The sequence below is a fragment of the Sediminibacterium roseum genome (assembly GCF_009939005.1).
GTDB classification, from domain to species: domain Bacteria; phylum Bacteroidota; class Bacteroidia; order Chitinophagales; family Chitinophagaceae; genus Sediminibacterium; species Sediminibacterium roseum.
The window spans coordinates 145,988-607,360 of sequence record NZ_JAACJS010000002.1; the positions used below are offsets into that span (position 1 = coordinate 145,988).

Genomic DNA, 461,373 nt, shown 5'->3' on the forward strand with positions numbered 1-461,373 from the left:
TGGTTTGCGGGTAGTGCGCGGCCATCCATTTAGCGGTTTCTATTCCGTTCATCACGGGCATGTTCACATCTATAAGCAGGATGGAAGGAACGATGGGGCTCTGCGCAATTTTTTCCTGCAGCTCTTTTCCATTCAGGGCTTCTGCCACAACATCGTATACCTTGAAGCTTTTCAGCATCAGGCTCAATGATTTCAGGAACAACTGGTGATCGTCTACTATACCTACTGGAATTTTCATGATTTGACCGGGAGTTGTATGGTTACACTGGTGCCGTTGTTGATGGAAGACTGCCATTCCACCGTGCCGCCCAATAATTTTGTTCTGTGTTTTACGTTCAGGATCCCTACGCTTTTGGTCACTTCCGGTTCGTTGAAACCGGTTCCGTCGTCGGCAATGTAGATGGTGAGCAGCTGCGCATCTTCCTTCATTTTGATCTCGATGTTCTTTGCCTGCGCGTGTTTGATGCTGTTCTGCAGTATTTCCTGCACAATGCGGAACAGGATCGTTTGCGCGCCCGCCTGCAGCGATAACGATGCCGGCTTGAACAGGTGGATCTGTAAATTCCTTGCAGCGTTGATGCGGTGGATCTCGGCTTCCAGGTTCTCTATAAAATCAAACTGCTGCAGCCATTCTTTGTTGAGCGCCTTTGATAAGGAGCGCAGCTCCTGGATCGCTTTTGCCAGTGTTTCATCGGCCATCGCCAATGTATCGGGCGATTCTGCCAGCGAACGCTGGGTGATGCCGATCAGCAGTTTGGTGCTGTTGAGCAATTGCCCAACATTATCATGGATCTCGATGCTTAGCTGGTTGAGCGTTTCTTCCTGTGTTTCCAACTGCGACTGCAGCAACTGTTTTTCAAAATCCGCCTCCATGGTCTCTTTCTCTTTTAAGTGCTTCAGGTCTCTCCTCAGGTATGCCATTACCAGCATAACAATAAACAGGGTGATCAACAGCAGAATGCTTGACGCCCCGAGTATGATGCTTATGTTTTCTGATAATTTTTGCATGTGAGCCCGTAAATGGTATAAATACAGAAAATGGTTAACAGTACATTGTGAAAACGCCAGAGGATCCCGATCGAATCAGCGTTTTTCTGGATCAGGTAATTGTAAGAGATAAATATAAAAAAACTACCGGTATAGTAAGTAAATATACCGATGATGATCCAGAACAAAGCGCTGTTGGTTAGCCCGGGTGTTTTGGTATCGTGTACCAGCCGCCAGTAAAAAAATACAAGACAGCAGGCCGTAATGATGAAACTGGCCAGCGCCGAAACAATGCTGCTGTATGAATCGATGCCATCCAGGCTCCAGAGCGAGTAAACCGTTACCACTGTGAACACAACTGCACTTACAGGAACCAGTTTTTTGAGTGAGCGGCTGTTCATCCTGTAAAAAAGCAAAGCGAGGATCGCAAACGACAGGATCACATTGGCCGCATATGCCACGTAGTTGGGCACATCGAAAACGGTTTGCATGATGAGCGCCGTGGTATTGGTTGCAAATTGAACAAGAACGAAATAAAAAACATAATGCAGCTCCTTCACCATTTTCTTAAACGGCTTGATAAAGAAGAATAAGGCCAGCAAAGGAGCCGCAATATCTATGTAATTTAAAATGGTAATAATGATCTTCAAAAGATATCAGATAAAACAGTGATGAATTAACCCTGCGTGCAGCCCGGCGGATACGGACAACCCTGTGCCGGTTCTCCGGGGTCGCCCGGATCGCCCAGGAGTTTGCTGGCCGTTTTCTTTACGGTTTTCGCGGCCGTTTTTTTATTTGGTGCCGGATCAACCCGCGCGCTGATCTTGACCAGGTTCAATGTCTGCATCGAACCCCTTGGTTTCTCCTGCACAACTTCGTGTGAAACAATGATTCCTTTGGCCGCAGGGTTTTTGGCCAAAAGTTTTTCGATGTCGGCCCTACGGAAGTAGAACTCCATCTTGCATTCGTTTGCCATGATGATCAGTTTAGTTTTGGTAATTTATAATGCATCAAATATTCACAAAAAAAACCCATACAACCATCCGGGGTTTTCCCATTGCGCCGATACGGGAATTTCCCCGTATTTTTTTTACAATTTCAGCTATGTGCGTGTAGCGCATCAAATTGTAACCGGGGGCTGTTTAATATTTCCGTTTTAATATATATCTTTTGAGCCTGATTTTTTACCCGTAAAGAAGACCGTTTGCAAAGCAACGGGCCAGGTAAACAGAATCAGCCGCGTAGCCGAAAACGGTAGCAAGAGTAGGCGCAACCAAAACTAATATGAGTGGATTTCCTATCCTCGACCTCGTTGTGGGGATCATCTTCGTTTATTTTCTATTGAGCATCGTAAGCAGCTCGATGATCGAGATCGTAATGACCGCCACAAAACTGCGCGGTAAGATGCTGCGCGATTGGCTGCTCAACATTTTCGACAAGGACGTAACGGTTGGCAGCAAGAAAATAAAACTCGGCCAGGCCATCATGGACCACTGCGGAACTACCGCACTCTCGCCAAGAGGTGTTGCACCTTCGTATATCGATGCCAAAAATTTTACAGCGGCACTGCTCGAGAAAGTTCTGCACGATCCCAACGATCCCAACAGCATTCCCTCGGATATTGACGGGGTGATCGCCGGGCTGAAAAAAACCGATGCACTTCCAGACGAGGTAAAAGGCATACTCATCGGCTACGCGCTGGAAACAAAAGACACGTATAAATCGCTCTCCCTAAAAATTTCGGGTGAGCTTGAAATGTTCAATAAAAAAATTGAGAACTGGTACGACACAAACATGGAGCGTGTAAGCGGCGCTTTAAAAACAAGGCACACGCGTAAGTTTACCCTGTGGATCGCGATCGTATTGGTGGTATTGCTCAACGCAGACAGCATCTCCATCTCCAAATACCTCTACAAAAACCCTGAAGCGAGGATGGAACTCGCCACGCAGGCATACGCGTCGGCCAACAGCGACAGTGTAAAGGCGCAGGTGCAGGGCATCATAGACAGGAACAACAAAAGAAAGGCGGAAACAGAAGCGGCCAGGGCTTCTGCTGATACGGCGAAATCGAATAGCGCCGGTCCCGATGCTGCGCAGAAGGCCACAGATACTTTGTCAATGAAACAGCTTACCGACAGTATTTCTACGCAGATCGTAACCATCAAATCAACCAAAGCCATACTGGACGATGCCATCCCGCTCGGCTGGAACAACCATGTATTTCTTACCGCGGAAAACAGGTTTTCCATCTGGCTCGTGTTGTCGAAGATTGCGGGCCTGGGCATGACCGTCCTTGCTATTATGATGGGCGCACCATTCTGGTTTGATGTGCTCAACAAGGTTTCAAATATGCGCAGCGCGGGAAGCAAACCGCCATCATCAACCAATACCAAATAAAAATACAGTGTATGCCACAATGCTTTGAAACAGATTTCGATTATGAAATCATTAACGATGGAACCGATCTATTGATCGACATTGAATTTCTTACGCCAAACCAAAGCCCCGACTTCACGCTGCGCGTAGATGGCGTTGAAAAAATACAGAACGGCAACAAGTCTGTTTACAACTATGTGATGAAAACAGACAAAGAGCTCAACGGAAAAGTGGTGAAGCTTTTTGGAAACATAGCAGATACATCAAACAACACCAACGAGATCACGCTCACCGTGGTAGTAAAAGGAGGCGTTGCGCCCGAACAAAAAGATTTTAAAACAACCGTTTCCGCGGGCGAAACGGTGGAGATCGATATCATCATCAGACCCTTTGCATAGCATGAAAAAAAATAGATTTGTTTTTTTTACACTACTGTTGTTGTGTTGCAAACTGCATGCACAGGACACTGAGCCACAGCAACTCAACCTACTCAAGGCGCCGGCTTCACCGGCGGCGCACCTGTTGAACTTCGCAACAAGCAGTATAGACAGGCCAACGGATCTTACCGCTTTCTGGTTAACAGCAAACAACCTTACGGGAAATTTTACAAAACTGCCGAACAGTTATGCCATTGAACTTTCACCGTCTACGCTTTTTAAAACAGATCTTTCCTTGTCCGGTTTGCGGTCTGTAAAATTCACAGATGTGGTGAGACAGACCTTTGTGCTATCGGCGGGGTTCAAATTGTTCGATGATACCGTTACCTCAACCTCCTATTACAAAACAGCGGTTGGTTTCAAGTTCATGCTGGCCCGGCCCGAATGGAGTGCGCAAACAAATGCGAAATACAAAGTATTGCGCGCACTTCAAAAAGAACTCACGCAAAAAGTGGGCGCCAATTCCGATGCCATCGATTCGATGCCGGCCATCAAACAACTGCTTGCGGAAAGAACGGCGCTGCGCGACGAGCCCGGCGGAACAACAAGCAAGGCATACAAGGAAAAAGATGCCGAGTACCAGGAACTGCGAAAAGCGATGCGCGAAAAACTGAGCAAGGAAAAAAACGAGAACCTTCACCGGCAGATCAAAGAGAAAGCCAAAGATTTTACCATTGAACGCGTAGGATTTTTTGCGGAACTGGCGGGCGGTGTCTCGGTCGCTTTCCCAACAAATGATTTCAATTATTCCGTTACCGATAAAAGCGGCTTATGGCTCACCGCGGGGCACGAAGGTGGTAACGATAAAATGAGTGCGCTCTTCCTGGCGCGCTATCTCTACCAGCCGGAATCGGTGTATGCAGACTCAACAGGCAAGATACCCGCAAAACGCATCTCAACATTTGATATGGGCGGACGATTCATCTACACCTCACCCGATGGAAAATTCAGTGTTTCCGCAGAAGCGATATACAGGAGCGTGCTGAACAAAAGCGTGATCGACCCCTCGTGGCGCACCGTGTTCAATGCAGGATACCAGCTGGGAGGAAACCAACAGGTTACCTTCACGTTCGGAAGGGATTTTAATGGATTTGTGGAGAAAGGCGGCAACCTTGTTGCAGGCATCAACTACCTGGTAGGCCTTGGCGGACAAAGATTTCTAAACTGATAATTCATACCCAAAAACACATCCGATGCCATTACCCTTTACACCCGAACTGGCTGCAGAATACGAGCAGCTGTTCAAAAACGCGGTGATCAATCCGAAATCATATCCCGAAGTGGATAAACTGGTAGATAAGATCGTTGCCTACAAATCAACGTACGAAGAAGTGGGCCAGCCGCTCAATATTCCCTGGTATTTTATTGGCGTGATCCATTGCATGGAAGGCGGGCTGAATTTTAAAACGCACCTGCACAACGGTGATCCGCTCACGGCAAGAACGGTACAGGTTCCCGCAGGCAGACCGGTTGCAGGTGACCCGCCCTTTACCTGGAAAGACAGCGCTTCTGATGCACTGGTTTATGAAAAATTTGATAAGAAAAAAGACTGGAGCCTCGCGGGAATGTTGTACAACCTGGAATGTTACAACGGCATTGGCTACCGTTCAAAAAAGATCAACTCGCCTTACCTGTGGAGTTACTCAAGCAATTATACCATGGGAAAATACGGTTCAGACGGACAATACGACCCGCAACTTGTTTCCAAACAATGCGGCGGCGCAGTGTTGCTGAGGAGGATGTTTGAGCGGCAGATCGTTCCGAACGAAGAAATTGACCTGAACACACAGATCAAAACGCTTGGCGAAACGGTAAAATATAATATGGGAAGCGTGGTTGCAGACAATGCACTTCAACTCCAAAAGCTCCTTAATGCAGCGGGCCGTGTGATCAGGGTTGACGGCCTTTCCGGCAAAAACACTTCCGAAGCCTACTTCGCCGTAACGGGAAAATACCTGAACGGCGATCCGAGGCGTGTTTAAAGTTATGCCGTACCCGATTATCCGTATTTTTATCGGGATGGAATTGCCACACCACAGAAAATCACGGCTCAGGGCCATTGTCAGCGGGTCCGTTGGCAACCTGGTTGAATGGTACGACTGGTACGCATACACCGCGTTCTCCCTTTATTTTGCCCCGGTATTTTTCCCGGGAAAAGATGCAACAGCAGAATTATTAAATACCGCCGGTGTTTTTGCCGTCGGTTTTTTAATGCGGCCCATCGGGGGTTGGTTGTTCGGTAGCCTGGCCGACCGTAAAGGAAGAAAATTTGCGATGACGCTTTCGGTACTGTTGATGTCGTTCGGGTCGCTGGTCATTGCGCTCACCCCATCCTACAACAGCATCGGCATTGCCGCGCCTGTTTTGTTGTTAACGGCAAGGTTGTTACAGGGATTGAGCGTAGGCGGCGAATATGGAACCGCCGCCACCTACCTGAGCGAGATGGCAGGAACGGGCCGCCGCGGTTTTTATTCCAGTTTTCAATACGTAACACTGATTGGCGGGCAACTGATTGCCGTGGGCATACAATTGCTTTTGCAGAACATACTCAGCACGGCAGAGATGCAGAACTGGGGCTGGCGCATCCCGTTTTTCATCGGCGCCGTTTTATCACTCATCGCTTTTTACCTGCGCAGGACGATGGAAGAAACGCAGGCATTTGAGCAGGAGAAAAAAGCAGACAAATTAAAAAGAGGATCGCTGAAGGAATTGTTTCAGCACCCAAGGGCCATTGCAACCGTAGTAGGATTAACGCTTGGCGGAACGATCGCGTTTTACACGTACACAACCTATATGCAGAAATTTTTGGTGAATACCGTTCATCTTACCAAAGCACAGTCAACCCAGTTGAGCTTTGTTTCGTTGTTGATCTATGCAGCACTCCAGCCGTTGTTCGGGTTGTTGTCTGACAGGATCGGCCGCCGTCCCTTACTCATTGGTTTTGGCATATTGGGAACGGTATGCACGGTGCCCATCTTAACCACGCTCAGCACAACCACCGATCTTTTTGCTGTTTTTCTTTTGATGATGTGTGCACTGGTAATCGTAAGCGGCTACACATCCATCAACGCCGTTGTAAAGGCCGAGCTCTTTCCCGCAAAGATCCGTGCGCTGGGCGTTGGCTTTCCGTATTCTGTTACCGTTGCCCTGTTTGGCGGAACAGCAGAATACCTTGCGTTGTGGTTCAAAGGAAAGGGAAACGAAACCGGGTATTACTGGTATACTTCAGGCTGTGTCTTTATTTCTTTGTTGGTGTATGTGTTTATGAAGGAGACAAAAAAAACATCGTTGCTTGAACGGGGAGCCTGAGCGAACGCAGGCCAGGAGGAAGAAGATCGGTTCGCTTACATTTCTTAACTAAAGATCACATAGGTGAGCCAACTCATTGCATACGCCAGTCCGGTCATATAAATAAACTGGAACACGGGCCATTTCCAGCTGCGGGTTTCGCGTTTTACCACGGCGAGGGTGCTCATGCATTGCATGGCGAGCACGTAAAAAACCATCAACGACAATGCTGCGGGCAATGTATACACCTTGCTTCCGTCTTCGTGTGTGGCGGCATCCATTTTCTGGCGGAGGGAGCTGTTGTCGTCGGTCTCTTCCACGCTGTAAAGTGTTGCCATCGTTCCCACAAAAACCTCGCGTGCGGCAAAGGAGGTGATGAGGGCGATGCCGATCTTCCAATCGTAACCCAATGGTTCAATAACGGGTTCGATCGCTTTTCCTAAAATACCGGCGTAAGAGTTCTGCAGTTTTTCGGCAGACAAAGGTTTTTGCAGGGAGTCTGCCTGCGCAGGGTGCTGTTGTGCGAGCAAAGCATATTTCTGCTCAACTTTTTCGATCCTGTTGCCCGGCCCGTGCGAGCTCAGGAACCAGAGGAGCAGGCTGATCATGATGATCACCTTACCTGCATCAAAAACGAAGATCTTTGCTTTTTCCACCATGGTGATGCCAACATTTTTCCAGCGCGGCGCACGGTAAATGGGCAATTCGAGGATGAAGAAACTTTTCTCTTTTATTTTGATGAAGAACTTCATCACATAACTCACAATAAGCGCCATGAATGTTCCCAAGAAATAAAGCGCCATCATTACCAGTCCCTGCACGCTCAGGAAGCCAAAATAATATTTATCGTCTATCACCAGCGAGATCAGGATGGTATACACCGGCAAACGCGCGCTGCAGCTCATGAGGGGTGTAACGAGTATGGTAAGGAGCCTTTCTTTTTTGTTTTCGATGTTGCGCGCACTCATGATCGCCGGAACGGCGCATGCAAAACCGCTGATCATGGGCATTACGCTTTTGCCGTTGAGCCCGGCTTTGCGCATCAGCTTATCGCTCAGGAAACTGATACGCGCCATATAGCCCGTGTCTTCGAGCACCGTGATCAATCCAAACAATATCATGATCTGCGGAACAAAAACGAGGATGCCGCTAAGGCCCGCCACCAGCCCGTTTACGATCAGGTCGCTCCACCAGGCCTGCGGCAACGTGGTGCTGAGCCAGCCGCCGGCTTTGGTAAACAGCCATTCAATACCATCCATCGGGAATTGCGCGAGCCAGAAAATACTTTGAAACAGGAGGAAGAGAACGGCGAGCAGGATCACATAACCCCAGGTTCGGTGAAGTAAAATGTTGTCGAGTTTCTCGGTGAACATCTTTTTCTCCAGCGGCCCATGCTCCACCACATGCTGTTGCATGATCTGGCGGATGCGGGTATAGCGTTGCAGGATCTCTTCGGCCTGCGTTTTGTTTGGGTTGAATTTGTTTACGGTCTCTACCTGCTCCACTGCTTTCTGATCAAGATCGCTGAGCGGAAAATTTTCGTGGTTGATGAGGTAATGGATGGCCGCATACTCGCTCAGTTGCGGAAACAGTTTCTGAACGCCTTCCACCGATTCGGGCGCGAGTTTTTTGGTGTTCATAAAATCACGCGCATGCAGGTTCTGGTTCATACGCGAGGCCTGTGCCAGCACCTTCTTCAGCTCGGTGAGGCCCTTGTTCTTTCTCGGGTTAACGGTTACCACAGGGATGCCTAGCTCTGCTTCAAGGCCATTGATGTCTATCTGGATGTCTTTTTTGGCGGCGATATCCGTCATGGTAAGCGCCATCACCACCGGTATTTTCAGATCGATGATCTGGCTGCAGAACAAAAGGTTTCGTTTGAGGTTGCTTGCATCGGCCACCAGCAGCACCATATCGGGTTTGATATCGGCGTCGGCGCCCATGAGCACTTTGTAGGCCACCCATTCATCGGCCCTGCGGGGGTAGAGGCTGTAAGTGCCGGGGAGATCGATCAGTTCTGCATCAAAATTCTCTTCGAGCCGTATGCTGCCGGTTTTTTTATCTACCGTAACCCCGGGGAAGTTGCCCACTTTCTGGTTCAATCCCGTAAGCGCATTAAACAGTGATGTTTTGCCACTGTTGGGATTACCCACTAACGCGATATGTAATTCATTTTTTGCCAAGAACGGAGACTGCCTGCAAAAGTAGCGGCAAACAAAGGTAGTAGGTTACGAGATCGGGAAGTTAAAGGGCGCCGGGTAGCGAGGCCTCTTTTAACTAATTTAATCCCGCTGCCTTCGCAAACTCCTGTCTTCATGCTGTATTTTTGCACGTCAGAAACCGTTCCTTGTATGAAAAAATTACTGCCGGTACTTTTACTGGTACCCGTGCTTACGTATTCGCAGAGTAAGAAAAAGAAAAGACAGGCCGAAGAAAAAGCCAATGCAGAGCTGGTGGCCAACCTGAGATCGCATGTACAATATCTCGCAGACGATAAACTCGAAGGCAGGAGAACAGGAAGCCGGGGCGAGGACCTTGCCATGCAGTACATCGTTAACCAATACACCCAAATGGGCCTTGAGCCCAGGGGCACCAAAGGTTTTATCCAGGAATTTGAGATCAACGAAGGCAAACAGGTGGATGCGGCAACAAAACTCAAAGTAGACGGCAAAACCCTAACGCTCAACGAAGACTTCCTGCCCCTCGCTTTTTGCGCCAACAGTAAAGTATCGGGATCGCCCGCCATGGCGCTCAACGAATCGAAACAACCCTGGTTCAAAGACCTGAAAGAGGTGCTGGAAGAAAACAGGAACAACCCGCATTTTGATGTAGAGGCCGAGATCAAAAAAACCGTGAACGCAGTTGCCGCAAAAGGCGCAACCGCCTTGTTTGTTTACAATACCTCACCGCTTGTAGACAATATCCAGTTCAACAGGAACGACAAAAGCGAACCCGTAAAAATACCCGTGGTTTACATTACCAAGGAAGGCTATAAAAAATACTTTTCCGATCATTCCGCTACGCTTGATATAGAAATGAACCTCAGTTTCTCGGAAAAAAAACGCATGGGTAAAAATGTGGCCGCGTTCATCAACAACCAGGCTGCCCACACGGTTGTGCTGGGCGCGCATTACGATCACCTGGGGTTTGGTGAAGACAAAGGTGCGCTTGATACCGGTCATGTGATCCACAACGGCGCCGACGATAATGCAAGCGGCACCGCGGCCCTGATAGAACTGGCGCGGATGCTGAAGAAGGCGCCGCCATCGCACAACAATTACCTCATCCTTAATTTTTCAGGAGAAGAGCTCGGTTTGCTGGGAAGTAAATACTGGCTCGATCATCCCTCAACCCAGGTCACTCCCAATTACATGATCAACATGGATATGGTTGGCCGTTACGATACCGCGCACAAACTCACCATCGGCGGCTACGGAACCTCACCGGTATGGGGCGAAGTGCTCAACGGGCAGGGCCTCGGCCTCGCCATGAAATTCGACAGCACCGGGAGCGGTCCCAGCGATCATGCGAGTTTTTACCGGAAAGACATTCCCGTGCTTTTTCTTTTTACGGGAAGTCACAGTGATTACCACAAGGCAACGGACGATTGGGACAAGATCAATTACGATGGCGAGAAGGATGTTGTAAAAATGATCTACCGCGTAATTGAATTGGCAGATGCCAAAGGCAAACTCGCTTTCGCCAAAACCAACGACCCGCAACCCGGCGGCGCGCGCGCCTTCAGGGTTTCATTGGGTGTAATGCCCGATTATGGTTTTTCCGGCACCGGTATGCGCATTGATGGCGTGAGCCCGGGCAAGCTCGCCGAAAAACTAGGCCTGCAGGCCGGCGATGTGCTGCTGCAACTCGGCGAATACAAATTTGTAGATGTAAAAAGCTACAGCGATGTACTCAGCAAATTCAACAAAGGCGATGCCGCCCAACTGCTTTTTAAAAGAGGGAACGAAGAGAAACGGGTAGAGGTGCAGTTTTAAAATATGAACGCATCGCAAGATGCGTTTTAAGAGGCCGATCGGACCAACCGGGTTCATGCTATTTTGAATAGATTCTTATTGCGTACGATTATATCTTTACCGCATGAAACTCCGCCTCAATGTAGACGAACTGAACGACGATTTTTTTGAAGAAACGCGTTTGCTCGGTATTACGGCGCCGGTGAAGAATTACCAGTTCTGCCTTCAGCTCAACAATCACCTCGGTTACGATTTCAGGTTGAATGCAGACATAGAGATCCATTTGCGGAAGAAAGACAGGAGTTATTATTTTTCGGTGTACCAATCTGTAGAACCCAACAGCTTTTTGACGCATTACCTCTACCACAACCAGTACGACGGAGAGTACCTTCTCCCCGAATTCAAACACATGGATTTTCTTTGGCTGATGAAGGGGGACCTGGTAGACGATGAAAAATGCGAATGGATCAAACAGGCGGTGAGATCGATCAACGGCGTTCAACTGGTGGCCGAGTTAACCAACGAACAGATCAGGAACAAAGGCAACATGGTTTTCTGATCGCAGGAACGGATATTGCAGTCGGTTCCCTGTCACCATTTCTGAATTTAAATTCCCATCCCATGTGGACCGAACAAAACAACAAGCTTTACCGGAAATTCACGTTCAAAGATTTCTCCGAAGCCTTTGCCTTCATGACCCGCGTTGCCCTTGCCGCTGAAAAAATGGATCATCATCCCTCCTGGACCAATACCTGGAACACCGTAGAGATCTCTTTAAGCACCCACGATGCGGGTGATGTGGTTACCGGGAAAGACAGGGAGCTGGCGAAAAAAATTGACGCGATCGCGAAGTAAGAGCAGGACCGGTTCAGGTTGTCAAAACCCATTCAACTTCCCCAAATTCAAAACGATCCTTTGCGGCGCCGGATACGAGTAGTTCCCCGTTTTCAGAAACACCTTCCACCACGCAATAAAACGCGGCAGCATTGTATTTCAAACGCACCTGTTGCCCGCGTTTGAACAAATACTGGTTGTAAACCGCAAGCATGGATGCGAAGTTTCCATCTTTCAATTCATGATACCTTTTTTCAAGGCCAATGCAGAGTTCTTTGGCGAGGGCAACGGTATCAAAATTTTTCCCGGTGATCTGTTTGAGGGAAACCGGGTTCTTCAGCGTGTCGGGAAAAACCACCTGGTTAATATTCAGGCCGATTCCTACCACCGATCCGGCAAGCGCCCCCGATCTTACCAGGTTTTCGATGAGAATGCCCCCTGCCTTTCTGTCACGCCAATAGATGTCATTGGGCCATTTTATAAAAGTCTCATCCGTTGTGTATTTGTTAAAAAGGTCGTGAACGGCCAGCGCCACCATTACGCTGAGCGGGAACTGGTGGGTGATGGAAAGAAAGGAAGAGTCAACAATTACAGACAATGCAATGTTATTTCCTGGATCGGCCGACCATGATTTACCCCGCTGGCCCTTGCCGGCTGTTTGGTAATGGGCAAAAAAAGCAGCGCCATGGGCAGCCAAATCAGCCTGGAGGCGGTCCATGGCATAGATGTTGGTGCTTTCCACCATAGTTAATTCGATGAACGGTTGCCCGATGGGACTTTTCACGTTAGAAGGTGACAAAGAAGTAGTATTTTTGAGCTCGTCCACCGAGGCCTTGGCGAAGGTGGACTGAATTTAAATCTGCTTGGCTGGGGTGGTTGAATCAGACCCTGAGCGAAGGCGGATTGCGTTATCATCCGGCCCGCCTTCGCTGAAGCTTCGGTGGGCAAGTTAAATTAATCATTTATAAATCCGATCTATTATTGGAACCTCTTGCAGTTTTAAAAAGCCGTGAAAAAAGTGCAGTCACAAGGCTCACCCGCAATTCAAAGATCTTCAAAACAATTATCAAAGCGATACAGGATAAGAAGGGGGAGAATATCATAAGCCTTGATCTCCGGAAAATACCCGAAGCGTCAGCTGATTTCTTTATCGTATGCGAAGCATCGAGCACCACGCAGGTAAAGGCCATCTGCGATTTTGTAGAACACGAGGTAAAGGAAAAGTGCGGAGAAGCGCCTTACAAACACGAGGGCAGGACCGCACTGCAATGGGTACTCATCGACTACGTTAACATCGTAGTGCATGTGATGCACCCCGAAGCACGCAAGTTCTACAAGCTCGAAGACATGTGGAGCGATGCCGCTTCGCAGATGCACGATCTGTAGGAAATAAAATATAGGGCTCAGTTATTCGTTTACAATTAGAAACAATCGTTACAGGGGAAATCAGAATATGGCACAGGAAAACAAAACTCCAAAATTAAGCGGACAGGAAAAAGGCGACGGACCACGCAGGGGCCCTAAATTCAGTATTTACTGGGTATATGCGATCATAGCCGTGGTATTGCTGTTGATGCAATACATCAAAACTTCCCCCGATATGATCAGGGTTACCGAGCTTGAATTCAGGCAGGTAATGCTTACGAACAACGATGTTGCAAAACTCGATATCATCAAAAACAAGGACCGTGTCCGCGTTTACATCAAACCCGATAGTCTTTATAAGAACTTTTATACCGAAAGGCTGAAAAAGAACAACGTTGTCATCTCCAAAGACAAGGCGAAAGATGTTCCGTTGTTCGAGTTCGAAGTAACCGACAGCAAAGATTTCCAGAAATCACTGAACGAATTCTTCGAAAAAAACCCGGCTGTTTCGCAGGTTCCGGTAACACCAACGTCTGAAGGCGAATGGTTTGGTCCTGCAGCAAACGTAATATTCACCCTGCTCCTCATCATCGGCGTATGGGTTTTGCTGATGCGCAAGATGGGCGGACAAGGCGGCGCAGGCGGCCCGGGCGGAATTTTTTCCATCGGGAAATCAAAAGCGACTTTGTTCGACAAAGGATCTAAAGTAAACATCACCTTCGCAGATGTTGCAGGACTGGATGAAGCGAAAGTGGAAGTAATGGAGATCGTGGATTTCCTGAAAAATCCCAAAAAATACACAGCGCTTGGTGGTAAGATCCCGAAAGGCGCATTGCTGATAGGCCCTCCGGGCACGGGTAAAACATTGCTGGCAAAGGCAATGGCAGGTGAGGCGCAGGTACCTTTCTTCAGCCTGAGCGGAAGTGATTTTGTGGAGATGTTCGTGGGTGTGGGTGCAAGCCGTGTGCGCGACCTGTTTAAGCAGGCACGTGAAAAGGCGCCCTGTATCATTTTCATCGATGAGATCGACGCAATCGGCCGCGCACGCGGAAGGAACGCGATCATGAGCAACGATGAAAGGGAGAATACATTGAACCAGTTGCTCGTAGAGATGGACGGTTTTGGTGGCGACACCGGCATCATCATCCTCGCTGCAACCAACAGGCCGGATGTATTGGATACGGCATTGCTGCGGCCGGGACGTTTTGACCGCCAGATCTCCATCGACAAACCCGATGTAAAAGGACGGGAAACGATCTTTAAAGTACACCTGCTCCCGATCAAAATTTCAGCAGCGCTCGACCTTCATAAACTTGCAGAACAGACACCGGGATTTGCCGGCGCCGATATCGCAAACGTTTGTAACGAAGCCGCATTGATCGCCGCAAGAAAAGGAAAGGAATCTGTAGAGATGATCGATTTCCAGGATGCGATCGACAGGGTGATCGGTGGATTGGAAAAGAAAAACAAGATCATTGCACCGCACGAAAAATCGATCATCGCCTACCACGAAGCGGGCCATGCGGTGTGCGGCTGGTTCCTTGAACATGCTTACCCGCTGTTGAAAGTAACCATAGTACCACGCGGAACGGCAGCATTGGGTTATGCCCAGTATACACCAACGGAACAATACTTATACAATACGGACCAGCTGATGGACCAGATCTGTATGACATTGGGCGGACGCGCGGCGGAAGAAATCTTCTTCGGTAAAATATCAACCGGGGCGGCCAACGACCTGCAGCAGATCACCAAGATCGCTTACAGCATGGTAACGGCGTATGGTATGAACAAAAAAGTGGGTAACGTAAGTTTCTACGATCCAACGCAGGAGAACACATTCACCAAACCGTTCAGTGAAGAAACAGGAAAGATCATAGACGAAGAAGTAAGAAGCATTATTGACGATGCCTACGTGCGTACGATCAACCTGCTGACAGAGAAAAGGGAACAGGTGGAAAAACTGGCGAAAGAACTGCTCGATAAAGAAGTGCTGCACAAAAGCGATGTAGAAGAACTGATCGGCAAACGCCCTTTTGAAGAAAAGAAAGTGCTCGAGATAGAACCGGAAGCAGGAAGCGAACATTTTGTTGCGCAGGATACCGCTGGTAACATCAGCAACCCCGATACAAGTACAGAACCTTCTACAATCGGATAAATGGAAAATACAGCAAGGGAAAATATTTTAGGCAAAATAAAACAGGCACTGGCTAAACCAGTGCCTGTTCCCTTTCCTGCCAGTGCAGGAAACGAAAGTGTGTACCTGCCCTCGCAACAGGAACTGGAGATCGAATTCGCAGAAAACTTCACGCGCCTTGAGGGCCGCTTTTCTTTCTGCGCCGATGAGCAAGAACTTGTTGAACAGTTGAAAGCGTTGGTAGAGGCCCGTAAATGGACCAAACTCTACTCGCAGGAAACCCCGCTGCGCGAGCGGCTGGCGAACGCTGGTTTTTCAACCGTGTATGCGAACGATGTGGCAACCTGCGATGCGGCCATTACCGGTTGCGAAGCGCTGATCGCAAGAACAGGAAGCATGGTGCTGAGCAGCGCGCAGATGAGCGGCAGAACCACAAGCGTGTACGCGCCCGTGCACATCTGCATCGCCTATGCGAGCCAGCTGGTTTACGACATCGGCGAAGGTTTGCAGCAACTGCGTGAAAAGTACGGGCAGCAATTTCCATCGCTCGTAACACTGGCCACAGGGCCGAGCCGCACGGCCGACATAGAAAAAACATTGGTGGTGGGCGTTCATGGCCCCAAAGAAGTATTTTGTTTTTTAGTGGAAGGATAAAAAGTGATCAGATGGAACAATCTAACCAACAGCTTTTTGTATACGGCTCCCTGCGCAGCGGGTTTCAACACCCGGCGTATGCATACATCAGCAAACATTTCAGTTTGGTGGGTGATGGAAAAGTAAAAGGGCTTTTGTATGATATGGGCACTTATCCCGCCGCGGTTCCCGCACAGGATGAGAGATTCATTGTGGGCGAACTATACAGGATCAATAACCCTGACGAACTTTCGTGGGCAATCGCACAGCTTGACGATTACGAAGGCCTCAACACAGAACAGGGCGAAACCGCTTTGTACAGGAGAGAAAAAGTAAACGTTTACCTGGATGACCGAGAAACTTCAGCATGGATCTATTGGTTCAACGGAACTGTTGAAGGAAAGGAAGTGATCGCGAGCGGCGACATATTACTGTATATGCAGCAGAAAAATTCGGGCCACAGTTGACGGCGATCTTAACAGAAGAACATGAACATTCCTCCGGATAAAAAAATCTATTTCCTTTCCGATTTCCACCTCGGCGCACCCGACCATGAAAGCAGCCTTGTGCGGGAAAAGAAAGTAGTGGCCTTTCTCGACAGCATCAAACACACCGCCGCCGAGATCTTCATCGTTGGCGATATTTTCGATTTCTGGTACGAATACAAAAAAGTAGTTCCCAAAGGATATACCCGGTTACTGGGCAAACTGGCCGAGCTTACAGACAGCGGCATTCCCGTTCATGTGTTTGTGGGCAACCACGATATGTGGATGAGGGGCTATTTTGAAAAAGAACTCAATATTCCCGTTTACCACCATCCCCGCGTATTTGAATGGAACGGGAAAAAATTCCTCATCGGCCACGGAGATGGCCTGGGGCCCGGCGACCACGGCTACAAACGCCTTAAAAAAATATTCCGCAACCCTGTTTGCCAATGGGCATTCGGTTTGCTGCACCCGGCATGGGGCATAGGACTGGCCAATTATTTCAGCAGGAAGAGCCGGGTGAAAACGGGTTCGGCAGACGAACATTTTCTGGGCGAAGACAAGGAATGGCTCATTATCTATTGTAAAGATGAACTGAAAAAACAGCACTACGATTTCTTCATCTTCGGTCACCGCCACTACCCAATGGATTTCAAACTTCCCGACAACGCCCGCTACATCAACCTCGGCGACTGGATCCGCAATTTTTCCTACGCAAGTTTTGATGGAAGGGATGTGGAACTTCTTAAATGGCAATAGTATTTACTAATTTGCAGTATGGAAGATTTTCTTCAGAAAGAAATTTTAAGCAACAGCATCCGGAGCTATCTCTACGTGGTGGGTATTATCCTGGCCGCATTGCTGATCAAGCGCCTTATATCGAAATACCTGGCCAAACTTTTGTTTAAGATCGTCGCAAAGGCAGCGAAAAATATTGAAAGGCAATCCTTTCTCGACCTGGTGGTTCAGCCTTTGGATGTGTTCCTTGTTTTACTTGTTTCCATCATCGCGCTCGACAAACTGAATTTCCCGGTTGCGCTCAATTTCACCGTATACCACATCACATTCAAGCAACTGATCGATTCGCTGGCTGCTGCAACGGTGATCATTGTATTTATCTGGCTTTGCCTGCGCGTACTGGATTTTGTGGCGATGATACTTGAAGAGAGGGCCAACCTTACCGTGGACCAGACAGACAACCAGCTTGTACTTTTCTTCAAGGATTTTTTCAAGGTGATCCTTGTGATCATCGGCATACTGATGATCTTCAAGTTCTCGTTCAACAAACCCATCGGCAATCTTTTAACAGGCCTGAGCCTTGTGGGCGCAGCCATTGCGCTGGCAACAAGAGAAAGCATGGAGAACCTGATCGCATCCTTCATTATCTTTTTTGATAAACCCTTCATCACCGGCGACCAGGTGCGTGTAAATAATTTTACCGGAACGATCGAAAGGATAGGACTGCGCAGCACACGCATCAGGACGATGGAAAAAACCTACATCTCTGTTCCCAACAAACAGATGGTGGATACGATCGTAGACAACATCACCCTCCGCACGCAACGCAAGGTAGAGCTGAGGCTGGAGCTGGGTTTGAGCGCAACGGCGCAGCAACTGAAAAGCCTGGCAACCGATATCAAAACCATTCTCAACAAACCCGGGATCGAAAACAAAACGGTGTACCTGATGGATACCGGGAAGAATGCACACATCATGTCCGTTGACTACTTCACCACCATCGACCAATCCATCGAAGAATTCACTGAATTGCGGCAGGCGGTAAATTTAGAAGTGATCGAGTTGCTTGAAACAAGTAAGATCGAACTCGCCGCAGCGAATACGGATGTGATTGTTACGAACAAAACTCCGGACCGCGCCGTGTAAACCTTCGTGTCAGTAAAAGATTTTTACGCCTGCAGGTTCGCTTTCATTTCCAGCAGAAAAGACCTGAACCTTGTTAAAGATTCAACGAGCCTGATCTGTGTATCGGCTTCCTGTTTGTTGTTCTTGAGGTAATTTTTAGCGCCGTCGATCGAAAATTTGCGCTGGCGGAGCAGGAAGTAAATAAGCTGGAGGTTTTTGATGTCTTCTACGCGGAAGAGACGGTCGCCCTTTCTTGTTTTGCGCGGTTGCAACACATCAAACTCGTTCTCCCAATAGCGGAGCAACGAAGTATTAACCTTGAACCAGCCCGCCACTTCGCTGATGGAATAATATAATTTTTGCTGCAGCACTTCATCATCCGGCACCTCGATCAGGTCGGCTTCATTGTCCATTTCCTTGAATGATTTGCGGCCACGTTTGCCTGCAGGTTTTGCAGCGGCCGTTGTTGTTTTTTTGGCAGCCGTTTTTTCTTTCGCAACCGTTTTTACAACAGGCGCTTCTTCAACAACAGGCGGGGCAATGATTTTTGCTTCCGCGATTTCAACCGCTTTTTCTTCGGAGAGAACAACGGCAGCCGGCGTTGCTTCGATCGCTGCAACGGGAATGATCTCTTGCGGAGCTTCGGCAATTTTTTCTTCCTTCGGTTGATCAACGATGGGCGTTGACGCAATAACGGTCCCCTCTTTTTCGTCAGCTGTTTTTGTCTCGGCTTCTGCCGGCTGAACATCACTCGCCCTGGCGGCTTTTTCTTTCTTCTTCGGGGCCGGTGTTTCTATAGGAAAACCAAAAAGGTCTAATTGCTGCATAGCGTAAAAATAAGACAAGTACACCGCCGCTTTCGTTAAGATTGGAGGGACGTGGAAAAGATGTGTATCTTGGATTTGATTAGCACCGGCTGGTGGGTGGAAGTATCAAATGGGTTTAGCCTTTTTAACTATTTTGCCACTTTAATGCCAACCTGCTCCAACCCTGGCAAAACCATGAAAAACATAGAAACGATCTGCATTTGCGGCGCCGGCACCATGGGTAGCGGCATTGCCCAGTTATCGGCCATGGCCGGGTACCAAACGATACAGTTTGACGTGAACGCCGCCATGCTCGACAAAAGCAGGAGCGGCATTGAAAAAAACCTGCAGTGGCTGGTTGATAAGGCAAAGATCTCACCAGAAGAAAAACAGCAATGCCTGCAACGCCTGGTATTTACAGATGAGCTCGCCAATTGCAGCGCCGATCTCGTGATCGAGGCCATCATTGAGAAAAAAGAAGCGAAGACGGATCTGTTCAAAAAGTTGCTCGCGATCAACCCGGGTGTGATCCTTGCCACCAATACATCGTCCATCGCCATTACCGAAATTGCAGAAGCCGTTGCTGCCCCGCAGCATGTTATCGGGATGCATTTTTTCAACCCGGCGCCGGTAATGAAACTGGTGGAAGTGATCACGACAGCACAGACCGATCCATCCGTTGTAAACACAGTGGTGATGCTCGCCGCAAAAATGGGAAAGACAGCCGTGTTGTGTAAAGACGCACCCGGCTTTATCGTAAACCGCGTTGCGCGCCACTATTACCTGGAAGCGATGAAACTTGTTGAACAGAACCTGGCCACCATCGAAACCGTTGATACTATTATGGAAGTAAGCGGTTTTAAACTGGGCCCGTTCAAATTGATGGACCTGATTGGGATGGACATCAATTACAGCGTCAGTAACATTGTATGGGAAGCACTCGGTAAACCCGAAAGGCTGACACCATCGGTACTGCAAAAACAAAAAGTAGATGCCGGGGAACTCGGAAGAAAAACAGGGAAAGGATTTTATGCGTATTCGTGATCGAATCGGGAGCTAAGAAATTGCAAAACACGTAATACATCATACAAGACCTGAAGCCTGAAACAACATAATCATATGAAAAAAACGATCCTTTTTTTATCGGCGGTTTTGCTTTTCGCTTCCTGCAAACTAAGCGATCAAAACCAGACCAAAGAAGACAACAGCGAGCTCTCCGCTTTGCTCGACAAATATTACGAAGAACGGATGGGGCTTTTTCCCTTTGAAGCAACCATCAATGGCGACAATCGTTTCAACGATAAATGGTACGTTGATTTTACAGACAGCTACCGTGCAAAGATCAAATCGTTCTACGACCGTTACCGTGTATACATTTCGAAATTTGAAAGGGATGCACTGAACGACAATGACAAACTGAGCTTCGACGCTTTTTCACGTGATGTGAAAGTGGGTATGGAGGGACTTGGGTTTCATGAAAATTATTTTCCGCTCAACCAGTTCCAGAGCACGCATCTCGTCTTCAGCCAGTTTGGAAGCGGCAGCGTGATACAGCCTTTTAAAACCGTTGCCGATTACGACAACTGGCTCAAACGTGTTGCGGTTTTTCCTGCGTATGCAGACAGCGCGATCGTTTATTTCAGGAAGGGAATGGCCGAAGGATATGTGTTGCCCCGAAGCATCGTGGTAAAAATGATCCCGCAAATGCAATCGTTGGTGGTGGATGATGCAACAAAAAGCCTTTTTTACGGGCCGATCACAAACCTGCCAAACGATTTCAGCGCAGCAGATAAAAAAAGGATCACGGATGCGTATGTGATCGCGATCAACGGCCAGCTCACCCCTTATTTTAAAAAACTCGCAGACTTTTTACAAAACGAATACCTGCCCAAAGCCCGCACCACCACCGGAATCAGCGGAATTCCGGATGGAGAGAAATATTATAAGTTCCTCGTGCGCCAGCAAACCACAACAGATAAAACGCCCGATGAAATTTACAACATTGGCCTGGAAGAAGTAAAACGCATCCGCACAGAAATGGAGCGCATCAAAAACGAAACGGGTTTTAATGGCGACCTGAAATCGTTCTTCACCTATCTCAAAACCGACAAAAAGTTCACACCTTATAAAACGGCGAAGGAAGTGCTGGATGCTTTTGATTCGATCCACAAAAAAATGGAGCCCAACCTTGAAAAGATGTTTGGCCGCAAACCCAAAACGCCTTTCGAGATCAGGCAGACAGAGGCTTTCCGTGCGGCAAGCGCAAGTGCAGAATACAACCAGGGAAGCGCAGATGGATCGCGCCCCGGTATATTTTACATTCCCATCATCGATGCAACTACGTTCAACATAACGAGCGGAATGGAAAGTTTGTTTTTGCACGAGGCCATCCCCGGGCACCATTACCAGATCAGCCTGCAGCAGGAGAACGAAAAGCTGCCAAAATTTCGCCGGTTTGGCGGCAACAACGCGTATGCGGAAGGTTGGGCATTGTACTGCGAGAGCCTGGGAAAAGAATTGGGCCTGTATACGGACCCTTACCAATACATGGGCGCATTGGGAGATGAGATCCACCGGGCCATCAGGCTGGTGGTTGATGTGGGCATGCATACAAAGAACATGACACGCGAAGAGGCCATTCAATACATGATGGACAATGAACAGATCAGCGAAGAAGGGGCCACGGCCGAAATAGAACGGTACATGGTGATACCTGCGCAGGCGCTGGGCTACAAGATCGGCGCATTAAAGATCCGCGAGCTTCGCACGAAGTATGAGAAACAGCTGGGCGATAAATTCAAACTTTCCTCTTTTCACGATGCGGTGCTTAAAGACGGCAACCTGCCACTGGATGTGCTGGAGAAGAAAATGGACGCCTGGGCTAAAAAATAAACGTTCGATAAGTACGGGGCCACGAGGACGGATGATGGAGAATGCCTGCCCCGTACCTGCGATACTGCTTACCGAAGTGGATGCGGAGTTGTACTTTTGTTGCCTATGCGCATCGCTATCAACGCAATTTTTCTGCAGAAGGATCAACTGGAAGGATACGGCCACTACGCCAACGAGGTATTCAGCAGGATGGTGAAACAGCACCCTGAGCACGAATTTGTTTTTTTATTCGATCGTGAATACGATCCCAAATACATTTATGCAGGTAATGTAAAACCGATGCTGGTTCCGCCTGCTGCGCGGCACCCGCTTGCGTTTTTTACCTGGTACAACCTAAAGGCTCCGGCGGCATTGCGTTCGGAGAAAATTGACGTGTGGGTGCAGCCCTATGGGTTCTGCAGCCTTACCACGAAAATTCCGCAGGTATTGGTGATGCACGACCTGTCTTTTGTTCACTTCCCCAAATTCATTCCGTGGTACCACAGGATGTATTACCGGGCCTTCACAAAAAAATTCCTGGCGAAAGCGAAACGCATCGTAACGGTATCGGAGTTTACAAAGAATGACATCATACAGCAATACCATACCTCACCGGGAAAAATAAACGTTGTACACGGCGCTGCGCGCGAAAACTTCAAACCGGTATCGTGGTTCGAACGCGAAGAAATGAAAGAGGGCTTTGCCGGGGGAACAGAATATTTTTTATTCACGGGCGGCATCCATCCACGCAAGAACCTGATGAACCTGCTCAAGGCATTCTCCCTGTTCAAAAAATGGCAGCACAGCAACATGAAGCTGCTGGTAGCAGGAAGGCTGGCCTGGGATTATGAATTTTTCCTTGAAAAATTAAGGACCTACAAATACCGCGAAGACGTTGTGCTCCTCGGTTACCAGCCCGAAGAAGAACTCGCGCGCATTACCGCCGGTGCCTATGCCCTCGTGTATCCCTCTTATTTTGAAGGGTTCGGCTTGCCCATTGTTGAAGCGATGCAGGCAGAGGTTCCGGTGATCACGAGCAATACCAGCAGCATGCCCGAGATAGGCGCCGATGCCGCACTATATGCCGACCCTTCGAAACCCGACGAGATTGCCAAACACATGCAGCATGTGTACCGCGATGAGATCCTGCGCACATCCCTCATCGAAAAAGGCAAAATACGGGCGGCTGAATTCAGCTGGGATAAAGCGGCGGAAGAACTTTGGCAAAATGTGCTTGCCGCGGCAGGATAATACCCGCAATACCGCTGTTTTCCCGGCTGGTTGTTTTCTTGCACCTTGTTCCTTTACTCGCTATTTTTGCAGGCTAAAACAAAAACATGCACAAATCAAATATTTCGATAGAAATAGAATTGGATGATACCAAGGTTCCGCAGAACATCAAATGGAGCGCGAGCGATAGTTCGGCAGATATGATGCAGCCCGCCAAAGCCATGATGGTAGCGTTCTGGGACGGCGCCGACAAAAGCGCGCTCCGCATTGACCTGTGGACCAAAGACATGATGGTTGACGAGATGGCCGATTTCTACTACCAGACGATGATGGGCATGGCCGATACCTACCAGCGCGCCACACAACAGAAAGAACTGGTAGACGATATGAAGAACTTTGCAAAAATGTTCTACAAAAAATTCAAGGATACCCAATTGAAAGAAAACAAATAAAAACATTTATATGAGTTTAGAAGAAAAAGTAATGGCGCAGATGAAAGATGCCATGAAAGCAAAAGACGAAGCCCTGTTGCGCGGATTGCGCGCCATCAAAGCAGAGATCATCAAGGCAAAAACAGACCCGGGCGCCAATGGACAGATCTCGGCTGATACTGAAATGAAACTCCTGCAGAAACTGGTGAAATCGCGCAAAGACTCCCTCGTTATCTACGAGCAGCAAAACCGCGCAGACCTTGCCACCAAAGAATCCGAAGAGATCGCCGTGATCGAAAAATTCCTGCCGCAACAAATGAGCGAGGCAGAATTGAAAGAAGCCGTTGCCTCCATTGTTGCACAGACAGGCGCTGCCGGTCCGCAGGATATGGGCAAAGTAATGGGCGTTGCCTCGAAACAACTCGCGGGTAAAGCAGATGGAAAGGCGATCGCAGAAGCGGTAAAAAATGCGCTGAACAATAAATAACCAAGACGCGCCCTATTTACGCGCCTAAACCTGCTGTATGCTGATCGATTCCGTCTTTGCCATTCTAATGGTGATCGCAATTTTCAAAGGGCTGCGCAAGGGATTTGTGGTAGCGGTTTTTTCGTTCCTTGCCATCATCATTGGTATCGCTGCGGCCATGAAGCTTGCAACCGTGGTTGCAGACTGGCTCAAAGACAGCACCAATATTTCTTCGGCCTGGCTGCCCTTTCTTTCTTTTGCATTGGTGATGATCGGTGTGGTGATACTGGTGCGCATCGGCGCATCGATGATCGAATCTGCGATGAAGATGGTGATGTTGGGATGGGTGAATAAACTGGCAGGCATCGTCCTCTTCGCAGCTTTGTATACCACCGTTTACAGTGTTGTTCTTTTCTATGCCGATAAAATGCACTGGATCAAACCCGAAACCTTTGCCGCATCCGGCACCTATTCATTCATCAAACCCTGGGGCCCCAAAGCGATAGACCTGTTCGGCTCGGTGATCCCCTGGTTCAAAGGAATGTTCGATGAGATGTCGCAGTTTTTTGACGGGGTGCACGCAAGGGTAAAACAATAGCGGGCACTGGATCGTGCATGGTAAATGCAGCACAATCAACGCGGCCAGGGGTGGGTTTTACAGGTAAGGGATCATTAAATAATTATTACCTCCACGCTCAAAAAGTACTTTGCCAATACCAACACATTCAACCGGTTGCCTGCCATCCGCGATCAACGATTCCCGGTTCCGGATACAGGGCACGATTTTTTAAGTTACGGGATCGGGTAAAACCTTTAACCTGTTCTTTCTTATAACCTGTTTTTGCTTTAAAATCAGTATTTTAGCAGCAGTTATCCGAATCTTTGCATGGCTGCGGCACGGATTTAAAACGCATTTCCCTGAATTTGCTTTTATTTGTACTGATCGCATCAATGCTTGCATAAGAATTTGACCAAATGAGTTACGAGATCAAACAACACGATAAGTTTAAGTTTATTGAAGAAGGCGAGGGCGAGGTATTGCTGCTGTTACATGGTTTGTTTGGTGCGCTGAGTAATTTTGCTGACCTGGTTGAATATTTCAGACACAAATACAAGGTGGTGGTTCCGATCCTGCCTTTGTTCGACCTGGATATTTTTCATACATCTGTTGGCGGACTGGAAAAGCACGTTCAGAAATTTATTGAAACGCGCGGATACAACAACATTCATTTATTGGGTAATTCACTGGGCGGCCATGTGGCGCTGGTGCATACATTAAAACACCCGGAAAAGATCAAATCGATGATCTTAACGGGTAGCAGCGGGTTGTTTGAGAACGGGATGGGTGACAGCTATCCCAAACGAGGCGACTACGAATACATCAAAAAGAAAACGCAGGTAACCTTTTTCGATCCCGAAAAAGCGACCAAAGAACTGGTGGATGAGGTTTTCGAGATCACCAATAACCGCATCAAAGTGATCAAGATCATCGCGCTTGCGAAAAGTGCGATCCGCAACAACCTGGGCGAAGAGCTCAGCCAGATCAAACAACCCACCTGCCTGATCTGGGGCAACAACGACACGATCACGCCTCCCTTTGTAGGAAAAGAATTCAACCGCCTCATTCCAAACAGCGAACTGCATTTTATCGATAAATGCGGCCACGCCCCGATGATGGAAGTACCCGACGAATTTAACAAGCTTTTGGAAGGGTTTTTAGACAGGCTGAAACCATAATTGTCAACCCTGGCAAGGTTTTGAACGTATATGAAAGAAAGAACACATGCTGGCATCACAAATCATCAACACCGGGTTTCCTGCGGTCAATCTCTTTGACAAGGTCTCATTCGCCCTGCGTTTAATGGACGAATACGATGTGCTGCACCTGCCCGTTCTGAGCGAAGAAAAATACGCAGGCATGGTAAGCAAAGACGACCTGCTTGATGCCGATGAAGGCAGCATGCTCGCATCCATCCAATCCTCACTCATCCGCATCTCTGTTAAAGGCGAAGAATACTTTTTATCGGCCCTCAAACTCATTGCAGAAAACGAATTGTCGCTGCTGCCCGTGGTTAATGAGCAGGCAGAACTGGCGGGGGTGATCACCTCAAAAGACATCGTACGCAGGCTCTCCCTCTTTGTTGGAACGGAAGAGCCGGGCGGCATCATTGTGCTGGAGATCGAAAAAAGGAATTTCTCCTTCGGAGAGATCAGCCGTTTGGTGGAAACGAACGACGCATACATCACCCAGCTCAATACATACACAGAAGCCGATACCGGGCTGGTGGTGGTTACGATCAAAGTGAATAAGATAGAGATCTCGGATATTGTGGCAACCTTTCAGCGGTACGAATACATTGTACGGTATTACTTCGGGGAAGAATCTTATGCAAATGAGTTAAAGGAGAATTACAACCACCTGATCTCGTACCTGAATATGTAACCGCCCACTTTCGAAAACGCCGCCATGCAAAAGAGTTGCGGGTACAACGGAACGGATCCCCAATTGCGCAGGTATGAATTTTGTAACCGGTTTAAGACATAATCCTGCTTTGTGCGAAAAACCTTTCGGTTCGTACTTCGCAAACGAAGACCTGACTGCCGCGCGCGGCGCAGGTTTCACAAAACCCAATCCTTGATGCGGCAAATACGTGTAATTTTCTTTGTACTGTTTCTCGTGTCGGCCCATACCTGTTTTGCACAGGATTCATCGGTTGTGGTGCAGAAGAACAACACGGTTGTGATCAACAACCTCTTTCTTACGGGCAACAAAAGAACCAAAAGCTTTATCGTGTTCCGCGAAGTGCCTTTTGTAAAAGGAACGGAGCTGTCGGAATCCGATCTCGAAAAACAGCTCGTACTTGCCCGGCAACAGGTGATGAACACCTTGTTGTTTGTAGATGTGAATGTTTATGTAGCGGCACGCAACGGCAATCTTGTAGACATTAACATAGACGTAAAAGAGCGCTGGTATTTTTTTCCGTTGCCGTATTTCCGGCTGGTAGACAGGAACTTTAACCAGTGGTGGGTAGAGCAGCATCGCAGTCTTGAAAGGGTGAACTACGGAATAAAGTTCACGCAAAACAACATCAGCGGCCGCAACGATAACCTGGATGTGTGGCTGATCACCGGGTATACCCAACAGGTTACCCTGCGCTACAACCTTCCTTTCTTCGACAGGAAACTGAAACAGGGGTTCAACATCGGTATTATTTCCGCCACGCAGAAAGAGATCAATTATGCAACGGGCGATAACAAACAGCTTTTTTACAGGTCGGAGGCCGTTAACAAAAAAAACCTTCGGCTCGAATTCACGTATTCCTATCGCCCGGATGTCAGGCAGCGCCACATGTTCCGCATAGGATACAGCAACGAGCGTGTGTCTGATACCGTGGTAAAGATCAACCCGCAATACTTTCCAAACGGCGGGGCGCAGATGAAATACCTCGATCTTACTTATACGTACCGCTATTACAATGTGGATTACCGCCCTTACCCAACCACAGGTTTCTTTGGCGAGGCCAGCCTGTACCGCCGCGGCTTCAACAACACCGACGGGCTCTGGCAGCTCAATGGCCGGGCAGTGTATGTGCAACCGCTCACCAAAAATGCATTTGTGCATTTTGAAGCCCTTGCCATAGCGAAGGCGCCGTTCCGCAGCTTTTTTGTAAATGAGAAACTGATCGGCTATGGTTTTTACCAGTTGCGCGGGCTCGAATACAATGTGGTGGATGGAATGGTGGGCGGGGCATTCAAAACAACATTTGCCACCAAGGTCTTTTCGTTCATTTTAAGAAATCCGTTCCCCAGCAAAACACACGATAAGATCCCCATCCGCTTTTTCCTGAAAACCTATGCCGATGCGGGTTATGCCTACAACCCATCGCCACGCCCCACCAATACCCTTAACAACAGGCTGTTGCGTACCTGGGGGTTTGGAATGGATATCGTGTCGATCTACGATTTTGTGTTTAAAATTGAGTACAGCTTTAATCAACTGGGAAAGGATGGCTTATATTTACAAACCAGGAATGAGTTTTAGGCAGCTCCCGGAAAAGGAAAACGGGCATCGGGCACCGTCCGTAAAACCGGCTCCTTGTTTTCCTGTACCTTGAACCTTACACAAGCGATCTCACAATGAAAGTAGCCATCTACAGCCGCGGGTTAGATTTTGAGCAGGAGAACCCCCTCCTGTTGCTGCTGGAAGAATTGACACGCTACGATACCACCGTGCTCATTTTTCACCAGCTGCTTTCGCAGTTCACCCTGCCCAGGCATCTGCACGAGAAAATGACCCCTTTTATGACCTCGGATGACCTCGACGAACAGATCGATTGCCTCATCAGTATCGGGGGGGATGGCACTTTGCTGGATACGGTGGCGCTGGTGCGGAATAAAAATATTCCCATCCTGGGCATCAATTTCGGTCGTTTGGGGTTCCTTGCAAGTATCAGCAAGGATGAACTGGCCAGTGCGGTAGACTCACTCATCAACCATACCTACCTGATCGATAAAAGATCTTTGATGCACCTCGACTCGAATGAACCGCTTTTTGGCGATACGCCATTTGCGCTCAACGAATTCGCGATACACAAAAGGGATATTTCACCGATGGTCAAGATCCACACGTATTTAAACGGTGAATTCCTGAATACGTACTGGGCCGATGGGCTGATCGTGTCAACACCCACCGGTTCTACGGGCTACAACATGAGCTGCAACGGGCCCATCATGTTCCCCGACTCGGCCTGCATGGTAATTACACCGGTGGCGCCACACAACCTCAACGTCCGCTCGATCATCGTTCCCGATTCGAACGTGATCTCGTTCGAGGTAGAAAGCCGCGCCGACCAGTTCATCTGCGCACTGGATGCAAGAAGGGAGATCGTGAACAAGAACATCCAGCTTGCCGTAAAAAAAGAAAAATTCGGGGTTAACCTGATACGGCTGAATGAAAACAGTTTCCTGTCTACCTTGCGCACCAAACTGACATGGGGACTGGATAAAAGAAATTAACTTTTATTGTAACGATTTTTGATGCTATTTTACAATATAGAGTCCACAGCAAAATAACTATGCTTAGAAAGACCATAACATTCATCTGCTTAATCATGGGCCTTCAAACCGCTCAGGCGCAATTGATGGAGCCTTATGTGCACCAGGGAGAAGTTGGTTTTTCTGCAGGGGTGGGTCATTATTTCGGCGACCTCAACCCCACCACTTCAGTAAACCGCCCTAAGCTGTCGGCAGGTATATTTTTCCGCAAACAATTGAGTAGTTATATCGGCATCCGCCTCAGTGCAGATTATGCCCAGCTTGGCTATTCGGATGTATACAGCAGCAACCCTGTTCAGGTGGCGCGCAACCTCAGTTTTAATACCAATGTATGGGAGCTGAGCCTTGCCGGCGATTTTAATTTTCTCGAATTTCACCCGGGTTTTGAAGGATACCGATTTACTCCTTATGTTGGCCTGGGTATCGGCGTGTTCTCTTACGATCCCTATGCCTATCTCAATGGCGAAAAATACATGTTGCGCACATTGGGTACAGAAGGGCAGGGCAGTTCGCTTTACCCGGAACTGAAACCCTATTCGCCCATCGCCATCAGCGTTCCGCTTACATTGGGTTTCAAATATGCGATCAATGAGAAGGCGAATGTTTTTGCCGAGCTCACCTACCGCATGACGAGCACCGACTACCTCGATGATGTTAGCGGCGTTTATGCGCCCGATGCTTTCCCGCCATTGCCCGACGGATCGCCATCGCCTGCATTTTTGCTGCAGGACAGGAGCTACGAAACCGGAACATCCATCGGAACCAAGGGCCGTCAGCGGGGTAACAGCCTTCAGAAAGACGCTTTTGCCACTTTCAGGGTCGGGATTTCGTTCAATCTCTCCTCTTACCGCTGCCCGGATCCGTCCAGGAGATAATACGTGTTTATATCCCTGTTTTGTTGGCAAATTTTAGTATTCCTTTAATCAACCAGCTGACAATAGTTCACCTCTAACGCCTTTCCAACAGCATTATTATCAAATATTTATAACGGCTCAATGCAGTACCGTAAGCACCTTTCGGCAACATCTTGTCATTTCACACGTTATAAGCTTGTGTGGGTATCCATTTTGATTTATGTTTACAAGTAAATAATTAGCCATGTTTTACTCAAATGAAGATCAAAATAGAAGGCAGTTAGAAGCGCTGGGTAGAGTAAAGGAAAAGGCGATGTCTGATCCAATTTATGCTAAATCTATTATTGAATCGGTCATATCACGATCTGATTCCTCGCTTTGGTCAGCAGGTGAATCGAATGAAATAACTGGAAATGCTGAATCATCAACCGACAAGCGTGATCGCTTTTCATAGCTGTGATATAGAAGTCGGATTAAAAGTTTTACTGGGATTAGATAACCTTAAGCACAGTACAAATGATTGGGACTGGCTCGGGGATGGTATTTATTTTTGGGAGCAAAATCCAGAAAGAGCACTAACGTACGCGCGGGAATGCGCAGAGGGCAGGCAAAAGAATAAAAGGAAAATCAATACTCCCTTTGTTTTAGGTTGTGTAATCGATTTAAAGAACTGCTTTAATCTTACAGAGTCGGTTTCTATCTCCTGGTTAAAGCAAGGATATAAAGATTTTGTAGATCTATGTAAGGCTACCGGCACCCCTATCCCGCAAAACAAAGACGCCAATAGAAAATTAGATTGTGCTGTGATCAGGTATATCCATACAGTCAATGAGCAGCAGAACTTAACCAGATACGACACCGTTAGAGCGGCGTTTCCAGAGGGAGAACTTGTTTATGAGGGTTGCGAGATACGTGAACATACTCATATTCAGATATCAGTGCGCACAGAAGACTGTATCAAAGGATATTTCTTGCCTAAGCCCTTTGATGCTTATAATCCCTATTTGAAAGCTCATATAATGGATAAGTATCCTGAATTAGGTTGTTAGGTCCGTTAAATCAACCAACTGGGAGATAAGCTTATGGCTCCTACCTCGATTCTCCCCCTAAAACAGCCTTAAAATCCAGCAATAACAGCCCTTTCGGTCTTTTTAATTCACCAGATTTTCGCTTTTGCTTTTGAGTTTCACTAGATTTGCACCCTAATTGAATTTTCTATATGCAGGAAAGCCTGATAGACAGGATTGACAAAGGCCGTTTACCCCGGCACATCGCCATCATCATGGATGGCAACGGGCGTTGGGCGGAAGAGAAAGGACAGGATCGCCTGTATGGTCATTTTCACGGGGTGGAAAGCGTGCGCAACATCGTGGAGGGCAGCGCCGAACTGGGGCTGGAATACCTTACACTCTACGCGTTCAGTACCGAGAACTGGGACAGGCCGCAGCAGGAAGTAGAAGGATTGATGTCGCTGCTGGTAGAAACCATCCGCAAGGAAGTTCCCACACTCAACAAAAACAACATCCGTCTTCATGTGATCGGTGACACCAATATGCTGCCGAAGTTTGCGCAGGATGAGCTGGCCGAAGCATTGGAGATGACGAGCCACAATACAGGCCTCAACCTCATCATGGCGCTGAGCTACAGCAGCCGCTGGGAGCTGGTAAATGCGGTCAGGAACATCGGGATGGATGTGAAAGCGGGTAAAATAGACCCGGCGAGCATCAACCAGGACACCCTGCAGCAATACCTGACCACCAGCAAGTTCCCCGATCCGGAACTGATGATCAGGACAAGCGGCGAGTACAGGATCAGCAATTTCTTATTGTACCAGCTGGCCTATGCCGAACTATATTTCACCAATACCCGCTGGCCGGATTTCAGAAAAGACAATCTCTACGAAGCCATCATCGACTTCCAGGGACGGGAAAGAAGATTTGGCAAGACCGGGCAGCAAATACAGGAGGAAACCCAATTGGCATAATACTATTCACCCGGCTAACCTTGAGAATGAAGGTGATTTAACAAACACTTTTCATTATTCCAGTTAATTTGCCCCGCCTAAAAACCCGAACCATTGGCTGACAGGACCGGCCATTTATAACCCCGGTCAGCACCATTTACAAACCGAAACGGATGCAGAAAGTGTACAAAATTTTAGTGTTGGCTTTAGTAACATCGCTCGTGAGTTTATCGGCACGGTCGCAGGAAACCACACCTCCTGATACCACCATCACTTCCATAGACGTTGACCTCCTCAATATATTCAACCAGAAAACCCCAAGAACCTACCGCGTAGCCAACATTTCGGTGATCGGTAACCGTTTTTTCGACGAGAACCTTTTGCTTTCGATTGTCAACATCAATGTAGGCGATGAGATCAAGATACCGGGTGGCGATAATTTCTCAAAAGCCATCACCAAATTGTGGAAGGAAAATTATTTCTCCAACGTAGAGATCTACATTACCAAACTGGAAGGAAAGAACATCGACATCCAGATCGCGGTAACGGAAAGGCCGAGGTTGTCTAAATTCTATTTCAAAGGCGTTCGCAAGGGCGAAACAGAGGACCTGGCAGGTAAGACGGGCCTTGTTCCCAACCGCGTGATTACGGAAAACATGAAGATCTCAGCGATAGAGGCGATCAAAAAATTCTATGCAGAAAAAGGATTTCTCGATGCGAGCGTTAAGATCGTAGAAAGAAAAGACACCTCTTTCAACAACATGCTGACGCTCGATTTTATGATCGACAAGGGCCCGAAAGTAAAGATCAACAACATCAATTTCGGAGGCAATACCATCGAATCGGCGAAGCTGAAAAAGCAGATGAAGGATACCAAGGAAAGATCAAGGTTCACACTCAACCCTTCTTTCGATTCGGCCAAAATTGTACAGGCAGACCGCTATACGTTTGAAGAGTACCTGAAAGATTACGGCTTCCTCACCTATTCAAAAACAAAGAAAGTCCTCGATCCGTACATCCGCCTCAAATTATCGGGTGCGAAATTCGATGAGAAAAAATACATCGAAGACAAAGAGAACATCCTTACCTACTACAACTCCCTCGGTTACCGCGATGCGGTGATCGAAAAAGATACCGTTTACCACGCAAAGAACGGCGGCCTCAACATCGATATCAAGATGAACGAAGGGCGCCAGTATTATTTTGGCGACATCAGCTGGAGAGGGAACACCAAGTTTTCAGATTCGGTGCTGTCGCTCATGCTCGGCATCCGCAAAGGCGATATCTACAACCGCGAATTGCTGGATAAGAAACTTCACCCGGGCGCAGACGGGGGCGATGTGGGTTCGTATTACCAGGACGACGGTTACCTCTTCTTCCGCTCCGAAGCGGTGGAAACAGCGGTTTACAACGATACGATCGACTTCGAGATCCGCCTGGTGGAAGGTCCGCAGGCAACGATCAAGAATGTGCGCATTTCGGGTAACGACCGTACAAAGGAACACGTGATCCGCCGTGAGCTGAGAACCATTCCGGGCGAAAAATTCAGTCGTACCGACCTGATCCGTTCACAACGTGAGATCGCGCAGCTGAACTATTTTAACCAGGAAAAGATCGGCATCGACCCGGTTCCGAACCCGGATGATGGAACGGTTGACATCAACTACCGCGTAGAAGAAAAATCGAGCGACCAGTTAGAATTGAGTGCAGGTTGGGGAGGTTCCATTGGTTTAACGGGTACATTGGGTATCTCGTTCAATAACTTCTCGATCAAGAATATTTTCACGAAGAAAGCCTGGGATCCGTTGCCGATGGGAGACGGCCAGAAGCTGAGCCTTCGTGTGCAGAGCAATGGTAAAGCGTTCCGCTCATACAACTTCTCGTTCACCGAGCCATGGCTGGGCGGAAAGAAGAGGAATGCGCTTACCGTTAGTGTGTACAATACCAAATACGGGCAAACCTATGATCCGCTGACAGGTGCATACGATCCGGATATTGCCAATACACGTTATATCTCAACAACGGGAGCAACCGTGAGCCTTTCCAAACAGTTGAAATGGCCGGATGACTTCTTCTCGTTGTCGATGGGTATCAACTATACACGATACAAACTGAGTAACTACGCGATCGATCCTACCAACCTTCCGGGTTTTGAAAATGGGATCGTGAACAACATCAACTTCAGGGTGGCGTTGCAGCGTTCGTCGGTAGACCAGCCGCTGTTCCCGCGTTCGGGTTCAACGTTCATGTTGAGTCTGCAGGTAACACCGCCGTACTCGCTCATCGATAAAAACATAACCAACAAGGCAAATCCATATAACTTCATTGAATACCACAAATGGAGGTTCAACGGAGAGTGGTATGTGCCGCTGGGCAAGCCGCATGGCGAGGAAAAGAACAAACAGTTTGTGCTGAAGGCCTCGGCCAAATATGGGTTCCTGGGAAGATTCAACCCGGATCTGCAGATCTCACCGTTTGAAAGGTTCCAGGTGGGAGATGCGGGATTGAGCAACCAGTTTGCATTGCTGGGTTACGATATCATTGCGCACAGGGGTTACCCGGTATACGATGTGTCGGATCCTAAGGTGAACCCTGATAAGCAGACAGCCAACCAGTACTTCACCATCTTTAACAAATACACACTCGAAATGCGCTACCCGTTGAGCCTCAACCCAAGCAGCACCATTTATGCGCTGGGCTTTTTTGAAGCGGCCAATGGATGGTACAGTATGAAAGATTATAACCCTTTCAAACTCAGGCGTTCGGTAGGTTTGGGAATGCGTTTCTTCCTGCCGATGTTTGGTTTGCTCGGGTTTGATTATGGCATAGGATTGGATAGGTTCACGCCGGGAGGAGGCCTCAAAGACGCAGCAAGGTTTACCTTTATGCTGGGCTTCGAACCGGAATAATAAAAACCTAAACCACAGTTTATGAAAAAGACAGTTGTACTCTTCGTTGCTTTTTTAGGATTGGCATTCGCAAGCCAGGCGCAACGTTATGCCATCATCGATACCAAATACATCCTCAGCAAAATACCGGAATACAGGGATGCCGATACCAAACTGCAGGCAATAGGCGCACAATGGCAGAAAGAGATCGACGACAAGCAAACCGCCCTCGATAAAATGTACAAGAATTACGAGGCCGAACAGTTCATGCTCACCGAAGAACTGAAGAAGAAAAGGGAAGACGAGCTTTTTGTACGCGAAAAAGAAGTAAGGGAACTGCAGAAAAAACGCTTCGGGTACGAAGGCGACCTTTTCAAAGAGCGCCAGAAAATGGTAAAACCGGTGCAGGATAAGGTATACAACGCCATCCAGAAAATGGCGATCGCAAAAGCTTATGATTTTGTACTGGATAAAAGTGAAGGAATTACCATTATATTTGCCGACCCCAAACTAGACAAGAGCGAAGACGTTTTGAAGGAACTGGGGATCAAATAAGCGTAAAAAAGCGACAGCAACAGGTAACCAAGAAAAAGTAAAATAAATCCGGTGCCGCCAGGCGGCAAAGGGCTGTAACAACAATCAATTATTATAAACTCTCAAAAATGAAGAAATTATTATTCGTGTGTGCTTTTGCAATCGGCCTTTTGTTGAGCAACACAACAAATGCGCAGCAAAAGATTGGATATTTTGACGATCAGCTGGTATTGTCATGGCACCCCGGCCTGGTTGAAAAACTCACCAAGGAAATGACCAGCTACCAGAACGATTCACTGGCGCAGGATTACAACTATACTTACAGTGATTTCATGCACAAAGACAGTGCCTTCAAAAGAGATTCAGCTACCATGCCTGCAAGAACAAGGGACATGGCCATCGCCGATATGAACAAACTGAAAGAAAAACTCATCAACTGGCAGGAATATGCGCGCCAGATGAGCGAGCAGAAACAAGAGATCATCCTCTACCCATACAAAATGAAAATGGCCGATGCCCTGAAACAGGTAATGGCAGAAGGCAAATTCACAATGGTATTGAACCAGTCGGCATTAACGATCTATGCATTGCCGCCGGCGGCTGAGAACCTCAACATCAAAGTTGCGCAAAAACTGAAAATTCCTATTCCGAAAGAATACGAAGATGCGTTTAAAACAGGTGGTGCAGCACCCGCTGCCAACCCGGCAACACCTGCTGGCGGTACCGCCCGCCCGAAACAATAATAGCTCCATGGCTGAATAAATATTTTGTAATAACCCCGTCATTGCGATGGGGTTATTATTTTTGAAACCGATCCAAAACGAGAAAGTATGAGAAGAATTCTGTTTGTGTGCGTGGCCCTGGCTGCATCGATCCTTTTTTCCAATACAACACAGGCGCAGGAAAAAATGGGGTATTTTGATGAAGACAAATTACTGCCCTTTATGCCGGGTGTAAAAAAAGTAGATACGCTGCTGGCATTGTTCCAGAGAGATACCCTCAACGTTCAGTACGATACAACCTATACCGCCTACAAGAAATTCGACAGCCTCTACCGCAGAGACTCGGCCCTCCTCACGGGCGAGAACAGGAAAGTGGCAGAAACCACGCTCAACCGCTACAAGGCACAGGTTCTTTACTGGAGCGAATACGAGAAGCAAAGGCTGCAATACAAGGAAGCAGAACTGATGTTCCCCTACAAAAAAGCGTTGTCGGATGCATTGATGGCCGTGCTCGCCGAAAACGGTTATGCTTACGCCATCCATGTTTCGCAATTGTGTAAATACGTGGCGCCGCCGCTGCTGGATAATCTCACGATACGCGTGGCGATGAAACTGAACATCCCACTCGCCAAAAGCGTGACCGACGAGTGGAACAAGGCCCTAGCCAAAGAAGCGGCCAAAGCCAAGGCAGGCACCGCGAAACCACCGGTAAAAGGAAAAAAATAACCATGGCAAAACATCCCATCGGGGTTTTCGATAGCGGCTACGGCGGACTTACGATCCTGAAAGAGATCGTAAAAAAGCTGCCCGGTTATGACTACCTCTACATGGGCGATAATGCCCGCGCGCCTTATGGCCCGCGTTCGTTCGACACCGTTTACCAGTATACGCAGGAATGTGTGCGGTGGTTTTTTTCGCAGGGATGTGAGCTGGTGATACTGGCCTGCAATACCGCATCTGCAAAAGCGCTTCGAACCATCCAGCAAAACGATCTTCCGCAGATAGACCCGTCAAAACGGGTATTGGGCGTGATCAGGCCAACAACCGAAGTGATCGGCCGCTTCTCAAAAACCGGCCATGTAGGTATTCTCGGAACAACAGGAACCGTACAGAGCGAAAGCTACCCGATAGAGATCGCTAAATTTTTTCCCGGGGTAAAAGTGTACCAGGAAGCCTGCCCTATGTGGGTGCCGTTGATTGAAAACAATGAACACAACAAGCCCGGAGCAGACTATTTTGTAAAAAAGCACCTCGATAACATCACCTCCCAATCGAAAGACATTGATGTTTTGTTGCTGGGTTGCACGCATTATCCCCTGCTGGCAAACAAGATCCGGTCGTTTTTGCCCGCAACGGTAAACATCGTTTCGCAGGGAGAGATCGTAGCCGAAAGCCTCGCGGCATACCTCGAAAACCACCCGGACCTCGCCAACCGCTGCTCTAAAAACGGGGAGCGGGCGTTCTTTACAACAGATTCCACATCGGATTTTGATGCCCACGGGAGCATTTTTTTCGGGGAGGCTGTCCGGTCGCAACACCTTGATCTTTTGGCCGGGAAAGGGTAGGTTAGAACGGATCTGCCCGCGGTTTAACCATTTTAACGCCCCGGAAACCGAAAAAAACACCTTTCAACTTGTGAATATGTAGTGGATTTCCTTACCTTTGCCGTCCTTTCACAAGCAGCGGTATGGTGACTGCAGGCGTTGAAACGAAACAATATTTCCGGTTAGTAAAAAAACAAAGCAATGAAACGTACATTCCAACCACACAAACGTCGTCGTAAAACCGTTCACGGTTTTCGCAAACGTATGGAATCTGCTAACGGCCGCAAAGTATTGGCAAGCCGCAGAGCGAAAGGTCGCAAGAAACTGACTGTTTCCAGCGAAAAAGGATTGAAATAAACCCCGGCCCCAGAAAGGGCTACAGGAAAATCATACAAGCCTCATCTTTTTTGATGGGGCTTTTTTAGTTTAGTGGGGGTGTTTGCCACAGATTTCTCGGATTGGCACAGATAGCGGTTTAAAAAATCCAAGGCTACTAATCTGTGCCAATCCGAGAAATCTGTGGCAACACCCTCTAATAAGTAAGCACACGGAGAATGCCATCAACCTACACCTACAACAAACCCGAAAAACTCAAAAGCCGCAAAAAGCTCAACGAGATTTTTACAAAGGGGAAATCGTTCCCGGTTTTTCCTGTGAAGGTTTTCTATGTGATTGGTGAAGCAAATGAACATTCCGTAAAAACCGGTGTTGGTGTAAGTACCCGTAACTTTAAAAAAGCAGTTGACCGCAACCGCATCAAAAGACTGCTGCGCGAATGTTACCGGCTCAACAAAACAACATTACACGAAGCCGTTTCAAAAAAACAGAAAAGCATCTCGGTCTTTTTTCTCTATGTTGGAAAAGAATTGCCCGATTTTGAAATGCTGACCGGAAAAATGAAAACGGCCCTTACTAAACTCGAACAAAATCTTGACTGATCAGAAAAATAAAAAAGGGTTCATTGGCCGGGTACTTGTATTCATCGGTTATCCGTTTATCCTCCTGATCAGGATTTACCAATACATTATTTCGCCGGCCATCGGTCCCAAATGCCGGTTTACGCCAACCTGCTCGCATTATGCGGTTGAGGCGCTGCAAAAACACGGATTGCTCAAAGGCGGGTGGCTCGCCGTGAAAAGGATTTCACGCTGCAGGCCGGGTGGCGGCCAGGGGTACGACCCGGTGCCTTGATACGGCACACAGACCATCCTGTAAAAAAAGCTTACTGGTTTGTAGAATGAAAAAGCCGGTAACAACCCGCTTTGTGCTGTTACCGGCTGGATATTTTAAACCGGTTACTGTTTCTGGGCTACTGTTAACGCCCTCATCTCTTCGATCTTTTCCCTGAATTCCTTCAACGTGTAAAAACGGTAAACCTCCGGATCTTTCCCATCCACTTTCTCTGCCGAACGCATGCGGTGGTATGGGCCGATCACCATCGATTTTATGTTGTCTGAAATACGCGCAGATTTATTGGGAAGAAGATAATAACTTTTGTTTGCCTCACTTGCATTCTTGCCCTCGAGCAATGCAACCATTGAATCGATGCGGAGTTTCAGTTCTGCCTGGGAAACTACTTTTTGTTTGGTTGGGTCGCCAAACGAATTGATACCGCCAACGATCGTATCGGGTTTCGCATTCACAATAAACAAACCATCGCCGGGCAGATCGATCGTGCCCTCGCCCATCGGCCCCTTGATCTTGTACGTTACATTGCTGCTGCCCAGCAACACTTCTTTCTCATCATGGCCTGTGCCATCTTTTGAAGTGATGGTTTTTGCATCGGTGTTCACTTCTGCAGGACCCTTACTGTAAACAATGATCTTTTTCTGTTTGCATGCCGTTAATAAAAGAACGACGGAAAAAAGGCCGAAGATTTTTTTCATAAGCGTGGTTTATACAGTGGTGTTAGAGATTCAGGATACAGAATAAAGATACAGGAAAACAAGATGGCGCGGATGAGAGGTGTTGAGACAAAGTTGCCAGGTTAGCATCGTCCCATAAAAAAACACAGGAAAACAAAAACAGGTTTCAAAAAATCCTGTCGTTCGTCTTCCTGTGTGTTTATTTTTCGTCTTCCTGTGTGTTTATTTATTGTGCGGACAATTATTTTGCTGCGCCGAAACGCTCTGCTACTTTGTTCCAGTTTACCACGTTCCAGAAAGCCGCGAGGTAGTCTGCGCGTTTGTTTTGGTATTTGAGGTAATACGCATGCTCCCAAACATCAGCGCCGAGAAGGGGTGTGCCTTTTACTTCGGCAACATCCATCAGCGGGTTGTCCTGGTTAGGCGTGGAAGACACTTCAAGTTTGCCGTCTTTCACAATCAGCCATGCCCATCCGCTTCCGAAGCGGGTCATACCTGCGTTGTTGAATTTTTCCTTGAATGCATCAAAAGAACCGAAAGCACTGTTGATGGCATCTGCGAGTGCGCCGGATGGTGCACCGCCTGCATTGGGTGCAAGGCTCTCCCAGAAAAAAGTATGGTTCCAATGGCCGCCACCGTTGTTGCGCACAGCCGGGCTGATCGTGCCCGCTACGGCAACCAGCTCTTCGAGCGATTTACCTTCATTGGGTGTGCCGGCAACAGCTTTGTTCAGGTTGTCAACATATGCCTGGTGGTGCTTACCATGGTGGATCTGCATGGTGGTGGTGTCGATATGTGGCTCTAATGCGTCGTGCGCATAAGGCAAAGGTGCTAATGTAAATGCCATGGGATTATGGTTTTAAGAATGAATGTTAGATGGAGAACAAATTTACTGAAAAAAGGTTGAAGGAAAATTTTGGAGTTGGATGAAGCGTATGTGTTAAAGCCCGGTAACACGGTTGTCAAACATCCTGTTAACAAAAGCGGAGACGCAGCCGGCGGGCTCAGCGTTTTGATTTGAAAAAGGATCGCATCAATTGTGCACATTCATCTTTCAGCACACCGCTTTCCAATATGGTTTTGGGGTGAAAGGGCCAGTTTTCGCGGGTGATGTGCCGGTAGCCGTTCTTCTCATCAGCGGTTCCGAATACAATGCGGCCGATCTTGCTCCAGTACATTGCGCCGCAACACATGAGGCAGGGTTCTACGGTTACGTATAAAGTGGCTTCCGGGAGGTATTTTGATCCGAGTTTGTTGAAGGCCGAGGTGAGCGCAAGAATCTCTGCATGCGCGGTGGAATCGTTCAGCAACTCTACCTGGTTGTGCCCGCGCGCAATGATCTTGTTTTTGATCACCACCACCGCACCCACCGGCACCTCATCCGCTTCGTAGGCAGTTACGGCCTCTTTGAGGGCCTGTTGCATAAAGTAGGTATCGTCGTATTCTATCATGTTGTTTGGGCTGGGGTTTAAAATGGGAACGGTAAAAAAGCGCACAGCTTCTATACGATCGTAACTTCTATCCCCATACTTTTCAAAACCCCCACCGTGTGTTCGGATATGCCACTGTCTGTGATGATCTGTTCTACGTCTTCGAGACGGCAGATCTTGCCAAAGCCGCGGCGGCCGAATTTGCTGGAGTCGGCCAGCACAATGGTTTTCTGCGAGGCCTGTATCATTTTTTTATTGAGCTGCGCCTCGGCAACATTGGTGGTGGTGAGGCCGAATTCAACATCGATCCCATCCACGCCCAAAAAAAATTTACTGCAGGAAAAATCTTCGAGGATCTTTTCTGCATAGGGCCCCGTTGCCGATGATGAACTTTTGCGCAACATACCACCCAGCTGAAAAACCTCTATTTCCGGGTGATGCAGCAATTGTGCCGAAACATTCAGCGCGGCCGTTAATACGGTAAGGTTGCCGATCGGGCGGATGTTCTTTGCCAGGGCCTGCACCGTTGTTCCCGAGCCGATGATGATGCAATCGTTCTGCTCTATTAAACTGGCGGCAACAGAACCAATGCTGCTTTTTTCATCCGAGTTGATCTTTTCTTTCTCGTTCACCGGCCTGTCGCCCGCATAAGGGTTCTTCATCGTTCCGCCGCCATGGGTCCGGTAAAGAAGGCCCTTGTCTTCGAGCAGTTTCAGGTCCTTGCGGATGGTTACTGAAGAGACCTTCAGTGTGGAGCAGAGGTCCAGCACTTCTACGCTTCCTTCCTTTTTCAACTTTTCCAGGATATGCTGATGGCGATCGGTGAGATTGCTCATGGGATGAAATGATTTGACCTGCAATCTAATTAAAATGACTTGGTTTGGCTGCTAAAGCTGAACCGCCGGCTGCGGAAATGGCCCAACCCGGGTGGCCCGTTGATGCGTTAAAATTGAAGATTTGATGAAAATAGTCGCCCGTGCGTAGAGGGCCAACCGGATAACCCCTTTCCACCCGTTTTGCCCGATTTTGGCCCAATCCCAACCGCCGGTAATAAAAAAATAACATGAAATTCTTTTTCATTTTAAAAAATTACCAATACTTTCATTTAAGATTCTTTTTCTTTCGTATACTTTCGAAACGAAACAAAGGGAAATAAACCGAACTGCAATGAATGAACGGCTGCCATTAGAAGATAGTTACAGAAAGACCTGTCTCGATCAGATCACACGTCCGGGAACCGAATGGGACATCGTGGTGATCGGCGGTGGCGCCACTGGTTTGGGCATTGCGCTTGATTCGGTTACCCGGGGGTATAAAACACTTTTACTGGAGCGATCCGATTTTGCAAAGGGCACTTCCAGCCGCAGCACCAAACTGGTGCATGGCGGTGTTCGCTACCTGGCCCAGGGCGAGCTGAAGCTCGTTCGCGAGGCCAGTGTTGAAAGGGGCCGGCTTTACCACAACGCACCCCATCTTGTAAAAAACCAGACTTTCATCATTCCCATTTATTCTTTGTGGGAAAGGATCAAATATTCGCTCGGCCTTAAATGCTACGATCTCATTGCGGGCAAACTCCGCCTGGGCTGGTCAACTTTCATCTCGCGCGAAGAAACGCTTGCGCAGCTCCCGGGCATCAGGCAGGAACATTTAACGGGCGGCGTAATGTACCACGACGGGCAATTTGACGACGCAAGGCTGGCCATCAACCTGGCGCAGACCATCTGGGACAAAGGCGGATTCGCCATCAATTATATGTCGGTAGAAGGACTGCTGAAAGAGGGCGACAAGATCTCAGGCGTACAGGCAAAAGACCTCGAGAGCGGCGAAACCTATTCGATCCGCGCAAAAGCGGTGGTGAATGCAACGGGTGTTTTTGCCGATGACATCCTGCAAATGGACAACCCCGGTAGCCGCAAAACACTGCGCGTGAGCCAGGGCGTTCACCTGGTGCTCGATAAGAAATTCTACCCTTCGGCAGATGCCTTGATGATACCTGAAACAAGCGATGGAAGGGTGCTGTTCGCGGTGCCGTGGCACGATAAGGTGGTGGTGGGCACAACCGATACCCTGGTAGAAGAAGCATCACCAGAACCGCATGCATTGGAGAAAGAGATCGAATTTATCCTGGAAACCGCGTCTGCATACTTTACCATCAAACCAAAACGCAGTGATGTGCTGAGTGTTTTTGCAGGGCTTCGCCCGCTTGCTGCGCCGCAGAACGACAACCAGAAAACAAAAGAGATCTCACGGGGGCACAAGATCATCGTATCGCCCGCGAAATTATTTACGATCGTTGGCGGCAAGTGGACAACCTACAGGCGGATGGGTGAAGACATGGTGAACAGGATCGAACGCGAACTGCACTGGAAGCCGCAACACACTGCCACAGAAAACCTATCCATCCATGGCGCCGCACAGGGCATGAACTGGAACGACCCGTTCTATTTCTACGGCAACGACGCAGGCTCTTTGCGTGTGATGATGAATGGCAATGCCAACAAATGGATCAGTGAAAGTTTACACATACACGAAGTACAGGTGATCTGGGCCGTAAAACACGAAATGGCGCGCACATTGGAAGATGTTTTGTCCCGCCGCACACGTGCCTTGCTGCTCGATGCAAAAGAAAGCGTGCGCATTGCATTGCCGGTTGCCCGCATCATGGCAGGCGCACTCGGTAAAGATGAAACATGGGTGGCCAGGCAGGTGGACGAGTATGAACGGCTGGCAGGACAGTACATTCTTGAACAGTGAGCCGCGGTTTTTTTTGACCGCAGACGCAAACGGGAACACAACTGGATTAACTAATTGTAAACTCTTACACAACCCAAACTAAACAAACAATGCAACTCTATTTTTGCCGCCTTTAAAATAAAAACCCTTCAGCATCTCACAAAATCAACCCCTTGTTATGAGAACCAATTCGATTGCTACAAAACAAAAACGGACCGCCAGGTTTTGCATGCTTGCTACGCTGGCGTTGCTGCTGGTTGTGCAGGTATTTGCGCAGCAGGCAGCACAGAAACGAATCAGCGGAAAGGTAGTGAATGCCGCTACCACACAACCCTTGGCCAAAGCCAATGTAAATGTAAAAGGCGCAACAGGCCGCGCAACCGTTACAGACGAACAGGGCGGTTTCAGCATCCTGGTTGGTTCGGGCGAAACCATCATCGTTAGCTCTGTGGGTTTCGAAACACGCGAGATCAAATACACCAACCAGCTCGTGCTCAACATCCAGCTCACAGAAACCACCAACCAGCTGCAGGATGTGGTTGTTACGGCACTGGGCATCAGGCGCGAAGAAAAAGCATTGGGGTACTCGGTAAGTAAAGTAACCAATGAACAACTGACGGACGCCACCTCTACCAACTGGTCAAACGCCCTGCAGGGAAAAGTTGCGGGTTTGAATTTGATCAAATCAGGCGGTGGCCCTTCCGGTTCCAATAAGATCATCCTTCGTGGTGAAAACTCTTTGGGTGGAAGCAGTGAGGCGCTGATCGTGATAGATGGTGTGATCGTGAGCGGCAGCAGCGGTAAACAAACCGGTTCAAAAGGAAGCGGCTCTTACCTCGACAGTGATTCTCCAACCGATTTTGGTTCTACATTGAACGACATCAACCCCGATGATATTGAAGCGATCACCGTGTTAAAAGGACCAGGCGCTGCCGCACTTTATGGCGCGCGTGGTGCAAACGGCGCGATCATCATCACCACAAAATCAGGCAAGGCCAACCAGAAAGGGATTGGCGTAACCGTAAATTCAAACACCTCTTTCGAAAGCATTTCGCGCTGGCCCGATTACCAGACCGAGTACGGGCAGGGCGCGGCAGGGCAGGATACCTGGTACTCTTACGGCGCAACGGCCGATGGCGCAAGCACACGCAGCACAAGCTCTGCATGGGGACCCAAATTCGACGGGCAAAGTTATTTTCAATACGACCCCGTTACACGTACCGGCGGAACCGTACGCACACCATGGATCGCTTACCCGGATAACCACAAACAATTTTTTCAGACAGGAAAAACATTTACCAACAGCGTTTCAATAGAAGGCGGAAGCAACGGAACCTTCGCGCGCCTTTCTATCACCAACCTGCAGAACACATGGATCATTCCAAACACGGGCTACAGCAGGAACACGGTGGCTTTGGCGGTAACGCAAAAGATCACAGACAAACTGAGCCTCTCGAGCAAGATCAATTACACCAACCGCGGAAGCGATAACCTTCCTTCAACGGGCTACAACAACCAGAGCTTTATGTACTTTATCCGGGGCCTTACACCGAATATGGACCTGAACTGGTTTAAAGAATACTGGACACCCGGGCAGGTAGGTGTTCTGCAGACAAGGCCATTCAGCAGTTTGCTGGATAACCCCTACCTGCAGGCATACGAAATGCTGAACAAATCGAGCCGCAACGGCGTAGTGGGAAACCTGTCTGCCACTTATAATTTCACAAGGGATCTCAGCCTGATGGTACGCAGCTCCATCGATTTTTCTGCTGAGCAACGTTCGCAGCAACGCCCAAAAAGCACCAACAAGTTTGTTGACGGTATGTACCGTACACAGAATATTTATGCGCAGGAAATTACAAGCGACTTCCTATTACGATACAGCAAAAAGATCAACAGTAAATTTTCCGCCAATTTTTCTGCCGGTGGAAGCATGATGAAAAACAAGTACATCCGCGATGAGGTAAGGGCAGATAAATTATTGTATCCAGGTGTATATACTTTCGCGAACAGCAAAAATGTTCCGGTCGCACTTCCTTACAGGAGCCAGTATGCGGTGAATAGTTTTTACGGACTGGCACAGCTGAGTTACAACAATTACCTGTTCCTTGATTTTACGGGGCGTAACGACTGGTCGAGCACATTGGCAACACCCACGTCGGTTGGTCATGCATCGTTCTTCTACCCCTCTGTAAATGCGAGCGCAGTTGTATCCGACATCATTAAAATGCCAACATTTGTGAGCTACTTTAAACTCAGGGGCTCATGGTCGTCTGTGGGTAGCGGCGGAACAACGCCATACCTTACTGCATACGCATACGATCCAACCTTGTTTCCTTCGGGGCTCGCCAATCCAACAGCGATCGCCAACCCGAACCTTACCTATCTCTTAACGCGAAGCCTGGAATTTGGAACAGAGCTCAGGTTGTTTAAAAACAGGCTCTCACTCGATGTGGCCGTTTATAAAAACAAAACGCGCGACCAGATCGCCAACATCCCGATAGACAGGGCGGCGGGATACAATGCAACCGTACTGAATTCGGGAACGGTTCAAAACAGTGGTATCGAGGTGCAGGTGAACGGAACCATCATCAAAAAACCAAATGGCCTTACGTGGAGCATGTTTGGAACGCTGACGGCGAACCAGAACAAAGTGTTGTCGCTTGCAGACAGCATTGAAACCTATGTGCTCTCGACCGGCCCCGCCAACCGCGGATCCATTGAAGCGCGCCCGGGCGGGCACATCAGCGACCTGTATGGTTTGGGATACGAACGTTCGCCCGACGGACGGATCGTTTACAATGCACAGGGTATACCGGTATTGGGCCAAACCATCAAATACATCGGCAACACCACACCAACACTGAAAACAAGTTTGGGAACCGAAGTAAAATACAAACAGTTTCGCCTGAGCCTTTTGTTTGATGCACAGTTTGGCGCAGTGGGCTATTCATTAACCACGGCCGTATTATCAGAAGAAGGGAAATTGAAAAAGACAATACCTGGCAGGTACAACGGTATCACCGGTAACGGTGTGCAGCAAAACCCGGATGGAACCTACCGCACAAATGATGTAATGGCAACATCGATACAAGCCTATTACAACGGGCATTTTAACCGCGACAACATTGAATCAAACAGTTTCAGCACAGACTTCATCAAATTCAGGGAAGCGAGGCTGGATTATTCATTTGCACCAAGGTTATTAAAACGACTCGGTTTGCAGAAAGCAAGCATCGGGGTATTTGGCCGTGATCTTTTCATGTTCACCAAATGGCCGGCCTTTGACCCGGAATTCGGAACACTTAACACAAACGCATCAACAGGAGAAGGAACGATCAACTCAGGGTTTGAGATTGCACAGTTTCCTTCTACCAGGAGTGTTGGCGTAAACCTGACAGTTGGTTTTTAATCCTTAAAAGCAAGAGACAATGAAAAATATAAAAACAGGAATACTCACGATGCTCACGGCTGCCATGCTGTTTTCATCCTGTACCAAGAATTTTTCCGAGATCAATACAGACCCGAACCGCTCTTCCGTGGCAACCCCCGAAGCCCTGCTGGCGCCGGTACTGTATGATGTGGTTACAAGAAACCAGACACGCGCCCTGCGTTTGACGAATGAGTTGATGCAGGACCACGTAACCATCATCAACTCTGATGAGATACACCGCTATCTCATCCGCCCAAGCGAATCGGATTACATGTGGAACAACTGGTACCTGCAGCTTACCAACATCAAAGACATGTACAAAAGCGCTTCTGTTATCCAGCAGAAAAGTTTTATGGGCATTTCACTGATCCTCGATGCCTGGGTAACCTCGCTCATCACAGACACTTTTGGCGATGTGCCTTACTCGGAGGCGAACCAGGGAAGGAACAACGTGTACCTTCCTAAATTCGATCTTCAGAAAGACATCTACACCAGCATCCTCAACAAACTGGATACGGCCAACACATTGCTTGCCGCCAACCAGGCTTTTGCCCCCGACCAGCTCACGCTGGATCCTTTGTTCGGCGGCAATATTGCAAAGTGGAGAAAATTCGGCAACAGCCTGTTGCTGCGTTTGCTGCTCCGTGTTTCTGCCAAACCGGAAATGAATGCGCCGGCACGCATCAAGAACATGGTTGAAACAAATGCGGCCACTTATCCCATCTTCACATCAAATGATGAATCGGCCATCCTGAAGTTTACCACTGTTGCACCGTATGTTTCTGCATTCAACCAATACCGCGATTACGATTTCAATGGCGATAATGGATTGACAGAATTTTTTATCGGCAACCTCAAAGTATGGGGCGATCCGCGTATTGCAAAATGGGCGGCACAATCAGGCGGGCAATACCTGGGAATACCGAGTGGTTATGCAAGCGGGAATATTCCCGACAGGAAATCCTATTACCTGGCTACGTTGAAAGATGAACCATTGTTGGGCAACATCATCAACTATCCCGAGCTACAGTTCATCCTGGCAGAAGCGGCCTCGCGCGGATTTATTACAGGGAATGCCAAAACCTATTACGACAACGGCGTTACCAATGCCATTACCATGTGGAACGTTGCAGTGCCGGCGAACTACCTTACAAGCCCGGAAATTTCATTTACAACGGCAACAACGCTGGATCAGAAAATTGAAAAAATACAGTTGCAGAAATATTACACCATGTTCTTTACCGATTTCCAGCAATGGAACGAATACCGCCGTACAGGGCACCCCATACTGCCCAAAGGTCCGGGATTGCTGAACAATGGTTTAATGCCGGCTCGTTTCAAATACCCCGTATCGGTTCAGTCGCTCAACAGGGCAAACTACGATGCCGCAGTAGCGGCCATGGGCGGGCCAGACGACCTGAATACAAAAATGTGGTGGAACAAATAATCAACAACCTGCACCGTACATAAAAACAATAACATGAAAAAAATACAATTCTTTATACTGGCGGCGATGATAAGCATTGGTTTTTCGGCCTGCCTCAAAGAAGACATCAACCCGGCGCTGGGTGTGGTAAACCCTATTGCAACCGCAGAGCAGATCCGTGCTTTTTACAAGGGGGCGGATGTTGATCTTACCGTGGAAAAATTATCGGGCTCCAGTAAAATTTCAGGAGTGATCATTTCCGATGCGGTTTCAAAGAACGTGGTGCCGGGCAACATCACCCTTCAAAACTACGGACGCGGAAATGTGCGCGGCCTTACCATTGAACTCGGTGCAACCGCAACCCATTCATTCCTGGTTGGCGATTCTGTTGAAGTGGACCTCGTCGGCGCCAAACTCACCAGCAAAAGAGGTGTGCTGATGCTCACGGGAATTACGGCTGATAAAATAAAAAAGCTTGCATCCAATGCAACCATGACGGTTAAGCAGATCACCATCGCCGAACTGGCGGCCAACTTTTCAAACTACGAAGGAACACTGGTAAAGGTGAATGCCGATGTAAAACCAACACCCGTTTCTGGTGACACCTATTCCGGCGACAAAGGCCTCAACGATGGAACCAGCGGCAACCTGAAATTGCATACCGAAGCAAACGCCGTTTTTGCCACAAGCAAAATACCGGCGAGTGCAGCATTTGCAGGCATCGCAACCTATGGCGCAGATACCACCGTGAAACAACTCTGGATGCGCAACATCAATGATGTGAGCAATGCCAGCGGCCCGTTGTATGCAGGCTACCCCGAAGATTTCGAGAGCCCCGATGTTTCAGTCAAATCCAGTTATGCTGCGGCCAACGTTGCACTGAAAACCGGATCATGGCTGTTTGACCAGGCTTTGCTGGGCAATACCGGCGGGCGCGACAGGTTTAATGCGGCGGGATTGCAATGCGTACGCATGCAGCAGAATTTATCAACCCCGGCTTACCTGCAGATGAATTACGATCTTCTTTCGGGCGCCACCAAGGTTACGTTCACCTACGGCATCTATTATACAGACGCAGGTTCAACCTTCCGCCTCGAATACTCAACCAACAGCGGTGCAACCTGGTTGCCCATGGGCCCGGATGTAACGGATGCACCCAACGGGTCAAAAGGCGCAACTTACCTGATGAATATCCAGGGCAAGGTCCGTTTCAGGATCAACAAACTCGGGCTGGGCACAACAGGCGGCTCCATATTGAACGGCCGCTTGTGCATCGAAGATTTTGCAGTGTATCAAAACTTATAAACAGCAAGCAGGAACGCCTGCTGGGCATGATGCCGCGGCGGGCTTCTTTTTTAAAAACAGCTATGAAAAGAAGACTCTTTCTCAAAAACCTTTTGGTCTTCACGGGCGCGGGTATTGCATCTGCGTATGCAAAGCCATTTTCAAAATTATTTCCCCGCAACGCGGCGAAAAGCTTTACCGGGAGAATTACATCAAAAGGAAAACCGCTGGCCAATGTGGTTGTAACGGACAGCTATACCGTTGTGGCTACGGATAAAAACGGGATGTACACAATAGACGCGCACAACGATGCGCAGTTTATCACCATCTCCACGCCATCGGGCCACGAGTTTTTGCACCAGGACCACATCAGCCGGCAGTATAAAATAATGGCCGATGTAAAGGACAATAAAAACGTGGATTTTGAATTGACACCTCTCGGCAAAAACGACAACGAACACCAGTTTGTGATCTGGGCCGACCCGCAGGTGAAAAATGAGAAAGATGTTTTGATGATGATGAACGAATCCGTTCCCGATCTTCAGAAAATGGTGAACGCACTTCCTGCAGGAACCCTGGTACATGGCATCTGCGTGGGCGATATTGTTTGGGACAACCACGATCTCTTCCCCGATTACAACAAGGCCGTGAAGCAATGCAGGATCCCGTTCTTCCAGGCAAAGGGCAACCACGATATGGATTACCGTTTGGGTGGCAACGAAACATCCGACATCACTTTCAAGAAACATTATGGTCCCACCCACTATTCATTCAACCGCGGCAAAGTGCATTATGTTGTTTTGGATGATGTATTCTATTTAGGAAAGGAAAGGGAATACGAAGGCAGGATCACACAACAGCAACTCGATTGGCTGCAGAAAGATCTTTCCTTTGTGCCGAAAGACAACCTGCTTATTGTTTCGCTGCACATTCCCGTATACAACGTAAAGAACAGCGCAGAGCTGTATGCATTGCTGAAGCCGTTTGAAAAATGCCACATCATGTCGGGCCACACGCATTACAACCGCAACGTGATCAAAGACGGCATTTTTGAACACAACCACGGAACGGTTTGCGGCGCCTGGTGGACGGGCCCCATCTGCGAAGACGGAACACCCGACGGTTATGGCGTGTACGAAGTGAAAGGAACGGAACTGAGCTGGCATTATAAATCCACCGGGAAAGACAAAAACCACCAGTTGAGTTTGTTCATCCAGCAGAACGAAGCGGGTGAAAACGAAATGGTGGCGAATGTTTACAACTGGGACCCGGAATGGAAAGTGGAATGGTGGCTGGATGATGTGCCGCAGGGCGAACTGCAGAACAAAACAGGTTTCGACCCGCTTGCGGTGGCCACATTAAAAGGGCCAACGCTGCCCGCAGGACGCACATTTGCGGAGCCGAAAAAAACCGATCATTTATTCGTACATACTTTACCTTCCGGCTACAAAAAGGTCAGGGTCCGCGCAAAGGATCGTTTTGGAAATAAGTTTGAAGCCACCGCATAAAAAACAGGATGAAAAAATATCTCTTACCGATAGTGATCGCATGCGCCGCTGCATTTTCATGCTCCGTAAAAAAAACGCAGGTAACGCAGTTGCCAGGCAGTTTTGATTTTGAAGCACACCGCGGCGGCCGTGGATTGATGCCCGAGAACACCATACCTGCAATGATCAACGCGATCGGTATGGAACGTGTGAAAACGCTGGAGATGGATGTGGTGATCTCAAAAGACGGTCAGGTGGTGGTATCGCACGACCCGTATTTCAACGCCGCTATCACAACAACACCCGAAGGGAAAACCATTACGCCTGCAGAAGGTCAGAAGCTCATCCTGTACCAACTCAATTACGACGAAATAAAAAAATACGATGTAGGTATAAAACCGCATCCCGATTTTCCCCTGCAACAAAAGCTCGCGGTAAACAAGCCCCTGCTTGCCGACTTGCTGGCCGCTACGGAAAAAGAGGCGGATAAAAGAAACCGGAAGATCTATTACAATATCGAGGTCAAATCAAAGAAAACAACCGACAACACACACCACCCCGAACCGGAAGCTTTTGTTGACAAACTGGTAAGTATTCTGCAGAAAGGGCAGGTGCTGGAGAGGACCGTGGTACAGAGTTTTGATGTACGGCCGTTGCAGGTACTGCATAAAAAATATCCCGGTATCAAAACATCGTTCCTGGTTGACAAAGATGGAGGAGATATGGAAAGGATGCTGAATACGCTTGGCTTTACGCCATCCATTTACAGCCCTGTTTATACGATTGTAACGCCGGCCCTGGTTGCCGAATGTCACAAACGAAACATCAGGGTTGTGCCATGGACGGTGAATACAAAAGAAGAGCTGCAAAGACAGGTTGATATGAATATCGATGGAATCATCTCGGATTTTCCAAACCTGTTTGATGCAGTAAAAATAAAATAACCATTCGCGCTTTACATCCTTGAAAAGGGGAAGAAAATATGCCTGTATGAAAAGAATTGCTTTGCTCATAGCATTTGTATCAGTTGTTTGTGCGGCTACTTCACAAACGCCAGCGTACGATACAACCTTTCGCCCGAATAACTATGCGTTGAAGGTGGAACAGTTCAAAAGCTATCCCCACAGCACGAGTGATATTGTTTTTCTTGGCAACAGCATTACAGCCAATGTAGAATGGCGCGAGTTGCTGGATATGCCAAACATCAAGAACCGCGGCATTTCGGGCGACATCAGTTTTGGTGTATTGGAAAGACTGGATGAAGTGATCAATGGCAAGCCAGCCAAAGTTTTTGTGCTCATCGGCATCAACGATATTTCGAGAAACATTCCGGACGAAATGATCGTGGCCAATTACCGGAAAATCATTTCGAGGATCCGGCAGGGATCGCCCGAAACAAAAATATATTTTCATACATTGTTACCGGTAAACAACGAGTTTACGCAGTTCAAAAATCATTACAACAAAGATGAACACATTGCGTTTCTCAACAGCAGTTTACAGGCGATTGCCAAAGAAACCAATATCACGCTTATAGACCTGCATCCCATTTTAATGGATGCCAATGGAAAGCTTGATAAAAAATACACGATCGACGGCCTTCACATCAATGCGGAAGGATATAAAAAATGGGCCGCAGTTTTGAAGGGATCAGGCGTTTTGAAATAAGCGCAGGACAGCAAAACAGAACGTGAAATTGAATATTGAATTGAATCAGAACCGGAAATAAGAATACAACAACTGGTATGCCTTCAATGAAAAATACATGTGAATTTGAGGATTGAATGAATAGAAAACAACGGTCTGATTTCAGGCCCAGTTCCTTATTTATTTAATGCCGGGTTCCATGCCATTTGATCGATACCCTGTTGTTCAAAAACCATTGCTATGCCAAAATATGTTCTCGCCTTCGACCAGGGCACCACGAGTTCGCGTGCCATTGTGTTTAACCATGCCAGTGAAGTGGTGGCGGTTGCACAGAAAGAGTTTACACAGATCTTCCCCAATGCAGGTTGGGTTGAACACGATGCCAACGAGATCTGGTACACACAGCTCTCCGTTGCAACGGAAGCCGTTTTAAAAGCGGGCCTCTCTCCTGCCGACCTGGCCGCCATCGGCATCACCAACCAAAGAGAAACAACCGTTGTATGGAACCGTAATACCGGCGAGCCCTTGCACAACGCCATTGTGTGGCAGGATAAGAGAACCGCAGCTTATTGCGACGAGCTGCGCAAAGCCGGGCATGCACCAGCCATCCAGGAGAAAACAGGATTGATCCTGGATGCCTACTTCTCGGCAACAAAACTCAAATGGATACTCGACCATGTAGAAGGCGCACGCGCACAGGCAGCCAGGGGCGAACTTTGTTTCGGAACGGTTGATGCATGGCTCATCTGGAAACTAACGAACGGCACCGTACACGCCACAGATGTTACCAATGCATCGCGTACAATGCTGTACAACATTCATACCTGCGAATGGGACAAGGAACTGCTCGAACTGTTCGATATCCCTGCATCTGTTTTGCCCGAAGTAAGATCGAGCAGCGAAGTGTATGGCCACACGCAACAGGTGCTCACCTCGGCAAGCATTCCGATTTGTGGTGTGGCGGGCGACCAGCAATCGGCGTTGTTCGGGCAGATGTGCCTGCAGCCCGGTATGGTGAAGAATACATACGGAACGGGTTGTTTTATGTTGATGCATACAGGCACAGAGCCGATCCGTTCAAAAAACAACCTGGTAACCACCATCGCCTGGAAAATAAACAACGAAGTGCATTACGCGCTGGAAGGAAGCGTGTTCATTGCCGGCGCTGTTGTGCAATGGCTGCGCGATGGATTGGGCATCATTAAGCATTCCAGCGATATTGAGGCGCTTGCCAATACGGTGGACGACAACGGCGGCGTATACCTTGTTCCCGCGTTTGCAGGCCTGGGTGCGCCTTACTGGAACCAGCATGCCCGCGGAACGATCGTTGGCATTACACGCGGAACCACCGCCGGCCATTTTGCCCGCGCCGCGGTAGAAAGCATCGCCTACCAAACCATGGATGTATTAACGGCGATGGAAGCAGATGCGGGAGTAACCATAAAAGAACTGCGCGTAGATGGCGGCGCAACGGTGAACAACCAGTTGCTGCAGTTCCAGAGCGACCTGCTGAAAACAACCGTTGTTCGCCCTATGATCACCGAAACAACCGCACTGGGCGCAGCTTATCTCGCCGGCCTCGCGATCCATTTCTGGAACGGAACAGAAGAGATCGAAAAATACTGGCAGGTAGATAAAAAATTCACGCCCCTTATGCCGGAAGCAGAAGCAGACACCAAGGCCGCCGAATGGAAACAGGCCATCAACGCATCAGGCGCTTTTTATGTGAAATAAACAGCGGCAACATGAAACATCTTAAGTTGCGACCAGTTTTTAAATCACCAAAATAACTACTACTATGTCTTCAGTTTTCTTAAGTGAATTTATCGGAACGATGATCCTCATCCTGCTGGGTAATGGCGTTGTGGCGAATGTTGTGCTCAAAAAAACGTTTGGCAACAACAGCGGGTGGATCGTGATCACTTTCGGTTGGGCCATCGCTGTTTTTACCGGCGTGTTCATTGCTTCGCGCGGCATTGGCGGCGCGCACCTCAATCCTGCGGTAACCATTGCAATGGCTTGGTTGGGCAAAATTGAATGGAGCATTGTTCCCGAATACTTCGGCGGGCAGATACTGGGCGCCATGGCGGGCTCGCTGCTTGTGTGGTTATCGTATTACAAACACTTCGAAGAAACAGAAGACGGCGCGGGAAAACTCGCCGTATTTGCCACCATGCCGGCGATCAACAATCCCGTAGCCAATTTTTTCACTGAGCTGGTCGGCACTTTTGTATTGATATTCGGTGTGCTGTACATGGCGGCGCCGGCAAGCAGCCTGGGAACACTGGATGCATTGCCCGTTGCATTGCTCGTGCTCGGCATCGGGCTTAGTCTGGGCGGGCCAACAGGTTACGCCATCAATCCTGCCCGCGACCTTGCGCCGCGCATCATGCACGCGATCCTTCCCATCCCTTCAAAAATAAAAAGCGGATGGGGCTACAGCTGGATCCCCGTGATTGCTCCAATGGTAGGTGCGATTGTTGCGGCAGTTGTTTTTAAATTGGTGCAGGGATAAAAAAAAACTAACTTTTGGAAAGTTTCAAACTTTCCAAAAGTTAGTTACCGGAATTAGTTGGAGTTCGCAACCGGGTTTGCACATTACGCGTAATGCTTTCTCACCCGCTCCAACAGCGCGAGTACGGTTCGGGGCATGCCTCCCTGAAGATGTTTTATTTCAAAGACGATTTCGCGGTACGGGAGTTCTTTTTTACGATCCGCCGAAAAGGCAGCTTTGAAAAACATTCTCATTTTTACAAGCTTCATTTTATTCAAACTGTCGAGCTTCTTGGAAAGAGAAAAATCAACATCGGGAAACCGTTTTTCAAAATGATAAAAAATTGTATCTGGATTGCCGTCCGTTATATCATGTTGAGGGCAGAACTTTTGAATGATACCCGAATTACTCTCCACTACCTCGATCTTTTTATAATCACTTGTTTCCTTAGGATAATCTATCGCCGCCCTGCTAATAGGATAGATTCTATTCAAGGAATCTATGTCGGTCTTTACTCCGTCGCTGGTATCATCTTCTGTTGTGAAGTAATATCCAAACTGACTTCCAACTTTATACACGACGTATGGCTCTGAATTTGCAATCTTTGTATTGGTGCTAAAATCTGTGATTGCTGGCAACTTGCGGACAATATAATCGCCATGAAAGAATACTGCCTGACTATCTATTAGGTTATGTGTTACTTCTTTCCCATCTTTTACTGTAGTAGTTAACGGATATTGAGTAACAATCATTATCCCAGCATTGGTAGCCGGCTTTTGCGAACGACAGCCTACCGTGCATAACGCAAAAACTAATGTAGCAAGCGTGTTTATATTTCTGAGTACTGGTTTCGTATGTTTCATGAATCCGGTTGAGTAATGCGATTAATATTTGTCCCATAAAGCCCAGGCACCTCTGGTTACGTAAGGTACCGATATTGGAACGGAAATTACAGCTATGACATCGGCGGCAATTGGACAATTGCCGACAGGTTTGAATTGATAGGTTACATTGAACTTAACTTGCATGAGTGCGGATAGATAATTGTAAAGGGCTGCATTGTCCTCGGTAAAGCTTGGTGTTGCTATGCCTTGCGTGAATGAGACGGTCGTTCCTGGAAACAGCCATCCTTCGATTTGCATGCCTTCGTATTTGATCTTTTTAAACGCCCATGTGCGAAGCGGATCGGGAGAACTTGCTATTTTTTTTATTTCTCCTGATACATGGCCTCGAAGTCGACAAGATTGACTAAATTTAAGACAAACCCAATCACCAGCCCAAGGTTTCGTTTGCACACCTGCAGCAGCCTCAACCATGTAGGGTTGTTCGGGTTGGTCAAAGGCTTCAGCGTCTAAAAGCAATGCGTTAAAATCCGATTCCTGTTGGGAATAATCGGCTGAGCATTCCGTCGGGAAAGGTGCATGACTAGAAGGACCGGAACCGCCGCCTCCTGAGCCGCCGCCACCTCCGCCATTTTCACCATTTGGGAAAGCCGGAGTTAGTTCGTATAAATCGTCTTCTACCATTACAACATCCGTCGAGCATTGGGCATCCGCTATCAAAAGCGCACCATCTGGGTAAAAGATGGAGTACCACCAGCATGTAGTAGTCATTATATATGTAGCGTTTGTTGCAATTTCCTTTTCCTTTCTGTTGACTTCCACCGCCTTTTGAAGAGAAGTGAACAGCCCTTTCAGTGTATATTGTGTGAATTGTTTTTTGTCAGGATTACCATGTAGAGGCAGTCGAAGCTGTTTGGTATCACGGTCGATGAATCTCAATAATATATCGCCAGGTGCAGTTTGGTAGGCAAACATTACAAGCGGCACATTGTTCTTCGGGTCTACAATGGGTATTACAAGTGATCTCATTCCGTTTGCATTTGACAGACGTATACTTGAATTCCAATCAGGCGTACCGTAATGCTCGTTAACATACCCGGCAAACTTAGTCTTCAAATCAGCTACTTTAATTAAACCGATAATAGTATCAATGAAATCGCGTTGTAATGGATTTTTTGCCGCATTGCTATTACGTGAAAAAAATTGCGGATTTTGAGCATAGCTTTCATTCAGGATGATCTCTTGCTTCTTACAACTAGCCAATGCGATTATACAAAGCGCAAAGACAAAAAATAATGACTTTTTCGGCATACTGTTTTGGTTTGATGAGAGATAAAAGTAGGGTTTCGAAAAAAAATGAGGCAGGGGCAAAACACCCTTTTCGCCAAATACGGGAAAAACACCCTGCACTTGTAGCGATTATCCTACGGGGCAAATAGCATTGTACTTGCTGCAAATAGATGAAAGAACCTCTCATTCCTAAACGGAGTTCCTAAAAAGGAACAGTATTAATAGTCTTCGCAGCGATCTCTCGAATTAATCAAACGCCCCAAAATAAAAAAGCCATTCATACAGAATGGCTTTTCAATGCTTCCCGCCGTGGCGGATTACAATTGTTTGATCACAATATTTTTATACCAAACATCAGAATCGTGGTTCTGCAAGGCGATATGCCCTTTGAAGATGGTTCCGAAATCAGGCCATTGTTTGAATTTGCTGCCGGCAACCATTTGTTTCCAGTTGTCATCGCCATAATTGGTGGTCAATACCGAAACGCCGTTCAGGATAAATTCCAGCTTGCCTTTGTTGCTGATGATCTCGGCGGTGTTCCATTCGCCAACAGGTTTTACGGCGCCTTCTTTTCCCGCGATGAGGTCGTACAGGTTTCCTGCACGGTGTTTTACGATCGATCCGTCTTTGTGGCCATCGTTATCGAGCACCTGCATTTCGGGCCCTGTGTGGTAGGTTTGTTTGTAACGGGCAGTGTCTTCCTGTACCCAGAAGATCACACCACTGTTTCCTTTCGGCGAAATCTTCCAATCGTATTTCAGGTGAAAGTTTTCGTACTGGTTATCGGTAAGCAGATCGCCGTTTGCTTTTTTGGTCCTGTCGAAAAAGATCGCTCCATCCTGTACAGACCATGCTTCGGTCAATGGCCTGTGGCCGTAAACATGCCAGCCTTTGAGCGACTTTCCATCAAACAAAGACACAAAGCCTTTTTGCGGCACGTTGATGGAAGCAATGGTTTTGTTGGATGTTGGCGCGTGCATCAACATCACAAGGGCAAGCACAGGGATCGTTAGGTAAGATTGCATTTGATTATTTGTTTCTGAGTAAGAGAATATATTTTACCATTTGTTTCGCATCATCTTCGCTCAGCGCAGGATGCGGCGTCATAGGGATAGGGCCCCAGTTGCCTTGCCCGCCCTTGATGATCTTTGCAGCAAGCATGCTGATGTTCTCATCATTGCTCTCATATTTCTGGGCAACGTCTTTGTAGGCGGGACCGGTTAATTTTTCGCTCACTTTGTGGCAGGTAAGGCAGTCAGAACCGGCGATCAGTTCCAGGCCTTTTTTGTAATCGGGGTTCTCACTCAGGGCCGCGCCGCTTGCTGCAGGCGCAGTTGCTTTCGCATCTTTGTTCTCCGCACCGCCACCACAAGAGGCCAGTGTAATTGCGAGGAAGGCGATGGCTACATGATACTTTTTCAAAACAGGAAATTTTAGAGGTTATAGAGGGTTAAAGGTATGATAAGTTTGGAGTTTACGGTCATGAGTTTAGCGCGGGGTTTGCTTGTTAAAAGAAATCAAATGGTTTAAATTCTTTTAACAAACCGCCCATTTGTTACTTTACTAAATTCCCAGGATGCTTTTGTTAAAGGCATCGTTCGACCCCGTTCCCGCAAAATCATCGAATGCTTTTTCGGTTACTTTAATGATGTGTTGTTTGATGAAAGGCGCACCTTCTGCGGCGCCGGTAGCTGCGTCTTTGATGGCGCATTCCCACTCGAGCACGGCCCAGCCGCGGTAATTGTATGCGGCAAGTTTGCTGAAGATCGATTTAAAATCGACCTGGCCATCGCCCAGCGAACGGAACCGGCCTGCCCGGTTCACCCAGTTCTGGTAACCGCCGTACACGCCTTGTTTGCCGGTGGGATTGAACTCCGCATCCTTCACATGGAACATTTTGATGCGCTCATGGTAATGGTCGATGTAGCTTAGATAATCCAGGCACTGCAAAACGAAATGCGACGGATCGTATAAAAGACAGGCGCGCGAATGGTTGTTCACCTTCTCGAGAAACATCTCGTACGTAATGCCGTCGTGCAGGTCTTCTCCCGGGTGTATCTCGTAACATACATCCACACCGTTTTCGTCGAATGTATTGAGTATGGGCAGCCAGCGTTTTGCCAGCTCGGTAAAACCGGTTTCCACCAAACCTGCGGGCCGTTGCGGCCACGGGTAAACAGTGTGCCACAGCAAGGCGCCGCTGAAGGTGGCATGCGCATCCAATCCTAAGTTCCGCGATGCCTTTGCCGCATATTTCAGTTGCTGCACCGCCCAATCCGTTCTTGCTTTTGCATTGCCGCGAACACTGGCAGGCGCAAATCCGTCAAACAATGCATCGTACGCAGGGTTTACCGCAACGAGTTGCCCCTGCAGGTGCGTCGACAATTCTGTGATCTCAAGCCCGGCCGCGTTTACAATGCCTTTGATCTCGTCTGCATAGGTCTTGCTCTCGGCGGCTTTCTGCAGGTCGATGCAGCGCCCATCCCAGGTGGGGATCTGTACGCCCGTGAACCCGAGTGAGGCCACCCATTTACAAATCGATTCCAGGGAATTGTACGGCGCCTCATCTCCCATGAACTGGGCAAGAAAAATACCGGGGCCTTTTAATGTTGTCATATTAATAGAGTTAGGATTGAAGAATCAGTAACCGCCATGGGTTGATAAATTTTAAACCTCACCCGGGTTCCTAATCCACTTTATAGGCTGTCCATTTCACATCACTTTGTGCCGATGCAACCACGTTGTCGATAAATGCCATTCCCCTTACGCCTTCGTCTACCGTAGGGAAGTCGAGCATTTCTTTGGTTGGTGTGGTGCCGTCGATACGGGCAGAAAGGGTGAGTGCGAAGTTGCGGTAGATGTTCCCGAATGCCTCCAGGTAACCTTCCGGGTGGCCGCCGGGTGTTCTGCAGTTGTGCGTGGCGAAAGACGAAAGACGATCGCCATAGTTTCCACCTGCACGCAGGATCTGTGTGGGTTGGTCGAGCCATTTAACGATGAGCGTATTGGGTTCTTGTTGCGCCCACTCCAGCCCGCCGTTCTCTCCATATACGCGGATCTTCAATGCATTTTCTTCGCCCGCCGCCACCTGCGATGCCATAAGCACGCCATTGGCGCCGTTGTTGAATTTGAGAAGAACATTGCCATCATCATCGAGTGCCCTTCCTTCCACCATCGTGTTAAGGTCTGCGCACAGGTGTGTAATTTCTGCGCCGCTGATGTACTCGGCCAGGTGCGCGGCATGTGTTCCGATATCGCCCATACAACCGCTTTTGCCCGAGCGTTTCGGGTCGGTTCTCCATGCCGCCTGTTTGTTGCCTTCGCGCTCGCTCAGTTTGCTGAGCCAGCCCTGCGGGTATTCAACCCATACCTTTCTTACTTTGCCAAGCACACCGCTGGCCACCATTGCTTTTGCCTGCTTTACCATCGGGTAGCCGGCGTAAGTGTGGGTGAGGCAGAGTGTCAATCCCGTCTCTTTTACTTTTTGCTGCAATTGCTTTGCTTCTTCGAGCGTAAAGGTCATTGGTTTTTCGATCACCACATGAAACCCATGGTCGAGCGCCATCATGGCCGGGCCAAAATGTGCAAAGTTGGGCGTAACGATGGTAATGAAATCGATGCGCTCGCTGGCCGGCAGTTCGCTTTCTTTTTTGATCATCTCTTCGTACGTGAGATACGTGCGCGCTGCGGGCAGGAACAACATTTCCCCTGATTCTTTCGCGATATCCGGATTGATGCTGAGCGCACCGCACGAAAGTTCGATCAATCCATCCATGTGGGCTGCAATGCGGTGGATAGCGCCGATAAAAGCATCTTTTCCGCCACCTACCATGCCCATTCTGAGCTTACGGTTCATATTTTGAGAATTAATTTTAGAACATGTGCCATCCGTACGAACAACGAATTACAAAATACAAAAACGTTTCCTGCCCTAGCCCCGTGCTTCGGGCCTGCTGATTACGAAAACGTTTTCTTGATTCATACTTCTCACGCTGTTCCTGTAAAGCTTTGTAAGTTGGTAAAAAAAATGATAAAGCGTGTAATTTTTACACCTTCATTTAAAAATAAAAAATTACATTTAGCGAACGATTGTTTTTCCGAAACTAATGCTTACCATATGCAGTCAACCCCTCAACGTAACCAACTTTTTGTAGCCAGTTGCCTGGCGCTGTTAGTAACCTCGCTTTCGTTCGGCATCCGTGCGGGAATACTGGGCAGGCTCGGTGTTGAGTTTGCCCTCAACGCGTCTGAGCTTGGTACCATTGCCGCCACTGCATTCTGGGGTTTTCCCGTTGCAGTTGTGGTAGGAGGTATGATCGTTGATGTGATCGGGATGAAAAAATTACTGATCATCGCTTTTGTGTTTCACCTCGCCGGTATTTTACTTACGATCTTTGCCGGCGGTTACTGGACGCTTTTCATCTCAACACTCTGCATCGGCATCGCCAACGGTACGGTGGAAGCGGCCTGCAATCCTTTGGTGGCAACCATCTACGCCGATAATAAAACAACCAAACTCAATCACTTTCACCTCTGGTTCCCGGGCGGTATCGTGATCGGCACACTGATCGTTTACTTCCTCGACAAAGCCGGTGTGGGCTGGCAGATCCAGGTGGGGTTGATGCTGGTGCCTACATTGATCTACGGCTTACTCTTCAGCAAACTCAGTTTCCCTGTTACCGAAAGGGTGGCAAGCGGGGTGTCTACAGGAGAAATGTACAGGTCGTTGCTTAACCCCCTGTTCATCTGCATGATCATCCTCATGTTCGGCACAGCCATTACAGAATTGTTTACCGGGCAATGGATCGATGTATTGCTGAAAAACGTTTCAGACAACGCCATTCTTTTGTTAACGATAGAAACCGGTATTATGGTGATCGGCCGCGCATTTGCCGGACCGATCGTTCACCGTTTCTCACCAACCGGCGTATTGCTCATCTCCGCGATCCTGTCGGCAGCGGGCCTTTACCTGCTCGGCCACAGCACCGGCAATACATTGTTTGCTGGTGCCATCATCTTCGGAATGGGCGTTTGTTATTTCTGGCCCACCATGCTTGGCTTTGTTTCGGAGAACCTGCCTAAAACCGGCGCAGTGGGAATGAACCTGATGGGTGGGGCCGGTATGTTTGCCGTTTCTGTTTATACGATATTCATGGGCGACTATTACGATAAACTGGTAACATCGCACCTTCCCGCAGGCGATACTTCCGAAGCGGCCATGAATGCGGCAAAAAAAGCAGCCGGGCCGGAGGTACTGAATGCAACCATGTTCATCCCGATCATATTAATAGTAGCTTTTGCGATCCTGTTCTTCTATATGAAAGGAAAAGCACGGCCAACACTAAAGGCAGGACACTAGAAACCTTATGACGCAACCATTCAACAGGCGCAACGCCATCAAAAACATCATTGCCGGTTCTGCAGCGCTCGCAGCAGGATCGTCGGTACTGCCCGCTTATGCGGCAGATAAAAATACAACCATGCCAGCCCTCAAAGGAAACATCAACCACACCGTTTGCCGCTGGTGCTTCAGCAGTTTTACGCTCGATGAACTTTGCGCCGCGGTAAAGGAAATGGGACTGGTAGGCATAGACCTCGTGCCGCCAAAAGACTGGCCCACCCTGAAGAAATACGGACTTGTTTCTACCATGTGCAATGGCGCGGAGATCAGTCTTACAAAGGGATGGAACGACAAACAATACCACGAACAACTGATCAAAAACTACACCGAACACATAGACCTTGTGGCCGCGGCCGGTTTCAAAAACCTGTTCTGCGCCAGCGGCAACCGCGGCACCATCGATGACGAAACAGGGCTGAAAAACTGCGTGGATGGATTGAAACAGGTCATCGGCCACGCAGAAAAAAAAGGCGTGGTGTTAACGATGGAACTGCTTAACAGCAAGATCGATCACAAAGATTATATGTGCGACAGAACGCCATGGGGCGTAGAGCTCTGCAAACGCATCGGCTCGCCCAATTTCAAATTGCTGTACGATATCTACCACATGCAGATCGACGAAGGCGATGTGATACGTACGATACGCGATTACAATGTTTACTTCGGCCATTACCATACGGCGGGCGTGCCCGGCCGGCATGAGATAGACGAAACACAGGAACTGTATTATCCTGCCATCATGAACGAGATCAAAAAAACAGGGTTTACCGGATATGTTGCGCAGGAGTTCATCCCTGCGGCAGCAGATAAACTGGGCTCATTGAGAAAAGCAGTGATGATCTGCGACGTTTGATGAGCAGCGGATACGGAAAAAAATATCCGGCGCAAGTCTGGTACCATTTTAAAATAACAAGCAATCAAATACTATGTCTGATCAAACATTCGATGCAATCGTAGTTGGCTCCGGAATCAGCGGTGGCTGGGCGGCCAAGGAGCTGTCTGAAAAAGGACTGAAAGTGCTGATGCTCGAACGCGGGCGCAACATTGAGCATGTGAAAGATTATGTGAATGCCAACAAAGAGGCATGGGATTATCCGCACCGCGGTAAAAAAACACAGCAGATGATCAAGGATTATCCTGTGCTCAACCGCGATTATCCGCTTAACGAAACCAACCTCGATTATTGGGTAAACGAAAAAGAAAGCCCTTTCACAGAAGTAAAACGCTACGACTGGTTCCGCGGTTACCACGTGGGCGGACGCTCGCTCATGTGGGGCCGCCAGAGCTACCGCTGGAGCGATTTTGATTTTGAAGCGAACGCAAAAGACGGCATCGCCATCGATTGGCCCGTTCGGTACAAAGAGATAGAACCTTGGTACGACTACGTGGAAAAATTTGCGGGCATCAGCGGTAACCGCGATGGTTTGAAGCAATTGCCCGATGGACAGTTCCTTCCACCAATGGACATGACCTGCGTTGAAAAAGATGTTGCCAAAAGACTGAAAGAATATTACAAAGGTGCGCGCGATATGATCATCGGCCGCACGGCAAACATTACCGTTGCCCACGAAGGAAGAACAGCGTGCCAGTTCAGGAACAAATGCTGGCTGGGATGCCCGTTCGGTGCCTACTTCAGCACGCAGTCTTCTACTTTGCCCGCGGCAATGAAAACAGGGAACCTGACATTGCGCCCGTGGTCGATCGTAACAAAAGTAATCTACGACAAAGACAAAAAACGCGCAACCGGCGTTGAGGTGCTGGATGCGGAAACCAATAAAACGTACGTGTACAACGCGAAGATCGTGTTCCTGAATGCATCAACCTTCAACTCAACCTGGATATTGATGAACTCGGCCACAGATGTATGGGAAGGCGGACTGGGAAGCGCAAGCGGAGAACTCGGCCACAACATCATGGACCATCACCTGGGTGTAGGCGCGAGCGGAAGAGTGGAAGGGTACGAAGACAAATATTATTTCGGGCGCCGTGCAAACGGTATTTATGTTCCGCGTTACAGGAACCTGTTTGGCGACAAGCGCGATTACCTGCGTGGCTTTGGCTACCAGGGCGGCGCGGGCAGGCAGGGCTACGGGCATGAAGTGCCGGAGCTTACCATCGGCGGCGATTACAAGGACCTTACCTCGCAACCAGGTTCGTGGACGATGAACCTCGGCGGTTTCGGGGAGATCCTGCCGGATCATTCAAACAAAGTAACACTCGATAAAACGGTGAAAGACAAATGGGGCCTCAACGTACTCTCATTTGACGCCGAACTGAAAGAAAACGAGCTGAAAATGCGCAAGGACATGCAGGCCGATGCCATAGAAATGCTCGAGGCCGTTGGGGTAAAAGACGTGGTGGGCCGCGATGCAAATGGCATCCAGGGCCGCGGGATCCACGAAATGGGAACGGCAAGAATGGGCGCCGACCCCAAAACATCGGTGGTTAACAAATACAACCAGATGTGGGACGCGCCAAACGTGTATATTACAGACGGATCGTTCATGACATCCGCCGCCTGCGTAAACCCATCGCTTACCTACATGGCCTTTACCGCAAGGGCAGTGGACCATGCCGTGAGCGAATTGAAAAAACAGAATTTATAAGTGACGGAGAGCAGTCATCATTCACCAAAAACATCAAACGCAAAAAATATCAATCATGAATAGAAGAGAAGCCGTTTCTACCGTTGCCCTGCTGGTTGGTGGCGCAATGTTGGGAACACAAGGGTTTTTATCGGGTTGTAAACCTGCTGCGCGCACGGTAAATTTTACGCCGCAGGACATTGCCTACATGGATGAAATTGCAGAAACCATCTTACCCGCTACCAAAACACCCGGCGCAAAAGCAGCGAAAGTGGGTGAATACATGGCGGTGATGGTGAAGGATTGTTACGACGAAAAGGACCAGAAGATATTCCTGGAAGGGCTCGACAAACTCGACGAAGAAAGCAAAAAGAAAAATAAAAAACCTTTCATGGAGAGCTCCGCACTTGAGCGGCACGACCTGCTGGTGGCCATCGACAAGGATGCAAGGGCGTATGCAAAATCAAAAGCGAAAGACGATCCTGCACATTATTTCAGCATGATCAAACGATTAACGCTGGATGGTTATTTTACTTCGGAAATAGGTGCGAAACAGGCTTTGCGGTATGTACCGGTTCCGGGTAAATACGAAGGTTGCATCGATTACAAAAAAGGCGATAAGGCCTGGGCAACCTAGCAATATAAAAAAACACGAGTACCATGCGGCCGTAGTTGCCAACCGTTGTTGCGCCGTTGCGGGCAACAACAGCTACTGCAATGCGGTTTTGTTTGGCACTACTATTGATACTTTACAACAAACGAAATTACAATGACGAACAGACGCGATTTCCTGCGCAATACCTCTTTCGCTGCCCTGGCAACAGTTCCGCTGCTGGGAAGGGCTTCTTCTGTTTTTTCACCTTACAAAGCGTTGCCGGCTTTTGGCATCCAGTTGTGGACGGTGAAGGAAGACATGACCGCGAATGCAAAGGACACTTTGAAACAGCTTTCGCTGGACGGCTACAACCAGATAGAAGGCTTTGAAGGCGGCAAGGGAATTTTCTGGGGATGGAAGAATACAGAGTTCAAAAAATACATGGACGATCTTGGCATGAAGTTCATCTCTTCGCACTGCGAGATCACCAAAGACTTTGAGGCCAAGGCGGCACAGGCAGCGGAGATCGGGATGAAATACCTCATCTGTCCATGGAAAGGCCCGCAGAAATCGATCGATGATTTTAAAAAGTTCGCCGATGATTTTAACAGGTGCGGAGAGATCTGTAAAAAGAACGGCATCCGTTTCGCATACCACAACCACGATTATTCGTTCAAAACCCTCGACGGACAAGTGCCGCAGGAGGTGATGATGCGGAACACAGACAAGAACCTGGTGGATTTTGAAATGGATATTTACTGGGTGGTTGCTGCAGGCGAGGACCCGAAAGCATGGTTCGCCAAACACCCGGGGCGTTTCAAATTGTGCCATGTGAAAGACCTTGGAAAAACGGCAAAGGGCCATGAGTCTGTACACCTGGGTAAAGGCACGATCGATTTCAAATCGATATTGAAAAGCGGAACCGCGAATGGCCTGCAATATTATATTGTGGAACAGGAAGCGTTTACCGGAACAAACCCGCTGGAAAGCGCCAGGATAGATGCGGAGTATATGAAGAAGGTCTCCCTGTAGCTGCAAAAAAATATGACTACGCTGTTTATAAAAAATATGGTGTGCGACCGCTGCATTCTCGTTGTTCGCGAGCAGCTGGAAAAACTGGGCATAGGCATAGAACAAATTAAACTCGGCGAAGTAAAGACCAGGGAACAGGTTTCCGGCGAAACAAAACAAAAAGTGGATCTCGCGCTCACAAAACTTGGATTTGAGTTGATCGATGATAAAAAAAGCAGGATCATCGAAAAAATAAAAACACTGATCATAGACCTTGTGCACCGCCGCGAGAATGATTCCAAACAGAACCTTTCTGATCTGCTCAGTAAAGAGCTGCACCACGACTATAATTACTTATCGGGTCTTTTCTCAGAAGTGGAAGGCATAACCATCGAGAAATATTTCATCGCGCAAAAGATCGAAAAAGTAAAGGAGCTCCTGGTTTACGATGAGCTGAGTTTAAGCGAGATCGCATACCGGCTCAACTATTCGAGCGTTGCATACCTCAGCAATCAATTCAAAAAAGTAACGGGCCTTACACCCAGTTATTTCAGGCAGGTTAAAGAAGACAAACGCAAACCGCTGGATAAGGTGTAAATCTTACAAATCAAATGTGCAATTGCACAATGCGCTTCTGGCGGTTAAGCGCCAGCTTTGTATCGTAAATAACTTACGGTATGGCAAACGACAACAACCCATCGATCCCCCTTCTGCTGGAAGGCATGGAAAGCGAGCATTGCGCACTCATCATAGACAAAGGCCTGTCGCAACTGCCCGGCCTTCAATCACACAAAGTAGAATTGAACAACCGCCGGGCCCTTATCAAAACAAAGGATGGATCGGCATTGCCGATGGCGGTTAACGCGATCAGGAACCTCGGTTACGGCGTAACCACGGTTAAAAAAACCTTTCCTGTGTTGCACATGACCTGTGCCTCCTGCGCGGGCAGTGTTGAGAGCATGGTAAAAAATGCCGCCGGCGTGATCAGTGCATCGGTCAATTTTGCAACCGGAAACCTGGCCGTAGAATACCTGCCCAACGTTACCGATGGCGGTGCGCTGCGAAAAGTTGTGCAATCCATTGGCTACGATCTTTTGGTGGAAGAGGGCAGCAGCGGAAGGGAAGCGCTTGAATTGATTCAGCAAAAAAAATTCGCCCGGTTAAAATTTAAAACAATACTGGCGATCCTGCTATCGCTGCCTGTTGTGTTGTTGGGAATGTTCTTTATGACGGTGCCTTATGCCAACATCATTATGTGGGCATTTGCAACGCCGGTGGTTTTGTGGCTGGGCAAAGATTTTTTTATAAACGCATGGAAACAGGCAAGGCACCGTTCGGCCAACATGGATACGCTGGTGGCGCTGAGTACGGGCATCGCTTATGTTTTCAGCGTATTCAATATGTTGTTCCCTTCTTTCTGGCACGCAAAGGGTTTGCATGCGCATGTTTATTTTGAAGCGGCGGCGGTGGTTGTTGCGTTTATTCTGCTGGGCAAACTGCTCGAAGAAAAAGCAAAAGGAAATACCTCATCGGCCATCAGGAAACTGATGGGGTTGCAACCCGGATCCGTTGTTGTATTGGGAAGCGATGGATCGGAAAAAACAGTGGCGATAGACGATGTTCACAAGGAAGACATCCTACTTGTAAAACCGGGCGATAAGATCCCCGTTGATGGAACCGTAATCGCCGGCGCCTCTTACGTAGATGAAAGCATGCTGAGTGGCGAGCCTGTCCCGGTTTTAAAAACGGAGCATGAAAAAGTATTTGCAGGAACCATTAACCAGAAAGGAAGTTTCCGTTTCCGGGCCGAGAAGGTGGGTAAAGAAACAATGCTTGCCGCTATCATAAAAACGGTGCAGGATGCACAGGGCAGCAAGGCGCCGGTTCAGAAACTGGTAGATAAAGTGGCCGGCATTTTTGTGCCCGTTGTTATGGGCGTTGCACTGCTCTCCTTTCTGTTATGGGCCTGGCTGGGTGGCAACAATGGCATAGTTCAGGGTTTGCTGGCTGCGGTAACGGTACTGGTGATCGCATGCCCCTGCGCACTCGGCCTCGCCACACCCACCGCCATTATGGTAGGTGTAGGCAAAGGAGCAGAAGCAGGTATCCTGATCAAAGATGCAGAGAGCCTGGAGCGCGCCAGGAAAATAAATGCGCTGGTGTTAGACAAAACCGGAACGATCACCGAAGGCAGGCCTGCTGTTACGGCAATGAAATGGCTAAGCGAAAATAAAACAGACAGATCTGTTTTATTAAGCCTTGAAAAACAATCCGAACATCCGCTTGCGGAAGCTGTTGTGCGTTATCTGGAAGGAGTTGAAACAGTGCCGCTGTCTGCATTTGAAAGCATCACCGGTAAAGGTGCGCGGGTCACATACAACGGCGCAGCGTATTACGCGGGAAACCTTGCGTTGCTGGAAGAGCACCAGGTTGTTGTTGGTCCGGAACTTTTGCGGCAGGCAGATCTATGGTCGGCAGAGGCCAGCACCGTTGTATGGTTCGCGGGCGATGGGAAGGCACTGGCCGTTCTCGCTGTTTCAGACAACATTAAAGAAACATCGGTTGAAGCCGTTGCCCGATTGAAATCGATGGGCATCGAAGTGTTCATGCTTACAGGCGATAACGAAGCCACCGCTACGGCTGTTGCACACCATACCGGCATAACCCATTTCAAGGCAGGAATATTACCTGAGCAGAAGGCCGCGTTTATCAGGGAGCTTCAACAGCAGGGCAAGGTGGTGGCCATGGTGGGCGATGGCATCAACGATAGTACCGCACTCGCAACGGCAGACGTAAGCATTGCAATGGGCCGGGGAAGCGATATTGCGATGGATGTTGCAAAAATGACGATCATTTCTTCTGACCTGTTAAAAATACCGCGAGCCATCCGGCTCTCGCGGCAAACGGTTGCTACCGTACAACAGAATTTATTCTGGGCATTTATCTATAACCTGATCGGCATCCCGGTTGCGGCAGGGCTGCTTTACCCGGTAAATGGTTTCCTGCTTAACCCGATGATCGCCGGCGCAGCCATGGCACTGAGCAGTGTAAGCGTGGTGGCCAACAGCCTGCGCCTGAAATGGAAGAAATAATGCAACTTTGCAGTAGTGCAAAAACACCTGTTCCATATTGTGTTCCTTTTTATCGTGGGCCTGCTGGTTGTCCCGGCAGAAAGTTATGCATGTGGAACAAAAGCTACAGCGTTAGAAAAAACAAAATGTAAAAAAGCAAAAGCCACCAGGCAAAAAGCTTCAAGCTCCCTTGCCAAACATTGCTGCAGTTCCGGCAACAAACACAAGGAATGCGGTAAAGAATGTGGCGGCAGGTGCGGCAACAGCAGCGCCTGTAAATGCGTTGCATCCTGCAATGTGCCGGCGGCGGCAACGCTTGTGCAATATATTGCCGCAGAGCCGTTCACATGCCTCAACGATCATCCATCCCTTTCCAGGCCGGCGCCCGTTTCTCCCGGCTTCCATTTTACCTGGTTACCACCTAAAATAGGTTAGCCGTTGGCGCAACAGCCATAGGTGGGTCTTGCCGGGTTTGTCTTCCAATCAAATAATTGTTGTTTACAGGGTACAGTAAATGTTACAAAGTATACCTGAAATACCGTAACAGCATGTTTTTACAATGGCAGGAACTTTGTCTTATAAAAACAAACAAGATGGAAAACAAGACTTTGCAATTCAAAACAAACCTCAATTGTGGCGGATGTGTAGCTGCCGTAAAACCCCAATTAGACAACGCAGCAGGCATTTGCCACTGGTCTGTTGACACAAATAACAAAGACAAAGTACTTACCGTGCATTCCGAAGGCATCACGGAAGAACAGGTTGTTGATCTCGTAGAGAAAAAAGGTTTTAAAATCGAACCCATTCATAATTAAAACGAAAAAAATGAAAAAGATATTTTTTGCAATCATAGCCATGCTGGCAGGATCGTCGTTGTTCGCGCAGCAAATCGATAAACTGGCCGGCGAGTACAATACAGTAAAGAACGCGCTTGTAGCAGGAGACAGTAAAACAGCAGGAGATGCGTCTGCCCTTTTCCTGCAAAGCATAAAGGAAGAAAACGATTTTGCGCTGAGGAACGATCTGCTCAAAGCCGTGGATGAACTTGCAAAAGCTGCTACGCTCGACAAACAGAGGGCTGTCTTCAACGAAGTATCCACTACTTTCTGGAAAACAGTGAAGGCCGCCGGCAAAACAGGATCTACCCTGTACTACCAGTATTGCCCTATGAAAAAAGCGTATTGGGTGAGCAGGGAGAAGGAGATCAAAAATCCGTATTACGGTTCATCCATGCTTACCTGTGGCAAAGTGGTTGAAACAAATTGATGCCGCAAAGGCACCGCGCACTGCGGTGCCTTTGTATTTTATCATCGTTCGTTGAACCAACGTTCCTCCTGCTTTTTGTAGGGGATGGCGAAGCTGCAAGTACGCAGGTAAAAAATAGCAGAACCAAGTAAATAATGATCAACCCCGATCTCTAAAACAGGCTCACAATGAAATACCCAGGTATATTAATATTTTTTCTCGGCCTCGCATTGGCTGGTGTAAGCCAGCACAGTAATACAGCGGGTTCAGGGGCGCACAAGCAGGAAACATACACCTGCCCCATGCATCCCGAAATACGGGAAACCAAACCGGGCAAATGCCCCAAATGCGGTATGCCGCTTGTTCCCGTTACACAACGCCCCGGTAAAAACAAGCCGGAAGAAAAGCAGGATCACAAAGACATGGAAGACATGAATAACGGGAGCGAATTAAGCGAGGCACACAAAAGCGCAAAAGCAAAACTCGCATCAACCAAAGAATACCCCGTTAAACAAAGCGCGCGCCCACATACGGTCAGGTATGAACTCTATGTTACCGATACACTTGTGCACTTTGGTAAAAAAAGCAAGAGAGCGATCGCGGTGAACGGGCAGATCCCGATGCCCACCCTCGAATTTACAGAAGGGGATACGGCCGAGATCATTGTACACAACCAGCTGAAGGAAAGCACCTCGCTTCACTGGCACGGCGTGTTCCTGCCCAACAAAGAAGATGGCGTTCCCTATCTTACCCAGCAACCCATTGATCCGGGAACTACGTACACTTACCGCTTCCCCATTATACAGAACGGAACACATTGGTATCATTCCCACTCGGGGTTGCAGGAACAGATCGGCATGTATGGCAGTTTTATCATGCACAAAAGAACGGGAGATAAAACGTTCCGCAAAGGAATTGACAACCTTCCCACCGTTCCGGTCATCATCAGTGAATGGACCGACCTGAACCCCGATAATGTTAACCGGATGTTGCACAGTGCAACAGACTGGTTCGCCATTCAAAAAGGCGCCACGCAGAGTTATGCTGAGGCGATCAGGAGCGGGGCATTCAAAACAAAACTCACCAACGAATGGAAACGGATGACAGCGATGGATGTGAGCGATGTGTATTACGACAGGATACTGCTCAATGGTAAACCCACGCTGGATCTGAAAACGGTTGACGGCAGGGAACTGGTGGCAGGCGATAAAGTGCGGTTACGTGTTTCAAACGGCGGCGCCTCCTCTTATTTCTGGCTGAGGTATGGCGGCGGTAAAATGATCGTGGTGGCGAGCGACGGCGTGGATGTGGAACCCGTTGAGGTAGACCGGCTGATCATTGCTGTATCCGAAACCTACGATATCGTGGTAACGGTGCCCGATCATGCAAAAGCGTTTGAGTTTATGGCAACAACCGAGGACCGGACAAATTCCGCGAGCATGTTTGTGGGCAGTGGTGCGCGCCAGTTCATCGGTGCGATGCCAAGGCTGAAATATTTCAAAGGGATGAAAATGATGAACGATATGATGAAGATGAACGGCGATCTCGATGATATGGGCATGAACATGAGCTGGAACCAGATGGACATGAACGTGGTCATGTATCCCGAGATCACCGGAGAAGAACAAGACAAACGCAAAAAGAAAGAAAAGGGCAGTGATACCAAAACAGGTATGGGCAACATGAAACACGACATGGAGGCCGGTGCCAACCGGTACAACCCCAACGCGCTAGCAGACATCGTTACATTGAATTATGCCATGCTTGTGGCGCCACAAAAGACAACACTTCCCGCTCATGCGCCTGTAAAAGAACTTCGGTTCACATTAACCGGCAACATGAACCGGTATGTATGGAGCATGGACAACCGCGTGCTGGACGAAACAGACAAAATACCGGTTAAGAAGGGCGAAATACTGCGCATCACGCTTTTCAATAACTCTATGATGCGGCACCCGATGCACCTGCACGGTTTCGATTTTCGGTTGCTGAATGGCCAGGGAGAAAGAGCGCCGTTGAAGAACATCATTGATATTATGCCGATGGAAACCGATACGATAGAATTTCTCGCTGATACGGAAGGCGATTGGTTTTTCCATTGTCATATTCTTTACCATATGATGTCTGGCATGAACCGGGTATTGGCTGTTGGCGATTACCAGAATCCCAACCTGCCCGATAAAGCACGGGCCTACCGCATGCTGCAACGCGAAAGCAATATGGCTCATGTAATGGCGCAAAACGATTTTGCCACCAATGGGAACGATGGGGAATTGATGCTGATGAACACACGCTTCAATCTTGGAACGGAGTGGCGGTTGGGATACAACAACATGCATGGGTACGAAGTAGAAACCCATCTCGGGCGATACATAGGAAAGATGCAATGGCTGATGCCGTTCGTTGGCTTCGACTGGCGCTACCGCAAAATGGGCATTGACGAACATGAAAAAAATCTCTTTGGACAAACCAACAACAAAGACAACCGAAGCGCCGTTAGCCTGGGTGTTATGTATACGCTTCCCATGCTGGTAAATTTCCAGGCAGAAGTTTACCACGACGGTATTGTCCGTTTATCGTTGATGCGTGAAGACATTCCTGTTTCAAAAAGATTGCGCGGCGGATTTATGGTCAATACCGACCGTGAGTATATGGTTGACCTGCGCTATGTTGTTAACAGGAACATAGGTGTGAGAACGCATTACGATAGCGACATGGGTTTTGGCGTTGGGCTTGCGCTGAATTATTAGTGTTGTTGTATAAACCATTCAACAGCTCAAAATAAAAATGCGGTTCATGGTTGAACCGCATTTTTTTTATTGAGCCTTGTGAGAACAAGGTGTTGTTGTTTTTATACGCCCAATGTCCAGCCTTCCCTGTACGTTCTTTTCACATACTGGTTTGCATCTTCGAAATTCGTGATCCGCATGCTTGGCCCATCCCAAAGCAGTTTGATGCCGCGGCCGGGGTATACGGTCCTGTCTTTTCCTTCTTTTGTTTTTTCTGTTTTAGCGATGTTGTAACTGCGTATGGCGAGGTTGCCCATGAGCACGCTCTCTGTGAGTGGCCCGGCGATATCGAAATTAGAGCTGAGGTTTTTCGCCTGCTCGCTTCCATATCCTGCGATAGCAGCTTCTACCCACTGGTGGTAGTGGCCCGTTTCTGCACCCGGCACACGCGGGATGGTTTTTTTAACATCCGCCTGTGCTGTTAATGCTGTTGGCAGGAGTGTAGGCATTTTACCATAAGTGCCGCACATCATTTTGCCTTTTGTTCCTTCGAAGATCGCACCGCCGTCGCCACCGTCGCCAAGCAGTTCGGTTGGCCCGAGTTCTTCGGGGCGTGCAGGCAGGATACCGCCATCCATCCAGGTAAGTTTTACATCTGGCTTGCCATTTTTTCCTTTGAATGTAAGTGTGATGGACGAAGCGATCGGTCCTGATTCCGGATAGTTGCCCGGTGTCCAGTTCTCAACATAAGGGCGTGCCATGCTGCATTCTGCAGAAACAGGATAACCGAGATCGAGTACCGCGAAGGCAGGCGCCATGATGTGGCAGGCCATATCGCCCAGTGCGCCGGTACCATAATCCCACCAGCCGCGCCAGTTAAACGGAACCAGTTTCTCTACATAATCTTTGTAAGGTGCGGTACCCAGCCACAGGTTCCAATCGAGTTCGGCCGGAACCGGTGGCTTGTTGCTGCTCCATGGAATGCCTTGCGGCCATACCGGGCGGTTGGTAAAGCAGGTGATGGTGTGCACATCGCCGATCTTGCCGGCATTGTACCATTCCTGCAACTGGCGAACGCCATCGCCCGACGCACCCTGGTTGCCCATCTGTGTAACTACCTTATAGTTGTGCGCCGCTTTCGTGAGCATACGCGCCTCGTAGATATCGTGTGTAAGTGGTTTCTGGATGTATACGTGTTTGTTGAGCTGCATGGCGGCCATACCCACTACACCGTGCATGTGGTCGGGAATGGAAACAGACACGGCATCGATGTTCTTGTGTTCTTTATCGAGCATCTCGCGGTAATCGCGGTACAGTTTTGCTTTCGGGTAACGGTCCTGGCTTTTTTTGATCTGGCGCAGGTCCACATCGCAGATCGAAACGATATCGGCTTTGCCGCTGCCGTAAAAGTTCCAAAGGTCGCTTTCGCCTTTACCGCCGGCGCCCACACCCGCAATGCGCAATTTATCACTCGGTGCCGTAAAACCGCGGCCCAGAACATGGCGCGGAACAATGTAAAATCCCGCAGCGGCCAATGCCGTATTGCGGATAAACGAACGCCTTGAATCCTGTGCCTGGTTCACCTGCTCATGCGATGCATCCGAACCCTGGATCTTGTTTTCCTGTTTCTTTTTCATGCTGTCAATCGTTGGTTGTTAGGAGGAAGAAAAATAGAGACATGAATTTATTGAAATAATGCTTCGGATGTTAGGAAATCAAAAAAATAATGCGCTTAATCGATTAAGCAAATCATTTATGGCAAATTCGAATAACAATTTATAAATCATCAGGCCATACGGATCACAAAAAAAGCCCGTAGTACAACGGGCCTGAAATAATATAAGCATGCGGCTTAATTGCGCAACTTCAGGGAATAGAGCACCGGAGGCTTGCGCATTTCGGTGGAAATAGATACACCGGTGTATTTACCGTCTTTTTTTTGTAACATTTCCATGTCAATAATTCCGTATTTGTGTAGCAATTGAGCCGAATCCATCTCTGTATAATTGATGATCACCCAAACATCTGAAGTCACATACAGGCGACTGGTTTTCGAAACCTCGCCGGAAGCCGCAACCAGGGAATAAACCCCTTTCGAAAAAGATTCTGCGCCGACCTCCTGCAATCCTGGCCTGATCTTAAAGGTTCTTGTCCGGCTGTTCCGTGACTCTTGTCTCCCGATATTCATTTTAAGAGAAACCTCTTTATCACTATCGTTGTTCACGATCCAATGGGTAGTATAACGGGGCGTCAAACATGAAGTAAAAGCCAAACCAACTAAAAACAAAACGAGCAGTTTTCGAAAAATCATAAAGGATATTGGTTCACCGGTTCAGACAACAAAGGTATTTAAATACAAACACATGCAAATACATATTCATGTGATTGTTCGTCCTTATGACGCCCCACGGGCACCAATCGTTGCTTCATCCCAAAAAAATATCCGTGTCCGTAAATCGTAAGCCCAGGAAACGGGACCACAATACCGCAAAAAAATCCCCAGGTCAACCACGACCCAGGGATCATCTCTAAATTCAACCGCGTTTATAATAAAATAGGACAAACTTTTGTTCTGCGAGAGTACTGCATGTTGGGTTTTGAAACAACAGTTAAAACACCCTTTTTTGAGGAAAGGGCGGCCTTCTGCTCAATACCCATTGCTCACGCGCCCCTGCACGCCCCCTCTTCCAAATTGATTATCTTACACCCAAAGCTGTTTCATGCCAACTGAAATTCAAACCCAACTTGCTTTGCTGCGCCGGTATTTTGAAAGTGGTGTTACCAGGCCGTATGCATTCAGGAAAGAACAGTTGATGAAACTGAAGGCCGCGGTGGTTGCGCACGAGGAAGAGATCTACGCGGCATTGTACAAAGACCTCAAAAAAAGCAAGGAGGAATGCTGGGTTACGGAGAACGGTTTTTTTCTTGCGGAACTGAACCACGTTGCCGCCAACCTGCGCAGGTGGATGGAACCCGAAGCGGTACCTACCAACCTGCTCAATCTTCCCTCCAGTAGCCGCCTGGTGCGTGAACCGCTGGGCGTAACATTGGTGATCGGCCCGTGGAATTATCCTTTTCAATTGCTGTTCACCCCGCTGCTGGGCGCGATAGCCGCCGGCAACTGCGTGGTGGTGAAACCAAGTGAATTTGCGCCTGCCACATCACTGGTAATGCAGAAAATAATCGAATCGGCCTTTGAGAAAAATTACGTGTTGTTTGTTCCCGGCGATGGTTCGGTTGTGATCCCGGAAATGATGGACCATTTTCGTTTCGACCATGTTTTTTACACAGGCAGCACCGCGGTTGGCCGCATCATTTATAAAATGGCAGCCGAAAAGCTGGTGCCCGTTACACTGGAGCTCGGAGGGAAAAGCCCCTGCGTGGTTGAAAGCGACGCAAACATCAATATTGCCGCGAAGCGGATCGTTATGACAAAGTTTTCGAACGCCGGGCAAATGTGCGTTGCTCCCGATTATGTTCTGGTACACGCATCGAAGAAAGAAGCCTTGCTCGCGGCGCTCACAGAAAAGATCCTGAAATTTTTCGGCGACAAACCGGAAGACAGCGAACACTACGGGAAACTCATCAACCAAAAACAATTCGACCGGGTAGTACAATACTTATCGGCCGGAAGAATATTGTATGGCGGGCGGCACGATGCATCACGGCTTTTCATAGAACCCACTTTGCTGGTTGATGTTCCGCCTGGTGCCGCGGTTATGAAAGAGGAGATCTTTGGCCCTGTATTGCCGGTGATCGGCTACGAAACCAACGAAGAAGCGCTCGCGATCATCAACCAGAACCCGAACCCGCTTGCTTTCTATGTTTTTACCGGGGATGTTGACAAAGAGCACTACTGGCTGGGTGCCGTACCGTCTGGCGGCGCCTGCGTAAACAACGCCAGCTGGCACCTTACCAACCCTTCGCTTCCCTTTGGCGGGCGGGGTTTCAGCGGAACAGGTGCGTATCACGGGAAACATTCATTTGATGCTTTCTGCCATACAAAGGCCGTTATGAAAACGCCAACCTGGTTCGACCCGTTCATCAAATACCCACCGTTGAAAGGGCGGTTGCGGTTGTTTAAATGGCTGATCCGATGAAAAAACTTTTGATCGGTTCCGTTGTTATCCTTGTTTGCCTAACACTCATCAAACGAAAAGACATGACCTGGCGACAGTCGTTCCTGAAAACAGTATACCCGTTGCTGATGTTGAAATCGAAATGGTTTCCCGGCAAAACGGCTTCGCTGCTGAACCCGGGAAACAGCAGGCCGTATGTTCCTTTTTATGGGCTGACTGCGGTGGCCAATGATGGAACGGTGATCGACCTCCATCGTTTTTCAGGAAAAAAAATATTGCTTGTAAATACCGCGAGCGATTGTGGTTACACAGGGCAATACGATGAACTCGAGCAATTGCACCGGCAATTCAAAGACCTTGTGGTCATCGGGTTTCCTGCCAATGATTTCAAGCAACAGGAGAAGGCAGACGATGCCTCTATCGCACAATTCTGCAAAATAAATTTCGGTGTCAGTTTTCCCCTGATGCAGAAAACGCATGTTGTTAAAACCGCGGAGCAAAATGCGGTGTTCGATTGGTTATCGCACAAGGAAAAAAACGGCTGGTGCAACCAGGCGCCCGTCTGGAACTTTTGCAAATACGTGGTGAACGAAGAAGGGGTTTTGCTGGGATTTTTTGACCAGTCGGTTTCGCCGCTTGATGCCAGGATCACCGGCCTGCTTCAAAAATAGAACCGGCTTTTATACGGGGCATTTCTCGTGGTAATTGATCAGCTCTATCGCCGTTCGCTCAATCACAAACCCATTGTACTTTTCCTTTACCTCATCCAGCACTTCTTCCACTTCTTCCATTGTTTTCAGGGTTACCAGCCGATTGCGGTACTCCTTGATGTTGGGCAAACCCTTCAGGTAATTTGCATAATGCCTGCGCATTTCGTTGATGCCTGCGATCGGGCCCTTCCATTCGAGCGATTTGCGCAGGTGCTTGCGCGCCACTTCCACCCGTTCTTCCAGCGTTGGCGGCGCCAGGAGCTCGCCCGTGTTGAGGTAGTGCCTGATCTCGCGGAAGATCCATGGATAGCCAATGGCGGCACGGCCGATCATGATGCCATCTACACCATAACGGTTCTTGTAATCGGCGGCTTTCTGCGGACTATCAATATCTCCATTTCCAAAAACAGGTATATGGATGCGGGGATTGTTTTTCACTTTTGCGATCAGGGTCCAGTCGGCCTCACCCTTGTACATCTGCGCGCGCGTGCGGCCATGAATGGCAAGGGCCTTGATGCCGCAATCTTGCAGGCGCTCCGCCACTTCTTCAATATTCTTGCTGTTATCGTCCCAGCCCAATCTTGTTTTTACGGTAACGGGCAGGGTGGTGCTTTTTACAACCGCGGCGGTGAGGCGAACCATCAGGTCCACATCTTTCAAAACCCCCGCGCCGGCGCCTTTCATGGCCACTTTTTTAACGGGGCATCCGAAGTTGATATCCAGCAGGTCGGGGTTTACCGCCTCAACGATCCGGGCGCTCAGCGCCAGCGCTTCCTCATCGCCGCCAAAGATCTGAATGCCCACGGGGCGCTCGTAGTCGAATATGTCGAGCTTCTGGCGGCTTTTGATCGCATCGCGGATCAGTCCCTCGCTGCTGATGAACTCGGTATACATAAGATCGGCGCCGTTGTCTTTACACACCGCCCTGAATGGCGGGTCGCTCACATCCTCCATCGGCGCGAGTAATAACGGGAAATCGGGAAGCGTTATCTGATCTATTTTAACCATATTGCGGGCGAAGGGGTAAAGGGGCATCCATAGGGGTCGCCTTTTATCCCAAAACAGTTGTAGTGTTTACAATAAACCGCAAATTTACAATCTTATTTTCACGATGAACCAAAAGCCTGTTATCAATTATCCGTCGCAACTCGCGCTTTTATTGGGCCTGATCGGAGTTTTTATGGTGATCTGCGGTCTGCTCATCGGCGTTGCAGGCAGCGCTGTGATGCATGTTAAGGTGGCCGACTTCGGTAAAGCCATCCTGCTTCCGGAAAATGCCAACCTTTCGCGTTTGCTCAATACGGTTACCTCTTTTATCGTTTTCGGGTTGCCCGCTTTCTTTCTTGCCAAAGTGCTCAGCCGTAGGCCTTTTTCACAATTGGGGTTTACTACCGCGCTTAACCTGAAACAGGTGGTTGTGGCCCTGGTGCTCCTGATGATGAGTATTTTTTTGGGCGATGCGCTTGCACAGCTCAACCAGCGCATTCCTATTCCGGGCGACTGGCGGGTTTGGGCCAATAAGCTCGAATCGGATTACAGGGCAAGCATGATGTCGATGGCAACGATGAAAACCTTCGGTGATTATTTACTCGGACTGCTCGTGCTCGCTTTTTTCCCCGCCCTGTTCGAAGAGGTGCTGTTCCGCGGAGGGCTGCAGCAGGTGATGGTTGGGTGGACGCAAAACAAATGGTTCGGTATAACCATCACAAGCATCCTGTTCAGCGCAATACATTTTTCTTATTTCGGTTTCCTGCCAAGGATGGCATTGGGAATGATACTTGGGTTTACTTTTTATTACAGTAAGAACATCTGGCTCAGCATACTCATTCATTTTGCAAACAATGCATTGGTGGTGACCACGCTCTATGTGCTGGCGAGGCAAGGCAAACCCATTGCTGAAAACGAGGAGACCGTTCCGCTTTGGTTCGGGCTCATTGCATTGCCGTTGATCTTCCTGGTGTTCCGCTTTTTTAAAAAAGAGAGCGGTCGCGTATTGGTAAGACACGCACAGCATGTTCACTCATCGCCCGAAAACATTGTTTCCTGAAATGATCAACTCCTGGCAAAACATACACACCACGGCCCGTCCCGCAGAAGCGAGCATTATACAAGGTATGCTCGAAGACAACCAGATACCGGTACAGGTGATGAACAAACAAGACAGCAGTTACCATAATTTCGGATATATTGAGATCTATGTTCCCGGTCACCTGGCGGAAACCGCGAAACAGCTCATCGCAGATACATTGCTGAATTAGCCTTTTCAACGCCGGCACGTGTACTTTTTTCATTTTGTACTTTAGAGACCTTTTTGTTTTAATATTGGTATCAAATAATCCAAGGCTCGTAGCTTGCGGCTCGCGGCTGTAAGCTCAAATTCCAACGAACCCATGCCCTTCAACATCGCCACCTTTAAAACCCGCGCACTAACGGCCATTGTGTTTGTTGCCGTAATGCTGGCGGGACTGCTGTACAACCACTGGAGCTTTCTTGCCTTGTTTTCCGTGATTCATTTCGGATGCTGGATCGAATATCAAAAACTGGTGGGGCTGATCGATAAGGATTACCAGCAGATCGGCATCGGACATAAATACGGCGTGATTATACTTGGTTGGGGATTGATGCTTTGGCTGACCGACCAACGATTCAGCTTCGGGCAAACAAGGCTGTCGGTCATCGGCTGGTCTTTGTTCTGGGTGGGCCTGATCGCTTTTATTTTGAGTGAATTGCTGTTGGCCAAAAAGATCAACCCTAAATTATGGGCGCATTCTGTACTTGGCCTTGTTTACATTTCGGTGAGTTGGGGATTGATGATGAAATTGTACGGCAGTTTTTTGCCCGGCATAGAAGCGGGTATTGAAATGGGCGCCGCAATGGAATATTATCCATGGACCATCCCCGTATTGCTCATCGCCTCTATCTGGATAAACGATACGATGGCCTATGTTGTGGGATCTTTTATTGGAAAAACGCCGCTCTCTTCCATTTCGCCCAAAAAAACATGGGAAGGAACCATCGGCGGAGCCGTTTTGGCGGTGGTTGCCGTTACATGGATCGGCACTTACCTGTTTCCATATCCCGGGCCCGTTATGAAAACGATGCTGATCATCTCCCTCACCGCTGCCATTTTTGGCACGCTGGGCGACCTGTTCGAAAGTAAACTGAAACGCCTCGCGGGCGTTAAAGACAGCGGCCACATCATGCCCGGCCACGGAGGATTTCTCGACAGGTTCGATTCCCTGCTTGTGGCAACCACGGTTTTGTGGGTGCTGTTCTATTTCTGTTATTGAGCGTAATAACAACCCCCAAGCGCAAACACCAAACCCGAAACTGTCTTACATTTGCAGTTCAATCATTTCCAATGACTATTCACAGAGAAGGATATAAAACGATCGCTATTACCGCGTTGGTCTTCGGGATCTTCAATCTTGCATCATTTACTTTTTTGAGCGCATCGTTGCCATGGCTGGCAATGGTATTGTTCGCGGTAACGCTTTTCCTTTTCCTGTTCATCATCTCTTTCTTCCGAATCCCGGCCCGCACGCATACGTTCGATGACAACAAGATCATTTGTCCGGCCGACGGGAAAGTGGTTGTGATAGAAGAGATCACCGATGTTGAATATTTCAAAGACAGGCGCATACAGGTAAGCATCTTCATGAGCCCGGCCAATGTGCACGTGAACCGCAACCCGGTATCGGGGGAAGTCGTTTACAACCAATACCACAAAGGAAAATACCTGGTTGCCTGGCATCCTAAATCATCCACTGAAAACGAAAGATGGAGCGTGGTAACAAGGAATGCCCATGGTGAGGTGCTTTTCAAACAAATTGCCGGGGCGCTCGCCAAACGCATCTGCAACTACACCAAGGTTGGGCAAACCGTAAAACAGGGCGATGAATACGGTTTCATCAAATTCGGCAGCCGTGTTGATGTGCTTTTGCCCCTCACCGCTAAAATAGATGTGCAGCTGAACCAGGTGGTGCAGGGCGGCGTAACGGTGCTCGCAAGCTGGTAGCCGCTCATCACATTTTAACAAAAGGCAACGCTGTATTAGTCATACTTTAGGTACAACCTTTAAAACAACATACGTATGAAAAAAGTCCTTGTACTCGCAACAGCAGCCCTGCTCGTAACCGCATCTTCTTTCGCAAGCGGCGATAAAAAGAAAGATTGCGACAAAGAATGCAAAAAAGAATGTAAGAAAACAGAAAAAGCTGAAAAGAAAGAAGTGAAAACAGCAGCCAAAGAAACAAAGACGGCTGTTAAACTTTCTGCGAAAAAAGCATAAGGCTTTCTGAAGAAAATAAACGATCCCCTGCACTTGTGCGGGGGATTTTTTTTGATCGGCCCGAGCCTTAATGATCACAGCCATAGATTCCTGCATACCCTCTCCCTGTAATCAAGGCCGCCATCACGGTTCACCATTTCACAAAATCTCCTCCAGCTCCTTCAAATGATGAACCACATACGTGGCTTTTACGTGCGGGGTAACTTTGAGGTGGTTCACGAAGATCGTATCCATGCCCGCGTTGATGCCGCCCTGTATATCTGCATCCTGGTTGTCGCCGATCATGATGCTTTCTTTTGCCTGGGTGCCGCATTTGTTCAGCGCATAATCGAAGATCTCTTTGTTGGGCTTCAGGCTGTTGCTCGTTTCAGAAGTGATCACCTCAACAAAAAAATGCTGCAGGTTTGAAAACTGGATCTTGTGTTGCTGCACCTTTTCAAAACCATTGGTGATGAGGTGCATGATGTATCCTTTGTTTTTCAGGTAGGTAAGAATTTCTACGGTGTACGGGAACAGGCTGTTCTTGCCCGGCAGCTGCTCCAGGAACTGTTGTGCCAGGCTCCGCGCAAGCGGCTCATCGGCGATTTTGAAATCGAGCAGCGCGAGCCACATCCTTTTCCAGCGCAGCTCTTCCTGTTTGATGAAACCCTTGGTATAACGGTCCCATAGCCGCTCGTTGTGGTAACTGTATCGCTGGAAAAAAAGATCAAAATCAGGAACGCCTTTGGCGTGGAGTTCATTGCTGGTATGCAGATCGGCGAGTGTGTGGCGGGCGTTGGTTTCAAAATCCCAGAGCGTGTGATCGAGATCAAAAAACAGGTGGCGGTACTTCATGCTGCAAATTACATAAAGTAGGAGCAAGTGCGAAGTACGGGATCAAATACGAAAAATGAATTCCGGACCAGCGCTCTTACATCATACCTTGTAGTTTCTATTGCTTAATTTTGTTTCAAACAGATCTTATGAACGTTGTTATCACCGGGGCATCAAAGGGAATTGGCAGGGCCATTGCTGAACAGTTTGCGGCAGCGGGCAACACGCTTTTCCTTTGCAGCCGCAACGAAAAGGAGCTGTATGATACGGTTGCCTTACTGCAAACACAGTTTCCGGGATGCGAAATAAAAGCAAAGCCCGTTGATATGGCCAAAAAATCTTCGGCCATCGAATTCGGTGAATGGTGCCTCAGGTTTGGCGTTCCCGATATCGTGGTGAACAACGCCGGGCAGTTTCTACCCGGCAGCCTGTACAATGAAAAAGACAAAACGCTCGAACAAATGATCGAGGTAAACCTGTACAGCGCCTATCACCTCACGCGTGCTTTTCTTCCTGCAATGATGGCTGCCAGGCGCGGGCATATTTTCAACATGTGTTCCATTGCATCGCTGAATGCATACGATAACGGCGGGAGTTACAGCATCAGCAAATTTGCCCTGCTCGGCTTCAGCAAAAACCTTCGCGAAGAGTTGAAACCCCATGGCATCAAAGTTACAGCGGTTTGTCCCGGCGCAACCATGAGCGCTAGCTGGGACGGCGCAGATGTTGATCCCGCAAGAATTATGAAAGCTGAGGATGTTGCAAAAATGATCTATGCTTCTTCGCAATTATCACCACAGGCGGTGGTGGAAGATATTGTTTTAAGACCGTTGCTGGGTGATTTGTAAGCATTAAGATTGAGATCATCACAACCATTCTTATCGCATTGCGCTATTCCCCTGCCAGCAGGATTTGCCACGCATCCTGTACCCGCCCCTCTTTCAATAACTCCGATGCATACAGGTGCAGTTCTTTTTCCATCTCTGCCGGACTAACAGCATAATACTGCACGATGTTTTTCAGCCGGTCATCGCTGAACGAAGGATCGATCACGGGCATATCGTGTACATTTCCCAACATGCCCAAATGATTGCCCGTTAAAACAGCGCTGTTGCGGATGCCCTGTGGTAATGCGTCAACTCCAATGCCGAGTTTCGTATTTGGTTTTTCCACTTGAAAGAGATTGTTCGCATCCACCTTGCAATACCAATCACCACCGAGCCTCGCAACGTGTTGCATTTTCAGCTGGTCAATTTTTCCATCGCTGCCAAGAATGCTGTCGGCAACATGCATGCACAACACTTCGGCGATCACGAGCTGCCCGGCGCCGCCTTCGTTGCCAAGGCTTTTTATTTCGTTGACCCTGCATTCGAGTTTGATCTTTGCTTCTTTCACCATCGGCGGCTTTACAATGGAAGCAGCTTCCTTCGTGAAACCGGATTTGGTGAACTCATCCACACCTTTTGGAAATTCGCAGCTCGACAAACTGGTTTGCTGCACCATATCATAATCAACAATATTGATCACGCATTCTGGTATTTCCATCACATTTTCGAGGGTATGCTTGGTGGTATTGTCGCGCACCCTCCTGCATGGAGAGAAAATAACAACGGGTGGGTTTGAGCTGAACAGGTTGAAAAAACTGAACGGGCTCAGGTTTACCAGGCCATCGTTCCCGATCGTACTTGCAAAACAGATCGGCCTTGGTGCAATTGCGTGCTGCAGCCATTGTTGTTTTTCTACCGTGGTTATTTTTTGAAGATCGATGAACATGTTTTTAGCTTTGAGCCTTGCGCCGGGCCAGGCGCTTTTTTGTTGATCCTGCTGTTTTGTAATTGTCCGCACCTGAACGCTACACTACCACCAATTCGTAAAATTCTTCCGGGTTCAGGTATTTCTTTGCGAGTTCCTGTATCTCCTCTGCGGTTATGGATTGAACGGTTCGGATGCTGTTGTAAAAATATTCTTCCGTCAGGCCATTGAGAATATAATTTTTCCACCGCGCAATTATGTGGAAGGGGCCGTCGAGGTCTGCGAGCAGTGATCCGATCATATAGTTGCGCACCAGGTCCAGTTCCTCCGCTTCTACCGGTTCGTTGCGCAATATTTCCATTTCCTTGTAAACCTCTTCAATCGTTGCTTCGCATACATCGCGCCCGGCTTCGGTGCTGATGAGCCATGCACTTTCGTGGATGTGGTTTTGCATGTAACTGTGTATGCCGTAAGTATATCCCTTCTCCTCGCGTATGTTGCTCATCAGTCTCGAACCAAAAAAACCGCCGTAAATATTATTCAACACCTGCGCCTTTGAGAAATCTGGATGCTTCCTGTTGGGAAAAGGACGCGCAATGCGTATGGCACCCTGCACGCCATCGGCGTCGTTGATGATGTTGTATTTCTTTTTTTCTGAAGGTTCGGTATTGTATTGCACCTGCGGAAGAACGGCTTTATTCAGCGGCAGCGTTCCGAACGACCGGTTCAACTGCGCTGCAAGGTCTGCCGGCGGTTTGCCCGCAACAAACATCATACATTTGCCTTCGGTATAAAATTTACGGTAGAAGGCAACGAGTTCTTCACGGTTTATGTTCTCGTAGTCGAGGGTGGATGTGTATTTTCCATAAGGATGATGAAAACCATACACGTACTCATCGATCAGGCGGTTGGCAATAAAATCGCATTTCTTAAGGTTCACTTCAAGCCTTTGCTTCTGGTTCTGTTTGTAAATGGCTATCTCGTCTTCCGGGAAAATGCTTTCTGTGATCAGCTCTGCAACAACCGGCAGCAATTCGGCCAGGTGCTTGCTGAGGCAATGCAAAGTGATGATGGCCGTTTCGTTGTAACAGCTCCTGTTCAGGTATGCCCCATAAAATTCGAAGTGCTCGTTGATGGCAAATGCCTTTTTCTGTTTTGTTCCGTTCTTTAGTAAAAAGTTGGTTGTTGCCGCAACAATGTTTTTTTCTTCATACCAGTTGCCTGCATAAAAAACCCATTCAACCAGCAACACTTCCTGCGCGCCGGCATCGATGCTGTACACGGGTACGTTGTTGTCGAGTGTGAAGTGTTCGTAGGGTTTTAACTGCAGGTTCATGTTCACTGCATCAATAATATCGGGAGCCGTTTTTCTGTCTGGCATGTTTGTGGGTATTAAACAGTGATACTGTTTTATTTTGCATAATACAGCAACGTATTGCTGTTCTCTTTCCTGAAAACCTCTTTGCAGTACAATTGTATGTCTTCAGATGTGATGGACTGATATCTTTCCAGTTCGGTATTCATCATATTTGCATCACCCAGTAATTCATACATTGCCAGGCTGCCTGCGCGGCTCATCACGGCCATGTCTTCAAAAGCGATCACGCTCTCGGTTTTGTTCTTCACTTTCTGCAGTTCGGTACCGGAAACCTGTTCGGATTGTATTTTTTCGATCTCTTCATCTACGGCCTTCAACGCGTCTTCCATCTTCACTCCTTTCACCAGCTTGCCATCAATGGCCGCGAGGCCCTTATCGGTGCTGCCGAAATGATAGCAGTCGAGACTCGAGAACAGTTGTTTCTCCTTCACCAGCGACTGGTACAAACGCGAGGAGCCGCCACCGCCGAGAATTTCGGTGGCCAGGTCCATCACATAGTATCCTTTTTCGAGGCGTGCATCCATGTGCCATGTTTTTACCAGTGCATTCAAGGGCACATTGGCATGTACTTCCTGTTGCCTTGCTTCGGTTTGGCTGGGCTCCTGCGGCAGCTGGCGATTGTATTTTTCTCCCATAGGGATATCGCCAAACCATTTCGCTGCAAGGCGTTTGATGTTTTCCGTTTTTACATTACCTGCCACCACAAGGATCGCATTTACGGGCCGGTAGTGTTTGAAGAAAAATGCTTTTACATCATCGATGTGTGCATTTTCTATATGACTCAATTCTTTACCAATGGTCATCCAGCGGTAAGGATGTGTTGTGTATGCAAGCTCCCGCATTTTATGCCACACATCGCCATAAGGTTTGTTGATGTAATGTTCCTTGAACTCCTCGGTCACTACTTTTTTCTGTACGTCGAGGCTTTTCTGACCGAATGCAAGGCTCATCATCCTGTCGCTCTCGAGCCAGAAGGCGGTCTCAATGTTTTCTGCGGGAAGCTGGCAATAATAATTGGTGAGGTCATTGGTGGTATAGGCGTTGTTCTCTCCTCCCGCGCGTTGCAGCGGCTCATCGTAATCGGGGATGTTGATGCTCCCGCCAAACATGAGGTGTTCAAAAAGATGCGCAAACCCTGTCTGTGCCGGGTTCTCATCGCGTGCGCCCACATCATACAAAACATTAACCACGGCCATGGGGGTAGAATGGTCCTCGTGAACCAGTACGCGCAAGCCGTTGTCCAACACAAATCGATCGTATGTAATCATAGAAGGCGCAAAATAAGAATTTTAAGGGAGTCGTTTGGAGAAGCTTGTTTTGCCACGGATTTCACAGAAGAACACGGTTGGTATAATAATTTCAGAAACGCCAACAGTGTTCTTCTGTGAAATCCGTGGAAATAGGATCAGGTTGGACCGCTAACGCCGGATGTCTTTCACGTCGATGACCAGCGCCTTCGGCATATTATCCCTGAATATGATCACCTGCACTTTGCCGATGCTGTTCTGGAAGAGATTTTTATAGGTCTGGATGTTTTTGGATGCATTGGTCTCCACAGAGAAAATGATGTCGCCCGGAAGGAAACCCGCTTTGTCGCCCGGCGATCCCGGCATTACGTCGATCACCCTGATCTCGCCATCGATGAGGTACATGCTCAGCCCGGTATAGGAATAATCGAAGCGTTCATAGAAATGCGCGTTGGGTTTGATGTGGATGCTTTGTTCGGGGTAATTGAGGATCACATTGAAGCGGCGGAAGATGTCGTTGCCGATCAATCCGCCCAGTTGCGGGTAGGAGGTTACGTTGTAATCGTCCTCGAAAATATGCACCGGCACTTTTTTGAATTTATAGGGGCCGATGCGCAGTTCTTTTGCCACGGCAACGCTCATGGTGCTTTTTCCGCCCAACCCCTCGGCCTGCGTAGGGTAGAATTTTTTGTTCTTTTTGAAAACGGAGCTGTCGTTCACATAATCCCTCGAAAGCAGAAGGCAGAGCCCCGCGCCGGTATCAAAAATAAAACGGCTCATGGTGGCATGGCCATCGTCTATGATGGCTGTCTGCAGCGGCAGTGTTGAGAAATTCGGTTTCAGCAGGTAGCCGCCGCGTGGGTATTTGAAAGAGCCTGGGTTGTAGATCTCAATTTCCAGGTTGTCGTAATCGATGCGCACCACGTACCTCCTTAGAAAACTGTAACCGATGATGCCATCGATCTTTATGCCATACACGCTCGTAAGCAGCTCGTAATCGTTGATGTGAAAATCCATATTGGTCGTGGTAAGACCGGGGAGCTTCAATATATGGCCGTTTGTAAAATCCACTGTGCGCATGCCCGCAATGCCGCGGATCACGCGGTCTGTTTTTACGGTTTTAAGGTGAAGCGCATCTACGGTAGAAGAATCGAGGGAAATACCGCCCGAGCCGGTGTCGAGCACAAAATTGAGACTGTCGGGGTTATCATCCAGTTTCGCATGAACGATGATGATGCCGCCGCTAAGCTGCGTAAAACCAAAACGTGTGATCATTTTTGCGGCAGGGGCCACAAATTCTTCCTGCGACATGCCGTTGAGGGCCACGCATAGCAAGGCAATAGCAATACAGAATGGTTTCATGCAGGTTAAAAATAACTAAGGTTATTGATCATACGGACATCTGTTTCGCAGGGTTGTGTGGACGGAAAAGATGGCCCTATGAATGGTAGACACTAAATATTCGATTTTTGATGCGCAGCTAATCAACCTTATCCGCCTACCTTTGTTTAAGATACCAAACAACGACCGAAATGCAGCCAGCAGACCTGTACCAGAAAGCTTTACGATTCGAATTTCTCAGCATAGAAGAAGGTATGTTCCTCTTTGAACACGCCCCGCTCACCGAACTGATGTACGTGGCCGATGAAATGCGGAAGAAACAGGTACCGCACAACAAAGTGACCTGGCAGATAGACCGGAACGTAAATACCACCAATGTATGCATCGCCAACTGTAAGTTCTGTAATTTTTACAGGATACCGGGCCACGCAGAAGCCTACATTACGGATATGCCCACGTACCGGAAAAAGATAGAAGAAACCTTTAAATACGGTGGCGACCAGTTGCTGTTGCAGGGCGGTCACCACCCGGAGCTCGGGCTCGATTTCTATACCAAGACCTTCCGGGCCATCAAACAGGAGTACCCGACAGTAAAACTGCACTCACTGGGGCCGCCCGAGGTGGCGCATATTGCAAAGCTGGAGAAAATGAGCCACCACGATGTGCTGAAAGCATTGCAGGAAGCGGGGCTCGACTCATTGCCCGGCGCAGGCGCAGAAATACTGGTAGACAGGGTGCGGCGCCTCATCTCCAAAGGAAAATGTGGCGCGGATGAGTGGCTCGCGGTGATGCACGAGGCCCATAAACTCAACATCACCACCAGTGCCACCATGATGTTTGGCCATGTGGAAACCCTTGAAGAACGGTTCATCCACCTGGTAAGGATACGCGAGGTACAGAGCCGTAAACCGGAACATGCGAAAGGCTTCCTGGCCTTTATTCCATGGACCTTCCAGGACGTGGATACGCTGCTGGCAAGGATCCGCGGGGTGCACAACCTGACAACGCCGGATGAATACATCAGGATGATCGCCATCAGCCGCATCATGCTTCCCAATGTGAAAAACATACAGGCGAGCTGGCTCACCGTGGGCAAACAGACCGCACAGATCTGCCTCCACGCGGGCGCGAACGATTTCGGGAGCATCATGATCGAAGAAAACGTGGTGAGTGCCGCGGGCGCCCCGCACCGCTTCACCTACAAAACCATGCAGGAGGCCATCCGCGAAGCCGGTTTTGAACCACAACTACGCAACCAGCAATACGAGTGGAGAGAGATCCCCGCAGCAATACAGGAGCAGGTGATCGATTACTAATGGGAGGTTTTAACATTTTTTAACCTTCGCAAATAATAAATTCGATTAAATTCGTATACAACCAAAACCACCGGTCATGAGACCAAGACTTATCCTGCTGTTTGTTTTAGCCACGCTTACCCTTAGCCTGGTGGCGTTTTTGATCAACGGCCAGGGCGCAAAAAAGATAATGTGCGCCCAAACACCCTGCTGTAAAGAGCGGCAGGCGCCAAAACCCGCCGAAACAGGCGGCGGCGGAATGGACGACGGCTCCTTTCATCACCTCATCGTATCGACCATCAAATAAATAACGGATCCCGCGGCAATCACCGCGGGATTTTTTTTCTTTGCATTGTAACATTTACAGGGCCTCGCCCGTATCACTTCTATACAAGGCAACCCAGAGCTATTACGCTGTTTATGACTGAGAGAGATTATAACCAATGTGTTGATCAATATTCCGATAATGTGTACCGCTTTATCGTAAAAAATCTTCGTCATGAAGAAGATGCAAGGGATATTGTGCAAACCGCTTTCGAAAAGTTATGGCGCAACAGGGACCAGGTGGAAGCCGAAAAATCCAAATCCTATCTTTTTACGGTGGCCTACAACCAGATGATCGATCACATCAGGAAAAACAAACGCGTACAGCTGAAAGATGAATTTGCAGAAGATGGACGGGTTCAACACATCAGCCAGAACAGCCAGCTCAGGAAAACGCTGATGGAAGCCCTGAACCGTCTCAACGAAACACAGAGAAGCCTGGTAATGCTCAAAGACTACGAAGGCTACAGTTACGAAGAGATAGGCGCGATCATGGATCTTAACCCAAGCCAGGTAAAAGTATATTTACACAGGGCAAGGCTGATTTTGCGGGAATACCTGGTGAGCCCGGAAAATGTAAGGTAAAGAAACAACCAGGAAAGAATGGAGAAAGAGAACGATCAGTTAACAGCAAACCGAACAATAAACCAATAAGCAACGTGCCATCACAGATCACGATACAAAATTACGAGGAGTTTTTCCTGCTGTATGTAGACAATGAGTTGTCTGCCGCGGAAAGAGAAACTGTTGACGAATTTGTGCGTTTGCATCCCCATCTCGCAGAGGAGCTGGAGATGTTGCAGCAGGTGCAGTTACTGGATGAGCCATTGCTTTTTGGTGATAAGGAATCGCTGTACAGGAAAGAGTCTGAAGACATTACCCTTGCCAATTGCGAAGAACAGTTTCTTTTGTTTGTGGATGATGAGCTCTCACCCGAAGCAAAGGAAAAAGTGGAAACCTTTGTGCTGCAGCATCCTGCCGTACAGGAAGGGTTTACCTTGCTCAAACAAACCAGGCTGGAGGCAGAAACGATCGTTTTCCCTGGTAAAAGTTCATTGTACCGCAAGGAAGAAAAAGAAAGACCGGTATTTTACCTGCGCTGGCAACGTATTGCCGTTGCTGCGGCGATCATTGGCCTGGCGGTTGCGGTATGGAGCGTTTTGCCCGGTGATCAAACAACAGGATCCGCACCACAGCAAAACATCGCCCAGGCCGGAGCGAAAAACAATGCAGGAGCGGCAACCCGCAATGCAGGCATTGATCCATCTGCTAACAAGGAAAACAACAACGGAACGGCGCTGGTTGAGAATGGGCAGTCGCCCTCTTCACAAACCGCTACCAACAACGTTGTGTTGAAACAAAACAATGGTGTAGCCGTTGTGGCCCCGAATACAAACAACAATACAGCCGTTGCCATTGAACAGCCTGCTGGTGCGAATAACAGCCTGCTGGCGGCTGCAGACCTTCCGAAAGCGACAGAGATACGGGGAGAGACCGTATCAACAGACAACCACAACAGTTTTCAGACAGCGGTTACCAGCACGCAGCGCGTGAATACCGACCATGCGGCACTGGAGAACCATGCCGGTACCGCCTCCAGCACCGATGCCGTAAGTGGTGGGCCGAACAATAATGAGGCACAACCAGCCGTTTACAGGGAGCTGGATACAGAAGATGAAAAGAAAAGTTTATTACTGGGTTCATTAGAGATCAACAAAGACAAGCTCCGTGGATTTTTCAGGAAAGCCGGAAGCATCTTCCGCAGCAAATCAAAAACTGAAGATGAGAAAACAGAGAGCCGTCCCTCTTCCAATACCCGTGCAATTCGATAACAAGAAAAAAGAAATCGTATGAAACGCTTACTATGCGCAGCAACCTGCTTACTGGTTGCAGGAATGAGTTATGCTCAAACAGATACTACCAGAAATAATTCGGACACGGTGAAAGTGGGCAACTTCATCATCATCAAAAAGAAGAACGGCGCCAACAGCACCACTTCAGACGATGACAACCGCAACCGCCGCAGCAGTTACGAATACCGCATCGAGCGCAAACCGCGCCGGCGCAGCAACATCAGCACCAACTGGTGGATCGTTGACCTCGGCTTTGCCAACTGGCGCGACCAGACCGATTATGCCGCAGCCAATGCCGGCGGCTATTTCAAAACCTTGCGCCCGGCAAACGGCGCCGTGAATGAGAACAGCACCAAACTCATCACCGGCAAATCGAGCAACGTGAACATCTGGCTCTTCATCCAGAAACTGAACCTCATCAAACACGTGGTGAACCTGAAATATGGCCTCGGACTGGAGATGTACAATTTCCGTTTCGACAACGACATCAGCTACCGTAAGGATCCGCAGCCGTATGCGTTCAACGATTCGATTTCGTTTACCAAGAACAAGCTTTACGTAGAATATTTAACGGTGCCCATCATGCTCAACTTCAATACCACGCCCGACAGTCGCCGTGGCCTGAGTTTCAGCGCAGGTGTGAGCGCGGGCTACCTCACTAACAGCCGCAACAAACAGGTATCCGGCGAGCGCGGCAAACAGAAATACCGTGGCGATTTCAACTTCGAACCCTGGAGAGTAGCCGCCATCGGCGAGATTGGCCTGGGCCCGGTTAGGCTTTACGGCAGCTATAGCCTGAACAGGCTGCAGAAGGAAGTTACACGGGTGGAGCAGTATCCGTATACGGTGGGGATTAGGTTTAGTAATTGGTAGGGATTAAATTTAGTTATTTTGAGAACGCTCCTTTAGAGGGGCGTTTTTTTTGATATCATTCGGTGCCAATGACGCATAGCTTTTTGTAGACCATAGTTATGGTTTCGTTTTTATGCAGCAACATGTCTCCTAGGGGATAGTCAATTAGTTGAATATGGCTTTGACTTGTTGTATATATCAAGACAAGTAGTTAAATTGATAGATATTGCGGCCTTTGCCTCCTTAATTTGGATGGTCAGGCCATCCTCTTTCAGGACTGCTTATCGTCGATAAAGACACATATTTCGGGAATCCAAATAGGTATAATCGAATAAATACATATATTGGCTTGGTCAATGGATAGAAAATTGAAACATATCGAATTATTCGCGGGGTGTGGCGGGATGTCGCTGGGGTTGGAAGCGGCCGGCTTCGAGTTAGTATTGGCTAATGAACTTTCCCCGATGGCCGGAGAAACCTTCGCTTATAACCTGCTGGATGAAAACCTCCGGGAGCTGGCTAGCAAAGGTAGTTCGTCTAACAAGGTCCTTTGGCTCCGCTCACAATTTACACAGCTAGAGTTAACCGAACGACTGAGGGAAAATCCCTTCGACTACTCTAAAGGAAATCGCACAGATATTGATGATAAAACGGTTTTCGACAACAACCTTATAGTAGGAAATATTAATGATTTTCTAGATGTTCTTTCCTCCAAACCGAAATTACTGGCACAACTCAGGAAACAAGATGTAGATCTGTTGTCAGGCGGACCTCCATGTCAAAGCTTTAGTCTGGCTGGAAGACGTGAAAAAGATAACCACAAGAATCTCTTACCGCTGTCTTTTGCAAAGTTTGCAGGAATGATCAAACCCAAGGTGGTCCTGCTCGAAAACGTAAAGGGTATAACCAGCCCGTTTACACTAGATGGGCATAAATATCATGCGTGGGTTGAAGTGGCTAAAGCTTTTAGTTTGGAACAGTTCGTTCCAATCTGTTTCATGTTGAATTCCAAGTTTTATGGAGTACCTCAAAATCGACCTCGGTTTATCTTGATGGCGCTGCGGAAAGACGTGCTTCAGGCTTTACTTACAAAGACAAACGATCCCCTTTCAAAAAGTATTCTCGAAAACGCCGATCGGTTTTACAAACTTGTTCAAAAGTATAAGTTGAACTTAGATGTCATTACTCATAAAGACCTCGAACTTTATGATATTAACAAGCTTCCTCAAGTTTTTAATGGAGAATTAATGCCGGCCATCGAGACGAATAAGAACAATTTCATCTCGGCTGAAGAGGCCATCGGGGATTTAGAAAGCAACGTGGTTGATGAAGCGAGTATGCCAGCATATGTAATGGTTTTAAATAAATTATTCGCCAAAAAAGGGAAGAAATCGAACAAGCTAGTCAACCATATTACACGACGTCATAATTTCCAAGTTCGCGCAAGATTCAGGTGGCTGCAACTCGTTACAACACTAAACGGAACTGCCCCAGAGGCATTGAAAGCGTTGCTTGGTAACCTTGATAAAACGACAGCCGAAATTGTTTTTGAAAAAATCAAGAAAACTAAGATCCTAACTCACCAAGGCGAGAAGGAGGCATTAAAGCGTTTAGCTAGTTTCCCCGAATTCCTTGACTATCTTAAATCGATTCAAACAAAAAAGCACAGTCAAAGGGCTTTGAAAGCAAATGAACCAGCCCCGGCGCAAATGACTATCCCTGACGATTTATGTCATTACTCGGAGAATGAACTCCGCACATTAACTGTGCGAGAAATGGCAAGGTTTCAATCATTTCCAGATTGGTTTGAATTTAGGTCAAAGGTCACCACAGGTGGCAAACAACGTAGTTTTGAAATACCACAATATACACAGGTCGGTAATGCTGTTCCCCCTCTTTTGGCATTACGCCTTGGCCAGGTAATTCATAACATAATCAATAAAATTGAAAATGACTAGGGAGCGCGTAAAAGGAGGCGAAAAGAATGAAAACTCCGGCAAACGCTGGACAGAACCAGAATTGCAACAAGTACTTGACCTGTTTCTGCATGATACAACTTTGAAAATCCATGAAACAAATCCTTCAATCATTGCGTTGGCCCTAAAAATCAACAGAACGGTTCGAAGTATTGAAGCCCAGCTATTAATGTTTCGAAACCTAGGAAAACACGGCGATTACAGCTACGGCAATATGAATAAGCTTTGTAAAAAACTATGGATTCAGCATTTGCAATCGGTTAAAAGCGTATAAAATGTCAATCAAAACTATCAACCTCACTCCAGACCCTCGAATCTTGCGCATGTTGGGGCAAATCGAACTTAAGGGCTGGCAATGTATCGCAGAGTTAGTCGATAATTCAATTGATGCAATGCTCAAAACAAAGTCTTCTTCGAAAACCAACGAGATCGAAATTCAGATTCCGTCGCGGGTCGAGATCGAACGGAATATCCCTCTGTCGATTCGGGACAATGGTACCGGAATGACTGAAGATGAATTGGAAAATTGCCTCAAAGCCGGTTACACTTCTCAAAGCACGGATAACTTGGGTTTGTTCGGCATGGGTTTTAACATTGCAACGGCAAGGTTGGGTGATGTGGTTGAAGTGTGGACAAGCACCAAAGAAATGGATCACGAAATTGGTGTTCGTATAGATCTTATTGAAATGCAAAGGACAAAAAGCTTTGTGCGAGAACTCTTAAGGCGGAAGAAAACTTTTGCTGTGTCTGGAACTTCTATTGAAATATCCAAATTCCACCCAAGGGCGGAAAAACTTTTGAACAAGCAACATATTCAAAAAGAGTTGAACAGGATTTATTCAAAAAAATTGCTTGACGAGTATAAGATATCAATCAAAACAAACCAGGTTCAACTTAAGCCTTTCGAATTTTGTGTTTGGTCCGAGGAGCGGTCAGTCATCTACCAAGGGGAAGAAATACACGCGGTGCAGCATTTTAACCATGATTTCGATGATCGACATTATTGCGCACGATGTTTTATATGGATTGACGAATATGAAGCAGATATAACCACCCAAACAGTTTGTCCAAACTGTAACTTGGCGGACATGGTTCAGGCAAGGAAGATTAACATAAAAGGATGGGTGGGAATTCAACGTTACAATGATTTAGAACATTATGGGATTAACATTATTCGCAACGGAAGGATTATCAAAAAATTGGACAAATCGCTTTTTACATGGCAGGACAGGTATAATAAAAATAATGGCGAACCTATTAAAGATTACCCAATCGATACGACTGCTCAAGGTGGCCGGATTGTTGGTGAAATTATCGCAGACTTCATTACTCCAACGTACACGAAAGACAGTTTTGAAGAGACTGACAAGCATTGGTTAGACAGCGTCGAAGTTGTGCGCGGGAAGGGCCCTTTGCAACCAAAGATCGCTGAATCACTACAGTTTACACGGAATCAGTCACCGCTTGCAAAGCTTTTTTATGGTTATCGTAAGTCATTCCCTGTGGGGCTGAAAAACCTCATTCCTGGCAACAAAGCAGGCCAAGGGTTATATTCAGAAGCAAAGAAATGGGCGGATTTATTTTATGAAGGGGATCCCGACTATCAGTCGGATACAAAATGGTACGAAGCTGTGCTCAACGCGGAGTTTCCTGTCGATGACTCTGGTATTGATCCTACTATTATGGATAATACCCCACCTGCCGCGGAAGGAGAGCAAAATACGGGTGATGCGACCAACGATTCCAATCCTACACCTAGTGCAAATGCGGCCCAAGATCAAGACCTTTACCCGGGCAGGAAGATTCACTTGGCAGATAAAGAACTTGATCTCAGGCCTACACTTAATGAAATGCCTTATCGCTTAGCCATCTATAATTATTGGCCAACCGTTGACTTTAAGTCACCAATCATATTCGAGGCGATTCAGGCGTCCAAATTTAATGTCTACGTAAACAATAATCACCCGCTCTTCAAGGATTTTGCCGATGGATGGGAGGACCTTGTATTGATGGAAATTTCAACACGCTTTTACGAAAAACTGAATAACCTAGATATATGGCCACTTAGTCGTATTTATTACGAACTCAAGAATAAATACTTCGGAGAGAAGATGCTAAGTGTTCAAGCATTAGTATCGGAAGCAAAGGCCTTGATTACAGATATCCAAAACTATTTAGTTAATGAAGTTAGCGGTCAACCATTGGTGCAATTGCCCGTTTTGTCCCCAGAACAACTGAAAACACTGAAGCAAAATTATCTTCAAATTGAAGCGAAGAGTCTTCAAGATGTTGACACAATTCTTACCACTACGGAGTTTCTAAAGTACATGGACTACTCTTATATCATAGATTTTGCAAAAAGTAACCCTTCACTGATTTATGACGACAATTATTTTGCGCTACCGTATGATACATTAGATGATTCGGATATCAAGACAAGACAGCTAGAGCAATACAACGGCTACCTTGGAGATATTAAATGGTTTATCTTCGACTTATCCAACTACACAGATGTGCTTGTAAAGCAACAACGTAACCTCATTATCCGCAATAGGTTCAGCCTTGAGTTTCTTAATTCAAAAGTATCTTGATGACGACAACCGGCTTCTTAGGTATTGATAGACTAACTAAAGGCCCTTGGCAGGCTTTCGAACGGGGAATTGCGCGGTTGCTTGCCCATAGAGGATGGGATTCATACGACGTTGTCGGCGGTTCTGGTGATAAGGGGGCCGATATACTCGGTTCAAAAGATGGTGTCGAGAAGATATTTCAAACAAAGTTCTACCAAGGCAACAGTAATTTAAGTGTAGATATTGTGGGCGACGTAGTTCGGGCTATCGAATTCTATGGAATTCAACAGGGAGTATGCGTATCCAACCGAGTGCTGGGTACAGCACAGAAGCAAAGGCTTGAAACTTACAAGCGGCAAGGCTACCAGATTGAAACATTTACTGGAAATAAAATATTAGAGTCGTTTGAGTTACTTCCAGAATGGCCAACGGATAAAAAAGTTTTACGCCCTTATCAACGAGAAGCGATCGAAAAAATTATCGAATCGTTTGAACATGGAACCCGCAAAGGATTAATAACCCTGGCAACCGGCCTAGGAAAAACCTACGTGGCTGGCTGTTTTCTCAGGTGGCTATATGAAAATCATCCCGGTTCACAGGTATTGATCCTTGCAGATAAGAGGGAATTGCTCCTACAATTTGACAAATCTATTTGGACGAATCTACCTAAGTCTGTTGCTACCCATATTTTGCATGAGGGTGAAAAACCTAGTTTTGACCAAGGAGTTTTACTTTCCACGTTTCAAAGTTTCGAAGGCTACTTCGAGAAGAGGCCACAATTGACCTTCGATGTTGTAATAGTAGACGAAGCGCATCACGCAGCTGCCGACACATTTATTGATGTAATCCAGAAAATCGATCCAAAATATTTACTAGGACTTACCGCTACACCATTCCGTAAAGATCAACGAAGTATTAAAAAAATTTTTGGCGAGCCCTTGGTAAAGTATGACGTGATTAAAGCTTTAAAAAAAGGATATCTGGCTAATATAGAATATAAAATCAAGAACGACAACATCGATACTAGTTGGATTAGTAACGAAAGCAAAAACGGCTACACTGTTAAACAACTAAACAAAAAGTTGTTTATCCCAGAGAGAGACGAAGAAATATGCGACACAATTTTTAAATATTGGAATTTTAAGCAACCCCAACGGGGAATTATTTTTTGCAATAGTAGTGAGCATGCAGAAAGAATTGAACAATTGTTGCGGACTCAATTCAATTTCCCAGCACGGTCGTTGACCACGAGGGTGCCGAGTTCAGAAGAACGGGCAAAACGGTTGCGTTTGTTTAAGACTGGAGAAATAAAAATCCTGACCTGCTATGATATGCTCAATGAAGGCGTAGATGTCCCTGATGTCGATTTCCTCGTGTACTTAAGAATTACGCACAGCAGGGTTATTTTTCTTCAACAACTCGGCCGCGGCTTACGATTCAAGGAAGGAAAAACGTTATTGGTGTTGGATTTTGTAGCTGATATTCGTAGGCTTGCGACCGTCAAACTATTTAAACAGGAATTTAAGGAGGCGGTCGAAAAACCAACTCGTACAACTCCTATAGAAGAGTTGAAATTACCTTCCGAATTCGAGTTAACTTTTTTTGACGAGACTTCGAAAGACTTTCTAAACTTGGTTACTGCGGATGCATCGGAGTTGGATGAGTATTCAGAGGATGATACAGTCTACTTTTTGTAAAGATTCAAGTTTTAATACAACTCCTCAAAATTCCTTTATTGGGATAAATTTCTGAGACCGAAAGGGATATATTATGTGACATAATAAATTGCTTCTTGAAAAGTTAGTATTTTTTATCCCCCATGCTCAACAAAGTATAAGCACTTGTTTTTTATGGGACATATTGGACAGAGTGGCTTTGTTTTACAAACTTTGGCGGCGAAGTCAAGAATTGCCCAATTTATACTTTTTGAATGCATAGATCTGACGATTTCATGTGCTAATTCTTGGAGATAAGAGTCGTATCTTATATCAGATTTTCTCCTTTCGCCAAAAAATCGTTCAAGCACCCTAGACATATTCACGTCAATTAGCGGCTTTTGTTCATTAAAAATCACTAATTCCACTGCATTGGCAATATATTGCCCCATAAAAGGGATCGATTCTAGCTCTCCTCGCTCTTTTGGTAGTCTGCCATTCCGTTTAACCATTTCCTTCGCTAAATTCATTAACCTCTTTGATCGTTGACGATATAGTCCAACAGGCTTGAGAAATTCTTCGAGTTGATAGGCACTACCACTAGCGATTGACAACCAGTTAGGAAAATTTCTTATGAAATCCGGGTAAAATTTCGCCACCGTCTCTGCTTTTGTTCTTTGGAGTAATACTTCGGCAATGACATATTGATAATTCGTAAGCCCTTTTTTTCGCCAAAGGAAATTACGGCCATTGGATTTATACCATTCAAGGATATGGTGTTGGAAAAATTCGATTTTGTCTTGAGGGATGTTCTCCATTTTATAAATTCAAAGGATGTAAACACAGAGATTAAAAAATCATTCTATCCTATCCATAACAGCATAAATTTAGCAAACCCCAGTCATGCTTCTTTCCAAGATAATTTTCTATAAAATCGCCAAACCATCTGCCTCGTACCCCAATCACTCCTACAAAAAGAACAAACAAATCTTCAAAACAAACAAACACTTCTACAAAATCTCACAAGGATTAGTCTCCGACCCCAATCGTTTGTACAAAATCGACAAATGCATCTACAAAAAGAACAAATACATCTTAAGATCAGGAAACGATTGGTTAGATGGTAATCGATTGGCTTGAAACCCTATCAGTGGCGGGCGCAAAAAACCCGGGCTGGCAGGGCTCTAAAAAAACCAAGCTAAACCTTCTTTATCAATCAGTTGTCTTAGGGTTCTTCGTGAACTTGCTGCGAGGAAAATGGGCGGCCAGGTCTTCCTGTATGGCTTTTGTGCCGGGTATGCTGGAGCGGCTGGCGCCTTTTACGGCATTGTAAAAGATGAGCCCGCTCTCGTGGGCCTCGGCGCCGGCGATCATCATGGTGTCTTCCAGGGCTGTTAGCAGGGTACTGAGCTTTTTGTGGATCTCGGCGAGGTCCATTGCGAGGGCGAAATCCTTGTTGGCCTTGTCGAGACTCATGAACGCGGGTATGAGCGACTGGTTCTGGCCGGCATAGGTAAGCGATTTACTGGTAAAGGTTGCCATCCGCTCGCCCATTTTCGCCATGCCCTTGCGGTCCTCCGCTGTGAGGTTGAAGATGAGAACGGATTTGAGCTGGTTTTGTAACGCAGCCACGTTTTTCAGTACCGCCTGTTTGTCGGCAGCACTGATCGACACGGAGATCTTGTTGTTTTGCATGACAAACAGTTAAGATTAATTTATATACGATAGAACAGTTTCCGAACCAGAATGCAAGCGGAGAACTACGCAATTTTTGCGTAGAAATACGTGGTGGAATTGGTAATCAAATGAAGAAAAACCATCGGAGGTAAACGGGTAGAAATACGATTTATAAAAGGATGATATTACGTTTAACACCCAACCTAGTTGTCTTTCTCATTGCGTTTTTTTCATGATGCTCGATCGGTATGAATATGTTACCAGTGAAACAATGCTCGATTTTGAATTTGAAAACGAGGGGCCAAAGGGAAAAATCAGGAAAATTGTACGGTTCTGCCTACAGCACTCTACGGTAGTATCCCGAAAAAAGTAATTTTACAACCGATAAAAATCATTCAAATGTCAGGCAAAGCAGGCGTTGAGAAAAAGCAAAAAACAAAGCCGGATAACAAAGTAAAAGATTACGGCAACGATCCTTTTTTTGTAAACAAAGCCAAACGATCAAAGGAGGTTCTCGACAAATACGGGTTTCCAAGAGAACTGGTAAACAGAAGAAATACGAAATAGATGAAACACTTAGTAAAACATGTTTGGTAGTTGGCTCAACAGACGAGTCCAGCCTTCGAGTAAGAACCATTAAAAGTGTGCTTGCGTTTGCATGCCATTATGTGATACATCTTCAGAATTCTACAATTTCATTTCCAATTACCATCACCTTAACTTAATTTTTGGTGAATTAAGAAATACACAACATTCCGTTCTCCTAGTTTGGTGTTCTAATCTAAAAACGATGCGTACGCTAACTATGAAACTGCCGGTGCAAAAGTCACTGCGCTTTGTGGTGAATGCCACAAGCTCTCCTTTGAGAAAATTTGTGGTTACGGCTACCACTCATCTGCCCTTTAAAAAGATGAAAACGCCGTTGTACCTCTCGCTGATGGGTGTGGTTGTTCTCACCAACAGCTCGTTCAAAAAAGCAAAAATTTACAATTTCCGAACGGCAACCAAAAACACGTTTCGCGTACTCGTTCTCAAAAGCAAATACGAAATGCACATCTACGACTCCAGCGGCGAATGGATCGTTGGCTACCCCGTTGTATTCGGCAACAAAGACCTCGGCGATAAAATGATGGAGGGCGACCGCAAAACCCCCGAAGGCATATTTCACATTGCCATGAAAAGAAGACACGAAAAATGGGACAGCTTTCTTTCCATCGATTACCCTACCGCCGAAAGCTACCGCAGGTTCAACGAACGCAAAGCCAAAGGACAGATCCCCGCAAACGCGCGCATCGGCGGCTCCATCGGCATACACGGCACCTGGCCGCACGAAGACTTTGCGATCGATCAGTACCAGAACTGGACGGAAGGTTGCATCAGCACAAAAAATGCTTTTATCCAGCAGATATTTTCCATGTTGCCGGTGGGAACGGAAGTGGAAATTCGCCGATGATACATTGCCTCCATGCAGAATGAGCGGCACGACCAGAACCGAAATAAATAAGGTGATCACTTTAATGATCACCTTATTTATTTATCGAAGTTGTTGTGATTAATCCAGACACTCAGATTCAACATTCGCTTTTAGCAGCAGAAGCATGGGTTTAAATTCGCGCCGCTCCAAAATACCTGTGCAACACTTCCGGCAGCCTGATCCCTTCTTCCTCCTGGTTGTTCTCCAGCAAACAGGCCACGATCCTGGGCAATGCCAATGCACTTCCATTGAGTGAATGTGTGAACTGCATTTTACCGTCTTCATCTTTGTAGCGGCATTTCATCCGGTGCGTCTGGTAGCTTTCGAAATTACTTACGCTGCTCACTTCGAGCCAGCGTTCCTGTGCGGCGCTGAACACTTCAAAATCGTAGGTGATGGCGCTGGTGAAACCCATGTCGCCTCCACAGAGGCGTAAAATACGGTATGGCAATTCTAAACTGATGAGTAGTTTTTCTACGTGTTTTACCATCTCATCCAGCACCTCGTAACTTTTCCCGGGTTCGGTGATCTGGATGATCTCTACTTTTTCAAACTGGTGCACCCGGTTGAGACCGCGCACATCTTTCCCAAAGCTCCCGGCTTCCCGCCTGAAGCAGGGCGAGTAGGCCGTCATGCGGATGGGCAGTTCTTCCAGCTTCACGATCGTATCCCTGTAAATATTGGTAACCGGAACCTCCGCCGTTGGGATCAGGAAAAAATTATCTGCGGTGGCATGATACATTTGCCCTTCTTTATCGGGCAGCTGTCCCGTAGCAAATGCACTTGCTTCGTTCACCATATAAGGCGGAATGTACTCCGTATATCCCGCTTCGGTATTGTAATCAAGAAAATACTGCACGAGCGAACGCTGCAGTTTGGCGCCTTTCCCTTTGTACAAAGGAAAACCGCGGCCGGTGATCTTGGCGCCGGTTTCAAAGTCAACCAGGTCGTATTTGGTAATGAGGTCCCAATGCGGAAGCGCATTGGCGCCCAGCGTGGGTTTGGTTCCGCCTTCTCGTACCACCACGTTGTCCTCGGGCGTTTTCCCGTTCGGCACCTGCGGCGATGGGAGGTTGGGCAGGATGACCAATGTATCCATCAATTCTTTTTCAACCGAAGCCATCTGTTCTTTCAGGGGCTCGAGCGTGGCTTTCCAGCCAGCCACATCGGTTTTCAAGGTTTCGGCCGCGTCTTTGTTTCCCTGTGCCATCATTTTACCGATCTCTTTGGATGCGGTATTTACTTTCGCCTGTGTATTGTCGAAATCGGCCTGGAGTTTTTTTCTCTCGTCATCCAGCGCAATGATCCTGTCAACCAGTTCCGGCTGGTTGAAATTCTTTACCGCCAGTCTTTTTTTAACGTCTTCTGTATTGTTGCGCAATACATTCACTTGTAGCATGGGATTCGTTGTTTTGCGCAAAGATAAGCTTTGCGGTTTGAGCTGCGGGACCGGCTTTTTTCTCCCTGGTGTGATAATTCCCTTCAAAAATCCGCGACGGGTGGCTCGGGGCTCAGGGCGCAAAGCTATCTTTGCCTTATGTTTATTTCAGACGACCTACAACAAAGATGGTGGAACCTCGAGGCGAAACTGGTGGAGCGGTTTGGTAAAAAGCCCGACCTGGAGGCCGTTCTTTTTCTCATTGGCATGCAGGAGACGGGATTCATGAACGAGAAAATATCCAAGGAACAGAAGCAGGACCTCATGCACGTGGCTGTTTGCAAAGCGCTCAGCCAAAGCGGTTACTATATACTCGAAGGAAACGACGCAGACGGCTGGCCACACTACAGGCAGGTAAAAGAGCTGCCAACGATGATGCTGATGGAGCAGGAAAATTTTATCAAGGATCACGTGTTGTTGTATATGGAGAACGAGGGATTTTAGAATACAGGTCCGGGCCAACGGCTATTTAAAAAAAACAGGTTTACCGGGCGCGCGGCTCCGCAATACGCGGCGAAGGCTTTTTTTGACTTTGCCCCATTTTTATCCAATATTTGCACAAAACCTCACACTATGAATTTTCCGGCAGACCTCCGCTACACAAAAGACCATGAATGGATCAAGATTGAAGGCAATGTTGCAACCATCGGTGTTACCGATTTTGCGCAGCATGAGCTGGGTGATATCGTTTATGTAGACATCAACACCGTTGGTAAGTCGCTCGCCGCCGAAGAAGTTTTCGGAACGGTAGAGGCCGTGAAAACAGTGAGTGATCTTTTTCTCCCCGTTGCGGGTTCGGTTACCGAAGTGAATCCTCTTCTCGAAAAACAACCCGAACTGGTGAACACAGATCCTTATGGAGATGGCTGGATGATCAAAATGACCGTAGACAATCCTGATGCAGTGGCAGCGTTGATGGACAGTGCAGCATATACCGCCCTGGTTTCTTAAAAACCGGGCAAAACATTCTCCCGTATATAACCGCATCAACCTTATAACCTGCGTTTGGAAGTAGTTAAAAAATACAGCGAACCTGAACTGGTCCGGTTGCTCAGGCAACGGAGCCAGCATGCCTTCAGCTACCTGTATGATAACTATTCCGGGGCGCTCCTGTCCATTATCCTGAACATCGTAAACGATGAGGAACTGGCCAATGATGTGCTGCAGGAAGTATTCGTCAAGATCTGGAAACAGGGCGATACTTACGATAGCTCCAAAGGGAGGCTCTTTACCTGGATGCTTAACATTGCCAGGAACGCATCGATCGATACCATCCGCAGCAGGGGCTATCAGAACAGCAAACAGAACAGGGAATTGCCCGACGATTCTTCCGCCATTGCAGGAACCAACGAGTTGCGTACAGACCATATCGGCCTGAAAAAAATAGTATACAACCTGAAAGAAGAATACAGGATATTGGTAGAGCTCTCGTATTTCCAGGGCTATACGCAGGATGAGATCGCGAAGATGTTGAATATACCTTTGGGAACCGTAAAAACAAGATTAAGAACAGCGTTGATCCAATTAAGAGAAATTATAAAACCGTAGTGGATATAAAGGCATACATAGAAAGTGGTGTGATTGAAAGCTATGTTTTGGGCATGGCCGATACACAGGAAGCTGCCGAACTGGTGCGGCTCAGCCATCAATACCCCGAGATACAGGCGGCCATTGATGCGTTTGAGCGTAACCTGGAAGAGCAGGCGCTCGCCGCTGCCGTGCCCCCACGCGCCGATGTGAAACAGGCCCTGCTCAAATCGCTCGATTTTGAAAAAGAAGAAAAAGCACGCGTAGTGGCGTTTTCAGGGAAACGTTATGCAATGGCTGCCGCCGTAATCCTGCTCATCGCCAGCACCGCGCTGAATATTTACTATTATACACAGTTCCGCAACACATCAGATGCCTACCAGGCATTGCTGGTTGAAAAAACAAGCCTCATCGCCAAAAACGATGTGATGCAGGCAAGATCGAACGAGATGGAGAAAGACATGCAGATCATGAACGATACTGCTGTGGTGAAAGTTTATATGAAAGGGGTTACCGGCAGGGAAGGCAACCTGGCCACTGTGTTCTGGGACAGCCGCACCAAAGACGTATACCTCATGCAAAACCGCCTCCCCGCCGCACCGGAAGGAAAGCAATACCAGTTATGGGCCATTGTTGATGGTAAGCCGGTGGATGCAGGTATGATAGATCCCGTTACCGGCCTCGCTAAAATGAAGAACATCCCCAAAGCATCTATGTTTGCCATCACCCTCGAGAAAAAAGGCGGCGTAGAACAACCAACCATGGCCGAGATGTATGTGGCGGGCAAGGTTGGATAATTGTGTATTTTCCGCGCTCAATCTTTTCAATTTGACTAAAAGGAGTTTTATACCGGCCATACTCTGGTTCGTGGTAACTGTGGTTTTGCTGTGCCTGCCCGGTTCGGCCATCCCTAAAAATTCCTGGTTCGCCGTGGTGCACGCCGATAAATGGGTTCACATCGCCCTGTTCTTTATCCTCTGCTTCCTGTTTGCCAGGCCGCTTCGCGGAAAAGATCTGGCAACGGGTAAAGAAGAAACCTGTCTTATCCTGATACTGGCCGGGGGAATTGTTTACGGAACATTGATGGAGTTTGTGCAGAAATACTGGATCCCCAACCGCTCATTCGAAGGGGCGGATATCCTGGCCGACAGCACCGGCTGCCTGGCCGCTTATTTCTTCAGCAGGTGGAGGGGTTTGGGGAAGGGGTAAAAAAAATTGGTCCCGATGGAAATCGGGACCGCAACCAAAACTAACTGCTTATGAGAAAAATGTATAACTAATCGTTTTAAATTATCGTGCGCTTCTGTATGTATTAACGCAAACGATATGCCATTGGTTTCGCGTTTCCTGTTAATGATTTCTAAAACCCGGGAAATCATTCTCTTGCGCTCTTTCTATATATAAGATGCAAAAACAAGCCCTGCGTTTACCAAAGAATTGTTAAAGCCAAAAAGAATTTTTGTGGAACTGGTTCCACAATCGATTACCCAAATTGAGGAGCGAAAAGGCCAGCAGAATAGTTAGCCTCTTCAGATTACGAACTTCAACTCCTAGCGCCAAACTCCGTACTTTTACACTCATGTATTTCAATTGGAACGACAGCATCAATTTTCTCACGAAACTGCGCCCAAGGCGGTTGTGGAACGCGGCCAAAGTGTATGCGAGCTACCAGGTTACCAAGCTTTCCGGCAAGCCGGTGCAATGGGGTTACCCTGTTTCTGTTTCATTTGAGCCCACCACATCGTGCAACCTGCGCTGCCCCGAGTGCCCGAGCGGGTTGAGGGCGTTTACGCGGCCAACCGGAATGTTGGAGAACAGTTTCTTCAAACAAACGATCGATGAGCTGCACAAAGAATTACTCTATCTTATTTTCTATTTCCAGGGAGAGCCCTATCTCAACCCTGATTTCCTGAAGATGGTAAAATACGCACACGACAAGGGCATCTATACCGCCACCTCTACCAATGCGCATTACCTGACGGATGAGAAGGCAAAACAAACCGTAGAGAGCGGCCTCGACAGGCTGATCATTTCCATCGACGGCACATCGCAGGATGTGTACCAGCAATACCGCGTAGGTGGCAAACTGGACAAAGTGCTCGAGGGCGCGCGCAACATCGTAAAATGGAAAAAAGAACTGAAAAGCAAAACGCCTTTTGTTTTTTTCCAGTTCCTCGTGGTAAGGCACAATGAGCACCAGATCGAAGAAGTAAAAAGGCTGGCGAAAGAGATCGGTGTTGACCAGGTACGTTTTAAAACGGCGCAGGTATACGATTACGAGAACGACCCCAACCAGCTGATCCCTTTAAACAATAAGTACAGCCGTTACAAAAAAGACCCTTCGGGCAAAATGAAAGTGAAAAGCGGCCTCGGCAACCATTGCTGGAAGCTGTGGCACGCAAACGTGATCACCTGGGATGGGCTGGTGGTGCCCTGCTGTTTCGACAAAGATGCAACGCACCAGCTCGGCAACCTGAAGATGCAAAGCTTCAAGGAAACCTGGAACAACGACAACTACAAACAGTTCCGCCGCGAGTTGCTCACGAGCCGCAAAAACATCGATATCTGTGCCAATTGCAGCGAGGGCCTTACGGTATGGGAGGATTAAAATTCGCCGGCAGCCTGCATCCTGTGGGCATAGTAGCATTTTTTTAGATACCTTAGAGAAGCAACCGAATACTACCTGTACCCAGACCACAAACCGCTTTGCGCATGAGCATCGAAAAAGATATTCAACAACAGGCTTTCCGGAACGAATACCAGAAAGCCACGGTGAACATTATTTTTTCTGCGGGATGGCTCCACGAACGGATCAGAAGTTTGCTGGAAACAGAAGACATCACACCCCAGCAATACAACATCCTCCGCATCCTCCGCGGAAGCAAAACACCGCTGAGCACCCTGCAGATCCGCGAACGGATGCTTGACAAGATGAGCGATACGAGCCGCATCGTTGAAAGACTGCAGAAAAAAGGGCTGGTAGAGAAAAAAACCTGTCCCTCAGACAAACGCCTGGTGGATGTGATCATCTCCAAAAAAGGCATCTCCCTTCTCGAAAAACTCGACAAACGAAACACCGAGCTTGATGCCTTGCTTAAATCGCTGTCTACCGAAGAAGCGAAAACATTGAATGACCTGCTCGACAAAATGCGCAGCTAACAGGTCCGCTCTTGCCGTCGTTCATCATTCTGCCTAACATTCACCGGTGCATTGGCCATTCGTTATTCGATATTCAATTAGCTTTGCACCATGAACAAACTCCTTTCCCTCCTTATCTTATGTTTTGGCGCCTCAGTGGCGCAGGCGCAGGTTGTTGTGCCCAATTACGAGTTTCGCGCCGTATGGGTGGCCACGGTTGAAAACATCGACTGGCCAAGTAGCAAAACATTGTCGGTGGCCCAGCAGAAAGCCGAGTTCATCAGCATGCTCGATATGCACCAGCGCAATGGGATGAACGCAATTGTGATGCAGGTTCGTCCCGCCGGCGATGCATTCTATCCTTCCAAACTGGAACCCTGGAGCGAATACCTTACGGGTAAGCAGGGCCTTGGCCCGGACCCCAATTACGACCCGCTCGAATTCATGATCAACGAAACACACAAACGCGGAATGGAGTTTCATGCGTGGATGAACCCGTACCGGGCTGTGTTTAACATTCTCCGTTCTTCTGTTGCGCCGAACCATCTCAGCAAAACCAACCCCGAACTTTTTCTTACTTACGGCACCACAAAATATTTCAACCCTTCGCTGCCCGAAGTAAGGGCGCATATGGGCAGGGTGGTGAAGGACCTGGTATCGCGCTACGATATTGATGCCATTCACATGGACGACTATTTCTACCCTTACCCTATTGAAGGGAAAGAATTTCCCGACCAGAAAGACTTCCTGAAATATGGCAATGGCATGAGCAAGGACGATTGGAGAAGAAGCAACTGCGACAGCATCATCTTACTCATCCACAACATCGTTCGCAGCACCAACCCGCATGTGAAATTCGGCATCAGCCCGTTTGGCGTATGGCGCAACAAGAGCAAGGACCCGATGGGCAGCGACACCAAAGCGGGCCCAACAAACTACGATGTATTATACGCAGATATTTTACTGTGGTTGCAGAAAGGATGGATCGATTACGTGGTTCCGCAATTGTATTGGGAGCGTGGGCACAAACTGGTTGATTATGATATCATACTCGACTGGTGGAACAAGAATGCCTACGGCAAACACCTTTACATAGGCCATGGAATTTACCGTGCGGGAAGCAATCCGGCGTGGAAAGATCCGAACGAGATCCCGAACCAGATCAACCGATTGCGCGCTTACCCGACGACACAGGGCAGTGTTTATTTCAGCAGCAAGACCTTCGAAAAAAATCCTTATGGCTGGAACGACAGCCTGCGCAACAATTATTACCGCTATCCCGCGCTCGTGCCGCCGATGCCATGGATAGACAACTCTATACCAACGCAGCCATTGATCGAAAAACAGCCCAACAACATGGTTAAACTCGTGTACAAGGGCGAGAAAAAGATCAAAGGATTTGGCATTGTAACGCTTACGCTGAACACCGACGTAACATTTGCACTAAGCCAGCTGGTACAGGTAATTGTGGCGGATAACATGGCTGTTGTGGATCTGAACAAGATCCCCGATACAAAAGACAAACGGGTTTTTGTAGTGGCGATCGACAGGAACAATAATGTGAGCCCGATGACAGAGATCAAAACCCGTCCATAACCTGATCCGCCCCTTCGTGCGCAGCAGGAAGGGGCGGGCCGGTTAAAAAGGAAACCGTTTTTCAACGGCCACTTTCCTGTACGCAAAGATCTCTTTCAATTGTTTCTCTACCAGCAAGGCATTGGCCCAATCGCCTACAAACCAGAACGGCAGCTTGTAATGAACAAGATCCGTCATCTCCACGCCGCCCTCCGTTTCCCTGAAATGATGCTGGTGATGCCATAATTTGTAAGGCCCGAAGCGTTGTTCATCAATAAAATATTTTTGTTCGGATACGTGCGTGATCTCCGTCATCCAATACAACGGGATCCCAAGAATGGGGTGCACTTTGTATTCGATGATCTGTCCCGCGAACATTTTCTCTCCATGGTTTGTTGACACAATGGTAAAACGCATCGAAGGCGGGGTGATGTGTTGCAGGTTTTCAGGCCTGCTGAAAAAATCCCACGCCTCTGCCAGTGAAACGGGAATTTTTTGCACGGTTTTCAGCGAGTAAATTTTTGACATGCGGATTATAACAGGAAGATGCCGTAAATGTTCGGCGGAAAGCCCTGAACAGCGGGGCGGCTACACACAAAGGCTTCCTGCCTAATCCTTATCTTTACCTCATGCCCAACATCCAGCAGAAAGAACAGTTCGAGAACATCTACAACAAGCTCAACGAGCAGCAGAAACGCGCCGTTGATACCATCGAGGGGCCGGTGATGGTGATCGCCGGGCCGGGCACGGGCAAAACGCAGATACTGGGTGCACGCATCGGGAAGATATTGCTGGATACGGATACCAATCCCGAGAATATTTTATGTCTTACCTACACCGATGCCGGCGCCGTTGCCATGCGCAAAAGATTGCTGAGTTTTATAGGCCCTGATGCGTATAAGGTGAACATCTATACGTTCCATGCATTTTGCAACGACATCATCCAGGAGAATTTATCCTTGTTTGAAAAGACGGTATTGGATCCGATATCGGAACTTGAAAAAATAGACCTGTTCAAACAACTGATCGATGGGTTTCCCAAAAACCATCCGTTGAAAAGATACCGCGGTGATGTTTATTTCGAGATCAACAACCTGCAGCAACTCTTCAGCTCGATGAAACGCGAAGGATGGACGCCGGCGTTCATCGATGAAAAGATCGACGCTTTCCTGGCAGATATTCCCAACCGCGACGAGTTTGTTTACCAGCGCGCATACAAACAGTTTAAAAAAGGCGACAGGAAGGAAAATAAAATTGAAGAAGTAACCGAGCGCATGGAAAAACTGCGCGCCGCTGTGCACGAGTTTGAACGTTTTCAGAAACTCATGCGCAGCCGTAACCGCTACGACTTTGACGACATGATCAACTGGGTGATCAGGGCTTTTGAAGAAAACCGGTCGCTGCTCACCCGCTACCAGGAGCAGTTTCTTTACATACTCGTAGACGAATACCAGGATACCAGCGGCACACAAAACCGGCTGGTGGAACTGCTCATCAATTACTGGGAGCAACCGAATGTTTTTGTGGTGGGCGATGACGACCAGAGCATCTACCGTTTCCAGGGCGCCAACGTGGAGAACATGCTTGGCTTTGCGGAGAGCTACCAGAAAGACCTGTTAACGATCGTGCTTACCAACAATTACAGGTCCACACAGCCGATACTCGATGTTTCCAAAACACTGATCGACCGCAACGAGGAAAGGCTGATCAGGCAGGTAGAGGGGCTGACCAAAGACCTGCGCGCCGCCAACGACCTCATCAACGGCGCCACACACAGGCCTGTGCTGCGCGAGTATGAAACGCAGCGGCAGGAAATGATCCACATCACACTCGAAACGCAGCGGCTTTTGCAGCAGGGCGTATTGCCGGGATCGATCGGCATCATCTACAAAGAGAATAAATACGGCGAAGAACTGGCACAATATTTCGCGCAGCGCAATGTTCCGGTATACAGCAAACGCAACCTGAATATTTTGGAGATCCCGCTGGCGAAGAAACTCGTATTGCTGCTCCAATACCTCGCAGCGGAACACGATGTTCCGGATGGCGGGGATGAGATGCTGTTCGAGATACTGCATTTCGATTGGTTTGGCATTGCACCGATAGAGATCGCGAAACTGTCGACAGGTGTTGCCGACAAAAGATTCGGCGAAAACAAGACATCACTGCGCAAAGCATTGTTTGAAAAAGTGCACCAGCCGCCACAGGACCTCTTCAGCAAAGGGGCGCCGCAGGGTTTCAGGGAGGCATCGTTTGCAATAGAACGGTTGATTTCAGATGTGTCTAATGTTACGCTCGTAAACCTGTTTGAGAACTGCATCCGCGAAGCGGGCGTACTCACATGGGTGATGCGCAGCGAAGACAAACACTGGCACCTGCAGGTACTGACCGCACTGTTTGATTTTGTAAAGGAAGAAGCGCGGCGCAACCCGAAATTGACGCTCGAACAACTGGTGAACATTTTTGAGCTGATGGAGAAAGAAGGCATCGCGCTTCCGCTGGTGCAGGTGAGCGGGAGCGATAAGGGCGTAAACCTGATGACGGCCCACGGATCAAAAGGATTGGAATTTGAACATGTTTTCCTGGTGGGGTGCAACGCATCCAACTGGGAGAAAAAAAGGAGACCGGGCGGCGGGTACCAGTTCCCGGATACCATGTTCTCATCACAACCCAAACAACGCGATGAAGAAGAACTGCGCCGTTTGTTCTATGTGGCACTCACGCGCGCCCGGTTGCATCTTTATATTTCCTACAGTCATTTTAAGAACGATGGAAAAGAACTGGAGCCTTCCATGTTCATTGCAGAGATACAGGATTCGCACGTGCTGCCCGTAGAAAAAGTGGTGATCGACACCGAGGTGCTGAGCGAATTTGCAATGGTGCAATTCACCACCGCGCAGGCGCCGGAGATTGAAAAAGTGGAGGCGGAATTCATCAGCCAACTGCTGGATAAATTTGTGATGAATGTTACGGCGCTGAACAATTACCTGAAATGCCCCCTGCAGTTTTATTTCCAGAACCTCGTGCGCGTGCCCTCGGGCAAATCGGAAGCAACAGAATTTGGTTCTGCGGTGCACCATGCCTTGCAGCGTTTGTTCGAGAAAATGCAGGCAACAGAAAAATTTCCACCAAAACAGGAGTTCATCCTCGATTTTGAATGGTACATGAACCGGCACCGCGAAAGTTTTACCAAAGAACAGTTTGCAAGAAGGATGGAATATGGGCACGAGGTACTTGCCAATTATTACGACCAATACGTCAACAGCTGGAACAGGATTGTGGCAGTGGAAAGAAACATCCGCAACGTAGTGGTATCCGGCGTTCCACTCAAGGGAAAACTGGATAAACTGGAGTTTGACGGGAAATCGGTGAACGTGGTTGATTACAAAACCGGCGACATCGACAAAGCAAAAGACAAACTCAAACCACCGCAGGACCCAACCGACAATGGCGGCGATTACTGGAGACAGGCCGTGTTTTACAAGATTCTTGTAGACAGGTACGAATCAAAGAACTGGAACGTGATAAGCACCGAGTTCGACTTTATAGAACCCGATAAAAAGAAAGTGTACCGCAAAGAAAAGGTCGTTATTCAACCCGAGCACATTGAAAAAGTGACGGAGCAGATCAAACATGTGTGGGAGCGCATCCAGGCCCGCGATTTTTACACGGGTTGCTACAAAGAGGATTGCCATTGGTGCAATTTTGTAAAGAACAACAAAATGGCCGTGGCTTTGCACGACTTGCCCGAAGAGGAATAGGCCGGGTTACGTAACCTGCAGCCGCCAACTGAAACTTTGTTAAAAAACCACAACCCGGCCATTCGCAGCTTTAAGCTGGCCTATATTTGCGTGAACATGAAACAACTCTCCACCGCCCTGCTTCTTTTATTTATTGCGATGAAGATGATGGCTGTTTCTTCCTGCGCCAACATACTTCCGCCATCGGGCGGGCCAAGGGACAGCCTGCCGCCGAGGCTGGTTAGCGCCATCCCCAGGGATTCGGCGGTGAATGTGAACCCGAAAACGATCACACTTGTATTTGATGAATACGTAACGCTGCAGAACGCTTTTTCAAACCTCGTCATCTCGCCCATACCCGGTACCGCAAACCCGCCGCAGGTAGAATCGAAGCTGCGTACCATCACCATAAGAATAAAAGATACACTGGAGGCGAATACAACCTATTCGTTCAATTTTGGCAACGCCATCCAGGACGTAAACGAATCGAATGTGGCGAAGAATTTTGTATATGCATTTTCCACCGGGCCAAAGATGGATTACAACACGTACGAAGGGAAAGTGATCATTGCAGAAACAGGGCAATCGCCCAAAGACAGCAGTTCCGTTATCGTAATCCTTCACCGTAACCTGAACGATACAGCGGTTGCAAAAGACAACCCACGCTATTACGCCACACTGAACGGCAGCGGCGAGTTCCGTTTCAACAACCTGCCCGATGGAAACTTTGCGGTGTACGTTGTATCCAACCGTTTTACAAAAAAGTATACAGACAGCACGGATATGTTTGCCTTCAGAACCACACCGGTAAACATAGGCCCCAACACGCCACGCGATACATTGTATGCATTTGAAGAAGTGAAAAGAAGGGCGCCCGGCGCTGCATCGTCGGCCATACGGCCATTGACCGGCGGGAGAACAGAAGACAGGAGACTGCGTTACACAGGCGAAAACATAGAAAACGGAATGCAGGATCTTTTGAGCCCGCTGCGACTGAATTTCAACCGAAAACTATTTGGTTTCGACAGCACGAAGATCGTGCTCGCCGATACGAATTTTGTACCGCTCAGGGGATATGCCGTTACGCTCGACAGTACGCGTACAAAAGTTTCCATCAGCAACAATTGGAAAGAGGGATTCAGCTACCGCCTCCTGGTATCGAAAGATGCCGTGGCCGATTCGCTCGGCACGGTGCTGGCAAAAGCGGATACGATCCATTTTGCCGCAAAAAAAGAGCTGGATTACGGTGCGGTGCGGGTGCGTTTTGAAAACCTTGATCTTTCCCGGAACCCGGTGCTGCAGATCGTACAGAACGATAAAATAGTAGATTCTGCCGCGCTTACCTCGAACGAATTTCAAAGACGGTTGTTCCGCCCCGGCAGTTACGACCTGAGGATCCTGTACGACGCCAACAAAAACGGCAAATGGGATCCCGGGCAGTTCCCCAGGAACAAACACCAACCCGAGATCGTGTTCCTCATCAAGGGCCAACTGGCCGTGAGAGCCAATTGGGACAATGACCTGCGGGTAACCTTATAAATCCACGATCAACCCCGATTCAGTACCTTTGCTTCCTGTAACCAGCTTATATGCAACAACTCCCCTCTTCCTTACTTGAAAATGCTGTCGCGCAGTTTACGAAGCTTCCGGGTATCGGTAAGAAAACGGCGTTGCGGCTGGTATTGCACCTGTTGAAACAGGATGTGAACGATGTGCAGCATTTCGGCGAAACCATCGCGCGTATGCGCAGGGACATCAAGTTCTGCCAGCGCTGCAACAATGTGAGTGATGGCGATATCTGTTCCATCTGCTCCAACTCCATGCGCAACCAGCGTATGATCTGCGTGGTAGAGAATATCCGCGATGTGATTGCGATAGAAAGCACGCAGCAGCTCAATGGCACCTACCATGTGCTGGGTGGCATCATCTCGCCTTTGGATGGCGTGGGTCCTGATCAGCTCAACATCGAATCGCTGGTAATGCGTATTGCGAAAGAGGAAACGGAAGAATTGGTTTTTGCGCTCAGCCCGAATATACAGGGTGATACAACCATCTACTATATCCAGAAAAAGATCGCACACCTGCCCTGCCGCATTACCACCATTGCACGCGGCATCGCGTTTGGCGGCGAACTGGAATATGCAGATGAGATGACGTTGGCCCGGAGCATCGTAAACCGCCTGCCGGTGCAGCAGTATGTGAAATGATCTTTGTGCCGGCATGCGGCCGGTTTGCGGCGGTGTGACGGCTGTAAAACGGCCTCCGGCCCACCAAGGCAACCAATATTTCCCAAAACCGTATTCTTTTATATCGATCCCTTACTATTTTGCACGTTCAAAATCACCACGGGTCTATATTTGCAGATGGTCCCGATTCAAAAAATCTAAATAGTAACTGATATGGTTTTCGACGGTCTTGAAGGCGCATTGTTTTTTTCAGCCATCATCTGGTGCGTCATATTGCTGGTATCACTGGTGAACCTGTTCAGGAGAAAGGATCTGTCTGGCAACTCGAAACTGTTGTGGACCCTCATCCTCCTGGTTGCACCTTATGCGGGGTTGTTTGTTTACGTGTTGTTGAATTTCAAACAGGCCAGGCTGTTGCTGTGGCTCATGATACTGGGTGCGATCGCCTCGGCATCGCTTACGGTGTACATGGTATACAACAAGGAGCAGCGCGATGTAACCAAAGAGAAAGGGATCGAATTAACGGCGCAGAAATTGTACGATGCATTCAAAACAGATGAAGCGGCGGCGAACAAAAAGTACCTCGACAAAGCCATCGAACTCACGGGCGAGGTAGGTGCGGTAAATACCAACCAGGATGGCAATGTAGTGGTGGATTTTAAAACATCCGACCCGATGGTGGTGATCAATTGTACATTCAAAACAAACCCGGGCGCGTTAACACCCGGACAAACCATAACATTCAAAGGCATTTGCACAGGTTATATACCGGATGCAAATGTGGTGATCAACGAAGGCGTATTGGTAAAATAAAAAACAAAAAAACATGAAAGCATTGCTCTCTTTTATACTTGCGGCCGTTTTCTTTACACAAACAGCAGATGCGCAGAAAATATTCAGTACCAGGAACGGGAAGATCAGTTTTACTTCACCAGCGGATGGAGAAGTGAAAGCAGTGAACAATGAAGTAACCAGTCGTATTGCAGACAATGGCCAGGTAACCTTCAGCCTGCTCGTGAAAGGTTTCCGTTTTCAACTCGCCGAAATGCAGGAGCATTTTAACGATCAATACCTCGAAAGCAACAAATATCCAAGGGCCGATTTCAAGGGCAATATCGTCAATCTCAAAGACGTGAATTTTGCAAAAGACGGCTCCTACAAAGCAACCGTAAAAGGTGATCTTACGTTACATGGTGTTACAAAAAGCATCACAGCCAACGGCACCGTGGAGATCAAGGCAGGCAAACCGGTTGTTTCGTGTAAATTCAACGTTACACTGAAAGACTTCAATGTAAGTACATCGGGCGTGGGGCAGACCATTGCAGTTGACGTGAGCTGTCAATACCAATAATCAATCCTTACATAAACTTTACGTTATGATGATCTTTTCAAAAAGGTTACTGGCCATTCTATGCCTCGTACTCACCGGCGCTACCGGCTTTGCGCAACAGGTAGACCTGTTTAAAATGGAAGACAGCACTACCAGCTCTTCCGCGAAAGAACCTGTGATAAACACGTTTTATTCTACGCGGCTGGTTAACAGTCATACAGTAGAAATACTCAACCCGGGCAGCATGGATTTCCGCATCAACCACCGTTTCGGGCCCGTTAACCAGGGTATTTACGAGATGTTTGGGCTGGACCAGGCATCGATGCGCATCGGTTTTGATTTCGGGATCGTGAAGAACCTCATGGTAGGTATCGGGCGAACCTCTACCTCGAAAGAATACGATTGGTATGCAAAATGGCGGCTCGTTCACCAGAAAACAAAAGGCGGTGCGCCGCTTTCGGTAGACCTTGTTGGGGCGATGGCCTATAAAACACTCGACCTGGGCCCTTCGGTGCCTAACGTTACGGGCTCGGACCGCACGTATTATACGGCGCAGTTGCTGATCGCCAGCAAGCTCAATGAGCATACCTCCATCCAGGTTTCACCCACCTACAACCACTACAACCGGGTCATTTTTTTAACCGGCGGCAGCAAGGACCTGTTCTCCATCGGTTTCCTCGCCAGGCAAAAGATCAGCAGGCGCATCAGTATAAATGCCGAGTATTTTCTCCAGGCCACCCGCTTCAACAATACCTATGATCCCCTTTCGATCGGGGTTGACATCAATACCGGCGGGCATGTGTTCCAGTTGCATTTTACCAATTCAACAGGTATGAATGAGCATACTTTTATACATGAAACCAATGGCTCATGGGGCAATGGCGCGGTGCGCTGGGGCTTCAATATTTCACGGATCTTCAACATCGGGAAGAAAAAGAAATAGGCCAAAGGCTACGAATCAACTGTTACAGTTGAAAAAAACGAAGGAAAAAAGTGGATTTGCATCTGCAAACCCACTTTTTTCCTTCGTTTTTCTTTTCTTGGCACCTGCCGCCATACAGCGGCTCCGCCGCTTGTTTCTTGCTCTCTTATCAGCTATCTTTGCATTTCTGACAACAGGCGGATTTGTTTATTGTTCGGCCTGAACACCAAGCGGGGCTTGGTTAATCGAACTAATAAACGTTTTGAGGTGCCCACTCTTCCACTCTGCAAAGCGTTTATGGTTCATCAATCATTTATTTCCGGCAACGGAACTAAAACATTATTGTATGGATATCAGGAAAGAACTCGAAAAAAGGATCCTCGTGATCGATGGCGCCATGGGCACCATGATCCAGCGTCATAAACTTACAGAAGCAGATTACCGCGGGGAGCGTTTCAAAGACTGGCACCTGGATGTGAAAGGCAACAATGATATGCTGTGCATTACGCAGCCGGAGATCATCAAAGGCATTCACAAACAATACCTCGCCGCCGGCGCCGACATCATTGAAACGAACACGTTCAGCAGTACGGTGATCGCCATGGCCGATTACGATATGCAATCATTTGCCTACGAACTCAATGTTGCCGCCGCCACGTGCGCAAGAGAAGCGGTAGCCGAGTTCCTCGCCGAAAATCCCGGCGCCGCACCCAAATTTGTGGCTGGCGCCATTGGCCCGCTGAATAAAACACTGAGCCTTTCGCCGGATGTAAACAACCCTGGTTTCCGCGCCGTTACCTTCGACGAAGTAGTAGAGGCCTATTACGAACAGATCAAAGGATTGGTTGATGGCGGTGTTGATGTGATCCTGATCGAAACCATCTTCGATACACTCAATGCCAAGGGCGCCATATTCGCAGTAAAGAAATATTTCCGCGATGTGAACAAACCCGAACTGCCGGTTATGATCAGCGGTACCATCACCGATGCATCGGGCAGAACATTGAGCGGGCAAACACTCGAAGCTTTTTATACTTCGGTAATGCACGCAAAACCCATCAGCGTTGGCCTCAACTGCGCCCTTGGCGCTTCTGAAATGAGGAGCCACATTGAAGAGCTTTCGCAGATTGCCGCCTGCTACACATCGGCCTACCCGAACGCTGGGTTACCGAATGCGATGGGCGAATACGACGAAGAGCCCCATCAAACCGCGCATTTCATTGAAGAATGGGCAAAACAGGGATTTGTAAATATTGTGGGCGGATGCTGCGGTACAACACCGGATCACATCAAACACATTGCCGAGCAGGTAAGAAATATCGAGCCAAGGCAACTGCCGGTGCTCGAAGCTGCATTGTAAGCACCACGCGCTGGCACAAAACAGAGCAGTGAAAGCAAACGGCAAGGGTGCTGCTTAAACACACTTGCCGGCATCATTTAAGAAGAAACTATGACAACGAAAATAAAACCATTTCTGCGCTTATCGGGATTAGAACCGCTGGTGATCCGTCCTGAAACAAATTTTGTGAACGTAGGTGAGCGAACGAACGTAACCGGTTCCAAAAAATTTGCGCGCCTCGTGCGCGAAGGGCAGTATGAAGAGGCGCTCTCCGTGGCGCGCCAGCAGGTAGAGAACGGCGCACAGGTGCTCGATGTGAACATGGATGATGCAATGCTCGACGGCGTTACCGCCATGCGCACCTTTATGAACCTCGTACAAAGTGAGCCAGACATCGCGCGGATCCCGATCATGATCGACAGCTCCAAATTCGAGATCATAGAAGCGGGACTGAAATGTGTGCAGGGACGATGCATTGTTAACTCCATCTCGATGAAAGAAGGAGAAGAAAAATTCATCGAACAGGCCATCACCTGTAAAGCCTACGGCGCAGCCGTGATCGTAATGGCTTTTGACGAGATCGGCCAGGCAGATACGAAGGAAAGAAAAGTGGAGATCTGTCACCGCGCTTATAAAATACTTACCGAAAAAGTAGGCTTCGATCCACAGGATATTATTTTCGACCCCAACATTTTTGCCGTAGCAACCGGTATCGAGGAACACAACAATTATGCAGTAGACTTCATCGAAGCCACCCGCGAGATCAAAAGGCTGATGCCCCTGACGAAAGTGAGCGGCGGTGTTTCAAACGTTTCCTTTTCCTTCCGTGGCAACGACCATGTGCGTGAGGCGATCCATTCTGTTTTTCTTTACCATGCCATCAAAGCAGGGATGGATATGGGCATCGTTAATGCAGGGCAGCTGGTGGTATACGATGAGATCGAACCCACACTCAAGCAGCTTTGCGAAGACGTGATACTGAACCGCAACAACGACAACAACGAAGCCACCGAAAAACTCATCGCCCATGCCGAAACGGTAAAGGCAAAAGGCAAAGTGGAAGTAAAAGACGAAGCCTGGAGAAACGATACGGTAGAAAAACGATTGTCGCATTCGCTTGTAAACGGAATCACAGACTATATTGACATAGACACCGAAGAGGCCCGCCTGAAATACCCCACACCACTGGAAGTGATCGAGGGGCCGTTGATGGATGGCATGGGCATAGTGGGCGACCTGTTTGGCGCGGGAAAAATGTTCCTGCCACAGGTGGTAAAAAGTGCACGCGTGATGAAGAAAAGCGTTGCCATTCTCACACCCTATATTGAAGCAGAAAAAGAAGCGCGCAAACAGGCGGCCCTCGCAAGCGGCACCGCCAACAACGAAGCAGCAGGCGCGGCAAAAATATTGCTCGCCACCGTGAAAGGGGATGTGCACGACATCGGTAAAAACATTGTTGGTGTTGTGCTGGGATGCAACGGGTATGATATCATCGATCTTGGTGTGATGGTTCCTGCAGATAAGATCCTGGAAACGGCACAAAGAGAAAACGTTGATATCATTGGGCTAAGCGGGTTGATCACGCCATCACTTGATGAAATGGTGCACATTGCCAAAGAAATGAAACGCCGCGGAATGGAGCAGCCACTGCTGATCGGCGGGGCAACCACCTCGCGCATACACACCGCAGTTAAAATTGCACCTGAATACGAAAACGGCGTTGTGCATGTTCTCGATGCATCGCGCAGCGTAACGGTTGCCGGCTCGCTGTTGAGCAAGGAACAGAAACCGGAATTTTTAAACGGCGTAAAAGAGGAATACGTAAAACTCAAACACGGTTTCGACAACAAGAAATCTGTTAAAACATACCTCAGTTACCAGGAAGCACTGCAGAACAAAGTGAAGGTTGACTGGAAAAACCACACCACGCAAACGCCACAGTTCACGGGAACAAAAGTGGTTGCGTTTGACCTTGCCACACTGCGTGATTTTATAGACTGGAAACCATTCTTCATCACCTGGGAGATGCATGGCAATTTTCCCGAGATCTTAACCGACAGCGTGGTAGGAAAAGAAGCGACCAAACTATACAACGATGCCAATGCATTGCTCGATAAAATGATCGCTGAAAAATGGCTCACACCCAAAGGAACGATCGGTTTCTGGGAAGCATTGAGCCATGAAGACGATGTGGAGGTGAAAACCGGCGACAACATCGTTCAGCTTTCCTTCCTGCGCCAGCAGATAAAAAAAGCAGCGGACCAGCCGAACCTTTCGCTCGCAGATTTTATTGCGCCCAAGGCCAGCGGCACAAAAGATTACATTGGCGCGTTCGCAGTTACATTGCACGGCATAGAGGAACACCTTGAAAGGTTCCAGGCCAATCACGACGATTACAACAAGATCATGCTGCAGGCATTGGCCGACCGTTTTGCGGAGGCATTTGCAGAGGCGCTTCACCAGAAAGTAAGAAAAGAATATTGGGGGTATGATAAAGACGAGACCCTTACAAACGAGGACCTGATCAAGGAGCAGTACACGGGCATCCGCCCCGCGCCGGGTTATCCCGCCTGCCCGGATCATACCGAGAAATACAAACTGTTCGATATGCTGAAGGCCACAGAAACCATCGGCGTACAGCTTACCGAAAGCCTGGCCATGTACCCTGCATCTTCTGTTTGCGGCTGGTATTTTTCAAACCCCAGGAGCCAGTATTTTGGTGTAGGCAAAATACAGCGCGACCAGCTTGAAGATTATGCAAAACGCAAGCACATGGAACTGCATGTGGCCGAAAGATGGTTGAGCCCGGTTCTGGAATAAGATGTGGTAGCGGATACCAACGGTTAATTTTGTTGTACTAATTTTTTAAAAACGCTGTTGTGAGAAACTTCAGAACTACAATACTGCTGATTTTAATCGCGCCGCTGCTTGTACATGCGCAGGAAAAAAAGAAAGAACGCAAAGGCGAATTCTATTTTTCCTGGGGCTATAACAAAGAGTGGTATACGCGCTCAGATGTGAAGGTGAGCCAGCCCTCGCTCAATAACAATTATAAATTGAAAAGCGTACGGTCGCACGACCACCCGGGTTGGGATGAGGGTTTGTTCAGCATCCCCATCAGCATTCCGCAATACAATTACAGGTTGGGATTTTTCTTCAATAAAAAAAAGGGTCTTGCGTTTGAGATCAATTTTGATCATACAAAACACATCATCCAGGATGGCCAATCCGTTCGGCTTTCCGGCGTTTTGAATGGAAGGCAAACCGACTCAACGATCGGTTTTTCTGAAGCAAACGGTTTTTATTATTACCTCAACAACGGCGCAAATTTTCTTCTTTTCAACATCGTAAAAAGATGGAACTGGCAGGAGAGCAAAACGGGCAACTTTAAGATAGACGCATTGGGTAAAGCGGGCATCGGCCCTGTAATTCCCCATGTACAGAATAGTTTTTTCGGGAAAGCAAACGACCCGGGTTTCCAGCTTGGTGGATGGAACATAGGCGTGGAAGGCGCCGTACGCGCAACATTCTACAAAACGGTTTTCCTGGAATTCTCCAACAAACTCGATTACGCCCGCTACTCCAACCTCAAGATTTACGAGGGAACGGCAAAACAGGCGTTTGGAACCTATGAGCTGATCCTGAGTCTAGGGATCACCCTATAAATTAGTAATTAGTAATTAGGAATTAGTAATTAGTAATTGGGGCTGTTGATTAACAATTGATCTTCCAACGACTCAATTCCTAATTCCTAATTAAGTTTATCGTTTCTCTAATAGCCACCACAGCCTTCTCCTTGGTTTTACTTTGAAATTCTTTGCGATGTATGCCTGGATGTATTGCATCGCTTCGCTCATGTCATCGGTAAGAAGGATCAGTTTTTTATCAACATCCGAGATGGTTCCTTTAAGTACCATATCATCGATGGCGCCCATCAGGGGCTGGTAGTATTCTTTGCCGAACAAAACGATAGGGAAATTGGTGATCGATTTTGTTTGTATCAGGGTGATGGCCTCAAAAAATTCATCCATTGTTCCAAACCCACCTGGCATGATGATGAAGGCATACGAATATTTGATGAGCATCACCTTGCGCACAAAAAAGTAATCGAACGTGATCCACTTGTGCATGTAAGGGTTTGGTGTTTGCTCAAACGGCAATTTGATGTTGCAGCCGACCGATGTTCCGCCATTCTCATAAGCGCCACGGTTGGCGGCTTCCATTACGCCGGGCCCGCCACCGGTCATGGTGGTGAAACCAAGCTCCGCAATGCGTTTGCCAAACTCGCGCGAAGCCTCGTAATACCTGTCGCCCTCTTTGAAACGCGCCGAACCGAAAACGGTAATACAAGGCCCCACAAAATGCAGGGTCCTGAAACCTTTGATGAATTGAAGAAAGATATCCAAAGCAAAAAAGAATTCATTCACACGCGGCTTTGGGCCATCCAGGTAAACCGATTCTTTTGCGGGTATGATGCGTTCTGTCTTTTCCATGTCCTTTGTATTCAATAAAAACCCAAATTAGCACAATATTTGACGGTAAAGATAACGCTCAACCTCTGCTGTATGAAAATGAGAAGACTATTAACATTTATTGCCGTTGTCTTTTGCCTGCACAATACCTCCGCTCAGAAAAAAATAATACTTGAAAAAATGCGTTGCCTGTCTGCGGTTGGGCCAACCATGTCTTACCTCAAAGACGCCGGTATCAAAAGAACGATCGCATCCCACCTGAACCGTACGTTTGAGCGCTCGGGTTTCCCATCCCTGGCCGACACTTCAACGCTGGCCAATATTGAGTTTCCTTCCCGGATAGCCGATCTGAATGGGGGAGATGTTTCTTTCAACGACAAAGACACTTCTTTGTTTCATCTCTATCTCGACCTGTTTGAAACACTGCCCGGATCCTATTTCGCACCTGCCGAAAGGCTTTTGTCTGTTGATACCAATATGCAGACCCGCGCCAAAACGGTGTTCTTACTTCGCGCCTATATTTTTCGCTCCGATAAAAAACAGGTATTTGGCGAGGAGCTCAATGTGGTGATCACCAGCGCGGAGTCTGTAGGCATGGGTGTTCCGTACAGTACAAGGCTTGGTAAATTGTTTCTTACACCAAAAGCGTTTACAGAAATGTTCCGCGCCGCTACCGGCATTTTGTTCGACCCGAAGAACGAACTCACGCTGATCGAGATCAAGGCATCACCGGCATTTATGGTGGATGATTACATTCTGCCGCAAACCACAAACAAGCCACGCACTTTTGTTACTACCAATAAAAGCATCGGTTCTTATGTATACCAGGGCCAGAACGAGATGATCCGTTTAGGTGTTGCCGAATACGAAGAGATCATTCTCAGAGGGAAAAAAGCGCAGTCGTACAATGATGATTTTGTATCGGTGGTAAAAAGCCGGCCCAATTACGCTTCTTCCGATTTTGTTTTCCTGCGCCAGGTGTGCAGGGATGTGGTGCGCGATAAAAATTACCTTGTAAAACTCTGCGTACAGGTAGACCCCGCAACGGTTCTCCCTGAACCGTACACTTTTACCAATTTTCTGCCGCTCGATTTCCATTACCTGTTTCTTGAGAACGATACGCTCGCGAGGTTTACGATACAGACCAATAAGTTTGACGAAACAAAAAAAATAGTTCCTGCAAAGGTTTTCAATGGAGTCGACAGCAGTTCTTTTTTTACGATCGCGCCCGCATTGCAGCCGGAGCCCGTACGGTATGAGTACATCGTGAAGGGAACGATTGCCCAAAGGAAATTCACGGTAAAATGCAGCGGGAATGGAAATAACGTAAAGGAAATTTTTATCGATGACAAGCTGGTTTGCATCGCCCAGGGGAAATTTAACCCTGAAAAATTTGTTGTTTTTGATGCATCTTTATCGTCCGATATATTGAACCCTTTGCTGATGATCGGGTTCAACCGTTTTTTTGAATAAACAAAACTTCTACATGCGCATTATCTCTTACAATGTGAACGGGATCCGTTCGGCGATCAACAAAGGTTTTACAGATTGGCTGGCAACCGACCCGGCCGATATCATCTGCCTGCAGGAAACAAAGGCGATGAAAGACAATGTAGACTACAAAAAGATCGAGGCGCTCGGTTATGAAACCTATTGGTTCTCTGCGCAGAAAAAAGGCTACAGCGGTGTTGCCATCTTTACCAGGATAAAACCCGACCATGTAGCATACGGCCATGCCATTGAGCAAAGCGATTTTGAAGGCAGGGTGATACGCGCCGATTTTGGCGATGTAACACTGGTCAATGCCTATTATCCCTCCGGAACCAGCGGCGACGAACGCCAAACCTACAAATACCAGTGGCTGAATGAATTTTTCGACTACCTGCAGGAGCTGCGTAAAACAAGAAAGAACCTGGTAGTGGTTGGCGATTACAATATTGCACACAAGGAAATAGACATCCACGACCCCAAGGGGAACAAGAACTCATCGGGTTTTTTACCGGAAGAAAGGGCCTGGATGGATTCTTTTCTGCAGGCAGACTGGATCGACACCTACCGCGAGCTGAACCCCACAACCACAGGCGGCTACTCATGGTGGAGCCAGCGCTTCCCCACGGTGCGCGCCCAAAACAAAGGGTGGAGGATCGACTACATCTGCATCACAAAAGAACTAAAAGCAAAACTGAAGGATGCAAAAATCTACCCCGATGTAAAACACAGTGACCATTGTCCGATATACGCAGAACTGATTAATTAGGAATTAGTAATTAGGAATTAGGAATTGTTGATTGCTGGTTACCATTACCGATTATCAATTTGTAAATGCGTTTGCTTAATTCCTAATTCCTGATTACTGATTACCAATTGAAAATGTCTTTACCAATTCTTAATTCCTAATTACTAATTGCTAATTATAATGTTGATTTACAACGTAACCACCCAAATCTCCTGGTCCATCCACGAAGCGTGGGTGCAGTGGATGAAAGAGAAGCACATTGATGATGTGATGAACAGCGGATGTTTTACGGATTACCGTTTTGTTCGGATACTTGAAACCGATGAAACGGATGGCCCAACCTACGCGGTACAGTTTTATGCCGCAGGTAAAACGGAATACGATAATTACATCGAACTGCATGCAAACAAACTGCGCGATGATGTAAAACAGACATGGGGCGATCAATATTTCAGCTTCCGTTCCCTGATGGAAGTTGTTGCATAAAAACCTGCGGCCCCTTTGTTAATTGCTTGTGGATAGTTTGCTAAATTCATTTTGGTAATCACAAATCTTGGTTATATTCCGCTGAAACCCGCTCGGGTGTTGAATTTCAGCGATTGGGGGCTGAAACCCTTGCTGTATAAGGGTTTCAGGGAATAAGAATGTAAGAGCGAAGAGAGGTGGGAAAAACAGGATCGGCTGAAATCCTTTATTCATACGGCTTTTGCGGCGAAAAAACACTTGTTTCCAAATAATAAAAATATTTTGCCGATTGAGAAAAGCGAATAAATTTGTCGCCTCGTTAAAAACCAATTTAAAAACACATCTATGAACAAAGCTGAATTAATTGCGCAGATCGCTGAAGATGCAGGCGTAACAAAAACACAAGCTAACGCGGCCCTCGATTCTTTTGTTGGCGCAGTTACCAAAACACTGAAAAAAGGCGACAAAGTTACTTTAGTAGGATTTGGCACTTTCTCTGTTTCTAAACGTGCTGCACGTACAGGCCGCAACCCGCAAACAGGCGCTGCGATCAAGATCAAAGCAAAAAAAGTTGCAAAATTCAAAGCTGGTAAAGAATTGAGTGCAAAACTCTAATTCCTGTTGGCAAGTAAAAATTATGGGCCCTCGCAATTGTGAGGGCTTTTTATTGCCACAGATTTCAGGATTAACACAGTTGAACCACTTCGTACGTGAACTTCTGTGTTAATCCTGAAATCTGTGGCTGAAAAGCCGTTCTGCATTACTTTCCAGGATTTCTTATATTTGCCACTCATTTAAAAATTATCAATCATGGGACGTGGCGACAAAAAGACCGCAAAAGGAAAAAGATTCAAAGGTTCTTACGGTAAATCAAGGCCTGCAACTGCTACAAAAAGCAAAAAACCTGTTGTGAGAACTGCTGAACAGGCAAGCTAAAAAATAAGATCAAAGGAGCAGGAATGCGGGCCGCGGGTTTGTGTTCCTGTTTCTCTCTTGTTTTAACTTCTTTGTTTCCTTCCGGGTCTATTGTTTTTTCCTTCCCGCAATTTCCTCAATTGCCAATACCAGTTTATCGAGATCCTGCAGTTTGGTGTATACGTGTGGTGTAACGCGTACGCAGGAAATGTTCTCCCAAACGATTCCCACCGTGTGTATTTTGTAGGTACTGAACAGGGCGCTGTCGAGCTCCCCGGGTGTCATGCCGTCCACCGAAACGCCGCAGATGGCGCAGGAATATTCGGGTTTGAAGGAGGTGTGTATTTTAACTTTGGGAATGTCTTTCACTTTGTTTGCCCAATAGTTTTTAAGGTAGCGTATGCGTTCTTCTTTTCTTTTGCTGCCGATGGCGTTCTGAAAATTCACCGCTTCGCCAATGCCCTGCTCAATCGGGAAGCTGCGGGTACCAAGGGTTTCAAACTTGCGGATGTCGGCGCTGCGTGGCTCGCTGTTGCACAACAGGGGCCAGATCTTTTCTATTTTTTCTTTTTTGATCCACAACATACCGGAGCCGATGGGTGCGCTCAGGAACTTGTGCAGGCTTGTTCCAAAATAATCGCAGCCCAGTTCGGGGATCTTGAAATCGAGCAACCCGAACGAGTGCGCACCATCCACGATCACTTCTATGTTGTGCTTCCTCGCCATCGCGCATATTTTTTTAACGGGCATAATCTGTCCCACCCAGTTGATGATGTGCGTTACATGGATCAGTTTTGTTTTTGGCGTGATGGCTTTTTCAAAGGCTTCAACGATCTCCGCATCGCTCTCTACCGGGAAATTGAAACTCAGCTGCGTGTAAACAATGCCCTCGCGCAGCGCGCGTTGTTTGTAGGCCTGGATCATGTTCGGATAATCCTGTTTGGTTCCGATCACCTCATCGCCTGCTCTCAGGTCGAGCCCGTAGATCACCGTATTCAAAGCTTCCGTTGTATTCCTGTTGATGGCGATCTCTTCTGCCGAACAGCCGGCAAGCACCGCAAGTTTCTGCCGCAAGGGCTCACGGCCCTGGTCCAGTATGCGCCACATGTAATACGATGGCCCCTGGTTGGAGAGTTTGTTGTAACGTTCAACGGCATCCTGCACCACGCGGGGCGAGGGGCTCACGCCGCCGTTGTTGAGGATGATCAGGTTTGAATCAACGGAATACCCCTGTTGTATCACGCTCCAGTAATCTTCGTCGGCCGCAACGGTTTCAGGCGCAAGGCCATCGATCTTTTGCCCGGCAGCATCCCAGGAAGCAGCATGTAATTCGTTAAAGATATTGTTGGCAGAAAAGGCGCCGGCCAGCAGCCCCATTTTCTGAATGAACTTTCTGCGAGGTTCCATTGTAATAATTGAGAAAGAAAGTTAACGATTCTGCATTATTTACAATCATATCTTTGCACCGAAATTGAATTTGAAATGAGGAAGAAAGCTCTGTTCACTTTGGCCATGTTCGCAGCCTTCGGAACCCAGGCGCTGCATGCCCAATGTTCCATCTGCACCAAAACGGCCTCGCAACTCGGCGACGGCCCTGCTTCCGCATTGAATTCGGCCATACTTTACATGGCCTTTGCCCCGTTCGCCATCATGGGATACATCGGGTGGAGATGGTGGAAGAATGAAAAAAGATTCAACAACCCCCCAGACAACGAAGGCCTCCACTAACCCCCCTCCGTGAAAATCCGTGTAATCCGTGGCAAAAAAAACACCAAGCTTCACTCCCCCCAAGAAAAAAGGAAACTATTCCCGCAAATACGCTTTTATAAACCCATACAAATTAATATCCCCACTCTCTTCTATTTCTTTTTTTAAACGCGCCTTGTCAACATCCTTCATCCGGTACTGCTGTATCAAGTGAAAGGCCTTCTCTGCCAGCAACCAGTATTTCTTATCTGACTTGCCCGCCTGCGATTGATGTTCCTCTATCTTACCCAACAATTCGCTTACCCCTTCCTTCTGCAACGCCACTGTTTTTACGATCGCGATTTCATTTGCTTTTTTGTGGAAAGCCGGTGCAAGCATCAACTGCAGGTTTTTTACGAATGTATTTGCATCAGGGCGGTCGGCCTTGTTTACTACGAAGATGTCGGCGATCTCCATCAACCCGGCCTTCATGGTTTGTACCTCGTCGCCCGCCTCGGGAACCACCACCACCACGGTGGTATCTGCAAGACCCGCAATCTCTATTTCGCTTTGTCCCACTCCAACCGTTTCTATGATCAATTGATCAAAACCTGCTGCCTTCATCACATCTGCGATCTCAATGATTTTGGGGTGGAGCCCACCCAGGCTGCCGCGTGTGGCCAGCGACCGTATAAAAACGTTGGGATGGTTGTACCATTCGCTCATCCGTATCCTGTCGCCCAACAGTGCACCCAGGTTAAAAGGCGAAGAGGGATCGATACAAAGCACGCCTACTTTTTTTCCCTGCGCAACCATCTCACCGATCAATGCGTCTACCAATGTGCTTTTACCTGCGCCCGGCGGGCCGGTGATGCCGATGATCTTTGTTGATGAGGGTGGAAGCTGCAGCAACAATTCATCATACCCATCCACTTCATTCTCCACAAGAGAAATGGCGCGGGCGAGCGATTTTGCGTTGCCGTTGATAATATCGTGCAATAATTCCTTCCACATGATTGCTAAAGTAAAATCTATACACGAATTTAGATGAATGATGCAAAGCGGATCGAAAAATAATTGGCAGCAGCTATGGGTGTTTGGCTTACTGGTTGCTTTGCTGATCGGTTTGCTGGTGAGCCGCGCAGTTGTTTCTTTTGCGTCGGTGCTTGTTGTGGTGCCTTTCTTTTTTAATGCACGAAAAATGGAACCCGCCTGTCTTTTTGCAATCGCGTTGCTGATGTTGCCACCGCTTGTCTCGGGGTTGTGGAGCGAAGACAAAGCATCCTGGTGGAACAGCGTATCAATTAAATTACCCCTGCTCACCCTGATGCTGGGCCTGTGCAGCGTTGAATTTTCTTTTGCGCGGTGGAAACAGCTTGTTTTTGTTTTGTTGTTCATCGCTGCAGCCGGCTGCTGCTGGAGCCTCTCGCAATATTCTTTTGCCATACAGGAAGCGTACCTGAGGGCCAAGACATTACCCACGCTGATGGACAACGACCACATCCGTTTCAGCTGGTTGGCAGCGGTTGCCGTGTTCCTGGGATTGTATTGTTTGGTGGAAGAAAAAAAGACCGTTGTAAAAATATTTCTTTCGCTGGTGGTGTTGTTCCTTATCATTTACCTGCACATCCTTGCCGCGAAAACGGGGTTGGCCTGTTTGTATGGCGGAGGCATCCTTTATTTTTTTCATCTCGTGTTCATCCAAAAAAAATGGAGAACAGGTGCCGCCCTTGCCGTTGCTGTTGTAGTGATGGCATTCGCTGCCTACAAAACCATACCCACGCTCCGGAACCGCATTCAATATGTTGTGTATGATTTCCAGCACTATTCAAAAGGCAATGCCATGCCCGGTTACAGCGATGGCGCGCGATGGCTGTCTATGCGGGCGGGGTATGCGGTTATGACGGCCAATCGTGTAACAGGCGTTGGTGCGGGCGATGTGTTGATGGCGGTTAACAAATGGCACGATGCAAATAACCCGCAGAGCCCTGCGTCTGATCGTTTCTTGCCCGCCAGCGAATGGCTCGTTTACGGCGCTGCGGCCGGCTGGCCGGGTTTTTTATTTTTTACCGGGGGATTGCTGTTGCTGCTTTATGCCACCACTTCCAAAAATGCATTGTCGTTTGTGTTATCGGCAACCACGCTCATCCCTTTTTTGATCGACGATACATTGGAAGGGCAATACGGCGTGGTAATACTGGCTTTTATTGCTTTCTTTGGGCAACGGAAATTAACCAAACCCAACGCATGAACCCTGCTATTTCGGTCGTGATCATTTGCAGAAATGAAGCACACATCATCGCCCGTACCATCGCTGCCGCACAACGTGTATCGGGGGATGTGGTGGTGGTAGACAGCGGCAGTACCGATGGCACACAATCCATCGTATTGGCTGCCGGTGCACGTTTGATAGAAATGGACTGGCAGGGGTATGGTACCAACAAAAACAAAGGCGTGGCCGCCGCGCAACACGATTGGATCCTGTCTATAGATGCCGACGAGATCATCGACGAAACGCTTACGCAAACGCTGAACGGGCTCTCGTTCACCGATCCATCCACTGTATTCAATATCCGTTTCCGCGCTTTTTTGGGTGATGTGATGATCAGGTACGGCGAATGGTCAAACGACCAGCACATACGCCTTTACAACCGCACGCGTGTTGCCTGGAACGAAGCGGCGGTGCATGAGGGACTGATCTTTCCGGAGGATACAAAAAAGAAGACCATCGGGGGGTATATCCATCATTATACATCCCGCAACATCCACGACTTTGCCGCGAAAACGGTTGGTTATGCCATGCTGAACGCAGAAAAATACCGCCTGCAGGGGAAAAAAGCATCGTGGCTGCAATGCCGCATTGCACCTGTTTTTTCGTTCATCAAGAATTATTTTTTCCGTCTCGGTTTCCTCGATGGAGAAGCCGGGTTTACAGTTGCCCGTATGAATGCGTGGTATACCTGGCTGAAATATGTACGGCTGCGCGAGATGAACAGGAACGGGCGTGCATGAGGCCGGCGGCGCATGGGTGTGCACAGGCATGTTTTTTTTAGCTTTGCCGCATGACCAATTTTGTTCCGATATTTCCCTTGGCAATGGTGGTTTACCCAGGCGAAAAACTCAACCTCCACATTTTTGAACCGCGTTACAGGCAGCTGATCCATGAATGTTATGCAGAGGCAAAGCCATTCGGCGTTCCTGCGGTATTGTCGAACGGTGTTGCGGAAATGGGCACATTGGTAGCTGTCAAAGAAATAGCAGAAGTATACGAAGACGGCAAAATGGACATCCGTGTCCAGGGGATGGAGGTGTTCAGGATATTGGAAGTGGTAAAATCCATCCCGGGAAAATTATACAGCGGCGCGATCGTAAATTATCCAAAGAACATAGAAACGGGCCACCAGGAACTGTTGCGAAAAGTGATCATGGGCATACGCGAGTTGCACAAACTGCTCAATGTGAGCAAAGATTTTTCAAAACCGGATGATGCATTAAAAAGTTACGACCTCGCCCATCATGCCGGGCTTTCTATTGAAGAAGAATACGAAATACTATCGCTGCTTCACGAAATGCAGCGCCTCGAATACCTCAAGCGCCATCTCTCAAAAGTGCTGCCCGTGGTGGCCGGAATGGAAAACCTGAAAGAAAAGATACAGTTGAACGGGCATTTTAGAGAGATGAAAGGGTTTAACTTCGACTTTTGAGCGTGGATGCAGATAGTGAGGGTGAATGAAATGCAGGATACATTCCTCCTGGCATAAAAACAAATTCACTCGCCGCTATTGACCCACGGAAAACCAACCAACCATGCAGACAACCCTCTGTTTCGATTTTGGCAATACGCGTTTGAAATGCGCGGTTTTTGAGGACCGCAATTTCAAGGAAGAAAGAGTACTGTTTACCGCAGAAGAAACCTCTATCCAGGAGCTGATCGACCAATACAAGCCAACCAAATCCATTCTCTCTTCGGTGATCAATCATCCGCTGCACATCGAAAGCCTGCTGGCCAGGCACACGCAGTTTCACAAGCTCGATTACAATAGCAAACTGCCGCTTACCACGCCTGTGGGAAAACCCGAGACCATCGGCGCCGACAGGCTCGCGATCTGCGCGGCCGCGGTGGATCTTTTCCCGGGCAGTCATAACCTGGCCATTGGGTTAGGCACCTGTATCACGTATAATTACATCAACAACAAAAAGGAGTTCCTCGGCGGAAGCATCTCGCCGGGTATGAATATGCGGTTCAGGGCCATGCATGAACAAACGGCGCTTTTGCCCCTCGTTACACCGGATGGCAACTTTCCACTGGTTGGGTTCGACACCAAAACCAACATACTCAGCGGTGTGATCCTTGGCATGTGTAAGGAAATTGACGGAATTATAGAAGCATATGCCTTAAAATACAGCAACTTTAACGTGCTCTTAACCGGGGGCGATATGGGTTTTTTTGTACCGCACCTAAAAAACAAGATATTTGCCGACCCTAACTTAATTTACAAAGGCTTGTATGCGATCAGTGAGTACAACAATCGCTAGGCTCTGCTTAGCATTTTTACCGGTTTTTTTTCTGCTAACCTCCGAGGCGCAACAGAACTCTCCTTTTACCAGGTTTGGTTTGGGTGAATATTATACAAACCAGCACGTAATCAGCCGCTCAATGGGCGGATTAACGGCTGCCTATGCCGATGGGCTCAACAACAACGTGGGACAATCCATCAACACCAGCAATCCCGCCACCTACAGCAGTCTTTACGTTACTACTTTCGACCTTGCTTTCACCATCGATTCGAGAAACCTGAGCAGCAAAACGCCATTGAGTAAGTTCAGCACCAATAATTTTATCCCTTCCTACATCACCATTGGTGTTCCGTTGGCAAAAACCAAGGGGCTGGGATTGGCATTTGGGTTGAAACCGATCACCAACATCAGCTACTCTATCCAGACCAGGGACCGCACCGCGGGCGATAGCCTCGCCACCATTTACGAGGGAAGCGGCGGTATGAACCAGGCTTTTGTTGGAATAGGCAAGAAATGGAAAGGATTGAGCATCGGCCTCAACACCGGGTTCAATTTTGGACGAAAAGAGGTTTCTACCAAGAAGGTATTTCTGAATGATACGGTGAATTACTACCACGCAAAATCAAACAGCAACACTTCTTTCAGCGGCATATTCCTCGAGGGCGGCTTGCAGTACGAATTCTCGGTCTACAAAAAAGAAGTGGCAGAAACCAAAACAACGTCCAACTACCTGCTGCGCCTGGGTGTAACGGGCTCCCTGAAACAGAATATCAACGCAACGCAGGATATTACCAAGAATACTTTTGTAATCAACGGTACAACCGGCGATATCAAAGTGGATTCGGTGTTCGAACAGTCTGATGTAAAAGGAACCATCGCCCTGCCTTCTACCTATGCTGCAGGCATCACACTTCACAAAACAGTTACATCGCCAAGGGGTTTGTTTGAGATGTGGTCTGTTGGCGCCGAGTATACCGCTACTCAATGGACCAAATACCGCTTTTACAATACGCCCGACCAGCTGTCTGACAGCTGGCAGTTCAAAATAGGAACACAGTTCTGCCCCGGTCCCGGTACAGGCAACAGCTACTGGAGCACCGTGAACTACCGCCTGGGCTACCACATGGGAAGGGATTACCTCAACCCGGATGGCAATGGCCTGAAGAAATATGGATTTTCGTTCGGCGCGGGATTGCCGGTGCGCAGGTGGAGAACCTACGATAACCAGTTCACCTTCCTCAATACGGCATTTGAATTTGGCAAACGCGGGTCATCTGTTAACAATATCACAGAAACCTATTTCCAGTTTTCTTTGGGTATGAGTTTGAGCGATCTTTGGTTCATCAAACGTAAGTATGACTAATCTTTCACATCCCATGAACATAATTAAGGCAGCCCTTCTAACCGGCTGCTTTTTTGTATGCGCCTGTGAGAACGATGTGAACGAGGTACGCGAACTGGGCAGGCGCAAAGCGAATGTTGAAGAAGGCAGGAACATAGAAAGCTACCTCAGCATGAACGGCAAAATGCGCGCGCACCTTACCGCTCCATTGCTGCTGCGTTCGGATGGCGACAGCGGTAAAATGTCTGAGTTCCCGAACACGCTCCATGTAGATTTTTTTAACGACAGCACCAAACAGATCGAGAGCCAGCTCAATGCCGACTATGGCCGCTACAAAGAGAACGACAACAAGATTTACCTGCGCGGAAACGTTGTTTTCTTCAACAACAAGGGCGATACGCTTTTTTGTGAGGATATGTACTGGGATCAAACCGCGGAGAAATTCTACACCAACAAAAAAGCGGTTGTTATACGCAACTTTGGCCGCACACGTTTTACGCCATTGAATGGATTGAGCGCAACACAGGATTTCAAACACCTGCAGTTCTTCATGTTGAAGGACGATAGTTTTTTCTTTGTGCCGGATAGCACACAGTCCGGCAGCAGCCCGGCTCCCGCTCCCGCTGCACTGGATTCAGCCCCGAAGATCAGGCCCTCTATGACGGCCAGGCCGATATAACGCCACACACCATGATCTCTCCTGTTTTATCGTAAAGTAGCGAAAACCGGATTCGCCATTCATTCCCCATTCCTAATTACTAATTCCTAATTCCCAATTGTTCATCCATCCCTTCCATGTCACCGATTTATCGCTAAATTGCTTCTCTAAAAAATGCACTCTTATGGAATACAGGAGAATGGGTCGAACCGGTTTACAGTTAAGCGTTTTGAGCCTCGGTAGCTGGGTCACTTTTCACAAGCAGATTGCCGATAACAGCGCCGATGAACTCATGGGCATTGCCTACGACAACGGTATTAATTTTTTCGACAATGCGGAAGGCTATGCCTTTGGCGAGAGCGAAAAAATGATGGGCCGTGTGCTCAAACAGAAAAACTGGGACCGCAGCTCGTACACCCTCTCTTCCAAGGTTTATTTTGGCTGGAGAAATCCCAACAAACCCAACCAGACGGGCCTCAGCCGCAAACACATCGTAGAAGCCTGTCACGAGGCACTTGGCCGTTTGCAGAGCGACTACCTCGATCTTTATTTCTGTCACCGCCCCGATACCGCCGTTCCGATTGAAGAAGTGGTATGGACGATGCACAACCTCATCCAGCAAGGAAAAATATTATATTGGGGAACGAGCCAATGGAGCGGCGCCGAGATCATGGAGGCGCACCGTGTGGCGCACCAGTACCACCTGATCGGCCCAACGGTGGAACAACCACAGTACAACATGTTCGAACGCTTTAAAATGGAGCAGGACTACCTGCCCGTATTCAAGAATGTAGGCCTGGGCACCACGATCTGGAGCCCGCTTGCAGCAGGTTTTTTAACGGGCAAGTACAACAACGGTGTTCCGCCCGATTCGCGGCTGGCCATTGAAGGTTTCGACTGGCTCAAGAACCGCTGGCTGCAGGAGGCCAAGCTCGAAAAAGTGAAAAAACTCGGTGTGCTGGCAAACGAACTGGGCGTGAGCCTGGCCGCCCTCGCCATTGCCTGGACGGTAAAGAACCCGAATGTAACCACCGCCATACTGGGCGCCACCAAACCGGAACAGCTTCACCAAAACCTCAAGGCGCTCGACGCCCTGGCCGTGCTTACAGACGATGTACTGGCTAAAATTGAGGGAATACTGGAGAATAAACCGTTTATGGACCTGGCTTAACGGGCGGGCCATGAACAAGGTACAAGGCACAGGAAGACAGGTTTCAAGGATAGAAGCGTAAATTTTATGCCCTTGCCCTGTTTGCCTGTGCCTTGTGTGTTTCGGATGGGCCGAAAAAAAATTTGACCCACCCTTCCAACCTTTTAAACCATCTCATCTCTTATTACCGAGACATTGGAACAGGCTAACCATATACAAACGGCTGTTGTGAGAAAAGCCTGCAAGGGCGATGCAGAGGCGCAGGCCTGGCTATACCGGCAATATAGCAAGGCGATGTTCAACATCTGCACGCGGATGACGGGAAATCGCAACGATGCAGAAGATGTTTTGCAGGATGCCTTTATACTCGCCTTCAAAAACCTGGACCAGTTAAAAGACCCGCTTCAGTTTGGCGGATGGCTCAAACGGATCGTGGTAAACGAATGCATCCGAAGCGGTAAAAAAACCTTTTACTGGAACGAATGGGAAGACGAAAGGAACAACACGGCCGATGAAGCAACAGAATGGTGGAAAACGGTAAGCTTCGAGATCATTCACAAAGAGATCAAAAGTTTACCCGATGGCTGCCGGCAGGTGTTCAATCTTTTTGTGGTGGAAGACTATAGCCACAAAGACATAGCAGACCAGCTCGGGATCTCGGAATCAACCAGCAAGAGCCAGTACCACCGGGCGAGAACATTACTCAAAGAAAGAATTACAAAGCAATTACAGATACATGGATGAATTCAAAAAATATATTCAGAACAACGCCCGCGAGCTCGATCTCGATGAGCCAGGTGAGCAGGTGTGGCAAAACATCAGGCGCGGATCGGCAGCGGTGAAAAAACCATCGGTGGTGCTGATGGTTACGCGCTGGGCCGCTGCGGCATGCATACTTGCACTGGCAGGGATCGGACTGTGGTCCGTTCTCAGCAACAAAAAAGACGTGCCGGCACAAACAGAAATTGCTGTAGCCCCAGCCAAAGTTGATACGCCCGCGGCCAGGGAAGAAAACATACTGCCCGAAGAGATCGTTCCCGAAACAAAACAGGAGCCCCTGCTGGCAGCAGCGAAAACAAAACCACATCCTAAAAACAAAACCCTTGAAAAACCGGCCCATGCTAACGATGCGGCGCTGGCCACACTCAGAAATATAGAGTCAAGTTTCACCCAGGTGATCAACCTGCAACGCGACAGGGTAAGCAGCATGCCGATGTATGCAGAGTCGCCGGAATATTTTGATGATTTTAAAATACAGATCAAGCAGATGGAAAGGGATGAGAAAGTAATCAAATCAGACATTGCAAAGCGCGGCATGAATGATCAATTGCTCGATCAACTGATCAATCTGTACCAACAAAAACTCAACACACTTAAACAACTCCAGATTGAAATGAACAAGACCAACAACCGCTACAAACAAAACCGTGTACCTGTTGATCCTGTTAAAACTTATTTCCTGAATCTCTAAACTCTTTTTGAAAAATGAAAACAATGAAAATGAATACTTTTTTAATGGGCCTTGTTTTGCTGGCATCCACTACCGCCGCCAATGCACAGGTTACCGGCGTACAGGCGCCACGCGCCCGCAGCGCATCCGAAACATCGATCAGCGTAACAGGAGCAACGGCACCGTCGCCAGCGCTTGCTTCGGTAGGACACGGATATTCCTATTCCACCAACAACATAGATTATGTTTTTACCTCGGGCAAAGACTTCAAAATGGAGGACCTGAAATCGAAAGAGGTGAGCAAGGAGATCGCGATGCCCAAGGGCGGCGAGATCTATATTGAAAATACATCACGCGGCGTTGTTATAAAAACATGGGACCAGCCAAAAGTAAAAGTGACCACCACGGTTTATTACGACGGCGAGCCCAAATTAACCGATGAAGAATGGTTTGACAAACTCAACCTCAGTTTAAAAACATTGGGCACTTCTGTAAAGGTCAAATCAGGAGGCGTTAGCAGCGGTGGAACCGTTTATTCTTACAACGGGATCGGCAGCACAACTACAACTTCAACTTTTGGCAGCCAGGGCGGCGCGGCCATATTCAACAGTTCGGGACAGAACATCGGCAGCAAAAGCACACTGAAAAGAACGCTTACCATCACTGTGCCGGCGGGAAGCAAGATCGATGTGGAAAGCAAATATTCAGACATAACCCTGCCGGCAGGCATCGGCGATGTGAACCTGGATATTTCCAACAGTAACCTCGAATCGGAGAACCTGAATAAACTCACGCTCCGTTCAAAATATTCAAACATCAATGTGGGCGATATCAAAGTGGCTGAAGTGGAATTTACAAATGGCCGCTTTACGGCAAAGAACATCGACGATCTCGATATAGAAAGCAAATCATCCACCATCGAAATGGCATCGGCCAAAAAGATCGTGATCCGCAGCAGCAACGATGAGTATGAGCTGGAAGAAGCCGGCGAGGTACGCGCCCGGAAATCATACGGCAACCTGCGCATCACCAAACTCAACAACTCCCTGGAAGTAGACGGCAGCAATGCCGATGTGAAAGTGAGAAAAGTGGGCCCCGCTCTCAGCCTTATTAAAATAGACGATAAATATGCCGACGTCCGCATCCCACTGCGCGAAACAAAAAATTACGCCATTGATTTTACAGGGAACTACAGCTCGGTATATGGCAATTTCGAAAAAGTACCGGTGCCTGTCACCACTTCTGATAAAGATAAAAAAGACGGCGAGACATACATTATCCAGGGCAATGTTGCCAGGAACCTTGGGTTTTCACGTTCTGGCGACAACAGCAACCCATCCCGTTTTACAGCCACTGTTGGCGATGGAAAAGGGCTGAAAGTGGAAATGAAATGCCAGAATTGTACAGTGGACTTTAAATAAACACTGCACAGCAAACACCGAGACTCTCTCATGTGCATAAATCTCACACAGCCGATTTCTCATGTTGTTATATCGGTACGTGCCCTGTTTTTACAGGGCACTTTTTTTTGTGCCGGATGTTGAAAAACTGCTGTTTCCCGGCTTAAAGCCAGCGGCCGGAGCTTCCGGCCCGGGAATTGCAATTAAAGCCAATAGCTTTATCTTTATACCATCATGACCGAGCTGTATACATTCATACTCATTATCCTGACGTTGATACTGATCGCTTTTTTTGCGGGCTATGAGATCGCGTTCATATCGGCCAACCGGTTGAGCATCGAACTCAAGAAAAAACAGGGCCGTAAAAGCGGGCTGATCCTGTCGGGCTTCCTGGAGCACCCGGCAAAATTCATCGGGAGCTGCCTGATCGGCCTCAATATCTCGCTGGTAATTTATGGATTGCTGTTTCACGAGTTCCTCCGCAAAACACTCTGGAACCCGTTGAACCTGGAGAACGAATTTTTAAAACTCCTGTTCGATACCCTGGTTTCCTCCGTGGTGGTGCTGATATTGGGCGAGTTCCTTCCCAAAGCATTGTTCCGCGCAAAAAGCGACCTCTTGCTGAGTTTCTTTGCACCGGTTGCACGCTTTTTCCATACAATGTTCTCTCCGCTCACCAATTTCTTTGTAAACGTGTCGCAGTGGGTGCTGAAGTACCTGTTCAACGTTCGCGTGAACGACCGCAACGATGCGTTTACCAAAGTAGACCTGGAACATTTTTTCCAGCAAACCAAGGAGCAGGACGAAGACAACCAGGAACTCAATACCGAATTATTCGAAAACGCCCTGAGCCTGCCCATGGTAAAGATCAGGCAATGCCTTGTTCCGCGCACGGAGATAGAAGGCATAGACATTACCACATCGGTTGAAGAAGCGAAGCAACTGTTCATCAGCACCAAGCTCAGCAAACTGGTGGTGTACGATGACAACATCGATTCTATATTGGGATACATCCACCAGCTCGATCTTTTCAAAAAACCGGATTCCATCAGGTCGGTACTACATCCTGTTATGGCCGTTCCGGAAAGCATGAGTGCAACGGACCTGATCAGCAAATTCACCAAAGAAAGAAAAAGCATTGCCTGGGTGGTAGACGAGTTTGGCGGAACGGCCGGCATCGTTACCATGGAAGATGTGCTCGAAGAGATCTTTGGGGAAATACAGGATGAATACGATGTAGAAGAGCTGATCGAGAAAAAATTGTCGGACGACCAGTTCATCTTCAGCGGGCGGATAGAACTCGACTACCTCAACGAAAAATACGACCTGGATTTTCCCGCGAGCGAATCTGAGACCCTCAGCGGCTACATCATCAATGCCCACCAGGCCATTCCCAAACAGAAAGAAACCATTATCATCGACGATTACCGTTTCGATATCCTGACGGTGAGCGATACGAGGATCGAATCGGTAGAAATGAAGGTATTGCGGTAACCGGGAGGCGGCAGGAACCCGGCTGGCCGGCCGTTTGTCTCAAAAACTTATGATTTTTCATGTTCTCCTTACCCCTACCTTTGACCCCTGATAACAGTCTAAGAAGCAATGGCACTATTTAACAGAAACAGGGGCGGTATGAAATCAGAGATGACGTTTATAGATCATCTCGAAGAATTGAGAACACACATCATCCGCTCGGTGATTGCCATATTGATCGCTGCCATTGTAATCTTCATTTACCGCGACTGGGTTTTTGACTATGTGGTTGCGGGCCCCATCAACAAGGATTTCGTTACCTACAGCGCTTTGTGCCGCTTCAGCCATTGGGCGCATATGGGCGATGCCCTTTGCATGCCGCCGGTTAATGTGACCATGCAGAGCACAACGTTCGGCGGGCAGTTCCTCGGAAGCATTACCATGGCATTGGTAGGGGGCATCATCCTGGCTTTCCCTTATGTTTTCTACCAGTTCTGGCGTTTTGTAAGACCTGCATTGAAAGAAAAGGAAGCAAAGAACACACGTTTCGTGATCTTTTGGGTATCGTTCTTCTTTTTTACCGGTGCGGCTTTCGGGTATTTTTTCCTTGGGCCGTTCACCTTCAACTTCCTTGCGGGTTTCCAGTTGGGTACGCAGAAGATGATCACAACGATCCCTACGTTCTCGGATTATGTAGACAACCTGACCAACATCATGCTCGGTTGCGGGCTCGCATTCGAGTTGCCGGTACTGGCTTTTATCCTCACCAAGATCGGCCTCATCACACCATCGTTCCTTAAGAAAACACGCAAATACGCCATCATCGTTATCCTTATTCTCGCGGCATTCATAACGCCGAGTCCCGACTGGATGAGCCAGATGATCGTTTTCATTCCATTGTGGCTCCTTTATGAACTGAGCATCATCGTTTCTTCCCGCGTTGCAAAACAGCAGAAGCTGGACGATGAGGCAGAATGGGATTAATACAGCGGCGGGCGGGAGCAAGGAATAACCAGTTCATTCCAGGCTCCCGGCTCCTGAACCCATCCCGCCCATTCATATATTTTTTTCGAGGCTCTTCCTGCAATCTGTTATCTTAGTCCCCCTAATTGATACACATGAGTTTTGTTTTCGACAGTACCAAACCCATCGCCATTGGCTGCGACCATGCCGGTGTTGAATATAAGAATGCGCTGATCAGCTGGCTGACCTCCAAGGGATACGAGGTAAAGAACTTCGGTACCAATTCTCCCGATTCTGTGGATTATCCTGATTTTGCCCATCCTGTGGCATCGAGTGTTGAAAGCGGCGAAAGCGCTTTTGGCATCCTGCTTTGCGGCAGTGCCAACGGTGTGGCCATCACGGCGAACAAACACCAGCAGATCCGCGCAGGGCTTTGCTGGCAGAACGATGTGGCCCTGCTGGTACGCAAACACAACGATGCAAACATCATCTGCATACCGGCGCGTTTTGTTTCGTATGCATTGGCAGAACAGATGGTCGATCTTTTCATGACCACCGCTTTCGAAGGCGGCCGTCATGGAACACGCGTTAATAAAATTGCTTGCTCTTAACTCAAACAATAATCACAGATGAAAAAACTACTACTGCTTTGCCTGCCCTTCGCTACAACGGTGGCGCTGGCTCAGAAAACAGATGAGGCTGCTAAATTTGCGGCACTCATTACGCCTCAGGCGCTGAAAGAAAAACTGACCATCCTCGCTGGACCCGAAATGGAGGGCCGCGAAACCGCATCGCCCGGCCAGAAAAAAGCTGCGGCGTGGATAGAGGCGCAATTCAAAAGCTTCGGACTGAAACCAGGTAACGGCGACAGCTACCAGCAATTGTACCCGGTGTACCAGGACCAACTGACCGACAAAAAATTAAGGGTGAACGGGAAAACATTTGAATGGGACAAAGACTATTCATTTGGCATCAGTTCCGGCGACTGGAAATTCAACGAATTTGTTTTTGCAGGATACGGAAACTATGATTCTGCCAAGAACATAAATGATTTTACAGGATTGGATCTGAAAGGAAAAGTGGTTGTGATCCTCGAAACACCGGGCGCAGTAATGGGCCGCGCGGCTTTTGCAGGGTTACAGGCAAGGCAAAGAATGCTTCTCTCAAAAGGAGCGGTGGGTATGCTTACGGTTGCTGATTTCTCGAAGAGGAACCCAACCAATACCAAAGGAGGCATGAGGCTCGCCCCGCCAGCAGCAGGTAATGCAGCAGGCGGAAGGGGTGCAGCGGCGCCAACCAATTTTTACACGGCCACCATTTCAAACGCAGTGGCTTCGGCCTTGTTTGGAAGAACGAGCACGATCGCTCTGGCTGACCTGAAAAATGTAAACAAAGGCAACTACTACGCAGAGCTGTCTATCCACGCAGAAAAAACAAATGTTCAGCTCGAGAGCAGCAATGTGATCGGGGTATTGCCGGGCACCAGCAAGAAAGATGAATATGTGTTCCTCACGGGCCACTACGACCACCTTGGTAAAAATGGAAACGTGATTTACTACGGTGCAGACGACGATGGTTCAGGAAGTGTGGGTGTGATCCAGATGGCGGAAGCATTTGCCGCAGCTGCGAAAGCGGGCAACAAGCCAAAAAGAACCATGATCTTCATGACGGTTAGCGGAGAAGAAAAGGGATTGCTTGGATCGGAATACTATTCTGAGCACCCAACAGTAGATATGTCGAAAGCATCTGCAGACCTCAACACAGACATGATCGGAAGAGGAGACTCATCGCGCAAGGGCGATACACTGAACTATGTTTATGTGATCGGCCACGACAAACTGAGCTCAGACCTCGCACCCATCAACGAAGCCGTGAACAAGCAATACGTAAACATCGCACTTGATTACAAATACGATGATCCGGCGGATGTGAACAGGATCTACTATCGCAGCGACCATTACAACTTCGCCAAAAAAGGCGTTCCTATCCTGTTCTTCTACGATGGTATGCTGGGAGCAGATTACCACAGGCCAACAGATACGGTAGACAAGATTCAATTCGACATCATGGCAAAACGCGCCCAACTCGTGTTCCACACCGGATGGGTGATCGCCAACCGCGATGCCATGTTGAAAAGAGATATTCCTTTGAATATGCCTTCAAGATAAACGGCATACAAGATCAGGTAAAGAAAAATCCCCGGCAGAGAAAGACGCCGGGGATTTTTCTTTGTAATAACCCGTATCTGCCATCGCCTGGCGCCGTGATGGGTTGCATCAGGTAACGGGGCGGTTTACAGCACGCCTTTTTTACCGCGTTGGAATAAGCAGTGTCCATCCGTGAAAATCCGGATCAGCACAACTTGATTCCCAAACGGCCACCGTTGTTCCAAAAGAAAACAGCCCGGAATGCCGGGCTGTTTCGATCAGGTAAGTTGTATGGCCTGCAATGAATACAGGAACAATTATTTCGCTTTTTTCAGAACCAGGTGTACCTCGCCGCCTGAACCGTCGGCCTTTGCGGTAGTGAACTCGAGCCTGTTCGCTCCGGAGATCTTGGCATTGGTAAGGGTAGTGTTTTGTTTTTGACCTTTCGACGTGATCGTGCTGGTAGTGATGGTGCTGTTCTTTTCATCAACGGTGTAGGTTCCTTTTTCAACTTCATCAACAGGTGAAGTAAGTTGCGTGGTTCCGTTTGCATTGAACTGGAAATTCACTTTTTTGAACATCGCGAACTGTTGTTTTACGATGTTAAGCGCCATTTCGAGGTTTGCGGCACTGCCCGCAGCCTGTTTTACAACATCGCTTACAGCGATAGAATCTTTGTCTACATTGTAATGGACTTGTCCGGGTACATCTACCGAGTAGATCTCCCATTTACCCACCACATTGCCTTTGGTCACTTTGGTTTGCGCGCCTGCTGCCAGTACGATTACGAGGAACAGGAGGGATGCCGTTATTTTTTTCATGTTTATATATTTAAAATAAAACACGAATTACCTGAATAATCTGCATTATTTCGAGCAATTCGTGTTAAAAAAGGTTACGGAAGGTTAAAGAATGTTACCAGCCCAGCAAATAAGCGAAGATCAATGGCACCACAATGGTGGCATCGCTCTCTACAATAAACTTGGGCGTATGGATATCCAGCTTGCCCCAGGTGATCTTTTCGTTGGGAACGGCGCCCGAATACGAGCCATACGACGTGGTTGAATCGCTGATCTGGCAGAAATAGCTCCAGAACGGCACATCGTGCCATTCAAGGTCCTGGTACATCATCGGCACCACGCAGATCGGGAAATCACCGGCAATACCGCCGCCTATCTGGAAGAAGCCCACGCCTTTGCCGCCGCTGTTCTGCCTGTACCAGTCTGCGAGCCACACCATGTATTCGATACCGCTTTTCATCGTGCTCGCTTTCAGCTCGTTTTTGATCACGTACGATGCAAAGATGTTACCCATCGTACTGTCTTCCCAGCCCGGAACCACGATCGGCAGGTTTTTCTCGGCCGCTGCCAGCATCCAGCTGTTTTTGGGGTCTATCTCGTAGTATTGTTCCAATACACCGCTCAGCAGCATTTTGTACATGTACTCGTGCGGGAAATATCTTTCACCGCTCTTATCGGCATCCGCCCAGATCTTGTGGATGTGTTGCTGCAGCCTGCGGAACGCTTCTTCTTCGGGGATGCAGGTATCGGTAACGCGGTTGTAATGGTTCTCGAGGAGGTCCCATTCTTCCTGCGGACTCAGGTCGCGGTAGTTGGGCACCCGTTTGTAGTGGCTGTGTGCAACGAGGTTCATGATGTCTTCTTCAAGATTGGCGCCCGTGCAACTGATGATGGCCACTTTGTCCTGCCTGATCATTTCAGCAAGGCTGATGCCCAGCTCGGCCGTACTCATGGCGCCGGCAAGGCTCACGAGCATTTTACCGCCCTCAAGCAGATGCGTCTCATATCCCTGCGCGGCATCGATCAGCGCGGCTGCGTTGAAGTGCCTGTAATGATGCTGTATAAACTGGGAAACCGGTCCTTTACTCATGATGGTTGATTTTGAGGGGCAAAAGTAAATTTTTTGCCCGGTTTTATGGCAGAACAGGCCCGCGGCGAGGATTTATTTTTCGACGGGAAAAATCTTATTGATACTTTGCTTACCCGTAACCAGCCTTATGAAATTATTGTTAAGCAACATAACGATCGGTAAATGGCGAATACCTGTTCCCGTATTCCTTTGGTTTCTGCTCACGGCCCTGGCAGCCATTGCGGAGATCGCGCGCGGGGAGATCAACAATTACAAGATATATACCGGTGTATTTGAACACACCATCAAACAGCTCAATCTCTACAGCGAATACCCGGCGGAATATTTCGATACCAACCATTATGGGCCCTTGTTCAGCATCGTGATAGCGCCGTTTGCCTGGATGCCCGCGGCAATCGGTTGTTTTCTATGGTGCATCGTGAACGCGGTGATACTGTTGTATGCCATCAGGCAACTGTCGCTCACCCCAAAACAACGCAACCTCATTTTACTCATTGCACTGGTTGAAATGATGACGGCCATCCACAACGTGCAATTCAATGTGATGCTTACAGGATGGATGTTGCTGAGCTTTGTGCTCGTAGAAGAAGAAAATGATTTCTGGGCCGCCTTTTTTATCGTAATGGGTTTGCTCACCAAAATCTATGGCGTTGCCGGCATCGCATTTTTCTGTTTTTCAAAACACAAGGTGAAATTTGTTTTGTCGTTCGCTTTCTGGCTCGTTGTATTGGTTTGCCTGCCCATGGTTATTTCTTCGCCGGCGTTTGTGATTCAATCTTACCAGGACTGGTACCAATCGCTCGTAGAGAAAAACGAGCAGAACACCAGCACCATCGCGCCCAAGCTTGCACAGGATATTTCGGTGATGGGAATGATCAGCCGCAGTTTCAGCATCAACGAAATGAACAACCTGTTTGTGCTGGCGCCGGCTGCATTGCTGCACGCCCTTCCGTTTCTCCGCTTCAAACAGTACAAACATGTTGCGTTCCGCATCACTTTCCTGTGCATGGCATTGGTGAGCGTGGTGATCTTCAGTTCCTCTGCAGAATCGCCTACGTTTGTGATCGCTGTTACCGGTATCGCCACCTGGTATGTTATACAGGATGGGATGAAACCCGCACTCAAAAATGCGTTGGTGTTTTTTGTACTGCTGCTTACGTGTTTGTCGGCCACCGACCTGTTCCCGGCCTATGTACGCAACCATTACATACGGCCCTATTCGCTGAAAGCATTGCCCTGTTTCGTGGTTTGGTGCGTAATGGCATGGCAGATGTTGTTCAAGGATTTTGGGAGGCGGAACGAAGCGGTGTAAGAACCTTTACTTTGTGATACTTCAGCAAAGGACGAAGCGAAATTCTTTGATATTATAACGGCCTTTATAAATATGCGGCCGGCCTGAAAAAATAGGCCTGTTTGGTTTGGCCCCCGGCTATCCGCTAAATTCTTACCTTAGTGGCATCAATCCCCCTGTCTGCCAGATGAAGAAACGAATCTCCGTCGTTATACCTGTTTGCAATGAAGAAGCAAACGTAAGCATCATCACGGCTGCATTGCAGCATGTTTTTGCATCGCTGCCCTATGGTTTTTCGATCACGTTTGTAGACGATGGCAGCACAGATGGAACCATGAACGAGCTCAAACGCCTCGCTTCGGCCAGCAACAATGTATTTTTCATATCACTCGCCAGGAATTTCGGGCACCAGAATGCACTGAAAGCGGGGCTCGACCTGGTAGACGGCGATGCGGTGATCATGATGGACGGCGATATGCAGCACCCGCCCGACCTGGTGCCGGAAATGATCCGCCAATGGGAGCAGGGTTTTGATGTGGTGTATACCATCCGCAAGGACCACAAGGAAATGCCGCTGATGAAACGCAAAACATCGAACATGTTTTACAACCTCATTAATAATTTATCAGATATAGAACTGGAGCAGGGCACGGCAGATTTCCGGTTGATGGATAAAAAAGTGGTGGAAGTGTTCCGGGCATTCAAGGAAACCGATCTCTTTATGCGGGGCCTGGTGAAATGGATGGGATTTAACCAGCTTGGGATAGAATACGATCCTGCGCAGCGCACCCATGGAAAATCGAAGTATACGATGAAAAAAATGCTGCGTTTCGCGTTGCAGGGCATTACATCGTTCAGCACAAGACCGCTGTACATTGCAACGTACCTGGGTTTTATTTTTTCGATCTTATCGCTGCTCTATATTCCATACATCATCTACAGTTATTATTTCGGTCACACCATTTCAGGATGGGCATCCATGATCGCCACCATGGCCTTCTTTGGCGGCCTGCAGTTGATGATACTGGGCATCATCGGCATGTACCTCGGTAAACTGTTCATGCAAAGCAAACAGCGCCCGCATTACATCATCAAAGAATCAAACCTACAGGGATGAACCGTTATGTGCTGCTGAGTTTTGATGTGGAGGAATTTGACATGCCGCTCGAATACAATTTTTCCATCAGCCCCGGAGAACAGATGCGTGTAGGGAAGAATGGGCTGGATGCGATAGATCCGTTGCTGAGTGACCCCTCCATTGTGTCTACGCTTTTTACCACGGCTAATTTTGCGATGCATTACCCAGTGAACATCAGGCAGCTGGCCGGCCGGCACGAGATCGCCTCGCATACTTTTTACCATTCTGAATTTGTGGATGAGCACCTGCTTCAATCGAAAGAAAAACTGGAAGAGATCGCCGGCAAACCGGTAACGGGGCTGCGTATGCCGCGCATGCGCAAAGTGGAGATGGACGAAGTAAAAAAGGCAGGATACAGATACGATTCATCCATCAACCCAACCTGGCTGCCGGGCCGCTACAATAATTTTCACCTGCCGAGAACGGTTTACAACGATGGGGGAATGACACGTGTGCCCGCCTCCGTTTCGCCACTGATCCGGGTTCCGTTGTTCTGGCTCAGTTTTAAAAACCTGCCCTATGCCGTTTTCAAAATGCTTGCCCTGCAAACGCTGAAGAAAGATGGCTACCTGTGTCTTTATTTTCATCCATGGGAGTTTACGGATATAGACAACTACGGGCTGCCAAATTTCACCAAAAAGCCGGATGGATACCAGCTGCTGGAGCGGCTGCACAGGCTCGTTCGCGATCTGAAGAAGGAAGCATCGTTCATCGCGATGAACGAGTTCGTGAACGAGAAAAGCCCCGCGTAACGGGGCTCTTCTGATCTACAACCTAACCTATGCTTGAGAATCCTTTATGAATGGAACGTGAACGGTGAACACGGATCGTAGTGACCGTTCATTTGCAGATTGAACCTGGATCCTTAAACCTTATTCAGAAATTCAATGTTCACCGTTCACGTTGCGGTTCAAGCGTATTATTTGATTTTTCCCTTGAACACAGAAACATCACCAAAGGCGCTTACCTCGAGGATCTGTTTCCTGTTGCTATCTGCCACCATTACATAGTATTTTGATTGTTCGCCGCTGGTAAACTCCAGCGCTTCTGTGATGGTGAAAGTTGGATACGTTTTTTTGATCTTTTTCAAACCTTTCGCTGGGAGCTGGCTCAGTTCCATTTTCTGCGTGGTGCCGATGAGGTCGCCGTCTTTTGCAAAGAATGCGGTCATCTCTTCATCGTCAACGGTAAAAGTAGCGCTGAGAAACTGTGGTGCTTCGGCCCACTCAACATTGGTGGCGCGGGGGAACAGGATCTCGAAATTGTTTTTCATCTGGCGTGAAACCTTAGCAACATCTGCTGCAAAAGAACTTCCGGCGGCTGCTAACACAATGAGTGCTGCGATAAATAATTTTTTCATAGTGGTTCGTTTTTAATTTTATAATAAATGTTGTTTGATGTCATTTTTTATTGACAATCCAAATCTAAAAACCTTCCCTTCTTTTTATTTTGAATTGTGACGGAAACAAGGTTTTTACCACCCCGATGTTACAAACGGTAGCCAACACCCGCCGATTTATACCGTGAAACCGCGTGAAACGCAATGCCAGCAAGTGTTTCAGCCAATTTCTTAACGGATTCTTAAAACCAGTGACGAATGGATTGTACGGTGTGTCCGGTTTGGTATGAACGGCGGGAATCCCTTGTGCGCTGCGTATACAAACCTGCGGCAACCGGTATTTATGTAAAAAGTCGGGTCGATTTTCTTAACAATTGCGTAATGTAAAAGAGCGACAATAATGCCTTGGTCGCCATTTTGCCGGTTGAAAGTTGGCGTTGTCGAAAAACATTTAGATATTTGTCTAAATATATAATCAATCATTTGAACTTATTATTCAAGGCGCTTAACGACCAGACGCGGCGGGAGATACTGGAGTTGTTGAAAGATGGTGATCTTACGGCAGGCGAGATTGCGGACCGGTTCCATATTTCCAAACCGAGCATATCGCACCACCTCGATCTTTTGAAACAGGCGGAGCTGGTAACATCGGTGAAAGAGGGGCAGTTTATCTATTACTCGCTTAATACTACGGTGATGGACGAGGTGTTGAAATGGATCATTCAATTCTCAAAAAACAAAAAGAAATAGCATGAAAAAGTTTTCAACCATGGCAACCCTGCTGGTATTGCTGATTGTTGCGATACCATTGGTCTATGCTGCCATCATTTATCCCGGCCTGCCCCACACCATTCCCATTCATTTTGGCGCCAATGGTAAACCCGATGGTTTTGGTTCGAAAGACAACCTGTGGTTCAGCACCGGTCTTTTGTGTGTAGTGGCGCTCGGCGTTTATTTCCTGATGAGTGCGCTTCCTAAAATAGACCCAAAGAACAAGGCAGGGCGGTCGCCCGACGTATACAGGAAGATCGCTTTCGTGGTCGTGATATTTCTCACCGGCATAAACGTGACCATTGTTTCTTCGATGAAAGGAGACACGCTTGCCCTGAATCATTTTTTGTTGCCGTTGATGGGATTGTTCTTTGCGGTGCTTGGCAATTACATGCACAGCATCAAACCCAACTATTTCGTTGGCTTCCGCACGCCCTGGACGCTGGAGAGCGAAGACAACTGGCGCAAAACGCACCAGCTTGTAAGCAAGATCTGGGTGCCCGGCGGGCTGCTCATCACCATCGCCACCTTTTTCCTGCCGATGGAGCTGGGCATCTTCGTTTTGCTGATCGTGCTCATCCCCATGATCGCGATACCCGCCGTGTTCTCCTACCGCTACTATAAAAAACACGGTGTATAATTTCACACCCCCGGCGGCCAACTGTGTTTTTCCGTGAAATCCGTGGCATCATTCTTGTTTCCCGGCTCTTCACACGTATCTTCTACCCATGAATTACCTCGCCCACGCCTATCTATCCTTCCATCAACCACAGGTATTGGTGGGAAACATGATCAGCGATTTTGTAAAGGGCCGCAAACAATTCGATTACCCCCCGGTGGTGCAGCAGGGCATCCGCCTGCACAGAGCCATCGATACGTTCACCGACCAGCATCCCGCCACCAAAAGGGCAAAAGAATTTCTGAAACCTGCGGTTGGCCCCTACAGTGGTGCCTTTGTGGATGTGGTGTACGACCATTTCCTCGCGCTCGATGCAACGCATTTCACCGAAACCGGCCTCCGGTCTTTTGCAGAAGAGGTGTATGCGCAACTCCACAGCAACCTATCCTTATTGCCCGAACGTTTTGCGGCACTGTTGCCTTATATGTCTCAGCAGAACTGGCTGTTTGGTTACCGCTTCACAGACGGCATCGAAAAAAGTTTTGGCGGCGTGGTGCGCAGGGCGCAGTATTTAAACAGTTCTGCAGAAGTGTTCGATCTCTTTGTGCTTCACTACGATGCGCTGCACGAAGCATACAAGGCTTTTTTCCCCGAGCTGTACCAATATACTTCCACACAATTCAACGCTTTGCTAATACAATAGCGGTTATCTTTGGTAAAATCCTTTTCAATGAAAGTAGTAGTAAGCCTCGTTTGTATGCTTGCTTTTTTCTCCTCGCAGGCACAGAAGCCAACGGACCTGGATAAGTCGCCGATGGACATGAATTACTGGCCCCACAACTATCCCATCCTTAAAATGAACGGCAAAGCGAGGTCGATGCCCATTGCGCGTGTGCTGTATGGACGGCCGATGATCAACGGAAGGACCATTTTTGGCAGCATCCAGAAATACGATGAGGTATGGAGGCTGGGCGCGAACGAGGCAACGGAGATCGAATTCTTTACAAATGTAAAAGTGGCGGGCAAGTTCATTGCCAAAGGACGCTACACCATGTACTGCATTCCGCACGAAACAAAATGGACATTGATCATCAACCGGGATAATTACAGCTGGGGACATTTCAAATACGACAGCAAGAAAGATGTGCTCCGCAAAGATGTGGAGCTCGACAAAACAAACGATACCGTTGAGGCCTTCACCATGTATTTTGATGAAACACGCACCGGCGCCAATCTTGTTTTGTTATGGGATGATCTGAAAGCGGTACTGCCCATGTCGGTAGCGCCGTGATGCGGTCGGTATAACAAAGATCGTTTGCCGGATTCCATGTAAAACAACCATTTCAATAACCACATAATAAAGTTCATGAAACTCGCAACAAAATACATTCACGCAGGTGCAGAACCGGATCCATCTACAGGTGCGATCATGACCCCGATCTACCAGACATCAACCTATGTACAGGAAGCGCCCGGGGTAAACAAAGGATATGAATACGCACGCAGCCAGAACCCAACACGCAAAGCTTTGGAAGATGCCTATGCGCAAATAGAGAACGGCAGGTTTGGCCTGGCTTTCGGCAGTGGTGTTGCAGCAACAGATGCGGTGATCAAATTGTTATCGCCGGGCGACGAAGTGATCGCTGCGAACGATATGTATGGCGGAACCTACCGCCTCTTCACAAAAATATTTGCCAAGTACGGCATCCAGTTCACGTATGTTGATACAACCGATGTGAACAACATCCGCAAAGCCATTTCGGAAAAGACAAAACTGATCTGGATAGAAACGCCTACCAACCCGCTCATGAACATCACGGATATTGAAGCGGTGGCGGCTGTGGCCAGGGAAGCAAAAGCGTGGTTGTGTGTAGACAATACCTTTGCATCACCCTACCTGCAGAACCCGCTCGATCTTGGGGCAGATATTGTTATGCATTCCGCTACCAAGTACCTCGGCGGGCACAGCGACCTGATACAGGGTTGTCTTGTGATGAACGATGAAAACCTCCGTGAACAATTGTATTTTATACAAAAAAGCTGCGGCGCGGTTCCGGGGCCGATGGATTGTTTCCTGGTTCTGCGTGGGATCAAAACGCTGCACATACGTATGCAGCGCCATTGCGAGAACGGTGAGAAGATCGCCCATTTTTTGCGCAACCATCCGAAAGTAGGAAAAGTATACTGGTGCGGATTTGAGGACCATCACAACTACGCCATCGCCAAAAAACAAATGCGCGGTTTTGGGGGAATGATGAGTTTTGTTTTGAAAAACGACAGCGTTGATGAAGCCAAACGCGTTCTTTCCTCCACAAAAATATTTTCATTGGCAGAAAGCCTGGGCGGTGTTGAGTCATTGATCAACCATCCTGCGTCTATGACGCATGCTTCCATTCCACGCGAGGAAAGAATAAAGAATGGGTTGAGCGATAGTTTGATCCGCCTGAGCGTGGGCATCGAGGATGTGGATGACCTGGTTGCCGATCTTACAGCAGCGATCGGTTAGGCTGCTGCGGCCGCTATTGTAAAGAGAAACGAAGAAAGGAGCAGATCAACTCTTTTCTTCGTTTCTTTTTTGTGTTACTTCAACTCAAAAGATGCCTCAACCGTGTTTTTTGAATCGCCGCCTACAAAAACCTTAAACTTACCTGTTTCAAGTTTTACGTTTCCTTCCCCATCAAAAAAAGAAAGGTCCTTTGGGGTTAAAACAAAATCGACGGTTTTGGTTTCGCCTGCTTTCAAAAATATTTTCCGGAAGCCTTTCAACTCTTTCACCGGCCGAACGATCGAGGCTGTCATGTCGCGGATGTACAGCTGAACAACCTCCTCACCATCATAAGCGCCTGTGTTTTTTACCGTGATGCTTACGGGCAATTGGGTTTGTTTCGTTACTGTTTTACCGCAGTTCAGGTTTGCATATTCAAACGTTGTATAACTCAATCCAAACCCGAAAGGATACAAAGGCGCATTCGGGATATCGCGGTAACGCGAGGTGAAAGGGCCATCGCGTTTTTCGGGCGTGGGTCTTCCGGTGTTGATGTGGTTGTAGTAAACGGGGATCTGTCCAACAGCATACGGAAAGCTCATCACTGTTTTCCCCGAAGGGTTGTAATCACCCGCAAGCACATCGGCCACCGCGTTGCCGGTTTCTGTGCCGAGGATCCAGCACTGCAGTATCGCGTTGGTGAGATCTTTTACCTGGGTAAGTACGAGTGGCCTTCCGCTGTTGATCAGGGCAATAACGGGTTTGCCGGTTTTCTGCAATGCTTTTAATACCTGCACCTGTCCCTCGGCAATGTTAAGATTTGCGAGCGATCTTTCTTCGCCCGATAATTTTCCGCTGAGGCCGATCACCACAACGATCGCATCGGCACCCGAGGCAGCGGACACTGCATCGCTGATCAGTTTTTCATTCGTGGTTGCGTCTGCGTTGTAGCCCTCGGCAAATGTAATTTTGGATGCGCCGAATTTCGACTGCAGCCCTTCCAGTACGCTCACGGCCTCATCTGCTTTTCCGTTGGCGATCCAGAAATCGAACATGTCTTCCTTGCTTTTTGCATAGTGGCCGATGAGTGCAATTTTGCCAAGCTGTTTTTTAAGCGGCAGTGCATTGGCATCGTTCTTTAACAACACCATTGAACTTCTTGCCGCTTTCAATGCTTCCGTTCGGTTGGCCGTTGTAAAAAGGCTGGCCGACTCGCGGGCCTCGTCTGAAAAACGGTAGGGATCCTCGAAGAGCCCGAGTTTGAATTTGTAGTACAGCACGCGCGATACAGCCTCGTCCACCTGTTTCATCGTAAGCTTTCCTTCCTTTACCAATTGCGGCAGGTATTGGATGATGAGTTTCGATTCCATATCCATCATACTGCCCGCTTCCAGGGCCTTGCGTGTGGCGTCTTTCCCGTCTTCTGCATAACCATGTGTAACGATCTCTCCAAAGGAGCCCCAATCGCTCACTACCAGCCCTTTGAAGTTCCATTTCTTTTTGAGCACATCATCCACCAGGTATTTATTAGCCGTTGCGGGAACGCCGTCTACGAGGTTGAACGAATTCATTACGGTTGCCGCACCCGCATCTACCGCGGCCTTGTAAGGAGGCAGGTATTTGTTCCACAATGCGCTGCGCGATACATCTACATTGCCGTATTCTCTTCCGGCTTCCGATAAACCGTATGCGGCGTAGTGTTTTACGCAGGCCAACACATGGTTCGCATCATCCAGATCGCCCTGTAAACCTTTTACGCGGGCAGCCGCTACTTTTTCTCCATACCAGGTGTCTTCACCCGCACCTTCCATCACACGCCCCCAGCGTGGGTCGTTGCTGATATCACACATCGGCGCAAAGGTCCAGTGGAGCCCGGCCGCCGCTGCTTCCCTTGCTGCCACCGAAGCATTTTTTTCGATCTGCGGAAGATCCCAGCTGCAGGCTTCTGCAAGGGGGATGGGGAAAATGGTTTTGTATCCATGGATCACATCAAATGCAAAAAGGATGGGTATGCCCAGGCGCGTTTCTTCCACCGCCACTTTCTGGATGTTGCGCGTTTCTTTCACACCGGTAACATTGAGAAAAGAGCCCACCTTGCTCTCGCGCACCATCTGCACCTTGGCCTGCTGGTTGGCATCGTTTACTGCCGGGCCGGTGAATACACCACCGTTGAGCTGGTTGAGCTGGCCGGCTTTTTCTTCAAGGGTCATGCGATGCAGCAGATCGGCGATCCGCTGGTTAATGGTTAGCTTTGCATTTTTGTAGGCCGGGCCTGGCGCCGGTTTTTTCTGGGCAAAAACAAATTGGGAACAGGCAAGCAGGCAAACAATGGCAATTTTTTTAAGCATCGGTTAGGTTTTGCGGGCGATAAATATAGGAAAGGTAGATAGTTTATAAAAGCGATAAGGCGAAGAAAGAGAAAACGATTTCGTAGATCATGGAAAAAGAGAACCTGAAGGATTTTTTTGAAGCAAAAGTGAAGCAATACAACCGGCCATCGTTCATCAAGGACGATCCCGTATGTATTCCGCATCTTTTCACAAAAAAGCAGGATATAGAGATCGCGGGGTTGTTTGCCGCCATATTTGCCTGGGGAAACCGAACCACCATCATCAACAAATCAAAAGAACTGATGGGGCTGATGGGAAATGAGCCACACGATTTCTGCCTCAACCACAGCGAAAATGATCTCAGGTCGCTGCTGCAGTTCAAACACCGCACCTTCAATGCAACGGACCTGTTGTATTTCATCGCATTCCTGAAACACCATTATACCAACAACAACAGCCTTGAAACCGCTTTCCTGAAGATCCCGCGCGGCGGGGAGCATACAATGGAGCAATCGCTGATCCATTTTCACAATTATTTTTTCTCGCTGGAGCATGTGCCCGGCAGAACAAAAAAGCACATTGCCACTCCTTACAAGGGCTCCACCTGCAAACGCATCAACATGTACCTGCGCTGGATGGTGCGGCGCGATAAGAACGGTGTTGATTTTGGTATCTGGAAAAAAATAAGTCCTGCAGACCTGGTCTGCCCCATAGACCTGCACGTGGCGCGTGTTGCAAAGCGGTTTGATCTGTTACACAGGAAACAGACCGATTGGCTGGCCGCTGTTGAACTAACGGCGTATTTGAAGAAACTGGATCCGCTCGACCCGGTAAAATTCGATTTTGCTTTGTTTGGATTGGGTGTGATGGAAAAATTTCAATAAGCGGTATTGAACTGGGCCAGGAACAATGCATGCAAAAAAAAGCGCCGGTGATTTCGGCACCGGCGCTTTTGATCATGCATAAGACCGTTGTTAACTGAACGGCGCTTTTACCACCTTGGCCTTAACGCCGGTATTCCTGATGTCGATAAAGATCTCTGTATCCAATGCGGCGTGTGAAGTGGCCACATATCCCAGCCCGATCGCTTTGCCGAGCGACGGTGCCTGTGTTCCGCTGGTTACCTTGCCGATGGTATTTCCTGCTGCATCTTTGATAAGGTAATCGTGGCGGGGTATGCCGCGGTCGATCATTTCAAAGCCAACCAGTTTGCGGGTTACGCCTTCTGCTTTTTGTTTCTGAAGTATCTCTTTCGCCGTAAAATCCTTGGTGAATTTTGTGATCCAGCCCAACCCGCCTTCCAATGGAGAAGTGGTATCGTCGATATCGTTTCCGTAAAGACAATAACCCATTTCAAGCCTGAGTGTATCGCGTGCACCGAGCCCGATCGGTTTCAATCCCTGTGGTGTGCCGATCTCGAAGATTGCATCCCATATTTTATCGGCAGCGCCGTCTTTGTCTTCAAAATAGATTTCTACGCCGCCCGACCCTGTATAGCCTGTGGCACTCACGAGCACATTGTCAACCCCCGCAAATTTTCCTTTGGTAAAGGTGTAGTATTTGAGGTTCATGATGTCGGTATCAACAAGCGGCTGCAGGATCTTTGTTGCATTTGGTCCCTGGATGGCGAGGAGACAGGTTTTGTCGCTGATGTTGTGCATCTCCACATTCTTTGTATTGTATTTGCTGATCCAGTTCCAGTCTTTTTCAATGTTCGATGCGTTTACAACAAGCATGTATACTTTGTTCTGCTCAATGCAATACACGATCAGGTCGTCTACGATCCCGCCTTCCTCGTTCGGCAGGCAACTGTACTGCGCCTGCCCGTTGGTGATCTTTGAAGCATCGTTGGAGGTTACGCGCTGGATCAGGTCGAGGGCGTTTTCTCCTTTGAGCATGAATTCGCCCATATGGCTCACATCAAAAACACCTGCATTTTTGCGAACGGCTGCGTGTTCATCGTTGATACCTGTATAACTGATCGGCATGTTATAGCCCGCAAACTCGGCCATCTTGGCGCCAAGTGCAATGTGTTTCCGGGTGAAGGGAGTGTTTTTCATCGTTAGGTTGTTAGGACGCAAAAATAGGGCTTTGATCTTGGAATTTGTGGATTGTGAAATTTTGAAACAGGCATAAAAAAAAACCGCGGTTCATTTAACTACCGGCGGCTTCTTTTGTATAAAATTCCAAATGGTTAGTGGTCAAACGTGATCACCCTTGTCAACTTCCATTCCGTTCCATCTTTCTTCCAGATGTGCACAAATTTGAAAACGCCTTTTTCCGGTTTCCCGTTTTCTACATGGCTGAACTCGTGCGATCCTGTTTGTATGGCGCCAAAATTTTTGATGGGATATACTTCCATGCTGCCGGGTACCAGTGTTCTTGTCAACACGTAATCCCGCGCGAACATCGAGCCGAAATCTTTCATGGTTTGCGTGTAGTCTTTTACGCCGTCGTTGTCCTGGTACAGTTCCAGGTTGGTTCCGAATACATTTTTCATGGTGTTCAGGTCGCGGGTATTGAAGGCGTTGAACAGCACGCTGTCCATGTGAAGGATCTCCGCGTACAGTTTTTTGTTTTCTGGTGAGCGGGCGTTCTTTTGGGCGTGGCCTATCATAACCGACAACAGGAACACGATCGCAAACGATAGCACCCTTGATCCGATGAATGAATATTTGATGTTCATGGGTTTGGAATTTTAAAGTTCTGTCGCTAATCTTTCCCTGATGCCGTGGTCGAGCTCTTTTATTTTTGCAAGGGCGGAAGAGTCGTTTTCATTTTTCTTCATGCGGATGTAAACATAGCCGGGCCGTGTTTTTACGTAGAAGGTGCTGTTGTTATCGAGTGTTACCTTCCCGTCCATCCTTGAATTTTCAAACAGGGCGTTGGCGCCGAGTTGACGGTCCATGTAACGTTGGATCATCTTCGTTTTCGCCCTGTGGAAATAGGCGCGGATCTCGTACGAGTTGTCTTTTTCTTTTGTTTTGATGGACAGCTGATCTTCGTGCCTGAACACCGAATCAAAAGTATAGGTCACAAAAACCGCGACGCCCACCAGGAATAGAACGAGCAGCAGGAAAACCTTTTTCATTTAAAATAATTTACGGGTAAAAAATGCTTGGGTGATTCATGGGCAGTTTTGCCACAGATTTCACGGAAGAACACAGATTTTTTGAGAGGGTACAGATTTCGGAAACCAACTGTGCTCTTCCGCGAAATCCGTGGCAAAAAAATAGGAAGAGTAAGGGAAGAACCTCCTCCTGTGAACAGGACGAGGTTCTTGTATTCCCAACTTCAACCGAGTTTACAATACCATCTGCATGAAAGCGATCCTGGAGAGTTCCGGTGATGCATTGTTGTCTGCATCGCTGGGCTTGTCTTCTACAGTTGCTTTGTTGGTATCGGGTACAATATTGTAAGTTGTTGCTTTTTGGTACTTGTATTTTGGAGCGGTGGTGGTATCTACTGGTTTGTCGAGTTGTTTCTTCAGTTCTTCTGTTTCTTTCTGTTTCTTTTCTATTTCTTTTTCCAGTTCTTCCCTGCTCTTTTTAAAGTTCTCTACGGCATCGCTGTGTGTTTCGTTGTCGTCGCTGGTAGAGGTTTCTTCCGGTTTTTTGTTGGTTCTTTCAAGGCCGGTTTCTGTCATGATGTATTCCACATCAGACGACCAGTCTTCGTAATCGTTGCTGTTCCATTCTTCTTCAAAATCCCAATCGTAGCGGTGTCTGCTGTTGATGTGGAAATTGTTGTTGAGCCTGTTGCGCACCGAGCGTTTGATCACTACTTTTTTACCAACGGGGATCTGCATGATCACGGTTACATTCTGGTTCCTGAAGCGTGTACCTCTCTGGATGGAGAAGCCGCGGTCGAGGTCAAGAAGGCTGTCTTGCTGAACAAAACCGTAGTGGATCTCGTTCACATTTTTCAATGCGGTGTTTTCATCAGGGCCATAGCTTTCTTTGTAAGCGGTAACGTGGAACAGGGAGTCTTTGCTTTTTACAAGGTGCAGCTGCACGTTGTTCAGCAGCAGGCTGTCGCCCGAGGTGGTAAGCAATCCATCCATCTGGAACCAGCGTCCGCCGATCACTTTGATCCTTGATTCGGGTACGTTAACGATGATCTTTCCATGAGAGGGTTGTGTGATGGTAAGTTCCTGTTTGTCTCTTGCACGTGCATCAAAGTTGCGTACAATAGATGCTGCCAGTAAGCCGCCGCAGATCAAACCGATCACCCAAAGTCCTGCAAAAGTGAACCCGAGGTATTTCTTTTTCGATTTAACACCCATGATCCTTCGTATCACCCATGTGATGAATGCTACTACCGGCACACCCAGGAAAAGGAAGATGGTTGCCCATGCGAGAAAATGTTGTGTTACACCTTCGAGGAAGAAATCTTTCAGTGGAAACACACCAATGCCCGCGGTCATCAAAGCGATCAGCGCCACCAGCAATGCGAATGCAGCGATACCGGCGATGAAAAGGAAAAAGGCTTTGAAAAGAATTCCTATCGCGCCACCAATCCTGCTGCCGCCGCTTCTTGCTACATAGCTTGCTTCTGCGCTGAATTGCTGCGCTTTCTGGCTTATGTCTTTTCCAAAGTCCTTTCCGAAGTCCTGCGCGCGGTCCTTAAATTCACCGCCCCATTTTTCTGCACGGGCCTTAAAGCCTTCGAGGTCTTCCTGGATGGTGTTTTTGATGGTATTGAGGTCTACTTTTTCTCCGCGCATCTCCAGTTTTTCAGAAGCGCTTTTTGCTTCAGGTATCACGGCCCACAATACGGCATATACTACGAACAAGGTACCGCCGAATGATCCGAAGAGAATATTAGGGAACGGATCGTGGTCGAACCAGAAGATCCTTCCGAATATAGAGGAAACGATGCCGGCTACCAGGGGCAGTGCGAAAATGATCCTTGGTATCCATACGGCGATGTCGAAGTAAGAAGCGATACCGCTTGCCACGCCTGCGATCACTTTTTCATCAGGATTGCGGTACATTCTTTTGGTAGAAGAGGTATGGTTCAATGGTTTTGAAGGGAGGATGATCCACAACAAAATATATACGAGTATACCTGTACCGGCGCCAAAGCTCAGCAAGGCGAATACAAGACGAACGATGGTTGGATCGATGCGCAGGTAGCTGCCGAGGCCTCCGCACACACCGCCCAGGATCTTGTCGTTGTCATCGCGGTACAAACGTCCGCGTGGCTCAGGTGTTGATTCGAAAGCGGCAGAGGAATGGCTGCTTCCTGTCTGTTCTGCGCCGAGTTGGGATTTTACTTTGCCTTCTTCGCCTTCGAAGTCTTCAGGGCGGCCCATGCTTTCGATGATGTGGTTCACTTCATCATCGGTGATGCAGGTGTTGCCTTTTTTGAGGCTCTCACCAAACAGTTCGGCAATACGTCCTTCAATATCATTGATGATCTCGTCGCGACCTTCCTCTTCGGCAAAGAACCTGCGCAAACTTTCTACATACTGTTTCAGCATGTCGTAAGCAGATTCCTCGATAGGAATTACCCTGCCCTGAAAGTTTATATTAATTACCTTTTTCATGTCAGTTCAATTTTATAGGTGGTTAAGGTTGGGATTGGTTTTCACCGGATGAAGCATCTTCACGCGGTTGGGTGAGTGCGTGAACGGCGTCGGCGAGTTCCTGCCAGGTTCTTTCGAGTTCCCCGTAGAATTCGAGGCCTTTGTCTGTCATAACAAAGTATTTGCGTGGCGGCCCGCTGTTGCTTTCTACCCAGCGGTAGGTGAGCAATCCTGCGTTCTTCAAACGGGTGAGCAAAGGATAGAGTGTGCCCTCCAGGATATGGAGGTTGGCAGATTTCATCCGTTCAACCAGGTCGGAAGGATAAACTTCGCCCTGGCGTATGATAGACAAAATGCAAAACTCCAATACACCCTTTCGCATCTGACTTTGTGTGTTCTGAATATCCATAACCGGAGTTTTTGTTTCCCCCCGTTTGGGTGAGGGGGAAGCGTTGTGATTGTAATGAGTGCTGTTGTGCTTTCGTTCCTGCGATCAGGCAAAGTGTCTTCTTGCGATCCTCGTTTTGCGTGAGCGTTCGAGGTTCCATAAATCTACTACGCCAAAAGCATTTTTCTGGTTAACCTGTGCAACATTTACAGCAACTGTTTCTTTTACTTCCTTAACAAGGTTATCGAGTTGGGCCTGGCCAAGCGCCTTGAAGAAGTTTGTGTTTTGCGTTTTCATGGTCTTTTTATTAAAAGTGTTTTTGAATGTTCGTTTCTGAAAGGGCTCCCGGTTTGTTCTCCTTCATTCCCTTTGACAACACAAAGATGAGCGATTATTTGGTACTATGCAACACATAGTACCTAGTTTTTTTAGGTAATAGGGATAAGATTGTAACTGGTTAAATATAATTAATTGATTGTCAATTAATTATATAAATTTCAATTTTTTGAAAAATGTTAAGTGGTAATAGATATTGATGAGTGGCGGCTAAATACGTCTGAAACAGCGGTTAACAGGTAAATCGGGCTGTTCCGGGATGGCAGGCGAATAAGAAAACGCAATAAGAATCCTTTTGCGCCCCTTTTTTGAATTGAAGTTTTTCGTGAGCCTTCTTACATCCTTTGTTTATTCCGGATCGATGTATCCTGCACAAACAAAAGCGTTATTAATACGCGTTGTGCGACAAGGAATCTAAGATCAATTAAAGTAAAATGAAGTGAATCGGCTTGCTGCCGGCTGAGGCTGATCCTATTATCTCCGCTTCCGCTTCTTCTCTTCCGCCCCCGTTCCAATGATCCCTTCGATCACCGAAGAAACAAAGCTTACTACCAGGCTGAACAACAAAGCGGAGAACCATCCATCCACCGTAAATCCATCTACCAGTCCGGCCGCCCATTTTACAATGATGATGTTGATCACCAAAAGAAACAAGCCAAGGGTAACTATTGTAATGGGTATGGTAAGCACAACCAGTACCGGTTTGATAAAACTATTAAGCAACCCAAGCACCAAGGCAACAAGCAGCGCCGTTCCGGTGCCATTCACTTCCACACCTTTTAAAATATATGCAGCAAATAAAACCGCGAGCGCGGTTGCAACGGTTTTTGCGAAAAATTTTGCCATGACTGAAGTTAATGATTTTTTACATGGTTAAAAAGGAGGCGTGAACGCGATAACGCTTCCTGGGAATGTTGTTACGCATTGATCTGTGTTCTTAGTTTTATTTTTTGCGTGCCAGCAAAGAAAAGTCGCTCTCTTCTTTCACAATCGTATTCGAAATCTTCCCGATGCCGTCGATCTCCATTTCTACCACGTCTCCTTCCTGCAGCCATTGCTCCGTATAGTTCGGGTCGTTGCGTTTACCGGTTCCATTGAGCTCGAGAAAGCAGCCGGTGCCTACCGTTCCGCTGCCTATTACATCGCCGGGGTGCAGATCGGCGCCATAGGCGCAACGTTCAAGGATCTCGGCAAAGGTCCAGTCCATATCCGAAAGGTTTCCATCGCTCACCTGTATCCCGTTTACAAAACATTTCATTCCCAGGTTCCAGCTTTTACCGGTGTGGCCCTCTTTGCAGGGAACCTCGTAAGCCTCAAGTTCATCGAGCGTAACCAGGCAGGGGCCGATTACGGTAGAAAAATCTTTTCCTTTTGCGGGGCCGAGGTTCAGCAGCATTTCTTCCATCTGCAAACGGCGTGCGCTCATATCGTTCATGATCATGAGTCCGCCGATGTATTCATCCGCCTGTTCAGCGGTGATGTTCCTTCCCGCTTTACAAACCACGATCGCGGCCTCGAGCTCAAAATCCAGTTTCTCAAAATGATCGGGCATGCACTTAACAGGCCCGGGGCCCTGTATGCTGTGGTGATTGGTAAAATAAAATATGGGGTACTGGTCAAATTCCGGTATCATATCCACGTTCCTGTTCCTGCGCGCAGCGGCCACGTGCTGCCGGAATGCATACCCGTCGCGGCACGAGGTGGGAAACGGAACGGGCGCAAGCAATTCCACTTCTGCAAAAGGAACGCCCGACTCTTTACTGATCTTACCGCTTTTGATGGCGGCTTCCACCTGTTTTGCTATGGGAAACATATCGTCCCAGTAATGCAAAAACATATTCATGCTGTTGGGCAGATCGGGGTGCAGCAGGTCGCAGTCGAATAAAAGCCCATCCACTAAAAAGGCAAGTTGATCGCGGCCGTCGGCGAGGTAAGAGACCAGTTTCATAAGAGAAGAGATTGAGCCGCGAAAATAGAGTAAAAAACTATCTTTATCCGCGGAGCCACGGTGAATTAAAAACCGATCCCGGAAATTAAAGTCATCGTGTGCTTAATACATACCATATGAAAAGATACTTCGTGTTTTTGTTCTGTACGATCTGCTGTTTTCAAATATATGCACAGCAAACATCGTGGATCCGCATCAACCAGCTCGGTTATCCCACACGTGCCGTGAAAGTTGCCGTATGGTGCAGTAAAGAGAAAACGAAACTCTATTCTTTCGAACTGGTGGATGCGGCCTCGCAAACAACCGTATTTAAGGAAACCGCGGGCGAGGCATTGGGCGCGTACGGGCCGTTCACTGAAACCTATCGGTTGAACTTTTCCTCTTTTCATAAAAAAGGAACTTATTTTTTACGTGCCGGAAATGCCCGTTCGCCCGTGTTTGTTATCGATGATGATGCCTATTCGGGCGCTGCAGATTTTTGCCTGCGCTACATGCGGCAGCAACGCAGCGGGTTTAATCCTTACCTGAAAGACAGCTGCCATACGCACGATGGCTACACTTTGTACGGCCCTATGCCAGACAGTACGCACATTGATGCAACGGGTGGCTGGCACGATGCGAGCGACTATCTCCAGTACACCACTACTTCTGCAAATGCAACCTATCACCTGCTTTCTGCTTATCGTGATTTTCCCGGTGTATTTGGTGATGAAAAAGCCGCGAACGGTCTTGATGGAAAGAATGGAATCAAAGATGTACTTGATGAGGCAAAATGGGGGTTGGACTGGTTGCTCAAAATGAACCCGCGCAAAGACTGGATGTTCAACCAGCTCGGCGATGACCGGGATCACATGGGAATGCGTATTCCCAAAGAAGATAATTTTTATGGAAGGGGTTTCGAGCGCCCAGTATATTTTGTAAGCGGCAAACCACAGCAGCGCGGTAAATTCATGAATGCTTCTACCGGCGCCGCATCAACGGCGGCAAAATTTTCGAGTGCATTTGCATTGGCGTCGTCTGTTTATCAGAACATCGATAAAAAATTCTCCGATCAGCTCGCTGTAAAAGCGGAGGATGCATGGATGGTGGGATTGAGCAGCCCGGGTGTTTCGCAAACCGCTTCTGTACGCTCACCCTATATTTATGCCGAAGACAACTGGGTAGACGATATGGAGCTTGCGGGAGTGAACATTCACCAACTGTATGCAGGCAAGGGAACGCCCGGAAACAAAAACAATGTGCTCGCAGCTGCTTTCCGTTTTGCAAAGCAGGAGCCCACAACGCCCTGGCTGGGTGCAGACACCGCGAAGCATTACCAATGGTACCCGTTTGTAAACCTTGGTCATTACGAATTGATCAAGGAGCTTTCAAAAAAAGAGTATAGTGGCAATACCATGTTGCGCTCGCAAAAAGACACCATCGTTTCCTTCTTTAAAAAAGGGATCGAGCTGGTTTGGAACAAGGCATCAAAGAACGCGTTCCTGCGCGGGGTGCCGTTTATCTGGTGCAGCAACAACCTCACCGCATCGTTCGCAACACAGTGTTATTGGTACAAACAGTTAACCGGCGATAAGAAATTTGAAGAATTTGAACAGGCCAATTTCGATTGGCTGTTTGGATGTAATCCATGGGGAACGAGCATGGTGTATGGACTGCCTGCCAATGGCGATACACCCGTTGATCCACATTCGGCATTCACGCACATGAAGAATTACCCGATCGATGGCGGATTGGTAGACGGGCCGGTGTATACGTCGATTTACAAAGGGTTGATCGGGATCACGTTAAAAGACCCGGACGAATATGCGGAGTTTCAAAGCGACCTGGTGGTATACCACGATGACTACGGAGATTACAGCACCAACGAGCCAACGATGGACGGAACCGCTTCTTTGATCTATTTGCTGGCAGCAAAAGAAGCAGAAGCAAAAAGCGCACGGGCCGCGGCCCTGAACAACAGGATGCCCCGTAACACTACCGCGCCGCAGCTTTCGGAACAGGTGCTGATCCGCGGCGACCAGGGCAGAAAACAGATTGCGCTTGTGTTTACGGGGGATGAGTTTGGAGATGGACTGCAAACGATCGCAGGAACGCTGGAAAAGGAGAAGGTAAAAGGTTCGTTCTTTTTTACCGGCAGGTTTTACCGCAACAGGTCGTTTCGAAAAGACATCAAAAAATTATACGCGCAGCGGCACCTGATGGGCTCGCACTCAGACCAGCACCTGCTGTATGCCGATTGGAAAAAACGCGACAGCACACTTGTTAGCAAAGATTCGCTTCTTACCGATCTTGCCAACAGCCGCCAGGCGATTCTTGATCTTGGCGTAAAAAAAGGAGACATGACCAATTACTTTATTCCACCGTATGAGTGGTGGAACAAGGAAACGGCAGGCTGGCTGAGCGAATCGCACATGCGTGTTTTCAGTTTTACACCGGGCACCACGAGCAATGCCGATTATACTTATCCTGAATTGGGGAAATCTTACCGTACAAGCGAAGAGATCATCGCGAACATTAAAAAATTCAACGAAACACAGCCCAACGGATTGAATGGAGTGGTGCTGCTGGTTCACGCGGGCACCGACCCGCGCCGGAAGGATAAACTATACAACCGGCTCGGAGAACTGATCGTTTATTTGAAGGAGCAGGGGTATGAATTTAAAAAGGTCAATGACATGTTTCAGGAACAATGACGAATACGAACGCCCGACATTTATATGGAACGTCGGATTTGCACGGTGATATCGATAATATTGATTTCTCCCGGGTCTGCTCCATTCTCTAAAACGTTTGCGGTCTTCGTATTCGCATCGTATGATTCTCCGCGATTATTGTTTGCGTCGGTCATTCTAAGCCACAATTCAACACCGCTGTTTGATTCAGACAACCAGGTCCCCGTTTTTATATACAGGCAGAATGTTTGCGCTGTTGGGCGTTACGCAGTATTCGAGGTCGGATTCAAGTCCGTAAGAGGCGAGCCTGTGCCAGTGTGTGGTGCGGCGGATGAAGTTGAACATATCTGCACGGTGCAGTTCGTACATATCGTTTGCCATCAGGCTGCTGTCGCAGTGAATGGTGAAATGATCCTTTACCTCACTGATCACTGCACCTGCGAACAATGCATCTTCCAGGTTGAATTTGTCTTTCCATGCCGAGCAGCCCAGGATCACATTTTTATGCTGTTGTTTAAGGTGATCGCACACCGCGCCCAGGTTTGGGAACGAACCGGTAACCACTTCCGCGGCCCCGCAGTTAAGCGCCATATGAAGGAGCTTGGTGCCATTAGTGGTAGTGAGTACGAGTGTTTTTCCTTCAATAAAGGAACGGGGGTATTCTGCGGGTGAGTTTCCGTACGATAATCCCGGGATCACTTTGCCATCTCTTTCACCGGCCGTAATACCGCCGGTTGTTTTTCCGAGCTCTATGCATTTGTCAACCGAATCAACAGGTATAACCCGTGCCGCGCCATTGTACAACGCGGTGGCAATGGTAGATGTTGCGCGAAAAACATCGATGATCACAACGATCGAATTGCTTACATCATAGATGTCCAGCAATCTTGGCGATAAAACGGTATGCAGAACAGGTTTTTCCATAAAGCGGCAAAGATAAGATTCGCTGCGGGCTTTTTTTGATTTTCAAAACAGCGGTTTCCAAATTTGACAGGTTGCGGGTAAAACCGTTTAGCTTGACCAGCAACCTGTCAGTGTTTTTTTGTCAGCACCAGCAGCTCATTTGCCTGTACCTCCGTGATCAATCGCCGGGTGCCTTGTTTATCTGTATAACTACGGTTGATCAGTTTGCCCTCCACGCCTACTTCGGTTCCTTTTTCGAGAAATTGTTCCGCAACATCGGCGAGCCTGCCCCACGCCACCACGTTGTGCCATTGTGTATCGGTCACTTTTTCGCCTTTTGCATTTTTATAGCTTTCGGTTGTAGACACGCTGAAGTTGGCCACCCGCTTGCCATCGGCAATTGTTCTGATTTCCGGCAACTGTCCCACGTTCCCGATCAGTTGTACTTTGTTTCTCATAGCGTTCATTCTGTTTGGTTATTGATGTGATGATTACTGGTGCCCAAAATTGAGCAGGGCAAGAGCAAACAACCGCTTATAAGCATTTACTTACGTGTATAAGTGTTTAAGAAACGTTTGATAGCGGGTTGCGGAGGGTGCCTCTGGCTGGCCCAGGTCCAAGCGATTGGCACGCGGCTTGTTCTGGTTTATATAAACAGATTACAATGGCAAGTTTTTCAGAAATAGTATCAAAAAGCGATCTCGTCCTGGTCGACTTTTTTGCCGAATGGTGCGGCCCCTGTAAAACGATGGCGCCGATATTGAAAGAGTTGAAGAGCCGTGTGGGCGACAAGGCCACCATCTTAAAAATGGATGTTGACAAAAATCCGCACACCGCCTCGCAATACCAGGTGCAGGGTGTGCCAACCCTGATGTTGTTCAAAGGTGGGAAACTGGTATGGCGACAGTCGGGCGTTACTTCTGCCCAACAATTGCAGACAGTCATTGACCAGTATTAAAAACCGGCATATGCTCTTCCATCGTTAAATCCTAAGTATTAATACGCTTTATCCGTTTGTCCGTGCGCGGTACATTGTGTTGCAGTACACAATTCAAACACATGACCGCCGGAAGAAAGAACTGTCTTAGTTGCGATCGTGCCATACAGGGCCGGTCGGATAAAAAATTCTGCAACGATTCTTGCCGTAACCTGCACCACAACAAGCGGAAAATGCCGGCCACTGCCTGCGTGCGCCACATCAACCGGGTTCTCCTGCGCAACAGGCGCATCCTGCAGGGCTTGTTTACTTCATCGCGGCAAACCATCAAAACACCAAAGAAAAAACTGGAGGAGCAGCGTTTCGATTTCCGGTATTTCACGCATCAATCCAGCAACCGGAGGGGACAACGGTGTGTGTTCTGTTATGAATTCGGGTACAGGGTTTTGAAGGATGTTGTAATGGTATCACGAGCCATGCGCAGTAACGAATGACCCCCGGTTTGTCCAAAAACTAAATTATACTAAGACGCCGGCAAGTAAGTCAACGCACAAATAAACAGCAAACAGCGGCTTGAAATATGCGTGATCAGTTCTATCGGAGAAACTTTGTTGAAGAAGGCGATGGAGCGATTGGATTTGCGTGCGCGATTAGGACAGGATCTTAGAAGTAAGCAGAACGCTTGCGGATATTACGGGTAGTTATGAGATCAAACCGGAGCATTCGGTGGCGATACATTACCGGTCATTGGATCGTGAGGGCTGGTGATTTTAAAAAAGAAACACATGTTGCATCCAGAGCATTTCTATCATATCTATAATCACGCCAACGGCGATGAGAATTTGTTTCGGGAGGAAAGGAACTATTATTTTTTTCTCAGTAAAGTTAACATTTACCTGCTGCCGTACATGAAAATATATGCATACTGCCTGATGCCCAATCATTTCCATTTGTTGGTAAGTATCAGAAGTCAGCATGCGATCGCGGGTATGTTTGAACATTCGGTCGTATACACAACGTTGAATGAAACGGAGCAGTTCGAGTATCTGTATAAGAAAATAAGCAAGTCTGTTTCAAATTTATGCAGTTCCTATACGCAGGCTTTGAATAAGGTGTATGGAAGAAAGGGCAGTCTTTTTATTCCTAACTTCAGAAGTAGACTGGTTGAGGACGATTTATCTTTCTGCAGGTTGGTCTATTATATTCATTACAATCCTGTACGGCATGGCTTTGTTTCAGGTATTGGACAATGGAAGCATACTTCATTTCATGCATTGCGTTGGGATAGTATGTCTATGTTGGAAAGCGAATATGTTATGGGATTGTTTGGTGGGAGAAAAGGGTTCGAGGATTACCACGTATTTAACGCATAATTGATTTAAAGCCGACGGCGAAGCTTAACTTTTGGAAAGTTTAAAACTTTCCAAAAGTTAAGCTTTACAATTCTGTCCCGCATGGCTTTGTTTCGGGTATTGGGCAATGGAAGTGCTTCATTACATGCATTGCGTTGGGATAGTATGTCTATGTTGGAAAGGGAGCAGGTCGTGAGATTGTTTGGTGGAAGAAAAGGATTCGAGGATTACCACGTATTTAACGCATAACTCATGTAAAGCCGACGGTAAGCTTAACTTTTGGAAAGTTTAAAACTTTCCAAAAGTTAAGCTTTTTACACCCAGACAGAAAAAGAGGTTAGACGATTGCGGAGAACGTTCGTAAAAAGGTTCTGGATGGAGTACTCAGTTGGAGAATAAATTTAGACGATGCTTAGGAAAAACATTTAATCTGCTAAGACAAAATAAAGATTTACACTTTCAATTGTTTCAGACATCTACACGCTACGCTACAAGAGTTATGTAAGTTTACACCTACAGTTAAGGGTATTTTCCCCGTATTTAATCAAAAGGGGTTTTTGCCCCTGTCTCGCATTTGTCCGAAGACTTATCTTGCTCTTTCATCAAAGTATTGCCCTTACAAATGAGAATGGATTAAAGACGCTTGTGATCCCAGTTGCCGATTCCAACGCAAAAGTGCCGCTTCTCATCTTTGCGTATCAAACGTCACCTTTCAGCGGTAACTCACGTTATAATGTTTCAATGGAGCTTAAATTCAACTGATTTTATAGCTTGAATCTAATCTCCCTACCTAATAAAGTAATTATTTTATGAAACTGCTCAATTTGCTTGTTGTAGTCCCGACATTTCTCTTTTTCTCTTGTTCAGTTCAAGGTCAGAATTTCTCGTATAGCACCAAAATTTATAGCATTGAAAACAATATAAAAACTGATATGAGAAGTCATGGGTCCTATATAAGTTTTCCCCCTTATTTGTTTGAATTTAATATCAGGGTACATCAATATGACACAGTAGACTCGAATAGTGGTCAACAAGTGTTCGGCGTTACGTTTGACACAGGCACTGTTTACATTATCGACCCAATTCAAAAGATGTTTTTTGAATTTAATTCCTTTCAACCAGATGCAAAAATAATCTCGCGTGGGCAACTTCAAGATAAAACACTCGGAGTTTTAATTAAGGAAAACGCTGCCATAGAAGCCAATACGAGTTTTACAAAAGATTTTCTACGAGACACCGTAGCTTATGGTAGAAAGCTATTGTATTACCGGTCGGTTGAAAAAGATGTGCATGATGCAGATTCCGTAATTACGTCCATTTTTTTCCTGAACCAATTCAATTTTATTTCCGTTCATGATATACCAAATCGTATAATGAAGGATAGATCATATAATATGATCGGTTTTTATATTCATCACGTCCCACGAAATGAATCCGTGAGTCACGAGTTAGAGGAGTTACGGCCGTTAAACGAGATTGAGGAAAAAATTTGTATGAACATGATCAATACGATGCTTGCTTCCAGGAAAGAGCGTTCGCGGACGTAGTTTATTTGTCGTAAAGCAAATATTCATTCGATTTGGTTTAAGGTAAAATCTTCCAAACAAAATAGCCGCCTATTAAATCACTCTATTCCAAGCGATAAAAAAACGAAAACCCGCCGCCTATTGCGCGGCGGGTTTGTTGATAACCGGAAACAACTTGTTCCTGCCTTTTTGTAAGCGTCACCCGTTTACTATGTGCGCTTCCTGCTCGATCTTCATCCGCTTCAAACAGATCAACGAACTTTTTATGTTAAAGCCCCTTACCAATTACTCCTTAATCATTCTTAAATATTCAATACGCAATTTTCACTTTCACAACACCCGCACCAACCATGTCTATTTTCTTAGCTGCCGCCCGCGTAAGATCGATGATGCGGCCGGGAACAAAAGGCCCGCGGTCGTTGATGCGCACCTTGACGGTTTTTCCATTGGCCAGGTTGGTCACTTTTACCTTGGTTCCGAAAGGAAGTTTTTTATGTGCGGCCGTAAGTTTGTTTGATTGATAGATCTCTCCGTTAGCAGTTTTCTTTCCATTGTACGTTTCGGCATAATAAGAAGCCATCCCTGTTTCCGTTCCACTGCCGCCGGGTATGCTTTTGCGGTGGCACGATATTGCCAGCATCGCTAGGGCTACCCCGAAAAATGATCCTGTTTTTCTCATCACACAAATCTATCCTGTGGCATCATCAGGCGAAAGGGATTGTTATCAACAAAACGTGTGTTTTGTTGATAACAGGGTTGTGGATCGTTGTAAATAATTGCACGATATGAGCGGCTTCGAGGCAATCTATATGCACATCATCGGCGAATACAAAGAGCCCGTTACACCACTGGTCTGGTTTGTTGTGGCTGCCGGTGTTTTACGGCAGACAAGCAGCGTTGCGATGGCAAGCAACAGCAAAATCACCAGGGTGTGAACGGGCTTTATATGTAGAGGCAAGAATATTCGCATTTGTAGTAAGAGAAGCGGGAAAGAAAAAGGTTGGAAGCCCTATAAAAAAATACTGGAAAGAAGTTGAATTTGCGGGAAAAAACACTGACTTCATTCTATATATTCTAATTTTACGATATGGATCAGGACCTTTTGAAACTCGAAGAACTTTCGCCTTCACAGCTTTCGGAATACATCCAGAAGCTGATCGATACCGATTTCGACGCGCTGATCCGTTTGCTTTACCGCATGGATGTAAATGAGCAACGCCTCCGTGCAGAACTTCAATCCGAACCCACCCGGCCGCCAAGCGACGTCATCACCATCCTCCTCATTGAACGCATGGCCGCACGCGACAAAGCACGCAGCGCATCCAAAGAACAACAAAGAAATCATGATATACCGGAAGATGAAAGATGGTAAAAACCCGGGAACCCGGAAAATGCAACGCCAGTAGTAGCACACATCACAAGATCAGACGTGCATCATCATAAAACATCCCAGATCAGGAAAAGTTCGCAAGTAACGCATTTTGTTTGATGTAATTGTTAAGAAGAGCCCCCGATCTTTATAAATTGTTTTTCCTGCGCAGATTTCCTTCAATTCTCTTCGCAAAGCCATTTGCTTTCCTTTACTTTTGCAAATTGCCCCGGGCGGTTTGGTGCCCGAAGTTTGATACACGTGGCGTAACAGCCAGTCTTGTTTCAAACTCCAGGCTCCGGGCTCTCAATTCAACCCTGAACGCACATGGCCTTACCTTATCTCGTTAAACACATCTACAACAGCGGAACCGAAGAGGTGATCCGGCGCGGGAAAAAAATCCATGCACTGGGCAACGTGGAGTTGGTGGAGTACGACGATCTTATGGCCGCCGTGGTGTTTCGCGTAAAAGACGATGGGTACTCCACTTTTTACAAAGTACACATCAACCAATTCAAAGATCCCAAAACATTATCGCTGCGCTGTAGTTGCCCGTATAACCTGTCTGAGATCTGCCGGCACAAAGCCGGCGCCCTGTTTCACCTGCAGGATCTGCTCGACAAGAATTTATTGGGCGATAAGGAAACGGTATACGACCAGCGCCACACCGTAGTTAAGATGAAACAGCTTGAGCTGAAACTCATCCGCATGTTGTCGGCCCCTGAAAATTTTGAAGCGGCAGAAAATTACCTGCGCAGCTCGCGAAGCAATATCCTCGAAGCAAAAGACGAACGCGTTGTGGCCGAGATGGAATACGAGGGCGAGCCATTCAAAGTGGTGATCCAGAAAAACGAAGAACGCAATTTCGATACCAGTTGTGCGTGCCAGAGCGATACGGCACACCCGCTCTGCGTTCATAAAAACATCCTGCTGCTCCAGCTACTGCACAACTACGGGCCCAATTATTTTGATACGATCCGCAACTGGGACAAAGAAAAAAACAAACTGCTCGCACTCTACGGTTATTCCCTGGCCGACGACCTCAAAGGAAAATTTGAATTCACCTACACAGACGGCAAGCCGTTTCTGCGCGTACTCGATACATCCATCAAACGCGTATCGCTGAACCCTGCGGCAGAGAAACCAAAGCCGGCAGAAGAAGAGGTGGCCGTTAAACCAATGGCTGAAGTAACGGAAGACCATCCGGCAAAGCCTTCTTTAAAAATGGGTGTGGTGATCACCGTAAACGAGGCGCAGTATCCGTACGTACAACTGGAAGCTGTGCAGGGAGAGGCCGACGAAGAACTTACCAAATATGTTTCCAAAACGGTAAAACTAGACCTGGCAAAATTCATCAACACAGAAGTGTTTAGCGAAGACGATAAAATGTTGCTGCAGCAACTGCGCAAATTGATGCCGGGTGAAGTGGGCCGTTACCTGAACCGGAACTCTCCTTTCAGCGGCATTTGGGAAAACATCATACAGCAACACAACGATGAGTTGCCGGAAGAAACAAGGCACCTGATCAACGAATACCTGCATCCCAAGATCAAAAAAATATTTACCGAACTCACGCAGAGTAAATTTGTTTTTTACCTGCCGCCCAAAAAAACGTTCACCACCTCCAACCTGTTGCAGGCCGAACTCCAGGAACAGTTCATCAGCCCTGAATTTGAAGTGAACTATAGCAACGGGCAATACGAAGTGGACTGCCGCATAAAACTCCCGCTCGCCGACCTGAATGTTTCTGAAAATGAAAGTGAGGCCGTATTGTTGTTCCAGTACCACAACCAGTTTTATACCTGGCAGCGGCCGGAAGACATCGGCCTTGTTGAGAAATTTTTGCCATCCGGAAAGATGACGATCAACGCGGAGGATTGGGCAACACAGTTGCAGCAGTTCATCCTTCCATTGTCAAAAGAATACAATGTGCATTTTACCAATGTGCAGAAAGAAGAAGTGAAAGACATCCGCCCCGAGGTAAAAGTGATGCTCAAAGAAAAGGGCGAGTATCTTTTGTTTCAACCTGTTTTCAGTTACCGCGGTTACGATGTGCGTGCTACGGATAAGGAAAAGATCATACTCCCCATCGCCGATAAATTATTGGTGATACAACGCAATCTTGAAGTTGAAAAAGAGTTTGTTCAGAAAATAGAATCGCTGCATTCTGCTTTTATACGCCCGGTTGAAGGCAACGTGCTCGCGTTGAAAGGAACCGATGTGCTTCGCAACAACTGGTTCTTTTTGTTTGTTGATGCGGTAAAGGAAATGAATATTCCTGTGTATGGTTTCGAGGCACTGAAGAATTTCCGTTTCAATACGGCAAAACCCTCTACCAAAATTTTCATCAGCAGCAACACCGATTGGTTTGATGCGAAAGTGGAGATCCTTTTCGGCGAACAGAAAGTAACGGTTGAAGAAGTTAAAAAAGCGCTCGGCAACAAACAGCAGTTTGTTCAGCTCGAAGACGGTACGCTTGGTATACTGCCCGAAGAATGGATCAAAAAATACGCCCTTCTTTTCCGCGTTGGCGATGGCAAATCGGGCAGCATGAAGCTGAGCAAATACCATTTCAGCGTTATCGAAGAGTTGTACATGCAACGCGACGAAGAAGAACTGTTTTTTCAGCTGGAAGAAAAATACGAACGTCTCAAAGGCAATCATTCCATCAAGGAAATTCCCGCTCCCGCGCACCTCAAAGAAGTGTTGCGCCCCTACCAGGAAAGCGGCTTCCAGTGGCTCAATTACCTGCGCGAGGTTCAGTGGGGCGGTATATTGGCGGATGATATGGGGCTTGGTAAAACCATACAGGCGCTGAGCTTCCTTCACCACCTGAAACACGAGAACGGATCATTGAAGGCGCTGGTTGTTTGTCCTACAACACTCATGTTCAACTGGCAGAACGAAATAAAGAAGTTTACGCCCACCATCAGCTTTGCCGTTCACCATGGCGGCAACCGTTCGCGCGAGAGTTTGGCAAGTGCGGATATCGACGTGATCATTACAACCTATGGCACCCTGCGCAGCGATATCAAACAGTTCGTTGATGTTAATTTCGATTATGTGGTGCTCGACGAAAGCCAGGCCATCAAAAACCCGGGCAGTAAAGTAACAAAAGCCGCAGGGCTACTGAAAGCCAAGAACCGCCTGTGTTTGAGTGGTACGCCGTTGCAGAACAACACGTTTGATATCTTCGCACAGATGAATTTCCTCAACCCCGGCATGCTCGGCAGTGTTGAGTTCTTTAAACAGGAATTTTCTGTACCCATCGATAAGTTTGGAGAAAAAGAACAGAAAGACCACCTGCGCAAGCTCCTCTATCCATTTATACTGCGCAGAACAAAAGAACAGGTGGCAAAAGATCTGCCGGAAAAACAGGAAATGGTCCTCTTCTGCGAGATGGGCGATGAGCAAAGAAAGATTTACGATGCTTACCGCAACGATTACCGCGACAAAATACTGGGCGTTGTGGAGAACCAGGGCATCCAGAAATCGCAGCTCACGATCTTACAGGGATTGATGAAGCTGCGACAGATCTGCGATAGCCCGGCCATTGTGAAGGAAGAAGAACGTTTTCCCAATGTATCCGTAAAACTGGAAGAGATCGGAAGGGAGATCACCGAAAACATCAGCAACCACAAAGCGTTGATCTTCTCTCAGTTTTTAGGCATGCTTGCGCTCATCAAAGAAAAAATGACAGAACTCGGCGTTGATTACGAATATTTTGATGGAAGCAGCACCGTTGCCGAAAGGGAAAAAGCGATCACGCGTTTCCAGAACGAAGAGAGTTGCCGTGTGTTCCTCATCTCTTTAAAAGCCGGGGGTGTGGGTCTTAACCTCACCGCCGCCGATTACGTATACATCGTTGATCCATGGTGGAACCCCGCTGTGGAGCAACAGGCCATCGATCGAACACACCGCATCGGCCAGACAAAAAATATTTTTGCCTACCGGATGATCTGTACCGATACCGTGGAAGATAAAATTCTGAAACTCCAGGAACGTAAACGCAACCTCGCAAAAGACCTCATCACCGACGACGAAGGTTTCGTAAAGAGCCTTACGAAGGAGGACGTGGAATACCTGTTCTCTTAACCTGCGCCGGCGATTTTTTTAAAAACCAGCAAGCTTACCTGAGCAGAACCACCGTACCTTTCCTGAAGATGGTTTGCCCATCGAAACTCTGGCCCTGCGTTACATACACGTAAGTGTCTGAAGGCTGCGCCGCTCCATTGAATGTTCCATCCCAGCCGGTGTTGATCTGGCTGGTGGAGAAAACCAACTGGCCGAGACGGTTATATATCCTGAAATAATCAAAAGAGGAAATGCCCGAGAGCAAAGGTTTTAAAACATCGTTCAAACCATCTCCATTTGGTGTAAAGCCGCCCGGCACGTAGATCTCTGGACCGTTTTTGAAAACATGCACCATCACATTGTCTGTGGCATTGCACCCTTCCGGTGTTGTTAACCGAACGGTATAAAGGATCGAATCCGGCGCAGCCGCTGTAAACGTTGCAACCGGATTACTGATCGCATCGTTACTGAGAAAAACAGAAGGCGACCATTGATAAGTGTAGTAATTGGCAGGCGCAGACACATTGAGTTGCAGCGCCTGGTTCACTGTTGCAGAAGTATCTCTCCCGGCATATGCTAAAAATGCGGGGATCACTTTTACATTGATCGTATCGCTTACAGGCGTTTTGCAAAATGATGTGTCGCGCACGGTTAACACATACGCCGAAGTTTTATCGGGCCCCGCCACCGCATTGATGGATCTTGTGTTTACGAGCGAGGTTGAGGCCTGCCACAAAAACAGGTCTGCTTTTACCGAAGGGTTGAACCGGATCCGGTTGCCATAACAGAGCACCGTATCAGGACCAAGCGCTACAGTAGGATAAGGCGCTACATAGATGGTGATCTTTGTGCTATCCTGGCAATAACCAAGATTGGCCGTCACATAATAAGTAGTTGTTGCCAATGGCTTTGCCACAGGATATTTCACCAGCAAATCGCTTAAGGTATTGGTATTGCCCGATTCGCGCCACTTGTAACTGAGTGCATCGCTTAGCGGGCGCAGCACAAAACTATCTGTCTGGCAGATACCACTGTCGGGCGCGAGTTTCACGGTGATGTATTGAAGCACATTCACTTTTACTTTCAAACTGTCTACACAACCCCTGTCGCGAACCGTGAGCGTATACGTGGTTGTGTCCTTTGGAAAAACGACGGCATTCAATGCATGTATATCCGAAATATTTTTGTTGGGCGACCATTCAAAACTTCCCGAAGCCTGCGCGTTGAGCGGAAGTGAATCGATGCTGCAGATCAACGTGTCTTTGAAAGGATGATAAAGGAACGCCTTTTCTGTTACGGAAACGGTTTGGGTGATGGTGCCGGAACAACCCATCGAACTTGTTACACGCAAAAGGGCAATGGCGCTTTGCGCGCCTGAGTAATGATAACTTACCGAAGCGGTTCGGAAGGTATCTATTGCCGTTGCGCTGCTATCGCCGAGATCCCAGTACCAGCTGTTGATGGTTCCATATTTTGCAAAACTTTTGTCTGTAAAATTGAACGGGGTAACAACACAGCTTCCCGTAAAACTGAAATCGGGTTTGAAACCGGGATATACTTTTACCTGGGCACTGGTAGAATCGTTGCAACCCACTGTGTTTACAACAGCAAGTTTTACGGTATAGGTACCTGTGTCTGCATAGGTGTAACTGGGGCGGGCGGCCGTTGATACATCTGTGACACTGTTGGTTACACCAAAATCCCATGCATAAGAAATGATATTGCTGGCCTGTGTCTGGTTCTCGAAGGTGAGTGTGTAGGTGTCGCAGCTGATGTAATCTTTCAATTCAGCAACCACCAGCGAACAATCGGCAACGGTGATCTGTAATTCCTTCCGGGTTGAATTGATGTGTACGCCGTTGCGCCATTCATGCACATATACGGCAATGATGTACTCACCGTTTTGCGCCGGCGCGGTGCCGGAGATCAGGCCCGTGACCGAATCGATGGTTACATTGGCGCCCAGCGGAAAGGCGCCGCTGTAAGGGCTCACATAAGGGATAGAAGAATACGGTGGTGTTGTTGCTGCGGAGGTTCCGTTAAGTCCATCGCCAAAGGAATACCTGAGCACATCGTTGTCTTTGTCTGATGCAGCAAACTGGTAACTGAATTTTGATTTGTAACAGATCACAGCCGTATCTGTAAATGCAAAGTCGGGACTTGAATTCTCATTGTACATCGTGCCATTGATCATACCCGGGATGGTGGCGGTGAGCGTGATACCCGTTGCGGAAGAATTTGAAATATTCACAATACCCGCGATCCTGTTGGCATCCGATGCCGCGATGATGTACCCGTTTGCATTGGCTGGAAGATCTACGGTTGTTGTATAACGGTAAATATCGTAACAGATCGTGGGTTTATTGCTGATACATGGATCGAATGTTGTTTTTGTAAAACTCCCAACCATCGAATACAGCGCCGCCGGCGTGTTTGTCTGGCTGGTTCGGGAGTAAGTAACCGCGTCGTAAATATTAAGTGTGGTGGGATTAGGCCCCGCCGCATTGCATCGCCTGTACACATCCACCGTGATCTTGTATTTGCCCTGGCCGAGGTATTCATACGTGATCAGGCCGCCTTTGATGTGCACGGCCAGCGCGCTGTTGCAGAGCAGCAGTAAAATGCAGATCAGTAAACAGGCCTGTTTTGGTTTCATGCGAAGTAAAAAGTACGAAATATCGATAACCTATAGACGCAAATCCGGGGGGGAAATCCTGCGATCCAAGAGATTTACAGGGGGCAACGGCGAACTGCCGGCAAAATAACAAAGCTGCGGGCCCGGATGTTGTTGTACTACCAACAACACAAGACCCGCAGCCCATGGCTGAACGGTTATTTACCAAGTTCAGCAGCCGCGATCAGTTTCTCCGGCTCTTTTTCAAAATTTGCTTTGCATTCCTTTGAGCAAAAGCCAAGCACTTTTCCTTTGTAATGCGCTGTGTCTGAAATACCGGCGCTCACAGGCATTCCGCAGGAAGGGTCTTTTTTATTGTCTACCAACAGGTGTTCAAAAGCGTTGGCCGTTGAATCGGGTTGCATGGCAACGGAAGTATCGCCCGCCGGTTTGGTTTCCGCTTTATCGGCACCGGATTTACAGGCGGTAAACACAAGGCAGCCTGCCATTACTACAAATGAGATTTTCTTAAGCATGTTTGGATAGGTTTATATTTTTAAGCAATAAGCCAATGATGCGATAAAAATAATCACTTATATGTACAATGCCGACGGCGCGAACGCCGCCTGTATAGTTTTAGCAAATTCTTCTGATATATACATTACCGCTTCGCGATTTTCTTCCTGCCCCTCCACCTGGAATAAAGGATCAGTCCCACCACCACCATCAATACCTGCGCCATTGCCCAGAACATGGTGCTGAAATCCTTCCAGCCCTTACCTGCCCAGCCCAGGAACTCATGTTTGTGAAGGAAGCCAAAACTGTAGCCCTCGAGCAGGTCTATGTCGTTTGTTTGTTTGGCCAGGCAACCGGTTGCGGTTTCAACAAAAAAACGTTCGTTGTAATGGGTGCCGTATTGGATCTTCCAGACGGGAAGCCGCTTATCTGCAAAAGTATATTCCGCACCATACCGGGTGATGGGTGTAACAGACAGGATCGCGTTTACGGGTTGCCCGCTGAATTGCGCAGCGAGCCATTTTGCATAGATCATTTCTCCCTGCTGTAAAATTTTGTTGTTCTGGGTTGAGAGGTAGAGCGTGGAAGGCATCGATGCGGTGTCTTTCAGCTGGTCTTTGCGAACGGGTTGTGTTGTTGTTTTAACCTGCAGGCGCCAGTAATCCGCTCCATTCATGGTTACAATACCCACGTTGAGGACAGCTGCTTTCGCGCCCGCTGCCAATTGTGTAAGATCGAACCGGATGTTTTTTGCATGGTATGCAGGTGTTGAAACATAGGTGGTTACCCGGTCGTTTCCCAGTTTTACAAGGGCATGGTAGGCGCCGCTGAAAGTGAACATCAAAGTAAACAACGCAACGGTGACGGAGGTATAGCGGTGCCATCTTCTTGCACCCGCCAACCTGTTTCCGTTCGCTTTTTTTGAATGGGTGGTGAAGAAAATATAAACACCCATCACTGTTGTTGCAAAAGCAAGCGATACAAGGAGAAGCTCCGCGATCAGTTTTCCCTTCCCAAGAAAATCAAGCCATCCCCAGGTATGCAGCAGCGTAAATACGTTGTCGAAAGCCCTTCTTTTGTTATCCATTGCAAACGCAAACCGGTCGGTAAGCGGGTCAACATAGATCCTGATCCCGTCGGGCCTGTTAAAGGAAACGCGGTAAACGGGCAACAGACTGTTTATCTTTTTGTATTCGTTGTTGTATGCACTGATCAGCGAGGCGTCTGTGATCTTTGCGCCTGACTTGCTGTTCACCACGCAATTGGTTGCGGCATCGCAGCAATCGTGTGTGGCCATTGTGCCGCCGGTTTCAGCCGTTTGCTGTGCACTGTCTTTTGGCCTTGCTTCCAGGAATTGTTTAGCGAGATATTGCGCGTACAGCCAATTGCCTGCGGTCAATAATTTACCGTTCAGCGTTGCGAGGTAAACCGGTTCGCTGTGGCGGGTTGCCTGCACCTGGTAAAACCAGTTGTCTTCGATGTGAACGATGCGGAAAGACACAAACGAATCGATGTGATTTTCGCGCAGGGCAAGCTCCAGCGGCATTTTTATCTTGCTGCTGTCGATCACGGCCGGCTGAAGAAATTGCGTGGCCAGTTTGGGGCGGATGGTCGTCATGATGGGGTGCATAAACCCACTCAATGCCCAAAGCAAAACGGGAACTGAAATAATGAGTGAAGCTGTACGGTGCCATTTATATATGTTTTTGCGAAGCATGTTTTTTGTTTTGTGGTTGAATGTGATGGGCCAGCCGGCATTGCGCGCACGCAAAGCGATCTGCATACTGGAAACGGTGTTGCTCCAATTGCAGGCCAGGCGCATGCAGTTAGCGGCACTTATAAAATTGCTTTTATAGCACAGGTTGTTGCACGCTGCCGGATGACAGGAAATTTGAAAGATATGGTTGTGATGGAGCGGTTATCCCAGGCCGGGCGGGTGGAAAAACGAAATGGGTCTTAATTCCGGTATGGTTGCCGTATAAACGGTCGCGTGAGCCAGCGGTGCGCGGTAAACACTACCGATGGTGGCATAAAAAGATTTTGACGAAAGCACTTCATCCTGGTAACCCCGGCGGTCTGGGTTTGACCTGTCTTTGTTCTCTTCCTGCTTCAGTTTTTTCATCAGCTGGCACTTGCCATGGCATTTGAGAACCGGTTTTGCCTTGTTCTCGCAATTTTTGGCGTAAGACTCGGTATTGGTGTAATAACTGGTAAGAATTACGCCACGGTTAAACGTTTGCCCGAGCAGCGCGAGTAGTAAAAGCGTGGTTATGATTTGTTTGCCCGGCAGAAGAAAAGCGTTGGTTGACGCAAAGGTAAGCAATGGCGGCCAGCGGGCCTTTCAAATGAAAATCGTTATTAAAAAAACCTTAAAACCCAATACCAGCCTGCATCTCGGTGAACATTGGATTTTGCGGGATGAATGGAACAGCGGTTTTTACCCTACCTATAACCGCTCTGTTTTCACCGATTTTAGCATTAGCGAACCCAAACATCATGGTAGCTTGCCGCTGATATTAACAAAAAGGAAATTTCATTTGAAGCGAAGTACCTTTGCTTCCTCATTTATACCAATGAACTTATGAGTAAATTTTATACACTGGTCGCCTTTGTTTTATTGGGTATGACCGCCTCGGCCCAGAATACGACGGCCATCCTGAAGGGTAAGCTGATCGATTCTGTAAACAAGCAGTCTTTAAAAGATGCATCCGTTACCATCCTCGACGCGCGCGACTCGAGCCTCGAGAAATTTGGCCTGGTAGGCGCCGACGGTTCTTTCTCTGTTACCGGCATCCCTTTTGGTGCCATGGTGGTGCAGGTTAAGTTCAACGGGTATGAGACCTTCACCAAAAACATCACTTTCTCTGCAAGCAATTCAAACGTCAACCTGGGCACCGTTTACCTGTCGCCCGCGGCCAATGAGCTTACAGGCGTTACCGTTTCACAGTCGGTTATGCGTGTTAAAGGCGATACCACGGAATTCAATGCCTCCTCTTTCAAAACAAAACCCAATGCCGTTGCAGAAGACCTGATCAAAAAAATGCCGGGTATGGAAGTGGGTAAGGACGGTTCCATCAAATCGAACGGCGAAGCCGTGGCGCGTGTATTGGTAGATGGCAAACGTTTCATGGGCGATGACCCCAAACTGGCCACACGCAACCTGCCTCCGGATGTGATCGACAAGATCCAGGTGTTCGACGACCTGAGCGATCAAAGTAAATTCAGTGGGTTTGATGATGGCAACCGTGTAAAAACGCTTAACATCACCACCAAAAAAGACAAGAAAAAAGGAATGTTCGGTAAAGCCGTGGCCGGTATCGGTTCGGATGATAAATACCAGGAGAGCTTCAATTTTACACGCATGAATGGCGACCAGCAGATCACTGTAATGGGACAGGCCAATAATGTGAACAAACAGGATTTCACCATCAACAACATCGGTGGCGGCCGCAACTTTGGCGGCGGCGGTGGTGGTGGTGGCGGTAATTTTGGCGGCGGTGGAGCAGGCGGCGGAAGCGGCATTACCACCATCCTTTCCGGTGGTTTCAACTACCGCGATATCTGGAGCCCTAAAATAGACGCTTACGGAAGTTATACCTACAACCAGCCACGTGTTAATACAGAATCATCGTCGAACACACAAAGCATATTGGGTAATGGCGTAAGCACGATAAAAGATGCGGCTTCTGTAGGACAGAACAAATCTGAGAACCACCGTTTTTCATTCAACCTGGAAGACAGGATCGATTCGATGAACTCGCTCATTTTCCGCCCGAATTTCGCCTTGCAGAGCAACAACAACGTTACCAATTCGAGCTCGTCAACCATGAAGAATGTGAATGGGGTGCTTACACCGCAGAACAAATCGATCAGCAATGGCTCGAGCTACAACAGCGGTTATAACGTGAACGGGTCGAACCTGCAGCTGCGCCACCGCTTTGCAAAAAGGGGCCGTACGCTTTCTCTCGACTTCAATTTCTCAGGTAGCCAGAACTACGGCGATGGCCTTACCTATACCGTGAACAATGTATATGGAAGCAACCCGAGAATGGATACGCTCAACCAGCACTATTACGATTCATCACGCTCCTACTCGCTCAACCCAACGCTTTCCTATACAGAACCATTGGGAAAGAACCAGATGCTGGAGATCCGCTATTCACTGAGCTACAACAACACCAATTCGGTTACCAATACCTATCGCTTTGACAATGCCTCGGGCAAATTCAATAAGTTTGATAGTTTGTACAGCAACGCATACAAGTTTATCCAGACTTACAACACGGCCAACCTGAACTATCGTTTCCAGCATACGAAATACAATTTCAGTGTGGGAACGGGTATCCAGTTCCAGAACATGGAAAGCAACAACACAACCAAAAACGTGCTGGTTAAACGCGATTTTGTAAACTTTACGCCGAACGCAAACTTTACGTACAATTTTACAAAAACAAGAAGCCTGCGTGTATTCTACAATGGACGTACGGGCACGCCGAGTGTTTCGCAATTGCAGCCGATCACCACTACCACAGATTCGATCGACTTCCAGATCGGTAACGGAAACCTGAAACCGCAGTTCACCAACAGCCTGCGTGTATTGTATTCTTCGGTTGATCCATTCACCCAAAAGATCGTTGTGGGAACGGTTAACGGAACCATCACAACAAACGATATCGTCAGCTCCATCCTGCAGGATACCACCGCAGCCGGTAAGGGAGGAAGAACAACCACCTATGTGAACTTCGGAACCACCTATAACCTGAACGGTTATTTCATGTACGGTTTCCCGCTGAAAACGCCGAAATCGAACATCAACCTTTCAACGAACATCAATTACAGCAAAAACCAGTCGCTGCTTTCTGTAAACAAAACCGCGGCAGCATCGCCGAACGTGACAACCAGTTATACGCTCAGCGAAACGGTGAAATGGACCACGAACCTGAAGAACAATTTCGACATGAACCTGAGTACAACGTTCAGCTACAACCCGATCAAGAACTCATCGGTGAACGGTGTTACCACCAGCAATTACATGACCCATTCACTCGCGGCCGATTTCACGCTTTATTCAAACAATGGATGGACATTGGCGAGTGATTTTGATTATACACATTATTATGGCCGTCCTGCGGGATACAACACTTCGATATTCCTCATCACGCCATCGATCGCAAAAACCTTCCTTAAAAACAAGGCGGGAGAACTGCGCCTGAGCTGCTTCGACCTGTTGAACCAGAACCAGGCCGTTAGCGTGTCAACCAACGCCAACCAGATCGTAAACAGCATCTCAAACAACCTGAAACGGTACCTGATGCTCACTTTCACCTACAACCTCCGTGCATTTGGCCAGCAGCAAAGAGGCCAGGGGCCAAACCAGATGCGTAACATGATGTTCCAGGGCGGACAGGGTGGTATGATGATGGGCGGCTTCAGCGGCGGCGGCAATGGCGGCGGCGGAAGAAGAGGCGGAAACGAATAGACCAACAACCCCCAATTACCATAGGCCGTTCACAATTGTGAGCGGCTTTTTTTTTGAAGTGGACCGTTGGGAGCGGGGGTTTAGCTGCCGTCCATCCTAAAGAGCGCTCCAAACGGTGACTTAACCAAACTTTCATAAAAAAACTAACCCGCGTTAGCGCAAACTGTTATACTTTTACACCTGATAAGCTATTTACAGATAAGCGTGAAACACACAGTTACACATATCAATTTCCCCATTGCCGCGGAGCTGAATCTCCCGGCACCCGCACCGTATACTATGTTGCCGCAACCCCGACGTGGTTGCTGATAGGACGAGCAACTGGCACTTGCCCCTATCAGTGGAATTCTCCCGGAATTGGATCTAAAAACACAGAGGTGTTTTCTTTTTCACTTTATTAATCATTACAAGTTGGAAGATAATATTATTGTTCGTGTAGCGAATGGTGGCGATGCCCATTATGCACAAACCATAACAGACGAGATGGAATCCTCGGCCAGGGCCCGCGGTACAGGCATTGCCAAACGCAGTCCTGAATACGTGGCCCAAAAAATGGAAGAAGGCAAAGCCGTGATCGCTGTGCTGCCCGATGGCACCTGGGTAGGTTTCTGCTACATCGAAGTATGGGGGCACGAGCAGTTTGTGGCCAACAGCGGCCTCATCGTTTCGCCTGCCTTCCGGAAAAGCGGCACGGCAAAACGCATCAAGCAACGCATCTTCAACCTGTCGAGAGAGAAATACCCCAATGCAAAGATCTTCGGTCTTACAACCGGCCTCGCCGTAATGAAGATCAACAGCGACCTGGGCTACGAGCCCGTTACTTACAGCGAGCTCACAGACGACGAGGAATTCTGGGCAGGCTGCAAAAGCTGCGTGAACTATGATATCCTGATGAGCAAGGACAGGAAGAACTGCATGTGCACCGCCATGCTCTACGATCCTGCCGATCATTACGAGCCCGAAGAAACATCGGTTGAGTTCAAACAGAATTCAAAACTCTACGAGCGCTTTATGAAGATCAAACAAAGCCGTCTGATGAAACTTTTCCGCAAAAAAGAAAATGGCGGCAGCACCGGCGGAAAACAGAAATCATTGTTCCATACCCTTTTCAATTTATAACCCCTGTCACTTTACAAAGGATCAAGTCAAAGAAAATGAAAACAGAACTTACAAAAGGAGATAAAGTTGTTTTAGGATTCAGTGGCGGACTAGACACCACCTACTGCGTAAAATACCTCACCGATGAGAAAGGTTACGAAGTACACAGCGTGATCGTAAATACCGGCGGTTTCTCAGAAGACGAACTCGCTAAAATTGAAAAACACGCCTATACACTCGGCGTAAAATCCCATACAACCGTAAATGCTGTTCAGAGCTATTACGACAGGATCATCAAATACCTGGTCTACGGCAATGTGCTGAAGAACAATACCTACCCGCTCAGCGTAAGCGCAGAAAGATTGAGCCAGGCCCTGCACATTGCGGAGCACGCAAAAAAACTGGGCGCCAAAGCCGTGGTACACGGAAGCACGGGTGCGGGTAACGACCAGGTGCGGTTTGATATGATCTTTAACATCATGATACCCGGCATAGAGATCATAACTCCGATCAGGGATCTGAAACTGAGCCGTGAAGAAGAGATCAGCTACCTCAAATCAAAAGGCGTAGAGATGAATTTCGAAAAAGCGGCCTACTCTATCAACAAAGGATTGTGGGGAACAAGTGTTGGCGGTAAAGAAACACTCAACTCAAAAGGCATGCTGCCCGAAGAAGCATGGCCAACACAGGTTACCAAAACAAACGATGAAGAAGTAAAACTTCATTTCGAGAAAGGAGAACTGACCGCTGTGAACGCACAGGCCTTTGATCACCCTTCCAAAGCAATTCAATACCTGCAAACGATCGCCGGCGCTTTTGGCATTGGCAGGGATATACATGTGGGCGATACGATCATCGGCATCAAGGGCCGCGTAGGTTTTGAAGCCGCGGCTCCCATGGTGATCCTGAAAGCACACCATGCACTCGAAAAACACGTGCTCACCAAATGGCAGCTCGGCTGGAAAGACCAGCTGGCGCAGTTCTACGGCAACTGGCTACACGAAGGGCAGATACTCGACCCCGTAATGCGCGACATCGAGGCCTTCCTCGAAAACTCGCAGGAGAACGTTACGGGCGATGTATATGTGCAACTGCAGCCCTATCGTTTCCAGGTAACCGGCATCGAATCGAAATACGACCTGATGAGCAGCAAATTCGGGAAATACGGGGAGATGAACTCCGGCTGGACAGGCGACGATGTAAGAGGGTTTACCAAAATATTCGGCAACCAGACAGCGATCTATCACAACATCAAAGAATCCAATCAATGATAAAAGTATCCGCAAATGACCCTCTTCATCATTACCAATGGGGTGATGGATGTGATGGATGGAATTTTGTGGACAACGCATCGCTCTCCGTTAAACAGGAGCGAATGCCACCCGGAACATCGGAAACATTGCACTACCACGTACACGCGCAGCAATTCTTTTTTATACTGAAAGGCATTGCGCATTTTGAAGTAGACGGTGAAGTGATGACCGTAAACGAGAACGAAGGACTGCACATAGCCGCAGGAAAAAAACACCGCATCAGCAATAAATCAGGATCGGCAATCGAATTTATTTTATCGTCGCAGCCATCAACAGCGGGCGACAGGATCAACATACCATCATGAAAAAAATAAACGCAGGAATTGTTGGGGGCGCCGGTTATACAGGAGGTGAGATGGCCAGGTTACTGATCAACCACCCGGATGTACACATATCTTTCATACACAGCACCAGCAACGCAGGAAATGCAGTGAGTAAGATTCATGCAGATCTTTTGGGAGAAACAGATCTTGTTTTCACGGATCAGTTACAGCAGGATATCGATGTACTTTTTTTATGCGTGGGACATGGCGATGCAAAGAAATTTCTTGCAGCCAATGATATTCCCGCAAGCGTAAAGATCATTGACCTGTCCCAGGATTTCAGGCTGCGCGCAAACGCAGGAAATGGCAACCGTGCATTTGTATATGGGTTACCGGAGCTGAATAGAGAAGCCATTAAGACGGCTGAAAATATTGCAAACCCGGGCTGTTTTGCAACGGCCATACAGCTGGGTTTGTTGCCGCTTGCAAAAGCGGGTGTGCTCGGAGACGTATACACCACGGGCATTACGGGCTCAACAGGTGCTGGCCAGGGGTTGAGCGCAACATCGCACTTCAGCTGGAGGGCGAACAATATACAGGCTTACAAAACACTGCAGCACCAGCACATCAGCGAAATACACCAGAGCCTGCAGCAGTTGCAGGGCAATGATGGCATGCACGTGAACTTTGTTCCATGGCGCGGTGATTTTACAAGGGGCATCTACATCAGCTCCATCGTTGATTGCGCATTGCCATTGGATGAGATCAGGCAACTGTACAAAGCGTATTATGCGGATCATCCGTTCACACACGTGAGTGAAACGATGATCGATCTTAAACAGGTGGTGAACACCAACAAATGCCTGATCCATATCGAAAAACAGGGAAGCAAGATCGTTGTGCATTCAACAACGGATAATTTGTTGAAGGGCGCCTGCGGACAGGCCGTACAGAACATGAACATTTTATTTGGCCTCGATGAAACAGCGGGCCTTAAACTAAAAGCAAATTATTTCTAAAGAAGTGTTTATAAATTAAAGCGTATGAATCTTTTTGATGTATACCCGTTAAACAACATCGCGATCACGAAGGCGAATGGCTCTTATGTTTGGGACGCAAACGATATTCAATACCTCGATATGTACGGCGGTCACGCTGTGATCAGCATCGGACACACCCACCCACACTGGGTAAAACGAATAGAAGATCAGCTGGAGAAAATTGCATTCTATTCAAACTCGGTCGTAATACCGATCCAGAAAGAACTTGCATCAAAGCTCGGAGCCTTGAGCGGCAAGCCCGACTACAGCCTGTTTCTCTGCAACAGCGGCGCGGAAGCGAACGAGAATGCGTTGAAACTGGCTTCGTTTCACAACGGCAGAAAAAAGATCATCGCGTTCAGCAAATCCTTTCATGGGAGAACATCGCTTGCGGTATCCGCAACCGACAACCCATCGATTGTTGCGCCGGTGAACGAAACGGACAATGTGATCTTCCTCCCATTCAACGATGAGGCCGCATTGAAAGATTGCTTTGCAAAACATGGTAGTGAGATCTCTTCCGTGATCATCGAAGGCATACAGGGTGTAGGTGGGATCAATATAGCAACCGCCTCTTTCCTTCAACTCATCAGGACATTGTGCGATGAAAGCGGCGCGGTTTTTATTGCCGACAGCGTGCAATGCGGCTATGGCAGAAGCGGGAAGTTTTTCTCGCACGACCATGCCGGGGTGAACGCAGATATTTATACGATGGCAAAAGGAATGGGCAACGGTTTCCCTGTTGCGGGCATTCTGATCGCACCCGGCATCCAGCCTAAACACGGGATGCTTGGAACCACGTTCGGTGGAAACCAGCTTGCCTGTGCGGCAGCGCTGGCTGTGCTGGAAGTGATCGAAAAAGAGGACCTCATCAACAACGCAAAAGAGAACGGCGAATACCTGGTGGAGCAACTCAAACAGATCGATGGCTTGAAGAACGTTCGTGGTATGGGTTTGATGATCGGCTTTGATGTTCCCGAAGAGCTGAAAAACCTGAAAAAGAAATTGCTGTTCGATTTCAAAATATTCACGGGCGAAGCAAAGCCTAACGTGATCAGGCTGTTGCCATCGCTTGCGCTTACCAAACAACAAATCGATGATTTCCTGTTGAGCCTGAAGGGGGCAATAGAAGAGATCGTTGACGAACAAAAAGAGCTCGCCCTGTAAACCGTTACCCAGCACAACTTCATACCAGCAAAAAAACACGATGAAACAATTTATTTCTGTTAATGATGTAAACGATATCAATGCACTTGCCGCAAAAGCGCTTGCATACAAAGCCAATCCGCTTGTAGATGCCCGCCTGGGCGCGAACAAGCGCATTGGCCTCCTGTTTCTCAACCCAAGTTTGCGCACGCGCCTGAGTACACAGATCGCTGCAAAGAACCTGGGTATGGAGGCGATCGTTTTCAACGTAGACAAGGAAGGCTGGGCCCTCGAATTTGAAGAAGGTGCGATCATGAGCGGCAACACCGTTGAACACATCAAAGACGCAGGCCCCATACTGGGCCAGTATTTCGATATTCTCTGTATCAGGACCTTTCCTTCGCTGAAGAACAGGGAGGATGATTACAGTGAAATGTTCATCAACCAGTTTATCAAATACGCCGGTGTTCCTGTTGTAAGCCTCGAAAGTGCAACGCTGCATCCGCTGCAGTCTTTAACAGATATTGTTACCATCAAAGAACAACTGCTGGCAACACCACTCAATAAAAAACCAAAGATCGTTTTAACCTGGGCGCCGCACATCAAGCCCTTGCCGCAGTGCGTGGCCAACAGTTTTGCACAGTGGGTAAATGCATGGAGCGAGGCAGAATTTGTGATCACACACCCGCAGGATTACGAACTTGCTGAACAATTTACCAAAGGCGCAACCATTACCCACGACCAGGATGCGGCTTTGAAAGACGCAGATTTTGTATACGTGAAGAACTGGAGCACCTATAGCGATTACGGGAAAGTGTACGAAAACGATCCCGGGTGGATGCTCACCGAAGAAAAACTCAAGGCAACGAACAATGCAAGGGTAATGCACTGCCTGCCCGTTCGCAGGAACGTTGAGTTGAGCGACGAGGTGCTCGACAGCCCGCACAGCCTGGTTACAAAACAGGCAGGCAACCGGGTTTGGGCGGCGCAGGCGGTGTTAAGTGAGCTTTTAAAAGCCTGAGCAGATTTATAACATGGAAACGTTTAACCATACAAACAGCAGTTCTCCCGGCGCCGCCCACCAAAGCGGTAAGCTCCTGGTCGTAAAGATCGGCGGCAACATCATTGATGATACAGCCAAGCTGAACGCATTCCTCCGTTCTTTTGCTTCCATTCCCGCAAAAAAAATATTGATACACGGCGGGGGAAAACTGGCAACACGTCTTGCAGAACAAATGGGTGTTGAACAACAGATGATCGACGGAAGAAGGATCACCGACGCCGAAACCCTGAAGATCGTTACGATGGTGTATGCAGGGTACATCAACAAGAACATCGTGGCACAGCTGCAGGCGAACCACTGCAACGCGATCGGTTTGAGCGGCGCCGATGGCGGCCTTATTCTTGCGCACAAAAGAAAACACGCTTCGCTTGATTATGGTTTTGTAGGCGATATCGATCATGTGAACACCGATCTTTTACAAACCTTACTCGATAAAGACATTGCAGTGGTGGCGGCACCCATCACACACGATGCAAAAGGCCTTTTGCTGAATACAAATGCCGACACCATCGCACAGGAAATTGCAACAGCACTGGCGCCGTTGTACGATGTATCGCTGATCTATTCCTTTGAAAAAAATGGCGTACTGTTGGATGTGGAAGATGAAAATTCTGTGATCGCCAGGATGAATGCATCATACTACGCCGAGCTGAAAGAAAAGCAGCTGATCTTTGCCGGTATGATACCGAAACTCGACAATGCCTTCGCTGCCTTGCAAAAAGGTGTGGCCAAAGTGATCATCGGCAAAGCGGAACAACTCCAGCAACTGGTGGATGGTGCGTCAGGAACAACAATAAGTCATGAGTGAACCTTTGAACATATTACAGCACAAAGCGATCGGTTTGTTAAAAGAACTGATCGCCACACCATCGTTCAGCAGGGAAGAGAGCGGCACTGCGTTGATACTTGAAAATTTTTTCAGGGAGAACGCCATACCCGTAAACCGTTTCATGAACAATATATGGGCGGTGAACAAACACTTTAATGAAAGCAAACCATCGTTGCTTTTAAATTCCCACCACGACACCGTTAAACCCAACAAAGCCTACACACTCGATCCTTTTGCACCGGTTGAAAAAGACGGGAAATTGTTTGGCCTCGGAAGTAACGACGCCGGCGGCGCGCTGGTGGCTCTGATCGCAGTGTTCCTTTATTTCTACGAAGCAGAAGGCCTCAAATACAACCTTGTTTTTGCAGCAACGGCTGAAGAAGAGATCTCCGGGAAAAACGGTATCGAGATCCTGCTTGCCGAATTGCCGCGGCTCGATTGCGGCATCGTTGGCGAACCCACATTGATGCAGATGGCGATTGCCGAAAGAGGGTTGCTGGTGCTCGATGTTACCGCCACGGGAAAAGCGGGCCACGCGGCGCGGGAAGAAGGCGAGAACGCCCTCTACAAGGCGCTCGCAGACATCGAATGGTTCCGAACTTATGCATTTGAAAAAGTTTCGCCATTGCTGGGCAAGGTTAAGATGACCGTTACCGTGATCGAAACAGAAAACAAAGCGCACAACGTGGTGCCTTCGCAATGCCGTTTTGTGGTTGATGTACGCGTGAACGAATTGTATACGTTTGAAGAGATCCTTTCTGTGATAAGATCGCATGTAAAAAGCGATGTGCAGCCGAGAAGCCTGCGTATGCGTTCCACATCTATCGCTATGGATCATGCGCTTGTGAAAGCAGGATTGGCGCTGAACCGCAGCTATTACGGATCGCCCACTACGAGCGACAAGGCATTGATGCCGTTCCAGACACTGAAGATGGGGCCGGGCGACAGTGCGCGGAGCCATACCGCAGACGAATTTATATTTACAGAAGAGATCAACGGGGGAATAGAACTTTACATTCAACTTTTAAAGCAGGTATTATGAAGCTGTGGAGCAAAGACAACACCGATACATCAAAACAGGTAGAGAAATTTACCGTGGGCAAAGACAAAGAGTTTGACCTGCAACTTGCACCTTTTGATGTGATGGGATCGATGGCGCACGCCAGGATGCTGGCCAGCGTTGGCCTGCTTACCAACGATGAGTTGAATGCATTGCATGCAGAATTGAAAAACATCCTGCAGCTTGCCACGAGATCGGAGCTTACGATCGATGAATCTATTGAAGACATTCACTCGCAGGTTGAGTTCCTGCTCACCCAGAAATTGGGTGATACAGGAAAGAAGATCCATTCGGCACGCAGCAGGAACGACCAGGTGCTGGTAGACATCAAATTGTTCCTCAGGAACGAAATCGAAGAACTGGTAAACAGTATACAACCCTTCTTTCATTTGCTGCTCGAGCAAAGCGAGAAATACAAACAACATTTGCTGCCCGGCTACACACACCTGCAGCTTGCCATGCCCTCATCGTTCGGACTGTGGTTTGGCGCCTATGCAGAAAGCCTGGTAGACGATGTGACCACGCTGAAAGCAGCATACGAAGTGGTGAACAAGAACCCGCTGGGCTCGGCCGCCGGTTATGGATCATCGTTCCCGATCAACAGGACGTTGACAACGCAATTGCTGGGTTTTGCCGACCTAAATTACAATGTTGTATATGCGCAAATGGGACGCGGAAAAGCGGAGCGCATCACGGCCATGGCGATGGCGAATGTGGCAGACACTCTTTCGCGCATGAGCATGGACGCCTGCCTGTACCTGAACCAGAATTTCGATTTCATCAGTTTTCCGCCGGCGCTTACAACAGGATCCAGCATTATGCCACATAAAAAAAACCCGGATGTTTTTGAATTGATCCGTTCGCATTGCAACAGGTTAAAGGCATTGCCGAACGAGATCATGCTGATGACCACCAACCTGCCATCCGGTTACCACCGCGACCTCCAGTTGCTGAAAGAACACCTGTTCCCTGCATTTCAAATCCTGAAAGACTGTCTGCAGATGGCCAGCCTGATGATCTCGAACATTTCTGTAAGGGAGAACATACTTGCGCACGAAAAATACCAATACGCCTTCAGCGTAGAGGAGGTGAACAAGCTGGTGCTGCAGGGTGTTCCGTTCAGGGATGCCTATAAGCAGGTGGGAATGGCCATTGAAGAGGGCAGGTTTACATACAATACCGAACTCAGGCATGTGCACGAAGGCAGCATTGGCAACCTCGGCAACGACAGGATACAGTCAATGATGCAGCAAACCGTTTCCCAGTTTGGCTTCGGGAAAGTGCATGAAGCGATTGCGGAACTGACAAAATAAGCAGGCTGGCCGCCTGGGGTGCCGGTTAGAACTACGTTAAACATCCTGCGAAGAAAAAAGCCAATGGGGCAATAGCTAACAGTCAACAGCTTTTTTTCGTTTCTTTGACCCCTACAAAAAATAAAAAATGAAACAACTCCTGATTATTGTGTTTGCCCTGGTTACTGTGAGCAGTTTTGGACAGGCAAAGAAACCCGCTGGCGCTGCAGCAAAGCCGGCTGCAAAAACAAGTACTGCAACAACCAACCCATTCAAGAATGAAGTGGATAGTGTAAGCTATTCCATCGGGTTACTGGTTGCCCAGAACCTGAAGGCACAGGGTTTTGACAAGCTCAATGTTGCCCTTTTTCAGAAAGCGGTAACCGATGCCACACAGAATAAAAAACCTTTGCTCACCGAAGACGCGGTTAAGAACTGCGTAATGGGCTACCAGCAAAAAGTACAAGGCGCCAAACAGGCCGAAATGGCAAAAGAAAATGCGGCCAAGGGTGCCGTGGCGAGAAAAGAAGGTGCGGCATTTCTTGCAGAAAATGCAAAGCGCCCGGGTGTGATTACCACGCCTTATGGCTGGCAATATGAAGTGATCAAGGCCGGAACGGAAGACACCAAACCAAAGCTTACCGATAAAGTAAAGGTTCATTACCACGGAACGCTTATCAACGGAACCATTTTCGACAGTTCGGTAGACCGCGGCGAACCGATCGTTTACCCGGTAAACGGATTCATCACCGGATGGCAGCAGGCCCTCCAGATGATGACCGTGGGCAGCAAATGGAAACTCTATGTTCCTGCCGATCTCGCCTACGGCGACAACCCGCCGGGCACAAGCATTCCCCCGGGATCTACCCTGGTGTTTGAGATGGAACTGTTGGGACTTGCCAACTAAACAACAACAAAGATTTTATTGTACGATACGATTAGCCACCGGTCCACAACCGGTGGCTTTTTTTTGATGAATGCCGGTTCATCGCCACAGCGGACAAAAAGCTTTAACCTTTATTAACCTTTCTCTCATCTAAATTAACGCCCCCAGCCACGGCGCGCAGCTACTTTTGGATCATTATAAACCAAAATTGCTATGAACCGGATTTTTACACTGCTTGCTTTTTTTATTCTCCCTTTTATTGTACAGGCCCAACAGCAACCCGCCATCCGTGGTGTTGTTTATGATACCGCTTCGAAACACGGGCTGGCCTATGCAACCGTGTCGATCGTTAATGCGAAAGATTCTACACTCGTAACCTTCACCCGCGCCGATTCTACCGGTAAATTCAAGTTCGGACCGCTGGGCAAGGGTAAGTATTTGTTGTCGTCTTCTTATGTGGGTTTTGTTCCGGTATGGAAACCGCTGAACATTGAAACAGACGGGCAATTGGTTGAGATGGGAAACATCGCCATGACAGACATTCTCAGTTCGGGCGATGTAACCGTTACCGCCCGCAGACCGCCTGTTACCATCAGCGGCGACACAGTAGAATTCAATACAGAAAATTTTAAAACGCAACCCAATGCCGTTGTTGAAGACATGCTTAAAAAAATGCCCGGTATTACCGTAGACAACGATGGAACGGTGCGTATGAACGGCCAGAAAATAAACAGGGTATTGGTGAATGGAAAAGAGTTCTTTACCGGGGATCCCAAAATGGCCACCAAAAACCTCGATGCGGATGCGGTAGACAAAGTACAGGTATTCGATAAAAAAAGCGACCGTGCAGAGTTTACCGGTGTGGATGACGGACAAAGTGAAAAAACGATCAACCTTAAACTGAAAAAAGACCGCAACCACGCGCTGTTCGGGAAAGTAAGCGCGGCCGCAGGCACAGAAAGCCGCTGGGACGGGCAAACCAATATCAATAAATTCAATGGCGACCAGCAATTGTCGTTCATAGGCATGGCCAACAACACCAACCGCCAGGGCTTCTCTATTTCAGATATCCTGAATTTCACCGGCGAGTTATCGCGTGGCATGCGGAGCGGTGGCGGTGGTATCGTGATCAATACTGGAGGACCGGGTGGTGATAACAACGGGTTGCCCGTAACCGGTGCCGGACAGAATGCGCAGGGTGTGGCAACAACCTATGCCGGCGGCATCAACTTCAATGATACCTGGAACAAGAAAACGGATTTCAATGCAAGCGGTATGGGAAGCAACATCGATCTGCTCACAAACAGGACAACCAACCGCCGTTTCGGCTTCAATGGCGGAGGTAGTGATTACGAAGAAGAGCGAACCAGCAATACTGCGCGCAACAGCAGGCAGCAGCGGGTGAATATGATGATCGACAGCAAGATCGATAGTTTCAACGCGATTAAATTTACGCCTTCGTTTACCACGCAGCAGGTAGACTCGCGCACCACCACTTCCTATCTACAGCAAAACCTGAAAGGCGTGAAACTGAGCGAAGGAACAACAGACAATTCAACACATTCCGATGCATTCAATTTTGGCGGAACGGCATTGTTCAGGAAACGTTTCCAGAAAAAAGGAAGAACCATTTCGAGCCAGGTAACGCTTGCATACAACGACAGCAAACAGGACGGATCGGTAAACAACCTCTTCCGCAATTACGTGGGTGGTGTTGCCAGGCCTGATTCTGTTGTTGACCAGCGCAACAGGCGCGAAGCCGTTACGCGTGGTTTTGGTGCGAACATTGTTTATACGGAACCGGTGGGCAAAAAATCATTGCTCGAGTTCAGCGGTTTTTACAACACCAATGTGGGTGATGCGAAACGCCTTACGTATGATTATGGAAAAAGTTCCGGCAAATACGACCAGTTCAACGCGGCGCAAAGCAATGATTTCAAAAGCGATTACAGCTATGGCGGCGGTAGCCTGAGTTTCCGTTCGAACCAGAAGATGTTCAACTATACCATCGGTACCACATTGCAGGAAGCAAAACTGAACAGCTATAACAATACTACCGGAACGGCCATCAGGCAATCGTTCACAGATGCGTTGCCGAGTGCAAGCCTCACTTACAAAATCGCGAGCTCACGTTCATTGAGCCTGAACTACAGCACATCAACAACACAACCCAGCACCACGCAGTTGCAGCCGGTTGCCGATGTAACGGATCCAACCAATACCTATATCGGTAATCCGAACCTGAAACGCAGCTATGCACAATCGATCAGCCTGAATTATTTTTCTACCAACATGTATACGCAGCGCAATTTCTTCGCATTTATCTCTGCATCAAAAACGGATAATGCGATCACCAATTCAGATTCGCTTGTGAATACGGGCGGCAGTAACCTGCGGATCTCATCGCCGGTTAACGTAAGCGGCAACTACATGTTGTTCGGAAGCATCAATGCAGGCTTCCCGATGAAGAAACTGAAATCGAGGCTCGACATTGGTATCGGTACAAACTTCATTCACAACAACAGCTTCATCAGCGGAAAACCAAACGTGATCGAGAACATGAGCCTCAGCCCGAACCTGACCTATAACTTTTACCTCGAAGGCAAAATGGACCTCAATGCCAATGCAAGGCTCAACATCAGCAAAGCCACATATTCGGCGCAGCCGCAGATCAACAGCAATTACCTGCAGCAGGTGTATGGCTTTGACATGACGAACTACCTGCCATGGGGGTTGGTATTGAACAACAACTTCAACTACACCGTTAATTCCGGGCGCGCGGATGGGTTCAATACGAGTGTGGGTTACTGGAACGCTTCAATCGCCAAAAGCTTTATGAAGAACAAACGGGCGGAGATCAAGCTTACTGCGTTCGATATCCTGAAACAAAACCAGGGCATCAGCCGCAACGCCAACCAGAACTATGTAGAAGACACGCGTTACAACGTGCTGCAGCAATATTTCACACTGGGTTTCACATTCAGTCTTAACAAAGCGGGCAACACCGCCAACGGCGCACGTATTGTTACCCGAACTATCGGGGGGTAGTCTTACTGGTATACAAGAGAAAGTAAAACGCGAAAAAGAAAGCTTACACAATTCTTCCTCGTTTTTCTCCTGTGCGTTTTAGACCCCACCTCTGTTTGAGGTGGGGTTTTGTTTTTTTGATAATGTATGGAACTGGAATTTATTGCAACATAAACAACAAAACGCAGTAAACTACGTTGGCTTCTAAAGAGAGCATCTTTTCTTCTTTAACAGCATCCGCGATTTGCGTGGAATGCTGTTGAAAAATTTCAAAGTTTTCAAAAGCTGCAACTGACCAATGCGATCGGGTTTTGCATATATAATTACTGCTGGCGACCAACATCAACAGCGGAGGTTTTGGTCAATATAAGTGGATTGTGTTTTCTATTGAAGCGGAACGAAGCTGGAAAAAGGATTGCTGCCAATCCGACACTTGACTGTTTTCACCAGGGATGGGCTTCCCGTTGTACTTTCTATTACCTTCGTTCTTGTTATGAAAGGACCTTGTAAATCCATCCCTGTTGTAAAGAAGTACATACAATGACAGCAGAAGATTATTTCTATAATGAGCGCAGGCATCTTCGGCACGCTCTGAATGCAAAATCGATTGCAGTGTACCTGTACGAACTACAGTACGCTAATGGATTTGCGGTAACTGCCTATCTTAAACTCATCTTTGAGAATGGTACCTGCTTTTTTTTGGGTACAGGTAGTATGGCCGACAATCTTATCGTAATGAATGAATCTGAGTTCAAAAAAGAGGAATCGTATTATCAATTACAGGAAGGAGTAAAGCTATTGAAAGTAGAATCAGAATACACTAACCAGCTGGCCGGTAAACAATTGACAGACCTTAAATGCTTTCAAAAACCCGGCGAGCCATACTGCTGTCAGATCGACTTCTGCTTTCAGGATCATATTTTAGAAGTATTTGCTGCAATTGATGGTTTGCTGGTGTCAGTAAGAACATAAGTATTGATGTTCGGCTGTGAGGATTTTGGTCAATGATAAAGGGGTTATCGATTTATAATCGATAACCCCTTTATCAATTAGGCCACATTAACCCTTAATTTCCGAACCTGATCACACCGCCGCCCATTGGTATTCCGCCGCCATTGCCCATGAGGTCCATCATCATCTTCACGTATTCCTGCTGGGTAACCACTTTTCCTTTCTTCGGCTCTTTGAGGCTTTTCTGGTCTACCGTTTTTTTGATATCCGTTGCTGTGTAAACCGTTGCGCCGTTGTCTACATCCAGCTGAAGGATCACGCCGGGTAACTGGCCATAGCTCTCGGGCCCCGCCGGGCTAACAATATCATCTGCATACCAGGCAACAACCTCTACTTCTTTTCCAGCAGGTACCGCGCCGGGCCGTGCTGTTTTTGCCGTGTCGGCCGGGGGCGCGCTTGGTCCGCCAAACACCATACGCCGCTGCGCCGGCTGTATGATCTTGCGGGTTGCTTTGTGGCAGATGTGTCCCAGGATGGTTTTGGTTTCGTCACCCAGTTTCCAGGGTTGCTGGCGTATGCTGTCTACGATCAGGAAATTTTTACCTCCCAATTCCGAGCTCTGGATCGATTTCATCTGCGAAAAATTCTTGTACGTTTCGCTTCCGGCCCCGCCCATTGTAAATACCATTCTGCGGGCGCCACCGCCGCCTGCAAAGGGATCCGGCGCTTCGTCTTCAGGGATCAGTTTATAAAGCGAAACACTATCGCTGAACTCAAGCTGGTATTTTGCAGTGCGGAACTCGGGCATCATCGCCTTCATCTGTTCGTCCTGGATGTTGCGGTGCATGTTGATCTTCTGGTCATAAACGATCGTACCCGCTTTCATCTGCGCATGCAAAAGAGAAACGCTGGCAAAGCCAGCCATAAGTAGAAATACTTTTTTCATGGAAGTCTGGTTTATTAAGGTTTCAAATCTAGTGTGCGGGCTTGTTAAGGTGCCTTACTCTAAGGTTAATTAAGGTTAATAAAAGAACCCGGCCGTGAAAAGGGTATTTATATTTGTAAGGCAATGGGGCCATCCAATAAATTAAATCTCTCGCGCGTACTGCTCTCCTCGGCGATCCTGCTGATCGTTGCGTTCCAGTGCTATTGGCTCAACCGGCTTTACAAAGACGAGTGGCAGGGCCTCAAAAAAGAGACCAATGGCATTTTCCGCGATGTGATCTATAATGTACAGCTGCAGCGGTTTTCGAGAGACTCCTTCATCAGGCGGCAGGTGGCGGGCACCAACCTTTTTGCACATACGGCTGTGAATGTATTGCGCAGCCAGACAGCGGCGCTTCCCGATAAAGCAAAAAAACGTTTGCAGGATTCCCTGCGCCAGGATTCGATCTCGCGCGCCGGCGCCGCCCCACCGTCCGGGTTCACTTTTAAAATTGTGAACAGGAACACCGGCGACAGTTTGCCCGTGGTAAAAGGCATTGCATTGAGAGGTGATCTTCCGCCGGAGATCGCGGCGAGGATTGCGGCCAGGGGGCAGATCAGCCATGTAAAACTGCCGCCGCTCATGGATTCGGCCATGCTCGACCGTATGGCGGTAGAGGGGGTAAAGATCGTTGTGAACCAGCGTTACGATTCAGCATCGCCGCAAACCACGCACCTGCGTACGGTGCAGGGCGCAGCGGCCATCAGCAATATCCTGTTGGAGAAACCCGCCAAAGCCAAAAAGGGAAAACCAGTGGCCACCTCTATCATCAGGGCAACCGCGGCAACCACTACTTCGGGAATCATCGTGTCTAACCGGCTGCCATCGCGCCTGCGCGAAAATTCCTTTATCCGGCTGATCTCTAACGGGAAAGTGATCGACGATACCATACCCGTTCGCAAACTCGATTCGGCCTACCGTAAAGAATTATCCAAAGCGGGCATACCCATCAGCTTTTACATAAAAAAAGGCGCGGACGATTCATTGCATTGGAAGGATACCATCCCCGCCACCGTGTTTTCAACAGGAACGGCCGGCGCGGGATTGATACATCCTTTCTGGTACCAGGCGGGGTTTGAAGACCCGACCGCTTTTTTGCTGAAGAAAATTTCCCTGCAGATCCTGTTCTCCGTTTTTCTTGTGGCGTTTACATCGCTCGCCTTTATCTTTCTTTACCGCAACCTGATGGCGCAAAGAAAGTTAACCGAAATGAAAAACGATTTCATCAGCAACATCACCCACGAATTAAAAACACCATTGGCAACCGTAAGCGTGGCAGTGGAAGCGTTGCGCAATTTTGGCGGGATACAAAACCCGGAACGCACAAAAGAATACCTCGATATTTCGGCATCGGAATTACAACGACTCAGTTTACTGGTTGATAAAGTCCTCAAACTGTCCCTCTTCGAAAACAGGGAACTCGAACTAAAAAAAGAAATGTTCGACCTGAGAGAGCTCACCGAAGAAGTGCTGAACACGATGAAACTCCAGTTCGATACCAACAAGGCAAAAGTTGAGCTGGATGTACAGGGGAACTATTTTACCATCCATGCAGACAGGCTCCATATTACAAGCGTGATCTTTAACCTGCTCGACAATGCCCTGAAATACAGCAATGGCAAGCCGCATATTTTCATACGCCTGCACCACCAGACAGACCAGGTTATGCTGCAGGTAGAAGACAAAGGCATAGGCATTGCACCCGATTTCAAGTCAAAAATATTCGACAAATTTTTCCGCGTGCCAACGGGAAACCATCACAACATCAAGGGATATGGATTAGGGCTCAGTTATGTTGCACACGTGATCAGGCAGCACAACGGAACCATTTCTGTAGACAGCGAGCCGGGGCATGGCAGCACCTTTACCGTTAAATTTCCTATTACATGAGCATAAAAGTATTGTACGTAGAAGATGAATTGTTTCTCGGAAAGATCGTGAAAGAAACCCTCGAGTTGCGCGGCTTTGAAGTGATCATGGAAAGCGATGGGGCGGACGTGGTACAGTCATTCGAAAAAAACAACCCGGATATCTGCGTATTTGATGTGATGCTCCCTAACCGGAGTGGGTTCGAACTTGCAGAAGACATCCGCAAACTGAACGATGATGTGCCCGTGATCTTTCTCACCGCCAAAACCCAAACAGACGATGTGGTGCATGGTTTCAAAATCGGCGGCAACGATTACATACGAAAACCGTTCAGCATGGAAGAACTCATCGTAAGGATCGAAAATGCACTGCGGTTAAAAAAAGACGAGCCGCTTACGCTGGTGGGCGATACGGTACAGATTGGAAAATACCAGTTTCATCTGAACAAACAGGTGCTTGCCATAGGGGCCGAAGAAAAAAAACTTTCTTACCGCGAAAGCGAACTGCTCAAATACCTGTACCTGCACCGCGACCAGGTAATAGACCGCCGCGACCTGCTCAACCACATCTGGGGCAACGACTCCTTTTTCAACAGCAGAAACCTCGATGTATACATCACCAAGATACGCGGGTACCTGAAAGAGGATGATGCACTGGAGATCATCACGATCAAAGGGGTGGGTTACAGGTTCATAGGGTAAGCGGCGGGGCGAACAACCGGTTCGCCGTGTGCAAAATACCGCATCACACACTCCAAACTCTTTCCTACCTTCGCGCTCACAAACGATTCTACCATGAATGAAAAATTTGTAGCACGGATCCAGTCTGAATTAAAGGAGATCGAATCAGCCGGTCTGATGAAAAAAGAAAGGGTGATCACCAGCGAACAGGGCCCGGAGATCACGGTAAACGGAAAGAAAGTGCTGAATTTCTGCGCAAACAATTACCTCGGTTTGTCATCTCACCCCAAAGTGATCGAAGCGGCGCACAGGGCCATCGATACACATGGGTATGGAATGAGCAGTGTGCGTTTTATCTGCGGAACGCAGGACATACACAAGGAGCTCGAGCAAAAGATAGCCACGTTCCTGGGAACAGAAGATACCATTTTATACGCCGCCGCTTTTGATGCAAACGGTGGCGTGTTTGAACCTTTATTTGGAGAAGAAGATGCCATCATCAGCGATGCGCTCAACCACGCGTCTATCATCGACGGTGTTCGTTTGTGCAAAGCGCAGCGTTACCGCTACGAGCACAACAACATGGCCGACCTCGAAGCAAAACTGAAAGAAAGCGCGGGCTGCAGGAGCCGTATCATTGTAACCGATGGTTCGTTCAGTATGGATGGAACCATTGCCCAGCTCGATAAGATCTGCGACCTCGCAGATCAATACGATGCCATCGTGATGATCGATGAGTGCCATTCTTCGGGCTTCCTTGGCAAAACCGGCCGCGGCACGCACGAGTACAGGAATGTGATGGGAAGGATCGACATCATTACCGGCACACTGGGTAAAGCGCTCGGCGGCGCGAGCGGTGGTTTTACTTCGGGAAGAAAAGAGATCATCGAGATGCTGCGCCAGCGAAGCCGTCCATACCTGTTCTCAAACACAGTGGCGCCAAGCATCGTGGGTGCGTCGATCGCCGTGCTCGATATGCTTACGGAAACAACCGAACTGCGCGATAAACTCGAATACAACACAAAATATTTCCGCAGTAAAATGACCGAAGCCGGTTTCGACATCAAACCCGGCGATCATCCGATTGTTCCCATCATGTTGTACGATGCAGTGGTGGCGCAGAACTTCGCGGCCAGACTGCTGGACGAAGATGTTTATGTGATCGGCTTTTTCTTCCCTGTTGTTGCCAAAGGCCTCGCCCGCATCCGCGTTCAGCTGAGCGCCGCGCATCAACAGGAACACCTCGACAGGGCTATTGCAGCATTCACCAAAGTTGGTAAGGAATTGGGCGTACTGAAATAATTTATAATTAGCAATTAGTAATTAATAATTTAAAAAATAACGAACAGACTGCATGAAAAAGACTACGATCCTAAATCCGTTTTTTTTATTATTCATTATTATTTGTTCATTATTGATTTCGGCCTGTTCTCCTAACAACGTGAAGACAGATGACTCGCTGAAAAAATATTTCGAAGAGAAAAATGTGACAGGCACTTTTGGTTTGTACGACAATGGAAGCGGCCAGTTTACCATCTACAATTTGTCGCGTTTTAAAGATTCAGCTTATTTACCCGCATCCACATTCAAGATCGTTAACACGCTGATCGGCCTTGAAACGGGTAAGATCGTAAACGAACAGATGGTGATCCCATGGGATGGCGTGGTCCGCGTTTTCCCCGGCGGAGATACTGCAAAGTCATGGAACAAGGACCTTACCATGGAGCAGGCCTTCAAAGCCTCTGCCGTTCCTTACTACCAGGAAGTGGCCCGCCGCATAGGCAGGGAAAACATGCAGCACTGGCTGGATACGCTCAACTACGGCAGCAAAAAGATCACCACGAAGATCGATACATTCTGGCTCGACAATTCGCTGAAGATCACTCCTGATGAAGAAATGGGACTGGTGAAGAAGTTATACTTCGGTCAACTTCCCTTCCAGAAAAGATCGCAGGACATTGTTAAGAAGGTCATGCTCCAGGAAGACAATGCCAATTACAAACTCAGCTACAAAAGCGGCTGGGGTTTCCGTGAAAACGGGAACGCGCTGGGCTGGATCGTTGGATGGATAGAAGAGAACAGGCACCCTTATTTCTTCGTGTTGAACGTAGAGGGTGCTCACGATCTTAACCTCGGCACTTTGCGATTGGATATATTGAAGGCGATCCTGAAACAGAATGGATTCCTGGAAGGGAAAAGATAACGGCCTGATCAACGATGTTATAAAGAACAACAAGCCTATAACCTGAAAAGCGCATAATCGGGATGGGCCGGGTTTACCACGAGCTCCTGCCGGGTTGGACTGATCAGGATATCCATCGCCTCCATAGGAATAGCGCCGAGTAAACATTGGTTGTTGCCGGGTAAAACAATAGCATCTACGCGGCAGGTCCGGTTTGCAAACCTTACTTCTACAGGGCCTACGATTTCATATTCACCAATCATCCCATCTGCCAACTGAAACTTTCCTTTATCTATCACTTCAAGGTTCAGGTAGGTTCGAATGGATTCGTTTATACACATGTACAAACTTCCGGTATCAACCAGCATTTCAACCTCTATGCTCCTGATCTCGTAATCATCCACCAATTCGTGCCGGTCGTTGATCACATGCCATCTATTTGCCAGCCCAATCGTTGCAAACACATATCCCATATTGAATAATTTTCGGTAAAATTAAATACCGCCATCATTCAAAAATTAGGTATTTATACGCGATTTAATTGCCTGCTCTTCCTGCCTCACTATCGGCGCTGCCTGTTTTTCTTTTCTGTTCCGTTCCCGGTTGTTTTCCGAAACTGTAGGCGAAAGATAGGGTGAAGGTCTGGTTGTAAAACCTGTTTGCATAGCGTATGGCCACATTGGGTACATTGGTGATGTTGCCCGTTGATGTATTGGTATTGAACAGGTCCCTGAAATTCAAACGCACAGAGGCCTTGTTGCTCCAGAACTTTTTCTGCACGCCGCCATTCACCTGTCCGAAAGCGATCTTATCGAACTGCGCCTGCTGGCGCGGTGAACAATAAAACCCTCCAAGCTCCGCGCTCCATCCTTTGCCCAGGGTAAACTGGTTGTTGAGTTGCGCAAAAACATAAGTCGTGGCCGTTTCTATTTTTCCCGAAGGAACACTGCCTTTGTATTTCTGGTAATTGAAAAAATCGGTGTACGAGTTGAATGTCCACCAACTCGCCGGGCGCAGGTTCGTTTCAAGGCTCAGCAGGAAATAATCCCAATTGCCGATATTGCCATTGCGGCTCACGAACACACCATTTGCCTGGTCGATCGTTTCGATCTGTACATCTGAAGTATGAATGTACTGCGCAGACAACGTCAATTTGTTTTTGTGATTGATCGATACTTTAAAATCATTCGAAAACTGCGGGCGCAAAAACGGGTTGCCCGCAAACGATGTAAACTTGTCGATGATAAAAACAAACGGGTTCAGGTCCTGGTAATTGGGCCTGTCTATCCGGCGGCCAAATGCAAAGAACAGATTGTTGTTGCCGGATGAGTCCAGTTTGTACGAAAGGTAAACGGTTGGGAAAAGGTTCGTATACTGTTTTGTAAACGCAGAATCGGGCTTGTATGCATTACCCAGCTGGTGCCCGTTCCCGTTCGTGTTCTCGAGGCGCAGCCCTGCCTGTATACTGAACCGCCGTATCTCTTTGTTGAAACTGAGGTAAGCCGCATTGATGTTTTCCTTATAGATAAAATGATTGGTGCTGTTGTAGTTCACCGTACGCACTCCATTCACAACATCAAAATACCTCGCTTCGTTATCTGAAGTAACATAACTCGTTTTCAGTCCTGCTTCAATTTTTGCCTTGCCCGGCAATGGTTTTGAAAGATCGGCCTTGGCTGCATAAATAGAGATATTGGAAGGCACCTGCGCGGTAATATCCTGTACGCCCTTTAAGCCGCCGGCCGGGTTGTAAGTGCCGTTTGAAAACGATTGGTCCTGGTTGGATGTGTAGTTGATGTAATCCATATCAAAATTCAAAACCTTACCGGTGCTGTCGAACTTGTGCGTATAATTGAGGTTAACGCCATGCTTCGAAAAACGGCTGCTGCTGCGGTTATCGGCGCGTATGCTCGAATCGAGCACACCCGAAGCATTGTACAGGTTGCTGTAGGTAGGGCGCAGTTCGCTCCTGTCCGAAACCGATCCTGTATATACAATTCCCCATGTTGTTTTTGGTGTTGCATAAAAATCGAAACCGATTTTTGCATTCGGGTTGCTGCTTTCCGGGTTGAAATAGGTGTTCTGCCTGAACATTGAATACAGCTGCCCGCTTCCGTTGTAATAATCCCGGTCGATGGTAAGCTCGCGCCTTGTCTTTTGCTGGTTGCTGCCGATGCTTACAAACAGGTTTGTTTTGCCGGTATAGTAATTCAGGTTCAGGTTCTCCGTAAACCTTGCATAGTACGATTGCCCGTAGCTTGCAGAGAGCGATCCGTTGAATCCTTTTGCTTTTGATTTTTTCGTTTTGATGTTGATCACCCCGCCGTTTCCAGCCGCATCGTAACGTGCAGGCGGGTTGTCCATCAGCTCAATTTTGTCAAGCTGCGCAGCGGGTAAGGAGCGCAGGTAAGCCGCGAGGTCGCTGGCGGATAGATAAGTGGGTTTGTCATCGATCATCACCAATACACTTGATTTGCCTTTGAAACTGATGGCGCCATTTTCATCCACGATCACCCCTGGTGTTTTTTCCAATACTTCAAGCGCATTGGCACCGGCACTGGAAATCATCGCGTCAACGTTTACAACGGTTTTATCGAGCTTCTGCTCTACAACCTGCTTCGATGCGGTAACGGTTACCGAACCCAATTCGCCGGTCAACTCCTGCAGTTCTATCACCGGCACAGCAACATCCTGTTTTGAAACGATAACAACCGCGCTGTAATATTTTTTATAACCTACCGATTCAGCCAAAACAATATAGCTTCCTTCTCTCACCTCCTTAAACAGGAATTTTGCATTGACATCCGTTGCCACTACGGTTACTGCAGATGAATCTTTTGCATTGAGCAAAGAAACAGATGCGCCCGCCAGGGGTTTTTTGTGGTTATCGAGAATTGATCCGCGCACCACAGGCAAAACCTGGGCAGAAAGGGCATTTACAAACAATACTCCGAGGCTGAGGCAGATCCCGCGCTGAAGAAACTTTTTCATTGGTCTGGTTTTGTACGAACGGGAACGCCGGTTTTGTTAAAAGGTTACAGCCAAACGGGTTAATTTGAGGTTCACAGGGCATTTGCCCTGTTTGTCTGCCGCATAACTGTTAATTTTGCAGCATATTTACCTCCTATGCAATTGTATTGTAACTCGCTTACACAATATAGCCGGCTCAAAACACGCGAAGTAAAGATCGGCGACCTGCTGCTTGGCAATGGGCACCCCATTCGTTTGCAGACCATGACCACTACAGACACCATGGACACACTGGCCACAGTAGAACAAAGCATCCGGTGCATCGAGGCCGGTGCGGAACTGGTGCGGATAACGGCGCCGAGTAAAAAAGAAGCGGAGAATTTGCTGAATATAAAGAACGAACTGCGCAAAAGAGGTTACAACACACCCCTGATCGCTGATATCCATTTCACACCCAACGCAGCAGAGATCGCCGCGCGCATTATTGAGAAAGTGAGGGTGAACCCGGGTAATTATGTTGACAAGAAGAAATTTGAACAGATCGATTACACCGATGCCGAATACCTCGAAGAGATCGAACGCATACGCGAACGCTTTACGCCGCTGGTGAAGATCTGCAAGGAATACGGAACGGCTATGCGCATTGGCACCAACCACGGTTCGCTGAGCGACAGGATCATGAGCCGCTATGGCGATACCCCGATGGGAATGGTAGAGAGCGCAATGGAATTTCTACGCATCGCACGCGCAGAAACCTATCACAACATTGTGCTGAGCATGAAAGCGAGTAACCCGCAGGTGATGGTACAGGCGTACCGCTTACTGATCCAGCAGATGGATGCAGAGTTCGGCGAATGCTATCCATTACACCTTGGCGTTACAGAAGCAGGCGATGGCGAAGACGGCCGTGTAAAAAGCGCAGCAGGCATCGGCACCCTGCTCGAAGATGGCATCGGCGATACGGTTCGCGTGAGTCTCACAGAGGATCCCGAATTCGAGATCCCTGTTTGCCGCGATATTGTAAAACGATATACAACAAGGGCATCTGCCGCGGCACACATTCCACCTGCTGATAAGATCCCTTACAGCCCGTTCACCTATAAAAGAAGGGAAACCTTTGCAGTAAAGAACATCGGCGGCAAACAAGTGCCGGTTGTAGTGGCCGATCTTGGGAAACTGCAGAAGATCGCGCCAAAGGACCTGGAAAGCATTGGATACAAATACGATGAGGCGCTCGACAAATGGAACATCAGCGACGCTGCAGCAGATTATGTTTTTACAGGCAATGTAGAACTTGATTTTGCATTACCCGGAACCTTATCCGTTATCACCTATCCCGCAACATGGGCGCTGGCGGCCGGCAAAGAAAAACATTTTCCCATCTTCGATATAACGGGCTATGTAAACGCGGAGCGCAAAAGCGATGTGTTGAATTTTGTGATGATCGATTGCTACGGCGATGCAACGTCTATAAACGATCATACCCATCTCGATGAGATCGCAAACGACCCCACCGTTGTGCTTTGTTTAAGCAGCACCGACCAGCATGCGATGCCCGCGGTACGCAGGATGTTCATGGAGCTGGTTAACCGTGCCATCCAGAATCCTGTTGTATTGATCACAGACAGCAACTGGCAAACCACAGACGAGCACCTCATACACTACTCAACAGAATGCGGCGCATTGTTCCTGGATGGGTTTGGGGATGGCATCTGCCTGGGTATGACCACGCAGAGCTACAAAATGCAATCGGCCGGAACGCAGGATACAAGCGGAAGAAATTACAGCAGCAATACAACGGTTGAACAATTCATCAACTCAACCGCATTCAGTATCCTGCAGGCCACACGTACACGGATCTCTAAAACAGAATACATCAGCTGCCCCAGCTGCGGAAGAACCTTGTTCGACCTTCAGGAAACAACAGCGAAGATCAGGAGCGTGACCCATCACCTCAAAGGCGTAAAGATCGCCATCATGGGATGCATTGTAAACGGTCCCGGCGAAATGGCCGATGCAGATTTTGGTTATGTAGGAAGCGGAGTAGGCAAGATCACGTTGTACAAGGGCAAAGACATCATGAAAAGAAACATCGACAGCGAAATTGCAGTGGATGAGCTGATCAACCTCCTGAAAGAAAACGAAGCATGGGTGGAACCGGCATAAGGTAAGCACGAACAGGTTGATTCGATGCTTCCAGTTTTTTTATACTTCGATGTTGTACCTCTACTTAAGATTCGTACTCAAAAATAATTTATGCAGACAGATTTTTTAGTGATTGGATCGGGCATTGCCGGCTTAACCTATGCGCTGAAGACCGCTAAAGCTTTTCCCGGTAAGAAGGTAACCGTTATCACAAAAACCCAGGCCGATGAAACCAATACCAAATATGCCCAGGGTGGCATAGCGGGTGTTTGGGATGAGGAGAAGGACAGTTACGACAAACACATTGAAGACACACTGATCGCAGGAGATGGCCTGTGCAACGAACGCATTGTTGAGATCGTTGTAACAGAGGGACCGGAGCGGATCAAGGAGATCATCGCCTATGGCGCCCAGTTCGACAAAGATGAAAAAGGCGAATACAGCCTCGGCAAAGAAGGCGGCCACAGCGAGAACAGGATACTCCACCACAAAGATGTAACAGGCAAGGAAATGGAAAGGGCGCTGCTCGAGGAGCTGCGAACCATCTCCAATATTGAACTCGTTAACCATTGTTTTGTTGTTGATATCATTACACAGCACCATCTGGGCTACCTCGTCACAAAATCCACTTTAGACATCACCTGTTATGGTGTGTACGTGCTCAACCTGCACAACAACAGGATTGAAAAAATACTTGCGAAGATCTGTTTGCTGGCAACGGGCGGTTGCGGGCAAGCTTACAGAACCACTACCAATCCACGCATTGCCACCGGCGATGGAATAGCGATGGTGTACCGCGCAAAAGGAAAGATCGAGAACATGGAGTTTATACAGTTCCATCCCACTGCATTGTATGAGCCGGGTGTTTCACCTTCGTTCCTGATTACCGAAGCGGTGCGCGGCGATGGCGGCATATTGCGCAACAAGAACGGGGAAGCATTCATGGAACGGTACGATGAGCGCCGCGACCTTGCTCCGCGCGATATCGTTGCACGTGCCATCGATAATGAAATGAAACGCAACGGTACGGAACACGTGTACCTCGATTGCCGCCACATGGATAAAGAAAAGTTCATCCACCATTTTCCCAACATCTACGAAAAATGTATGCGCATGGGAATTGATGTGATGCAGCAGATGATACCTGTGGCACCCGCTGCACACTACAGTTGCGGCGGAATAAAAACGGATGAGTGGGGAAGAACATCTATTCAGAACCTGTACGCGTGCGGCGAATGCGCAAGCACAGGACTGCACGGCGCAAACCGCCTGGCGAGCAACAGCCTGCTCGAAGCGATGGTGTTCGGGCACAGGTGTTACCTCGACAGCATACAACAAATTGGCCATATTTCTTTTGAAGAAAGGATACCCGACTGGGACGCAAAAGGCACAACCGAACCGGGCGAAATGATCCTGATCACACAGAGCCAGAAAGAACTGCAGCAGATCATGAGCGATTATGTAGGTATTGTAAGAACAGACATCCGCCTGGAACGCGCCATGAAACGGCTCGATCTCCTGTTTACGGAAACAGAAGCATTGTACCGCTCCACAAAAGTATCGCCGCAGTTGTGTGAGTTGAGAAACCTGATCACCGTTGGCTACCTCATCGTAAAAGGCGCGGAATTCAGGAAGGAAAGCCGCGGCCTGCATTTCAATACAGATCACCCGCAGAAAAGTGAACTGCTGCAGAATATCATTTTGTAAAAGGCAAACAAGGGCTGATGTATTATCTCGTATTCGCATTGGTGTATGTTGCTTCCCTGCTGCCCTGGCGGGTGCTGTATGCGTTGAGCGATGTTGCTTCTTTCATCCTCTACCGCTTGGTCGGCTACAGGAAAACAGTGGTGGCCGATAACCTGCTCCATGCTTTCCCGGAAAAGACGCCGGCAGAAAGAAAAGAGATCGAAAAGAAATTCTACAGCAGGTTTTGCGACAACTGGATCGAAACGATCAAACTTATTTCCATCAGCAAAAAAACAATCCGGAAAAGATTTACCGGCAACGTCTCCATTTTCTTTGAACAACACGCCACGGGAAGATCGCTGCAGGGAAACTTCGGCCATTTTTTCAACTGGGAGGCATTGAGTTTTTTTTTCAGCGCAACACAACCCTACCAGGTACTCGCGGTTTATTTCCCGCAGAAAAGCCAGGTAATGGATCGGCTGTTGAAATACATCCGCGGGCGTTTTGGAAGTGTGCTGATACCACTGCCCGAGATGGCGCGACAGATCATTCCATGGCGCAGAAAGCAATACATGATCGCGCTGATCGGCGACCAAAGCCCGGTTGTTCCCGCCGCCAGCTATTGGCTTAACTTTATGAACCGCCCTGCTTGTTTTGTAAAGGGCCCGGAAAAATATGCACGCGGGCAAAACATCCCCGTCACCGTAACCCTTACCACGAGGCCCAGGCGCGGCTACTATCATTGTGAATCACACCTGCTGGTAGAAGATCCCAGCGCATTGCCCGAGGGAGAGATCATGCGCCGCTATGTAAAGTTCCTCGAACACAACATACGCCTGCAACCCGAACTATACTTGTGGAGCCACAGGCGATGGAAACATGCGTGGAAAAAAGAGTACAGGGAGATGTGGATCGGCGAAGACGACACGATACCCAATGGCCAATAGCCGCTATATTTGCTTCAATGTATTACATCATCTACCCCATCTTCTACCTTCTTTCCCTGCTGCCCTGGCGTGTTCTTTACCTGGTTAGTGATGCTGCGTATGGATTGATCTATTATGTTTTCGGCTATCGCAGGGAAGTGGTGATGCACAATTTATCCATCGCCTTTCCGGAAAAAACGGAACAGGAAAGGGTGCGCATCGCAAAAGATTTTTACCAAAACTTCACGGATACATTTATTGAAACCATCAAACTGATCTCTGTAAGCGATCGGTCATTCAGCAGGCGTTTTACTTCCAATATTGAAGTGATCAATGCGTTGTACGATACGGGCAGGAGCGCACAAATGTTCACCGGCCATTTTTTCAACTGGGAGTTTGCGAACCTCGGGTTTTCAAAATATGCAAAACTGCCGCTGGTGGTGGTGTACCTGCCGGTGGCAAACAAAGGGTTGAACAGGATCATCGTTGACCTGCGCAAACGCTATGGCTCATTGATGTTGTCGGCAACAGAATTCAGGCACAAGTTCAAAGAACTCACGCCCCCGCAATATGCTTTGGGACTCGCGGCCGATCAAAATCCCGGCTCTCCCGATAAGGCGTACTGGATCCCGTTCTTCAACCGCATGACGCCCTTTGTGCCCGGCCCCGAGAAAGGCGCAAAAACAAACAATATGATCTGCGCCTTTGGTCATTTTTACAAAGTAAAACGCGGCTACTATCATTTCGAACTTGAAGTGATGACCTTGTCGCCAAACGATTTCGGAGAAGGACAACTAACCGCGTTGTATGTTCAATACCTCGAAAAAGCGATCAGGAAAGAGCCCGCCAATTACCTGTGGAGCCACAGGAGATGGAAATGGGAGTTTGATCCTGCAAAACACAGGAGCGTTGGTATTGATGCAACACGAAATGATGGCTGATGTTCCGTTAAGACCGGAGCGGTTGTTGATCTTTTATTCAGCGTTGGCCGCCGGTTGTTCAATGTTCTGCCCGTCTTTCTCGATCGAAAACTTATCCGGCAATTCCTTGATCTTGCTCCATCCGCCAACCACATTCCTGATGTTGTGGATGCCTTGTTTCTTCAGCAATGATGAAGCGATCACGCTTCGGTAGCCGCCCGCACAATGCACATAGATATTGTGCTTGTCGTCGAGATCTGCCATGCTTCCCGGGTCCGTAAGGTCGGTGAGCGGTATGTTGATGGCGTCTTTGATGTGTCCGTTTGCGTATTCACTTTCTTTTCTCACATCGAGGATCACGAGGTTTTGATCGAAAGGAATATCCATTGCCAGTTCATCGGCATCTACATCGATGACCATATCGATCGGCTCATTGGCCGATTGCCATGCTTCGAACCCGCCGTCGAGGTATCCTTCGATCTTGTCGAAGCCCACACGGGCCAGTCGCACGATGGTTTCTTTCTCTTTTCCTTTTTCTGTAACCAGGATCATTTTTTTATCGAAGGGCAACAGGCTTCCGGCCCATTCGGCAAAGCGCCCGTCGAGACCGATGCTCACAGAGCCAGGTAAAAAACCTGCGGTAAAGGTTGATGCATTGCGCGTATCCAGTACGATCGTGTTTTCTTCGTTCGATCTTTCCTTGAAAACCGCTACCGGCAAGGGCTGCAGGCCTTTTTCCAAAACAGCGTCGAGGCTCTCGTAACCTTCTTTGTTGATCATTGCGTTGATCGGGAAATATTGCGGCGGCGCAGTGAGCCCGTCTGTAACGGCCTTGATGAATTCATCTTTTGTCTGCGGCTGCAATGCGTAATTGGTTTGTTTCTGTTCGCCGATCGTGCTGTAGGTTTCCGGCCCGATGTTTTTTCCGCAACTGCTGCCGGCGCCGTGGGCCGGGTAAACAGTAACATCATCCGCAAGCGGGATTATTTTTGATTGCAGGCTGTCGTACATCATGCCCGCCAGGTCCTCCACTGTTATCTCGTTTCCTTTTTGTGCCAGGTCGGGACGGCCCACATCGCCCACGAACAGCGTATCGCCGGTAAAGATGGCGCGGTCTTTCCCGGTTTCGTCTTTCAATAAAAAACAACTGCTTTCGAGTGTGTGGCCGGGCGTGTGCACCACTTCCATTTGCAGCTTGCCTATCGGGAATAATTCCCCGTCTTTTGCCACGTGTACAGGGAATTTGGTGTTCGTTAACGGGCCGTATACAATGGTTGCGCCCGTAGCAGCGGCAAGATCGAGGTGCCCGCTTACAAAATCGGCATGGAAATGCGTTTCAAATATGTATTTGATGGTTGCATTGCGCTCTTTCGCCAGCACGAGGTATTCTTCGATATCGCGCATAGGATCCACTATGGCGGCAATACCGTCACTCTCAATGTAATAAGCGGCCTCGCTGATACAGCCGGTATATAATTGCTTGATGAACATGCTGTCTATTTTAAGCAAAGATAATGGCAAGCTTCAGGCCAATGGATACGGATTAGGGAAAAAGAAGCTGAAATGGCACGAAACCTGTCAACCTACCAGTGTTTCAACAAAACTTACCACTTCTGCAAGACGCGTGTAATTCACTGAATAAAAGATGAATTTGCCATCACGTGTTGTGCTAACGATGCCTGCGCGGCGGAGGATGGCAAGGTGTTGTGATGCCACCGACTGCTCCAGCCGGAGTTTCACATAGATCTCGGTAACCGTCATTTTCTCATGCTCATCCAGCAATTTGATGATCTGCTGACGGAGTTTGTGGTTAATGGACCTGAGGATCAGTGATGCTTTTTTGGTGTGCAAAAAATCAACCTTAATCTGATTCTTACCGTTCACCAGAGTAACGGCTTGTAAGGTTTGGCTCATGACAATAAAAGTTGTAATTGGGGGGTTAATAAAACTTAATCGTACGAGCTAAAGTTACAACATTGCATCGGTATTCATAGTACAAATTATATGAATACCTATTTTACTTTGTTTTAAAGCTTTGGTTGCGGATTGAAAAACTCTTTCACATAAAGCGGTTCACTATAGGCCAGATCGGCAAAAAGCCTTGACTCATAGGCTTTTAATGCACGCGCCGCCAGGTCGCCTGCGTGGTGCTGTACATCGGAGAACAAAGCGGAGGGCGCGCTCACAATTCCTTTCAATTTGGTTCGTCCCGAGCCGCTGAACACCACTGTTTTTTCGTTCAGAAGTTCCGAAAAACTGCTTTCATCAATGATCGCCGCATGCGGCGGTTGAACCTCGCTGAGCGAAGCGTTGTAAAGGGCCGTAAATACTTCCATTCTTCTCGCATCGATCAAGGGGCATACCAGGAACGATGGATCGAACAAGGGCTCGCGCGAAACAACGGCCTGCGCCATTACTTCGGGTGTATGGATGAGAATAAGCGGTTTGTCAAGCGCATAGCAAATGCCCTTGGCCGAGGCCATGCCCACCCGTAAACCGGTATAGCTTCCGGGCCCGGAAGTGGCCGCTACTGCATCGAGTTGCTGCAAAGGGTAACCCGCATCTGCCATCAGCTGCCGGATGGCGGGCTGCACAAAAGAAGCATGGTTCTTCTGCTCCGTGCTTTCAATCATACCCAGCACATGCCCGTCTTTGCTAAGGCAAACACTGGCGTGTTCGGTGGCGGTGTCTATGTTTAGTAGTAAGGGCATTTTTGGTGTTTTGCGGCCACCGGTGAATAGCATCACTGGTGCCTTTGATTAGTTGGTGATACTGTATTAAAGTTCATTCACTTCTTTATCCAGCGCAGGTGCAACTGCATACCGACTGTCGGTTTCATTCAATTTGTGTAACAGCGATGCGATCTTTCCCAGCCCGATCCTTGCGCTCCATTCAAACGGGCCAAAGGGATAGTTGGTGCCAAGCTTCATAGCCGTGTCTATGTCTTTTTTGGTGCTGATGCCATCGCCCAACCCGTAATACGCCTCGTTAACGATCATGGCAATGACGCGCGCCGCGATCATTCCCGGAACATCGGGCACAACCTGGAATTTCCATCCGAGGGCGTTCAGGATCTCCTCTGCATTTGCGATCAGCGATCCATCGTTCCCTGCTATCTCTACGATCTCTCTTTTCAGAAAACCGTTCCAGGCATTGATGCGGATACAGTTGGCCGGGAGTTCTTTGCAGGTGCCGATCACCGCATTTACAAAAACCGGCTGTTGTGTGATGCCTGCAAATGCCGGGCCCTCTTCTTCAAAACAAAGATCGAAGTAGGCATCGGCGTTGCTGGCGACGGCGCCGCCTGTAATAAATTCCACGCGCACGGCTTCGGGAAACCCTTTGGATAAGAATTCCTCTTTTTGTTGTGTACCTGCTTTTACAATTATATACATGCGTAGGATTGAAGCGCAAATTTAGGTGGTGGCGCGTTGCAAAAAAAAATGCCACAGATTTCACGGATGAACACAGTTGAACCCTTGTGTTGTTACCTTCCTACAAAAGACTGTGTTCATCCGTGAAATCTGTGGCTTAAAATAAGGTTTTCAGTCTGAACCACCCCCTAAATTTAGGTTGGCAGGTTGCCAGAAATACAGCAAATTGCCTGTGATTAAAACAATCTTATGTCAAAACAGATCATCATCACCGACAAAGCGCCGGCGCCCATCGGCCCCTACAACCAGGCCGTTAAAGCGAACGGGTTTGTATTCATCAGCGGTCAGGTTGCGTTTGTGCCCGCAACCGGCGAACTCGATTTGAGCAGCCTGCAGGCAGAGACCCACCAGGTAATGAAAAACCTGGGCGAGATCCTGAGCGAGTCGAAGCTCACTTTTCAGCACGTTGTTAAAACAACCATTTTCCTGAGCGATATGAGCCTGTTTGCACAGGTGAACGAAGTATATGGATCCTATTTTACCGGCGACCACCCCGCACGCGAAACCGTTGCAGTGAAAGGATTGCCGCGAGGTGTGAATGTAGAGATCAGCATGATCGCCGTGGTTGACCTCTAGGCCGTTGTTGCGGAACGAAGCGATCTGATCATTCGATAGATCGCTTCGATTCCGCAATAACTTTACTGTTTTACGCTTACCATGTAGGTTACATCAAAACATCTTTCTTCTCCGGGCATCACCGTTATCAATCCCATCTTATTATTAAAATTATCGGGTGCGCCGCTCAGGGTTTCGATGGCTATGCTTTTGCGGTGTGGGGGTATGTATACCTGCAGAACCGGGTAATTTTTACCGGGCCCGATACGCAGCACCAACCGGCTGTTTTCTAAAACACAAAACGGATCTCCTGTTGCAGGGTCAAATAAAAAAGCATTGTCCAGTTCCATTCCCTTCAGCAAAACCCCGTTCTCAAAGCGGTTGTCGGCAATTGTGTTCCCGGTGGGAAGCAATACTTCATTGTATTCAAGCCGTGTGCTGCTGTTGAACCGAAGCGTGCAATCATCCAGCGAGCCGCCCGGTATAAAATAGGGGTGCCACCCATCTGCAAGCGGGATGGCATGTGTATGGTTATTTTTAAGGGTTGTGCTAACGGATAACCGGTTTTCTTTTTCCAGGGTCCAGACAATTGAAATGGCATACGGGAAAGGATAACCCGCATCGCTTCCATCATACAAAAAATTCAATTCAACAAGGGCCTTTTCTTCGTTGGCGAACAGGCGCGTAACGGTAAAACCGGCATCGTATAATAGCCCGTGTATCGCATGGCCATCTATCAAAAACTTTTCGATGGTGTATTTTTTACCTGCGAATTTGTACTGCCCGTTGGTCATCCTGCATACAAACGGGCTAAGCTTTGCGCTCCTGAATTCTTTTGTTCCGTTCTTTTTTGCCTGCTCCACCGAATCAAAACCATCAACCACGTTCACCCGTTCATGGTTGTGTGTAATGCTGAACGCATTGAGCATTGCTCCCAAAGCGTAGATCTCTGCCCGGCAGCCGCCCGGCCCGGCGAGGTGAACAACCGGGTATTGCTGCCCGTGGTCAACGGTTGCTTCAAAGCGCATGGCTGTGTTTTAAGAAAGAAAAATAAGCGTTTTGGCGGCAAATAAGCCCGCAGAATTCAAAGCTAACAGTTGTTAACCTTTGCTGCCAATAGCGTAGTTTTGCAGACGAGTTTAAAAAAGGACCATGTCTTACACCCCAACCCATAAAGTCAGAATTGTAACCGCCGCCAGTTTGTTTGATGGGCACGATGCAGCCATCAACATCATGCGCCGTATCCTGCAGTCGAAAGGTGCGGAGATCATCCACCTCGGTCACAACCGCAGCGTGGCCGATATTGTGGAATGCGCCATCGAAGAAGATGCACAGGGCATTGCCATCACAAGCTACCAGGGCGGGCACGTGGAGTTTTTTAAATACATGAAGGACCTGCTAGATCAGAACGGTTGCGGGCACATCAAAATTTTTGGTGGTGGCGGGGGAACCATTCTTCCTGAAGAAATAAGGGAGCTACATCATTACGGCATCACAAGGATCTACAGCCCGGACGACGGCAGGCACATGGGCCTCGAAGGAATGATCGAAGACGTGATCAGGCAATGTGATTTTACCCTCAACGGAAACGGCGACTACCCGAAACCGATGACACTCGGCGAAGTGAAAGACGTACGAAAGATCGCAAGACAGATCACGAATGCAGAAAATGGATCGCTGGAGAAACAGGAAACCACCAGCAGTAAACCAAATGGCACCATACCCGTTCTGGGAATCACCGGAACCGGCGGCGCAGGAAAAAGTTCCGTTACCGACGAGATCGTGAGGCGATACCTTCAATCGTTCACAGAAAAAACGATCGCTGTTGTCTCTGTGGATCCCTCCAAAAAAAAAACAGGCGGCGCATTGCTTGGCGACCGCATACGCATGAATGCCATTTCGCATGGGCGCGCCTACATGCGCAGCCTCGCAACACGCGACGACAATACCGCGTTGAGTGCGCATGTGCAGGATGCCATCGATATCTGCAGGGCCGCCGGGTTTGACCTGGTTATCCTGGAATCCGCCGGCGTTGGGCAAAGCGATGTTTCGGTTCTCGACTATTGTGATGTGAGTTTGTATGTGATGACACCCGAATACGGCGCCGCATCGCAACTGGAAAAGATCAATATGCTGGATTATGCGGATGTGGTGTGCATCAATAAATTCGACAAAGCCGGCGCACTCGATGCATTGCACGATGTGCGCAAACAGTTCAAACGCAACCATGGTTTGTGGAACGCGAAAGACGAAGAACTCCCCATCGTAGGAACGATTGCGGCACAGTTCAACGATGCAGGTGTAAACGAGCTTTTTGAAAAACTGTTTGATGCGATCGAAAAGAAATGCAATGTTTCTTTCGGCCGCATTCCAGTTGTAAACAAAGAAGCAAAAGGAGAAGCCACCACTACCAGGTCACAGATCATCCCACCCAAACGCGTCCGTTATCTCTCGGAGATCGCAGAGAGCAACCGTGCCTATGATACATGGGTAAACGAGCAGGCAGTGATCGCTTCGAGATTGTACCAGGTAAACGGTGTGATCGAAGCCGCAAAAGAATCGGCAACATCCTGCGATGAACCAGCGCTGTTAAACCTGCAGTCGCATTTTGAAAAACAACTTCACCCGGATTGTAAGTTGCTCATAGCGCAATGGCCATCGGTTGTAAAAAAATACACGGCAGACTTTTTCGAATACCAGGTGCGCGACAAACTGATCAAACAACCCCTCACCGTTACCTCGTTAAGCGGCACAAGAATTCCCAAAGTGGTATTGCCCAAATACAAAGACTGGGGCGATATACTGCGCTGGCAGTTGCAGGAGAACCTGCCGGGTGAATTTCCTTATACAGCGGGTGTGTTTGAATTGAAGCGACAAGGCGAGGACCCCACGAGGATGTTTGCAGGAGAGGGTGGTCCTGAACGCACGAACAAACGTTTCCACTATGTTTCATTGGGGCAACCGGCGATCCGCCTGTCTACTGCATTCGACAGCGTTACCCTTTACGGCGAAGATCCCGATCACCGCCCTGATATTTATGGTAAAGTGGGAAACAGCGGCGTGAGCATTGCCACGCTCGATGATGCGAAAAAATTATACAGCGGTTTTGACCTTTGCGACCCGAAGACTTCGGTAAGCATGACGATCAACGGCCCGGCACCGATCATACTCGCGTTTTTCATGAATGCGGCCATCGACCAGCGTTGTGAAAAATGGATCGAAGAAAATGGTAAGTGGGATGAGGTGAATGCATTCATCAACCAAAAATTCAGGCAGGCACCGAAAGCGATTTACTACAACCCGGCCTCACCGGAGCGTTTGCCCGAAGGCAACAATGGTTTGGGATTGAAACTACTGGGCGTGAGTGGCGATGAGGTACTGCCGGAAGACGTGTACGAAAAGATCAAGGCAGAGGCATTGTCGCAGGTGCGCGGAACGGTGCAGGCAGACATCCTGAAAGAAGACCAGGCGCAGAACACCTGTATCTTCTCCACCGAGTTTGCGTTGAAATTGATGGGGGATGTGCAATCGTACTTCATCGACCAGAAAGTAAGGAATTTTTACAGCGTAAGCATCAGCGGCTACCACATCGCAGAAGCGGGCGCAAACCCCATCACGCAGCTTGCATTTACATTGTCGAACGGGTTTACTTACGTTGAGTATTACCTGAGCCGCGGCATGAACATCGACGATTTTGCGCCGAACCTTTCTTTCTTTTTCAGCAATGGGATGGACCCAGAATACAGTGTCATCGGCCGCGTGGCAAGGCGCATCTGGGCCAAGGCGATGCGTAACAGGTACAAGGCCAACGACCGCTCGCAGAAATTGAAATACCATATCCAGACCAGCGGCCGCAGCCTGCATGCGCAGGAGATTGACTTCAACGATATCCGGACAACCCTGCAGGCGCTGTATGCGATCTACGACAATTGCAACAGCCTGCACACAAATGCATACGACGAAGCCATCACCACGCCTACAGAAGAAAGTGTGCGCAGGGCGATGGCGATCCAGCTCATCATCAACAGGGAACTGGGAACGGCCGTTACAGAGAATTTTATACAAGGCAGTTTTGCGATAGAAGAGTTGACGGACCTGGTAGAAGAAGCGGTGCTGGCCGAGTTCGACCGCATCACCGATCGCGGAGGCGTATTGGGCGCCATGGAGCGTATGTATCAGCGGAACAAGATACAGGAAGAGAGCCTTCATTACGAAACACTGAAACACACGGGCGAATTACCGCTGATCGGCGTGAATACCTTCCTTAACAAAAAAGGAAGCCCTACCGTATTGCCCGGCGAAGTGATCCGGAGCACAACGGAAGAAAAAGAACAGCAGATCCAGAACCTGCGCGCGTTTCAGAAAAGAAATGAAAACAAAAGCGCCGATGCGCTGAAAAAGTTGAAACAGGCAGCCGTGAACAACGATAACCTGTTTGCCGAATTGATGGATTGTGTTAAATATTGTTCGCTCGGGCAGATCACCAACGCACTGTACGAGGTAGGCGGCCAATACCGCAGGAATATGTAAACAGGTTTGCGTATCTTTCGGTTCTTATAAAGAACGATCGTTATGTATAAAAAATATGTACCGGCATTGCTGGTTTGTTTTTTCAGTGTGATGGCAGCGCACGCCCAGGCGCCGGCGAGAAAGATCGATACCACGATGAAGTTTGGCAAATCGGGCTACCGCATCGTCTGTACCAACAAGAACGCAGATAAGAACCTGCTTACCGTTAAGCCCATCAATTTCGAAAAAGAAGCGGGCGGAGATTTTACACTTGACATCAAGGGCCGGTTGCTGAAAACAGAAGTGGAAGACTTGAACCGGGATGGTTTTCCCGACCTGCTTTTGTATACCATCATGCCCGATGATTCGCTGAACCGCGTAAACCTCTTCGCGATCGCATCCGAAGAAAACAAATCGGTTGTGCCCATCGCGCTCCCGGATATTTACAATGATCCCAAACTTCGCATCGGGTACAAAGGCAACGACACGTTCTTTCTCATGGAAGGAAACCTCATCCGCCGCTATCCCATTTTTCCAACAGAAGGCGCGCCGGCCGCAGCGGCAAACGGCAATATGGTGCGACAGGTACAGTATGCTGTAGTGAGAGAAGAAAGAGGGTACAAGTTCAAAGTGGTGAGAACCTACGATTTTACGAAATAGGCCCGGGCCATTCAGAAATTATTGGCGGCGATCACAGTAAGCAGTGATCGCCGTTTTTTTGTTTAATCCGTCGCGGGAAGCTGTAAACAATCATTATTTAATCCGTCCCCGTTTCTTGCAACATCCATCCTCGTATCTTTATCTCACACAAGTACACAACATGAGAAAAACGATCCTGTTTGCCTGCGGACTATACCTCTCCGCCCAGGCTTTTTCGCAAACCACAACCAGCGGGCCAGAAGACAATAAAGTAACACTGCCCAACGGATGGAGCCTCACGCCGGCAGGGCGCAATTTTCCGCTGGGCGATCTTCCTTTGAACATTGCAGTGAGCAGGTCAAAGAAATGGATGGCCGTTACCAACAACGGGCAAAGTGTGCAAAGCATCCAACTGATAGACCCCGTGAAAGAATGGGTGGTTGATAATGTAGTGGTCCCGAAAAGCTGGTACGGACTGCATTTCAGCGGAGACGAAAAGAAACTGTATGTATCCGGGGGAAACGATAACTGGATATTGGAGTATGCGATCGAGGATAAGAAATTAGTGTTGAAAGACAGCATCATCCTGGGAAAGAAATGGCCCAACAAAATTTCACCCGCAGGGCTGGCCATTGATGATGAACAACAGAAAATGTATGTTGTTTCAAAAGAAAACAACTCACTTTACATCGTTGACCTGAAAACAAAAAAAGCAGAACAGCCATTTTCGCTCGGCGGCGAAGCGTACTCGTGTTTGCTGTCGCCCAACAAAAAAGAACTGTACATCAGCTGCTGGGGTTGCGACAGGGTGTATGTGTTTGATACAGAGAAAAAGAATGTGGTGGCAGAAATACCCGTAGGAGACAACCCGAACGAACTGTGCCTTACCAGGAATGGAAAGTACCTGTACGTAGCCAATTCAAACGACAATTCTGTTTCAGTGATCAATGTTGCCGAAAGAAAAGTGATGGAAGTGCTCAACGCAGCATTGTATCCCGGTGCGCCCAGCGGTTCTACCACAAACGGCCTGGCATTGAGCAGCAACGAAAAAATATTGTACATCGCCAATGCCGACAACAATTGCCTGAGTGTGTTTGATGTTTCTGTGCCCAACAAAGGGAAAAGCATTGGGTTTGTTCCCACAGGCTGGTATCCTACCAATATCAAAGTGATCGGCAGGAAGATATTTGTTTCCAATGGCAAAGGGTTTTCGTCGAGATCCAATCCTTATGGCCCCAACCCTTTTGGCAACAACCAGGAGGTACTTCACCACAAAGGCGATCCGAACATTCCAAAGAACGTGCAGTACATCGCCGGGCTTTTCCAGGGAACGATGAGCATCATAGACGAGCCGAATGAAAAACAACTGGCGGCCTATTCGCGAATGGTTTACGAAAACACGCCCTACAACAAATCAAAGGAAATGACCGTAACGGGAGAGGAAGGAAATCCCATCCCAAGAAAAGTAGGCGAGCAGGGCCCGATCAAATACGTGTTTTATGTGATCAAGGAAAACAGGACGTACGACCAGGTGCTGGGTGATGTGAAAGAAGGCAATGGCGATCCGAAACTTACTTTGTTCGGCGAAAAGATCACACCCAACCAACACGCGCTGGTAAAAGAATTTGTGTTGCTCGATAATTTTTATGTAGATGGCGAAGTAAGCATGGACGGACACAACTGGACCACCGGCGCTTATGCAACGGATTATCTAGAAAAAAACTGGGTAACTAGCTACGGCGGACGAGGCGGCACTTACGATGGCGAGGGTGGGCGCGAGATCGCAAACAACAAAGGTGGTTTTATCTGGGATCATTGCAAACGCGCAGGCGTAAGCTACAGGAGCTATGGCGAATTTACAGATGGGAAGAAAGCAAGCATCTCATCGCTCAAAGGGCATTTCTCTACTACGTATACAGGATGGAACATGAATGTAAAAGATACCACGCGCTTTTACCAATGGCGAAAAGAATTCGATTCATTGCTTTCGGTAAACGCGGTTCCACGCTTCAATACGGTGCGAATGGGAAACGACCATACAGAAGGGTTGCGTAAAGGAAGGCCCACACCCTATGCGCATGTGGCCGACAACGATCTTGCGGTAGGCTTGTTTGTTGAATACTTAAGCAAAAGCCCCATCTGGAAAGAGACCGCGGTCTTCATTATCGAAGACGATGCACAAAACGGCGCGGACCATGTGGATGCACACAGGAGCACCGCATATGTTGCAGGCGGTTTTGTAAAAAGAGGATTCGTAGACCATACCATGTACTCAACCTCCTCTATGTTGCGCACGATAGAGCTCATCCTCGGCATACCACCCATGACACAATACGATGCCGCTGCAGAACCCATGTGGCGCTGTTTTACAGGCAAAGCGAACCTGGGCACATTTACAGCGAGAGCCTCGCAGGTAGACCTGATGGAAAAGAATACGGCCATGAACGAATGGCAGCAGCGTTCCGAAAAGTTCAACCTCGCAAAAGAAGATGCAGTGCCGGATCTCGAATTTAATATTGTGCTTTGGTATGGATTGAAGGGCGACCATGTTCGCTTTCCGGGCCCGAAACGCGCGGCTTTTTACAAACCAATAAAAAAGGCCGACGACGATGATGATTAATCCACAACGAGAAAATTCATCTTCTCAATAATTTTTGATAATCGATCGGCTCAAATTCAAACTCGTGACTTTTCTCCTTTGGATTGTAGTTAACGATGATTGGAAAGCTTCTGAATTTTTTTTCGTCAACAACCAATTGGTATTTGATTTCACCGGAAGATAGTTTCGACTCGATAATCGCGATACCGCGCTGCAAATTGATCAGATGTATGGTCATTGTTACTCTCCCAAATATTGGATCAGTTAAATCCATTGTTAACTTATTCTGCTCCTTCATGGTAATTTGCTGAATTACTGCCGGGTAAGGACCCTCGCAACCTGCAGTAAGTACAACCGTAGAGTCATTAATTGAAACCCAGTTGTTGACGCAATTATCCGAGGGATAGTAAACATAATACTTCCCCTTGTACAGGTACAAGGGATACCAGTTTTTAGAAAACTGCGGAAGCTTGTGTTTGCCCGGTACAGCCTTATATTCCTCCACTGCATCTTTCAGGAACATATTATAAGTTTCCGGATCAAAATCTTTTTCCAGGGCTTTTGTATATGCCCAGGATTTGGGATTTGATTCAATGTAAATGATATGACGATTTCCTTCCGACGTAAAATTTTTCATCAGAAACACAGTGTCTTTTTTTGACTGCGCCGCCGCAGAATTCCAGTAGGATGACACGACAATTAGGTAAATAAGAACATGGGTTCGCATAAAGATTGGTTTTTCATCAACAAATATCATAAACTATTTCTTCTGACCATAGCTACAGTATAAGGCGGCCTGCAGCATAGGCATTTGCTGATGCGCCCAACAACAACAGCATGCCAACGCGCAGTTTACTTACAATGTATCTATTGAAGATTGATTTCCTTAAACTGTAAAGTTATGGCCGTATGAGACCTACGTATCAATGTGTCATCTTACGATCACTATCTTTGTTACGATCCGCTCACTGCCGCTATCATCCCTCACCACCACGAGGTAAACTCCGCTCGCTATTGTATTGCCCAGGTAATTTCTCCCGTTCCATACCGCCTGCCCGCCCAATGCGCGTGCCTGGTAAACAAGCCTGCCGTTGAGTTCGGTGATCTTTACAAGTGCATCGTTCACCAGCCCGCGTATGGCAATGGTTCCGTTGTATCCCGGCGGAACGGGGTTGGGATAAACAAGAACATTGCTGTTGGATGTGGTACCCTCTGTTGCCGTGCTCCTGAAACTGCAGATGCCGGATAAGGTTGAGATGAAAACCTCTCCGCTTGCCCCATCAACAGCAATGCGTTTTACATCGTTGTTCAGCAGCGGGCTGTTCTCTGCAGTAAAACGGTAAATGACCTTGTCGCCGTCTGGCGAGATCAGCCATACGCCGTTTTTGGTGCCTATCCATTTCCTGTTGGCGCCATCAACCGCCATGGTTTGTACGATCTCGTTTTTGAAAAGCAATCCCGCGAAACGATCGAGCTGCACAACGGGCAACACCGCATCGCAGCCACCAGCGCTGAATACTTCGCTGTTGCATTGGATGATGCCGATGCCTTTATCGGTACCCACCCATATAAATCCATTGCGGTCTTTTACAATACTCAATACATTGTTGCCGGGCAGGTTTCCATTGCCCGGCCCCTGGCGGTAAAACTTCCATTTGTCATCGGATGTATTGTCGATGCTTTGCCCGTAGCTGAACGCAAACAGGCCATTGTCTTTCGGACTCACGATCCACAACTGGTTCAGGTCATCCACCACAATTTGTGAAACTGCATTTTCGGTGTGTGCGAACGGGATGGTGAATCCTTTGAATGTGCCGTCCGTTTTTCTTACATGAAGCTCCTGCGGCGCGCCGTAATTGCTGATCCATAAATGATTGAACTGGTCATAAGCCAATCCGCTCACCCGGTAACTTCCCGGGTCGCCCGTAGCGGGTTGCAACGTACTGTTGCCTTTTTTATAGATCACCGGCTGGCCCGTTTCTTTGAAGTTCACCAATCCGCCGCCATAACTTCCTGCCCATATGCCCGCGTCAACGGGATCCGCGGCAACGGTTATAAAATCAAGAACGGAATCAAGCACCGGCAGGTTGAAAAACCCCTTGTAGTTCCATTGACCCTCTTTGAATGAATACACGCCGTTGCGGTTGTACTGGTAGTTCCATGCGGTGTTCACGCTTCCTGCGGCGGCGTATACAACATTGTTCTGAACAATCATTTCGCCATCGGCGGTACCCGGCGGCCCATTCGGGATAAATCGTTCCACCTGCGCGCCAAACCTCGATAAGCCACCAAACTGGTCCGCGATCCATACCCCATCGTTGTCTATCACAGCGGATCTGGGAAAAGAAACAACATTACCCTGCGAAAGATTCTTTTCAATCTGCCCGTTTGTATTCAGCACCAGCACCCTTGCATTGCCTGAAGCGGTGCGTTGCGAAACAAGTATTTTGTTTTCGGAGGAATTACTGTTCACAATTTGCCAGGCCGCATCACTGTAAAGGAAATTCCAGTTGGTTCCATTTAAAATAAACAGTGAATCGTTTTTCTCGGCAACGATCCTGTTATTGGTGGTGAGCACGTTTTTAACCGCGCCAGCGCTAAGGCCGTTGCTTCCGCTCAACAACTGCCAGTTGGCATAATTGGAAATATTGGGCGAGTTGGCGGCGATGCTTTTCAGCCCTTCATCGGTTGCAGCGAAGAAAGACGCGCCATCGCCTGTAAACCCGTTCACTTTAACCTGGCCGCCACCATTGCCGATGAACCAGGTGTCCTTGATCTCGTATTTTGTGAGGTTCACAACGATCACACCAAGCCCGCTGCCCAGGTAGGCCAGCCCATCCCTGCAATAAATGGAATAAACGGTTTTGTTGCCGGCTATTGTGCTGCGCCTGATGTCGCCGATGTTTTTGATGTTGTCTTTTTTTACCACATCCACATTGCTGTTGCTGTATACCACCACAAGCTGGGCGGTTGCCGCATCCCAGCCGATGGCCTGCACACCAATATCGTTCAGGCCCGTTGCCTTGCTGTAGCGTTGTATTTCTTTATCGGCATCAACAGAAAAAAGGGCCGCGGTGGTTGCGCAATATAGTTTATCGCCCCTGACCACCTGGATGGCTTGCTGGTAGTTAAGATGATCGCGCCACTGCCCGATGGGTTGAACGGGGAGCAACTGCGCATTTACATTCCCCCAAAAACAAAACAGTACGGTCAACTGAAAACAAAATGCCTTCCGCAATTTTTTCATCAAACAAAAAAAACAGGCGGAAGGCATTGTAAATGATTTATACGGTCAGCGCATCAGATGTTAACGATGCCGTTCTTGATGGCAAAAATAGCGAGGCCCACGCGGGTTTTCACATCCAGTTTCTTGAACAGGTTGTCGCGGTAGGTATCGATGGTGCGCGGGCTGAGGCACATTTCATCAGCGATCTCCTTGTAGGTTTTTTCGGTGCAGATCCATTTTAAGAAAGTGGATTCGTTTTCCGACAAACTGTTCAGGGCCGCGGTATCACTGTCTATCACATCTTCGTGGTTGATGTAATGCATCAGTTTGTTGCTCACCAGTTCATTGATAAAATACCCGCTGTCGCGGATGCTGTCGAGCGCGTCTTTGAAAACTTTTGGCTTGCTGTCTTTGAGTATATAGCCACGCGCACCATTTTTCAGCATGCGTATGATGGCGGTATCGTTCTCGAGCATGCTCAGCACGAGCACTTTTGTTTGCGGGAGGTTGTTCTTGATCCAGCCGGAAGTTTCGTAACCATCCATCACCGGCATGGTGATGTCTAACAAAACGATATCGGGCGGAGTTTTTGTTTTTACCTTTTCGATGAACTGCTTGCCGTTATTGGCTTCCATTACAACTTTGAAACCTTCAAAAGAATTGATGATGGCGGCGAGCCCGGTTCTCAACAGTTCATGATCATCAACTAACGCAACGAAAGTCATAGGAGAAGCGATTTAGGTTTAATATACAAAGTTATGGTAGTTCCGCTACCTGGCGCGCTTTTAACATCTACCGTAGCATTGATGGTTTTGGCGCGGTTGATGATGTTCTGCAACCCGATGCCCGAACGCTCCTCGTTGAGCAGGGCGGTATCGAAACCAATGCCATTGTCGCTGATGGTAACCACCGTCGTCTCCGCTTCATTGTTGATCGACACATCGATCTTGCTTGCCGCGGCATGCTTGATGATGTTGTTGATGATCTCCTGTATCATTCGGTAAATGATGATGTCGGTGTTCACATCCAGGATGTGAAAATGATCGGAAGTGTGGAACGAAGTGCTGAACCGGCCCGTTTTCTCCAGCGAAACAAGCAATTGCCTGATCGATTCGATGATGCCGATGTTGTGGATGCGGTTGTTCTGTAAATTATGGCTCAGGTCGCGGAGGTCTTTGATGGCTTTGCCGAGGAGGTCATCCGTCTGGTTGAATTTGGCTTCGGGAACCGCATCGCCGAAAGTATTGAGGTTGAGGCGCGCCAGGCTCAGGATCTGCCCGATGTTGTCGTGGATCTCCTGGCTGATGTAAGCAAAGGCCTGTTCCTGGATCTCGAGTTGGGTCTTGAGAAGGGTTTGTTCAAAGCGGTTGCGCATTTCCTCTTTCTCTTCGCGGTTCTTGCGCTGGCGCCTGAGAAACACGAATACGATCAATAATACAAAACTACCTATCAGGATGAAAAATACAGAAGCAACGACGATCGTTATGAGGATATCTTCTTGTTGTTTCGGCATAGGTAAAATGCGATGCAGAATGAGCTGTATAAAATTACGTTTAGACTGTGATTGATGATCCCATAGATTCTCACGCCCTGTGCCTGCAGGTCGTTGCTGCGTAAATATTCAAACAAGGCGTTTATGATCACTGATCCAAGGTAAAAAATAAGCAATCCGCTCGAGATCCAGAAAAATGGTTGCTTCGACAGCTGCTGGTCTATCTTGTCTGGCAATACCGATTCATAAAAATAGCAGCAACAGCATACAACAATAAAAAAAGAACCGAGTAAGAAAGTGTAGGTGTTGAATGTTTTATTAAAGCCCTGTACAAAAAGCATGTTCAGTACCACGAGCACGATAAAGGTTGGAACAAAAACCAGGATCATTTTTTTCAGCACCGGCTTTTTGAAATGCTGGTAAAAAAGCATGCTGTAAAACAGGAACTCTAACGTGGTAAACACGTTATACATAGCATAGTTGCGTATTACCTTAGATAAATACCACCATCCTACAAGTTCGATCAGTACTGTGGTCAATAAAAAAGGAATAAAATAGAGTATTATTTTATTCCTTTTCCGTGTATAAAGAAATATTGCGACCAACAGACTTATGATCTGGAAATATAAGTCTATCGAAAATAGCATTATGCTTATGGGAAGATTTGGCCGTGATTTAAAAATTGATCCGGATCTGCAGTGATGTCATCTGGCCCGTCTTTCCTTGTGCTTCCGTTAGATGAAGCGCTCGGAATTTTATTGCCTGTAAAGAATACGGTCAGTTTGCCCCAGTCTTTTGAACTTACCGGTGCCGCCCCTCTTCCATAAACGCCAAAGTTTACGTAAATAACATCCGACTTGTATTTTGTCTGTAATCCCTGGATAAATGAGATCAGGTCTTTTGCAGAAAATGCAACGGATTGCGCCTGGTCGCCTTCGCCATACTTTTTGCTGTAGTTAGCAGCAAGCGCTGATGCGTAGGTAGACGGAATAGAGCCCGCATAATGGCCCAAACCTGCGGTTCCAACCACAGCCCCTTCGGCTACTACTGTTGTATTGTTCTGGTTATCAGTTGTAGCGGCAACCTCATCTTTCTGGCACGAAACCAGGAAAACAACCGCCATCGCCATCATTACTGGTGCTGAAATAAAGGAGAATTTTTTCATTGCTTATGTTTTTATGCCTATCAGCCTTTCGTTTATACTCTGAATCGGTAAAATATATGGAATGCAAGTTAATGTTTCCCTGATTTTCTTTGGGAAGTAATTTGCCCAAACCGGCTGACCTATAAATTATTGCATTGAAAATCAATTAAATACATAGTATTTGTTGACAAAAAAACGGTGTTTCTCCCAACAAAAATACCGTGAAAACACCGTGGTAAAACTACTGGATTTGGGACAGGCCGGCCCTCAAATAGCCTTTTATGTAGAATAAAATGGTGCATTTGCACTAGGTGGGAATCAACAAAACCCAGTTATTTTTGAATGGGCCCCGCAATGTATCTGCGGATAGAAAAGCGGTTTACGAGCCAGATGATCGTTAAAACTGCAACGGCCGTAAGCGCGGTATACAGTGAGGGCAGCATACTCACGTAAATATTCTGTTTCAGCAACGCATAATGAATAAAGGCCTGTAAACCGGCGATGATCGCGAACGAAACAAGAACGATCAGTATGTTCACCGGGAAAAATTGTTTCATCAGGAAACGTCTCAGTTGTTTGGGCGATGCGCCCAGTGTGATCAGCAAAACGATCTCTTCTTTGCACGATGCGATCGTTAACTGGATAAAGAGCGTAAAGATCAGCAACGCAAAAAGCAACATCACCGCACCTGTGCCCCAGGAAATGTTCACCACAATATCCACCACCTGCCTGTAGCGGCTGAAACGAGTTTTGTCGGCATCGGTAGCCAGGTTCTTTTGTTTGAGGTATTGCACCAGCTGCGGGTTGCCGGGGTCTTTGGTGCGGATGATTACCCGCGACGGCTTTGCATCCGCATTCTTTGCAAACTGCGTATTGCCCCAGTTCATGAATTCTTCCGGCACAAGCAACGATGAGATCCTGTCGCTGAAACCCACCACCTTTCCATTAAACGTTACAATGCCATTGGGGCCGTACACATTCACCTTAAACACGATCATCTTCACCACCTGCTGGGTCAACTGCGGCAGGTTCTGCGAAAAGGAGAACTGGAAATTGTAAAAATCCAGGAACATGTTGGGCGCAATGATCGGCACAAAGGATGCGCTTTCGTCCCATTTCCAGTCTTTGCTCGTAACATCTATAAAATCTTTGGGAACACTTTCAAATGCGATGTCCGTAAAAAAAGGAAACCGGTCGCTCGAGCTTTGTATCGACGCCTTGAAACGGCTCGGCGTTAACAAGCCAACTGATTCCACGAAGGATTGCTTTTTCAGATCGCTTACCTCTGTTTCTGTTAATGTAGTGGCGCCCAGGGTTTCGTCGTTGAGCACCTTGTTCAACACCAGGAAATTGGCAACACTGTCCTGGTTGCTTTTGCTGTGCAGCAGATCATTGTAATTGGCCTGTATCTGCACCGCGGCGAGGATCAGCAGCATGGCAATGGACAAACCGATCACCGCCATAAAAAATCTTTTACGGCCCGCGCCTGCGTGTATCAGTTTTTTCAATAAAAAATCTAGTCCCTGCATCTGTTATAAAACCAGTTTTCTTGTGTATTGAAAATTGTCGTCCTCATCAAGATCTGTAATGATGAATCCTGCATTTCTTTTCCTGCATTCCGTTTCGATCAGTGCGGCGGCTTTTTTTGTGTTGTTGATATCGAGGTGACTGAAGGGTTCATCCATCACCAATAATTCAAAAGGCTGGATGAGTGCGCGCACGATAGACACCCGCTGCTGCTCGCCATAACTGCAGAGCCCTGCGCGCTGGTTGAGTATGTGTGTAACGCCGAGCGCTTCCGCCATTTCATCAATTTTTTCGGCAGGGTAATAAGGCGTTTGCAAAACTCTTTTCAGCTCGATGTTTTCCCTCGCCGTTAGATTGGGAAACAGGCGCAGGTCCTGGAAAACGATGCTGATCTTTTGTTGCCGCATTTCGGCCAGCTCATCTTCACTTACCTGGTTCAGCGGTTTTTGCCCGATGCTGATGCGCCCTTCGTAATCGTGCCGCAGGTTATACAGGATGTGAACAAAAGTTGTTTTACCCGTGCCGCTCGGCGCTTTGATCTTAACGAATTCACCGTGCGCAAAAGAAACCGTATTGTTCCATACATCGGATCGCCGTTGGATCAAACGGTCTTTTAACGGGATGGGGATGATATGATCGAGTTCAATATTCATAAGAAAAACGCCCGGGCCGTAACGCAAAACGCCGAACGCATTTGCGTTAAGCGTTCGGCGTTTTTGGTACAGCTACAATTTTTTTTAGTTGGTGCGGATGATCGCCGGCACACCTCCCGGAAATAACTTCTCTTCCGCTTCTTTTTCTTTCTTCGCCTGCAAACGCATGTCAACGGCGATATCAGTGATCAGGCTGGTAAGGGTTACAAGGCTGTTTTGTTTTTCATTCTGCATCCTTACTTCTGTTGTTGAGGTAACGGTGGTTCCATCAAAATTATCGAAGGTGCCGATCACGTCTTTGAATGCATTTTTTACAGACAGGGCCGAGTTCTCATACTTGCCAACAGTGCCCGGTTCTTTTGTAAAAGCGTTGATCGTTCCGGCAATGTCGAAATAAAATGCACCGGCTTTGCCTTTGAATTTATCAAGCGCATCTTTGTTGATCAAGGCTTTGCTTGTTTTGGCCATGTAGTTCACATAGGTAAGCGAATCGCTCGCGATCACGAAGTTCTTTTCATCGGCCTGCAGGTAAACGCCAAGCATCGACAACAACGCGCCTCCTTTGTAAGTGTTGTTTTGTTTCACTACGTAACCCATGCCGGCTGCGAGATCCATGATCTTGAAAAAACTTGCTTTGTCGCCAACCGGTGCGTTCATCACCATCTTACCGATCGATCTTTTCTCCACCATGGTTTTCTCGTTGTGTTTGTTCATCGGGTCGGGACCGGCTGATGGGATGCCAAGGTCCGACACAACAACGGCAATGTGTCCTTTGAAAGATTTGTAAAGGTCGGCGCTGTTCAATCCTGCTTTTTCAAGGAATGAATTGGCGAGGCCCTCCACTTCCATTTGTTTCAGCACACCACCAAAGATCTCAGGGTTGAATGCAAACAACATTACTCCGTTGATGTTTTGTGAAGGATAGTGCTCGATCATCGACAGGTCTACCGTTGGCCCCGCGTATTTTTTCAGGATGCCGCTTACAAGCTGGTTTGGATACGCTGTCCCTTTCATCAATATTTTTCCGTCTTCAAATGTCAGTGTTCCTGTTGCGTAGTTGTCTTTCATGAACTCCTCCAGTTTGGGCGGCTGTATCGGGAGCATAGACAATGCAGAGAGGGAACTGTTCGAGTTGGAGAACATATAGCCATCGGCTTTGTCTTTGAACATGTTGGTGAACATCTTCACATCGGCCATCGATTCGCTTACTTTTTGCGTATAAATGCGCGCCACGAGCCTTTTCACCTCGCCTTCCGCATCGGCAGGGGTAGTGGGTTGCTGGTAAACTTTTGTTGCTGTATCGAAAACGGGTTTCTGTATGTGCTGGTGCACGGTAAATGTTACCTGGTCTGCGTTCCATGCAACTATTGTTGTCTGTTTGGGAATGGAGAGGTAACTGTATTCTTTCTCTTTTACAATAGTGCCCTGTAACTCTTTGGGATGGCTCTTCAATTGTGCCTCAAACTTAGCCGCATCTTTCAGCCCCGCAAGTACGGTGAAAGTGTTGGAAGAGCTTTTGTCTGCATTTACTTTTTGCTGCACAAACAAAAACACTTTGCTTTCCCAGTTGATGCCGGCGCTGTCTTTAACGGCGTTGAACATGGCCTTGTCTTCCGGATCGTTTCCGTCTTTAAAAATCCTGCCGATCAGTGTGTCGATGCTGATGCCGCCTTTCTGCAGTTTGTCCTTCATCTGCTCGGGGTCAAGTGCAAACACAACGCCCGCATCTTTCGGGATGTATTTCGCCTCTTTCGGCACATTGCTTTTACACGATGAAAGCGCCACAGCAAAAACGAATGCGGGGATGAATAAGGTGAGGAGTTTTTTCATAAGGAATGTGAGGTTTGTGTATGTAAAGTTAGAGCTTGCCACTAACAAAACCTAACAACCATCGCTATTTGGGAGCCGGCACGGCATTAAAAAAAACGAAAGGTACCATTGCTGATACCTTTCGCCGTATTGCGGGGATGAACGCGGAATTTATTTTATGATCGCCTGGTAGATCGCATCCTGGATATTGCCCCTTACGCTCAACTGGCTCAATTTATTGTTGTTCCGGGTTGGTGTTACGCGGTTGGAGAGGAAGATATAGACAAGGTCCGATTTCGGATCCACCCAAACACAGGTGCCTGTAAACCCGGTATGGCCAAAGGTTGCGGGCGAAACATATTTTGAAGGATAAGGGTCCTTGCGTGTTTCATTGTCTTTCTCAGGTTTGTCGAAACCGAGCCCGCGCCGGCTGATGCTACTGCTGTAGGCAGTGAATTTGTCCACGGTAGATTTTTTGAAGAACCGCTGCCCGTTCAGTTCGCCGCCATTGAGCAGCATCTGGTAAAGCTGCGCAAGATCGTAGGCGTTGCTGAACAATCCTGCATGACCTGCAACGCCGCCAAACATGGCCGAGCCTTCATCGTGCACATCGCCGCGCATCATTTGCTGGCGGAAATGTTTCTCTTCTTCTGTTGGAACGATGAGGTCTACCGGCATCAGCTCCCTCGGGCGGAACGTTGTGGTTGTCATGTGCAGCGGCTCGTAAAAGGTCTGGCGCGCATACTCATTCAGGGGTTTGCCGCTTACGGCTTCAACGATCTTGCCCAGGAAAATAAAATCATTGTCGCTGTATACGTACTTATCAGGCGCACCGAGTTTGCTTTTCAGGATGCGTGAATACAAGGTATCCTGCCAGTCGCTGCGCAGGTAAAGCCCTTCTGCCACGCGGGTCTGGTGCTGCGCGTCTTTGATGGTTGAAAAATATTGCGGCAATGGTTTTCCGGTAGCCGTATCGATCGTTTCCCTGTAAAAAGGAATGAACGGGTTGAGCCCCGCCTGGTGCAGCAGGATATCGGAAAGTTTCAATGGCGCCTTGTCTGTGCCGCGTACCCATGGGAGGTAATCGCCGAGTGTTTTATCAAGATCCACTTTTTCTTCATCGTACAATTTCATGATGGAAACATTGGTGGCCGATATTTTGGTTACCGATGCGAGATCAAAAACCATGTCGGTTGTCATGGGTTCTTTCTTGTCAAAATTGGTATACCCAAATGCCTGGTGGTAGGCGATCTTTCCATGGCGCGCAACCAGCACAACCATTCCCGGCGCGGCGCCTTTTTCAACCGCATCCCTTGCAATGTCGCTGATCTTGCCGAGTGCCGCGGTGCTGAGGCCTACAGACTCCGGCGTTGCCGGTGGAAAATAGCTGTTGTAAACAATTCCATCCCCAAATTTCATGTTGTCGGTTACCGTAACGGGGAGTTTTCCTTTTGGCTCTATGGTTCCTGCCAGGAGGTCCGTTGCTGCGGATTGAACCACTTCATCGTCTTCGTAACAGGCAACGAGGTTGGCAGCGGCCGGGAAATTCTTTAACGCGTATGGGTTTCCAAAAACAAGTGTGATGGTTTTGCCGCTCTGCAGCCCGTTCACCAGGGAAACAGATGCGGCGCTCAATCCAAAATTATTGGCGGGTCTGCGGCTGAAATTGTGCAGGCCAACGATCACCACGTCGTAATTTTTTTGCTGGATGGTGTTGATCAGCTGCGTCGCGCTTTCATTGTCGCTTTTTTCGATGATGGTTGATGGGTTTTTATCGTCCATCAATTGTTTACCCAGTTCGGTTTTGCTGCCGAACAGGTACACATCGGCGTTGTATTCTGCTTTAAGCCTTGCGGTGATCCTGTTCTCCGCAGGCGCGCCGATACATACATACGCGATCCTTTTTCCCTTCGTGAGCGGGAAGATGGTTTCGTTTTGTTTGCGTACCAGGGTAAGTGCATTTGCACTGAGCAGGTTTTTGATCCGCGCCGTATGGGCATTGAGGTCGTTAACGATGTTGTCGGTGGGGATCTCTTTTACTTCATTCAAACCCAGGTGGTATTTTGCCAGCAATACTTTTTTCACTTTGGCATTGATATCGTCCCATGTTAATTTTCCGTCTTTGATCGCTTCTTTGATCTTGGCGATGCTGCCGGGGATATCACCGGGTAAGCACAACATATCATTGCCCGCGATCAGCGACATCACCGATGCATCGCCTTTCGGAAAAAATTTTGCCACGCCCTGCATTTCCAATGCATCTGTAAACGAAATGCCCTGGAAACCGAGATCGTTTCTCAGTACGCCTGTAACATTTTTTGCAGAAAGCGAACTGGGTAAATTGGTGGTGGTATCAATTGCCGGGATCGACAAGTGTGCGGTCATGATGCTTCCTACGCCCGCATCGATCAGTTGTTTGAATGGATACAACTCGAGGTTGTCGAGCTCTGCGCGTGATTTGTTGATGATGGGAAGATCGTGGTGAGAGTCAACCGCCACGTCGCCGTGCCCCGGGAAGTGTTTGGCGGTTGCCATTACACCCACATCCTGCATGCCTCTCATGTATTCAACGCCGTAAAGCGCCACTTTGTATTTGTCTTCACCAAAGCTCCTGTCGTTGATAACGGGGTTCATCGGGTTGTTGTTCACATCAACATCAGGTGCATAGTTTACCTGTATGCCCAGTCGCCTGCATTGTTCGCCAACGGCGCGGCCGAATTCGTAAATGAGTTTGGCGTCTTGTGTTGCGCCCATCATGAGTTGTCTTGGAAAACTGATCACGCTGTCGAGGCGCATTCCCAATCCCCATTCGCCATCAATAGAGATCATCAGCGGTGTTTTGGCGATGGATTGATAGAGGTTGGTGAGATTGGCCTGCCGCACGGGCCCGCCCTGGAAAAAGCAAAGGCCGCCCACGTTGTATTTTTTGATCAGGTCTACCACTTCTGCGATGTGCTCGGGCCCGAAGTTGCTGTGTGCACGGATGATCATGAGCTGTGCGATGCGTTCGTCTTTGCTCAGTTTCCTGAACTTCTTTTTAACCCAGCGTTCGGCCGCCGGTGTTTTCTCGTAAAATTTCTGGGCAGTAGCGGCGAAGCAAAAGAGCACCGCTGCGAGGAGGGACAATATTATTCTTTTCATAGACTGGCTTGAGATAGCACAAGTTAGGAATTCGTTGCGTGTTTTTGCCTTGTACGTTAAAATTCTTGCAAAAAACCGCAACTGGACTGGCAACAAAAAACCCCCGCGGTGGCGGGGGTCTATAAAAATCTGATTGAAAGGCTAGGCTTCTTCTTCAACGTCTTCTTCCGGTTCTTCACTGAGTTTTGGTTCGATGTTGTTGGCTTTGAGCACTGCGTACCATTTCACCATTTTCTTCATATCGCTCGCGTACACGCGTGAGAAATCCATATCCGGGTATACTTTCTGGAAATAGGCTTTTACTGCTGCGGCATCTTTTTCAGAAGGCAGCGCCTCGTTGCTTGCGCCCATTGCCTGGAACACTTCTACCAGGTTCACATTATCGCGAACGGTATATACTTCAATGCTCTCGAGGTGTGAGAAGTTGTGGATGCGGCTGCTCACGAATTTGGTCGATTGGTCGTCGAGCGATTTTACAATGGCCCCGTCGGTTTTGCTTCCTACCAATTCAAACAAGCCATTGAGGCCGGTGATCGATATCAATTTACTGTACTCCATAGTTACTTGTTAAGGCTGCAAAGTAAGGGGAAAATGAAGAAAATGTAAGGGAAGAATATCCCGGAAACCCAGATTTAGGCTTTTTTCAACGGATGAACGCCGGAGTTTTTTTAAGTATGCAGCGTTTCTGAAACCTGTGAAGACTTGTGTGAATGATGTATTTTGAGGCAGATCCCCGGTTTGTTGTACAGCTCCCCTGGCAATACAATAAACAGTTGCCGGGATCAAACCATCATCCAAAACAAGACCCATGCTAAGAAAACTAACGCTTTTCGGCCTGTTATGCCTCGCTTCTTATTTTTCAAATGCGCAGGCGCCCGACAATTACAACGCTGAGCTCGCCAAAAAAACCGGGGCTGATGACAACGGGATGAAACAGTATGTAATGGCTTTCCTGAAAAAGGGTACAACCCTTGTTTCCGATACCGCCAAAAGAAAAGAATTGCTGAGAGGGCATATGGCCAACATCACCCGTCTTGCCAACGAGGGAAAACTGGTAGTGGCCGGGCCGATGATGGACGATACCGGCCTGGAAGGCATTTTTGTTTTCAACGTAAAAACGATTGCAGAGGCCGAGGCGCTAAGCCAGACGGACCCTGCTGTTAAAGCCGGCATGTTTGCGATGGAACACCACCCATGGTATGCTACCGCCGCACTGATGGAAGTGGTGCGGATACACGGCACTTTGCAGAAGAAGAAGATGTGAGGGAGCGCAACCATCAACGGAGAACCTTATTGAAACCTTATTCATAAAACCAAATTTCATACCATGCAAAACGCGATCAGCTGGTTCGAGATACCTTCGGTGGATCTTGAACGCGCACAGAAATTTTACGAAACTATTTTTGGTGTTACCCTTATCCCGATGGATATGCCAGATATCAAGATGCGCATGTTCCCGTTGGAAAACAGGATGGGCGTTGGGGGCGCCATTGTTCACAGCGATGGTTTTCACAAACCGTCTGCAACAGACGGGCCGTTGATCTACCTCAACGGAAATCCTGATCTTCAGCAAGTGCTTGGTAAAGTAGAGGCCGCCGGTGGAAAGGTGATCGTTCCAAAAACCGAGATCTCGCCTGAATATGGGCACATGGGCGTATTCATCGATACAGAAGGCAACCGCATTGGTTTACACTCCGTACCACAATCCTAAAAATAAACAACAACTACTATGAGAAAATTATTGTTATTGGCCTGCCTGCTTTCCGTTTCCCTGGTTAAGGTGCACGCGCAGGTGTCGGGCGAAATGGTTAAAGAAATCCTCGTAAAAGACTGGGAGCGTGCGAAGGCATACACCAACGAGTATCTTAATTCGATGCCTGCCGATAAGTACGGCGCTTATGCGGTTGACAGCATCAAACGCAGTTTTGCGCAGCAGATGCTGCACCTTGCTGCAGGCACTTTTGGCCTGAGCGCAAGCGGAACGGGTGAAGCAAGAAAATACGTAGGCTTCAACATGGAACAATCGAAAGGTGCACAGTCGAAAGACTCTGTTGTATACTATGTGAACGAAGCATACGATTTCACCATCAGCGGCATCAAAAACATGGATGCAGCCAAACTCAGCGAACACGTGAAACGCGGAAACCTTGATGAGACAAGGCTTTCGTGGCTCATGAAATCGTTCGAGCACCAAACGCACCACCGCGGGCAATGCACCATCTATATCAGGCTGCAGGGCATAAGGCCGCCGAATGAGAAATTGTTTTAGTTGAGCGATAACCGGCCGTTATTGCTTCGTTCCCTGCAACGACGGCCGGTTACAATTCACCCAAAGTCGCATCCAGTCTTTCCTTCAGTGTTTCGTAGTCGGTATATCCCCTCGCGAGCAGGGTAAATTTTGTTTCGGATGTCTGGATCAATACACAAGGATACCCGGTAACCTGAAGTTGTTTGCAGAGCTGGAACTCGTAATACGCCTGCTCTTTGTATTCTTCTGATCCGAGTTTGGTGTAGAATACTTCGGGTTGTATGCTGTATTTTTCGAGAAGGTGTTTGTAGGCTTCGTCGTCGGTAAGGTCCCTACCTTCAAAATGCAATGCATATTGGAGATCGGAAGCAAATTCTACCTGCCTGCCCGGGTAATATTCTTTAAAGATACACAACGCGATCGCCGGTTTCTCTGAATGCGGGTACCAGTCGCTGAGGTCCGGGTTGTTGATGTGCCACAAATAATCCGCCCCGAACTTGATACCGGTATATTCTTCAACGGTTGTATAGGCTTTCTGAATAAATCCCGCCGTGGCCGCGATGGGAACCGGTTTCTCGGGCAGGATCATCCCACCTGAAAGCACTTCTACCTGGAGGGCAGGATAATTTTCAACGATCTTCTTCATCACCGGGCTAAACCCGTAACACCAGCCGCAATAGGCGTCGTAACAATAATACAAAGTGGGTTGCATGGTGCAAAGTTACTGTTAAGTACCAAATACAAAGTACATGAATCCTTGTGGGCCGGTTGCTGATCCCTGTTCCTTTAATATCTATATCTTTGCCCTTACAAACCTTATCAAAAAACGCTCAACTCCTAACTTAATTACCATGCCCGGCTTTGAATTATTTGGCGAAGAAGAAAGAAAAGAAGTGAATGATGTGATGGAAACCGGTATTCTCATGCGGTACGGTTTTGATGGCCCGCGCAAAGGGCATTGGAAAGCGAAGGAACTCGAGGAGGCCATCAACAAAACATTCGGAAGCAGGTATGCGCAGCTTACATCGAGCGGCACCGCTGCTTTAACAACGGCCATGGCCGCACTGGGTATTGGTTTTGGCGATGAGATCATCATGCCCGCCTTCACTTTTGTGGCAAGCTTCGAAGCGGTGATGAGCGTAGGGGCCGTTCCTGTGCTGGTAGACATAGATGAAACGCTTACCCTCGACCCCGCAGCCGTTCGCGCGGCCATCACACCCAAAACAAAATGCGTAATGCCGGTGCACATGTGCGGCAGCATGGCCAACCTGGATGCGCTGCAGGCAATATGCGACGAACACAACCTGATCTTACTCGAAGATGCGTGCCAGAGCATCGGTGCAACCTACAAAGGCAAATCGCTCGGTACGATCGGTGCAGCGGGAACCTTTTCCTTTGATTTCGTAAAAACGATCACCTGCGCAGAGGGCGGTGTTGTGATGACGAACAGCGAAGATGTTTACACCAAATGCGATGGCTACACCGATCACGGCCACGACCACAAGGGAGCCGATCGCGGTGCGGATCTCCATCCTTTCCTCGGGTACAATTACCGCATCAGCGAATTGCATGCGGCCGTGGGCCTTGCGCAGATCAGGAAGCTGGATACCTTTCTCACCCTGCAGAAAAAAAATTACAGGGCGCTCCGTTCTTACCTCGAACAGGTGCCCGAAATTACTTTCCGAAAAGTGCCCGAAGGTGGTGAGGATAGCTGCAGCTTCATCAGCTGGTTCCTTCCAACGGAGGAGATCACAAAAGACGTGGTGGCAGAATTAAAGGAGCAGGGCATTTTAGCAGGTAATTTTTATTGGTTCGTGAACAACTGGCATTACGTACGCAAATGGGATCACCTGAAAGATGCCAAGGCCTTACACAACCTCAGCAGCAAACAACGCAATGCACTTCAAAAGATAAAAGAAGCCAAATTTGAGGCAAGCGACGCCATCATGTGCCGCTGCATATCTACCGCCATCAGCCTGGTTTGGAGCGAAGACCAGATCAAGGAAAAAGGAGAAAAACTGGTAGCTGTTATAAAAAATGTGCTTGCGCGGCAAACGCAGAAAGCATAAAACTGCGGTAGATTCCAGCTTTATGCCCGCCCGCTTGTTTGCGGGTTGCCTATCCGTACAATACCTGTCTTATCGATTTTTCGGGAGCAGTTTCGGCACCGGTTTAAGATCGCGGCCTTTTCCTTCAAGGGTGTTCACGTAATCAAGACTACCCAATCTAACCCGGAAAGGAATCTTTGTTAATTTTTCGATCTGTAATTCTTTCTTGCAGAAAAAGCTGAGATTGTCGCCGTAAAAATCCTGGTCAACCAGCCTTAAAGGTGTGTTTTTCAGGCTGTCGGCGCGTTTTGGAGAGAGCTGTAAATTGGAAACCACCGGCTGCGCAAACCCTGTAACGGCCGTTATTAGCAATAAATTCACAAACAAACAAATTGGTTTCAATGTTGGGTTGCTTTCATTTGTGTGTAAATTTACAGCAAAAATCAAGCCGGGTATAAAGTACGATGGGCAAATTGACGGTAAGTGCCCGTTTTACCGGACCGGAATTAAATATGAAAAACCTGGAAACGGAATAACGGTAAACACGGCTTGAAGGCCCTCTGCAAACTGCAGGTTCCCGCTCCAAATTGATATATGTCTCTTAGCCAGTCATTACAACAGAAACTATTACAAAAGCTCTCACCACAGCAGATTCAATTAATGAAACTGCTGCAGGTTCCTACGGCCAATCTTGAAGAGCGCATCAAAGAAGAACTGGAAGAGAACCCGGCGCTGGAACTGGATGAGGAAGGACATGAAGACGAGTTCGGCGACGACATGAAAGATGAATTTGACAGCGCCTCGGATGACGACAAGGATCTCGATGGCAGCGAAGAGGACTATGATAATGTAGACATCAGCGAATACGTGACCGACGACGACGGCGAGATCGCGGATTATAAAATGAAAGACGACAACTATCCTGAAATGGACGATCAGAAAGTGATCCCCATCCGGGTGGAGACCAGTTTTCATGAACTGCTGCTGACACAGCTGGGAATGCTGGAGCTTGATGAGCGCAGTTTTAAAATAGCGGAACAGATCGTGGGTAGCCTCGACGACGACGGGTACCTGCGCAGGGAGCTCTCTTCCATTTCAGATGACCTTGCCTTCAGGCAGGGGCTTACGGTGGATGAGAAGGAGATTGAAGCGCTTGTGCAGCAGATCCAGCAGTTTGACCCGCCCGGTATTGGCGCGCGCGACCTGCGTGAATGTTTGCTGATTCAATTGAAAAGAAAACTCAACGAAGGGCAAAGCGTAACACTCGCCATACAAGTGCTGACGAAGTATTTTGATGAATTTACCAAGAAGCACTACGAAAAAATACAACGCAGCCTGAACCTTACAGATGAGCAGATCAGGGATGTGATCAACCAGATCATCAAACTGAACCCGAAGCCAGGGGGCAATATCGGCGAGATCAACAAAGCGGAAAGTTATATTGTCCCGGATTTTTTTGTGATCAATAACAATGGCAAGCTCGAGCTTACACTCAACGCAAAGAACGCGCCCGATCTCCGCATCAGCGAGGGATACAAGGATATGCTGAAAGATTACGACAAGGGCAGCAAAAAAGACAAGCGCCAGAAAGAAGCGGTGCTTTTCATCAAGCAGAAAATAGATTCGGCGAAATGGTTCATCGATATGATCAAGCAAAGGCAGGATACTTTGGTTGGAACGATGAGCGCCATCATGAAACACCAGCAGGAGTTTTTTCTTACAGGCGATGAAACAACCATGCGCCCGATGATATTGAAAGACATCGCAGAACTTACCGGCCTCGATATTTCAACGGTGAGCCGGGTGGCCAACAGCAAATTTGTGCAGACAGAATTCGGAACCTACCGGTTGAAATTTTTCTTCAGCGAATCGCTGAGCACCGACAGCGGCGAAGAAGTAAGTACGCGTGAAGTGAAGAAGATATTGAGCGACATGATCGAAGCGGAAGACAAGCGCAAACCGCTGAGCGATGAACTGCTTACAGATATGCTGCAGGAAAAAGGATACAACATCGCAAGAAGAACCGTGGCCAAATACCGTGAACAACTGAACGTTCCTGTGGCGAGATTGAGGAAAGAGCTTTAGACAACCATAAAAACGCCCTTCTGCTTAAGATCCTGCTTACCGACAACTGAGAATTATGGACGAAACAATTGATATCAAACATCCCCGCTCATTAACCATCGGCGCAAAGATCATTTCTTACGTGTTTCACCCGTTGTTCATCCCAACGTATATTTTTATCTTTTTGATGTACCAGGTGCCTTACGAGTTTGCCGGTATTTCTGAATACCAGTTGAAGCTTCGTTTGTTCAGCACGTTCTGGCTCACCGCTTTTTTTCCCGCGTTTGCGGTGTTCCTGTTGTGGAGATTGAAGTTCAGCGAAAGCATTTTTCTGCGCACGCAAAAAGAAAGGATCGTTCCTTATGTGATCACAATGGTGTTTTACTGGTGGATGTATTTCCTGAGCCGTAACCCGAAGTTCGACGACCAGCCTTCCGTTCTTAAGTTTTTTTACCTTGGTATTTTTATGTCAACCGTGTTCGGCCTAGTGCTGAACAATTATTTCAAGATCAGCCTGCACGCCATGGGTGTTGGCGGGGCGATGTTCGCTGTTATTCTTTTCTCCCTGCATTACCGTATGCCGCTGGGCTTCGCGATCAGCATTGCCACGGTGCTTACCGGCCTCGTTTGTACCGCACGGTTCCTGGTGAGCGACCATACCAACAAGGAAGTGTATGTTGGGCTGCTGGTAGGCGCTTTTTGCCAGGTGGCTGCGTTTTTGTTTGTGGATATTATTTAGGATTGTCAGGCTATGAATACATCGTTGTTGGTCAGGCGACCAACAAACGGCGGCTGCATAATGAAACATTATTTCCCCAAAACAATGGATTGTTCGTCGTCAAATACGAACGTGACCGATGCTGCACGAGCGAATGCCGTTGCTCTGAAGCGTTCTGATTTTGCGAACGATTTGAGCCTTGATCTGATATCCGCAACCTTAGCTTGAAGTTCCTCAACGGTTGTCATCATTTCTTTCTTCTCCGAAGGTTCCTTTAAAACTTTAAAATAGGTATAGCTACCATCCTCGTTTTTTGATGCCTTATTCACGCGCTTCACCGCCAATACAATTGCCTCCTCAACATCAAACATACCTATTTGGTATCTGACCACTGCGTTATCAAGGGAAGTATTCGCAAAAGAAAAAAACCATGTTTCAAGATCAACGGCCTTTGATTTAACAACCGATGTTGGCGGCGGTGGCATTTCTCCTTCCATCAGCTCTATTTTTTTTGTTGTTCCTGGTTTTTTGGGTGCGGGTTGTTCACATGAAGATGTCGAAATGAAGATGCACAGTAAAAAGGTGCTTGCCGTAGGGAAAGGAAATTTCATGCGAACAGGTTTAATTCACACGAATATATAAAAAGATGTTACATGTGTTTGGTTATCTAAATAATCTCAAGTAATGTCGGTGTAATAAGTAGAAGACGCCAACATAGCGTAGGCTTTTGCCAGTTGGCTGCGGTTTTGTTATACGGCTGTTAGTGTATTGTCATTGCCATGTGATCAATACCTCATCCAACCAGTAACAACCACAGGCAGGCTGTGATCAGCAATCCTCCGATCAACAATAATAAACACGCCAGCAGCGACAGCGATAAACATAATTTTTTTACACCATCTTCCATATCGCCTCCTCTTTAAAACTTCACACAACGAACCCTGTCCAAGGTAGAGTTCCTGATCTTTAAGAACCCGCTGTACGAGGCAGTGAGCTCAAGACCGCCCCTCCAGTTTGAGACGGTTTTTAGTTTTGAAATATTTACATCATAACTCACACCTATGCTGAGGTGATCGAAATTCATTTTTACGACAGGTATCACCGCATCGTTCCATCTCAAAAAACTACCGATGTAAAAAGAAGTGGCTGGCTCTTCATCATCAAAACGGCTCACATCTATTCCATACAGCAAACCGCCGAGCAACTGGCGGTTCCCGTGTTGGGAATAGTAGTCGCCGAAGGCGATGACGTGCCCGTTGTCGCCGGCCTTTACATTAACCCCGATGTTGAACATCAGTCTCGGTGCGAGAAAATCCGCCTGCGTGGTTGTGGAAGAGCGGATGGTAGGTTTGGTAATGTGCGAGATGCCCGCGGCCATATAAAATTTTGTATTGTTGTTAAAAACCGTGCTGAAACAAAGGCCCGTGCTCAGGTCCCAGTAAGAATAACTGCTGTTGGTAATGGTTTGCGAACTGGCATTGTTTGCATTGTAGGCACCGTTCAGAAACTGGTCGCCGAACTTGAGTTGCGACGCGTCAAACTGGCTCGCTACGGGTCCACCCATGAATGCGATCGATAAATAGGTATCGCGTTCTTCATTCAATGATTTGTGGAAGTTGATAGCGGGCAGCAACTGCGTACGCTTCAACCGTATGTCGCCCGCGCCGTCCATGCTCATTTGCGAGCCCACTGTTAACACATCGTGGTTATTGCCCACCGGAATTTTGTGTTCAATGCTCAGCGATGTGGTGCGGAACGGAACGGTAACGCTGCCCCACTGGTCGCGGTAAGCCATTGAAATACGCAGATCGCCCGTAAAGAGCCCTGCCAGTGCGGGGTTGCGGAGCAGCGGCTGCTCGTAAAACTGTGAGAAAGTGAAATCCTGCGCCACAGATCTATCCGTTGCAAATACGGTGATCAACAGTGATAAAAATAAAATTCTACGCATAACATTTATTTTAAAACAGCAGTATTGCCTTTGAAAACAGCGGGCGTTCCTTTTTCACAGATCGCTTCGCATACATATACAAATACATCCGGTGATGCCATTTTTCCCCTGATGCGGCCATCCCACCCGCTCGATTTATCACCCGGCGAAAAATTTGATTTCTCAAAAACCATTTCGCCCCAGCGGCTGAAAATGCGGAAGCTCTTGATGAGTTTGATGCCGCGCCCCTGCACATACAGTACATCGTTCACCCCATCGCCGTCCGGCGAAAACGCATTCGCGATAAATACTTCAGAACCCGGGCAGAATGTGGTGATGCATATTGTATCGGTGCTCTTGCATCCATAAATATTCGTAGCGGTACAGCCCAGGCACTCATCCATGATCACTTTTGCAGTAGGCGCTGCGCAGGAGAGACAGGAGAAGGTGGCGTTACCCTTCCACTGCCATGTTCTGATGTCTGGCGATGATGTTATTGCATGCAACTGGAGCGGAACACCCGACAACACACTTGTATCGCGCCCGATGCTGAATGGTGTGGGTTTGCCAACGGTGAGCCTGATATCGGCCGTATCCGCGAAACAGTTGAATTCATCTTTACCCGTTACGCGGTACGTTGTGGTAACCACCGGCGAAGCAAAAACGCTTCCCCCATTGTAACTGCTGAGCCCGGCATCGTTTCGCCATGTATACGTTGATGCACCGCTGATGGCTATTTTTTTGGTCTCGCCAAGGCAAAGGGTATCAGCTGTTTTTGCGGTGAGTTTGAACGGCTGTATCACCCTTACATTGGCGCTTGCCAGTTCGCTGCAGCCATATTCAGAATAGCCGAGCACTTTGTATTCCGTATTTTTTTGCGGAGACACTTTTAGCGTGTTGCAATTGTTGCAGATGATGTTGCCGGATGGGTCTCTCCAGATGTAACCCGCGGCGCCACTGGCTTTCAGCTCAACGGTGCCACCTTTGCATACCAGGTTGTTCGCACTCACCGATACCTTCGGGATCGGGTGAATGATGATCTGTTTCAATGCGGAATCATAACAACTGTTCACCGTGGCCACCGTTAATTTTACCATGTATTTTCCTTCGCTGTAAAATGAAACCTGCACAACGGAATCTGTTGCAGAAAGGCCATTGCTGAGGTTCCAGATGCGCGTTTTTACGGAGTCGGTAGAGTTGATCACCGATTTCAGTTCCATCAGGTTATTCAGACACGCTTCGCTCATGGCATTGATGTCTACCTTGGGATAGGAGTGGATATTCACATCAAATTTTGCCTGCAGCGAAGCGCTGCAACCGTAAATGTTGTTCACAAGCAGGGAAGCCTCGTTCTTTCCTTCTGCGTCAAAAGAATACTGCATGGTGCTGCCTGCGCCGGTGTTTTTCTGGTTGATGGCCCAGATGCGTTTTGAAACGGGGAAGTAAGAAGAACTCGTGTCAACAAAGCGATAGGTCGTTTTACCGCAATCGTTGATGGCCTTGATGTTGAAAGCAGCTTTTACTTCGTCTACATGGATCGTGTCTTTGGGCTGCACAGAAACATTACATCCCGCCGCATTGATGAGTTGCGCAGAAGGGGCAAAACTTCCGGGTTTCGTATACACGTGCGATACATTGCGTGCAGTGGTAGTGAGCGTGCTGCCATCGCCAAAATTCCATTTGATGGAATCTGTATGGTTAACATCGGCCTTGAACTCAACACCGGTATTAAGCCTGCAGTATACGCCACCGTTGTATTGCAGCGTTGCGGAGGCAACAGGTTTTACTTCTACCAGTACGGTGTTGCTGGTGCTCATCAACGGTCCGTTGCAGTTTTGCGTGGTTACGATCCTTCTTACCCATGTGCTTTTGGTAAAAGCCGTTGTAAGGGAGAGGTGCCTGCTCCGGGCTTCGGTAATGACCGACCAATGCGCGCCGGTGTCGATGCTTTGTTGCCATTGATAAGTGAAGATTCCATCGCCGCCATCCGGAACGGTTCCTGTGATCTCTTTTGCAACCGCTCCTTCGCAAACCTGTTGATCGCCCGTAATGCGGTTGTTGGATAAGGCCTGCAGCACGGTGATCTTTGTTGTGCTGCCTTCAGAAGCACAGGTGTAGGATGTAATGTTCCTGCGCAGCAATAGAGATGCGTCCGGCGTAAATGTGAGATCCACACCGGTAGCGATATCCGTCCATTGAATTCCGTCGTAACTTTTTTGCCATTGGTACTGGAACGAATTGTTTCCACCTGTGCCGGCCTGCGCATGAATGGTAAGGGTTTGCCCCTTGCAAACGACCTGTGCAGTAGTATCAACATTATTGGTAATGGCGGGATACACAACGACCCTGACCGTATCTTTTGAATCTGCGCAAACACCATTGCTTATCCTCCATTCAAAATAATAAGTGCCGGGAACGATGTTGGTTACAACAGGGTTGCCGGCTGATTGATCAGAGAAGGCAGCAGCAGTCGGGCCGGATAACAGGCTCCATTTGCCATTACCAGATGCCGGGTTGTTGCCTGAGAGCCTGATGGAGCTTGTGCTGCAGAGCAATTGATCGGGGCCGGCATCCGCGGTGCTCACCTGCGGCGTAATGGTAATGGTGATGAGATTGCTGTACACCGGCTGGCAAACATTGTTGCCAACAAGTACCCTGTATTGCGTGGCGGCGGTGATGTTGTTGTAAAACAAAGTTGACAGTGAAACATTTTGAACCGACCAGGTATTTCCATTGTCGGTGGAAGATTCCCATTGCAGGATGTTTCCGCCGTAATTGTTCAGGATGATGGATCCGTTGTTCAGTCCTGCACAAACCGTTGCGTTACCGGAAAGTACTCCCGGGCTGGCGGGTTGTACAACAGTGATCGTGGCATTGTTCGAATACCGCGAAGCGCAAACGCCATTCTGCACAAGCGCCCTGTAAAGGGTTGTTGTTGAAATATTGCTGAACGGTTGGTTGTTCAATGTATTTGCCACAACGCTCCAGGTGTTCCCGTTGTCGGTTGAAGTTTCCCAATGAATGATGTTTCCTGTATTACCGTTTAATGAAACCGATCCGTTGTTGGAAGAAGCACATACCGTTGCATCGCCTGAAAGCGTTCCGGCAACCGTTGGCTGATCGAGACTCACTTTCACACTGTTTGAATATTGCGATGCGCAAACGCCGTTCCTGATCAAAACCCTGTAGGACGTGGTGGCGGCAAGATTGCTATAGGCGAGAACATCACTTGTGTGCGCCATTGCGTTCCAGGTATTTTCATTATCGTTTGAATACGCCCAGTGAAGGATGCTTCCTGTGTTTCCTGTTAATGAAAGAGAGCCGCTGTTTGCAGGGGCGCAAACGGTTGTACTGCCCGAAAGCGTTCCGGCTGTGGTTGGCTGGTCAACAGTAACCGTAACATGATTTGAATATTGCGATGCGCAGGTTCCATTTTGAACCAGGGCCCTGTAAACTGTTGTTGCGGTGAGATTGCTGAACGAAAGGCCATTGGTTGTGTTGGCGACCGTGGCCCATGTGTTGCCGTTATCGTTTGAATATTCCCAGTGAACAACCGATCCTGTATTGCCTGTTAAAGAGATGGAACCGCTGTTGGCAGAAGCGCATACCGTGTTGTTTCCTGAAAGTGTTCCTGCCACGGTTGCCTGCTCAACAGTAACCGTAACGGCATTTGATACCTGCGCCGCACAAGCCCCATTTTGAACGGTTGCCCTGTAAATGGTTGTGGTTGAAATGTTGTTGAACGTGTGCGCGGTAGCTGTGTTGGCAATGTTGCTCCAGGTATTCCCGTTGTCGGTAGAGAAAGCCCAGTTCATCACATTACCCGTGTTGCCGGTGAGCGAGATCGTTCCGCTGTTTGAAGTGGCGCAAACGGTTGTGTTTGCCGCAAGTGTTCCGGCAACATAAGGTTGATCAACAACAATCGTAACGTGGTTTGCGTATTGTGCTGAACAAACACCATTCTGAACCAGTACGCGGTAAAGGGTTGTTGCTGCAAGATTGCTGTAGAAGAGGCTGGTGCCTGTGTGGGCGATCACGCTCCATGTGGTTCCGTTGTCGTTTGAAAATTCCCAGTGAATGATGTTTCCGCTGTTACCTGTTAAAGAGATCGTTCCCCCGTTCGAAGAGGCGCAAACCGTTGCATTGCCCGTGAGCGTTCCTGCAATGGTGGGCTGGTCAACAACGATTGTTGCGTTGTTTGAATACTGCGATGCGCAAACGCCGTTTTGAACCATGGCGCGGTAAACAGTGGTGGTTGAAATGTTGTTGTAAGCAATGCTGTTGGTTGTATTTGCAACAATGCTCCATGTATTTCCATTGTCGGTCGAATATTCCCAATGCATCACATTTCCTGCAGAACCGGTTAAAGAAACCGAGCCGCTGTTTGCGGATGCGCAAACTGTTGCATTGCCTGCAAGTGTTCCGGCAACAGTAGGCTGGTCTACGGTAATGGTGGTGTTGTTTGAATACTGCGCCGCACAAACGCCATTTTGAACCAATGCCCTGTAAACGGTTGTTGCGCCAAGATTGCTGAAAGAAAGGCTGGCATTGGTATTTGCGATCACGTTCCAATTGCTGCCGTTGTCAGCCGAAGATTCCCAGTGAATGATATTGCCAACCGATCCCGTTAAAGAAAGCGTTCCGCTGTTGCCGGTTGCGCACACGGCCGCAGCTCCTGCGAGTGTTCCTGCAGTTGTGGGTTGGTCAACGTTTATCGTCACCTGGTTGGTGTATTGCGATGCACAAACACCATTTTTAACAAGTGCCCGGTAAATGGTTGTGGAAGAGATATTGCTGTACGTGTAATTGGTATTTGTATTGGAGATGATGTTCCAGTTGTTTCCATTGTCTGCCGAATATTCCCAATGAACAACGGTCCCGGTATTGCCTGTCAGCGAAACGGTTCCGCTGTTTGCAGCCGCACACACGGTTACGCCGCCGGCCAGTGTTCCTGCAACCGCAGGTTGATTTACGGTGATCTTTACATTGTTCGAGTATTGCGATGTGCAGATGCCGTTCTGAACCAGCACGCGGTAAACAGTTGTTGCAGGTAGATTGGTGAACGAATAACTGCTGCCTGTGTTTGCGATGATGTTCCAGCTGTTTCCATTGTCGGTTGAGTATTCCCAATGGGTGATGTTTCCTGTGTAGCCTGTCAAAGAGATCGTTCCGCTGTTTGCTGCGGCGCAAACGGTGGCATCACCTGCCAGGGTGCCCGGAGCCGTTGGCTGAACCATGGTAATGGCCACGCTGTTCGAATAGGCCGTATTGCATACCCCGTTCTGCACAAGCACCCTGAACAAACTGTTCGTGTTGATGTTGTTGTAGGAATGATCTGCGTTTGTGCCCGCGATAACGTTCCAGTTGCTGCCATTGTCTGTTGATTGTTCCCAATGCAGGATATTTCCCACATAGCCCGTTAAAGAAAGCGTTCCGCTGTTTGCATTTGCGCAAACGGTTGCTGCTCCGTTGAGTGTTCCACCGTTGGTAACGGCATCCATCGCGATAGATACCTGCGCAGAATAGGCTGCGGCGCAACTGCCGTTCTTTACATTCGCCTTGAAAAGCGTTGGCGCAGGGAGATTGCTGTAACTGTAACTGCTTCCCGTTCCCGCGATCGTGTTCCATGTGCTTCCATTGTCTGTTGATGAGGCCCAGTTGAGGATATTTCCATTGTAACCCGTGAGCGTAATGGTTCCGCTGTTGGCCATCGCGCAAACCGTTGCGCCGCCATTTACGGTTCCGGCAACGGTTGCATCGTCTACAGTAATGGTTACATTGTTCGAATATTGCGATGCGCAGCTTCCATTGCTTACCAATACGCGGTAGGTTGTTGTTGCAGTAAGATTGCTGTAAAACAAACTGGCGGTATTGTTAGACAATACCGTCCATGTATTGCCATTATCGGTTGATGATTCCCATTGGTCTATGTTCCCATTGTTGCCTGTAAGTGAAATGCTTCCTGCATTTCCTGTTGCGCAAACAACGGCATCGCCTGTTAACGTGCCTGCATTCACAGGCTGGTAAATGGTGATGGTTGCGTTATTGGTATAAAGTTGGGAACACGGATCATTCTTTACCAACACCCTGTACAAAGTTGTTGTGGTGAGGTTGTTGAACATAAGGCTGTTAGCCGTGTTTGCAATCACGCTCCAGGTAGCACCATTGTCTGTTGATCTTTCCCAATGCTGTACGGTGCCCGTTGATGCTGTTTTAAAAAGAATGCCGCTGTTGGCTGTTGCACACAGGTACAGGTTACCAAACAGCACGCCCGCCGTGGTTGGCTGCGAAACGGTGACCGTCTCAATATTCGAGTATGCAGATGCACAGTTGCCGCTCTGCACCAATACGCGGTAAGCCGTTGTTGTGGCCAGGGATGAATAGGATAAACTGTTGCCTGTGTTGGCAATTACGCTCCATGTATTGCCATTGTCTGTAGAGGATTCCCATTGCAGGATCGTACCCACATTTCCCGTTAAGGTTAAACTGCCGCTGTTGCCGCTGGCGCAAACGGTGGTCAGGCCTGACAACACACCAGCGCTGGTTGCAGGGTAGATCGTGATCTCCACATCGTCCGTTGAAACCGTACACGGCGCAGATGCCACGCTCCACCTGAACTTGTAAAGACCCGCTGAAAGGCTCGACACGCCCGTATTACGCAACAACGCATTGGCTATGGTTGCGGTACCAGGACCGCCAACCTGTGTCCACGACCCGGTGCCAACCGCAGGCGCACCCGCATTGAGCGTAATCGTGTTTACCGCACACAGTACCTGGTCGGTGCCCGCAGCCGCAACAGAAGGTTGCGGCGAAATGGAAACGGTACTGTTTGCCTTGGCCACGCATCCGTTTGCATCGGTAAGGGTTAATGCATAAGAGCCCGCGTTGGATGCCGCGGTAACATTGGTAACAGAGGGCTGGTCACTGGTTGATGTAAAACCCGGCCCGCTCCAGCTGTAAGTAAAAGGCGCTGTGCCGCCCGAAATATTAGCGCTGAGGTTCAGGGTACCGCCTGCGCATACCGGGCTGTTGCTTACGATCGAAGCGGATGGCAACGAATGGACGGTAAGCTGCAGCGCGTTGGATGCCGTGGTACAACTGTTGCTCGAAAGACTCGCAGCCGTTGGCCCTACGATTACGCGGTACAATGCATTGTCAGAAGAACTTACATTGGTCAAAGTAAGTTGATCGGTTGTAGAAGGCGCCCCTACATTGGTCCAGGTGGCGCCGCCATCAGAAGATTTCTGCCATTGGTAGGCGGGCGTAAGAAACGGGCTGTTCAGCAATGTTGTGTTGATGGTAACGCTCGATCCTGCACAGATCGCATTGGTTGTGTTGAAGGCCACAGAAGCTTGCGGGGTGCAGGCAGAGAACACGATATCATCAATGGCGAGATCATTGCCGCACTGCGGCTGCCCGCCATAAAAATCCACCATCTCCAGCACCAGCGAAGTGATACCGGCGGGCAACGCAAACTGGAACCCGTACTGTTTCCAGTTGGGCGCCACATTCACATTGGTGGTTAAGGGCACATTGCCGGTATTGAACGAGCCGAGTACATTGCCGTTCACGTCTTTGATGTAAAAAGTAACATTGGGATAAACGATCGATGCACCGCAGATCGGCCCGGTAACAGATGCAGTGTTTACATTGGCGAGCCAGGCAGAGAAACTGAAGGTTGATCCCGGGCAGAGATTGTCCACCTGCTGTTTGAAGAACAGGGAGGCGCCCGTACCCGCATTCACCAGGAACATATTTCCGTTCACATCCCCGGTATGGTCGCCGCCTACGGCCCAGTCGTTCTTACCCGCGTTCTGCACCAGCGGCGTAACCATGTACTGCCCGTCGGCCAGGTTGCCCGTACCATTGAAAGCATAATTGGTGGTGAAACCGGAAGGCACCACATTCTTTGCGGTAGAAGTAAGGCTCGTCCCGAAGCTCTGTTTAAAAACAGGCGCCAGCGCGCTGCCCGGGCATGTGGCCTGTGCAGATAGTCTCACACAGTAACACACGCACGCCAGCAGTAACAGATATAGATACCTGTTGGCTTTCATGGACATTGGGGGGCCGCATTTAAGCAGCGTTTGGATATTGGATGAAAAACATCCGGCAGACAAATCTTCTCTCTTCACAAAATCAACCCATTTCTCAACCGGTAATTAAATATAAAGCCGGAAAAACCGCTTTACAACGCACAAAACAAAACTCCGTGTTAATACGTTTTCTGCCCGTTAAATCAACCGTAATTTCTTGTGCGTTTTTATTGCTTTCTTTGTAGTTCTAATTAAGACGCATGTGGTATAAAGCAGGTAGGTTTATTTTAAAGAATCGATTAAGTTTATTAGTCATATTACTCGCAGCAACGGCTTTCATGGGATGGAAGGCTTCGCAGGTCCAGTTATCGTACGATTTTACCCGCGCCCTCCCTACCGATAACCCCAAATACAAGGAATACCAGTCCTTCCTCAAAAAGTTCGGGGCCGATGGAAGCACGGTCGTCATCGGGATTGAAAACCCCGGTTTTTACACCCAGCGGTTTTTCAACGAGGTAGGGCTGCTCGACCAGCAGCTGAAAAAGATCCCCGGTGTTACCGAGATCCTGAGCGTGCCCGAAGTGGTGCGTTTGCAGAACGACAGCCTTGCGCATAAACTTTTGCCGCAACGTATCTTTCATTATCCTTATACGTCGCAGGATTCGCTCAACGCAGACCGCGCCGCATTTGAGAACCTTCCTTTTTACCGGAGAATCCTGTACAACCCGCAAACAAACGCCTACCTCGTTGCCGTAAGCGTAAACAAAGACACCATCGGGAGCAAGAGCCGCACGCGCCTCATCAACGATATAATGAAGGAAGTGAACGCCTTTGAAGAACGGAACAATGTAAGCGTACACACAAGCGGGCTACCCTTTATCAGGACCTCCGTTGGCAACCGCATCAAAGACGAAATGAGCTGGTTCCTCGTTGGTTCACTGGTGTTGCTGGTCATCACCCTGTTGCTTTTCTTCAGATCCATAAGCGCTACGCTGATGAGCTTGCTGGTGGTTTGCATGGGTGTTGTGTGGAGCCTGGGAACGATCGTTTTGCTCGGTTACAAGATTACCCTGCTCACCGCGCTCATTCCACCGCTGGTTGTTGTGATCGGCATCCCCAACTGCATTTATTTCCTCAATAAGTACCATACCGCTTACCGCGATGAAAAAGCAAAAGAGGCAGCGCTGGTAACCATGGTAGGACGTATGGGCATCGTAACGCTGTTCTGCAACATCGCCGCTGCCATTGGGTTTGCTGTGTTCGCATTAACGAAAAGCGACCTGCTGAAAGAGTTCGGCGCAGTGGCGGGGATCAACATCATGGTCCTGTTTCTCATCTCGCTCATATTCATCCCCGCGGTACTCAGCTACCTGCCGCCGCCAAAAGCAAAACACACGAAATACCTCGATAATAAGTTCCTCGAGAAATTATTGCTGCGCATCGAAAAATGGACGTTTCACCATGCGGGCTGGGTATACGGCATCACAGCATTGATCACTCTTTTTTCACTGATCGGCATCTTCAGGATCAAGAGCGAAGCATTTATTGTAGATGACCTTCCCAGGAACGATAAAATTTACACCGATCTCAAATGGTTCGAACAGCATTTCGGTGGTGTAATGCCATTGGAGATCGTGATCGATACCAAAAAGAAAAAAGGCATCCTCCGCATCAAACCGATCGAAAAAATTGACGAGCTCTCGCAATACATCGCCGCCAACCCCGCAACCGCAAAACCTTTGTCGTTTGTGGAAGGGTTGAAATTTGCAAAGCAATCTTATTTCGACAACGACAGCCTCAGCTATACCATTCCTTACGAGTCCGACCTTGTATTCATGGCCCCTTATCTTCAATCGAAAGGCGATACGGCGGCAGGGAAAAAGGGCGTGGGCAAACTGCTGGCAAGTTTCATGGACAGCACACAGCAGGTGGCGCGCATCAGTGTGAACATGAAAGACATAGGCAGCGCCAAATTGCCGCTGCTGTTATCGGATTTTGAGAAGAAGGCGAATGAACTGTTCGACACCGCATCGTACCATGTAACGTTCACGGGTGCGAGCGTGAGTTTTTTAGAAGGATCCAGCTTTATCATCAAAGGCTTGAAAGAAAGTATTTTCTGGGCCTTCCTTCTGATCACACTTTGTATGTTGTACCTGTTCCGGTCGTTCCGGATCCTAGTATGCTCACTCATCCCGAACCTCATCCCGTTGCTGGTAACCGCGGGGGTGATGGGATGGGCCGGTATTTCGCTCAAACCCTCAACGGTATTGGTTTTCAGCGTGGCGCTAGGTATTGCGATCGATGTAACGATACGGTTCCTGATCAATTACAAACAGGAACTGCCGCATTACAACCAGGACGTGGCAAAAACGCTGGTGCAAACCATCAGGCATACGGGCATCAGCATCATTTATACATCACTGGTACTGATCGCGGGCTTTATTATTTTCTGTTTCAGCGATTTCGGGGGAACAAAAGCGCTTGGATGGCTCACATCGCTCACATTGGTAACCGGTACGTTAACCAACCTGATCCTTTTACCGGTGCTGATTTTAGGCTCTTCACGACGGAAAAAGAAACATTAATTTTTACATTATATCAGTTTGCTGAACGAAAAAGTAGTCGGTTTACGACGTTTTTTTACACCAAAAAGCTGTAACGCGCTTGTAGTTATTTTATTGCACCAGGTTTAATCATTTCTCTTAATTCATTGATAATCAATGGCTGCATTTTTGTTAGCCGATTTAAACCGACGAATTTTTTAAAAAGTGCAGCATAAATTAAAATGTTCCTGTCATTATAACTTGTGTTAAGCTTTCTTTAACTAATTTGCGTCCCCGAATTAAAAACAAAACAATCATGACAAAACTTGTGAAGATGCTCATGTGTGCATTATTGCTTTGCACGCAGCTTATGGCTCAGAACCGGACCGTTACTGGTAAGGTTACTGACGACAAAGGAGTTCCGGTTGCCAATGCCTCAGTTGTGGCGAAAGGCAGCAGACAGGGAACAACAACGAATGCAGAAGGTACTTTTTCGCTTTCTGTGCCTGCTTCAGTAAGAGTGTTGACAGTATCCTCTGTTAACTTTGCTGCGCAGGATGTTACGATCAGCGCCAATAATACTGTTGCAGTAACATTGGCCGCTTCAACTGCCCTGCTTGATGAAGTGGTGGTAGTTGGTTATAGTACAACAACCAAACAGGCATTCACCGGTACTGCCAAACAGATTTCTGGCGAAGAACTGAACAAAAAAAGCGTATCAAGCGTATCGCAGGCATTGGCCGGTGAGGTAGCTGGTGTTCGTGTGATCAACACATCAGGACAGCCAGGTACCAATGCTACGGTTCGTATCCGTGGTCTGGGCTCTGTAAACGGTAACCGTTCACCATTGTATGTTGTAGACGGTATTCCTTTTGATGGTGCATTGAACGGCATCAACACTGCAGACGTAGCTTCAATGACTGTATTGAAAGATGCGGCGGCAACAGCTATCTATGGTTCACGTGGTGCGAATGGTGTGATCGTTATCACAACCACAAGCGGACGTGGCAAAAAACCTTACATCGAAGTAGATGGCAGGTTTGGTTCAAACATGTCTTTGCTCCCACGTTACGAAACCATCAAATCACCGGAAGAGTACATCGGCCTCTCATGGGAGTCTATGTACAACTACGCAGCGTTCCAGGGAAGTACAAACCCTACAGCGTATGCAAACACCAACCTGTTCAGCACAGGTACACTCGGTATCGCACCTTTTTACAACATGTGGAACGTGGCAACTGTTGCTGATCTGATCGATCCGGTAACAAGAACCGTTAAACCAGGTGTTACAAGAAAATACGATCCTGAAAACTGGGCGGATTATGCGTTCCAGGCTTCAAACAGGACAGAAACCAACATCAAAATGGGTGGTGGCGATGCTAAAACCAACTACTACACTTCAGTTGGTTACCTGCAGGATAAAGGTTACTCGATCAACACAGACTTCACACGCCTTTCTTTCCGTGTGAACCTGAACCACGAAGTAAAATCATGGTTGAGCACCTCATTCAATGCGAACTATTCAAACGCGATCACGAACAACAACGGACAGGGAAGCAGCTCAAACAGTATTTTCTGGTTTGTAGATAACCTTCCTTCTATCTATCCATTGTTCCTCCGCGATGCAACAGGCGCCAAAGTACCGGACCCGATTTTTGGTGGATTCCAGTACGATTATGGTGCAGGTACAGGTAAATCACGCGGATTTGGTGGTTTGACCAACGCGATCGCCGATGCGATCTACAACACAAGCCGTTCTACCCGTAACGACCTTAACGGTAGCGCTTCTGTTAAATTGAAATTCACAAAAGACCTGACCCTCGAAAACAGGTTGGGTATGCAGTATTATACAAGTCTTGGTGTATCACGCGGTAACAAATTCTATGGTGGATCTGCACCACAGAACGGTTCATTGTTCCACACAAGGAACGAGCAAATGAACCTCAACCTCCTCACCATGGCACGTTACGCACACCGTTTCTCTGCACACAATGTTGAAGTTTTGGCGGCACACGAGTCAACCAAATACAAATTCTCAACATTTGGTGCGGGTGGAAACAACCTCGTTCTTAACGACGGTCTCGAACTCGACAACGCAATCGTTAAAGTTCCGGGTGCTGTAACTTCAAACAACACACTCCAAAGGCTCGAAAGTTATTTCGGCCAGGTTAACTACGACTATGCAGGCAAATACTATCTCGCTGGAACAGTTCGTGCGGATGGTTCATCACGTTTCAGGAATGACAAATGGGGAACTTTCTATTCTGTAGGCTTAGGTTGGGAAGTTACCAAAGAAGATTTCATGAAGAAAGGATCTATCCTCAGCTACCTGAAACTGAAAGCCAGCTATGGCGTATTGGGCGACCAGGCTGGATTTGGATCTTATTCTGGTTACAACCAGATCCAGGTATCAAATCTGAATGACTTGCCTTCGTTTGCACCACAAGTTGTGCAAAATCCAAATCTTACCTGGGAAACTTCAAGAATGGCACAGGTTGGTGCTGAATTCAGGCTTGGAACGTTCCTCGAAGGTTCGGTGGACTACTACGTGAAAAACACAAACAACATGTTGTTCAACAGGTCAATTGGTATTTCTAATGGATATGCCAGCCTGCCAGTGAATGATGCGAACCTTCGCAACAGCGGTATCGAGTTCGAATTGACAGGACACGTGATTAAGAGAAAAGATTTCTGGCTGGATCTGAACGTCAACGGTGAACATTTCAAAAACCAGCTTACCGAAATGCCATTAGACCCATCAACGGGCGGTCCGAAATACCTGGATGTACAGGGTTTGTATGGTTATGGCAAAGGACATTCACTGTATGACTACTACACAAGACAATACGCTGGTGTAGATGCTGCAACAGGTGTAAGCCAGTGGACAGTTTACTACGATGACCTGAACAGCAACAATGCATTTGATGCAGGTGAGCAGATCGCGAGCCTTGAGCAATTCAAAATTGACAATCCTTCAAAAGCGAATTCTTACAAACAGGGTATCACTAAAACATACTCTCAGGCAACCTTGTTCTACACAGGACAATCAGCGCTTCCTAAGCTTCGCGGTGCATTCAACCTGAATGCAGGATTCAAGAACCTGGACATCTCAGTTCAGTTCCTGTACAGCATCGGCGGATATGCATTTGACGGCCTCTACCAGGGTCTGATGGCAAGCGGTGCGGTTGGTAACAACAACTGGCACGTTGACATGAGGAACAGGTGGCAGAAAGCCGGCGACATCACTGATGTTCCGCGCCTGTCGAACAACCTCGATGCAAACAACAACGGTACTTCAACAAGGTTCCTGGCGAAAGCGGATTACCTTGCCCTGAACAATGTTCGTATTGGATATACCCTTCCAACAAAAACAGTTCAGGCATTAGGCATCCAACAGGCTACTTTCTACGTATCAGGAGATAACCTGTATCTTGCATCTGCAAGGAAAGGTCTGAACCCGTCAACTGCTGAAGCCGGTGGATCAAATACATACCTGTATTCTCCATTGTCAACCATCAGCGCAGGCGTAAAAGTTAGATTCTAAACTCTTTTAATCAGAAAACATGAAAACTAAATATTTCTTAACACTTGCGGTAGCCGCTACAGCTTTCCTGGGAGGATGTAAAAAATCTTTCCTCGAAACACAGCCCACCTCATTCATCACTCCCGAGCAGCTGGCTAATGATGCAAAGATGGACCCGAAGTTGCTGAACGGTACTATTTCGGGCTTGTATTCAACCATGTTCAACACAGGCGTGGGTGGAACAACCGGCCACGATGATTTCGGCCAGAAAGGTATTGATATCTATACCGATATGATTGAATCTGACATGGTTCTCGCCGGCGTAACTTACGGATGGTATTCTAACCTCGCCCGTTTGGTTGCAACAACAAACTATGTGACCAACGAGGTGTACATTCCGTTCAGGTATTACTACCGCCAGATCTTCGGTGCCAACTCTATCATCGACATCCTCGGTGGTAACAACGCAGCCGTTACAGGTAACAATGCCTATGTAATGGGCCAGGCGAAAGCGATGAGGGCTTATGGATATTTCTACCTCACCCAGCTGTACGCAAAAGAATACGGCGATGGTTCTGCTAAAATCCTTCCGATCTACAGAACTACAAGGGCAGATTCTTCCAATGCACCTAAAAGCACAGCAGCCGACGTTTACAACCTGATGATCCAGGACCTGACTCAGGCCATCTCTTTGCTGAATGGTTTCACACGTTCTTCAAAAGACCAGGTAGATGCAAACGTTGCGAAAGGTTTGCTCTGCTATGTACTCGCTGCAAGAGGTACTCCTGCAGACTGGGCACAGGTTGTTACTTTGACAGACCAACTGAACACCGCGTACGCAAAAACACCAAGAGCGATCCTGTCTTACGATGGAACAAACCTCAACACTGCAGGTTTCAACAAAGTAACCACGCCAAGCTGGATGTGGGGTGTTGACCTTACTTTGTCTCAAGGCCTGAACCTTGTTTCATGGTGGGGACAAATCGATCAGTTCACTTACAGCTATACATGGGCGGGTGATCCTAAAACGATCGATCTCGGATTGTACAACTCAATCAGGAACGACGATGTCAGGAAAACACAGTTCGCTGCTCCTACTGCAACGTACAAACTCCAGCCGATCAACAAATTTTATGCACCAGCCCGTACATCAGGTGGTACAAGGTATGTTGAAACCGACTACGTTTACATGCGTTCAGACGAGTTCTACCTGTTGAATGCAGAAGCAAAAGCACGTACCGGACAAGAGGGTGCAGCAAGAACCCAGCTCAGCAACTTCCTGGCCGACAGGATCACTGATGTATCATACATCAATACTTTGTCTGGCGCAGCCTTGTTGAACGAGATCTACCTCCAGACCCGTATCGAACTTTGGGGAGAAGGTAAAGCGTACCTCGCTATGAAGAGGAACAAAGCCACTATAACAAGAGGCACCAACCACCTTTTCGAAGCTGGTAAGTCTTTCGCTTACAACGACGACAAACTCACTTTCGCTATTCCACAGCAGGAAGTGTTGAACAACCCGAACCTGAACAAATAATTCAGTTAAGGTTTGATATTATAAGCCGCTCCTTTTTGGGAGCGGCTTTTTTTGCATCACTTTTGTGGTGATTTATGAATCCTGATCGTATCCAGGTGTTATGCGGCACCACCTTCCAATAAGTTGGAAAAACTGAAGGGAACTCTTAAAGACTTTTACTCCATACGGATCAATAATCAATGGCGGATCATCTTTAAATGGGTTCCAGGAAATGCGTCAGAAGTTGAAATAATAGATTATCACTAAACCAAGCGAAATGAAGCGACTTAGAAATATTCATCCGGGCGAAGTATTACACGAAGAGTTTCTTGTGCCTTTTGGAATTTCTGCATATCGACTTTCAAAAGATACTGGCATACCACAAACCAGGCTGTCGGCTATTATAAAAGGGAATCGCAGGATCACTGCTGATACTGCTGTACGCTTTTCAAAGTATTTTGGCAATTCAGCGAAATTCTGGCTTGGGTTACAGGACGACTTCGATATCGAAGAAGAAAATGCAATCCTAAAAGCAACTCTAAATTCCATTCCCAGGTTCAGCAATCTATCCGCATAACATTGGTTTTGCAAAAGTTGTGCGATAGAATATCGCCCACCAGATATGGAAATTCTAATCCAGGAATTGATTGTAGCAATAAATATGGAGAGTGGTGGTAATAGATCCATCGATCCATCAGTCCATGAAAAGAGAAGCATACGACTGCTGCAGTTTCCCGGGCTTGGCGCTCCTCACCGGAGGATAGAACAGCCACTACCTATTGGAGTCATCACCTGTATCCGCAATGCCGGCTACATCCACAACCCAGAATTGAAGATGAAGCTTCCTATTTCAAAACCTCCTGCAACTTAGCGTTGAGTTGTTCCCCCCTCAGGTCCGTTGCAATGATTTTGCCTTGCGGATCCACAAGAACATTGAATGGAATGCCATCGATCTTATAAAGCGGTACAACGGCGCTTGACCAATATTGGAGGTCGCTGATCTGTGTCCAGGTAAGGCCGTCTTTGTGAATGGCTTCGAGCCATTTTTCTTTGTCCTGGTCGAGCGAAACCCCGAGGATGGTAAAGTTTTTATCCTTGAATTTTTTGTACGCCTCCACCACGTTCGGGTTTTCCTTTCTGCAGGGCCCGCACCAGCTTGCCCAGAAATCAACCAGTACATACTTGCCTTTGAAGCTGCTCAACGAAACGGCTTTGCCAGAAGTATCGGGTAAATTTATTTCAGGTGCCGGTTGATCGAGCAAAGGATTTTTTGGCGGCGCCGCCGGCTGCTGCGTGGTGATCATCGCCTTGATCCGTGCAAGACCACTGTGCTCCTTGAACTTGTCTGCCGATGAAAGCACAAGCGCCTTCACTTCGTTCTGGCTCATCGTGCGGCCGGCCATGCCAAGCACATAGATCCGCGCGGCGGGGCTTGGCGACTGGTTGATGAAATTGGTTACCAGTGTATTCATGTCCCTGATCTGTGCATCACGTTTGTTGCGCTGAATCGTAAGTATGCTGTCGCTGGCATTCTTTTTTTCCAATGTATCCAGTTCTTTGAACGTATTGAACAGCGCCGAGTCTTTCAAACGGTAGTTCTCAAAAAGCGTATGAAGCGCCTCGGAAGCAGGAGAGCCTTCTGTTTTATAGGCTTTGTAGTTGTTCATGTCAACATCCACCTTGATGTTGTTGTTGTCGTTGATCACCAAAAGAGAATTACCTCCAACTGCAAGGCGGTAAAGCCCCTCTTCTTTGCCCATGCCGCGCAGTTCGAATGTGCCGTTTGGTTTTAACGTGGCCGAATCGATCACGATCGGGCTCTCGCCACCAAATGGGATTTCTTCGAGTGTGATCTTTTTATCTATTGCGTTTGATACCCGGCCGCTCACGGTAAATGCGCCGTATTTTTTCTGTTGACACGATACAAACGCAACCGCGGCCATCAAAACGATCCATGTTTTTTTCATAAGAATGTTTTTTGATCTGGGAGAGATCAGGTCTATTTTAATTTTTCTTCCAGTAGATACGTAACGATTTTCGGATCGGCCTTTCCTTTGCTTCGTTTTTTCACTTCGCCCACAAAGAGGCCGATCAATCCTTTTTTGCCTTTACGGTATTCTGCCACTTTATCCGGCATTGATGCCAGGGCATCGTTCACCCATGTTTCCAGTTCATTGGCATTGCTTACCTGCAGCAGGTTTTCGCGTTCCGCAATTTCCAGCGGCGATGTGTTTTCGCTGATGAGCAGCGGTAATATTTTCGACGATGCAACAGAAAAGTTCACTTTACCCTCTTCCACCAGCTGTATCAATGCCGCGAACAAAGAAGGATCAAGTGCGAGGTCGGCCAGCTGCATGTTCTTCTCGTTGAGGTATTGCCGCACCGGGCCGAGTATCCAGTTGGCGGCCGCTTTGTGCTGGTTGGTGTGGCCGATCACCGCCTCAAAAAAAACGGCGGTCTCTTTCTCGTCGCACAGCTGGCCCGCGTCGTATTCGTTCAGCCCGAATGCCGACCGGTATTTCTTAATGAGCTCATTGGGCAATGCAGGCAATGCGTTCCTGATGTCGTTGATGTGGCCGTCTGTAAGATGAAACGGTGCCAGATCAGGGTCGGGGAAGTAGCGGTAATCGTTTGCTTCTTCTTTGTCGCGGATCGCGAAGGTGGTATCGTTCGATGCATCAAAGCTTCTTGTCTGCTGCTGAACGGTTCCGCCGCTTTCCACGAGTTGTATCATTCTTTCTATCTCGTATTCGATCGCTTTTTTTACGTTTCGGATGGAGTTGAGGTTTTTTACTTCCACCTTGGTGCCCAGTTTTGTTTCGCCTTTCAGGCGGATGGAAACATTGGCGTCGCAACGAAGGCTTCCTTCTTCCATGTTGCCATCGCAGATGCCGATCCAGCGAACCAGTTTCCTGATCTCGGTTACGTATTGCCAGGCTTCATCGGCAGAAAAAAGATCGGGTTCGGTCACGATCTCCACCAGCGGTGTGCCGGCGCGGTTGAGGTCTATACAGGTAAAATCGTCGTCCAGGTCGTGGATGCTCTTGCCCGCATCCTCTTCCATGTGAATGCGGTTGAGCTGCACCTGGCGTTCGCCCCCGTTTGTTTTGATGGTGATGTGGCCGCCTTTGCAAATAGGCGTGGTGTGCTGGGAGATCTGGTATCCCTTGGGAAGATCCGGGTAGAAATAATTTTTTCGCGCGAAATAATTGTTCTTCTCGATCGCGCAGCCACATGCCAGCCCCAACCTGATCGCATATTCCACCGCTTTCCTGTTTGTTTTCGGAAGCGTGCCCGGGTGCCCCATGGTTACCGGGCTGATGTGCGTATTGGGCGCCGCACCAAATGCAGTGCTGTCGCCACAAAAAAGCTTGCTGTTTGTGGCAAGCTGCGCATGCACTTCGAGCCCGATCACTGCTTCGTATTTTTCGTGGAGGAACATGGGAGCGAAGGTAAGCTTTTCGGGGGAGCTTCAAACCGCGTGCAACGGCTCATGGCCGGGGCCGGAACAAAAAAAACCGCGCCAAGAATAGCGCGGTGCATATACAACATGAGAGAAAATACGGTGTTTGTATAGATAGAACGTCAAAACATTGCAATGGTTACAGTTCTGCCGTTTTTAATTTTTTGGGAAACCTGATCTCTGCTGTTTGCAGCTGCCCGTTTCTTTTGTAACCGAGTTTGAAAGTATCGCCTTCTTTGATCTCTTTGAGGGCAGATTGCAGCTCGTCTACAGAACCGATGGCTTTGCCGTTGAGCTCGGAGATCACATCATCTTTTTTAAGACCTGCCTTGGCTGCGGGCGTTTCATCATCCACATCGAGGATCTTTACGCCCTTGCCCTCTTCCACATCCTGGATCTCAACACCCAGCCTTGGCCTGCGGTTGAAGCTGAATTCCCTTCCATTCAGTCCCGGAATATTGTGCAGTTGCGGCATATCAAAATGGAGACCCTCCATTCCTTTGAGATCGCCAAGATCTTTGAGGTGGTCAAGGTCCTTTCTGTCGAAGCTGAAAGAGCTGCTTATCGTACTTTTTTCGAGTGCCACGGTTGCGGTGTTCTCTTTTCCATCGCGGAGATAGGTAATGGTTACTTTTTCCCCGGGTTTGAATTCTCCAATGGCATCGTAAAGATCACCGCCGTTGCTGATTTTGATGTCGTTTACTTTGGTGATCACATCGTCTTTTTTGAAACCTGCTTTCTCCGCCGGACTGCCTTTCTGAACCGTAGCAACCTGTGCACCTTTTTCGGAGGCGGTTGAGGTAACGCCCAGGTAAGCCCTGTTGTTTTCAACAACGCCGCCAAACATTTTCAGTCCGCCCATTGTCCCCATCTTGCCCCTGAGGCGGGGTATCATCGCGCCCATCCCTTTTTCGGAGAGCACTTCAACATCGCCGTCTTTCAATTCGTTGAGCGGTTTGCCGTTCACGGTAATGTCGTTGCCATCGATCACGATGGTCATTTTTTCTTTGCTGTCACCCTTTTTGCGGATGATCACGTCAGATCCTGCTTTTTCTTTCTTGTCCGACTTGTCTTTCGACTGTGCATTCCCCAGCACAGCCACACCCAGCGCCAAAGCGATCAGTGGTAAGATTTTCGTATTCATAATATTGATTTTTTGTTGTACGAATTTATTAGTAGATCAAATGTAAATGTTTCCCGAAATACGAAAGTGTTCGGAAATGTTAAATAAGGTTAATAAATTAAGGGGCTGGCCCACGGGTCATTGAAATTCGACCCAGCTTTTTTCAAAGTAAAGTTCTGTAGTATGGTTGCTGCTGTCGATTGCAACGGCCTTGATAAAATCTTTGGTCCTGGACAGGTATTTCAAACGGAAGGGTGTTTGCGAATCGTCGTAGTAAGCACCCAGCCTGCAACCAAATGGGTTGCCCTGTACATCGGATGTATAAATGGAAAAAAGGAGGAGGCGCTCCGAAAAAAGATCAGGCCGGGCATAGCCAAAAAAACGGTGGTCCTTGAATTTGTTGAACGCAACGTAGATACTGCTGTCGCCATCTTTCAAATAAACAAAAGCTTTCAAAGTATCGCCTTCGGCAATGAATTTTGCCTGGTTGGCTTTGTCGAGGCTGTCGAGTTTCGAACTGTTTTTTACGGGTGCAGCCAGTTCATGGCCGGCCCCGTTTTTGGGATCGGTGGCATGGTCTGTTTGGTTGCATGCAGTTAACAATACCAATACTAATGCTGCCAGTACGTTTTGTTTCATGCGATCGTATTTTTGATTTACAAGAGTGCTTTCACTTTTTCAATCACCTGCGGCAGGTTACTGGCATCCTGGCCGCCTGCGGTTGCGAGTGTTTTTTGCCCGCCGCCGCCGCCTTTGATCAGCCCGGCAACCTGTTCCCTGATGATCTTCGGCGCCTCCAGGTTTTTGTCTGCGCTCACTTTTTCGTCGAGCAGCACGGCTACCTGTGCCTTACCGTCTATTGATGCGGCGAGTACGACCACGTAATTGCTGAGGTCGTTCTTTAATTCGAAGCAGAGTTTCTTGAGCGCGTCTGCATTGCCAACTTCTACCACGGCGCCAAGGAACGTTGTGTTGTTGATGGTTTCTGTTTTACCCAGCAATTCGTTTTTTAGAACGATGAGTTGTCTGGCTTCGAGGCCCTCGATCTTTTTCCTGAGCTCATTGTTTTCTGCTGCGAGCGATTCAACGGCCTTGTTGAGTTCTTTCGGATTTTTCAGCAATTCCCTGATCGCGCGAACCTGTGCAAACTGTTCGTTTGCCAGTTGCTCCGCTGCTCTGCCGCTCACTGCTTCAATGCGCCTTACGCCGGCTGCAACTGCAGATTCGTGTTTGATCTTAAAGAAACCGAGTTCGCCCGTAGACCCCGCATGTGTTCCGCCACAGAGCTCGATGGAATAGGCCGGGTCCATGATCACCACGCGTACCACATCGCCATATTTTTCTCCAAAAAGCGCCATGGCGCCGAGTTTCACGGCATCGTCCTTTTTCATTTCCTTGATCACAACAGGGATGTTCTCACGTATTTTTTCGTTTACGATCGATTCGATTTTCGCTGCTTCTTCATCAGAAAGTTTCGCAAAATGCGAGAAATCGAAACGCAGGTATTCTTCGTTCACCAAACTTCCTTTCTGTGCAACATGTGTACCCAGCACCTGCCTGAGCGCCGCATGCAACAGGTGTGTGGCGCTGTGGTGCACGGCGGTTGCGCTTCTCTTTTGCCTGTCAACCTTTGCCGTAACAGGCAGCTTGATGTCTGCCGGCAAGGTTTCTGTAAAATGAATGATGAGGTTGTTTTCTTTTTTTGTATCGGTTACGGCGATCGCTTCCCCGGCAAAATCGAGCACACCGGTATCGCCAACCTGGCCACCGCTCTCTGCGTAGAAAGGTGTTGCCTCGAGTACAAGCTGGTAGGCCTCTTTTCCTTTTGCCTTTACCTTGCGGTACTTGGTTACTTTGCTTTCTGTTTCGAGGGAATCGTAGCCGATGAATTCGTTCACGGCATTGTCGTGGAGAACGATCCAGTCTTCCGTATCTATGGTTCCCGCTGCGCGCGAACGGTTTTTCTGCTGCTGCATTTCTGCCTCAAAACCGGTTTCATCAACAGCCAGGTTTTTTTCGGAAGCGATCAAACGGGTAAGATCGATGGGGAAGCCGAATGTATCAAACAATTCGAAAGCAGCGCGCCCTTCGATCTGTTTGCCTGATGTGGCAATGATGTCGTCGATGCGTTTCAAACCTTTGTCCAGCGTTTTCAAAAATGCATCTTCTTCTTCTTTAACCACCTTGCTTACAAAATCGATCTGTTTGTTCAGTTCCGGGAAAACATCTTCAAACTGTTTTGCCAGCAGGGGAAGCAGTTGAAACAGCAGTGGCTGTTTGTAATCGAGATAGGAATAATAATAACGCACGGCCCTTCTCAGGATCCTCCTGATCACATAACCCGCACCGTTGTTGGCCGGGAGCTGCCCGTCGGCAATCGTAAAGGCGATGGCGCGGATATGATCGGCCAGTACCCGGAAGGCGATCGCTTCCTTGCTGTCGCTGTAATCGTATTTTTTACCGGTTATTTTTTCTGTTGCCGCGATCGTGCCGGTAAATACATCCGTATCGTAATTGCTTTGTTTGCCCTGGATCACGCGCACCAGTCGTTCAAACCCCATTCCCGTATCCACGTGCTGAGCCGGCAGTGTTTGCAGGCTTCCGTCTTTTAAACGGTTGAACTGCATGAATACGTTGTTCCAGATCTCGATCACCTGCGGGTGGTCGTTGTTCACCAGGTCTTTCCCGGCTACGCTTTTTCTTTCTTCATCGCTGCGGCAATCTACGTGGATCTCCGTGCAGGGGCCGCAGGGGCCCGTATCCCCCATTTCCCAGAAATTATCTTTTTTGTTGCCGAGCAGGATCCTGTCTTCGGCAATCACTTTTTTCCATTCGTTGTACGCTTCTTCGTCTTTGGGCAGGCCCTCTTTTTCGTCGCCCTCAAAAATGGTAACGTAAAGGCGGTCCTTGTCGAGCCTGTAAACTTCCGTCAGCAGTTCCCAGCTCCATGCGATGGCTTCTTTTTTAAAATAGTCGCCAAAGCTCCAGTTGCCCAGCATTTCGAACATGGTGTGGTGGTAGGTGTCTACGCCCACTTCTTCGAGATCGTTGTGTTTACCACTTACGCGAAGGCATTTCTGGGTATCGGCAACGCGTTTGTGATCGGGTTTTTTGTTCCCGAGGAAGAAGTCCTTGAACTGGTTCATACCGGCATTGGTAAAGAGCAGGGTAGGGTCGTTTTTAACCACGATCGGCGCAGACGGAACGATCTGGTGCCCGCGCTGGGCGAAAAAATCAAGGAATTGTTTGCGTATGTCGGCACTGGTCATCATCGATCAAAAAATTTTAAACAAATTGTTAGGGCGTTAGAAACTATATTTGGTGGCTTTTTAGGGGGATCAAAGGTAAGGAATCGCGGGCGTGAATCGCCAATCGTAAACCGCGGACCGTGTAATCGATTATGGCCGGAACGGCTCCCCCACTTGCGGTAACGATTTACGGTCCGCCAGGAAAAAGCACCATCGCCATGAAAAAGGTCAAATATTACTATAACACCCACACGCTCCGCTATGAAAAGCTGGATACACCACTGCGTGTGCGGTTGTTGCAGCTGATCGGCTTCCTGGCGGCTTCCATTGTTACCGGGGCGATCATTTTCGCCATCGCCTTCCGCTACATCGATTCCCCGAAGGAGAAATACCTGCGGCAGCAGAACGAGGACATGTCCAACAACTACAGCGTATTCATGGAACGCCTGCGCCAGCTCGAGCTGCAGATGAATGAGATCGAGAACCGCGACAACAACGTGTACCGTTCCATTTTCGGCGCGCAGCCCATCCCGGACAGTGCGCGTGTGAAGGCGATGGAACTAAAAAACGAGGTGAAACTGGTACAAAGCATGGGCGAGTCTGAACTCGTAAAAAGCATCGGCGCCCAGCTCAATAACCTGTCGCTGCTTACCGCTTACCAGGAAAAATCGTTCGATGAGATCACCAATATGGTGAAGAACAAAGAGAAACTGCTGTCCTCCATCCCTGCGATACAGCCCGTGAGCAACAAGAACCTGAACCGTATTGCATCGGGGTTTGGGTACCGCATCGATCCGGTGTATAAAGTGCTGAAGGCCCACCTCGGGCTCGACTTCACCGCCCCCATGGGAACGCCCATTTATGCTTCTGCCGATGGGCGGGTAACGGATGCCGGTTTCAATACCGGTGGTTTTGGAAACCGTGTGGTGATCAGCCATGGAAATGGTTATGAAACCCTTTACGGGCACATGGTAAAAGTAAAGGCACGCGTGGGCGAAACGGTTAAACGCGGGGAAGTGATCGGATATGTAGGCAATTCCGGGAAAAGTACCGGCCCGCATTGCCATTACGAAGTGCACAAGAACGGCGTTCCCGTTGATCCGATCTATTATTTCTACAGCGATCTTACGGCGGCGCAGTTCGACAGGATCCTCAAAATGGCCGCAGCCAGCAACCAGAGCTTCGACTAAAACCCTGTATGCCTCCTGGCAGGGTTTAACAGGAGTTGTTTACCTTTAGGCTTAATATTTTTTTAGTGGAACCCGGGATAAAAGAATACCTGTTGCGTATTGTAAATACGATTGGCCTGGGTTTGTTGTGGATGGCCCTCAATTCCACAGCGGGCATCATGTACGATCTTGCTTTTGTGCATGAACACATTACCATTGGAAACATCCTTTTCTTTACCTGGTTCCTGCTGAGCCTGGCAGCATACCTGTGGTACGTGATCAGGTTATGGAGAAAACCGATCGATTTTGAGAAATGATGGCTGGATGGTTTGCTTTCGCCCAAGCGATCGGATAAACTGCAAAACGCTCCGCTACCGCTGCAAAACAAAAATACGTATCTTTGGATAAAATACACGTGCTATGACGACCAAGCTTACATTGACAGTGGAAAAAGAGGTGATTGAACGGGCTAAATCATATGCCAAAGACACGGGCCGGAGTCTTTCAGAACTGATTGAACAATACCTCGACAAAATAACCCAGGAACGGACAGAACAGAAGGTTTCGCCCAGGTTGAAGAAATTGATCGGTGCGGTTAAGCTTCCGAAAGATTTTGATGAGCACAAGGAACTTCGATCTTATTATGAGAAAAAGCATTTATGAGAAAGGTCTTTTTGGACACGAACATATTGATAGACCTGGTTGCGGACCGCAAGCCTTTTAGTAAATACGCGATTGAGATCTTTGATGCTGCTGAAAGCAAAAAGATCAAGCTGTTTGCATCCTCACACTCCATAGCCACTACGTATTATTTGTTAAAGAAGTATCATGATGACAAAACCCTAAGGGGTATCATATTAGGCTTGCTCGACTACATCGCGATCACACCGGTGGACGCTTCGGTACTGAAACAAGGCCTGCGTTCGAAACACAAGGACTTTGAAGATTCTATTCAAATTCATTGTGCAATAGCAGTTGAAAACATCAGTTGCATCGTTACAAGAAACATCAAAGATTTTAAAGGAAGTGAAGTAGCGGTTCTCGCGCCGGAAGAATTCTGTTTAACGCTAAAAGCCCGCCCGTAACATCGGTTTTGCAAAAATGGAATAACACACTCACCGGGCCCGCAATTCCAACAACTTAAGGAAGCGGTTAACCTTATACGCAGATGACAGCGAAAAAACGCAGAAGCGGTTCGTTTGGCGCAAGGTGGTGAAACGATTTCGTACGTTCAATGGACGAACGGAAATCTTTTTTCGTTATATTCACTATATGCACCTTAAAAAGATCTCAAAACGGGCGGTCATTGCGGGTACGTTGCTGATATGGGCCATCAAGTTCATTGTGCGCCCGTTTGTGCATGTGCCGCCGGCATTTAAGCCGCTTGTGGGCTTTGCGCCCAACCTGGTCGGATCCTTCCTGATCCCTTTTGGTGCGTGTTGTTTTTTTCAGAAGTTTTTCAAACTGCAAACCAATGCCGATCTGAATTTTACCTGTTGTTTTGGTTTGCTGCTCGTGATCATCAACGAATTTGTTCAACTCGTTCCCGTGTTTGGAAGAACTTTTGATCTGCTGGATATTTTATCTTCTGTTGCGGGCGTTTTCCTCGGTCACCTGGTGTTTGCAATGGCCATGCGGAAGCAATGGGTGGCAGAGGAATATTAAACATTCCTTTACCGGCGCTTAATTCTTCGTGTCAAGTATCACCGGCGTTTTGCTTCCTCCCATCACGATCACTTTTGCATTGGGTGAAGTAACAAGCCCCTTCATCACCTGTATCTGTTCGTATTGCAGTTGTTTATCGCCAAGCCCCGAGCTGATGATGCGTTGGTAATCTGCAATACCTTGCGCCTCTACCCGTTTGCGCTCTGCTTCCTGCTTTTCTTTCTGCAGCACGAATTCCATTTTCTGGGCTTCCTGTTCTGCTTTTATTTTTTCTTCGATGGATGTTTTTACATTGGCCGGTAAAGTGATGTTGCGGATGAGGAGCTGTTCCAGTATCAATCCTCTTTTTTTGAAATCATCTTCTATGCTTTTAAAAATGCGCGATTGAAACTGGTCCCTTTTGTTGGAATAGAGGTCGATGGCCGTGTAGTAAACGGCATTGTCGCGTATCTTGGTGCGTGCCAGCGGGCGCACGATCTTGTCTTTGTAATCAAAGCCGGTTTCCCGCACCAATTTTGGCGCTTCGGTACCGATTACCCTGTATAATACGGTAAGGTCTATCACTACTTCCAATCCATCTGCCGTTAACACGCGTATGGCATCGTCGCCGCCTTTTTCGCCTTCATCGTGCACGCCGCTCATGGTGTAGTTTTGTGTCTTAACATCCATCGTGGTTACATCTACCAATGGGTTCACGATGTTGAGGCCGCTGCCGAGCACATCGTTCTCAACCTTTCCAAACAATGATTTTACGCCGATCTGCCCCGCATCCACCTGTTTGATGCAGGAGGTAAGCGCCCCGATGACAACTACTGCCAACCCGCCCGTGCGCAGTACCACGCCCAGGTTGTGCAACTCTTCTTTTTGCCTGATGATGATGATGCCGGCGATCCATAAAATGATCCCGAGTATGATAAGTATCATGATGATAGGTTTTGGTTACTGTTAATTTACACCATGAGTCGCCAGATGACTGCTTAATATTACATTAACCATTAACTGCTGTGGTCAACCACGATCAGCCATTTACCATTGATCTTTTTAAACAGGAGGGTATAATGCCCGCTCACATCGCCAACCTGCCTGGCGAGCGCCCATTTGCCCAATACAAAATAAGTATCCGCAGCAATGGGCTGCACTTTGAGTATGTTGAATGTTAACCGGCCCATGTTCGCTGCATCGGGGTAATTCTTTTTGTAGTTTTCCAGGGTACGTTTGTAACCGTAGGTAACGCCGCTTTTGCCTACAAACATGAGGCTGTCGTTGTTCCAGTATCCTTTCATAAAAGCGTCTATGTTGCCCTTGTTCCATTCAACGGTTTGTTGGGCAAGCGTGTTGCGGATGGCCTGTTCGTCTTTGTTTTGCGCGTTCAGCGCCAGGCACAGAAAAACTGATAAAACGGTAAGGATGGTTTTCATTGCTGGTGGTTTATGGGTGAGCGTCTTATACAGGGAAGCTACTGATAAAACAGACCAATACCAATACTCACTTCAAGGCACGCACCATATCCCTCTTTCCCCTGGGGCCCGGGATCTTGGTGACCGTAAAACCCGCAGCCTGCATGGCCCTTCGTACGGTTGTTTTGCTTGAATAGGTAACAAGCACGCCGCCTGGCAAAAGCATGCTGAATAATTTTTCAAATACCTCCTGCGTCCACAATTCAGGCTGGTCCGTGGGGGCAAAAGCATCAAAATAAATGCAGTTTGCCTTTGTGCCGGGCAACAGGTCGTCCAGTGAAATGTTCTTTTTATGAAGGGTAAAGAATGGTCCGATGGCAATGTCTTTCTCCCATTCTGCCTTGTGTAACGCAAGAAAATTTTCTTCTGCATGTAATAATCTCCCGTGGTTGATCTTTTCAAATTCTTCCTGCGTGAGCGGGTATTTTTCAACAGCGGTGTAATGCACTTTTTGTTGTTGTACGATAGCCTCCTGCAAAGTAAGCAGCGCGTTAAGACCCGTGCCGAAACCAATTTCCAGCACATTTATGGTATCGTGTTGTGAGGTGCCGTGCAGGTAAGAAAAACCGGCATCCAGGAACACCCAGCGGCTTTCGGCAATGGCGCCGTGGTGACTATGATAAGTCACATTTGTTTCCGGGATGGCGATGGTGTGCGAGCCGTCTGCGGTGAGTTTGATTTCTCTTTGCATGCGGCTGTAAAAATAATTAACTTAACCGCATGGAATACGTTGCGCATTTACAAAAAGACAAGAAACTGGCGAAGGTATTGGGCGATACGGTGCATGAGCTCAGGCTGCAACCCAATATTCCCGTGCGCATGATGGCGAGTATTATGAGCCAGCAGCTGAGCACAAAAGTTGCGCGTGTTATTTTCAACCGCTTTCTCGACCTGTATAAGGGAAAGGAACCCAAACCGCAACAGGTGCTCGATACGCCGCACGAAACCCTGCGTGCCATTGGTTTGAGCAACTCGAAAGTTACGTACGTACACAATGTTGCAGCGTTCTGTATAGAACACAGGATCACGGATAAGAAGTTGATGAAGATGGGGAATGAGGAGATCATCGATCTTCTTGTCCAGATCAAAGGCATCGGGCGTTGGTCCGTTGAAATGCTGCTGATGTTTGCACTGCAGCGCGAAGATGTTTTTGCAGTGGATGATCTGGGTATACAACAGGCCATGACCAGGATCTATAAACTCGATCCATCGGATAAAAAAACGATGAAAGAAAAGATGCTCAGGTTATCCGAAAAATGGAGCCCCTACAGAACCTATGCCTGTTTGCACCTCTGGCGGTCGATGGATGAGAAATGATATTGCCGGATCAAACAGGAATGCCGTTCCCATCATGCAGAGTTCCTCGCAGCGTTGATGATGCCGAACATGCTTCGCGTGATCAGTTTTTCATACACCTCTTTCAACGCAGGATCCGTTTCGGCTGCGTGTAATTGATACATCGCATATTGCTGTATCGTAAGCAATGGCAGTACGATTTTATCACGCATCTGTATAGAGGCGCGGCCCGTTTTATCATCCTGCATCAATTCTGTTGAATCGGATAGCTCCAGAACCAATTTTGCAGTGAGGTCGAATTCGTTCTTGATCAGTTGCCAGATCTCCCCGAATTCGGGATCGTCTTTGATGTATTGCGTGAGTGCGAAAGTAGATTTGAGCATGCTCATCATGCTGTTGTCGATCAGCGTTCTGAAGAACAGTACGTTTCGGAACATGGCCTTGATGTCTTCCCAGTTCCCTTTTTCTTTCATCTGCTGTAATGCGGTGCCCACGCCGAAATAGCCCGGTACATTTTGTTTGAGCTGGCTCCAGCTTCCTACAAACGGTACGGCGCGGAGATCCTCGAAACGCAGCTCACCGCTGCCGCGTTTGGCCGGCCGACTGGCGATGTTGCTTTTGCTGTAGTAGTTCAGCGGGCTGAACCGCTGCAGGTATGAAAGAAACAGCGGGTGTGTTTTGAAAGACTGGTATACACCGTAACTGATCTTCCCCAATTCGTCGAGCAAGTGCCGGTCGTGTTGCGAAAGTTGCATGCGTGTGTCTGCAAACAATTCATTGCTCAATCCAGCGCTCAATAGTTGTTCGAGGTTGTATTGAGAGGATTGTATGGTTCCAAAATTGGAGGTGATGGTTTGCCCTTGTATGGTCAATTGTATCTCTTCATTCTCGATGTTGTTGCCGAGTGATGCATAGAATTTATTTGTCTTTCCACCACCACGCGAAGGCGGCCCGCCGCGCCCGTCAAAGAATTTTACTTTGATCTGGTGCTTGCGTGATATGGCCGTGAGGCTTTCTTTGGCAGTGTAGATGCTCCAGTTTGCCTGCAGGTAACCGCCGTCTTTTGTACCATCGCTGAAGCCGAGCATGATGGTTTGTTGCTGGTTTCGCAATTGCAGGTGTTGTTTGTAAACGGGAAGGGAATATAAAAATTCCATGATGGCCTCTGCTTCGTGGAGGTCATCGATGGTTTCAAAAAGCGGAACGATGTCTACGGTGAGCGATCCGGCTTTCCATCCGCACAAACGGAACAAAGCGTATACCTCCATCATGTTTACCGTGCTTTGGCAGTTGCTGATGATGTAACGCTGGCAGCCCGTGCAGCCGTTCATTTGCTGGATCTTTCTGATCACGTAAATACTTTGCAGGGTATCGCGCGTGATGCCCTCGGCAAATGTTTCAGGGTCCAGTTCGTTTTCGAGGGAAGTAAGGATCTTTATTTTTTCTTCCTGCGAGAGGTCTGCGTAGTTACCGGGGAAGATGCCTTTGCCATCCTTTGACTTCAGCTGCTCATGTACGTCGGCAAGCACTTTTGTATGAATGCGGCTGTCCTGGCGCACATCAAGCGCGGCAAAATGTGTTCCGAAGATCTTTACCTTGTGTATAAGGCTTTCAACACGCGATAAGTATAGCGAATGGTGTTTTTCCTTGATGAGGGCGCGGATGTTGTTTAGTTGTTGCAGGAGATCCTGGGCCGAAATATGCTGGTTGTCTTTCGGGCCAAAAACATTTTGGTAAAGTTGCTGTTCGAGGTTGTGGATCATCACATCCACACCTGTAAAAGTGAGCCTGCGAACGAGTTTGCGCACATCCCTGTAGTAAGAAACGATGATGGCACTGCGCAGGGCCTCGGCCACCTTGAGGGTGATGTCTGCTGTTACAAACGGGTTGCCATCCCTGTCGCCACCCGGCCAGAACCCGAGTTCTATAAAAGGGTTGTCGCCCTCATAATTGTTTTCAAATACCTCCCTTTCGATGTAGTTGTAAATGTTCCCGATGGAAGTATAAAGAATGTTCTCGAGGTACCACATCAGGTTGAGCGCTTCATCGTAAGGCGTAGGTTGTTTTTTATTAAAGAACGGCGTGATGCCTAGCTGCTGTATGTAGGAGTTGATGGTGTGGAAATCATTTTTGCTGATGGCATCGCTCATGTCGTGGATGATGCCCAGCACACTTCCCGGGTAAAACTGTGTGGGATGGGCCGTAAGTACAACACGCACCCTGAATTTGCGCAGTTTGTTCTTAAGTGCCGCGGTTTTGCCTGCGAAGGCGGCTTCGCTAACAAGGGTCTTGAGACTGCCTGCGCCATCCATATTGTGAACGGTGGTGAATGCGGCGTCTTCAATGGCATCAAACAAAACCACCTGCCGCTCTATGTATTGCGCGAATTTGAAAAGGCGGTCGATCTTGTCGGCATCTGAGGTAACATTGGTATGTTGTTCAAAAAAATGATCGATGATCTGCATGGGTGTTTTGCCCTCGGCATAACCCTCTATACAGGCCTGCAATAAAATGGGTAACAAAGCCCCCACATTGGCAATGCCCGAAAAAGGCAACGCCGCAAACAGGCTGTTGTAGATGGTGTATTTATCCGTTACGTTGCGCTTGAAATTGGTGGTATAAACAGAAGACGACATAGTTTGCTGAAGTTACTTCATTTGCGTAAAAAGAGGATGAACTAAAACTGTGTGCCGCGCTAATGAGTGTTAGTTGACACGGTGCGGGGCTGGCATTAAACTTTATGCTTTTGATCGTATCCAACTACTGTTTGGTATATTTATAAAAAAACCTGCATGCATCCAGACGATAAGGAATTATTGTTCCAGTTTCAGCAAGCCGGTACAAAGGAGAAAGCGTTTACCGCGATCGTCAAAAAGTACCAGGAAAAATTGTATTGGCACGTGCGCCGCCTGGTGGTGGACCACGACGATGCAAATGATGTGCTGCAGAATGTTTTTATCAAAGTGTGGAAGGGTCTTGAGAACTTCAGGGAAGACAGCCAGCTGTATACCTGGTTATACAGGATCGCAACCAATGAGGGGCTGACCTTTCTCGAACAACAGAAAAAGCGCAGCACGGTGAGCCTGGAAGACGACGACGGCGGCCTGGGCAACAAGGTAAGGTCAGAAGCCGATTTCGATGCCAATAAACTGGAATGGCGCCTGCAGGTGGCCATCCAGCAACTGCCGGAAAAGCAGCGGGTGGTATTCAATCTCCGTTATTACGATGAGATGCCTTACCACGAAATGAGCCGTATCCTCGATACCAGTGAGGGTGCGCTCAAGGCGAGCTACCACCATGCGGCCAAAAAGATCGAGGAATTCATTAAAAATTATTAAACCTCCGGGCTTTGGGATGGTCTAAACCCGTGTAAACAATGGAAAACAGGAGCCAAATAGAACAGGAACTCGCGGAAATCGGCGTAAACATCGCCGCATCCCGGTTCATAAACCCGTACCGGGTGCCCGCAGGCTATTTTGATGCGCTGCCCGGGCAGGTGCTGTCTGTTGTTACAACCGGTGCCTTTTTGGATTCGGCCCGGACACAGCCTTTCAGGGTTCCGGCCGGATATTTTGAGGGATTGGCGGCGGATGTGCTCGGAAAGATCAAAACCCGTGAAGTTGTGAACGAGGTGCGTGAAGAGCTGGAAGAAGTGGCCCCGCTGCTGAACACGATCAGCCGCAACGAGGTGTACAAGGTTCCTGCAGGGTATTTTGAGTCGGCAGGTTTTGCAACCGCGATGGCCGGGAAAAAAGAAGGGAAAGTGATCACGCTCCGCATCGCCCGTAAATGGATGCAATACGCAGCGGCAGCGGTAATGGCGGGGGTTTTGGTGATGAGTGCGTTTGTGTTTACCGGCAGCGGGCCAAAACGTGATGACGGAAATATTGTAACTTCGGAAATGAATGCAGTAAGCGAGGGGGATCTCGAAAAATACCTCGATAACCCTGAACATTTTGTGGCGGCGCCGGCGGCAACCTCATTTGCCACAGAATCGGACCTGGCCTATGTAAAAACAAACATCGCGCAGTTGAGCGATGATGAATTGAACCAATACCTGAGCAATAACGCCGAACCATTTGAGCCAGCTGTTTCAGAAAAGGAATAAAAGCGTATGAAAAAAACATGTTACCTGGTACTGTTGATGCTCACCGTTCTTGTAACGGCGGAGGCGCAACCGGATGGCAGCCAGCCAACCCTCGACCCGCCGCGGATCGCAGGATTGAAAGTTGCGTTCGTAACCCGGCAGCTCGCACTCACAAACGAGGAGGCACAGAAATTCTGGCCCGTTTACTACAGCTATGTGGCGGAACTGAAAAAGGCAAAAAACGGTCAGAAAGAAGATGTGATCGCACTGGAAGAAAATATGCTCAACGTGCGTAAAAGATACAAAGGTGAATTTAAAAAAATACTGCTCTCCGACGATCGTGTAAACAAAGTCCTTACCGTAGAACGCGATTTTTCGAACGAGGTGCGCAAGGAATTATTGAAACGCGCTAAAATGCGTACCTCAAGGGGCAGGATCCTGGGCCCCGAGAAACAATAGGTTTCGCTGGCCCGTAACCTTACGGGTAAACCGGGGATTTGATATCGTGGTAAAATAAAAACGTCCATCCTTCTTTCTGCCCCTGGTCCCACCACTGCTGGCGCAGCTCCATGCATTTCTTCCCGTCGAAATCGTATTTGGCCACGAAGCGGCTTTTCATCTGTTGCAATTGCGGCGCTACATCGCCACCGAAGAATACTTTTTTCCCGTCCTGCTCTATCCAAAAAACCTGGTGAAACTTGCTGTGTGCGCCGGTCATTTCATAATGGATGTAACCGTCGATGGTTCCTTTGTCGTCGTTCAGCCAAACCACTTTGCTGAAGTCGCGGAGCATTTCAAAGTCTTCTGTAATGTACGATGCGGTGCCAACACCCATGGCATAATCAAATTCCCTTTGCTGAACATACCATGTGGCGTATGGAAAACTGATGAAACGATCGGAATGCTGCTGGCTTTTTATAGTGATGCCGCCCGCATGGTCCTTGTGCAGGTGGCTCATAAAAACTTTTGTTACCTGCGAGGGCTGGATGCCGGCTTTTTCAAGGTTGGCATGGAGCTGGAACTTTCCATCCGCATCGTTGTACCCAAGGCCCGTATCCAGGAGGATCACATCATGGTCGGTTACAATGGCGAAGGGTTGTATCTCTACCAGTAAGCTTCCTGCGGGGCGGCTGTTGAGTTCTTCTGTTTCGGGATCGAAAGGAACGAAGACCTTTGTTTTGTCGATGGTAAAAGCGCCTTCTGAAAGCGGGATTATTTTCATTCGGGTTTTTTTGATCGGTCCGTGGTTACCTGAGCACCATCTGCCTGTCGGCATCCAGCCTCAATAAAATAAATATCAATATGGTAAAGGTAAGCAACGATGATCCGCCATAACTGATCAGCGGCAACGGGATGCCCACGATGGGGAACAACCCGATCGTCATGCTAACGTTCACGGCAATGTGAAAGAAAAGGATGCTTGCCACGCTGTATGCGTACACACGGCTGAAAGTACTTCGTTGCCGCTCCGCAATTTTTACGATGCGCAGCAGCAGGAAAAGATAAATACCGAGAAAAACGAAACAACCGATAAAACCAAATGCTTCACCAAGTGAAGTAAAAATAAAATCGGTGCTTTGTGCCGGCACATACTTACCGCGTGTTTGTGTGCCTTTCATAAATCCTTTTCCTTCTACTCCGCCTGATCCGATGGCGATCTTACTTTGGCGCACGTTGTAATCATCCGGTTTGCGAGCCGCTTTTTCCCCTGCTTTTCTTTCTGCTTTTTTGTTTTTACTGCAATCGTACTCTTTACCTACCATGCTGTAGATACGGGTACTCTGGTAGCACTCAAAAACATTGTTGAAAATATAAGGAACCACAAAACGTTGCGTGCCCACGCAGAGAAACCAGATACCAACGATCAATATCAGCAGGCGCTTGCTTTTCCGCAACTGGTAGCGCAGTACAAAAAGTATGAATGCTGCGATCAGTGTTAATGAGATGGCAAGTATATTCGGATCAACCACCAGCGTTGCAATTACCAGGATGGCAAACGATGAACCAACGATCAATATCTGCGAAGGCAGTCCTTCGCGGTACATACAGATCAAAAACGAAGAGTATACCAACGCAAGCCCTAATTCGTGCTGTGCAATGGAAAGCGCCGCGGGCATAATGGCCAGTGCGCCTGCGATGAGTTGCGATTTAAGTTTGCTGAAATCGGTTTCGGGGCGCGACAGGTATTTTGCCAATGCGAGGGCCGTAAATATTTTACACAACTCGGCCGGCTGCAGGTTAAATCCGCCGCCGAGCGGTATCCAGCTTTTTGACCCGTTCACATTTTTGCCCAATACAAAGGTGGCGAGCATCAGCATGATGCCGAATGCATACAAGAGGTTTGCAAATGCGGTGAAGAGCTTGCTGTCGGTCAATAAAATAAAGGTGGCAAATATGGCGCACACACCTGCGAAAATGAGCTGTTTGCTGTACGTTGTTTTTCCCCCGAGGAAGGTGCCCAGCCAGCCGCTGTCTGCGCGGTACTCCACCATAAAAATGCAGAGGATCCCGATCGATACCAGTATTGCATACAGCCAGACAATGGTCCAGTCTACTCCGTTCGATATATTGTTGCGGTTGCTCATCTGGCTGTGTTCCTTTTGTATTTTTTCTCATCCGGCAAGATCCATGCGGTAACGCGGTCTGTTTTACGCGCCGGTACTTTTTTCACGGGTGGAGTGGCGGGTTTGGCGGGCAGGTCGGGATCAACGCTTTCGTCGATCGCAGAATCGGCAGCTTCCTTCTCACTTAATTTCTGCTCCAGCAATTGCCTGTTTTCTTTGATGCGCCTGATCGAGTCTTCCCTTGCCTGTTTTGCCAGGATCTTTGCCTGCATTACCGGTGGTATGTAAACGCGGTTGGTGTAATCCAGCTCCATCGCTTTTCTCTCCGCGCCGCGGATGGAATCTTTCAGGTATTTCTCGATCATCAGGCTCGCGATCGGCGCCGCAACACGCGCACCCTGGTCTGAGTTCTGCACAATCACCGCAATGGCTATTTTCGGGTTGTCGCGCGGCGCAAATGCGCCGAAGAACGAGTGGTCGGGTTGCTTAACATCCTTCCCGTTTATCCTTGCATAGTTTTCTACCGTACCTGTTTTTCCGCAGATCACGATGTCGGATATTTTGGAGCGTACGGCCGTACCGTAATTCACCACGGCCTCCATTCCATCCTGCACGGCAGTGTAGATCGAATCGGGTACCCTTCTGTCTGTGTAATGCTTTTCCCTGAACTTATCCAGCATATGAAATTCGTCGCCGCCTTCGATCGAGTCTACCAGGTGCGGTGTATAGTACCAGCCGCGGTTGGCAATAATGGCCATAACATTGGCGAGCTGTGTAAGCGTGGTCAATACTTTTCCCTGGCCGATGGCATTGGAAATAAGGTTACATGGATATAACCTTGGCCCAAACTCTTTGCGGTAGTTCTGTGCAACCGGCATCAATCCAGCCTGTTCGGCGGGAAGGTCAACGCCCAATTTCTTTCCCAGGCCAAAGGAGTTTGCATACACGTTAAAAGCGCTCAAGGCACTGTCTGTTCCAGGGAACTTGCGTTGTTCGAGAAATCTTTTGTATACGGTCGAGAAATAGCTGTTATCGCTGTGCGCAACGGCGTCTGTAAAACGGAACACGCCTTTGTCGAGGCATTTGGGTTTGCCATTACCGCAGCCGGTGAAATACCCGGGGCACGAAACAGTAGTATGTTCGTCGATAACGCCTTCTGTGAGGCCGATGATGCCTACAACGGTTTTGAACGTGGAGCCCGGCGAATAATAAGTGCCGATGCCCCTGTTGTTAAACGGTTCACGCGGATCGCCAAACATTTCGGCAAAATGTTTGCCCTGCTCACTGCCGGTTAAAAAGTTCGGGTTGTAGGTGGGCGCACTGATCATGCAAAGGATGCCGCCGGTTTTGGGGTCAATCGCAACAATGCTTCCCACTTTGTTGCTCATGAGTTTTTCACCGAGTTTCTGCAGTTCAACATCCAGGCTCAGGTGCATGTTTTTCCCTGCAACTGCGGCGGTGTCGTATGCGCCGTTCTCGTAAGAGCCCTGTATGCGGCTTTTGTTGTCGCGGATGTAGTTGGTAACACCGCGCTGGCCCATCAATACTTTTTCGTAATAGGCTTCGAGGCCGGTTCTTCCTGCGTAATCGCCTATCTGGTAGCCCTCGTCTTTGTGGCGACGGAGATAGGAGCTGTCTACTTCACGGATGTATCCCAACACATGCCCTGCAACTCCGTAAGGGTAGGTTCTGATGGAACGCAGCGTAAGCGAGAAGCCGGGAAATTTGTAAATGTTCTCATTCAGCCTTGCAAACATTTCATCGGTAAGAAGGGGTTGAAAGATGCTTGTCTTCACGTAGCCGTTCCTGAAAATAAGGTCGCGGATCTTTTTTTTGTAATCGGCGGTGTCCATATTCAGGAGCTTGCAAAAGGCCATCGTATCCATTCCCCTAGTTTCGGAAGGAATGACCATCAGGTCGTAGATATTCGAATTCTCTAGTATGGCCCTGCGTTTGCGGTCGAAGATGATACCGCGGTCGGGGTAAATGACCTTGCGTAAAATGGCATTGTTCTCAGCGGCGAGTTTGTATTTCTGCGAGAAGATCTGGAGGTTAACCAATTGCCCGATGATCACTAAAAACACCACGGCGAATATGATCTGCACAATGCGACCCCTGCTCTGATTGAATACCGGCATACCTGTTGACTAAAAAAGCGATGAAATAACTGCGTGAAGTAATGGTTACAAAGTTGATGGAAAGAATGGATGGTTGTATCAGTTGCAGAAAAAATATTTCTTAAAGATCGAAGGGCCGCCGGCTTCAGCGTTTTTACCCATGCGCCCTGTACCTTCCCGAACGCGGGAAAAGCAGTTCTACCAGGAAGATCATGAGCAGGCTGATGGCCGTGGTGCCGGCCACTTTTCCCAGGAAATAAACAAAATTCCCAAACTGCAGCCATTCTATCAATACAAGGTAAAAATGGTGCGCGAAGCTGAGGATGCCCACGTAGAGAAAATACGGCGCCCATCCCATGCTTTTGCGGCTGGGTTCCACATAGCTCTGTTCTGCTGTGTCTTTGGGGATGAGCAGGCTCAAAAGGTAGGGCCTCAGGTAAGCGATCAACACGCAGGGAGCCGCATGCAGGCCGGGTTTTGCGGCGGGGCCGATAAAATAGTCGAGCGTTAATCCAAAAAGAAAACTGATGATCAGCAGCGAGAAACGGTTGATGTTGAACGGCAGCCAGAGTATAAAGAGGAAATAGATATACGGAACGATGAAATGGTGCAGCGGCGGGATCTGCAACAGGATGTACACCTGCACCACGATGAACAGCACAAAACGGATGATATTTTTCAGGAGGGTGCTCATGGTTTGGTACCGCTGTTTTCTAATTGAACCTGCTCGGTATACCTTGCATTCTCAATAATGTTCACGTACTGTATGTTGAAGAAATTGGTTGCGGTCTTTATTTTCAGCGTGTAGAAATTGCTGGACGATTCTGAATTGATCTGATCTACCGTACCGATCATCATTTTAGGCGGGAAGTTGGCCGAGTAGTTGCTGGTGAGCACCGTATCGCCCTTTGCCACCTTGGAGCCTTTGGTTACATTTCTCAGGATGAGAAACCCCGGCTCCACGCCATCCCATTCAACACTTCCGGCGCTTTCGTCTTTTTTGAGCATGGCGCTCACTTTACTGTTGCGGTGCAGCAGGCTCATGATCTTGCAGTAGTTGGCGCTGGTTTCAACCACCACGCCCACAACGCTGCCACTGGGGCCCGCAACGGCCATTCCCTTGGCAACACCCTGGCTGCTGCCACGCTCGGCCATGATGTAGTTGGCCTGCAGGGTGTAGGTGTTAGACACCACCTTTGCCGGCAACCAGGTAAACTTGCGCACCCGGCCCAATGTATCGCGCACCAGTGTATCTACCACCTGCGTCTTCGAAACATCGGGTGTAATGTAATTGGTGGAAAGCATATTGCGCAGCCTTGCGTTTTCTTCTGCAAGCTGGCGGTTGGTCTCTTTCAACCTGAAATAATCACTGAAACCGCTGTATTTTTTATTGATCCCCCCCGTAACCTCGTTTGCGGCCGAGGCAAAAAAGGTTTCGTGCGTTTTACTCGAACTGCTCAGCATAACGATAGAGATCACCTGCAGCAGCAAAAAGCTGAGAAAAGCGAGGTAGCGGCGTATGAAGAGGAATATGTTTTTCAAGGGAACAACTGTGGGCTCCGAGCCATGAGTTTTGCGCTTTGATCGATTAAAGTCGCAGCGTATCACTCACAGCTCACGGCTGGTTTATCGCATTATAAAAGGAAAACGCTGATAATTTTTCAAAGCCAACCCTGTACCGCGCACAACGCTCTTTAACGGGTCGTCGGCTACATGTACAGGAAGTTTGATCTTGGCGCTGAGCCTTTTGTCGAGACCGCGCAACAAGGCCCCACCGCCGGTGAGGTACAGTCCCCTGCGGTAGATATCTGCCGCAAGTTCAGGTGGTGTGGTTTCAAGCGCCTTGAGAATAGCTTCTTCGATCTTGAAAATGCTCTTGTCGAGCGCCTCGGCGATCTCCTGGTAGCTTACCATGATCTGTTTGGGTATACCGGTAACAAGGTCGCGGCCATTTACGGGCAGGTCGTCCGGCGGATTATCCAGGTCTTTCATGGCAGCGCCTACATTGATTTTGATCTGTTCTGCGGTGCGCTCACCAATGAGCAGGCTATGGTAACGGCGAAGGGCCTCCATGATGTCTGCGGTAAATTCATCTCCCGCAATACGGATACTCTGGTCGCACACAATACCCGCGAGCGCGATCACCGTAATACCGGTGGTTCCACCGCCGATGTCTATGATCATGTTGCCAACAGGTTCTTCCACATCAATGCCGATACCCAGTGCGGCGGCCATTGGTTCGTGGATCATATAAACCTCTTTCGCGCCGGCCTGTTCGGCACTGTCGCGTACGGCACGTTTTTCTACTTCTGTGATCGATGATGGGATACAGATCACCATTCTCCAGCTTGGCGGGAAAAGTGGTTTTTTGGGATAGATCATCTTGATCAGCTCCCGGATCATCAACTCCGCAGCGTTAAAGTCTGCGATCACACCGTCTTTCAGCGGGCGCACCGTCCGGATGCTCTCGTGCGTCTTCTCGTGCATCATCAACGCTTTCTTTCCCACGGCCAGCACCTCTTTCATATTGTTGCGGTTCAACGCAATAATCGAGGGTTCATTTACCACTACCTCATCGTTGTGAATGATCAGGGTATTGGCCGTACCCAGGTCCATGGCAATCTCTTGTGTAAAAAAGTTAAACAATCCCATTGTATATAAAAAGTTCGAATGTGTTAAGCAATGACTGCAAAGGTGACTGAAATAGTGGAAATAACAAAGCCAAAATACTGAAAATAGTTAGAAGTTAGGAGCCAGGAATTTGGCGCGGGAATTTCTGAGGTGAAAGAGCCTGTTGATTCCTGGCTCCCAACCCCGGTTTTTAACTGAATTCGTAGCCGATGTCTTTCCTGTAATTCATTCCTTCGAATGAGATTTTTTCCAATACTTTTTTTGATTTTGCAACAGCTTCTGAAATATTATTTCCGTACGATGTTACTGCAATAACTCTGCCACCATTTGTTACAACTGTTTCCCCATTTTGTTTGGTGCCCGCGTGAAAAATTACCGAGTCTTCTGCCTGCGCATTTTCGAGACCGCTGATTGCAAGTCCTTTTTTGTATTCGCCCGGGTAACCGCCACTCACCGCCATTACTGTTGCACAGCTCTGCGGATAGAATTCTATGTTGGCGTCGGCAAGTGTACCATTGTCCATTGCCGCGAAAAGCCCCACGATATCTGTCTGCAGAAGTGGCATCACCACTTCCGTTTCCGGGTCGCCCATACGGCAATTGTATTCTATTACAAAAGGTTCGCCGTTCACATTCATCAACCCGAAAAAAACAAAACCATGGTAGTTTAATTTTTCTTTTGCCAGGCCGTTGATGGTTGGTTTGATGATCCGCTCTTCTACCTTCTGCATGAACGCCTGGTCCATAAAAGGAACGGGGCTCACGCAACCCATGCCACCGGTATTTAACCCGGTATCTCCTTCGCCAATACGCTTGTAATCTTTTGCATGGCCGATCACCTGGTACACTTCTCCATCGGTCAACACAAACACACTTACCTCGATGCCCTGCAGAAATTCTTCGATCACCACTTTGCTGCTGGCATCGCCAAATTGTTTGTTGATGATCATTTCTTCGAACACCTGCAGCGCCTCTTCGTGCGAGGCGGCGATCACCACGCCTTTGCCCGCTGCAAGGCCGTCTGCCTTCAACACCACAGGTAACCTGTGTTGTGAAATATACCGGTTGCCATCTTCAAAATTTTCGCTGGTAAACTCTGCATAACCGGCGGTGGGTATATTGTGACGCTGCATGAATTTTTTACTGAACGCCTTGCTGCCTTCGAGCTGTGCAGCTTCGGCAGAAGGCGCCACCACGGTAATGTGCCGCAGCTGTTCATCCTGCTGAAAAAAATCGTACACGCCTTTTACAAGCGGTTCTTCGGGGCCCACAACGAGCATGTTTATTTTTTCTTCGAGACAAAGGCCTTTGATCGCCGCAAAATCGGTTACCTGGATGTTTACATTGCTGCCAAACTGCGCTGTTCCTGCATTTCCGGGTGCGATGAACAGTTTATCGCAATGGTGGCTTTTCGCCATTTTCCAGGCCAATGCATGTTCGCGGCCGCCTGAGCCGAGGAGGAGGATATTCATGGCGCGAAAATAAGCTGTTAGCGGTTATGCAAGCCACAAGCCGGTTCTTATTTCCGGCCTTAAACAAGAAATAATGAAAGACTGCTACACGCTTTTCGCCAGTGCCTCTTCTTCGTCAACGCCCACGTAACTTTTTTCAGGCAGTCTTTTTGAAATGATGAGGAACAGCACGAAGGTTACCGCAAGGATCACCAGGAACATCCAATAATATTTGGCGCCGGTGAACTGGCTGAAAAAGCCTTTGTTTACGATGTTTCCGTTGATCAGTCCCACCACAAGGTTGCCCGCAGAAATACCCAGCAGGTACATTGCGCTCATGGTGCTTTTCATTGATTTTGGCGCGTGGGTATAAGCATACTCAAGGCAGGTTACGGAAACCAGTACTTCTGATGCGGCCAGTAAAACATAAGCAAGTATCTGCCACCACACGGATGGTTTCTGGCCGATGTCTACTTTCTCCTGCAGCAGCGCGATCACCACAAATGCAAGTCCGATGATCAGCAATCCCGCGCCGATCTTTCTAAGTGGCGATACGGTAAGACCTCGTTTCTCGAGAAAAGGAAACACCAGGTAGCTGAACACTGGAATCAGCGCCACTACCAGGAAGGGATTGATCGCATTTACCTGCTCGGGCAGGATCTGGAAATCGCCCCATAGCGTAAGGTCGAGGCGCGTTGCCTGCAATACCCATTCAGAAAGGTTCTGGTCCCACAAAGCCCAGAACACAACCGTAAACGCAAATATGGCGAGGATGCGGTATACGGCCTGGACCGCGTCGATCGATTTGGGTGAATATTTTTCTCCAACGGCATCCCATACTTTCTGTCCCGCCTTGCGGCTGAACAGTTTTACCAGCGCATAAAAAGTGATGGTTACAAAATTCTCTTTCTTTACCCCGGCAGGCGGCACTTTCTTGTATTTTTTCCTACCGATGAAAAAGATGATCGTTGCCAAAGCCATTAATATACCCGGAACGCCAAAGGCAACCTCAGGACCGTAACGGTCCTTTAAAACGGGAATGAATATCGGCGCAAGCGTTCCGCCGGTATTGATGGCCATGTAAAACCATCCGTATGCTTTGGAAAGAAGGTTTTCATTCGACTTGTTGAACTGGTCGCCAAGGTTTGCAGACACATTCGATTTGATACCACCGGCGCAGCAGGCGATCACGATCAAGCCCAGCGCAAACACAGGATAGCTTGGCCCTGCAACCGATAAGATAAAATGGCCGATCGTATACACAATAGACACAAACAGGATCACCCTGTATTTTCCAAAAAACCAGTCTGCCATGATCGCACCCACCAGCGGCATGAAATAGGCGAGGGTAACAAACAGGTGCGACATCTCGTTCGCCTTTGCATCGGCCTCTGTGGTTAACGAGGCGATGTTGTGCGGGTTAAAGAACGCTACGGCCATGTACGTTACCATGATCGACCGCAACCCGTAAAAACTGAAACGCTCCGCAATCTCATTCGCGATGATGTAAGGGATCGACTTCGGCATGCCGCTTTTTTTGCGATCGTTCTCTATTTGGGGCATAAGTTGTATTTTGGATTTTTAAAGATAAGGGTAGGCCGGGTAAAATAGTTACGCAAGGGTAAAGTGGTTAAAAATGGTTAAGTTGGTGAAGTAAGTAAAAAGGGTAAGCAGGTGAAATGAGAATAAGGAGGTGGTAAGATCAAAGCAATCGGTAGTTTAGATTGTAAGAACGCCGCCGTAGATTCCTTCCCTGCACCTTGTTTTCCCTGCAACCGGCTCATCGCTTTAAATTGTTTAACCTGATCTAACGTGTAACCGGCACCCAAGAACGCTAACGATTAAAACGCCCCTATGTCTCAAGACAAAAAAACGTTTAAGCCATTCGTTTCCCCTGAAACGAATATGAAAGAGCTCACGGTTAAATCGATCCTCGTGGGTAGCCTGTTTGGTGTCATTTTTGGCGCCGCCACGGTGTACCTTGCGTTGAAAGCAGGATTGACCGTTTCTGCTTCCATCCCCATCGCCGTTATCGCGATCACGCTGGGAAGAAAATTTTTGAAGACCACCATTCTTGAGAACAACATCATCCAGACCACCGGTTCTGCAGGAGAAAGCATTGCGGCCGGTGTGGCATTTACCCTGCCGGGTTTTTTGTTTTTGTCATCGCCCGACAGCGCCTCTTATTTCAATTACCTCACCATCCTGATCCTTGCCATTGTTGGCGGATTGCTGGGAACATTGCTCATGGTGCCGCTGCGCAAGGCGCTTATCGTTAACGAACACGATAACCTTCCTTATCCCGAGGGAACAGCCTGCGGCGATGTGCTGAAGGCAGGAGAAAAAGGAGGGGATTTTGCAAAGACCGCTTTCTGGGGACTGGGTGTTGCGTTTGTATACGCCATCTTTCAAAAGATCCTGCATGTAATTGCAGAAGTGCCTCATTTTGCTACCAAACAGGCGAATAAGTTTTTCCCTTCCGCAAGGGTAAGCGGTGAGATCACACCCGAATACATGGGTGTGGGCTACATCATCGGCCCCAAAATAGCAGGCGTGCTGGTGGCAGGTGGCGTATTGAGCTGGCTGGTGATGATACCGTTGCTTTCCACATTGGTTCCCTCAGACATGATCGCCATGCAGCTCAATAAACTCGGCTATCTCGCAGATCTTACCAAAGCCGGTGGCAAAGGTGGATGGGATCCTGTAACGCATACCTTCAACGATTACTCTGCGGCCATTTATTACGCATACATCAGGCAGATTGGTGCAGGAGCAGTAACGGCAGGCGGGATCATCACATTGCTGAAGACCATCCCAACCATCGTTAAATCGATCAAGGGAAGCATCGCTTCGCTGAAAGCAAACAAAGAACCGGGCGCTGCTGCGGTATTGCGTACCGATAAAGACCTCAACCTGAAAATCGTAGGGATAGGAAGCCTCGCGCTGATCGCATTGATCGCTGTATTGCCGCAGGTTCCGGGCGACAGCATCGTACAAAAATTATTGATAGGCGTGCTGGTCATTTTATTCGGGGCCTTGTTCGTAACGGTTTCTTCAAGGATCGTTGGATTGATCGGTTCTTCCAACAACCCAATCAGCGGTATGACCATCGCCACGGTAATGGGTACGAGCCTGATCTTCCTGAGCGTTGGCTGGACGGGCAAAGCGTTTGAACCCCTGGTACTGGTAGTGGGTGGAATGATCTGCATTGCCGCCGCAAATGCCGGCGCCACTTCGCAGGATCTGAAGAGCGGATACATCGTGGGTGCAACGCCACGCAACCAGCAGATCGCATTGTTTGTAGGCGCGATCGTTTCATCGATCGTGATCGGCCTCACCGTAAAATTTCTCGACAGGCCAACAACCGAAATGGCGCAGCAGGGCATACAGCATGCAATCGGTTCCGATAAATACCCGGCGCCGCAGGCTACGCTGATGGCAACATTGATCAAAGGCATCCTGTCGCAAAACCTCGACTGGCAATATGTTGTGGTCGGGATTTTTCTCGCCGTTGTAATGGAACTCTGCGGCATCAAGGCCTTGAGCTTTGCCATTGGCGTTTACCTTCCGCTGGCAACCACCCTCCCGATCTTTATCGGCGGCGCCATCCGTGGCATTGTTGAGGCAAAGCAAAAGAAAGACAACATAAAACTGAATGCCGAGGAAGAAGAGCTTGGTAAAGGAAACCTCTTCGCAACCGGTCTTGTGGCGGGCGGCGCAGTGGCCGGCGTGGTGATCGCCTTCCTCGCAGGGTCCGATTCCGGTGAACGGTTCCTCAAAGCCGTTGGCATGGAAGACAACCTTACCGGCAGCTTATCAGAAGGCGGCTATTATGTGCTCGGCACTTTGTTCTTCGCGCTGATGGGGTTGATCCTTTACAAGGTGGCCATTAAAAAATCTGCAACAGAATAACGGATCGCTTCCATATTGAAAGGGCCGCATGCAAATGCGGCCTTTTTGATGCCCGGCGTTGCGCGGTTGATGGGTATCGGGTCTTCGGTCTTAGGGTGCTTGCCACTCCGGGCTAAAAAAGGCACCATTATTGAAGAATATATTTTTAAAGAAATCCGGTTGCCTGTTAAACTTTTGCCAACGGGATCTATCCAACCACAAAGCCTCTATCATATGACATTCACCCGTTTCACAAAACTGTTGGCCGGCTCTGTATTGCTGGCGGTGCTGTTTGCCTTTGTACAGGTAAACGCAGGCGACCCAAAGATCAGCATGCCGTATAAAAAAATGGGCCTTACCAGTGAGCAGGCCGCGGCACACCTGCTCAGCCGCTTTACTTTTGGCGCGAAACCGGGGCAGGTAAAGGAAGTGGCAGAGATGGGCCTCGACAAATGGCTACAGCAGCAACTCGATGGCAACCTACCCGATGATGAAGTGAAACGGCGTTTGCCCGACAGCAACTACGAGGCTTTGCCCATGACCAATGAAACGATCGTGAACACATACCTCAACGCAGGGCAGGTGATCCGCATCGCCGCAAGAAACAATTTACTTGATAAAGATTCGATCCGCAACCTCGATAAACCCGAATACCGCCAGCAACTCAGGAAGATCATGGATGAGCAGGGGTATAAACTTCCACAGGAGCTGCAAAGACAGATCGTCAACCAAAAAATAATCCGCGCAGCGTACGGCCAGAACCAGCTGCAGGAAGTGCTTACCGATTTCTGGTTCAACCATTTTAATGTTTCGCTCACCAAGGGCCAGTGCCAGCAATATGTATTGACCTATGAGCGCGATGCCATACGCCCTAATGTATTGGGCAATTTTGAAACGATACTGGAAGCAACGGCCAAACACCCCGCGATGCTGGAGTATCTCGACAATGCTTCGAGCGTTAGCATGGACAACGACATGGCGCGCAACCAGCAAAAGAACAACCTCGCCCGGCTGGAGAAACAACGCACACAGGCGCTCGCCAAAAACGACTCGTCGATGATGGGCAAGCTGGAACAGCAGATGACGAATGCAAAAAGAGGACAGGGGCTCAACGAAAACTATGCGCGCGAGATCATGGAGCTGCATACATTGGGCGTTGATGGCGGCTACACACAAAAAGACGTAACCACCGTTGCACGTGCATTGACAGGATGGAGCATCATGCCGATGTATAAAGACGGACCGGGCACAAGATTGCTGAAAGCCGCGGGGCCCGATTTCCTCGCCCGTAAAGGGTTTGTGGTAGAAGGCGATTTCCTGTTCCGCGCAGACAAGCACGACGAAAACGAGAAGACCATTTTAGGAAAAACATTTCCCGCAAATGGTGGTTATGAAGAGGGCCGGCAGGTTTTGCAGATGCTGTCGATGCATCCTTCCACCGCAAAATTTATATGTACCAAACTGGCAACGCGTTTTGTAAACGATACGCCATCGGCGGCGCTCATCAGCAAAATGTCGGAAGCTTATCTCAAGAGCAATGCAAACATCAAAACCGTTCTCATTGCCATGGTGAACAGCCGTGAATTCTGGGATACGAAGGCGTTGCGCGAAAAAGTAAAATCGCCTTTTGAGTTCGCCATCAGCGCCATCCGCGCCACCAACGCAGATGTGCAGCAGCCGTTCCAGATCTACAACTGGTGCACAAGAATGGGCCAACGTTTTTACTATTACCAGGCGCCCACAGGTTTTCCCGACAGGGCCACGTACTGGATCAACACCGGTTCGCTGCTCAACCGCATGAATTTCGGTTTGGCATTCGCCACGGAAAAGATTCCAGGGGTAAAACTGAATCTCGCAGCGCTCAACGACAACCACGAGCCCGAAAGCGCGGAGGCAGCCTTGATGATCTATAGTAAAATATTGCTGCCCGAAAGGAACCAGGACGATAACATCAGGAGGCTCACAGCCATGGTGCGTGATTCGAACCTCGAAAAAAAGATAACGGAAGCCGCAAATAAAACAACAGATCCAAACGCAGCAGCAACGGCCAATACGCAGGATGATATGATGATGACCGCAGCCTCGCAAGACAACCGCAGGAACAGGAAAGCCAACCAGCGCGCAGCACTGAGCAAAAAGAATTTACCGGTAACAACATTGTATGTTGCAGGAAATACAAGCACGGTTTCGCAGGTGGCAGGAATAATTATTGGTTCACCAGAGTTCCAGCGGAAATGATCTTGTAGTGAATAGTGCATCCTGCCAGTAATTCAAAACGCCTATCCTCCCAACCTTAAAAAAAGACCTTATGATAAACCGCAGAGCATTCATGAAATCCGGCGCCCTCGCACTTTTTGCAGCGGGTGTGGGAGGCGTTCCCACGTTTATTGCGCGCGCCGCAAACAGCAGGAAGATCATCCCGCCCTATAAAAAGAACAAAGTACTCGTATGTATTTTTCAACGCGGTGCGATGGACGGGCTCATGGCCGTGAGCCCTTACGCCGATGCCAATCTGAAAACACTGCGCCCTACGCTCTACATGAGCCCCGCAGAAACCGAAGGCAAGATGTTTGACCTCGATGGCAGGTTTGGCCTGCATCCATCGCTTGCTGCGTTCGATCCTTATTTTAAGGAGGGACGGATGGCGATCGTGCATGGTGTGGGAAGCCCTAATACCACGCGCAGCCACTTTGATGCGCAGGATTACATGGAAAGCGGAACACCTTTCAGCAAAAGCACGCAGAGCGGATGGCTCAACAGGGCCGTGGGTTTGCTCGGGCACGAACCCGCAACGCCTTTCCGCGCAGTGAGCCTGACAAGTTCCCTGCCAAGAAGTTTTTATGGCGACAATGAAACACTTGCCATCAACAACCTACAGGAATTTGCGGTGCAGATGCGGGGCAATCCGCTGGCATCGAACCTTGCATCAAAATCATTTGAGTCTTTATACGATCAGACATCCAATCAACTGCTCAACAAAACAGGCAAAGAAAGTTTTGATGCAATGAAGATGCTCAATGTGAACAACCTGAAAAATTACCAACCTGCCGCAGGTATCGTGTACCCGAATTCGGCGTTGGGAAATTCGTTGAAACAGATCGCAACACTGATAAAAATGGATATCGGCATGGAAGTGGCCTTTGCCGAAAGCGGCGGATGGGACACCCATTTCAACCAGGGCACCGCAAACGGCGCGCTGGCACGCAACCTGAAAGATTTCAGCGACAGCATCGACGCATTCTGGAAAGACATGTCTGCCTACCAGGATGATGTAACCGTAATGACCATGACCGAATTTGGCCGCACCGCCCACCAGAACGGAACCGGCGGAACCGACCACGGCCGTGCAAGCTGCCTCTTTGTACTGGGCAACGATGTGCAGGGCGGAAAAGTGTACAACAACATTAAAACGCTTGCCAAAGAGGACCTGGAAGATGGAAGGGACCTCCCGGTAAGTACAGACTTCCGCTCCGTATTCAGCGCGGTTGCAAACGGGCATTTGAAGATCAACAACAACAAGGTACTGTTCCCTTCATGGGACGGGCAGTCGTTGGGCGTGATGAAGGGATAAGAAGTGATTCGTTGATCGAAAATATAATCGACATAAATAAAAAGGTGGATCCTGGTTGATCCACCTTTTTTCATAGTCACCGGGTTTTTGGTTAACGGTACATAATTCCTGCTTATTTGACTACCCTCAACACATGCCTATCCCCCTCGATGCTTACCCTGAACATCAGGTATTCGGGCGGTGAAGCGAGTTGCTGTTTGTAGTCATGCTCGGCATCTTCTGTTTTGTAAAGGTCCACCTGGTATTTATACATTTTCGTGAGGTTGAACTTTTTCATGATGTTCTTTTTCATTTCTTCTGTGTAATGGAGCCTGCTCACATCGGCCCGGCCAAAGTCTTCGGCTTTGTAGTTGTTCAATTCTTCGTTGCTGATCTTTTTAGAACCGATCCATACACCATACAGGTCCGCATTTTTAAAGTCCTCAAACTGTTCAGCGGTTGGATGTTTTGGCGGATTTGGCGTTGGTTTTTTCCAGAACACTGCCCTTGCCAGCCCGCGTTGTGCGTTGTTCATGTGTTTGTAGATGATAACCATACGTGCACGCTCTCCAGGGCTTACCTGGGGCAGGGTCTTATGGCCGTGCTTTGTAACGGTTATGTTTTTATCGATGATGGCATTGTATTCATTCAATTCTTCCTGGCTCGCACCCGATCCGGGCGGATAGGGCGGATTGGGTACGATCGCCGGGGCAATTTCTTCTGCCACCTTTTTTTGATCCTGTACTTTGTTTGGTTTGGTTTGTTGCGCCAGCATTTCTTTTGCGCTGAAAACGATCAATGTAATAGCGAAGACGGGAACCAGCGTTATTTTTTTCAACAGCGCTGTTACCCTGTTATAATTTTTAGTCATCATGATCAATCTTTTTTTGGTGATGGAATAATTGAAATTGCTGGTGAAGAGCGAGGCGCTTTCACTGCATGTTTTGTCCAGCAACAGGAGTTGATAAGCCGGCACATCAGCGTACGTTCTGATCACCGCTTCATCTGCGAGGTACTCGTGGTTGAGCTGGATGGCTTTTTTATAGAAGATAAGAAGTGGATTGAACCAGAGAACGGCCTGCAGCAGTTCGATAAAGATCACGTCCCACGAATGTTTCTGCCTTACGTGTGTAAGTTCGTGCGTAATGATCTCCTCTTCTATCCCGTTGTTTGCATACGCTTCCCCGTTGATAAAAACATAATGAAGGAAAGAATAACTCGCTGTTCTTTCGTTCATCAAAACCAGTTTTGCACCGCGGTACGGAACCGTTTTGTTTCGCCAGGCGCCTGAAAGTACGCGGTAAAGATTTCTTACAAACCTGGTGAGCAATACAAGGGTAACCAATGCGTAAACAATCATTGTAAAAGGAACGATGTTGCCGGTTACTACAGGCGCCGCAACAGGCGATGGCGAGGCCTGCGTTATTACTGCAGATAAAGGTTCTTCGCCAATAACAAAATAATCGGCCTGCAGCAATGGCAATGTCTCCGCTGTGACGCTGAAACTGATCAACGGCACAACAAAAGAAAACACGATGCTGCCCAGCAGGTACAAGCGGTTGAACCGGTGCATTTTTTCTTTCTCCAGGAAAAGAAGATACACCAGCAACAGGATGCCAAGGCAGGCAGTGGATTTGAGAAGATAGATCATCTGTTGTTCTTTTTGAGATTTACAAACGGGTTCCCTGTTCCTTTTACTTGTTCTTTGTTTTTTTCTGGATCTCCTTATCGATGATCTTACGCAATTCTTTCAATTCATCTGTAGTAAGGTTACCCGCCTTCGTAAAGAACGACGCGAACTGTAAAACCGAATCGTTGAAATTGTTGCGTATCATACCATTTACTTCCTTCGAGAAATAATCTGATTTCTTTACAAGGGGATGGTACTCTCTCGAATTTCCGAAAACCTTATACCCGATGAATCCTTTGTCGGTTATACGCTTTAACAACGTGGCCACCGTTGTAGGCGCGGGTTGCGGCTCGGGATAGGCATCGATCAGGTCTTTCAGGAACGCCTTTTCAAGGCGCCAGAGATGCTCCATTAACTGTTCTTCTGATTTTGATAGTCTGGTCATGTTCTACAATTTGCAATATTGTTCTACAAGTGTAGAATAGTTTTTTATAAAATGCAAATGTTTTTTACTGTTTTTTTTTATGGGATTGTTAAATGTTGTAGGAATTGAAACGCGGTTACGCAATCTGTAACCGGGTTTAAAACCAGCAAAACGCTTGTGGCACTCTATTTGAATAATGACAGGTGGATCAAACCATTTTTTTATGAAAAAGTTATTTACCTCCCTGTTTTTACTTGGCGCATTGTTCACCACAGTTGATACAAAGGCGCAGGTGAGCGTCGGACTCAACGTCAACATCGGCAACCAGCCCGCCTGGGGGCCGGTAGGATATGACCATGTTGATTATTATTACCTCCCGGATATAGATGCTTACTATTCTGTTCCGCAAAGGCAGTTTGTTTACTATGATAACAACCGGTGGATCCGTGCGCGGGCATTGCCACCACGTTACGGCAATTACGACCTGTACACTGGTTACAAGGTTGTGGTAAACGAACCGCGCCCTTATTTGCGCGCCGATTATTACCGCAGCAATTATGGAAAGTACAAAGGCTGGAAAGGTGAGCGCCAGATCGTGATCAGGGACAGCCGTGATGATAAATACAAGCACCACGACAATGGCTGGCACGGCAACAACCCTAAGAGCAAGGGTAAGGGAAAGGGCCATCACTAAAATGAAGTGACGAATATACCCCGCCGTTAGAATACGGCGGGGTATATATTTATCAGAGTTTGCCGTTCCTGATCTCTTCTACAACACCCGGATCAAGCAAAGTAGAAGTATCGCCGAGATTTGAAACTTCTCCTTCCGCGATCTTCCTTAGGATCCTGCGCATGATCTTTCCGCTGCGCGTTTTAGGCAAACCGCTCACAAACTGGATTTTATCGGGCTTTGCAATCGCACCGATGATGCGCGTTACGGTTTGGAGTATGTCTTTCCTGATCAATGTTTCATCGCTGTGGTGCACGCCATTGTAGATCACGTATGCATAGATGCCCTGGCCCTTGATGTCGTGCGGGTAACCCACCACCGCGCTTTCCACAACGCCTGCATGCATGTTGATCGCGTTCTCTACTTCCGCGGTGCCGATGCGGTGGCCGCTCACGTTCAGCACATCGTCTACCCGCCCGGTAATGCGATAGAAACCATTTTTATCGCGCAGCGCGCCATCGCCCGTGAAATACATGTTCTCGTAAGTAGCGAAATAATTGGTGCGGCATCTTTCATGATCGCCGTAGGTGGTGCGGAGAATACCCGGCCACGGTGCTTTGATGCACAGGTTGCCCGAAACGGTTTCCTCTCCTTCGGCAACGATCTCTTTTCCGTTCTCGTCTACCAGCACCATTTGTAACCCTGGCATCGGCAGCGTTGCCCAGCTCGGCACTGCGGGCGTAATGCCTGCGAGGTTGCTGATGAGGCAGCCGCCTGTTTCGGTTTGCCACCAGGTATCTACGATGGGACATTTCTTTTTTCCCACGTTCTCATCGTACCAATGCCATGCTTCTTCGTTGATCGGTTCGCCCACCGTGCCCAGCACTTTCAATGATGAAAGATCTTTTCCCTGCAGGGGCTCCTGTCCAAAACCCATCAGGCTCCTGATGGCGGTTGGTGCGGTATAGAAAATGGCTACTTTGTATTTGTCGATGATGTCCCAGAACCTTCCGGCATCGGGCCAGGTTGGAACGCCCTCAAACATCAGCGAGGTGGCGCCGGCGCTCAATGGGCCGTATACAATGTAGGTATGTCCCGTGATCCAGCCAATATCTGCCGTGCAGAAATGAACCTGTCCATACCGGTATTGAAAAACATTTACAAAAGTGTAGTTCGCCCAGATCATATAACCGCCGCAGGTATGCACCACGCCTTTTGGTTTACCTGTTGAGCCCGATGTATACAGGATGAACAGCGGGTCTTCTGCATCCATCTCTTCTGCTTCTATGAAGGTGATGCCTTGTTCTTCCACGTGTTTCATTTCTTCTTCCCACCAAACATCTCTTCCCTTGATCATGGAAACGGGTGTGCGTGTCCTGGTGCAAACGATCACGCGTTTTACTGTTTTGTTTCCGATCAACGCATCATCGATCACGCTTTTCAGCGGAATGTCTTTTGCGCCGCGGAAAGCGCCATCGCAGGTTACGATGAACGCTGCCTGGGCATCGCTCAACCTGTCTGCGATACTCTGCGCGGAGAATCCTCCAAACACCACGCTGTGTATCGCACCGATCCTTGCACAGGCAAGCACTGCAATGGCGAGCTCGGGAATCATTCCCATGTAGATACAAACCCGGTCGCCTTTTTTTACGCCGTTGTTTTTTAACACCTGTGCAAACTGGCAAACTTTCTCCAGCAGAATTTTATAGGATAAGGTGCGGCTGTTCTCGTCGGGTGCGTTGGGCTCCCATATCAGCGCGGGTTGATCGCCGCGTGTGGCAATGTGCCTGTCGAGACAGTTCTCTGTTATGTTGAGTTTTCCACCTTTGAACCATTCGATTTTTGGTTCTGTAAAGTTCCATTCGAGCACGGTGTCCCATTTCCTGCGCCAGCTGAAATGTTGCGCCACATCGCCCCAGAATGCAGAAGGGTCGCTGATGCTTTGCCGGTATTTTTCCTTGTATTCCTCGAATGAACTTATCTGGTAGGGGTATGACATTTTCGTAGCCTTGTTTACCGGGCAAATTAATAATTAATAATTAGTAATTAATAATTAGGAATTATTGGGCCGGGATAGCGGCGTCTTTCACAAACACCTGTTAGTTGTTTCACCGGCACAATTAATAATTACTAATTATTAATTACTAATTATTAATTTGAAAACCATTACATCTATATGAAACAAACAAAAGGCATCTGGAAAGTGATCGGCGCCTCATCGCTGGGCACATTGATCGAATGGTATGATTTTTACATTTTCGGCAGTCTTGCCACCGTGCTCGCCAACCAGTTTTTTCCAAAAACAAATCCGACTGCAGCATTGCTTTCCACGCTGGCCACTTTTGCGGCGGGTTTTATTGTTCGGCCTTTTGGTGCATTGGTGTTTGGCAGGCTGGGCGATATGATCGGGCGCAAATACACGTTCCTGCTCACCCTGGTGCTGATGGGCGGATCAACCTTCGCCATCGGCCTGGTACCGAGTTATGAAACGATCGGTTTCGCTGCGCCGATACTCGTGCTGCTTCTTCGGTTGGTACAGGGCCTTGCACTCGGCGGCGAATACGGCGGAGCCGCTACTTATGTGGCGGAGCATTCGCCTGCACACCGGCGGGGATTTTTTACATCGTGGATACAGACAACCGCAACGCTTGGTTTGTTTGTATCGCTGGGTGTGATACTGCTGACCAGGCACAGCCTTGATGCCGACCAGGCGAAATCGATCGCCAAATTCAACGATTGGGGATGGAGGATCCCGTTTCTTGTTTCCATCGTGCTGGTGGTGGTTTCTATTTACATCCGTTTGAAGATGAAAGAATCGCCGCTGTTTGAAAAACTGAAAACATCCGGCACACGTTCTGTGAACCCGTTGAAAGAAAGCTTCGGGCACAGGTCGAACCTGAAAATGGTTTTGCTGGCCCTGTTTGGCGCAACCATGGGGCAGGGCGTTGTGTGGTACACCGGCCAGTTCTATGCACAGTCGTTTATCGAGAATGTTTGTAAAATAGATTTCGATCAATCGCGCACGATACTGATCTGGGCCATTTTGTTTGGCACGCCGTTCTTTGTTGTATTCGGATCTTGGAGCGATAAGGTGGGCCGCAAATGGATCATGCTGGCGGGTATGCTGCTGGCGATCGTTTCGTACCAGTTCCTGTTCAAACAATTGCTTACGTTGAGTGAGCATACGAACAAAACAGCGATCACTGACCTCAAACAGATCAAAACAACAAGAACACCGGTAGCGGGCATGGCAGATACCGTGCGGACCGTTGTTGTAAAAAAATTCTACGAAGACGGTATGACCGTTACGGAAACAACAAAAGACACCGTGTACGCTGCTGTTGGGAAAACAACGCTGAAGCCCGATGTTAAAATTTCAAAAACAGTGGGCAAGGGCGATTATTGGAAAATGGTATTCATCATTTTTATCATGATCGTTTATGTAACGATGGTGTACGGGCCCATTGCGGCTTTCCTGGTTGAGTTGTTCCCTACAAAGATCCGTTATACATCTATGTCGCTGCCCTATCACATCGGCAACGGTGTGTTTGGCGGGTTAACACCGTTCGTGGCCACTTTGCTTACCACGATCTATACCAATGATAAGCTGGCAGGATTGATGTATCCCATCATTGTTGCTGCAGTTTGCCTGGTGATCGGGGCATTGTACATCAGCAACAGGATAGACCCGGAGGTGAACGATTAAAAATGTTATTATGAATAAAGTAAAAAGAATAGCAGGCATTATCTGGTTATTGCTCGGCCCGGTAGCGGTGTTCTATCTCGTTAAAACCGCCGCGGCAGAAATTGCAGCCAAACCGGTGATGGACACAAAAATCCAATGGGGCGTTTTCGTGGTTGTATTCATCCCGATCGCTATTGGCATTTCTGTTTTTGGCTGGTACGCGGTGAAAGGGGAGTACGACAATTGAGTTGGGTCAGGGTTCGAAATGGTCAAACGCCCGATCCCCAACAACTCTAACGCTTCCTTAACCACCAAACGCCCTGCACCAGGGTACTAACTCCTAACTTTGCCACATGTCCATACAAATTACACAACTGCTCAAACAATACGGTGAACAGAAAGCGGTGAACGATATTTCTTTCCGGATCGGAAAAGGCGAGATCGTTGGTTTCCTGGGGCCGAACGGGGCGGGTAAGAGCACGACGATGAAGATCATTACAGGATATCTTCAGTCTGATAAGGGGCAGGCCGCTGTTTGTGGCCTTGATGTGAACAAAGAACCCATTGGCGTAAAGAAAAAGATCGGTTACCTGCCGGAGGCCAATCCATTATACCCGGATATGTACGTTCGCGAGTACCTGTATTTTGTGGCGGGTGTTCACGGACTGAAAGATAAAAAGGCGGCAGTTGAAAATGTGATCGCCTTAACCGGGTTAACGGTAGAGTCGAAAAAAAAGATCGGGCAGTTGTCGAAAGGATACAAGCAACGCGTTGGCCTCGCCGCTGCGCTGATACACGATCCGGAGGTGCTGATCCTCGATGAACCCACCAGCGGGCTCGATCCCAACCAGATCATCGAGATCAGGAACGTAATCAAGGCGCAGGGCAAAAACAAGACCGTACTTTTTTCTTCGCATATCCTGCAGGAAGTGGAGGCGATCTGCGACCGCGTCATCATCATCAACAAGGGAAATATTGTGGCCGATGATACCCTGGCCAATCTCCAGCGCGGTAAGAAGGACCAGCACATCGTGAACGTTCAGTTTGGCAACGATATCGACCCGTCTATCTTAAAACGTTTGCAGGAAGTGAATGCGATCGATGCAGTGAGCGGATCGCATTACAGGCTGCAGACCGCTAATCCGGACCAGGTCAGGAAGCACCTGTTAAACCTGGCGGTTGCGTATAACCTCAATGTTGTTTCCCTCCAAACCGAAGGGCAAAGCCTGGAAGCGGTGTTCAAATCGCTCACCCGCGATTAAGTCGCCCAGTGCCCGGGTGGAGCCTCAACCGGAATTCACACAGAACAGAAAAGGCTGGTGCAGTATGGTGCAGGTAGGGTGGAACGATGTTGTTCCGGCAAATCTGTGGCAGTATGGAAGCCCGTAATTGCTTAAATTGCGTCTCATTTAAGAGACACAAGCAATCAAACCATAACCAAACAAGCAATCGACCATGAGTTACATTATTGAAGTACATGCAAGACAGATCTTAGACAGCCGCGGTAACCCCACTGTAGAAGTAGATGTATTAACAGACGATGGCGCGCTGGGGCGTGCGGCGGTGCCGAGTGGCGCCAGTACGGGTATTCACGAGGCGGCAGAGTTGCGTGACAACGATAAAAAGAAGTATGCCGGTAAAGGGGTATTGAAGGCGGTAAAGAATGTGAACGATATCATTTCGGAAGAAATTGTTGGTTTCGATGTGGCCCAACAGGCAGCAATCGATGAAACCATGATAGAACTGGATGGCACGCCCAATAAAACAAAGCTCGGCGCCAATGCCATACTCGCGGTGAGCATGGCGGTTGCAAAAGCAGCGGCAGAAGAAGCGGCGCTCCCTTTGTTCCGCTACATCGGTGGTACCAATGCGAAAACGTTGCCGATGCCGATGATGAACATCCTCAATGGCGGTGCGCATGCGGATAACAAGATCGATTTCCAGGAGTTTATGATCATGCCGGTTGGCGCACCTTCATTCAGCGAAGGATTGCGTTGGGGCGTAGAGATCTTTCATGTGCTGAAAAGTGTATTGAAGAAAAAAGGATTCAGCACCAATGTGGGCGATGAAGGCGGTTTTGCACCCAATATCCAGAGCAACGAAGAAGCGATCGAAACCGTGCTCGAGGCCATCACGCAGGCAGGCTACAAAACAGGATCACAGATCGTGATCGCAATGGATGCCGCCAACAGCGAACTGTGGGATCCGAAAAAGAAAAAATACGTTTTCCATAAAAGCAGCGGCAAAGTGGTGAGCAGCGATGAACTCGTTAAGTTCTGGGAGAAATGGGTGAAACAATACCCGATCGCTTCCATTGAAGACGGTATGGCAGAAGACGACTGGAACGGATGGGCAGCGTTAACACAGGCAGTGGGCAGCAAATGCCAATTGGTGGGCGACGACCTGTTTGTAACCAATGTGAACCGCCTGCAAACGGGCATCGACAAAGGCATTGCGAACGGGCTGCTGGTGAAAGTGAACCAGATCGGAACGCTTACCGAAACCATCAATGCGGTAACGCTGGCGCAGCACAACGGCTACAATACGATCATGAGCCACAGAAGCGGCGAAACAGAAGACACCACCATCGCAGATCTCGCGGTGGCGCTGAACTGCGGCCAGATCAAAACCGGCTCGGCATCGCGTACCGACCGTATTGCCAAATACAACCAACTGATCCGTATCGAAGAAATGCTGGGAAGCACCGGTGTTTATCCCAAAGGAAAGATCAAGTTCGGAACCAAATAGACGGGTGACCAATAGCTTCGGGCCACGGTTACAAACCATGGCCCGAAGCTTACCATACACATGTTTCCTCACATGTGCGTAGCCCGGCCGCAACAGCAATTTTTACCCACAGCCAACAGGCAACCGCCAATAGCCAGTAGCTTGCACCCATGAAAAAGCTCGCCCTCATCATCACCAACAAATACCTTGTGGCATCGGTGTTTTTTGTGGTGTGGATGCTGTTTTTTGACCAGCGGGATTATTTCCAGCAGAAAGACAGGCAGGCGGAGCTGGCCAAGCTGGAAGCCAAGAAAGCGTATTATGTGCAGGAGATCGAACGCACAAAAAAAGAGCTCCAGGACCTGCAGAACAACCCCGCAGCCCTCGAAAAATTTGCCCGCGAGCGTTACCTGATGAAGAAAAATGGCGAGGATATCTATATTATTGAAGATTCTGCAGCAGCAAAAAAATAAAATCCCCGCAAAAACGTTGGCAGCGCTTTGTGATCGCGCCAACAATATTCCTTTTGCTTTCCCGTTTTAGTACACACCGTTGGGAACTGGTAGCCGTAGCTATCAGCCCTTAAGCTCTGGCTGTAAACGGTAAAGCCGGCGGCCAGGCCGGTGGCTTTCAGCCGCACCGTGTATGAAAACATTTAAAGAAGAGGACCTGATCCTGTACCTATACAAAGATGCTTCACCCCAACTCACCACCGCCATCGAAAAAGCATTGGCGGATGATGATCTTGCATTAAAGGACCGGCTCAAGGTATTGCAACGTACCATCAAACAGCTTGACAAGCTCAAACTGCAGTCGCCTTCCAAAAAATCTTTGCGGGAGATTATGAAACACGTGGGTAAATAGTAGTGCGGTACTTTCGTTCCGGCCTGTTCGCATTTGTGAAACGGCTGGTTGCGTTTTTGTCCTGCCGGCTTATACCGATACCACCGTTGCGATTTTTCAGCTACATTTATCAGGTAAAAACCTTTACATGAAACATCTCATTGCAGCATGCTTTCTTGCCTTGTTTTCTTTGGCCGCAAACGCACAGTCACGTGGCAAGGTTATCGAAACACAAAACATCCAGAGTAAGATCCTTTCAAAAAATGTTGCGTATACGGTTTACCTGCCTTCGGACTATGAAACATCCAACCGTACTTACCCCGTGGTATACCTGCTGCACGGCTACACAGACGACAATACCGGCTGGCTGCAATTTGGTGAAGTGAACCGGTATGCCGACAAGGCCATCGCGGAAGGAACCATTCCGCCAATGATCATCGTAATGCCCAATGGAGGAACAAGCTGGTATGTGAATGCATACGATGGAAAAGAAAGCTATGAAGATTTTTTTGTGAAAGAATTCATCCCAACCGTTGAAAAAACATTCCGCATCAAAGCAGAAAAAAAATACAGGGCCGTTGCCGGGTTATCGATGGGTGGTTATGGAACGATGATCTATGCATTGAAATACCCCGAACTTTTTGCTGCTGCCGCACCACTGAGCGCTGCGATCTACGACGATGAAACCGCCGTAAACACTGCAGATGCACGCTACGAAGCGGTGTTCGGACAATTGTATGGGCGCGGGCTGAAAGGGAAAGAGAGGCTTAACAAAAGCTGGTACGATAATTCAGTGCTTAAGATCGTAGAAACAAAACCTGCGGACGATCTCAAAAAAGTTCGCTATTGGATCGACTGCGGCGACGACGATTTTTTAACCAAGGGAAATTCCCTGCTCCACATCCTGCTCACCGATAAGAAAGTTACGCACGAATACCGCGTGCGCGATGGCGGCCATTCATGGACCTACTGGCGAACCGGTATTACGGATGCACTCGCATTTATCGGGGACAGTTTCAGGCAAAAGTAATCTTGTGAACAGTGGATGGAAATGACAGTGTATCGATTTTAATCCCATGAAAATCTCGAATACCGAAAATTAACTTATCCGTAATTTCACCATTCACTACGGACCACTCACCGCTCTCCAATGACCAAAAAGCAGCGCTACGAACACGTTCTCAATTTTTTCCAGGAGCATATTCCGGATGCGGAAACGGAGTTGATCTACGACAATCCATTCCAGCTGCTCGTAGCTGTTATTTTATCGGCGCAGTGCACGGATAAACGTGTGAATCTCACAACACCTGCCCTCTTCCGAAAATACCCTACGCCGCAGAAAATGGCGGCGGCGGATTTCGACGACCTGTTTCCTTTGATCAGGAGCATTTCTTATCCCAACAACAAAACAAAACACCTCATCGGCATGGCCAACATGCTGCTCGAAAAATTCAATGGGCAGGTGCCGATGACGGTTGATGAACTGGTGCAGTTACCCGGCGTTGGAAGAAAAACCGCCAACGTGATCACCAGCGTGATCGACGAACAGCCCAACATGGCGGTTGACACGCATGTGTTCCGTGTAAGCAAACGGATCGGCCTGGTAAGTGCCGGCGCTTCTACGCCGCTTGCCGTAGAAAAGGAACTCATCAGGCACATTCCCGAGCACATGGTTCACCGTGCACACCATTGGCTCATCCTGCATGGGCGGTATGTTTGTGTTGCCCGTAATCCCAAATGCCACGAGTGCCCGCTTACGCAATGGTGCAAATACTACGAAACATTTGTTGCGCCCTACGCGGGCCAGGACTAGTTGCGGGAAACGCGGCACGATTATTTTTGGCACTGTGGTATGAATCAGACAAGATCACTGCGGTTTTTGCAGCATTGGGCAAAGCTCATGGACTCGCAATTCCGGATCCCGGGCACACAGATCCGTTTTGGGCTCGATCCTTTGATCGGCCTTATACCCGGGGCAGGCGATTTTTCAAGCTTTGCCGTGTCGGCCGTTATGGTGATGGTGCTGGCGCAGAACGGGGCATCGGGGTTTGTGCTGGCGCGGATGATCCTCAACGTCGTGATCGACGCACTGATCGGGTCCATCCCTTTTATCGGCGACATCTTCGACTTCGCATTCAAAGCCAACCAGCGCAATATGCGACTGATGATGGAACATTACGAAGAGGGCCGGCACAAGGGAGGCGCATGGAAAGTGGTCGTTCCTGTTCTTTTAGTGCTCCTCGTTTTTGTTGCACTGCTGGTTTGGGTAAGCTACCGCATACTGGTGTGGATCTGGGGGCTGATACAATAACACGGGTTTATGTTTTCTTTTTCCTGTTTCCCTTAACCAGTTCATAGGAATGATCGATCAGTTCCCTTACCAGTTTTGAAGGGATATTGCCGTTGGCCACTACTGTGTTCCAGTGTTTTTTGTTCATGTGCCAGCCCGGCAAAACGTTATCAGGATATTCTTCCCGCAACTCAACGGCCCTGTCGGGATCGCATTTGGCATTGAAACGAAGGGGATTGTTCTCAAGCCCGCACAACAGGAAAACTTTTCCATTTACCTTGTAAACAAGTGTGTCGGGGCCAAAAGGAAACGTTTCTTCCACGTCTTCTTTGCGTAAACAGTATTGCTGCAGTTGCTCGATGTCCATAGCTGCCAGGAGTTTTGACTAAAGTTAAATCAATTGGTTCATTCGCGTTTACCCGCTCTCGGCCTCAAACTCCCTTACCAAACCCCGCACACCTCACGGCCAACGCCTAACTTTGCCTTATGGATTACCTCAAGGAATACCGCAGTTTTATCAGTTCGCACTATGTAAGTGAAGGCGTGCGCATTACTGCCGGCGTACTGATTCCTGTTTTTATATTGGGGTATTATGATCTCTTGCCGGTAGGCCTTGCCATCGGCCTTGGTGCCTTGTGTGTGAGCATTACGGATAATCCGGGCCCCATTCACCACCGGCGTAACGGGCTGGTGGTTTGTGCGCTGATCAATTTTGTGGTGGCCATTATCGTGAGCCTGGTGCAGCAGGTACCCTGGCTTTTTATGCTGCTGCTGCCGGTGGCGTGTTTTGTTTTTTCGATGATCGGTGTGTATGGAACACGCGCAACATCCATCGGGCTCGCGGCTTTGTTTGTGCTGGTGCTGCAGACAGAACACCGTTACGAAGGGTGGCAGATCGTTTACAATGCTTTGTACATCCTCTCAGGTGGCGTATGGTATATCCTGCTCAGCCTGTTGATGAATACGCTCCGCCCTTACAAGATCATCCAGCAGGCGCTGGGTGAATACGTGATGGCAACGGGCGATTACCTCAAAGCGAAAGCGGTCTTTTTTGATACGGGCACGGACCGGGAAAAAAATTACGAAGAGATCCTTCGTACGCAGATCATCGTGCAGGAAAAACAGGCGCTGGTTGCGGAACTGCTTTTCAAAACAAGAAGCATCGTAAAAGAATCCACGCATACCGGGCGCGTGCTGATGATGGTATTCATGGATGTGGCGGATCTTTTTGAGATCGCCATGACATCGCACCAGGATTATGAAAAACTGCACCGCTATTTCGACGATACAGACATACTCACTGAATACCGGCACCTCATCAACACACTTGCAGCGGAACTCGATGAGATCGGCATCGCTTTGAAAAGCGGGAGGCGTTCGGGTTACGACAAACGCATAGATGCAGAACTCATTGCCGAAAGAAAACATTTGCAGCAACTTCGCCTGGAACGGCTGCGCCCCGATAACATCGACGGGTTCATAAGCCTGCGGCATATCCTTGACAGCATCGATGAGATCGCCACGCACATCAGGACCCTTCACCAGTATACATCGTACGATGCAAAACTGCGCAGGAAAAAACTCAATGCGCCCGACCCGGAAGATTTTATCATGCATCAGTCCATCGACCGGCAACTCATCATCGATAACCTTTCCTTCCGCTCCAATATTTTCCGCCACTCCATCCGTATTTCTGCTGCGGTTCTGTTTGCGTACGTGATTGGGTTGTTCTTTCCCATCGGGCACAACTACTGGATCCTGCTCGCCGTGATCGTAATTCTCAAACCCGCGTACAGTTTAACACGCACCCGCAATTTCGAACGTCTTACAGGAACGATCATCGGCGCCAGCGTGGGCGCGTTGGTACTGTATCTTGTAAAAGACAAAACAACGATCATGGTGCTGCTTGCCGTGAGCATGATCGGCGCTTACAGTTTTATGCGGAAAAAATACCTGGTAAGCGTTACGCTGATGACCCTGTATCTCCTGTTGATGTTCCACCTGCTCGACCCCAAAGATTTCCGCGCCATTATGATCGACCGCGTGATCGATACGGCGATCGGTTCGGCGATCGCCATCGTGTTTGGCTACCTGATCGCCCCGGTATGGGAACACGAGCGCATCAACGAATACATGAGCGACGCATTGAAAGACATCCTGAAATATTACGAGCGCATCACCGCAACCTTTACAGGAAAAACATTCGATAAACAGGAAGCAGTGGTGATGCGGAAAAACAGCTGGGTCTCGCTCGCCAACTTATCGGATACGTTCACCAAAATGTTATCGGAGCCCAAACGCAAACAGAAGAACGCAAAGGAGATTCACCAGTTCGTGGTGGCCAACCACATGATCGCTTCGCATATTGCCACGCTCTCCTATTACGCGGATTCTGTTCCGCAGGAATACGTCACAGACGATTACCGCCCGCTGATAACCGCCACCACGCAGGCTTTGCAGCGATCGCTCGATCTGCTGGATGATGAGAAGAAGAAAGAGAACCGCAACCTTGTCATCAACACAGATCCCGAACAGATCCGTTTACTGGGGCAGCGCATCAACCAGCTGGTTGTAAAAAGACAGGAGGAATTGAAATCGGGGCAAATGGAAACAGCGACCAGAAAAATGTTGTCGGATTTCAAATCCATCACCGACCAGTTTTATTTTATCTACAAGATCGCGGTGGATGTGGAGAAGATCAGTATGAAGCTGGAAGCGAATTAATTTCCTTGGTGATTAAAATATATTGCCTCACGTTCACTTAAACCCCGGGTAAGGGCTGGATTCAAAAGATTTTTCTAAACCTGAAAGCTTAGGGCGTATTTTCTTTTGCCACGCGTTTGCGTTCCTTCTCAAAAAATGCATAGAACACGACGGCAAAAGCAAACATCAGGAAAGATTTCTGATGGGTCATCACCTTGTAAAAAGCAACGAGGAAACAAAGCACGGCCGCACAGAAAAACCAGGGCCGCATATCGTATTGCTTGGGTGCGAGTACAAGCTTAATGTCTTCTTCTGTATAACCATCGCGCAACATGCGCTCACGTATCTCTTCTGCGGGAACTCCATTTTTTATAGATTGCCTTAGCTCTTTTATCTTCTCTTGCGATATCATTTTTTTCGTTTTTCACCCGCAGGAAAACCCGCGTCTTTTACTTCGGCGCGCGAAGTTATTATTACAACATTTTTTTGATCACATCCACCAACTCTCCCTTTGTAATGGGCACGCCCATTACCTTGTTGTAAGGTTTTGCATCCACCAGGTATTGGTCGCGCAGGATTTTTACGAGCTGGCCTTTGTTGATCTCGGGCACAAGCACGTGGTCAAAGTTCTTCATCATGTCGCCAAGATTTCTTGGGAACGGGCGCAGGTAACGGATGTGCGCATGGCTCACCGCATGCCCCTCGGCCTGCAACTGCAGTGCCGCGCTTTTGATGGCGCCATAGGTTGACCCCCAGCCGATCACCAGTACTTTTCCTTTCTCGGGTCCGCTGTCTATTTTCTGCAACGGGATATGATCCGCGATCTTGTCAACTTTCGCCTGGCGTATGTTCACCATGTGCTGGTGGTTCTCCGGCTCATAGTTGATGTTGCCCGTAACATCCTGTTTTTCCAATCCGCCGATGCGGTGTTCCAGTCCCGGAGTTCCCGGTATGGCCCATGAACGCGCCAATTTTTCGTCTCTCCGGTATGGCTGGAATTTCGGCTCGTCTTCTGCCAGTCCTTTTTTGAAATTGACCGTGATCGGCGGAAGATCCGCCTGCGTGGGAAATTTCCAGGGTTCTGCACCGTTGGCAATGTAACCATCGCTCAGTAAAACAACCGGGGTCATGTGTTGTATCGAGATCCTTGCCGCTTCGTACACCGCATCAAAACAATCGCTGGGCGTAGATGAAGCAAGTACAGGCATGGGGCATTCGCCGTTTCTTCCGTAGTAGGCCTGCATGAGATCGCTCTGTTCTGTTTTGGTAGGAAGACCGGTTGATGGCCCGCCGCGTTGGATATTGATGATCAGCAAAGGGATCTCAAACATTACCGCCAGGCCCATCGCCTCTGTTTTCAGCGCCATACCTGGCCCTGAGGTTGCCGTAACACCCAGTGACCCGCCATAGCTTGCACCGATTGCCGAAGCGATCGCCGCGATCTCGTCTTCGGCCTGGAACGTTTTGATGCCAAAATTTTTATACTTGCTCAGCTCATGCAGGATATCCGAAGCCGGTGTGATGGGATAGGCGCCCAGGAAAATTTCCAGGCCGCTTTTTTCGCCAACGGCGATCAGTCCGAGCGACAATGCCTGGTTACCCATGATGCTCCTGTAAGTGCCGGGAACCATTTTCGCTTTTTCCACTTTGTATCTTGTGGTAAAGGTCTCCGTGGTATCGCCGTAATTGTAACCGGCCTGCAGTACTTTGATGTTACTGTCAAGAATGCTGGGTTTCTTCCCGAATTTTTCCTGTAAGAAATCGATGGTATTGCTGAGGCTGCGGTTGTACATCCAATAAATGTACCCGAGCACAAACATGTTCTTGGCGCGGTCGCGCTCCTTGTTGCCCAGCTCCGGAAAATCTTTGAGGGCCTCGCGCGTGAGTTTGGTAACATCGATGCGGATCAGCTCGTAGCTGTCGAGGCTGCCGTCTTCCAAAGGATTAACACTTTCGGGATAGTTGGCCAGACGAAGGTTCTTTGCGTCAAATCCCTCTGTATTTACAATGATCTTTCCACCGGGTTTGATGGCTTTGAGGTTTACTTTCAAGGCCGCGGCGTTCATGGCCACCAGTACATCGGCAATATCACCGGGTGTAAAAACTTTATCTGACGAAAAATGGAGCTGGAAACCGCTCACTCCGGGCAAAGTGCCGATAGGGGCGCGGATCTCTGCGGGAAAATCGGGGAAAGTAGCGAGGTCTATACCCAGCATAGCCGTATTGTTGGTGAACTGTTGCCCCGTCAACTGCATCCCATCGCCACTGTCTCCCGCAAACTTGATCACCACATCCTGTAAGAGCTCTTCTTTCCTTTCCATGTTAGTTGGTTGTATTTATAAGCTAATATAACGATTTTGAATGTTGAACGCTGCGAAAGTAAGCGAAAGTACGAAGTACAAATTACGAAGTACGAAACGTTCCTGAGATGGCCCCGGAATTCACCCGGCATACCGGTTTTAACAAATTCCTTCCCAATTACCGGCGCATTTTAAGCGGGTATTTAGGGCAGCCCTGTATCTTTGTTTCAAACTAATTGCAGAAAATGAAAAGTGCGGGAAAGGGCTGCTTATGGGTTGTATTGCTCGGGACGATATGTGCAGGTTTTACAGGCTGTTTGCGCGCCCACGGAACCGACCCCGAAGAAAAGGCGGATGCCGGCCCGGTAGATAAATTCGAGTGGAGGCCCCTCCATTACGACAGCACCAAAAAATACATTTATTTAAGTTTCGACGACGGCCCGCAACACGGTACCGTTACCTGTTTCGATCTCTGCAGGGCAGAGAACATCAAAGCCAGTTTCTTCATGGTGGGATTGCATACTGCGATGAAAAGCGACGGTAAAAAGATCGTGTCGATGATCCGCAACAGCTACCCGCAGTCGCTGCTGTCCAACCACAGTTATACGCATGCGAATGGAAAATATGTTGCATTCTACCATCACCCGCTGAAAGCGGAATCGGATTTTTTTGCGGCGCAGGACTCATTACACATCCCTTATAAAATTGCCCGGCTGCCGGGCAACCGCTCCTGGGTACGGCAGGGGGAAGTAAAAGCAACAGGCCTGGTGAGCCCCGTTGCGCACCTGCTCGACAGCGCCGGTTACAATGTAATCGGTTGGGATGCCGAATGGCATTTCAGCAAACGCGGCGCGCGGCCGGTGCAAACGCCGGTACAGATGGCGCGCATGGTAGACAGCGCTTTTGCGAAAGGGCAAACGCATGTGCCCAACCACCTCGTTATCCTTACCCACGACCGCATGTTCCAACGCCCCGCAGATGCCGACTCGCTGGCCAAATTCATTGCCCTTCTCAAACAAAACCCGCACTATGTTTTTGAGACGGTGGATCATTACCCGGGGTTAAAACCTTTGCGATAGCGGCTCAACGCAAGTCATTTTTTTTTTGCCACAGATTTCACAGAAGGACACTGTTGTTGCGCAAAGTTCAAGCCCACGGAAACCAACAGTGTCCTTCTGTGAAATCTGTGGCAAAAACCTCTAAAAAACGACCCACTATAACAAAAGCCAACCCGCTTGGTTCACTAAAAAACAGCTTTTTCATTTTAGAGTTTTCTTATAAAAACCACGTTGCAAATACCTTATATTTACACCACATAATTCTTATCATACCATGGAACTTTACAAATCAGGCAACCCTACGCTTACGCAGAAAATGTTTGACAGAAGCAAACAGATCGAGGCGAATATGCAGGGCACGATGAGTGTGCGGGGTGCAATCAACAAGTTTGGATTTTTATTATTGATGGTGATCGCCGGTGCCGCGTACACCTGGAACCTTTTTGAGAACGGCCAACCCAACACAATGTACGGCTGGATGATCGGGGGCATGATCGGCGGACTGATCACCGCGATCGCGATCACCTTTAAACCCAACTGGGCAGCTTACCTGGCGCCATTGTACGGGCTCTTCGAAGGATTGTTCATCGGCGGTATTTCTGTAGTGATCAATGCACAGTTCGCGAAGGCTTACCCGGGACTGATCATGCAGGCGGTTGGACTTACTTTCGGTGTGGCCATCGCGATGTTTATACTTTACAATTTCCGCATCATCAAGGCAACAGAGAAATTTAAATCGGTTGTCATTTCCGCTACGCTGGGTATTGCGGTATTTTACCTGATCTCAATGGTGCTGCGCATGTTTGGTGTGAGTATGCCGTTCTTTTACGACAGCTCTGCGCTGAGCATTGGCATCAGCCTGTTCGTGGTGGCAATCGCTGCGCTGAACCTGATCCTTGATTTTGATATGATCGAACAGGGCGCAGAACGCGGCGCACCCAAATTCATGGAATGGTACGGGGCATTCGGATTGCTCGTAACCATGGTTTGGTTATACCTCGAAATAGTACGTTTGCTCAGCAAGCTGGCAAACAACAAATAAGCACCGGTTCAAACAAATTGAGGGCCATCCGCGTTTGCGGATGGCTTTTTTTATGTCTTTATTTATCGGTAGTTTAGCCATCTGTAGCTGCGTTGGCCAGGCATTCAAAAACACAAACATGGATTTCAATTGCCAGAACTTCACCAATGAAGAATTGATATACGTTTACCGGAACCTTCTCATGCCGCGGATGATCGAAGAGAAGATGCTCCTCCTCCTTCGGCAGGGCAAGATCAGCAAATGGTTCAGCGGTATAGGGCAGGAGGCCATTTCTGTGGGCTGTACGCTTGCGTTGCAACCAGATGAATGGATCATGCCGTTGCACAGGAACCTGGGCGTTTTCACTTCCAGGCAAATGCCATTGCACAAACTGTTCATGCAATGGCAGGGTAACAAGGAAGGCTACAGCAAAGGGCGTGAAAGAAGTTTTCATTTCGGGAGCAAACCCCATCATATCTGTGGAATGATCTCGCATCTTGGCCCGCAACTCGCCATTGCGGATGGTGTTGCACTCGCTTACAAACTCAAAAAAGAAAACAAGGTATCGCTCGCCTTCAGCGGCGATGGCGGAACAAGCGAAGGCGATTTTCACGAGGCGCTGAACGTTGCAGCCGTATGGGACCTGCCGGTGATCTTCGTGATCGAAAACAACGGCTACGGGTTAAGCACGCCGGTGAATGAACAATACCGCTGCGAAAGCCTTGTTGACAAAGCAAAAGGATATGGCATCGAAGGCGTAAAGATAGATGGCAATAATATTCTAACCGTATACGATACCATACGCGGCGTGCGCGATTATTGTATCGAAAACCAAAAACCTTACCTGGTAGAGTGCATGACCTTCCGCATGCGCGGGCATGAGGAAGCAAGCGGCACAAAATACGTTCCCAAAGAATTGTTTGAAGAATGGGGCGCGAAGGATCCGATCAGGAACTATGAACAGTTCCTGTTGGATACAAACGTGATCACGGGAACACAGGTCGCAGACATCAGAAATGAATTCAAGAATTACATCGATGAAGAATTGAAGATGGCCGCAGAAGCCGCACCCATAAAGCCGGATGAAGCAGAGGAGCTCAACGATGTATTTATGCGCAGGCCGGAAAAAACAAAAGCCAGGATCATCGACCACGATACCATCCAGGTCGCGGGCGCCGGGCAGCAAACGGAAACCCGTTTTGTTGATGCCATCAAATCCGCACTGCAGCAGGGTTTGGAGCAACACCCGGAGTTGATCCTTATGGGGCAGGACATCGCAGAATACGGCGGCGCGTTTAAAATAACAGAAGGTTTTGTAGAGATATTTGGCAAGGAGCGCATCCGCAACACACCCCTGTGCGAAAGCGCAATTGTAGGGTCCGCACTGGGATTGAGTTTGGAAGGATATAAATCCGTTATGGAAATGCAGTTTGCAGATTTTGCAAGCGTAGGTTTCAACCAGATCGTAAACAATCTCGCCAAGATCCACTATCGCTGGGGACAAAATGCCGATGTTGTGATACGCATGCCCACAGGCGGGGGTGTTGGGGCAGGGCCTTTCCATTCGCAAAGCAACGAGGCATGGTTTACGCATGTGGCAGGACTGAAAGTGGTGTATCCATCCACACCGCACGATGCGAAAGGTTTGCTCATTGCAGCGATCAACGATCCCAACCCTGTTTTGTTTTTTGAACACAAGGCATTGTACAGGAGCATCAGCGGCATGGTGCCCGAAGAATATTATGAAGTGGAGATCGGGAAGGCAAGGGTGGTAAAACAGGGAGAAGACATTTCCGTGATCACCTATGGAAGCGGTGTGCATTGGGCAAGCGAATACCAGGAGCAGCACCCCGGCGTATCGCTTCACATCCTCGACCTCAGGTCGCTCGCCCCGCTCGATCATACGGCCATCAAAGCGGCGGTTGCCAGGACGGGGAAGGTATTGTTGCTGCACGAAGACACGTTGACCGGCGGCATCGGCGGCGAAATAAGCGCATGGATCAGCGAGCATTGTTTTGAATTGCTGGATGCGCCGGTGATGCGCTGCGCATCGCTCGATACACCCATCCCCTTTAACCTGGAACTGGAAAAGAACTTCATGGCAAAAAACAAGATCCATGAATACATACAGCGGCTGCTCAATTATTAAGCAAAAGGAGCAGTTCCGGCGATTTTAATTCTGTAATCTGCGAAACTGCGGTTAAATTGTATACAGAACGGAATGTCTCACACTAATTAGAACAACATGATGCTTGCGTTGAAAAGATTTTTGCTGCTTGGTTTGTCTTTTGTTTCTATCAATGTGTTCAGCCAGAATAAAAGCACGGCGGTAGCTCCCAACCCAAACAAAGCTTACAAGGCGCCTGCATTTACCGACCAGAACAGGCGCAAAAAAGTGGAGATGTTTTTCCCGATCGTGGAAATGATCTACCGCGAGTATGCCCAGAAAAATCATTTTCCCGGTTACGCATTCGGGATCATGCTCGACGGCGAATTGGTGTATTCGGGAAGTGGCGGTTACATCGACATCAATAAAAAAATTCCTGCCTCCACCACATCGATGTTCCGCATCGCTTCCATGAGTAAAAGTTTTACCGCCATGGCGATCCTGCAATTGCGCGATGAAGGCAAACTGAAGCTGGACGATCCCGTTTATCTCTACATCCCCGAAATGAAGGGCCAGAAGTTAACCGCCGATGCGCCGGAGATCACCATACGCAACCTGCTTACGCATTCGGCGGGTTTCCCGGAAGACAATCCCTGGGGCGACAGGCAACTGGCCGATACCGATGCGGACCTCATCAGCCTGATCAAAAAAGGAATTTCTTTTTCAAACGATCCGGGCCTTGTATATGAATACAGCAATTTAGGCTTTGCCATGCTCGGCCACATCATTAAAAAAGTGACGGGTGTTGCTTACAGCGAATACATTGCAAAAAACATCTGGAAACCCTTGGGCATGCAGCAGGCAGAATGGGAATACACAAAGGTTCCGGCCAACCAGCTGGCGCATGGCTACCGGTGGATCAACGATAACTGGCGCGAAGAAGCGTTGCTTCACGATGGCATTTACGGTGCAATGGGTGGGATGATCACCTCGATAGAATCGTTCAGTAAATATGTTGCCCTGCACCAATCTGCATGGCCGCCAAGAAATGACTGGGATGCGGGCCCGTTGAAAAGAAGTTCGATACGCGAAATGCACCAGCCATCCAGGTTTGCTTCGCTGAATGCAAATTATAAATACCCGGGCGGACGGGCATGTCCAACCACAGCTGCCTACGGCTATGGCCTGCGCTGGAGCAAAGACTGCGAAGCGCGCGAAACGGTGGGGCACAGCGGCGGCCTGCCAGGTTTCGGGAGCAACTGGGCCATACTTCCTGAATATGGATTGGGCGTGATCTTCTTTGCAAACAATACCTACGCATCGGCAGGTACCGCCAATATCATCGTGATGGACACGCTGATCAGGATGGCGCAGTTGAAACCAAGACAGATCGTGCCATCAGATATATTGAAACAACGGAAAAACGAACTTGTTAAACTGCTGCCTGATTTTACCAATGCAAAAACCAGCGGCATATTCGCTGAAAATTTCTTTCTTGATTATTTTGTCGAGACGATGCAAAAAGACGCCAACAGTATTTTCGACAGGGCAGGCCGAATAAAAAACATCCGCGAGATCAACCCCGAAAACCAGTTGCGCGGATCGTTTGTAATGGAAGGAGAGAAAGCAAATGTATTGATCAGTTTTACCCTCACACCGGAAAACCCGGGTTTGATACAGGAATACAAGATCAGGCTGATAGAATAAATAAATACGGGCTGTGAAGTTTGAACGATGGTCTTGCCTCACAACCCGTTTTTGTTCGACTGCTTACAAAATTATTTTTCTCCCAACCATCCCGCCAGAATCTCTTTCTGCAATGCATCCGGGTTAGCGATCCGGGTGATGGTGAAATTCTTTTCTTTCTTTGTGCCCAACCTGATGTTCTCTTCCCTGGTTCCCGTTGCTGTAGTGAAAGCAATTTTCACCTGATCGCCATTCTTTGCCGCGGTTATCGCATCCTTCAATAACTTTTCATTCGCAGGTTCGCCATTGATCTTTGTGATCACGCCACGCGGGCGCATGCCTGCGTTCCATGCGGGGGATTGCCAGTCGACCGATGCAATAAAAACCGAATCGTTCCTGCTGCGCACATTTGCGCCCAGCCACGCCCCGGGAAGATCGTGTGTTGCTGTATCGATCGCAAGACCCGCATAGTTAAAATAGGTTGGATAATCAACGGTCTTCAACGTGTAGATGTAATCAAAAAAATCAGCGAGTGATGTGCCTGCCACCGTTTCCGCTTCTTTCCTGAACTCGGCTTCTGTAAAACCGCGGTTCTTTTCTTTGTAATATTTGTTATACAGCAAACGCATCAGGTTGTCGAGCGATCTTTTGTTTTTTGTTTCATGCCGGATCTTGAAATCAAGCAGGATCCCAAGTGCGGGCCCTTTATCGTAAGGCGAAATGGTTTTGTTTGCATCATCCCCCGTTCTTCCAAAAGGGCCGTCTTCCCATGTGGTGAAGCTTGCATCGGCAGGCGTCTGGAACTGGCGCCCGGGTTTGTTTTCATAGGCGCTGATGGAGGCAGAGAATGTTTTGAACACTTCATCCGCATCGGTAAAACCTGCGCGTTTTAAAATGATGTATTCGTAGTACACCGTAATTCCTTCAGACAACCATAGCATTTTTGTGCGGCTGCCTTTGTCGTAGTCAAATGGCCCGAGCTCTATGGGCCGTATGCGTTTTACATTGTAATGATGGAAGTACTCATGCGCAAGAAAATTATACATGGTGATCATCGATGTTTTTGATCCATACAAACGCGCGCCCGCAAATGAGATGGATGCAGAATTCAAATGCTCGATACCGCCACCACCGGGGCCAATGGCCAGGAATGTATAATGCCTGTAAGGAATATCGCCGATGATGTTTGATGCGGCGGTAACAATTTTTTGAAGATCGTTCATCAAACGCGCCTTGTCAAAGTCGCCGGGTTTGAAAGCAACAAAATTGTGCGGAATGTTATTTACCGTAAAGGTGGGGAACGATTCAAGCTGCCCCATCAAAAAAGGGCTGTCGTAAAGCACGTCGTAATCCGGTGCGGTAAAAGTGTTGGCCTTCCCGGGTACCGGTTCCAGTCCTGTGGCAACGGTGTTCCATCCTTCGAGCGGAACAACGGTTACCGTTACGGGCTGGTTGATCATTCCATCCGGGTAAAGAAAAACGCCTGCCGGCGAAATATAGGCACGTTCCGCATCCGCATAGGTTGCGGCCACAAATGCGCGTGGCGCTTTTACATCATAATCGATAACGAGTGTGTTGTTGTTTTTTGAATCCACTTTCCAGCCGTTGGCAGAAACCTTGCTCCATGAAAGTGTATCGGTTGAGGCGCCATTGGTAACATGAAAAGCAGAAACATTGTCTGCGTAGTTCATCAATTGATAATATCCGGGCGTCCATGCGGCTAATTTGAATTCGATGGATTCTTTCTTTATACCTGAACAACGGAACTGCACGTGTAAGATATGCGCCGCGGGATCTTTTACGGTAACCGTAAACGAAAGACCGGGTTTTTGCGCCTGTACGGAAACTGCAATGGCCAGCAATGCCAGAATGTGGGTGATTGTTCTCATGTTGTCGGTTCTTTTTATCGAATGATTGGTTTATTGCCCGGGGTGATAGGTGCGCTCTGCATGCTTCACCACCTCGTCTTTGTAAAACAGTACGTCTTTGAATTTTCCTTTTACATACATTTCTGCCTGGTCGCCGAAATGTTTGGATCGCATGTCTCCACTTTCTCCACCGGCAAGCAATGATTTTGCTTTCACCTTTCTGCCAAATTCAACTGCGCAGATAAAACTGTTTCCGTTGTACCCATACCTGAGATCCGTGCCTGCATAGGTTCTGCTTACAAACGAGGGCAGGCAACCCCAGGTAGACGCGGCAAAACCGCAGGCGATGCTGGGTTTGTTGTCGTCAAATTTTTCAACCAGTTCTCCTGTCAACCGCTGGTACCGGTTGATCTCTCCCCAGGGCTTGCGCCAGTCGCCGAATTTTTTTCGCAGGTCTGTAAGCGTTGCCAGTAATGGATTCAGCAGCGTTTCAGCCGATGCCGTAGCCGCAAAGTTTTTTGTTTTGTCAACCTGGTCGCTTTTATCGTCCGCGCCTTTTCCTCTTAGTATGGCTGGCCATATGCGTTGCGCCCACTCTATCGCAATGGTGGTTGCTATGGATGTTTCTGAACTGTTCCGGTCCCATTCGCGCAGCAAGGCAATCGCTGTTTCAGCAGGCTGGTAAACGGTATCGTTTTTCTTTTTTTGAAAGGCATCGAGCAATGCAGGTATCAATACATCAAATGCGGCAAGGTGTGTGTCGTATCCCGAACGGATGGTTTTATCGATGTCGTACGCGCTGTTCTCATTCAATACCTTCACTGCGTTGATGCCCCTGAAATTCTCGCCGTTGGGGGCCATGTAAGAAGGAAAGTTTTCTTTTGCCGGGCTTCCCTTACCCGAAACCGTAAAGGGTGTGGAATTGCAATTCTGGATAAAACCATTCACCGGGTTTTTTACCTGTATCAATTCTGAAAGCGTGTGCAACCCTTTCCATTCGGTTGCGGGTGTGCTGCCGTCAACGGGTTTCGACCAGTTGTATGCCGTATCGCGCTTTGGCATAAAGTTGCCGTGCCAGTAGGCTATGTTGCCTTTGTCGTCTGCGTAAACCGTATTGTTGGATGTATTGGCGAGCAGCTCCATGGTTTTTGTAAACGACGCCAGGTCAGTTGCCTTGGTGCGTTGCCAGGATTGGATCAGGCCCTTCGCATCCCTGTTGTTGGCGCGTACGCTGATCCACCTGCCGTTTCTTTTGGCCATCACCGGCCCATGGTGCGTGTAGTAGGTTTTGAATGTCCTGGAAAGGATCGTGCCCGCGGCTGAATATTGTATTGAAATATCTTTCACTTTAACCGGTCTTGTTTTTCCATCGTATGCATATACAAAACCATTTTCCGTTTTACTCACTTGCTCTTCGTACGAGTCGGCCACATCGCTGTAGCTCGATGTGTGCATCCATCCAAGGTGTTCATTGAATCCCTGGTAGATAAAAAATTGTCCCCAGGTAACGGCCCCGTACGCATGCAGCCCCTCCTCGCTTTGCACAGATACTTCGGGTCGGAAATAAAAAGTTACATGTGGGTTGATGTACAGTATCGCATTGCCCGATGCGGTTTTCTTTGGTGCGATCGCAAAACCGTTTGAGCCGCCCGGCAAGGGATCAACATCCCCCCGAACCACAGCGGCAGTAACCGCTTCGCCTGAATAAAAATTCTTTAACTCATTCACAGAAACATCGGCAATGTCTATGGCGCCAATGCTTCCATCTGTCCATAACATGGGATACCAGGGCTCGAAACGCTTTAGCAGTGCGGGTTTTGTACCCGGGTTACGGAACAGGTAGTAATTGATGCCGTCTGCATAGGCATTCATTAATTTCCTGAGCCAGGGCGGGCTTTGGTTGTAGTCTTTGATGGCCGCCGCGGTATCGATCAGCATGCGTATCAGCAGGTCGTTGTAAAGGTCCCTTTCGCCGTTGATCTCAGACAGCCGCCCGAGTTTCTCAACATAATTCATCTCCACTCTTTTGAAATCGTCTTCGCACTGCGCATATAACAAACCGAACACCGCGTCTGCATCCGATTTTCCATACACATGCGGGATGCCCCAGCCGTCGCGGATGATGGTTACGCGCTTTGCCTGCTCTTCCCTCCGTTTTGTTTCTGCGGGCGTAAAGGTTTGGGCAGGCGAATACATTGGAATGATGAGCAGCAATAAAAACTTTTTCATGCGAAATGTTTTGCGCAGCGCTAACTTTTGGAAAGTTTAAAACTTTCCAAAAGTTAGCGCTGTACTAATGTATAAATTGAGACCAGGAGAGACTACCTATATATTAACCGTTGGTTATTCACGATTGACGGGTTACCAGGCGCGAAAATTATTTCCGCTCGTTTTCCTTCATCACACGCATAAAATTCTCGCCGAGGATCTTGCGGATGTCTTTTTTGCTGTAGCCGCGTTCTGCCAGTGCTTTGGTGATAACGGGATAGCAGGAAACATCATCCAGTTGCTGCGGGCCGGAGTTGATGCCGTCGAAATCGGAGCCCAGGCCCACATGGTCGATGCCGATCATCTTTACGATGTAATCAATATGGTCGATCACGAGCGACAAAGGTGCGCGGATGTTCTGCACCTCGTCTGCGTATTTTTCGTACAGGATCTCATCGGCATAATAGTTTTCGGGATTGATCTTTTTGAGTGAATCTTTTTCAGCCTTGTGCCGGGCTGCGAAGGCCGCGTTTTTTCTTTCGTAATTGCTGTCGAGAAACCCCGAAAAGAAATTGATGTCTATCACCCCGCCATTCTTGCCGATCGCACGGATCTGGTCGTCTTTGAGTGTTCTGAAGGAATGACATAAATTATATACACAGCTGTGCGATGCGATCACCGGTTTTGTGCTGGCTTGTATCGCGTCCCAGAAAGTTTGTTCGCCCACATGTGAGAGATCAACCATCATACCCAGTTCATTCAAACGTTTTACAACCTGTATTCCGAATTCGTTCAATCCTTTTTTTGCGTTCTTAAACGTGCCGCGTGTTTCTTCCATGGCAGAAGTGGCCCATGGCGTTGAATTGTTCCAGGTAAGTGTGAGGTAGCGCGCGCCGCGGTTGTAAAAACTGTCGATGTTCTCAAGTTTGTCTTCGATCATGTGTCCGCCTTCCACGCCAAACAATGCCGCGAGCTTGTGCCCGCGTACCGCTTTGCGGATCTGTTTTGTATTTGTTGCAAGCACGATCTTGTCAGGGTTTCTTTTGATCACTGCATACAGCGAATCCATCTCGCGGTTTGCCCTTGTAAATGCCGCGCCGTTCTTAAACGAGCCATCGCAGAACACCGAGAACACCTGCACATCTACGCCGCCCTGTTTAAACCTCGCCAGGTCGCTGTGTGTTTTTCCTTTCAGGTTGGCATCCATGGCATAACCCTTCTCCACAGCTTTGCTGAGAAAATCATTGTGCGTATCCGAAACCAGTGATTTGAAATGGAGCTTGTCTGTTTTCTGCGCTTGCGCTGCGAAAGGAAGCAGGAGAAGGAGGAGTTTTTTCATGGTGGTTGTGATCGTCAATTGAATATTGAATGAACCGCCGATCGTGGATCGTCAGTTCATCCTGTTGTTCTTAAAATAAGTTGCACACCGGGCCTGAAGCCTGGCAGGCAAATCAATGCAAACGCAAAGTGTTTCCGGCCCGCGTTCCGTTGTGTTTTCCGTCTTCAACAGTAACCTGCCCGTTTACCAGAACATATTTAAACCCGGTAGTATATTGGTGCGGCTGGTCGTAGGTTGAGTTGTCTTTTACCGTTTTCTCATCAAACAAAACAATATCCGCCGCAAAACCTTCGCGGAGGATGCCGCGGTTGCCGAGCTGGAATTTTTGGGCGGGCAAGGAGGTCATGCGGCGTATCGCTTCTTCCAGCGAGATCACTTTTTCTTCGCGCACATATTTTGAAAGTACACGCGCATTGGTTCCATAACCCCGTGGGTGCGGGTTGCCCGAGCCATAAATGCGGATGCTCGCATCGCTTGCAAACATATTGAACGGGTAACGCATGATCGCTTTCACATCCTCATCGCCCATACCATGAAACACCATGCCTGCTCCGCCCTGTTCCATCATTTCCATAATGGTAACGGCTTCTTCTTTTGCCTTGTGTTTCCTGCCCTTGAGCAGGTTTACCTGTTCAATGCTTTTTCCATTGTAGGTACTGTCGGCGCGGAAAGAAGCAACAACAGGATAGCTGAAATTTTTCAGCTTTCGTTTTTTTAATTTCTTCAGCATGTAATCCGTTACTTCTTTGCGTATTTCGGGTCGTGCCAGTCTTGCTTTGATCGAATCCTGTCCATCGGCCAAAACCCAATCGGGCAACAAAGTGCTGAGTGATGTGCTGCTTGCGGTGTAAGGGTATTGATCGATGGTTACATCCAATCCTTCCTCCCGGGCCCTGGTGATCATCGGAACGGTTTCTTTGCTTCTTCCCCAGTTCTGTTGCCCGCTCAGTTTGAAATGCGAAATCTCAACAGGCATCTTTGCTTCGCGCCCGATGTGTAACGCTTCTTCGATGGCCTGGGTTACGCTGTCGCCCTCATCTCTCATATGACTTGCATACACGCCATTGTACCTGGACGCTACTTTTGCGAGCCTTACCACTTCTTCGGTTTTGGAATACGTGCCGGGGATATAGATGAGGCCGGTAGACAATCCCACTGCACCATCTTTCATTGCCTGTTCAACAAGGCCTTCCATTTTTTTCATTTCTTCTTCGTTGGGATCGCGGTTGGCCGAGCCGATCACGGCCTTTCTCACATCGTTGTGGCCAACCAGTGTAGCCACGTTAACAGACAACTTCAGGCTGTCAAGCATTGAAAAATACCGGCCGATGTTGATCTGCGATCCGCCGCAGTTACCCGTTACAACGGTGGTTACGCCATCGTAAATAAAATTGTCGGCAGTAGGGTTTCTTCTTTCGTCGCCCTCAATATGCGTGTGTACGTCAATAAAACCCGGTGCAACGATGAGCCCGGTTGCATCAATCGTTTTGGCGGCGCCCCACTTGCTTAGCCTGCCCATGGCAACGATCTTGCCGTTCTGAACGGCGATGTCGCCGTAATGCCAGCTGTTGCCGGTACCGTCCAGGATCTTTCCGTTTTTGATGAGCACATCGGCCTGTTGTGCAAGAGATAAAAAGGGGAGGCATAAGAAGATGATCAGTGGTTTCATCAGGACAGGTGGTATTTTTTTCTGAGCAATTCGATTCCTTTTACGGCTTTTTGTTTTTGTTCGGCGAGGTTGGCCACGTAGTTCTCTATGATCTTGCGCTGGATAAAACATTTGTTGTAGAACGTGCGCATTTTATCGGCATCATCCGATACATAAAGGCCGGCGGGCGGCGTTTGCTGCGCGGCGCCTGAAAAATCGAGCACCTGTTCCATCAGGTTCAGGATCTCGAGCATTGATTTGTAATAGGCATCGCCTTGTTTGGTTACGTGCGTGTTGAACTGCTCGTAATCGGTAATGGCGTTTACACAGGCGGTGTCTTTGATCAGGCGGAGCCCGCCAGCGTTTTTCAATTGGGTGATGGTTCCGTTCTCGTTTTCAAACAAAGCGCTTATGCCAACGAAACGGCTGTGCATATATATGTTTTTGGCGGCGCCGGGCTCTTTTGATTTCAGTGATACAAGCAGGGAATCGATACCAACCACCATTTTTTTATTGATGCGGATGAATTGCGTAAGCTGGAGGGTGTCTTTCTGAAGATCAGTCACCATGCTGGCCATATATTCGTGCGCCCTTTCTTTTTCAACATAGCTTTCACGCAGGTTTTCGGCGATAAATCCGCAGAAAACCGCCAGGAACAGCATCAGGAATTCGCCGGCATAGCTTTTCCAGTTCTTTTTTCCATGGTTTTTAGAATGGTGGTGTACTTCCATAAACGGGCCGGTTTGGGCCGATTAAGATACAGAATTCTCTTTTCAGAACCGGCTTTGAGATTAAGGCCTGTAAAACGCGCCCAAAATTGTACTTTTGCTCCCTGAATTTTGAATCATATGCTGGATAAGCTTGAAGCCATAAAAGCACGTTTTGACCAGGTAGGCGTGGCCCTTACCAACCCCGAGATCATCAACAACCAGAAGGAGTTTGGGGCCTACAGCAAGGAGTACCGCTCCCTGGAGAAGATCGTGAAGCCTTACGAAGAATACAGGAAAGTGCTGGACGAACACGCATTTGCCAAAGAGGCCCAGCATTCATCCGACGAAGAAATGCGCGAGCTCGCCAAGATGGAGCTGCCGGCATTGGAGGAGCGAAAAGAAATACTCGAAAAAGAACTCACCCGCCTGCTGATACCCAAAGATCCGCAGGACGATAAGAACGCCATCCTCGAGATCCGCGCGGGAACGGGTGGTGACGAAGCAAGCCTTTTTGCCGGCGACCTCCTGGGTATGTACCTCCGTTATTGCTCACGACGCGGTTGGAAAACATCGATCGTAACCGAAAGCGAGGGAACGGTTGGAGGATACAAGGAAGTGATCGTTGAAGTAACAGGAGAAGATGTGTACGGCACCCTGAAATTTGAGAGCGGCGTACACCGTGTACAACGTGTGCCCGATACAGAAACCCAGGGCCGCGTTCACACTTCCGCGGCAACGGTTGCGGTGATGCCCGAAGCAGAAGAAGTGGATTTTGAACTGAAAGAAAGCGATGTTAAAATGGAAACGGCACGAAGCGGGGGTGCCGGCGGACAAAACGTAAACAAGGTAGAAACAAAAGTATTTCTCACCCACATACCAACAGGCGTAGTTGTGGTTTGCCAGACCGAAAGGTCACAGCTCGGCAACCGCGAGAAAGCGATGACGATGCTCCGTACCAAACTCTACGAAGAACAGGTACGCAAACAGGAAGAAGAAATATCGCGCCAGCGGAAAACATTGGTAAGCACCGGCGACAGAAGCGCCAAGATCCGTACCTACAACTGGCCGCAGGGCCGGGTAACCGATCACCGCATCGGCCTCACTTCTTATAACCTTGATGCCGTGATCAACGGTGATATCGATGAATTCATTGAGTCGCTGCAAATGGCAGAGAACGCAGAGAAAATGACCACGCAGTAAGCCGGGTAGTGAATAGAGACTTCTCAGCATGCATCCGGAATGGTAATAGAACTAAAAAAGGTGGATCATCATTGATCCACCTTTTTCATAATCTGTATTAGTACGCACTTCAATTACTCTTCACCATCTCTTCGGCTTCCTTGATCTTCAGTTCCCATTGCCATGCGGTGCGGATCATTTCCTCGAGATTGTATTTAATCTTCCAGCCGAGTTGTTGGATGGCAAAATCGTTGTTTGCGTAAATGGCCACGATATCGCCGGCGCGGCGCGGACCTATTTCGTAATTGAGCTTTACGCCGCTCACTTTTTCAAACATGCGGATGGCCTCAAGCACGGTAACGCCATCGCCGGTGCCGAGGTTAAAAACATCGCAGCGCGATTTGTTTTTCTTATCGGAAAGATATTGTACCGCCAATGTGTGCGCATGCGCTATGTCGCAAACATGAATGTAATCGCGTACGCAACTTCCATCGCGTGTGGGATAGTCATCTCCAAACACCATCATTTTTGGCAGCTTGCCAATGGCGGTTTGTGTAATTACAGGAACCAGGTTCTGCGGTTTGCCCAACGGTAATTCGCCGATCAGCGCACTTGGATGCGCACCCACCGGGTTGAAATAACGAAGCAGTGCGATCGTGGTGGCGCCGGTTGATTTTGCAAAGTCCTGCAGCACACGCTCCCCCATCTGCTTAGTGGCGCCATACGGCGATTCGGCTTTGCCGGTAGGCGAATCTTCGGTAACCGGCATGTGTTCAGGATTGCCATACACCGTGCAGGAAGAAGAGAAAACAAAATGTGGCACGGAGAATTCCTGTACACATTTGACGAGGTTGATCAACCCGAAAATATTGTTCTCATAATACTGCAACGGGTCTTCCACCGATTCGCCAACGGCTTTGTACGCGGCAAAATGAATCACGGCATTGATATCCGGGTTCTCCTGGAAAACGGCGCGCGTTTCATCAAAATTCTTAAGGTCTACTTTGTAGTTCTTTATTTTTTTACCGGTGATCTTCTCGATACCTGCAAGCGCATAGGGGGTTGATCTTGAGTTGTCGTCAATAGAAATCACATCGTACTGGTGATCCAGCAGATCTACGATTGTATGCGAACCGATATAACCACAACCACCTGTAACAAGGATCTTAGGCATAGGAGATTTTGAAAGTGCAAGATGGTGAAAAGCTGCGAGCCACGCGCTGCGGACCCTGCGCTTTTTTTTCTTTGCATTGGAAAAACGTAAAAACATCCCGCCGGGCGGGCCTTTGCTCCACGCTGCATTGCCAGCGGCGCAGGGCTTCCTGGGTTAAACAAACATCTTCAAAACATAGAACACACAGGCCGCGATAAATGCGGAGATGGGAATGGTCAGGATCCAAGCCCAGAGCAGGTTTACGGTTACACCCCAGCGTACTGCGCTCAGGCGTTTGGTGGCGCCTACACCGATGATGGAACCGGTAATGGTATGCGTGGTTGATACGGGAATTTTAAAATGTTCGGTGAGGAACAACGTAATGGCGCCCGCTGTTTCGGCCGCCACCCCTTCGAGCGGTGTTACTTTGGTGATGCGGGTTCCCATCGTTTTCACGATCTTCCAGCCACCACTCATGGTTCCGATGCCGATGCAGAGAAAACTGGTGAAAGGCACCCAACCGTACTGCGAAACAAACTGGTCGAAATCCATATGGTTGCCCTTGGTTCCTTCGTAGTAGATCACGGCTGCGCCGATGATACCCATAACTTTCTGGGCGTCGTTGCCGCCATGCCCAAGGCTGAAGGCGGCGGATGATACCAGCTGTAATTTCTTAAACCAGTTTTCGGCCCTGTATGGGTTGGACCGCTTGCACAGGTGAACGATCAATATGGTGATAAAGAACGCAATGACCATTCCTATGAGCGGTGCAAAAAAGATGAAAAGGAAAGTAGGAACCACTTTTGCGTAGTTGATCACATGAATGCCATTGTCTGCAAACCCATGTGCGTTGGCGAGGGCTGCGCCCACAAAACCACCCATCAGCGTATGCGAAGAGCTGGAAGGGATGCCGAACCACCAGGTGATCAGGTTCCAGATGATGGCCGCGATGATACCCGCCAGGATCACATGCAGCGTAATGAATTCAGGCTGTACCCATTTGGCAACCGTATTGCCGATGCCAAACTCTTTGAAAATATATTTCGAGATAAAAAAGGCCGCGAAATTGAAGAACGCCGCCCAAACCACCGCCTGGAAAGGCGTAAGCACCTTGGTGGAAACGATCGTGGCAATAGAATTGGCCGCATCGTGAAAACCATTGATGTAATCGAAAATGAAAGCGAGAACTATAATGATGACGAGTAAGGTAAACATTGGGTGCAATTAGTAATTAGTAATTAATAATTAGCAATTGACGGATAGTTATTAGAAAATGAAACTCATTACTAATAATTAATGATCAATTATCAATTAAAATCCTATGCGTATTTGATAATGATCGATTCAATTACGTTCGCGGCATCTTCACATTTGTCTGTAGCAATCTCCATTACCTGGTAGATCTCGCGTTTCTTGATCACTTCCTTAAAATCGTTTTCGTGGTTGAAGAGCTTTTCGATGCTCATGTCAAACACGTCGTCTGCCTGGTTTTCAATGCTGTTCACTTTCACCATCGCCTCGGTCATTTCGCGGAGGTTTTTCATATCGCGCAAACCGAATACCGCTTTTTTGATCTCTGCCGAACCCTGGAGAATCAGGTCGGCCATTTTCTGGATGCCGGTGTCGTTCGGGTTTACGCCATAAAAGTTGATCTTTTTAGCGGAACCATAAATGTAATCTGCAATATCATCCAACGCACTTGCCAGGTAGTGGATGTCTTCCCGGTCGAAAGGCGTTATGAAGTTACGCCCGAGCTCGGTGAAGATGCGGTGGGTATTGTCGTCGTTTTTGTGCTCCAGGTCCTCGAGCTGCGCAAGAATAGCGGCGCGTTTGTTGTTGTCGTGCTCGCTTACCATTTCCTTGAGCTTGAGGCCCATTTCGTAAACTTTGTCGGCTACGTCTTCAAACAACTCATAAAACACCTTGTTCTTTGGCATAAAAAAACGACCAAAATTGTTGATACCCATACATTAAAATTTAGGCAAAAATAGGGGTATGCAGGGGATAGTGCTTACCCATATTTTAATTAACGATTAGATAATATTGGGGTTCTTTAATTTTTTGTAAAGCTTTTTCGACGCAGCCGCGACGTACCAGCCGGAAACCTCGTGCCCCGGGCCAGCTTTAAGGTACGAATCTTTGCAGAAACAAGCAGGTGTTTATTGTCAACAACCAGCCACCTGGTTAACATTTTCATCTTACTGCCTTCACATTCAGTTAATATCCGGGCGCCATTTTTGCACCGCATAGCAAGCAATGGAACTTTTTATCTCATGTGAAGGCCGCGATTTCTATCGTGGCCGTTTTTTTTGCCTGGCCGTTCTTAAGAAAAGGGTTGGCTGCATAAGGATCACAGCGGATAAGATCATTCTTTCCTCGCATCAAGTGTAAATCCTATGGTTGTGCCGATATCCAGTTTGCTCCGCACGTGCATGGCCTGGCCGTGGGCCTCGATGATGTGTTTGCAGATGGCGAGGCCGAGCCCCGTGCCGCCTACATCCCTGCTGCGGCCGCGGTCGGTGCGGTAAAAACGTTCAAAAATCCGGGGCAGGTGTTCTTCTGAAATGCCAATGCCATCATCGCTCAGCTCGATGAGTACGTGCCGGCCGTCGGTTTTGTAAACACTGGCCACAATGCTGCCGTCTTTTTTGCCATATTTGGCGGCGTTCTCGATCAGGTTGTTCAACACCTGCCTGATCTTTTCTTTGTCGGCAAACACCGTGATCGGTGATTCACATCCTTTTTTGATGCTGCACCTGATGTTCCGCGCATTGGTTTTGATCGACAATGCCTCGTAGGTTTCGCGGATCACATCCTGTATCACAAAATTCTCCTTGTTAAGCGGCTGTTCTCCGCTCTCCAGGCGCGAGATCTCGTCGAGGTCCTGTACCAGGTTCACCATCCTGTCTACATTGCGCGATGTGTTTTCGAGGAAACGTTTACTCACTTCGGGGTTCTCCATCGCCCCACTGAGCAATGTGTCTACATAACCCTGTATCGCAAAAATGGGCGTTTTGAACTCGTGTGCAAGATTTTGTAAAAATTCTTTCCGGTAGGCCTCGTTGGTCTTTAACAACTCGATTTCGGCGCTCCGTTGCTCGGCCCATTGTTCCACATCCTTCCTTACTTCATCTATGCCTTTCTGTGGTAATATGTACTTGTAATAGGTTTCCTCCCGTTTGGTGGCCTTGGTCTGGTAAATGAACTTGTAAATGAGTTTGATCTTCCGGTAAATGAACGACTCCAGTACAAAACGGATCAGCAGGTAACCTCCTATAAACGTAACCACCAGCGATACCAGGGCAACCAGCCAGTCCCACGTAAGCACCCATATCCCCACCGCGATCGGCAACGACAGTATCAGCGCCGTGAATGCGGAGAGTTGTTGCGGGGATAAATTTTTGGTCTTGAACATGTTGCGGTTACCGTTTTTGAACACCTGACATTCAACAATAATGCGAATGTTGAACGCAGGTTATCAGCCCGAAGTTAGTATGGATCCCCCAATAAGGGCAATGCTATCAGTTACTGGCTGTTAATGTTCGAATTTATACCCCACTCCCTTAACCGTGGTGATACAATCCACCCCCAGTTTCTGCCGTACTTTGCGGATGTGTACGTCGATGGTGCGGTCGCCAACGATCACGTCGTTGCCCCAAACCTGCGAGAGTATTTCATTGCGGAGGAAAACGCGTCCAGGGCGCGATGCCAGCAGGTAAAGCAGTTCGAATTCTTTTTTTGCGAGGATGACTTCCTGGTTATCAATGGTTACAATAAACTTCACCGGGTCGATAACAATATTGCCAAGTTTGATGCTTTTGCCCGTGTCTTTGCTGTTTACCCGCCTGAAGAGGGCATTGACGCGGCTCACCAGTACTTTCGGGCTGATGGGTTTGCTCACATAATCATCCGCGCCGGTTTCGAGGCCCTTGATGTGCGAGGCCTCATCACTCAAAGCCGTTAAAAAGATGATCAGCGTTTCCTGGAAAGCGGGTTGGGAACGGAGGATCTGGCACACTTCCACGCCGGTTTTCTTCGGCATCATGATATCGAGGATGATCAGGTCGGGTTGCAGTTGTTTGGCATTCTCCAGCGCTTCATTGCCATCCTTTGCCGTGTGGATTTCGTACCCTTCCCTGCCAAGGTTGTAACTTACGATCTCCAGGATATCCGGTTCATCATCTGCGATCAGTATCCGTTTCGGTTTGCCTTCCATGTTAACCTTAAGTTTACGCAAAATTAATTTTAAACCGCTGCAATAACGTGTTTTGCCTTTATTATGTTATTGTTAACTGCAAGAATGGCCAAAATCGTGTCTTTTATCTCAATGGCAGTATTTTTGCCTAAGGATATGCAAATGAAGAGAATCTACACTACAGCCCTTGCGGTGTTCATGGTATTGGCTCTGGCCGCCCAGCAGGAAATAAAGATGCCGGTGATACCCGCCTCGCGCGAGTACCACCACGAACAGATCATCAGTTCACTCAACGCGATCACCAAACTGGCCAGGAAAACGGATACGCTTTTCCCGGTTACGGGCAACAAAACGCTCGACCAGTCGATCAATAAGGCCGTCCGCCTCCGCGTTAACAACATGCGCGCCCAGGTGGAATTGAACAGCAAGCTGGACGAAAAAGGCAAATTCACCTGGCTGCGCGGTATCAACGAAATGCTGGTGGCCTTTGGTTCGGCCTACCGCAACCACGTGCTTTCGGCCTCCATGCTTCCGCCGCTTGTAAAAGCGTTCGAAGACGCCATGCAGGCACAGCTCTCCGGTAATTCCATCCTCCCCGTGGTAACGGCCAACGAGCCTGAAGTGGGTAATATATTGATGGATAATTTCGCACTCAGGGAAAACGAAGGCATCCCGGCTGCACGCGATGTGATCGTGCTCAAATCGATCCAGCGCAACCCCAACCAGGTATTACAAATCCTTACCAAACACCCGAACAACCGTTTTGCAGACAGCCTCATCATCCGCGAAGCGTTCAAAAATCAGGAAGACCTTTCGCGTTATGCCGCCGCACCCAATGCATTGGGACGAAGGATCCAGTCTGTGAACCACCCGCTGGTGAAGATCATCGGCAAGCTGGCTCTCACCAAAACAGGGCGCATGTATTTTCCCTTCCTGGATAATTTATATACAGGAAAGATCACCATGGATTCCATCACCCCCTATGTAAAGAACGATTCATCGGTGGGTTACTATCGTTTGCTTGTAAGAACCCGGATCGAATATGCAGAACGCATGCACCGTGGCGATACGCCTATGGCCGTTCAGGCGCTTACGGTGAAGCTGAAACAAAAAGCGGTTGACCTGTTCATCAACGAGATCAATGCACTGCACGATATCTCGAACGAAAAGATCCGTTTCAAAAAACTCGAAGGACTCCGCCCCGAAGAACTGTACTATTTGGCGGTATTGGGAGAAGATGAGATCTACACATCGAGCTTTGTAAGCGGTGTATATAAAAAGATCTTTGAATCGATGGATGTACCGCGTTCGGACTCGCTGCTCGACAGGGTGCACAACGATTATTACAAGAAGTTCATCAAAATGTGTGCGGCCTACAATACGCTGGATAATTTTCTCAGCCGAATGAGCGCCACCACTTCAGAAGGGCTCCTGCGTAGTTTCGTAGACGGGCTCGAGAAAGGCGCCACGCTCGAAGATGCCGTTGATGTGGCAGACTCGTATGCCAGTATTTACAACAAAGACATCCGCAAACTGATTCTTACCGAAGTACAGACCAACCTCGATCAAACCTCGCGAACACAGAACAAAAGAGGACAACTGATCTACAAACTGCTCAATACCATTTTCCAGTCGATGGATTCAACAAAGCACATCGATATGACCGCCGAGCTTGGCATCGACCCGGTTTATATTATGCCAAAGAAAGCATTGCAGGATACATCGAACCGAATCATCATACAACAGTTTTCTTATGGCGATAAAGATGCGGCCACCTATTTTGCCGCGTTCATGTCGCGCTTCCGCAATGCAAACTGGAAAATAAAAACAACGCCGCAGTGGGTCGAGATCAGCTCTGTGGGAAAAAATACCACGCCGGTTACCATCTACGCAAATCTTCCGCTGGATGAGAAACAGGAGCTGGATATACAGGCGCAGGATGCATTGATCGATTACCTCGAAGCAAACAACCTTGAACCAAAGATCGTGATCCACCGCGGCCACAGTTACTACCTCAACGGAACCATCAGCCGCCTGCCTTCAAGCGCCAAACTGGTATTGCTGGGAAGTTGCGGAGGTTACCAGAAACTGAACGATATACTCAAGATCTGCCCTACGGCCCAGATCATCTCTTCTAAACAGACCGGCGCAGGCGTGGTGAACCAGATCATCATCGACGCGATCACCGAAAGGCTGAGGCTGGGCAAGGACCTGGTTTGGGAAGACATCTGGAAGAACGTATCCATCAAAGTGGGCGCCGGATACCGCGAGAAATTCGACGATTACATTCCACCGCATAAAAACCTGGGCGCCATTTTTATCATGGCATACGACAATGCCTGGAGAGGCGGAACGCGTTAACCACCCGGAACTGTTTTAAGGCGCAAGGTGCCTGGGTCAAAGAAAAGGGTTGTTGCGTTTCTCATAGCCGATGGTTGTGGGGCGCCCATGCCCCGGGTAAACCACCACATCATCCGGCAAAACAAACAATTGTTCCCGGATGCTGCGCAACAGCGTTTCATGATCACCACCCGGAAGGTCGGTGCGGCCGATGCTCTGGTAAAAAAGTACATCACCGCCGATCAGGAATTTTTCTTTTTCGGCGTAGAAACACATACTGGCAGGGGAATGGCCGGGTGCCAGGATCACTTTGAGCGTATCATTATCCAAAACGATCGTATCCCCCTCGTGTATAAAATGAACAGGGCCGTCGTAGTTTTTAAAGCTCATGCCCCATTTCTCTCCCCATAAAGGCGCATTGGCAAGCACTTCTTCTTCGCCCGAAGGGATCCAGAGCTCGGTGCCCCAGTTCTGGTATACCCAGAGGTTGCCGCAAACATGGTCGAGGTGGCAGTGCGTGTTCAGCAACCTCGCGGGCTCAAGTTGCGTATCTTTTAAGAAAGAATTTAACGTTTCGTGTTCAGCGCTGAAGTAACATCCGGGATCAATTATGATAGCTTTGTTCTGTTCATTGAATAAGATGTAAGTATTTTCCTGTGCAGGATTGAATGTTAGCGCCTTGACCTTGAGCATAATCGTATTTTTAACGTCTTTTACTGAGTAATTGCCTAATTTTAAAACACTAAAGTTCGGATATGCAATTGAATCGAATCAAACAATGGGTGGTTTTTGTGGGTTTTCTTTTACCGGTGCTTGCCCAATCGCAGGTTAACTCTGTTGAATTTGGCAAGAACCGCATTCAGCATAAAAAGTTTCAATGGAAATTTTACCAGTCGCCTAATTTCAACACCTACATCGCACAGGGTGGTGTTGAACTCGGCAAATTTGTGGCGCAGGTGGCGGAAACCGAATTGCAGCCCATCGAGAATTTTATTGAATATTCCTTGCAGCGGCGCGCCAACATCGTGGTGTACAACAATTACAACGATTACAAAAGCAGCAACATAGGCCTCGGCAGCGATTGGCAGAACTCGGGCGGTCTCACCAAACTCGTTAACAACAAGATCGTGGTTTACTTCGATGGCAACCACGAGCACCTGAAACAACAGGTTAAAGAAGGCATCGCACGTGTGCTTACAGACAACCTCATGTTCGGCGACGACATCGGCGAGTTTGCCAGCAACCAGGCCTTGCTCGATCTGCCCAAATGGCTGGTCGATGGCTACGTGGCCTACGCAGCACAGCCATGGAGCACCCAAAAAGACGATGAGCTGAAAAGCGCCATCCTCGGGGGAAGCTACAATTCCTTTTACCAGTTCGCCTTCGAGAAACCATTGCTCGCAGGACACGCTTTCTGGAACTACATCGCCGAAAAATACAGGAAAGAAAACGTAACCTACCTCTTGTACCTCGCACGGATCTATAAGAACCTCAACAACGCGTGTCTGCGCGTTTGTAAAAAGAAATTCAAAGAGGTGCTGTCCGATTTCATGCAGTATGAGCAGGAAGTGTATGTAAAAGACATCCGCCAGCGCAGGAACCAGCCCAAAGGGCAACAGGTGGTGGCAGAAGATGTTTCCAAAAACGATTACATCCGCTTCCAGGCCAACCCAAACCCGAGAAGCACAACCTATGGTGTGGTTGAATTTAAAAAAGGACAATACACCGTTAAGTTGATGGAGAATTTCTACGATGCAAGAACCTTGCTCAAGATCGGCGTACGCACCAACCAGGGCGACATCAACCCGAACTACCCCATCCTCGCCTGGGATGTAAAAGGAACGCGCCTGCTCTGCATCTACTGGGAAAACGGCAAAACAAAAATGTTTGTGTACGATGTGCTCGCTAAATTCAAAAGATACAAACAGGAGCTGGAAGATTTTGACCAGGTGATCGATGCCTCTTTCATGCTCGATGCAAACTCGCTCGTATTGAGCGCAGTAAAGAACGGACACACCGATATCTTCACCTACAAGATCGAAGAAAACAAAGCAACACAGATCACCGATGATGTATACGATGATGTGGATCCCACTTTTGTGTCATTCCCCAACCGTTCCGGCATCGTGTTCGCATCCAACAGGCCCGCTCCCGATGCGCCCAATACGGATACGGTTTTACCCGGCAGGCATTCGTACAATATTTTTATCGTAGACATTCTGAACGACAGCAAAAAGAAACAGATCGCGCAGCTCACCAACGTAAAAGCCGGTAATGCGCGTTACCCGATGCAATACAATACCAACCACTTTACATTCGTATCAGATGAAAACGGCATCGGCAACCGCTGGGCCGGATTCTTTTCAACACAACGCAACGGGCTCGATACTTTGTATTACATCGGCGACGAGCTGCTGCGCAACCCGAGCACTAAAGAATTTGATTCTACCCTGCGCGCATGGCAGAAACCCGAGCCAGACAGTGTGAGCTATTTCCAGGTATACAAAGATTCAACCTACACCTTCCCGATCACCAACTATGCAAGCAGCCTGCTAGAAACACGCATCGCGGGAAACAACGGAACCGTGAGCGAGGTGAGAAGAGAGGGCGACTACAAATTCCTCTACAAACTGAAAGTGGATGAAGTGGCGCTCAGCAAAAGAAACGTAAACGCAAGGCCAACAGAATACATGCGTAAGGTATTGGCCGAGAAAAAAGCGGCAGACGGGAAAGCCATCAACTACAACAAAAAAACAACGGCAGACAGCACAAAGAAGGTGGATTATTTCCAGAACGAGTTTGCGGATGAAAAACCCGATACAACAACCATCGTTCGCAACAATGCATTACCGGGTGTATTGCCGGCTTCCGTTTTGTCGAAATCAAAACTGTTTGATTACAGGATGAAGTTCAGCAGCGATTATGCATTGGTAGGGTTTACAAACAACATCCTCGTTAACCGCTACCAGCCTTATGGCGGTGGATCGGGCCCGATACAGCTCAACAACGGGAACGACTTCAATTTCACCTTCCGCGTTGGGGCAAGCGATTTGATGGAGGACCTTAAGTTTGTAGGCGGCCTGCGTTTCGGAACCAACCTGAGCGATAAAGACATCTTCTTCACTTTTGCCAATTACCGCAAACGTGTAGACTGGAGCGTTACTTATTACCGGAGCAACGTAACCAATTTCTTCAACACGAGCTACAACACGATGTTGTATACAAACCTCTACCAGGTAAATGTTTCCTATCCATTCAACGAAGTAAAAAGTTTGCGCGCAACGGTTGGATACCGTACGGACAAAGGCGTTCTGCGGCCGTTCGACAACAGTGCGGGATTGCCCGACCCAGCGGCGCTGAAGTTTCCCGATACTCTTTCGCAGTGGATCGTTTCGCGCCTGGAATATGTGCACGACAATACGGTCAACCCTACCCAGAACATCTGGAACGGCCTCCGTTACAAAGTGTACCTAGATGCGAACATGCCATCGGGCGGCGGGAAAACAACTTTCAATTTTGGTTTTGATGGAAGGTATTACCACAAGATCTACCGCAACTTTATCTGGGCCGGCCGCGCCGCTGCGGATTTCTCATGGGGCCAAAATAAGATCATCTATTACCTGGGTGGAGTGGACGGATGGATCAGCCCTAAATTCAACAACAACCAGCCGGCGCCCGATCAGACCTATGCGTTCCAATCGCTCGCGGTCAACATGCGCGGCTACAACCAGAATGTGGCAAACGGGAACAATGCTTTTGTGATCAACAGCGAATTCCGTTTCCCGGTTTTCTCAACACTGCTCAACAGGCCCATCAATAACGCCTTCCTGCGCAACTTCCAGCTCGTACAGTTCATCGACCTCGGAACCGCATGGAACGGAAGCTACAACGGCATTAAACGCCCGGGCGAAGTGGTACGCGACCCAACCACACCGGTAGTGGTACGTATAGATGCAGGCGGACTGGGGCCATTTGCAGGTGGTTACGGTTTTGGTGTACGCAGCACATTGCTCGGCTACTTCCTCAAGTTTGATGCGGGCTGGCCAATGAAAGGCGTGTTCAAAGGAAAACCTGTATATTATTTTGCTTTGGGATTTGATTTCTAATTAAAAGAAGCAAGGAACAAACAGGCAGGAGACAAGCACATTGTCTCCTGTTTTTTTTAGGACACAGGGAGCAAGAAAACAGGCCACGCGATGACCTGTAACAACATCGTCGCCGTAAGATGCGTGCAAACGCAACAGTCCGGGTTGTTTGTGATGGGAACTTTTAGCGGGTCCTTCTTTTGTAAAAGCTTCCGCATCGTTCATAAGTGCGCTGTAAGCGATGGCGAACAACAGAAGGGCAAGAATGCCGGCAAGTATCGATTCGTTCCTGGACAATGGTTTCATATTTTTTGTTGCGGATTTTAGAGGCAACCCCTGTTGCCTTTGCCGATACATTAAGTCGTTATTCAGCGAACGCTTGTCTTACCAAGCTCTTTCAGCGTAAAATAAATGATCATCAAAAACCCCGCAAACAGTACGGTGAACACCCACAGCTTGGGATAATTCAGCGGGAGCAGGATATGATGTGCGGAAGCCATCGCAAGCCCCCCGGGGTCCGTAACCACATCCCAACTGTTGAAACGAAGGAACCGCCCGATGAATACGCCATAACCACACAACAAGAGGCTGGCAAACACGAGTGTCTTTACCACCAGGGGTTTGAGGTAACGGGATAAAAAACGTTCGATGTTCATCAGCGATGCCATGCCCAAAAGAACACCGTTCCATGCGCCTGAGGTTACAAGCAGCAGGTCGTACCAGAGGGGCGCATCGGTGCGTTGTTCAAAATGGAACAGGTCGGTGACCAGGTAAGGCGCATTGGGCAGGAACAGGATCCAAACAAAAAGCAACGGCAACACAAAACGGTTCCCTTCTCTTTGTTTAATGAACCATGTGCTGATCAGGTAAGGGATCGTGGCCAGGAAGGTGTTCCATGCATAGCATCGGTAAGTAACCGTATCGCCTGTATACACAAAACGAACGATCAGCAGGATCATACAGAATACGATCGACAACAGCAGCATCCTGCTTGTTCCGGATAATTTCAGATTCATAACAATTGAATTGTTTTAGGAATAAAGATCACCAACCCGATCGCCACGCTTACAAGCGCAGACCACAACACAGCCGCCGCCGCAACGTCTTTCGCGATCCTGATCAGCGGGTGATACGACGGGTGTGCCACATCGCAAACCTGCTCCAGCGCATAGTTCATCATTTCAAAACAGGGAACCATCGCGAAGCAGGCCAACAGGAAAAGCCATTCTGTTGCGGATACATGGAAATAAAGACCCGCACCCGATACCAATACAGAAACAGCCAGGTGAATACGGCCGTTCCTGTCGCGCCGCAAAAAAAAGAACAGCCCGTTGAACGCGTTGGAGAATGCCTGGGGAAGAGATTGTTTTTTCATGTTTGTTTGAAATAAGGTTAGGGCGCGGATCACAGAGCAGTTGCCAATGATTCCGCGCCACGACAAATTTTATTGTACCGCCATTGTTTCCGGTTGATACCAGTTTATTTTCCTGCTCACATACATCACCAGGGCGAGTACGATGAACAAACCGATGCTGCCAACAAGCAATGCAGTGTCTTCGAGGCTGATGAGCACAAAGATGAATCCATACAACCCGCTCATCAGCGAAGCGAATATGCCAGCGGTCTTCCAGCTTTTGAAATGGCCTTTCGCATAGAGGGTAATGAGCAGGATCGTAGCAACAGCAGCGATCAGGTAAGCGAGATCGAAAAGAACAAACTCGCTGATCGAAAGAAGCAAGGTGTAAAAGATCACGAGCGCGAGCCCGATCAAAACATATTGTACGGGATGCACTGGTTTTTTCTGCATCAGTTCTGTGATGAAGAAAAGGGAGAGTGTCAAGCCGATGATCAAGATCGCATACTTTACACTGCGTGTTGTTTTTGCATATTGATCCGCAGGCTGGATCATGCTTATTCCGAAAGCGTGGGCCTGTTTATTAAGCTGCTTGTTTTCGAGTACGGTGCCGAAAGGAAGGTTCGCCTTGTTGAATTCCCATTTTGCCTGGAAGCCATTGTTGCCAACATTTCTTTCACTCGGAATCGAATTGCCATCGAAAGAAGGGTTGGCCCACACAGAGCTGATCGTAAACTGGCTGTTTCCGCTTAGCGGAACAAAATGCAGCTGTTCACTTCCTTTGATCTGCAGAGGGAACGAGAAAGAAAGGGACTTGCCAAAATTTTCAGGCTTCAGATCAATGGATGCCGATAACCCGGTTTCATCAACAAAATCAGTGGGCAGGCCTGGCGAAAGTATGTAGTTCGAATCATTCAGCCTGATCTCGATCTTTTTCTCGATCCCTTTGAAATCGGTGATGCCCACGCAGATTTTTGCCTCGTTCAAAACGAGCGAAGCGGGATCAACTTCTTTGGGTAATTGAAGGATGAAATTTCCCTTGCTGTTGAGCTGGCTCTTGTACAACAACACTTTGTAGATCGAACGCAATCTTTGTTCGGGAACGATGTTGCCACTCACCTCTAAGTTGTCGGGAAGAAATACAAGTTCTTTTGTTCCTGCTGTTTCTTTGCCGTCTTTGTCCCTGGTTTTATACCGAATGAAAATGTACGGCCCTGTAATGGTTTGGGCAGTGGCCCATTTGCTGCTCACGTCTTTCACCACTTCGGCCTGCCGCAGCTGGCGTTCCTGGATGAGGTTGGTGATGAAGATGGTAGGGATCAATAACAAAAGTATCAATCCACCGGTGATCATTCCTTTGATCATGGTTTTGTTGCCGGGTTTTTCTGTTGGTTCGGGTGAGGATGTGAACGGGTCCATGTTTGTTTGGTTTTTATGAGGTGAACGATTTGTTTCGGTGGTGGTGGAGGGATCAATGAAATTCATTTCCGGAGAAAAATAGGAGAGGATGCGTTCTCGGTTCCATAAAACGGAGGCGAGGCCGCAAACGAACAGCATTAAAAAAGCGGGAAAATATATTTCCAGGTTGAGTATGTTGCCGATCATGTTGTTCCATGCAAAAACTGCCGCGAGCGGTATGGCATACAGTGCTGCAATGCCACCTGTTGCTGCAACTATGCCATAAAATTTTTGGATGGGATGGATGCGGATGCGGTTTAAAAGCCAGAACGCGATCATATAAGCAACGCCCGAGGGCGCACTGAGAATAAGGGAAAGCCCGCAGATAAACGGTATGACAAAATCAGTTCTTACAAATACACCAAGCATGATAAGCAGTGCGCAGAAAGCGATCCATGTATTAAACCATATTCTGAATGACGGGGAGTATTTCATAAAAAGTACTTTGAATTTCAAAGTGAATGGGTAAAAAAATTTAGCTCAACTTCCGGATCATTTTTTCCAGCGCTTCCAAATGGTGTTTAAATGCTTTTTCGCCCGACTTTGTAACTGCATAGGTGGTATTTGTTTTCCGGCCGATGAAGCCCTTGTTTACTTTGATGTATGCTGCTTCTTCCAGTGTTTTCAGATGGCTCGCAAGGTTACCGTCTGTAACCTGGATGAGTTCTTTCAGGTCGTTGAAACTCACTTCATTGTTCACCAGCACGGCGCTCATGATGCCGAGCCGGATGCGGCTGTCAAAAATTTTATTAAGGTGTTCGATCGGATTTTTCATGTTGCCCGCCTTGGTTATTTCTTTTCATATTTCCACCACATGATCGCGCCATATAAAATATGAAGCACGCCAAAACCAATGGTCCAGAACAGGAGCCCGTAACCGATGTACCAAAGGTTGATCAACCCCAGTGCCAGCTCACTAAAACCCAGCCACCGTATTTCTGATAAAGTGTATTTGCTTCCGTTGATCAGTGCCAATCCATAAAACAGCAGGCACGATGGCGCGATCAATCCGCCCAACCCCAACTCAAAAAACCGGAAAGTAACGATCCCGCCAACCAGGAGAGGGATCATCGTGTTCCACATCAAACGCCTGGAGGTGGTTCCCCAGATGGGCGTTGCTGTTTTCCTGCTGCGAAGGTAGGTGAACAGGAACGCTACGGCCAGGGCCGCAAAAAAAATGGCAACACCAAGGACCATCAAAGGCCTGCCTACACTGGAGCCTTCCTCGAAAAAGATCCACTGGTAATCAAAAAAACCATCGATGCGCATGATCTTCTGCGCGCAAAAAGCGCCCACCAGTGCACAAACACCCGCGCCAATACCACTCAGCCCACTCAGGCTGATGAACCGGCTGCTCCGCTCCATCATCTGTTTGATGTCTTGCAGGGCGTCGAGATGTACGTTTTTGTCTTCCATAAAAAGTACTTTGTAATTCAAAGTAAGGTTGAATTCTTCAGATCCCAAAATTTTTTTTGCGGACCGGCCATTGGAAAGCCTGCAGCTTTCCCCGGATCATCCTTTGGTTAATGGGCTTCGTCTGAACCGGAATCCAGTGTTTCGGCCGGTAAAGTAGGCTCGCGGAGCTGTACGGGCGGAACGTATTTTTTCCGCATCCGCATATTGAGGATCTCAACGATGAAAGAAAACGCCATCGCGAAGTAAACATAGTTCTTGAGGTGCATTTCGTGTGCGCGCTCGCTGTCCCAGCCCTCTACCAGCAACACCAGCCCGATCATCACGAGGAATGAAAGCGCAAGCATTTTCAATGTCGGGTGTTTGTGTATGAAAGACGAAATCCTGGGGCTGAAAAGGAACATGACGATCATGGCAACCACAACGGCGGCGATCATTATTTCCAGTCGTTTTGCGGTTCCGCCCGCGGTAATGATGCTGTCGAAACTAAACACCATATCGATCAGCATGATCTGTACAACCGCCGCGCCGAATGCCAGTGGTTTTGTTTTGATGCCCGCCGCTTCATCTGCTTCGCCCTCCAGTTTGTGGTGGATTTCTTTTACGGTTTTGTACATAAGGAACAACCCGCCCGCCAGCATTACAAGGCTCGCGATGTCAAAATCCTTACCAAACATGGAAAACAGCGATTTGCCTTTTTGCGCAAGCAGCCAGCTCAGGCCGAACAACAGGACACTGCGGGTTGCAATACCGGTGACCATCCACGTGATCCTTGCTTTCGGCTGCAGCGCTTTGGGTAAGCGGTTCATGATGATGCTTACAAAAATCACATTATCGATACCCAATACGATCTCGAGTATAACCAGTACAAGAAAACTCACGAGGTTGTCGGCGCTGAACAATGACTCCATAACAATTATTTTATAGCAAGGTGTTTACAAATATTTTTAACGATCGATGGCCCTTCGTAAATAAACCCGGTCCATACCTGTACAAGTGTTGCGCCCGCATCCAGTTTTTCTTCCGCATCGGCGCCGGTAAAGATGCCGCCGCTTGCGATCACGGGAATTTTTCCTTCGAGCCCGCGGCAAAGGTATTGAACAACCTCTGTTGCCCTTTCCCTAACCGGTTTCCCGCTCAGCCCGCCTGCGCCGATCTGCTGTATGGTTTGCGCCGGTGTTTTGAGGTTCTCCCTGCTGATGGTTGTATTGGTGGCAACCAACCCGCTGAGTGCCGTCTCAAAACCCAGTTCAATGATGTCGTCCAGTTGTTCGTTGGTAAGATCCGGCGCGATCTTGAGCAGCAATGGTTTCGGGCCGGGTCTTGCGTGGTTGCGGTTCTGTATTTCGGATAAGATCTTTTTGAGCGAATCTTTTTCCTGCAGCGCGCGCAATCCCGGTGTGTTGGGTGAGCTTACGTTCACCACGAAATAATCCACGCCCTCAAACAATCCTTCAAAACCAATGCAATAATCTTTCCAGGCATCCTCGTTATCGGTTGTTTTGTTTTTGCCGATGTTTCCCCCTACAATAAAACCGGTCTTTTTGCCTTTTGCCTCGCGCTCCTTTCTCTCAACCAGCCTTTTCCGGATCACTTCAACCCCATCGTTGTTAAATCCCATGCGGTTGACAAGCGCTTTGTCTGCCGGCAGCCTGAACAACCTCGGCTTTTCATTTCCCTGCTGTGGTTTGGGCGTAACCGTTCCTATTTCTGCAAAACCGAAGCCCAGTGTTTCGAGCTCGCGCAGGTAAAGGGCGTTTTTGTCGAAGCCGGCGCCCAATCCCACAGGGTTCTCAAACGACAACCCGAATACTTCTTTTTTCAACGAAGGGTGAGATACACGGAAATTGCTTTCCAGTAAAGACCTGACGGGGGCGATGCCGCAGCCCGCGCGCAGCAGGTTCATCGAAAAATAATGAACATCCTCGGGCGGGAAACAGAACAACAACTCGCGGATAAGGGGGTAAAGCATGAGCGCGAAGATAGCAGGAAGCTGCGAGTTGCGAACCGCAGGCGGCCTGCTTTTGTTGACAGAACGGGACAAGCGGCAGGCAACACCCCATACCCCATAGCTTTAGTTGCATAAACAACCTTTTTTCCTATATTTGAGATGTAAAACGTAATCATATGCAGGAAGCATACATCGTAACCGGTTACCGCACGGCGGTGGCCAAGAGTAAGAAGGGCGGGTTCAGGTTTTTCAGGCCCGACGACCTGGCGGTTGAGGTGATCAGGGGGTTGATGGCCACCGTGCCGCAGCTTGATCCGAAAAGGGTGGATGATGTGATCGTTGGTAATGCCGTTCCGGAAGCGGAGCAGGGCCTGCAGTTCGGAAGGATCATTTCTGCGCGGGCATTGGGTATTGATGTGGCCGGGCTTACCATCAACCGGTACTGTGCGAGCGGGTTGGAAAGCATCGCCATCGCCACTGCCAAGATCCGCACGGGTATGGCGGATTGCATCATCGCCGGTGGAACGGAAAGCATGAGCCTGGTTCCCACGGCCGGGTGGAAAACGGTTCCTTCGTATGCCATTGCAAAAGACGAACCGGATTATTACCTGAGCATGGGGTTAACGGCAGAGGCCGTTGCCAAAGAGTTCAAGGTGAGCCGCGAAGACCAGGACGAATTCGCTTACCACTCGCACCGCAAAGCAAAGACCGCGCTCGACGAGGGTTATTTCAAAAGCGGGATACTGCCCATTACGGTTGAAGAGGTTTATCTCAACGAAAAAGGAAAAAAAGCAACACGGTCTTACGTGGTAGATACAGACGAAGGTGTGCGTGCCGATACCAATACAGAGGCGCTTGCCAAACTCAAACCCGCGTTTGCAACAGGTGGCAGTGTAACGGCGGGCAATTCATCGCAAACCAGTGATGGCGCCGCTTTCGCATTGGTGATGAGTGAGCGGATGATCAATGAACTTGGATTGAAACCAATTGGCCGCCTGGTGAACTGCGCATCTGCAGGTGTTCACCCGCGGATCATGGGCATCGGGCCGGTGGCGGCGATACCGAAAGTATTGAAGCAGGCGGGTATGCAGCTGAACGATATTGACCTGATCGAATTGAACGAGGCCTTCGCCTCGCAATCGCTGGCCGTTATACGGGAGCTTGGATTGAACCCTGATATAGTAAACATCAACGGCGGCGCCATCGCCCTCGGGCACCCACTCGGATGCACAGGTTGCAAGCTCACCGTCCAATTGTTGAATGATATGAAACGGCTGGATAAAAAATACGGGATGGTTACTGCCTGTGTTGGCGGCGGGCAGGGAATCGCCGGTATCATCGAGCGCATTTGACGACACCTTGCCAAAGCCGGGAGCACATTTCTGCAGCGCACAAAAAAGCGGGCACCATCAAAAGGGCGCCCGCTTTTTTTTAACAGGTTTTTCTGCGCCGGAACGGTGCAGGGGCATGCTTTTTTTAGCCGGTTCATTACCGGCCACCAAACACGTAAGCCATGCAATCCATCCTTCTCCCCACCGATTTTTCACCCACCGCAAAAAATGCCGCGCGGTATGCTTTGGAGCTGGCGAAACAGTTGGGTATTCCGCGCATTGTGCTGTATCATTCGTACGAGATCCCGCTTACCATCGATCCGATCTCGCCGGGTGTGCAGATGCTCGATATGGAATCGGTTAAGGCAAACGCAGCAAAATCGCTTGAAAATTTCGAGGTGCAGGTGAAAGCCTTTGCGGGCGATATACAGGTTGAGCACCTCAACGAGTATGGGGCGCTTGCAGATGGCCTGGACGAAGTTTGTACAAAAACCAATGCGGCACTGGTTGTAATGGGCATTACCGGTGGAAGTGTGCTCGAGGAAAAACTGATCGGCAGCAACACCGTGTCTGTTGCAAAACATACCCGGGTGCCGGTGATCATTGTACCGGCAGGCGCATCGTTCAACCGGGTCAGGTCGGTAATGCTGGCGAGCGATTTTGAGCGCGCAGATACCACGGTTCCGGTGCAGCGCATCAAACAATTCATCGATCGGGCAGGCGCTAAGTTTTTTGTTTTTCATGTAGAGAACAAAGAACCGGTTACCCTTCCTTCCGAAGTGATGGGTGAAGATTTTGCGGTGCATGATGTTTTGCAGGAGCTGCATCCCGAATATCATTTCACAGAAAACAAAAATTTTGCGGAAGCGGTGAATGATTTTGTAACGGAACATGCGATTGACCTGGTCATTTCCGTTCCGAAAGAACATGGTTTTTTTGCAGGATTGTTTGCCGGGAACCATACAAAAATACTTGCCTTTCACAGCCATGTTCCAGTAATGGTGGTGCACAAATAACAGAACGAGCTCACTAAACCCATGTTATCGTTTTATGAAAGATCCCAAAAAACAAATAAAAAAGACAGAAGAAGAAACTGCCCCGAAAGCTCATGATAATGATGCATATTTGCCATCCCGAGAAGACGAAGGTTATATAGAGCCTGAAAAACAGGATGGCATGCAACCCGAGGACCTCGACAGTGACGCTGAAAATTTTTAACCCATTATGGCCCTACTCGAAAAGCAATTGATCGTAAAACGATCCGGTTTACCCAACGCAGGAAAAGGTTTGTTTACCACGAAAGAGATCCCACGCGGCACGCGTATTGTAGAATACAAAGGTGTGATCAAAACATGGAAAGAGATCACAGACAACCCCGTATTCAACGGTTATGTTTTTTATGTGAACAAAAACCACGTGATCGACGCAAAAAACTACAAACCCGGATTGGCCCAGCTCGCCAACGATGCAAAAGGCCTGAGCCGTATTGAAGGTGTGCTTAACAACTGCAAGTACGAAGAAGACAACAAAAAGGTCTATATCGTTTCCACCAAAAAAATTCCTGCCGGCGCCGAAATATTGGTTGGATACGGAAAGGAGTATTGGGATGTGGTTAAGAGCCTTGGTAAATAGGGAAATCTTTTTACCGGTTGAGCTTCAAGCGTACTACCCGAGGTATTTCCCAACGATCGGCACCCTTCTGCCCACGCCAAATGCTTTTGGCGATACGCGGATGATGGGGCAGAACTGGTTTCTTTTGTACTCGTTTGTATTCACCATTTTCAGGATGCGGTCTACAAGGGCCGCATCAAATCCCTGGATCTTTATTTCTTCCGGTCCCAGCCTTCTTTCAATGTATTGGTAGAGTACCTGGTCCATCACTTCGTAATCAGGCAGGCTGTCGCTGTCTTTCTGCCCCGGGCGAAGTTCGGCACTCGGTGGTTTGCTTAGGATGTTGCCCGGGATGATCTCCCCGTTCCTGTTGATGAATGTTGCGAGCTCGTAGATCTGCAGTTTGTAACAATCGCCCAGCACACCAAGTCCGCCGGCCATATCGCCATACAATGTACCATACCCTGTGGCCAGTTCGCTTTTGTTGGATGTGTTGAGTAAGATATAGCCGAATTTATTAGCGATCGCCATCAGCAGGTTTCCGCGTGTGCGGCTTTGTATGTTCTCTTCTGCAAGCGAGAAGGGAAGGTCTTTGAAAACGGGTTTGAGTGTTTGTAAAAAAGATTCGTATACATCGTTGATGCGGATGATCTCGTACGGATTGCCCAGGTTTTTGCTGAGTGCAACGGCGTCATCAACCGAGTGGCTGGTTGAGTAGGGCGATGGCATCAGTACGGCATGTACGTTCTCTTTCCCCAGTGCATCGCAGGCGATGGCGAGTGTTACGGCAGAATCAACCCCGCCGGATGATCCGAGGATCGCTTTGCTGAACCCCATTTTTGTAAAATAATCGCGGATGCCCAATATCAATGCGTCGTACACCTGCGCGATGTTCAATTTGGGTTCCAGTGTAACGGGATTGAGTTCTTTATCAGGCACACGGCTCGCCGGTTCGATGATGGGCGCATCTATCATCCCATTGTCGAGCAGCACCACGCTTTCCATCGCCTCTTCAAACATGGGCAATGCTTTGCAGAGGTTGGCGTCTTTGTCAAAGATCAGCGAAGCGCCATCGAACACCACTTCTGTCTGGCTGCCCACCGAGTTGCAATAGAACATCGGGATCCTGTATTTCACAACGTTTGCCTTGATCACCGATTTGCGGTCCTCATCGTGCGTATAATCAAACGGCGATGCGCTGATGTTGAGCATGAGATCGGGTTGCTGTTCCATGAGCTGGTCCATGGGGCAGATGCGGTACAGCGGATTGTCGCCGAGGTTCCATATGTCTTCGCAGATGGTGATGGCCAGTTTTTTTCCTTTGAACGGTACCACTTTCCAATCGAATGCGGGTTCGAAGTAGCGGTATTCGTCGAACACATCGTAGGTGGGCAATAAGGTTTTGTGTATCTCGGCTTTGATCTCTTTTTCGTACAGGAAGAAAGCGGCGTTGAACAGGCTTTTTCCTTTGTGAACGGTATTTCTTGCCGGGCTTCCGATCAGTACGGCGATGGTGTCGGCTTCTTCGCGGATGCGGTCAACGGCGTCGTAACATTTTCCTATAAAATCATTGAACTCTACAAAATCCCTTGCAGGATACCCGCTTACGCACATCTCGCTGAACATGATCAGGTCGCCCCCCTGCGCTTTTGCTTCCCTGATGGCGGAGATGATCTTATTGGTATTGCTTTCAAAATTCCCGATATGGTAATTCTGCTGCGCTAAAAAGATTTTCATGCGGTAAAGTTCCGTAACTTTTCGCAGGTTTTATTTTTTTGCATCAGAAAATCCGGCCCCTTACCGGACAATGTTTCTTCATGAAAAGAGCAGCGTTATTTGCTTACTTCCTGGTTGTGTCTTTTACCGGCACGGCGCAATCGCATGAGTTTCGTTTTTTTCCTGTCAAAGATCTTTCCTGGGTGTACCAGGGCGTGGTTGGAAAAGTGGGCAATCATTTTTTCCTGATCAACCGGCTGACGCAGGGCGGGCTTGATCTTTTTATCTACGATACCGTTTCGCAAACGGGTAACAAACGTTTCTATACGTTTCCGCGGCAGATCTCTTCTATCCTGGTTTTTGAGCGGTCGATCGTTTTCGCGGGTGTTACGGCGAACGCCGAACAAGGCGTCAGCTACCATTTTATAGAGCTTGATGAAAACGGCAACGAGGTCAGGCGCCTGCAAGACTCGCTCCGGATGAGCCCGCAGATGAATGTGCTTGCGAGCCCCGATAAAAAGAACGTGCTTTATTTCCAGTACTTCAAACGCGGGCCCGATTCGGCATTCATCCAGGCAGCCATCATCGGCAATGACGGGCTGGTGAAAAAAAACCTTGCCTACACCTTCAAACACGATAAGGAACGGGACGATGAGCCGGAGACATTTTTAGACAACAATGGCAATACACACATCGTTGTGTACGACAAATACAACAATTACCGCCTGTCTACCGACCTTACCATCAACACCATTCCTTTCGCCGAAGAGCTGATGACGAGTGAAACGTTCTCGCTTCAGAAAACGAAGTTGAAGACGATGCAGATCTTCCAGAACAAATCATGCAATTGCCTGCAGGCGCAGGGAATGTATGCGGATGGATCTTTAAAAACAGTAAGGGGCATGTACACCATTTCTTTTCCCATTGCACGGAGAAATGAGATCAGGCAGCGCTACAGCGCGTTCACGCCCGGGATGATCAAGGATTTCAAAAAAGGTTTCGCCGCATCCGACGGAGGTATTGCCAACGCGCTTTACCTGCAGGAGATGATCAGCACCGACAGCGGCACGTACGCCATATTTAAACTCAACTCGGAACTGGTGCAGATGCAGGAAAAACGCATCCGCGCCAACCGGCCCTGGGTAGACTTTGCTCCGCAGGCAATGGTAACATCGCGCGCCAACAACTGGAACTCGCCAAAAATGATTTACCTGAAGATCGGCAGGGACCAGAATATTGCATGGCACTCGATCAAGGGGCAGGATGTTTTCCGTTTTACAGAAGCGCGTTACAACCGCGTGTATGTAAGCGGTGACGAGAGTGAGCTGCTGACGACCATGAGCCTTGCAGACAAAGCCGATGAGCCACAGCCGGTGCTGCTCACCATCAGGAACGGGGAACAGTTGATCGAGAAACTGCCGGAGAAATTTCTTACGCTTTCACCATTGCAATTGTTGTCGAAACAGTTGTATGGTTCCGTGTACGTGAACGACAGAACCAAGGAAGGAGGTCTCCTGCTGGTGGTCTCGAAATAGCTTTAACACACAATTATACGGATACCCTTTTTTCTTACGCGGCAGCGTTTACTTTTGTGATCGTTTATAAACAGGTATGAAAAAAATAGTTTTGGTTTTCTCTGTGGCGCTGCTGGCTGCATGCAGTTCAAAAAAAACACCGGATGTATCGGGTATCAAGGTAGAGTTGAAGACTGAACGCTTTGAAAAAGATTTTTTTGCGGTAGATACATTACACGTAAAAAATTCGCTGACCGAACTCAACCGGAAACATCCCGGGTTTACGCAGGATTTCTTATATAATATTTTAGGAACGGCACCTGACAGCGTGGAAAAAGATGTTCCGGGTTTCATCCGCAGTTACCAAAGCATGAATGCCCTGGTGCCGGAGAAATTCAGGGATTTTCCGAAGATCGAGGCGGCGGTAAAGAGAGGGCTCCAGTTCGTGCATTATTATTTCCCGGCGTATCGTTTGCCTACGCGGCTGATCACGTTCATCGGGCCGATCAACAGTTATGGAAACATCATCACCACCAATGCGCTGGCCGTAGGGTTGCAGTTGTATATGGGGAGCGATTATCCTTTGTACCTGAGCAGCATGGGGCAGCAGATGTATCCTACCTTTATTTCAAGAAGGTTTTCCCCCGAATACATACCAGTGAACTGCATCCGGAATATCGTGGATGACATGTACCCGCTGAACAACCTCAACAGGCCCCTTGTGGAGCAGATGGTGGAATCGGGCAAACGCCTATACCTGCTGGACCTGCTTCTGCCAGAGGCCGCCGACACACTCAAGACCGGTTACACCCAACAGCAGCTTGACGAGTGTTATGCCAGCGAAAAAAACATCTGGAGCTTTTTTGTGCAAAACGACATGCTCTATAAAAACGATCCCAACTTTACAAGAGATTATATGAGCGATGGCCCCAGTACACAGGCGCTCGGCGACAGATCGCCCGGAAACATCGGCCAGTTCGTAGGCTGGCAGATCGTTAAAAAATGGATGGCCAAAAACCCCGGCACCACCCCGCTTCAATTGATGGAAAAAAATCCAAAGCAGATTTTTGAGGAGGCGAAATACAAACCATAGTTATAATTAGGAATTAGGAATTAGGAATTAATAATTGTGAAATGCGATCGGGTAGCTGAAAATATTCAATTCCCAATTCCTAATTCCTAATTATTAATTCCTAATTCATTTTCCCCGGTGCTATCATCTCAAACGCCGGAATGTTAACCGAGAACAAATGTTTGCTGTTCTCGTTTTGCATTTGGTAGGAGCCATGCATTTTGCCCATTTCTGTGCGGAGGTTGCAGCCGCTTACGTATTGGTAGTTTTCGCCGGGTTTGAGAACCGGTTGAACGCCTACCACGCCTTCGCCCTCCACCTCGCGGTGCTCGCCGTTGCTGTCGAAGATGTACCATTGACGGCGCAGCAGTTTTACGGTAAAATTGTTGTGGTTCTCGATGGTAATGCGGTAGGCAAACATAAATTCGCCGTTCAGCGGGTTGCTGTAATCGGCCTGGTAAAAGGTCTCAACGCTTATTTCAACACCTTCTGAAATTTTGGATACCATGCGGGAGGGCTTTTAGTAAAAATAAGGAAATGGCAGATAGGTTGCTGTTAAAACGGGCATCTTTTTACCGGCGGTAAGGGCCCCGTGCGCCTTGGCCTTTTTGGGTGTGATCGTGGCTGTTTTTCGGCCGGAAGGTGTAAAGGTGGCGGTACACTGCGTAAAGCAGGGCCGGAGTAAAATAACATGGCATTCTACCCATTTGCTCGTAATTTTGCAACTCTAAAATTTCCCTATGACAAAAATTGCTGTTGCTAACGGAGATGGTATCGGGCCGGAGATCATGGCCGCCGTTCTTTCTATTTTCAAAGCGGCTGAACTGCCCCTCGAGTTTGAGTTTGTAGACATGGGTAAGTGGGTGTTCGATAAAGGCTACAGCAATGGCATGACCCCGGAGGCGCAGCAAACCATCGAATCGCTCGGTATCCTGTTCAAAGGGCCGATGGAAACCCCGAAGGGAAAGGGTGTAAAAAGCATCAACGTAACCGCGCGCAAAACATGGAACACGTATGCGAACAAAAGGACTTTCCAGACCCTGCACGGCGTTGATACGGTGTTCAGTAAAGCGGGCATTCCCATCGACATTACCATTGTGCGCGAAAATATTGAAGATACCTACGGCGGTATTGAGCACATGCTTACGCATGATGTGGCGCTGAGCCGCCGTTTCATCACCCGCCCGGGCAGCATGCAGGTGATCAAATATGCCTTTGAAATGGCGAAGAAAAAAGGTGCAAGGCGCATTACCTGTGGTCATAAGGCAAACATCATGAAACTCACCGACGGCCTCTTTCTCGAAGTGTTTTACGAGGTGGCGAAAGAATACCCGGAACTGAATGCAGACGACGTGATCGTGGATGATCTCTGTATGAAACTGGTGAGCCGCCCAGACCTTTTTGATACGGTGGTGTTGACCAATCTCCAGGGTGATATCGTAAGCGATCTTTGCGCAGGATTGGTTGGCGGCCTTGGTTTTGCCCCTTCCGCAAACATCGGCGATCATATTTCCATATTTGAAGCGGTGCACGGAACCGCACCGGATATTGCGGGCAAGAACATAGCCAATCCAACCGCCCTGCTGTTGAGCGGCTTCAACCTGCTTCGTCACATTGGCCTGATGGAACCTTCCAATATGATCGAAAATGCACTGCTGTACACGCTGGAAAGCGGCGTGCATACGGGCGATTTTGGCGATAAAAGCACACCATCGCTCAACACCACCGCATTTGCGGAAGCGGTGATCAGCAATTTCGGGAAAAAGCCGACGCACAACGCAAGGCCATTTATCCCGAACCAGGAGCCTACACAAACCCATTTCAAACTCGAGAAAAACCCGATGCTCGAGAGCAAGGATGAAGGAACGGTGTCGATTGTAGGTGTAGATATGTTTATCGAAAGCAACCTGCAGCCGATGGCCGTGGCAGACAAATGCCTGCATCATACCGCCAATCTCTTCAAACTCGTAACCATCAGCAACCGCGGAACACAGGTGTGGCCCAAGGGATCATCTTTCACCAACCTTGTAAACCTTTATTGTGCACGTTTTGAAAGCCTGGGAGATGTTGCGGTAACGCAGGTAGACATCATGGAACTGTACAAAAGGCTCTCGCAGGATTTCAAGATCTGCTCAACGGAGTTGCTGGATATGTGGGGCGATAAGAAAGCTTATAGCCTGGCACAGGGGCAATAGCGTAAACTTTTTGATTTATTGTACGGATCCAATGAGGGATCGGCTGATCTGCTTTGGTTGCAGATAAATTAAGGAGATTTCCCGCCGTTCAGGGAGGAAATCACACCCGATCCTGCCAAAATCCTGAAAATCGGCGATTGAGAGTCAACGATTCTTAGTAATTTCACGCCTCATTTAAAAGAGCAATCGAACTATGGCTGAAGCGATCTTAATGCCCCGTCTTAGCGATACCATGACCGAAGGTGTTATTGCCGCATGGCATAAAAATATCGGGGATACCGTGAAGAAGGGCGACCTGCTGGCAGAAGTGGAAACAGACAAAGCCACCATGGAGCTGGAAAGTTACCAGGATGGCGTGTTATTATACATCGGTACACCTACCGGCGGCAAACTGCAGGTGAACGACCTCCTTGCCATCTTTGGAAAAGCCGGTGAAGATGTATCTGCACTGGTTGCGCAACATGCACCAGGTGGCGCAAAACCCGCAGCGGATGCGAAACCCGCAGAACAGGCGCCTAAAGAAGCGCCGAAACCCGCTGAACAACCAAAAGCAGAAGCGGCCCCTGCCGCCGAAGCAAAACCCGCCGCTTCAAATGTAGAAGGCATGGATGGTGTTGTACTGATGCCGCGGTTGAGCGATACCATGACAGAAGGCGTGATCGCCGGATGGCAGAAAAACGTTGGGGATACCGTGGCAAAAGGAGAGGTGCTGGCAGATATCGAAACCGATAAGGCCACGATGGAACTGGAGTCTTACAAAGACGGAGTTCTGTTATACCAGGGCGCCAAGGCCGGCGATAAGATACAGGTAAACGACCTGCTCTGCATCATCGGCAAACAGGGAACAAATGTTGATGCCATCGTAGCCGCGGTAAAAGCCGGCGGCGGTGCACCACAACCTGCAGCGGACCAAAAGCCTGCCGAACAACAGCCGGCGGCGCAGCAACAGACCGATGCCGCACCCGCAAACCAGCCACAACAACCCACGCAGCCGCAACCAGAAGTAGTGAACGACGGAAGGATCTTTGCTTCACCGCTCGCAAAAAAAATGGCGACGGAAAAAGGCATCGACCTTCGTTATGTGAAAGGCACGGGCGATAACGGAAGAATTACAAAAACAGACATCGATAATTACAAACCGGCAGCGGCGGCAAACGCCCCTGCACCTGCACCAGCTGCGAAAGCGGCGGCGCCTGCGGCACCATCGGGCGTGGTGAGTTTTGATGAAGTGCCTGTTTCGCAGATGCGCAAAACCATTGCGCGCCGCCTGAGTGAGAGCCTGTTCACCGCACCGCATTTCTACCTCACCATGACGATCGATATGGATGCCGCTGTTGCGGCACGTACCAGGATCAACGAAGTGGCGCCGGTAAAGATCAGCTTTAACGATATGGTGCTGAAAGCAACCGCACTCGCCTTGCGCCAGCATCCGAAAGTGAACAGCAGCTGGCTGGGAGACAAGATCCGTTACAACCACCACATCAACATCGGCGTTGCCGTTGCAGTAGAAGACGGGCTGCTGGTACCCGTTGTTCGTTTCGCCGATGGAAAATCGCTGAGCCAGATCGGTGCAGAAGTAAAAGAATACGCACAGAAAGCAAAAGATAAAAAATTACAACCGGCCGATTGGGAAGGAAGCACCTTCACCATTTCTAACCTGGGTATGTTTGGCATCGACCAGTTTACCGCCATCATCAACCCGCCGGATGCATGTATTCTTGCCGTAGGTGGAATATCGCAGGTGCCGGTAGTAAAGAATGGGCAGGTGGTTCCCGGCAACGTTATGAAAGTAACCATGAGCTGCGATCACCGCGCAGTAGACGGCGCCACCGGCGCAGCCTTCCTGCAAACGCTGAAAAGCCTGCTGGAAGAGCCTTTGCGGATGCTGGTTTAAAACATTTACCGTAATTCCGGATGATATCTATAAGTCCCTGAACATTCAGGGACTTTTTTTTGCATGGGCCAGATCCCCCGCAACTTATCGCGCAGCAATCCGGGCAATGCCTTTGCGGAGCAGAATGTGCCGCGGTGCGTTAACAAAAAGTTTGGATTTGATTGTTGATATTTAAACAATGACCAGGCTGCTGCTTTCACTGCTTCTGCTGCCATGCATTAAAGCGCATGCGCAGAACCTCATTGCCAACCCCGGCTTTGAAGACCGGAACACATGCACAGAGCTGCACAAAGTATGTGCGCCGGAAGGATGGTTTCGCATACCGCTCGATGCCGTATCGGCCAACAAGGGCACCGCGGGTTTCCTGATCGGCAACCACCACGATAATATTGTAATGGAGAACGTGAAACGGCCCGGCATCGGCAGAACCTATCTCTATACAAAACTGCTTTGCTCCCTGGAAAAAGGGAAAGAATATAGGTTCACCGCGTTTTTCAGGACAGGTGGCAATGATGATTTTCATCACATGAACCTGCTGTGGACAAATTTCGAGCCCTTCCGTTTCCAGGGAAGGATCTTAAGTGAAAAAAGCCGGTACACCATAAAGCCGGCTGATAAAACCAACGACCAGCCTGTGGGATGGAAGGAATATGAATTGCGTTTTGTTGCAACCGGCGAAGAAAAATATGTGTTGATCGGGAACCTTGAAAGGGATGTTTTTCCCGGTAAGGGTTCGCAGCAGCGCGGCTTGATCATCTACGAGATCGATAATGTTTCACTCCGTTCCGTAGATGGGAACACCGGCGCTTGTGCAGAGATCAGCGTCAATAAAGAAAAACTATACCTGAACAACTACCGCCATACACCGGGGAAATTTATTGATGAAGAAGAGGAAGTTGTTTCAACCCCCACACCCAAAGACGAGACAAAGACAGATACGCCCGTACCCGCCCCCATTGTGGTTGCGCCACCACCGGTTGTGAACGATACGCTGGTAATACCCGATGTGCTTTTCAAATTCGACAAGAAAGACCTGAATCCTGCATTTGCCTACCGACTGGATACGCTGATCGATAAGATCAAAAACAAAACCTTTAAACGCATTGAAATATTGGGGCATACAGACAGTCTTGGCAACAACACATACAACCAGAAGTTATCCATCAGCCGTGCCGAAACAGTAAAAAAATATTTGATCGACAGGTTGAATTATCCCGCAGACATCATCATTACCAAAGGTTTTGCCGCCACGCTCCCGGTAAGTACCAATGCTACGGGAGAAGGCAGACAGAAGAACAGGAGAGTAGAGATTGTTTTAATAAAATGATTTTGTGAATGGAAATTCGTTTGTTCAATCATAAAAAATTATACGATAGCGTTGACATAAAACGGCGGGCCAATTTTGGCCCGCCGTTTTTGTTTTAAAATCTCTCCCCCATCCTGCGCATCAGTTCCAGTCGCACCCTATCGGCGCACCCGGCGGGATGTCTTTGTGTTGCGGTTGCGGAATGTCTTTCGGCTTTTCAATACGCTCGATCGCGTAAGCGTAATGGCCACGTGTATCTGTTGTTTTCATGCGCTGCGCATATTCTTTGAGTGATTGAAGACGGCTGTAGCAGATCGATTTCACCGCGTAATTGGCATTGTCGTTCTGGCTAAGGCTCAATAATGCAGTCAATACCATCTGTTGCGTTTGCAGGCGGATCTCTTCTTTCAGTCCCTGCAACCGCGGTGTTTTCCATGTTTTTGCAAGGATGGCGTCGAGCACATCATCCCAGCCAACGCTACCGGCCTGTGCTTTGAATTCTGCCAGGCGGTTGGCCCGTTCAACATGGAACAGGAAATCGAGTTCGTATTCCGTAAGCGCCTCTGCGGCCGCCAGCGGATCGAAACTCATGCCTGTTCTTTTTGAAAAAAGTTCTCCCACTCCATAAAACATGGGCGGGCGCGGTGGAATGAGCTGGGTTATTTTTTCCGGTATGGAGAGTGTTTCGGGTGATAAACAATCGAGCGCTGCCTGCAATGCTTTTTCCTGGACCGCTTTTGGAAGTACCTGCGGTGTTTGCTGTTTATCGCCGCGAACGCTGTAACTGTAATCCATACCGCCGATGAGTTTGCAGATGGCTTCGAGTTGGTAACGGTGGTAATTGTATACGGGAACAAGCACATCCTCTATCCTCGCCATGGGCGTATTTACGCGGATGGCTTTTTCAGAAAAATTGGCGAGCGCTTTCTGGCGCACCCGGAGCACGTTTTTCAATTCTTCTGCTGCGTCGTTCCCATTGTCCCACAAATGTGCTTTGGGATGTAATCCGCCTGCGGCGCGCGCATCTGCGTCGGCAATAAAGAGCAGACCCTTGCGTGTATTTTCTTCCAGCAATGCGTTCAGGTTGCCGGTTTCATCGGTGGTTGCAGGAAACACAGAATAGCCGTACATAATGGCGCGTTTGTCCCATTCTCCTATTTCATTGGTATAAACCTGGGTAAGATCGAGATCGCCTTTCCCATTTATAAAAACATTTGGATGCGGGTAATCCATTACCGAAGCACGGTTGTTAAAACTTGATGCGTAGTTGTGCTGCAGGCCGAGCGTATGACCGATCTCGTGCGCCGACAACTGCCGCAAACGCTGCAGTGCCGCGGTTCTCATCGGTTCTGTTTCCGGAACATACAATTCGCCGTTTTGTGGTTCTTTGGCAAACGGAGAGAGCAACCCTGAGAAGATCAGGAAATCCTGTCTTACACGGAGGGAACCGAGTGTTACCTGTCCTTTGATGATCTCGCCCGTGCGTGGATCTGTGATCGATGCGCCATAGCTCCATCCGCGCGAAGAGCGGTGAACCCAGTTCACCATGTTGTAACGGATGTCCATCGCGTCTGCTGTATCCGGTAATATTTTTACGATGAAAGCATCTTTAAAGCCTGCGGCCTCAAAAGCCTGGTTCCACCATTTGGCGCCGTCGAGCAATGCGGAACGGATCGGTTCGGGTGTTCCGTTGTCAAGGTAATAAGTGATGGGTTTCACTGCCTCGCTCACTGCTGCCGAAGGGTCTTTTTTCTCGAGGCGGTGGCGTGAGATAAACATTTTCTCGATGGGATCCGACAGCGGGCTGCTGTAATCGAAATAAGAGATCCCGAAATAGCCGCTGCGCACATCGTAACGGCGCGGCTTGTATTTATCGTCGGGAAGCTGCACAAACGAGTGGTGCATGCGAACGGTGATGGCTTCGTTGGAAGGGGTAACGGCGCTTACAAAACGTCCCGCATCGCTGCCCCCAACAAAGGTGATGCTTGCTTCGAACTCGCTGTTCAATGGAAAATTTTTGGTGTTGGCCATATACATCGCCGAACGAGGTTCGCTGAAAACATAAGTGCCCTGGCGCATGTTGCGTATGCGGTCCGCCACATTCTGCGCGTCACGTACAAAGAATGAAGTGGCATCTACCAATACCTTGTCGCCTTCGTCTTCATCCACTACAAAGCTTGCTATCGTAGACTGTGCAAACGATTCGCGAACGGCGCGTTGTTCATTTTTGTCGTTTGAAGAAGCGCGATAGCTATAGTTGGGTTGAACAAGGAATAATTTTTTCCCGACCTTATTAAAGAAAACAATGCGCGAGCCGCCGATCAACCCGCGGTCGAGCCCGATGTCGTTGGATCCCAATCCCGCGGGCAATGAGTTTACATACAGGAATTCCTTATCCAGTTTATCAACCTGGAGCCAGATCTTGCCATTCGCAGCGTCCCACCAAAAAGTGAAATAGCCATCGAAGCGTTTCATATTTTTTGTTTTGTCGGCGATCTTCGACTGGGCAGAAGAGAACAGCGTGGAAAGGCATAACACGGTAATGCAGAGAAAACGCATGTGGGTTGGTTTTGGTCTTTGCTAAGATATTGAATTTCGGCAGACCCGTCCTGCCCGGTTTTTTCCGGTGATGCGTACCGCACCGCACCTTGGTGATTCTATTTGTGAGCAAAAAAAAGCCCCTCCCTGATGCAGAGAGGGGGCAGGATGCGTTTAGGGAACCTAAGATTTTTGATCATCACTGCCAGATCCGGGTGCTTCGCGGTCTTCAGGGAACAATGATGTTTGCGGTGTTTCAACAACCGTAGCTTTTGGATCCTCTACAGGTTCAGATGCAGGAACGGGCGCAGGCGCTGAGGTTGGTTTTTTAACGGCTGGCTTCTTTTTAGCCACCGGCTTTTTAGCTGGTGCCGCTTTTTTGGGTGCTGATTTTTTAGCTGCTTTCTTTGGTGCGGCCTTCCTGGCTGCTTTTTTTGGCGCTGCTTTTTTTGGTGCCGATTTTTTAGCTGCCTTCTTTGGCGCTGCTTTTTTGGCTGCTTTTTTAGCGCCGGATTTTTTCACCGCTTTTTTAACGGCAGATTTCTTAGGTGCAGATTTTTTTACTGCTTTCTTGGCTGCTTTTTTCGGCGCTGATTTTTTCTTTGGCGCTGCTTTTTTCGCGGCTTTTTTAGGTGCTGATTTCTTAGCTGCCTTCTTTACGGCTTTCTTGGGTGCGGCCTTTTTTACGGCTTTTTTCGCGGCTTTTTTCTTGCTTGCTTTTGCCATGGTAATAGGAGTTGTGTTTTGTTAATGATGAGACTTTGTAAGTTAAAAAAATATTTCTTTAATACCCGCCATTTCTTCCCGGGAAATTTTATGAACTATTTGCCAAACCCCTGCTTCTGCAACCATTGTATACAAAGAGCGGGCCAGCGGTTGAGCACAGGATCGGCAACGGCCATGCCGAACCCATGGCCACCATGATCGAACACCCAAAGTGAAGCAGGTACTTTGTTTTTCTTTAAAGCCTCATAAAAAACAACACTGTTTAAAAGCGGAACCGTTTTATCGTCGTCGGCATGGATCAGTAATACGGGAGGGGTTTGCGGTGTGATGCGTTTGTCGGTCGATAACGCGGCTACCATTGATTCTTCGGGGGTGGGCCCCAGTAACATATTGCGGCTTCCCCGGTGGGCAAAGCTGGTATCCATTGTAATAACGGGGTAAACAAGGATGGAGAACGATGGGCGCGTGCTGATCCTGTTGAGCGGGTCCGCGGCGTTCGCGTCTGCAGGTTTGTAAATGGTAGTGAGCATGGAGGCCAGGTGCCCGCCTGCAGAAAACCCCATCACGCCTGTTTTGTCTGCATCGATGTGAAACTCGTCCGCCTTGCTCCGGATGATGCGGATAGCGGTGGTTACATCATTGTATTGATCCGGAAAACGATGGCCCTCCTGTTTCGCATTGTTGAGCCGGTATTTCAGCACAAACACATCGATCCCGTTCTCATTGAAGAACCGGGCAGGCAATGTGCCTTCTTTTTCCCAGGCGAGATGGGTATAGCCACCGCCCGGGCAAACCAGCACACAGGTTTTTTTGAGCGAAGGATTGGCCGAAGGATAATAGTCCATATACGGAGCGATCGTATCAAACCCTTTGTTTACAATACCTTCTTCCGATGGATACAAAAAGAAGCGCTGCTGCGCATTTGCGCTGAATTGGACGGCAACACAAAAAACGAGGATGAGTAGGCGCATAGGTGTATTTTTAAAGAGACGAGGGCAGGAACAGGACACGGGATACCTTAATTGCAGGCTCCCTGCATCTTTTCCTGCTTTCCTTTTTTTGACTTTTACGATCAGTTAGATTCGAGCAACGCGATCTTTCCATCCATTGTGGATGCCAATACCTGTTTGCCATTGATCACGTTCACCGTGTTCACCATGGAGTTATCGATCTTGGCGGTCCATACGCGTTTCAGGGTGCCCGGGTTGATGGCATATACCTGACCGTTCTTGGTTCCAAAGAATACGAGCCCGTCTTTTTCAATCAGCATTGAAGGCACATGCTCGTAGCCAAAACCGCAATCGAGTTTCCAGGCGGCGCGTTGTTTTTCTTTTGATGTGGGGAACGCAACGATGGTATCATTCATCGTTTTTCCATAAACAAATTTCCCGTCGGCCGAAATACCGATGGATTCCCTTACGGTTGATTCATTGTTGCGCCACAATGTTTTGCCGGTGGTAAAATCGATGGCGCTCAGGTAACGGTCGGGCGCAACAACGTAAACAACATCATCGTGTATGACCGGTATGCAGGCGGCGGGAGAAAAATTCCGGACGGTAGATCCGTTGTTCCATTTCCAAACCATTTTGCCGGTGGCGGCATCCAATGCGTAAAGGTGCCTGTCCCACGCGCCAAAAACAAGCGTGTTTTTATAAAGAACAGGTGTGCTCATAACCGGCCCTTCCAGGCCTTCAAAATTCCATATTTCCGTTCCCGTAGAAAGATCTATTGCGCGGAAATGGTGATCGCTGCCCCCGATGTATACCGTGTTGCCGGAAATAAGCGGGCAACCCAATACGGCTGCTCCTGTTTTGTATTTCCAGACCTGTTTCCCGTTCGCAGTATTGAGGCAGTATACGTAGCCGTCGCCCGATCCAAATACCACCTTGTTGTTGCTTACCGCTGGCGATGAAAAAACAGAGCCGTCTGTTGTAAACGACCATTGTTTTTTTCCGTTGGAAAGAGACAGGGCATCTACTCTTCCAACCGCGTTCCCAAAGATCACGAGTTTGCTGGTAACTGCGGGCGTAGAGATCACGTTCGCGTCTGAAGCATAGGTCCATTTTGAACGGACGGACGGGAAGCTGTCGTTCACTTTGTAAGACGGACGCGGAAATGTTTTTGTAAGGTCATATTGATGCGGCTCGAGTTTCACGCGCGTCCATGGTTTTTTTGTGGCGATGCCGGGGGTTCTTTCAGAGAAGATCATTGAATCGGTACGAACCTCAACCAGGTTGTAACCACCGTATTCCGCTTTTGCGCGCAGGTTAGAGCGGCCCATCACGCCGGGGATCTCTTCAAAATTCAGCGCATGGTTGTTGTGCCCGTGGCCGCAGAGGATGGCCAGGGTATTGTGTTGTTTGAGGCGATCGATGGCTTCGTACCAGTTGTCGAGCGCATTGTCGATGGGATAGTGATTGAGAAAGACAACGGGCTCTTTCGGATCGATCTTTTTCAGTTCTTTATCCAGCCAGTTCACCGCATCGCGCGGGATGTGCCCATCGCTCATGCGCACAAAAGGGCCGGAGGCGCAGCCCAGGAAATGGATCCCGTTGTATTCGAAATTGAATTTATCGTACCCGAAAACGTTGCCAAACGTTACGCCGCCGCTTTCGCTCCAGCCACTGTCGTGGTTACCGGGGATGATGTAGTATTTTACTTTGAGTCCGTCGAGGATCTCTTTGGCGAGCCTTATCTCGGCATCGGTGCCCAGTTCGGTGATGTCGCCGGTGATCACCACAAAAGCGATATCGTTCATGGCATTGATATCGGCAACGGTCCTGCGCAGATCCTCTTCCTGCGTACCGCCCGGCGCGCTGATGTGTGTGTCTGAAATAAAGGCAAAACGGAAGGGTTTCCACTGTGCATCGGCACAAAAAACACCGGCAGAGAGGGCCAGCAGCAACATAAATCTTTTCATGGCCGGAAGTTAGGAAAAGTTTCAGTTGGTGGTATGGTTATTGAATTAATGAATGGTGAAGAACCCGGGTGTTCAAATCGTCAACTGATGCGTAACTTGGTGTATGCATACGGCAACCCATTTACCACGGGCTGTTGATCATCCAACAAAAATAAATACACATAAACCAGATATGAAGAAGACAATAGTACTTGGCGCCAGCGATAACCCTTCGCGGTATAGTTTTTTGGCAGTAGAGAAACTAAACCGTTATGGGCATCCTGTGGTGGCCATTGGAAAGAAAGAGGGACAGGTAGGTAATACGAAAGTGATCAAAGAACGGCCGGATGAAAAGGATGTAGATACGGTTACCTTGTACCTGAACCCGCAATTGCAGAAACAGTATTACGACTATATCTTATCCCTCCACCCAAAGCGCGTCATCTTTAACCCGGGTACGGAGAACGACGAATTGGCTGCGCTCGCAAAAGAGAACGGGATCCAGCCCGTAGAGGCCTGTACGCTGGTGATGTTGGGCACAGGACAGTATTGAGGGGGCCAGCGCTTCGCAAGAAAGATGGCGGACGGTTTACATTCACTCAGCATAAATCAACAGCTTCCTTAAAATGACACAAGCTCCTTTTACAACGCTTATTCTCATGTGGATCATCTTCGCGGTGGTACACAGTGGGCTGGCATCGGGGCCTGTGGCGAGAAATGTTGGGACAAGGCTGGGAAAATATTACCGGCCCCTGTATTCGCTGGCGGTGTTGATCGTGTTGTTGATATTGATCCACTACCATTATGTTGCAACGGGCACTATATTCTGGCACCCGCATTGGGTTGTTAAGATCATCGCGGCTGTTCTGGTGCTGGCAGCTTTTGCGGCCATTGTTGTTTCGCTTTGGAAGCATGCACTTAATTACAGTGGCCTGGCAACATTACTCGGCATGGAAACTTCGGATGATTTTGAGCGCGATGGATTGCATACCTATGTGAGGCATCCTATGTATACGGGTGTTTTGTTTCTTTTTTGGGGCGTATTTATCGGTTATCCGTACAGGAACAACCTGGTTAGTGCGGTGTGTTTTACTTTGTACTGTTTTATTGCGATCTATTTTCTCGAGCGGAAATTGATGGCGCAGTATGGAGAAGATTATAAAGTTTACAGGTTGCGGGTGCCTATGTTGCTGCCGTTTATTTAGCAGCGGCCCTTTACAAAGTATAAGGCGTTGTATTCCTGTTATTGTTGCCCGGAGTTAGTTATGTGATAGCATAAGTGGTTATGCGTTTCATCTTTATATTTTCCCTCGCTACACTTTTATTTTAGGCCCGGTAAAATAAAGCGGCGTAAGGAGTATGCATTCAATTGGCTCACCCGGGGTAAACGGCGAGGATTTTTCAGAATGATCAAAGTCGTTCATGTGGAGAAAGTTATAGTGCATGCTTTTCTGCATGCTTTTGATCATGTCAGTAGAATCAGTGATTTTTGGTATTCTCGCAAGTATTTCAGTCACGGGCGTGTTCGGGCCAATCGGAGCGCAATCTCCTGAATTGAATAATACCGGCAGAACAAAGGGTTTATTACTTTTCGTTCCTTTCCATCTACCGCTGGTTGTGCGCAGGGCCGATTGTACAATTGTGTCCAGTGCCTGCCATGCGCCCCGGTTGGATTGAATATTACTTATAAATCCATTTGCATCAACATTGAACCTGATAAAAAAACAGCCATCTTCGCATTCACGCGCCAATATTTCTTTTCCTGCTGTATAGACATACGCATTCAGGCTACTGTAAATAGCGTTTCTGTTTTCCAATAGCTTTTGCTGACCGATGGTGTTGATGCTGAAAAGAAGAAATGCGACGAATAGCAAGATCGTTTTACAAAAGTTCATAGCAGTTGTTTTAAGGGTTAATTGCAATTTAGCTCCGGACGATAAGTACAATTAGGTACTTGCTGTGGTTTCTATCTTGCTATTTCTTTTGAATCTTCCATACAACTTTTGGAAAGTTCCAAACTTTCCAAAAGTTAAGCTAATTCGAGGTTATTTTGATTCGCCGAAGTGTGTTCACACAAACAAATCAATCCTGAAAATTCGCCGTGGGCAACGCTCGAAGCGTACTACGCGCCGCACTGATTTTCTATTCATCCATTCAATTACCAATGTAAACAAAAACGCAACAAGTCCCGGCACGGATTTTTGAAGAGTAAGGCATGAACATTGAAATCAGGAAGTCTTTCAGTTTCATCCGGTCTTTTAAGGGAAGTATAACCTGGGTATCTGCATAGTGCGCCGGGCAGCTGCTTCGGTTCAGAGAACCAAGGCCCAAATGGATGAAAGCATGAGAATTCATTAATCACCAGCCGGGGAATACCCGCCGCATAAAACAACAACCGATGTCAGACAAAAACAAAGAAACACTTTTACAAGCCAACGCGTTAATAGCTGCAGGTGATAACGAAGGATTTCTATCCTTTTGTACAGAGGATACGCAGTGGAATTTTGTAGGCGATCAGGTTCTAAGTGGAAAAGAAGCTGTCCGGCAATGGATGCGTGAAAACTATATAGACCCGCCGGAGTTTAAGGTTGAGCACCTGATCTCGGAAGGCGATTTTGTTACCGCTGTCGGGAAAATTACTACGAAAGACAAAGACGGCAAGCCCGTCCAGTCATCCTATTGCGATGTATGGCATTTCCGGGAAGGTGAGATGGCTGGGTTGCAGGCTTTTGTTATCGAAGACAAATAGCGGCGACCCTTGCTTGCCTGGTGATCGATTTTAGTTTTTCAATCACGGCAGGGTATGCATAAAACAGTCCTGGAAAGATAGCCTTACAAATTCACAATTCCGGGCATGCGATTTTCTATTCAATTTCTATTGCTCTCGCAACTCAGAAACTGTAGATGATTTATGAAAAAAGATGGGTATGTTGTCGTAAAAGGTGCGCGTGAGCACAACCTCAAAAACGTGTCTGTGGAAATCCCACGGGATGCATTGGTCGTGTTTACAGGTGTATCGGGTTCAGGCAAATCATCCCTTGCCTTCGGAACTTTGTATGCCGAAGCACAGCGCAGGTACCTTGAATCGGTATCGCCTTATGCGCGGCGCCTGTTCAACCAGATGTCCGTGCCCGAGGTAGATTCGATCGAAGGGCTTCCACCAGCGGTTGCATTGCAGCAGCAACGTGGCTCACCGACCACCCGTTCATCCGTGGGCAGCGTTACCACCTTGTCAAACCTGCTTCGGATGCTGTATTCCCGGGCGGGTGATTATCCCGCAGGGCAGGCTATCCTGTATGCAGAATCTTTTTCACCCAATACACCTGAGGGCGCCTGTCCGAAATGCCACGGACTCGGCCGGGTTTATGAGGTAACAGAAAAATCAATGGTGCCGGATGATTCTTTATCGATACGCGAACGCGCGATCGCTTCCTGGCCCACGGCCTGGCACGGGCAGAACCTGCGCGAGATCCTGGTTACGCTGGGGTATGATGTGGACAAACCCTGGCGCGACCTTCCGAAAAAAGACCGCGACTGGATCCTTTTTACCGAGGAGCAACCCGAAGTACCGGTATACGCGGGCTTTAACGCAAAGGAAGTAAAACAGGCGCTCAAGCAGAAAATGGCACCCAGCTATATGGGAACTTTTACCGGTGCGCGCAAATATGTGATGCAGACCTTTGCCACCACCCAGAGTCAACTCATGAAAAAAAGGGTGGCGCAGTTTATGACAAGCACGGACTGCACCCTATGCCAGGGCAAGCGCCTGCGCAAAGAATCGCTGTCTGTAAAATTCGCGGGCCTTGACATCGCAGAACTCTCGCGTGTTCCGTTGAAGAAGTTAAGCGAACTGTTACATCCTTTTGCACAGAAACAGCAGAGGTCCGTAACACAAAAGGACGCTCACCCGGAAAAGCTCATCGTTACACAGCGTATTGCAGCCGACATTGCTGAACGTTTACAGGTGTTGCTTGATCTGGGTCTTGGTTATTTAACGCTTGAACGAAGCACGCCTACGCTCTCGCCGGGCGAACTGCAGCGGTTAAGGTTGGGTACGCAGGTTCATTCCAACCTCTTCGGTGTGGTGTATGTGCTGGACGAACCATCGGCCGGCCTGCACCCCGCAGATACACATGCCTTGCTTGAAACACTAGAGCTCCTCAAAAAATCAGGCAATTCTATTTTCGTAGTTGAGCATGAACTGGAGGTGATCCGCAAAGCGGAATGGATCGTTGATGTAGGCCCGGCCGCGGGTGTGGCGGGTGGCGAGATCCTTTATAGCGGGGTGCCGGAAGGATTGCAAAAAATTGCCGCGTCAAAAACAAGGGAATACCTGTTCAGCAATAAAAGTTTTACGCCTCCCCCGGCCCGGAAGCCCAAAGGATGGCTCACGCTTGAAGGTGTAACCCGCAATAACCTTGCAGGACTTGACGTAAGATTTCCGTTGGGTGTTTTCACCAGTGTAACCGGAGTTTCAGGTTCGGGAAAATCGAGTCTTGCAGCACAGGCGTTGCCTGAATTTGTAAGTGCACAACTGGGGCAGTTTATTGAAACGGAAAAAGAGGAAACCGAAGAACTGGAACGTGTTGAAGTTGAGACGACAGGCGGAAAGATCACGGGCGGTATGGAATACATCAAACGAATGGTACGCGTGGATCAGAAAGCGATTGGCCGCACGCCCCGCTCCAACCTGGCTACATATACCGGTCTTTTTGATCACGTGCGTAAACTGTTCGCCGAAACACCGCTCGCCAAGAAGCGAAAATATGATGCAGGCAGGTTTTCTTTCAATGTTGCCAAGGGACGATGCGAGAACTGCAAGGGCGAAGGCTTTGTAATGGTTGAACTCCTGTTCCTTCCCAGTGTGTATGCACCATGTCCTGTATGCAACGGTGCACGTTACAATGCAAAGACGCTCGAGATTACATACCGCGGTAAGAATATTGCCCAGGTACTTGAACTTACCGTTGATGACGCACTCAGCTTTTTTTCAAACGATACAAAAGTAAAATCCGCCCTTTCAGTGCTTCATGAGGTAGGGCTTGGGTACATCCGGCTGGGCCAGTCGGCAACCGAACTTTCAGGCGGCGAGGCGCAACGCATCAAACTTGCAACGGAACTACAGCGTACACAAAATGGCCAGACACTTTACATACTTGATGAACCCACCACGGGTCTCCATCCATCTGACGTTGAACGGCTGCTGAAACAGCTCAACCGCCTTGTTGATGCGGGCAATACCGTGATCGTGATAGAACACGATATGCATGTTGTGGCGGGCAGCGACTGGGTAATAGACATTGGTCCCGGCGCCGGCGACGAGGGAGGAAAGGTTATTGTACAGGGTACACCGCAAGCGGTGTCGAAAAACAGGAACAGTAAAACCGCGCCTTACCTGGCGGATTTTTTGCGCCAGGGATAACGATTGGTGAATGCCGGTTGCTTTATCAATATGATCATTATAACAAAGATCATAATCCATAAACGTATCAATCATTTGGTTGCAACGCCCTATCTCTTCTTTCGTTCAAGGAACCGTATCGCATAAATTACGATCATTTCGTAACACTACGATTTATTCGTAGAATTTAAAAAACATCCGTAGATTTAAAACATGAATAGGCTGATCGCATTTTTTTCGTTGATGATACTTTTTGCAGAAGGAGTATCCGCGCAACTTCCCGCCTATGAATTTCCGGCGCCAGCGGGCTGGGGAAAGGAAACATTCAAGCTTCCGCCAGGGTTTGCAAAGGAGATTACTTTTAATGGAATCGAGGACATCCGTTTTACACCTGGCTGGTCAAAACAAGGGAATGTACAGTACTGGTCTTATGCTTTTGTCTGGCTGATCAAAGGTTCCCAATCATTCACGGAGAAAAGCTTGTCTGCATACATGACCGCCTATTACAATGGCATTTATCTCAGCAACCTGGGTCAGAAACCAGCCCCTGCCGCCGGCTTTACCTCGTCTGGTTTCCGGCAGGTAAAAACCTCAAACGGCGATCGTGAAACGTTCGAAGGGTTTGTCAAAACTTTAAATTTTTTGAGCCACGATCCGCTGGCTTTGCACTTGAGGGTTCATGTGCGAAAAAGCCCGGTCGGCCGCGCTTCAGCGATCCTTTTTGAAATTTCGCCCCAGCCATACACCCATGCGGTCTGGAAAGAACTGGCTTCTGTGTCCAATGGATTCAGGCTGAAATAAATATTCCGGGCTTCAACTTTACAACGTTGGAAATTCCAAAACAATAAAGACACCATTTACCTAACCAATCAGGGCGCGATTTAAAATTGCCATCCCACCGCCCATCCAATAGACAAATAAGAGATCGGCTGCGTAATGATTTTTGTTGTATTGGTGATTGTGCCGTTATCATTTTTGGTTGACTGGACATCATTAAACCGCGCGCGGCTCATACACAGATCTACCGTGGCTTTCATAAAAAGATGATTTTTCGGAATTGATTTGATCGCACCACCGATGGTAAGTGAAAATGCAGGAGCATTTTTAGCGGGCTGGTTAAACGAAAGTGTAGAAGCTCCGTTGGTGCTTGCTACAAATGTGTTTGGTGTACTGACAGAAGCGAGGCCCAACAGAAAACGGTTTTCAACCAACATTTTGGGTTGCTGTTCCTTGTTTTTTATTGTATAAATATTGGTAAGGCCCAGTTGAAAATTATTGATGATCCACCAGCCGGCGATGGAGTTGCTAACCGTATAGCCCGGGTACGATTGGTTGAATGAGTTGAGGATGGTGGTTTGATCTTGGTGGAATGAGACCCTGTCGTAATTCAAAACCAGCGCCAGCTTTTGGGTTAAGTTATAATCGGCCGTTACACGAAACGTACCGCCTGGTTTCGCAAACCCCGATCTGGCGGATGTTGTGTTTTGTGAGGCAAACACGCCAAAAGGAATAGAAAAGCAAGGAGAGATTGACAAAGCGAGAGGTGTTTTTGGCCCGGATCTGTTTTGCTGCGAGAAAAGATTGCCTGTGCAGAGTAAAAGAAGAAAAATGTAAAAGCAGGCTGTTTTTCTCATAAAGTTGGATTGGTATCAGAAATATAATGATTTTTTGAATACGTCTGCAACTTTTGGAAAGTTTTAAAACTTTCCAAAAGTTAAGCTTTGCCGTCGACGTTCAATCTTTTATGCGTTAAATACGTGATGATTCTCGAACCCTTTTTCTCCCTCCCGGGTAGTTGTTGGTCGCCTGACCAACAACTACCCGGGATAATGCATAAGTATCAAAAAATCATCAATCCCGGTTTTATTCTCCGCATTCTATCTTAAAAACCAAAACAAAACACGCACGACTGTTCGCCGCAAATGTCTCTCGAAGAGGTATCGAATCACCTAAAGGGAGTATATAGAATAATAAGTTAGTTATTTTATTAAAAAATCCCTCGCATTGGTGTGAGGGATGTCTGAATCTGAATATACTTTACGTCTTATCCTATTACGTGTAGTGCAACTAATATGCTTATCAGAGTTGCTAGTGCTATTCCGGCTATTGTCCAATTAAGAGTTTCCCTACTTATTTTCAAGCCCTTTTTAGTTAAATCGCTATTGTCTGTACCTATGGTAGTTCGGTCGCTGTTGGCTACAGCAGGGCTATTTGCTCCATGAGTAGTAATGTTAGTGATGTATTGAGGGGCTTGCGGAGTTTTGGGAACTTGCCGTTCCTTTTCATATTTAAGAGTGCTTTTAATGTGGAGCGAGTTTGTGGGGTAAGCACCTTGCATAGTTGTCATTAACGCCATTGAAGCCGCACTATCTGCGTAGTCGATGTCCTTATCTTCTTTCAAAGCACGAAGAACTTTAAAAATATCTCCCCTAACGGGGCGTTGCTGTTCCCTATCTAACCCTTCGGTATATTTTTCAATCAATGGTTTAATGTCCACAGAACACATCGGGGATTCGTGTATAAGTTCCTTAATTTCCTCAATGAGTTTAAGGTTATCCATGTTATTTGCCCTTCTTTTTAATAGGAGTATTTAAAGCCAGTTTAAGCAGTTCATCAGGGGATAGATTGACTTTTAGAGGCTTCTCATCTTTGAGAGCCTTATTAGTCATTTTGGGCGGCTTAGGGTTGATTGCTTTTGCCATAGCCACTAAGATACAGCGTTTTATACGTAGTATTATCACCCCTATTAAGCATAACAAGCATTGATAATCAATCAAATATTAGTTAAACAACCAAAGTATTGTATAAGAAATACTAACTTTGAGTAATAATTAGTATTATTAATTATCAAAAATTAAAATTATGGCACAGATAACCGGTTTATTGATCCCCGCAGAAGGCGAGCAAGGTTACACTGCTATCGTAGCCGAGTTTCCTGGGATTATTGCGGAGGGAAAAACAAAAGAGGAAGCCAAACAAAATCTTATGGATAATTTCCATTTAGTGATGGAACATAAGCGGCAAGAAATGTATAAGTCCTATGGTGAAAAGACAGAATCATTTGCTTTAGCATAGAATGACCAGAAGACAATTATACAATTATATTGTAAAGGAACACAAATGTACACAGCGTGTTTTGCCGGAAGGGCAGGCACGCTGTATTTATTTTGAGAATCCTAAGAATGGTAGGTATGGTACATTGAATACACCAATTGATGATAGAGAAATGTTACCTGCTACTGTGACTGCAATTTGTTTGGCTTTAGGTATTCCCATACCCGCATCGCTTGAACCTCCTGTTACCTTTTCGCGTAATTAGAATTTGTTTATTCTTTTAGCTTCTTTATCCAACACCCATTTAGGAACACTAGGCAATACTTCAACCTTCTTAGTCAATGTTTTATAGTCTATCCTGCGTTCCATATTTTTTAAGGATAGGGCAAAGCGATCTGCATCTTTAATTTTACGTGTGTTATAGCGATACGCAAATTCATCGCAATACCTCTGCATGTGTTTTGGTGATGCTTGATGATAAATACCATAGATACCACGTTTGAGAGTTGAGAAGAACCCTTCTACACTGTTAGTATGAATATCACCGTTTACAAATTCATCTTTATCATGTCTGATAATCTCATGCGCTCCAAACATTTTATCTAATCCCCGGTATGCCATTAAGCTATCAGTCATAACAATACTAGGGCGTGTTACGTACTGGTTAACCATTTCTTTCAAAGTTTGCTTTTGGCTGTCTATTACAACTGCTTTTACTTCACCGTGTCTTTGCAGTAATCCCATAACGCCCGTCTTATTACCCGCGTGTCCTGATTCATAGCCTCCCTCTTTCTTGTATTGCTCGCGTACTTTCTTGTGCTTATTTTTCATCTTACCACCTACATACGTTTCATCTACTTCTACTATCCCTTCTAATTGTACCCCTACATTCTTCATCATTTCTCTAATACGGTGGATCATAAACCATGCAGTACGTTGAGTAACGCCTAAGTCTCTGCCTAGCTGGTGTGAAGAAATACCTTTCTTATGTGCTGTAACCACATACACCGCAGATAACCATTTAGTCAATGGAATACGGCTGCTTTCAAATATAGTTCCTACTGTAACGCTGTATTTCTTACCGCATACGTCTTGACTTGCTCCACATTTAAACCTTTTACCGCTCTCAATAACATATGTTTTATCACTAAATCCACAGTAAGGACATACCGGGCAACCATCCCAACGTTGAGTAATAAGATAGTCCCTACAAGCCTTTTCAGTAGGCATTGAAAGCAATAATTCGTGTAGATTCTTAAACATATATTAGTTATTTTAGTATTCTCAAAGCAACCTAAAGCGTAATAAAAATGAGTTTACAATTGCCAAAGATTATCCAACGTGAAGGAATTACCATTGTCATTAACGTGTTTCGGGTAGAATATAATCCGCTTATTAAAACATTGGATAGTTCAGCATATTTATTGGGGAATGTACAAAAGCCAAAAGGCTTTGTTACTCCCATAGTTAAGTCAAACCATGTGTTTGTGGACTTACAATTTGTGGTTAAAACCCCAGAATTAGAATTGCCTGCAATCATTGCCACTACTAAAGCGTTATTGTCTGATGACGAGCCAATAGCAGATTCTAAACACGTTTGGAACTTGGTAGATGAATACTTAACACTCATTTCAGAAGATATTAAAGAAAATAATGTAGTGGATAAAAACGGAGACCTCATATCACTTGGACACAACAATTTCGCTACCGACAATTTTGAGGGAATTATTTAGCCATCGGGTAACCATCTGACCGTCTCTTACTTCAAATGTGGCTATTACCTCTGCTTCTGTATCTTTAATTTCTTCCCATAGTTCTTCAAAAGAACTCTTACCTAACTCATTATAATTCAATTCTTCTCCCTTTACATGATTTAGTGCCCTCGAAGAGGACTTTGCGCAGCACGGACTTACTAATAATTTTTAATTGTGAAATGAACAATCCGGTGATGTGATTGGTCAACCCGCCCAACCTTCTCTGTCGAGACTGCGAAATTGAATCGCCTCGGCTAAATGCTCCGGTTTGATCTCCTCACTCCCTGCAAGATTCGCGATCGTTCTGCTTACTTTTAAGATCCTGTCGTATGCGCGGGCGCTTAAATTCAACCGCTCCATCGCTTTCTTCAAAAGCGCTTCACCAACAGGGCTGATGATGCACATTTCACGCAATTGTTTGCTGCTCATTTGTGCATTGCAAACGTGCCGGGCATTTCGGCATATCGTGCTGACTGGATCTCACGCGCACCTATCACCCTTTCGCGGATGGCTGATGAAGATTCGCTTTCATTGTGATTGCTGAGTTCGCTGAACGCTACAGGCGTTACCTCCACATGCAGATCAATACGATCCAATAAAGGCCCCGATACTTTATTCAGATATTTCTGGACCGCACCCGGCGGACAGGTGCATTCTTTCTCCGGATGGTTGTAAAACCCACAGGCGCATGGTTTTGTCGATACTGTGCAGGTACACCGCCCGCGTGCAAAAGCCTCATTTTCAAGGCTATCCCCAACACCCGAAAACGCTCGGGGATCATATCAGGAAGCGGAGAATGGATTTGGGGTTGTATTAAAGCTAAGCCGCAAAGTTGATGAATGTGTCAGAAGACTGCCTGTGTTATTGGGAGAATGGACGCAATGAACCGCGACTCTATCAATATCCCACGATCATTGCTTTTCTCGGCTATTACCCCTTTGACCACGAAACGGAAACGTTTGGAGGGAAGATCAAGCGGTACAAATACGAGCATGGGTTGAGCAATTTGAAGCTCGCGAAGATGCTTGGTGTGGATGAAGGAACTGTTGCCAATTGGGAGCGAAATAAGTGCCTTCCTCACAAAGAAGCATTGAAAGGGTTACTTTCGACGTTAAACAAAAACGCCGCTCATTGAGCGGCGTTTTTTTCATTGCTTAAATTCATCAAAGTATCGTCGTATTTCGGTAGAGATTTCTGTAATTTTTTCCAAAGTGTACAACGTTTTGCCAGCGTTCATTTTAAAGCGGTATTCTTTAAAATAATAATCGTAAGACTGAACATCTATCCGATATGCCTTGGTTTTCTTTGTGCTATCCAATTGGCGGCATAACGTTTCATTAACGGTCTTCAACTTGTCTGAATAGTTGACTTTCCATGTTTCAATAAGAGCATTATCTTTTTTATGCCTGAATTCGTACACTTCATACAACCCATTTTTATCGCGTTTGGATTTCACAACCCTAACTTTGAAATTCAAAAAAATGGGATAGAGATCGGTTATCACAAACCATTGGTTTTTTAGTGCATCCTTTCTGCTAATTTGTTTTTTTGACGACAGATTTTGAGGGTTGAATTCGTAACCTAAATTTGTGACAGTATCACACACAAAAATTCGAAATCTAGTTTCCTGAACTAATTTGTTATTTGGCCCTACGGAATCGAACTTGTAAGACATTTTATACAACTTGATAGTAGCGAGCGTGTAGATGTCAACTGTTCCGTTAGAATAATGAATGATGCCAGTATCAGATTGAATGGGCAACCGCTCGCTGATTCTTACGCCACTAATATCCGAGTTGTGATTTGATTGTTGCGAGATCGCACATTCAGGATATGCAAAAATGATTATGAAAATCGCAAGTAAAGTGTCATATGTAGTTCTCACAATGAATGAATTTGATGTTTAATCTACGGTATTAATAGCCAACATACACCTGACCTGTACTTGAACCAGTGTAAACAGGTGAACCGCGTACACCAAACGCGCATGCAATAGTATAGTTAAAAGTCCAACTTCCCGCCACGTTTGCCTCAGTATTACCATTACCCAGCGTTCCGTTAGTAAACGTTCCAGTGAGGCTACCTGAGTGACACGTCGGAAATCCGTCAGGCGTTGATGTGTTTGTGAAAATAGCATTTACAAATTTCCACGTTGGGTCATACACGCTGGTTTTGTATTGCTCACCATAGTAATTTGCAAAATATCTGTTGTACCAAACATTCGCCAGTTCGAAATTTGTAAAGTGCCATTTACCGGTATACGGTCTGTAGAGATAGCCGGAAACTGGGTCAACTTCAAATGACCCAATCGAAGTTGTATGCCATTCATTCACGGACTCCTGAGAGACATTAGCAAACAGGTCGTCAACCTCTTCGTCGGTAAATCCACAAGCGGGAGGTGGTGGGGGTGGAGCGCCGTCACTGCCTCCTCCTCCACCCTCATAGCATTCGCCGCTATAATATAAAAACGTCACTTCTAAGATTCTATGTGTTTCTTGGTCGTATTCAATCAAAAACCATGCAAGGCACTCCTCGATAGGCGGAATATAATCTGATCGGGTGCCGCTGGCAGTTTTTGTCGCTTTGGCGAACGCCACTTTGACGTCTTGCCCTTTCGCTACACCCATTCCTTTGAAATTCCTAACCTTTCCGCCTACACCGCCAACCCACACCTTAATAGGATTGTTGGTAAGCGATCGAACCTTAATAGAATCTCCTGGGATCATGGAATTGCCCGCGAACAAGGTCCGGATCGTTGTAATGTCTTTCGCTTCATAAATCCCATCGAATGTATATGATGAGTCATTTTTTACGAGGGCAAAAAATTGTTCTCGCCGTTGAACTGACATTGATTTCATCTTGATGAGAACTAAAGGCTTTTCGTTTGCTCTTTGTATTGTATAGCTTATTGCATAGTCTAGTCCTCCTTTCATGAGAATGTCGCTTCGTTGTTTGTCTTTCGTGTTGGCAATTTTGCCGTACGACAAATACCATTGTTCGACGATCTTTTGGAAGCCAAGTACTTCGGGATTTGATGTTGTTTGCAAATGCTCTTTTTTACAAGCAAAAAAAAACGCCTGTTGCTAGCGCGATAAGCAAAAGCAGTTTTGATGATAGTAGTTTCATTGTTTTGGTTTAATGAAGAATGAATGTAAATCGAATAAAGAACTTAGCGTAGGGGTAACCCCCCTTTTTTTTATAATACGGGAAAAATACCCGGCTACTAGTTAATTAGCAGAGAAACAGAGTCATGTGATCCAGAAATATGTATTATTCATTCTCCGCAGAGTGTCCTTAAAACCAACTATTTTTTGAACGTTCTCCGCAGACGTCTCCCGAAGGGGACTCTGCGGTCGGAGGGTTACACATGCCATTACGAACAAAACGATGCTTGTCGGTAACAGACGGATGAGAAAGGTCCGATTGGCGGGCAATGAGTTTATCAACCCGCCCAACCCTCTCTATCCAGACTCCGAAACTGTATCGCCTCTGCAAGGTGCTCCGGCTTAATGTCATCGCTTCCGGCGAGATCCGCAATTGTCCGGCTCACTTTCAAAATGCGATCGTACGCACGCGCACTAAGATTCAATCGTTCCATTGCTTTTTTTAAAAGCGCTTCGCCAACAGAACTGATCTCGCATATTTCACGTAGCTGCTTACTGCTGCGAACATGCTGAGTATTGATGAAGGAACAGTCGCAAAATGGGCGTCAAATAAGACTTTACCTTTAGCACGAACTATTGGAAAAGTTTCCATTATCCTAAGTTTAAATACCACCTATTAAGGGTGGTATTTTTCCAAATCCGCAGAGATGCGATTGTTGATTGAGCTGTGGCAGCCGATGAAATATGTTTGCGTAGCTAGTGATCTATCTATAATTAATATCAACCACCCATTATTTTCATTGCAAATAAAAAAAGGGTTTTCACCCCTTTTTCAATTCAAAGCATTGCGATATTTTCAATCAATAAAAGTTGTCACCCTCACCAATCTCGGTACAACGATAAAACCCAATAAACTATCAGCACAAGGATCGATAAGCTATAATGCGATATTTTACATTACTTGTTTAAATAACTTGCAATATGCAAAGCCAAAATCGATACGTCAACGCCAACCCTTGTTGCCAGTTATTCAGTGAATCCTTGATTCAACAGAACTATGAAAATTTCATTTTTTATCGCGTCGTTATTGTTTAGTGCGATTATTCTAGGACAGTCACACACTCTCAAATTGCGTTGTATAAAAGGGACGTCTATTTTTCCTAATCTCACTCCCAGCGGTAAAATAAATGGCGAAGAATACAGTACGATCCGAATCTATGAATATGGAAAAAAACGTCTGTATGATCTTGAATATGATGAGCGTGTCATTGATGGAGGTGTAATTAAATCTACCAAGACTGTCAGACACTGGATAACGTTCTATGTTGACAGCGCATACGGATATGACTATAACCTATCGTCTAAAAAAAGAATGCGGGTTAAGCTCGATTCGGCTATGCAACGAGAATGGGTATATTCAAATAATTTGTATTCAGGTGTCTCTGCAAACCGGAGCGTTTTAACTTCATCGAAACGAAATTCTGTAAGTGGAACTTTGGTCGAAGAATATTCAATACTGAGTCCATCAGATTCATCTGAGGTAATGAAACAAATATTCTTTTACTCAACTCACGTATTGAAAAACGTCTCGATCAGTTTATCGAAGAAGCTGGATAGTTTAAAGCAAATGAGACTATATAAAGCGCAGACAATAGTATTACCCAGAAAAATCCCAGGAAAGGGTATAACGCTGCCAACTTTCAGAACCGAGTTTGCTTTGCAAGAAATTGTCCCTCCAAATAGTACTCAAGTGCTATTACACTTGTCAAAATTGAATGTTCAGTAAAGGGTGGAAAAGAAACGTCGCTCAATAAGCGACGTTTCTTTTTGTTACATATATTCTTGAGCATCCTGAGAGTTCGCTCGCCAGTTCGCTAACTATCGTACTCTCTTTTGCTTTCAATTTTTATTTCTCTGCATAGTCTCCTTTTCCCAAAACAAAACACGCACGACTGTTCACCGAAAATGTCTCTCGAAGAGGACTTTGCGCAGCACGGGCTTACTAATAATTTTTAATTCTTTGTAATGAACAATCCGGTGATGTGATTGATCAACCCGCCCAACCTTCTCTGTCGAGACTGCGAAATTGAATCGCCTCGGCTAAATGCTCCGGTTTGATCTCCTCACTCCCTGCAAGATTCGCGATCGTTCTGCTTACTTTTAAGATCCTGTCGTATGCGCGGGCGCTTAAATTCAACCGCTCCATCGCTTTCTTCAAAAGCGCTTCACCAACAGGGCTGATGATGCACATTTCACGCAATTGTTTGCTGCTCATTTGTGCATTGCAAACGTGCCGGGCATTTCGGCATATCGTGCTGACTGGATCTCACGCGCACCTATCACCCTTTCGCGGATGGCTGATGAAGATTCGCTTTCATTGTGATTGCTGAGTTCACTGAACGCTACAGGCGTTACCTCCACATGCAGATCAATACGATCCAATAAAGGCCCCGATACTTTATTCAGGTATTTCTGCACCGCACCCGGCGGACAGGTGCATTCTTTCTCGGGATGGTTGTAAAACCCACAGGCGCATGGTTTTGTCGATACTGTGCAGGTACACCGCCCGCGTGCAAAAGCCTCATTTTCAAGGCTATCCCCAACCCGAAAACGCTCGGGGAGCATATCAGGAAGCGGAGAATGGATTTGGGGTTGTATCAAAGCTAAGCCGCAAAGTTGATGAATGTGTCAGAAGACTGCCTGTGTTATTGGGAGAATGGACGCAATGAACCGCGACTCTATCAATATCCCACGATCATTGCTTTTCTCGGCTATTACCCCTTTGACCACGAAACGGAAACGTTTGGAGGGAAGATCAAGCGGTACAAATACGAGCATGGGTTGAGCAATTTGAAGCTCGCGAAGATGCTTGGTGTGGATGAAGGAGCTGTTGCAAGTTGGGAACGAAGTAAGCGTCTCCTTTCGCACAAAGGTTGGTAAGTATACTTGTTAAACAAAAAAGCCGCTCATTGAGCGGCTTTTTCTTGTAAAGCAATCTAACTACCTCCTAACTTGTGCAAATGATAAAGTACATCAACCTTATTGAGGGGGGCTATTTCTTGGAATTCAAATTCTGTTCTAAACGCGGGGAAGGATGTGTTTTTTCCCGGAATTGTTCGAGGTAAGATAATTGTTTGGGCCTTGTACAATTTCATTTGCTTAATGCTATCTAACTCTTTAGATAGACTGGCTGACACATTTTTTAACTTCACTGATGAGTAGAAAAATGTCTGTTTCATCATGTCTGATGAATCAACCTTGTTTTTTATCAAATATTCCTCAATTAAGGTTTTATTCATTGAACTACGTTTCGATGATATTAAAACACTGATATTTGAATTAAGCCCACGATAAAAACTGTTTGCGTACACCCACTCTTGCCGCAATGAAGAGTCTAGATTTACTCTCTTGCGAATTTTGGAAGAAAGGTTGTAGTCATAGCCATAGGCACTATCCACATGAAAAGTAATCCAATGCCTAACGGTTTTTGTAGATTTAAGCTCATTTTTCTCTATGACCCGTTCATCGTATTCTAAGTCATAAAGACGCTTTTTTCCTAACTCATAAATATGAATCGTGCTAGTTTCCTCACCTTTTACTTCACCGTTGAATGTGAGATATGGAAATACAGCGGTTCCTTTGATACATCGTAGCTGTGATGGTCGCTGTCCGTATATGGGAAAGGAAAAAAACAACAATATAATTACGTGCGAAATTTTCATGTAGGGTCAAATTCGATAAACTAATTTGGTTTCGAGTAGCTTGCAACTATTGTTGGGGTTACTGTATCAATTTTTGGTTTGCCTACCTGCGCATTATTTAGGCAAGATATATAAAGAATGGCGGTATAAGTGATTGATGCATCTGCTGACAATTTATTTGTACTTATGATAGTGCCATTATCTATCGCCGTTACGTTCATTGAAAAGCAAACATCTGTCCCGCCGTCGGTTTGTGTTATGCCCGAGTAATGAACTTCCTTGAACTTCCATTGTTCAGTAGGTGATGTTGTGATTTTATACCTCGTACCTGCAAAATGGACTGACCATTCAATGGTACTTATAAACGGTGCAGTAGTCCTGAGAACGGGCAATTTTCCTGATACATATCTACCTTCAATATATCCAGTCGAAGGGTTAATCGTTTCGTCGCCATTCATTGTAGTCGAATCAGTTGTTTCTTGTTGGTTAATATCAACAGATTCTATTTCTGCAGCGTCTAAAAGGTCTTGTCCTTCTTCTTCAGTGAAATCACAGTATCGAGGCGAGGGTGGGCTGTCACCGCCACTGTTATTGTTTTCTTCACAATCACCGCTTGACCCCAAGTACTCTATATCCACTATTTCTCCAGTTTCGTCATTGCGCCAAACCATCCAGTGGTCGATACATGGCTCTTCTATAGGTTGCATATAATCTTTTGCAGTTTGTGCTATTCTGCCCGCCATTACTTGCTTAGTAAACTCTGCAAAAGACATTTTTTTGTCCCGCACTTCGCCAGTGCCTTCTAGTTGCTCTCCTTTTGTATTTGCTCTCCACCCAGATTTCGGAAAACCATCCAAATTGGTAAGTAACACTTTCTCTTTCGGCTGGAGAGGTCTTTTTTCATATACTGCTTTCACCAAGGAAATGGCTGTCGTTTTGAATATGCCTGCTAACGTGAAAATACCACCCTTTTGACTAATTGCCAGAAACCGCTGTTTTTTATCAGTGCTTTGATCGTTAATGCGTATTACATACAATACGTCATTATTTGATCCGAGCATTTTTGTAGCTTGCGAGTAATCCAAGTTAGCAACAATCGAATCTGTTATATTTATTTTCTTAAGTGATGCAGTCTTTGTAAAAGCTGTCTGCCACGTCTCAACGACAACTCTAAAATTAGTCGTTTCCTGCTGCGTAACTGTCGCATCCTGCTTTTTACACGCATAGAACGTAGCAATCGTGAGAAAAGCGATAAATAATCCAAGCCATAGATTTTTCTTCATTCTGGTCGTTTTTTGTTGAGATTGATTGAATAAAAAAATTGATGAGTGACCAAGGTTTGACATGCATAGAAAAGTTTCGGTTATGTGTTTTCCAACTTGCGGTGAAAACGTCTGACTATCAGTGGGGGGAGTATTTGTTGCAACCAATATTGTCACAAGGTTATATGTACAGAATCAAAAAATTATTCCTTGCTACTTTTTAATTGCGTAATAAATGTAAGAACGAACTCAATACAGCAAGAGGGGTAAATACCCTCATTTTATAAATTAGTAAAAAATATTTTTTTTCTCCGCATAGTCCTCCTTTTTTCCAAAAACAAAACACGCACGACTTTTCGCCGCAAATGTCTCTCGAAGAGGACTTTACGCAGCACGGGATTACTAATATTTTTTAATTCATTCTCCGCAGAGCGTCCTTAAAACCAACTATTTTTTGAACGTTCTCCGCAGACGTCTCCCGAAGGGGACTCTGCGATCGGAGGAATGCCATTACGAACAAAACGATGCTTGTCGGTAACGGACGGATGAGAAAGGTCCGATTGGCGGGCAATGAGTTTATCAACCCGCCCAACCCTCTCTATCCAGACTGCGAAACTGTATCGCCTCTGCAAGGTGCTCCGGCTTAATGTCATCGCTTCCGGCAAGATCCGCAATTGTCCGGCTCACTTTCAAAATCCGATCATACGCCCGCGCACTTAAATTCAACCGCTCCATCGCTTTCTTCAAAAGCGCTTCACCAACCGGGCTGATGATGCAGATCTCACGCAGTTGTTTGCTGCTCATTTGTGCATTGCAATACGTGCCGGGCATTTCGGCATATCGTGCTGACTGGATATCACGCGCACCTATCACCCTTTCGCGGATGGCAGATGAAGATTCGCTTTCATTGTGATTGCTGAGTTCGCTGAACGCTACAGGCGTTACCTCCACATGCAGATCAATACGATCCAATAAAGGCCCCGATACTTTATTCAGGTATTTCTGCACCGCGCCCGGCGGACACGTGCATTCTTTCTCGGGATGGTTGTAAAACCCGCAGGCACATGGATTCATCGACGCGATCAACATAAAATTCGCGGGAAAGTCGAGCGCCATTTTTGCACGCGAAATGGTTACGCGTCTTTCCTCCATCGGTTGGCGCATTACCTCGAGAACGGTGCGCTTGAATTCGGGGAGCTCGTCCAGGAACAGCACGCCGTTGTGCGCGAGCGAGATCTCCCCGGGCTGCGGGGTTCCGCCGCCGCCCACCAATGCTACATCTGAGATCGTATGATGCGGCGAACGGAAAGGCCGCTTACTGATCAATGCACTGTTCTCCGGGAGCTTACCCGCCACACTGTGGATCTTCGTTGTTTCCAATGCTTCCTGCAAACCCAGTGGCGGCAGTATGGTAGGCAAACGTTTCGCAAGCATCGTTTTGCCTGCACCGGGCGGGCCGATCAGGATGGCGTTGTGTCCGCCAGCGGCTGCTATCTCCATTGCACGCTTGATGTTTTCCTGGCCCTTTACCTCGTTGAAATCGATATCAAATTCATACTGGTTGCCAAAGAATTCTTCCCGCGTATTTACCACTACGGGCTGAAGCGAATTGCTGTCCTCGAAAAAACGCACCACTTCGTTCAGGTGCTCCACGCCATACACATCCAGGTTGTTCACCATACCCGCTTCGCGTGCGTTGGCCAGTGGAACGATGAGCCCTTTGAACCCCTCCTTGCGCGCCTGTATCGCAATAGGCAATGCGCCTTTGATGGGTTGAACGGTGCCATCCAGGCTCAGCTCGCCCATGATCACATAATCTTTAAGACACTCGGGCATCCCGATCTGTTCACTCGCACCCAGGATACCCAATGCGATGGGCAGATCAAACGAGGAACCACTTTTGCGGATGTCTGCCGGCGCCAGGTTCACCACGATCTTTGTGCGCGGCATAAAATAGTTGTTCGTTTTGATCGCACTCTCCGTTCGCTGCAAGCTTTCACGCACCGCATTGTCTGGCAGCCCAACGATCGTGTAATGCTGCCCCATGCTCACATTCACTTCAATTGTAATGCTGATCGCCTCCACTCCATACACGGCACTGCCAAATGTTTTTACAAGCATTTTTTTGTTTGGCAAGATAGGAGGAGGATGTAAGAAAGGATAGCGTATTAATACGGCGAATTTTACGGCCATGAAACGGGGTGATGCCGATAACCGGCGGGTCGAAAAATAAAAAATGATGAATGATCTTTGTGATCGTTCATCATTTCAGTTATTCAAAATACGGTTAAGTACGATTCAATCTTCAATTCCTAATTCCACTGGATCGCAAAATACAAACACGCCCCCTTGCCTATGTTTGTAAGATTGTGTAAGATATTTGAACTGAGAAACACAACATCACCAGGATTTGCTTTCTGGTGCTCGGTGCCGATCTGCATTTCCGCATTTCCTTCGAGCATCAGGATGATCTCTTCGTTCTTGTGCTGATGCGGGTCATGACTTTTATTTCCTTCGTTAAGCTGTGTTACGTGGATATCAAAACGGTTGAACATAGCCGTTTTCCTGTCGAACAACTGGCGAACCCCGCCTTTGTCGTGCGGTTTGAAAACCATATCCTTCCAATCCATCAGGAAAGATGGGCCGGCGGCCTTGGCGCGGTCCATATCGGCAGGTTGTTTACTGGTGTAACTCATTTCGTAAAACTCCGTGTTCTCCGTACCGGTATTGAAGATCGTTAATTCATCGCCCGGTAACAACAATGCAACTGAACCCCGGTCTAGCGTCTTAACCTGGTTGTTCAGGTTGAACTGTATCGGCCCTTTTTTTACAATGATGAATATTTCCCTGAACTGCGTTTTGGGGAAGCTGTATTTTTCTTTGGCTTTCAGCGCGGTGTGCTTCATCATTTGTGATGACAATACTTCGCTCGATCCATCAAACACCAGGTTGGTTTCTCCCGCTTTTCCGGGCGCAATGTTTTGGATGGGCTGCAATACATAAACCTTTGCGGGGATAGGCGTAACCGATGGCTGCGCGGCCAGGCTGGTGAACGAAACGATGCAGGCAAGAAGAACATAGCATTTCATAATGGCAGGTTTGGAGATTTATATTAACCGTATCAAGTTAATTATAATTTCTCCAATAAATCCACCACGCCTTCTTTTTTCAATATCAGGTAGCCGAGCCTGTCGTTGCTGATGCCATCTTTTAACTGGTAACTGAACATAAGCTGATCGCCTTCCACGGCGGTTTCGAAATAGTGGAACTGTATATTGTCGTATTTGCGCAGGTCTGCGCCGATCTCGTAAAGATGTGTGGAAAGTATGAACAAGGCATTCTGCATCTTGCGTAATCCTTCAATTACCGTGATGCTGCATTTAACGGCATCCTGCTGGTTGGTTCCTTTAAAAAGTTCATCGATCAGTATCAGCCAGTTCTTCCCGTCGCTTATTTTTTCGATGGTATTCTTGATGCGCTGTACCTCGTTAAAGAAAAAACTTTCGCCTTTGATGATGTTGTCTACCACCTGTATGTTACTCAACATCCCATCCAGCATACTCAGCTGCATCTCCCGGGCCGGCACGCCCATGCCCAGGTGGGCGAGGTAGGCGGAAATACCAACGGCTTTAATAAAAGTGCTTTTGCCCGCCATGTTCGCCCCGGTAAGAAACAAAAAGTTTTTCTTTTCGCGGGAGATCTCGATATCGTACGATACGGGTTCCGTGAGCATCATATGGTTCAGCCCTTTTGCCTTGATGTAGGGTTCTGTTCCCGCTTGGATCTCAGGGAAACAGAAATTGTATTTTGTGCAGGCGATGGCCAGGCTCAGGTACGCATCGAGCCGGCTGTATATATCTGCAAGTTCAAACACCTGGCTCTTGTAATGAAACCGTATGAAACCGCCATAGCGTAATACCTGTACCGGGCTAAGCGTTTTTTTGTCTTCGTGCATCATCTCTTTCACCATCTCCTTGTTCAGCAGCATACTGATGCGCGTGATCCAGCCGGCGAGTTGTTTACTCAGGTTCCTTTCCTGCAACAGGTCGATGATCTTTTGCAGCCCGCGTGTAAAATCGATCGCATGCTCAACCGTATAGCGGAGCAAAGAGTAGTCGGGATTGTAGAAGATCTTATAGAACTGCGCATTCACCGCATTGGGCTGGTGAGCAAACTTGCTGAACTGCGACTCGTAAAAACGTTCCATCACCATGATGGTTCCGTTGGTAACGGCGATGGGCCATTCTTTTTCTACCGATTGTAAAAGCTGTATGGTTTTCTGCGTATCGAGAATGGTGTCGATGCTGCCCAGTGGCGCGCCCAGTAAATGCCTGAGGTATTCGCGGCCAACATTGGTTTGTGTGTAATTGAGATGATGAAAAACAGACTGCTCCTCCTCACTATGAAATATCGAGAGATCAGCAAGCGTGGTTTTGTCTACAAGCATATTCGGCGATTGAGCGTTCTACGTAATTTAATCTTTTCTACCGTGAAAATTCCATCCGCATTCCCCTCTGTGATTCATCAAACACCCCATTTCCATAAACCAGGTGGCCATTTATAAAAGTATGTGTAACGGAGGCCGGGAAACGGAAGCCTTCGAGCGGGCTCCATCCGCATTTGTAAAGTATGTTTTCTTTGGCAACGGTGGTTGGCCGGTTCATATCAACCAACACAACATCCGCATGGTAGCCCTCCCTTATATAGCCGCGCTCTTTGATCTGGAAACAATCGGCCACCGCATGACTCATCTTCTCCACCATTTTTTCGATGCTGATCTTTCCGTCTTTCACATAATTCAGCATCAGCTGCACCGAGTGCTGCACCAACGGAAGGCCTGCATGCGCGTGTTCGTAGTCTTCCTGTTTTTCTTCCCAGGTATGCGGCGCGTGGTCGGTGGCGATCACATCAAGCCGGTCATCCAGCAGTGCCTCCCACAAGGCCTCGCGGTTGTGCGACGCCTTGATGGCAGGATTGCATTTGATGCGGTTGCCCAACCGCGCATAATCATCGCTGGTAAAATGGAGATGGTGCACGCACACTTCCGCGGTAATGCGCTTGTCGGCCAGTGGTATCATATTTGTAAACAGTTGCAGTTCCTTCGCCGTGCTGATGTGAAGGATGTGCAGCCTGCTGTTGTATTTCTTTGCATATTGAATGGCCCTGAAGGAAGATTCGAAACAGGCTTCTTCGTTCCTGATAACAGGATGATCGGACGGCTCCAGTTTTCCCTTGTGCTCTTTCAGCGCCTTCAGGTTTGCCTTGATGATGGCCTCGTCTTCGCAATGCGTTGCAATCAGCAATTCGCTTCCGCTGAAAACCTTATCGAGCATCAACGGGTTATCAACCAGCAGGTTTCCCGTAGATGAACCCATGAAAACCTTTACCCCGCATACTTTGTCTTTCTTATCGTTTGTTTTAAGGATCTCTTCGATGTTATCGTTCGATGTTCCCATAAAAAACGAATAATTGGCCAGCGACGTGTTCCGCGCGATCTCGTATTTGTTCTCGAGCAATTCCTGCGTAAACACCGGCGGCTGGGTATTGGGCATTTCCATAAAAGCCGTGACGCCACCGGCAACAGCAGCGCGCGCTTCGGTGTAAATGGTTGCCTTGTGTGTTAAACCCGGCTCGCGGAAATGCACCTGGTCGTCGATTGCGCCGGGTACGAGATACTGTCCTTCACCGTCAATTTCATCGCTCTTTCCCTTCGTATCAACCGAAGCTGCGATCTTTTCTATTCTTCCGTTCCTGATCAATACATCGCCCTGCGTTTTTTTTCCTTCGTTGACGATGGTGGTGTTTTTGATGATGTATTGTTTCATGGGTTTCGATTGTGGGATACGAATTTAACTGAAAGGTAAAAGCTGCAGGCAGTAAGCTTTTATTTTTTTTCAGAACATAGGGTGCCAACAGAGCGGGGTAAAGATGGCAGTGCGCCTGGTGCGCAGAACCCTAATCCTCGAAATGAATGGAAAAAACGATCATCCGCGAAAGGATCTTATCCAGCACATTGGAATATTTCAGGTTCGGATCCAGTTGATGGATGTTGCTCAGGCCGTTGCTGATCTTCAGTTCCGGCGAAATGGTTACAAAAGGCAGGTAGAAATTAAAACCGATGCCCAGTTCAAAACCGAGATCGTTCCGTTTTAGTTTGATCAGGTCATCCGCATTGCGTGCAGATGAATTGCTGGACAGGTCCGTGTCGTATTTCAGTCCGCCGAGCAGGTAGGTCCTGAAATTGCCGATGCGGTCCGAGTTGAATTTAAGCTGTATCGGGAAACTGACGAGCGTAGACGGCAGCACCTGGTTCTGGTAAAACGCTTCCCCCGGTTTTGCTTTCTTCAGGGTATAGGCAATGTACTTCGATCCGCCAATGATCAACTGCGGGTTAAGCCTTACCTGGAAATGATCAGACAACCTTGCTGTTGCCATCAACCCCATTGCAATGCCCCCGCTCGAGCCCGGCTCCGCGGTCTGGATGCTGTCGTTGCTGAGAAACAGGTTTGATTTTGAAATGTGTAAATAGGAATAGTTGTATCCGAGCGTAAGACCGAAATAATAAACAAGATCATCGTGGTTGCGACGAAAGATCTCTTTCTGCGCATCGGCCTGCGATGCACAAAAGAGTAGAACAATAAGAGGCAGGACTACTTGCTTCCGCAGTAAATAGTGCATATTCCGAAACTAAGTTTTTTCAAATACGTTTGGGTAAATCCTGCTTCATGCATAATGTTTAAAAAGGTTTGACCTTCGGGGAAGGCCTGAACGCTGTGGTTCAAATAGGTGTATGCTTCTTTGTTCTTTGAAAATAATTTGCCGATCGTTGGTGTGATCCTGTTCATGTAAAACTTGAACAGCACGTTTTTCGATCTTGAAAACTCCAGTACCATCAGTTTTCCGCCGGGCCGCAATACACGGCGCATTTCTTTCAACCCCTTTTCCAGGTTCTGAAAATTACGGACACCGAAAGCTACGGTGATGGCATCAAAGGAATCGTCTTCAAACGGGATGTTCTCACTATCCCCTTTTTTCAGCTCGATCTGATCCGAAAGGCCCGCTTTTTCGATCTTTTTCCTGCCAAATGCCAGCATGCCCTCCGAAATATCGATACCGGTGATGCTGGCGGGTTTGAGCATTTTGTGGGTCATGATGGCCACATCGCCCGTACCCGTTGCCACATCGAGCACCTGTTGGGGAGCTATGGACCTTAACTGGCTGATCGCTTTTTTGCGCCACCATACATCGATACCCACACTCAAAAACCGGTTCAGGAAATCATAACGGTAAGCAATGCTGTTAAACATATCTGCCACCTGCTGTTTCTTGTCCAGCTGACTATGTTGGTAAGGCACCACTTCATCATGTGCGAATTTCGACATAGGTTGCGAAGATACCGAAGAGTTGGGAGTTTGGTGTTAGGAGTTTGGCATTGCGCCCGGTTAAAAAAGTTAAAATGGGTTAAAATTGGTTGAAAAAGGCATTGCGCCCGGCGCTCAACTCCAAGCCGTGAACTCCCTATCTTCGTTCTATGAAAGCCCGCATTTACAAGTCCACCGGTTCCTGGTATGTTGCAAAAGCCGAAGACGGCAGGATGTACAATGCGCGCATCAAAGGGATCTTTAAGATCGATGAGATCACTTCCACCAACCCGCTGGCGGTGGGCGATGAGGTGGAGATGGTGGTGGAAGACGTGCAGGAAAAATCCGCGATGATCGATGAGATCTACGACCGCAGGAATTACGTGGCGCGTGTTTCGCCGCACAATAAAAGACAGCACCACATCATCGCATCCAACCTCGACCAGAGTATTTTGTTTGCCACGCTTAAAGATCCCAAAACATCGCAGGGTTTTATGGACCGTTTCCTGGTTTCCTGCGAATCGTATCATATCCCCGCGATCATTGTGTTCAACAAAGCAGACATCTACCGCAAAAAAGAGATGGAACGCTTCGACCTGCTCAAGGGCATTTACGAATCCGTTGGATATAAAGTGGTGCTGGTAAGCGTGCTGGAAGGAACAGGCATCGGGGAGGTGAAGGAATTGCTTCACAACAAAACCACTTTGCTGAGCGGGCACAGCGGGGTTGGTAAATCCACTTTTATCAATGCCGTTTTTCCCGAACTTGACCTTCGCACGCAGGAAGTGAGCAGTTGGAGCGGTAAAGGGCTGCACACCACCACCTTCGCCGAAATGTTCGATCTCTCCGGCGGCGGGCAGATCATTGATACGCCCGGGGTTCGTGAGTTTGGGCTGGTAGACATCAGCAAACAGGAACTCTCCCATTTTTTTCCTGAAATGCGCGTGCTCATCAACGATTGCCAGTTCAACAACTGCATGCACATCAATGAACCCGGCTGCGCCGTGAAAGATGCGGTGAACGAAGGCTCTATTTCGATCGACCGGTACGCGAGTTATTTAACGATCCTGGATACCATCGAAGAAAATCTCTATTAAAATTGTAAATTAGGGCATACCTGGCCTGTTCACCAGTACACAAATACCAACAAATGCACAATCGCGCGGGGCTATTCATTCTCCTGTTCATGCTGATCAGTGGCTGCCGGGAGAAATATGTACCCAATGTAAACAACCCCGTTACGGGCTACCTCGTGGTAGATGGGTTCATCAACAGCGGGCCCGGGCCCACTACCATTGTTTTGTCGCGCACCACCAGGCTCAGCGCAGGCATCACCATTCAATACGAAACAAAGGCGAAAGTGAGTGTGGAAGGAAAACTGAACACAACAGCCGTGCTGCTGAATGAAGTAACGGGAAAGCCCGGTAACTATTCCGTTGCCCAACTAACGCTTAACCCGGCGGATCAATACCGTTTGCGCATCATCACACAGGCGGGGCGGGAATACCTTTCGGAATATTCAGCCGTACGCAGAACGCCTGCCATCGATAGTATTTCATGGAAGGAAGAAACAGACGGCGTTTATGTTTACGGCAACACGCACAATACACAGGAACCGGTGGGTTTTTACAGGTGGACCTACGATGAAACCTGGGAGATCCATTCTCAGTACCTCACGCGGTTCAAAGCGTACAACGATGCCAAAGGCGTGCCGCATCACATCGGCTACCGCGATTCTGCTACACGCGGATACGATTACAGTATGTATTTCTGCTGGAAAAACGATACAGCACGTTCGATTCTCGTAACCTCCACGGAGAAACTGACGGAGAACAGGGTTGCCTTTTTCCCGATGCGGTTCATCAGGCGCGACGCCGAAGAGATCGGTGTTCGCTACAGCATGAACGCAAAATTGTATTCGATCAGCAAAGACAACCTCAAGTTCCTCGAACAGCTCAAGAAAAACACCGAACTGCTGGGGTCTATCTTTGATCCACAGCCTTCAGACAACTATGGAAACATACGCTGCGTTACCGTTCCCGGTGAGATAGTGGTTGGGTTTATTGAGGTGTCTGAAGAAAAGGTCAAACGAATCTTCATCGACCGGCAGCAGTTGCAGGAATGGCGTTATCGACAAGGCTGCCCGGTAGAAGATACGATCGCAAACATACCACCGCTCAACCTCAGCGCAGGCGCGGAGCCAACAGAAGTATCCAAATGGAACTTTAATAATTCAAACCTGATCGACTGCGTTTACATTGCCCCGACGATTTGTGTGGATTGCAGGTTGCGTGGGTATAATAAACGCCCGGCGTTCTGGTAGCCCGGGTTGAAAGTTTTATGAACGGGTGAAGAAACCGGCTGACGGTCACGGCGCCTGACATAACAGGATTTTCGTATATTACCTGGGCTTACCCAAAACCATGCACAAACTGAGAGAAAGGGCAGTCTTTTTATTGATCGTCGTGTCTATATTGGCCGCTCAGGGTTGCAGGGAAAAATATGTTCCACCCGTTACCCAGCCTGCTACGGGTTACCTGGTGGTCGACGGATTCATCAACAGTGGCCCGGGCAATACAACCTTCACTTTATCGCGTACCACAAAACTCGGCAACGGCCTGGTGCAGTACGAAACAAAAGCAGTGGTTAGTGTAGAAGGCAAACTGAACACAACCGCCGTTGTACTTGCCGAAGTGGCCAGCACCCCGGGTGTGTACACCGCGGCCGTGAACATAAACCCCGCCGATCAATACCGTTTGCGCATCATTACCCAGGGTGGTAAAGAATACCTGTCTGATTATTCAGCCGTGCGCAGAACACCTGCCATCGACAGCATTTCATGGAAGCAGGAAACAGATGGTGTTTATATATACGGCAGCACACACAACACCACGGACTCAATTGGTTTTTATTATTGGAAATTTGATGATACCTGGGAGATACACTCGCAGTATTTTACAAGGCTGAAAGTTTTTTACGACCCGGTGGTGGGCCCGCACCACGTGGGTTACCGCGACTCTGCAACTTTTGCCGATGTGCTCTCTTTGTTTTTTTGCTGGAAAGATGCTTCTGCAAAAAAGATCCTGATCACATCAACCGAAAAGTTGAAGGAGAACAGGTCGGTTAATTTTCAACTGCGCCACATTCCCACGGGAGCCGAAGAGCTGGCGGTGCGTTACAGCATGAATGCAAAGCTGAGCTACATCAGCCGTGAACATTATAAATCGCTTGAATTGCTGAGAAAAAATACGGAGTTGCTCGGGTCCATATTCGATTCGCAGCCTTCTGAAAACCTCGGCAACGTAAGAAGCGTTGCCAGCCCTTCCGAAACAGTGATCGGTTTTGTAGAAGTAACGGAAGAGAAAGTACAGCGCATCTTCATTGATCAACAGCAGGTAACCAGCTGGCGCTACCGCAGTGGTTGCGCCCTGGAAACAAAGATCGCAAATACACCACCGCTCGAGATCAGCGCGGCGCATACGCCAACACAGGTAAGTAAGTTCAACAGGGTAAGTCCGAACCTGATCGACAGTGTGTTCGTTGCACCCACCGAATGCGTGGTGTGCACGGTGAGAGGGTATAATGTGAAGCCATCGTTCTGGTAGCAACTGAAAATATACCGGCTGCTGGTGCGTACAGGCATCGATTAATTCAGCCCTTTATCAGATTTATAGTTCCCCGCTTTCCGCGCGGCTTTGATGGATTTTTCGTCGCCGGCCAGTATTTTTTCCGCGCCCACGTTTCTGCCTACGGGGCAACCGCCGGGTTTTTCTTTCCGGGCAAGAAGATTGCGCATCATGTTACATGAGCAGAGCGCCATTGTGCACAGCAGCAGCATTGGAACAAGCCTTCTCATATTTACAGCGTTGGTTTCGGTTGGTAATGCTCACTCGGGCGCCTCATTGTGATCGCTGAACCAGGAAGCATATTTGATATAGTTGTTCGCTATCCTGTTTATCTCGCCATTGATCAGCTCGCGCGAAATGTCCTTTACTTTTTTTGCGGGAACGCCTGCATAGATGCTGCCGGCCTCAACAACCGTTCCTTCCAGCACCACGGCGCCTGCGGCGATGATGGAATTGCTGTGTACGATGCACCGGTCCATCACAATAGCGCCCATACCGATCAGCACATCATCTTCGATCGTACACCCATGCACCAGCGCATTGTGGCCAATGGAAACATTGTTGCCGATCTGCGTTGGGTTTTTCTGATAGGTGCAATGAATAACCGCGCCATCCTGCACATTCACCTTGTTGCCCATTTTGATGTAATGAACATCGCCCCTGATAACGGTATTGAACCAGACACTGCAGTCGTTGCCCATCACCACATCCCCAACAATGGTTGCATTGGGCGCAACAAAACAATTTTCGCCAAACTGCGGCGCTTTGCCAAGAACAGGGAGGATGGTTGCCATGAGAAGGGGTTGAGGATATGAAGGTAGGAGTAATAACAGATATAAGCAAGGGGATGGCAATTGGGTGATAAGTGTTGATCTGTATGTTTCCGCACTATTTTTTCGCGCTCATCATCCGTTACCTTTCCTTCACAAGACAGCTCCTGGTAAAATTCACCATTCACTATTCACGATTCACGATATTTGCCTCATGAACCACCGTCACCTCTTCCTGCAGCACATCGCCCAAACATCGGCCGCGCCTATCGGTATTGAAATGGTGCGCGCAGAGGGCATTCATTTGTGGGATGCTTCGGGTAAAAGGTATGTGGATCTTATTTCAGGATTCAGTGTATGTAACATCGGGCACTCACATCCTTCGGTGGTAAAGGCGGTGCAGGAGCAGGCCGCGGCGTACATGCACCTCATCGTGTACGGCGAATTTATCGAGGCGCCGCAAACTTCTTATGCCAAATTGCTGACGGATCATTTGCCGCCCTCACTCAACTGCGTGTATTTTACCAACAGCGGCGCCGAAGCAACAGAAGGCGCCATGAAACTGGCGAAACGTGTAACGAAACGTTCTAAAATAATTGCTTTCAACAAATCTTACCACGGGAGCACACAGGGCGCATTGAGTGTAATGGGAGACGAATACTGGCGCAACGCGTTCCGCCCATTGTTGCCTGGTGTGTATCATTACGATTACAACCAGGAAGAAGTGATCGATGCCATCGACTCACAAACCGCCTGCGTGATCCTTGAAACCGTGCAGGCAGAAAGCGGCGTTACCACGCCTTCCAAAGAATGGCTGCAACGCATCCGCGAAAAATGCGACCGGCACTGTGTGCTGCTTATATTCGACGAGATCCAGGCAGGTTTTGGAAGAACAGGTTCGCTATGGGCGTTTGAACAATACGGGGTTGTTCCAGATATCCTGCTGCTGGGTAAGGCTTTGGGCGGGGGCATGCCGCTCGGCGCCTTCATCGCGGAGCGGAATCTGATGAATACATTGACACACGACCCGGTGCTCGGCCACATCACCACTTTTGGCGGACACCCCGTTTCCTGCGCAGCGGGCAAGGCCGCGTTCGAAGTGTTGCTGCGCGAGAAATATACAAGCGAAGTAAAACGGAAAGAACAGATATTGGTAAACGAACTTGTTCATCCATCCATCGTTTCAAGAAAACATTGCGGGCTCTGGATGTCGCTGCAGTTCTCATCCGATGAAGCGAACAGGAACGTGGTTCACCGGTGTATTGAAAACGGGCTGATCACAGATTGGTTCCTGTTTGCGGCAGACCGTTTGCGCATCGCACCGCCACTGAGCATCAGCGAAGATGAATTGAAAGAAGTGTGCTCGGTGATCATCAAAAGCATAACGCATACCTGAACCATCCACGGCGGCTCATTTATTTGCACGGCGTGCGGCGGCAATATTGCGCATACAGCTTTTCATAGATCGGGATGATGTTCTTGATATCGAACCGCAGCGCCTGTTGATAGGCGGCCTCTTTCATCTTCTCTAATTTCTTCTCATCTTTCAGCAGGTCAATGGCAAACGCACTCATCGATGCAACATCGCCTACCTCGGTGAGATAGCCGGTTTCTCCGTGTTCATTGATTTCGGCCAGGCCGCCGGCATTGCTGCTGATCACCACGGCGCGTGCGGCCATGGCTTCAAGGGCTGCAAGACCAAAGCTTTCGTACTCGGAAGGAAGGAGGAACACATCGCTCACGGCGAGGATGTCTTCCATCTGCTCCTGCTTGCCGAGAAAGCGCACGTCTTCGTCAACACCCAGGTTTCTTGCGAGCTCTTCGGTGGCCGGTCTTTCGGGGCCATCGCCTACCATTAACAATTTGGCGGGCATTTCTTTACGCACGGCGGCGAATACCCTGATCACATCATCCACACGTTTTACTTTCCTGAAATTGGATGCGTGGATCAATATCTTTTCCCCGTTTGGCGCCACTACTTTGCGGAACGCGTCTATAGGTTTTTTGTTGAAACGGGTTACATCCACAAAATTATGGATCACCTGTATGTCTTTCCGGATCGCGAACGAACGGAAGGTCTCATCTTTCAGGTTCTGCGACACAGCAGTGATGGCATCGCTCTCGTTAATGGAAAAAGTAACAACGGGTTCGTAGGTTTTGTCTTTGCCCACCAGCGTAATATCTGTGCCATGCAATGTGGTGATCACCGGAACGCTCCTGCCCGTTTTCTGTTTAACGATCTGCTTTGCCATATACGCAGCCGATGCATGCGGGATGGCATAGTGCACGTGCAGGAGATCGAGGTCGTAATTCATGATCACATCCACCATTGTACTGGCGAGCGCCACTTCATAAGGCGGGTAATCAAACAGGGGATACGTGGGCACACGCACCTCGTGGTAAAAAATATTGGCGTTGAACACATTCAGTCGAACGGGTTGCTGGTAGGTGATGAAATGCACCTGGTGGTTCTCATCGGCGAGGGCTTTGCCAAGCTCTGTGGCAAGCACACCGCTTCCGCCGAAAGTTGGGTAACAAACAATTCCTATTCTCATAATTTGAATTTATCCACCGCAGCTGCCGCAAAGATGGAACATTAAAATAACTGCTGGTACACTTCGTCCACCCTGCTCAACGCCGTCACATTGATCTTGTACGCTTTGGGGTCGAAGCTTTTTTTGTTGTAACGGGATACGATGATTTTCTCGAAACCCAGTTTCTCTGCCTCGGCGATCCTTTGTTCTATCCTGTTCACGGCCCTGATCTCTCCATTCAATCCCACTTCACCCGCAAAACATACGTGGGCGGGCAGGGGCACATCTTCATACGACGAAAGCAGGGCGCAGATCACTGCAAGATCGATAGAAGGATCTTCTACTTTGATACCGCCTGCAATATTTATAAAAACATCTTTCATCCCAAACTGGAAGCCGCCGCGTTTTTCGAGCACGGCCAGCAGCAACTGCAGCCTGCGCAGGTCAAAACCGCTCACCGTTCTTTGCGGTGTTCCGTAAACGCTTTGGGTTACGAGCGCCTGCACTTCTATCAGCAACGGACGCATGCCCTCGAGCGTGGCTGCAATGGCGCTGCCGCTGAGCTGTTCTTCGCGTTGCGCGATCAGTATCTCCGAGGGATTGGAAACAATACGCATGCCATCACCCGTCATTTCATAAATGCCAAGCTCGGCCGTACTTCCGAACCGGTTCTTCAGGGTGCGGAGGATGCGGTAGGCATAGTGGCGGTCGCCCTCAAACTGCAGAACGGTATCAACCATGTGCTCGAGGATCTTGGGCCCGGCAATGGCGCCGTCTTTTGTGATGTGGCCGATGAGAAAAACCGGCGTATCCGTTTCCTTTGCAAACTTCTGGAACTCACCCGCACATTCCCTGATCTGCGAAACACTGCCCGCGGAAGAGTCGATGATGTTGGATTGAAGCGTTTGTATCGAATCAACGATCACCACCTGCGGTTTCAGTTTTTTTATTTCCTGGAAGATGGTTTGTGTGGATGTTTCTGTGAGGAGGTAGAAATTATCGTTCACGATCTTCAGCCTGTCGGCGCGCATCTTGATCTGCTGCTCACTCTCCTCGCCGCTGATATACAAAACGCGCAACTGGTCTATCAGCAAACCATTCTGCAAAAACAAAGTGCTCTTGCCGATACCCGGCTCACCCGCCACCAGGATGATGCTGCCCGGAACAATACCACCGCCGAGCACGCGGTTGAGTTCTGTATCTTTTGTGATGATGCGTTTTTCGGTGGTGCTGATCACGTCGCTCAATGCAACGGTTTTGGTGTTCCTTTTTTCAGCCGTATAGCCAACCCAGTTTTCTTCCTTGTTGTTGCCTTTGTCGAGGATCTCTTCGGTAAATGTGTTCCATTGCGAGCAACCCGGGCACTTGCCCAACCATTTCGCACTCTCATAACCACAGTTGCTGCAAAAAAAAGCCGTTTTGATCTTACTCATAACCAAAGATAAAGCGAGAAAAGAAAGTTGTGGTGAACCGGAAAGAAAACAAACAACCAAAGTTGCCGGTTTGTTCGGGAAAAGAATGGAAAGAAAAACAAAACCGCAGGTATACAAAATTTGCCCCGACCCAGGACTTTTTATTACGTAAAAGGGCCAACATTGCTGTTGACCCCGTTACTTACTAACCCATTAAATTCTTCCACTAAATTACAAAAACAGGGCAGATTTCAAAATTAATTTTTGGCCTGTGGCATAAATTTAACGGCTCGCAAAAAGGGGTTTTTGCCCTTGGTTTCATTGGGGTTGCCTACCCCTGCAAGCGGGTGAATTTGTTAATGATATGATTCTAAAAGGGTTAAAAAACCGAATAAAATCATATAAAGTTTAACCCGGGTCAAACCGCTGGTTGGAAAAGGCGTTGAGAAAGGGAAACAACCCTCGTTTTTATTAAATGTAAATATATTATATATGATCAGTGGTTGAAATACAACCGATCCATCCGGTCCTGTATCAAGGGCGGCCCGGCCACCGGGGGGCAATGTATGGCCAGTGAACGGTTTACAGCCCGATCAGCTAACTTTAATACAAATCAGTTCCCATGATCCGCACGACCGCAATTGTAGTAAGCAGTTTTTTTATGTTGGCCAAAGTCATGGCGCCGGAACTTTTGTTGGGCGTGAAAACCGAAAGCGTTGCGGTAAAAATACCTGTGGTTTATTCCGACAACGAAACGCCTTTTCTGAATGCCGACCTGAAATATGGAACCATCACCATGAAGAGCGGCCGCGTAATGAGCAATGTAAGGTTCAGGCTCAACCTGGTATCAAACGAAACGGAATGTGTATTTGCCAACGGTGTCAGTACCATGCTTTTGAAAGGAAACGTAAAAGAGATCGCTTACAAAGACACCACAGCTGCCGGAACGTTTTCTTACAGGGTCAGGTCTGGCTACCCGCCGTTCGATCAACAGACACGCGATCACTTCTACATCGTGCTTGCCGACGGCCGCTGCAGTTTTCTTAAATCTTTACAGAAGAAAGTAACGGAACGGGTAAACGACATGACCCGCTCCGTTTACTACGAATACGAAACCTTTGAAGAATATTACCTCTCTTCAAACGGAACGCTGAAGCATTGGAGAAAAGACAAGGACCTCGTACTTGCGGAGCTTGCAGACAAACAGGAGGCCGTTCATAAATTTATAACAGAGAACCAGGTAAACTTCAGGAATGCGGAGAGTGTGGCGGCGTTGATCGGCTTTTACAATACACTATAAAAAAGTACGGGGTACGAGTTACGAAGTTCAAACCGCAAACCGATCCGCACTTTGTAAACCGTACCCCGTATTTTATTTCGTTATCCGATTAAAACTTTATCTCTTCCTCATGTTCATTCATAAACCTGAATTCGATGAGGTGGTAATTTGTATTTGACAGCACTTTCAGGTTTGTTTTGAATTTGCGTTTCCATTTTTTGATGATGGAGGAGAACAGACCCTTGGTGAGATAAGAATATACGATCGGGTGAACAACCAGCGTCAGGTTTTTGTGGCCGTGTGTAACGAGATACGCGAGTCGTTTTTCCATCTCGTCTTCCAGCAACAAGGTAGAAGAGATCTTACCGGTGCCATTACAGGCCGGGCAGGCTTCCGAGGTATTGATGTTTACTTCCGGCCTCATGCGCTGGCGCGTAACCTGCAGCAATCCGAATTTGGAAATAGGTAACACAGAATGTTTCGCGCGGTCGGTTTTCATAAAGCCTTCCATCGCTTCCTGCACCTTGCGTTTGTTGTCGGGCAGCTTCATGTCAATGAAATCGATAACGATGATCCCGCCGATATCTCTCAACCTTAACTGGCGCGCAATTTCTTCAGCGGCTTCGAGGTTTGTTTCGAGTGCATTGTCTTCCTGGTTGTTGCTCACACTTTTGTAACCACTGTTCACATCGATCACATGCAAGGCTTCCGTGTGTTCGATGATGAGGTAGGCACCACTGGGAAGGTTTACCGTTTTGCCAAAAGAAGATTTCACCTGCTTCGTAACACCAAACTGGTCGAAGATGGGAAGGCCATTCTGGTAAAAACTTACGATGTCTGTTTTGTCGGGGGCGATGCGCTGTATGTAACTCTGCGTTACGCCAAACAGGTTCTTATCGTTAACCACCACTTTATTGAAGTCGGCACTCAGCAGGTCGCGCAGAATGCTGGTGGTTTTGTTTTCTTCACTCAAGATCCTTACCGGGGCCACGGCGCCTTTCAGGTTTGTTTTGATCGTTTTCCAGGTTTCTTCCAGTGCGAGGAGATCCTGGTGAAGCTCTGCCGTGCTTTTGCCTTCGGCAGCCGTTCTAACGATCACACCGAAGTTTTTGGGGCGTATGGCCTCAACGATCTTGTGCAATCTTTTTCTTTCTTCCGAAGAATGGATCTTTTTGGAAACCGCAACGATCTCGTTGAACGGGGTAAGTACAACAAAGCGGCCGGGCAGCGACAATTCGCAACTCAGCCTGGGGCCTTTGGCCGCGATGGGTTCTTTTAAGATCTGGACCAATACATGCGGTTTGCCATTGAGCACCTCATTGATCTTTCCTGTTTTTACGATCTCGGCTTCCGACTGGAATTTGCTGAAATCAAAACCGTTCGGCTCTTTGTCGTTCATCGCGATCTGCGTGAATTTCAGGATAGAGCGTACATACGGGCTAAGGTCGGTATAATGAAGGAAGGCATCTTTTTCGAACCCTACATCTACAAATGCGGCGTTCAAACCCGGTATCAGTTTTTTTACTTTACCGAGGTACAGGTCGCCAACCGCAAAGCTGGCATCTGTAGTTTCGTTATGCAGTTCAACAAGTTTTTTATCCTCCAGGAACGCGATCTCCACGCCTGTAGGGCCTGCATTAATGATTAATTCTTTGTTCACAAACTAGCAACTTTTAAATACAAAATCACAGCCGGTATACGGCAGGGCAATACACACTCACATAGTTTCTTTCGTCACCTGATCGGGAAGGAAAAGGGAAAAGTTGCAGCGTAGAAGGTAGTGACGAACTCCAGGAAAGTGTAAATGCACTCCACATTGCGTGGAGTGCGTTTTTATAAGGTCAACTCAAGAATTATTTATTCTTTTTCTTGTGACGGTTCTTTCTTAAACGTTTTTTACGTTTGTGGGTCGCAATTTTATGACGCTTTCTCTTCTTACCACAAGGCATACACTAAGTAATTTTGTTAGTTAATTAATAAATTTATTTTTTCAATTCGGTGATACGTTTGTCAATTTCTTTCTGCGCTTCCGGAACCACTACCAGTTTTCTTACCTGCTCATACCATTTAACGGCATTTGCATTGTCGCCTTTCTCCTCGTAGCATTCGGCCAGGTTGAACAGGGCTTCGAGGTTACCGGGATCTTTCTGAACGATGATCTTGAAACGCTCTATGGCTTTGTCGAACTGCCCGCTTTTCTTACCACCCAGCGCCAGGATCTTTTGTGCAAACAAGTTATCCGGGTGCTTCTCGGCGATCTCGCGTACAGGCAAAATTCCCTGCATCGGGTTCTCCGAAATGTTTCCGAACAGGTAACAGGCGCCAAGGCCAATCCTGCTCGAATCGTTTGCCGGGTTAAGGGCAAGGGCCTTCTCAAAAAGAACTTTTGCATTCGTTGCCAGCCAGTTTTGCAGGGCAGGATCACGCGCGTCCATCATCCTGTCTAAAAACTGATGGGCGGCAAAGGTGAGGCTTTTTTCAGAATTTTCCAACTTCGCGGCTTCGCCGGTGTAATAAGCATAGGGTTCGAAGAGGCGCACCGAGTCGTACCAGAAGCGGGCAAGCTGGTGGTAAAGGTGCAATTGCTGTTCTTTTACATCACCGCGCTTCACGGAATTTTCCAGTTTCAGCAGGCGCTCGTTTTGCTCAGGGCTGATCCTGGTTTTGGCCTGTTTCAACAGATCGTCAAAGCTAATCGATTGATGATCATCGTGTTGCGCCTGACCGGTTTCGGGCACGGCTTTTTTGGGGGGTATGGTATTTCCAAAGAAATACAGTAGAACAAAGACGGTTAAGGCAATGCTGACTAATACTAATTGCTGTTTTTTCACTCCGGATCGCTTTGCGCGAAGTTAGTCAGGCTTGCGTTTGCTTTTCACTTCGCTCACAAATTCTTTCGCGGGTTTGAAGGCAGGGATGAAATGTTCCGGAATTTCCACCGCAATGTTCTTCTTGATGTTGCGGCCGATCTTGGCGGCTCTTTTCTTGGTAATAAAGCTTCCGAAACCGCGGATGTAGATATTCTGGCCGTTCGAAAGACTTTCCTTTACTTCCTTAAACATGGTTTCCAAAGTAACCAGGACATCCACTTTCGGGATACCGGTTTTATCGGAGATCTGGTTAATGAGATCTGATTTTCTCATAATAATAATTGGTTTTAATAAACAACGGGATATTAAAATAAACCAAAACAATTGAATAATACAAGAAAGATGGATTAAATATTATAGGCGTTACTAATTGATAGATAAATGATTCAACACCGATGCATTTTTAACGCCCCTGAAAATATTTCCGGTTACCTACCCGGAAACCCCAATTAAAAACCCTGAAAAGGCCTTATTTATTGCATATTTGCCCCCGCTTATGGAAAAAAAGTTCACCGATATACTGATGGAATGGCACAAACAGCACAATTCACGAGAGATGCCATGGAAGGGAGAGAAGGACCCCTACAAAATATGGCTCAGCGAAGTGATCCTGCAGCAAACCCGGGTAGCGCAGGGTTGGAAATACTATACCAATTTCATCACCCGGTACCCCACCATCCGGCACCTGGCCAAGGCGCCCGACCAGGAAGTTTTTAAATTATGGGAAGGACTGGGTTATTATAACAGGTGCAAAAACCTGTTGTTTACCGCAAGACAAATAGACCGGGAACGAAACGGTATTTTTCCCGACCGGTACGAAGACATACTTGCGTTGAAAGGAGTTGGCCCGTACACCGCCGCTGCCATTGCTTCGTTCGCGTATGATCTGCCCTATGCCGTTGTGGATGGAAATGTGTTCCGCGTACTTGCCCGTTATTTTGGCATCAGCGAGCCGATCGACTCAACCAGCGGGAAACAGCTTTTTACAGGTCTCGCCCAGAAAGTGCTCTCCAAAAACGAAGCGGGCCTTTACAACCAGGCCATCATGGATTTTGGCGCCACGGTTTGTAAGCCGGTTGCACCTGCCTGCAGCAGCTGCCCGCTGCAGCCCTACTGCACCGCTTTCAAAGAGGGCCGCGTGAACCAGCTTCCCGTAAAAGAAAAAACATTGCTCCGCAAACACCGATGGTTCTATTATTTCCTGTTTGAACACCAGGGAAAAATACTTGTGAATTTCCGCAGCGGGAAAGACATCTGGCAAAACCTGAACGAGTTTTACCTGCTCGAAACAGAAGAACAGGTAAAATGGGATGAAGCCACGGTAAAGGCATGGCTCAAAGAGCAGATCGGCATCGGCAAGGCCACGGTGAACCATATTTCGCCGGTGGCCAGGCAGCAGTTGACGCACCAGCAGATCAGGGGCCAGTTTATCCGCGTGGGGCTGCCCTCTGTTCCTTCCTTTCTGAAAAATTACCAATGGCAGCCGGTTGAAAAACTGAGGAAGCTGCCCTTCCCCAGGTTTATTACCAGTTACCTCGAAACACCAGCGTTCCAGGAAACCTTGTTTTAATGGGTATTTTTTGGAACACATCAGTAAAAACAGCTCCCTTCCAGCAGAAACGCCAGGGTCGGCACTTCTTTTGTTCCCTAAAAAAAGGTATTTTTAAGGTGATTGAACCTGCGACGAACTTAAAACCTATCGTATGAGAGGAGTTAACAGAGTAATGCTGATCGGTAATCTCGGTAAAGATCCTGATGTACAGCACCTGGAAGGAAATATCGCGGTAGCAAAATTTCCCCTGGCCACTACTGAAACATACAAGGACCGCTCCGGCAAACTGATCTCGCAAACCGAATGGCACACCGTGGTACTGTGGCGGGGACTTGCCGAACTGGCACAGAAATACCTGCACAAAGGAAGTTTGATCTACGTAGAGGGCCGTCTCCGGACACGCAGCTGGGAGGACAAGGACGGCAATAAAAAATTTGCGACAGAAGTTGTGGGTGATAACCTGATCATGCTCGATAAACGCGGCGATGGGCATGGCGCCGGCGGGCCGGGCGACTCACTGGAAGGATATCCCGGCGACGACGTTCCGCCGCTGACCGACCCGGGGGAAACATTACCCTTCTGATGACCCTTTAAAACAATACTTTTGTACAAACAGGAAGCCGGCCGCAAACCACTTCCTGATCTTTCATTAAAAACACGCGCTTTGGATCACCACCCGGCTTCAGCATTTCTTCTTCATCCAACATTGTTATCGGCCATGCAGGCGCAGGGCACAACCGTACTTGTGATGGTGTTGTTTTTGCTGCTGTTCCTCTCTTTTGTTTTATCCGGATCGGAGGTCGCTTTTTTTTCGCTCACTTACAAAGACATCAACAACCTCAAATCAAAACAGCAACCGTCTTACAAAAGAATTGTTGACCTGCTGGAAGAACCGAAAGTTTTGCTGGCTTCGCTACTCATTGCAAACAGTTTTATCAATATATCCATCATCATCATTTCAAACCTGCTGATCGATGATATGTTCGATTTTGAAAGGTTCAATGCGGTATGGGTGGAATTCGTCATCAAAGTGGTTGCGGTTTCCTTTATACTCGTACTGTTTGGGGAAGTGATGCCGAAAGTGCTGGCCACGCAGAACAATGTTCGCTTTGCAAAAGATTTCGGCGGCATTGTGCAGGGTGTTTCTTTGCTGTTTGCAGGATTGAGCAAGCGGCTCGTAAGGTCATCAGACATCATCGAAAGAAAACTGGCCAGCCGCACCAATGGCTCTTCTTACAGTCTCGAAGAGCTTGATCATGCCATCGATCTTACCACGCACAACTCCGCTTCAGAAAACGAGAAGAACATTTTGAAAGGGATCGTGAAGTTTGGAAACATCACCGTTAAACAGATCATGAAAACCCGCGTGGATGTGAACGGGGTAAGCGAGGATATTTCTTTCGGCGAACTCATCGCTACCGTGCGCGAGCTTAACTACAGCAGGTTGCCTGTGTACAAAGAGGACCTTGACAATGTTGTTGGTATGATCCATACCAAGGACCTGGTGCCTTACCTGCACGAAAACGACGATTTCAACTGGCACCCGCTCATGCGGCAACCTTATTTTGTGCACGAACAGAAATTCATTGAAGACCTGTTGCAGGAGTTCCAGTCGAAACGCATACATTTTGCCATGGTGGTTGATGAATTCGGCGGAACAAGCGGCATTGTTACGCTCGAAGACATCCTGGAAGAAGTGATCGGTGAAATAAAAGACGAGTTTGACGAAGAAGAGGCCAATTTTAAAAAGCTCGACGAGTTCAATTATATTTTTGAAGGAAGAACGATGATCAACGATGTATGCAAGGCGATGGAGCTGAATTCCGATATCTTTGACCAGGTGAAAGGAGAAAGCGATTCGCTTGCCGGGCTCGTGCTCGAGCTGGCCGGCGAAATACCGCAGCCGATGCAGGTGCTGCGCGCAGGCGATTTCGAATTCACCGTGCTGGAAATAGAAAAGAACAGGATACAGAAAGTGAAAGTGACGATCAGCCCGCAGAACGCTGGCTGAGCAAAGGGTTTACACATCGCTGTAAGATTTTGACGCAAAACATTTTTCTTGAAAAAGCCATTCAATACAATCACGCTGTTTACAACGATCGTTGCGCTTTGGGCGGCAGCCGCATCCTGCAACAGCAATTACACGGCGAAGCCTGTTGGGTATTACAAGATCAACTTCCCTGAAAAAAAGTATGTGTTGTTCGATCAGCCGGGGTATCCTTACTCGTTTGAATATCCTGTTTACGGCAGGATCGTAAAAGACACCACTTTTTTTGACGAGGCAACCGAAAACCCATGGTGGATCAATGTAGATTTTCCGCAGTTTGCGGGAAGGATCTATGTGAGTTATAAAGAGATCGGCAAGTACAATTTTGATACGTTGATCCAGCAGACATTCATGCTCACCGGCAAACACACTTCGCGCGCCAACTCCATAGAAGACACATTGATCGCCACGAAGAACAACATCCACGGCGTATTCTTTACGGTAGGCGGGGATGTTGCCACCAACAACCAGTTCTTTTTAACAGACAGCGTAAAGCATTTCCTGCGCGGCGCGTTGTATTTTGATACCACACCCAATGCAGATTCGCTCGGCATCGTAAATTCGTTCCTGCTGGAGGATATGAAGCATTTGGTGAATACTTTTAAATGGAAGAAATAGAGGGAAGGAAACAGCGCATTGCAGGATCAACAACGATAAGAAACAGAATCAATGATAGCGATCGACAATAAACTCATCAGCGACGAAGTACTGGAAGAACAGTTCGTTTGCGATCTCAATAAATGCAAAGGCGGTTGTTGCGAAGACGGCGACGCCGGCGCCCCGATGGAGAAATGGGAACTGGAGAAATTAAAGGCGCATTACGAAGTGGTAAAACCTTACATGACGGCCGAAGGCATCAGGGAAGTAGAGCGCCAGGGAAAATACATTTACGATAAGGATTTTGGATGGGTAACGCCAACCATCAATGGTGCCATCTGCGTGTATGGTTTCAGGGACCAGAAGGGCATCATCAAATGTGCGATCGAACAGGCTTATAACGACGGGAAACTGGACTGGAAAAAGCCCATCAGTTGCCACCTGTTTCCCATCAAGATACAAAAAAGCAAACGCGATCCCGATATCGAATACGTGAACTATGAACCACGCGAAGACCTTTGTGCAGCGGCCTGCAGCCTGGGCAAGAAGTTAAAAGTTCCCGTCTATATTTTCCTGAAAGATTCCATCATCAGGAAATATGGCGAGGAGTTTTACGAAGCATTGGAGGCGGCCGCGAAGCATTTGAAGGATCGTTGACCGGGCACGCCTACACTGCAGGATGGTTCAGCAAAAAAATCATCCGATTTTGAACACGCGAGAATAAAAAAATATGAAAGATACAGCAGCCTCATTCATTGCCAAAAGTACCATCAAAGCGGCGGATCTTGAGCACCGGCGCAAGATCAATTTCAACATTGCGAAATACAATGCGGTGGTGCCCGTAGGTAAGTCGCAGTTTGGCGGTAAGGTAATGCTGGCAAGGGAGAAAGCGAAGAACAGGAAATGGGACGCGATCGAGCACCTCGACAGGTATCTCGAAGAATTCGAAAGAAAGATCACCGCACGCGGTGCCAAAGTGATCTGGGCCGAAAATTCGGAACAGGCGCTGGAGGCCATCGGTAAAATATGCGACGCGAAAAATTGCAGAACACTCGTGAAAAGCAAGAGCATGGTTACCGAAGAGATCCATCTCAACAAGTACCTCGAATCAAAAGGAATTGAAAGCGTTGAAACAGATCTCGGCGAATACATCCAGCAGCTCGATGGCGAAGCGCCTTACCACATCGTTACACCCGCTATGCACAAAAGCAAAGAAGATGTGGCACGTTTGTTCTCCGACAAATTGGGCACGCCGGCAGGGTTATCGCCCGAAGAGCTGACCCTTGTTGCAAGAAAGGTGCTGCGCGAAAAATACGTGCAGGCCGAAGTGGGCGTAACCGGCGCAAATTTTATCGTGGCCGATGTTGGCGGTATCGCCGTTACCGAAAACGAGGGTAACGCACGACTCAGTTGCGGGTTTCCCAAAACACATATCGTGGTGGTGGGGATCGAAAAAATGATCCCGTCTATCCAGGATCTTCCTTTGTTCTGGCCGCTGCTGGCAACCTATGGTACCGGGCAGAAGATCACTGTATACAATACATTGGTTTCGGGTCCGCGCCAACCCAATGAAGTGGACGGGCCGGAAGAAATGTATGTTGTGTTGCTCGACAACGGCCGCACCAACCTGCTTGCCAATCCAACATCGCGCGAGGCATTGTATTGCATCCGCTGCGGCGCCTGTTTGAATGCGTGCCCCGTTTATAAAAATATCGGTGGCCATTCGTACGAAACCACCTACAGCGGGCCCATCGGCTCCGTGATCACACCACACCTGAACGGCATCCCTGAATACAAACATTTAAGCTATGCATCATCGCTGTGCGGCAATTGTACAGAGGTTTGCCCTGTCAGGATCAACCTGCATGAGTTGTTGCTCGATAACCGTCATGAAGCGGTTGTACAGGGCTCAAGCACCATCGCCGAGCGGCTCGCATGGAAAGTATGGAAAACCGCTAGCCTCAACAGGGGTATGATGAACATGGGTACGGGCAAAATGAAGAACTGGGTGGTAAACAAGGTTTTCAAAGGGTGGACGGCGCACAGAAGCGATCTTGATTTCAGCCAGAAAACATTCAACCAGATGTGGAAAGACAAGTACAACTGATCTTTATGCATTCCTTTATCAAACGCACACATATTTTTCTTCCGGCGCTTTTTTTATGCACGCTGCAACTGGATGCGCAGGAAAAAAAAGAGATCAAAAAATATTATTCCAATGGAAAACTGGAAGGCACCGGTTTTTTGCTGGATGGAAAAAGAACCGGTACCTGGACGATGTACTTTGAAAACGGGAAGGTATCCAAGAAGATCAATTATAAAAACGATGTGGAAGATGGATTGACGGTCTCGTTTTTCGCAGACGGAAAGATCAATGAACAGATCTATTACGCCAACGGCAATGTAGACAGCCTGCGCAGGTATTTCAGAACTGGAAAACTAAAAGAGCGCACGGTATACAGCAACGGGAGGCACGACAGGAAAACAACACTCTACGACAGCATCGGAACGGGTAAGTCGGACTATTTATACCGCGATGGCCGCTTTATAAAACCATAACAGTTGAAAGAGACAGGTACAGATACGGTACTGGTGTATGCTTCGCAGGTTACTGCGCGGATGCGTTATATTTTCAAAGAGCTTTTTCCTTTGGTTGCATTGACGGATTCGAGGGAGCAATTCGCCGCTTACCTGGGTGTCAAGATCTGTTATGCAAAAGAAAAATTCTGTAACAATACGTTGTGGATCGTTCCTTACGGTTTGCTGGAACAGGAAAACATCCGATCGCAGGAAATAACCTTCGGCGAATGGAAAAAAAAGAAAGTGTTTTTTCTTACCGGGGGAGACCTGCCATTTGATGTTTTTTCTGCCGCCTTTTATTTGCTCTCACGCTACGAAGAATACCTTCCGCACGAGAAGGACCAGTACGGCCGTTATTCCCATGTGAACAGTATTGCTTATAAAGAAGCCTTCCTCGATACTCCTTTGGTAAATGAGTGGATGAAATTGCTTGAGCATGAATTGCGCGAGCGGTGCAGCCAGTTGAGATTCGCCATCCAGCGGTCAAAATTCTCCTTCCTGCCAACCTATGATGTGGATGAGGCATTCAGCTACCGCCACAAACCTTTATGGAAAAACATACTTGGTTTTTTCCGGGATCTTTTGCAAAGCAAATTGGAACAGGTTGTTGAAAGGGGAAATGTTTACAGTGGAAGAAAACAAGATCCATACGATACCTTCGACTGGATAGAATCGCTTCACGAAAAATACAACCTTACGCCAACCTGGTTTTTTCTAACGATCCTAAAACGGGGTGAATACGACAAGAACCTGCATGCCGGTTCAAAACCGCTGCAGGAGCTTTACAAACGTCTTTCCTCAAAACACAATACAGGGTTGCATCCTTCGTGGCAGAGCGGAACAGACGAGTGGCTGCTGGAAAAGGAATTGAATAAACTGGTAGAGATCACCGGCAAACCCATAACCGCCTCGCGCAACCACTACCTTCGTTTTACGGTGCCGCATACCTACCGCCGGTTGATTACTGCGGGTATCACGGATGATTATTCGATGGCTTATGGAAACGTGAACGGATTCCGCGCATCCTATGCCGCGCCTTTCCGCTGGTTTGACCTGGAGCGGAACATGGAAACGGGTCTTGTGATCCACCCTTTCTGTTTTATGGAAGCCACATCTTTTTTTAACCAGCATTATTCAGCAGGAGAGGCCGGCAAAGAAATTCAATATTACCACGACGTGGTTAAAAAAGTGAATGGAGAATTCATCACGCTGTTTCACAATCATTTTTTAACGGAGCAGCCGCAATGGATCGCCTGGCGGGAGATGTATGAAGATTTTATCAGCAGGAACTTTTCCAGGGAAGCCTTTAAATAATATCAGCCGCCTGCTGCGCCGCCAGTTCCTTTTGTTTTCGCAAACTCTGGTTTACCAGGTACACACCCACGAGTGTGATGATAGAACCCACGATGATCTTCCATGTAATGTTTTCGCCCAACAGCAATGAGCCGGTAAAGATGGCAACGATGGGATTGATGTAGGCATACAGTGCAGCTTTCGCCGGCTGCAGGTGTTTCATCGTATAAATAAATGCGATGAAGGTGATGATGTTGCTTGCAATGATGAGATAGGCCAGTGCGCCCCAAGCCTGTGCAGGTATCTTCGCCAGCGGGATGGCATCACCCGAAACAGAAAGCATACCAATGATGATGATGGAACTGATCAGCATCTCCCAACCGGCCGCGTAATAGGGATTGATGGTATTGCGGCTCCTGGCCAGTACAATTGTTCCGATGCTCCAGCTGAGCATGGCGATCAACGCAAGACAAACACCGGCAAAATAGCCTTCGCTGTGGTTGGCAAACGCATTGTCGTAAAACACAACGGCGATGCCGCCAATGCCCAATAGCAAACCGGCAAAAGTGATGAAGGTGATCTTTGTATTCTTAAAAAAAACACGTTCAATGATAACAACCGATAAAGGATACAGCGCCGAAACCAATGCGCCCATTCCACTAGGAATGTGTTTCAACGAAAGCGTGGCAATGCCGTTGGCAGAAACGAACAGCAGCACGCCCATCATCGTGAGCCACAACAATTGTTTTCCTGTGGGAAGTTTCTCGCCTCTTGCCAGGTAAAAGCCCACCAGCAAAACACCTGCGATGAATTGCCTGATAGAGGCAATCTCCAACGCAGGCACTTGCTGTATCCCGATCTTGCTCGCCACCCATGTGGTTCCCCAGACCGTGCTGGTAAGAGCGAGGGCGATGTATGCTTTTTGTTTTGTTGTCAATAGAAAAACTTTGCGATCCTGGCTGTTGTCAATTGCAAATGGATCAATGTCTGAAATGTCTCATGCCGGTCATCACCATCGCAAGATTGTTATTCACGCAATATTCAACACTGTCTTTGTCCCTCACCGAGCCGCCTGGCTGAATAAAGGTTTCAATGCCTGCCGCATGCGCGATCTGCACGCAATCGTTGAAGGGGAAGAACGCGTCTGAAGCAAGCACGGCGCCTTTAAGATCGAAATTGAATTGTTTTGCTTTTTCAATGGCCTGGCGGAGTGAATCGATGCGGCTGGTTTGCCCGCAACCCTTACCCACCAGCTGTTTGTTTTTTACAAGGGCGATGGCATTGCTTTTTAAATGTTTGCACACAAGGTTTGCAAATGCAAGGTTTTCTTTTTCTACATCTGTTGTTTCCCTTCCGCCTACTTCTTCCCATTTGCTGAAATTGCCATCGTCGGAGCCCTGCTCGAGTGTTCCGTTGAGTAGGGATTTTGACGGACTCTTTAATTTCACATCAGAAGTTTTCAGTTGCAGCAAGATGCGGTTCTTTTTGCTTTTCAACACTTCGAGCGCATCGGCGTTAAAAGAAGGGGCAATCAGCACTTCAAAGAATATTTCGTTGATGGCATCTGCCGTTGCCTTGTCTATAGCGTGATTGCAAACCAATACACCGCCAAAAGCACTCTCCGGGTCACCGGCCAGCGCTGCATCCCAGCTTGCCTTCACCGTTTCGCGCGAAGCGATGCCACATACGTTGGTGTGTTTGATGATACCGAAAACAGCGCCTTTGTCGCCCGCAAATTCACGGATCAGTTGAACCGCAGCATCCACATCAACGAGGTTGTTGTAAGAAAGTTCCTTGCCATTCAGTTGCGTAAACAATTCTTCGAGGTTGCCATGGAACACGGCCGACTGGTGCGGGTTTTCGCCGTAGCGCAATACCTGCTGCATGGCGGGATTAAAATAATTGCTGATGGCAATATCGTAATGCATCACTACTTCAAATGCTTTGGCCGCGTAGGCTTTTCGCTGTTCGAGAGAGGTTTCGCCTCTTTGTTCTGCCAGCAGTTTTTCAAGCGAAGCGTAATCGTCTTTTGCGGCGATCACCGTAATGTCCCTGAAATTTTTTGCCGCCGCGCGGATCATCGATGGACCGCCGATATCGATCTTTTCAATGATCAGTTTTTCTTCGCTGGTTGTGCGCAGTGTTTCCTCGAAAGGGTACAGGTCCACGATCACCAGGTCTATTTCAGGGATATTGTATTCTTTCATTTCTGCCAGGTCCTGCGCCTCGTACCTTCTCCCCAGGATGCCGCCAAACACAGCAGGGTGAAGTGTTTTTACACGTCCGCCGAGAATGGAAGGGTAAGAGGTTAAACTTTCCACCGGAACACAGGCAATACCAAGGTCTTCCAGGAATTTCTGTGTACCACCGGTAGAATAAATGGTGATATCCAGTTCCTGTAATTTTTTTGCGATGGGTTCAAGGCCGTCTTTATAAAAAACGGAGATCAGTGCAGATTGAATTTTCTTTTGCATTGTATTGGTTGATTGAAAATAAGAGGCAACGGTCGTCAGAGATCCATTTCAAAAGCGCCCTGCTCCGAAATGGTATGGTGGCGCAAATGTAGGCTGTCGGCGTCTTTTTTCCAGTAACGTATTTTCCACAATGAATTGCTGTTGTCGAATATATATCGGCGGCAATCGAACATAGCCGCCAGCTGGTGCATGTGTATCCCGGGGTTTTGGCTGATCACGATCACATCTACCGGAATTTTCTGTGCAACAGCGGCAGGCCTGAAGCCGCGATCAACCAGTAAAACGGAATGGTCATGGCCATTTACCAGGTTGCCTGTTGCGGGTGCGCGTTCTTTGGCACCGTACAGGATCCTCGCAGGCAGGAGGGCACGATCCAGCAAAGAAGGATCGTCTTCAACGGCAGCATCGCCGGTAAAGGAATATTGTTTTCCAACCATCACATCGATCGCGCGGCGTTTGGGGATGTTGTATACGATCAGTTTGTGCTGGTTCGATTGCCGGATGAGAAGGAGGGAGCGGATCAAAATAAACCCGGCGAAAAAAAACATCCCGGCAACCAGGCCCTTTGTTTTCCTCCGCAACAGCCACCACGCAATGTACCCGGCCGAAAAATAAAGAAGGATGGTTTGCGGGATGTTTACCTGTATATTTTCTGTAACTGCAAAGGGCAAACGGTCGGCGCGTTCGATGAATGTGTTCATCAGACCGATCAGGAGAGAGACCAGTTTGCCGGTGTAAACGTTTACAAACGGGATCTTACAAACCAGCAGCAGGATCAATTCTCCATACAAAATAAAACCCGACAACGGCACCGCAATAAAATTTGTAAAAAGAAAGAGATTGGGGAACCGGTGAAAATAAAACAGGATCACGGGTAATGTCAATACCTGCGCGGCAATGGTGATGGCATTGAGTTCCCATATTGCATTGAGGAGTTTGTTCCTGGAATAAAACCAGCGGTAAACGGGTTTCATAAACAACACGATGCTGAGAACGGCTGTATATGATAACTGGAAGCCAACGTCCCAGAAAAAATAGGGATCGTAGACCAGCAGGCAAAAGGCAGATGCCGCCAAAGTATTGTACACATTGGTTTTGCGGCCAAGGCTTTCGCCGATTACAATAAAGGAAAACATCACTACCGATCTAAGGATAGAGGCCGCGGCGCCGGCCAGCAGGCTGAATCCCCACAGCACAAAAAGGATCAGCAGGGGTTTGCCCCAGCGCATCCATTTGTATTTGCGCAATGGTTTAAGGATTAGCAGCATCAAGCCATAGATCATTCCCAGGTGCAGGCCGCTGATGGCGATGATGTGAACCACGCCCGTATTGCTGTAGGCACGTACAAGGTCTTTGTCCAGGTCATCGCGATAGCCGATCAGCAAGGCTTCTGCCACCCCGGTTTCCGTTTTGCCGGGCACAAGTTTTCTGAAAACCGACAATACATTGTTGCGTGTATTGAGCAGCATGCCGGTGAGCGGGTTTTTGCTGAAGGTATTTGTGTTGATGTAATCGCCCGGCTGCAGGTAAACCTGGAAATGGATGTCCTGGAACGCGCAATACCTGCGGTAATCAAAACTGCCCGGGTTGCCGGAGCTGGTTATTGCCTGGAGCTTCCTGGTGAGAACGATCCTTGATCCATATCCCAATACCGGGTCATTTTTGAAGTAGAGAATGATGTTTCCTTTCGCAGGCAGCCAATTCCCACCCACAAAAACAGATTCGGTTGCGGCGAGTGCTTTGAATGAATTGGGTTTGCTTACCGGTGGTTCCGCTAACGTAACAGATAAATACTGCGTATTTGCCACATGGTTCCCGATCCAGTTTTTATCGTTCCTGAGATCCCTGCAATGGATAAGCAAACATCCGGTTGAGAAGAAAAGAAGGTTGATGGCTATCCCGTTTACCCAACCGAACCTGTATTTTTTTACCGGGGGAACAAAGCGGTAAAAAAGAAAGAAACAACCCCCGGCGAGTAAACAGCCCAGGGGAAATGCCAGGGGAAACCGCAGGTAAAAAGCCGCTACAATGCCTGCTGCCAAAGGAATCAACAATCGTATAAACGGAACAGAGCGCCAGAAGGGTATACCGAATTTTTGCATGGACTGGATTTTGCATCCTGTGAGGGCAGGATCTGTGAAACAGCAACGTAATAAAAAAGCCACTTCATTTGAAGTGGCTTTCTCTATCCAGGTATAAATACTAAGTATAAGTTTGTTGCGGATCCTGCTATTTACTCAGGTTCATGCTTCGCTCCTTGTACAGGGTTCTGAAGTAAGGATCTCTCAGGTCTTTGATAAAGCGGATGGCTTCGCCTGTGCTTTTCATTTCCGGGCCGAGTTCTTTGTTTACACCCGGGAATTTTTCGAAGCTGAAAACAGGTTCTTTGATCGCATAACCTTCGAGTTTTTTCTCGAGGGTGAAATCGGCCAGTTTGGCTTCGCCCAGCATTACTTTGGTGGCAATGTTGAGGTAAGGGATCTGGTATGCTTTCGCGATGAACGGTGTTGTGCGCGATGCCCTTGGATTGGCCTCGATCACATACACTTTATCGTTCTTGATTGCAAATTGTATATTGATCAAACCTTTTATCTTCAATGCCCTGGCGATCTTCTCCGAATAATATTTCATGGTCTCGATCACCAGCGGTGTGAGGTTGAACGCAGGCAATACCGCGTTGCTGTCGCCACTGTGTATACCCGCCGGCTCAATGTGTTCCATCACTCCCATGATGTGAAAGGTTTCTCCATCGAAGATGGCATCTACCTCTGCTTCCTGGCAACGGTCCAGGAAATGGTCGATGAGGATCTTGTTGCCCGGCAAATGTTTCAACAGGCTGATCACCGCTTTTTCTACGTCTTCGTCGTTGATCACGATCCGCATTCTTTGCCCGCCGATCACGTAGCTCGGTCTTACGAGCACCGGGTAACCCACGCGGTTGGCAACGGTAATGGCCTCGTCTGCATCCGTGGCTGTTCCGTATTCGGGATAAGGGATCTCAAGTTCTTTCAGCAGGTCGCTGAAACGGCCGCGGTCTTCCGCAATGTCCATGTCTTCAAAAGAGGTCCCGATGATCCTCACGCCTTTTGCATGCAAACGTTTCGCCAGTTTCAGCGCGGTTTGTCCGCCCAGCTGCACGATCACTCCTTCGGGTTTTTCCAGTTCGATGATCTCCCAGAGGTGTTCCCAGTTAACCGGCTCGAAATACAATTTATCGGCCATATCGAAATCGGTCGAAACCGTTTCGGGGTTACAGTTCACCATAATGGATTCGAAACCGCACTCTTTGATGGCGAGCAAACCGTGTACGCAACAGTAGTCGAACTCAATACCCTGCCCGATCCTGTTGGGGCCACTGCCCAGAACAATGATCTTTTTCTTTTGCGATGGTACCGATTCGTTGGAATTAAGTGTAGGGTTCATTTCTGCGAGGAATTGCGCAAAATTAGGGTTGTGGCGCAGATTTCCCGGATTTTTTTTGCCCCAATTTCTGAAAGCCAGTAAGGGCGCGGGGTTTGGACGATGTTACTTTTTTTTACTAACGGGGATTAGCTTAGGCGCAGCGCTGGTAAAAAGCGGTAAAGGGCAAAGGGCCTGCAAGTTGTAGAACTTAAACAGCCGCTTTGCCCTTTTAATTTCATTGGCGCCAGCGTTCAGCTCTCTTTCTTGCCCCACATATTGCATCGGTTCCTCCATTCCTGTTTGATCTTTTCCCTTTCCTCGGGGCTCATGTTCTTCATTTTTTCGGCCCATTTTTCGCGCCATTCCCTTTTTCTGCCCCAGTGGCCGCTTTTGTGGAAGCCGCCGAAAAGGATCTTGGAAAGCAGCAGGATACCCGCGGCCTGCCAGAAACTGATCACCGATACGCCCAGCACGGCTACCAGCACACAGTTCCACAAACTCATCACGATCCAGCTTAGCAATGCGGCTATCAGCAAAAAGCAGAGAATAAAGCCGATGATTTTTTTGATCCAGAATTTCATGTTCGTTGTTTTATCAATTATTTAATAACTCTTCGCGCAGTACGCTCAAACGTTCTCTCAAATGCAGTACTGCATAGCGTTTGCGGCTGAGTAGGGTGTTAATGGTTTCGCCGGTCTGTTCGGCAATGGTTTTAAAAGGCACGCCCTCTATCTCGTTCAGTATAAAAACATCCCGCTGCGGCACCGGTAACTCGTTGAGCGCGGCATGCAACGCCTCCCAGAAAATATTGCGGAGGTACTCTGTTTCGGGGTTGTTGGAACTGTCGTAAAAAAGATCGGCCCAGTCGAATGAAGTTTCTCCATCCCCATCCGCATACATATCCTCCAGCAGCTCCGGTTTGTGCTTGCGCTGCTTGTCGGTGATCTTGTTGCGGGTAACCGTGAACAGCCAAGCCGTAAGCTGCTCTATGGGTTTGGTGTTTCCGATGAACTGGTAAAAAACATCCTGCAGAATGTCTTCGGCATCGGCCTCATTGCTCACCCGTTTGCGTATAAAGCCCATCAACCGCTTGCTATACGTGTTGATCACCTCGGTAACATTGCTTTTACGGGTTTCTGCCATTTCAGACGGTATCGTCAGTGCCTCGTTCATGTAAAAAGGTAGACGAGGACGGAAAGATAATATTTTAACGGTGGGAAAAATTTGTCGCAACCCGGCCGGCAACCGGCGGCTACGGACGTGTTACCGCGATCGTTACCGCAATTCACCTGCCGCTTCGTGATCATCGTATACGTCTCTCAGGCGCAGCAATTCCTTCTTCATGTCTGCAAATATTTTTTGATACGACCGGTCACCGACAAGGTTGTTGAGTTCCGCCTTGTCTTTCTGCAGGTCAAACAACTGCCACTCATTTACGGTATAGAAATACAAAAGCTTGTACCGGTCCGTACGCACGCCCACATGTTGCAACACCGTATGATCCGCCTTGTATTCGTAAAAATGGTAGTACAGGCTGTTGCGCGGCAGTGTTTGGGCAGGGTCCTGCAGTACGCCCTTCAAACTCAATCCCTGCATAGCGGCGGGGATCTTTACACCCGCAACATCCAGGAAAGTAGGGGCATAATCAATGTTCTGAACCATCGTATTTGTTTTGGTTCCCGGTTTGATATGGCCCGGCCACCTGGCCAGCAATGGTGAGCGCATAGACACATCGTACATCCATCGTTTGTCGAACCAACCGTTCTGTCCCAGGTAAAAACCCTGGTCGGAAGTATAGATCACCAGCGTGTTTCTGGCAAGGCCGCTGGCATCGAGGTAATCGAGCACCCTTCCTACGTTCTCGTCAACCGAGGCTACACAGGCGAGGTAATCCTGCATGTACCATTGGTATTTCAGTTTCAGCAATGCTTTGCCCTGCGGGCGGAGCTTTTGTATCAGTTCGCCGCGTTCTTTATAGATCTCAACGATCTGTTTTCTTTCCGGTGCGGGTATGCGGTTGATGATGGCCCTGTAATAAGCGATCTCCGCAGAATCGGGTTTGAGCCAGGGGATGTCCATTAAATAGGCCGGATCCACTTTCAGATCGCTCGATAATTTCATATCGGGCAATATGCTCATCGTTTGCAGGCGCCACGCAGCGCCGCGACCCGCGGTATCGATGTACAGGCTGGCCGGCTCGGGAAATGTTTTGGTATGGTATTGCTGGATGTATTTCAAGGGAGGAAAGAAATAACGGTGCGGCGCCTTGTGATGCAGCATCAGGAAAAAAGGTTTTGTGCTGTCGCGTTTGTTTCTGAGCCATCCCAGCGCTTCATCAGTGATCACATCGGTGCCATAGCCATGGTACCTCGATGTATCGCCTTTCATACTGATCATCGCCGGTTCAAAATATTGTCCCTGGCCGGGAACGATGTTCCAGAAATCAAAACCTGTTGGATACGTAGAAAGATGCCATTTACCCACCACCGCTGTTTGGTAACCCGCCTGCTGCAACAGTTTGGGAACGGTTACCTGCGAACCATCGAACCTGGAGCGGTTGTCTGTAAAACCATTTTTGTGCGAATGCAGCCCGGTAAGAATGGTGGCACGCGCCGGCCCGCAAATAGAATTTCCCACAAAGGATCGGTTGAACAAAATGCCCTCGTTTGCGATCCTGTCTATATTGGGTGTGCTTACCAGCGTTTTGTTGTACGCACTGATGGCACTGGCATCATGGTCGTCACTCATGATGTATATGATATTCGCACGTTGCTGCGAAAAAGCAAATACCGGGAAAAACAGGCAAAGGAAAACTCGTTTCATGCGATCAAAATGTAATGGATAATCGTCCGCAACCACACCGGCAACCAACAACTGCCACGCTCAACTCCTCACTCAAATTACGTAACTTTATCCTCCTTAAAAAACAACCCATGGAATTCGGACGCGTACCTGTATCTGAGCTTGACCAGATTGATTTTTCGTTACCGAAAGAACCGGCATCGAATAAACTGGTGTTGACGGGCAGGAAAGCAAAAGATCCGAAAGTATACGTTGGCTGCGCCAAATGGGGCAGAACGGAATGGGTGGGGAAGATCTATCCGCCCAAAACAAAAGAAAAAGATTTCCTGGAGCATTATGTAAAACATTACAACAGCATAGAACTGAATGCAACGCATTACAAGATCTATGGCGCATCCGGTATTGAAAAATGGGCGGCCAGGGCCGGGGATATGGATTTTAAATTCTGCCCGAAAATGTACCAGGGCGTTACGCACCGCGGCAACCTTACGGGTAAGGATTTCATCACCTCTGAGTTCCTGCGCGGTATCATTGCTTTTGGCAAACACCTTGGTCCTGTTTTTGTACAGGTTAGTGATGCGTTCTCTCCCAAAAGAAAAGAAGAGTTGTTCTCTTTTCTCCGTTCGCTGCCAACCGATATGCAGTTCTTTTTAGAAGTGCGGCACCCCGACTGGTTTGCAAAAAAAGAAGTGATGGAAGAAACGGTTGAAATGCTCCGGTCCATCAACATGGGATTCGTGATCACGGATACAAGCGGGAGGCGCGACTGCGCGCACATGCACCTCACGTTGCCCAAAACATTCATCAGGTACGTGGGCAACAGTTTGCATGGAACCGATTATACGCGCATAGACGAATGGGTGGCACGCATGAAGTACTGGCTGGGCAAGGGTATGGAAGAATTGTATTTTTTCATGCACATGCACGATGAGGCCAAATCGCCGGAACTTACTGTTTATCTTGTTGACAAGCTCAATGCCGCTTGCGGACTGCATCTTACCAAACCAAAATTCATTGAGGACGCAACTTTGTTTTAAACAATACAATTGCATCCTATGAAAAAATACATACTGGCAATACTGGTTGCCGCAACGGTTTGCGCCTGTTCGGGTATCAAGGTGCTGGACACAGCGCTTGCAGACAATGTCGATCTCAAACAATACAAAACCTTTGGCTTCTACAAGGTAGATGCAACCGGCGATACCAACAGCAGCGTATTCAACGAGCGCATCGCAATGCTGAAAGAAGCCATCGCTGCAGCGCTTGTGCAGCGCGGTTATGTGCACGCAGAAAACAATCCCGACCTGCTTGTAAACATCGGTGTGCAGGTAAGTGAAAAAGTGCAGACACGCACCACAGACTGGGCTACGGATGGGGCGCCGCGGTACATGGGACAAAGAAACTATTCCTGGAAATCAGAAGAGATTCCCATTGGCCATTACTGCGAGGGAACCGTTACGGTTCATCTTGTTGATGCGCTCAGGAATAAACTGGTTTGGACGGGAGCGATACAAGGCGTAGTATCCAGTAAAAATTCAAACGCGCAGCGTGATGCCACAGCGGGCGTGAGGAAATTGTTCGCGAAACTGCCTTGAACCCGCCTTCAGAACCCATGGATCGCGTAAACGACTACGCCCCATGCCACATAGCTGCTGAATTCGTCTACCTGGATGTTGCCGTATCTCTTGTTCTCCGCAATAAGTGTTACACCCCTGATGTGTGTTTGCAGTTTCCGCACCAGCAGTTCGCCATTGATCACCGCTACAATTATTTTTCCGCTTACGGCCTTGATGCTTCGGTCAACAATGAGTATGTCGCCGCTGTGAATACCTGCATCGATCATCGCATCGCTGTTCATGCGGAAGAAAAAAGTAGCGGGGCGGTTGCGGATGAGTTGTTCGTTGAGATCGATGCTTCGCTCCATGTAATCATCCGATCCTGAGTATGCTCCATACCATTGTTGTCCGTCCATAAAAATTAAATTTTGCTGTGCTAAATTATTTAGTAAATTTATGCTAAAATAATTATCCCTGTAAAATATTCTTATGGAAACAGGGTAAAGATTTAATGCATCGTTTGCAGTAAACCAGCTTTTGTTGTTGAGAAGGGAACACCCTTTCGACAGCAGCCGGCAGGAAACGTATTTGGGCCGATGCCCTGAACCATGTGATAAACCAACACAGATGGAAATGCTAGCAGATTACGCAACCGCCGATTATTTACTTGTGATAGAACCGCATGCGGCTTTGTGTGATGAAATCAGTAAGGTGAAGAAAAAATTTGCAGGGCAATATGATTGTCCCGCAGCTGCAACGGGAACGCCCAATATCACGCTTGCGCGTTTTGAGCAGTATGAAATGCTTGAGCAGAAAATAGTGCACCGCCTCGAGTTGATTGCGCGCGGGCACCCGTCTTTTTTGGTGGAAGTGAATGGGTTTGAGAGTTACCCTACGCACAGTATCTTTTTGAATGTGGTCACCAAAACGCAGATCGTGGAGCTGGTGAAGGCGTTGCGGCCGATACAGCACCTGTTAAAAATAGACAAGGAGCGGAAACCCCATTTCATCACCGAACCACATATCGGTATTGCAAACAAGCTACTGCCCTGGCAATACGAAAAAGGATGGCTCGAAATGAGCAACACACATTTCAGCGGAAAATTCATGGCAGAACACCTGCTGCTGTTGCGAAAGCGCGATGGAGAGAAAAGGTTTGAGGTAGTGAGGCGGTTCGGCTTGTTGAATGAGAAAGAGACAGTGGTGCAAGGGGAATTGTTTTTTTTACTCACGCCCGGGGCCACAACGCTGCGTAAAGAGAGGAGTTAGTATGAGGGTGATAAGCGATCGATCACCTATAAATCGCCAGCCCGGATCGATACGGCGGTTTGTGCGTAAAAATAAAATCGAATTAAATTAACCGTTAACCCATCGCGGTCTTATCGTTATAGCAGGAAGCGGCAGGTTGCGCAAAAAATATTTTGTGGAAGAAGAACAGCTTAATGAAGATCCAAATACCTATCTCAAGGGAAGGGGTGCACAATTCAACCCGAAGAACCGGTTCTTAAAAAATGAGAAAATAAGATCAGAGATCGAGAGCATCGACGATTGGTCGGAGCCGAATGCTGCCACCGTATATCTCGAGGACCATGCCAAAAGCATTGTAAACAAAGTGGACAGCCCTGATGTGGGCATGATGTACAGCATGAACCCTTACCAGGGTTGCGAACACGGTTGTATTTACTGCTATGCCCGTAATGTGCATGAATACTGGGGTTACAGTGCGGGACTTGATTTTGAGCGCAAGATCATTGTCAAAAAAAACGCGCCGGAACTGCTTCGTAAGTTCCTGATGAACCGGAACTGGGAGTGTGTGCCCATTGGATTGAGCGGTAATACGGACTGCTATCAACCGGCCGAGAAAAAATTCGAGCTCACCAAACGCATGCTTGAAGTGTGTAATGAATTCAACCAGCCGGTTGGTATGATCACCAAGAATGCGGGCATCCTTCGCGACAAAGATTTACTGCAGGAGATGGCGAAGAAAAACCTGGTAAGCGTACTGGTGAGCATCACCTCTTTCAACGAAGACCTGCGCCGCGCGATGGAGCCGCGCACCACAACGGCCAGGCAAAGGCTGCGGGTGATCAATGAGCTGAGCAGCGCGGGCATCCGCGCCGGCGTAATGCTCGGGCCGATGATACCCGGGCTCAATGAGCACGAAATGCAACGCATCATGGAAGCCGCCAGCGAGAACGGCGCAACCTTCAGCGCATACACTTTCATACGGCTCAACGGTGCGATCAAACTCATCTTCCACGATTGGCTGTACAAGAATTTTCCCGACCGGGCAGACAAAGTATGGCACCTGATCGAAAATGCGCATGGCGGTAAAGTGAACGACAGCCGCTACGGGGTGCGCATGCGTGGCGAAGGGCCCATATCGGACCTGGTGCGGCAACAGTATAAGAAGTATAACAAGATCTACAGGCTGAACGATGAGCGATGGGAGCTGGATTGCAGCAAATTCAGAAGACCGGGTGAGCAGGGCAGATTGTTTTAGCGTAGTGCAGTTTTTTATTTGATTTTTTCCTGGCCATCACCAGGTAAACTCTTTTATATCTTTGCCTCATGAAAACAATCGGCATCATCGGCGGCATCTCCTGGTTATCCACCGTAGAATATTATCGGTTCTTGAACCAGATCGTTAACGACAGGCTCGGTGGCGTGAACGCTGCGAAAGTGATCGTGTTCTCGGTCAACTTCGCAGACATCAAGCGTTTAACCGAGGTGGGCGATTGGGAGGGTCTTGCAGAACTTTGTTCGGATGCGGCAAAGCGTTTAGAACTTTTTGGAGCGGATTGCCTGCTCATTGGCGCGAACACGATGCATAAGATAGCTGATCGGGTACAGTCTGCCGTATCAATTCCACTCATACACGTAGCTGTTGTTACAGCGGATGCCATCAAACAAAAAAACATCAGCACCGTTGGGTTGTTGGGTACAAAGTATGTGATGCAGCAGGATTTTTACCGCAACAAATTGGCAGACCAGGGCATCACGGCCCTTATTCCTGAACAGGAGGATATCGATTACATCAACAGCGCCATCTACAATGAATTCGGGAAAGGCATCTTTACGGCTGAGGCCAAACAGCGTTTCCTCGCGATCATCGACGGCCTGGCCAGTAAGGGCGCACAGGGCGTGATCTTCGGATGCACCGAGATTCCTATTTTGCTGCAGCCGTCTGATTGCAATATTCCTGTGTTTGATACTACGCTGATCCACGCAACCGCTGCCGTGGATTTTGCATTGCAGTAGTATCCATCACTTTTTGGGGTTGCAAAAAAGAATAGTCGCCGTTATGGTTTATATTCAGCAACAAAAGCCCGGGAACACATCGCGGCTAAACCAACATGACGGCTTTCAAACGCACCCTGTCGCTGCAAACCACCATCGCCATCGTTATCGGCGGCGTGATCGGTTCTGGTATTTTCATGAAACCGGCGCTGATGGCCTCTCAATTGGGCTCGCCTGTGTTGCTGCTGAGCGTATGGGTGGTTGCCGGATTGATCACCCTGTTCGGCGCATTGTCTAACGCCGAGCTCGCTTCCATGTTTCCGCAAACAGGCGGGCAGTTTGTGTTCTTTCAAAAGATCTATGGAAAAGGTTTTGCTTTTTTATACGGGTGGGCCGCATTCGCGGTTTTTAACACGGGTGGCAATGCCTCGATCGCCTATGTGTGTTCGCAATACACCAATTATTTTGTGGCGCTTCCACGGTTTAGCGTTTCGGTTGAACATTCCTGGGTGATACACCTGCCTTACATCGGCGATCTTTTTCCGCTTGAGAATTTTGGGGTAAAGACATTGACCATACTCATCATTCTCGTACTCACTTTCATCAGCTACCGCAGCGTTCAGTATGGAAGCAGGCTGCAACGGATACTCACACTGCTCAAAGTAGTCGCGATCGTTTTACTGGTTGCCGGTGTTTTTGGATCGGGCAAAGGATCCATGCAGCATCTTTCCCAAACACTTCCTTCTGCTCCGCATGGCTGGAAGCTGGTGGCCGCATACATGGCCGCGATCGCAGGCGCTTTCTGGGCATACGATGGATGGAACAACATCACTTTCGTTGCAGGCGAGATCAAAGAACCCCAGAAAAACATTCCGAAAAGCCTGTTCGCGGGGTTGTTGTTCTGCATTTTTATCTACGCCTCCATCAATCTTGTTTATATATACGCGCTGCCCATCGATGCACTTGCTTCATCCTCCTTTGTGGCATCCGATGCTGCCCTGGTTGCCTGGGGAACGCTGGGCGGGAGCATCATCGCGCTGATCGTGATCCTTTCAACCGCAGGCACCACCAACGCCAACGTGCTGGCCACCGCACGTGTAACTTTTGCGATGGGCAAAGACAACCGTATGTTCAGGTGGGCCGGTAAAGTACACCCCAACTACAATACGCCGGGAAACGCCTTGTGGCTCAATGCTGCATGGACGGTGGTACTCATATTGAGCGGCTCTTTTGATATGCTTACCGATATGCTTATTTTTGTAAGCTGGTTTTTTTATGGCATGAGCGCATTGGGCGTTCTCATCCTCCGCAAAAAAATGAAAGACACGCCACGTGCGTACAGGGTATCGGGCTACCCGGTTGTACCGGTTGTTTTTGTTGCGTTCACCGCGTTTTTCCTGGGCACCACTCTGGTGAACGATATTCAGAACTACAGGCAGGACCTCACCCCGGTGATCAATGCATTGCTCGGGATCCTTATAACCTGCATCGGCATCCCGGTATACCTTTTTTCGGGAAAGAAGAATGCCCCGGTTTTACCAGATTAACGTGGTTTCTGTGCCGATCTGTGGGATCTGTGACCTATTTTCGCCCACAAACCAGTAAGAAACATGGAGGCAGTGATAGAAGCCATTGGAAAATTATTCGAATCGATCGGGCACCCATCGCCAACCCGCATCGAGAAACTGCCACAGAGCGGGAGCGACCGCATCTATTTCCGTATTTATTCGGGTGATGAAACATTCATCGCCACCTACAACCTCAACCAGCGCGAAACGCAAACCTTTGTTTATTTCAGCAGGCATTTTGTAAATGCAGGGTTACCGGTTCCGCAGATCCTCGCGGTGAATGCGGATGATACCATCTATATACAGCAGGACCTCGGCACCGAATCATTGCTCAATAAACTCGAACAACACGGCCACGGCGATTACGCGTATGGATTGTTCCAGAAAAGTTTGGCGCAACTGGCGCGGGTTCAGATCCTGGGCGATAAGGGACTGGATTATGATTGGTCGCTCACCGCAAAGGAATTCGGTAAACAGGCCATCCTGAGTGATCTTCTTTATTTCAAATACTATTTTCTCGATACGCTTCAACTTCCATACGATAAACAGGCGATGCTCGAAGATTTTGATGCATTGAGTACCTACCTTACGCGTACAGAGAACAAATATTTCATGTTCCGCGATTTCCAGAGCCGGAACATCATCGTTAAAAACGACGAAGTAAACTTCATCGATTACCAGGGCGGTATGAAAGGCGCGCTGCAATACGATGTGGCATCGCTGCTCTGGCAGGCCAAAGCAGAGCTGAGCGAAGAATGGAAAGATTCTTTGCTTGAATATTACATGGACCAGGTAGATGCTTTGCTGCAGAAGCCGGTAGACCGGATCACGTTTGTGAGCCAGTACAACGGGTATGTACTGATCCGTTTGCTGCAGGTAATGGGCGCTTATGGTTTCCGGGGATTGTTCGAGCGGAAAGCGCATTTCCTTGCGAGCATCCCGCTTGCATTGCGGAACCTGAAATTTTTTATCGAACACAAACGCATAGGGATCGTAACACCAGAATTTGACCGGGTGCTGCGGCTGGTTGTGGCCGACGATATGATCAAACGTTTTGAACCGATGCGGGCAGATGCGAACACACCATTGGTGGTAACCATCAACAGCTTCAGTTACAAAGTGGGCATTCCATCAGACTGCAGCGAGAATGGCGGCGGATTTGTGTTTGACATGCGCGGCATTTTAAACCCCGGCCGCTTTGATGAATACAAAACACTCAGCGGCAAAGACAAAAGCGTGCAGGATTTTCTGGAACAGCGCACACGCATGAACGAATTTCTGAACAGTGTGTGGGACCTGATAGACATTACCGTAGAAGAATATTTGAAAAGAGGATTCAGTAACCTGATGATCAATTTCGGCTGCACAGGCGGCCAGCACAGAAGCGTGTATGCTGCCGAACAAACGGCGAGGCACCTGCGCAATAAATACAACCTGAAAGTAAACCTCGAACACACCAACACGGCCAACTGGAAAACCACACTGTAATTATGAAGGGAATGATCTTCGCAGCAGGACTTGGCTCGCGGCTGAAACCGTGGACCGACAACCACCCCAAGGCTTTGGCAATGGTGAATGGAAAGAGTTTGCTGCAGCGGAACGTGGCGTATTTACAACAACACGGTATTACGGAGGTGATCGTTAATGTGCACCATTTTGCGAAGCAGATCATCGATGCGGTTAATGAGAACAAAGGATGGGGCTCATCCATCACTATTTCAGACGAAACGGAAGAAGTGCTTGAAACAGGCGGCGGGTTGCAAAAAGCAGGCTGGTATTTTAACGGTACGGAACAATTCGTTGTAATGAATGCCGACATTCTTACCGATATGAACCTTACCGACATGATCGCCCGGCACAACCGGCAGAATGCACTCGCCACCCTTGCGGTGAGCAACCGCGAAACATCCCGTTATTTTTTGTTCGATGAACAGAATGTGTTAAGCGGCTGGCGCAATGTAAAAACAGGCGAGGAAAAGATCGTGCGAAGCGCAGCGGCCCTTACACAGAAAGCATTCAGCGGTATACATGTGATCGATACATCGCTTCTGGAAATGATCAGCCAGCAAGGCAAGTTTTCAATGGTAGATGTTTACCTTGACCTGGCGAAGAACCATATCATCTCCTCTTACGACCATACCGGTTGTAAACTGATCGATGTGGGCAAACCGGAGAGCATTGAAAAAGCAGCTATTCTATTCCCCTGATTTTTCCAGATGGAGACAATACATTTTGCAATCATCGGCTGCGGACAAATAGCCCAGCGCCATGCGAGGCAGATGCGCGTATATGGTAACCTGGTTGCCGTTTGCGATACCATTCCGGACCGCGCCGATGCACTGGCAAAAGAATACGGCGCCACGCCTTACTATTCAATCGAAGACCTGCTGGAGAAAGAAACGGCGGTTGATGTGGTTGCCGTATGTACGCCCAACGGCCTGCACGCGGAGCACACGATACGCAGCCTGCACGCGAAACACCATGTACTGGTAGAAAAGCCGATGTCGCTCACGATGGAAGATTGCGACATCATGATGCAGTCGGCCCGGCTTGCAGGCAGGAGCATCTTTCCCGTGGTTCAAAACCGATTCAATCCGCCCGTCCTCGCAATAAAAAATGCGCTCGATGCGAATGCTTTTGGAAAGATCTCTTCCATTCAACTCAGTTGTTTGTGGAACCGCCCGCCAGCGTATTACGAACATCCATGGCATGGGAACAAGGAAATGGATGGAGGCATTTTGTATACGCAGTTCAGTCATTTTATTGACCTCCTGTATTGGTTTTTTGGAGAAGTGAAGACGGTCAAAGCCATTACGGCAAATGCGGCGCACGATGCGATCGATTTTGAAGATTGCGGTGCGGTGGCGCTTGTGTTTGAAAACGGCATCATTGGAACCATTCATTTTTCGATCAACGGTTTCAAAAAAAATTACGAAGGATCGCTTACCATTCTTGGCGAGAAAGGCACAGCTAAAATTGGCGGCGAATACCTCAATACCCTCGAGTTCGCGGAATTTGAAAACTACGAACCCGCAATGATTCCCGGTGATACGGCGGCCAACGATTACGGCGCATACAAAGGATCGATGAGCAATCACCACCAGGTATACGCCAATCTTGTTGAAACGCTCCGCAACGGAAAAGCGTTCTACGCATCCGCATACGAAGGAACGAAAACGGTGGAGATCATTGAACGCATCTACGAGGCGGCGCGGGGTGCATGAACGGCTCGTTGTGGTTGCGCGAACACGGATACCGACTTTTTTAAACGTTTACAAACATCCATCCCGTATATTAGCATAACACGGGATGCCTGATTCCCGTAACCACGATTCACGAGCACAAAACCGATTATGCCCTTCCAATCTACCACCTCCACCATCCGCGACGTTGCATTTGGAAAGAATGTGCGGGTGGTTGAGCCCTGCAACCTGTATGAATGCACCATCGGCAACGACTGTTTTATCGGGCCATTTGTGGAGATACAAAAAGGGGTGTTGATCGGCGATCATTGTAAGATACAGTCACACAGCTTTATTTGCGAACTGGTTACCATCGGCCATCATTGTTTCATCGGCCACGGTGTAATGTTTGTAAACGATACCTTCCCAAATGGAGAACCTTCGGGTAACAGGGATTTATGGAAGCCGACAAAGATCGGCGATCATGTTTCCATCGGCAGCAATGCCACACTGTTGCCTGTTTCCATATGCGATCATGTGGTGATCGGCGCAGGTGCAGTGGTTACCAGGAATATTACAGAGCCTGGTGTTTACGCAGGCAATCCCGCAAAAAAGATCGGTCAGGAGAAATAATCTCTGCTCCCTGCGTTATACCTTAACGTAGATCTTTTTCTTATCAAGAATATACACGATCAGCCAGAAAAACGTGATCATGCAGAGTGCATAGAACAGCGAACCGATACGTAGATCGGTGGCGATATTCTTGCACACATGTTCATAGAACCAGGGGAAGAAAGAGGTGTATACTTTTTTACCTTCGGGCGTAACATGATCAACCCATCGGAACATTGCGGTTAACCTGGGCAGGAATCCGCTCAATACAAAAATGAACAGCGGGTTTTTTCCAAACACATCGAAGAAGCGGCTCCATTTTCCTTTTTTTCCTTTGAATTCGATGAGATAGATCAATGTGCCGAGTATCATGATGGCCAGGCCGGTGGTATAAAGTACATAACTGCTCGTCCATATTTTTTTGTTCACAGGGAAAACCATATCCCAGCAATAGCCTGTGAAAAACAACACCAGTCCTGCTACAAAAAGATTGGACAGCATTTCATAGGTCTTGCCTTTTTGCTGAACGTATTGTCCTACAAAAAAACCAAAGATCACCTGCACCACGGCTGCCATGGTACTCATCGGCCCCTCGGGATCGAACGGAACGCCTTCGCCTTTGTAAATATGGGTAAGGCCTATGATCTTCAGATCAACCGGTGTGCCGAACCACCCGGATAAACTATACGGATCACCCGGCGCGCCTGCCACCAGGCAGATGAACCAATAGGCGAGCAGCAGCACTGCGCTGATCACAAATGCGCCTTTTGCCTTTGCATAATACACGATTACCGAAGCGAAGAAATAACAGAGCGCTATGCGTTGCAGCACGCCGAAGATGCGAACGTTTGCCCACGGTTTGCCGGCAATGTGCTCTCCATCCCACCTTACAAAAGGGCTCCAGTTGAGCAGCAGCCCGATGGCAAAAATGAGTACGGTACGTTTGATCACTTTTTTCCAGAATACAGCGGGCCCCGCCTGTTCAAAACGCGGCATCACAAAGGCCATCGCATTGCCAACAGCAAAGAGGAAGAAAGGGAACACCAGGTCGGTTGGCGTGCAGCCATGCCAGGTAGCGTGTTCAAGCGGCGCGTAAATATGCGACCAACTGCCGGGGTTGTTAACCAGTATCATCAGGGCAACGGTGGCGCCCCGGAAAACATCCAGCGAATAGTAGCGTTGGTTCATGGTAGTTGGGTTTAACAGGAATACGGGCAACAAGGTACAAGAAACCGGCAAAAACCTGTATGCTGTTTCAGGGTTTCTTTCGGCTCCGGCAACGAATTTCTCCCGCAACCGGGTTTATCGTTATTTTGTAGTCCAATAATTTTATTGTTTTCATGCGCAAAAATATAATGATCACCGGCGGTGCGGGTTTTATCGGTTCGCACGTAGTACGGCTTTTTGTAAACAAATACCCGGATTATACGATCGTAAACCTGGATGCCCTTACCTACGCGGGCAACCTCGAAAACCTGGCTGATGTAGATGCAAACCCCAACTATCATTTTGCCAAAGCCAATATCCTCGATACGGAAGCGATCGAAAAAGTGTTTGATGAATATTCCATCACGGATGTGATACACCTTGCTGCCGAATCGCATGTAGACAGGTCGATCGTTTCACCACTGGATTTTGTATACACCAATATCATCGGCACGGTAAACCTCCTGAATACAGCGCGGAAAAAATGGAAAGACGATTATTCAAAACACCGTTTCTACCATATTTCAACGGACGAAGTGTATGGAAGCCTGGGCGATAGCGGGCTTTTTTCAGAGACCACGCCTTACGATCCCAACTCCCCTTATTCAGCAAGCAAGGCCGCATCCGATCATTTTGTGCGGGCCTACCACGAAACCTACCAGCTGCAAACCGTTGTTTCAAACTGCTCAAACAATTACGGGCCGTTTCATTTCCCCGAGAAACTCATTCCTTTGTTCATCCACAACATCATAGAAGAAAAACCATTGCCGGTTTACGGAGATGGATTGTATACACGCGATTGGCTGTACGTAAAGGACCATGCGCTCGCGATCGATCTTGTTTTTCATGAAGGAAAAAATGGCGAGACCTATAACATCGGCGGTTTCAATGAATGGAAGAACATCGACCTCGTAAAACTATTGTGCGCACAGATGGATGAAAAACTGGGAAGGGAAAAGGGCCACAGCGAAAAACTCATCACCTATGTGAAAGACAGGCCGGGGCACGACCGGCGTTACGCAATCGATGCCACCAAGATCAACAAAGAACTTGGCTGGAAACCAACCGTTACTTTTGAGCAGGGACTCAGCGAAACGATAGATTGGTACCTGTCCAATACCGAATGGCTGCAGCACGTAACCACCGGCGCCTACCAGAAATATTATGAATCGATGTATGTTAACAGGTAATTAAATGCGCATAGAAAAAACGATACTGGACGGATGTTTTCTTATTCACGACACCTTTTTCGGGGATGCACGCGGTTATTTTTTTGAGAGTTACAACAGGAAAAAATTCTACGAAGCATCGGGGATGGATGTAGACTTCGTGCAGGACAACCAATCCCACTCCCAACGCGGTGTATTGCGCGGGCTTCATTTTCAAACGGGTACTTCGGTACAGGCAAAACTGGTCCGGGTGCTCAGGGGTAAAGTGCTGGATGTGGTGGTGGATCTGCGCAAGGCATCGGCCACGTTCGGCCAGCACCTTACGGTAGAGCTGTCAGAAGAAAGCCGTACACAGCTGTTCGTTCCGCGCGGTTTTGCACACGGTTTTGTAACACTGAGTGAAGAGGCAACTTTTTTTTATAAATGTGACAATTATTACGATATTTCCTCAGAGGGCGGGATCATTTACAATGATCAAACGCTCAACATCGACTGGAAGATCTCAAGTGATGAGATCCTTTTGTCAGCGAAGGATCAAAAGCTGCCTGCGTTCGGTGAAGCTGTAAAGACCATAAATTTTTAATGATGAAAGGTATTATTCTGGCGGGTGGTTCAGGTACGCGTTTGTATCCTATTACCAAGGGCATCAGTAAACAGCTGATGCCGGTATACGATAAACCGATGATCTATTACCCGTTGTCGGTTCTGATGCTGGCCGGCATCAACGAAGTGCTCATCATAACCACACCGGAAGATTCGCCGCAGTTCCAGCGTTTGCTGGGCGATGGCGCAGAGCTGGGATGCCGTTTCGAGTACGCGGTACAGGCAGTGCCCAACGGGCTGGCGCAGGCATTTGTGATCGGCGAAAAATTTGTGGGCAACGACAAAGTGGCTTTGATCCTGGGCGATAATATTTTCTACGGAGCAGGTTTCAGCAAACTCATTCAATCCTTTGTTGATGTAGATGGAGCGGCTGTTTTTGCATACGAGGTAAATGACCCGGAACGGTATGGCGTGGTTGAATTTGATGAGAACCGGAATGCGGTCTCCATCGAAGAAAAACCCGCGGTACCACGTTCGAATTATGCCGTTCCCGGCTTGTATTTCTACGATAACAGCGTGGTCTCCATCGCCAAAACCATGAAACCCTCGGCCCGCGGCGAATACGAGATCACCGATGTAAACCGGGAATACCTCAGGCAGGGGAAACTTAAAGTGGGCATCATGAACCGCGGCACCGCCTGGCTCGATACCGGCACCTTCGACTCCTTCGCCGATGCCTGCGAGTTTGTTCGCGTGATAGAAAAAAGACAAAGCCAGAAAATCGGGTGCATCGAAGAGGTTGCTTACCGGATGGGCTACATCAACCATGCACAATTACTCGGCCTTGCCGATCAATATGCAAAAAGCGGATACGGAGAATACCTGAAAAATATACGCAAGTAAGATCTTTTTAAAACGGCCAACGTATATTTGTGCAATCATTTTTCAGAAAGTTTAAACAAAATTATTTCCGCTGCGTTACTGATTGCTATGGCTGTTTTTACCATCAAAGACCTCGAAAACCTGTCCGGTATCAAGGCCCATACCATCCGGGTATGGGAGCAACGGTATAATTTTCTCAGCCCGCAGCGGTCAGACACCAACATCCGCTACTATTCCAACGAAGAGTTACAGAAGATCCTGAATGTGGCCCTGCTCAACAAGTATGGCTTCAAGATCTCGTACATCGATAAGATGTCGGAAACCGAGATCAACGAAAAGATCCTCTCCCTGGCGCAGGCGCAGGCGCAGCAGGAAAGGGTGGTGAACGAACTCATCAGCTCGATGACCGATCTCAGGATGGATGATTTTGAATCGCGGATAAACGATTACATCAAGACCAGCGGGATCGAAAAAACGATCATGCAGATCCTTTTCCCCTTCCTGGAACGCATCGGCATTTTGTGGCTCACCAGCCACATCAACCCCGCCCAGGAGCACCTTGTGAGCAACATGATTCGCCAGAAAATAATCGCGGGGATAGACGGCGCCAGGAAAGAGCCGCGGTCGGCCAAAACCGTCCTGCTGTTCTTACCCGAAGGCGAACACCATGAAATGGGTCTTTTGTTTATCCATTACCTCCTGAAAACAAGGGGCGTAAAAGTGTTGTACCTCGGTGCCAATATCCCGCTGAAAGACGTGGCTTATGTGGCTTCGCTGAAAAATCCCGATATCCTCTACTCGCACCTGACCTCCTGCTGCGATAATTTCAATTTCGACAGGTTTATCCTCAACCTGCATAACCGGATGCCCGGCCAGGAGGTTGTTGTTTCCGGGTTGATGACACAGGCCTACAAAAAGAAGCTTCCACCCGCCATCAGCTTCAAAAAATCACTTTCAGAGGTGATGGAATACATGGAAACCCTGTAAAAACGTCGTTCCGGCACCCTTTTTTAACCTGATAAGGCAGAAATCCCGCAAATGGTAAAGGGTTTGCTCTACCACTATTTTAATTTTGGGTTTGCATTATTTTGTTTAACTTTATACCCTCAACTTTTAAACACATCTATATGTCTAAGATAGAATTTAACGAGATGTTGTTGTCGAACGCCGATTTTTTAAAACCGTTTGCCGTTACGCTTACGCATGACAATGAGGCTGCCAAGGATCTTTTCCAGGAAACATTGTACAGGGCGCTTGCGAATAAGGATAAGTATAATGTTGGTACCAATATAAAAGCGTGGTTGTATACCATCATGCGCAATATTTTTATCAATAATTATCGAAAAAAGGCGAAGCAGTCTACTGTTTTCGACAACACGCCCAACGATTTCCTGCTGAACCACAACCAGGGTGCGGTTGCGAATGCGGCCATAGAAAGCATCAACCTGAAAGAGGTACAGCAGGCGATCTACAATCTCCCGGAAATTTTCCGCAACCCATTCCTGTTGTATTTCGACGGGTATAAGTACCACGAAATTGCCGATATGCTTGGGGAGCCATTGGGAACGATCAAGAGCCGCATTCACTTTGCGCGCAAATTGCTGAAGACGCAGATCGAACGTTATTAATTCATCCATCAACGTCCTGCGCCATCCTTTGAAGAAGAAAGTGATCGTTATCGGAAGCGGGTTCGCGGGCCTTTCGGCTGCCTCTTTTATGGCAAAGGCCGGATGGGATGTGACGGTCGTTGAAAAGCACGAAACCCCCGGCGGCCGGGCACGGCAGTACTCTTCAGATGGATTTACGTTCGATATGGGCCCGAGCTGGTACTGGATGCCGGATGTGTTTGAGCGTTATTTTAAACAGTTCGGGAAAAATGTTTCAGATTATTACCGGTTGCAAAGACTAAACCCGTCGTACCGCGTATATTATAAAGATGGCCCGGTAGACATTCCCGCCGATCTGCCATCCTTGCAACAATTGTTTGATTCCATAGAACCGGGAGCGGGCAAGCGCCTTTTGAAATTCCTGGAAGAAGCGGAATACAAATACAAAGTGGGCATGCAGAAACTTGTGTTCAAGCCCGGCAGATCATTGACAGAATTTATTGATCCAGACCTGGCAAAAGGTTTGTTCCGCCTCGATGTTTTCAGCTCCATGCGCTCGCATGTTGCCAAATATTTCAGGCACCCCAAACTGGTGGAGCTGATGGAATTTCCCGTGTTGTTCCTGGGCGCACTTCCCGAACGGACACCCGCCTTGTACAGCCTGATGAATTATGCAGACATCAAGGGCGGTACCTGGTACCCCGAAGGCGGCATGTATACCATCGTAGATTCCATGTACCGGCTCGCGCAACAGCTCGGCGTTCGCTTTGCTTTTTCAGAAGAGGCAACAGGCATCGTTGTAGAAAACAATACCGCGAAAAAGATCGTTACGAGGAAACGGGATGGAACATTTTCGGAATACGAAGCAGACGTGATCATCGGTGGAGCCGATTACCATCACATCGAAACCGCATTGTTACCGGGCAAATACCGCAGTTATTCGGAAGACTATTGGAACAGCCGTGTAATGGCGCCCAGTTGCCTTTTGTATTATATAGGACTGAATAAAAAGATCGATGGACTGCAACACCATTCCCTGTTCTTCGATACTTCTTTTGCTGTGCATGGCAAAGAGATCTATACAACAAAAGAATGGCCAAGCGATCCCTTATTTTATGTGTGCGCCACTTCTGTTACAGACAGGCACGTGGCACCGCCCGGTTGTGAGAATTTATTTTTACTGGTACCGGTTGCCACGGGTTTGGCAAACGATACGGAAGCACTGAGAGAAAAATATTTCGGAATGATCATGGGGCGGATGGAAAAACATTTTAACCAGTCGCTGAAAGACTCGGTGATCTTTAAAAGATCATTTGCACACAGCGATTTTACCAGCGAGTACCACGCGTTCAAGGGCAACGCCTACGGCCTCGCAAACACATTGATGCAAACCGCGGTACTAAAGCCATCGTGCCGAAGTAAAAAAGTGAAAAATCTTTTTTATACCGGCCAGCTAACCGTTCCCGGCCCCGGCGTTCCGCCGAGCCTGATCAGCGGAGAAGTGGTTGCAGGTGAAGTGTTGAAGGCATTCTAAGCAGGAAATATTTGAGATCGATCCATATTAAGTTGAAGGACGGAAAACCGGTCCCTGAACGATTTGCAATTTTTCAATCAAGAAATTCCAAAACCAAACACATGATAGACCTGTTTCATCAAGTGAGCCAGGAGTGCAGCAGGATCACCACGGAGAGATACAGCACCAGCTTTTCTTCGGCGATCCGTTTACTGCACAAAGACATGCGTGCACCCGTTTTCAACGTATACGGCTTTGTCCGCTTTGCGGATGAGATCGTGGATACGTTTCATGCATACGACAAGGCCGCACTGCTGAACGAGCTCAAGGAAGAAACGTTCCGCGCCATAGAACGCGGCATCAGCGTAAATCCCGTGCTCAACAGTTTTCAGTTGACGGTGAACGAGTATTCAATTGATCATGCATTGATCCAATCGTTCTTCCACAGCATGGAACTCGATCTCAACAAATACAATTACGACCGCGCGGGTTATGATGAATACATTTATGGAAGCGCGGAAGTAGTGGGGTTGATGTGCCTGCAGATCTTCTGCGAAGGCGATCGATCAACCTATGAAAAACTAAAACCGTACGCACGCAGCCTCGGCGCCGCCTTTCAGAAAGTGAATTTTTTACGTGATGTAAAGGCCGACCTGGAAGGGCTGGAGCGCGTTTACTTTCCCGGCTGCGATCTTCGTAACTTTACGGCGGCCGACAAGGCTTCGATCGAAAACGAGATACAGAAAGATTTTGAGAATGCATTTAACGGGATCGTGATGCTGCCGGCAAAAGCAAGGTTTGGCGTGTATGTGGCTTACAGGTATTACCTCTCCCTGTTCAGGAAGATCAGGAAGATGAAACCGCAACACATTTTGCAGGACAGGATCCGCATCCCCGATTACCTTAAGATTTTTATCGTTGCCAATGCCGGCATACGCAGCCAGTTGAACCTGCTGTAACCATTATTCAACCAAGAGACCCAACGAATGGAAGAGGTGATATTAGTAGACGAACAGGACGTGTCAACCGGAACCATGCCCAAACTGGAAGCGCACGAAAAAGCCGTATTGCACAGGGCCTTCAGCATTTTCATCTTTAATTCCAAAGGCGAGATGCTGCTGCAGCAGCGCGCGCAGAACAAATACCACAGCGCAGGTTTGTGGAGCAATACCTGTTGCAGTCACCCGCGCCCCGGTGAAGACACCGCCACTGCCGCTTTGCGCAGGCTAAAAGAAGAAATGGGGTTTGAAACGGAACTGGAAAAAGTATTCGATTTTGTTTACAAAGCCTCTTTTGAAAATGGCCTCACCGAACATGAGTTTGACCATGTATTTGTTGGTTACCACGATGGCGCAGTTTATCCCGACAAGAACGAAGCGGCCGGCTACGCATTTACGTCGGTGAACGAAATTGAAAGATTGTTGAAATCGCAGCCTGAATTGTTCACGGCATGGTTCCACATTGCGTTTCCTAAAGTAAAGGAATGGCGTGAATCGTGAACAGCCAGTGATAGTGGGCCAATCGCAATAACAAAAAAATGGATCATACAGAATCAAATCATCCGCCACATGCAATCATCATCGGCGCCGGCATCGCAGGTATTGCGGGCGCAATAAGGCTGGCCGTGCAGGGGTTTGCCGTTTCTGTATTCGAAAAGAACGATTACCCGGGTGGCAAACTCAGCCAACTGGTCAACGGCGATTTTTATTTCGATGCCGGCCCCAGCCTGTTTACACAACCTCACCTGGTAAAGGAAGTTTTTGACCTGGCAGGCGAGAAAATGGAAGATCATTTTTCTTACACACAGGTCCCCGTCTCCTGCCATTACTTTTACGAAGATGGAACCCGGTTAAAAGCCTACGCAGACCACGATCTGTTTGCCAAAGAACTGAATGAAAAGTTGGGGGAAGAAGAAAACAAATTATCGTCGTACCTCAACAGGTCGGGCAGGATCTACAACGACATCGGTAAAGTATTTCTCAATCACTCTTTACACAAAAGGTCCACGGCTTTTCAAAAGAGTGTTTTCAAAGCGCTGAAAGCTACGCGTTTTTCATACCTCTTCGGAACGATGCACGACATGAATGCGTCCCATTTTAAAAATGAGAAGACGGTGCAGTTGTTCGACCGCTATGCAACCTACAACGGGAGCAACCCCTACCGCGCGCCCGGGATGCTGAGCCTTATCCCGCATGTGGAACACAACGAAGGGGTGTTTTACCCGAAAGGCGGGATGATCAGCATTACGAATGCATTGATCAGTCTTGCCGAAAAAAAAGGCGTAAAGTTCTATTTCGGCGCCGCGGTGCAGCGCATCATTTTCCACGATAATAAAGTACACGGTATTGTTGTGAATGATGAGAACATCGCAGCAGACATTGTAGTAAGCAACATGGACGTGTATTTTACCTACAAACACCTGTTGAACCGTGAACACAGCGCCCACAAAGTATTAAAACAGGAGCGAAGCAGCAGTGCCTTGATCTTTTATTGGGGAATGAAGAAGGAGTTTCCGCAACTCGGGCTTCACAACATTTTCTTTGCAAAAGATTACAAGGCGGAATTCGATCATCTTTTCCGTTTGAAAAAAATATATGCCGATCCCACGGTCTATATCAACATAACCAGCAAATGCGAACCGGGCATGCATGCCCCGGAAGGAAAGGAAAACTGGTTTGTGATGGTGAATGCGCCGGCCAATACAGGGCAGGATTGGCAAGCCTACCGCAACAGCTACCGCGAAACGATCATAGCCAAGCTCAACAGGATATTGAACGATGACATCGGCAAATACATCGAAACCGAAGATGTGCTTGACCCTGTATCCGTCGAGTCGAAAACAGGGTCGTACATGGGGTCGTTGTATGGAACAAGTTCCAACTCGAGAATGGCGGCGTTTTTGCGCCATCCGAATTTCAGTAAAAAAATAAAAGGTTTGTATTTTGTAGGAGGGAGCGTTCACCCCGGCGGTGGCATACCTTTGTGCCTCCAGAGCGCGCGCATTATGGGCGGGCTGGTACAGGAAGACCAAAAAGGAAAAAAGCATTGAAGCCATCACGGTCAAATATTGCCATTTTTATAGCGCTGCTGTTTCATGTGAGCGGGTTTGTGGGGATGGTGTTTACGCCATACAAAAACTGGTTCGTTCAAAATACGCCGTTGAACCTTTGCCTGATGGCCGCACTCATCATCTGGACACACGAAGAAAAGAACCTGTCGTTCTATTTCTTTTTCGCCATCGCTTTTCTCGTTGGCATGGGAACGGAAATGATCGGCGTCAATACCGGCAAGCTTTTTGGATCGTATGAATATGGCGGCACACTGGGCCCGAAGTTCAACAACGTGCCATGGCTCATCGGGCTGAACTGGGTTGTGGTGATCTTTTGTGTTGCGGCCGTGATGCAAAAGATCTTCGCATGGATGAAGCGAAAAATGGAAGGGCAGCAAACGGTTATGCCAAAACGCATCCAAACCCTTTCATTGCTTGTAGACGGCGCCACGCTGGCGGCTTTTTTTGACTGGGTGATGGAGCCTGTTGCCATCAAACTCGGTTACTGGCAATGGAAAAACAACGAGGTGCCGTTGTACAATTATGTTTGCTGGTTCGCGATCAGTTTTGTTTTATTGCTCATCATGCGTTGGATGCGCTTTCAGAAGGCCAACCATTTTGCGGTACAGTTGTTTATCATCCAGTTGCTGTTTTTTATGGCGCTCAGAATTTATTTGGTATGATCGGGTACATTTTCATAACACTGGTTACATTCTGCGGAATGGAAGGCATTACATGGCTCACGCATCGCTATGTGATGCATGGTTTCCTGTGGTACCTGCACGAGGATCATCACAAGAAAGGGCCTGGTTTTTTTGAAAAGAACGATGCCTTCTTCATCATTTTTGCGATACCCAGCTGGCTGTGCATCATGTTGGGAAGTATGAACCAGGCCTGGTGGGTAGTAAGCATCGGGGCGGGGATCGCATTGTACGGGCTTGCCTATTTTCTTGTACACGAAGTGATCATCCACCAGCGTTTCAAATGGTTCACAAGAAGCAACAACAGGTACATCAAGGCCATACGATGGGCGCATAAAATGCACCACAAGCATTTAGACAAACACGAAGGCGAAAGCTTTGGTATGCTGCTGGTGGCAAAAAAATATTGGGACAAAGTAAGGAAAGATGAAAAGGCCGCGAAACGTGGATAGCCCAACCGGCCGGAAATAAGCTTTTTAATTTCTATAAACGTTTACCTTTATTTTGCCCGTATCCTGGCGCAACACAGTTGCCCGGCCGCCGCAACCAGGGCGACCAAAACAGTCAGGTAATTCATCATTTGCAAACACACTACGACTATATCATTACCGGTGCCGGCTGTGCAGGATCCAGTTTATTGATGCGGATGATGCGTGAGCCATTTTTTGCATGCAAACGGATTCTTGTTATCGACCAGTCGCAAAAAAACAAGAACGACCGTACCTGGTGTTTCTGGGAGAAAGAAAGCGGGCTTTTTGAATCCATTGTTTTTCGCCGCTGGACAAAACTTGATTTTCTCTCAAACGATTTTTCCGCAACACTTGCCATCGATCCGTACCAATACAAAATGATCAGGGGCATTGACCTGTATGAACTGGCGCGGACGGCATCGGCCGGGCACAGCAATATAGACTGGCACCAGGGAACGGTAAAGAATATCTATACAGAAAACAACAAGGCCATTGTTGAGCTGGAAAATGAAAAGATCTCCGCAACTTATGTGTTCAACAGTATTGTGCAGTTGAACGAAAGCCATTCTTCCGGAAATTGGGATCTTCTTCAACATTTCAAGGGTTATTTGATAGAATCGAAGACGGATGCATTCGATCCTGCGCGCGCCACTTTTATGGATTTTCGTGTGCATCAAAACCATGGTACCACGTTTGTGTATTGCCTGCCTGTTTCGCCCACAACTGCATTGGTTGAATATACCCTGTTTACGGAAACGCTGTTGCCGCAGGATGTGTACGAGGAAGAACTGCGTGCATACATTGCATCATCGTTACACCTTAGCGAGTACGAAATACTGCACGAAGAATACGGTGTCATTCCCATGACCAGCCGCAGGTTTCCTTTGCAAACGGGGCGCGTGGTTCACATGGGCGTTGCAGGCGGACAGGTGAAAGGGAGCAGTGGTTACGCGTTTCAATTCATCCAGAAAAGAACGGAGGAAATTGTAGGGGGACTGATGAACGGAAGCGCATCCTTTTCCAGGAGATCGTTTACCGATCAAAAATTTTATTTTTACGACCGCGTGTTGCTCAACGTTCTTTGCAATAAAAAGATGGAAGGGGCCGCCATTTTCGCCAGTATATTCCGGAAAAATCCGCCTGAACGTGTTTTGCGGTTCCTGGACAACGAGAGCGGATTGATGGATGATCTCCGGATCATGCGGAGCGTACCGGTGTCTGTATTCCTTCCCGCGGCATTACAGGAACTTTTTTAGCAACAATAGATTTGTTCTGTTATTTTTGCCACCCGGCCTTGTAGTACAATGGATAGTATAAGAGTTTCCGAAGCTCCAGATCCAGGTTCGATTCCCGGCGAGGCCACCAGTTAAAGATCCCTGCAAACGACCGTTTGCAGGGATCTTTTTTTTAAGACGTATCGTGTGTAAAAAATTTTTGATGCATTTTCCGTACCTCCGCAAAATGAATTAATGATTAAGTGATGCTTTCTTAACATTCCCATAAGATGCAGTTGTGAGTATTGCAACTCAAACAACTGCAATATGTTCCCCCGAATTTTAGCTACGCTTGTTTTACTGCTGCACATTACGATCACATTTGCCGGTCAGGGACCGAGGGCCGATTACAAATTTGTTGAGGCCAAAAATATCGTTCAGCGTAAAAATTATTACCTCCTTACGTTATTCGATGCAATACCCGAAGTACGCCGTATGCTTGGTGCTGATGAGGTGTTGAAACAAATGGCCACCACAAAAACGGATTCGGTTCGCTATGCCCTGCAGCATTGCGAGCGCGATGGGTTGTGTTATACTTCCAAACTGAAGTTCAGCGAGGAAGATATCAAAACAGTTGGCAATCGGTTACGTGCCCTTTACAAACCAGGCAATGCGCTCGATAGGTTGGTTCAGCAACACCTGGTTCCTTCGGGATGTTATATCCTCTTTCAATCAGCCGCACCTGTTGAAATGCTTGTTAAGGCCTGGGAGCAGGATGCGATGGGTGTCAATTTTTGCATCGGTGTATATGCGGAGGGCAGGAAGCCGAATTACCCTTTGATCGATTCGATCAGCTTCAATACGCGCGACGCCAGGAACCCGAACGGTTTTGCAAATGGTTATGTAAGCCTGTTGTACAACACAACCTCGTTATTGTCGGTAGAGACAACCCATGCATCTCCATTTTACCAACTGCCCTTGATGGCCGCGGCTTATTTTCTTGAAATGAACGAAAGGGGACAGGCCGCAGACTTCGAGCCCATGGAGGCGGGCGAGAACCGCGCGGCTGTTCAGAAGATCAAAACAACGGATTGGAGCAAATATAAATACACCGTTATACTCGTTCCCGGCGCCGGTCCGGAAGACCCGCGCGTTGCGTTGAGTGCAGAGGGAATGCTTCGCTGCAGGCTCGCGGCGCTGCAATACAAACAGGGCCTTGCACCGTTTGTGGTGGTATCGGGCGGCAAAGTACACCCTTACAAAACAGTGTATTGCGAGGCTACTGAAATGAAAAAATTCATGGTTGAAACGCTGCAGGTGCCGGCATCGGCCATCATCATCGATCCGCATGCGAGGCATACAACAACAAATATGCGCAATACGGCCAGGTTGATGTACAGGTATGGAATACCGATGAACAGGCCGGGCATTGCCACCACCACGCGCGGGCAAAGCACGATGATCGGTACAACGCTGGTTGCGCGTTGCCTGAAAGAACTGAACGAGGCACCCTACCGCAACGGAACAAGACTCAGCGAAACATCTGTCGAATTCTATCCGTTGCCCGAGGCATTGCATATCAATCCCACAGAACCCTTGGATCCTTAACCCCCAAAACGATGAAAAAACGAAACCTGATATATGTTCTTCCCGTTCTCACGCTGTATTCTTTTTTCCAGGCCAAACCCTTGATGGCGATCAGGCACAGCTATTCTGTTGATTCGCTGGGCGCATGCCAGGGCATTTCTTACCAGGGCGGTAAACTATTTCTTTACGGCGACAGGGAAGTTGGAATGATACGCGAATATGTACAGGATGGCGACAGCCTTCTTTACCGCCAAAAGGAAATGCGCCTCACGGTTGATGGAAAAGATGTGATCAACCACCCAACCGGTATTGCCGTTCATGGGAACATGCCGGTGTTCGTCGGCAACAGCATCCGCCTCAATCCCGAAGGCACATTGTGGAAAGCCGTGATCTATCATGTAAACTGGAAGGGTCTGCAGCAAACCGGCACGCTCGATGGAAACCTGTTAAACACCATTGACGATGACACCTGCGTACAGGGCACGCGGCCTGAATACGTTCCGTACAAAGGCAAATGGTATGTAGCAACCGCTGATTATGGAGAGAAAGCAAATGAAGTACGCCTCTACGATCCGCAATTACTGTCTAAGGCAAAGAAGACAAGTGAAAAAGGCGTGCTGGTTGCTAAGTTCCGCTGCTCTCCATGGGTGCAGAACCTCCACTGGATACCGGAAAAGAACCTGTTGCTGTTGATACAAAATCAAACAGAAGGAAGAAAATGGCGCTTTACTTATGTGGATGTTGAAAGATCCATCCTATCGGGAAAAGAAGAAGTAATAAAAGTGGTAGACATCAATGAACGCATGGATGAACTGGAGGGCTTTGCTTTTCTGAAAGATACAGGCAAAGGCATTGCGGTTTCTTCGTCGCGCAAAAACAATGTCAACCTTATGCAAATCAATTGGTAATTATTCAAGCAACCGAAAACTACAGATCATGAAAAAAATGATGAACAAAAAGCGTATGGCGATCATGCTCGCCGTTGTTCCGGCGCTTTTGTGCATCTGCACATTTGTGCAGGCGCAGGCCCTGGCGGTAACAGGCACCGTTACAGACGGAAAAAACCAGCCCATGGCGGGTGTAACCGTGCAGGTAAAAGGATCCAGGCAGGTAAGTGTAACCGGCAATACCGGGAGCTTTGCCATTGCTGCAGAAAGAGGGAACACGCTTGTGTTTTCGTTCACGGGTTTTATAACGAAGGAAATAAAAATTGAAAACGCAGCATCCATCAGTGTTTCGTTACAGGAAGATGTGAATGTACTGGAAGAAGTGGTTGCCGTGGGTTACCAGCGCTTGCGTAAATCGGATGTAACCGGCGCCATTACAAGTGTGAAGGCAAAAGAGATGAATCTTTCCACACCAACACTGGGGCAGGCATTGGTAGGAAAAGTGGCCGGCGTACAGGTATCCCAGGTGAGCGGCGCGCCTTATGCGGGAACAAAGATCCGCGTGCGTGGCATCGGCTCTGTAAATGCAAGCTCCGAACCGCTGTATGTGATCGATGGTTATGCAATGGGTGGCAATACAAGCCAGGGGCAAGGCAATGGCGGTAACGGTACCGGTGGGTACAACCCGGCGATGGCAGGTAATGACATCTTCATCAACCCCGAAGACATTGAATCAGTAGAGATCTTAAAAGACGCGGCCGCAGCGGCCATCTATGGTTCGCGCGCTGCATCAGGTGTGGTGCTCATTACAACAAAAAGGGGCAAGCAAGGCAATGGTAAATTCGAATTCGATACACAGGTAAGCAGCCAGTCGCTGGCAAAAAAAGTAGAGCTCCTCAATGCAACACAGTTCATCGATCTCTTTGTGGATGGCCGTAATGCCAATTACAAGGACATCCTTATTTCAAAAGGCATTGCATGGAACGATGCATTCTATTCAGACGACAATGCAACCCGTATTGTAAAAGCTGGCCAAACAGCAACGGGTTGTTCTGTATGTATCCTGCGTGATGTGTATGATTTTGCGAGCCAGCAAAAACTCGCCCCTAAATACAATACCGACTGGCAGGATGTTTTGTACAGGACCGCGCTTACACAACGTTATAATTTATCTTTTACGGGCGGTACGGCCAACACGCGATATTTCATCAGTGGTGGATACCTTGATCAACCGGGTATTCTCAACAGCACCTACCAGCGCCGCATCAATTTCCGCAGCAATATTGATGCGGATCTTTCGCGCAGGCTGAAGGCTTCTGCAAATGTGTTTGTAACCAATACCGACGGAAGGGAGGTGCAGGAAGGAAGGTTTAACCAGGGCCCGATCCTTGGTGCGTTGGTATACATGCCTATTTTTCCTGCGTTCAACGCCGATGGAACATTGGCAACTGCCGACAAGGGCGCCGGCGCACAAACGGATGGTTTTGCGTATTCCTTCCAGGGAATTGAAAACCCGCTCGCACTTGCACAGCGTGTGAACATGACCCGCAAAGGCATTCGTGCGGCATATAATGGAACGATGAGTTACGAGATCGTAAAAAACCTTGTTGCCAAAGCCAACATTGGCGGAAGCACCTACAATGAAAAATACGAGTACTATTATCCAACCAACCTGAGCAGCGGCATTAATCCACCGGGCTCATCTCAGGCCATACTTGCAGCAAATGCTTCGGCACAAACAATGAGTTCGCAGGATGTGCTTGCAGAGTTCACATTGGATTATAAAAAACAGTACGGCAAACACAATTTCGACCTGCTCGCAGGCTATACCGCGCAGGAAACAAAACTGGATGTGCTGGCAGTAGCAGCAAAAAACTTTACCAATGACCTTGTTCCCGAATTAACCGCGGCCGGATCGGTTGCAGGCGATTTCTCACGCCTCGGCGCCACAGGTAAATCTACAACCAGTTTGCTTTCTTATCTCGGAAGGGTAGTGTACAACTACGATAACCGCTACTTTGTAACCGGCTCATTCCGCGCAGATGCATCGTCACGCTTTGGGCCGGAGAACCGCTGGGGCCGTTTTGGTTCGGTTTCTACGGGATGGACCCTGTCGAACGAAAAATTCTACAACAACTGGCTCGGCCGCAATTCAACATTGAAGCTGCGCGCGAGTTGGGGACTTACAGGCAACAACAACATTGGTAACTACCGTTACGAACAGGACATCACCGGTGCGGGCGGTATCGTGATCGGGAACACGGTGTACAATGCAAACTGGAGCGGAGGTACCACAGATGCAAGGCTTGGATGGGAATCTACCGAATCGTACAACTTCGGGCTGGATGCAACGCTTTTGTCGAATAAACTTTCCATCATCTTCAATTACTATACAAGCAAAACAAAAGACCTTCTTTACAACCAGAATATTTCTGCCATCACAGGATCATCAACCATCCTTACGAACCTGCGTAATTCAGACCTGCGCAACAAAGGATTCGATCTGCAGGTAGATGCGCGTGTTCTGCAAACAAAAGACTTCACACTTGCATTGAGCGGTAACATCACAGCCAACCGGAACAAAGTAGTGAGCCTTGGCGGCGCAAGTGAGATACAGGTTGCAGGTGCAGAAAGAAGCTACATCACGCACGTAACACGCGAAGGCGACCCGATCGGATCGTTCTATGGATTGCGTGTTGCAGGCATGGTTCGTGAAAAAGACATGGCAGCTGTTAATGCAGACCTCGCTGCTTACAAGGCAAATGGAAACAAGTTCCCGGCGGGCTACAAACTGCAATCGTTCCCCATCTCTACTTTTTCAACCACACCACTCAATCCCGGCGACCTGTATTTTGTTGACAGGAACGGCGACGGTGTAATAACCGATGCCGACAAAGAGATCATCGGCACACCTTATCCGAAATACACATACGGGTTCAGCATTAACATGACCTATCGTGATTTTGATTTCAGCGCCTCTTTCAATGGCTCGCAAGGCAACCAGGTAGTGGATGGGCAGGATTACTACATCCGCAACATGGAAGGCTCGGGTAACCAGTATGCCGTGGTGGATCAGCGTTACCGCAGCGATGCGAACCCTGGCAATGGCCACGAATATCGTGCATCGCGCGGCGGATCGCAGAGCAACAGCACGCGTTTGTCTGATTACTACCTGCAGGATGGATCGTTCTTCCGTTGCACCAACATTACATTGGGCGTTAACCTTTCCAAACTTCCTTTTGTGAAGAGAGCGGGTATCAATGGTTTGCGTTTGTATACTTCGGTGGACAATGCTTTTACGATCACGAAATATTTAGGATACAACCCGGAAGTAGATTTCAACAACGGCGCCAACCTTACGCCGGGTGTTGATTATGGAAAATATCCGTTGATGCGTTCATTCAACGCAGGTTTGCGTATCCAGTTTTAAAACCAAATCATAAAAGAATTTTGTATGAATAAGAACCTATTTTCAGCAATGATCGCAGCGGGTTTGTTCCTGGGCGGCTGCACAAAATCATTCGTGGAACAATCGAACCCCAATGCGGTGCCGGTAGACAATGGCTACAAAACAGAGACCGACATCACAACCGGGGTATACGGTGTATACCAGGCCCTGCGCAGTTCAAACTGTGTTGGTGAAGGGGCGCAGCTCTGGACAGACGACCGCGCAGATGATGTGAACACAACAGACAACCAATCGAACAACGGCGAGCCGTTCCAGTTTACTGCGTTTTCATTGGTGCCGAGCAACAGTTACCTGCAATCGCACTGGTCTGCATTGTATACACCCATCACACGTGCCAACCTGGTGCTTTCGGTGATCGGAGATATCCCGTTTGCAAGCGAAAGCACGCGTACGCAGTACATCGCAGAATTGAAATTTATTCGTGCCTATATGTATTACCAGTTGGTGCGTGAGTTTGGCGATGTGCCACTGGTAACAGAAAGGTTGACCTCTGCGGAGCAGGCATCAGCGCTCACTTTCCGTGCAAAGCGTGAGGATGTGTATGCGCAGATCGTGAAAGACCTGAAAGACGTGCTTGCCAGTAACCTGCCCGTTACGCAAAGCGCGGCCAATAAAGGAAGGGTATCGATGCAGGCGGCCAATGCAACACTCGGGCAGGTATACCTTACCATGGCAACAAGTCTTTCGGCCACGCCATCAACAGAATATCTTAACAATGCAAAAACATACCTGCTGGCCTGTTATGCGCAGAAGGGGTTTACCAATCTTTCGGATGTTCCTTTTACCGATGTATTTGATGTGAACAAGAAAGCAACCTGCCCGGAGATCATCTGGCAGATCGCGTACAAACAAGGCGATCCAAGTTATTCATCCTCACTTGCAAGAAGCAACCAGGCAAAAAATGATGGCACGTTCATTTCGCAGTTTCCCTCACAGGGCGCAGGCGGGTTGTTTACAAAAGACCTGTTGAATGAATTTGAAACAGGAGACCTGCGCACCAATTATTCCATCCGGTTTGTTGCTGCAAACAACGGGTATTATATTTCCAAGTTCCGCGATAACAGCACAACAGCCGGAACACTTGGTTATGGCGGCAACGACTGGATCCTGATCCGTTATGCAGATGTGATCCTGAATTTGGCGGAAGTATATCTTTACCTTGGCGACAATGCAACTGCCATTCAATACCTGGATATGGTGCGTGCAAGAGCATCGCGCCCCGGTTATGCGGCGATGCAGGGAGATGCATCTTATACATCAAAATACCCAAGCCTCAAATTAGCGATCCTGCACGAGCGCCGCATAGAACTTGCATTTGAACATCACCGCTGGCACGATCTCACCAGGTTCTTCAAACCCGATGAACTGGTCAATTATTTCAAAACAAAAAGCCAGGCAAACTTCGACAACTCGCCGATCACGAATATGACAGCGAAAGATTATTATTTCCCGATCCCTTACAACGAGTACAAACTGGACCCGGTTAAAATGTACCAGAACCCGGGGTATTAGGATAAGAAAACAAGAGGGGATAAGACAGATCAACGGGATGATTTACCAGTTACCGTTCTGTTGATTTGTCTTATCCTCTTTCTTTTTCTATTTGAAATTCCTCCCTCCATAAAAAACAGCATCCTTGTTCTTTGCCTGTTCCCGCTGCACGTGTGCGGGCAGGCTTCTTTCATCTGCGCGGGATAATGTGAGCACGGCGGGGTCTGCGGGTTTGTCTGGCGTAAGGTTGCGTAGTAAAGGCGAAAGGTTGTAACATTTTTCAACCACCACGTGTATCACCAGCCCTTCTATCTGCAGTTTGCCTTCGAGCATGATGAGGCGCGAGGTGAGGATCTCTTTCCGGTTTGCTTCAAAAACTTTTTCCCATACCACCGCGTTTGCATTTCCTGTTTCGTCTTCAATGGTCATGAAGATCACACCCTTGGCCGTGCCGGGGCGCTGGCGAACGAGCACCAGTCCTGCAACTTTGATACGTTCGCCATTACGCGCCTTGCCAATATCCGCGCATGCGGTTATACGAAGCTGCTCCAGTTGCTGACGCACAAAGCTTACCGGGTGCGCTTTTAACGAAAGCCCGGTGGATGCATAATCCTGTACCACATGCTCGCCCAACTCCATAAAAGGAAGTTCGATCTGCTGTTCATCTTTTACCGCAGGCGCAGTTTGCCCTTTGAACAATTGTTCAGGGTTGTCTTTCGTAGAAACCTCCCACAACGCCTGCCTTCTGTCCAAACCAAGCGAACGGAACGCATCGGCATCTGCCAGCCGCGTAAGGGTTTTACCGGAGAGGCCGATATCGCGCAGTTCATTGATGGTTTTGTAAGATGACCTGCGGTTTGTAACCAGTATTTCTATATCGTCTTCCCTCAATCCCTTCACCTGCCTGAACCCGATGCGCAGGGCGCAGTAAGCGTTTGTTTTTTCCTCGAGGGTATTGTCCCAGTAAGAATGATTGATGTCGATTTCCCGTACATCCACGCCGTGTTTACGCGCATCGATGATGATCTGTGCGGGTTGGTAGAACCCCATGGGGTACGAATTGAGCAGAGCGCATGCAAACACATCGGGATAAAATTTTTTGAGCCAGCAGGATACATATACCAGCAGGGCAAAGCTTGCCGCATGGCTTTCGGGGAAACCATAACTGCCAAAACCTTCCAGTTGCCTGAACACGCGTTTGGCATATTCTTCGGTATAACCGCGCTCGAGCATGCCATTGATGAGCTTTTGTTCAAATTTTGTTACGAGCCCCTGTAATTTGAACGTGGCCATTGCGCGCCGCAACTCGTCTGCTTCGGCGGGTGTAAAGCCTGCGGCAACGATCGCGATCTTCATGGCCTGCTCCTGGAAAAGCGGAACACCCAGGGTGCGGTTTAAGATCTCTTTGAGGTCTTCCGACGGGTATTCTATTTTTTCCGTTCCATTTCTCCTGCGCAGATACGGATGCACCATATCTCCCTGTATGGGCCCGGGCCTTACAATGGCAACCTCGATAACAAGGTCATAAAAACTGCGCGGCTTCAAACGCGGCAGCATCGACTGCTGTGCACGGCTCTCTATCTGGAACACGCCTATCGTATCTGCCTCGCAGATCATATCATATACCCGGCTGTCTTCCGGTGGAACCGTTGCCAGGGTAAGATCAAGGCCGTGGCTGTTGCGCGCAAGATCAAATGCCTTGCGTATGCAGGTAAGCATGCCCAGTGCAAGCACATCTACTTTCAGAATGCCCAATGCATCAATATCATCCTTGTTCCATTCAATGCAGGTGCGGTTTTCCATTCGTGCATTTAAAATGGGGCATAGCTCATGCAGTTTGCCGCGCGTAATCACAAACCCGCCCGTGTGTTGCCCGAGCTGGCGCGGGAAGGAGATGAACTGGCCGGTGAGCTCCAGCATTTTTTTTAAATGATGATCGGATTCATTGAATCCCTGGTTGTTCAAACTTCTTCCGGCCAGCCATTCATCGGTGAACTCCCAAACAGAATTCGACAACGCGCTGATGGTATCAACCGATAATCCCATTGCTTTGGCCACATCCCTTATTGCACCTTTCTGGTGCAGTTGTGTAACCGTTGCAACAATACCGGCGCGGTCGCGGCCATATTTGTTGTATATGTATTGAATGATCTCTTCCCTGCGTTCGTGTTCAAAATCAACATCGATATCGGGTGGTTCATTGCGGGCATCAGAGATAAAACGTTCAAACAAAAGCTCATGCTTTGTAGGATCAACCGCGGTAATGCCCAGGCAATAACAAACCGTAGAATTGGCAGCGGAGCCCCGCCCCTGGCAAAGGATCTTTCTCCTGCGCGCTTCGCGAACAGCATCTTCCACCACAAGAAAGAACGGAGCGTACTGCATTTTCTCTATAAATCCCAGTTCATATTTTATGTTATGGATGATCTTTGCGGGTAATACTGCGCCATATCTTTCATACGCCCCCTGCCATGCAAGCTCTTCGAGTTGCTGTTGCGGGCTTTTTCCATCAACAACAATTTCGTCGGGGAACTCATACCGCAACTCATCCAGCGAAAACGGGCACAGGTCGGCGATCTCCTGTGTGCGTGCGATCGCATCGGGGTATTGGCGGAACAGGCGTTCCATCTCTTTTTCTTCTTTGAGATAACGCTCCGCATTGGGATGTAGTTTGTAACCCGCATTGTAGATCGTACATTTTTCCCGCACACAGGTAACAATATCCTGCAGTTCACGGCGCTCATGCGAATGGTAGTGTACATCATTTGTGGCCACCATCGGAACATGCAGGGCAAGCGACAACTGGTGGATGCGGAAGAGATACTTTGCATCATCTCCCTGGTAATAACGAGATGCGGCGATGTAAAGATCGGCGCCAAAATGATGCCTGTATACTGCAAGATCCTGCCTGAACGATTCTTCAAAATCAAAATCTTCATTCAGTGCCGGTGGTGGAACCACAACCAGTTTCATGCCTGCCGCATGTGCGTATACATCCTCTTTATACAATTCGCATTTCCCCTTTTCTGTTCTTAAATTTCCTGTTGAGAGCAAGGTGCATAGCGATGCATAGGCTTTCCGGTTGGTTGGATAAACGAGTAAGGATGGGCCGTTCACCAGGTCGAGCCTGCAGCCCACCAATAATTTCATCCCCGATTTTTTTGCCGCCACATGCGCGCGTACAATACCCGCCAGTGTGTTCCTGTCTGTAATAGCGATGCGCGTATAACCCAGTACAGCCGCATGCTCCACCAGCTCCTGCGGATGTGATGCGCCGCGGAGAAAAGAAAAATTGGAGGTAACCTGTAGTTCTGTATACGCCATAACAAAAATTTTCAGGCGAAATAGCCATGCAAAAACCAGCCTGTTTTTTTGGTTGCATCATAATGCCCCGAACGGAAAAGCCAGTAGCGTTTTCCTTCTTCGTCTTCCACGCAATAATAATCGCGGTGCTCGCCGTTCTGTATCCACCATTCCTGTTCAATGCGCTCCGGGCCCTCTGCACGCGCTATTTTGTGCAGGGTTCCCTTGTGCCGGAAGTTCATGGGTGGGTAGTCAGGAACAGGCGCCGTAACTTCTACCTGTTCGGGTTGCGCCAGCAGCTGCAACGGCCTTGGCCTGTTCGTGTTCCAGGCCGCATTTATCCTGGATGATATTTTTTGTGCGGCAATCACAGAACGCTCGGGCCAGTAATGCTCATCGGGTATGTAGCGGTGCACGTGCCCTTCGCCAAAACGCGTGTTCAGTCGGTCGAGCAGTTCAGATAAACGGTCGTCTGCCAGTTCCGGCGACCCGCCCCATAGTTGCGTTTGCAGCGGAACGGCATCTTCTACTTTTTGCGCATCGAGTGTAAACAACTCTATACCCGGCCCCGGTTCTAAAGTTTCGATCCTGAAAGAAAACAAATGCGCCAGGTGTTTTTCGTTGTGCGATGGCTTGTGTGTGCCAATGGTAAGTGAAACTGTTTTTCCATCCATACGGTAACCCTTGAATACCGAGGTGCGCAAACCTTTTCCTTCTGCACGCAAACGTGTGCACATCGCGCCCAGTAATTTTTCAAGGGCAATTTCAATGCCTGTACGCGTAACGATCGCTTCAAGGCAAGGCAATCTTTCCTGGTAGGGTTCGGGTGGGTGAACGGCTTCGCGGATCTCCTGTTCATGTCCGAGTGCGTAATTGATCCTGCGTATGCAATCTTCGCCAAACCTCCGCTGCAAACTCATGCGTGGCATACCAATAAAACTTTTGACGCTGCGCAGTCCCAGCTTCTCCAGCTGTTCAACCGTATACGCATCAAGCCGCAAGGCAGCGGGCGGCAATGGCAGCAAGGCACGCATGGTCTCTCCCTGCGGAACAATGAGCTGCGCTTTTGTAAAACGTGTGATGGCCCATGCCACGCCAATCGTATCACCGATTGCCGCACGCACATGAAAACCAAAACCCTGCAGGCGCCTGGTAAGATCCTTCACATAATTTTCTTCGTTGCCCCATAGATGTGTACAGCCGCTCGCATCAAGAATGAGCCCACAGGGCGCATCCAGCATTACCGTGGGTGTGTAGCGTATGCACCAGTGGGCAAGGCGTTTTAATAATTTTTCTGCGGATTGTGTATCATCATCCCTTACCTCGAGCCCCCGCAGCAAGGCAAGCGCATCTGCGGCGAACATACCATTGTGAATACCCTGCGCCACCGCCTGCGGACTCGCAGCCGTAATGAGTTTGCGCCCGTGGTCGTTTTGTGTTAGCACGAAAGCCTTGCCGGATAATTCTTTTTGCTGAAGAGTCATCCAGTCTGTTTTGAGATAAGGGAACCATATTGTTACGAAACGAAGCATCTTGATAATTAGGAATTAGTAATTAGGAATTAATAATTACTAACTCCTGATTCCATTGTATTTTTTATCCAGTCATTTTTTGTTGTTCTACTATAACAGCGGGTTTTGGTTTTGGGATGATTTCACGGAACTTTTTGTTTTTCCATTCGAGTGTCCATGCGCCGGACTGGCCACCGCGTATTTTGAGGAGTTCCACTTTCCATCTCGGGAAGCCCACACCGGGCATGCCTTCCGGTAAAGCGCTCGGCCCCGCGGTGATGCGCCAACGCGATACGCAGGCGGTTGTGTTGATGTGTTTGGTTTGCCTGATGAGAAAACCGGTAACCTTGCTTTGTTCCACCGCCAGCTGCAAACGACGGGATGCTGTAAAATCGAGCTGCGCGATATCGCCTACTACGGCAGAAAGGCTGTCGCATTTCAGCGCCTCTTCCATCACCCACAACTGTTCTTTTGCGCGTGGTAACGTACAAAAGATCACCCGCGAAGGATCTATGCCAAATGAAAGCAACCCGGGTGGAAACACCTGCTGCGATGCGCCGATCCACATACACGCGCCGCCATTTTTGAGTAAAGACGAAAGCAACCCCGAAACAAAACCCGTTGATGCGGTTTTGTCTTCCGCTCCACTGCAAACAAATTCATGCACCGCCGCCAAAGGAAAACTGCGGTCCGGGAAAGCCGCACATACATTGCCCAATCCCAGGTCTGTGACCTGTGACCCGGGTGTTTTCCGCAATCCCTGCCGCTGCAGGATCTCTCCGCGCAGGGTTGCGAGTATATCAGCTTTTATGGGCTGCATGGGCAATTTTTTACGAACCTATCCGGCACAAGATTACTAAATAATTTAGCATTTTATAGATTTAATGCTAATTTTGTGCCGGAAAGCAGGCTGGTACAAACTCCTCTGTACCTGGATGGTTTTGGGGTGAACAGGCCACAGGCAGGCGGCGCCGCAGCGTAGGGACGGTGTTGAGAGGGGTTTAATATACGCACCCATAAAAGAACAGTGTTGGTGGACTGTCTTTTTAGGTGTGTGGGATTTTTTTATTTTTTTGGGAAAGACGGCCTACCTGTACGCATGCACCATTGCCATGCTTTCGATCGCCATTTTCCTGTTGAATTCGAAAGCAAGTTTTTTGTGGTTCACGGTGTCTACGATGGTTCCGATAAGGCAGAGGCCTCCTGTAAACAGGTAAAGAATACCCATGCCTGTTTGGCGTACCATGAAACGCTGGATACCTGAGATCAAAACAAAACCGAGCACACAACCGAGTAAGATCTGGTCGGTCTTTTTTCTTTTGCCATTGTAAAGCGCGATAAAATTAACGAGCTGGTCTTCGGAAAGATCTTTGGTCAGCGCCTGCAGGTAAACCAGTTCTTCGCCTTCAATGGCGGGAACCATGTTGATTAGGTTTGGTCTCATATGGTGTTTTTACGGGGTAGATCAATTGTTTGATCCTGTTAAATATAACCATAACTGCGAAGATTCCCAATGGGTGATGCTGAAAAGAAACCGCGAATTTCAAATGCAATGCATAATGGATCGAATGCCCGATGCCGCAACCGGGGCAATGGCCAAACCCCAGCAGGCTGAATACACACAAGGAAGTACCCGGTGTTCCGGAAGGGAGAAAAAACAAGGCTGTAAGGGCAGACAGCCAGCAGGCCAGTTCTGCATGTTTGCGGATGAAATGGTATGTGTTACGGGTAGACATTCAAAAAAATCATTTAAATCCAAACGCCCCGATGTTACTGCTGAAGATCCGCACCGCGATCGCCAGGAGAATAACACCAAAAAATTTACGCACGGCAAGCAATCCTGCCGGACCCAACATACGTTCAATGTGTTTCAGTGATTTTAAAACAACGTATACAACAACGAGGTTGATCAGGATCCCCACAAGAATATACAAGGCCTCAAAATTCGCTTTGAGCGACATGATCGTTGTAAGCGTACCGCTCCCCGCGATGATGGGGAACGCGATGGGCACCATGCTTCCCGATTTCGCATCTTTATCGCCTTTGAATATTTCGTGGCCGAGCACCATCTCCAGGCCCAATAAAAATATAACGATCGATCCGCCTACGGCGAAGGAATGGATGTCGAGCCCCAGTACTTTCAGAAAGGGTTTCCCTGCATACAAAAACAGGATCATCAATGCGCCAGAAACCAATGTTGCCTGGAAAGAGCGGATGCCACCGATCTTTCCCTTAAGCGAGATCAGCAAAGGCACAGAGCCTACAATATCGATCACGGCAAACAAAGTAAAGGTTACGGTAAGCAGGTCTTCAATGCGGAAATCCATGGAAGAATGGTTTTACTAAAGATAAGCAATGAACCTTGAACAGGGAACAACGGGCATGCGTCATAGAACGTGCCTTATCCTGGTTCTCAGCTCACTGATTAGTGGGCCGGTGCCATTCTTTGCCTGCGAGCGAAACATTGTAGAGCATTTCATGTTCGTATTTCCCGTCTTTTAAAAACAGTTTCACAACGCATCCATAATGACAGCTGAATACATCGAAAGATTCTTTGAGTGGTGTATCGGTGATGTGTGCGAGGATGCTTCTCAATACGCCGCCGTGCGCAACGATCACTGCGGGCCTGGCCTGCTGCGCGATCTGTTCAAAACGGTTGATCACGCGGCTGTGCATCTGCGTATAACTTTCTCCTTCGGGAACGGTCACGTTCACAAAATCGTCGAGCCAGGGCTGCATTTCTGTTTTGGGGATGGCGTTCCACTCCTGCATTTCCCAGGTGCCGCAGTTGAGTTCCATCAGGTCGTCGTGCAGCTGAACCTGGTGTTGCGGAAACAGCGCCTCCGCAAGTTTTTTACACCGCTGCAAGGGGCTGCTGTACACAGCAACGATGCCGGGCGGGAGATGGGGGAGAATGCTTTGTACTTCGCCGGCAAATGTTTCTGTAACATCAAGATCGGTTTGCCCGTAACAGATTCCCTTGGCAACATCAGGTGTGGTATGTCGAATAAGATAGATCTCCATATTGGCAAAGAACGGTCACCGGCACAACAAAACAAGGCGCCGGATCAGGAAATTTAATTTCTTGATCCGCGCCTTGTTTTGAATACTGTTGCCTTTTGGATGCGTCAGGGTCTCAGTATATTGTTCCGGTGCAAAGTATGCTCAAACTGCAGGGCTTTCAAACAAGCGGCGCACAAACAATCGAGGTGTTTGCTTTCTATATAAACCCGTTGCTCGTGCGTAAGCAGGACCCTGCTGCACTGGCACCCGGCAATATTGCCAACCTTACACTCAAAGGCCTTGCTGCAACGCGGGCATTTCTTGGTTTCGTGCTGCGGCATATTTATAAATTATAAGTGCCGCCGATGGTAACCAAGGTTGGAATGCCGTTGTACCCGCGTACCTCGTAGAATTTCTTGTTGCCTATGTTCTGGATGTCTGCAAATATTTTCAGCATCTCTCCAAATTTATATTCAGCATAGGCGCCAACAATGAAATAGCTGTCGAGGCGAACATCCGCTGTTTTATATCCACCCACATCATACCTGTCGCCGGCATATTTCCCGCTCACGCTTGCATACAATCCTTTTGTGAATTGATAGCCGGCTGTAACATTGATATTGTGTGTTGGCCTGCGCAGTGAATAATTGTAAAGCGTGTCCTTGAAATTGATACGGCTCTGCGTTGTTTCCTGTGCGGTGATGAAGGTATAGTTGCCGGTCAATGTCAGTTTTTCTGCAGGACGAAAACTTACTTCGTACTCAATACCCCTTGTTTCCTGCAATACATAATTGAAGTACCCGGTTGTTCTTACATTGCCGGGTGTGGAAGAGGATACGTTGTTGTAATCAATTCCATTCCCTGTTTTGCGGTAAAAGAAAACGATCCTGTCGCTGAACTTTTCGTATTTGTGCTGGAGCCCCGCTTCCCAATTGGTGGCCACTTCGGCCTCAAGGTTTGCCGCGGTGCCGTTGAACTTTACGGGGTTGGCAAGCTGGTACAGCGAGGGCGCCTTGAATGCAGTGGCGAGGCTTGCAAAAATGCGGTAGTGCTCATCAAAATTATACGCCGGGTTGAATGTGTAGGTGTAATGCGTGCCATATCTTGAATGGTTGGTTACCCGCCCGCCAAGCTCGGCAGAAAATTTCTGGTTGTTGAAATGGAGTGAAGCATAACCGGATTTCTGATCGTTCCACTGCTCATCAAAATTGCTGTTGAACGGCCCGAATGCGCTTACGGACCTGTATTGGTTGTTCATCAAACCATAACGGTAATCGATGCCGGCCAGCAAGGTAAACCCACCACCCAGTTTTACAG

General features: G+C 48.2%; 422 protein-coding genes, 1 tRNA gene and 1 pseudogene (2 of these 424 only partly in view). 254 read left to right on the top strand and 170 right to left on the bottom strand.

Annotated features, from left to right (window positions below; genetic code table 11):
• The 4 genes in view from GWC95_RS00535 to GWC95_RS00550 are tightly spaced (at most 26 nt apart) and all read right to left on the bottom strand, a layout consistent with a single transcriptional unit that may run on beyond the window.
• Nucleotides 1-238 carry the start of a response regulator transcription factor gene (locus GWC95_RS00535; protein WP_161816717.1) on the bottom strand. The gene continues 398 nt to the left of window position 1, outside the view, so 238 of the gene's 636 nt are visible here — the first part of the coding sequence; it begins with the start codon at nt 236-238; the stop codon falls past the left edge of the window.
• Nucleotides 235-1,008, bottom strand: a complete 774-nt coding sequence (locus GWC95_RS00540; protein ID WP_161816718.1) for a sensor histidine kinase — start codon at nt 1,006-1,008, stop codon at nt 235-237. Before GWC95_RS00540 ends, GWC95_RS00535 begins: the two co-directional genes overlap by 4 nt.
• Nucleotides 984-1,637 (bottom strand): hypothetical protein, encoded by a 654-nt coding sequence (locus tag GWC95_RS00545; protein WP_161816719.1) that lies wholly within the window; start codon nt 1,635-1,637, stop codon nt 984-986. The genes GWC95_RS00540 and GWC95_RS00545 overlap by 25 nt, the downstream gene beginning before the upstream one ends.
• Nucleotides 1,638-1,663: 26 nt before the next feature.
• Complete coding sequence (locus GWC95_RS00550) at nt 1,664-1,963, bottom strand: hypothetical protein (RefSeq protein ID WP_161816720.1); 300 nt, start codon at nt 1,961-1,963, stop codon at nt 1,664-1,666.
• Nucleotides 1,964-2,271: 308 nt separating this feature from the next.
• Between GWC95_RS00550 and GWC95_RS00555 the strand changes: the two genes are divergently transcribed.
• From GWC95_RS00555 to GWC95_RS00575, 5 genes are read left to right on the top strand one after another with little or no spacing between them, the layout of a single operon-like run.
• Nucleotides 2,272-3,384 (top strand): hypothetical protein, encoded by a 1,113-nt coding sequence (locus tag GWC95_RS00555; protein ID WP_161816721.1) that lies wholly within the window; start codon nt 2,272-2,274, stop codon nt 3,382-3,384.
• An 11-nt stretch (nt 3,385-3,395) separates the two neighbouring features.
• Nucleotides 3,396-3,761 (top strand): hypothetical protein, encoded by a 366-nt coding sequence (locus GWC95_RS00560; protein WP_161816722.1) that lies wholly within the window; start codon nt 3,396-3,398, stop codon nt 3,759-3,761.
• A 1-nt stretch (nt 3,762) separates the two neighbouring features.
• Entirely contained in the window at nt 3,763-4,968 is a 1,206-nt protein-coding gene (locus GWC95_RS00565; protein WP_161816723.1) for a hypothetical protein, read from the top strand.
• 25 nt (nt 4,969-4,993) lie between these two features.
• Nucleotides 4,994-5,782 carry a hypothetical protein gene (locus GWC95_RS00570; protein ID WP_161816724.1) on the top strand — a complete coding sequence of 263 codons (789 nt, stop codon included), beginning with the start codon at nt 4,994-4,996 and terminating at the stop codon, nt 5,780-5,782.
• Between the two features lie 4 nt (nt 5,783-5,786).
• Entirely contained in the window at nt 5,787-7,109 is a 1,323-nt protein-coding gene (locus tag GWC95_RS00575) for an MFS transporter (protein WP_237722015.1), read from the top strand.
• A 44-nt stretch (nt 7,110-7,153) separates the two neighbouring features.
• Here the strand turns inward: GWC95_RS00575 and feoB are convergent, their stop codons facing one another.
• Nucleotides 7,154-9,241, bottom strand: coding sequence for a ferrous iron transport protein B (gene feoB, locus GWC95_RS00580; RefSeq protein ID WP_317164059.1), 2,088 nt, complete (start codon nt 9,239-9,241; stop codon nt 7,154-7,156).
• Between the two features lie 198 nt (nt 9,242-9,439).
• Here feoB and GWC95_RS00585 point away from each other — a divergent pair, with 198 nt between their 5' ends.
• The 3 genes from GWC95_RS00585 to GWC95_RS20020 all read left to right on the top strand — a co-directional run bounded on the left by GWC95_RS00585 (nt 9,440) and on the right by GWC95_RS20020 (nt 11,917).
• Nucleotides 9,440-11,083, top strand: coding sequence for a M28 family peptidase (locus GWC95_RS00585; RefSeq protein ID WP_161816726.1), 1,644 nt, complete (start codon nt 9,440-9,442; stop codon nt 11,081-11,083).
• Nucleotides 11,084-11,186: 103 nt separating this feature from the next.
• Nucleotides 11,187-11,621, top strand: a complete 435-nt coding sequence (locus GWC95_RS00590) for an IPExxxVDY family protein (RefSeq protein WP_161816727.1) — start codon at nt 11,187-11,189, stop codon at nt 11,619-11,621.
• A 41-nt stretch (nt 11,622-11,662) separates the two neighbouring features.
• Nucleotides 11,663-11,917 (top strand): 4a-hydroxytetrahydrobiopterin dehydratase, encoded by a 255-nt coding sequence (locus tag GWC95_RS20020; RefSeq protein WP_394351244.1) that lies wholly within the window; start codon nt 11,663-11,665, stop codon nt 11,915-11,917.
• 13 nt (nt 11,918-11,930) lie between these two features.
• Here GWC95_RS20020 and GWC95_RS00600 read toward each other — a convergent pair whose 3' ends face one another.
• The gene (locus tag GWC95_RS00600; RefSeq protein ID WP_237722016.1) at nt 11,931-12,695 is read right to left on the bottom strand and encodes a biotin--[acetyl-CoA-carboxylase] ligase; all 765 of its coding nucleotides are present in this window, start codon (nt 12,693-12,695) and stop codon (nt 11,931-11,933) included.
• A gap of 182 nt (nt 12,696-12,877) precedes the next feature.
• Between GWC95_RS00600 and rsfS the strand changes: the two genes are divergently transcribed.
• The 6 genes from rsfS to GWC95_RS00630 all read left to right on the top strand — a co-directional run bounded on the left by rsfS (nt 12,878) and on the right by GWC95_RS00630 (nt 18,400).
• Nucleotides 12,878-13,282 carry a ribosome silencing factor gene (gene rsfS / locus GWC95_RS00605; protein ID WP_161816729.1) on the top strand — a complete coding sequence of 135 codons (405 nt, stop codon included), beginning with the start codon at nt 12,878-12,880 and terminating at the stop codon, nt 13,280-13,282.
• Nucleotides 13,283-13,349: 67 nt separating this feature from the next.
• Nucleotides 13,350-15,419 (top strand): ATP-dependent zinc metalloprotease FtsH, encoded by a 2,070-nt coding sequence (gene ftsH, locus GWC95_RS00610; protein ID WP_161816730.1) that lies wholly within the window; start codon nt 13,350-13,352, stop codon nt 15,417-15,419.
• Nucleotides 15,420-16,052, top strand: coding sequence for a LutC/YkgG family protein (locus tag GWC95_RS00615; RefSeq protein WP_161816731.1), 633 nt, complete (start codon nt 15,420-15,422; stop codon nt 16,050-16,052).
• Nucleotides 16,053-16,063: 11 nt separating this feature from the next.
• Nucleotides 16,064-16,498 carry a gamma-glutamylcyclotransferase family protein gene (locus tag GWC95_RS00620; protein ID WP_161816732.1) on the top strand — a complete coding sequence of 145 codons (435 nt, stop codon included), beginning with the start codon at nt 16,064-16,066 and terminating at the stop codon, nt 16,496-16,498.
• Nucleotides 16,499-16,519: 21 nt separating this feature from the next.
• Complete coding sequence (locus GWC95_RS00625) at nt 16,520-17,275, top strand: UDP-2,3-diacylglucosamine diphosphatase (RefSeq protein WP_161816733.1); 756 nt, start codon at nt 16,520-16,522, stop codon at nt 17,273-17,275.
• A gap of 18 nt (nt 17,276-17,293) precedes the next feature.
• Nucleotides 17,294-18,400, top strand: a complete 1,107-nt coding sequence (locus GWC95_RS00630; protein WP_161816734.1) for a mechanosensitive ion channel family protein — start codon at nt 17,294-17,296, stop codon at nt 18,398-18,400.
• 23 nt (nt 18,401-18,423) lie between these two features.
• On the opposite strand, the gene GWC95_RS19660 is transcribed toward GWC95_RS00630, so the two are convergent.
• Nucleotides 18,424-19,206, bottom strand: coding sequence for a MerR family transcriptional regulator (locus tag GWC95_RS19660; RefSeq protein WP_237722017.1), 783 nt, complete (start codon nt 19,204-19,206; stop codon nt 18,424-18,426).
• Nucleotides 19,207-19,380: 174 nt separating this feature from the next.
• Here GWC95_RS19660 and GWC95_RS00640 point away from each other — a divergent pair, with 174 nt between their 5' ends.
• The 21 genes from GWC95_RS00640 to yidD all read left to right on the top strand — a co-directional run bounded on the left by GWC95_RS00640 (nt 19,381) and on the right by yidD (nt 38,934).
• Nucleotides 19,381-20,229, top strand: coding sequence for a 3-hydroxyacyl-CoA dehydrogenase family protein (locus tag GWC95_RS00640; protein ID WP_161816735.1), 849 nt, complete (start codon nt 19,381-19,383; stop codon nt 20,227-20,229).
• A gap of 75 nt (nt 20,230-20,304) precedes the next feature.
• On the top strand, nt 20,305-22,077 hold the full coding sequence (locus GWC95_RS00645; RefSeq protein WP_161816736.1) for a DUF885 domain-containing protein: 1,773 nt from the start codon (nt 20,305-20,307) through the stop codon (nt 22,075-22,077).
• A gap of 105 nt (nt 22,078-22,182) precedes the next feature.
• Entirely contained in the window at nt 22,183-23,307 is a 1,125-nt protein-coding gene (locus GWC95_RS00650) for a glycosyltransferase family 4 protein (RefSeq protein WP_161816737.1), read from the top strand.
• Nucleotides 23,308-23,393: 86 nt separating this feature from the next.
• Nucleotides 23,394-23,738, top strand: a complete 345-nt coding sequence (gene gldC / locus GWC95_RS00655; protein ID WP_161816738.1) for a gliding motility protein GldC — start codon at nt 23,394-23,396, stop codon at nt 23,736-23,738.
• 10 nt (nt 23,739-23,748) lie between these two features.
• The gene (locus GWC95_RS00660) at nt 23,749-24,204 is read left to right on the top strand and encodes a GatB/YqeY domain-containing protein (protein ID WP_161816739.1); all 456 of its coding nucleotides are present in this window, start codon (nt 23,749-23,751) and stop codon (nt 24,202-24,204) included.
• Nucleotides 24,205-24,241: 37 nt separating this feature from the next.
• A complete protein-coding gene (locus tag GWC95_RS00665) occupies nt 24,242-24,781 on the top strand; it encodes a CvpA family protein (protein ID WP_161816740.1) in 540 nt (179 codons plus the stop codon).
• Nucleotides 24,782-25,158: 377 nt separating this feature from the next.
• Nucleotides 25,159-25,920 (top strand): alpha/beta fold hydrolase, encoded by a 762-nt coding sequence (locus GWC95_RS00670; RefSeq protein ID WP_161816741.1) that lies wholly within the window; start codon nt 25,159-25,161, stop codon nt 25,918-25,920.
• 46 nt (nt 25,921-25,966) lie between these two features.
• A complete protein-coding gene (locus GWC95_RS00675) occupies nt 25,967-26,626 on the top strand; it encodes a CBS domain-containing protein (protein WP_161816742.1) in 660 nt (219 codons plus the stop codon).
• A 195-nt stretch (nt 26,627-26,821) separates the two neighbouring features.
• Nucleotides 26,822-28,225 carry a BamA/TamA family outer membrane protein gene (locus GWC95_RS00680; RefSeq protein WP_161816743.1) on the top strand — a complete coding sequence of 468 codons (1,404 nt, stop codon included), beginning with the start codon at nt 26,822-26,824 and terminating at the stop codon, nt 28,223-28,225.
• A 95-nt stretch (nt 28,226-28,320) separates the two neighbouring features.
• On the top strand, nt 28,321-29,199 hold the full coding sequence (locus GWC95_RS00685; RefSeq protein ID WP_161816744.1) for an NAD kinase: 879 nt from the start codon (nt 28,321-28,323) through the stop codon (nt 29,197-29,199).
• A gap of 59 nt (nt 29,200-29,258) precedes the next feature.
• Nucleotides 29,259-30,113, top strand: a complete 855-nt coding sequence (porG, locus tag GWC95_RS00690; RefSeq protein WP_161816745.1) for a type IX secretion system protein PorG — start codon at nt 29,259-29,261, stop codon at nt 30,111-30,113.
• 392 nt (nt 30,114-30,505) lie between these two features.
• The gene (locus GWC95_RS00695) at nt 30,506-31,141 is read left to right on the top strand and encodes a hypothetical protein (RefSeq protein WP_161816746.1); all 636 of its coding nucleotides are present in this window, start codon (nt 30,506-30,508) and stop codon (nt 31,139-31,141) included.
• Between the two features lie 170 nt (nt 31,142-31,311).
• Nucleotides 31,312-32,076, top strand: coding sequence for an isoprenyl transferase (locus tag GWC95_RS00700; protein WP_161816747.1), 765 nt, complete (start codon nt 31,312-31,314; stop codon nt 32,074-32,076).
• Between the two features lie 176 nt (nt 32,077-32,252).
• A complete protein-coding gene (locus tag GWC95_RS00705) occupies nt 32,253-34,964 on the top strand; it encodes a BamA/OMP85 family outer membrane protein (RefSeq protein ID WP_317164082.1) in 2,712 nt (903 codons plus the stop codon).
• 21 nt (nt 34,965-34,985) lie between these two features.
• Nucleotides 34,986-35,498 carry an OmpH family outer membrane protein gene (locus tag GWC95_RS00710; RefSeq protein WP_161816749.1) on the top strand — a complete coding sequence of 171 codons (513 nt, stop codon included), beginning with the start codon at nt 34,986-34,988 and terminating at the stop codon, nt 35,496-35,498.
• Nucleotides 35,499-35,605: 107 nt separating this feature from the next.
• Complete coding sequence (locus GWC95_RS00715) at nt 35,606-36,220, top strand: OmpH family outer membrane protein (RefSeq protein WP_161816750.1); 615 nt, start codon at nt 35,606-35,608, stop codon at nt 36,218-36,220.
• Nucleotides 36,221-36,307: 87 nt separating this feature from the next.
• Complete coding sequence (locus tag GWC95_RS00720; protein ID WP_161816751.1) at nt 36,308-36,925, top strand: OmpH family outer membrane protein; 618 nt, start codon at nt 36,308-36,310, stop codon at nt 36,923-36,925.
• Between the two features lie 2 nt (nt 36,926-36,927).
• On the top strand, nt 36,928-37,764 hold the full coding sequence (gene murI, locus GWC95_RS00725; protein ID WP_161816752.1) for a glutamate racemase: 837 nt from the start codon (nt 36,928-36,930) through the stop codon (nt 37,762-37,764).
• 180 nt (nt 37,765-37,944) lie between these two features.
• Complete coding sequence (gene rpmH / locus GWC95_RS00730) at nt 37,945-38,100, top strand: 50S ribosomal protein L34 (protein WP_071840084.1); 156 nt, start codon at nt 37,945-37,947, stop codon at nt 38,098-38,100.
• 197 nt (nt 38,101-38,297) lie between these two features.
• On the top strand, nt 38,298-38,681 hold the full coding sequence (rnpA, locus tag GWC95_RS00735; protein WP_161816753.1) for a ribonuclease P protein component: 384 nt from the start codon (nt 38,298-38,300) through the stop codon (nt 38,679-38,681).
• On the top strand, nt 38,674-38,934 hold the full coding sequence (gene yidD, locus GWC95_RS00740; protein WP_202630182.1) for a membrane protein insertion efficiency factor YidD: 261 nt from the start codon (nt 38,674-38,676) through the stop codon (nt 38,932-38,934). The genes rnpA and yidD overlap by 8 nt, the downstream gene beginning before the upstream one ends.
• 104 nt (nt 38,935-39,038) lie before the next feature.
• On the opposite strand, the gene GWC95_RS00745 is transcribed toward yidD, so the two are convergent.
• The 5 genes from GWC95_RS00745 to GWC95_RS00765 all read right to left on the bottom strand — a co-directional run bounded on the left by GWC95_RS00745 (nt 39,039) and on the right by GWC95_RS00765 (nt 42,118).
• Nucleotides 39,039-39,629: a hypothetical protein gene (locus GWC95_RS00745; RefSeq protein WP_161816754.1), complete on the bottom strand. Its 591-nt coding sequence runs from the start codon at nt 39,627-39,629 to the stop codon at nt 39,039-39,041.
• 220 nt (nt 39,630-39,849) lie between these two features.
• The gene (locus GWC95_RS00750; RefSeq protein ID WP_161816755.1) at nt 39,850-40,455 is read right to left on the bottom strand and encodes a superoxide dismutase; all 606 of its coding nucleotides are present in this window, start codon (nt 40,453-40,455) and stop codon (nt 39,850-39,852) included.
• A gap of 157 nt (nt 40,456-40,612) precedes the next feature.
• Nucleotides 40,613-41,059, bottom strand: coding sequence for a nucleoside deaminase (locus GWC95_RS00755; protein ID WP_161816756.1), 447 nt, complete (start codon nt 41,057-41,059; stop codon nt 40,613-40,615).
• Between the two features lie 50 nt (nt 41,060-41,109).
• Nucleotides 41,110-41,874: a DeoR/GlpR family DNA-binding transcription regulator gene (locus GWC95_RS00760; protein WP_161816757.1), complete on the bottom strand. Its 765-nt coding sequence runs from the start codon at nt 41,872-41,874 to the stop codon at nt 41,110-41,112.
• A 25-nt stretch (nt 41,875-41,899) separates the two neighbouring features.
• A complete protein-coding gene (locus GWC95_RS00765) occupies nt 41,900-42,118 on the bottom strand; it encodes a hypothetical protein (RefSeq protein WP_161816758.1) in 219 nt (72 codons plus the stop codon).
• An 87-nt stretch (nt 42,119-42,205) separates the two neighbouring features.
• Here GWC95_RS00765 and GWC95_RS00770 point away from each other — a divergent pair, with 87 nt between their 5' ends.
• The 9 genes from GWC95_RS00770 (at nt 42,206) to GWC95_RS00810 (ending at nt 55,563) form a co-directional block, all read left to right on the top strand.
• The gene (locus tag GWC95_RS00770) at nt 42,206-43,792 is read left to right on the top strand and encodes a glycerol-3-phosphate dehydrogenase/oxidase (RefSeq protein WP_161816759.1); all 1,587 of its coding nucleotides are present in this window, start codon (nt 42,206-42,208) and stop codon (nt 43,790-43,792) included.
• A gap of 157 nt (nt 43,793-43,949) precedes the next feature.
• Nucleotides 43,950-47,183, top strand: coding sequence for a SusC/RagA family TonB-linked outer membrane protein (locus GWC95_RS00775; protein ID WP_161816760.1), 3,234 nt, complete (start codon nt 43,950-43,952; stop codon nt 47,181-47,183).
• A gap of 19 nt (nt 47,184-47,202) precedes the next feature.
• A complete protein-coding gene (locus GWC95_RS00780) occupies nt 47,203-48,651 on the top strand; it encodes a SusD/RagB family nutrient-binding outer membrane lipoprotein (protein ID WP_161816761.1) in 1,449 nt (482 codons plus the stop codon).
• Nucleotides 48,652-48,684: 33 nt separating this feature from the next.
• Nucleotides 48,685-49,935 carry a DUF5689 domain-containing protein gene (locus GWC95_RS00785; RefSeq protein ID WP_161816762.1) on the top strand — a complete coding sequence of 417 codons (1,251 nt, stop codon included), beginning with the start codon at nt 48,685-48,687 and terminating at the stop codon, nt 49,933-49,935.
• Nucleotides 49,936-49,997: 62 nt separating this feature from the next.
• Complete coding sequence (locus tag GWC95_RS00790) at nt 49,998-51,422, top strand: calcineurin-like phosphoesterase C-terminal domain-containing protein (protein WP_161816763.1); 1,425 nt, start codon at nt 49,998-50,000, stop codon at nt 51,420-51,422.
• Between the two features lie 8 nt (nt 51,423-51,430).
• Nucleotides 51,431-52,345, top strand: a complete 915-nt coding sequence (locus tag GWC95_RS00795) for a glycerophosphodiester phosphodiesterase family protein (RefSeq protein ID WP_161816764.1) — start codon at nt 51,431-51,433, stop codon at nt 52,343-52,345.
• A gap of 46 nt (nt 52,346-52,391) precedes the next feature.
• Complete coding sequence (locus tag GWC95_RS00800; RefSeq protein WP_161816765.1) at nt 52,392-53,069, top strand: GDSL-type esterase/lipase family protein; 678 nt, start codon at nt 52,392-52,394, stop codon at nt 53,067-53,069.
• A 219-nt stretch (nt 53,070-53,288) separates the two neighbouring features.
• A complete protein-coding gene (glpK, locus tag GWC95_RS00805; protein WP_161816766.1) occupies nt 53,289-54,782 on the top strand; it encodes a glycerol kinase GlpK in 1,494 nt (497 codons plus the stop codon).
• A gap of 64 nt (nt 54,783-54,846) precedes the next feature.
• A complete protein-coding gene (locus GWC95_RS00810; RefSeq protein ID WP_161816767.1) occupies nt 54,847-55,563 on the top strand; it encodes an MIP/aquaporin family protein in 717 nt (238 codons plus the stop codon).
• 83 nt (nt 55,564-55,646) lie between these two features.
• Here the strand turns inward: GWC95_RS00810 and GWC95_RS00815 are convergent, their stop codons facing one another.
• From GWC95_RS00815 to GWC95_RS00840, 6 genes are all read right to left on the bottom strand, one after another.
• Nucleotides 55,647-56,405, bottom strand: a complete 759-nt coding sequence (locus GWC95_RS00815) for a hypothetical protein (RefSeq protein ID WP_161816768.1) — start codon at nt 56,403-56,405, stop codon at nt 55,647-55,649.
• Nucleotides 56,406-56,426: 21 nt separating this feature from the next.
• A complete protein-coding gene (locus GWC95_RS00820; protein ID WP_161816769.1) occupies nt 56,427-57,695 on the bottom strand; it encodes a hypothetical protein in 1,269 nt (422 codons plus the stop codon).
• A gap of 296 nt (nt 57,696-57,991) precedes the next feature.
• Nucleotides 57,992-58,699 (bottom strand): 3-keto-disaccharide hydrolase, encoded by a 708-nt coding sequence (locus tag GWC95_RS00825; protein ID WP_161816770.1) that lies wholly within the window; start codon nt 58,697-58,699, stop codon nt 57,992-57,994.
• A gap of 4 nt (nt 58,700-58,703) precedes the next feature.
• A complete protein-coding gene (locus GWC95_RS00830) occupies nt 58,704-59,096 on the bottom strand; it encodes a c-type cytochrome (RefSeq protein ID WP_161816771.1) in 393 nt (130 codons plus the stop codon).
• 141 nt (nt 59,097-59,237) lie between these two features.
• Nucleotides 59,238-60,290 carry a sugar phosphate isomerase/epimerase family protein gene (locus tag GWC95_RS00835; protein WP_161816772.1) on the bottom strand — a complete coding sequence of 351 codons (1,053 nt, stop codon included), beginning with the start codon at nt 60,288-60,290 and terminating at the stop codon, nt 59,238-59,240.
• Nucleotides 60,291-60,360: 70 nt separating this feature from the next.
• Nucleotides 60,361-61,530 carry a Gfo/Idh/MocA family protein gene (locus GWC95_RS00840; RefSeq protein ID WP_161816773.1) on the bottom strand — a complete coding sequence of 390 codons (1,170 nt, stop codon included), beginning with the start codon at nt 61,528-61,530 and terminating at the stop codon, nt 60,361-60,363.
• Nucleotides 61,531-61,791: 261 nt separating this feature from the next.
• Between GWC95_RS00840 and GWC95_RS00845 the strand changes: the two genes are divergently transcribed.
• The 11 genes from GWC95_RS00845 to GWC95_RS00895 all read left to right on the top strand — a co-directional run bounded on the left by GWC95_RS00845 (nt 61,792) and on the right by GWC95_RS00895 (nt 74,332).
• A complete protein-coding gene (locus GWC95_RS00845) occupies nt 61,792-63,033 on the top strand; it encodes an MFS transporter (protein WP_161816774.1) in 1,242 nt (413 codons plus the stop codon).
• Between the two features lie 7 nt (nt 63,034-63,040).
• Nucleotides 63,041-63,928, top strand: coding sequence for a hydroxypyruvate isomerase family protein (locus GWC95_RS00850; RefSeq protein WP_161816775.1), 888 nt, complete (start codon nt 63,041-63,043; stop codon nt 63,926-63,928).
• A 73-nt stretch (nt 63,929-64,001) separates the two neighbouring features.
• On the top strand, nt 64,002-65,681 hold the full coding sequence (locus GWC95_RS00855) for a GMC oxidoreductase (protein ID WP_161816776.1): 1,680 nt from the start codon (nt 64,002-64,004) through the stop codon (nt 65,679-65,681).
• 55 nt (nt 65,682-65,736) lie between these two features.
• On the top strand, nt 65,737-66,297 hold the full coding sequence (locus GWC95_RS00860; RefSeq protein WP_161816777.1) for a gluconate 2-dehydrogenase subunit 3 family protein: 561 nt from the start codon (nt 65,737-65,739) through the stop codon (nt 66,295-66,297).
• Between the two features lie 132 nt (nt 66,298-66,429).
• A complete protein-coding gene (locus GWC95_RS00865) occupies nt 66,430-67,287 on the top strand; it encodes a sugar phosphate isomerase/epimerase family protein (protein ID WP_161816778.1) in 858 nt (285 codons plus the stop codon).
• 12 nt (nt 67,288-67,299) lie between these two features.
• Entirely contained in the window at nt 67,300-67,863 is a 564-nt protein-coding gene (locus tag GWC95_RS00870; RefSeq protein WP_161816779.1) for a helix-turn-helix domain-containing protein, read from the top strand.
• Nucleotides 67,864-67,943: 80 nt separating this feature from the next.
• Nucleotides 67,944-70,358 (top strand): heavy metal translocating P-type ATPase, encoded by a 2,415-nt coding sequence (locus tag GWC95_RS00875; RefSeq protein ID WP_161816780.1) that lies wholly within the window; start codon nt 67,944-67,946, stop codon nt 70,356-70,358.
• Nucleotides 70,359-70,373: 15 nt separating this feature from the next.
• On the top strand, nt 70,374-70,772 hold the full coding sequence (locus tag GWC95_RS00880) for a hypothetical protein (RefSeq protein WP_161816781.1): 399 nt from the start codon (nt 70,374-70,376) through the stop codon (nt 70,770-70,772).
• Nucleotides 70,773-70,930: 158 nt separating this feature from the next.
• Nucleotides 70,931-71,152: a heavy-metal-associated domain-containing protein gene (locus GWC95_RS00885; RefSeq protein WP_161816782.1), complete on the top strand. Its 222-nt coding sequence runs from the start codon at nt 70,931-70,933 to the stop codon at nt 71,150-71,152.
• A 10-nt stretch (nt 71,153-71,162) separates the two neighbouring features.
• Entirely contained in the window at nt 71,163-71,603 is a 441-nt protein-coding gene (locus tag GWC95_RS00890) for a DUF3347 domain-containing protein (RefSeq protein WP_161816783.1), read from the top strand.
• A 167-nt stretch (nt 71,604-71,770) separates the two neighbouring features.
• On the top strand, nt 71,771-74,332 hold the full coding sequence (locus GWC95_RS00895; RefSeq protein WP_237722020.1) for a multicopper oxidase domain-containing protein: 2,562 nt from the start codon (nt 71,771-71,773) through the stop codon (nt 74,330-74,332).
• Nucleotides 74,333-74,433: 101 nt separating this feature from the next.
• Here GWC95_RS00895 and GWC95_RS00900 read toward each other — a convergent pair whose 3' ends face one another.
• Both GWC95_RS00900 and GWC95_RS00905 read right to left on the bottom strand, forming a co-directional pair.
• Nucleotides 74,434-75,948: a Gfo/Idh/MocA family protein gene (locus GWC95_RS00900; protein WP_161816784.1), complete on the bottom strand. Its 1,515-nt coding sequence runs from the start codon at nt 75,946-75,948 to the stop codon at nt 74,434-74,436.
• Nucleotides 75,949-76,163: 215 nt separating this feature from the next.
• Entirely contained in the window at nt 76,164-76,622 is a 459-nt protein-coding gene (locus GWC95_RS00905) for a hypothetical protein (RefSeq protein WP_161816785.1), read from the bottom strand.
• 409 nt (nt 76,623-77,031) lie between these two features.
• Between GWC95_RS00905 and GWC95_RS00910 the strand changes: the two genes are divergently transcribed.
• Nucleotides 77,032-78,411 carry an aldehyde dehydrogenase gene (locus tag GWC95_RS00910; protein WP_161816786.1) on the top strand — a complete coding sequence of 460 codons (1,380 nt, stop codon included), beginning with the start codon at nt 77,032-77,034 and terminating at the stop codon, nt 78,409-78,411.
• Entirely contained in the window at nt 78,408-79,061 is a 654-nt protein-coding gene (locus GWC95_RS00915) for a glutathione peroxidase (protein WP_237722021.1), read from the top strand. Before GWC95_RS00910 ends, GWC95_RS00915 begins: the two co-directional genes overlap by 4 nt.
• 9 nt (nt 79,062-79,070) lie before the next feature.
• On the opposite strand, the gene dusB is transcribed toward GWC95_RS00915, so the two are convergent.
• A complete protein-coding gene (gene dusB / locus GWC95_RS00920) occupies nt 79,071-80,108 on the bottom strand; it encodes a tRNA dihydrouridine synthase DusB (RefSeq protein WP_161816787.1) in 1,038 nt (345 codons plus the stop codon).
• Nucleotides 80,109-80,211: 103 nt separating this feature from the next.
• On the opposite strand from dusB, the gene GWC95_RS00925 reads away from it, so the two are divergent.
• The 5 genes from GWC95_RS00925 (at nt 80,212) to GWC95_RS00945 (ending at nt 83,391) form a co-directional block, all read left to right on the top strand.
• Nucleotides 80,212-81,147 (top strand): CPBP family intramembrane glutamic endopeptidase, encoded by a 936-nt coding sequence (locus GWC95_RS00925; RefSeq protein WP_161816788.1) that lies wholly within the window; start codon nt 80,212-80,214, stop codon nt 81,145-81,147.
• Between the two features lies 1 nt (nt 81,148).
• A complete protein-coding gene (locus GWC95_RS00930) occupies nt 81,149-81,358 on the top strand; it encodes a putative signal transducing protein (protein WP_161816789.1) in 210 nt (69 codons plus the stop codon).
• Between the two features lie 132 nt (nt 81,359-81,490).
• Nucleotides 81,491-82,390, top strand: coding sequence for a phosphatidate cytidylyltransferase (locus GWC95_RS00935; protein ID WP_161816790.1), 900 nt, complete (start codon nt 81,491-81,493; stop codon nt 82,388-82,390).
• Between the two features lie 71 nt (nt 82,391-82,461).
• Nucleotides 82,462-83,118 carry a phosphatidylserine decarboxylase family protein gene (locus GWC95_RS00940; RefSeq protein ID WP_161816791.1) on the top strand — a complete coding sequence of 219 codons (657 nt, stop codon included), beginning with the start codon at nt 82,462-82,464 and terminating at the stop codon, nt 83,116-83,118.
• Between the two features lie 75 nt (nt 83,119-83,193).
• Nucleotides 83,194-83,391: a hypothetical protein gene (locus GWC95_RS00945; RefSeq protein WP_161816792.1), complete on the top strand. Its 198-nt coding sequence runs from the start codon at nt 83,194-83,196 to the stop codon at nt 83,389-83,391.
• 138 nt (nt 83,392-83,529) lie between these two features.
• On the opposite strand, the gene GWC95_RS00950 is transcribed toward GWC95_RS00945, so the two are convergent.
• On the bottom strand, nt 83,530-84,225 hold the full coding sequence (locus GWC95_RS00950) for a YjjG family noncanonical pyrimidine nucleotidase (RefSeq protein WP_161816793.1): 696 nt from the start codon (nt 84,223-84,225) through the stop codon (nt 83,530-83,532).
• Between the two features lie 128 nt (nt 84,226-84,353).
• On the opposite strand from GWC95_RS00950, the gene GWC95_RS00955 reads away from it, so the two are divergent.
• Nucleotides 84,354-85,052: an SDR family oxidoreductase gene (locus tag GWC95_RS00955; RefSeq protein WP_161816794.1), complete on the top strand. Its 699-nt coding sequence runs from the start codon at nt 84,354-84,356 to the stop codon at nt 85,050-85,052.
• Nucleotides 85,053-85,095: 43 nt separating this feature from the next.
• Here the strand turns inward: GWC95_RS00955 and GWC95_RS00960 are convergent, their stop codons facing one another.
• The 4 genes from GWC95_RS00960 to GWC95_RS00975 form a co-directional block, all read right to left on the bottom strand.
• Nucleotides 85,096-85,977, bottom strand: a complete 882-nt coding sequence (locus GWC95_RS00960) for a flavin reductase family protein (protein ID WP_161816795.1) — start codon at nt 85,975-85,977, stop codon at nt 85,096-85,098.
• Between the two features lie 79 nt (nt 85,978-86,056).
• Nucleotides 86,057-87,337 (bottom strand): M16 family metallopeptidase, encoded by a 1,281-nt coding sequence (locus tag GWC95_RS00965; RefSeq protein WP_161816796.1) that lies wholly within the window; start codon nt 87,335-87,337, stop codon nt 86,057-86,059.
• 29 nt (nt 87,338-87,366) lie between these two features.
• A complete protein-coding gene (locus GWC95_RS00970) occupies nt 87,367-88,602 on the bottom strand; it encodes a M16 family metallopeptidase (RefSeq protein ID WP_161816797.1) in 1,236 nt (411 codons plus the stop codon).
• Between the two features lie 150 nt (nt 88,603-88,752).
• Nucleotides 88,753-89,943: an aspartyl protease family protein gene (locus tag GWC95_RS00975; protein ID WP_161816798.1), complete on the bottom strand. Its 1,191-nt coding sequence runs from the start codon at nt 89,941-89,943 to the stop codon at nt 88,753-88,755.
• A 170-nt stretch (nt 89,944-90,113) separates the two neighbouring features.
• Here GWC95_RS00975 and mqnC point away from each other — a divergent pair, with 170 nt between their 5' ends.
• The 9 genes from mqnC (at nt 90,114) to GWC95_RS01020 (ending at nt 100,489) form a co-directional block, all read left to right on the top strand.
• The gene (gene mqnC / locus GWC95_RS00980; RefSeq protein WP_161816799.1) at nt 90,114-91,238 is read left to right on the top strand and encodes a cyclic dehypoxanthinyl futalosine synthase; all 1,125 of its coding nucleotides are present in this window, start codon (nt 90,114-90,116) and stop codon (nt 91,236-91,238) included.
• 76 nt (nt 91,239-91,314) lie between these two features.
• On the top strand, nt 91,315-91,524 hold the full coding sequence (locus tag GWC95_RS00985) for a hypothetical protein (RefSeq protein WP_161816800.1): 210 nt from the start codon (nt 91,315-91,317) through the stop codon (nt 91,522-91,524).
• A gap of 113 nt (nt 91,525-91,637) precedes the next feature.
• The gene (locus GWC95_RS00990) at nt 91,638-92,126 is read left to right on the top strand and encodes an RNA polymerase sigma factor (protein WP_161816801.1); all 489 of its coding nucleotides are present in this window, start codon (nt 91,638-91,640) and stop codon (nt 92,124-92,126) included.
• 74 nt (nt 92,127-92,200) lie between these two features.
• Complete coding sequence (locus tag GWC95_RS00995) at nt 92,201-93,373, top strand: hypothetical protein (protein WP_161816802.1); 1,173 nt, start codon at nt 92,201-92,203, stop codon at nt 93,371-93,373.
• Nucleotides 93,374-93,391: 18 nt separating this feature from the next.
• Nucleotides 93,392-94,267: an outer membrane beta-barrel protein gene (locus GWC95_RS01000; RefSeq protein WP_161816803.1), complete on the top strand. Its 876-nt coding sequence runs from the start codon at nt 93,392-93,394 to the stop codon at nt 94,265-94,267.
• A 335-nt stretch (nt 94,268-94,602) separates the two neighbouring features.
• Nucleotides 94,603-96,204, top strand: coding sequence for a DNA cytosine methyltransferase (locus GWC95_RS01005; protein WP_161816804.1), 1,602 nt, complete (start codon nt 94,603-94,605; stop codon nt 96,202-96,204).
• The gene (locus GWC95_RS01010; protein WP_161816805.1) at nt 96,197-96,496 is read left to right on the top strand and encodes a hypothetical protein; all 300 of its coding nucleotides are present in this window, start codon (nt 96,197-96,199) and stop codon (nt 96,494-96,496) included. The genes GWC95_RS01005 and GWC95_RS01010 overlap by 8 nt, the downstream gene beginning before the upstream one ends.
• 1 nt (nt 96,497) lies before the next feature.
• Entirely contained in the window at nt 96,498-98,813 is a 2,316-nt protein-coding gene (locus GWC95_RS01015; RefSeq protein WP_161816806.1) for an ATP-binding protein, read from the top strand.
• Nucleotides 98,813-100,489, top strand: a complete 1,677-nt coding sequence (locus GWC95_RS01020) for a DEAD/DEAH box helicase family protein (protein ID WP_161816807.1) — start codon at nt 98,813-98,815, stop codon at nt 100,487-100,489. Before GWC95_RS01015 ends, GWC95_RS01020 begins: the two co-directional genes overlap by 1 nt.
• 113 nt (nt 100,490-100,602) lie before the next feature.
• Here GWC95_RS01020 and GWC95_RS01025 read toward each other — a convergent pair whose 3' ends face one another.
• Nucleotides 100,603-101,265 (bottom strand): endonuclease III domain-containing protein, encoded by a 663-nt coding sequence (locus GWC95_RS01025; RefSeq protein ID WP_161816808.1) that lies wholly within the window; start codon nt 101,263-101,265, stop codon nt 100,603-100,605.
• Between the two features lie 394 nt (nt 101,266-101,659).
• Nucleotides 101,660-102,142, bottom strand: a complete 483-nt coding sequence (locus GWC95_RS01030; protein WP_161816809.1) for a hypothetical protein — start codon at nt 102,140-102,142, stop codon at nt 101,660-101,662.
• 217 nt (nt 102,143-102,359) lie between these two features.
• Here GWC95_RS01030 and GWC95_RS20025 point away from each other — a divergent pair, with 217 nt between their 5' ends.
• From GWC95_RS20025 to GWC95_RS01040, 3 genes are all read left to right on the top strand, one after another.
• Nucleotides 102,360-102,497 carry a DUF6934 family protein gene (locus GWC95_RS20025; RefSeq protein ID WP_394351245.1) on the top strand — a complete coding sequence of 46 codons (138 nt, stop codon included), beginning with the start codon at nt 102,360-102,362 and terminating at the stop codon, nt 102,495-102,497.
• 26 nt (nt 102,498-102,523) lie between these two features.
• Complete coding sequence (locus GWC95_RS01035) at nt 102,524-102,691, top strand: hypothetical protein (RefSeq protein WP_161816810.1); 168 nt, start codon at nt 102,524-102,526, stop codon at nt 102,689-102,691.
• A gap of 223 nt (nt 102,692-102,914) precedes the next feature.
• Nucleotides 102,915-103,577: a L,D-transpeptidase family protein gene (locus GWC95_RS01040; RefSeq protein ID WP_237722022.1), complete on the top strand. Its 663-nt coding sequence runs from the start codon at nt 102,915-102,917 to the stop codon at nt 103,575-103,577.
• A gap of 151 nt (nt 103,578-103,728) precedes the next feature.
• Here GWC95_RS01040 and serS read toward each other — a convergent pair whose 3' ends face one another.
• On the bottom strand, nt 103,729-104,997 hold the full coding sequence (gene serS, locus GWC95_RS01045) for a serine--tRNA ligase (protein ID WP_161816811.1): 1,269 nt from the start codon (nt 104,995-104,997) through the stop codon (nt 103,729-103,731).
• A 138-nt stretch (nt 104,998-105,135) separates the two neighbouring features.
• Between serS and GWC95_RS01050 the strand changes: the two genes are divergently transcribed.
• The 8 genes from GWC95_RS01050 to GWC95_RS01085 all read left to right on the top strand — a co-directional run bounded on the left by GWC95_RS01050 (nt 105,136) and on the right by GWC95_RS01085 (nt 111,297).
• The gene (locus tag GWC95_RS01050; RefSeq protein WP_161816812.1) at nt 105,136-105,480 is read left to right on the top strand and encodes a hypothetical protein; all 345 of its coding nucleotides are present in this window, start codon (nt 105,136-105,138) and stop codon (nt 105,478-105,480) included.
• A 129-nt stretch (nt 105,481-105,609) separates the two neighbouring features.
• Complete coding sequence (gene gcvH / locus GWC95_RS01055; RefSeq protein ID WP_161816813.1) at nt 105,610-105,987, top strand: glycine cleavage system protein GcvH; 378 nt, start codon at nt 105,610-105,612, stop codon at nt 105,985-105,987.
• Between the two features lie 54 nt (nt 105,988-106,041).
• Nucleotides 106,042-106,584 carry an RNA polymerase sigma factor gene (locus GWC95_RS01060; RefSeq protein WP_161816814.1) on the top strand — a complete coding sequence of 181 codons (543 nt, stop codon included), beginning with the start codon at nt 106,042-106,044 and terminating at the stop codon, nt 106,582-106,584.
• On the top strand, nt 106,584-107,360 hold the full coding sequence (locus GWC95_RS01065) for an anti-sigma factor (protein ID WP_161816815.1): 777 nt from the start codon (nt 106,584-106,586) through the stop codon (nt 107,358-107,360). Before GWC95_RS01060 ends, GWC95_RS01065 begins: the two co-directional genes overlap by 1 nt.
• 31 nt (nt 107,361-107,391) lie before the next feature.
• Nucleotides 107,392-107,772, top strand: coding sequence for a VanZ family protein (locus GWC95_RS01070; protein ID WP_161816816.1), 381 nt, complete (start codon nt 107,392-107,394; stop codon nt 107,770-107,772).
• Between the two features lie 370 nt (nt 107,773-108,142).
• Nucleotides 108,143-109,171 (top strand): radical SAM/SPASM domain-containing protein, encoded by a 1,029-nt coding sequence (locus tag GWC95_RS01075; RefSeq protein WP_161816817.1) that lies wholly within the window; start codon nt 108,143-108,145, stop codon nt 109,169-109,171.
• Nucleotides 109,172-109,275: 104 nt separating this feature from the next.
• Nucleotides 109,276-109,722 (top strand): MarR family winged helix-turn-helix transcriptional regulator, encoded by a 447-nt coding sequence (locus GWC95_RS01080; RefSeq protein ID WP_161816818.1) that lies wholly within the window; start codon nt 109,276-109,278, stop codon nt 109,720-109,722.
• Between the two features lie 90 nt (nt 109,723-109,812).
• A complete protein-coding gene (locus GWC95_RS01085) occupies nt 109,813-111,297 on the top strand; it encodes a glycoside hydrolase family 10 protein (protein WP_161816819.1) in 1,485 nt (494 codons plus the stop codon).
• A 42-nt stretch (nt 111,298-111,339) separates the two neighbouring features.
• On the opposite strand, the gene GWC95_RS01090 is transcribed toward GWC95_RS01085, so the two are convergent.
• On the bottom strand, nt 111,340-111,804 hold the full coding sequence (locus GWC95_RS01090; RefSeq protein WP_161816820.1) for an SRPBCC family protein: 465 nt from the start codon (nt 111,802-111,804) through the stop codon (nt 111,340-111,342).
• Between the two features lie 101 nt (nt 111,805-111,905).
• On the opposite strand from GWC95_RS01090, the gene GWC95_RS01095 reads away from it, so the two are divergent.
• The 9 genes from GWC95_RS01095 to GWC95_RS01135 all read left to right on the top strand — a co-directional run bounded on the left by GWC95_RS01095 (nt 111,906) and on the right by GWC95_RS01135 (nt 124,458).
• Nucleotides 111,906-115,037 (top strand): ATP-dependent helicase, encoded by a 3,132-nt coding sequence (locus tag GWC95_RS01095; RefSeq protein WP_161816821.1) that lies wholly within the window; start codon nt 111,906-111,908, stop codon nt 115,035-115,037.
• 96 nt (nt 115,038-115,133) lie between these two features.
• Nucleotides 115,134-116,555 carry an Ig-like domain-containing protein gene (locus GWC95_RS01100; RefSeq protein ID WP_161816822.1) on the top strand — a complete coding sequence of 474 codons (1,422 nt, stop codon included), beginning with the start codon at nt 115,134-115,136 and terminating at the stop codon, nt 116,553-116,555.
• A gap of 50 nt (nt 116,556-116,605) precedes the next feature.
• The gene (gene recR / locus GWC95_RS01105) at nt 116,606-117,223 is read left to right on the top strand and encodes a recombination mediator RecR (RefSeq protein ID WP_161816823.1); all 618 of its coding nucleotides are present in this window, start codon (nt 116,606-116,608) and stop codon (nt 117,221-117,223) included.
• Nucleotides 117,224-117,415: 192 nt separating this feature from the next.
• Nucleotides 117,416-118,015, top strand: a complete 600-nt coding sequence (locus GWC95_RS01110) for an OB-fold protein (protein WP_161816824.1) — start codon at nt 117,416-117,418, stop codon at nt 118,013-118,015.
• Nucleotides 118,016-118,028: 13 nt separating this feature from the next.
• A complete protein-coding gene (locus GWC95_RS01115) occupies nt 118,029-118,553 on the top strand; it encodes a YceI family protein (protein WP_161816825.1) in 525 nt (174 codons plus the stop codon).
• A gap of 25 nt (nt 118,554-118,578) precedes the next feature.
• A complete protein-coding gene (locus GWC95_RS01120) occupies nt 118,579-119,475 on the top strand; it encodes a DUF5777 family beta-barrel protein (protein WP_161816826.1) in 897 nt (298 codons plus the stop codon).
• A 325-nt stretch (nt 119,476-119,800) separates the two neighbouring features.
• Complete coding sequence (locus tag GWC95_RS01125; protein WP_161816827.1) at nt 119,801-120,814, top strand: homocysteine S-methyltransferase family protein; 1,014 nt, start codon at nt 119,801-119,803, stop codon at nt 120,812-120,814.
• A gap of 90 nt (nt 120,815-120,904) precedes the next feature.
• The gene (gene metH / locus GWC95_RS01130) at nt 120,905-123,613 is read left to right on the top strand and encodes a methionine synthase (protein ID WP_161816828.1); all 2,709 of its coding nucleotides are present in this window, start codon (nt 120,905-120,907) and stop codon (nt 123,611-123,613) included.
• Nucleotides 123,614-123,672: 59 nt separating this feature from the next.
• A complete protein-coding gene (locus GWC95_RS01135) occupies nt 123,673-124,458 on the top strand; it encodes a hypothetical protein (protein WP_161816829.1) in 786 nt (261 codons plus the stop codon).
• A 96-nt stretch (nt 124,459-124,554) separates the two neighbouring features.
• Here GWC95_RS01135 and GWC95_RS01140 read toward each other — a convergent pair whose 3' ends face one another.
• Entirely contained in the window at nt 124,555-125,286 is a 732-nt protein-coding gene (locus GWC95_RS01140) for an LOG family protein (RefSeq protein WP_161816830.1), read from the bottom strand.
• Nucleotides 125,287-125,364: 78 nt separating this feature from the next.
• Between GWC95_RS01140 and GWC95_RS01145 the strand changes: the two genes are divergently transcribed.
• The 5 genes from GWC95_RS01145 (at nt 125,365) to GWC95_RS01165 (ending at nt 128,902) form a co-directional block, all read left to right on the top strand.
• Nucleotides 125,365-126,738, top strand: coding sequence for a hypothetical protein (locus GWC95_RS01145; RefSeq protein ID WP_161816831.1), 1,374 nt, complete (start codon nt 125,365-125,367; stop codon nt 126,736-126,738).
• Nucleotides 126,739-126,751: 13 nt separating this feature from the next.
• Nucleotides 126,752-127,522: an exodeoxyribonuclease III gene (locus GWC95_RS01150; RefSeq protein WP_161816832.1), complete on the top strand. Its 771-nt coding sequence runs from the start codon at nt 126,752-126,754 to the stop codon at nt 127,520-127,522.
• 159 nt (nt 127,523-127,681) lie between these two features.
• Entirely contained in the window at nt 127,682-127,987 is a 306-nt protein-coding gene (locus tag GWC95_RS01155) for a DUF4286 family protein (RefSeq protein WP_161816833.1), read from the top strand.
• A gap of 285 nt (nt 127,988-128,272) precedes the next feature.
• A complete protein-coding gene (locus GWC95_RS01160; protein ID WP_317164084.1) occupies nt 128,273-128,581 on the top strand; it encodes an HU family DNA-binding protein in 309 nt (102 codons plus the stop codon).
• 195 nt (nt 128,582-128,776) lie between these two features.
• The gene (locus GWC95_RS01165; protein ID WP_161816835.1) at nt 128,777-128,902 is read left to right on the top strand and encodes a 30S ribosomal protein THX; all 126 of its coding nucleotides are present in this window, start codon (nt 128,777-128,779) and stop codon (nt 128,900-128,902) included.
• 87 nt (nt 128,903-128,989) lie between these two features.
• Here GWC95_RS01165 and GWC95_RS01170 read toward each other — a convergent pair whose 3' ends face one another.
• Entirely contained in the window at nt 128,990-130,288 is a 1,299-nt protein-coding gene (locus tag GWC95_RS01170) for an aminotransferase class V-fold PLP-dependent enzyme (protein ID WP_161816836.1), read from the bottom strand.
• Between the two features lie 75 nt (nt 130,289-130,363).
• Here GWC95_RS01170 and GWC95_RS01175 point away from each other — a divergent pair, with 75 nt between their 5' ends.
• Nucleotides 130,364-130,609 carry a hypothetical protein gene (locus tag GWC95_RS01175; RefSeq protein WP_237722023.1) on the top strand — a complete coding sequence of 82 codons (246 nt, stop codon included), beginning with the start codon at nt 130,364-130,366 and terminating at the stop codon, nt 130,607-130,609.
• 75 nt (nt 130,610-130,684) lie between these two features.
• Here GWC95_RS01175 and meaB read toward each other — a convergent pair whose 3' ends face one another.
• Nucleotides 130,685-131,581 carry a methylmalonyl Co-A mutase-associated GTPase MeaB gene (gene meaB, locus GWC95_RS01180; protein WP_161816837.1) on the bottom strand — a complete coding sequence of 299 codons (897 nt, stop codon included), beginning with the start codon at nt 131,579-131,581 and terminating at the stop codon, nt 130,685-130,687.
• Between the two features lie 37 nt (nt 131,582-131,618).
• Between meaB and GWC95_RS01185 the strand changes: the two genes are divergently transcribed.
• The 14 genes from GWC95_RS01185 (at nt 131,619) to GWC95_RS01250 (ending at nt 145,689) form a co-directional block, all read left to right on the top strand.
• Complete coding sequence (locus GWC95_RS01185) at nt 131,619-132,818, top strand: hypothetical protein (protein ID WP_161816838.1); 1,200 nt, start codon at nt 131,619-131,621, stop codon at nt 132,816-132,818.
• A complete protein-coding gene (locus GWC95_RS01190; RefSeq protein ID WP_161816839.1) occupies nt 132,815-133,579 on the top strand; it encodes a glycosyltransferase family 2 protein in 765 nt (254 codons plus the stop codon). Before GWC95_RS01185 ends, GWC95_RS01190 begins: the two co-directional genes overlap by 4 nt.
• 50 nt (nt 133,580-133,629) lie before the next feature.
• Nucleotides 133,630-134,271, top strand: a complete 642-nt coding sequence (locus GWC95_RS01195) for an LON peptidase substrate-binding domain-containing protein (RefSeq protein ID WP_161816840.1) — start codon at nt 133,630-133,632, stop codon at nt 134,269-134,271.
• Nucleotides 134,272-134,374: 103 nt separating this feature from the next.
• Nucleotides 134,375-135,103, top strand: coding sequence for a type III pantothenate kinase (locus GWC95_RS01200; RefSeq protein WP_161816841.1), 729 nt, complete (start codon nt 134,375-134,377; stop codon nt 135,101-135,103).
• Nucleotides 135,104-135,224: 121 nt separating this feature from the next.
• On the top strand, nt 135,225-136,448 hold the full coding sequence (locus GWC95_RS01205; RefSeq protein WP_161816842.1) for a hypothetical protein: 1,224 nt from the start codon (nt 135,225-135,227) through the stop codon (nt 136,446-136,448).
• A 13-nt stretch (nt 136,449-136,461) separates the two neighbouring features.
• Complete coding sequence (gene lptC / locus GWC95_RS01210) at nt 136,462-137,106, top strand: LPS export ABC transporter periplasmic protein LptC (RefSeq protein ID WP_237722024.1); 645 nt, start codon at nt 136,462-136,464, stop codon at nt 137,104-137,106.
• 163 nt (nt 137,107-137,269) lie between these two features.
• Complete coding sequence (locus GWC95_RS01215; protein ID WP_161816844.1) at nt 137,270-138,256, top strand: potassium channel beta subunit family protein; 987 nt, start codon at nt 137,270-137,272, stop codon at nt 138,254-138,256.
• A gap of 207 nt (nt 138,257-138,463) precedes the next feature.
• Entirely contained in the window at nt 138,464-138,979 is a 516-nt protein-coding gene (locus GWC95_RS01220; RefSeq protein WP_161816845.1) for an RNA polymerase sigma factor, read from the top strand.
• Complete coding sequence (locus tag GWC95_RS01225) at nt 138,972-139,706, top strand: hypothetical protein (RefSeq protein ID WP_161816846.1); 735 nt, start codon at nt 138,972-138,974, stop codon at nt 139,704-139,706. Before GWC95_RS01220 ends, GWC95_RS01225 begins: the two co-directional genes overlap by 8 nt.
• Nucleotides 139,707-139,735: 29 nt before the next feature.
• Entirely contained in the window at nt 139,736-141,106 is a 1,371-nt protein-coding gene (locus GWC95_RS01230; protein WP_161816847.1) for a DUF4097 domain-containing protein, read from the top strand.
• A 213-nt stretch (nt 141,107-141,319) separates the two neighbouring features.
• Entirely contained in the window at nt 141,320-142,579 is a 1,260-nt protein-coding gene (locus tag GWC95_RS01235; protein ID WP_161816848.1) for a hemolysin family protein, read from the top strand.
• Nucleotides 142,580-142,717: 138 nt separating this feature from the next.
• Complete coding sequence (gene tatC / locus GWC95_RS01240) at nt 142,718-143,542, top strand: twin-arginine translocase subunit TatC (RefSeq protein ID WP_237722025.1); 825 nt, start codon at nt 142,718-142,720, stop codon at nt 143,540-143,542.
• Nucleotides 143,543-143,676: 134 nt separating this feature from the next.
• Nucleotides 143,677-144,132 (top strand): ribose 5-phosphate isomerase B, encoded by a 456-nt coding sequence (gene rpiB / locus GWC95_RS01245; RefSeq protein ID WP_161816850.1) that lies wholly within the window; start codon nt 143,677-143,679, stop codon nt 144,130-144,132.
• 18 nt (nt 144,133-144,150) lie between these two features.
• Nucleotides 144,151-145,689 (top strand): M28 family peptidase, encoded by a 1,539-nt coding sequence (locus tag GWC95_RS01250; RefSeq protein WP_161816851.1) that lies wholly within the window; start codon nt 144,151-144,153, stop codon nt 145,687-145,689.
• 296 nt (nt 145,690-145,985) lie between these two features.
• On the opposite strand, the gene GWC95_RS01255 is transcribed toward GWC95_RS01250, so the two are convergent.
• Together GWC95_RS01255 and GWC95_RS01260 are read right to left on the bottom strand one after the other, a co-directional pair.
• Complete coding sequence (locus GWC95_RS01255; RefSeq protein ID WP_161816852.1) at nt 145,986-146,489, bottom strand: hypothetical protein; 504 nt, start codon at nt 146,487-146,489, stop codon at nt 145,986-145,988.
• A gap of 94 nt (nt 146,490-146,583) precedes the next feature.
• The gene (locus GWC95_RS01260; RefSeq protein WP_161816853.1) at nt 146,584-147,558 is read right to left on the bottom strand and encodes a deoxyhypusine synthase family protein; all 975 of its coding nucleotides are present in this window, start codon (nt 147,556-147,558) and stop codon (nt 146,584-146,586) included.
• Between the two features lie 127 nt (nt 147,559-147,685).
• Here GWC95_RS01260 and GWC95_RS01265 point away from each other — a divergent pair, with 127 nt between their 5' ends.
• The 3 genes from GWC95_RS01265 (at nt 147,686) to GWC95_RS01275 (ending at nt 150,739) form a co-directional block, all read left to right on the top strand.
• Nucleotides 147,686-148,870 carry a glycosyltransferase family 87 protein gene (locus GWC95_RS01265; RefSeq protein ID WP_161816854.1) on the top strand — a complete coding sequence of 395 codons (1,185 nt, stop codon included), beginning with the start codon at nt 147,686-147,688 and terminating at the stop codon, nt 148,868-148,870.
• Nucleotides 148,871-149,036: 166 nt separating this feature from the next.
• Complete coding sequence (locus GWC95_RS01270) at nt 149,037-149,966, top strand: glycosyltransferase family 2 protein (protein ID WP_161816855.1); 930 nt, start codon at nt 149,037-149,039, stop codon at nt 149,964-149,966.
• The gene (locus GWC95_RS01275) at nt 149,963-150,739 is read left to right on the top strand and encodes a polysaccharide deacetylase family protein (RefSeq protein WP_161816856.1); all 777 of its coding nucleotides are present in this window, start codon (nt 149,963-149,965) and stop codon (nt 150,737-150,739) included. Before GWC95_RS01270 ends, GWC95_RS01275 begins: the two co-directional genes overlap by 4 nt.
• A gap of 167 nt (nt 150,740-150,906) precedes the next feature.
• Here GWC95_RS01275 and GWC95_RS01280 read toward each other — a convergent pair whose 3' ends face one another.
• Nucleotides 150,907-151,347 (bottom strand): hypothetical protein, encoded by a 441-nt coding sequence (locus GWC95_RS01280; protein WP_161816857.1) that lies wholly within the window; start codon nt 151,345-151,347, stop codon nt 150,907-150,909.
• Nucleotides 151,348-151,809: 462 nt separating this feature from the next.
• On the opposite strand from GWC95_RS01280, the gene GWC95_RS01285 reads away from it, so the two are divergent.
• The 5 genes from GWC95_RS01285 to GWC95_RS01305 all read left to right on the top strand — a co-directional run bounded on the left by GWC95_RS01285 (nt 151,810) and on the right by GWC95_RS01305 (nt 155,222).
• Nucleotides 151,810-152,076, top strand: a complete 267-nt coding sequence (locus GWC95_RS01285) for an autorepressor SdpR family transcription factor (protein ID WP_161816858.1) — start codon at nt 151,810-151,812, stop codon at nt 152,074-152,076.
• A gap of 1 nt (nt 152,077) precedes the next feature.
• The gene (locus GWC95_RS01290) at nt 152,078-152,737 is read left to right on the top strand and encodes an SdpI family protein (protein ID WP_161816859.1); all 660 of its coding nucleotides are present in this window, start codon (nt 152,078-152,080) and stop codon (nt 152,735-152,737) included.
• Between the two features lie 88 nt (nt 152,738-152,825).
• Nucleotides 152,826-153,419: an acyl carrier protein phosphodiesterase gene (locus GWC95_RS01295; protein ID WP_161816860.1), complete on the top strand. Its 594-nt coding sequence runs from the start codon at nt 152,826-152,828 to the stop codon at nt 153,417-153,419.
• Nucleotides 153,420-153,446: 27 nt separating this feature from the next.
• Nucleotides 153,447-154,007, top strand: a complete 561-nt coding sequence (locus GWC95_RS01300; protein ID WP_161816861.1) for a DUF2911 domain-containing protein — start codon at nt 153,447-153,449, stop codon at nt 154,005-154,007.
• A 75-nt stretch (nt 154,008-154,082) separates the two neighbouring features.
• On the top strand, nt 154,083-155,222 hold the full coding sequence (locus GWC95_RS01305; protein ID WP_161816862.1) for a cystathionine gamma-synthase: 1,140 nt from the start codon (nt 154,083-154,085) through the stop codon (nt 155,220-155,222).
• Nucleotides 155,223-155,296: 74 nt separating this feature from the next.
• Here GWC95_RS01305 and bglX read toward each other — a convergent pair whose 3' ends face one another.
• A complete protein-coding gene (gene bglX, locus GWC95_RS01310; protein WP_161816863.1) occupies nt 155,297-157,549 on the bottom strand; it encodes a beta-glucosidase BglX in 2,253 nt (750 codons plus the stop codon).
• Nucleotides 157,550-157,638: 89 nt separating this feature from the next.
• On the opposite strand from bglX, the gene GWC95_RS01315 reads away from it, so the two are divergent.
• A complete protein-coding gene (locus GWC95_RS01315) occupies nt 157,639-158,415 on the top strand; it encodes a TIGR02757 family protein (RefSeq protein WP_161816864.1) in 777 nt (258 codons plus the stop codon).
• Nucleotides 158,416-158,505: 90 nt separating this feature from the next.
• Here the strand turns inward: GWC95_RS01315 and gcvT are convergent, their stop codons facing one another.
• The 8 genes from gcvT to GWC95_RS01355 form a co-directional block, all read right to left on the bottom strand.
• The gene (gene gcvT, locus GWC95_RS01320; protein WP_161816865.1) at nt 158,506-159,591 is read right to left on the bottom strand and encodes a glycine cleavage system aminomethyltransferase GcvT; all 1,086 of its coding nucleotides are present in this window, start codon (nt 159,589-159,591) and stop codon (nt 158,506-158,508) included.
• A gap of 134 nt (nt 159,592-159,725) precedes the next feature.
• Nucleotides 159,726-160,217, bottom strand: coding sequence for a nuclear transport factor 2 family protein (locus GWC95_RS01325; RefSeq protein ID WP_202630183.1), 492 nt, complete (start codon nt 160,215-160,217; stop codon nt 159,726-159,728).
• A 12-nt stretch (nt 160,218-160,229) separates the two neighbouring features.
• Entirely contained in the window at nt 160,230-160,622 is a 393-nt protein-coding gene (locus tag GWC95_RS01330; RefSeq protein WP_161816866.1) for a hypothetical protein, read from the bottom strand.
• 213 nt (nt 160,623-160,835) lie between these two features.
• Complete coding sequence (locus GWC95_RS01335; protein ID WP_161816867.1) at nt 160,836-163,082, bottom strand: PspC domain-containing protein; 2,247 nt, start codon at nt 163,080-163,082, stop codon at nt 160,836-160,838.
• 22 nt (nt 163,083-163,104) lie between these two features.
• The gene (locus GWC95_RS01340; RefSeq protein ID WP_161816868.1) at nt 163,105-163,470 is read right to left on the bottom strand and encodes a PadR family transcriptional regulator; all 366 of its coding nucleotides are present in this window, start codon (nt 163,468-163,470) and stop codon (nt 163,105-163,107) included.
• 84 nt (nt 163,471-163,554) lie between these two features.
• On the bottom strand, nt 163,555-163,746 hold the full coding sequence (locus GWC95_RS01345) for a hypothetical protein (protein WP_161816869.1): 192 nt from the start codon (nt 163,744-163,746) through the stop codon (nt 163,555-163,557).
• Nucleotides 163,747-164,259: 513 nt separating this feature from the next.
• A complete protein-coding gene (locus GWC95_RS01350; RefSeq protein WP_161816870.1) occupies nt 164,260-164,631 on the bottom strand; it encodes a phage holin family protein in 372 nt (123 codons plus the stop codon).
• A gap of 97 nt (nt 164,632-164,728) precedes the next feature.
• Nucleotides 164,729-165,733 carry a fumarylacetoacetate hydrolase family protein gene (locus GWC95_RS01355; RefSeq protein ID WP_161816871.1) on the bottom strand — a complete coding sequence of 335 codons (1,005 nt, stop codon included), beginning with the start codon at nt 165,731-165,733 and terminating at the stop codon, nt 164,729-164,731.
• A gap of 116 nt (nt 165,734-165,849) precedes the next feature.
• Between GWC95_RS01355 and GWC95_RS01360 the strand changes: the two genes are divergently transcribed.
• A complete protein-coding gene (locus tag GWC95_RS01360) occupies nt 165,850-168,426 on the top strand; it encodes a glycoside hydrolase family 9 protein (RefSeq protein WP_161816872.1) in 2,577 nt (858 codons plus the stop codon).
• Nucleotides 168,427-168,612: 186 nt separating this feature from the next.
• Here GWC95_RS01360 and GWC95_RS01365 read toward each other — a convergent pair whose 3' ends face one another.
• Together GWC95_RS01365 and GWC95_RS01370 are read right to left on the bottom strand one after the other, a co-directional pair.
• On the bottom strand, nt 168,613-169,329 hold the full coding sequence (locus GWC95_RS01365) for a 2-phosphosulfolactate phosphatase (RefSeq protein WP_161816873.1): 717 nt from the start codon (nt 169,327-169,329) through the stop codon (nt 168,613-168,615).
• A gap of 107 nt (nt 169,330-169,436) precedes the next feature.
• On the bottom strand, nt 169,437-169,766 hold the full coding sequence (locus GWC95_RS01370; protein ID WP_202630184.1) for a single-stranded DNA-binding protein: 330 nt from the start codon (nt 169,764-169,766) through the stop codon (nt 169,437-169,439).
• Between the two features lie 206 nt (nt 169,767-169,972).
• Here GWC95_RS01370 and trxA point away from each other — a divergent pair, with 206 nt between their 5' ends.
• The 4 genes from trxA (at nt 169,973) to GWC95_RS01390 (ending at nt 173,144) form a co-directional block, all read left to right on the top strand.
• A complete protein-coding gene (gene trxA / locus GWC95_RS01375; RefSeq protein ID WP_161816875.1) occupies nt 169,973-170,266 on the top strand; it encodes a thioredoxin in 294 nt (97 codons plus the stop codon).
• Nucleotides 170,267-170,367: 101 nt separating this feature from the next.
• Entirely contained in the window at nt 170,368-170,739 is a 372-nt protein-coding gene (locus GWC95_RS01380) for a hypothetical protein (RefSeq protein WP_161816876.1), read from the top strand.
• A gap of 291 nt (nt 170,740-171,030) precedes the next feature.
• Nucleotides 171,031-171,618, top strand: a complete 588-nt coding sequence (locus tag GWC95_RS01385; RefSeq protein WP_161816877.1) for a transposase — start codon at nt 171,031-171,033, stop codon at nt 171,616-171,618.
• Between the two features lie 788 nt (nt 171,619-172,406).
• A complete protein-coding gene (locus GWC95_RS01390) occupies nt 172,407-173,144 on the top strand; it encodes a hypothetical protein (RefSeq protein WP_161816878.1) in 738 nt (245 codons plus the stop codon).
• Nucleotides 173,145-173,433: 289 nt separating this feature from the next.
• On the opposite strand, the gene GWC95_RS01395 is transcribed toward GWC95_RS01390, so the two are convergent.
• Entirely contained in the window at nt 173,434-173,802 is a 369-nt protein-coding gene (locus GWC95_RS01395) for a septal ring lytic transglycosylase RlpA family protein (RefSeq protein WP_161816879.1), read from the bottom strand.
• A 106-nt stretch (nt 173,803-173,908) separates the two neighbouring features.
• On the opposite strand from GWC95_RS01395, the gene GWC95_RS01400 reads away from it, so the two are divergent.
• The 3 genes from GWC95_RS01400 to GWC95_RS01410 all read left to right on the top strand — a co-directional run bounded on the left by GWC95_RS01400 (nt 173,909) and on the right by GWC95_RS01410 (nt 178,587).
• Nucleotides 173,909-174,058 (top strand): hypothetical protein, encoded by a 150-nt coding sequence (locus GWC95_RS01400; protein WP_161816880.1) that lies wholly within the window; start codon nt 173,909-173,911, stop codon nt 174,056-174,058.
• Between the two features lie 152 nt (nt 174,059-174,210).
• Nucleotides 174,211-174,495: a hypothetical protein gene (locus GWC95_RS01405; protein WP_161816881.1), complete on the top strand. Its 285-nt coding sequence runs from the start codon at nt 174,211-174,213 to the stop codon at nt 174,493-174,495.
• Between the two features lie 324 nt (nt 174,496-174,819).
• Nucleotides 174,820-178,587 carry a DEAD/DEAH box helicase gene (locus GWC95_RS01410; protein WP_161816882.1) on the top strand — a complete coding sequence of 1,256 codons (3,768 nt, stop codon included), beginning with the start codon at nt 174,820-174,822 and terminating at the stop codon, nt 178,585-178,587.
• A 34-nt stretch (nt 178,588-178,621) separates the two neighbouring features.
• On the opposite strand, the gene GWC95_RS01415 is transcribed toward GWC95_RS01410, so the two are convergent.
• The 4 genes from GWC95_RS01415 to GWC95_RS01430 form a co-directional block, all read right to left on the bottom strand.
• Complete coding sequence (locus GWC95_RS01415) at nt 178,622-181,222, bottom strand: PKD domain-containing protein (RefSeq protein WP_161816883.1); 2,601 nt, start codon at nt 181,220-181,222, stop codon at nt 178,622-178,624.
• A gap of 176 nt (nt 181,223-181,398) precedes the next feature.
• Nucleotides 181,399-181,716, bottom strand: a complete 318-nt coding sequence (locus GWC95_RS01420) for a YHS domain-containing protein (RefSeq protein WP_161816884.1) — start codon at nt 181,714-181,716, stop codon at nt 181,399-181,401.
• 125 nt (nt 181,717-181,841) lie between these two features.
• The gene (locus tag GWC95_RS01425) at nt 181,842-183,479 is read right to left on the bottom strand and encodes a PepSY domain-containing protein (protein ID WP_161816885.1); all 1,638 of its coding nucleotides are present in this window, start codon (nt 183,477-183,479) and stop codon (nt 181,842-181,844) included.
• 135 nt (nt 183,480-183,614) lie between these two features.
• Nucleotides 183,615-184,019 (bottom strand): hypothetical protein, encoded by a 405-nt coding sequence (locus tag GWC95_RS01430; protein ID WP_161816886.1) that lies wholly within the window; start codon nt 184,017-184,019, stop codon nt 183,615-183,617.
• A 258-nt stretch (nt 184,020-184,277) separates the two neighbouring features.
• Here GWC95_RS01430 and GWC95_RS01435 point away from each other — a divergent pair, with 258 nt between their 5' ends.
• The 13 genes from GWC95_RS01435 (at nt 184,278) to GWC95_RS01495 (ending at nt 201,164) form a co-directional block, all read left to right on the top strand.
• Nucleotides 184,278-187,175, top strand: a complete 2,898-nt coding sequence (locus GWC95_RS01435) for an outer membrane beta-barrel protein (RefSeq protein WP_161816887.1) — start codon at nt 184,278-184,280, stop codon at nt 187,173-187,175.
• A 411-nt stretch (nt 187,176-187,586) separates the two neighbouring features.
• Nucleotides 187,587-188,294 carry a GNAT family N-acetyltransferase gene (locus GWC95_RS01440; protein WP_161816888.1) on the top strand — a complete coding sequence of 236 codons (708 nt, stop codon included), beginning with the start codon at nt 187,587-187,589 and terminating at the stop codon, nt 188,292-188,294.
• Nucleotides 188,295-188,329: 35 nt separating this feature from the next.
• The gene (argG, locus tag GWC95_RS01445) at nt 188,330-189,544 is read left to right on the top strand and encodes an argininosuccinate synthase (protein ID WP_161816889.1); all 1,215 of its coding nucleotides are present in this window, start codon (nt 188,330-188,332) and stop codon (nt 189,542-189,544) included.
• Nucleotides 189,541-189,891 (top strand): cupin domain-containing protein, encoded by a 351-nt coding sequence (locus GWC95_RS01450; protein WP_161816890.1) that lies wholly within the window; start codon nt 189,541-189,543, stop codon nt 189,889-189,891. Before argG ends, GWC95_RS01450 begins: the two co-directional genes overlap by 4 nt.
• Entirely contained in the window at nt 189,888-190,868 is a 981-nt protein-coding gene (argC, locus tag GWC95_RS01455) for an N-acetyl-gamma-glutamyl-phosphate reductase (protein ID WP_161816891.1), read from the top strand. The genes GWC95_RS01450 and argC overlap by 4 nt, the downstream gene beginning before the upstream one ends.
• Nucleotides 190,869-190,892: 24 nt before the next feature.
• Nucleotides 190,893-192,056: an aspartate aminotransferase family protein gene (locus GWC95_RS01460; protein ID WP_161816892.1), complete on the top strand. Its 1,164-nt coding sequence runs from the start codon at nt 190,893-190,895 to the stop codon at nt 192,054-192,056.
• Between the two features lie 40 nt (nt 192,057-192,096).
• On the top strand, nt 192,097-193,056 hold the full coding sequence (locus GWC95_RS01465) for an N-acetylornithine carbamoyltransferase (RefSeq protein ID WP_161816893.1): 960 nt from the start codon (nt 192,097-192,099) through the stop codon (nt 193,054-193,056).
• A gap of 13 nt (nt 193,057-193,069) precedes the next feature.
• Nucleotides 193,070-193,906 (top strand): acetylglutamate kinase, encoded by an 837-nt coding sequence (gene argB / locus GWC95_RS01470; protein ID WP_161816894.1) that lies wholly within the window; start codon nt 193,070-193,072, stop codon nt 193,904-193,906.
• Nucleotides 193,899-194,969 carry a M20 family metallo-hydrolase gene (locus tag GWC95_RS01475; RefSeq protein ID WP_161816895.1) on the top strand — a complete coding sequence of 357 codons (1,071 nt, stop codon included), beginning with the start codon at nt 193,899-193,901 and terminating at the stop codon, nt 194,967-194,969. Before argB ends, GWC95_RS01475 begins: the two co-directional genes overlap by 8 nt.
• Nucleotides 194,966-196,300 (top strand): argininosuccinate lyase, encoded by a 1,335-nt coding sequence (gene argH / locus GWC95_RS01480; protein ID WP_161816896.1) that lies wholly within the window; start codon nt 194,966-194,968, stop codon nt 196,298-196,300. Before GWC95_RS01475 ends, argH begins: the two co-directional genes overlap by 4 nt.
• Before the next feature lie 127 nt (nt 196,301-196,427).
• Nucleotides 196,428-197,186, top strand: a complete 759-nt coding sequence (locus tag GWC95_RS01485; protein ID WP_161816897.1) for an FKBP-type peptidyl-prolyl cis-trans isomerase — start codon at nt 196,428-196,430, stop codon at nt 197,184-197,186.
• 192 nt (nt 197,187-197,378) lie between these two features.
• On the top strand, nt 197,379-200,213 hold the full coding sequence (locus tag GWC95_RS01490; RefSeq protein ID WP_161816898.1) for an outer membrane beta-barrel protein: 2,835 nt from the start codon (nt 197,379-197,381) through the stop codon (nt 200,211-200,213).
• A 519-nt stretch (nt 200,214-200,732) separates the two neighbouring features.
• Nucleotides 200,733-201,164 (top strand): hypothetical protein, encoded by a 432-nt coding sequence (locus GWC95_RS01495; protein ID WP_161816899.1) that lies wholly within the window; start codon nt 200,733-200,735, stop codon nt 201,162-201,164.
• Between the two features lie 94 nt (nt 201,165-201,258).
• Here the strand turns inward: GWC95_RS01495 and GWC95_RS01500 are convergent, their stop codons facing one another.
• Entirely contained in the window at nt 201,259-202,089 is an 831-nt protein-coding gene (locus GWC95_RS01500; protein WP_161816900.1) for a GLPGLI family protein, read from the bottom strand.
• Nucleotides 202,090-202,212: 123 nt separating this feature from the next.
• Here GWC95_RS01500 and GWC95_RS01505 point away from each other — a divergent pair, with 123 nt between their 5' ends.
• The 4 genes from GWC95_RS01505 to blaOXA all read left to right on the top strand — a co-directional run bounded on the left by GWC95_RS01505 (nt 202,213) and on the right by blaOXA (nt 206,880).
• Nucleotides 202,213-204,018, top strand: a complete 1,806-nt coding sequence (locus GWC95_RS01505; protein ID WP_161816901.1) for a sensor histidine kinase — start codon at nt 202,213-202,215, stop codon at nt 204,016-204,018.
• A complete protein-coding gene (locus GWC95_RS01510; RefSeq protein ID WP_161816902.1) occupies nt 204,015-204,698 on the top strand; it encodes a response regulator transcription factor in 684 nt (227 codons plus the stop codon). Before GWC95_RS01505 ends, GWC95_RS01510 begins: the two co-directional genes overlap by 4 nt.
• A gap of 93 nt (nt 204,699-204,791) precedes the next feature.
• Nucleotides 204,792-205,979: a glycine C-acetyltransferase gene (gene kbl / locus GWC95_RS01515; RefSeq protein ID WP_161816903.1), complete on the top strand. Its 1,188-nt coding sequence runs from the start codon at nt 204,792-204,794 to the stop codon at nt 205,977-205,979.
• 139 nt (nt 205,980-206,118) lie between these two features.
• Nucleotides 206,119-206,880 (top strand): class D beta-lactamase, encoded by a 762-nt coding sequence (blaOXA, locus tag GWC95_RS01520; RefSeq protein WP_317164062.1) that lies wholly within the window; start codon nt 206,119-206,121, stop codon nt 206,878-206,880.
• Between the two features lie 35 nt (nt 206,881-206,915).
• Here blaOXA and GWC95_RS01525 read toward each other — a convergent pair whose 3' ends face one another.
• Together GWC95_RS01525 and GWC95_RS01530 are read right to left on the bottom strand one after the other, a co-directional pair.
• The gene (locus GWC95_RS01525; protein ID WP_161816905.1) at nt 206,916-207,332 is read right to left on the bottom strand and encodes an aspartyl protease family protein; all 417 of its coding nucleotides are present in this window, start codon (nt 207,330-207,332) and stop codon (nt 206,916-206,918) included.
• 64 nt (nt 207,333-207,396) lie between these two features.
• Nucleotides 207,397-209,850 carry an outer membrane beta-barrel protein gene (locus GWC95_RS01530; protein WP_161816906.1) on the bottom strand — a complete coding sequence of 818 codons (2,454 nt, stop codon included), beginning with the start codon at nt 209,848-209,850 and terminating at the stop codon, nt 207,397-207,399.
• Between the two features lie 135 nt (nt 209,851-209,985).
• On the opposite strand from GWC95_RS01530, the gene ispG reads away from it, so the two are divergent.
• The 4 genes from ispG to GWC95_RS01550 all read left to right on the top strand — a co-directional run bounded on the left by ispG (nt 209,986) and on the right by GWC95_RS01550 (nt 215,527).
• Complete coding sequence (gene ispG, locus GWC95_RS01535) at nt 209,986-211,995, top strand: (E)-4-hydroxy-3-methylbut-2-enyl-diphosphate synthase (RefSeq protein ID WP_161816907.1); 2,010 nt, start codon at nt 209,986-209,988, stop codon at nt 211,993-211,995.
• 90 nt (nt 211,996-212,085) lie between these two features.
• Complete coding sequence (gene nadB / locus GWC95_RS01540; protein ID WP_161816908.1) at nt 212,086-213,681, top strand: L-aspartate oxidase; 1,596 nt, start codon at nt 212,086-212,088, stop codon at nt 213,679-213,681.
• A gap of 17 nt (nt 213,682-213,698) precedes the next feature.
• Entirely contained in the window at nt 213,699-214,607 is a 909-nt protein-coding gene (locus GWC95_RS01545; protein WP_161816909.1) for a lysophospholipid acyltransferase family protein, read from the top strand.
• Between the two features lie 17 nt (nt 214,608-214,624).
• A complete protein-coding gene (locus GWC95_RS01550) occupies nt 214,625-215,527 on the top strand; it encodes a lysophospholipid acyltransferase family protein (protein ID WP_161816910.1) in 903 nt (300 codons plus the stop codon).
• A gap of 33 nt (nt 215,528-215,560) precedes the next feature.
• Here GWC95_RS01550 and GWC95_RS01555 read toward each other — a convergent pair whose 3' ends face one another.
• The 4 genes from GWC95_RS01555 to GWC95_RS01570 form a co-directional block, all read right to left on the bottom strand.
• Complete coding sequence (locus tag GWC95_RS01555) at nt 215,561-216,997, bottom strand: MBL fold metallo-hydrolase (protein WP_161816911.1); 1,437 nt, start codon at nt 216,995-216,997, stop codon at nt 215,561-215,563.
• 87 nt (nt 216,998-217,084) lie between these two features.
• A complete protein-coding gene (locus GWC95_RS01560) occupies nt 217,085-217,420 on the bottom strand; it encodes an ArsR/SmtB family transcription factor (protein WP_161816912.1) in 336 nt (111 codons plus the stop codon).
• A gap of 113 nt (nt 217,421-217,533) precedes the next feature.
• Nucleotides 217,534-218,217, bottom strand: coding sequence for a tRNA (adenosine(37)-N6)-threonylcarbamoyltransferase complex dimerization subunit type 1 TsaB (tsaB, locus tag GWC95_RS01565; protein WP_161816913.1), 684 nt, complete (start codon nt 218,215-218,217; stop codon nt 217,534-217,536).
• Nucleotides 218,218-218,283: 66 nt separating this feature from the next.
• A complete protein-coding gene (locus tag GWC95_RS01570; protein WP_161816914.1) occupies nt 218,284-218,901 on the bottom strand; it encodes a 3-hydroxyacyl-CoA dehydrogenase family protein in 618 nt (205 codons plus the stop codon).
• Nucleotides 218,902-219,129: 228 nt separating this feature from the next.
• On the opposite strand from GWC95_RS01570, the gene GWC95_RS01575 reads away from it, so the two are divergent.
• Entirely contained in the window at nt 219,130-219,516 is a 387-nt protein-coding gene (locus GWC95_RS01575; protein ID WP_161816915.1) for a Rid family detoxifying hydrolase, read from the top strand.
• 62 nt (nt 219,517-219,578) lie between these two features.
• On the opposite strand, the gene GWC95_RS01580 is transcribed toward GWC95_RS01575, so the two are convergent.
• Complete coding sequence (locus GWC95_RS01580) at nt 219,579-220,523, bottom strand: aldose 1-epimerase (RefSeq protein ID WP_161816916.1); 945 nt, start codon at nt 220,521-220,523, stop codon at nt 219,579-219,581.
• 124 nt (nt 220,524-220,647) lie between these two features.
• Between GWC95_RS01580 and GWC95_RS01585 the strand changes: the two genes are divergently transcribed.
• The 3 genes from GWC95_RS01585 (at nt 220,648) to GWC95_RS01595 (ending at nt 227,263) form a co-directional block, all read left to right on the top strand.
• Nucleotides 220,648-224,025, top strand: coding sequence for a methylmalonyl-CoA mutase family protein (locus GWC95_RS01585; protein WP_161816917.1), 3,378 nt, complete (start codon nt 220,648-220,650; stop codon nt 224,023-224,025).
• Nucleotides 224,026-224,067: 42 nt separating this feature from the next.
• Nucleotides 224,068-224,664 carry a hypothetical protein gene (locus GWC95_RS01590; RefSeq protein ID WP_161816918.1) on the top strand — a complete coding sequence of 199 codons (597 nt, stop codon included), beginning with the start codon at nt 224,068-224,070 and terminating at the stop codon, nt 224,662-224,664.
• Nucleotides 224,665-224,824: 160 nt separating this feature from the next.
• Complete coding sequence (locus tag GWC95_RS01595) at nt 224,825-227,263, top strand: bifunctional YncE family protein/alkaline phosphatase family protein (RefSeq protein WP_161816919.1); 2,439 nt, start codon at nt 224,825-224,827, stop codon at nt 227,261-227,263.
• Nucleotides 227,264-227,279: 16 nt separating this feature from the next.
• On the opposite strand, the gene GWC95_RS01600 is transcribed toward GWC95_RS01595, so the two are convergent.
• The 11 genes from GWC95_RS01600 to GWC95_RS01650 all read right to left on the bottom strand — a co-directional run bounded on the left by GWC95_RS01600 (nt 227,280) and on the right by GWC95_RS01650 (nt 240,792).
• Complete coding sequence (locus GWC95_RS01600) at nt 227,280-227,969, bottom strand: hypothetical protein (protein WP_161816920.1); 690 nt, start codon at nt 227,967-227,969, stop codon at nt 227,280-227,282.
• Nucleotides 227,970-228,173: 204 nt separating this feature from the next.
• Nucleotides 228,174-230,414: a type IX secretion system anionic LPS delivery protein PorZ gene (porZ, locus tag GWC95_RS01605; RefSeq protein WP_237722026.1), complete on the bottom strand. Its 2,241-nt coding sequence runs from the start codon at nt 230,412-230,414 to the stop codon at nt 228,174-228,176.
• Nucleotides 230,415-230,542: 128 nt separating this feature from the next.
• A complete protein-coding gene (locus tag GWC95_RS01610; protein WP_161816922.1) occupies nt 230,543-231,193 on the bottom strand; it encodes a response regulator transcription factor in 651 nt (216 codons plus the stop codon).
• Complete coding sequence (locus tag GWC95_RS01615; protein WP_161816923.1) at nt 231,190-231,981, bottom strand: sensor histidine kinase; 792 nt, start codon at nt 231,979-231,981, stop codon at nt 231,190-231,192. Before GWC95_RS01615 ends, GWC95_RS01610 begins: the two co-directional genes overlap by 4 nt.
• Entirely contained in the window at nt 231,951-232,433 is a 483-nt protein-coding gene (locus GWC95_RS01620) for a hypothetical protein (RefSeq protein ID WP_161816924.1), read from the bottom strand. The genes GWC95_RS01615 and GWC95_RS01620 overlap by 31 nt, the downstream gene beginning before the upstream one ends.
• 179 nt (nt 232,434-232,612) lie before the next feature.
• Nucleotides 232,613-233,125, bottom strand: a complete 513-nt coding sequence (locus GWC95_RS01625; RefSeq protein ID WP_161816925.1) for a hypothetical protein — start codon at nt 233,123-233,125, stop codon at nt 232,613-232,615.
• 311 nt (nt 233,126-233,436) lie between these two features.
• Nucleotides 233,437-234,633, bottom strand: coding sequence for an FtsX-like permease family protein (locus GWC95_RS01630; protein WP_161816926.1), 1,197 nt, complete (start codon nt 234,631-234,633; stop codon nt 233,437-233,439).
• Between the two features lie 3 nt (nt 234,634-234,636).
• A complete protein-coding gene (locus GWC95_RS01635; RefSeq protein WP_161816927.1) occupies nt 234,637-235,311 on the bottom strand; it encodes an ATP-binding cassette domain-containing protein in 675 nt (224 codons plus the stop codon).
• Between the two features lie 57 nt (nt 235,312-235,368).
• Nucleotides 235,369-237,114 (bottom strand): DUF4836 family protein, encoded by a 1,746-nt coding sequence (locus tag GWC95_RS01640; protein ID WP_161816928.1) that lies wholly within the window; start codon nt 237,112-237,114, stop codon nt 235,369-235,371.
• Between the two features lie 150 nt (nt 237,115-237,264).
• On the bottom strand, nt 237,265-240,234 hold the full coding sequence (locus tag GWC95_RS01645) for a glycoside hydrolase family 3 N-terminal domain-containing protein (RefSeq protein ID WP_161816929.1): 2,970 nt from the start codon (nt 240,232-240,234) through the stop codon (nt 237,265-237,267).
• A gap of 141 nt (nt 240,235-240,375) precedes the next feature.
• On the bottom strand, nt 240,376-240,792 hold the full coding sequence (locus tag GWC95_RS01650; protein ID WP_161816930.1) for a DUF5606 family protein: 417 nt from the start codon (nt 240,790-240,792) through the stop codon (nt 240,376-240,378).
• Between the two features lie 250 nt (nt 240,793-241,042).
• On the opposite strand from GWC95_RS01650, the gene GWC95_RS01655 reads away from it, so the two are divergent.
• From GWC95_RS01655 to GWC95_RS01665, 3 genes are all read left to right on the top strand, one after another.
• Nucleotides 241,043-241,498, top strand: a complete 456-nt coding sequence (locus tag GWC95_RS01655; RefSeq protein WP_161816931.1) for a YciI family protein — start codon at nt 241,043-241,045, stop codon at nt 241,496-241,498.
• A gap of 63 nt (nt 241,499-241,561) precedes the next feature.
• Nucleotides 241,562-241,945, top strand: coding sequence for a VOC family protein (locus GWC95_RS01660; RefSeq protein ID WP_161816932.1), 384 nt, complete (start codon nt 241,562-241,564; stop codon nt 241,943-241,945).
• 18 nt (nt 241,946-241,963) lie between these two features.
• The gene (locus tag GWC95_RS01665) at nt 241,964-242,503 is read left to right on the top strand and encodes a DinB family protein (RefSeq protein WP_161816933.1); all 540 of its coding nucleotides are present in this window, start codon (nt 241,964-241,966) and stop codon (nt 242,501-242,503) included.
• Nucleotides 242,504-242,552: 49 nt separating this feature from the next.
• Here GWC95_RS01665 and GWC95_RS01670 read toward each other — a convergent pair whose 3' ends face one another.
• On the bottom strand, nt 242,553-243,194 hold the full coding sequence (locus tag GWC95_RS01670; RefSeq protein ID WP_161816934.1) for a DsbA family protein: 642 nt from the start codon (nt 243,192-243,194) through the stop codon (nt 242,553-242,555).
• A gap of 139 nt (nt 243,195-243,333) precedes the next feature.
• Here GWC95_RS01670 and GWC95_RS01675 point away from each other — a divergent pair, with 139 nt between their 5' ends.
• Nucleotides 243,334-244,551 carry a DegT/DnrJ/EryC1/StrS family aminotransferase gene (locus GWC95_RS01675; protein ID WP_161816935.1) on the top strand — a complete coding sequence of 406 codons (1,218 nt, stop codon included), beginning with the start codon at nt 243,334-243,336 and terminating at the stop codon, nt 244,549-244,551.
• A gap of 69 nt (nt 244,552-244,620) precedes the next feature.
• On the opposite strand, the gene GWC95_RS01680 is transcribed toward GWC95_RS01675, so the two are convergent.
• A complete protein-coding gene (locus tag GWC95_RS01680) occupies nt 244,621-244,911 on the bottom strand; it encodes a hypothetical protein (protein WP_161816936.1) in 291 nt (96 codons plus the stop codon).
• A 213-nt stretch (nt 244,912-245,124) separates the two neighbouring features.
• Here GWC95_RS01680 and rpoN point away from each other — a divergent pair, with 213 nt between their 5' ends.
• Nucleotides 245,125-246,615 carry an RNA polymerase factor sigma-54 gene (gene rpoN / locus GWC95_RS01685; RefSeq protein ID WP_161816937.1) on the top strand — a complete coding sequence of 497 codons (1,491 nt, stop codon included), beginning with the start codon at nt 245,125-245,127 and terminating at the stop codon, nt 246,613-246,615.
• Between the two features lie 55 nt (nt 246,616-246,670).
• Nucleotides 246,671-247,333 (top strand): hypothetical protein, encoded by a 663-nt coding sequence (locus tag GWC95_RS01690; RefSeq protein ID WP_161816938.1) that lies wholly within the window; start codon nt 246,671-246,673, stop codon nt 247,331-247,333.
• A 68-nt stretch (nt 247,334-247,401) separates the two neighbouring features.
• Here the strand turns inward: GWC95_RS01690 and GWC95_RS01695 are convergent, their stop codons facing one another.
• The 3 genes from GWC95_RS01695 to GWC95_RS01705 all read right to left on the bottom strand — a co-directional run bounded on the left by GWC95_RS01695 (nt 247,402) and on the right by GWC95_RS01705 (nt 257,239).
• The gene (locus GWC95_RS01695) at nt 247,402-247,923 is read right to left on the bottom strand and encodes a hypothetical protein (RefSeq protein WP_161816939.1); all 522 of its coding nucleotides are present in this window, start codon (nt 247,921-247,923) and stop codon (nt 247,402-247,404) included.
• Nucleotides 247,924-248,231: 308 nt separating this feature from the next.
• Nucleotides 248,232-249,260 (bottom strand): PorP/SprF family type IX secretion system membrane protein, encoded by a 1,029-nt coding sequence (locus GWC95_RS01700; protein ID WP_161816940.1) that lies wholly within the window; start codon nt 249,258-249,260, stop codon nt 248,232-248,234.
• A gap of 5 nt (nt 249,261-249,265) precedes the next feature.
• Entirely contained in the window at nt 249,266-257,239 is a 7,974-nt protein-coding gene (locus tag GWC95_RS01705) for a PKD domain-containing protein (RefSeq protein WP_161816941.1), read from the bottom strand.
• Nucleotides 257,240-257,610: 371 nt separating this feature from the next.
• Between GWC95_RS01705 and GWC95_RS01710 the strand changes: the two genes are divergently transcribed.
• The 5 genes from GWC95_RS01710 to GWC95_RS01730 all read left to right on the top strand — a co-directional run bounded on the left by GWC95_RS01710 (nt 257,611) and on the right by GWC95_RS01730 (nt 265,434).
• Nucleotides 257,611-259,857 carry an efflux RND transporter permease subunit gene (locus GWC95_RS01710; RefSeq protein ID WP_237722027.1) on the top strand — a complete coding sequence of 749 codons (2,247 nt, stop codon included), beginning with the start codon at nt 257,611-257,613 and terminating at the stop codon, nt 259,855-259,857.
• 274 nt (nt 259,858-260,131) lie between these two features.
• Nucleotides 260,132-263,359 (top strand): SusC/RagA family TonB-linked outer membrane protein, encoded by a 3,228-nt coding sequence (locus GWC95_RS01715; RefSeq protein WP_161816943.1) that lies wholly within the window; start codon nt 260,132-260,134, stop codon nt 263,357-263,359.
• Between the two features lie 19 nt (nt 263,360-263,378).
• On the top strand, nt 263,379-264,878 hold the full coding sequence (locus tag GWC95_RS01720) for a RagB/SusD family nutrient uptake outer membrane protein (RefSeq protein ID WP_161816944.1): 1,500 nt from the start codon (nt 263,379-263,381) through the stop codon (nt 264,876-264,878).
• A gap of 84 nt (nt 264,879-264,962) precedes the next feature.
• Nucleotides 264,963-265,124: a type II toxin-antitoxin system RelE/ParE family toxin gene (locus GWC95_RS20030; protein WP_394351246.1), complete on the top strand. Its 162-nt coding sequence runs from the start codon at nt 264,963-264,965 to the stop codon at nt 265,122-265,124.
• Between the two features lie 10 nt (nt 265,125-265,134).
• Complete coding sequence (locus GWC95_RS01730) at nt 265,135-265,434, top strand: HigA family addiction module antitoxin (protein WP_161816945.1); 300 nt, start codon at nt 265,135-265,137, stop codon at nt 265,432-265,434.
• Between the two features lie 268 nt (nt 265,435-265,702).
• Here the strand turns inward: GWC95_RS01730 and GWC95_RS01735 are convergent, their stop codons facing one another.
• The 5 genes from GWC95_RS01735 to alaS form a co-directional block, all read right to left on the bottom strand.
• Nucleotides 265,703-266,824: a TlpA disulfide reductase family protein gene (locus GWC95_RS01735; RefSeq protein ID WP_237722028.1), complete on the bottom strand. Its 1,122-nt coding sequence runs from the start codon at nt 266,822-266,824 to the stop codon at nt 265,703-265,705.
• A gap of 32 nt (nt 266,825-266,856) precedes the next feature.
• Complete coding sequence (gene gatB, locus GWC95_RS01740; protein ID WP_161816946.1) at nt 266,857-268,299, bottom strand: Asp-tRNA(Asn)/Glu-tRNA(Gln) amidotransferase subunit GatB; 1,443 nt, start codon at nt 268,297-268,299, stop codon at nt 266,857-266,859.
• 160 nt (nt 268,300-268,459) lie between these two features.
• Nucleotides 268,460-269,464, bottom strand: a complete 1,005-nt coding sequence (locus tag GWC95_RS01745) for a PDZ domain-containing protein (RefSeq protein ID WP_161816947.1) — start codon at nt 269,462-269,464, stop codon at nt 268,460-268,462.
• Nucleotides 269,465-269,581: 117 nt separating this feature from the next.
• Nucleotides 269,582-270,082 carry a hypothetical protein gene (locus GWC95_RS01750; protein WP_161816948.1) on the bottom strand — a complete coding sequence of 167 codons (501 nt, stop codon included), beginning with the start codon at nt 270,080-270,082 and terminating at the stop codon, nt 269,582-269,584.
• 17 nt (nt 270,083-270,099) lie between these two features.
• On the bottom strand, nt 270,100-272,715 hold the full coding sequence (gene alaS / locus GWC95_RS01755) for an alanine--tRNA ligase (protein WP_202630186.1): 2,616 nt from the start codon (nt 272,713-272,715) through the stop codon (nt 270,100-270,102).
• A 194-nt stretch (nt 272,716-272,909) separates the two neighbouring features.
• Between alaS and GWC95_RS01760 the strand changes: the two genes are divergently transcribed.
• The 5 genes from GWC95_RS01760 (at nt 272,910) to GWC95_RS01780 (ending at nt 275,525) form a co-directional block, all read left to right on the top strand.
• Nucleotides 272,910-273,881 (top strand): M23 family metallopeptidase, encoded by a 972-nt coding sequence (locus tag GWC95_RS01760; RefSeq protein WP_161816949.1) that lies wholly within the window; start codon nt 272,910-272,912, stop codon nt 273,879-273,881.
• A 65-nt stretch (nt 273,882-273,946) separates the two neighbouring features.
• Nucleotides 273,947-274,177, top strand: a complete 231-nt coding sequence (locus GWC95_RS01765) for a hypothetical protein (RefSeq protein WP_161816950.1) — start codon at nt 273,947-273,949, stop codon at nt 274,175-274,177.
• 103 nt (nt 274,178-274,280) lie between these two features.
• Nucleotides 274,281-274,523, top strand: coding sequence for a DUF6364 family protein (locus tag GWC95_RS01770; protein WP_161816951.1), 243 nt, complete (start codon nt 274,281-274,283; stop codon nt 274,521-274,523).
• Nucleotides 274,520-274,945, top strand: coding sequence for a type II toxin-antitoxin system VapC family toxin (locus tag GWC95_RS01775; RefSeq protein WP_161816952.1), 426 nt, complete (start codon nt 274,520-274,522; stop codon nt 274,943-274,945). The genes GWC95_RS01770 and GWC95_RS01775 overlap by 4 nt, the downstream gene beginning before the upstream one ends.
• A 187-nt stretch (nt 274,946-275,132) precedes the next feature.
• Nucleotides 275,133-275,525 (top strand): VanZ family protein, encoded by a 393-nt coding sequence (locus GWC95_RS01780; RefSeq protein ID WP_161816953.1) that lies wholly within the window; start codon nt 275,133-275,135, stop codon nt 275,523-275,525.
• A gap of 18 nt (nt 275,526-275,543) precedes the next feature.
• Here the strand turns inward: GWC95_RS01780 and GWC95_RS01785 are convergent, their stop codons facing one another.
• From GWC95_RS01785 to mnmD, 3 genes are all read right to left on the bottom strand, one after another.
• A complete protein-coding gene (locus GWC95_RS01785) occupies nt 275,544-276,449 on the bottom strand; it encodes a prohibitin family protein (protein WP_161816954.1) in 906 nt (301 codons plus the stop codon).
• A 71-nt stretch (nt 276,450-276,520) separates the two neighbouring features.
• Nucleotides 276,521-276,943, bottom strand: a complete 423-nt coding sequence (locus GWC95_RS01790; RefSeq protein ID WP_161816955.1) for a YybH family protein — start codon at nt 276,941-276,943, stop codon at nt 276,521-276,523.
• A gap of 67 nt (nt 276,944-277,010) precedes the next feature.
• On the bottom strand, nt 277,011-277,673 hold the full coding sequence (mnmD, locus tag GWC95_RS01795) for a tRNA (5-methylaminomethyl-2-thiouridine)(34)-methyltransferase MnmD (RefSeq protein ID WP_161816956.1): 663 nt from the start codon (nt 277,671-277,673) through the stop codon (nt 277,011-277,013).
• Nucleotides 277,674-277,702: 29 nt separating this feature from the next.
• On the opposite strand from mnmD, the gene GWC95_RS01800 reads away from it, so the two are divergent.
• A complete protein-coding gene (locus tag GWC95_RS01800) occupies nt 277,703-278,299 on the top strand; it encodes a DNA-3-methyladenine glycosylase family protein (protein WP_161816957.1) in 597 nt (198 codons plus the stop codon).
• A 32-nt stretch (nt 278,300-278,331) separates the two neighbouring features.
• Here the strand turns inward: GWC95_RS01800 and GWC95_RS01805 are convergent, their stop codons facing one another.
• The gene (locus GWC95_RS01805; protein ID WP_161816958.1) at nt 278,332-280,914 is read right to left on the bottom strand and encodes a phosphoenolpyruvate carboxylase; all 2,583 of its coding nucleotides are present in this window, start codon (nt 280,912-280,914) and stop codon (nt 278,332-278,334) included.
• Between the two features lie 156 nt (nt 280,915-281,070).
• Between GWC95_RS01805 and GWC95_RS01810 the strand changes: the two genes are divergently transcribed.
• Genes GWC95_RS01810 through GWC95_RS01820 form a run of 3 tightly spaced genes read left to right on the top strand, consistent with a single transcriptional unit; the run spans nt 281,071 to nt 282,824 of the window.
• Complete coding sequence (locus GWC95_RS01810) at nt 281,071-281,616, top strand: RNA polymerase sigma factor (RefSeq protein ID WP_161816959.1); 546 nt, start codon at nt 281,071-281,073, stop codon at nt 281,614-281,616.
• 38 nt (nt 281,617-281,654) lie between these two features.
• Complete coding sequence (locus GWC95_RS01815) at nt 281,655-282,386, top strand: hypothetical protein (RefSeq protein ID WP_161816960.1); 732 nt, start codon at nt 281,655-281,657, stop codon at nt 282,384-282,386.
• A 6-nt stretch (nt 282,387-282,392) separates the two neighbouring features.
• Nucleotides 282,393-282,824 (top strand): hypothetical protein, encoded by a 432-nt coding sequence (locus tag GWC95_RS01820; protein WP_161816961.1) that lies wholly within the window; start codon nt 282,393-282,395, stop codon nt 282,822-282,824.
• Nucleotides 282,825-282,843: 19 nt separating this feature from the next.
• On the opposite strand, the gene GWC95_RS01825 is transcribed toward GWC95_RS01820, so the two are convergent.
• The 8 genes from GWC95_RS01825 to GWC95_RS01860 form a co-directional block, all read right to left on the bottom strand.
• Nucleotides 282,844-283,587 (bottom strand): MBL fold metallo-hydrolase, encoded by a 744-nt coding sequence (locus GWC95_RS01825; protein ID WP_161816962.1) that lies wholly within the window; start codon nt 283,585-283,587, stop codon nt 282,844-282,846.
• A gap of 25 nt (nt 283,588-283,612) precedes the next feature.
• On the bottom strand, nt 283,613-284,950 hold the full coding sequence (gene rodA / locus GWC95_RS01830) for a rod shape-determining protein RodA (RefSeq protein ID WP_161816963.1): 1,338 nt from the start codon (nt 284,948-284,950) through the stop codon (nt 283,613-283,615).
• The gene (mrdA, locus tag GWC95_RS01835) at nt 284,947-287,067 is read right to left on the bottom strand and encodes a penicillin-binding protein 2 (protein ID WP_161816964.1); all 2,121 of its coding nucleotides are present in this window, start codon (nt 287,065-287,067) and stop codon (nt 284,947-284,949) included. The genes rodA and mrdA overlap by 4 nt, the downstream gene beginning before the upstream one ends.
• 133 nt (nt 287,068-287,200) lie before the next feature.
• A complete protein-coding gene (locus GWC95_RS01840; protein ID WP_161816965.1) occupies nt 287,201-287,740 on the bottom strand; it encodes a rod shape-determining protein MreD in 540 nt (179 codons plus the stop codon).
• Nucleotides 287,737-288,588 carry a rod shape-determining protein MreC gene (mreC, locus tag GWC95_RS01845; RefSeq protein WP_161816966.1) on the bottom strand — a complete coding sequence of 284 codons (852 nt, stop codon included), beginning with the start codon at nt 288,586-288,588 and terminating at the stop codon, nt 287,737-287,739. Before mreC ends, GWC95_RS01840 begins: the two co-directional genes overlap by 4 nt.
• 84 nt (nt 288,589-288,672) lie before the next feature.
• Nucleotides 288,673-289,698: a rod shape-determining protein gene (locus GWC95_RS01850; RefSeq protein ID WP_161816967.1), complete on the bottom strand. Its 1,026-nt coding sequence runs from the start codon at nt 289,696-289,698 to the stop codon at nt 288,673-288,675.
• Nucleotides 289,699-289,867: 169 nt separating this feature from the next.
• Nucleotides 289,868-291,148 (bottom strand): phosphoribosylamine--glycine ligase, encoded by a 1,281-nt coding sequence (gene purD / locus GWC95_RS01855; RefSeq protein ID WP_161816968.1) that lies wholly within the window; start codon nt 291,146-291,148, stop codon nt 289,868-289,870.
• Between the two features lie 84 nt (nt 291,149-291,232).
• A complete protein-coding gene (locus tag GWC95_RS01860; RefSeq protein WP_161816969.1) occupies nt 291,233-292,690 on the bottom strand; it encodes a POT-type proton-dependent oligopeptide transporter in 1,458 nt (485 codons plus the stop codon).
• A gap of 291 nt (nt 292,691-292,981) precedes the next feature.
• Between GWC95_RS01860 and GWC95_RS01865 the strand changes: the two genes are divergently transcribed.
• A complete protein-coding gene (locus tag GWC95_RS01865; protein WP_161816970.1) occupies nt 292,982-295,039 on the top strand; it encodes an OPT family oligopeptide transporter in 2,058 nt (685 codons plus the stop codon).
• Here the strand turns inward: GWC95_RS01865 and GWC95_RS01870 are convergent.
• The gene (locus GWC95_RS01870; protein WP_161816971.1) at nt 295,003-295,167 is read right to left on the bottom strand and encodes a hypothetical protein; all 165 of its coding nucleotides are present in this window, start codon (nt 295,165-295,167) and stop codon (nt 295,003-295,005) included. The genes GWC95_RS01865 and GWC95_RS01870 overlap by 37 nt on opposite strands.
• A gap of 85 nt (nt 295,168-295,252) precedes the next feature.
• Between GWC95_RS01870 and GWC95_RS01875 the strand changes: the two genes are divergently transcribed.
• Both GWC95_RS01875 and GWC95_RS01880 read left to right on the top strand, forming a co-directional pair.
• Nucleotides 295,253-297,256 carry a DUF1800 domain-containing protein gene (locus GWC95_RS01875; protein ID WP_161816972.1) on the top strand — a complete coding sequence of 668 codons (2,004 nt, stop codon included), beginning with the start codon at nt 295,253-295,255 and terminating at the stop codon, nt 297,254-297,256.
• A 70-nt stretch (nt 297,257-297,326) separates the two neighbouring features.
• Complete coding sequence (locus GWC95_RS01880; RefSeq protein WP_161816973.1) at nt 297,327-298,589, top strand: DUF1501 domain-containing protein; 1,263 nt, start codon at nt 297,327-297,329, stop codon at nt 298,587-298,589.
• A gap of 112 nt (nt 298,590-298,701) precedes the next feature.
• Here the strand turns inward: GWC95_RS01880 and GWC95_RS01885 are convergent, their stop codons facing one another.
• Together GWC95_RS01885 and GWC95_RS01890 are read right to left on the bottom strand one after the other, a co-directional pair.
• Complete coding sequence (locus GWC95_RS01885) at nt 298,702-300,219, bottom strand: M56 family metallopeptidase (RefSeq protein ID WP_161816974.1); 1,518 nt, start codon at nt 300,217-300,219, stop codon at nt 298,702-298,704.
• Nucleotides 300,220-300,262: 43 nt separating this feature from the next.
• Nucleotides 300,263-300,643, bottom strand: coding sequence for a BlaI/MecI/CopY family transcriptional regulator (locus tag GWC95_RS01890; RefSeq protein WP_161816975.1), 381 nt, complete (start codon nt 300,641-300,643; stop codon nt 300,263-300,265).
• A gap of 202 nt (nt 300,644-300,845) precedes the next feature.
• Here GWC95_RS01890 and GWC95_RS01895 point away from each other — a divergent pair, with 202 nt between their 5' ends.
• Nucleotides 300,846-301,316 (top strand): hypothetical protein, encoded by a 471-nt coding sequence (locus GWC95_RS01895; protein WP_202630187.1) that lies wholly within the window; start codon nt 300,846-300,848, stop codon nt 301,314-301,316.
• 52 nt (nt 301,317-301,368) lie between these two features.
• Here GWC95_RS01895 and acs read toward each other — a convergent pair whose 3' ends face one another.
• Nucleotides 301,369-303,294 carry an acetate--CoA ligase gene (gene acs / locus GWC95_RS01900; protein ID WP_161816976.1) on the bottom strand — a complete coding sequence of 642 codons (1,926 nt, stop codon included), beginning with the start codon at nt 303,292-303,294 and terminating at the stop codon, nt 301,369-301,371.
• 177 nt (nt 303,295-303,471) lie between these two features.
• Here acs and GWC95_RS01905 point away from each other — a divergent pair, with 177 nt between their 5' ends.
• From GWC95_RS01905 to GWC95_RS01945, 9 genes are all read left to right on the top strand, one after another.
• The gene (locus tag GWC95_RS01905) at nt 303,472-305,001 is read left to right on the top strand and encodes an MFS transporter (RefSeq protein WP_161816977.1); all 1,530 of its coding nucleotides are present in this window, start codon (nt 303,472-303,474) and stop codon (nt 304,999-305,001) included.
• A gap of 10 nt (nt 305,002-305,011) precedes the next feature.
• Entirely contained in the window at nt 305,012-305,227 is a 216-nt protein-coding gene (locus GWC95_RS01910; protein ID WP_161816978.1) for a DUF6814 family protein, read from the top strand.
• A 106-nt stretch (nt 305,228-305,333) separates the two neighbouring features.
• Nucleotides 305,334-306,242, top strand: a complete 909-nt coding sequence (gene gldA / locus GWC95_RS01915) for a gliding motility-associated ABC transporter ATP-binding subunit GldA (protein ID WP_161816979.1) — start codon at nt 305,334-305,336, stop codon at nt 306,240-306,242.
• A gap of 193 nt (nt 306,243-306,435) precedes the next feature.
• On the top strand, nt 306,436-307,728 hold the full coding sequence (gene eno, locus GWC95_RS01920; RefSeq protein WP_161816980.1) for a phosphopyruvate hydratase: 1,293 nt from the start codon (nt 306,436-306,438) through the stop codon (nt 307,726-307,728).
• Between the two features lie 149 nt (nt 307,729-307,877).
• Nucleotides 307,878-308,180, top strand: coding sequence for an FtsB family cell division protein (locus tag GWC95_RS01925; RefSeq protein WP_161816981.1), 303 nt, complete (start codon nt 307,878-307,880; stop codon nt 308,178-308,180).
• Nucleotides 308,181-308,352: 172 nt separating this feature from the next.
• Complete coding sequence (locus GWC95_RS01930) at nt 308,353-308,571, top strand: hypothetical protein (protein WP_161816982.1); 219 nt, start codon at nt 308,353-308,355, stop codon at nt 308,569-308,571.
• A gap of 127 nt (nt 308,572-308,698) precedes the next feature.
• Nucleotides 308,699-309,580, top strand: a complete 882-nt coding sequence (locus GWC95_RS01935; RefSeq protein ID WP_161816983.1) for an alpha/beta hydrolase — start codon at nt 308,699-308,701, stop codon at nt 309,578-309,580.
• A gap of 120 nt (nt 309,581-309,700) precedes the next feature.
• A complete protein-coding gene (gene nth / locus GWC95_RS01940; protein ID WP_161816984.1) occupies nt 309,701-310,363 on the top strand; it encodes an endonuclease III in 663 nt (220 codons plus the stop codon).
• 39 nt (nt 310,364-310,402) lie between these two features.
• Nucleotides 310,403-310,861: a DUF4112 domain-containing protein gene (locus GWC95_RS01945; RefSeq protein WP_161816985.1), complete on the top strand. Its 459-nt coding sequence runs from the start codon at nt 310,403-310,405 to the stop codon at nt 310,859-310,861.
• A 7-nt stretch (nt 310,862-310,868) separates the two neighbouring features.
• Here GWC95_RS01945 and GWC95_RS01950 read toward each other — a convergent pair whose 3' ends face one another.
• Complete coding sequence (locus GWC95_RS01950) at nt 310,869-311,207, bottom strand: MmcQ/YjbR family DNA-binding protein (protein ID WP_161816986.1); 339 nt, start codon at nt 311,205-311,207, stop codon at nt 310,869-310,871.
• Between the two features lie 119 nt (nt 311,208-311,326).
• Here GWC95_RS01950 and GWC95_RS01955 point away from each other — a divergent pair, with 119 nt between their 5' ends.
• Nucleotides 311,327-313,564 (top strand): FUSC family membrane protein, encoded by a 2,238-nt coding sequence (locus tag GWC95_RS01955; RefSeq protein WP_161816987.1) that lies wholly within the window; start codon nt 311,327-311,329, stop codon nt 313,562-313,564.
• An 88-nt stretch (nt 313,565-313,652) separates the two neighbouring features.
• Here the strand turns inward: GWC95_RS01955 and GWC95_RS01960 are convergent, their stop codons facing one another.
• Nucleotides 313,653-313,955, bottom strand: a complete 303-nt coding sequence (locus tag GWC95_RS01960; protein ID WP_161816988.1) for a flagellar biosynthesis anti-sigma factor FlgM — start codon at nt 313,953-313,955, stop codon at nt 313,653-313,655.
• Between the two features lie 61 nt (nt 313,956-314,016).
• Nucleotides 314,017-315,864 (bottom strand): 2-oxoacid:acceptor oxidoreductase subunit alpha, encoded by a 1,848-nt coding sequence (locus tag GWC95_RS01965; RefSeq protein ID WP_161816989.1) that lies wholly within the window; start codon nt 315,862-315,864, stop codon nt 314,017-314,019.
• Nucleotides 315,865-316,088: 224 nt separating this feature from the next.
• On the opposite strand from GWC95_RS01965, the gene GWC95_RS01970 reads away from it, so the two are divergent.
• The 4 genes from GWC95_RS01970 (at nt 316,089) to GWC95_RS01985 (ending at nt 321,736) form a co-directional block, all read left to right on the top strand.
• Complete coding sequence (locus GWC95_RS01970; RefSeq protein ID WP_161816990.1) at nt 316,089-316,922, top strand: polysaccharide deacetylase family protein; 834 nt, start codon at nt 316,089-316,091, stop codon at nt 316,920-316,922.
• A 253-nt stretch (nt 316,923-317,175) separates the two neighbouring features.
• Nucleotides 317,176-317,943 (top strand): Bax inhibitor-1/YccA family protein, encoded by a 768-nt coding sequence (locus tag GWC95_RS01975; protein ID WP_161816991.1) that lies wholly within the window; start codon nt 317,176-317,178, stop codon nt 317,941-317,943.
• A gap of 118 nt (nt 317,944-318,061) precedes the next feature.
• Nucleotides 318,062-320,071 carry an alpha-ketoacid dehydrogenase subunit alpha/beta gene (locus GWC95_RS01980; RefSeq protein WP_161816992.1) on the top strand — a complete coding sequence of 670 codons (2,010 nt, stop codon included), beginning with the start codon at nt 318,062-318,064 and terminating at the stop codon, nt 320,069-320,071.
• A gap of 96 nt (nt 320,072-320,167) precedes the next feature.
• A complete protein-coding gene (locus GWC95_RS01985) occupies nt 320,168-321,736 on the top strand; it encodes a serine hydrolase domain-containing protein (protein ID WP_202630188.1) in 1,569 nt (522 codons plus the stop codon).
• A 71-nt stretch (nt 321,737-321,807) separates the two neighbouring features.
• Here the strand turns inward: GWC95_RS01985 and GWC95_RS01990 are convergent, their stop codons facing one another.
• From GWC95_RS01990 to GWC95_RS02010, 5 genes are all read right to left on the bottom strand, one after another.
• Nucleotides 321,808-323,604, bottom strand: coding sequence for a M61 family metallopeptidase (locus GWC95_RS01990; RefSeq protein WP_161816993.1), 1,797 nt, complete (start codon nt 323,602-323,604; stop codon nt 321,808-321,810).
• Between the two features lie 30 nt (nt 323,605-323,634).
• The gene (locus GWC95_RS01995; protein ID WP_161816994.1) at nt 323,635-325,812 is read right to left on the bottom strand and encodes a penicillin acylase family protein; all 2,178 of its coding nucleotides are present in this window, start codon (nt 325,810-325,812) and stop codon (nt 323,635-323,637) included.
• Between the two features lie 148 nt (nt 325,813-325,960).
• Nucleotides 325,961-327,130, bottom strand: coding sequence for a dipeptidase (locus GWC95_RS02000; RefSeq protein WP_161816995.1), 1,170 nt, complete (start codon nt 327,128-327,130; stop codon nt 325,961-325,963).
• Nucleotides 327,131-327,242: 112 nt separating this feature from the next.
• On the bottom strand, nt 327,243-328,799 hold the full coding sequence (locus GWC95_RS02005; protein WP_161816996.1) for an N-acyl-D-amino-acid deacylase family protein: 1,557 nt from the start codon (nt 328,797-328,799) through the stop codon (nt 327,243-327,245).
• On the bottom strand, nt 328,799-329,509 hold the full coding sequence (locus tag GWC95_RS02010) for a hypothetical protein (protein ID WP_161816997.1): 711 nt from the start codon (nt 329,507-329,509) through the stop codon (nt 328,799-328,801). The genes GWC95_RS02005 and GWC95_RS02010 overlap by 1 nt, the downstream gene beginning before the upstream one ends.
• Nucleotides 329,510-329,626: 117 nt before the next feature.
• On the opposite strand from GWC95_RS02010, the gene prfA reads away from it, so the two are divergent.
• Nucleotides 329,627-330,688: a peptide chain release factor 1 gene (gene prfA, locus GWC95_RS02015; RefSeq protein ID WP_161816998.1), complete on the top strand. Its 1,062-nt coding sequence runs from the start codon at nt 329,627-329,629 to the stop codon at nt 330,686-330,688.
• 109 nt (nt 330,689-330,797) lie between these two features.
• On the opposite strand, the gene galE is transcribed toward prfA, so the two are convergent.
• The 5 genes from galE to GWC95_RS02040 form a co-directional block, all read right to left on the bottom strand.
• Complete coding sequence (gene galE / locus GWC95_RS02020; RefSeq protein WP_161816999.1) at nt 330,798-331,841, bottom strand: UDP-glucose 4-epimerase GalE; 1,044 nt, start codon at nt 331,839-331,841, stop codon at nt 330,798-330,800.
• A gap of 153 nt (nt 331,842-331,994) precedes the next feature.
• Nucleotides 331,995-333,035, bottom strand: a complete 1,041-nt coding sequence (locus GWC95_RS02025; protein ID WP_161817000.1) for an inorganic phosphate transporter — start codon at nt 333,033-333,035, stop codon at nt 331,995-331,997.
• A 104-nt stretch (nt 333,036-333,139) separates the two neighbouring features.
• Nucleotides 333,140-333,757 carry a DUF47 domain-containing protein gene (locus tag GWC95_RS02030; RefSeq protein ID WP_237722029.1) on the bottom strand — a complete coding sequence of 206 codons (618 nt, stop codon included), beginning with the start codon at nt 333,755-333,757 and terminating at the stop codon, nt 333,140-333,142.
• A 428-nt stretch (nt 333,758-334,185) separates the two neighbouring features.
• Nucleotides 334,186-335,235: a sensor histidine kinase gene (locus GWC95_RS02035; protein WP_161817002.1), complete on the bottom strand. Its 1,050-nt coding sequence runs from the start codon at nt 335,233-335,235 to the stop codon at nt 334,186-334,188.
• 120 nt (nt 335,236-335,355) lie between these two features.
• Complete coding sequence (locus GWC95_RS02040; RefSeq protein WP_161817003.1) at nt 335,356-336,036, bottom strand: response regulator transcription factor; 681 nt, start codon at nt 336,034-336,036, stop codon at nt 335,356-335,358.
• A gap of 141 nt (nt 336,037-336,177) precedes the next feature.
• Here GWC95_RS02040 and GWC95_RS02045 point away from each other — a divergent pair, with 141 nt between their 5' ends.
• Nucleotides 336,178-338,376 (top strand): hypothetical protein, encoded by a 2,199-nt coding sequence (locus GWC95_RS02045; RefSeq protein ID WP_161817004.1) that lies wholly within the window; start codon nt 336,178-336,180, stop codon nt 338,374-338,376.
• 36 nt (nt 338,377-338,412) lie between these two features.
• Here GWC95_RS02045 and GWC95_RS02050 read toward each other — a convergent pair whose 3' ends face one another.
• On the bottom strand, nt 338,413-339,048 hold the full coding sequence (locus GWC95_RS02050; RefSeq protein WP_161817005.1) for an MBL fold metallo-hydrolase: 636 nt from the start codon (nt 339,046-339,048) through the stop codon (nt 338,413-338,415).
• A gap of 62 nt (nt 339,049-339,110) precedes the next feature.
• On the opposite strand from GWC95_RS02050, the gene GWC95_RS02055 reads away from it, so the two are divergent.
• The gene (locus tag GWC95_RS02055) at nt 339,111-342,461 is read left to right on the top strand and encodes a hypothetical protein (RefSeq protein WP_237722030.1); all 3,351 of its coding nucleotides are present in this window, start codon (nt 339,111-339,113) and stop codon (nt 342,459-342,461) included.
• On the opposite strand, the gene GWC95_RS02060 is transcribed toward GWC95_RS02055, so the two are convergent.
• The 8 genes from GWC95_RS02060 to GWC95_RS02095 all read right to left on the bottom strand — a co-directional run bounded on the left by GWC95_RS02060 (nt 342,462) and on the right by GWC95_RS02095 (nt 348,637).
• On the bottom strand, nt 342,462-342,746 hold the full coding sequence (locus tag GWC95_RS02060) for a hypothetical protein (protein WP_161817006.1): 285 nt from the start codon (nt 342,744-342,746) through the stop codon (nt 342,462-342,464). It lies immediately after the preceding gene.
• Nucleotides 342,747-342,808: 62 nt separating this feature from the next.
• The gene (locus GWC95_RS02065; RefSeq protein WP_161817007.1) at nt 342,809-343,456 is read right to left on the bottom strand and encodes a DUF1361 domain-containing protein; all 648 of its coding nucleotides are present in this window, start codon (nt 343,454-343,456) and stop codon (nt 342,809-342,811) included.
• Entirely contained in the window at nt 343,453-343,815 is a 363-nt protein-coding gene (locus GWC95_RS02070; RefSeq protein ID WP_161817008.1) for a diacylglycerol kinase family protein, read from the bottom strand. Before GWC95_RS02070 ends, GWC95_RS02065 begins: the two co-directional genes overlap by 4 nt.
• Before the next feature lie 69 nt (nt 343,816-343,884).
• Complete coding sequence (gene creD, locus GWC95_RS02075) at nt 343,885-345,687, bottom strand: cell envelope integrity protein CreD (protein ID WP_161817009.1); 1,803 nt, start codon at nt 345,685-345,687, stop codon at nt 343,885-343,887.
• Between the two features lie 40 nt (nt 345,688-345,727).
• The gene (locus GWC95_RS02080; protein WP_161817010.1) at nt 345,728-346,027 is read right to left on the bottom strand and encodes a winged helix-turn-helix domain-containing protein; all 300 of its coding nucleotides are present in this window, start codon (nt 346,025-346,027) and stop codon (nt 345,728-345,730) included.
• A gap of 14 nt (nt 346,028-346,041) precedes the next feature.
• On the bottom strand, nt 346,042-346,668 hold the full coding sequence (locus tag GWC95_RS02085; RefSeq protein ID WP_161817011.1) for a hypothetical protein: 627 nt from the start codon (nt 346,666-346,668) through the stop codon (nt 346,042-346,044).
• 107 nt (nt 346,669-346,775) lie between these two features.
• Complete coding sequence (locus GWC95_RS02090; RefSeq protein ID WP_161817012.1) at nt 346,776-347,576, bottom strand: TerC family protein; 801 nt, start codon at nt 347,574-347,576, stop codon at nt 346,776-346,778.
• Nucleotides 347,577-347,581: 5 nt separating this feature from the next.
• Entirely contained in the window at nt 347,582-348,637 is a 1,056-nt protein-coding gene (locus GWC95_RS02095) for a quinone-dependent dihydroorotate dehydrogenase (RefSeq protein ID WP_161817013.1), read from the bottom strand.
• 155 nt (nt 348,638-348,792) lie between these two features.
• On the opposite strand from GWC95_RS02095, the gene GWC95_RS02100 reads away from it, so the two are divergent.
• The 4 genes from GWC95_RS02100 to GWC95_RS02115 all read left to right on the top strand — a co-directional run bounded on the left by GWC95_RS02100 (nt 348,793) and on the right by GWC95_RS02115 (nt 351,579).
• On the top strand, nt 348,793-349,968 hold the full coding sequence (locus tag GWC95_RS02100) for an acetyl-CoA C-acyltransferase (RefSeq protein ID WP_161817014.1): 1,176 nt from the start codon (nt 348,793-348,795) through the stop codon (nt 349,966-349,968).
• Between the two features lie 161 nt (nt 349,969-350,129).
• A complete protein-coding gene (locus GWC95_RS02105; protein WP_161817015.1) occupies nt 350,130-350,963 on the top strand; it encodes a universal stress protein in 834 nt (277 codons plus the stop codon).
• 34 nt (nt 350,964-350,997) lie between these two features.
• Nucleotides 350,998-351,165, top strand: coding sequence for a hypothetical protein (locus tag GWC95_RS02110; RefSeq protein ID WP_161817016.1), 168 nt, complete (start codon nt 350,998-351,000; stop codon nt 351,163-351,165).
• A 6-nt stretch (nt 351,166-351,171) separates the two neighbouring features.
• Nucleotides 351,172-351,579 (top strand): SET domain-containing protein, encoded by a 408-nt coding sequence (locus tag GWC95_RS02115; protein WP_161817017.1) that lies wholly within the window; start codon nt 351,172-351,174, stop codon nt 351,577-351,579.
• Between the two features lie 33 nt (nt 351,580-351,612).
• Here GWC95_RS02115 and GWC95_RS02120 read toward each other — a convergent pair whose 3' ends face one another.
• Nucleotides 351,613-353,295: an NAD+ synthase gene (locus tag GWC95_RS02120; protein ID WP_161817018.1), complete on the bottom strand. Its 1,683-nt coding sequence runs from the start codon at nt 353,293-353,295 to the stop codon at nt 351,613-351,615.
• An 80-nt stretch (nt 353,296-353,375) separates the two neighbouring features.
• Here GWC95_RS02120 and GWC95_RS02125 point away from each other — a divergent pair, with 80 nt between their 5' ends.
• Nucleotides 353,376-354,809 carry a serpin family protein gene (locus GWC95_RS02125; RefSeq protein ID WP_161817019.1) on the top strand — a complete coding sequence of 478 codons (1,434 nt, stop codon included), beginning with the start codon at nt 353,376-353,378 and terminating at the stop codon, nt 354,807-354,809.
• 76 nt (nt 354,810-354,885) lie between these two features.
• Nucleotides 354,886-355,881 (top strand): gliding motility lipoprotein GldB, encoded by a 996-nt coding sequence (gene gldB, locus GWC95_RS02130; RefSeq protein ID WP_237722031.1) that lies wholly within the window; start codon nt 354,886-354,888, stop codon nt 355,879-355,881.
• 100 nt (nt 355,882-355,981) lie between these two features.
• Here the strand turns inward: gldB and apaG are convergent, their stop codons facing one another.
• Complete coding sequence (apaG, locus tag GWC95_RS02135) at nt 355,982-356,368, bottom strand: Co2+/Mg2+ efflux protein ApaG (RefSeq protein ID WP_161817020.1); 387 nt, start codon at nt 356,366-356,368, stop codon at nt 355,982-355,984.
• 232 nt (nt 356,369-356,600) lie between these two features.
• Between apaG and GWC95_RS02140 the strand changes: the two genes are divergently transcribed.
• From GWC95_RS02140 to GWC95_RS02150, 3 genes are all read left to right on the top strand, one after another.
• Entirely contained in the window at nt 356,601-358,055 is a 1,455-nt protein-coding gene (locus GWC95_RS02140; protein WP_161817021.1) for an isocitrate/isopropylmalate family dehydrogenase, read from the top strand.
• 193 nt (nt 358,056-358,248) lie between these two features.
• Nucleotides 358,249-359,949, top strand: a complete 1,701-nt coding sequence (locus tag GWC95_RS02145; RefSeq protein WP_161817022.1) for a pyruvate dehydrogenase complex dihydrolipoamide acetyltransferase — start codon at nt 358,249-358,251, stop codon at nt 359,947-359,949.
• 178 nt (nt 359,950-360,127) lie between these two features.
• Nucleotides 360,128-361,276, top strand: a complete 1,149-nt coding sequence (locus tag GWC95_RS02150) for an OmpA family protein (RefSeq protein ID WP_161817023.1) — start codon at nt 360,128-360,130, stop codon at nt 361,274-361,276.
• 120 nt (nt 361,277-361,396) lie between these two features.
• Here the strand turns inward: GWC95_RS02150 and GWC95_RS02155 are convergent, their stop codons facing one another.
• The gene (locus GWC95_RS02155; RefSeq protein ID WP_161817024.1) at nt 361,397-363,814 is read right to left on the bottom strand and encodes a zinc-dependent metalloprotease; all 2,418 of its coding nucleotides are present in this window, start codon (nt 363,812-363,814) and stop codon (nt 361,397-361,399) included.
• Nucleotides 363,815-364,172: 358 nt separating this feature from the next.
• Here GWC95_RS02155 and GWC95_RS02160 point away from each other — a divergent pair, with 358 nt between their 5' ends.
• Nucleotides 364,173-364,544, top strand: a complete 372-nt coding sequence (locus tag GWC95_RS02160) for a hypothetical protein (protein ID WP_161817025.1) — start codon at nt 364,173-364,175, stop codon at nt 364,542-364,544.
• Nucleotides 364,545-364,614: 70 nt separating this feature from the next.
• Here GWC95_RS02160 and GWC95_RS02165 read toward each other — a convergent pair whose 3' ends face one another.
• On the bottom strand, nt 364,615-365,490 hold the full coding sequence (locus GWC95_RS02165) for an alpha/beta hydrolase (RefSeq protein WP_161817026.1): 876 nt from the start codon (nt 365,488-365,490) through the stop codon (nt 364,615-364,617).
• Nucleotides 365,491-365,591: 101 nt separating this feature from the next.
• Entirely contained in the window at nt 365,592-367,439 is a 1,848-nt protein-coding gene (locus tag GWC95_RS02170) for an outer membrane protein assembly factor BamB family protein (protein ID WP_161817027.1), read from the bottom strand.
• Nucleotides 367,440-367,611: 172 nt separating this feature from the next.
• Between GWC95_RS02170 and GWC95_RS02175 the strand changes: the two genes are divergently transcribed.
• Together GWC95_RS02175 and GWC95_RS02180 are read left to right on the top strand one after the other, a co-directional pair.
• Nucleotides 367,612-367,971 (top strand): CoA-binding protein, encoded by a 360-nt coding sequence (locus tag GWC95_RS02175; RefSeq protein ID WP_161817028.1) that lies wholly within the window; start codon nt 367,612-367,614, stop codon nt 367,969-367,971.
• Nucleotides 367,972-368,044: 73 nt separating this feature from the next.
• Nucleotides 368,045-368,623 carry a methyltransferase family protein gene (locus GWC95_RS02180; RefSeq protein ID WP_161817029.1) on the top strand — a complete coding sequence of 193 codons (579 nt, stop codon included), beginning with the start codon at nt 368,045-368,047 and terminating at the stop codon, nt 368,621-368,623.
• Nucleotides 368,624-368,731: 108 nt separating this feature from the next.
• Here GWC95_RS02180 and GWC95_RS02185 read toward each other — a convergent pair whose 3' ends face one another.
• Nucleotides 368,732-369,313: a hypothetical protein gene (locus GWC95_RS02185; RefSeq protein WP_161817030.1), complete on the bottom strand. Its 582-nt coding sequence runs from the start codon at nt 369,311-369,313 to the stop codon at nt 368,732-368,734.
• Nucleotides 369,314-369,816: 503 nt separating this feature from the next.
• On the opposite strand from GWC95_RS02185, the gene GWC95_RS02190 reads away from it, so the two are divergent.
• The 3 genes from GWC95_RS02190 (at nt 369,817) to GWC95_RS02200 (ending at nt 373,620) form a co-directional block, all read left to right on the top strand.
• Nucleotides 369,817-370,167 (top strand): nuclear transport factor 2 family protein, encoded by a 351-nt coding sequence (locus GWC95_RS02190; protein WP_161817031.1) that lies wholly within the window; start codon nt 369,817-369,819, stop codon nt 370,165-370,167.
• 162 nt (nt 370,168-370,329) lie between these two features.
• Nucleotides 370,330-372,840, top strand: coding sequence for an excinuclease ABC subunit UvrA (gene uvrA, locus GWC95_RS02195; RefSeq protein WP_161817032.1), 2,511 nt, complete (start codon nt 370,330-370,332; stop codon nt 372,838-372,840).
• 222 nt (nt 372,841-373,062) lie between these two features.
• Nucleotides 373,063-373,620, top strand: coding sequence for a hypothetical protein (locus tag GWC95_RS02200; protein ID WP_161817033.1), 558 nt, complete (start codon nt 373,063-373,065; stop codon nt 373,618-373,620).
• Nucleotides 373,621-373,700: 80 nt separating this feature from the next.
• Here the strand turns inward: GWC95_RS02200 and GWC95_RS02205 are convergent, their stop codons facing one another.
• From GWC95_RS02205 to GWC95_RS02215, 3 genes are all read right to left on the bottom strand, one after another.
• Nucleotides 373,701-374,453: a hypothetical protein gene (locus GWC95_RS02205; RefSeq protein WP_161817034.1), complete on the bottom strand. Its 753-nt coding sequence runs from the start codon at nt 374,451-374,453 to the stop codon at nt 373,701-373,703.
• Between the two features lie 410 nt (nt 374,454-374,863).
• Complete coding sequence (locus GWC95_RS02210; RefSeq protein WP_161817035.1) at nt 374,864-375,379, bottom strand: hypothetical protein; 516 nt, start codon at nt 375,377-375,379, stop codon at nt 374,864-374,866.
• Nucleotide 375,380: 1 nt separating this feature from the next.
• Nucleotides 375,381-375,521 carry a hypothetical protein gene (locus tag GWC95_RS02215; protein ID WP_161817036.1) on the bottom strand — a complete coding sequence of 47 codons (141 nt, stop codon included), beginning with the start codon at nt 375,519-375,521 and terminating at the stop codon, nt 375,381-375,383.
• A gap of 160 nt (nt 375,522-375,681) precedes the next feature.
• On the opposite strand from GWC95_RS02215, the gene GWC95_RS19570 reads away from it, so the two are divergent.
• Complete coding sequence (locus tag GWC95_RS19570; protein ID WP_202630189.1) at nt 375,682-375,894, top strand: type II toxin-antitoxin system HicB family antitoxin; 213 nt, start codon at nt 375,682-375,684, stop codon at nt 375,892-375,894.
• Nucleotides 375,895-376,134: 240 nt separating this feature from the next.
• On the opposite strand, the gene GWC95_RS02225 is transcribed toward GWC95_RS19570, so the two are convergent.
• Nucleotides 376,135-377,136: an IS1595 family transposase gene (locus GWC95_RS02225; protein WP_161817037.1), complete on the bottom strand. Its 1,002-nt coding sequence runs from the start codon at nt 377,134-377,136 to the stop codon at nt 376,135-376,137.
• Between the two features lie 47 nt (nt 377,137-377,183).
• On the opposite strand from GWC95_RS02225, the gene GWC95_RS02230 reads away from it, so the two are divergent.
• A complete protein-coding gene (locus GWC95_RS02230) occupies nt 377,184-377,606 on the top strand; it encodes a hypothetical protein (RefSeq protein WP_161817038.1) in 423 nt (140 codons plus the stop codon).
• Nucleotides 377,607-377,831: 225 nt separating this feature from the next.
• Here the strand turns inward: GWC95_RS02230 and GWC95_RS19665 are convergent, their stop codons facing one another.
• The 3 genes and pseudogenes from GWC95_RS19665 to GWC95_RS19675 all read right to left on the bottom strand — a co-directional run.
• Nucleotides 377,832-378,032 carry a magnesium chelatase subunit ChlI family protein gene (locus GWC95_RS19665; protein ID WP_237722032.1) on the bottom strand — a complete coding sequence of 67 codons (201 nt, stop codon included), beginning with the start codon at nt 378,030-378,032 and terminating at the stop codon, nt 377,832-377,834.
• Between the two features lie 20 nt (nt 378,033-378,052).
• Entirely contained in the window at nt 378,053-378,223 is a 171-nt protein-coding gene (locus tag GWC95_RS19670) for a hypothetical protein (protein WP_237722033.1), read from the bottom strand.
• A gap of 12 nt (nt 378,224-378,235) precedes the next feature.
• Nucleotides 378,236-378,286: pseudogene (locus tag GWC95_RS19675) on the bottom strand (hypothetical protein); the annotation flags it as partial.
• A gap of 176 nt (nt 378,287-378,462) precedes the next feature.
• Here GWC95_RS19675 and GWC95_RS02240 point away from each other — a divergent pair.
• Nucleotides 378,463-378,762, top strand: a complete 300-nt coding sequence (locus GWC95_RS02240; RefSeq protein WP_237722034.1) for a helix-turn-helix domain-containing protein — start codon at nt 378,463-378,465, stop codon at nt 378,760-378,762.
• A 12-nt stretch (nt 378,763-378,774) separates the two neighbouring features.
• Here the strand turns inward: GWC95_RS02240 and GWC95_RS02245 are convergent, their stop codons facing one another.
• From GWC95_RS02245 to GWC95_RS19685, 5 genes are all read right to left on the bottom strand, one after another.
• Entirely contained in the window at nt 378,775-379,512 is a 738-nt protein-coding gene (locus GWC95_RS02245; RefSeq protein WP_161817040.1) for a hypothetical protein, read from the bottom strand.
• 31 nt (nt 379,513-379,543) lie between these two features.
• Nucleotides 379,544-380,674, bottom strand: a complete 1,131-nt coding sequence (locus GWC95_RS02250; RefSeq protein ID WP_161817041.1) for a hypothetical protein — start codon at nt 380,672-380,674, stop codon at nt 379,544-379,546.
• 395 nt (nt 380,675-381,069) lie between these two features.
• Nucleotides 381,070-381,312, bottom strand: a complete 243-nt coding sequence (locus GWC95_RS02255) for a magnesium chelatase subunit ChlI family protein (protein ID WP_317164085.1) — start codon at nt 381,310-381,312, stop codon at nt 381,070-381,072.
• 1,469 nt (nt 381,313-382,781) lie between these two features.
• Nucleotides 382,782-382,982, bottom strand: a complete 201-nt coding sequence (locus GWC95_RS19680; protein ID WP_237722032.1) for a magnesium chelatase subunit ChlI family protein — start codon at nt 382,980-382,982, stop codon at nt 382,782-382,784.
• 20 nt (nt 382,983-383,002) lie between these two features.
• Nucleotides 383,003-383,392 (bottom strand): ATP-binding protein, encoded by a 390-nt coding sequence (locus GWC95_RS19685; RefSeq protein WP_237722035.1) that lies wholly within the window; start codon nt 383,390-383,392, stop codon nt 383,003-383,005.
• An 18-nt stretch (nt 383,393-383,410) separates the two neighbouring features.
• Here GWC95_RS19685 and GWC95_RS02265 point away from each other — a divergent pair, with 18 nt between their 5' ends.
• A complete protein-coding gene (locus tag GWC95_RS02265; protein WP_237722036.1) occupies nt 383,411-383,671 on the top strand; it encodes a helix-turn-helix transcriptional regulator in 261 nt (86 codons plus the stop codon).
• Between the two features lie 56 nt (nt 383,672-383,727).
• Here the strand turns inward: GWC95_RS02265 and GWC95_RS02270 are convergent, their stop codons facing one another.
• From GWC95_RS02270 to ubiE, 8 genes are all read right to left on the bottom strand, one after another.
• Entirely contained in the window at nt 383,728-384,453 is a 726-nt protein-coding gene (locus GWC95_RS02270) for a hypothetical protein (protein ID WP_161817043.1), read from the bottom strand.
• 20 nt (nt 384,454-384,473) lie between these two features.
• Nucleotides 384,474-385,715, bottom strand: a complete 1,242-nt coding sequence (locus GWC95_RS02275) for a hypothetical protein (protein WP_161817044.1) — start codon at nt 385,713-385,715, stop codon at nt 384,474-384,476.
• Between the two features lie 558 nt (nt 385,716-386,273).
• Complete coding sequence (locus GWC95_RS02280) at nt 386,274-387,815, bottom strand: YifB family Mg chelatase-like AAA ATPase (RefSeq protein WP_161817045.1); 1,542 nt, start codon at nt 387,813-387,815, stop codon at nt 386,274-386,276.
• 191 nt (nt 387,816-388,006) lie between these two features.
• Nucleotides 388,007-388,783, bottom strand: coding sequence for a cupin domain-containing protein (locus GWC95_RS02285; RefSeq protein ID WP_161817046.1), 777 nt, complete (start codon nt 388,781-388,783; stop codon nt 388,007-388,009).
• A gap of 41 nt (nt 388,784-388,824) precedes the next feature.
• Nucleotides 388,825-390,141 carry a MutS-related protein gene (locus GWC95_RS02290; RefSeq protein ID WP_161817047.1) on the bottom strand — a complete coding sequence of 439 codons (1,317 nt, stop codon included), beginning with the start codon at nt 390,139-390,141 and terminating at the stop codon, nt 388,825-388,827.
• Nucleotides 390,142-390,178: 37 nt separating this feature from the next.
• Nucleotides 390,179-391,519: a dihydroorotase gene (locus tag GWC95_RS02295; protein WP_161817048.1), complete on the bottom strand. Its 1,341-nt coding sequence runs from the start codon at nt 391,517-391,519 to the stop codon at nt 390,179-390,181.
• A 130-nt stretch (nt 391,520-391,649) separates the two neighbouring features.
• Entirely contained in the window at nt 391,650-392,372 is a 723-nt protein-coding gene (gene porT / locus GWC95_RS02300; protein WP_161817049.1) for a type IX secretion/gliding motility protein PorT/SprT, read from the bottom strand.
• On the bottom strand, nt 392,345-393,076 hold the full coding sequence (gene ubiE / locus GWC95_RS02305; protein WP_161817050.1) for a bifunctional demethylmenaquinone methyltransferase/2-methoxy-6-polyprenyl-1,4-benzoquinol methylase UbiE: 732 nt from the start codon (nt 393,074-393,076) through the stop codon (nt 392,345-392,347). Before ubiE ends, porT begins: the two co-directional genes overlap by 28 nt.
• A 149-nt stretch (nt 393,077-393,225) precedes the next feature.
• Between ubiE and rsgA the strand changes: the two genes are divergently transcribed.
• From rsgA to GWC95_RS02320, 3 genes are all read left to right on the top strand, one after another.
• Nucleotides 393,226-394,152, top strand: a complete 927-nt coding sequence (rsgA, locus tag GWC95_RS02310; protein WP_161817051.1) for a ribosome small subunit-dependent GTPase A — start codon at nt 393,226-393,228, stop codon at nt 394,150-394,152.
• 53 nt (nt 394,153-394,205) lie between these two features.
• A complete protein-coding gene (locus GWC95_RS02315; RefSeq protein ID WP_161817052.1) occupies nt 394,206-395,378 on the top strand; it encodes a DUF4249 domain-containing protein in 1,173 nt (390 codons plus the stop codon).
• A 100-nt stretch (nt 395,379-395,478) separates the two neighbouring features.
• Entirely contained in the window at nt 395,479-396,660 is a 1,182-nt protein-coding gene (locus GWC95_RS02320) for a DUF4249 domain-containing protein (RefSeq protein WP_161817053.1), read from the top strand.
• A gap of 41 nt (nt 396,661-396,701) precedes the next feature.
• Here GWC95_RS02320 and GWC95_RS02325 read toward each other — a convergent pair whose 3' ends face one another.
• Together GWC95_RS02325 and GWC95_RS02330 are read right to left on the bottom strand one after the other, a co-directional pair.
• The gene (locus GWC95_RS02325; protein WP_161817054.1) at nt 396,702-396,911 is read right to left on the bottom strand and encodes a hypothetical protein; all 210 of its coding nucleotides are present in this window, start codon (nt 396,909-396,911) and stop codon (nt 396,702-396,704) included.
• Nucleotides 396,912-396,941: 30 nt separating this feature from the next.
• On the bottom strand, nt 396,942-397,475 hold the full coding sequence (locus GWC95_RS02330) for a gamma carbonic anhydrase family protein (protein WP_161817055.1): 534 nt from the start codon (nt 397,473-397,475) through the stop codon (nt 396,942-396,944).
• A gap of 190 nt (nt 397,476-397,665) precedes the next feature.
• Here GWC95_RS02330 and GWC95_RS02335 point away from each other — a divergent pair, with 190 nt between their 5' ends.
• Nucleotides 397,666-398,847 (top strand): aspartate aminotransferase family protein, encoded by a 1,182-nt coding sequence (locus tag GWC95_RS02335; RefSeq protein WP_161817056.1) that lies wholly within the window; start codon nt 397,666-397,668, stop codon nt 398,845-398,847.
• Between the two features lie 19 nt (nt 398,848-398,866).
• Here GWC95_RS02335 and bshA read toward each other — a convergent pair whose 3' ends face one another.
• Entirely contained in the window at nt 398,867-400,006 is a 1,140-nt protein-coding gene (gene bshA / locus GWC95_RS02340) for an N-acetyl-alpha-D-glucosaminyl L-malate synthase BshA (RefSeq protein WP_161817057.1), read from the bottom strand.
• 41 nt (nt 400,007-400,047) lie between these two features.
• On the bottom strand, nt 400,048-401,418 hold the full coding sequence (radA, locus tag GWC95_RS02345; RefSeq protein WP_161817058.1) for a DNA repair protein RadA: 1,371 nt from the start codon (nt 401,416-401,418) through the stop codon (nt 400,048-400,050).
• A gap of 601 nt (nt 401,419-402,019) precedes the next feature.
• On the opposite strand from radA, the gene GWC95_RS02350 reads away from it, so the two are divergent.
• Nucleotides 402,020-402,697 carry a hypothetical protein gene (locus tag GWC95_RS02350; protein ID WP_161817059.1) on the top strand — a complete coding sequence of 226 codons (678 nt, stop codon included), beginning with the start codon at nt 402,020-402,022 and terminating at the stop codon, nt 402,695-402,697.
• Between the two features lie 88 nt (nt 402,698-402,785).
• On the opposite strand, the gene GWC95_RS02355 is transcribed toward GWC95_RS02350, so the two are convergent.
• The 3 genes from GWC95_RS02355 to GWC95_RS02365 form a co-directional block, all read right to left on the bottom strand.
• Entirely contained in the window at nt 402,786-404,336 is a 1,551-nt protein-coding gene (locus GWC95_RS02355; protein WP_161817060.1) for an Rne/Rng family ribonuclease, read from the bottom strand.
• A gap of 322 nt (nt 404,337-404,658) precedes the next feature.
• On the bottom strand, nt 404,659-405,414 hold the full coding sequence (locus GWC95_RS02360) for a tetratricopeptide repeat protein (RefSeq protein WP_317164068.1): 756 nt from the start codon (nt 405,412-405,414) through the stop codon (nt 404,659-404,661).
• Nucleotides 405,415-405,528: 114 nt separating this feature from the next.
• Nucleotides 405,529-405,819 carry an HU family DNA-binding protein gene (locus GWC95_RS02365; protein WP_161817062.1) on the bottom strand — a complete coding sequence of 97 codons (291 nt, stop codon included), beginning with the start codon at nt 405,817-405,819 and terminating at the stop codon, nt 405,529-405,531.
• 223 nt (nt 405,820-406,042) lie between these two features.
• On the opposite strand from GWC95_RS02365, the gene mutY reads away from it, so the two are divergent.
• From mutY to GWC95_RS02405, 8 genes are all read left to right on the top strand, one after another.
• On the top strand, nt 406,043-407,116 hold the full coding sequence (mutY, locus tag GWC95_RS02370; protein ID WP_161817063.1) for an A/G-specific adenine glycosylase: 1,074 nt from the start codon (nt 406,043-406,045) through the stop codon (nt 407,114-407,116).
• A 133-nt stretch (nt 407,117-407,249) separates the two neighbouring features.
• A complete protein-coding gene (locus tag GWC95_RS02375; RefSeq protein WP_161817064.1) occupies nt 407,250-407,681 on the top strand; it encodes a single-stranded DNA-binding protein in 432 nt (143 codons plus the stop codon).
• A 21-nt stretch (nt 407,682-407,702) separates the two neighbouring features.
• Nucleotides 407,703-409,109, top strand: coding sequence for a gliding motility-associated protein GldE (gldE, locus tag GWC95_RS02380; protein WP_237722037.1), 1,407 nt, complete (start codon nt 407,703-407,705; stop codon nt 409,107-409,109).
• Nucleotides 409,110-409,157: 48 nt separating this feature from the next.
• Nucleotides 409,158-409,763 carry a gliding motility lipoprotein GldD gene (gldD, locus tag GWC95_RS02385; protein ID WP_237722038.1) on the top strand — a complete coding sequence of 202 codons (606 nt, stop codon included), beginning with the start codon at nt 409,158-409,160 and terminating at the stop codon, nt 409,761-409,763.
• 51 nt (nt 409,764-409,814) lie between these two features.
• Nucleotides 409,815-410,399: a DUF3109 family protein gene (locus GWC95_RS02390; protein WP_161817065.1), complete on the top strand. Its 585-nt coding sequence runs from the start codon at nt 409,815-409,817 to the stop codon at nt 410,397-410,399.
• Between the two features lie 73 nt (nt 410,400-410,472).
• Nucleotides 410,473-411,849: a LutB/LldF family L-lactate oxidation iron-sulfur protein gene (locus tag GWC95_RS02395; RefSeq protein ID WP_161817066.1), complete on the top strand. Its 1,377-nt coding sequence runs from the start codon at nt 410,473-410,475 to the stop codon at nt 411,847-411,849.
• A complete protein-coding gene (locus GWC95_RS19870; protein ID WP_161817067.1) occupies nt 411,828-412,301 on the top strand; it encodes a toxin-antitoxin system YwqK family antitoxin in 474 nt (157 codons plus the stop codon). Before GWC95_RS02395 ends, GWC95_RS19870 begins: the two co-directional genes overlap by 22 nt.
• 3 nt (nt 412,302-412,304) lie before the next feature.
• Nucleotides 412,305-413,636: a polysaccharide deacetylase family protein gene (locus tag GWC95_RS02405; protein WP_161817068.1), complete on the top strand. Its 1,332-nt coding sequence runs from the start codon at nt 412,305-412,307 to the stop codon at nt 413,634-413,636.
• Here GWC95_RS02405 and GWC95_RS02410 read toward each other — a convergent pair.
• The 7 genes from GWC95_RS02410 to GWC95_RS02440 all read right to left on the bottom strand — a co-directional run bounded on the left by GWC95_RS02410 (nt 413,629) and on the right by GWC95_RS02440 (nt 422,314).
• On the bottom strand, nt 413,629-414,552 hold the full coding sequence (locus GWC95_RS02410; protein WP_161817069.1) for a DMT family transporter: 924 nt from the start codon (nt 414,550-414,552) through the stop codon (nt 413,629-413,631). The genes GWC95_RS02405 and GWC95_RS02410 overlap by 8 nt on opposite strands.
• 43 nt (nt 414,553-414,595) lie before the next feature.
• Nucleotides 414,596-416,089, bottom strand: a complete 1,494-nt coding sequence (purH, locus tag GWC95_RS02415) for a bifunctional phosphoribosylaminoimidazolecarboxamide formyltransferase/IMP cyclohydrolase (RefSeq protein WP_161817070.1) — start codon at nt 416,087-416,089, stop codon at nt 414,596-414,598.
• A 35-nt stretch (nt 416,090-416,124) separates the two neighbouring features.
• Nucleotides 416,125-418,191 carry a ComEC/Rec2 family competence protein gene (locus GWC95_RS02420; protein WP_161817071.1) on the bottom strand — a complete coding sequence of 689 codons (2,067 nt, stop codon included), beginning with the start codon at nt 418,189-418,191 and terminating at the stop codon, nt 416,125-416,127.
• A 127-nt stretch (nt 418,192-418,318) separates the two neighbouring features.
• Nucleotides 418,319-419,512, bottom strand: a complete 1,194-nt coding sequence (locus GWC95_RS02425) for a carbamoyl phosphate synthase preATP-grasp domain-containing protein (RefSeq protein ID WP_161817072.1) — start codon at nt 419,510-419,512, stop codon at nt 418,319-418,321.
• A gap of 230 nt (nt 419,513-419,742) precedes the next feature.
• A complete protein-coding gene (locus tag GWC95_RS02430; RefSeq protein WP_161817073.1) occupies nt 419,743-420,072 on the bottom strand; it encodes a DUF3106 domain-containing protein in 330 nt (109 codons plus the stop codon).
• 13 nt (nt 420,073-420,085) lie between these two features.
• Nucleotides 420,086-420,664: an RNA polymerase sigma factor gene (locus GWC95_RS02435; protein ID WP_161817074.1), complete on the bottom strand. Its 579-nt coding sequence runs from the start codon at nt 420,662-420,664 to the stop codon at nt 420,086-420,088.
• Between the two features lie 102 nt (nt 420,665-420,766).
• Nucleotides 420,767-422,314, bottom strand: coding sequence for a sulfatase family protein (locus GWC95_RS02440; RefSeq protein WP_161817075.1), 1,548 nt, complete (start codon nt 422,312-422,314; stop codon nt 420,767-420,769).
• Between the two features lie 110 nt (nt 422,315-422,424).
• Between GWC95_RS02440 and GWC95_RS02445 the strand changes: the two genes are divergently transcribed.
• Both GWC95_RS02445 and GWC95_RS02450 read left to right on the top strand, forming a co-directional pair.
• Complete coding sequence (locus GWC95_RS02445) at nt 422,425-423,330, top strand: DUF72 domain-containing protein (protein ID WP_161817076.1); 906 nt, start codon at nt 422,425-422,427, stop codon at nt 423,328-423,330.
• 18 nt (nt 423,331-423,348) lie between these two features.
• The gene (locus tag GWC95_RS02450) at nt 423,349-423,888 is read left to right on the top strand and encodes a DUF4136 domain-containing protein (RefSeq protein WP_161817077.1); all 540 of its coding nucleotides are present in this window, start codon (nt 423,349-423,351) and stop codon (nt 423,886-423,888) included.
• Between the two features lie 8 nt (nt 423,889-423,896).
• On the opposite strand, the gene GWC95_RS02455 is transcribed toward GWC95_RS02450, so the two are convergent.
• Entirely contained in the window at nt 423,897-424,265 is a 369-nt protein-coding gene (locus GWC95_RS02455; RefSeq protein ID WP_161817078.1) for a LexA family protein, read from the bottom strand.
• 211 nt (nt 424,266-424,476) lie between these two features.
• Between GWC95_RS02455 and GWC95_RS02460 the strand changes: the two genes are divergently transcribed.
• The 8 genes from GWC95_RS02460 to GWC95_RS02495 all read left to right on the top strand — a co-directional run bounded on the left by GWC95_RS02460 (nt 424,477) and on the right by GWC95_RS02495 (nt 432,472).
• Nucleotides 424,477-425,118 (top strand): 2'-5' RNA ligase family protein, encoded by a 642-nt coding sequence (locus GWC95_RS02460; RefSeq protein WP_237722039.1) that lies wholly within the window; start codon nt 424,477-424,479, stop codon nt 425,116-425,118.
• A gap of 154 nt (nt 425,119-425,272) precedes the next feature.
• Nucleotides 425,273-426,352 carry a PA0069 family radical SAM protein gene (locus GWC95_RS02465; protein WP_317164069.1) on the top strand — a complete coding sequence of 360 codons (1,080 nt, stop codon included), beginning with the start codon at nt 425,273-425,275 and terminating at the stop codon, nt 426,350-426,352.
• A gap of 68 nt (nt 426,353-426,420) precedes the next feature.
• Entirely contained in the window at nt 426,421-427,110 is a 690-nt protein-coding gene (locus GWC95_RS02470) for an aspartate/glutamate racemase family protein (RefSeq protein ID WP_161817080.1), read from the top strand.
• 95 nt (nt 427,111-427,205) lie between these two features.
• A complete protein-coding gene (locus tag GWC95_RS02475) occupies nt 427,206-428,636 on the top strand; it encodes an APC family permease (protein ID WP_161817081.1) in 1,431 nt (476 codons plus the stop codon).
• A 63-nt stretch (nt 428,637-428,699) separates the two neighbouring features.
• On the top strand, nt 428,700-430,145 hold the full coding sequence (locus tag GWC95_RS02480; RefSeq protein ID WP_161817082.1) for a RapZ C-terminal domain-containing protein: 1,446 nt from the start codon (nt 428,700-428,702) through the stop codon (nt 430,143-430,145).
• Nucleotides 430,146-430,147: 2 nt separating this feature from the next.
• Entirely contained in the window at nt 430,148-430,864 is a 717-nt protein-coding gene (locus tag GWC95_RS02485; RefSeq protein WP_161817083.1) for a nucleotidyltransferase family protein, read from the top strand.
• Nucleotides 430,865-430,873: 9 nt separating this feature from the next.
• A complete protein-coding gene (locus tag GWC95_RS02490; RefSeq protein ID WP_161817084.1) occupies nt 430,874-431,881 on the top strand; it encodes a Gfo/Idh/MocA family protein in 1,008 nt (335 codons plus the stop codon).
• A gap of 129 nt (nt 431,882-432,010) precedes the next feature.
• Nucleotides 432,011-432,472, top strand: coding sequence for an acyltransferase (locus GWC95_RS02495; RefSeq protein WP_161817085.1), 462 nt, complete (start codon nt 432,011-432,013; stop codon nt 432,470-432,472).
• A 15-nt stretch (nt 432,473-432,487) separates the two neighbouring features.
• On the opposite strand, the gene GWC95_RS02500 is transcribed toward GWC95_RS02495, so the two are convergent.
• The gene (locus tag GWC95_RS02500) at nt 432,488-433,639 is read right to left on the bottom strand and encodes an acyltransferase family protein (RefSeq protein ID WP_161817086.1); all 1,152 of its coding nucleotides are present in this window, start codon (nt 433,637-433,639) and stop codon (nt 432,488-432,490) included.
• 152 nt (nt 433,640-433,791) lie between these two features.
• Here GWC95_RS02500 and rfbB point away from each other — a divergent pair, with 152 nt between their 5' ends.
• The 17 genes from rfbB to GWC95_RS02585 all read left to right on the top strand — a co-directional run bounded on the left by rfbB (nt 433,792) and on the right by GWC95_RS02585 (nt 452,260).
• Nucleotides 433,792-434,847: a dTDP-glucose 4,6-dehydratase gene (rfbB, locus tag GWC95_RS02505; RefSeq protein WP_161817087.1), complete on the top strand. Its 1,056-nt coding sequence runs from the start codon at nt 433,792-433,794 to the stop codon at nt 434,845-434,847.
• Between the two features lie 4 nt (nt 434,848-434,851).
• Entirely contained in the window at nt 434,852-435,409 is a 558-nt protein-coding gene (rfbC, locus tag GWC95_RS02510) for a dTDP-4-dehydrorhamnose 3,5-epimerase (RefSeq protein ID WP_161817088.1), read from the top strand.
• Nucleotides 435,410-435,411: 2 nt separating this feature from the next.
• A complete protein-coding gene (rfbA, locus tag GWC95_RS02515) occupies nt 435,412-436,272 on the top strand; it encodes a glucose-1-phosphate thymidylyltransferase RfbA (protein WP_161817089.1) in 861 nt (286 codons plus the stop codon).
• Between the two features lie 87 nt (nt 436,273-436,359).
• Nucleotides 436,360-437,238, top strand: coding sequence for a MerR family transcriptional regulator (locus GWC95_RS02520; protein WP_161817090.1), 879 nt, complete (start codon nt 436,360-436,362; stop codon nt 437,236-437,238).
• A 140-nt stretch (nt 437,239-437,378) separates the two neighbouring features.
• Nucleotides 437,379-437,879, top strand: a complete 501-nt coding sequence (locus GWC95_RS02525; protein ID WP_161817091.1) for an RNA polymerase sigma factor — start codon at nt 437,379-437,381, stop codon at nt 437,877-437,879.
• A 28-nt stretch (nt 437,880-437,907) separates the two neighbouring features.
• Nucleotides 437,908-439,392 (top strand): phytoene desaturase family protein, encoded by a 1,485-nt coding sequence (locus GWC95_RS02530; RefSeq protein WP_161817092.1) that lies wholly within the window; start codon nt 437,908-437,910, stop codon nt 439,390-439,392.
• Between the two features lie 101 nt (nt 439,393-439,493).
• A complete protein-coding gene (locus tag GWC95_RS02535) occupies nt 439,494-440,330 on the top strand; it encodes a phytoene/squalene synthase family protein (RefSeq protein ID WP_161817093.1) in 837 nt (278 codons plus the stop codon).
• A gap of 27 nt (nt 440,331-440,357) precedes the next feature.
• On the top strand, nt 440,358-440,870 hold the full coding sequence (gene idi, locus GWC95_RS02540) for an isopentenyl-diphosphate Delta-isomerase (protein WP_161817094.1): 513 nt from the start codon (nt 440,358-440,360) through the stop codon (nt 440,868-440,870).
• A 38-nt stretch (nt 440,871-440,908) separates the two neighbouring features.
• Nucleotides 440,909-442,420 carry a 1-hydroxycarotenoid 3,4-desaturase CrtD gene (gene crtD, locus GWC95_RS02545; protein ID WP_161817095.1) on the top strand — a complete coding sequence of 504 codons (1,512 nt, stop codon included), beginning with the start codon at nt 440,909-440,911 and terminating at the stop codon, nt 442,418-442,420.
• Nucleotides 442,417-443,103 carry a carotenoid biosynthesis protein gene (locus tag GWC95_RS02550; protein ID WP_161817096.1) on the top strand — a complete coding sequence of 229 codons (687 nt, stop codon included), beginning with the start codon at nt 442,417-442,419 and terminating at the stop codon, nt 443,101-443,103. The genes crtD and GWC95_RS02550 overlap by 4 nt, the downstream gene beginning before the upstream one ends.
• Nucleotides 443,100-443,573 carry a sterol desaturase family protein gene (locus GWC95_RS02555; RefSeq protein WP_161817097.1) on the top strand — a complete coding sequence of 158 codons (474 nt, stop codon included), beginning with the start codon at nt 443,100-443,102 and terminating at the stop codon, nt 443,571-443,573. Before GWC95_RS02550 ends, GWC95_RS02555 begins: the two co-directional genes overlap by 4 nt.
• Nucleotides 443,574-443,701: 128 nt before the next feature.
• On the top strand, nt 443,702-444,847 hold the full coding sequence (locus GWC95_RS02560) for a lycopene cyclase family protein (RefSeq protein ID WP_161817098.1): 1,146 nt from the start codon (nt 443,702-443,704) through the stop codon (nt 444,845-444,847).
• 34 nt (nt 444,848-444,881) lie between these two features.
• Nucleotides 444,882-444,956: transfer RNA gene (locus tag GWC95_RS02565), tRNA-Arg, on the top strand.
• Between the two features lie 176 nt (nt 444,957-445,132).
• On the top strand, nt 445,133-446,413 hold the full coding sequence (locus GWC95_RS02570; RefSeq protein WP_161817099.1) for a YdcF family protein: 1,281 nt from the start codon (nt 445,133-445,135) through the stop codon (nt 446,411-446,413).
• Nucleotides 446,414-446,424: 11 nt separating this feature from the next.
• Nucleotides 446,425-447,300 carry a hypothetical protein gene (locus tag GWC95_RS02575; protein WP_161817100.1) on the top strand — a complete coding sequence of 292 codons (876 nt, stop codon included), beginning with the start codon at nt 446,425-446,427 and terminating at the stop codon, nt 447,298-447,300.
• 28 nt (nt 447,301-447,328) lie between these two features.
• The gene (locus tag GWC95_RS02580; RefSeq protein ID WP_161817101.1) at nt 447,329-450,709 is read left to right on the top strand and encodes a SusC/RagA family TonB-linked outer membrane protein; all 3,381 of its coding nucleotides are present in this window, start codon (nt 447,329-447,331) and stop codon (nt 450,707-450,709) included.
• Nucleotides 450,710-450,733: 24 nt separating this feature from the next.
• Complete coding sequence (locus GWC95_RS02585) at nt 450,734-452,260, top strand: RagB/SusD family nutrient uptake outer membrane protein (protein WP_202630190.1); 1,527 nt, start codon at nt 450,734-450,736, stop codon at nt 452,258-452,260.
• A gap of 87 nt (nt 452,261-452,347) precedes the next feature.
• Here the strand turns inward: GWC95_RS02585 and GWC95_RS02590 are convergent, their stop codons facing one another.
• The 9 genes from GWC95_RS02590 to GWC95_RS02630 all read right to left on the bottom strand — a co-directional run.
• Entirely contained in the window at nt 452,348-455,563 is a 3,216-nt protein-coding gene (locus GWC95_RS02590; RefSeq protein WP_161817102.1) for an error-prone DNA polymerase, read from the bottom strand.
• A gap of 11 nt (nt 455,564-455,574) precedes the next feature.
• Entirely contained in the window at nt 455,575-457,026 is a 1,452-nt protein-coding gene (locus GWC95_RS02595; protein ID WP_237722040.1) for a Y-family DNA polymerase, read from the bottom strand.
• 112 nt (nt 457,027-457,138) lie between these two features.
• Complete coding sequence (locus tag GWC95_RS02600) at nt 457,139-457,873, bottom strand: ImuA family protein (RefSeq protein ID WP_161817104.1); 735 nt, start codon at nt 457,871-457,873, stop codon at nt 457,139-457,141.
• 267 nt (nt 457,874-458,140) lie between these two features.
• Nucleotides 458,141-458,497 carry a TM2 domain-containing protein gene (locus GWC95_RS02605; protein ID WP_161817105.1) on the bottom strand — a complete coding sequence of 119 codons (357 nt, stop codon included), beginning with the start codon at nt 458,495-458,497 and terminating at the stop codon, nt 458,141-458,143.
• Nucleotides 458,460-458,789: a DUF2752 domain-containing protein gene (locus tag GWC95_RS02610; RefSeq protein ID WP_161817106.1), complete on the bottom strand. Its 330-nt coding sequence runs from the start codon at nt 458,787-458,789 to the stop codon at nt 458,460-458,462. Before GWC95_RS02610 ends, GWC95_RS02605 begins: the two co-directional genes overlap by 38 nt.
• A 9-nt stretch (nt 458,790-458,798) precedes the next feature.
• Nucleotides 458,799-459,380: a MarC family protein gene (locus tag GWC95_RS02615; protein WP_161817107.1), complete on the bottom strand. Its 582-nt coding sequence runs from the start codon at nt 459,378-459,380 to the stop codon at nt 458,799-458,801.
• Nucleotides 459,381-459,471: 91 nt separating this feature from the next.
• Nucleotides 459,472-460,077 carry an alpha-ribazole phosphatase gene (cobC, locus tag GWC95_RS02620; protein ID WP_161817108.1) on the bottom strand — a complete coding sequence of 202 codons (606 nt, stop codon included), beginning with the start codon at nt 460,075-460,077 and terminating at the stop codon, nt 459,472-459,474.
• Between the two features lie 104 nt (nt 460,078-460,181).
• A complete protein-coding gene (locus tag GWC95_RS20035; protein ID WP_161817109.1) occupies nt 460,182-460,397 on the bottom strand; it encodes a cysteine-rich CWC family protein in 216 nt (71 codons plus the stop codon).
• A gap of 2 nt (nt 460,398-460,399) precedes the next feature.
• On the bottom strand, nt 460,400-461,373 hold the final stretch of the coding sequence (locus GWC95_RS02630; protein WP_161817110.1) for a TonB-dependent receptor plug domain-containing protein. The gene runs 988 nt beyond the window's last position; the window shows 974 of its 1,962 coding nt (coding positions 989-1,962); the start codon falls outside the window, past its right edge; its stop codon occupies nt 460,400-460,402.

What these genes read in the sequence shown, in the direction of transcription:
- GWC95_RS01380 (WP_161816876.1), top strand. Translation starts at nt 170,368, where the DNA reads ATGACCGCCGGAAGAAAGAACTGTCTTAGTTGCGATCGTGCCATACAG.
- creD (WP_161817009.1), bottom strand. Translation starts at nt 345,687, where the DNA reads ATGAAATACTCCCCGTCATTCAGAATATGGTTTAATACATGGATCGCT.
- GWC95_RS02455 (WP_161817078.1), bottom strand. Translation starts at nt 424,265, where the DNA reads ATGGACGGACAACAATGGTATGGAGCATACTCAGGATCGGATGATTAC.
- GWC95_RS01815 (WP_161816960.1), top strand. Translation starts at nt 281,655, where the DNA reads ATGGAAAACAGGAGCCAAATAGAACAGGAACTCGCGGAAATCGGCGTA.
- porG (WP_161816745.1), top strand. Translation starts at nt 29,259, where the DNA reads ATGCTTAGAAAGACCATAACATTCATCTGCTTAATCATGGGCCTTCAA.
- GWC95_RS00915 (WP_237722021.1), top strand. Translation starts at nt 78,408, where the DNA reads ATGAAAAAACTTTTGATCGGTTCCGTTGTTATCCTTGTTTGCCTAACA.
- GWC95_RS00570 (WP_161816724.1), top strand. Translation starts at nt 4,994, where the DNA reads ATGCCATTACCCTTTACACCCGAACTGGCTGCAGAATACGAGCAGCTG.
- GWC95_RS02485 (WP_161817083.1), top strand. Translation starts at nt 430,148, where the DNA reads ATGAAGGGAATGATCTTCGCAGCAGGACTTGGCTCGCGGCTGAAACCG.
- GWC95_RS01215 (WP_161816844.1), top strand. Translation starts at nt 137,270, where the DNA reads ATGGAATACAGGAGAATGGGTCGAACCGGTTTACAGTTAAGCGTTTTG.
- GWC95_RS01880 (WP_161816973.1), top strand. Translation starts at nt 297,327, where the DNA reads ATGATAAACCGCAGAGCATTCATGAAATCCGGCGCCCTCGCACTTTTT.
- GWC95_RS02100 (WP_161817014.1), top strand. Translation starts at nt 348,793, where the DNA reads ATGCAGGAAGCATACATCGTAACCGGTTACCGCACGGCGGTGGCCAAG.
- GWC95_RS01000 (WP_161816803.1), top strand. Translation starts at nt 93,392, where the DNA reads ATGAAACGCTTACTATGCGCAGCAACCTGCTTACTGGTTGCAGGAATG.
- GWC95_RS02225 (WP_161817037.1), bottom strand. Translation starts at nt 377,136, where the DNA reads ATGTTTAAGAATCTACACGAATTATTGCTTTCAATGCCTACTGAAAAG.
- GWC95_RS02125 (WP_161817019.1), top strand. Translation starts at nt 353,376, where the DNA reads ATGAAAAGAGCAGCGTTATTTGCTTACTTCCTGGTTGTGTCTTTTACC.
- GWC95_RS02185 (WP_161817030.1), bottom strand. Translation starts at nt 369,313, where the DNA reads ATGAACTTTTGTAAAACGATCTTGCTATTCGTCGCATTTCTTCTTTTC.
- GWC95_RS01550 (WP_161816910.1), top strand. Translation starts at nt 214,625, where the DNA reads ATGTATTACATCATCTACCCCATCTTCTACCTTCTTTCCCTGCTGCCC.
- GWC95_RS01935 (WP_161816983.1), top strand. Translation starts at nt 308,699, where the DNA reads ATGAAACATCTCATTGCAGCATGCTTTCTTGCCTTGTTTTCTTTGGCC.
- GWC95_RS01640 (WP_161816928.1), bottom strand. Translation starts at nt 237,114, where the DNA reads ATGAAAAAACTCCTCACCTTATTCATCCCCGCATTCGTTTTTGCTGTG.
- purD (WP_161816968.1), bottom strand. Translation starts at nt 291,148, where the DNA reads ATGAATATCCTCCTCCTCGGCTCAGGCGGCCGCGAACATGCATTGGCC.
- GWC95_RS01590 (WP_161816918.1), top strand. Translation starts at nt 224,068, where the DNA reads ATGTATAAAAAATATGTACCGGCATTGCTGGTTTGTTTTTTCAGTGTG.
- GWC95_RS01615 (WP_161816923.1), bottom strand. Translation starts at nt 231,981, where the DNA reads ATGCCGAAACAACAAGAAGATATCCTCATAACGATCGTCGTTGCTTCT.
- GWC95_RS01655 (WP_161816931.1), top strand. Translation starts at nt 241,043, where the DNA reads ATGCTAAGAAAACTAACGCTTTTCGGCCTGTTATGCCTCGCTTCTTAT.
- GWC95_RS01910 (WP_161816978.1), top strand. Translation starts at nt 305,012, where the DNA reads ATGAATAAAGTAAAAAGAATAGCAGGCATTATCTGGTTATTGCTCGGC.
- GWC95_RS02200 (WP_161817033.1), top strand. Translation starts at nt 373,063, where the DNA reads ATGATACTTTTTGCAGAAGGAGTATCCGCGCAACTTCCCGCCTATGAA.
- GWC95_RS02325 (WP_161817054.1), bottom strand. Translation starts at nt 396,911, where the DNA reads ATGAGAAGGCTTGTTCCAATGCTGCTGCTGTGCACAATGGCGCTCTGC.
- GWC95_RS01975 (WP_161816991.1), top strand. Translation starts at nt 317,176, where the DNA reads ATGGAACTTTACAAATCAGGCAACCCTACGCTTACGCAGAAAATGTTT.
- gldB (WP_237722031.1), top strand. Translation starts at nt 354,886, where the DNA reads ATGAAAAAAATAGTTTTGGTTTTCTCTGTGGCGCTGCTGGCTGCATGC.
- GWC95_RS00925 (WP_161816788.1), top strand. Translation starts at nt 80,212, where the DNA reads ATGAACCAAAAGCCTGTTATCAATTATCCGTCGCAACTCGCGCTTTTA.
- GWC95_RS01260 (WP_161816853.1), bottom strand. Translation starts at nt 147,558, where the DNA reads ATGAGTAAAGGACCGGTTTCCCAGTTTATACAGCATCATTACAGGCAC.
- radA (WP_161817058.1), bottom strand. Translation starts at nt 401,418, where the DNA reads ATGAGTAAGATCAAAACGGCTTTTTTTTGCAGCAACTGTGGTTATGAG.
- GWC95_RS01850 (WP_161816967.1), bottom strand. Translation starts at nt 289,698, where the DNA reads ATGGGATTGTTTAACTTTTTTACACAAGAGATTGCCATGGACCTGGGT.
- GWC95_RS01275 (WP_161816856.1), top strand. Translation starts at nt 149,963, where the DNA reads ATGAACCGTTATGTGCTGCTGAGTTTTGATGTGGAGGAATTTGACATG.
- GWC95_RS01510 (WP_161816902.1), top strand. Translation starts at nt 204,015, where the DNA reads ATGAGCATAAAAGTATTGTACGTAGAAGATGAATTGTTTCTCGGAAAG.
- GWC95_RS00860 (WP_161816777.1), top strand. Translation starts at nt 65,737, where the DNA reads ATGAATAGAAGAGAAGCCGTTTCTACCGTTGCCCTGCTGGTTGGTGGC.
- GWC95_RS01040 (WP_237722022.1), top strand. Translation starts at nt 102,915, where the DNA reads ATGCGTACGCTAACTATGAAACTGCCGGTGCAAAAGTCACTGCGCTTT.
- GWC95_RS02330 (WP_161817055.1), bottom strand. Translation starts at nt 397,475, where the DNA reads ATGGCAACCATCCTCCCTGTTCTTGGCAAAGCGCCGCAGTTTGGCGAA.
- GWC95_RS00645 (WP_161816736.1), top strand. Translation starts at nt 20,305, where the DNA reads ATGAAAAAAACGATCCTTTTTTTATCGGCGGTTTTGCTTTTCGCTTCC.
- GWC95_RS00905 (WP_161816785.1), bottom strand. Translation starts at nt 76,622, where the DNA reads ATGATTTTTCGAAAACTGCTCGTTTTGTTTTTAGTTGGTTTGGCTTTT.
- GWC95_RS02390 (WP_161817065.1), top strand. Translation starts at nt 409,815, where the DNA reads ATGATAGCGATCGACAATAAACTCATCAGCGACGAAGTACTGGAAGAA.
- GWC95_RS01085 (WP_161816819.1), top strand. Translation starts at nt 109,813, where the DNA reads ATGAACAAACTCCTTTCCCTCCTTATCTTATGTTTTGGCGCCTCAGTG.
- GWC95_RS02335 (WP_161817056.1), top strand. Translation starts at nt 397,666, where the DNA reads ATGAACCACCGTCACCTCTTCCTGCAGCACATCGCCCAAACATCGGCC.
- GWC95_RS02470 (WP_161817080.1), top strand. Translation starts at nt 426,421, where the DNA reads ATGAAAACAATCGGCATCATCGGCGGCATCTCCTGGTTATCCACCGTA.
- GWC95_RS02320 (WP_161817053.1), top strand. Translation starts at nt 395,479, where the DNA reads ATGCACAAACTGAGAGAAAGGGCAGTCTTTTTATTGATCGTCGTGTCT.
- GWC95_RS20025 (WP_394351245.1), top strand. Translation starts at nt 102,360, where the DNA reads ATGCTCGATCGGTATGAATATGTTACCAGTGAAACAATGCTCGATTTT.
- GWC95_RS01585 (WP_161816917.1), top strand. Translation starts at nt 220,648, where the DNA reads ATGTCTTACACCCCAACCCATAAAGTCAGAATTGTAACCGCCGCCAGT.
- GWC95_RS01955 (WP_161816987.1), top strand. Translation starts at nt 311,327, where the DNA reads ATGGATTACCTCAAGGAATACCGCAGTTTTATCAGTTCGCACTATGTA.
- argG (WP_161816889.1), top strand. Translation starts at nt 188,330, where the DNA reads ATGAAAACAGAACTTACAAAAGGAGATAAAGTTGTTTTAGGATTCAGT.
- GWC95_RS01890 (WP_161816975.1), bottom strand. Translation starts at nt 300,643, where the DNA reads ATGACCAGACTATCAAAATCAGAAGAACAGTTAATGGAGCATCTCTGG.
- GWC95_RS19660 (WP_237722017.1), bottom strand. Translation starts at nt 19,206, where the DNA reads ATGCAGCAATTAGACCTTTTTGGTTTTCCTATAGAAACACCGGCCCCG.
- apaG (WP_161817020.1), bottom strand. Translation starts at nt 356,368, where the DNA reads ATGGTATCCAAAATTTCAGAAGGTGTTGAAATAAGCGTTGAGACCTTT.
- GWC95_RS01625 (WP_161816925.1), bottom strand. Translation starts at nt 233,125, where the DNA reads ATGAAAAAATTCTCCTTTATTTCAGCACCAGTAATGATGGCGATGGCG.
- GWC95_RS00590 (WP_161816727.1), top strand. Translation starts at nt 11,187, where the DNA reads ATGAAACTCCGCCTCAATGTAGACGAACTGAACGACGATTTTTTTGAA.
- GWC95_RS00795 (WP_161816764.1), top strand. Translation starts at nt 51,431, where the DNA reads ATGAAAAAATATCTCTTACCGATAGTGATCGCATGCGCCGCTGCATTT.
- argH (WP_161816896.1), top strand. Translation starts at nt 194,966, where the DNA reads ATGAAGCTGTGGAGCAAAGACAACACCGATACATCAAAACAGGTAGAG.
- GWC95_RS01205 (WP_161816842.1), top strand. Translation starts at nt 135,225, where the DNA reads ATGGGCGGATTAACGGCTGCCTATGCCGATGGGCTCAACAACAACGTG.
- GWC95_RS02395 (WP_161817066.1), top strand. Translation starts at nt 410,473, where the DNA reads ATGAAAGATACAGCAGCCTCATTCATTGCCAAAAGTACCATCAAAGCG.
- GWC95_RS02205 (WP_161817034.1), bottom strand. Translation starts at nt 374,453, where the DNA reads ATGAGAAAAACAGCCTGCTTTTACATTTTTCTTCTTTTACTCTGCACA.
- GWC95_RS00785 (WP_161816762.1), top strand. Translation starts at nt 48,685, where the DNA reads ATGAAAAAAATACAATTCTTTATACTGGCGGCGATGATAAGCATTGGT.
- GWC95_RS01600 (WP_161816920.1), bottom strand. Translation starts at nt 227,969, where the DNA reads ATGCGAACCCATGTTCTTATTTACCTAATTGTCGTGTCATCCTACTGG.
- GWC95_RS01865 (WP_161816970.1), top strand. Translation starts at nt 292,982, where the DNA reads ATGTCTCAAGACAAAAAAACGTTTAAGCCATTCGTTTCCCCTGAAACG.
- GWC95_RS00945 (WP_161816792.1), top strand. Translation starts at nt 83,194, where the DNA reads ATGAAAAAAGTCCTTGTACTCGCAACAGCAGCCCTGCTCGTAACCGCA.
- GWC95_RS02175 (WP_161817028.1), top strand. Translation starts at nt 367,612, where the DNA reads ATGAAGAAGACAATAGTACTTGGCGCCAGCGATAACCCTTCGCGGTAT.
- GWC95_RS00890 (WP_161816783.1), top strand. Translation starts at nt 71,163, where the DNA reads ATGAAAAAGATATTTTTTGCAATCATAGCCATGCTGGCAGGATCGTCG.
- mqnC (WP_161816799.1), top strand. Translation starts at nt 90,114, where the DNA reads ATGCAGCCAGCAGACCTGTACCAGAAAGCTTTACGATTCGAATTTCTC.
- bglX (WP_161816863.1), bottom strand. Translation starts at nt 157,549, where the DNA reads ATGCTTAAAAAAATTGCCATTGTTTGCCTGCTTGCCTGTTCCCAATTT.
- GWC95_RS01165 (WP_161816835.1), top strand. Translation starts at nt 128,777, where the DNA reads ATGGGACGTGGCGACAAAAAGACCGCAAAAGGAAAAAGATTCAAAGGT.
- GWC95_RS02090 (WP_161817012.1), bottom strand. Translation starts at nt 347,576, where the DNA reads ATGGAGTCATTGTTCAGCGCCGACAACCTCGTGAGTTTTCTTGTACTG.
- GWC95_RS01390 (WP_161816878.1), top strand. Translation starts at nt 172,407, where the DNA reads ATGAAACTGCTCAATTTGCTTGTTGTAGTCCCGACATTTCTCTTTTTC.
- GWC95_RS01450 (WP_161816890.1), top strand. Translation starts at nt 189,541, where the DNA reads ATGATAAAAGTATCCGCAAATGACCCTCTTCATCATTACCAATGGGGT.
- GWC95_RS00955 (WP_161816794.1), top strand. Translation starts at nt 84,354, where the DNA reads ATGAACGTTGTTATCACCGGGGCATCAAAGGGAATTGGCAGGGCCATT.
- GWC95_RS02115 (WP_161817017.1), top strand. Translation starts at nt 351,172, where the DNA reads ATGGCCCTACTCGAAAAGCAATTGATCGTAAAACGATCCGGTTTACCC.
- GWC95_RS00540 (WP_161816718.1), bottom strand. Translation starts at nt 1,008, where the DNA reads ATGCAAAAATTATCAGAAAACATAAGCATCATACTCGGGGCGTCAAGC.
- GWC95_RS01315 (WP_161816864.1), top strand. Translation starts at nt 157,639, where the DNA reads ATGGAAAAAGAGAACCTGAAGGATTTTTTTGAAGCAAAAGTGAAGCAA.
- GWC95_RS02520 (WP_161817090.1), top strand. Translation starts at nt 436,360, where the DNA reads ATGGCTGTTTTTACCATCAAAGACCTCGAAAACCTGTCCGGTATCAAG.
- GWC95_RS02215 (WP_161817036.1), bottom strand. Translation starts at nt 375,521, where the DNA reads ATGGCAAAAGCAATCAACCCTAAGCCGCCCAAAATGACTAATAAGGCT.
- GWC95_RS01235 (WP_161816848.1), top strand. Translation starts at nt 141,320, where the DNA reads ATGACCGAGCTGTATACATTCATACTCATTATCCTGACGTTGATACTG.
- GWC95_RS02490 (WP_161817084.1), top strand. Translation starts at nt 430,874, where the DNA reads ATGGAGACAATACATTTTGCAATCATCGGCTGCGGACAAATAGCCCAG.
- GWC95_RS02240 (WP_237722034.1), top strand. Translation starts at nt 378,463, where the DNA reads ATGAATGTGTCAGAAGACTGCCTGTGTTATTGGGAGAATGGACGCAAT.
- GWC95_RS00665 (WP_161816740.1), top strand. Translation starts at nt 24,242, where the DNA reads ATGCTGATCGATTCCGTCTTTGCCATTCTAATGGTGATCGCAATTTTC.
- GWC95_RS01695 (WP_161816939.1), bottom strand. Translation starts at nt 247,923, where the DNA reads ATGAAATTTCCTTTCCCTACGGCAAGCACCTTTTTACTGTGCATCTTC.
- purH (WP_161817070.1), bottom strand. Translation starts at nt 416,089, where the DNA reads ATGCAAAAGAAAATTCAATCTGCACTGATCTCCGTTTTTTATAAAGAC.
- GWC95_RS01780 (WP_161816953.1), top strand. Translation starts at nt 275,133, where the DNA reads ATGCACCTTAAAAAGATCTCAAAACGGGCGGTCATTGCGGGTACGTTG.
- GWC95_RS02435 (WP_161817074.1), bottom strand. Translation starts at nt 420,664, where the DNA reads ATGAACGAGGCACTGACGATACCGTCTGAAATGGCAGAAACCCGTAAA.
- GWC95_RS01140 (WP_161816830.1), bottom strand. Translation starts at nt 125,286, where the DNA reads ATGGAAAAGACAGAACGCATCATACCCGCAAAAGAATCGGTTTACCTG.
- GWC95_RS00550 (WP_161816720.1), bottom strand. Translation starts at nt 1,963, where the DNA reads ATGGCAAACGAATGCAAGATGGAGTTCTACTTCCGTAGGGCCGACATC.
- GWC95_RS00875 (WP_161816780.1), top strand. Translation starts at nt 67,944, where the DNA reads ATGGCAAACGACAACAACCCATCGATCCCCCTTCTGCTGGAAGGCATG.
- gatB (WP_161816946.1), bottom strand. Translation starts at nt 268,299, where the DNA reads ATGTTCCTCCACGAAAAATACGAAGCAGTGATCGGGCTCGAAGTGCAT.
- GWC95_RS02065 (WP_161817007.1), bottom strand. Translation starts at nt 343,456, where the DNA reads ATGAATCTGAAATTATCCGGAACAAGCAGGATGCTGCTGTTGTCGATC.
- GWC95_RS01340 (WP_161816868.1), bottom strand. Translation starts at nt 163,470, where the DNA reads ATGGATATTCAGAACACACAAAGTCAGATGCGAAAGGGTGTATTGGAG.
- GWC95_RS00745 (WP_161816754.1), bottom strand. Translation starts at nt 39,629, where the DNA reads ATGAAAAAAATCTTCGGCCTTTTTTCCGTCGTTCTTTTATTAACGGCA.
- GWC95_RS01110 (WP_161816824.1), top strand. Translation starts at nt 117,416, where the DNA reads ATGGTTTTCGACGGTCTTGAAGGCGCATTGTTTTTTTCAGCCATCATC.
- GWC95_RS01185 (WP_161816838.1), top strand. Translation starts at nt 131,619, where the DNA reads ATGATGCAAAGCGGATCGAAAAATAATTGGCAGCAGCTATGGGTGTTT.
- GWC95_RS01720 (WP_161816944.1), top strand. Translation starts at nt 263,379, where the DNA reads ATGAAAACTAAATATTTCTTAACACTTGCGGTAGCCGCTACAGCTTTC.
- GWC95_RS02045 (WP_161817004.1), top strand. Translation starts at nt 336,178, where the DNA reads ATGAAGAGAATCTACACTACAGCCCTTGCGGTGTTCATGGTATTGGCT.
- GWC95_RS01505 (WP_161816901.1), top strand. Translation starts at nt 202,213, where the DNA reads ATGGGGCCATCCAATAAATTAAATCTCTCGCGCGTACTGCTCTCCTCG.
- GWC95_RS02375 (WP_161817064.1), top strand. Translation starts at nt 407,250, where the DNA reads ATGAGAGGAGTTAACAGAGTAATGCTGATCGGTAATCTCGGTAAAGAT.
- GWC95_RS01425 (WP_161816885.1), bottom strand. Translation starts at nt 183,479, where the DNA reads ATGCAGATCGCTTTGCGTGCGCGCAATGCCGGCTGGCCCATCACATTC.
- GWC95_RS00790 (WP_161816763.1), top strand. Translation starts at nt 49,998, where the DNA reads ATGAAAAGAAGACTCTTTCTCAAAAACCTTTTGGTCTTCACGGGCGCG.
- GWC95_RS00895 (WP_237722020.1), top strand. Translation starts at nt 71,771, where the DNA reads ATGAAATACCCAGGTATATTAATATTTTTTCTCGGCCTCGCATTGGCT.
- recR (WP_161816823.1), top strand. Translation starts at nt 116,606, where the DNA reads ATGCAACAACTCCCCTCTTCCTTACTTGAAAATGCTGTCGCGCAGTTT.
- GWC95_RS01775 (WP_161816952.1), top strand. Translation starts at nt 274,520, where the DNA reads ATGAGAAAGGTCTTTTTGGACACGAACATATTGATAGACCTGGTTGCG.
- gcvH (WP_161816813.1), top strand. Translation starts at nt 105,610, where the DNA reads ATGAATTTTCCGGCAGACCTCCGCTACACAAAAGACCATGAATGGATC.
- rpiB (WP_161816850.1), top strand. Translation starts at nt 143,677, where the DNA reads ATGAGTTTTGTTTTCGACAGTACCAAACCCATCGCCATTGGCTGCGAC.
- GWC95_RS20035 (WP_161817109.1), bottom strand. Translation starts at nt 460,397, where the DNA reads ATGCCGCAGCACGAAACCAAGAAATGCCCGCGTTGCAGCAAGGCCTTT.
- GWC95_RS00775 (WP_161816760.1), top strand. Translation starts at nt 43,950, where the DNA reads ATGAGAACCAATTCGATTGCTACAAAACAAAAACGGACCGCCAGGTTT.
- GWC95_RS02150 (WP_161817023.1), top strand. Translation starts at nt 360,128, where the DNA reads ATGACCAGGCTGCTGCTTTCACTGCTTCTGCTGCCATGCATTAAAGCG.
- GWC95_RS00820 (WP_161816769.1), bottom strand. Translation starts at nt 57,695, where the DNA reads ATGCCGAAAAAGTCATTATTTTTTGTCTTTGCGCTTTGTATAATCGCA.
- GWC95_RS02230 (WP_161817038.1), top strand. Translation starts at nt 377,184, where the DNA reads ATGAGTTTACAATTGCCAAAGATTATCCAACGTGAAGGAATTACCATT.
- GWC95_RS00815 (WP_161816768.1), bottom strand. Translation starts at nt 56,405, where the DNA reads ATGAAACATACGAAACCAGTACTCAGAAATATAAACACGCTTGCTACA.
- GWC95_RS02010 (WP_161816997.1), bottom strand. Translation starts at nt 329,509, where the DNA reads ATGGAAGTACACCACCATTCTAAAAACCATGGAAAAAAGAACTGGAAA.
- GWC95_RS01710 (WP_237722027.1), top strand. Translation starts at nt 257,611, where the DNA reads ATGGGATGGAAGGCTTCGCAGGTCCAGTTATCGTACGATTTTACCCGC.
- GWC95_RS01965 (WP_161816989.1), bottom strand. Translation starts at nt 315,864, where the DNA reads ATGGAAAGGAAAGAAGAGCTCTTACAGGATGTGGTGATCAAGTTTGCG.
- GWC95_RS01660 (WP_161816932.1), top strand. Translation starts at nt 241,562, where the DNA reads ATGCAAAACGCGATCAGCTGGTTCGAGATACCTTCGGTGGATCTTGAA.
- rnpA (WP_161816753.1), top strand. Translation starts at nt 38,298, where the DNA reads ATGCCATCAACCTACACCTACAACAAACCCGAAAAACTCAAAAGCCGC.
- acs (WP_161816976.1), bottom strand. Translation starts at nt 303,294, where the DNA reads ATGTCATACCCCTACCAGATAAGTTCATTCGAGGAATACAAGGAAAAA.
- GWC95_RS01840 (WP_161816965.1), bottom strand. Translation starts at nt 287,740, where the DNA reads ATGAGCACCCTCCTGAAAAATATCATCCGTTTTGTGCTGTTCATCGTG.
- GWC95_RS00565 (WP_161816723.1), top strand. Translation starts at nt 3,763, where the DNA reads ATGAAAAAAAATAGATTTGTTTTTTTTACACTACTGTTGTTGTGTTGC.
- GWC95_RS01985 (WP_202630188.1), top strand. Translation starts at nt 320,168, where the DNA reads ATGATGCTTGCGTTGAAAAGATTTTTGCTGCTTGGTTTGTCTTTTGTT.
- GWC95_RS02615 (WP_161817107.1), bottom strand. Translation starts at nt 459,380, where the DNA reads ATGGATTTCCGCATTGAAGACCTGCTTACCGTAACCTTTACTTTGTTT.
- GWC95_RS01230 (WP_161816847.1), top strand. Translation starts at nt 139,736, where the DNA reads ATGAATACTTTTTTAATGGGCCTTGTTTTGCTGGCATCCACTACCGCC.
- GWC95_RS02595 (WP_237722040.1), bottom strand. Translation starts at nt 457,026, where the DNA reads ATGACTCTTCAGCAAAAAGAATTATCCGGCAAGGCTTTCGTGCTAACA.
- GWC95_RS00695 (WP_161816746.1), top strand. Translation starts at nt 30,506, where the DNA reads ATGCTGAATCATCAACCGACAAGCGTGATCGCTTTTCATAGCTGTGAT.
- GWC95_RS01300 (WP_161816861.1), top strand. Translation starts at nt 153,447, where the DNA reads ATGAAAGTAGTAGTAAGCCTCGTTTGTATGCTTGCTTTTTTCTCCTCG.
- GWC95_RS02165 (WP_161817026.1), bottom strand. Translation starts at nt 365,490, where the DNA reads ATGCGCCTACTCATCCTCGTTTTTTGTGTTGCCGTCCAATTCAGCGCA.
- GWC95_RS01960 (WP_161816988.1), bottom strand. Translation starts at nt 313,955, where the DNA reads ATGATATCGCAAGAGAAGATAAAAGAGCTAAGGCAATCTATAAAAAAT.
- GWC95_RS01195 (WP_161816840.1), top strand. Translation starts at nt 133,630, where the DNA reads ATGACCAATTTTGTTCCGATATTTCCCTTGGCAATGGTGGTTTACCCA.
- GWC95_RS01570 (WP_161816914.1), bottom strand. Translation starts at nt 218,901, where the DNA reads ATGTATATAATTGTAAAAGCAGGTACACAACAAAAAGAGGAATTCTTA.
- idi (WP_161817094.1), top strand. Translation starts at nt 440,358, where the DNA reads ATGGAAGAGGTGATATTAGTAGACGAACAGGACGTGTCAACCGGAACC.
- crtD (WP_161817095.1), top strand. Translation starts at nt 440,909, where the DNA reads ATGGATCATACAGAATCAAATCATCCGCCACATGCAATCATCATCGGC.
- glpK (WP_161816766.1), top strand. Translation starts at nt 53,289, where the DNA reads ATGCCAAAATATGTTCTCGCCTTCGACCAGGGCACCACGAGTTCGCGT.
- GWC95_RS00970 (WP_161816797.1), bottom strand. Translation starts at nt 88,602, where the DNA reads ATGATTACATACGATCGATTTGTGTTGGACAACGGCTTGCGCGTACTG.
- GWC95_RS01805 (WP_161816958.1), bottom strand. Translation starts at nt 280,914, where the DNA reads ATGTCGTCTTCTGTTTATACCACCAATTTCAAGCGCAACGTAACGGAT.
- ubiE (WP_161817050.1), bottom strand. Translation starts at nt 393,076, where the DNA reads ATGTCGAAATTCGCACATGATGAAGTGGTGCCTTACCAACATAGTCAG.
- GWC95_RS00840 (WP_161816773.1), bottom strand. Translation starts at nt 61,530, where the DNA reads ATGAACCGTAAGCTCAGAATGGGCATGGTAGGTGGCGGAAAAGATGCT.
- GWC95_RS02055 (WP_237722030.1), top strand. Translation starts at nt 339,111, where the DNA reads ATGCAATTGAATCGAATCAAACAATGGGTGGTTTTTGTGGGTTTTCTT.
- GWC95_RS01580 (WP_161816916.1), bottom strand. Translation starts at nt 220,523, where the DNA reads ATGCGCTTTGAAGCAACCGTTGACCACGGGCAGCAATACCCGGTTGTT.
- rfbC (WP_161817088.1), top strand. Translation starts at nt 434,852, where the DNA reads ATGCGCATAGAAAAAACGATACTGGACGGATGTTTTCTTATTCACGAC.
- GWC95_RS02270 (WP_161817043.1), bottom strand. Translation starts at nt 384,453, where the DNA reads ATGAAAATTTCGCACGTAATTATATTGTTGTTTTTTTCCTTTCCCATA.
- GWC95_RS19570 (WP_202630189.1), top strand. Translation starts at nt 375,682, where the DNA reads ATGGCACAGATAACCGGTTTATTGATCCCCGCAGAAGGCGAGCAAGGT.
- GWC95_RS02040 (WP_161817003.1), bottom strand. Translation starts at nt 336,036, where the DNA reads ATGGAAGGCAAACCGAAACGGATACTGATCGCAGATGATGAACCGGAT.
- GWC95_RS00555 (WP_161816721.1), top strand. Translation starts at nt 2,272, where the DNA reads ATGAGTGGATTTCCTATCCTCGACCTCGTTGTGGGGATCATCTTCGTT.
- GWC95_RS02155 (WP_161817024.1), bottom strand. Translation starts at nt 363,814, where the DNA reads ATGCGTTTTCTCTGCATTACCGTGTTATGCCTTTCCACGCTGTTCTCT.
- GWC95_RS01525 (WP_161816905.1), bottom strand. Translation starts at nt 207,332, where the DNA reads ATGGGATATGTGTTTGCAACGATTGGGCTGGCAAATAGATGGCATGTG.
- GWC95_RS01760 (WP_161816949.1), top strand. Translation starts at nt 272,910, where the DNA reads ATGAAAAAGGTCAAATATTACTATAACACCCACACGCTCCGCTATGAA.
- GWC95_RS01095 (WP_161816821.1), top strand. Translation starts at nt 111,906, where the DNA reads ATGCCCAACATCCAGCAGAAAGAACAGTTCGAGAACATCTACAACAAG.
- tatC (WP_237722025.1), top strand. Translation starts at nt 142,718, where the DNA reads ATGAAATCAGAGATGACGTTTATAGATCATCTCGAAGAATTGAGAACA.
- bshA (WP_161817057.1), bottom strand. Translation starts at nt 400,006, where the DNA reads ATGAGAATAGGAATTGTTTGTTACCCAACTTTCGGCGGAAGCGGTGTG.
- GWC95_RS01255 (WP_161816852.1), bottom strand. Translation starts at nt 146,489, where the DNA reads ATGAAAAAAATAACGGCATCCCTCCTGTTCCTCGTAATCGTACTGGCA.
- GWC95_RS02180 (WP_161817029.1), top strand. Translation starts at nt 368,045, where the DNA reads ATGACACAAGCTCCTTTTACAACGCTTATTCTCATGTGGATCATCTTC.
- rpoN (WP_161816937.1), top strand. Translation starts at nt 245,125, where the DNA reads ATGTCTCTTAGCCAGTCATTACAACAGAAACTATTACAAAAGCTCTCA.
- GWC95_RS02030 (WP_237722029.1), bottom strand. Translation starts at nt 333,757, where the DNA reads ATGCCAAAGAACAAGGTGTTTTATGAGTTGTTTGAAGACGTAGCCGAC.
- GWC95_RS01420 (WP_161816884.1), bottom strand. Translation starts at nt 181,716, where the DNA reads ATGCTTAAGAAAATCTCATTTGTAGTAATGGCAGGCTGCCTTGTGTTT.
- GWC95_RS02605 (WP_161817105.1), bottom strand. Translation starts at nt 458,497, where the DNA reads ATGAGACCAAACCTAATCAACATGGTTCCCGCCATTGAAGGCGAAGAA.
- GWC95_RS00715 (WP_161816750.1), top strand. Translation starts at nt 35,606, where the DNA reads ATGAAGAAATTATTATTCGTGTGTGCTTTTGCAATCGGCCTTTTGTTG.
- GWC95_RS02315 (WP_161817052.1), top strand. Translation starts at nt 394,206, where the DNA reads ATGCACAATCGCGCGGGGCTATTCATTCTCCTGTTCATGCTGATCAGT.
- GWC95_RS01290 (WP_161816859.1), top strand. Translation starts at nt 152,078, where the DNA reads ATGAAAAAGTTTTCAACCATGGCAACCCTGCTGGTATTGCTGATTGTT.
- GWC95_RS02610 (WP_161817106.1), bottom strand. Translation starts at nt 458,789, where the DNA reads ATGTCTACCCGTAACACATACCATTTCATCCGCAAACATGCAGAACTG.
- GWC95_RS00930 (WP_161816789.1), top strand. Translation starts at nt 81,149, where the DNA reads ATGATCAACTCCTGGCAAAACATACACACCACGGCCCGTCCCGCAGAA.
- GWC95_RS02000 (WP_161816995.1), bottom strand. Translation starts at nt 327,130, where the DNA reads ATGAAAAAACTCCTCCTTCTCCTGCTTCCTTTCGCAGCGCAAGCGCAG.
- GWC95_RS01875 (WP_161816972.1), top strand. Translation starts at nt 295,253, where the DNA reads ATGACATTCACCCGTTTCACAAAACTGTTGGCCGGCTCTGTATTGCTG.
- GWC95_RS01730 (WP_161816945.1), top strand. Translation starts at nt 265,135, where the DNA reads ATGAAGCGACTTAGAAATATTCATCCGGGCGAAGTATTACACGAAGAG.
- GWC95_RS00900 (WP_161816784.1), bottom strand. Translation starts at nt 75,948, where the DNA reads ATGAAAAAGAAACAGGAAAACAAGATCCAGGGTTCGGATGCATCGCAT.
- GWC95_RS01825 (WP_161816962.1), bottom strand. Translation starts at nt 283,587, where the DNA reads ATGAAAATAATCCCGCTTTCAGAAGGCGCTTTTACCATCGACAAAACA.
- GWC95_RS01350 (WP_161816870.1), bottom strand. Translation starts at nt 164,631, where the DNA reads ATGGCAAAATTTTTCGCAAAAACCGTTGCAACCGCGCTCGCGGTTTTA.
- tsaB (WP_161816913.1), bottom strand. Translation starts at nt 218,217, where the DNA reads ATGCCCTTACTACTAAACATAGACACCGCCACCGAACACGCCAGTGTT.
- GWC95_RS00760 (WP_161816757.1), bottom strand. Translation starts at nt 41,874, where the DNA reads ATGAGCAATCTCACCGATCGCCATCAGCATATCCTGGAAAAGTTGAAA.
- GWC95_RS00770 (WP_161816759.1), top strand. Translation starts at nt 42,206, where the DNA reads ATGAATGAACGGCTGCCATTAGAAGATAGTTACAGAAAGACCTGTCTC.
- GWC95_RS00855 (WP_161816776.1), top strand. Translation starts at nt 64,002, where the DNA reads ATGTCTGATCAAACATTCGATGCAATCGTAGTTGGCTCCGGAATCAGC.
- GWC95_RS00630 (WP_161816734.1), top strand. Translation starts at nt 17,294, where the DNA reads ATGGAAGATTTTCTTCAGAAAGAAATTTTAAGCAACAGCATCCGGAGC.
- GWC95_RS02475 (WP_161817081.1), top strand. Translation starts at nt 427,206, where the DNA reads ATGACGGCTTTCAAACGCACCCTGTCGCTGCAAACCACCATCGCCATC.
- GWC95_RS01745 (WP_161816947.1), bottom strand. Translation starts at nt 269,464, where the DNA reads ATGAATACGAAAATCTTACCACTGATCGCTTTGGCGCTGGGTGTGGCT.
- GWC95_RS01035 (WP_161816810.1), top strand. Translation starts at nt 102,524, where the DNA reads ATGTCAGGCAAAGCAGGCGTTGAGAAAAAGCAAAAAACAAAGCCGGAT.
- GWC95_RS00780 (WP_161816761.1), top strand. Translation starts at nt 47,203, where the DNA reads ATGAAAAATATAAAAACAGGAATACTCACGATGCTCACGGCTGCCATG.
- GWC95_RS01250 (WP_161816851.1), top strand. Translation starts at nt 144,151, where the DNA reads ATGAAAAAACTACTACTGCTTTGCCTGCCCTTCGCTACAACGGTGGCG.
- ftsH (WP_161816730.1), top strand. Translation starts at nt 13,350, where the DNA reads ATGGCACAGGAAAACAAAACTCCAAAATTAAGCGGACAGGAAAAAGGC.
- GWC95_RS02525 (WP_161817091.1), top strand. Translation starts at nt 437,379, where the DNA reads ATGTCTAAGATAGAATTTAACGAGATGTTGTTGTCGAACGCCGATTTT.
- GWC95_RS01120 (WP_161816826.1), top strand. Translation starts at nt 118,579, where the DNA reads ATGATGATCTTTTCAAAAAGGTTACTGGCCATTCTATGCCTCGTACTC.
- GWC95_RS01990 (WP_161816993.1), bottom strand. Translation starts at nt 323,604, where the DNA reads ATGAGAACAATCACCCACATTCTGGCATTGCTGGCCATTGCAGTTTCC.
- alaS (WP_202630186.1), bottom strand. Translation starts at nt 272,715, where the DNA reads ATGATGACCAGTGCCGACATACGCAAACAATTCCTTGATTTTTTCGCC.
- eno (WP_161816980.1), top strand. Translation starts at nt 306,436, where the DNA reads ATGAGTTACATTATTGAAGTACATGCAAGACAGATCTTAGACAGCCGC.
- mutY (WP_161817063.1), top strand. Translation starts at nt 406,043, where the DNA reads ATGGAAAAAAAGTTCACCGATATACTGATGGAATGGCACAAACAGCAC.
- GWC95_RS00950 (WP_161816793.1), bottom strand. Translation starts at nt 84,225, where the DNA reads ATGAAGTACCGCCACCTGTTTTTTGATCTCGATCACACGCTCTGGGAT.
- GWC95_RS00865 (WP_161816778.1), top strand. Translation starts at nt 66,430, where the DNA reads ATGACGAACAGACGCGATTTCCTGCGCAATACCTCTTTCGCTGCCCTG.
- GWC95_RS00975 (WP_161816798.1), bottom strand. Translation starts at nt 89,943, where the DNA reads ATGAAACCATTCTGTATTGCTATTGCCTTGCTATGCGTGGCCCTCAAC.
- GWC95_RS01715 (WP_161816943.1), top strand. Translation starts at nt 260,132, where the DNA reads ATGACAAAACTTGTGAAGATGCTCATGTGTGCATTATTGCTTTGCACG.
- GWC95_RS02050 (WP_161817005.1), bottom strand. Translation starts at nt 339,048, where the DNA reads ATGCTCAAGGTCAAGGCGCTAACATTCAATCCTGCACAGGAAAATACT.
- GWC95_RS00910 (WP_161816786.1), top strand. Translation starts at nt 77,032, where the DNA reads ATGCCAACTGAAATTCAAACCCAACTTGCTTTGCTGCGCCGGTATTTT.
- GWC95_RS01750 (WP_161816948.1), bottom strand. Translation starts at nt 270,082, where the DNA reads ATGAAACAAAACGTACTGGCAGCATTAGTATTGGTATTGTTAACTGCA.
- GWC95_RS00615 (WP_161816731.1), top strand. Translation starts at nt 15,420, where the DNA reads ATGGAAAATACAGCAAGGGAAAATATTTTAGGCAAAATAAAACAGGCA.
- GWC95_RS01335 (WP_161816867.1), bottom strand. Translation starts at nt 163,082, where the DNA reads ATGAAAAAGGTAATTAATATAAACTTTCAGGGCAGGGTAATTCCTATC.
- GWC95_RS00990 (WP_161816801.1), top strand. Translation starts at nt 91,638, where the DNA reads ATGACTGAGAGAGATTATAACCAATGTGTTGATCAATATTCCGATAAT.
- GWC95_RS01325 (WP_202630183.1), bottom strand. Translation starts at nt 160,217, where the DNA reads ATGAACATCAAATATTCATTCATCGGATCAAGGGTGCTATCGTTTGCG.
- GWC95_RS01620 (WP_161816924.1), bottom strand. Translation starts at nt 232,433, where the DNA reads ATGTATAACGTGTTTACCACGTTAGAGTTCCTGTTTTACAGCATGCTT.
- GWC95_RS01475 (WP_161816895.1), top strand. Translation starts at nt 193,899, where the DNA reads ATGAGTGAACCTTTGAACATATTACAGCACAAAGCGATCGGTTTGTTA.
- GWC95_RS02025 (WP_161817000.1), bottom strand. Translation starts at nt 333,035, where the DNA reads ATGTTTACCTTACTCGTCATCATTATAGTTCTCGCTTTCATTTTCGAT.
- GWC95_RS01870 (WP_161816971.1), bottom strand. Translation starts at nt 295,167, where the DNA reads ATGGTGCCTTTTTTAGCCCGGAGTGGCAAGCACCCTAAGACCGAAGAC.
- GWC95_RS01170 (WP_161816836.1), bottom strand. Translation starts at nt 130,288, where the DNA reads ATGGAACCTCGCAGAAAGTTCATTCAGAAAATGGGGCTGCTGGCCGGC.
- uvrA (WP_161817032.1), top strand. Translation starts at nt 370,330, where the DNA reads ATGAAAAAAGATGGGTATGTTGTCGTAAAAGGTGCGCGTGAGCACAAC.
- GWC95_RS02080 (WP_161817010.1), bottom strand. Translation starts at nt 346,027, where the DNA reads ATGAAAAATCCGATCGAACACCTTAATAAAATTTTTGACAGCCGCATC.
- GWC95_RS01545 (WP_161816909.1), top strand. Translation starts at nt 213,699, where the DNA reads ATGTATTATCTCGTATTCGCATTGGTGTATGTTGCTTCCCTGCTGCCC.
- GWC95_RS00800 (WP_161816765.1), top strand. Translation starts at nt 52,392, where the DNA reads ATGAAAAGAATTGCTTTGCTCATAGCATTTGTATCAGTTGTTTGTGCG.
- GWC95_RS00700 (WP_161816747.1), top strand. Translation starts at nt 31,312, where the DNA reads ATGCAGGAAAGCCTGATAGACAGGATTGACAAAGGCCGTTTACCCCGG.
- GWC95_RS01700 (WP_161816940.1), bottom strand. Translation starts at nt 249,260, where the DNA reads ATGCGTAGAATTTTATTTTTATCACTGTTGATCACCGTATTTGCAACG.
- GWC95_RS02495 (WP_161817085.1), top strand. Translation starts at nt 432,011, where the DNA reads ATGCCCTTCCAATCTACCACCTCCACCATCCGCGACGTTGCATTTGGA.
- GWC95_RS19665 (WP_237722032.1), bottom strand. Translation starts at nt 378,032, where the DNA reads ATGTGCATCATCAGCCCTGTTGGTGAAGCGCTTTTGAAGAAAGCGATG.
- GWC95_RS02140 (WP_161817021.1), top strand. Translation starts at nt 356,601, where the DNA reads ATGACAAAAATTGCTGTTGCTAACGGAGATGGTATCGGGCCGGAGATC.
- GWC95_RS01435 (WP_161816887.1), top strand. Translation starts at nt 184,278, where the DNA reads ATGAGTAAATTTTATACACTGGTCGCCTTTGTTTTATTGGGTATGACC.
- nth (WP_161816984.1), top strand. Translation starts at nt 309,701, where the DNA reads ATGACCAAAAAGCAGCGCTACGAACACGTTCTCAATTTTTTCCAGGAG.
- GWC95_RS02535 (WP_161817093.1), top strand. Translation starts at nt 439,494, where the DNA reads ATGATAGACCTGTTTCATCAAGTGAGCCAGGAGTGCAGCAGGATCACC.
- GWC95_RS01610 (WP_161816922.1), bottom strand. Translation starts at nt 231,193, where the DNA reads ATGACTTTCGTTGCGTTAGTTGATGATCATGAACTGTTGAGAACCGGG.
- GWC95_RS00620 (WP_161816732.1), top strand. Translation starts at nt 16,064, where the DNA reads ATGGAACAATCTAACCAACAGCTTTTTGTATACGGCTCCCTGCGCAGC.
- GWC95_RS00670 (WP_161816741.1), top strand. Translation starts at nt 25,159, where the DNA reads ATGAGTTACGAGATCAAACAACACGATAAGTTTAAGTTTATTGAAGAA.
- GWC95_RS02590 (WP_161817102.1), bottom strand. Translation starts at nt 455,563, where the DNA reads ATGGCGTATACAGAACTACAGGTTACCTCCAATTTTTCTTTTCTCCGC.
- GWC95_RS02060 (WP_161817006.1), bottom strand. Translation starts at nt 342,746, where the DNA reads ATGAAACCATTGTCCAGGAACGAATCGATACTTGCCGGCATTCTTGCC.
- GWC95_RS02295 (WP_161817048.1), bottom strand. Translation starts at nt 391,519, where the DNA reads ATGAAACAATACATCATCAAAAACACCACCATCGTCAACGAAGGAAAA.
- GWC95_RS01945 (WP_161816985.1), top strand. Translation starts at nt 310,403, where the DNA reads ATGAATCAGACAAGATCACTGCGGTTTTTGCAGCATTGGGCAAAGCTC.
- GWC95_RS01575 (WP_161816915.1), top strand. Translation starts at nt 219,130, where the DNA reads ATGTCAAAACAGATCATCATCACCGACAAAGCGCCGGCGCCCATCGGC.
- GWC95_RS02580 (WP_161817101.1), top strand. Translation starts at nt 447,329, where the DNA reads ATGAAAAAAATGATGAACAAAAAGCGTATGGCGATCATGCTCGCCGTT.
- GWC95_RS02575 (WP_161817100.1), top strand. Translation starts at nt 446,425, where the DNA reads ATGAAAAAACGAAACCTGATATATGTTCTTCCCGTTCTCACGCTGTAT.
- GWC95_RS01080 (WP_161816818.1), top strand. Translation starts at nt 109,276, where the DNA reads ATGAGCATCGAAAAAGATATTCAACAACAGGCTTTCCGGAACGAATAC.
- GWC95_RS00885 (WP_161816782.1), top strand. Translation starts at nt 70,931, where the DNA reads ATGGAAAACAAGACTTTGCAATTCAAAACAAACCTCAATTGTGGCGGA.
- GWC95_RS00935 (WP_161816790.1), top strand. Translation starts at nt 81,491, where the DNA reads ATGCCCTTCAACATCGCCACCTTTAAAACCCGCGCACTAACGGCCATT.
- GWC95_RS01670 (WP_161816934.1), bottom strand. Translation starts at nt 243,194, where the DNA reads ATGCAACCCACTTTGTATTATTGTTACGACGCCTATTGCGGCTGGTGT.
- GWC95_RS01385 (WP_161816877.1), top strand. Translation starts at nt 171,031, where the DNA reads ATGTTGCATCCAGAGCATTTCTATCATATCTATAATCACGCCAACGGC.
- GWC95_RS01995 (WP_161816994.1), bottom strand. Translation starts at nt 325,812, where the DNA reads ATGAAAAAGTTTTTATTGCTGCTCATCATTCCAATGTATTCGCCTGCC.
- GWC95_RS02600 (WP_161817104.1), bottom strand. Translation starts at nt 457,873, where the DNA reads ATGCAGCCCATAAAAGCTGATATACTCGCAACCCTGCGCGGAGAGATC.
- GWC95_RS01925 (WP_161816981.1), top strand. Translation starts at nt 307,878, where the DNA reads ATGAAAAAGCTCGCCCTCATCATCACCAACAAATACCTTGTGGCATCG.
- cobC (WP_161817108.1), bottom strand. Translation starts at nt 460,077, where the DNA reads ATGGAGATCTATCTTATTCGACATACCACACCTGATGTTGCCAAGGGA.
- GWC95_RS02095 (WP_161817013.1), bottom strand. Translation starts at nt 348,637, where the DNA reads ATGCTTTACCCCCTTATCCGCGAGTTGTTGTTCTGTTTCCCGCCCGAG.
- GWC95_RS01675 (WP_161816935.1), top strand. Translation starts at nt 243,334, where the DNA reads ATGCCCGGCTTTGAATTATTTGGCGAAGAAGAAAGAAAAGAAGTGAAT.
- GWC95_RS00640 (WP_161816735.1), top strand. Translation starts at nt 19,381, where the DNA reads ATGAAAAACATAGAAACGATCTGCATTTGCGGCGCCGGCACCATGGGT.
- GWC95_RS01030 (WP_161816809.1), bottom strand. Translation starts at nt 102,142, where the DNA reads ATGCAAAACAACAAGATCTCCGTGTCGATCAGTGCTGCCGACAAACAG.
- trxA (WP_161816875.1), top strand. Translation starts at nt 169,973, where the DNA reads ATGGCAAGTTTTTCAGAAATAGTATCAAAAAGCGATCTCGTCCTGGTC.
- GWC95_RS01595 (WP_161816919.1), top strand. Translation starts at nt 224,825, where the DNA reads ATGAGAAAAACGATCCTGTTTGCCTGCGGACTATACCTCTCCGCCCAG.
- GWC95_RS01820 (WP_161816961.1), top strand. Translation starts at nt 282,393, where the DNA reads ATGAAAAAAACATGTTACCTGGTACTGTTGATGCTCACCGTTCTTGTA.
- GWC95_RS00585 (WP_161816726.1), top strand. Translation starts at nt 9,440, where the DNA reads ATGAAAAAATTACTGCCGGTACTTTTACTGGTACCCGTGCTTACGTAT.
- GWC95_RS00810 (WP_161816767.1), top strand. Translation starts at nt 54,847, where the DNA reads ATGTCTTCAGTTTTCTTAAGTGAATTTATCGGAACGATGATCCTCATC.
- GWC95_RS02480 (WP_161817082.1), top strand. Translation starts at nt 428,700, where the DNA reads ATGGAGGCAGTGATAGAAGCCATTGGAAAATTATTCGAATCGATCGGG.
- GWC95_RS01410 (WP_161816882.1), top strand. Translation starts at nt 174,820, where the DNA reads ATGGCCTTACCTTATCTCGTTAAACACATCTACAACAGCGGAACCGAA.
- GWC95_RS01405 (WP_161816881.1), top strand. Translation starts at nt 174,211, where the DNA reads ATGGATCAGGACCTTTTGAAACTCGAAGAACTTTCGCCTTCACAGCTT.
- lptC (WP_237722024.1), top strand. Translation starts at nt 136,462, where the DNA reads ATGAACATAATTAAGGCAGCCCTTCTAACCGGCTGCTTTTTTGTATGC.
- GWC95_RS01885 (WP_161816974.1), bottom strand. Translation starts at nt 300,219, where the DNA reads ATGATCTATCTTCTCAAATCCACTGCCTGCCTTGGCATCCTGTTGCTG.
- GWC95_RS01930 (WP_161816982.1), top strand. Translation starts at nt 308,353, where the DNA reads ATGAAAACATTTAAAGAAGAGGACCTGATCCTGTACCTATACAAAGAT.
- GWC95_RS00850 (WP_161816775.1), top strand. Translation starts at nt 63,041, where the DNA reads ATGACGCAACCATTCAACAGGCGCAACGCCATCAAAAACATCATTGCC.
- mnmD (WP_161816956.1), bottom strand. Translation starts at nt 277,673, where the DNA reads ATGCAAAGAGAAATCAAACTCACCGCAGACGGCTCGCACACCATCGCC.
- GWC95_RS01265 (WP_161816854.1), top strand. Translation starts at nt 147,686, where the DNA reads ATGAAATTATTGTTAAGCAACATAACGATCGGTAAATGGCGAATACCT.
- ispG (WP_161816907.1), top strand. Translation starts at nt 209,986, where the DNA reads ATGCAATTGTATTGTAACTCGCTTACACAATATAGCCGGCTCAAAACA.
- GWC95_RS01465 (WP_161816893.1), top strand. Translation starts at nt 192,097, where the DNA reads ATGAAACAATTTATTTCTGTTAATGATGTAAACGATATCAATGCACTT.
- GWC95_RS02430 (WP_161817073.1), bottom strand. Translation starts at nt 420,072, where the DNA reads ATGAAATTCTGGATCAAAAAAATCATCGGCTTTATTCTCTGCTTTTTG.
- GWC95_RS02285 (WP_161817046.1), bottom strand. Translation starts at nt 388,783, where the DNA reads ATGAAATGCTATGTTCTTCTTGCCTGCATCGTTTCGTTCACCAGCCTG.
- GWC95_RS01980 (WP_161816992.1), top strand. Translation starts at nt 318,062, where the DNA reads ATGGATTTCAATTGCCAGAACTTCACCAATGAAGAATTGATATACGTT.
- GWC95_RS01860 (WP_161816969.1), bottom strand. Translation starts at nt 292,690, where the DNA reads ATGCCCCAAATAGAGAACGATCGCAAAAAAAGCGGCATGCCGAAGTCG.
- GWC95_RS01690 (WP_161816938.1), top strand. Translation starts at nt 246,671, where the DNA reads ATGGACGAAACAATTGATATCAAACATCCCCGCTCATTAACCATCGGC.
- GWC95_RS02425 (WP_161817072.1), bottom strand. Translation starts at nt 419,512, where the DNA reads ATGAACCCTACACTTAATTCCAACGAATCGGTACCATCGCAAAAGAAA.
- GWC95_RS00560 (WP_161816722.1), top strand. Translation starts at nt 3,396, where the DNA reads ATGCCACAATGCTTTGAAACAGATTTCGATTATGAAATCATTAACGAT.
- GWC95_RS01810 (WP_161816959.1), top strand. Translation starts at nt 281,071, where the DNA reads ATGCATCCAGACGATAAGGAATTATTGTTCCAGTTTCAGCAAGCCGGT.
- GWC95_RS02500 (WP_161817086.1), bottom strand. Translation starts at nt 433,639, where the DNA reads ATGAACCAACGCTACTATTCGCTGGATGTTTTCCGGGGCGCCACCGTT.
- gcvT (WP_161816865.1), bottom strand. Translation starts at nt 159,591, where the DNA reads ATGAAAAACACTCCCTTCACCCGGAAACACATTGCACTTGGCGCCAAG.
- GWC95_RS02035 (WP_161817002.1), bottom strand. Translation starts at nt 335,235, where the DNA reads ATGTTCAAGACCAAAAATTTATCCCCGCAACAACTCTCCGCATTCACG.
- serS (WP_161816811.1), bottom strand. Translation starts at nt 104,997, where the DNA reads ATGCTACAAGTGAATGTATTGCGCAACAATACAGAAGACGTTAAAAAA.
- gldA (WP_161816979.1), top strand. Translation starts at nt 305,334, where the DNA reads ATGTCCATACAAATTACACAACTGCTCAAACAATACGGTGAACAGAAA.
- GWC95_RS01305 (WP_161816862.1), top strand. Translation starts at nt 154,083, where the DNA reads ATGAAACTCGCAACAAAATACATTCACGCAGGTGCAGAACCGGATCCA.
- argB (WP_161816894.1), top strand. Translation starts at nt 193,070, where the DNA reads ATGGAAACGTTTAACCATACAAACAGCAGTTCTCCCGGCGCCGCCCAC.
- GWC95_RS01905 (WP_161816977.1), top strand. Translation starts at nt 303,472, where the DNA reads ATGAAACAAACAAAAGGCATCTGGAAAGTGATCGGCGCCTCATCGCTG.
- GWC95_RS02555 (WP_161817097.1), top strand. Translation starts at nt 443,100, where the DNA reads ATGATCGGGTACATTTTCATAACACTGGTTACATTCTGCGGAATGGAA.
- GWC95_RS00755 (WP_161816756.1), bottom strand. Translation starts at nt 41,059, where the DNA reads ATGATAGAATACGACGATACCTACTTTATGCAACAGGCCCTCAAAGAG.
- GWC95_RS00985 (WP_161816800.1), top strand. Translation starts at nt 91,315, where the DNA reads ATGAGACCAAGACTTATCCTGCTGTTTGTTTTAGCCACGCTTACCCTT.
- GWC95_RS01645 (WP_161816929.1), bottom strand. Translation starts at nt 240,234, where the DNA reads ATGAAAAGAATAATATTGTCCCTCCTCGCAGCGGTGCTCTTTTGCTTC.
- GWC95_RS00870 (WP_161816779.1), top strand. Translation starts at nt 67,300, where the DNA reads ATGACTACGCTGTTTATAAAAAATATGGTGTGCGACCGCTGCATTCTC.
- GWC95_RS02290 (WP_161817047.1), bottom strand. Translation starts at nt 390,141, where the DNA reads ATGCTTGTAGACAAAACCACGCTTGCTGATCTCTCGATATTTCATAGT.
- GWC95_RS00685 (WP_161816744.1), top strand. Translation starts at nt 28,321, where the DNA reads ATGAAAGTAGCCATCTACAGCCGCGGGTTAGATTTTGAGCAGGAGAAC.
- GWC95_RS00680 (WP_161816743.1), top strand. Translation starts at nt 26,822, where the DNA reads ATGCGGCAAATACGTGTAATTTTCTTTGTACTGTTTCTCGTGTCGGCC.
- GWC95_RS01020 (WP_161816807.1), top strand. Translation starts at nt 98,813, where the DNA reads ATGACGACAACCGGCTTCTTAGGTATTGATAGACTAACTAAAGGCCCT.
- GWC95_RS00825 (WP_161816770.1), bottom strand. Translation starts at nt 58,699, where the DNA reads ATGCAATCTTACCTAACGATCCCTGTGCTTGCCCTTGTGATGTTGATG.
- GWC95_RS00750 (WP_161816755.1), bottom strand. Translation starts at nt 40,455, where the DNA reads ATGGCATTTACATTAGCACCTTTGCCTTATGCGCACGACGCATTAGAG.
- gldC (WP_161816738.1), top strand. Translation starts at nt 23,394, where the DNA reads ATGCACAAATCAAATATTTCGATAGAAATAGAATTGGATGATACCAAG.
- kbl (WP_161816903.1), top strand. Translation starts at nt 204,792, where the DNA reads ATGAATGAAAAATTTGTAGCACGGATCCAGTCTGAATTAAAGGAGATC.
- GWC95_RS01075 (WP_161816817.1), top strand. Translation starts at nt 108,143, where the DNA reads ATGTATTTCAATTGGAACGACAGCATCAATTTTCTCACGAAACTGCGC.
- GWC95_RS01190 (WP_161816839.1), top strand. Translation starts at nt 132,815, where the DNA reads ATGAACCCTGCTATTTCGGTCGTGATCATTTGCAGAAATGAAGCACAC.
- GWC95_RS01370 (WP_202630184.1), bottom strand. Translation starts at nt 169,766, where the DNA reads ATGAGAAACAAAGTACAACTGATCGGGAACGTGGGACAGTTGCCGGAA.
- GWC95_RS01490 (WP_161816898.1), top strand. Translation starts at nt 197,379, where the DNA reads ATGAACCGGATTTTTACACTGCTTGCTTTTTTTATTCTCCCTTTTATT.
- GWC95_RS02275 (WP_161817044.1), bottom strand. Translation starts at nt 385,715, where the DNA reads ATGAAGAAAAATCTATGGCTTGGATTATTTATCGCTTTTCTCACGATT.
- meaB (WP_161816837.1), bottom strand. Translation starts at nt 131,581, where the DNA reads ATGTGGAAGGAATTATTGCACGATATTATCAACGGCAACGCAAAATCG.
- GWC95_RS01125 (WP_161816827.1), top strand. Translation starts at nt 119,801, where the DNA reads ATGGATATCAGGAAAGAACTCGAAAAAAGGATCCTCGTGATCGATGGC.
- GWC95_RS02110 (WP_161817016.1), top strand. Translation starts at nt 350,998, where the DNA reads ATGAAAGATCCCAAAAAACAAATAAAAAAGACAGAAGAAGAAACTGCC.
- GWC95_RS01050 (WP_161816812.1), top strand. Translation starts at nt 105,136, where the DNA reads ATGTTTATTTCAGACGACCTACAACAAAGATGGTGGAACCTCGAGGCG.
- GWC95_RS01345 (WP_161816869.1), bottom strand. Translation starts at nt 163,746, where the DNA reads ATGAAAACGCAAAACACAAACTTCTTCAAGGCGCTTGGCCAGGCCCAA.
- GWC95_RS02280 (WP_161817045.1), bottom strand. Translation starts at nt 387,815, where the DNA reads ATGCTTGTAAAAACATTTGGCAGTGCCGTGTATGGAGTGGAGGCGATC.
- GWC95_RS00710 (WP_161816749.1), top strand. Translation starts at nt 34,986, where the DNA reads ATGAAAAAGACAGTTGTACTCTTCGTTGCTTTTTTAGGATTGGCATTC.
- GWC95_RS02265 (WP_237722036.1), top strand. Translation starts at nt 383,411, where the DNA reads ATGAATGTGTCAGAAGACTGCCTGTGTTATTGGGAGAATGGACGCAAT.
- metH (WP_161816828.1), top strand. Translation starts at nt 120,905, where the DNA reads ATGACAACGAAAATAAAACCATTTCTGCGCTTATCGGGATTAGAACCG.
- dusB (WP_161816787.1), bottom strand. Translation starts at nt 80,108, where the DNA reads ATGGTTAAAATAGATCAGATAACGCTTCCCGATTTCCCGTTATTACTC.
- rodA (WP_161816963.1), bottom strand. Translation starts at nt 284,950, where the DNA reads ATGAGCAACCGCAACAATATATCGAACGGAGTAGACTGGACCATTGTC.
- GWC95_RS02445 (WP_161817076.1), top strand. Translation starts at nt 422,425, where the DNA reads ATGGAATTCGGACGCGTACCTGTATCTGAGCTTGACCAGATTGATTTT.
- murI (WP_161816752.1), top strand. Translation starts at nt 36,928, where the DNA reads ATGGCAAAACATCCCATCGGGGTTTTCGATAGCGGCTACGGCGGACTT.
- GWC95_RS01150 (WP_161816832.1), top strand. Translation starts at nt 126,752, where the DNA reads ATGCGCATTATCTCTTACAATGTGAACGGGATCCGTTCGGCGATCAAC.
- GWC95_RS01495 (WP_161816899.1), top strand. Translation starts at nt 200,733, where the DNA reads ATGACAGCAGAAGATTATTTCTATAATGAGCGCAGGCATCTTCGGCAC.
- rsgA (WP_161817051.1), top strand. Translation starts at nt 393,226, where the DNA reads ATGAAAGCCCGCATTTACAAGTCCACCGGTTCCTGGTATGTTGCAAAA.
- GWC95_RS01365 (WP_161816873.1), bottom strand. Translation starts at nt 169,329, where the DNA reads ATGGAAAAACCTGTTCTGCATACCGTTTTATCGCCAAGATTGCTGGAC.
- GWC95_RS02365 (WP_161817062.1), bottom strand. Translation starts at nt 405,819, where the DNA reads ATGAGAAAATCAGATCTCATTAACCAGATCTCCGATAAAACCGGTATC.
- GWC95_RS02190 (WP_161817031.1), top strand. Translation starts at nt 369,817, where the DNA reads ATGTCAGACAAAAACAAAGAAACACTTTTACAAGCCAACGCGTTAATA.
- GWC95_RS02420 (WP_161817071.1), bottom strand. Translation starts at nt 418,191, where the DNA reads ATGCAAAAATTCGGTATACCCTTCTGGCGCTCTGTTCCGTTTATACGA.
- GWC95_RS00575 (WP_237722015.1), top strand. Translation starts at nt 5,787, where the DNA reads ATGCCGTACCCGATTATCCGTATTTTTATCGGGATGGAATTGCCACAC.
- GWC95_RS02085 (WP_161817011.1), bottom strand. Translation starts at nt 346,668, where the DNA reads ATGGAAGACAAAAACGTACATCTCGACGCCCTGCAAGACATCAAACAG.
- GWC95_RS01770 (WP_161816951.1), top strand. Translation starts at nt 274,281, where the DNA reads ATGACGACCAAGCTTACATTGACAGTGGAAAAAGAGGTGATTGAACGG.
- GWC95_RS01270 (WP_161816855.1), top strand. Translation starts at nt 149,037, where the DNA reads ATGAAGAAACGAATCTCCGTCGTTATACCTGTTTGCAATGAAGAAGCA.
- GWC95_RS01790 (WP_161816955.1), bottom strand. Translation starts at nt 276,943, where the DNA reads ATGAAAACCATCCTTACCGTTTTATCAGTTTTTCTGTGCCTGGCGCTG.
- rfbB (WP_161817087.1), top strand. Translation starts at nt 433,792, where the DNA reads ATGCGCAAAAATATAATGATCACCGGCGGTGCGGGTTTTATCGGTTCG.
- GWC95_RS02460 (WP_237722039.1), top strand. Translation starts at nt 424,477, where the DNA reads ATGGAAATGCTAGCAGATTACGCAACCGCCGATTATTTACTTGTGATA.
- GWC95_RS01010 (WP_161816805.1), top strand. Translation starts at nt 96,197, where the DNA reads ATGACTAGGGAGCGCGTAAAAGGAGGCGAAAAGAATGAAAACTCCGGC.
- GWC95_RS01970 (WP_161816990.1), top strand. Translation starts at nt 316,089, where the DNA reads ATGAAAAGTGCGGGAAAGGGCTGCTTATGGGTTGTATTGCTCGGGACG.
- GWC95_RS00675 (WP_161816742.1), top strand. Translation starts at nt 25,967, where the DNA reads ATGCTGGCATCACAAATCATCAACACCGGGTTTCCTGCGGTCAATCTC.
- GWC95_RS02585 (WP_202630190.1), top strand. Translation starts at nt 450,734, where the DNA reads ATGAATAAGAACCTATTTTCAGCAATGATCGCAGCGGGTTTGTTCCTG.
- GWC95_RS01895 (WP_202630187.1), top strand. Translation starts at nt 300,846, where the DNA reads ATGAAAAAGTTATTTACCTCCCTGTTTTTACTTGGCGCATTGTTCACC.
- GWC95_RS01025 (WP_161816808.1), bottom strand. Translation starts at nt 101,265, where the DNA reads ATGGAGAACATCCCTCAAGACAAAATCGAATTTTTCCAACACCATATC.
- GWC95_RS01355 (WP_161816871.1), bottom strand. Translation starts at nt 165,733, where the DNA reads ATGAAACTGGTCTCTTACCTCGCCGACGGCCGCGATCAACTTGCCTTT.
- GWC95_RS02120 (WP_161817018.1), bottom strand. Translation starts at nt 353,295, where the DNA reads ATGAAAATCTTTTTAGCGCAGCAGAATTACCATATCGGGAATTTTGAA.
- GWC95_RS01100 (WP_161816822.1), top strand. Translation starts at nt 115,134, where the DNA reads ATGAAACAACTCTCCACCGCCCTGCTTCTTTTATTTATTGCGATGAAG.
- GWC95_RS01555 (WP_161816911.1), bottom strand. Translation starts at nt 216,997, where the DNA reads ATGTTCATCAAGCAATTATATACCGGCTGTATCAGCGAGGCCGCTTAT.
- GWC95_RS01785 (WP_161816954.1), bottom strand. Translation starts at nt 276,449, where the DNA reads ATGATACTTATCATACTCGGGATCATTTTATGGATCGCCGGCATCATC.
- GWC95_RS01530 (WP_161816906.1), bottom strand. Translation starts at nt 209,850, where the DNA reads ATGAAAAAGTTTCTTCAGCGCGGGATCTGCCTCAGCCTCGGAGTATTG.
- GWC95_RS01330 (WP_161816866.1), bottom strand. Translation starts at nt 160,622, where the DNA reads ATGAAAAAGGTTTTCCTGCTGCTCGTTCTATTCCTGGTGGGCGTCGCG.
- rfbA (WP_161817089.1), top strand. Translation starts at nt 435,412, where the DNA reads ATGAAAGGTATTATTCTGGCGGGTGGTTCAGGTACGCGTTTGTATCCT.
- argC (WP_161816891.1), top strand. Translation starts at nt 189,888, where the DNA reads ATGAAAAAAATAAACGCAGGAATTGTTGGGGGCGCCGGTTATACAGGA.
- GWC95_RS01115 (WP_161816825.1), top strand. Translation starts at nt 118,029, where the DNA reads ATGAAAGCATTGCTCTCTTTTATACTTGCGGCCGTTTTCTTTACACAA.
- rpmH (WP_071840084.1), top strand. Translation starts at nt 37,945, where the DNA reads ATGAAACGTACATTCCAACCACACAAACGTCGTCGTAAAACCGTTCAC.
- GWC95_RS02350 (WP_161817059.1), top strand. Translation starts at nt 402,020, where the DNA reads ATGATCCGCACGACCGCAATTGTAGTAAGCAGTTTTTTTATGTTGGCC.
- porT (WP_161817049.1), bottom strand. Translation starts at nt 392,372, where the DNA reads ATGCACTATTTACTGCGGAAGCAAGTAGTCCTGCCTCTTATTGTTCTA.
- mrdA (WP_161816964.1), bottom strand. Translation starts at nt 287,067, where the DNA reads ATGCCGGTATTCAATCAGAGCAGGGGTCGCATTGTGCAGATCATATTC.
- GWC95_RS00960 (WP_161816795.1), bottom strand. Translation starts at nt 85,977, where the DNA reads ATGTTCATCGATCTTCAAAAAATAACCACGGTAGAAAAACAACAATGG.
- GWC95_RS00835 (WP_161816772.1), bottom strand. Translation starts at nt 60,290, where the DNA reads ATGACAACATTAAAAGGCCCCGGTATTTTTCTTGCCCAGTTCATGGGA.
- GWC95_RS01395 (WP_161816879.1), bottom strand. Translation starts at nt 173,802, where the DNA reads ATGAGAAAAACAGGATCATTTTTCGGGGTAGCCCTAGCGATGCTGGCA.
- GWC95_RS02210 (WP_161817035.1), bottom strand. Translation starts at nt 375,379, where the DNA reads ATGGATAACCTTAAACTCATTGAGGAAATTAAGGAACTTATACACGAA.
- GWC95_RS01015 (WP_161816806.1), top strand. Translation starts at nt 96,498, where the DNA reads ATGTCAATCAAAACTATCAACCTCACTCCAGACCCTCGAATCTTGCGC.
- GWC95_RS01560 (WP_161816912.1), bottom strand. Translation starts at nt 217,420, where the DNA reads ATGAGCCAAACCTTACAAGCCGTTACTCTGGTGAACGGTAAGAATCAG.
- GWC95_RS01415 (WP_161816883.1), bottom strand. Translation starts at nt 181,222, where the DNA reads ATGAAACCAAAACAGGCCTGTTTACTGATCTGCATTTTACTGCTGCTC.
- GWC95_RS02105 (WP_161817015.1), top strand. Translation starts at nt 350,130, where the DNA reads ATGCAATCCATCCTTCTCCCCACCGATTTTTCACCCACCGCAAAAAAT.
- galE (WP_161816999.1), bottom strand. Translation starts at nt 331,841, where the DNA reads ATGCCTAAGATCCTTGTTACAGGTGGTTGTGGTTATATCGGTTCGCAT.
- GWC95_RS00765 (WP_161816758.1), bottom strand. Translation starts at nt 42,118, where the DNA reads ATGAAAAAGAATTTCATGTTATTTTTTTATTACCGGCGGTTGGGATTG.
- GWC95_RS02005 (WP_161816996.1), bottom strand. Translation starts at nt 328,799, where the DNA reads ATGAAACCACTGATCATCTTCTTATGCCTCCCCTTTTTATCTCTTGCA.
- GWC95_RS19680 (WP_237722032.1), bottom strand. Translation starts at nt 382,982, where the DNA reads ATGTGCATCATCAGCCCTGTTGGTGAAGCGCTTTTGAAGAAAGCGATG.
- GWC95_RS00660 (WP_161816739.1), top strand. Translation starts at nt 23,749, where the DNA reads ATGAGTTTAGAAGAAAAAGTAATGGCGCAGATGAAAGATGCCATGAAA.
- GWC95_RS00625 (WP_161816733.1), top strand. Translation starts at nt 16,520, where the DNA reads ATGAACATTCCTCCGGATAAAAAAATCTATTTCCTTTCCGATTTCCAC.
- GWC95_RS01485 (WP_161816897.1), top strand. Translation starts at nt 196,428, where the DNA reads ATGAAACAACTCCTGATTATTGTGTTTGCCCTGGTTACTGTGAGCAGT.
- GWC95_RS01665 (WP_161816933.1), top strand. Translation starts at nt 241,964, where the DNA reads ATGAGAAAATTATTGTTATTGGCCTGCCTGCTTTCCGTTTCCCTGGTT.
- GWC95_RS02570 (WP_161817099.1), top strand. Translation starts at nt 445,133, where the DNA reads ATGTTCCCCCGAATTTTAGCTACGCTTGTTTTACTGCTGCACATTACG.
- GWC95_RS00940 (WP_161816791.1), top strand. Translation starts at nt 82,462, where the DNA reads ATGACTATTCACAGAGAAGGATATAAAACGATCGCTATTACCGCGTTG.
- GWC95_RS02440 (WP_161817075.1), bottom strand. Translation starts at nt 422,314, where the DNA reads ATGAAACGAGTTTTCCTTTGCCTGTTTTTCCCGGTATTTGCTTTTTCG.
- nadB (WP_161816908.1), top strand. Translation starts at nt 212,086, where the DNA reads ATGCAGACAGATTTTTTAGTGATTGGATCGGGCATTGCCGGCTTAACC.
- GWC95_RS02070 (WP_161817008.1), bottom strand. Translation starts at nt 343,815, where the DNA reads ATGAAAAAACAATCTCTTCCCCAGGCATTCTCCAACGCGTTCAACGGG.
- GWC95_RS01005 (WP_161816804.1), top strand. Translation starts at nt 94,603, where the DNA reads ATGGATAGAAAATTGAAACATATCGAATTATTCGCGGGGTGTGGCGGG.
- GWC95_RS02170 (WP_161817027.1), bottom strand. Translation starts at nt 367,439, where the DNA reads ATGAAAAGATTTATGTTGCTGCTGGCCCTCTCTGCCGGTGTTTTTTGT.
- GWC95_RS01200 (WP_161816841.1), top strand. Translation starts at nt 134,375, where the DNA reads ATGCAGACAACCCTCTGTTTCGATTTTGGCAATACGCGTTTGAAATGC.
- GWC95_RS01280 (WP_161816857.1), bottom strand. Translation starts at nt 151,347, where the DNA reads ATGAAAAAATTATTTATCGCAGCACTCATTGTGTTAGCAGCCGCCGGA.
- GWC95_RS00650 (WP_161816737.1), top strand. Translation starts at nt 22,183, where the DNA reads ATGCGCATCGCTATCAACGCAATTTTTCTGCAGAAGGATCAACTGGAA.
- GWC95_RS01145 (WP_161816831.1), top strand. Translation starts at nt 125,365, where the DNA reads ATGAGAAGACTATTAACATTTATTGCCGTTGTCTTTTGCCTGCACAAT.
- GWC95_RS01360 (WP_161816872.1), top strand. Translation starts at nt 165,850, where the DNA reads ATGAAAAGATACTTCGTGTTTTTGTTCTGTACGATCTGCTGTTTTCAA.
- GWC95_RS01460 (WP_161816892.1), top strand. Translation starts at nt 190,893, where the DNA reads ATGAATCTTTTTGATGTATACCCGTTAAACAACATCGCGATCACGAAG.
- GWC95_RS02450 (WP_161817077.1), top strand. Translation starts at nt 423,349, where the DNA reads ATGAAAAAATACATACTGGCAATACTGGTTGCCGCAACGGTTTGCGCC.
- GWC95_RS00720 (WP_161816751.1), top strand. Translation starts at nt 36,308, where the DNA reads ATGAGAAGAATTCTGTTTGTGTGCGTGGCCCTGGCTGCATCGATCCTT.
- GWC95_RS01950 (WP_161816986.1), bottom strand. Translation starts at nt 311,207, where the DNA reads ATGGACATCGAGCAACTGCAGCAATACTGTTTACGCAAAGAAGACGTG.
- GWC95_RS01500 (WP_161816900.1), bottom strand. Translation starts at nt 202,089, where the DNA reads ATGAAAAAAGTATTTCTACTTATGGCTGGCTTTGCCAGCGTTTCTCTT.
- GWC95_RS01175 (WP_237722023.1), top strand. Translation starts at nt 130,364, where the DNA reads ATGAGGAAGAAAGCTCTGTTCACTTTGGCCATGTTCGCAGCCTTCGGA.
- GWC95_RS01800 (WP_161816957.1), top strand. Translation starts at nt 277,703, where the DNA reads ATGGAATACGTTGCGCATTTACAAAAAGACAAGAAACTGGCGAAGGTA.
- GWC95_RS00965 (WP_161816796.1), bottom strand. Translation starts at nt 87,337, where the DNA reads ATGCCAGACAGAAAAACGGCTCCCGATATTATTGATGCAGTGAACATG.
- GWC95_RS01155 (WP_161816833.1), top strand. Translation starts at nt 127,682, where the DNA reads ATGTTGATTTACAACGTAACCACCCAAATCTCCTGGTCCATCCACGAA.
- GWC95_RS01295 (WP_161816860.1), top strand. Translation starts at nt 152,826, where the DNA reads ATGAATTACCTCGCCCACGCCTATCTATCCTTCCATCAACCACAGGTA.
- GWC95_RS01630 (WP_161816926.1), bottom strand. Translation starts at nt 234,633, where the DNA reads ATGCAGGGACTAGATTTTTTATTGAAAAAACTGATACACGCAGGCGCG.
- GWC95_RS01400 (WP_161816880.1), top strand. Translation starts at nt 173,909, where the DNA reads ATGAGCGGCTTCGAGGCAATCTATATGCACATCATCGGCGAATACAAA.
- prfA (WP_161816998.1), top strand. Translation starts at nt 329,627, where the DNA reads ATGCTGGATAAGCTTGAAGCCATAAAAGCACGTTTTGACCAGGTAGGC.
- GWC95_RS00845 (WP_161816774.1), top strand. Translation starts at nt 61,792, where the DNA reads ATGCAGTCAACCCCTCAACGTAACCAACTTTTTGTAGCCAGTTGCCTG.
- GWC95_RS01090 (WP_161816820.1), bottom strand. Translation starts at nt 111,804, where the DNA reads ATGTCAAAAATTTACTCGCTGAAAACCGTGCAAAAAATTCCCGTTTCA.
- GWC95_RS01650 (WP_161816930.1), bottom strand. Translation starts at nt 240,792, where the DNA reads ATGGAGTACAGTAAATTGATATCGATCACCGGCCTCAATGGCTTGTTT.
- GWC95_RS01225 (WP_161816846.1), top strand. Translation starts at nt 138,972, where the DNA reads ATGGATGAATTCAAAAAATATATTCAGAACAACGCCCGCGAGCTCGAT.
- GWC95_RS01735 (WP_237722028.1), bottom strand. Translation starts at nt 266,824, where the DNA reads ATGAAAAAAACATGGATCGTTTTGATGGCCGCGGTTGCGTTTGTATCG.
- GWC95_RS02145 (WP_161817022.1), top strand. Translation starts at nt 358,249, where the DNA reads ATGGCTGAAGCGATCTTAATGCCCCGTCTTAGCGATACCATGACCGAA.